Genomic DNA, 461,373 nt, shown 5'->3' with positions numbered 1-461,373 from the left:
CGCAATCGATTTTGGAGTTAATCAAAAAAATTAATGATCAATATAAAATTACAGTGGTATTAATTACCCATGAAATGCATGTTATAGAACAGGTTTGTCATAAAGTCGCGGTGATGGAAAAAGGTAAAATTATCGAACATGGCAATGTACTTGATGTGTTTGGTCATCCCAAACATAAAACCACACAAAATTTTGTTAGCTCAGTAATTAATGATCAAATCCCAGCGGGAGTGGTTGAAAATCTCTTAGAGATAGAGGGAGATAAAAATAATATAAAATTGTTTAAGCTTGAATTTCTGGGTCGTTCAGCCTCAGAACCTGTTATGAATTCGTTAATATTACAACAAAAAATTGTCGTCAATATTTTGTTTGCCCATATGTCAGAAATTGAAAAAACTGTATTGGGCAGCATGTTTGTTCAACTAAAAGGTAGTGATAGTAATATCGAACAATCGGTACATTTTCTTCGTGAACATGGGGTAAACGTTACAGAAATCCAACATTGGGAGAGCAACTAATGGAAATAGTAAATGATATTATAAATTATTTAAGCACAACTTTTGCAACCAACGTAACTAGTGCACAATTTGCTCAAGCATCTTATGAAACTTTGTATATGGTAGTTTTTGCTTTAACATTAGGATCATTAATTGGCGTTCCATTAGGTATTTGTTTAGTCACTACTCGACCGTCTGGATTGCTTGAAAATAAAAAGATTTATCAGATAATTAATCCAATTATCAATCTTGTTCGCTCATTACCTTTTATTATCTTACTAGTAGCAATTCTACCATTAACCAAATTAATAGTTGGTAGTTCAATAGGCACAACAGCAGCAATTGTGCCATTAACCTTCTATGTCGCACCATATATTTCTCGATTAGTCGAAAACTCATTGCTCGATGTAAATAGTGGTATTATTGAAGCAGCTGAATCAATGGGCGCAACGCCAATACAAATTATTTGGCATTTTATGCTACCAGAGGCATTTAGCTCTTTAATTTTAACCCTAACTACTGCGACAATTGGTTTAATTGGTGCAACTGCGATGGCTGGAGCCATCGGTGCTGGTGGTATTGGTGATCTAGCCGTTTCATACGGTTATCAACGATTCGATACAACGGTTACCTACATTTGTGTCGTGATTTTAGTTATTGCAATTCAGTTTGTACAAAGTACTGGTAATTATTTGGCTCGTAAAGCTCGACATGAGTAATAACAACAACCAATAATAAATTGATAATAGTGGGTACTCTAATAACAGTACCACTATGAAATTTAAATAAAGCTCCAATTACGTAAACTAACATTAAGTTTTTAAGATAAAGTATTAGCATAAAAAGATGAACAATAAAATTCCTTATGTTTTATACTTATTATTGCTAAAATTACCAATTCATTTAACGCATTTGTTTATTTACAATAATCAAGTAGAATACTCAAAATTCAATTATAGTAGTGTAGGAACTCATTGTGACTGACACATTACAGCAAAATTTGGTCGAAATTCACGATATGTCTTTTTATCGTGGTACTCGGCCTATTTACAAAAATATGAACCTAACGGTACCCAAAGGCAAAGTCACCGCTATCATGGGGCCATCAGGCATAGGTAAAACTACGCTATTAAGACTTATTGGTGGGCAATTAAAACCACAAGCTGGTCAAATTTTATTTGATGGTGAAGATGTTCCTAGTATGACACGCTCACGGCTATATGAAGTCCGTAAACGCATGAGCATGCTATTTCAATCAGGTGCATTATTCACTGACTTATCGGTATTTGATAATGTTGCTTATCCATTACGTGAGCATCTAAATTTACCTGAGCCAGTTTTACATAATTTAGTCTTGATGAAACTACAATCAGTAGGCCTTCGTGGCGCTGCCAATATGATGCCTTCCGAATTATCTGGAGGTATGGCTCGGCGTGCCGCGTTAGCCAGAGCTATCGCTCTCGATCCGGATCTCATTATGTTTGATGAACCATTCGCTGGACAGGATCCGATATCAATGGGAGTGATCGTTAAGCTTATTGCTGAACTCAATCAATCGCTTGGCTTAACCTGTATTGTAGTTAGCCATGATGTTAATGAAGTGTTAAGTATTGCTGACTATGCATACATTGTTGCTGAACAACATATTATTGCTGGTGGAACGTCTCAAGAATTGCGTAATAATGATGATCTACGCGTTAAACAATTCCTTGAAGGTTTAGCCGATGGTCCAGTACCATTTCATTATCCGGCTGTTGATTACAAATTAGACCTAAGTAGAGGTGCAAACTAATGTTGAACTTAATTGCAAAACTTGGGCAATCAATAATTAATATTATTGCTATGTTAGGCCGCTCAGGAGTTATGCTATTTGGTGCACTTATCGGTAAACCTCAATTTAGCAAACAATTTCCATTACTTGTTAAACAATTTTATTTTGTCGGTGTACAATCGCTTTCCATTATTATCGTATCAGGTCTATTTATAGGTATGGTACTGGCATTACAAGGTTATTTTATTTTAACTACCTTTGGTGCCGAAGCAAGTTTAGGGATGCTAGTTGCCCTTGCGCTATTACGAGAGCTTGGTCCTGTAGTTGCTGGATTACTTTTTGCCGGCCGAGCTGGTTCAGCCCTAACTGCCGAAATTGGATTGATGAAGGCCACTGAACAATTGTCAAGTATGGAGATGATGGCGATCGATCCATTAAGAAGAATTATTGCTCCACGGTTTTGGGCAGGATTTTTCTGTATGCCTTTTTTAACCGCAATTTTTGTCGCTGTTGGTATTTTAGGCGGTGTATTAGTCGGTGTTGATTGGAAAGGTATTGATGCTGGATTTTTTTGGTCTTCTATTCAAAGTAATGTCGATTGGTGGCACGATTTAGGCAATTGTTTTATAAAAAGCTTTGCTTTTGCAATCGCTAGTACATGGATTGCATTATTTAATGGTTATGATTGCGTACCAACATCAGAAGGAATCAGTCGGGCAACAACCAACACTGTTGTCTATTCATCATTAGTTATTTTGGGGTTAGATTTTATTTTAACCGCATTAATGTTTAGTAATTGAGGTCATTAAACATGAGTCGTAAAGTTGAAATTACAGTAGGATTATTTATGGTACTGGTGATCTGCTCAGTACTCTTTTTATGCTTTAGAGTTACTGATCCAACATCTTTTGCTAGTCATAATTCTTACCGTGTTTATGCAGTATTTGATAATATTGGTGGATTAAAGGTAAGATCACCAATTAAAATTGGTGGGGTAGTAATTGGTCGTGTCAGTAATATTAGTTTAAAATCAGATAATGGTGATGTTTATAAACCTTATGTTACTATGGATCTCGATTCCCAATACGATAAAATTCCGAGTTCTAGTTCACTTTCTATCAAAACTTCAGGCCTATTAGGTGAACAATTCATTGATATTAATTTTGGGTTAGATCAAAACATTGAACAGGAATTAGATGCTTTAGATGCAGAAGATGCCACTGCACCAACCAATAATAATGTCAACAAGAAGCCTGTTTATCTTATAGACGGTTATGTGATTAACAATACTAAACCAGCAATGGTTATTGAAGATTTAATTGGACAGTTTTTATATAGTGCTGGTGGATCGTCAGATAAAGACAAAAAACAAGATACTAACGAAAGTAAGGAGTAATTATGTTAACCAGATTGAAACAAAGTTTATTTTTAATACTTGCATTAATGATAAGTACAGCAGCGTTTGCAGAAAATGACCCATATAAAGATATGCAAGTTGCAGCAGACAAAATTTTTAGCACTATGAAAGCGCAATCAGCGACGCTTAAATCAAATCCAAATAAACTTAAAGATATTGTCAGAGCTGACTTACTACCTTATGTACAAGTTAAATATGCTGGTGCACTCATTTTAGGTAATGCGTATAAAACGGCAACTGACACACAACGTACGGCTTATTTCAAAGCTTTCGAAAACTATCTAGTTCAAGCCTTTGCCCAGGCACTTTCAATGTATAACGGTCAATCTTATCAAGTTGAAACCTCAAAAGATTTAACCGGTAAATCGTTAATTTCTATCCGCGTATTACTAAATCAACCAGATAAAAATCAACAACCGTTACGAATTGATTTCCAATGGCGAAAAAATACCGTAACTGGTGAATGGAAAGCTTATGATTTAATAGCTGAAGGCGTAAGTATGATTACAACCAAACAAAATGAATGGTCAACAATTTTACGCCAAGATGGAATTGATGCATTAACTAAACAGTTAAATGATCTATCTAATCGCAATATTGATCCAAACGCTAAACAAAAAGGTTAGTTCATCATGTCGCGAATCCAAGCAGAAAAACAACAAAATACACTTAATTTAATCGGTGAGCTTGATGCTCACTCATTAAATGATTTATGGTCAATACAAAATACACTTTTAAATGGTGTAACGGATATTAATGTAACTCAAGTTACCCGAGTTGACTCTTCTGGGCTCGCGACACTGGTCTATTTTTGTAACCAATATAATATCAAATTAACTGGGATCAGCCCCCAGTTACAAACATTAATTGAACTTTATGATTTGCAAACGGTTATTAATCAGTAACTGTTAATGCAAGTTCATAATAAAAAACCCCTTTCCTCAAAATTTTTTTAATAAACAAAAAATAGATAATAAGAGTTTAAATAATGGATAAGCAAGAAATTATAGCTAAATTAAAAAGTTCACTCGACCTCGATGATGTTCATGTAATGACAGATGATGGCAGCCACTTTCAAGTTATTGCAGTTAGTGAAATCTTTGCCGAATTAAGTCGAGTAAAAAAACAACAAGCTATATATGCACCTTTAGCCGAATTTATTAATGATAATCGGATCCATGCATTATCAATCAAAACATATACACCGACTGAATGGCAACGTGAGCGTAAATTAATGGGTTTATAATTAAACCCAATCAGCATTTTGACTTGAATTAAGGTTTTTAGCCACAACATAATGTTTTATTAAGAACCATAATCATTCGCATAAGGTATCGCAGTATGACTAACCCACTATTAAGCAATTCATCATTACCCCAATTTTCAAAAATTAAACCTGAGCATGTTCTGCCTGCTATTCAAGAGACATTAAACAACTGTCGTAAAACAATCGAATCAGTATTGGAACAAAATAGTGAATACACTTGGGATAACCTAATACAACCCATTGATGAAATGGATGAAAAATTTAGCCGAGCGTGGTCACCAGTTAGTCATCTTAATTCAGTAAAAAATAGTCCTGAATTACGTGAAGCTTATGAAGCTTGTTTACCACTACTCTCGGAATACAGCACTTGGGTTGGACAATATAAACCATTATATCAAGCTTACAAACAACTTAAAAATAGCAAGCATTATGAAAATTTAAGTAAGGCACAGAAAAAGGTGATCGACAATGCCTTACGTGATTTTGAATTATCTGGAATCGGCTTATCAGATGATAAACAAAAACGTTACGGTGAAATTGTTGCTAAACTTTCAGAATTATCATCGCAATATAGTAACAATGTATTAGATGCAACAATGGGATGGTCCAAACTAATTACTAATGTTGACGACTTGTCTGGATTACCTGAAAGTGCCTTAGCAGCAGCAAAAGAACAGGCAAAAGCTAAAAATCAAGAAGGTTGGTTACTGACTTTAGATATGCCAAGTTATTTACCGATTATGACTTACTGTGATAATCGAGACTTACGCTTTGAACTTTATCAAGCATATAATACTCGCGCATCCGATCAAGGGCCTAATGCAGGTAAATGGGATAATACCGATATTATTAAACAAATTTTATCACTTCGTGATGAACTCGCTAAATTACTCGGTTTTGAAACTTATGCTGACAAATCATTAGCGACCAAAATGGCTGAAACTACTGCTCAAGTTACTGTCTTTTTAACTGATTTAGCTAGCAAGGCCAAACCGCAAGGTGAAAAAGAGTTAGCCGATTTAAAAAGATATGCTTATGAGTTCTTTGGAGCTAGTGATATTAAACCTTGGGATATCGCTTATTACAGCGAAAAACAAAAACAACATCTATATACTATCAATGATGAAGAGCTTCGTCCCTATTTCCCTGAACAACGTGTCGTTAGTGGATTATTTGAAGTCGTGCGTCGTATTTTCGGTATTACCGCTAAACAACGCAATGACGTAGAAGTTTGGGCGCCAGAGGTAAAATTTTATGATCTTTATGCTGCCAATGGAGAATTAAAAGGTAGTTTTTATCTCGACTTATATGCTCGTGAGCATAAACGTGGTGGAGCTTGGATGGATGATTGTATTGGCCAAATGCGTTTTGCCGATGGTCACTTGCAAAAACCTGTAGCTTATTTAACCTGTAACTTTAATCGCCCAATTGGTGACAAACCAGCATTATTCACCCACAATGAAGTCACCACGTTGTTCCATGAATTTGGTCATGGATTACATCATATGTTGACTGAAATTGAGGTGTCATCGGTAGCAGGTATTAATGGAGTTCCATGGGATGCCGTTGAATTACCAAGTCAATTTTTAGAGAATTGGTGCTGGCAACCTGAGGCTTTAGAATTTATCTCCGGTCATTATCAAACTGGAGAACCTTTACCTAAAGAGATGTTAGATAAAATGCTAGATGCCAAAAACTTCCAAGCAGCATTATTTATTTTACGTCAATTAGAATTTGGTTTATTTGATTTTAAATTACATAGTAACAAAACACCGGATATTTTAGAGACATTAAAACAGGTCAGACAACAAGTTGCAGTGGTACCTACTGTTGATTGGGGACGCTTCCCACATGCGTTTAGCCATATTTTTGCCGGTGGTTATGCGGCAGGTTATTATAGTTATCTTTGGGCGGAAGTTTTATCAGCAGATGCATTTTCTCGTTTTGAAGAAGAAGGGATTTTTAATGAATCAACCGGTAATGCATTTCTTGATCATATTTTGTCTCAGGGTGGCAGTGATGAACCTATGACATTGTTTAAAAATTTCCGTGGTCGTGAGCCACAACTTGAGGCATTACTTCGTCACTATGGAATCCACTAATGTCAATACTGCTCAGCTGAAACAATTAGCTGAGCAGTGGTTATCTGATCATATCGAACTTCCATTTGTTTTAGTTAGTCAAGCTCATCAACTTGAGTTACAAAAAACCGATGAGCCAAAATTAGGTGCAGTCGCAGTTAATTTTGTGTCAGGCACAATGGCACATCGTCGTCAATTTGGTGGTGGTCGTGGTGAAGCAATCGCTAAAGCCGTTGGCGTAAAAGGTAATTACTTACCAACCGTTATAGATGCCACTGCAGGATTAGGACGAGATGCCTTCGTATTAGCTTCTATTGGCTGTCAGGTTACAATGTTTGAGCGTCATCCGGTAGTCGCAGCGTTACTCGCTGATGGACTTGATCGTGCTTATCAAGATCCGACTATTGGTCAACTATTACAAAAACAGTTATGTTTAATTTATAATTCAAGTTTACATGGACTCAGCTTATATCACGATCAACCTGATGTTGTGTATCTTGATCCGATGTTTCCACATCGACAAAAAAGTGCATTAGTCAAAAAAGAGATGCGTATTTTTCAACAATTAGTCGGTAGTGATCTTGATGCCGAAAGTTTGCTCGAACCGGCAAGGCGATTAGCCAAAAAACGAGTTGTTGTCAAACGGCCTGATTATGCACCATTTTTAGCCAATCAAAAACCAACGGCTGAAATTAAAACTAAAAATCATCGTTTTGATATTTATACACCATTAGATTGTATATAGGAACAGTATTTAAATATGCGACTGGATAAATTTCTTGCTCACCATTTAGGTGTGAGTCGAACAATAGTCAGTAAAGAACTTAAAGCCCAAAAAGTTACCGTTAATGGTGATATTGTCAAATCAGGGGCTTATCATATCTCACCAGATCAAATTGTAGAATATGATGGTTTCGAAATCGTACCTATTACCGAAAATCGCTACTTTATGCTCAATAAACCACAAGGTTATGTCTGCTCTACTGATGATCCAGATCATCCAACTATCCTCTATTTTATTGATGAACCTATGGCAGAAAAACTGCATTCAGCAGGCAGACTGGATCTTGATACCACTGGTTTGGTTTTATTAACCGATGATGGTAAGTGGTCACATCGTATAACATCACCTAAACATCATTGTGAAAAAGTTTATCAAGTGACGGTTGAACAACCACTTACCGCTAATCTTATTGATATCTTTAAACAAGGCATTCAGTTAAAAAGTGAAAAAACTCTGACCGAACCAGCTAAATTGATTATCATTGACGATTATCATGCAGAACTCACTATAAGCGAAGGGCGATATCACCAAGTAAAACGAATGTTCGCAGCGGTAAATAACCATGTCACCCAATTACATCGCAAACAGATCGGCAATATTGTTCTTGATATACCTGAAGGTGAATATCGGCCACTTACTCAGGACGAGATCAATTCGTTTAATTAGTATTTTTGATTAGATTGAATAAATAATGATTTTTTTGCTAAATTTTAGCTCCAAAGGAATGACGACGTGCAAACACAAGATCCGCAAATAGAAATCAAAGTTTCTAAACAAGCACTCATTTTTATTCTTGGTTTGATTTCAATGTTGATGCCATTATCCATTGATATGTATTTGCCAAGTATGCCAACTATTGCCGAAAAATTTAATGTTGCTGACTCCACTGTACAATTAACGATAAGTTGTTATTTATTAGGATTTTCACTAGGCCAACTTTTATTTGGCCCCCTAACCGATAGCTATGGACGACGAAAAGTTTTAACTTTTGGGCTAATTATCTTCATCATTGCTGCATTATGTTGTGGTCTAGCTGCTAATATAAATCAATTAATTACTGCCCGCTTTTTTCATGGCATAGCGGCATCGGCAACTACCATTGTCATTAATGCATTAATGAAAGATATTTATCGTGATCGTGATGAGTTTTCAAAAATGATGTCTTTTGTCATGCTCATCTCCAATATTGCCCCACTACTTGCACCAATTATTGGCGGTTTTATTCTATTTTGGTTTGACTGGCAAGCAAACTTTTATGTTCTTAGTTTAATGGCTATCATCTGCCTAGGCTTGGTAACAATCAATATCCCAGAAACCTTAGCCAAATCGAAACGTGATAAATTTAGCATCATTAGAATTTTAAGTAATTTCATTGCATTATTTAGACATAGGCAAGTATTTACTTATATGATGATTGGCGCATTTTCTGGAGCAGGACTATTCTCATTTCTCAGTCTGGGGCCATTTGTTTATATTAATTTACATGGTGTTGCTTCAATCAATTTTGGTTATTACTTTGCTATAAATATTTTAGTTATGATATTTATGAACACCCTAAATAGCCGTCTGGTACGACGAGTTGGCTCGATAAAAATGATACAATTAGGATTATTAATTCAGTTTGTAATGACAATTGGTATGGCAATTACCAGTATATTTTACTTAGGATTTTTCTTTTTAGTCATATTTATTGCTGGTTATATCGGTTGTATTTCAACCATAGGAGGGAATTGCATGGCGGTAATTCTTGATTGTTATTCTCATATCGCCGGAACCGCATCCTCACTTGCAGGCACGATTCGCTTTGCGGTTGCCGGCGCTATTGGTGTTTTACTTTCTACACTCGTTTCAACACAGACTACAACCTCAGTTACGAATAATTTAACTGAATGGTTGATGGTTGGTTCAATGGTGATCTGTAACTTCTTAGCCGTCGGTTTATTTTTGAGTGTTAGAAATATAACAAGGAAAAAAATATGATTTATCAACTAGGTAACTTGAAACCACAAATTAATCCAACTTGCTTTATTGCTAAATCTGCCGATATTATTGGTGATGTGGTTTTAGATGAAAATGTATCTATCTGGTTTAATGCAGTTTTACGTGGTGATATCGCCAAGATACATGTTGGTAAAAATAGTAATGTCCAAGATAACACTACTATTCATATTGAAACTGATGTCCCATGTATTATTGGTGAAAACGTGACAATTGGCCATAACGTCATTTTACATAGCTGCACGGTCGAAGATAATGTATTAATTGGTATGGGTAGCACAATTTTAAATAATGCTAAAATTGCCAAAAATTGCTTAGTAGGCGCTAACTCGCTGGTTACTCACAGCTTACCATATGAAGAAGGTTGCCTAATTATGGGATCTCCAGCTAAAATTATTCGTAAATTGACTGAGAAAGAAATTCTAGCCAACATTACAAATGCTCAACACTATGTATTAAATGCGCAAAGATTTAATCAAACCTTGATCGAATTGAATTCATATCAATAAATTACTTTTTATCTCTCATTCACGCTATAAGTGGGTTTAATTTATGATAAAATAGCTAAAATTTTAATTAAAATAGCTTTTAGGTACGTGTTTGAAAAAATTTAAAATTACTAGAAGACAGATTATTATTCAATTAATTCTATTAACATTAATAGGATTGTCTGTTTGTTTATTTTTATCACTTTTTACTTACAACCCCTCGGATCCGGGTTGGTCACGTACGGCTTGGCATAATTCTATTAGCAATTTTGGTGGTTATATTGGTGCATATGCTGCTGATATCGTATTTCAATTTTTTGGACTGATTGCTTATAGTTTACCTATTATTATTATTTTCTTTTGCTTACAGTTAATGGGCTATTTTTATCGTCATAGTAATGGACCAATTAACTATTTCAGTGTTTCATTTCGAATTATTGGTATATTAGCTTTTGTACTTAGTTGTTGTGGTTTTTTTACCTTAAATATTCGTGACCCAGAACAATTCCAAGCCGGTGGTTATCTAGGCTCAATAGTTATTGAAAGTTTGTTACCAGTTATGAGCAGCTTAGTAACCTCTTTAGCTTTACTAGCAACAACCTTAGCTTGTGTTACATTATTGACTGGCTTTTCTTGGCTTTATCTATTTGAAAAAATCGGGGCGTTAGTTATGTTAATACTATCGCCAATAAAATGGTTATTTACGCCAGATAAAGTGACACAATCAGTTGAGCAAAATCAAAATGATGAAGCATCTATAGAAGAAAAAGAACCACAGATTGATTTACATCTTGATATGGATGGTAGTAGCCAAGATAGTCTTGAACTAACCAACTTGGCTACGAATACTGCAGAAATAGCCGCTAAAATAGATACGGAAAAAGCCGAATCAACAATAGATCCAGATCCGATTTCATTACAAAATGATGAAAAATTCATAAAAACGGCAGCACAATTATTACAAACGATCGAAGCTAACACTACAACTACAGACGAAACTCATGATGTAACTGAAAAGGTAAACAAAAAAGACCTTGATCCTGACGCAATATTAGCGCGAATGGAAACCATTTTAAAAAATATGAATGAAGGTGGTACAGTTAATTCTACTAATTTGGCGGAATCTAATGAGCAAAAGGATAGTCAAGATATCATTCAACCATTCGAAGAAGATAAATACACGATTGCCGATGCGCCAAGTAAACCGTTATTTACTATGGAACATCATGAACCTGAAATAGATATAAATCATCCTACTTTTAATAACGAGAGTGTGATAGAACCAACTGTAATAAAACCAGTTGAGGATGAAATATCACTAAGCATTACCCCAGAATATAATCATTATCAAACCAATGATATTCCAGACAACTTTGAGATACCTGAGGATGTTGATATCTCACTTCTTAAACAAGAAAATCCTACTATAGACGATATTTATTTAAATGATGTTGCTATCGAAGAAACGACACAACCACTAATCTCTTTAACTCAAACGGCACCGATTATCGATGAAAATACCGAAGAAGATAATGAAGATGAGGGAGAAAGCTTAATTCATCCGTTATTACAACGTAATGATAAACCTTTACCCAAGCCAACTACCCCATTACCGTCGTTAAGTTTATTAACGCCACCACCAACGACACGAATTGAAGTTGATCATGTTGCCTTAAATGCAATGTCACAGCAAATTGAAAAAAGTTTATCGGATTATCGAGTAAAAGCACGCGTTGTTGATTATTTACCAGGCCCAGTGATTACGCGGTTTGAAATTGAACTAGCTCCGGGTATTAAAGCAGCCAGAATATCAACACTGGATCGAGATTTAGCTCGTTCCTTATCTATGCCATCAGTGAGGGTTGTAGAAGTAATACCTGGTAAACCTTATGTCGGTATTGAATTACCTAATCAAAATCGACAAACCGTTTATTTCAGAGAAGTATTAGATAGTCCACAATTCAAAAACGCTCAATCTCCACTTACTGTCGTTTTAGGAAAAGACATTGCTGGACAATCGGTGGTTGCTGATTTAGCAAAAATGCCTCACTTATTAGTCGCAGGGACAACAGGTTCAGGAAAATCGGTTGGTGTTAATGCCATGATATTAAGCATTTTATACAAATCACAACCGGAAGATGTTAGGTTCATCATGATTGATCCTAAAATGTTAGAGCTCTCTATCTATGAAGGAATACCACACCTATTAACTCAAGTCGTCACCGATATGAAAGATGCGGCAAATGCGCTTAACTGGTGTGTGAATGAAATGGAAAAACGCTATCGATTAATGTCAGCGTTAGGGGTGCGTAACATTGCTGGTTTTAATGAGAAAATCAAGCTCGCTGAAGAGATGGGGCGACCAATTCCTGATCCACTTTGGAAACCAACCGATAGTATGGATCTAGAAATGCCGACGCTTGAAAAACTTCCATATATTGTGGTTATGGTTGATGAATTTGCCGATTTAATTATGGCTGTTGGTAAAAAAGTTGAAGAGTTAATTGCTCGACTAGCACAAAAAGCCCGAGCTGCAGGTATTCATTTGGTACTAGCAACTCAAAGACCTTCTGTTGATGTTATTACCGGTTTAATTAAAGCTAACATACCAACCCGTATTGCATTTACAGTTTCAAGTAAAATTGACTCACGAACCATTTTAGATCAAATGGGTGCGGAATCTCTGCTTGGTATGGGGGATATGCTCTATTTAGCACCTAATAGCTCTATTCCTGTTCGTGTTCATGGCGCTTTTGTCCGTGATGAAGAAGTTCATGCCGTCGTACAAGATTGGAAAGCCCGTGGTAAACCTAAATATATTGAAAATGTAACAGTCTCAACTGATGATAGTGAAAGTGGTAGCTTTGATACTATTGATGAAGAACTCGATCCACTATTTGATCAAGTGGTTTCTTTCGTCATTGAAACACGTAGAGCATCAATATCCAGTGTCCAACGTAAATTTAGAATTGGTTATAACCGAGCCGCACGAATTGTGGAACAAATGGAAATGGAAGGCATTATAAGTGCACCTGCCCATAATGGTAATCGAGAAGTACTTGCTCAAGCATCTCATAATGATTATTAAGCTTAATTGTAAAGGCAGCCTATTCCATGAGTAATTATTTATCGCAAGTAATTAGCTTAGAATCGAAATTGATAAGTGAAAATTTTCTGAGCTCACCGACAATATTAGCGGTACAAGCATTAATTAGAGAGATCTGCTTATCACCCAAACCTGGATTGGTTGATATGAACAATAATGGCGCACATCACGATATGAGTTTTCAAACATTCATAACAAGTATTAATGCCATTTCAAATTGGTTTGAACGTTTTTATCATTATGGAAAACATAATGCCAACGTTGCAGCACCTGATTTTTTAGCAAATATTCGACCAATTGGCCTTGAATGTGAAACAGCAATGTTTAGTGCAACTAAACAGATTAATACGCATAAAGGTGGAATATTTGCCTTTGGTCTATTACTAAGTGCCATCGGTAAATTAGAGCAACTTAAATTAAAAACTACTACTCCGATGATCTGTAATGAGGTAGCCAATATTTGCCACGGTATGGTTAATAAAGAATTATCACAAAATAATTGCAGTCATTCAGTAGGAGAACGACTTTATAAACAACATAATCTTACTGGTGCAAGAGGCGAAGCTGAATCAGGATATACAACCGCACGTGAGATATCATTACCAATTTATCAAGACATGTTGAATAGTGGCTATGATGAAGAATCAGCCCTATTACAAGCAATGCTATACTTATTAGCTTACAATCAAGACACAAACCTAGTTTCTAGAGGAGGACTGGCCGGATTAGAATTCGTGCAAAATGAAGCAAGATATTTAATCCAGCAAGGTGGCGTTTTGCATCCAAATGGACTAGAAATGATTGCTAAGTTAGATGATGAACTGATAAAACGCCACCTAAGTCCTGGTGGCTCAGCGGATCTTATCGCAGTTACATGGTTTTTATCTCATTATGCAGCTCAAAATTAACTAATTTTGCTTATAAAAGTTCTAATAAAAATTGATGGTTAAGCGGTAACCAATAAATTATTGATAAAAGCACCGTGACGATTGTCACGCCAGCTAAAGTAAAATAAACGGCCGTTATTAAGCATCATTTCAGGTTCATTCACTAACCCAAAATTAATAATGTAGTCATTCATTGTGTAAATATCCTAAGATAATCTAAATTAAAGCACTTCATACTTCAGTCTATCTCACACTTTATTTAATTACTAACTACGACGAGAACATTTTAATAACAGAAAAAATAAAAAATTAAATAATTATAACTAGAGTACTCATTATTGGATCGATAAAAGTATTGTAGTTGATAGCTATATTTCTGATCGAATTAAGCTAGGAAACAAAAGGTGATAATTAAAAAACAACCAACATAATCTTAATAATGATTAAAAAAGTAAGCGCTAACCAATATATAAGTAATAATTATCAATAAATTTATTACTATAAAATAAAGTATTTAATAAAGAATAATAGATATATTGCGCATACACAGAAAAAGAAAAAAGTTATTAAAATTTCTCTTAGCTTATTTGATTTATGCACTTTTATATACCAACAATTATCCTATTTACCAACATTTCTCATTAAATTATTTGGCAATAGTTAAGACAAACTTGTCTAAACTTATAAACTATGCTAGCTTGCAACACTCAATAAAATTGACAAAAATTAAGTTTAATTGAAAAAAATTAATATTATCAATTAATTTTATTTTTAATTGATATTAAGGTGATAATTTTTAGTGTGTTTAGTTTTTTTCAACGTATAACCATTCTTTAAGTAATGGAGAAAATAATGGACTATCCCCAAATAGCCCAACAAATTTTACAATTGGTGGGCGGTAAAGAAAATATTATTAATTTTACCCACTGCTTTACTCGATTACGCTTCCAATTACACGATAACCAAACCGCTAATCGTGAAAAATTATTACAAACAGAAGGTGTAATTTCTGTTGTTGAAGGGAGTGGACAATATCAAGTGGTTTTAGGTAATAAAGTCACTAAAGTTTATGAGCAATTAGTCTCATTCGTCGGTGATGTAAAACGAAATAATCAAACAGAACCTAAACTATCTTTAGCTGTAAAAATACTTAATGCTTTTGCCGCTATTTTCACACCAATTATTCCGGCTATCGCAGCATCAGGAATGCTAAAAGGAATTCTAGCTATTGCCGTTATGATTGGTAACTATTACTATCAGACTGATATTAAAAGCTATAACACCTATACTATTTTGCATGCGGCATCAGATGCAGTTTTCTATTTTATGCCAATTATATTAGGTTACACTGCGGCTAGAGTCTTCAAAGCTCATGAATTTATTTCCATGATTATTGGTGCGACTTTATGTTATCCATCAATCGTCAATTTAATGACCAGTAACACCGAGGTAACGCTGTTTGCAATCGAACTCACCAAAGCTAGTTACACATCAAGTGTTATACCTATTATATTAGCGGTGTTCATTTTAAGTTATGTACAAAGATTTCTAGATTATATTATTCCAGAAGTGTTAAAAATCATCATGGTGCCTACATTTTCATTGCTCGTCATGATTCCAGCTACATTACTTATTTTCGGCCCAATTGGTATCTATATCGGCGAATTTATAAACTGGGTCTATTACTACATTATGGGAGTTAGTCCTATCTTATTAGGTGCATTTATTGGTGGTGTATGGTGTATTTTAGTTATCTTTGGTGCCCACCGCGCTATCGTACCAATCGGCATTAATGATGTCGCCCAAACAGGACATCAAAGTTTACTTGCTTTTGCTGGTGCAGCTAATTTTTCACAAGCCGGCGCTGCTTTAGGTGTATTTTTTAAAACTAAAAATAAGAATCTAAAAACAGTTGCTGCTTCAGCGACAATAACCGCCTTATTCGGTATTTCCGAACCGGCTATTTATGGAGCAAATCTTAGATTGAAAAGACCAATGGTTTGTGCAGTTATATGTGGTGCACTCGCTGGTGGTTTAATGGGCTGGGGAGGTTCTTATGGAACCGCTTTTGCCAATCAAGGCGTACTGACAATACCAGTTTATGCTGAAGCCGGAACCAAAGCTTTCTTATGTTACTTAATTGGTATAGGTTTCGCTTTTTTTGGCTCATGCATTATGACGATGCTTGTTGGCTTTAACGATATCGCAAATGAAGAAGAGTCAAAGACAATTCAAACCTCATCTAGCCAACCATTAACAAATGATACAACCATTCTATCGCCAGTTGCCGGCGAAGTTATTGCGCTAAATCAAGTTAAAGATGAAGTATTTGCTTCAGGATCGATGGGCAAAGGAGTAGCAATTTACCCTAAAGCTGGTGAAATCTTTGCCCCAGCAGATTGTACCATTACCGTACTCTACCCTACTTTACATGCAATTGGCCTAAAATTAGATAACGGTATTGAGCTACTGATCCATATTGGTATTGACACAGTTAACTTACAAGGTAAATATTTTCAGTCTTATGTAGAAACTGGTCAACATATTACTAAAGGAAGCAAAATTGTTTCCTTTAATATCGAAAAAATCGAACAACAATTTGATTTAACAACTTCGATTATTGTGGTTAATTCAGATCAATATAAACATATAGATTATTGTCAACTAACTCATGTTAGTAATAATGACAATTTATTATTTATTCAAGTTTAGAGGTTTAGTTATGAAAGCTTTTGCTAAGGATTTTTGGTGGGGAGCATCATCTTCTGCATTTCAAATTGAAGGTGGGTGGGATGCGGATGGGAAAGGAATGACCGTTGCCGATTACAATTCATTTCAACGCTCTGCAATACAAGCCGATAGTAAAGTAGCCAGTGATTTCTATCATCATGTTGAAAGTGACATTGCTTTATTTAAAGAGTTAGGACTAAAAACTTATCGTTTTTCTATATCATGGGCGCGTATTATCCCCGATGGTGATGGTGAAATAAATCAAGCAGGCATTAATTTCTACAACAAAGTCATCAATGAATTAATCAAGAACGATATCATTCCGTTTATTACTCTTTATCATTTTGATTTACCATTCGCCTTAGTTGATAAATATAATGGTTGGCAAGATCGTCGTTGTGTTGATGCATTTAGACGTTATGCGCAAATATGTTATCAAGCATTCGGCGATCGAGTAAAACATTGGCAGATTAATAACGAACAAAATCTGATGATCCGTGTTAACGAAAGAATGAACATGTATAAAGTTGCGGCTCATGAGGTTGAAAAAGTGAGAGCTCAAATGGATTATCATATGTTTGTTGCTCATGCAATGGCAACCAATGACTGTCATGAACTAATTTCAGGTAGTAAAGTTGGGCCAGCGATATCATCAACCATGACCTACCCTGCAAGTAACAAACCCATGGATGTTTGGGCAGCCAAAATGAATGACAATTTCAAAACCAACTATGCACTTGAAATGTACTGCTTTGGTGACTATCCTGGGTATTATAAAAATTACTTAAATCGTTGTGGTATCTATCCTATTACTCAACCAGAAGATGCGCAAATTTTAAAACAAGCTAAGCCAGATTTTATCGCCGTAAATTATTATCGGACGTTAGTGGCTAGTTACCTACCAGAAGATGATAGCCATCCGTTTGGTAGCAAAGAAAAAGATATCGATTTTGATCTTTATGGTTATTTCAAGATCGAGAAAAATCCAAATTTGGTCACCTCAACTTATGGTGCACAAATTGACCCTATGGGTCTAAGACTGGTATTAAATGAATATTATCGCCAATATCGTTTACCACTGATCATTACAGAAAATGGCTTAGGTACACCAGATATTTTAACTGCTGACAATAAAGTACATGATGATTATCGCATTGATTATATAAAATCGCATATCTTAGCTTGTCATGATGCGATTGAAGATGGTGTTGAGTTATTTGGATATTGTCCATGGTCAGTTATCGATTTACTAAGTTCACATCAAGGTTTCAAAAAACGTTATGGCTTTGTCTATGTCGATCGAGATGATCATGATTTAAAAACAATTAATCGAATTAAAAAAGATAGTTTTTATTGGTATCAGCAAGTCATCAAAGATAACGGTATTAAATAATAATGCAAAACTAAACATGATGGGCGCTAAAAGGCCCATCATAATTTATTTAAATACTGCTAATTGACTAGATAAGTTACCTTATGTGCCTCTGTCGGTAACGGTACTTGCCATTTAGAAAGCATTTGAGTAATTTTCTTGTTTGGCAAGCTAGTATCTCGACTTGAATTACGTTGATATAATGTTGTTTCTGACTGCTCAAGATAAACAATTTCAACTTCGGCATGGTAAGCATAAAGTAAATCCAATGCTTTTTCTCGCATATCTCGTGATAAGTGAGTAGCATTCCAAATAAATGACTGATTCTCTCTTAAGTATTGTTTTACCTTTGCTAATACAAATTGAATCACTAAACCTTCATTTTGACCATGCTTCAATTTAAGTTGATTACGAGCATCATCATATGATGCAACCGGTAAATTTGGATAGTATTTACTTATCCAGCTATTTTTACCTGATGCAGGCAACCCCGATAGTAAGATGACTTTAGGCCCTTTTTGAGGATATAACGCATAATCAGGTAACACATTGCTACCTCGAAAATATTGTATTCGCGTATAATCATCAATAAATTGCCGTGGTTGATATAAACACTGTTCTTCTAAAGCTAATTGTTTGAAGAGTTCAACTTCATCAACCATTCGAGCTTTATCAGCACTAATACGACCCAGTATATCTGCTTTAGCTTGCATACATAACATCCAAACAGGAAGTTGCCATGAAAGCCGATGAATTAACCATTGCGGTGATTTATAGTTATTATCATCACTTAAAGCATAAAATGGTATTTGATGCACTCGGATAATTCGACAAATTTTTTCCCGTAATTCAAAAGGAACGCCATTTCGCCATAATAATATTCGACTACTTATCTCGCCTTTTTGCGAATGTCGTGGTTGTGAAATTCGACCACTTATTTCATCAATAATTGTCGTTTCTGGTTTGGCAATATCATGTAATAAAGCAGTCATAAACAGTACAAACTTATCTTCATCAGAAGATGCTGCAAAATCATCTTGAGCAATTAAAGCCCTTAATACCATTTGAGTATGAATCCAAACATTTCCTTCACCATGATAAATCGGATCTTGTGGTGTAATAGTCAATTTATTCAACTCAGGAATACAGTCTAACCACTGGTCAAAGTTATCTTGGCTGATACTGTAGGCGATCTCTTGTTGTAACTGTGAATAACTCATAAATCACCTCCAAATACTAAGCCACTATTCCAATTTATTGTTAGTTGTGGCGAATAAAGCTCAACATTGTTAGCTAATTGATTAGGAATAAATGGTTGTTGTAAATGATGTTGCCCAGCATCTAATATAGCTTGCACAAAATCCTGCCTAACCCACTTCAAACGACCAGTTGTAGTATTTGCTGATTCGATTTTTAAATATAATCCTTCCATCAAATCAGAGTTATCACACTGTTGCCAAGCTTTGATTAAATCAAGCTTTTCTTGTGTGACAATTTTTTCAAAACAACTTCGCCAGTCAATTGTTTTAGCTAAAGAATTTTTCACGAGTGCTAATAAATCACTTAATTTTTCTGGTGCAATTCCCATAAACAATACAGGAACAGATAAAATAGGACCATCGGCCAATAATTCATGACGCTTTCGAGTCGATAAGAAACAATTATTATGCCTATCCCAAACATCAAATTCACAAAAATAATGTGGTAATGCATCATAAAAAATAGCGTGTTTTTTATGTAGCCACTCACCATACATAATATAGCGATCTTCTAAACGTTCAATTAACCAGCCTTCATGGACCGTTGCCCAATGTTTAAATAGATTAAATTGACGTTCGCGACTCCCTCCTATTAAGTAATGGCCACGTGATTGTAGTAATAGTTCACCACTTTCTGAAAAACTGATTGCACAGTTGGCCCCATCAAGTTTTTCTTCAACCACAATATATTGCCCTGCTAACTGATCGTAAGGTAGCTGTCCATGCTCACTATCGCCAAATTGTAAACGTGAACTTTGCAAATGTGGAGTTCGTGGGTATTTAATTAATTCTAAGTTTTGAATATAAGTTTCCATTGTCATTTTGTTTTCTCCAAAAAATTAGGGAAAACCGACAAGGCGAAGATCTATAGATTGAACTGCAACGTAGACGCTTTAGAAAAAGCTAAAAGACAATAAAATAGAAGATACCATGTCGGCATTAAGATAAAGTGTTAAATACAGGCATTTTGCCACCTCACAAAAAATATAAATATTAGATTAAAAAAACGGCGCCATTATCTTTTTCAGCAGATCTATTGTCAAGTGAAATTGGATTTTTTTATATATTTAATCAGTATTAAGATTCGACAAGATCATTATCATTGATAAATTTTGAGGTTTATATGGATGTCGAAATCGTATTATTTCCGATGACACAGTTAGCCGTTATTGAGCATTATGGCTCGCCTGAGTTAGAACATGAATCAGTGAATAAACTCATAAAATGGCGACAAGAAAATCAGCTTTTAGATAATAAATATAGAAACTACGGCATTCATTATACCAATCCAAAAACAACGCCACCGAAACAACATCATGTCGATTTAGGTATCGCTATTGATGAACCTATTACTACTAACATTTATGGAGTAATAAATAAAACGATTCCCCAACTCCGCTGTGCAAAAACCAGAGATATTGGTTCGAGATATCATAATCAAGCTATTATTTATTTACTCAAACAATGGTTACCAAATAGCGGAGAAAAACTGGGAGATTTCCCCCCAATTTTTCATTATGTCAATGTTGGTCCGACCATTAAACTAGAACAGATGATAACGGATGTTTATTTACCGCTGTTAGACCATTGATATTCATTATTTAGGTGAATAATCAGCAGCAAAATAACGCTGACTAATTTGTGCTAGTTCACCACTACTAATAATTTTTTTGATACCTTCATTGATATCTTTGGTTAATTGTTCCCCTCTACTACTTTTACTAATTAAAAGATAACTAAATGGTGAAGCAATACGATCTTCATCTTCCTTACTTAGTTCAATTATTTTTAAATTGAGATGATGTTCGCTAGTATATTGCGATAACATTACTTTATCAATTAACTGAAAATCATATTGACCGCTTTCAACATGTTGTAAAACAGGTAATAAATCAGCTTCACTATAAACAATCTTGACAGGATTATTAGGGTTTTGCTGATTATAGGTTTCTAAAGCTGTAGCATAGTTTAGTCCCGGTGATACTTCTGTCGATTTTCCATTAAGATCACTAAAACGATTTATATTATTATTATTTTTAGCTACTGCGATTACATATTGATTTTTAAAGATTGGATCGGAATAAAAATACTTCTCCTTACGTTTTTCATTCATTGCATAATTATTAGCACCAACTTGATACCTTTGAGAATCAAGTCCTGCAAGTACCGATGGAAATTCTGTAATTTCAAAATTAATTTCATATTGTGGTTGTTTGGCAAATATGGCTTTAACCACATCGATATCATAGCCAGTCAGCTCTCCTTTATCATTGACTGTCGTAAAAGGACTTGGTGCGCCTGATGTTGCAATAACGATTTTTTCTACTTTAGTACTTTGGGTGTTTTTATTTTGATTATCACATCCAATCAGTGATAAAACAGCCAAGATCAAAAAGCTATACCATTTTTTTAGATTCATAACGCCGATCCTCTGTAGTTAAAATTAGTTAATATTATTAAAATGCTAGTCAATTAGGCTATCTAAATGAATCCCATTTCTTTCATTTGCTGCCGATGATCTGTTTGATATATGGCCATACCAGTTTTCATTAAATCAAAACCTAAGTTCTTATAAAATTCAACCGTTTGAGGATGTGTATAAAGAATAATATTACAATCCTTTACTTGTTCAATAAGCTTATCGACAATTAGCCTACCATATTGCTGACCATGTAAGTGTTTAGCCAAAGCAATGTTATAAATCGCTGCCTGACAAATACCATCTGATAACGCTCTACCAACCCCCACCACATGATTATTCTCCAATAAAAAAACTACCGCATAGCTTCTTTTAAAGACTTGTTCTTGAGTTATCGCATCGAACGAACTTAAGCCATAAAATGCCAGTAAATCAGCAACTTCTTGCCAATTAATATCATCACAGTGTTGTTGAATAATAATCCCCATTAGTACCTCATTTACTGATTAAATCTCATAATCCATTTGCATTGCTGAATAATATCTAGATAAAAAATCTTTTGTTCTTTGATGAACAGGATTTAAAAAAACTTGTTTAGGCGATCCATCTTCAATAATTTGCCCTTTATCTAAGAACAAAACTCGGCTGGCTATATCATGCACAAAACTCATTTCATGAGAAACTAATATCATCGTAATACCCGATTTTGCCGCCATTTTTATCGTTGCCAATACTTCGCCGACTAACTCAGGATCTAATGCAGAGGTAGGTTCATCAAGTAATAAAACCTTAGGATTCATGGCTAACGCTCTCGCAATAGCAACCCTTTGTTGTTGACCACCTGATAGTTGTTTTGGATAGTGGTTTACTCTATCAGCAAGACCAACTTCAACTAGTTTGTCGTAAGCAATTTTTTCAGCTTTCTCTCGAGAGTATTTTTTTACAATCAGTAACCCTTCCATAACATTTTCTAAAGCATTCTTTTGTGGAAAAAGATTAAACTGTTGAAAAACCATCGCTGTTTGTTGACGAAATTTAACAATTTGATCTCGTTTAGATTTACTGACATCAAACGACATGTTATCAATAGTGATATTACCAGCTTGAGGTTTTTCCAATAAATTTAAACAACGTAAAAGGGTCGATTTTCCTGCTCCCGATGCGCCAATAATTGCAACGATTTCATGTGCTTTAATAGCAAAATTAATTTGATTTAAAATGCAATTACCATGAAAAGATAAAGTGAGATTATTAACATGAATCATAGCCATTTCCCTCTTCGGTAACTTGGAGTATTTTTATCTTCACTAATCGTTAATCGGTTCTCTAAATATTTGACTAATAATTCAATTAATATGGTTAATGCCCAATAAATTAGAGCCAGTGAAATATAAACTTCAAAATAACGATAGCTATGACCAGCTAAAGTTTTACCTCTACCAGTCATTTCAGTTACCGAACAAACAAATGCCAATGAAGTTCCTTTTAGTAATCCGATTAAAGTATTACCTAAGTTAGGCAGTGCAACTATAAATGCTTCAGGAATAACAATACGACGTAAAACTTGACTATATGTCATACCTAACGATTGTGCAGCTTCGATTTGCCCCTTATTTACAGATTGTAATGCGGCACGAATTGTTTCAGAGTTATAAGCTGCTTCATTAAAAGAAAAGGCTATCAATACAAACAATATTGCCGGAAGCCCATTAATATTAAAATCTGTATCAAAAAAGTAATTAACATAACGTAATAAAATTGGTAGGCCATAAAAACTTAAATAAAGTTGTACCAATAATGGGGTTCCTCTTATAAATGAAACAAATACCGCTGCTATTTGCGTTAATATCGGTATTTTATTCATTTTAATTATTGCAATAACTAGACCTAATATTACGCCAAGTAACATCGAAAAGATGGTGATAAAGAGTGTTACTGGCAAATAAGCCAATAACGTCGGTATTTGGGTGAAAATCAATCCAAAATCAATAATATTTGGCATCTGCATTATCCCAATATTAAAATTAATTAACTAAATTGTTTATCTCGATTATGTGGTGTTTGCCAATTACTAACATCAGGTCCTAACGGCAAAATATCATAAGGATTATGGGCGTTATTACTCAAAAAATAACCTTTTTTAATCGCCTCAAAATCAGTCGTATTGCCAAAAGCGGGAATTTGATAGAGATCTCGGGCATAACCCCACAAATTAGGATAATCGATAATTCGATTTCGATTAGTGTTGAATGCAGCGTAATAGGCAACATCAAACCTAGCCAAAGTGACATATAAACGGATATCTGAATCAGTGATGTTATCACCAAAAAGATAACGAGATTTGCTTAATCGTTGTTCTAATTTATCTAACTGGTTAAAAACGAGATGGTAAGCATGCTCATAAGCTGGTTGTGATCGAGCAAAGCCTGCTTTATAAACGCCATTGTTAACTTCATGAAATATCACATCATTCAATTTATCAATTTCAGTACGTAAATGTTCTGGATAGAGATCTGGTGCACCAGCTTTATGAAACGGCTTAAAAACAGTTTCCCAATAGTTAGTTAATCTAAAATAATCGTTGTTAACAACTTTGCCAGTTTTTACGTCTACTACGGTAGGAACTGTTGCTCGCCCATTATATTCTGGATCGGTTTTAGCATAAAGTTCCGGTAAATAACGAATCCCTAACACCGGATCAACGCCATTGGGATCAAGTGAAAACTCCCAACCATGTGGTGTTCTTATAGGAGAAACCTTACCTACACTAATAACATCCTCTAAACCCAATAACTTGATGGCTATCATTTGGCGATGGGCCCAAGGGCAAATTGCAGCCCAAATCAGTCGATAACGACCTGCTTCAACAGGTAACAAGCCAGGTTCATTACCAAAGGGAGTGTCAAATCGGTTAGTTTGACGGACAAAAGCACCATCTTTACTGATTTCATTATTTTCAGTCGTTACTACTTTTCCTATAGACATACGCTTACTCCTATTCTTTGATACTGCAATTTAAATCATCCAACAATTGGATTAATTCAATCTAGCATCAAATATTTAGGCAATAAAATAATCAATAAGCATATTTATATAATCATAAATTATATAACGTAGGATTAATAACCAACTTTGCGAAAAAAATTACTTTCCTAATCTTTTATAAAGCCTTTCAGGACGACCTATTTTGCCATGGTTAAGCTCAACCGTTAATAATTTAGTTTGCACACAATATTCTAAATATCGTCTAGCGGTGGTTTTACTAATATTGGCTTTTTCGACAATTTGATCTACTGTTTGCGGTTCATTTGTTTGCATAAATAGATCTTTAACTTTTTGTAAGGTAATTTCTTCAATACCTTTGGAGTGGCGATTAATATCAACAAAGTCTTTAGTTTGTAGATTAAAAAGTTCATCAATACGTCTTTGATTCACATGTTTTTGCAAACTTTGACGATATAAAAACAGTTCAAAACGTTCAAGTGAATGTTTTAAGCGCTGATAAGATACCGGTTTGATTAAATAATCAAAAGCGCCAAAACGTATCGCTTTACTACAGGTATCCATATCACTCGCAGCAGTAATAAAAATAACATAACAATCTAAATTATTATTAATAATATATTCAAATAATTCAATTCCTTTTCCATCAGGTAGGTAATTATCTAATAAAATTAATGTTGGTTTTAATTTTTCAACCATCACTTTCGCTTCTTCCAAAGTTGCAGCGATTCCAATAACTTCTACTTTGGTGTCTCGTTGAATAAATTCGGCATTTAATTCAGCTAAAATGGGCTCATCTTCAACAATAAGAACTTTAATTGTATCTTCTTTTATTTCATACATACTTTATTCACCTCTGTTAACTACTTTGGTATAAAAACAGAAAAAATCGTTCCATAAGGTTCATTATCTTCAAATGTGATATATCCGTTAGCTTTTTTCACATATGTAGAAACTAAATGTAAACCTATACCATGTTCGTTCGAATTTTGTGAGGTTACCCCCGGTTGGAAAATTGAATTGCGGATTTTATCGTCTATACCACAACCCTGATCACTGACTTCTAAAACAATTTCATCGGTTCTATCACTTAAAAATAGATGGATAGATTTATCACCTTGATTATTTTTTAAACACGCATTAAAGGCATTGTCCAATAAATTACCTAATATCGACATAAATTCGGCTTCAGTTATCTTGGAAGGCAATGCTTCTAAATAGCAGGCGGGATCAAAAAACAATTTTAAGCCAATTTCATGCGACTTAGAATATTTACCAATTAATAAACCACAAATAGCCGGAACCTGAAAATGGCTGGTAATGAAATCTAGATTTTGTTGATTATCAGCAGAATGTAGCGCAATAAATGATTCCGCTTCTTCATATCGTTTCATATAAATTAAACCTGATAACGTTGCCATCCAGTTAAGGTGTTCATGTCTTAAGGCGCGCAAATTATCCACATACTGCGTAACTTGAGTTAATTGCATACTTAATAAATTAATATCATCATAATTTCGGAAGGTGATCACCCATCCTTGAATTTCATCATCAACAATTACGCGAATACGATTAGCAATAACGATAATATTATTGAAATAGCAAATATGGTCATGAACATCTTTAGTCTGATTGGTACTACCATAAAGAAAATCCGTTGATTTAATAAAATTAGATAAATCATGATTAAGCAGACTATTATCATCGATATCAATATTTAACATACGCCTTGCTGATTGGTTGATATTGATAATCTTATAATCAAGATCAATGGCAATAATACCTTCAAATATTGATTCCATTATTGATTTCTGACTCTTTACCAATAGTGCAATTGCTTGAGGTTCTAAATTAAACATCTGTTTTTTGATAGCTCTAGCAAAGCATAAAGAAAATATAAACAGCGCAAAGAATAAAAATGAACAAAAAATAATGAATGGAATAAATTGTTTTATATGTGACGCATAAATATCATCTACCATATAACCAACCGAAACAATACCAATTACTTTTCCATTGCTAATAATCGGCGCTTTACCTCTTAGGGCTAAACCTAAAGATCCTTGACTTATTGTGGTGCTACTAATACCACTTAACACCTCCTGATTGTCATCACCAACCATGGGTAAATATATTGAATTATTAGCCGTATGAAATAACCGATAAGCTTTAGCATCACCTATAACAATATAACTCGCATCACTTTGTTCAAAAATATCTGAAACAAGTTTAGCGATTTGTTCAGTATCTTTATCTTCTACATATTTTATTAAGCTAGGAATCACAGCTAACTCTTTCGCCTGAATTTGAGCTTTTTCGCCTAAACTACGATATAAGGCATTTTCTGTCACATTCCATATGTAGCTTTGCAGCAATGCTAAAACCACCAATGAAAAGATTAAAAGAGATAAAAATAATTTTGTCGTAAATGACAGATGTATTCGTTTTCGCATTTTTATACTTAATAAATAATTGCTGTATCTGCTGAGGAGTGTAACACAGCATAAAAAAACTTAGAGCCTTTAAAACCATAAAAACCACACTTAATTTATGATTTATATCACAAAATTGATATTAATATTTTGTCACCATATGCGCCATTAAAACAAAGCAAATTTATTTTGGAGATAAAAAAAATATGGTGGATTTCAATTCAGTTGAAAAAACGCACAACAACAATGAAAAACATGAGATAAAACACGAAGATCAAACGAAAAAGTTTTGGCCATACGGATGGTGGAAACTTATGGATGATTATAAAATCGGTGTAATTCCTTTACCATTATTTATTATCGCGGGTATTCTTATCTTTGCTGAAGTATTAGTAACAGGTAAATTACCAAGTGAAATAGTTGTTATGGTAGTCACATGTGCTTTCTTTGGTTTTCTTTGTGGTGAAATAGGTAAACGTTTACCAATTGTTGGAAAAATGGGGGCAGCAGCAATTTGTGCAACCTTTATTCCATCAGCTCTAGTCTATTATGGCATTCTGCCTACTCCTGTGGTACAAGCAACAACCAAATTCTATAAAGATACTCACATTTTATATCTTTATATCTGCTGTATCATCGTTGGTAGTATTATGAACATGGATAAGAAAACGCTTATTCAAGGTTTCTTAAAAATCTTCGGACCAATGGTATGTGGTGAAATTGTTGGTATGCTAGTTGGTGTTGGTGTGGGTTATTTATTAGGCTTATCACCATTTGAAACATTCTTCTTCTTAGTATTACCGATCATGGCTGGTGGTGTTGGTGAAGGCGCAATTCCATTATCAATCGGATATGCATCTATTTTAGGTATGGAACAAGGTGAAGCACTAGGTCGAGTATTACCAATTGTTATGTTAGGTGGTTTAACCGGTATTATTTGTGGTGGTATCCTTAACCGTATTGGTAAAGCTTATCCTCATTTAACTGGTAATGGTCGCTTGTTACCAGCATCAGAAGATGAACAAATTATCAACAAAACGGCTAAAACAGAGTCGGTTATTGATGTGACAACTTTTGCATCTGGTGTATTATTAGCCGCTATCCTTTATATGGTCGGTATGATTGGCCACAAAGTAACCGGTATTCCAGCACCTGTAGGGATGCTATTTGCCGCAGTATTTGTTAAACTAGTATCAGGTGTTTCACCAAAAGTACTAAGTGGTTCGCAAGTAGTTTACAAGTTCTTCCAAACATCTGTAACCTATCCTATTTTATTCGCTGTGGGCGTGGCAATCACACCGTGGGATAAAATCGTTGCAGCTTTCACCGTTATCAACCTAATAGTTATTGTTTGTACAGTAGTGAGTTTAGTCACAACTGGTTTCTTTGTTGCTAAAAAACTAGGTATGTATCCAGTTGATGCGGCAGTTATCTCTTGCTGTCAAAGTGGTCAAGGTGGAACTGGTGACGTTGCAATCCTGACAGCAGCAGAACGTATGGAGTTGATGCCATTTGCCCAAATTGCTACTCGTATTGGTGGTGCAATTAACGTATCAGTATCCTTACTCATTCTAGGCAATTTTTTAGTATAGTTTTTTTCAAGAGCAACCTTAGTTATTACTAGGGTTGTTCTATTTTCTTATGTAGTTTCAATAAACAGCTTTTAAGGAGTATTCATGAAGCTTGTCAGTTACCTTGTTTCTGGTCGACCAAGTTTTGGTTTATATACTGATCATGGCATCGTAGATTTAGGCCAAAAACTAGGCGATAAATATCAAGATCTAAAATCCCTTCTTTCTGATAAAGATGGATTAGCTAACGCAAAAAACTTTTTAGACTCACCTAGTGATATCGATGAACAAGCAATAACTTATTTACCGGTAATTCCAAATCCAAACAAAATTTTGTGTGTAGGAATGAATTATGCGGAAAAACGAGCAGAATTTAATGAAACTAGTTCTGCCCCAACTTTATTTGTTCGTTTTCCTGATTCTCAAACAGGACATAAGACAAATATCATTAAACCAACTATCAGCGATGAACTGGATTATGAAGGCGAATTAGCCATTATTATTGGTAAAGAGGCCTTCCGCATAAAATCAGAAGAAGCCTTATCTTATATCGCAGGCTATAGCTGTTATATGGATGGTTCGATTCGTGACTGGCAATATACTTGGTACACAGCTGGTAAAAATTGGCCAAATACCGGGGCTTTTGGACCATGTTTAACAACTACAGATGAAATACCCGATCCTAAAGCGCTATCAATAGCAACTTATCTGAATGGAAAAGAGATGCAACATGATAGCATCAAGAATTTAGTACATACTGTACCTGATTTAATCTCGTATATTAGTACATTTACTAAATTATCACCGGGTGACGTTATTCTTACTGGATCACCAGGCGGTGTTGGAAAAAAACGAAATCCACCAATATTTATGCACGATGGTGATACCATTGAAGTTGAAATTACCAATATTGGTCGTCTAACTAACTTTATCGTTGAAGAAAAAAGGTAGTTATATGTACGATTTAGTTGATTACAGTGTTGTTGATATATCTAAATCTGAACAAGATTATCAAGCAATTAAGCAATTACTATTGCAATCTGACCTCGATTTAGATCCACAAGTAACAACTTTCATTGTTGCAAAACTGAATAATAATTGTATCGCTTGTGCCGGTCTTGATCACAATATTATTAAGTGTGTAGCCATTGATCCTGATTATCGCGGCAACCAACTAAATCTAACTTTAATCGACTATACGATGAAATATGCCAATGACAACGGCTATTTTCATCTATTTTTATATACTAAACCTGAAAATACCGCTTTTTTTAAAGCATGCGGTTTTTATCCTATTGTTGAAATTTCTGATTTAGTCGTATTGATGGAAAACACACCGGTTGGGATTAAACAATATTGTAAACAATTATCGCAATACCAAAAGTCTGGTAACAAAATTGGCAGTATTGTGATGAATGCCAATCCTTTTACTAAAGGTCATCAATATCTTATTGAATTTGCAGCCAATCAATGTGATTGGGTACATGTATTTGTGGTTAATGAAGATGTATCACTGTTTCCGTTTCAGGTACGTTTACAGTTAGTAAAAGATGGCACAAAAGATATTAAAAATGTTACGGTTCATGCCAGTTCGTCATACATTATTTCTAAAGCAACCTTCCCTACTTATTTTTTAAAAGATAAAAGCAAAATTGACTATGCTTATATGGGAATCGATCTGTTAATCTTCCGGAACTATATTGCTCCAGCATTAAATATCACTCACCGTTTTGTTGGTACTGAGCCACATAGTGAAGTAACTAATGCTTATAACAAAGCGATGAAATATTGGTTAGAAGATGACAAAGTTAGTTCGTCATCCAAGATTACTGTCATTGAGGTTGCTCGAAAACTCGAAGAATCAAACATTATATCAGCATCATTAGTGCGAAATTCACTGGCATTAAAAAATTATGAGCAGGTTAAGAAATTAGTTCCTTCAACAACTTGGAATTATATTTCAGCTAATTTGGATAAATTAAATATTTAATTCTTTTCAAAAGGTAAAAACATGAAAATACAAAAAGAAGCCATGGCAGGAACTCTCGAATCCAGCGATTTGTTAGTTAAAGTCATGCCAAATACTGGCATCGAAATTGTTATTAATAGTGATGTAAATAAACAATTTGGCGATCAAATTCGCGCTGTGGTTAATAACACATTAAATGAACTTAACTTAACTGATGGTTTAATCATTATTGACGATAAAGGTGCTTTAGATTGTGCAATAAAAGCACGGGTACAATGTGCTGTGTTACGCGGTGCAGAAGAAACTGAATTAGATTGGAGTAAATTACTATGAAAAAATTACGTCGCAGTATGCTGTTTCTTCCAGGTGCAAATGCAGCAATGTTATCTACATCTTTTGTCTATAAACCAGACTCAATTATGTTTGATCTTGAAGATGCTGTGTCTATCAAAGAAAAAGATTCAGCACGTCTACTCGTCGCGCAAACATTAAAATTACCTGTTTATAAAGAACATGGCATTGAAACTGTAGTTAGAATTAATGCATTAAATACACCATTTGGTCTTAAAGACTTAGAAGCCGTTGTGCGAGCTGGTGTTGATGTTGTTCGCTTACCAATGACCAATAGTGCTGAAGATATTCATGAACTTGAAGCGCATGTTGAACGAATTGAAAAAGAGTGTGGCCGAGAAGTGGGTAGCACTAAATTAATGGCTGCTATTGAATCAGCTCAAGCAGTAGTTAATGCAGTATCCATTGCCAAATCATCGCCACGTTTAATTGGTATCGCTCTTGCAGCATTTGATTATCTAGTAGATATGCAAACAGAACGCGGGGATGGTACTGAACTATTTTATGCACGCTGTGCTGTTTTACATGCTGCTCGTGTAGCCGGTATTGATGCTTTTGATGTTGTTTATTCAAATGTTAATGATGATGAAGGCTTTTTAAAAGAAGTCAGCCTAATTAAAAAATTAGGATACAACGGTAAATCATTGATTAATCCACGACAAATTGAGCTATTACATAATGCTTATGCACCTACTGCTAGTGAAGTAGAAAATGCTAAAAAAGTCGTTGAAGCCGCTGAAGAAGGTGAAAGAAAAGGGCTTGGAGTTGTTTCTTTAAATGGCAAAATGATTGATGCACCAATTATTGCTCGTGCGCAAAAAATCATTGAACTAGCTAAATACTCCGGTGTACGTAAAGAAATTTGATAGGATTGAAACATGACAACTTCTATAAACCAAAAAATTGCTGATTTATTAAAACAGCATCCTGATCTTAAAAATATCACACCATTTATTGATGCTAATGCAACCACACCTTATCTAAAAGATGAGTCTAAATATACCCGTAAATTGTGTGAGTCAATTGAGCAAGCAATAGAAAAGTGTGAACTTCGTGATGGAATGACTATCTCTTTTCACCACGCATTTCGTGAAGGCGATAAAGTTATCAACAAAGTTGTTGAAACCATTAGTAAATTAGGTATTAAGAACCTTACATTAGCTTCAAGCTCATTATTAAGCTGTAACGCAGCATTGATTCCTCACATTGAGTCTGGTGTAATTACTAAAATCTATACCTCAGGATTACGAGGAAAATTAGCTGATGCGATTTCACACGGCCTGATGGAAAATCCGGTACATATCCATTCTCACGGTGGTCGAGTCAAATTAATCCAAAGCGGAGAAATTAATATTGATATCGCATTCTTAGCTGTATCAACTGCTGACGAACAAGGTAATGCTAATGGCGTCTCAGGTAAATCACAATGTGGCGCCCTTGGTTATGCTATGGTTGATGCTCAATTTGCTAAGAAAGTGGTTTTACTTACTGAAGATATTGTTGGTTATCCTAACCATCCAGCAAGTATCCGCCAAGATCAAGTTGACTATATTGTTAAAGTTGACGAAGTTGGTGATCCAACTAAAATTAGCGTTGGTGCAGCACGTATTACCAGTAACCCTAGAGAATTAATGATTGCACGCTATGCCGCTGATGTTATCGAAAATTCAGGTTATTTTAAAGATGGATTCTCAATTCAGACTGGTTCTGGCGCATCATCAACTGCAGCGACACGCTTTCTAGAAAATCGGATGCGAGCGAAAAATATCACAGCATCATTTGCTCTAGGTGGTATCACAGCCAGTATCGTCGATCTTCATGAAAAAGGCTTAGTAAAACGTTTACTTGATACACAAAGTTTTGATGGAGCTGCAGGACAATCTTTAGGTAAGAATAAAGATCATATTGAAGTTTCAACCAACGTTTACGCTAATCCAGCCTCAAAAGGAGCAAGTGTTGATGAATTAGATATTGTCATTCTTAGCGCACTCGAAGTAGATTTAGATTTCAACGTTAATGTACTAACAGGATCTGATGGTGTTATGCGTGGTGCATCCGGTGGTCACTGTGATACAGCCGCTGGAGCAAATCTAACTATTATCGTTGCGCCACTAATTCGTAGCCGAATTCCAACGGTAATAAGAAAAGTAACGACAATTGTCACACCAGGAGAAAGTGTAGATGTGTTAGTCACTGACCATGGTATAGCGGTAAATCCTGCTCGTCCTGAAATCGCAGAACGATTAAAAGCGGCTAATTTACCCGTAATGACTATTGAAGAACTTTATCAACGTGCTATTGCATTAACAGGTGAACCAAAACCAATTGAATTTAACGATAAAATTGTTGGGATTGTTCACTTCCGTGATGGCTCAATTATTGATGTTGTTCGTCAAGTCAAAGACTAATTAACTTTGTAATAGTAATAGCATAACAAAATTCTTAGTTATGCTATTACTCAACATCATTATGAATAATCCAACATTAAGATTCGACGATGGTATTAACATAACGCTTGAGCAAATGTTAATAGCCAAAGAAAACCGTGTAAACAATCAGCAACAAGTTTTTGAGCAATACCCTTATCCGCTAATATCATTAAGTTTAGTAATACCTGGACCAATCAAGAAAAGTAGTGGCACTGTATTCTTATTTAATGAAGCTGTACAAGCTATCCATCAGATGTTAAACCAACATAATATTTCTATTATCCATGAAAAATTTTATGAAAGCATAACTGGTGATGAAGCATTATTATCAATTGATTATAACGTTGATATACTTAAACAACTGTGTATAAAAATTGAGGAGAGGCATTTTTTAGGACGATTATGGGATATTGATGTCATTGACCCTATTACACAAAAAAGTATTTCTCGGTCTAAATTCGAACATCATTCTCGACAATGTTTAGTTTGCCATGATAATGCTAAAATTTGTGGTCGTAGTAAAAGGCATTCCATTAAAGAAATCCTCAGTGCCATTGCCAATAAAGTCAATGATTATCGAAATAATTAAACGAGCTTAAATATATAGCTATCTATATTAATAGAGTCGAAAAATAAACTATTTTCCAACTCTATTGATAAATTGATGACGGTTAAATATTTGCTAACGCTTGCTCTAAATCACCAATCAGATCATCGATATCCTCGAGACCCACAGAAATACGTAATAATTGATCGGATATACCCGCTGTTTTACGTGCTTCAGCACTAATTCCTGAATGGGTCATTGTAGCTGGATGACATATTAAACTTTCTACGCCACCAAGTGATTGCGCTAAGGTAAAAATATTCAGCGCATCTAGGAATTTAGGCATATCATCGGCAGCACAAGCTAATTCAAAACTCAACAGTGAACCAAAGCCTTTTTGTTGTTTTTTGGCAATGTCATGACCTAAATTTGTTGGTAACGAAGGATGAAAAACTTTAGCAATTTTAGGATGATTAACTAAAAATTCAACGACTTTTTCTGCATTTTCTTGTTGTAATCTAACTCTTGCAGTGAGGGTTCTTAAACCACGTAATAATAAATAACTATCAAATGATGAAGTTGATGTTCCGATATTATTTGCCCACCACAATACATCTGTAGCTAATTGTTGATCTTTAAATACTACTATTCCGGCTAATAGATCTGAGTGGCCATTTAGAAATTTAGTACAAGAGTGACTAACAATATCAGCCCCTAATTCCAGTGGTTTTTGTAAAATTGGTGTCATAAAGGTATTATCAACCAGAACTAACGCACCAACCTCATGCGCCTGACGTGCAATATCAGCAATATCAACGACTCTTAATAATGGATTACTTGGCGATTCAATCAATACTAATTTAGGTTTTAAATTCAGCACTTCTTTTAAAGCGATAGGATCGGATTGGTCTACAAATTTGGTTTTAAAATAACCTTTTTGACTCAAGCTGTTAAATAATCGATAACTACCGCCATAACAATCATGAGGAGCAACAACGGTATCATTTGGGCCAAGTAAGGCTACACTGACTAGATGTATTGCTGACATACCGCAATTAGTTAAAATGGCATCGGCACCACCTTCTAATTTCGCTACCGTTTCCTCAACTAATCGTCTACTTGGATTAGATTTGCGACCATAATCAAATTTCCTTGGTGTTGCAAATGATTGATAGCGATAACACGTTGAAGGCGTAATAACAGGAACTACGCTACCAAATTGGTCATCTGTATTTAATCCACCACGAACAGCAATAGTATCTTGGCTAAGATTTTTAGATTTATGAGCCATAATAACCTTCCTACAAACCATTTTATTTATTTTTAGATTTTAGTTGTATAAGAATAACACAATAAAAAAAGACGTCAACATGTCTAGACGTCTAACTATCTTGGTGTATAGATTGCAGCTAAGCAAAAAAAACGCTAAAATTATCCACATTATTTGTGATGTAATTGATTTGGTGAATAAATGATGGAATGGAACGGCGATTATATTAGCCCTTATGCTGAGCATGGTAAAAAAAGCGAACAAGTAAAAAAAATTACAGTCTCAATTCCGTTAAAAGTATTAAAAATATTAACTGATGAGCGAACTAGACGACAAGTCAATAATTTACGTCATGCAACGAATAGTGAACTTTTATGTGAAGCTTTTCTACACGCTTATACTGGTCAACCATTGCCTTGTGATGAAGATTTACAGAAAGATCATGAAGATGGCATTCCGTTACAAGCGCAGAAAATGATGCGAGCTTTAGGTATAGATCCTGATTTAATTGATGAATGATTTAATCATAGATACAAAAAAGGCGCCTAAAGCGCCTTTTTTACAACGTAAAAATTAGTAAAACTATTTTTTACCACCAACCATTGCAAAACGTTGTTTAAATTTATCAACACGTCCGCCAGTTGCTACATCACGTTGTTTACCTGTATAGAACGGGTGACATTCACCACATACGTCAAGATGAATATCATGACCAACAGTTGAATGAGTTTCAATTTTGTTACCACAAGAACAAGTTGCTGTAATTGCAGTGTATTCTGGATGGATACCTTCTTTCATAATAAACCTCTAAAGTTTGTTCGTATCGCTATATAAATGGCTTAATCGCAAAATCTATACACCATACGAGTGTTAAATAACATGATAAGGGTGCGAATTATACGTCCTATATCAAAGATAATCAAGTAATAAAAGGCCAATCTAAACCGGCAATTGACCAATAGTGATTTGCAACTGAATCTTTTCACCATTGCGTAAGACAATTATGGGGACGATTGTTCCCGGTTTCAACTCAGCAATTTGATCCATGGTTTCAACAATCGATTTTACTGGCTTATTATCAACCATTATTAAAATATCATTAGCTTGTACACCAGCCTGCAAAGAAGGCCCTTCAGCATTAGTGACTAAAATACCTAACACTTTCGGCAGATCACTTGTATTTTGTGTTGGTGCAAATTCTAAACCATCAATGCCAATATAGCCTCGAATCACTTTGCCATCTTGAATTAATTTATTCATTATTTTAACAGCTAATGCAGTTGGAATGGCAAAACCAATACCTTCCGGCACATCATTACCTAGATTTTTGGCAAATGTCAGAGTGTTAATACCCATCAATTCACCTTTAGTGTTAACTAAAGCACCTCCAGAATTACCATGATTGATGGAAGCATCTGTTTGGATAAAATTTTGTCGACGATATGGACTGAGTCCATCACGACCAGTAGCACTAATGATACCTTGAGTAATAGTTTGCCCGATGTTATAAGGGTTGCCAATGGCTAAGACGACATCACCAATTTTCGGATCGCGGGAAGAATTAATCGGTATTCTTGGAAGATTAGATGCTTCGATTTTTAATACAGCAATATCAACTAATTTATCGGAACCAACAGGTAATGCAGCAAAAATCCGCCCATCTTGCAAAGCAACAATAATTTGTTCTGCTCCATCAACAACATGATAATTGGTAACGATATAACCAAGCTCACTCATAATAACACCAGAACCCAACGGTGTTATTGGACTATCTTGTGATTGTTTAGGTACAGAATTAATTGAGCGACTATAAATATTTACCACGGCTGGTGCGGCTATCTTTACTGCATTTGAATAACTCATAGGTTCATCATTAAAAATAGATCTTGAAAAATCAGATTGCGTTCCATTTCTTAAAGAAGGAAAAATAATGAGTAACACTATCGCTAAAACAGCACCAATTAATATTGGCCATAGAATTTTTTTAAGCATAATGGTCACTAGTAGGATGAGAATGATTAATAGGATTTTATCATATATAACGAAGGGTTAAAAAGGCGTTTTCGTCGATGCTAAGCACCGACGATATCTAGCTAAATAATTAACGTAAAATGAGATAAAGACGACTATCGCCTCTAACAATATTTAAAGCAATAGCAGAAGGATTGCTATCAATAATTGTACGTAAATCAGAAATACTATTCACTCTCGCTTTATTTACACCAGTGATTAAATCACCTTCTTGTAAACTTAATCGAGATGCAGGTGAATTTTTAGCAATACTTTCAATCAGCACACCTTTTTGGCCTTTTACCTCACCATTAGCTAAAGTTGCACCATCTAGAGCTGGATAAAGAGATTTTGCTTGAGTAGTTGATTCATCACTGTTTTTTAATTTCACCTCAACAGAAATTTCTTTTCCATCTCGAATAATACCTAACTTAACAGTACGACCAGCGCCCGTTGTGGCAATTTTAGCGCGTAACTCAGCAAAGCTCTCAACGGGTTTACCATCCATTGAGATGATTATATCTCCTGATTTTATACCAGCTTCTTGGGCTGCTGAATCAGCAATAACTTCACTAACAAAAGCACCTTTCTGTACTTCAAGATCAAAAGCTTTCGCGATATCGGAAGTTAATTCGTTACCTTTGATACCTAAAACCCCTCGTTTGACTTCACCATATTCAATAAGTTGAGAAGTTAAACTTTTAACCATATTGCTCGGTATCGCAAAACCAATACCTACATTACCACCACTTGGCGCAATAATAGCAGTGTTAATGCCAACGAGTTCACCATTCAAATTAACTAAAGCGCCACCAGAATTACCTTGGTTAATGGAAGCATCAGTTTGGATAAAGTTCTCAAATCCATTCATGTTTAGCCCACTACGAGCTAGTGCTGAAATAATACCTGATGTTACTGTTTGACCAATTCCAAATGGATTACCAATCGCAACAACATAATCACCTACTCTAGTTTTATCTGAATCAGCAATTTTAATTGCAGTTAATCTGCTAGCATCATCAACTTTTAACAATGCAATATCACTTTGTGGATCCCTACCGATTAATTTAGCTTGATATTCATGACCGTCATTTAACGAAACAGTAATTTTATCTGCATTATCAATAACATGATTATTAGTAACAATATACCCTTTTTCGGCATCAATAATTACACCAGAGCCTAATCCCGAAAATGATCTAGACTGACTATCAGGATAACCAAAAAAGCGTCTAAACTCTTCTGGCATATTACTTTGCATTTTTGCTGTGCCTTCAACTTTTATACTTACAACCGAAGGTAATACTGTTTCTAACATTGGTGCCAATGTAGGCTGTTGCGGTTGTGAATTATTATCTGTAGGAATAAATGGAAAAGCAGCATAAGCATTCGGTAATGTAGCTAAACTTAAACCTAAACTTAAGGCAATAATACTTAATAAATTTTTTGGTTTACATAAAGAATGACTCATTATAAAACTCTCTTATTTAACGGATTTAATATTTACAATATAAATCTGATTAATATTATCTTATCAAAAAGTATTTAAAATTAATCATGGTTTAATATCTTCACTTTTGAATAATCCAGATGGGTTATCTGAATAATCTTTGGGCTGTTTTTCAAGCGTTAATTCTTGTTTAACGCTGATGTCATTATTTGACTCTAAATCAATAATAGGCATATTCTCGTTATTTACAAATTGACCTGAACTTTCAGCAATGTGTTGATATAATCGACGAAATTCTTTAGCCATATTATCTAAAATCTCAGCACTATGTGAAAAATGCTTAACCATCATTTGTTTCTGTGAAGCTAACTCTTCTTGAGCTTGCTCTAATTCGCGTTGAGCTTTGATATATTTACGCCCTTTTGGCGAAATAAAATTCATGAAAATCATGCCTAAAATAAATCCAATTACTAGGCCAATGATGATATAAGTCATCATGTTATTATCCATATTTCACTCCTTATAGCTTTTAATTATATAACTTAAACATATTATTTGGTTTATTTTGCATGGTTCGCAAGTTTAATCAATTGTTTTTTCAATTTATCTGGTGCTTGTTCTGCAACTGCATTTAAATATATTGCTGTTTGCTTACTAATCACATTACTAATTTTAACATTCTTGGCTGACAAAATTACTGATTGCGAATAATTAGTTGCTATAGTCGGATTAATTTTATATTGGATAGAAGATAAAGATGGTAAAATTTTTTGGCGTATCCCAGATAATAAGTTACCTTGTTCGTACTTCAGTCTTGTCAACCAACTGGCCGAACTGACTTCAAGAATAAGCACACCTTGACGATAATTAGCAACCCGATATTGCTGATTTAATGGCGTTGGAAGTAATTCATCAATAACTTTGGTCAATTGACTTAAAGCGACAGCTCTTTCCTTTAATTTTGATAATAATGCCCCTTGTGACAACAAAGAGGTCAACACTTTTGGTTCATTATCACGCATAATTCAGGCTATCCTTACTTCTTGCTAAAATTAATAGCAACTAACTCAACCATAAACATTTTTATGCCAAATAATTTACCTTATCTAATTAAAAATGTCCTGTAAAAAAATAATATTTACAGTTTTTTTGTATTATCAGAAAACAATAGAAAGACTAAACCAAATAATTGAACTCGCTCGAATAATAAATAGGTAGAATCAAAAATTTTGATTCTACCTATTCTAGTTTACTGATTATTGATTAATTATCTAATTAATAATTAATTATAAACTTTATTTTCTCGAATAAATATCCAAAGCACAATTGCTCCAATTACATCAAAGAAAGCTAACGCAATAAAGAATGGACCAAAACCAATTATGCCAACAAATGCACCGATGAAAAGGTTAAATATTAACTGTCCTGTCCAAGCACAAGCGCCAGCCATTCCAACTGCTGTAGCAACTTGATTTTTCTTAAATAAATCACCACCTAAAGTTGATGCAACAGTAGATAATAATTGATGAGAGAAACCACCAAGACTAATTAAGAATACAGCTAAGTATGGATTTTCAACAATACTAACAAAACCGATTGTCATCATTAATACTGCACCGATCGTAAAGGTAATCAATCTCGAATTGATTAATGATATTCCACGGTCATTAAAGAACTTCGCTACAAAACCACTAGCTAAACAGCCGAGATCAGCCATCAAAAATGGTAACCAAACAAACATGGCAATTTCTTTTAAACTAAAATGCAATGTTTCAACAAAGAAGATTGGTACCCAAAAATTGATTGTTCCCCACGCTGGATCAGCAAGAAAACGAGCAATACCAATACCCCAAAAATTACGCTGAGTAAGGATTGTTTTAAGGGATGCTTTTTCCTGTTTGTTATCGCTGTCTAAATATTTCTCTTGTCCAGCCTCAATATACTCTCTTTCTTCTGCAGATAGTCTTTTTGAATCTTTAGGATCACGATAAAAAATAAACCATGCTAGAGCAGCAATTAATGCTAATGATCCTGAAACAACAAAAGCAAATTCCCAACCTTGGAATAAAATACACCAAGCAATCAATGGTGGAGCAAGCATCGCACCAAATGAGGTCCCCATATTAAACACACCTGACGCAATGCCTCGTTCTTTTGCTGGAAACCATATAGATGCGGTTTTTATTCCTGCAGGAATAGCCGATGCTTCACTAAAGCCCATTACTCCGCGCATGAAAGCTAAACCTTGCCATGTACCAGTTAAAGCATGGCCCATAGTTGCTAGTCCCCAAATTACTGCACAGATAGCAAATCCAAGTCTTAGACCAATTGTATCAATAAAAAAGCCCATAATAGGTTGACCAATAGTATAGGCCAACTGGAATGCACTCACTATCCAAGAATATTGCTCTTTAGTAATACCAGTGGTTTCTAAAATTGTCGGTGCAGCAACACCTAATGCAGTTCGATCTAGATAATTGATAATAGTAATAGCACAAACAAGTAAAATCATGCACCATCTAAACTTTGGTATTTTTCTCATTTTATTTCCTTCATCCTATTTAATGTTAATTTGAATTATTGCTATTTAGAAAAATAATGACTTGCATTGTTAAAACAAATATTTCTAATCATATTGCCAACTAAATCAAAATCAGCAGGAATTTCGCCATTTTCCATCCAATGTCCCACCATATTGCAAAGGATTCGCCTAAAATATTCATGTCTGGTAAAGGATAAGAAACTACGAGAATCAGTTAACATACCAACAAATTGACTTAATAATCCCATTTGAGAAAGTTGCATAATTTGGCGTTCCATGCCATCTTTCTGGTCATTGAACCACCAACCAGATCCAAATTGAATTTTTCCTGCAATGCCTGAACCTTGAAAGTTACCAGCCATAGTAGCTAACACTTCATTGTCACGAGGGTTTAGGCAATATAAAATAGTTTTCGGTAATTCATCAGTTAAGTCTAAAATACCTAATAATGAAGAGAGTGGTTCGGCAATTGGTCTATCGCCAATCGAATCAAATCCAGCATCAGGGCCTAGTAATTTAAACATTCTTTGATTATTATTACGTAGCGCACCTAAGTGTAATTGCATTACCCAATTGCGTTTATGATATTGCTTACCTAACCAAACCAATACCGCAGTACTAAATTGAGCAATTTCTAATTCAGAAAGGGATTGATTAGCAAGGCGTTTTGTTATTATTTGATCAAGCTGTTTTCCGGTAGGAATGTCGGCATAACGTAAAATTTCTATACCGTGATCTGATGCTTCACAGCCATGCTGTTCAAAATGATCTAGGCGTTTGGTTAATGCACAAAGTAGTTTGTCAAAATTATCAATTTCAATATCCGTAACTTTGCCTAATTCAGTAATGTACTCAACAAAACCAGCCAATTCTATTTTGAAGACTTTATCTGGCCTCCAGCTAGGCCTTACTTTAGTCTGAAATGAGGTATCTAATGCAATTTGTTTATGATATTCAAGTGAATCGATGGGATCATCAGTTGTACCAACGGCTTTAACATTCATTTGAGTTAAAATACCGCGAGTAGAAAACTCAGCTGTTGCTAATTTAGCATTAGCTTCAGCCCATATTTGATCAGCTGTTTTTTCATTAAGAATAATATTTTTTATACCAAATGGTCTCTTTAACTCTAAATGGGTCCAATGATAAATAGGATTTCCTAGTGTTAAAGGAACAACTTTTGCCCATGTAAGATATTTTTCATAATCAGATGCAGTACCAGTTATAAATTTTTCATCGACACCAGCTGTTCGCAATACTCGCCATTTATAATGGTCGCCAGCTAACCAAATTTCAGTTAAATTACCGAAATTTTTATTCTCAGCGATATCTTTTGGTGGTAAATGGCAATGATAATCATATATAGGTTGATCTTTAGCATAATCAAAATAAAGCTTTTGTGCTGCATCAGTTTGTAACAAAAAGTTATCATCTAAAAATTTTTTCATACTCTAAAGTCCAATTTAAAAAAATAAATCCTGAATAGTTTGTTTTGCACCTTTCTCCATTAAACAAAGATAATGTTGAGTTACTTTATCTTTAAATAATGAATTATTTGGTAGATCAGATCCAAAAACAGCGTCTAAAGTTAATAAAGCATTGACTCGCCCAATACCATCATCACTGGCGGTTACTAGTTTTTTTAACTCATCCACCATTGGGTCACGAAGATCGATTATTTGTTTATGATCATCAATACCACCAACATAACGAATCCAGCCAGCCACACCTAAAGCAAGTAAAGAAAAATCAGAATTATGTTTGATATGCCAACGAATTGAATCAAGTAAACGTTGTGGTAGTTTTTGCGTTCCATCCATGGCTATTTGCCATGTTCGATGTTTTAGTGATGGATTACTAAATCTTTCAATCAATTTTTCAGCATATTGCTGTAAATTAACCTGTGGTGGAACATTTAAAGTTGGAGCTTGTTGTTGTAGCATTAATGATAAAGTTGCCTGTTTATAAGCCTCATCATTCATACAATCATTAATATTCTCATAACCAGCTAAATAACCTAAATATGCTAAGAATGAATGGCTACCATTTAACATTCGAAGTTTCATTTCTTCATATGGGACAACATTATCAACAAATTCAGCGCCAACTTCATTCCAATTAGGTCGAGTAGTAACAAAATTATCTTCAATAACCCATTGAATAAATGGTTCACAAGCTATACCACAAGGATCAAACATACCGCCTAGTACATCTTGAATTTCTGTTAATGTTTCGGCTGTCGCAGCTGGTACAATACGATCAACCATGGTACAAGGGAAAGTGGTGTTGGTTTCAATCCATTGGGCTAACTCTGGATCACGTGCATTTGCTAAGTCTAGAATCGCTTTTTTTAATACCAAACCATTTTCAGGCATATTATCACATGATAAAGCAGTAAATGATTTTAAACCTCGTTGCATCCGTCTATATAAGGCCTCAACAATCACGCCAGGAGCTGACATAGGTTTAGTTGGCGAACTCAGATCAGATTTAATTAATTGATTATTTAAATCCAAGCCAGCACCACCTGGTAACATACAATAACCTTTTTCGGTTACCGTCAATGAAACAATCTCGATTACCGGATCAGCCATTTTTTCTAAAATAGCTTCAATACCATCTATTGGCGCTAATAATGATTCTTTCACACTGCCAATAATATAGGCTTGTTTAGACGTTGCACCTTTTTCTAAAACCGTATAGAGATGATCTTGTTTTCGAATATCATTAATAAGCTCTTCACCGCCAACAATATTCACCTCACAAATGGCCCAATCACTGTTACCTTTATTTAACAGACGATCAGTAAATAATGCCTGATGAGCTCGATGAAAAGCCCCAAAACCTATATGTACAATCCGCGCTACCATTTTTTCTCGATCATATAAAGGTTTGTGTTCGATTGATTGGGGAGTATTTGATAAATTTAACATGTAACACACCATTATTAACTAGTTGACAGTATTTATTGGTTAGACATATTTTCATTTGTTGATAAAATTTTCACCTTTATTTTTTTATTTTTGTGACGAGCATCACATTTTTTGGTTTATATTATGAGTTATTTTGCAAAAAAACACTATAATACCGAAAAATATTGGTAAACCAATATAAAAACTGAAACGACTTTCTGTTATTATAGGCTTAGAGGAGTTGTAATAATTAGCGTATAATTATCTACATTAAACTTTAAAGTATTCTAAGGACTATAGATTATGCCAAGGGTCAATCGACTTTATCAAGAAATTGGTAATGAGTTGAAATCATTATTAAAAAGTGGAACTTTTAAAATTGGTGATCGGCTCCCACCAGAAAGAGACATTGCTGAAACTTTTAATGTCAGTAGAACAGTAGTTCGTGAAGCGTTGATTATGCTAGAACTTGAAAATTTAGTTGCAGTAAAAAAAGGCTCCGGTGTTTATGTAATTGGTTTACCTGATGAAGTCTTATCTGAAAAAGATAGAAAAATTGAAGAAGAAGATTTAGGTCCATTTGAATTATTACAAGCTAGACAATTAATTGAAAGCAATATTGCCGCTTTTGCTGCTTCACAGATTGTCAAAGCAGATATTGTTGAATTAAGAGCAATATTGGAACAAGAACGGAAAATATTAGAACAAGAAGTTCTTGATGACTATAGTGCTGATGAAATGTTTCATATTGCTATAGCACGAGCTACCAAAAATTCTGTACTTGAACGTTTATTGACAGATCTATGGGCTAAACGATCTACAAGTAAAATGTGGGACCAGCTACAAAGTAGAATTACCGATCATAGTTACCGTAAAAAGTGGCTATATGATCATGAAAAAATTCTACAAGCTTTACAGTTAAAAGATGCTATGGCTGCACGCCATGCTATGTGGCAACACTTAGAAAATGTTAAACAAACATTAATGACTGTTTCTGACAGTGAAGATCCAAATTTTGATGGTTATTTATTTGACTCTATTCCGGTCACTATTGTTAACCAATAGCTGAAAATATGCATTGTTAATGGATCTTCATTTAAGAATGACTTATTAAATAAAGAATCATTGAGGAGATTTTAGATGGAACAAACAATGCGTTGGTTTGGACCTAGCGACCCAGTATCATTGGATGATATTAGACAATCCGGAGCAACCGGAATTGTTACAGCATTGCACCATATACCTAATGGTGAAGTATGGACTATTGATGAAATTCAAAAGCGAAAAAAAATAATCGAAGATAAGGGCCTCAATTGGTCAGTTGTCGAAAGTATTCCAGTTCATGAAGAGATAAAAACCCATTCAGGTAACGTTGAACAACATATTGCTAATTATCAACAATCTATTCGTAATTTAGCCGCTTGTGGTATTGATACTGTTTGTTACAATTTTATGCCGGTATTAGACTGGACTCGCACCGATCTTGGTTATCAATTACCAGATGGTTCAAGAGCTCTTCGCTTTGATCAAATTGCCTTTGCAGCATTTGATATCCATATTTTACAACGACCTAATGCCGAAAAAGATTATAGTCAAGAAGATATCCTTTCAGCAAAAACTTACTTTGAACAAATGACACAAGCCGATAAAGATAAACTGGTCGCAAACATTATTGCTGGTTTACCTGGCGCTGAAGAAGGTTATTCACTTGATCAGTTTCGAGCTCATCTTGCAACTTATGATGGTATTGATAAAGCTAAATTACGCGAAAACTATGCTTATTTCTTAAAAGCTATTGTACCTGTTGCAGAAGAAGTTGGCGTTGTATTAACTGTTCATCCAGATGATCCTCCTAGACCGATTTTAGGTCTACCTCGCATTGTTTCAACGATTGAAGATATGCAATGGATAAAAGAGACTGTTGATAGTATCCATAATGGTTTTTGCTTTTGTACTGGCTCTTATGGTGTTCGTAGTGATAATGATTTAGTTACTATGGCTGAAAAATTTGCCGATCGAGTTTATTTTATTCATCTACGTGCAACAGTACGTGAAGATAATCCATTATCTTTCCACGAAGGCGATCACCTAGCTGGAGACGTTGATATGTATGGCGTAATAAAAGTACTTATTGCGGAAGAAGAACGTCGCAAAAAGGCTGGCATAAACCGTTTAATACCCGTTCGTCCTGATCATGGTCACCAGATGCTTGATGATCTTAAAAAGAAAACTAATCCAGGTTATTCGGCAATAGGACGCTTAAGAGGTTTAGCTGAAATCCGGGGGGTTGAATACGCAATTAAACGTGCATTTTTCGAATAAAAAATAATTTTTCTGTATTGAAAGCCCTGATTATGGGCTTTTTTTATTTTCCATAATTTACATATAAAAATAGCGTGATATACACGCTATTTTCCTTATATAGTTAGGATGTTTTTACTATAAATAATTATTTTTCAGAATTATCATTGATATCTACTAATTGAAACATTTTTAATCAAATTAAAGAATTAAATTTGCAAGCCAATTTCTTAGTCTATACCTGTTTTCTATTGTTTAAAGTGAATTAATAAAATCCATATTACAATTGGTAAACCAAATATGCTAGTATTTTTAACCAATATATTAAAAATATTTAAAAAATCGCGATACATATCACACATATTTATATAATTGGTACAATAAATTTATAGAGCCAAAAGATAAACCTGTTTAAATTAATAGTTAAATAGCCTAAACAAGAATACCTAATAAAAGCAGTCAATATTTTTGCGTTTATAAGCAATATTACAAAAAATGCTATTAAAGGATTGTGGTTTTGACATAATTTATACTTAACCGCTATACTTAAAGGGATATTTTCTACATCTATATCGTTAAGCAGTTTTTTAATAAGCAGTTTAAACATAAGGGGTGTAATATGGGTATCTTAAATAATATTTTTTCAAAAATATTTCCAAGCGCACAAGCCGCTGTAGGTCATGCTAAAGATGCAGTGAAAGAGCAAGTTGATAAAATCACTGACACAGTAAAAGACAAAACTTCAGATAATACTTCAAGTAATAACACAAATAATAGTAATTCCGATCAAAATCAACAAAACACATCGGACAACAAAGCGCCGATATCTGAGATCGATGTCATGTCAATTTTGGATAATTTGGCTAAAAAATTTCCAGAAAAACTTAATTGGAAAACATCTATTGTTGATTTATTGAAATTATTAGGTATCGATAGTAGTTTAGATGCACGTAAAAAACTCGCCGCCGAACTTGATTATACCGGCAGTACTGACGATACCGCATCGATGAATACATGGTTAATAAAAGAAGTAATGAAGAAAATAGCTGAAAAAGGTGGTAATGTTTCTCATTTATTTTCTTAATCAGAATTGATACGTGATTTGTTATCCACCTGTTTATCAGGTGGATTTTTTTATAGTCAATTAATTAAAACACGCTATTGTTAACAACTTTAAGCTTTAAATGCATGCAAACGATTCATCGCACTTTCAATTCCATCAGTTAATAAAATATTAGTACAATAGACTGATTCATCAATAGCTTTATCAATTAATTCTTGCTCCGGTTTAGAGGGTTTATTTAAGACATAACCAACTACTTTATTTTTATCGCCTGGATGGCCAATGCCAATTCTTAATCGATAGAAATTCAGATTATTGCCAAGTTTACTGGCAATGTCTTTTAAGCCATTATGGCCACCATGACTACCGCCAAATTTTAATTTGGCAATCCCTGGATTAAGATCTAACTCATCATGAGCAATTAATATCTCATCAGGCTTAATTTGATAAAAAGAAGCCATTGCTTGCACTGCTTTACCACTTAAATTCATAAAGGTAGTTGGTACTAACAAACGAACATCATGCCCATTGATGTTAATTCGAGAACTATATCCAAAAAATTTAGGATCATTTTTTAATGGTTGATTATAACGTTCAGCAAGTAAATCAACATACCAAGCTCCCGCATTATGGCGAGTTGCGGCATATTCATTACCCGGATTGGCTAACCCTACAATTAGTTTGATTGTTGACATAATAGTTTAATCGTTAATTATCCTGTTATTACAAAAAAGCCCCTAATAGGGGCATTTATCTAATTCAGAAGAAAAGATTATTGATGGAACATTGCTGAAATCGATTCTTCGTTACTAATACGTCGAATTGCTTCAGCAAGCATACCTGATAATGTAAGTTGACGCACATTTTTCAATGCTTTAACTTCCGCTGTTAATGGAATTGTGTCACAAACTACAATTTCATCAATAGCAGAGTCTTTAATGTTACTTACAGCTTTTCCTGAGAAAATTGGGTGAGTTGCATAAGCAAAGACACGTTTTGCGCCACGAGCTTTTAATGCATCAGCCGCTTTACAAAGTGTTCCTGCCGTATCGATCATGTCATCAACTAAAATACAATCTCTATCAGCAACATCACCGATAATATTCATCACTTCTGCTTCGTTAGCTCGTTGACGACGTTTATCGATAATAGCCATATCAGTGTCATTTAAAAGTTTAGCAATAGCACGAGCACGAACCACACCACCAATATCTGGAGATACCACGATTGGGCGTTCAAAATCACGTTGCAACATATCTTCTAAAATAACAGGGCTACCAAACACATTATCAACGGGTACATCAAAGAAACCTTGAATCTGTTCAGCATGAAGATCAACGGTTAAAACCCTATCAACACCTACAGTCGATAAAAAGTCAGCAACAACTTTGGCTGTAATAGGCACACGGGCTGAACGTACGCGACGATCTTGTCTTGCATAACCAAAATAAGGAATAACAGCAGTAATACGACCAGCAGATGCTCGACGCATCGCATCAATCATCACTAATAATTCCATTAAATTGTCATTGGTAGGCGCACAAGTTGATTGGATAATAAAAACATCTTCACCACGGACATTTTCATTAATTTGGACATTTACTTCACCGTCACTAAAACGGCTAACAATAATATCACCAAGAGAAGTATAAAGACGATTAGCTATACGTTTTGCTAGTTCGGGTGTGGCGTTACCAGCAAAAAGCTTCATATCAGGCACGAGAAATCCTCAAGCATGTAATCATGATTACATAAAACGTAATCGGTTAAATCGGGATCACAATTATATAATCATTTACAGATTATGCTCAACCACATTATAAAAATTTATTAAAAATATTTTACATTCATCACATTAATATATAAAAAACTAAGTTAATAAGATGTTTTTTTGAAGTGAATAAAAAATCAGGTAAACTACTATATAGCTAAGATGCTCAATTATCCTAATAACCTATTTAACCTAACAGCAGATACGCAATGAGTGAACAATTAGACACAAATAACCAAGTAATAGAATCTAAACGAACAATACGAAGTTTTGTATTAAGACAAGGCCGTTTAACTAAAGGACAACAACAGGCTTTAACGCATTTATGGCCTATCTATGGTGTTGAGTACAATGCTATCTCACCAATTGTTTTTGAAGATAATAAACCAGTGGTGTTTGAAATCGGTTTTGGTATGGGCGCTTCATTAATTGAAATGGCAAAAAATGCCCCATCCAAGAACTTTTTAGGTATTGAAGTCCATAAACCGGGCGTTGGAGCTTGTTTAATGGCAATTGAGGAAAATCAATTATCTAATTTAAAAGTTATGTGCCATGATGCCGTTGAAGTGTTAGAAAACATGATACCTGATAACTCATTAGATAAGGTGCAAATTTTCTTCCCCGATCCATGGCATAAAGCAAGACACAATAAACGTCGAATCATTCAACCTAATTTTGTTGCTTTAATTCATAGAAAATTAAAGACTGATGGTATTTTACATTTAGCTACCGATTGGCAACACTATGCAGAGCATATGCTTGAAGTATTAAATCAAGCGGAGGGGTTTAAAAATTTATCTGCCACTAATGACTATATTCCAAGACCTGAAGATCGCCCTATTACCAAATTCGAAAAACGCGGTCAAAATCTGGGGCATGGTGTTTGGGATTTGCAATTTATAAAAAAACAGTGATATTAAGGAGCCGTTATGACAAATAAGACAATTGATTTAATTTGCCAGCGTCGTTCAATTCGATCTTATAAATCAACACCATTAACAAGTGAACAGATTAATGAAATTATTCAAGCAGCACAATCGGCTCCAAGTTCAAACTTTTTACAATGCGCAACCATCATTAGAATCACTGATAGTGAGAAAAGATCAGAATTAGCTCATTATTCAGGCGATCAGAGTTATATCGTTCAAGCGCCAGAGTTTTGGGTATTTTGTGCCGATTTTAACCGCCATTTTCAAATTGATGCTACTATTCCACTTGAAAAAGCCGAGCAACTTTTAGTGGGTTGTATTGATACCACACTTATGGCTCAAAACGCGGTTATTGCAGCACAGTCATTAGGTTTAGGTACGGTGTACATTGGCGGTTTACGCAATAATATTGCTAAAGTGACCGAGTTACTTGCGCTACCTAAATATGTTCTTCCTTTATTTGGACTTTGTATCGGTTATCCTGACCAAAATCCTGATATTAAACCACGATTACCAAAACAATTGGTTTTCTTTGAAAATCATTATCAACCAATTAATCATCAATTATTAGCACAATATGATAGCCAAATGCGTGACTATTATGGTCACAGAGAAATTAATCAAAAAACAAATGGTTGGAGTGATAAAATTGCAGAAACAATTAGCAAAGGGCAACGAGATTTCGTTTTAAATTATTTGCATAAACAAGGATGGATAACTAAATGAAAAAAGATCAATACCAATTAGATAAAGTTGTAATACTAAGTCGTCATGGAATACGCACTCCATTAGCAAACACCATAGAGTTTTTAGAAAAAGCTAGCCCATTAAAATGGCCAAGTTGGGATCATGCTTATGGTTATTTAACTACCAGAGGAGGGGTTTTAGAATCTTATTTTGGACATTATCTATCGCAATGGCTTGAACAACAAAACATTCGCCTTACACCGGAAAATCCTGATATATATGTTTATGCTAATAGTCTTCAAAGAACAGTTGCCACCGCGCAATTCTTAGTTACAGGGGCTTTTGCGGGTTATGATATCCCGGTTAACCACAAATATACCATTGAAAAAATGGACCCTATATTTGATCCAAGTGTACAAGATGATTCACCAGAATCTAAACAAGCATTATTAAAAGATATTGATGATGCAGATAAAGCTGAATCAATTTTCAAAAATTTAGCGCCAGCTTATGCGATGCTATCGGATATTTTGGACTATAAAAATTCACAATTATATGCTGAATATCAATGTGATTTTGCTGATATTCCTTATGATCTTCATTTTGTAAAAGATGAAGAGCCAGAATTATTAGGGCCTCTAGCAATTGGCATTTGTGCTGTTGATGCTTTCTTATTACAGTATTATTCAGCTTTTCCTAAAGAACAAATTGCATGGGGAAAAATAACCAGCCAAGAACAATGGCAACAACTTATACAAATTCGTAACCACTATATTAATTTAGTTTTTCATTCCAGATCTATAGCTAGAAAAAATAGTGCATTATTAATTAATATGATAGATGATCTGTTACACCAAAAGAATAACAAGATAAATTTACTCGTTGGCCATGATAGTACCATTGCTGCACTACTTGGTGCCTTGGATTTCGCCGAATACCAACTTCCTAATCAATGTGAAAATACACCAATTGGTGGTATGGTTATATTACAACGTTATCGTAATAAAGCATCGGGGGAATACTTGTTTAAAGCTGAATACGTTTATCAAAGTTTTGAACAACTTTACACCGCGCAACCACTTGATATCAATCATCCACCACAACATTACCAACTTCAGCTAAAAAATGCCGTAGCAAATAGTGACGGTTTTTATCAGTGGCAAGACTTTGAAACTCGCCTAAAAGAATTTAAAAAATAAATAAATTAGATTGTCTATAAATGTTTAAAGTTTAAACGATTAGACAATCTAAATATCTCCTCTATATTACTAATACATTTTAATTAATTTCATAAAGTAAATTTGGATATCATTCACTTTTATTTGATTATTTCATCTATTTTATCTATCAGCTTGTTATTAAAACTAAATATCACTCTTAATATTGCTATTAGTTTTTTCTTCAGTTAGTTTTATGTTAATTGATAGCAAATATGCTTATCACTTGCTAAAGCTATTAGCTTCATCAAAATAACATGCCTACTTTGTCAAGTTCGTCATAGAAGTCATTATAGTAAAAAATACCTATGGTGAAAAAATTATGATTATTTATTATTACGTTTCTGGACATCAAAATACATAATTACTCATTTATCTTTTCTCTTTACACTTATCAATAACTGTATATTTGATAAAATTTTTATTGCAAAACAAATGTCTATGATGTTTAATTCGACTAATTTTAGTATTTTGTTAATATTGGTCTAGAAGGAGCTTAATTAGTACTAAGCTAAATCAACTTTAGTTTTGCATTGAAATCATCCTTAATAATATGGTTAAGGTCATTAGGTGCTTTTTAAACTGAATATAATTAATAAATTCGATAATTAATCTAAATTCAATAAACGTAATTAGCATAAATTTAGGTATCAAGATGAAAATATTAGTCACTGGTGGTTGTGGATATATTGGCAGTCATACTTGCGTTCAATTAATTCTTTCTGGTTATACTCCGATTGTGGTTGATAATTTATTCAATAGTAAAGTTTCGGTTTTAGAAAGAATTAAAACTATCACTGGACAATCAGTTGAGTTCTATCATGGCGATGTTTGTGATGCTAAGTTACTGACAAAAATCTTTAATGAACATGACATCAAAGCTGTTATTCATTTTGCTGGCTTAAAAGCCGTGGGTGAATCAGTATATAAACCGCTTGAATACTATGAGAATAATGTCTATGGTTCTATTGTTTTAATGAAAGCGATGCGTAAGGCTGGTGTTAAACAATTAGTGTTTAGCTCCTCAGCTACCGTTTATGGTGAATTAGCTCCCGTTCCTTATGTCGAAACATTACCGCAAGGATTACCGACTAGCCCATATGGTAAAAGCAAGCTAATGGTCGAACAATGTATGATGGACTTAGCGGTTGCTGAACCTGATTGGTCTCTTACCTTATTACGTTACTTTAACCCTGTTGGCGCCCACCCTAGTGGTTTAATGGGAGAAGATCCACTCGGTATCCCTAATAATTTAATGCCATATATTACCCAAGTTGCGATTGGAAAACGAGACTCTTTATCTGTTTTTGGTAATGATTATCCAACAGCTGATGGAACCTGTGTTCGTGACTTTATTCATGTCGTCGATTTGGCTGATGGTCATATTGCAGCACTCAAAGCCGATCAAAATAAAGCTGGAGTACATATCTATAATTTAGGTTCAGGAATTGGTTTTAGTGTCCTACAAGTAATAAAAGCCTTTGAAAAAGCTTCAGGAAAACCACTTAATTGGCATTTTGCACCAAGACGTGCTGGTGATTTAGCTGCGTTTTGGGCAGATACAAAGAAAGCAGAACAACAATTGGGCTGGAAAACTAAATTAACCCTTGATGATATGGTCAAAGATTCATGGAATTGGCAATCTAGCAATCCTCAAGGCTATCCTGATTAATTAATGTTTGGCAAATAATAGGAAAATAACCAATAAGAGACATAAATGGATATTTTTAACCCAGTAGACCATCCACATCGTCGATATAACCCATTAACCGATCAATGGGTATTAGTTTCGCCGCATAGGGCAAAACGCCCTTGGCAAGGTCAACAAGAGACAATAAATGAGGAACAAAAACCTTATTATGATGCAGATTGTTTTTTATGTCCGGGAAATAAACGTGTAACCGGTGATATCAATCCTAATTATACGGGAACATTTGTCTTTACTAATGATTTTGCCGCGTTAATGCAAGATATACCTGACTCACCTATTAGTCATGACCCGTTATTCCAAATGCAAAGTGCTAAAGGTACAAGCCGAGTTATCTGTTTTTCTCCCGACCATAGTAAAACGTTACCCGAACTAAATTTATCTGCCATTGAAGAAGTGATAAAAACTTGGATCACCTTACAACAAGAATTAGGAAAAAATTATCCATGGGTACAAATTTTTGAAAATAAAGGGGCTGCTATGGGCTGTTCCAATCCGCATCCTCACGGGCAAGTTTGGGCAAATAGTTTTATACCGAATGAAATTGCACGAGAAGATTTTAATATGTGTAACTATTTTCAAAAGTATGGGCGAAATTTGCTAGTTGATTATGTACAAAAAGAGTTAATCAATCAACAGCGTATTGTTGTTGAAACTGAACATTGGTTAGCTGTAGTTCCATTTTGGGCTGTCTGGCCATTTGAGACACTATTGTTACCGAAAAAACATATTCCTAGATTGACTGATTTAAATCAATCAGAACAAAAAGATTTAGCTATAGCTTTAAAAAAATTAACTTGTCGCTACGATAATTTGTTTAATTGCTCTTTTCCTTATTCTATGGGGTGGCATAGTGCACCATTTATTAATGATAATACCGATTATTGGCAAGTACATGCTCATTTCTATCCCCCATTATTACGTTCAGCCAGTATTAAAAAATTTATGGTCGGTTATGAAATGCTGGCAGAAGCGCAACGAGATCTAACGCCAGAACAAGCAGCAGAAAGATTGCGCAATCTTAGTGATGTACACTATAAAAATAAATCTAACGAATAACGAATAACGAATAACGAATATTTTATAGTTAAAAATTGGACATAAAACAGCTAACATTTACGTTATCCTCAATATTTTTTATCACTACAAAAAATTTGAGGAAAGGGATTTTTTAGGCTAAAAAACAATATAAATAATAATTAAATTGCCTTAATCAGCTCGCAAAAATAAACTTATTAAAACTATTTATCTGAATTTAGAAAATCAACTACAGAAGAAACAAATAAACTTCGCCCTTTTTCAGCACGATCTAAATGCACAAAATGTGTGCCATCGGGTATTTCTACCAAATGTGCTTGCTTAGCTTCATTAACAATAGCTAAAGCATCCGCTTTACGGCTCCAAAAGTCGTTTTGCGAGAAAATAACTAATATCGGCATCAATAAATGTTTAGCTTGCCACTGCTTTTGGCCAATAGCTAATTCAAAACTATCTGCCATTGCCCCTGTTGGTGAGCGAAATTGAGGAGGTGTATGAGAAAAAGATTCAGGATCAGAATTCATCGCCTCTTGAGCATAAGCATTAGCAACTAAAGGATCCCGCCATAAATCTTTTTCAACCAAAGGGATACTTAAATCCCAAGCCTGAAACAAACTTTCTTTAGTATTTAATTGATAACCACCAATACTGTGACTGAATTGTTTTGGATTTAATTTATCTTCAAATACTGAGCCTTTACCTAATAATTTATGATCGTCAACAGCACCATATAATGAATTATAAATAATCAACTTATTAACACTGTCATTATGTTGCTCAGCATAGGCGGCAGCCCAATGCCCACCTGTAGCCCAACCCAAAATATTTATTTTTTGGGAATCTGTCCATTTTAATATTTGATTCACAGCGCACTTTAAATCATCAATTGCGGCGGGCGTACGGACTAATGGTTTAGATTCACTCGCAGGTCGAGACATCTCTTTAGGACGACTTGATTTACCATAGCCTCGCAAATCAATAATATAGACATCAAACCCAGCCTGAGCCAAATCTTCTGCTAACGATCCTCCTTGAACAGGTAAATCAAACGAACCAGTACCTGGGACTCGAGCACCATGAACTAATAACAATGGTTCTTGTTTATGTTTATTATTCTTTAATTTAACTTCTCTGATAAAAATATTTTCATCTAAATAGCAAGAACCGATCAAATGGTCTCTTTTTTCGATCATACTAGCACTACCTGTATAGGGTAAAATTAACAAAAGAATTATCATACTCCTTTTAATTAGTCTAATCACTTCAATATCCTTTATTTCAATCAATAACTTCTAAAGTTAACAATATTCAATTACTTTATTTTAGATTACCGCTAAATTTAAACAAGATTTTTGGCTAGTTTACTAACAATCTAGGTTAAAATTAGGTATGATATTCCCCTATTCACTAATGGATATTAAGATAAATGAAAAGCAAAGCGCTCACAGCAATTTTTCCGGGAACATTTGATCCAATCACCAATGGTCATATCGACCTAATTACCCGCGCATCGCAATTGTTTCCCCGTTTAATTGTAGCTATAGCGCAAAATCCAAATAAAAAAACGCTGTTTACTTTAGAAGAACGAGTAAACTTAGCCTCAACATCGGTTGAACACTTATTGAATGTGGAAGTGATTGGCTTTGACAATCTTATGGCTGATTTCGCCCAAAAACATGCGGCGACAGTGATAGTCAGAGGAGTGAGAACAACTCACGATTTTGAATACGAAAGACAATTAGCTGAAATGAACCGAGCATTAAACCCTGATTTAGATACTATCTTTTTAATGCCATCGATTGCGATGGGATTTATTTCATCAACCATTGTTAAAGATGTTGCTTTGCATGGTGGAGACATCTCTAATTTAGTACCTTTACATGTCAAAACAGAGTTACTAAAACGGTTAACATAACTTCAATTTATTAATATGGTTAATTTTTACACCCCGACAAAAAAAAAGCTTACTGCACAAAAATTGACAGTTACTATCACTAATTTAGATGCCTTTGGTCAAGGCGTGGCAAATCATAAAGGTAAAACAATTTTTGTAAAATCAGCTTTACCTGATGAAATAGTTGATATCCAATTAACTGATGATAAAAAAAATTATGCTAAAGCAAAAGTTATAAAATATCACAATTATAGCCAACAGCGAGTCACACCAAAATGTAAATACTATACAAAATGTGGAGGCTGTGAATTACAACATATTTCATCAAATTTACAGCAACAAGCTAAATATGAAGCCTTGATCAAACTTTTACAGAAAGAAGCTGGGGCGGAGTTGGACTATAAAGACAATTCACCTAATATCATTGCCGACCAACCATATCATTATCGTAGGAGAGCTAGATTATCAATTAATTTAGTTAAAGGTGAATTATTAATCGGCTTTAGGCAGGCAGAATCAAACCAAATTATAAATATAGAACACTGTCCGGTATTAGTTGAACAATTAGATAAATTATTAATGCCATTACAGTCTTGTTTAAGACAAATTAAACAAAAAAAATCGCTTGGACATATTGAATTAATTGCCGTCGATAGTGGCATTATTCTTGTGTTAAGACACACCATGCCACTAACAGAGCAAGATAGCATTTTATTAAAACAATTCGCTGAAGCTCACAATATTTCACTCTATTTTCATGGTCATGACCTGATTCATATCAGTGGCACCACTGAACATTATTATCTGATTAATCATCTAAAATTAACTTTCAGTCCACTCGATTTTATACAAGTTAATAGTCAAATTAATCAAAAGATGATTGATAAAGCCTTAGAATGGTTAGATATAACTTCAGATGATAAAATACTCGACCTATTTTGTGGTATGGGTAATTTCTCATTACCTATGGCAATAAAAAGTCAATCAGTCACAGGTATTGAAGGTGTAGATGCTCTGGTTGAAAAAGCCAAAATCAATGCTAAACTAAATAAAGCTAAAATTGGTGCTAAAACTCAGTTTTTCACCTGTAATTTAGAAGATAAACAGCAATTTTCAATATGGAATCAGTCAAAATTTGACAAAGTATTATTAGATCCAGCTAGAGCCGGTGCTTATAATGCTACAGCAGAAATTGTTAAGATATCACCGACAAAAATAGTTTATATTTCATGCAATCCTGCTACATTGGCTAGGGACTGCAAGCTATTTATTGAGGAAGGATACAACATTGTAAAAGTAGCTATTTTGGATATGTTTCCACAAACTAAGCACATTGAATCAATGTTGATGTTAACTAAATCAGGATAATAATTATGGTATCAATTAGAGGCGCCCATCAACAAAATGACGAACATTACACGCTCGCACAATTTGATGTTGAACGATGGGCAAAACAAGAACTGTTATTAACCAATATTGAATCTTATCAAAAATTTAAAGATATTTGGGATTTTTGTTTTGAGCATAGTGCTGGTGAACCAGAGCAAATCTATTGCTTCGAAAATGCCATTGAAATGGTTGAAATTTTATCAACCTTAAATATGGATATTAATAGTTTAGCAACCGCTCTTTTACTACCTTTCTTTGATACTAAAATTATCTGCCGTGAAGATCTACCGGAAAATTTTGATCGAGAAATAATTCATATTCTTTCTAGTGTTGTCAAAATGAAAGACATTAGGCAACTACGTGCTATCCGTAATGGTCATGCAACAAACGAACAAATTGATAGTATTCGTCGTATGTTACTTGCGATGGTTAATGATTTCCGTAGTGTAGTCATTAAACTAGCTGAGCGTATTACTTATTTACGAAATTTGATGCATGCGCCAAAAGAAGATCAAGTGCTAGCTGCTAAGGAGTGCTTTAATATTTATGCCCCCTTAGCTAATCGACTCGGTATTGGTCAATTAAAATGGGAGCTTGAAGATTTTTGTTTCCGTTATTTACATCCTGACCAATATCGTTTTATTGCCCATAAATTACATGAGAAACGTCTAGATCGCGAATCATATATCAATCAATTTGTTAAAAATTTACAGGATATGATGAATAAAGATCATATTCGTGCCGAAGTTTACGGTCGCCCTAAACATATCTATAGCATATGGCGAAAAATGGAACGTAAACATCTACAATTTGAAGATTTATATGATATTCGAGCGGTACGCATCATCTGTGATCGAATCGAAGACTGCTATAATGCCTTAGGTATCGTACATAGCCATTATAAACATATTGCAAAAGAATTTGATGACTATGTCGCCAATCCAAAACCCAATGGATATCAATCAATTCATACTGTGGTTTATGGCCCAAATAATAAAACTATTGAAATTCAAATACGTACCGAACAAATGCACAATGATGCTGAATTAGGTGTAGCAGCACATTGGAAATACAAAGAAGGCAGTACAGATAAAATGACTGCCTACGATCAGCGCATTTCTTGGCTACGTAAATTATTAACGTGGCAACAAGAGATGTCAGAAAGTGGTGAAATTCAGGAAACTGTCCGTAGTCAAATTTTTGATGATCGCGTTTATGTATTTACACCAAAAGGGGATGTTGTTGACTTGCCTGCCGGTTCAACCCCATTAGATTTTGCTTATCATATTCATAGTGATGTTGGTCACCGTTGTATCGGTGCTAAAGTTGCGGGGCGCATAGTACCGTTTACCTATATATTAAAAACGGGTGATCAAGTTGAAATTATTACCCAAAAACAACCTAATCCAAGTCGCGATTGGCTAAATCCAAATACTGGATTTGTAAATAGCAGCCGAGCACGAGCAAAAATACAAGCTTGGTTTAAAAAACAAGATCGAGATAAAAATATAGCTGCTGGTCAACAAATTTTAGACAATGAATTAGAACCGTTAAATATTAGTCTAAAAAGTGTCGAAAAGATTCTGATTAGTAAATATAACGCTCATTCGTTTGACGAAGTATTAGCTGGGATAGGTAGTGGGGATGTTAGAATTAACCAACTAGTTAATTTTATTAATGCCCAATTTAATAAACCAACTGCTGAAGAGGAAGATGAAGCTGTTCTTAAACAGATCACCCAAAAATCAACCTCTCAAGCCAAAAATACCAATAAAACATCATCGATAAAAGGTGGTGAAATTATTATTGAAGGAGTAGATAATTTACTCTATACCATTGCTAATTGTTGTCGCCCTATCCCCGGTGATCCAATTGTCGGTTTTGTTACCCAAGGACGTGGTATTTCAATCCATCGCTCAGACTGTGAACAGCTGCAAGAGCTAAAAAATCACGCACCAGAACGAATCACCAGTGCAGTGTGGAGTGGTAATCATAACGCAAGTTATACCATGGTCATTCGCATCATAGCTAGTGATAGAAGTGGATTATTGCGTGACATAACAACAATTTTAGCTAATGAGAAAGTAAACGTCTTAGGAGTTTCGAGTCGCATAGATATGAAACAACAAATTGCAACGATTGATATGGATATGCAAATTTTTGATCAGGACTCTCTTGAACGAGTTATGAATAAAATAAAACAACTTTCTGACGTGCTGGAAGCAAAACGCTTACAAGGATAATAATTCGGTTGCCACTAGTATGTGAGTGGCAACCTTATCTATTGATTAACTTCGCTGTAAAATCTCAAATTGGTAATCATAACAATTTTTATCATCCGCTTTATGATTTTCTAAATAAATTTGTTGCCATGATGTTTGCAAATAATCAGGAAAATAAGTATCGCCAGTCAATTTGGCATCAATATGAGTTAAATAAAGTCGATTAACTAAAGGTAATACCTGTTGATAAATATTACCACCGCCTATAATAAAGGCTTCTTCTACTTGTTGCTGATTAATAATTGATATTGCCTCATCAATCGATTTAACCCAACTAACATTAGGATTAATTGACGTATTACTTTCAGCCTGTCGACTGATGACAATATTGTGGCGATTAGGCAATGGTCTACCAATAGATTCAAACGTTTTACGCCCCATAATCACAGGTTTATTTAATGTATTTTTTTTAAACCACGCTAAATCTGCAGGCATGTGCCATGGCATTTGATTGTTCATACCAATTACACGATTATCCGCCATTGCAACAATTATACTTAATATCATTGTAGTTCCTTTATACATAACCTAAAGATTTGATGCGCTCACTTACATTACTCGGAAATTTAGTCTGCGACCACAGTCTTTGGCTTAAAGAAAGTAATGTCTCTTTTTGACCTGAAACTATCCAATTCGCTAATTCAGTCGCTACATCAGGATAAATAGTAGGTTTAGGTGACGGTAGACCTAACCAATATTTCAACTTCATACTATTTAAATGTTCCATAACGGTTGCCATATCCAAAGACTGCAAACATTGGGCATTGTAAACTTGTTCAAATTGACCCGCGACTGGTTTAGTTAAAATCTTTTTACCCAAAGATAACGCTTCTGAAATTAAAGCAAATCCGGTATTTGAAATAATACCAGAACAACTTAGTAGAGCTTGAGTAAAATTATCTCGACTTAGCGGTTGTAATAAAATATTACCGCGTGCAGAAGATTGTTTTATTTCAGGGTGAAAACAACTAAATTGATATTGCGGAAATTGGCTTAATAATTCGGTAATTTCAGTTAAATCTTCAAAAGGCAAATAAACGATAATTTTACCATCTTCAGTTGGTGGTGTAGCAAATGAATCAATCATTGGCGGAATCAGTTTATGACCAAAATGGAACCAATGTAAACCAATAGGTTGTGTAACTGGAGCATAGTATTTCATAATCACATTTGCTATCGTGCCATATTCTTTAGGCTTGAGATATTGGCAAACAGACTGATTACTGATACCTAAACATTCGCGATTCTGATGATGTGCAGCCCAAGCACTAACTGGTTCAAAATCACTAATAATACAGTCATATGCAGATAAATCTAAATCGCGAACATCTTTAATTAATCTAAAAGCCCGAATTCTTTGGATGGTTTTACGAAAATTGATTTTGCCATTAAGCGTAGCAAATGAAAGGCCACCAAACGTTCGGTAGTTGCCAAAAGCTTGCATGTCAAAATAATCTTTAGGATCACGACCACTTAAAATATAGTCAACATCCGCTCCAACCTTTTTTAAAGCTTTGGCTAATGTTCGACAACGACTGATATGGCCATTTCCTGTTCCTTGTACTCCAAAAAGAATTTTCATATCGTTATTATTCATAATGTTTTTTATGTGAATATGATACCAGAACCAATTATATTTGGCTTATATATTTTTATGATTATCTTGTACTAGGTAACCATTAATAGACCAATTAATTTTGATGTTACAGATTGAAAAATTAGTGATTATTAGCAATTGAAATTGAATAAAACTTCCATCTGTTAAAGTGGTATAAATTTAATGTTTTCTCTAGTAAAATAACTACAAGGTTTGTTAGATTAATTGCGTGATAAACAATGTCATTAGCCATAAACAAAAAGCGAGTGAATATTTTAATTATATCAACAATCTTTTTGTTTTTTTCTTCTATTTGGCATGTTCCACTCATTATTTCCAAACCTTGTACTGTTCATCATTCACCTAGCTTACAATCTTTAAGGGTGAACGCAAATCATCACTCTCCAGTAATTGATTTGTCGACTTCTAAATCAACAAAACCTTTTATTAGTGAATCAGTTAATCATTGTTTTGCTTGTGGCATGGCTATTGCTAATTATAGCGTTAATATTGATTATCCGATTTACCGTGAACAATATCTACCAACAAATTTTATTCCTGAATATAAAGAATTTATTCCTGAGTTAAAACCACCAAAAATTAGCTAATTTACGCTCTGTTAAATATTAGTAATAAATACTGGAAATCAATAACACATTAGCTTGCTAAACGACTAGACGAGTTTGGAAAGCAAACTGCTGGTTATTATTTAACTAAATAAATGATTATAGGAATACTATGAAACGCCGAAATTTTATAATGAATATTACTGCTGCCGTTGGTGGTTTAATTGCAACAAAAGCCATTGCCAAATTAGATCATTCATCAATGTCTGACATGGTTTGTGATGTTAAATCTGATAATTGTGATAAGGGGGACAACATGCACGATCATATGAATATGAATATGAATATGAACAACAAACAACCACAAAAACTATTATCTACTTCAGCATTACCAAAAGGTCATGATTTACCCAAATTCCAACTGTTAAAAAATAGTAGTCATCAATCAGGTATATTTGAAGCTACTATTGAAGCCAAACCAGTAAAAATTGCATTAACGCCTGATATCACTACCGAATTTTGGGCTTACAATAATTCAATACCTGGGCCGCTTATTGAAGTTTATGAAGGTGATAAAGTCAAATTGACAGTAAAAAATAGACTGTCACAATCAACAACGGTGCACTGGCATGGTTTACTTGTGCCATCAAATCAAGATGGCAATCCACAAGATGAAATACCGGCTGGCAGTGAACGTATTTACGAATTTACCATCCCTGAAGGGAGTGCTGGTACCTATTGGTATCATCCTCATGGTCACAACACCGTTGCCGAACAAATAGCGAGAGGATTAGCGGGGGTATTTATTGTTCGTAGCAAAAAAGACCCTTTAGAATCTTTACCAGAACTAAATTGGTTTTTCTCAGATCTAAAACTGACAGACAAAGGAGAAATTGCCGATAACTCAATGACTGATTGGATGAATGGTCGAGAAGGACAATTTGTATTAATTAATGGTGGTTATCGTCCAAAAATGAAAGTTAATACTGCAACACGTGTTCGAGTTTGGAATGCCTGTTCTGGACGTTATCTTAACCTTTCAATTCCAGGTTGTGATGTCTTTTTAGTGGGTAGTGATGGTGGATTGATGCCTGAACCAATTTCCCTTGAAAAGCCACTATTATTATCACCTGCCGAACGCGCAGAATTGGTAATTTTACCCAAACAAACCGGTACGGTTTACTTACAATCAATTGGTTATGATCGCGGTAAGATGGGAAATGTACCACCAGAACAAGATATAATACTTGCTGAATTAGAGCTACAACAAGCGAATTCAATTGTTTTACCTTCGCCATTACGAACTCTACCTAAAATTGGTGAAGCAAAAGCGCATAAAACACTTGAATATACAGAGGTCATGGACAAGAGCGAACCAAGAGGTGGCATGCTGTTTTTAATTAATGGCAAACGCCATGATATGAAACGAATTGATCTAGAAAGCAAAATCCACGATGTTGAAGAGTGGACAATATTTAATAATTCACATATGGATCATAATTTCCATATTCATGGTACTCAATTCACGATTGTATCGCATGAATTTGATGGTAAAAAATATCCACCAGAATATGTGGCATTAAAAGATACCATCAATTTACGTCCTCACGAAAAAATCACCATAAAAATTCAACAAAATATGCCAGGATTGCGCATGTACCATTGCCATATTGTTGAACATGAAACACTCGGTATGATGGGACAATTAATGGTTAAGGATTAGATAACTATATACCCACTATAAAAAATGGTGGGTATTTTTAATTACTATTATCATAAAAATTCGAATATTCAGACAGTTTATTAATCAATAATAATAGTTTTTCATTTTGGCAAAAAATGCTAAGATACTGCGGTTATGACTACGATTAATTACTGGCAACATATAAGTAAACGCCTTATTATTAAAACTGCATTATCGCACTTATTATTAGGTGTAATTGCTACTGGGTTCGGTTTTTACCAACAAAATGCGTTACCAGTTCAATCATTTACAAGTCAAGTTGGTATTATTGCGATTACTGAAATAGTTCAAGATCAGCAAATTCCAACTAAAAAAACCTCGCAAATCTTATCTTTGTCACCAAAGCAGCATTACGATAAGCAAATTATCGCGCGAAATTATGACGAAGTTAATCCAAATACTGTTATTCGATTATCTCCCTATAATGGAATAAGAGCCGGTCCAAACGCTACCGCCTAATAGATTTTACATAATCAAATTAATTAATTTATTTAATAAGGTTTAATCCTTATATCTCCCATTATAAAAAAACAATAAGAGAAAAGTTATGTTATTAAAATTATTAACTAAAGTATTCGGTAGCCGTAATGAACGCGTATTAAAATCTATGCGTAAGCGTGTTGAAACGATCAATGCACTTGAGCCAGCAATGGAAGCATTAAGCGATGAAGAACTTAAGGCAAAAACTAACGAATTTAAACAAAAAATTGCCGACGGTACAAAATTAGACGATATATTAGAAGAAGCTTTTGCCGTAGTCCGTGAAGCAAGTAAGCGTGTATTTGGTATGCGTCATTTTGATGTGCAATTAATTGGTGGTATGGTTCTAAATGAACGTTGCATAGCTGAAATGCGTACCGGTGAAGGTAAAACATTAACCGCAACGTTGCCTGCTTATTTAAATGCGTTAACCGGTAAAGGGGTACATGTTGTCACCGTTAATGATTATTTAGCGCAACGTGATGCTGAAAATAATCGTCCTTTATTTGAATTTTTAGGCTTAACAGTGGGCATTAACTTACCTAATATGCCACCGCATTTAAAACGTGATGCTTACAATGCTGATATCACTTATGGTACTAACAACGAATATGGGTTTGACTATTTGCGTGACAATATGGTCTTTAGTAAAGAGGCCAGAGTGCAACGCCCACTTCATTATGCTTTAGTGGATGAGGTCGATTCAATTTTAATTGATGAAGCAAGAACACCACTAATTATTTCTGGTCAAGCAGAAGACAGCTCAGATAGATATGTTAGTATCGATAAAATCATTCCACACTTAACCCGTCAGGAAAAAGAAGATTCGGATCAGTTCCAAGGCGATGGTGACTTTTCGATTGATGAAAAATCACGTCAAGTTAACTTAACCGAACGAGGTTTAATTAAGGTTGAAGAACTACTAATAAAACAAGGCATTATGAAAGGTGATGAATCCCTTTATGCACCTAGTAATATTGTACTAATGCACCATGTTAATGCTGCACTTCGTGCTCATCACTTATTCCATCGTGACGTTGATTATATTGTTAGAGACAATGAAATCGTTATTGTTGATGAACATACAGGCCGTACGATGGATGGTCGTCGTTGGTCTGACGGTTTACACCAAGCAGTGGAAGCTAAAGAACATGTTAAAATTCAAAATGAGAATCAAACATTAGCCTCTATTACTTTCCAAAACTATTTCCGTCTCTATGAAAAATTAGCCGGTATGACAGGTACTGCTGATACCGAAGCTTTCGAATTTAACCAAATTTATGGTTTGGATACCATTGTTATTCCAACCAACCGACCGATGGTAAGAAAAGATCAGCCTGATCTTGTCTATATGACTGAAAAAGAAAAAATTGATGCTATCGTGGCTGATGTACAAGCTTGTGTTAAACGAGGACAACCGGTATTAGTCGGTACTGCATCTATCGAAAAATCAGAGCTTGTCTCACATGCCTTTAAAAAAGCAGGTATCAAACATAATGTTCTTAACGCCAAATTCCATGCGCAAGAAGCCGAAATTATCGCTGATGCAGGTAGTAAAGGAGCCGTGACAATCGCAACTAATATGGCTGGTCGTGGTACAGATATTATGCTTGGTGGTAACTGGCAAAGTGAAGTTGCAAAATTAGAAAATCCAACTGAAGCAGATATCGAAAAAGCGAAACAAGCATGGCAAGCTAAACATGAAGAAGTGATTGCACTTGGTGGATTATATATTCTTGGTACTGAACGTCATGAATCACGTCGAATTGATAATCAATTACGTGGTCGTGCTGGTCGTCAGGGGGATCCTGGTGCTTCTCGCTTTTATCTATCATTAGAAGATCCATTAATGCGTATTTTCGCATCAGATCGTGTCGGTAATATGATGCGTAAATTTGGTATGAAAGAAGGTGAAGCAATTGAACACCCATGGATTACTAAAGCTATCGCTAATGCTCAGAAAAAAGTTGAAAGTCGCAATTTTGATATTCGTAAACAATTACTCGAATATGATGATGTCGCCAATGATCAACGTAAAGCTATTTATAGCCAACGTAATGATTTATTAGATAACGTAGATATCAAAGAGACAATTGATTCAATACGTGGGGATGTATTTACAACGGTTATTGATCAATATATTCCACCACAATCGATTGAAGAAATGTGGGATGTTGCTGGATTAGAAGCCGCCTTAAAAAATGATTTTGATTTAGATTTACCTATCGCTAAATGGCTTGATGAAGAGCAAAATCTTCATGAAGAAAATTTACGTGAACGTATCTTACAACTTGCTCAAGATAAATATCTTGAAAAAGAAAATGCAGCTGGTGCTGATGCCTTTAGACAATTCGAAAAAAGCGTTATGTTACAAACGCTTGATACATTATGGAAAGAGCATTTAGCCGCTATGGATTATTTACGTCAAGGAATTCATTTACGAGGATATGCACAAAAAGATCCTAAACAAGAATACAAACGTGAATCATTCAATATGTTTGCCAATATGTTAGAATCATTAAAATATGATGTAATTGGTATTTTAAGCCGCGTGCAAATTCGTTCACAAGAAGAAGTTGACGAAGCTGAACGCCAACGTCAAGCTGAAATCGAAAGATTGATGGCAAAACAACAAGCTAACCACGAGTCAATGACGACTATTGATGGTGAAAATGATGGGCAATCATCAAATTCACCACAACCGATTGTCCGCACGCAAGCAAAAGTAGGACGTAATGATCCTTGTCCATGTGGATCTGGCAAAAAATATAAACATTGTCATGGAGCTGTTAATTAAGCCAAAAATTTAGTATGATTAAACAATATTGATGTTTAAATCAACGAATTTTGTTACTTAAAAATCAAAAGGGAAAGCATAGGCTTTCCCTAACTTTAATCGTAAACAGACAGGATCATGAAAAAACATACTGAAATTGCTGTAGGTATAATTCGTTCACAAGATTGTCAAATTTTTATCACCCAACGCGGTGAAGATTCTCATCTTGCTGGTTTTTGGGAGTTCCCTGGCGGAAAAATCGAAACTGGTGAAACACCTTATCAAACATTAGAACGTGAAATAGCCGAAGAAGTCGACATTCACATTCATCAGGCTCAATTTTTAAAAACCTTTGAACACAGTTATGAAGATCGCGATATCACCATTCATGCCTACTTAGTAGAAGAATGGGATGGCGTACCTTTTGCGAAAGAAGGACAACCAAGCCGTTGGATTGATCAAGAAGATCTGAATGCAGATGAATTTCCAGATGCTAATAGGCTAATTATTGAAATGCTTAAAAATTTAGATAAGCAAATTTAATTTATCACTAATATTAGTTAAGAATTTGGCTTATCAGCTATTCTTAACTAAAGCTTTTCTAAAAATTTTGTTGTGATATTATCTACTATCCCTCACCCATTCTGTTTAAAATTTAACCTCTCGCTTTATTGCCTCTAGATTAAAATCGCCAATATGCGTATTATTAACACGATTTTCTCTTAATTTTGACAATTATTAGAGATTATCGTGTTTATTTTAAGAAGGTATAGAAACAATGAAAGAATATAAAGTAGTAATTTATCAAGAAGGCGCTTTGTCTTCAATGCTCTTAGGCGCAGCTAATTCAAATCCTGAAAAATTTGGTGCTTTTTTAAATGATAATGCACAACAAGGTTGGCGCGTTATAACAATGCAAAAAGATATGCGCCGTTTATTTTTATTCTGGCGACGAGAAGCTTACTTAGTTGTAATGGAACGAGATCGTAGCTAATTAAAATAGAATAAAATCTTTTCTATTTTAATAGTAGGAATCAATGTAAATTAACTATATTGGTTCCTATTAAAAAGGTGATTATCTCAATATTGTTTATTTTACTGATTTACGATGTAACCTCTGCTCAGCCAAGGCGAGAAAAACAATCCCAACAATAATAGACAATGCCCCTAGTAGGCGCGTAAGTGTAATTTGCTCATTAAATGCAACAACAGACACTAACATCACAGTAACAAGTTGCAAATGCGATGCAGCAAAAGCTGGGCCAACTGGCGCTTTTTTTAATAATACCATCCAAGTGATAAATGCTCCAGCATATCCAACCATAACTAAATATGCCCACCCATGACTAAAAATCCTTAACAACCAACTTATATTTGCTTCAAATGGCAAGGCCGAAATAGCCGTGAGTTTAAAAAAAGTTTGCCCAAAAGTATCAAAAAAGAGTAACAAGACAAAACCGATGATATAAAACTTTTTCATTAAGTTAATCCTACTAATATCACGCCGGTAGTTATAAAAAATATTCCTAGTAATCGAAAGGGGGTTAGATGTTCTTTAAATAAGATGCGCCCAGCAAGCATCACGGTTATCATATTAAAAGAGCCTAATAAGATCCCTTGTGATAATGGAACTTCACTTAAAAATGCTAACCAAAACACAAAACCAATGAAATAAGAACCGAATCCTAACCACAGCCATATGTTACCGAATAATTTCTGCCAATAACGGCCGTCTTTATCATTAGAGGTCACAGCGGCATATTTAAAAGCAATTTGCCCTACTGTGTCACAAATAATATTAACTAACCATAATAAAATAATTAAGGTTGACATGAATGACAAATTCCATGAATTTCAAGCACACTATGTTTTATTAAAAATTCACTTTGTGTTGCTAATAACTTCAGTTGACTTTCAATATTTTCAGAATGCTTTTCAATAATCTGATGACAATTATCACAAATAAATAAAATTGATATATGTTGCGGTTCATGAAAATGCGGACAAATAATATAACAGTTAGTTGACTCCACCTTATGAATAAAACCTTGCTCAAGTAAAAATTCCAGAGCACGATAAATTGTTGGTGGTTTAGCTTGTGGTTCACTGACTTTTAAAAGATCTAAAAGATCATATGCGCTCATTGCTCTATTGGCTTTAAGCATAATATTTAAAACGGTTTTACGCTGATTGGTCAGCTTAATACCACGTTTTTTGCATAAAGTTTCAACTTTTTCAATCAGCAAGTTATGCATTCAGTTCCCTTCAATCTATCTATTTATTTCTTTTTCAATGCCGCTTTCTTTCGTCGTATCTCTTTCGGATCATTGATTAAAGCTCGATATATTTCAATACGATCACCATCTTTTACTTGTTCATTAAGCTCACAACGTTTGCCATAAATACCAACAAAATGACCATCTAATTGAATATTGCATAATGATAAGATATTGGATTTTGCAATTGCTTGCAAGACATTCGTTTGTTCATCAACCGCACAATCAATAATAGTCGGCTGATTAGGTAGCGCATATACAACTTGAATATTTATCATCTTAATATATCTGCCTTGCTCTTTGCGAAAATGCTCTAACCATATTGGTCATCACTTCTTTAAAAATAGGAGAAAAAACAGCGCCCATTAATTTATTATTAAATTCAAAATCTAAACTAAAACTAATTTTACTGTTTTGGTTATCCAGTTGAGTAAATTGCCATCGTCCTTTTAGATGTTTAAATGGACCATCTAACAATGCCATATCAATTGAATTAGGTTCATTAATCTTATTTATGGTAGTAAATGATTTTTTAAAGCCTAATTTCTCAACTTCAATAAAAGCAGTTAAAATGTTATCTTGCTTGCTAATAATCCCAGTTGCGATACAATCAGGGACAAATTCGGGGTATCTCGCTATATCGTTAACCAATGCAAACATTTGCTCGGTTGAATAAGGCTCGATCACCTCATGAAAAACATGTGCCATAATAATAAAATTAAAAGTTAAAATTAGTGGCATATAGTATCATGTAACTCTATAATAACGCACATTATGACTAAGAAAAAATCACATAAGCCGGGTTCGGCGACTATTGCATTAAATAAACGTGCACGCCATGAGTACTTTATTGAAGAGGAAATTGAAGCAGGGTTATCACTTCAAGGTTGGGAAGTAAAATCTCTGCGAGCAGGTAAAGCGAATATTAGTGACAGTTATGTGTTACTAAAAAATGGTGAAGCATGGCTATTTGGTGCAACAATAACCCCATTAAACGTTGCGTCTACACATGTCGTATGCGAGCCTATGCGTACTCGAAAATTATTGCTTAATGAACGTGAATTGAACTCGTTATTTGGCCAAATTAACCGCCAAGGTTATACCGTTGTGGCATTATCATTGTATTGGAAAAATGCTTGGGCTAAAGTCAAAATTGGTGTCGCAAAAGGTAAAAAAGAGTACGACAAACGCACCGATATAAAAGAAAGACAGTGGCAAGTTGACAAAGCTCGCATAATGAAAAATGCTAACCGCTAATCTTACTTACAACAGTAGCAAATCTTAAACTAACGATGGCGTATAATTTTTGGCTGAATAAAAAATGCCTGATGTTTTAATTCTTTAAAACTTAATAAATCATCAATGACATTCACACAAGTCAGCGCCATCTTCTCAAAATCCTGCTCAATTGCATCTATCGGATAGTAACAATAATCAAGATAACTATTGTAATCATAAGAACATAAATAGATCTGCTTTGGATCAATTTTAGCTTCGACCAAATAACTCAGTACCTCTTGCAGTAAGTTACCTGATGGCGTAAAAATAGCTTTTGGTACCCTACCCAATTTTTGATGAACACTTTTCAACAATTGGTAACCTTTATTTGGACAATAATCATCACTCACCAGCCAATCACTATCAACTTTTAATCCAACACTTTCTAAACCTTGCTTAAATCCCTTAAGTCTAGCTTGAATTGACGTTAACTGAATATCACAGCCAATAAAATAAAATTCATCTAACTTTTCGGCATAAGGTTTGATTAAATCAGCGACAGATTGCAATGCTTCACTAGTAATAAAAGGTAATGTCGTATCTTTTAGATAACGGTCAAAAAGCAATACGGGCGTATTTTGATTAATATCGACATAAAATTGGTCACTATCTAATGACGTTACCACAATCATTGCGTCAACTTTACGTTCAACTAAATTTTGCGCAACTTTAAGCTCAACTTCTTTATTATAATGACTACAGGTAATTAATAGTTGAATATTCTTTTGCCGAAAGCAATCTTCTAAATGATGTAAAAACATTGAAAAAAATGAATTTGACATATCCGGAACAATAACACCAATAGTATTGGTACTGTTAGCTTTAACTAAATATTGATGAATATGCGATTGATCCCGGTATTTTTCCGCAATAGATAAAACTCTTTGTCGAGTTTGCGGAGAAATGCGATATTTTTTATCTCGTTTATTAAATATATGACTGACGGTCGTTGCCGACACGCCAGCCAAACGAGCAATATCATTAATTTTCAGTTTATTACTCGCCATATACTAATCACCTTAATATTAACGTGGGGTGCGTTGTTGTTTATTTGGGAATACTGGGTTGTTATTCACCGATGGACTTTGATACCAATAAGCAACACTGGCGATATCATCACAACGTTCATACAATCTTATATCATCATTACCTATTTGTTGAAACGCCAGTTTGATATTTTTGTGAAATGCAATTGGATCTGGAAGATGCCAACGGTATAAACCATGCATTGGTAAACCATCGTCACCAAAGCCATGTACAGGATTGGAATCACCTGTTTGGAAAAAGTCACGCGTCGCATCACGGTTTGTTTGATAAGGGTAACCCATAAACATCGTTTGGAAACATTTTGCTTTTGGACGTCCTTGGCTATCTCGATTATGAAATGCCCATGCACCACCAAAGTAGTCTTCTGAACCGGTTGAATGTTGGGTTGGATATTCACTGTCATTATCAAGATAGAATTTAAATTCACCTTCACCCCACCAATAACGCTCTAATGCTGTCAGTGCTAAGTAGGTACCGACATAATAACCGTAACCTTGAACATTATCTAATATAACATAATCTTGTGCATAATTAGTTACACGTTGACGACGCCATTGTGCATGGAAATAAAGTGGATTTTCAAACGGTTTTGGCATTAACGCATAGTTAATGGTAAAGAAGAAATGCTGTAAATCAGCTTCATGTTCATTATGAATTTCAATTCGCGCTTTTTTATTAAATGGCATTCTAAAGTAACTATTAAAACCACCGGTTGGATTAACCACGATTGGCATTGAATTTATATCACATCTAGCACCAAAACCATTACAGAAAAAGTCACCAATTGGACTTTCTACTGAAGGAACTGTTTCGTCATCCCAATAGATACGAATAACCACATCACGTAATACAAAACTACCTCGATGCGTTCTATCGGTTAAAGTAAACCACATATGACGAATCTCAGCAGGACCAGTAATTTCAGCAATAGTTACTCTTTCACCCGCTGCAATTGAAATACAGCCTTGTCCTTTTCGACCTGGCCCTAAAGCACTAGCTTTCATACACGATTTACCTTTTTCGCCAGTCATATTTTCTGGAGAAATTGTTCTGGTTTGTTCAAAGTTAAACTGTGTTACTGAATTAAATATATTCATTTTGTATCCTCAATATTTTTTATCAAATACTATTTATTAAATTACTAAAACCTGTTTTATGATTTAATGTTGTCTTCAAGCTTAGGACTATCTGACTTTTTATCACGGCTTAAGAAGAACACTGCAAAAATCATAAAGGCTAAAACCACCAAACCTAAGTTATTAAAGGTGGTTGCTGAACCATGAGTATCATAGAAATTACCAACGAAGGTAGAGAACAAAATCACGCCGACAGAACCAGCAACTTGATAACCTATTAAAAATACGGTAGCAGAGAGACGAGCGTTAAAATTATTATCAATATATTTAAACACTGACACTAAAATGGTTGAGATTTCTAAGCAGTGCATCAATTTTATTACTGAAATAATAGCAATACTTTCGACATGCCCAGTTAAGAAGATTCGCGTAGCGGAAATAAAAGCAGCAAAGATTAACGCATTTTTTGCCCCTACTTTGTTAACCACAAATGGCACACAAAACATAACCGCAGCTTCTAAAAAGACCTGAAATGAATTTAAAATACCGTATAAGCGATAACCATCATTCACATCTTCAAATTGCTGAGTAAAATAGACTGGGAATAACTGTTGATCGTAAATGTTGTACAAGCTATAAGTTCCGAGAACATAAACAACAAATATCCAAAACTTTTTCAATGCAAATACTGAAACAATTTCGTTAAAACTTAACTTTTCTTTCTTTTGAAATACTAGCGAAGATGATTTGCTTAAATCAGGTTTGAAATTAAGATTGAGTATCATAAAACAGATACCTACAACTGAGGCGGCCCAAAAATTAAGATGAGGATTAATACTAATTAAAATACCAGCGACAAACGTACCAGCTGCATAAGCAATACATCCCCATGTACGACATTGACCAAATTCAAAATCAAATGCTCGGCTTATTTTTTCACAGTATGAGTCGATTAACCCCATACCAGCAATCCAACCAAAGCCAAGAAAGAAACTACCAAAAATAACACCAGCATAAAAATTATGTCGCAATAGTGGTTCATAAACATAAATTAGCGCAGGTGCAGCACAAGTTATAATGATACTTTGAAACCAAATAAGGTGTTTCTTAAGCACAAGTTTGTCTTGATAAACACCATAAATGATCATGATGATCAATGAAATAAAATAGTTAAATGAATAGATGATACCGGTTTGCTTTGCAGTTAAACCAATCTCTTTACTAAGCCATATTGCATAAAAAGAAAAAACAAAACTACCAGCTGCGTAATACATAATGCTATAAAACGAAGCAAACCAATAAGTTGGTTTTTTATAAAATGCACTTGTCATAATTTATCCTATAAAGAGTTAAGCACTAATTTGAGTATGAATAGCTAAAAATTTAGCTTTAACGGCTTTATTGGATAAATGTGATCAACTTCAAAGTAATTTTATTTTTAGTAAACGGTTTAATTGGCAATAAGTAGAAATAACATTAATAAACAGTATGTTATTTAAATTACTGAGAGGTGAATAAAAATTACAATTTAATTAAAAGAGTCAAACATCTCGATTTAAGACTTAAAAAAATAGCTAAAAATGCAATTAGCCAATAAATAAAAAAATAACCGCTAATAATAAACTAGCGGTTATTTCAAATATCATGGTTAAGCATTTAAGCTAATTAATTTACCATCTTGCTTAACAAAAGATTGATTAACATGAACATCTTGACTATTTTTAATACATAGTGGCTCACTGACTACATTATCAATAATAACGTTATTAAACAAAACACTTTGAGCATTCTCAATAAAGAATCCTTTACCTGCTTCTGGTTTTACATCTTTAAACATATCGACTTCACCAGCTTGTGCATTTAATTGCATTGAAACCCGAATATTATCAAAAGAGATATTAGAAATTGGCGATTCAGGGATGCCATATAAAAAACCGGCGTAGGCACGAACATTTTTAGCAATAATGTTTGAGAAACTAATATTGTGACATGCCGGCGTTGATACATCGACAGGTAGAGCTTGTTTATTCCAGACAATTGGGTCATTCCCTTTAGGGCCACAATAATAGTAATAGTTCATCACAAACGCAGAGAGAACTTCGTCCATGACGATATTACTAAATGTGATGTCAGAAATAGTTCCACCTCGACCTCGTCGAGTTTTAAACCTTACTCCACGATCTGTTTTTTGGAATACACAATTGGTAATCGTAACATTACGAATACAACCACTCATTTCACTGCCAAGAACCACCGCACCATGACCATGAATCATATTACAATTAGTAATTAAAATATTTTCACATGGACTTTTTTCTGCTGTTTCTTCGGTACCAGCCTTTATCGCAATACAATCATCGCCAACATCAATATAACAATTAGAAATTCTCACATTACGACAAGATTCAGGATTAATTCCATCGGTATTAGGTGAATCAGCAGGGTTAAGAATCGAAATATTATCGACAACAACATTATTCGATTCCATTGGATGAACGGTCCAACTAGGTGATTGAGTCAGAAATACTTTCTCAATAGTCACTCGTTCACAAAAATCAAAACCAATTAAATAAGGTCGTGGATATTTGAGATTGCTTCGTTCATGACGGAATGTATGCCACCATTTTTGTCCATTACCATCGATCTTACCATTTCCGGTGATAACCACATTTTTGATATTGTGTCCGTAAATACAAGGCATATACACATCTTGCTTAACCCCTTCCCAACGAGAATTAACCACCGGATAATCTTTTTCATCATCAGAAAATAATAAAGTTGCCCCTTGTTCAACAACTAAGGTTAAGTTGCTACAAAGTCTGATTGCACCAGTAAAATAGATACCAACTGGAATAACTAATGTTCCACCGCCTAATTGGTCAATATGTTGAATTGCTTTTTCAAACGCTAAGGTATTTATTGATTTTCCATCACCAATAGCACCAAAATCTGTTATAGAGAGAATCGTCATAAGTTTGTCCTAGATATTTTGGCAAATATACCCCATTTAATGTGGCTTAAATATTTGCTTTGTTACTTTAAACTTTAGGATCAGCACAGCTGATCCTGATTAAGAATTTATTCCGTTTTAGTCGTTTTTTGTTTGAAACCAATATTATTATTACCAAAACATTTTTCATAATTGATGCCAGATAATTCCTCAACCACTTTGCGAGTTTCAGGACTAACATCTTCCATTTTGCCTCCTTGTCGGATACGGGCAACTTCATTAATAATGATAGAATGAGTAGCATGATCAAGTTTCATTCGCCATGCAAAGAATGCACCAATTAAAGCCATGCCAATAACACCATACAAAATAATGCCATTAATTGCATCAATCGCACTTTGTGGCTGAATATGAGATTTCGATTCAAACCCATATGCACTTAATATCATGCCAAGAACAAACACAATTGAAGCTCTAACTAATTTACCCGCCATGGTCATCGCTCCAGCATAAACCCCTTCTCGACGTCTATTGGTTACAACCTCATCTACATCCGCCAAAAATACATATACACTCCAAGGAATATAGTAAACACCGCCGGTTCCTAAACCAAACCAAATGGTAATACCCACTACAAGCCAAGTAATATGTGGTAGATTAAAGTAATAGATACCGACATAACCTATCATTGATGAGACAACAATTAATAGAGCGATAATAAAAGGTTTTTTAAAGCCTTTTTTGGCACAATACATCATAAAAAAGGCAGTGGAAACTAACTGGCAAATACTACTTAATGAATTCATTGAAGCAACAAATGAACGTGGTTCACCGAGACTAAAAACAATGAAATAGGTAAATACCGCTGTAAATAACCATTCAGCACCAAAACCAAATAGATACATGCCTAAATGCGTTCTAAATGTTTTAATACGGAAGGTGGATAGAATATCAATAAACAGCTTTTTGATAGCCTCAAAAAAGCTATGAACTGACTCATCTTTTACTTCATCTTTAGGTTTTTCCCAGCTATTACAATACAACAAAATTAACGCTAACATCATAATAGTTGCATAGGTGATTCCGGTTAATAAAAATGGGGTTGCCGATTCTTTACTATAAAAATAAAAAAATACACCGGGAATTGCCGCCCCCAAGAAGTTCGCTACTTTACCAAACATCGCTTTCGAACCAGTTAAATAAGTACGCTCCGAAAAGTTAGCGGTCATTTCAACCGGTAATGTATTAAATGGAATCATAATACTGGTATAAATAATCTCAAATAAAATATACGTTATGAGGTAATACCAAAATCCCATACCATCGATCCATAGCATAGGATAAATAACCATTAGAGGAATGCCTATCAAAATAAAGAATCGACGTCGTCCAAATCGTTGACCTATTTTAGTTTGATAAAAATTATCAGTAATAAAGCCCATCAATGGATTGAGAATGACATCAAGATAAGTGGCAATTGAAAAAATTAGTGCAGCTTGTACCACACTTAATCCACAAAAAGTGGTATAAAAATAGAGTAACCAAGCACCGCTAATCGCTAATGCTCCACTACCTATTAAATTACCACTACCATATGAGAATCTTACTAACCATGTAATTTTATTCTCTTTTTTTTCGTTCATAAAAGATACCTATATTATTTTAAAAAAAAGGGGCCCCGCATTAAGTCCCGAAGGACTTAATGTCATAGGTATTAACTATTGAATTTATGCCTAGAGAGTTACGCCGCTTTTTAAGATGGCTAAATTCCTGAAATTATTGATTTCGTTTCGAGTTTTTTCGCCACTAGCGATCAGAGCAATATGCTCAATAAACTCTAGCAACAAAGATTGCATGGACACGCCTTGTATAAGCTTACCGGCATTAAAATCAATCCAATTGGTTTTCTTGTCGGCCAATTGGGTATTAGTTGCAATTTTCACTGTTGGCACAATTCCACCATAAGGCGTACCTCTTCCCGTAGTGAAAAGAACCATATGACATCCAGCAGCCGATAAAGCCCCAGTAGCTACAGCGTCATTACCTGGTGCACTTAGTAAATTCAGGCCATGTTTAGTTAACATTTGACCATATTTAAGGACATCTATAACTTCACTGCCGCCCGCTTTTTGGGTACATCCCAGAGACTTTTCTTCTAAGGTTGTAATCCCACCAGCCTTGTTACCAGGCGAAGGATTTTCATAGATAGGTTGATTATTTGAAATAAAATACTGTTTAAAGTCATTTATCATATCGACGGTTTTATCGAAAGTAGATTCATCAACACAATGTGACATCAAGATATTTTCAGCACCAAACATTTCTGGCACTTCCGTTAGTACACTAGTACCACCATGAGCAACAATATAGTCAGAAAAAAGACCGAGCATTGGATTGGCTGTAATGCCAGAAAAACCATCTGAACCACCGCACTCCAAACCAAATTTCAATTCACTTAAGCGCCCTATTTGGCGTTTATCTTGTTTCATAATCGCATAAAGATCTCTTAAGTGAACCAATGCAGCTTCCACTTCATCGGTTTCTTGCTGAGCAATTAAAAATCTAACTCGAGATTGATCATACTCACCTAAATCTGCCTTAAACTCAGAAACTTGGTTATTTTCACAACCAAGCCCTATTACCAATACAGCGCCCGCATTAGGATGTTTAACTAAATTTTGTAATATAGTTTTAGTATTTTGATGATCTTGTCCTAATTGAGAGCAACCATAAGGATGTTCAAGTACTGTAATACCGTCGATATCTAATTGATTATTTAACTCATCACAAAATTGTTTAACAATTTGTTCGGCGATACCATTAATACAAGTGACAGTTGGAATAATCCAAAGTTCATTACGGATACCTACTTCACCATTGTTACGTCGATAGATCTGTACTTCTTTATCAGCTATCTCATGTAACAGATCGTTTTTAGATAAACGAGGTTGATATTGATAATCATTAATATCACTTAAATTGGTTTTCAAATTATGTGAATGAATATGCTCACCAGCCTTAATAAAGCGAGTAGCGTGACCAATTGGTAAGCCATATTTAATAATATTATCATTTTGCTCAATATCGTTAAGGGCAAATTTATGCCCTTGTTTAACTGGTTCTTTTAGGTCAATGACCAAACCATCTACGACAATATTTTCTTCATGTGCTTCTAAATCAGATAATGCTACCCCAACATTATCTTTATTATTAATTTTTATAAATTTAATCATTGAATCACTCATACTATTTGCTGCCAGCAATACATTTTTCAATTGCTTGACGCATACCATCGTCAATTATGATCGTTAAATACTGTGTTAATGTTTGTGCTAATTGTGGGATACTTAGTAGATCGTGCTGCCAATGGGCTATATCACCTAATACAACATGAACTAAATCTTCTAATGAACTTTTACCCTCAGCAATCGCTGTCCAACTACTATTAAAGCGTTGTAACCAAATTGCATCATCTTGTAATGGGTAACTTTGCTCATTACGCACTCCACGATAAAAAGCAATTAATGCCGCAAAAGAGAATACTAAATGTTTAGGTAATACCCCGTTCGCTTTTTGATAATTGATTAATTGAGGAAGAATACGGGTTTTAAACTTTGTCATACTATTTAAGGCAATCGACATTAGTTGATGTTCAATAAATGGATTTTTAAAACGGCTAATCACTGAGTCAGCAAAATCAACCAACTCTTGATGAGGTAGATCCAAAACAGGGATAATTTCATCGAAGATAGTCTCTTTTATATAAGATAAGATCTGTGCATCATTCATTGATTCACCAACAGTATCAATACCAGCTAAATAAGCAACTGGCACCAGAGCGGTATGTGCTCCATTTAAAATCGCTACTTTACGCTCTTTATATGGTTTAATATCATCAACAATTTTGATATTCATATCGCATTTATCAAGGCATAGCTTTTCTGCTAACCATTGTGGTCCTTGAATAACAAACAGATAAAAATATTCAGCTGAATCAATAAAGTTATCTTTATAATCTAATTCTGTTTCAAGTTCGGCAATTTGTGCTTTCGGGTAACCAGGAACAATTCTATCGACTAGAGTTGAACAAAATAAATTATCATTCTCCAGCCAATCAACAAATTTGTCAGACAAGTCCCATTGATTAGCATACTTAAGTACTAATTGTTTGAGTGCATCACCGTTATAATCAATTAATTCACAAGGAATAATAATTAAACCACTCTCTTTACTACCAGCAAAATGAACAAATCTTTCATATAAAAAAGCGGTTAATTTAGCTGGATAGCTAGTTGCAGGTTTATCGGTTAATTTGTCACTTTCAACATAACTAATTCCTGCTTCAGTCGTATTTGAAAAGATAAATTGAATATTTGGATCTTTTGCTAACTCAAGATACTCATCATATTGAGTATACACATTGATTTCATTATTCACTGAACGAATCAGTCTAAACTCTTTTACGGCTTCATTTTGTTCATTTAACCCACGAACTAATGTGGTATATAAACCATCTTGAATACTCAATGATGGTGGGAAATCGGTATTCAATGGACGCACCACAACCACACCGGCATCAAGATCGGTTTTCTCGTTAAGAATATCTAATTGCCAATCTAAAAATGCACGTAAAAAATTACCTTCGCCAAACTGAACAACACGCGTCGTATATTTTGCTCCCGGAAAATCATTTCTATTTAATGTTTTCATTACTTTAACTCTTATTTAATTACTCTAATTACAACGGCTTAATACTCTTAACTTAATTCAATACCAAAATAATTTTTAGCATTATCAAAACTAATATTTTTAACCATTTGTCCCAATAATTGGATATCACGAGGCGCTTCGCCATCTTCAACCCAACGTCCAATCATGCGACATAAAATACGTCTAAAATATTCATGGCGAGTATAAGATAAGAAGCTACGGCTATCAGTTAACATACCAACAAAACGACTTAATAAGCCAAGTTGGGCAAGCTGTGTCATTTGACGAATCATGCCGTCTTTTTGATCATTAAACCACCAACCTGAACCAAATTGCATTTTTCCTTGAATACCTGCACCTTGGAAGTTACCAATCATCGTGCCTAGAATTTCATTATCAGAAGGATTTAAACAGTATAAAATCGTTTTAGGTAGCGCATCTTGTTTAGCTTGTGCATCTAATAAACGAGATAGAGGCTGGGCAATCGGTGAATCATTAATAGAATCGAATCCAACATCAGGCCCCATTAAATTAAACATTCTGGAATTATTATTACGTAATGCGCCAATATGGTATTGTTGGACCCATTGACGTTTGTTGTATTCAACACCTAAAAAGATAAGTACCGCAGTTTTAAATTGAGCAACTTCTTTTGTGGTCAACACTTGACCAGATAATCGCTTACTGAAAATAGTATCTAATTCCTTTTCTGTTGCTTCTTCATAAACCACTGTATCTAATGCATGATCGGAAATCTTACAGCCATGAGCAGCAAAATGGTCCATACGTTTTGATAAAGCTTGACAAAGAGTCTGGAAATTAGAAATTTCAAGATCGGCAACCATAGCTAGTTTTTGCATATAATCAGCAAAAAATTCAGAATCAATATTGAATGCTTTATCTGGACGCCAGCTTGGTAAAACTTTAACGTCAAATGAACTGTCTTGAGCAATAGTTTTATGATGCGTTAAATCATCGATTGGATCATCTGTCGTTCCTACCATTTTAACTTTCATTTTTTTCATAATACTGCGAGCTGAAAATTCCGGAGTGGCTAACATCTCATTACAACTATTCCAAATTTTCTCGGCGGTTGATGGTGATAATAAAATATTATCAATTCCGAAAGGACGACGAAGTTCTAAATGAGTCCAATGATATAAAGGGTTACCAATCGTATGAGGTACAGTTTCAGCCCAAGCTTTGAATTTTTCAAAATCATTAACATCAGTACCAGTACAGAATTTTTCAGCAACACCATTGGTACGCATTGCCCGCCATTTATAATGATCCCCTTTTAGCCATATGTCATACAAATTTTTAAATTGATAATCGTTGGCAATTTGTTCTGGTGGTAAATGGCAGTGATAATCAAAAATTGGTTGTTCAGCAGCATAATCATGATAAAGTTGACGAGAAAATTCAGTATCAAGCAAAAAGTTTTCAGTTAAAAAACTCATTTTATTCTCCAAAAAGCAGTGATTAACTAGTAGGTTTAGATGTCAATATTTTGTCTTATATTAACATATAAGACAACTTAAAAAGTTGACATACATCACAGAATTAACTCATACCCATAATATATAAAGGGTTATTTTTTATTAAAAGTTAGCTGACAAGTATGTTTATTTGAAAAAATTGCAGCAATATTATTTAACTTAGAGCAATTAGATGTTATTTTAAAAGTCTGAGAAAACTTAAAGGATTTATGCCAACTTCACCATGACCCAAGAACAGAACGAATATCAACGACTTTATCAAGTCATCGCAACTGAACTTAAGAATCGAATTATTAATGGTATTTATCCAGTTGGCAGTAAACTACCTTCCGAAAGATTAATTTGTGAAGAGTTAAAAGTTAGCCGATCAGTAGTCAGAGAAGCCATTATCATGCTTGAAGTTGAAGGTTATGTTGATGCACGTAAAGGGTCTGGCATCCATGTAATTGCCAATAGTTTGCAAAATAATATTATTACCGCCTCACAAGGTTTAAATTTTTCGACTACAGGCCCTTTTGAGTTACTACAAGCTCGGCAACTTATTGAAAGTAATATCGCTGAATTTGCCGCCACTCAAATTACTAAAGATGATATTGTTAAACTTTTAGAAATTCAGCATAACGCCAAAAAAGAAGATCATTATCGAGATTCTGATTGGGATTTAAAATTCCATACTCAAATTGCAATGATTACCCGCAACACTGCTTTGATCACCATTGTTCAAGAAGCATGGCAACAACGGACATTAAATCCTTTATGGAAAAAACTTCATGAACATGTACAACAACAAGATATTGAAAGTTGGTGGGATGAACATGATAAAATTTTAGAAGCGCTAATTAATCGAGATCCCAAAGCAGCTAAATTAGCCATGTGGCAACATTTAGAAAATACAAAAAAAATGTTATTTGATGCAGCTAGCGAAGATTTCGAAACCAAACGCGATCACTACCTCTTTTCTGATAACCCAGTTATCAGTATTAATGAAATGGAGCATTGAGAGAGAGTAAATAGCCAATTTAACAGCAAAACTCAAAAATAGCTTAAAAGCAAATTAAAACACTTTGCATTAGTAGGCAAAGTGTATCAATTCGTGAATAGAAAAAAATTAGATATTGCTAAAATAATTAGCGTTGATCGTCAATTGTCACCCCAGCAGGTGGTGTAAACTTGAACTTATCCATCGCAACTTTGCCTAAAGTTTGACGAGATAAATCATAAAAGCTGCGCTGACCATCTTCTTCAATAATCGTAAAATTCGAAATCATGCCGGTTGGTAAAACCGAAATAACAAAATCTTGATTAGAGCCATCAGTCGGTTTTAAGGTAAAAGAATCTTGTTTACGTGTAACATTATAGGCATTCCAAATTGGATTATGGCTATCAGTAATTAGCAACATTAAACGATTATCTACCGCTTTTTTCAAACTCATTACACTCACTTGTTCAACGGCTGGAGTGTAGACCCACATATTAGTGCCATCAGAAATAATCGAAGTTTCATCAGGTTCAGTCATTGTCCAATTAAAATAATAGGGTCTTGTCACCCATAAATCACCTTTTCCTTGTTGAACTGGTTGCTTATCAGCTGTTTTGACATCTTGTGAAAATCGTGCATAAAATCCATCAATTTTAGCTAATCGTTCTTGTAACACCTCTTTATCGCCTGCCCATGCAGAAAGACTTGTAAGTAACCCAATTAACATTAAAAACTTCTTCATTACCAATCCTTATGTATTTTGTATAATAAAATATATTCAATAATCATTTATTTTAATAACTAATTTAGTTCAAAATATTACCGTTTTTCCGTTAGCTGTGGAAGATATTTTCTTTTCTTTTTCACTATTATTAATGAAGCGGTATATAATAACCATATTTTGTAATTACAGGTATATAGTACACCATGCCTAGTCTCTCTTTTGAATTTGGTTCAGATGAATTTAAACCTTTAGCTGCAAGGATGCGTCCACGCAATTTATCGGAATACATTGGTCAAAGCCAGCTACTGGGTAAAGATAAACCGCTACCCAAGGCTATTGAGGCGGGTCATCTGCACTCAATGATTCTGTGGGGACCGCCTGGTACAGGTAAAACCACCTTAGCAGAAATTATTGCCCATCATGCCAACGCTAAAGTTGAACGTATTTCAGCGGTTACTTCTGGTATAAAAGATATTCGAGAGGCAATAGAGAGGGCAAAAATAAACCAGCAATCTGGTGTTAGAACCATCTTATTTGTTGATGAAGTCCATCGTTTTAATAAAAGTCAACAAGATGCATTCCTACCTTATGTCGAAAATGGTACGGTAACCTTTATCGGCGCAACAACTGAAAACCCATCATTCGAATTAAATTCAGCACTTTTATCTCGTGCGAGAGTATATCTACTAAAATCACTGACCAATAATGATATTGAGCAAATTTTACAACAAGCTATGGATGATACTGATCGGGGTTATGGTAACTTAAATATCAAATTACCGGAACAAACTAAACAACAGATTGCCGAATTTGTTGGTGGTGATGCAAGGCGAGCACTAAATACACTTGAATTATTGGTCGATATGTCCGATGGCCAAGCCCTTACACCAGAATTACTAAAAGAAGTCATTGGCGAGCGTAGTGCAAGATTTGATAATCAAGGCGATCGTTTTTATGATCTGATATCCGCAGTACATAAATCAATTAGAGGCTCTGCACCTGATGCAGCGCTTTATTGGTATGCCAGAATCATTTCAGCTGGTGGTGATCCACTCTATGTTGCCCGTCGATTATTAGCAATAGCTTCAGAAGATGTTGGTAATGCCGATCCAAGAGCAATGCAAGTAGCACTAGCTGCTTGGGACTGTTTTACCCGAGTGGGGCCAGCTGAAGGCGAACGCGCTATCGCCCAAGCAATCGTTTATCTTGCTTGTGCACCCAAAAGTAATGCTGTTTATCTTGCATTTAACCAAGCAATGAAAGATGCCGCATCTCAGCCAGATTATGATGTACCAGAACATCTACGCAACGCACCAACCCAATTAATGAAGAATTTAGGTTATGGAGCTCAATATCGTTATGCCCATGATGAACCTAATGCCTTTGCTGCTGGTGAAAACTATTTTCCTCCAGAAATGGCGACAACTAAATACTATTATCCCAGCCAACGAGGAGCTGAAAAAAGTTACGCTGAAAAATTAGCGTGGTTAGAAGATCAAAATAAAGCGAGTAGCATTCAACGCTATAAATCGAAATAAAATTAACATATAATTTTAATATATTTTACCAAATAAAATTGCATTGATTATTCGTCAAAACCTAAATTAGCAATAATCAAAGCGTATTAATCCACATAAAGAACAAACAACAATTAAAGTAGAATTGATAGAAATAAAAAACAAAAAATATTATTTAACAAAGTGTTAATGCAAAAAAAATCAATATTAATTTTAGAAATTAACAATCATTTACAATAAATCATTCGCTATAAACTATCGTTTAACCTATAATCATTCGTGAAATCTTGCACGCAAAAAAAGCCTTTCTAAGAAATAATTAAAGAAAAATGAAATATAGGAAATATACCGTGAGTTACTTAACGAGCAGTAGATATTTAGCACTATGGTTTTATTTAGTATTGTTATTCCAATCAATCCAGTCCTCAGAAGCTAGCCTTTCGCAAACGACGGTTAAAACGATAGTAGGATCACCACCACATTTATCACTACCGTTAGAGATGAATATGGACGATTTAGACTTATTTGGTTTAAAAGTCTACAATCAAAATTATTATGGTGAGGAGGTCGATCATTTACCTCTCATGAGTAACTATCCTTTCAAAGATAAAGTTGCAATTGCTCCAATGAAATATCCAAATGAAAATGAGTTCCATGATGCTGATGGTGATGAATTAATTGGATTTGAAGCAAACGGCAATATTAAAATGGAATGGTTTTATACCAATTCAAAAAATAAATTAGTTTCGTTTGTTCCAAAAGATAATGACACATTTTGTTCTTTAGCCAAAAAAAATATAAATGCTCCGTTCAAAGTAAAATTGACAGCTGATTCTTTATTATTAGTAACTACTCATGGGCATCCTGACTACTTTGTCTATCCTAATGACGATGTAACAACACCACCGTCAAAAACTTATACCATTATGGATGATGTCGGAATTTGTTATGCTAAACCAGAAATAAAACCAAAAGAATCCAAAGCTAATGGAATATCACAATGGGATCGAGATAATGGCTTTTTACCACAATCGAGAAATGATCCTAGCAAAAACTTTCCTACAACCGGTTTTTATGGTGCGCGATTTCAGTTAAATTTGACTAATGCACAATTGGCTAAAGATTATGAGTGGTCAATTAAACAAGGTAGTGAGTTGGTACAAGTTAACAAAGACGATAAAACTCAAGAGGTCACAGTGTCATTTGATATGCCAGATGCTAAAGATCCAGCAAAAGCTTGGCAATATATAATGGGATCTGGTGATGGATATACGGTTATTGTAGAAGGAAAAAATCCCCAAAAAAATACCACTATTCAATATTCATTTACCCTCGTTAAATGGTTTACCGGTTGGGATGAAAATAAAATTGGTGAACCTGGTGCCTCTGTTACAACGGGGCCTAAAGTGGATGAAAGCTGTAGCGCCTTAGCTGGTGGAGGAAAATATCGCATAAGTTATACTAACGAAGTGGTTAATTCCAGCTTACAGGCGGCTAAAGCTAAATATACTCGAGAGATAGGCACGCTTTTCAGTGAATGGGGAGACCCTAGTCAAAAAGCATACCCAAACTCTTGGGCGGCCAATGATAAACAAGATCTTAGACACAAAAGAATTTGGTTATATGATCCGGACCAAAAAAAATACTGTGATTTACATACTTATCAAGCAGTTTATCACTGTGTCGCTGAAAGTGATTTAAAAAATGGCTTATGCACAGCAGTAGCTGAATATAACTAGCAATTTTTGATACGACTGCTTAATAACTATTAACCAACTATCCAATAATAGTTTTTTATGATTTTGGATAATTAGTACTAACAAATAACTTATTAGTTTGCAATCTATTGGTGAAAATAACCTCAATAAGATGAAGGTTATTTATTGTTCATGTAATTATTATCACTAAATTGTATAAATTATCAAATATTGAAAGACAAAATCTTAAATATTGTTATTTATCAAATATATGTTAAAAACATGAATATTTATTTATAAGTAAAATAATGATTAGTTGTCTTTGAGATCGACTAAAGAGATTGTTTGCTTTATAATCAGCGCCACAAAAACATAAAAAAAATAAAAATATCATTTTATCAAATACTTATAAATTACTAAATTAGAATGATAAAACATGAATAAAAAGGAATTTAACAGTGAATCAAATTATCGAGATGTCTGTAAAGATAATATCGTCAATGCTACTTTTATTACTAGTATCTTCCTCTAGCTATGGTTCGCTCGATTCAAAAACCGTTGAAGCTATTCATGGTAATAAGCCATTATTATCAGCAAAATTAGAAAGTAATATGAAAGACTTTGATCTTTTTGGCCTAAATACCGATGGTAAGAACTATTACGGTGATGAAGTCAAAAAAATGCCATATTCAACAAGTTATCCATTTAAAAATAACATCAAAGTCGCTCCTATAAAACTTCCTGATAATAGCCAATTTGTTGATGAGGATGGTGATCAACTATCTGCAATCGATACCAGTAGTGCAATTACCATGAAATGGTATTATACCAATGCTAAAAATCAACTTATTGAATTTGAACCAGAAGATAGCGATACATTTTGCTCATTATCAGAAAAAGGGTGGTATGCGCCTTATAAGATCAAACTAGAAGCAGATGGTGTACTATTATATACTCAATATGGACTACCTAATTCAAATCAATACCCTAATGAAAACATTATTGATAGCCCATCTAAAATGTATACCTTATTGGAAGATAATGGATTTTGTTATGCACGACCTTCGTTACAACCAAATGAAGCCCAAAGTGGCAAAAAAAACCAATGGAATAAAAATTATGGTTTCTTAATTCAATCAAATACAGAATCAAGCAATTTTCCAACTACTGCTTTTTATGGTGCGCAATTTGACCTAACGCTTGCTCAAAAAGGCATGGCCGACCAATATGATTGGCAACTGTTAAAAGGGAAAGAACTTGTCAGTGAACCAATAATCAGTGCGAGCAACGACTTTGTCACACTAAGATTTGGTACTGATAATGCAAAAAATACCTTGATAGCTTGGAATTACATCATGGGTAACAATACCGGTTATGAAGTCATTTTAGAAGGCACTCATAAAACTAATGGTTACAAAATCCGTTATGGATTCACTATAACACAATGGTATTCTGGATGGGATCTAGCTACCATAGGAACGGGTGTTAGTTCAATAGGAAAAGCATTACAAATTGCCGAAGCATGTGAGCAGTTACCAGGTAATTATCGTATTGCTAATGCAGATGAACTGAGTAACGCAGATTTCAATGCAGGAAAAGAAGCAATATTTACTCGTGAAATAGGTTCATTAATGAGTGAATGGGGTTATCCAACACAAGAATCATACCCAGACTCATGGGCTCCTGCATTAAAAGAAAATAATAAACGAAAAAGAATTTGGGTCTATGATCCGACAATGAACAAATTTTGTGACTTACATCCATATGATGGTAAATATCACTGCAAAAAAGAGAGCCAAGATAAAAATGGCTTATGTATAGCGGTCGATACTAATTAAATTTGTCATTTTATATTTAGAGCTCTATCTATTCATAGGTAGAGCTTATCATTGGCAATTTTTATTTTTCTTTGATAGCACCTATCATTATCGTTTTTACTATTAAAAACCAATTCAAAAAATATTATCCGTAATCATTGATTTTCGTTAATAAATTACCAATCACTGTTTATTAAGCATACTACATATAGTAATAAAATGATTAATAGGTACTATATATTGTATATTTTGACAATTATCAATTATCATACGCTCCATTAAAACATAAAAATGGATGATAAATGAATAATGAACAAATCAATGCTAGTAACTAAACGTGATGGAAAAAAAGAACCTATCGATCTTGATAAAATCCACAAAGTAATCACTTGGGCAGCGGAAGGATTAGATAATGTATCTGTTTCTCAAGTTGAATTACGTTCACATATTCAATTTTATGATGGTATTCGTACTTCGGACATTCATGAAACTATTATCCGTGCAGCAGCTGATCTTATCTCTCAAGATGCGCCTGATTATCAATATTTAGCAGCCCGTTTAGCTATCTTTCATTTACGTAAAAAAGCCTACAATCAATTTACACCTCCGTCACTTTATGAACATGTAAAAAAACTTGTTGCCAGCGAACGCTATGACAAACACCTTCTTGAAGATTATACTCAAGAAGAATTTGAACAAATGGATAAAATGATCGACCACTGGCGCGATATGAATTTTTCCTATGCAGCCGTCAAACAACTTGAAGGTAAATATTTGGTTCAAAATCGCGTAACCGGTGAAATTTATGAAAGTGCTCAATTCTTATATATCTTAGTTGCCGCGTGTTTATTTGCTAACTATCCAAAAGAGAGTCGTTTAGATTATATCAAACGTTTCTATGATGCCGTTTCGACATTTAAAATTTCATTGCCGACACCAATAATGGCTGGGGTTCGTACACCAACTCGCCAGTTTAGCTCGTGTGTATTAATTGAATGTGATGACAGCTTAGATTCTATCAATGCCACAGCTGGTGCGATTGTAAAATATGTTTCACAACGAGCTGGAATTGGCGTTAATGCGGGTCGTATACGAGCATTAGGTAGCTCAATTCGTGGTGGTGAAGCCTTCCATACTGGTTGTATCCCATTTTATAAATATTTCCAAACTGCAGTTAAATCATGTTCACAAGGTGGTGTTCGTGGTGGCGCAGCTACAGTATTTTATCCACTCTGGCATTTAGAAGTTGAAAGTTTATTAGTCCTACGTAATAACCGTGGCGTTGAAGAAAACCGAGTAAGACATTTAGATTATGGTGTACAAATCAATAAATTAATGTACCAACGTCTAATTAAAAATGAAAACATCTCTTTATTCAGTCCATCAGATGTGCCGGGTCTTTACGATGCTTTCTTTGCCGACCAAAACAAATTTGAAGCACTTTATCATCAATATGAACAAGATGTTAATATTCGTAAACGCGTAGTTAAAGCAGTTGAATTATTTTCATTATTAATGCAAGAACGAGCATCAACTGGCCGAATTTATATTCAAAATGTTGATCATTGTAATACTCATAGCCCATTTAATGCTCAACTGGCACCAGTACATCAATCCAATTTATGTATGGAAATTGCCCTACCAACTAAACCACTTAATAATGTTAATGATGATAAAGGTGAAATTGCACTTTGTACGTTATCTGCTTTTAATTTAGGTAAAATTGAATCTCTTGACGATTTTGAAGAGCTAGCTGATTTAACCGTTCGTGCACTAGACGCATTGCTTGATTATCAAGATTATCCGGTTCCGGCAGCTAAAACGTCATCAATAAACCGCCGCACATTAGGTATTGGTGTAATTAACTATGCCTATTATTTAGCTAAACATGGAGTTAAATATTCTGATGGTAGTGCCAATAACTTAACCCATCGCACATTTGAAGCAATGCAATATTATTTATTAAAAGCATCAAATAATTTAGCTAAAGAAAAAGGTGCCTGCCCACTATTTAGTGAAACAACCTATGCTCAAGGTATCTTACCTATCGATACTTATAAACAAGATATCGATACACTTACTAAAGAACCATTACATTATGATTGGGAATCTTTACGTCAATCAATCAAAACTTATGGTTTACGTAATTCTACTTTATCAGCATTGATGCCATCTGAAACTTCCTCGCAAATATCAAATGCCACTAATGGTATTGAGCCACCACGAGGATATGTCAGCATAAAGGCGTCAAAAGATGGTATTTTAAAACAAGTGGTACCTGAATATAAAAAATTAAAAGATTTATATGAGTTACTTTGGCAAATCCCAAATAATACAGGTTATTTGCATTTAGTCGGTATTATGCAGAAGTTTATTGATCAATCAATTTCAGCCAATACTAATTATGATCCAACTAAATTCCCTAATGATAAAGTACCAATGAAACAGCTATTAGCTGATTTATTAACAGCTTATAAATATGGTGTAAAAACCCTTTATTATCATAATACACGAGATGGTGCTGAAGATATTCAAGGTGATATTGAAGTCTCATCAAGTGATGATGGTTGTGAAGGCGGAGCATGCAAAATTTAATTGTTCTGCTTAGCCCTAAAAATAAAAGTAGCGGATAACAACTGAGTTATCCCTACTATTCCGACTTTTTACTTATCTGCACAGTAAAAAGCTTAACAAATTTCTGTTAGGAGTTCGATTATGAGCATGAATTACAGCACCTTCTCACACGTCCATAATGATCAACTTAAAGAGCCAATGTTTCTTGGTCAACCGGTAAATGTTGCTCGTTACGATCAACAAAAATATGAAATGTTCGAAAAGTTAATTGAAAAACAACTTTCTTTCTTTTGGCGTCCTGAAGAGGTCGACGTATCGCAAGATCGTATTGACTATGCAGCGCTCCCAGAACATGAAAAACATATATTTATTAGTAACTTAAAATATCAAACTCTGCTCGATTCCATTCAAGGTCGAAGTCCAAATGTGGCGTTATTACCTTTAATTTCTATTCCTGAACTTGAAACATGGATAGAAACTTGGTCATTTTCAGAAACGATTCATTCACGTTCATACACCCACATTATTCGTAATATCGTTAATGATCCATCGGTTGTATTTGACGATATTGTGACTAATAAAGAAATTCAAAAACGGGCTGGTGATATTGCAGGCTACTACGATGAATTAATTAGTTATGCTAGTTATTATAATTTGTTAGGTGAAGGTAAACACACTGTCAATAATCGAACTATCACTATTGATCTACGAGAGTTAAAAAGACGACTTTACTTATGCCTAATGAGCGTTAATGCGCTTGAAGCGATTCGTTTTTATGTGAGTTTTGCTTGCTCATTTGCCTTTGCAGAACGTGAATTAATGGAAGGTAATGCCAAAATAATCAAACTGATTGCTCGTGATGAAGCATTACATCTAACCGGTACACAGTTCATGATTAATACCCTAAGAAGCGGTGAAGATGATCCAGAAATGGCCGAAATCGCTAAAGAGTGTGAACAAGATTGTTACGACCTCTTCTTACAAGCTGCTAATCAAGAAAAAGAATGGGCTGAATATCTATTTGAAGGTGGTTCAATGATTGGTTTAAACAAAGATATTCTATGCCAATACGTTGAGTATATTACTAATATTCGTATGCAAGCGGTTGGTCTCAAATTACCATTTGAAGTAAAATCGAATCCAATTCCATGGATCAATAACTGGCTTGTTTCTGATAACGTACAGGTTGCGCCACAAGAAGCTGAAATGAGCTCATATTTAGTTGGACAAATCGATTCAGAAATTAGTGAAGATGATTTAAGCGATTTTACCTTATAATTATTAATCGCAAAAACCCCTTTCCTCAAATTTTTTATTAAAGGAACCTTATCGGTTCCTTTAATATTATTAATCCATTATGCACAACAATCATTGCTTCTACATTAAACTATCAAAGCATAATTTAACTATATTTAAAGCCTTTAATGACATCAATTCATCTGCCATAATTTTTAAGCCACTTTGATAGTAAACACGCGCGTCAAAGCATGTCGTCAATGTATCATTTGGTAGCCAAACTATTACAACACTTGTTACTCAAGATGATATTATTGCTTGAACTGAACATGAGATTTAATTGAAAAATAACTCATAAAACCTCCTAAAGCAAAGACCTACTAATGTAGGTCTTTTTTAATGATTTTATTAATTCTATTAATTAGGAAAAATTATTTTTGCTCAACAGGTTGGACCCACATTTGCTTATTTTTAAAATCAATTTTAACTCTGTTTTTACTTAAAAAGTCAGCGCCTAATAATCCGTCAGATTGAAATTCATTAGGAAATGAATCAATTATTATTGGCAGAACGCTATCATTCGCGACATTATTTACATCAAGTGATATAGATTTAAAATTATCTTCAGGATCGCTTATTTTAATTGATTCCGATGACAGGGATTGTTCTTTGATGAGTGATACTGTCGCCCCTGTATCTAAAACCATTTTATAATTCTTTATACCATCGGACAGATTAACAACCAAACCTTCACCATTTAAATCGAAGGGGATAGCAACCCAGTTTGGATTTAAGTCGGTTGAAGTATCATCGGATATTGTTAAATTACTTTCCGGATAATTGATAGTTAATACATAATTATCAAACAATTTAAGGCCAATAACAGCTTTAAATGCATTGCTATCCTCACTATTATCATTATCCATCGGATCACTCGAAATAAATAACCCCCAGTCTTTATATTCAACCACTTGCACATTATTAAAGATAAAAGAATTTAACACTAACTTATCGATGATAAATGCTCGCAGTTCTGTGACATTACCAGAAAGATCAGTATTTCTGATTTTTTCAGGTTTTTCGGTTTTATTAGGAATCTTATTAATTAAATCCATGGGTAGATGTAAAGCTATTTTCGAACCCGTATCCAATGTCATGGCAATTTTTTCACCTTGAAAATCCATCATGATTAAAGGTAAATTATATTTGTCATCAAAATTTAAATCCCAAGTGACTTCAGCACTTTGTGCAAAGTGACTGATAAACAACATAATTAAAAATAGTATTTTTTTATTCACTTAACTTACCTCATTGTATTCCCATTCCTAATGTCTCTTTTTGATTTGAAATTATTAAAAATATTTATTATTTATCCTTTGTTTTTTAGCCATTTTAATCGTTTCTAATTGATATACAACAATATAATGTCTATATCGTGATTTTTTTTCGTACTACTGATTATGGAATGTTCTTTATTGCCCGATCACCCAATACTCGGATGTTATTATTGCCAGAACGGAAAATGTTATTTAAACAACAGATAATCGACCTTTATCTACTAGCTAAACCACTCAGTAAGCTAATAGAATAAAAAATCAAGCTTAACTGATTTAATACTCTTATTTACCCGCAATAAATCATATTTGATGGTATAGACTTCTCAATTATTTTTACAAAATCTTAAATAATACATTTTATAAGCATGTGGCATAACTATTTTTATCAACTCGTTTTTATTGTTAATAATTCTAAATAAATTGTGTCATGGAACATTCACATTAAGTTATTTAACTTACTATTTTTCCTAAATAAACACTATTTGACGGTATAGACTCCTCAATTATTTTTACAAAAAATATTTACTCATCAATTTTAAAAGTCGCGAATGGATTGAATAAACGTTATTGCTTAATGTTATTGTATGAAAACTGTTGTCATTCCAGCTTGACACTGCTTTAAAATCGGTGGACGATATAACAATTCGATTTTGCTAATTTGATATGATGACTATGACTGATGCGCATTTGTTTTATTCTATCTCTCCGCTTGATTTTAGTGATGAGCAAATAACTGTCCCCTATCTAAAACAGCAACTAAATGCGTTTCAACAATGGTCAGTGACCCAATTTAAAAATAACGCCGATATTGATGACTTAGTTCATCTGCGCAGTCAGTTTATTGATCAGCTACTTCAACGATTATGGCATTATTATCGAATTCCCGAACAAGTTTCATCGCTGTTTAAACAAAATCGCATTGCACTGATTGCAGTTGGTGGTTATGGTCGAACCGAACTTCATCCATTATCCGATATTGATATTTTGATACTAAGTGATAACTCACTAACCAAACAACTGGAAAAACAAATTGGTGATTTAGTCCGTCTACTTTGGGATCTGCATTTTGATATTGGCCACAGCGTTAGAACGTTAAAAACCTGCTTGCAAGAAGCTAAAAATGATATCACTATCATGACAAACTTAATTGAATCAAGATTAATTGCCGGAAGTGAGTCATTACTTAATAAGCTCCGCAGTGAAATTTTTAGCGATAAAATCTGGCCTTCTCCAGCTTTTTATCAAGCCAAAATGCAAGAGCAACAAGAAAGACACCAACAATATCACAGCACTACCTATAATTTAGAGCCAGATCTAAAAAATAGTCCAGGTGGTTTACGTGATATGCAAATCATCCAATGGGTTGCAATCCGACATTTTGGCGGAGAGTTTTTAAAAAAAATTGCCCAGTTTGACTATTTAACGCCAGAAGAAGTGGCCGAATTTAAGACTTGCCGCAAATTTTTATGGCGCATGCGCTTTGCGCTTCACTGCGTGATCAACCGCTATGACAATCGTTTATTATTCGATCGTCAACTAAGTATCGCTAAAATGTTGGGCTATAGTGGTGAAGGCAATACACCGGTTGAAAATATGATGCATGATTATTATCGTGTTGCGCATAATATTACCGAACTCAACCAAATGCTTTTACAACTATTTGATGAGTCATTATTAAAACGTTACTCATCACAAAAGACCTATGATATTGATCAACATTTTCAAGTCAGAGGCAACCTAATTGATGTTAAACATAACAGCGTGTTTACTGATAACCCGCTGATGATCCTCAATCTGTTTTATACAATTTTGCTTAATCCGCAAATTACAGGATTATATTCTAATACGATTAGGCAACTTCGTTCTGCAAGACGAAGACTCAATTATTTACTTAGTGAAACGCCAGAAGCAAGAACATTGTTTATGAAAATCATCAAACATCCAGATGCAATTAAAAAAGCCATTTTGCCAATGCATCAATATGGTATTTTGGCGGTGTATATACCTGGTTGGCAGCAAATCTCAGGCATGATGCAATTTGATCTGTTTCATGCTTATACGGTCGACGAACATACTATCCGCTTATTGCTAGAACTCGATCGTTTAAAAACCGAAGTGGGTAAAGAAAAACATCCTAATAGTTCAACTGTATTTGCCAAACTATCTAAACCTGAATTACTGGTAATAACGGGATTATTCCATGATATTGGCAAAGGTCGACATGGTGATCACTCGGAAATAGGCGCTAAATTAGTCGAATCTTTTTGTCAATTACATGAACTCGATGCGAAAGATACCGATTTGATTGTTTGGTTAGTTCGTTATCATTTATTGATGTCGGTAACTGCGCAAAGTCGAGATCTCCAAGATCCCGATGTTATTCGCGAATTTATTCAATTAGTAAAAAGCAAACGCCGTTTACATTATTTACTCTGTTTAACGGTTGCCGATGTTTGTGCTACTAATGAAACCTTATGGAATAGTTGGAAGCAGAGCTTAATGCGTGAGCTCTACTTAACCGCTAAACGATCATTTGATTCGGGCATTCATCAAATACCAGAACAACGAAGTGTTGCTCGTCAACATAAACAACAAGCACTAACTGAATTGCTGGCACAAAATTACGACGAGCAAATGATAAAAAACCTTTGGCAAGATTATCGTGTCGATTACTTTTTGCGCTATAGCGCTGAACAGATCGTTTGGCACGCTCAACTATTATTAAATCATGATTTGAATCAAACATTAGTTTCGATTAATTCCAATCCATATCATGGTGGCAGCGAAATCATCATCTACTCATCTGATAGACCTTTTTTATTTGCCGCAGCATGTAATGCGTTAAGTATGTTAAATTTGAGTATTCATGATGCATTGATTATTACTAATAAAAATGGATTTGCATTAGATACCTTTATTGTGCTTGAACCTAATGGGCAAATTGTGCCAGAAAATCGACATCAAGATATTATCCAAGCGCTACATAAAGTACTACATCAATCAGTCTACAAAGGCGTGACAATAAAACCGGCTAAACAGCGACTACGTTCGTTTTCTGTACCAACACAAGTCAACTTTATTTCGTCATTTAACGAAAACCAAACTTATATGGAACTCATTGCGCTTGATAAACCGGGTTTACTTGCTTGTGTTGGTGAAGTGTTTGCAAAATTAGACTTATCGCTAAGCAGTGCTAAAATAGCCACAATTGGCGAACATATTGAAGATCTGTTTATTCTAACCGATAAACACAATAAAGCCCTTGATGATAACACCTGTCAAAAACTAACCGAATCGATAGTTGAAACTATTGATTCAATAAATTAATTAACCAAAAAGTTTAAAGTTAAAATTATGCAATTTTTCCTTATTTTGTTTCCTATTTTTTGTATTTTTATTGTTGGATTTATTGGTCAAAAGATTCTTAATTTTGATGTTGCTAATCTCTCAAAAATGTCGCTATATGTGTTATCACCCTTTTTGGCATTTAAAACATTTTATACACATACCTTAACCAGCGATTATTTAATCTATATTGCTTATCTCATTGGACTCTGTTTTTCCTTGGTTCTTATTGTCAGCATCTGGTCAATGATAATGAAGTATTCGGTCAAACAACGCTGTGCAATGATTTTGAGTTCGTGTTTTATGAACAATGGTAATTATGGTACACCAGTACTACTGGTTTTTTTTGGCACGATCGGTTTTGATCTAGGTGTCATAATGATGGTGTTACAACAATTTGTTATGAGCACTGTTGGCATCTATTATGCAGCCAAGGGCAGCACACATAGTGATATTGTCAGTCAAAAAGATGTCATTAACAAAGTAATTAGAATGCCGGTTGCCTATGGTGCCTTTGCTGGTATTCTTTTCCAACTGTGTCAAATACCATTATCAAAATCGATTATGACTTCAATTAGTATGATCGGTGATTCTTCCATTGTGATAATTATGATTATTTTGGGCATGCAATTGGCCAAAATCAAAATTAAACAACTTGATTATCCAAAACTTTCTTTTGCTTTAGTAACGAGGATGGTTATATCTCCGCTGGTCGCTTTTGCCATGGTCTATTTTATGCCTATTACCCCAATGGCAAAACAAATCCTTATTGTTCTAGCGGCAATGCCAAGTGCGGCCAATACCACATTAATGTCAGTTCAATTTGATACTAACCCAGCACTGGTATCAAGTGCTACTTTAGTCAGTACTTTATTGAGTTTAATTACATTACCAATCGTACTCTCTTTAGTTGGTGCACCAATTCCCTTTTAAATAGAAGCGATGCCTTAAAGAGTTTGAAAATCAGCTAGCTAAATCCTGATTAATCGTCAGGATTTAGTTTTGATAAAATTTAATCGTTATTCAGCCACTCTTGCTCAAATTGATTAACAAATTCAACTAAAATTTTATGCCGTTGTTCAGCAATCCGTTTAGCTGTGTCAGTATTCATTATATCTTTGAGTAAAAATAGTTTTTCATAGAAGTGATTAATTACTGTATTGGGCTGTTTGTAATTGTCTTCATTAAGTTTCGTTCGCGGTGGAATGTTTGGATCGTGCATAATATTATGTTTATTACCACCATAATAAAAAGTACGGCCAATACCTATTGCGCCAATAGCATCAAGACGGTCAGCATCTTGAACTATTTGTCCTTCCAACGATAACTCGTTTTTTTGCAAAAGATTTTTCCGATAAGACATATTTTCGATAATAGCAAAAATAGCGTTAATCTCGTTAGTGGTTATCTTTAATAATTGCAGATAATCACGCAATTCAATTATTGCTTTATCAACATCCTCAACCACTTTCTCATCAATGACATCATGCAAGTAAGCACTCATCAATACAATAAATGCATCTGCTTGTGGCTGATCATTAAGGATTTTTTCGGCTAATTTTACAACTCGTTCAATATGCGCCATATCATGACCCGAAAAATCATGCGAAAGCTTTTGTCGAACAAATAGTTTAATCGAATTAAGAATTAGTTGTTGTTGGGCAGTTATTCGGTTGGTCATTTTATTAGCTTAATTAAAAATAGTAATGATAGATTATATTTGATCGAGATATTATGTATATTACCGCAGTTAAAATCTAATCGCTATTGATGGTTTTAGTTAATACTTTATCAATCAGTCATTTATTCTTGCATAAAACCAGAAAAATCAATTTAAAATGAGTTAAAAATTATATTTAATATCATTATTGATGATTATTTAGACTGATTTGCCAAAAATTCCTTGCATTTAATGTTTTTTTTATATTTTTTTTAATTTCTTTCGATTGTTTTCACTAATTACGAAAGGTAGAATGCTCCAATCACAATTTATTATCAATGCAAATAACTGGAGTTGATTAAGTGAAAATATCAGCACGCAAAGTTTTGCCTTGGCAACTTATAGAATGTTTCACTCGATATCGTCAATTTATCGCTCTACTATTTGGACTCACTATTTTTTGTATCGCACTGGTTGTGTGTTGGCATTTATTACAATCAATTAACCTTAGCGATTTACAATCAGCTCTGCATAAACTGCCTTACCATGCAATTTTACTAGCATGTCTATCGGCGATAGCGAGTTATATTATGTTGATGGGTTATGAATGGTCAGCCGCACGATATGCAGGCGTTGATTTAAAACCATCGACAATAGCTACTGGTGCAATTTGTGCCTCCGCCATTGGTAATGCAGTCGGGTTATCCGCCCTATCCGGCGGTGCAATTCGTTGTCGGCTCTACTTTAAATATGGATTAACCACCATAGATGTTGCTCGCATGTCGATTTTTGTTAGCCTTTCGTTAGGCCTTACATTACCTTTAATTGCCACAATTGCTGCATTAATACATATACAAAATACCATGCTAGCGCTACATATCTCGGTAATCACTATTGAATTAATCGCTAGTGCAGTATTGATCATTTATGCTGGTGTATTGTTATTTTTACATGCGCACCGATTAGCAGAAAAACCCAATAAAGATACTTGGCTATATCAAATTTTCCATTGGCAGATCCGTTTACCTAACTGGCAATTAGCCAGTGGACAATTTTTAATTACCTTAATCGATGCCATTTTAGCCGGTGCTATTCTCTATTTTTTACTCCCGAATCAACCAAACTTTATTACCTTTATTATGATTTATATCTTGGCATTAGTTGCTGGGATACTTAGTCATGTTCCTGGTGGAGTTGGCATATTTGAAGCGGTTATATTAGCGGCATTTTCATCACAAATTGATACTGCATCATTAACGGTTGCTTTGGTCATTTACCGTCTAATTTATATCATATTACCATTGATTCCTGCCGGAATTTTACTGCTAATTAACGAAGGAAAACACTTGTTAACCGCGCCACAAGTTAAGGAAACCGATACCGGTATTGCGGCAACGATTATGGCCACCACGGTATTTTTTGCCGGAGCAGTCATGATGTTTTCAAGTGTTACACCTGGCTTTAATCATGATTTCGTCAGCACTTTTTTTCCGAAAAAAATTGTCAATTTTGCTCATTTAACCGCAAGTTTAATCGGAATTTTATGCCTACTAATGGCGGTAGGATTACGTCGCAGACTTTATTCGGCATGGGGAGTATCGGTTATTTTGTTGATATTAGGCAGTATCTGCTCGTTGCTAAGAGGTTTACACTGGATCGAAGCAGCGACATTATTAGTAATAGCCATACTATTAATCAATTTTAGACATGCTTTTTATCGTAAAAGCCGATTAAGTATTTTACCTTTCTCACTAAAATCCTTTGTAGTCAGTTTTGGTTTAATTGCCTTATTTGTTTGGCTAATCTTATTTATTTATCAAGATATTCCTTACAGCCATGATTTATGGTGGCAATTTGAGTTAGATAGCCGAGTTCCCCGAGCATTACGTGCAGCATTAGGTAGTTTTATCTTATTGAGTAGCGTAATGTTATTTTGGTCATTTAAACCAGCATTACCTATCTTAACGATTCCTACTGAAGAGGAATTAAGTGAAGCCTATCAAATCATGCTTAACTCAAAACAACCTGAAGGCGGATTAGCGATGAGTGGTGATAAGTCACTGCTCTTCAATCAATCACATACTGCTTTCATTATGTATGCAAGGCGAGGAAGAAGCATGGTTGCGCTATATGATCCTATTGGCAATGATAGCGCTGCTCGGGCTGATTTAATCTGGGCATTTAGAGATCTTTGTGATCAACACCATTTACGTCCGGTTTTCTACCAAGTTAAAGCAAACAATTTACCATTTTATATGGATATTGGTCTTCGAATTGTCAAACTTGGTGAAGAAGCCTTAGTTAATTTAAAAGAGTTTGATTTAACCTCTAAGGGATATAAAGATCTTCGATATACTTGGAACCGTGGGCTACGGGATGGGCTTAGTTTAAGATTTTATCCACCGGGTACTGCACCAATTGATGAATTGAAAGCCGTCTCCGATTCATGGTTAAAAAATAAACATACCAAAGAGAAAAAATTCTCATTAGGGGCTTTTTCTAAATCCTATTTAGATAATTTCACGGTTGCCGCAATTGAATATCAGGGGAAAATTATTGCTTTTGTGAATTTATTAGAAACCAAGCAAAACTATAGTGCTAGTATTGATCTAATGCGAGTTTTACAAGATATTCCAAAATCGACCATGGAGTTTTTAATGGTTGGTTTAATTTTACATTATAAAGAAAAAGGTTATCAGTATTTTAGTTTGGGAATGGTACCACTTGCCGGCATGCAAAGAAGACGTGGTGCACCAATGATCCAACGTTTAGGCGCATTAGTCTTTCGCCGAGGTGGCCGATTTTATAACTTCCAAGGCCTACGCCAGTTTAAAGAAAAATTTGCAACGCATTGGCAACCCCGTTATATGGCGGTTCCTGCCGGACTCGACCCCTTAGTTGCTTTAATTGATACTACCATGTTAATTTCAGGTGGCAAAACAACATTAACTAACCAGAAGAACTAATCAAATGAAAAAAATCATACTTTATGTTTTATTATTCATTATTTTAGTATTCATTACATTTTGTATTGCTAAAGGTTGGTACAGTTATAAAAACCAACGAACTGCTTCGGTTAATACTTTTACAATTAATCAAAACTTTACTATCTTATCTGCTAGCCCTAGACAGTCAGCAGAAGCTTCAGCAATAATTGTTGCGACACAAGATAATCACTTTACCGCTAATCAATTATTAACCTTATCTGAATCAATGGGTGCTAAATTGGTGCAATTTGAATTACAACCACAAGGAAGTTGTGCCGAACAACAAACACGCTTTGAACAAGCGAAGAAGATCTTAAATGAGGATAAATTTACTGTTGCCGGCATGCAAGAAGGTGCAGCTTTCGCTTATCGTTGGTTAAGCAAACAACAAGATGATGATGCTAAAGCTTTATCCATTGAGTTTACTTTAGATCATAAAGATTGCGACGCACCTTTACCTGCACAGGCCAGCCATGGAACATGGCAGGTTATTTGGAACAATCCACCTGATGAACAAGTGGCTATTTTCCCTCGCCAACAAAAACAGATTAAAGTAACCACCTCAATTGGTGAGTATCAAGCGTCACCAACCGAACTATTAAGTTTACATTTATCATCTATTTTATTTGGTGAACATGAACCATTACCTGTGATTGAATTGCCAGCTAAAGGTAATCCACAACATCCGAATAGTGTTACCTTTTATTATTCAGGTGATGGTGGTTGGCGAGATTTAGATAAAGTTTCAGCAGAATATATGGCTGCACATGGTTACTCGGTGGTTGGTGTCGATGCATTAAAACTTTTTTGGCAACATCGCTCGGTTGAACGTAGTGCTAAAGATCTTACTTATTTAATGCAGGAATACCGTGATAAATGGGGGGTGAATAAATTTGTACTAGCGGGTTATTCTTTTGGGGGTGACATCTTACCAGCACTATATAATCGCTTATCCAAAGCAGATCAACAAAGCGTTCAAGCATTGATTATGATTGCTTTTTCTAAAGATGCTAATTTTGAAATAGAAGTTAGTGGTTGGCTGGGGCAATCTGGTGATGAAATGAAAACAGCACCAGAGGTTGCGCAGATTCCGGAAAAGAAATTATTCTGTATCTATGGTGCAGAAGAGAAAGACGATAGCGGTTGCCTACAACCAGAGATGAAAGGCGAAGCATTTCAACTACCGGGTGGGCATCATTTTGATGAAAATTATCCGCACTTAGGGCAAATTATTATGCAAGCTATCGACAAACGTATGCAATAAATGTGGCACTTTAGGTATTATTTTTAAAATAAAAGCATTAATAAAAAATTATAAAAATATTAATGCTTTTTAAGTTTGATTTTACCTTCTGATAAGAATACGCCACCAAGTGTAAATAAGGTACCTATTGCCGCAATCCATGTAAAAGGTTCATCTAAAATTAATACTGCATTAATAATTGTCAAAATTGGCACTAAATAGATATAGATGCTAATTTTGACCGCCCCCACTAATTTTACAGCATAGTTCCAAGAAGCAAAGCAGATAGCTGAAGCTCCGACGCCTAAAAATAAGATATTCATTAAGTTTATTGGTTGCTCAAATCGAGAAAAATTCCATTCAAAACCAAATAAATACAGTGCGGGTAACATAAACATTAGACCGTAAAAAAAGAATCTTCGCGTCAATAAAATAATATTGTAACCATAGTTACTACTTTTTTTAGTTAAAATTGAATAACACGCCCAAAATAGGCAAGCAAACACCGCCAGTAAATCACCAAGCGGATTAACCGATAATACAAACTGACCATTGAAGCTAATTAAGGCTATACCTATCATGCCGAATAGACAGCCAATATAAAATACTTTCGCTGGTTTTTCAGCCTTAAGGAAGAAGATGGCCAATATAGCAGTAAAGACTGGAGCTAGTGTGGTGATCACACCAACATTTGATGCGGTAGTATAGGTTAAAGCAATATTTTCACAAAGAAAATAACAAGTGACACCACAAAATCCAGCGCCAAGGAACATCAACTCTTGTTTAATCCCCTGCCAGGCGAAAAAGCGAGGGGCTAATAACCAAAGCGTGATATAGCCTAAGGTAAATCGGAAAAAGAGAATTTCAATAGGTTTAAAATCTGTCAGTAAAACTTTGGTGGCAATATAAGTGATTCCCCAAATAAACACTGTCATGAGTGCTATTAGGTGGCCTTTTGTCCTTGATGAAAATAACATAAAAATTCTCTCTGCTCACTTATTAGTATTTAAGCACCATCCATTACCTTATTACTTAGTTACCAGACTAAATATACCAAATAAATTGAGAATAGATAAAAGGCTTGATAATAATAAAAATAACACTATTTATTAGAATAATGAAAATCGCTAGATATTAACTTGCTGTTAATAATTGTTCAATATATTTTCATATATCGATTATTTATGTAGATTATATAATTCTATAGCAGGACTAGTTAGCACTAATAAAAATTGTAGGCAAAAAAAATCCACTCAAAAATGAGTGGAGGGCAAAAAAATGAATTAACGTAATCTGAATATATAGACAGACTAAATCACAAAAAGTTCCAATTAATTTCAAAAAAATTTAATATTTTTCTAAAAAACATTCTATTATATTGATTTATATAAATAATTATTTTAAAAAATATTTAAAAAAATATAAATATTTCTCATTTTTCAGCACATAAAAACTAATTTGCTTAAAACTTAATTTCATTGCAAATTTAAATAAGCTAACGCTATACTGCGCTAAAAATAGTCTATATAGCTATATAGGAGTATTTATGAAAAAGAATGTTGTTTTATTTAGTAAAATTCCAGCTGATCAGCAAGAAAGACTAGCGCAAGCTTTCAATCTAACACTATTTCAAGGTGATCCCAAAACCGATATTAGTGAATTTATCCAAATATTAGCCAATGCTGACGGTATGATTGGATCTAATATTCCAACTCGAATTGATGATAGTTTTTTGCAACAAACGCCTAAATTAAAAGCGGCGGCGACAATTTCAGTCGGTTTTGATAATTATGATTTGCTTGCTTTGAAAAAACATGGCGTCCGATTAATGAATACTCCGAAAGTTCTCACTGAAAGTACCGCTGATCTCATTTTTACCCTACTCATGGCTACCGCTCGTCGAACCGTTGAATTATCTAATCTTATTCATAATGGAGGTTGGAATAAAAGCATCACACCTGAATACTTTGGTACAGATATTTATGGTAAAACCATTGGTATTTTAGGCATGGGCCGTATTGGTCAAGCCATAGCTAAACGAGCACATTGTGGTTTTGATATGAACATCATATATTATAATCGTTCAGCCAATACCCATGTTGAACAAGCCTATCATGCTAAACGTCTTGAACTAGATGATGTCCTTAAACAAGCTGACTTTGTTGTTATCATTTTACCGCTAACCGATCAAACAAAACGACTTATTACTAAACAAAAATTAGCGTTAATGAAATCATCAGCTATCCTTATCAATGGCGCTCGAGGTGCGATAATTGATGAACAAGCGCTCTATGAAGCATTAAAAAACAAAACAATTAAGGCTGCTGGCTTAGACGTTTTTGAAGTTGAACCATTAGCCAAAGATTCGCCATTATTAAAACTTGATAATGTTTTATTATCACCACATGTCGGTTCAGCAACCACTGAAACTCGGTATGCCATGGCCAAATGCGCTGTTGATAACATTATTTCTGCGTTAAAACCAGAACAACCAACTGAAAATTGGGTTAATCCAGAAGTCGGGTAACTTGTATTACTGCTTGAATTCACCTATAATGCCCCAATATTGTCTATAAACAACAATCACAATTGGGGCTGATTCTGGATTCGACGGGATTTGCGAAACCCAAGGTGCATGCCGAGGTGCGGTAGGCCTCGTAAATAAACCGCAAAAAAATAGTCGCAAACGACGAAAACTACGCACTAGCAGCTTAATAACCTGTATAGAGCCTTCTCTCCCTAGCCTCCGCTCGTAGGACGGGGATCAAGAGGAGTCAAACCTAAACGAGATCGTGTGGAAGCCTTGCTTGGGGCGGAAGCATTAAATTTAATCAAGCTAGTTTATCAGTGGCGTGTTTGTCCGCAGCGGGTAAGCGAAATTTAAAGACAAACTACGCATGTAGTACCAAGGATGTAGAGATTTCGGACGCGGGTTCAACTCCCGCCAGCTCCACCAACAAAAACCATATAAAATCAAATGATTAAAAATTAACGCGCTGTTTCTATATATAAATCGACTACACACGAACTATATTAACGCCCAGAAATGCACATAATTTATGCATGCCGTTATTTTCATTCGAACTAACCCACTGAATTTCATGCCAATAATTTACTATTTAATGACTTCCTTTTAAATCCTTTAAAACATATCAAACCAAAAGATAACATTAACCTGTATTTGGAAATATATATCCCAAAGTGCAAAATAAATTGCGCCTATAGTAATATTACTTACCATCTAATCTAAGTTTTAAGGCTGTTGCAAATTTTGCAGAAATTCCAATTTAGGTTTAATATCAGTTTGGTATTAATAATAAAAACATATCAATCTATTATTACTTAAATCTAAGTTATCTATAATATAAAAAAGGATATTTATGAGACGCAAAGATAAAGAAATAACTAATCTTGATGAAGTGATCAATATTTTAGAACATACTGATGTTATTCGTTTAGCGATGAATAATGGCGATTTTCCCTATATTGTTCCTGTCAATTTTTGTTATGAACTAACAACAAATAATCAACTTATTTTTTATATTCATGGCGCAAAAGTGGGTACTAAAGTTGAACTACTCAGACAAAATCCTTTACTTAGCTTTGAGCTAGATACAGGGCACCAGTTAATTACTAATGAAAAAGCCTGCAAATATTCCTTTGATTATGCCAGTGTTATTGGCAATGGATGTGCAACCTTTATTGAAGAACCCACCGCAAAAATAGCGACGTTACAAGTAATGATGAATAAATTTGCTCCTAATAAAACATTCTCTTTTACCGAAAGCGATGTTAGACCAATTAGCGTCATAAAAATTGAAGTAAAAGCTTATACAGCTAAAAAACATTAAATTATAAAAGTTAATCAATGCTGGTAAAAAAACTCTAAAATAAGTGAGTATCAAAAATACCCAATTTTAAGGGTCACTTTTCGTTTTAGGTATACGATTTAGTTTATTGAAATAAAAAAACCTTTATTGACAAGCATTTTCATGAAAAGGTTAAGATTCCGCCAGTATACAAATTCACTACTCAGTAACACTCTTTTAATACGCTAAAACACATAAAAAAACAGTACATTATCCATTAATATCTATTTTTTTATTCATTTTTATATATAACTATCAATAATGATTATACGATTTCTTATAACTATTAAAGTTAACATTGAATTGACAGCACTAGCTAATTAAATTATATATTACGTGTATATTAATCATTATTACAAAGAGTTATTAAACATTATGTCATTAAATCTCAGGAAGACAATATTTAATCTCCTTAAACAGCAACCGCAAAAACAGTTTACCGCTAGACAATTGGCTCAGTTGATATTTATACATAATCCGCAAGCCTGTGCTGAAAAAAAACAAGCTAGTGAGCGTTTAATGACTGATGATGATGTTATTGCCCAAATTGCAGCTGAAATTGGTGCCCAGCGACCACTTTTACAAAAAAAACATCCAGAAATAAAAACCACAGAGGGGCGTCCTAAAAAGTATTACTTTTCGCAAAAATCTGATGAAGCAGAAGTACTAGACGCCGAGTATTTATCTACAAAGAAACTGCCCACACAAGCCCAAACAGAGAAGAATGGTCATAGTGAACACTCTCTCTATCCATTATTAAGTAAATATCTTTATGATGAACTTAATGTGTACTCTAAACGTATTGATGAAAAAACATCATCAAATAGAATGGGTAAAAATGGCAATATATGGCTACATCCTGATATTGTTGGCTTAGAAGATCTCAGCTCCGATTGGGATAGCTTAGTCAAAGATTGCGTTAAACTCTATGCCGATCAACAAAGTAAACTATGGTCATTTGAAGTTAAAATATTACTTAATATGTCAAATGTTAGAGAATCATTTTTTCAAGCTGTATCTAATTCTTCATGGGCTAATTTTGGTTATTTGGTGGCTTCACAAATTACTGGTAGTGATACATTAAAAGAACTCAGAGTATTGTGCGCAGCACACGGTATTGGCGTTATTAAATTAGATGTAGATAATCCATCAGAAAGTCAAATTCTAATTCCTGCTCAAGAAAAAACTATTATTGATTGGGACTCTTGCAGTCGTCTTGCTAGAGAAAATAAAGATTTTAATAATTATATTAAGTTAGTTAAGCAGTTTTATCAAACTGGTGAAATAAAAGTTTTTGATTGGGATTATACTAATACTTAAATAAAAAAATCACTAAAAAGAGACACTAAAAAGTTATCCTCATTGTGATTAGCTATCGTTAATTGATATTTTTTTAATCAATATAACAATCGAAATTGGCTTTATAATAAATATTAATAAAGCCAATCAAAACTCATTTATTAATCAACAATAACTCTTCCATTTAATGGCTGTACTGGGCGGTTGTTGTTGTGATGCATGATTGAGTGGAATTTTTCAATTTGTTGTTCTGAGGCTGTCACAGGTTGTTCTAACACAATCCATCTTACACCTTCAGTACACGGTGGTGTTGTTAATGATCCACTAAAGCGATAATAATCGAGTGTTTTAGGAAATAATGTATTGATATCAACAGTTTTGTCTAAAATTGCTTTGTTATCCACTTCTTCAGGCATTTGCTGCCAAGCTTTTGCAATTTCAGAATTCGCTTCACCATTATTAAACATTAATGCAACGACAGTAAGCGCACCAGCTTTATTTTTGTAAACAAAGTGGGCTTCCATTGGATAACTTTTACCTTTAATAGTATTTTCACTTGGACTATGAAAATGGAATTGTTGTAACGTAAAGGTTTGCTCATCTAATATTAACTGATTATCCCCAGTAACATTAACCTGAATAGTGTGTCCGTTATTAATAATTTCCTGTTTACTAGGTTTAAATGAGAACTTTAAGTTTTCATGCTCTGTTTTTAATGCATGATCAATATTGATCGGTGACTGATTTTTACCATTCTCACAGGTAGAATACTCTGGTGATAATTTACCCCAGTTTTCTGGTTTTTCTTGACCTTCATATCCCCAATGAGATGAATGTCCTGAAGCGGCACAAGATAAGCTAGTTGCCATTAATACTGCAATTACTACGTTATGTTTCATGTTGATTTCACACTTTGGTATTAATTGGAGGGAGGCTGAATTATACCCTGCAAGAATAAGGCTTTCCAGCTAAAACACGCCTTATAAAAAATAATTATATATCGCTGTTCAAACATGGTTAAACGGCGAATTAATAATGTTTATGCAGATAAAAGTGATCTTGAAGTATCTATTGAATGGTAGATATAAAAAAACCTGCTATATAAGCAGGTTCTTAAAAACTGAAATTGGCTCCTCCAACAGGACTTGAACCTGTGACATACGGATTAACAGTCCGCCGTTCTACCGACTGAACTATGGAGGAACACTTAACGGACAAGATATTAACCATCTATGACGATTCTGTCAATCTCTAAAACACTAATTAGGTTTAACTGCTCAGCTTGTAAGCAAATCGAGGGAAAACTATGCTAAAATAGCGAGAAATTAGCATAACCAATAGAGTAAAATTGATGAAAAAAAATATTTGTGTGTTTTGTGGCGCAAGTGAAGGTAATCGTCCAGAATATCGTATGGCAGCAGAGCAATTAGGTATGACCATTGCCAAACATAATAGACGATTAATCTATGGTGGAGGCAATAAAGGACTAATGGGTGTTATTGCTAATGCCGTTCTCGCTCATGGTGGTGAAGTTATTGGCATTATTCCTGAGCGGTTAGTTAAAGCTGAAACTGCACACCATGGTATTACGCGTTTGGAAGTTGTTGAAAATATGCATCAACGCAAAGCAAGATTAACTGAGCTAGCTGATGGTTTTATTGCTATGCCTGGAGGCACAGGAACATTAGAAGAGCTGTTTGAGGTATGGACTGGCATGCAAATTGGTTATCATGAAAAACCAGTTGCCTTATTAAATAGCCAATTTTGGCAACCTATGCTCAATTTTTTAGAACACGCAGTACAAGAAGGCTTTATACGAGACAGTTTTTATCGGACATTGATCGTAGCAGATGTTGCTGATGAAATGTTAGAAAAGATGGATAATTTTATCCCAAAAGATTTACAGCGTTGGGTAAAAAAATAGATTAAGACAAGAATAAAAAAACGCCATCATCTGATGGCGTTTTTAGTTGCATAATGTATTATGCGCTAACTAATTCAGAAGTCTGTGCTTCAGGTTTTTTAATCAATGCGTAAGCAACACCAGCAATAACCGAACCAACAACAATTGATAGTAAATAACCACCAACTGGTTTAACTACGCCAGGGATTGCTAAAGCAAATAGACCGCCATGTGGTGTCATAAGCTCAGAACCAAATGCTAATGATAAACCACCCGTGATTGCCCCACCAATAATACAGCAAGGAATAACACGTAATGGATCACGAGCAGCGAAAGGAATTGCCCCTTCAGAAATGAAACATAAGCCTAATACTAATGAAGCTTTGCCACTTTCTTGTTCTGCTTTAGCAAATTTTTTGCGAGCGATTAAAGTTGCTAATCCCATTGCTAAAGGTGGAACCATACCACCAGCCATAACCGCTGCCATTGGTGCATATACTTGAGCCGAAATTAAGCCTGTACCAAATGCATAAGCAACTTTATTGATTGGTCCCCCCATATCAGTACACATCATACCACCTAAAAGTGCACCTAACAGAACAGCGTTTGCTGTTCCCATCGATTTCAACCATTCAGTTAAAGCTTCCATTAGCCATGCTATCGGCGTACCAACAATAAACTGCATAACTAAGCCAGTCGCTAATGTAGCAAGTAATGGCACAATAAGAATTGGTTTTAATGCTTCAAGTGTTTTTGGTAATGGTAAATATTTAGTGATTAACATTGCTAAGTAACCGGCAAAGTAACCAATAATAATACCACCTAAGAAACCTGCACCAGTTGAAACGGCAAGTAAACCACCAACAAGCCCTGGAGCTAAACCTGGTCTATCGGCAATTGAGTAAGAAATATAACCAGCAAGTAAAGGTACCATGAGTGAGAATGCAAGCCCACCTATTTGTGCTAAATGAGATTCACCTACCAGTTTTTGTACGCCATCAACCATTTCAAATGAACCAAAAGCAAACGATAAAGCAATGATTAATCCACCTGCAACCACCATTGGTAACATGTAAGATACACCAGTTAATAGATGCTTATAGACACCTTTCTTTTCGTTACTTGATTTTGTTGTTGAAGCAGAACTAGTTGGTTGATAGATTGTAGCTTCGTTAAAAGCTCTGTCTAATTCTTGTGCAGTTTTTTTAAGGGCTGGACCGGTTTTAGTTCGGTACATTTTTTTACCTGCAAACTTACTTAAATCAACATCAATATCACATGCTACAATCACTACATCAGCTGCAGCGATTTCTTCTGGTGTTAATTCATTACCAACACCAACCGAACCGCGGGTTTCAACTTTACACCACCAGCCACGTTTTTTTGCTTCTTCTTCAATCGCTTCAGCAGCCATAAATGTATGAGCAACACCAGTTGGACAAGCTGTTACCGCAACAATACGTTTTTGTCCGTTATTTGCTGCTGATACAGGTGCAGAACTAGCAGATTGTTCATAAATAGTTGCTTTAAGTTTTGCATTATTTAAGATTTTTTTAGGATCAGCAAAAATTTCATTGAGATCACTTACCACATAAACTTTTTTGCCAATCACAGATTTATCATTGATATTACCATCACCAACCGAAATAATCGTATCGGCTGATGTCGCATTATCAACAACTTTGAAATTTAATGAATTAGCAGCTAACGCTAATTCCGCTTTAGCTAAACGGCCATTAACTGGGCCTGAATTGCTACCTTCAACAATATATATATTCATGAATACTCCTATCCCGCAATTATTTCAATTCTTTCCGACATGTTGGTAACCGCTTGACGGTCTGATACCCCAACACCGGCTTGTTCAACTGATAAAGCGGCAACACTTGATGCAAATACTAAGGTGTCTTTAATTGATTGGTTAGTTAGTAAACCATACATTAAACCACCGACCATTGAATCACCAGCACCAACCGTGCTAACCACCTTACATTTAGGCGGCTTGGCTAACCATGCTTCATGTTTAGTAACCCATAAAGCACCTTTACTTCCTAGTGAAATTACTACGTTTTCTACGCCACCATCGATAAGCTCCATAGCAGCAGTTTTGATTTCTGATAATGTAGTTAGTTTTCTACCAACCCACATTTCGAGTTCTTTATCATTCGGTTTAATTAACCATGGATTAGCTTTAAGCCCAGCATCTAAAGCATCACGGCTACTGTCAAACACAACTTTAGGACAAATTGCTTTTACTTGTTTCATCCACTCAGTAAATTTTTCAAGAGATACGCCTGCAGGTAAACTGCCACTAATGGCAACCATATCAATCTCTTTCAACCATTCCAATGAAGTAGTCACAAATGTTTGCCAATCTTGCTCGCTAATAGTAAAACCAGAAAAATTAAGATCAGTAACTTCACTGTTTTCTTCGGTTAATTTAACATTAATACGAGTACGGCCTTCGACTGTTTGGAATTTATCAGTAACATTTAATGATTCAAACAGTAAATTAAAACCATCTCGATTTTCTTTACCTAAAAAACCACCAACGGTTAATTTAATACCTAAGTCAGATAAAACTTTAGCAACATTGATACCTTTACCTGCTGGCAGTAAAGCATTAGTTTGCACTAAATTAACATCACCTAACTCAACTTTAGGGCAAAAACCTAATAGATCATAAGCAGGATTTAAGGTAATAGTCGCAACACGATAAGTCATGATTAAACACCCTCACCTAAGCCACTTTCAATAGCTTTACCTATTGCATCTAATACTTGCTCTGCATCATCACCTACAGCAGTAAAGCGTAATCGACTGCCTTTTTTAGCACCTAATGCCACAATTTTCATTAAACTGGTAGCACTTACAGGTTCATTTTTACCATCGATATTGGCAACGGTGACTTTGCTATTAAATTCTTTTACTAATTTAACTAGCACCGATGAAGGGCGAGTATGCAATCCATTTTCATTAGGAATGACAAATTCTCTGCTTAGCTCACCATTAGATCCAACACTTTCTGACGAAGCACTTGATGTTGTAGATTGAGTTTCTGCTCGTTGAGATGAAACTGACTGCGAACCTGATAATAAAATATTGCTGAAATCATCGCTATTTGCAGCGATTAGTAAGTTTAATTTTTGATTGTAAGCTAAGGTAGCAATGTTATTTACAATAGCTGTAACATTATCATCAACCGCTGAAATAGTGATTAGAAGTTTAACTGGCTTACCGTCTTGATTTAGCTCACTTACTGTACGACTAATCGCAATTGCATTTTTTAAATTACCTTCACGGCTGTCATTTAACCATACGCCGTCACCCAAATAATTCGGTGTATTATCAAGGACGTTAGTAATAAAGCTAGCATTAACAGCATTTTGTTGTTTTAATCGTGATGCATTTAAAGCTTGTAAAGTAGCCAAACTGTCAGCTTGAATATTTAATAATAATGTAGATTCATTAATAACAAATTGACTATCTTCTAAACTCTCTTTACCAGTTAAAATAGCGAGAGCTTCATCGGCTGATTGAATATTCTTGATTCTTTCTTCAACACCATCAGCACCAAGTACGTGAGTTAATTGACGAAGTAATTCTAAGTGTTCATCAGAACTTGCCGCAATACCGATGGCAAGATAGGCTTTTTCACCATCATCTCCCCATTCTACACCTTCAGGGAAACAGAAAACTTGAACACCCGTTTTTTTAACTAAGTGACGAGTTTTAGGCGTACCATGAGGTATAGCAATACCAATACCTAAATAAGTTGCCGCCTGACCTTCACGCTCAAGCATACCATCAACATATCCTTCACCGACAAAGCCGGCACTAGTTAATGCAGCTGCAATTTTCTTAATTGCTTCCGTTTTATTGGTTGCTTGTTCATTTAAATGAATATCTTCTTTAACTAAATGAAACATAAAATAAATACCTCTGGGTTATAATGTTGGGTCAACTAAAAACAACTCAGCAATCCCACAATAGTTCGTTATTGAATCATATTGAATCGTTTCAGCAATAATGAATATAAACTGGCTAATTATCAAATAAATTATATCTATTAATTCCTAAAGTGTGATCTAGATCGTTTTTTTGAGGAAAATAATTGTCGATATGACGACTTAAATTGACTTTTTAGCAATACTTTTTCGACTCAGGCTACCTCGATAAATTAAGCGTCGAGGAATAACTGTAGTTCCTGGCTGATAGTTTTTATTATGTAAACTATCAAATAATAGTTTAATGGTTACTTCTGATATCGCTTTATGATCTTGTGATAACGCAATCATTTTGCAAGGTAAAAAATTAAGTAACTCATTATCACCAAAAGTGGCTATAGTTAGATTTTCTGGCAGATGATCAAACTTTTTCAAAATTGCATCAATTGTGCCTTGTAACAAAGAAAAAGAAGTAGAAAAAATACCATCTGGTAAATCATTATATTCTAACCATTGACTAAAGGTAGCCTCAGCGTCGCGACGACTATAATTATTTGCACATAAAAAATCAACTTTATTGCTACTATTTAATGCAATTTCCTTAAAGCCTTCCATACGTTGCTGGCTAACGGATAGATTGGGTAAGGCACCAATATAAACTACTGTGCCATTGACTAACTGATCAAATGCTTCAGCTAGCATTTTTGAATCTTCTTTATCCGCACCAACAACATTCCTAAACTCTGATACAGATAATGTTCTATCTAATGCGAACAGAGGGATATCACTATTTCGCCAACCATCATAAAATGCATAATCTGATTCAGCAACAAATGACGAAGAGATCACCAACGCATCCACTCGTCGCTGTTTTAAATGCCGAACACACTCTTTTTCAATTTTCGGATCATCTTCAGAACAAGAGAGGAGTAATTGATAACCTTCTTTTTTTACTAATTGCTCTAAATAACTAGCAATTCGGGTATAACTGATATTTTCGAAATCAGGAATAATGATACCAATAGTGCGAGTTTTACCCGCTCTTAATCCGGCAGCTACTGCGTTGGGTTGATAATTGTATTCATTTACCACCGCCATCACCTTTGCAATGGTTTTATCACTAACCCGATATTGTTTGGCTTTACCATTAACCACATAACTCGCTGTGGTTCTCGATACGCCAGCTAACAATGCAATCTGCTCTAATTTCATGACTAAATCTCAAAAAAAACTAATGATTATTTAACAAGAACATAAATTAAATGTAAACAAAAGTTATACTATTTATAAATAAGTTAAATAATTAAATGCTAGAAATAAAAAAAGGATTTAGCTATTTTCTAAATCCTTGTAGTTAAGGAAAATTAGATACTAATAATAAATAGCAATATTTTGATTATGAATATTTTCTATTTTGACTGGTGTATCAAAAATTTCCTCTAATATCGTTGAATCCATAATTTGTTTAGGGCTACCTTGATAAACCAGTTGGCCATCTTTCATCGCTAAAATATAATCGGAATAGACTGAAGCAAAGTTAATGTCATGAATAACAATCACAATGGTTTTCCCCAGTTCATCAGCTGCTCGTCTTAGCTGTTTCATCATAGCAACCGCATGTTTCATATCAAGGTTATTTAATGGTTCATCCAGTAATACATATTCAGTATCCTGGCAAAGTACCATTGCCACATAAGCACGCTGCCGTTGCCCGCCTGACAGTTCATCTAAAAATCTATCTTTATATTCAGTTAGATTTAAAAATTCTAGGGCACGATTAATATGGACTAAATCATCTTTATTTAATCGGCCTTTTGAATAAGGATAACGGCCAAATCCAACCAATTCAAACACAGTCAATCGACTGGTAAAACGGTTCTCTTGTCTTAACACAGATAAATAGGTCGCAAGTTTATCACTAGGCGTATTAACCACATCCATATTCTGAATTTTTACTTGTCCCTCATCGGCAAGTAATAGACGGCTAATAATTGATAATAAGGTTGATTTGCCTGCACCATTTGGACCAATGATCGCCGTAATACCACCTTGAGGTATGGTTGCTTTCACATTTTTTAATACAGGTATGGTTTGATACTTTTTACTAATATTATCAATTTCTATCACATCGGAACCTTTTTCAATAATAAGAAGATAAACAATGAACCACCAATAAACTCAATGACTATCGATAATGCGCCCACCATATTTAGGACCCGTTCTAAAAACATCTGTCCACCAACAAGAAAAATCACGCCTAATAAAAACGCTGTCGGTAATAAAAAACGATGCTGGCTAGAGCCACTAATACTATAAGCTAAATTAGCAATAAGTAGACCTAGGAATGTGAAAGGCCCAACTAACGCGGTTGATATTGAAACTAATACCGAAACGAGTAATAGAATGATAGTGACACTTTTCTGATAATCGACCCCAAGATTAATGGCATTATCCCGTCCTAAAGCTAATACATCAAATCGAAAGCGCATTCGCCATAAAAACAGGCCAATAATTGAGGCAATGACTAATGAAAATACGATTAAGACAGGTTCTGCTCGGGTAAATGTTGCAAAAATACGACTTTGCAAAACAGCGAATTCCGTTGGCGTCATTAATCGTTGTAATAAATTGGAGAAACTACGAAATAGTGTTCCTAAAATAATGCCAATTAATAAAACCAAATGAAGGTTTTGTTTAAGTTTGGTAAATAATCCTCGATACAGAAATAGAGAAAATAAAATTAATAATGATGATTCGAAGATAAATTTACCCACAATACCAATATAAGGAATACCTTGCGCATCAATAAAAAATATTACAACTGTTTGAATCAATACAAACAAAGATTCAAATCCCATTATCGAAGGGGTTAAAATTCGATTATTAGTAACAGTCTGAAAAAGCAAAGTCGACGTTGCAGCTGAAAAAGCGACTAAAATCATCGTTAAAACAATCCAAGCACGATGAGTCAATATATAACTAATATTGCCTTTTAAATTGAATGTCATGAAAAAAATGACACAAAATAGCGCAATACCTAGTAATATCAGTACAGTATTTCGACTTGAAATAAAGCGTTTTTGATTAACCAGCATGACGTTTTTTACTCAACAATACTAAAAATATGACAGCTCCGACTACACCAAGGATTACACTAACTGGAATTTCGAAGGGGTAGCGAATAACTCGTCCAATAATATCACAGAGTAAAACCAAACCACTGCCTAGTAGACAGATCCACGGAATAGTTTTACGAACATTATCGCCAAACAATAAACTCACAATATTAGGAACAATTAAGCCCAAAAATGGCAGTACACCTACCACCACAACGACAATTCCACCAATAAGTGCAATGACAATCAGGCCAGTTAACATTACTCTATTATAATTAAGTCCGACATTGACGGAAAAGTCCCGCCCTAATCCAGCGACAGTGAAACGATCGGCGCTCCAACAGGCAAGTAAGGTAATACCACCAACTAACCACAATAGTTCATAGCGACCTTGCAAAATGCCAGAAAAATCACCTGATTCCCAACCACCTAGTGATTGTAATAAATCAAAATACATGGCAAAAAAAGTACAAATTGCACTGATTACTGCACCAAGCATAATCCCAATAAGTGGTACCATTAAGGCAGATTTAAAGATGATTTTACGTGAGATAAACATAAACAACATCGTGCCAGCCATTGCAAATAAACTTGCCACTACCATTTTCGTCATTACAGTTGCGCCAGGAGCAAATACCATCATAACTAATAGTCCAAGACTAGCAGACTGGGTTGTCCCCACTAATGAAGGTTCAACAAACCGATTTTGCGTAAGTAACTGCATAATTAAGCCGGCAACACTCATAGCACTACCAGCTAATATTAATGCAACCGTTCTAGGAACACGGCTAACAAAAAAGATTTGTCGCATATTACTATCTGACCAAAGATCGGCCAACGTCACATGCCCAGCACCAATAAACAGACTTAATGCAGCCATTGCTATTAAAAGAGCAATGCCTGCAATAAAATAAACCGTTTTTGTCATAACTTATGATTAGTTGGCTGATGTTTTTTGTAAAACATCACTTATTTGGTCGATTAATTGACTATAAGTTTGAATACCGCCAGAGATATACATTGAAGTTGAATCTAAATAAACAATATGATTTTGTTGCCATGCATCAGTTTTTTGAATTAATTCGTTATTTAGAACTTGTTGTGCTGATTGAGCTTCTTTATTACCAATTGCATTGTCTCTATCTAATACAAATAACCATTGTGGATTAACACTTAACACAAATTCAGAAGTTACTGCATTACCATGACGGCCAGCTTCTTGGAAGGTTGTTGCAGGTTTGAAACCTAATACATCAAAGATAAAACCAAAACGGGATTTAGGGCCATAAGCAGACATTTTACCACCATTAACCATAATCACTAAGGCAGTTCCTGCTGTATCTGTTTTAGGTTTTAGTGTTTCAATTTTTTGGTTAAAATCAGCAATTAATTTTTTAGCTTCTGCTTGTTTACCAAAAATATCGCCTAACTGTTCAGTACGCTCGGTTAAGCTAGCTACAAAATTATTAGGATCAATATCAAGCGAAATAGTTGGTGCAATATCACTTAATTTTTTATAAACATCATTGGCACGGCCACCAGCGATAATCACATCAGGTTGTAATGAACTTAACACTTCATAATTTGGTTCAAATAGAGTACCAACATTGGTATAAGCTTTATCAGCATACTTTGATAAGAATTCAGGGAAATGTACATCTGATTGCGGAACACCAGTTACAGGAATATTTAATGCATCAATAATATCCAGTGTCGCTGTGTTATAAACTACCACTTTTTTCGGGTTTTCAGGAACATCTGTTTTACCTTGAGCATGTTCAACAGCTATAGTTTTATTAGCTACTGGTGCTTGTTGTTTTTTATCGTCACAGCCAGCTAATACAAATAAAGCGGCTAGTAATACTAAAAATTTAACTTTGATAGATGAATACATTGTAACTCCTAGTTATTAGCTTAGTCCAAAAGCGAATGGATGATAAATAGAATAATTATCATTTACATTCGATTGTAACTAAAAATAAATAAGTGTTCAATGAACTTTAAGCAAACAGTAAAATAATAATAAATAAATTGGTAAAAACATTAGATGATAACATTAACATTATGACTTATTGCCGAAAAAATCGGCATGCTATCATAATCAATTATCATCTGATAATTCTTTGAGTTTTCTCGTTAAAGTATTTCGTCCCCAGCCAAGCAGATTAGCCGCATCTTGCTTATGTCCGCGAGTAAAATTAAGCGCACACCTCAATAAAATTCTTTCGACATCAATCACTGTTTGCGTCAAAATTCCGGTTTGACCAGCTAATAAGGCTTGTTTAGCCCACTGTTCTAACAGTTTTTTCCAATCGGTTTCTGGTAATATCTGATTGGTTACATTGGTAGTAACCTCATAATTAGCTGAGGCATCAGAAGCAGATAATTGTAATAGTTCTGGTGGTAAATCTTGTACATAAACTTCATTATTGGACGACATTACTGTTACCCAACGACAAACATTTTCTAGTTGCCTTACATTACCCGGCCAATTGAACAGACATAAAAGATTGAGAGCATCAAGGCTTAGCACTTTACTTTCAACACCTAATTCTTTGGCTGTGGTCCGTAAAAAATGTTCAGCTAATTTAGGTATATCTTGCGCTCTATCACGTAATGGTGGTAATAAAATTCGAATCACATTTAGCCGATGAAACAAATCTTCTCTAAATTTACCTTCCTTTACTCTAGCTTGTAAATCTTGATGCGTAGCGGCAATTATACGTACATCAACTTTTACAGGTGAATAACCACCTATCCGATAAAATTGACCATCAGCAAGAACTCTTAATAATCGAGTTTGCACATCCAATGGCATATCACCAATTTCATCTAAAAATAGCGTTCCACCATTAGCTTGTTCGAATCGACCATGCCTTATTTGAGCAGCTCCAGTAAATGCCCCTTTTTCATGCCCAAATAGTTCCGATTCAATCAGATCTTTAGGAATAGCAGCCATATTTAGTGCAATAAATGGTGACTGTGAGCGTGGGCTATGAGTATGTAAAGCTTTAGCCACTAACTCCTTACCCGTTCCTGATTCACCATTAATAAGTACGCTGATAGATGATTTAGATAGTCGTCCAATAATACGAAACACTTCCTGCATGGCGGGAGCTTCACCAATAATACCCGTAGAAGCTTTGCTAGTAGAGGAATTATTAGGTTTATTACTTTGACTTTGTAAAATAGCCCGTTCAACCAATTGAATGACTTCATCGACATCAAAAGGTTTAGGAATATAATCATAAGCTCCCTTTTGATAAGCATTCACTGCAGCATCAAGGTCTGAATGAGCAGTCATAATAATCACCGGTAAATTAGGCATTTGCTCTTTGATATAATTAAGCAAAGATAACCCATCAATACCTGGCATTTTAATATCGGATAATAATACTGCTGGCTTCTGTGGATGATTAACTAAAGCATCAATCACTTCTTGACCGCTCGAAAAACTGATGCAGTTAAAATGAGCATTAGTAAGCGCTTTCTCTAAAACCCATCTAATCGAACTATCATCATCAACAATCCAAACATTCATCGTCATTAACCTCATTGTTTGATTGGTAAATAGATAGAAAACTCAGTATGACCTGGCCAACTATTAAATTCAATCTTTCCATTATGCTGGTCAATAATATTATGGGCAATCGACAAGCCAATGCCGGTACCTCCTTCATAACCACTAACCATTGGGTAAAATAATGTATCTTGAATATGCACGGGCACTCCAGGGCCATTATCTTCAATATCGATACGCGCACAAAGTCGGTAACGTTGACCATGCAAGGTAACTTGAAATGCTGTTCGAGTCCTGATCTTAATACAACCAGATTTCGTACCAATTGCCTGTAAAGCATTACGAACAATATTTAAAACCACTTGTTCAATCTGTTCTGAATCGTGAGTGAATTCAGGCAAACTAGGATCATAATCACGGATAATCTCAACATTTAGCTGTTTTTCTAAACATAAAAGCGCATAGATCCGTTCGATAGCTTGATGTATATTCTGTTGTTTCTGTTGTAACCGCTGTTGAGGACCTAATAATCTATCAACTAAATTTCTTAACCTATCAGCCTGCTCAATGATAATTTTTGTATAATCTTGCAACTCATTGTTAGGTAGCTCTCGTGACAATAATTGCGCCGCTCCTCTTAGTCCACCAAGCGGATTTTTAATTTCATGAGCAAGTCCGCGCACTAATTCGCGGGCAGCATTTTGTTGAGCTTGTTGTAGTTGTTCTTGACTCAACTTTTTATGACTATTTAATGGTGCCATTTCGATAAGTACATGACCATTAGCCAGCAATTGTGCGGTTAACGATAAAATATGTAATTCATTGTTTATGACTAAATTAACTTCGCTATCGGTAAATCCTTGATTCTGATCTAATGCATTTTGCATCAACTCAAGATCGAGGGAAAAATAACCTAATAAGTCAGGAAAATAACTATCTAATATTTTTTTCGAACTTTGAGCAAGTAACTGCTGTGCCGCGGTATTGGCATAAAGAATATTGAGTTTTTTATCGAGTAATAAAATATTGGTAATCATTGAGTCGAGAACAAGATTTGCATCAGATTCATTATCAAATGTCATCGTTGGCTCTCCGTTCTCATTACATACCACCGCCCTTCAGCGGTGGTTAAAGCTTTAAATAATACAATAATGACTTATAGACTGTAGTAGAGTTCAAATTCAACCGGATGTGGTGTCATACGAACACGATCAACATCTTGACGTTTTAAGTCAATATAAGCATCAATAGTGTCATTAGTAAATACATTACCACGAGTTAAGAATTCACGATCCGCATCTAACGCGTCAAGAGCTTCTTCAAGTGAACCAGCAACTTGTGGAATTAATTTAGACTCTTCTGGTGGTAAGTCATATAAGTTTTTATCCATCGCATCACCCGGATGAATCTTATTGATAATACCATCTAAACCAGCCATTAATTGCGCTGCAAATGATAAGTATGGGTTACCTGCTGGATCAGGGAAGCGAACTTCAATACGACGCGCTTTAGGGCTAGTAACCACTGGAATACGAATTGATGCAGAACGATTACGCGCAGAATATGCAAGCATAACTGGTGCTTCATAACCTGGTACTAAACGTTTATAAGAGTTAGTCGCTGGGTTAGCAAAAGCATTAATCGCTTTAGCATGTTTGATAATACCACCAATATAGAATAACGCCATTTCAGAAAGGCCAGCATATTTATCACCAGCAAAAAGGTTTACGCCATCTTTAGCAAGAGATTGGTGACAATGCATACCTGAACCGTTATCGCCAAACATAGGTTTTGGCATAAATGTTGCGGTTTTACCATAAGCATGAGCAACATTTTGTACAACATATTTATAAATTTGAACTTCATCAGCTTTTTTAGTTAATGTATTGAAACGACAAGCAATCTCATTTTGGCCTGCAGTTGCAACTTCATGGTGATGAGCTTCAACAACTAAACCTAGTTGTTCCATGATTAAACACATTTCAGAACGAATATCTTGTGACGAGTCAACCGGAGGAAGTGGGAAATAACCACCTTTAACGCCAGGACGATGCCCCTTATTACCTTCTTCGTATTTAGTACCAGAGTTCCAAGCGGCCTCGATATCATCAATATGAACAAAGCTACCAGACATTGGCGATCCAAAACGAACATCATCAAATAAGAAAAACTCAGGTTCTGGTCCAAAAATAACGGTATCTGCAATACCTGATGATTTTAAAAACTCTTCAGCACGTTTAGCAATTGAACGAGGATCACGGTCATAACCTTGTAAAGTCGCTGGTTCTAAAACGTCACAACGAATATTTAATGTTACGTCTTCAAAAAACGGATCAATTACTGCGCTTGATGCATCTGGCATTAAAACCATATCTGATTCGTTAATGCCTTTCCAACCAGCAATGGAAGAGCCATCAAACATTTTACCATCTTCAAAAAAATCAGCGTCGATTTGACTTACAGGAATTGTAACGTGTTGTTCTTTACCTTTAGTATCAGTAAAACGTAAATCAACAAACTTAACATCGTTTTCTTTTATTAGCGTTAAAACTTTTTGTGTAGACATGTAGCTTCTCCATTGAGGACATATAATAATTGTTCAGTTTAAAGGCATTTTGCCTATTTATTAGATTGTATGCAAATATGATGCCAGTTTTTCATTAACCATTTTAGACGGTTTTTAATGATTAAATAATAGCAGAAAAAGCATGAATGCACCATAATAATGCATAAAGCACCAAAACAATGCACCAAAATGTCACATAAAGCCATTTATGTCACTGTTTTGCTCCATGACAAAGTGGTTGATTGGCTACACTGCATAAATGTTTCAGTTCACCCATCCTCATAGTTTTAATCAAATATTAATGGGCTTGCTTAGCATATTTACCGTCAACTTTATAAACTACAGTTATCCGCCATGTTTGACCTTCATCTTGTATTTGACAATCATAATATTGAAAATAATCAGGTGCATTAGCATCAATTTCCAGAAAAAAATTTCGACAGGTTAAATTTGGGTCAAATAGTAATGGCTCATCGGTTATTTGCATGTTTTGATCTAAGTTTACGGTTTTATTTGTAGCACAATTATTTTGTTCGGCTAAAACAGACGAGATTATAGTAACTAAAAGCAAAACCACTAAGATAAATCATCTAAATAACATTAATTCTCACCTTAGAATTCTTTAGTTCTTATTAGCTTAAAATAAGATTTCTCCCTTTAGATTTGTATTTCAGTAGACAATATCGTTATAATCTTATCTTATTTTTAATAAAAATTAGGTAATCATAAAAGTATGGACTTTGTTACGCTCGAAATTATACCTTTTGTCAAAAATCATCTTTTACTTTCATTAGGTTGGGTTGTGTTATTTGTTGCAATCATTGTATTAACCGTAAAAAGTAAATTGTCAAAAGTAAAAATAATTAATAACGCGCAAGCAATTAATATGATCAATAAACAAAATGCAGTTATTGTTGATATTCGTTCAGCAGATAGCTTCAAAAAAGGGCATATCACTGAATCACACAACATCTTACCTGTTGATATAAAGAATGCTAGTGCTAAAACTATAGAAAAATTTAAAGAAAATATCATTATTGTGATTGATGAAAATGGCTTAACATCAGCAGGCATTGGTGAAGTATTAGTCAAACAAGGTTTTTTACATGTATTTACATTAAAAGATGGTATTGCTGGTTGGAACGGCGAAAACTTACCATTAGTTAGAAAATAATATAATTTTAAAATAAGGTTTTATCATGACAGAACAAAACAATACACAACAACCAGAAACACAATTTGCAATTCAACGTATTTACACTAAAGATGTTTCTTTTGAAACCAATAATGTCCCTGAAATTTTTACTAAGCAGTGGCAACCAGAAATGAATTTAGAGCTAAATTCAGCATCACAAGCATTAAGTGATGAAGTGCATGAAGTTTCTTTACGTGTTACCGTAACGGTAAAACAACAAGAAGAAGTTGTGTATATTTGTGAAGTTACCCAATCAGGAATTTTCTCTCTTATTGGTTTTGATGATGCACAAATTCAACATTGTGTTGGTGCTTATTGTCCAAACATTTTATTCCCTTATGCGCGTGAGGTTATTTCAAGCCTAGTGAATAAAGGGACATTCCCACAACTTAATTTAGAGCCAGTAAATTTTGAAGCATTGTTCATTAACTATTTACAACAACAAGAACAACAAGCGCAAAATAGTGTAACTGAAACCTTACAATAATCGTAATTGTTAAGTTAATTAATAAAGTCTATTGGATTATATATGAGTAAAGATGCTGCAGTGACTGTAATTGGCGCAGGTTCTTATGGAACCTCACTAGCAATATTACTAGCACGTAATGGCCATGAAACCTTATTGTGGGGACATAACCCAGATAAGATGGCTATTTTGCAGCATGATAGACAAAATAGACAGTTTTTGCCTGATATCCCTTTCCCAGAGCAACTGCAAATTGAAGCTAATTTAGCCACTGCTGTTGCTGCTGCACCTATTTTACTTATTGTTGTACCTAGCCATGCGTTTGGTAGTATTCTTAAACAAATAAAACCATTGTTAAGAAAGGATAGTAAAATTGTTTGGGCAACGAAAGGCCTTGAAGTTGATACTGGACGATTATTACAAGATGTTGCACGCGAAGTTTTAGGTGACAAAATTCCATTAGCGGTTATTTCTGGTCCTACATTTGCTAAAGAAGTGGCATCTGGTTTACCCACTGCAGTGACTGTTGCCTCAACTGATGAACAATTTTTAACAGAACTACAAAATTTATTCCACTGTAGTAAATCGTTTCGAGTCTACAGCAGTAAAGATTTTATCGGAGTTCAACTTGGCGGAGCAGTCAAAAATGTGATCGCCATTGGTGCTGGATTGTCGGATGGGCTTGGTTTTGGTGCTAATGCCAGAACAGCATTAATCACTCGTGGATTGGCTGAAATGATGCGATTAGGCGAAGCACTTGGTGCCGATCCCGCCACTTTTATGGGGATGGCAGGATTAGGTGATTTGGTACTAACCTGTACCGATAATCAATCTCGAAATCGCCGTTTTGGTATTTTACTGGGTCAAAACAAATCAATTCAAGAAGCACAAGAGATCATTGCTCAAGTGGTTGAAGGCTGTAGAAATACTAAAGAAGTTTGGTCATTAGCACAAAAATATCACGTCGATATGCCTATTACTGAACAAATCTATAAAGTACTTTACGAACATAAAGATCCAAAACAGGCTGCCATGTCATTATTAGGTCGTTCACAAAAAGAAGAGCTGAAAAGCTAAGTTTCGATCTTAGAACCGCCCTTACCTCGCATTATTTTATTGATAATGGCTAATCTATTGTTGATGTTAATAAGTAATACCATTAACGACAATTTTAAGCGCTAAAAACACTTTCCTATAATTTTTTATTTTATAGAACTAACTTATTGTTAATACTAATAATAAGCACTATTAATGCCAATTTTAGACATTAAAAAACCCCTTTCCTCAAATTTTTGGTTAAGGGGTGATTTGGGGTTAAAAAGAATTATTAGATAGTCGTTCCAATACCCTTTTGTTTAGCTTTCTGATAAATATCATAACCGACATAGACATCTAAAACTGCCGTTCCCACAGTTTTAAATAACGTGATTTGCTGATCGTTTTGACGACATTTTTGCGGATCGATAACTAAATCTCCCAATTCATAAAAATCTTGTTTTGTGACTAAATTTTGATTAATTGGGTCGATAATATCACCAGCTTCAGCAAATACACCATCTTTAGTATCAAGTACACGAAGATCTGCTTTTGCCACTATATTACTTGGGATTTCGTGCATCTCAGGTGTGTAAGCACCTACACCATTGATATGAGTTCCGGGTTTAACTAGCTCACCATTGAAAGTCACTTCTTTTGATGTAGTCACTGAAGTAATAATATCAGCATGGCGAATATCTTCATCCAAATTTTGTGAAAAATAGAGGTTAGCCGAAAAATGGCCAAATCGTTTTTTCATCTCTTCGGTAAATTGCTTGCCTTTTTTGGCATCAAGCCCATAAATAGCTACATCTGTTAACTGCCGTACCGTTAACATAGCTTCTAATTGTGCCGCTGCTTGCCCTCCAGTACCAATTAATACTGCTCGTTTAGCATCCTTTTTTGCTAATAAATCGGTAGCAGCACCTTGTACCGCACCGGTTCGCAATTGCGTAACAAACGTGCCATCTAATATCGCACAAACTTCGCCAGTTTGAGGATCGATCATAAACACTTGCGCCGGAACCGATGGTTTGCCCAATTTAGGATTATCAGGAAAAACCGAGACAATCTTTAAACCAACAACATCGTTTTCTTTAATATGAGCTGGCATAACTAGGCATTGTCCTTTTTGCATATCAAAGTTGATACGTAAAGGCACTTCACTATTACCCTTAGTATAAATTTTTAATGCTTGTTTATCTGCTGCTACAGCATCTTTCATGGTATAAAATTGTTGGATATCTTGAGCTGTTAAAATTAACATTTTCATTCCTTACTGTTATTTAACTTTTATTTTACTTTTTTACTCTTTATTGTCTATTAATTAATATTTCAAACTGAAAGAATTCGCATAACAAATTGTTTAATATCAATTAAATTCAATTGAAATTTAGCTTCTTGTATATTGCAATAATTTTCACTATTATGACAGAGTGCAATTTTGCACGGAAATTGAGAAATCAGATGTTATTTAAAATATTAAAATTTTTTTTAAAGATTTTATTCCATGTCAAGATTCAAGGTAATCTTGATAACCTAAAACAAGACAGACTTCTTATCACTCCTAATCATGTTTCCTTTCTAGATGGCGTTTTAATCGGCGTATTTTTACCAGTAAAACCAGTATTTGCTATCTACGCAGGATATATTAATCACTGGCTAGTTCGTTTAGCCAAACGCTATGTCGATTTTGTGCCAATGGATCCATTAAGTCCTATGGCAATAAAAAAATTGGTCCGTGAAATTGAAAAAGGCCGACCAATTGTTATTTTCCCGGAAGGTCGAATTACCATAACCGGATCATTAATGAAGATTTATGACGGTGCGGCATTTGTTGCAGCACGTTCTCAGGCGACCATTGTACCTGTTTGGATAGAAGGTGCCGAATTTACCTTAACCAGTCGCTTAAAAGGCTTATTTAAACGTCGTCTATTTCCAAAAATTACTATTCATGTATTGGAACCAAAATCAATCCCAATGCCTGACGCAGCAAAAGCAAGTGATCGAAGATATATTGCTGGTGAAAAATTACATCAAATTATGATGAATGCCAGAATGGCAAGTCGCCCTAAATTAACCCTTTTTGAGGCGCTACTTGAAGCTCAAGTTCGTTATGGCGTAAAATCACGAATGGTTCAAGACCCTACCACTCATGAAGCCTCCTATCGAAACTTACTTAAGCAGATCATCGGTGTAAGTTGTATTATTTCTAAAATTACCAAACCGAAAGAACGAGTTGGCCTATTACTACCCAATGCAACAATTACTGTTGCCACTATTTTTGGTTTATCAGTTAAAAATCGTATTCCCGCAATGCTCAACTACACGGCAGGTACGAAAGGATTAACCTGTGCAGTTACTGCTGCTGAAATAAAAACCATTATTACTTCACGTAAATTTATTAAAAAAGGGAAGCTTGATTACCTATTAGAAGAAATTAACGATGTAAATTGGTATTTCCTTGAAGATTTGCGTAGCAGTTTGAACTTTTTTGATAAACTATACGTTGCCGTTCATCAATACATTCCTCGATTAGTTAAACGACGACAATCAAGTCAAGACGAGGCTTTAGTTCTATTTACTTCAGGCTCAGAAGGTAATCCGAAAGGGGTCGTCCATAGCCATGGCAGTTTATTGGCTAATGTCGAACAAATTCGTACTGTTATCGATCCAACGCCTGCAGACCGTTTTATGTCAGCGTTACCCCTTTTCCACGCTTTTGGCATTACTGCAGGCTTATTTTTACCGTTGTTCTCTGGCAGTCGTACGTTTTTATATCCAAATCCATTACATTATCGTATGGTACCGGAAATCATTTATGACCAAAACTGTACGGTGTTATTCGGAACACCAACATTTTTAGCCAACTACGCCCGTTATGCACATCCATACGATTTTATGCGTTTACGCTACGTAGTTGCTGGTGCTGAAAAACTTTCTGATGCGGTGCGTGAACAATGGAAAGATAAATACGGTATTCGAATCTTAGAAGGTTATGGTGTAACCGAATGTGCACCCGTTGTTGCTCTTAATGTGCCGATGGCATTTAAAGCTGGTACTGTTGGTCGTTTATTACCGGGAATGGAATCAAGATTAATACCCGTTCCAGGCATTAGCAATGGCGGAGAGCTACAACTTAAAGGACCTAACGTAATGAAGGGTTACTTACGTGTTGAGAAACCGGGGATACTTGAAGAGCCAGTTGCTATTGATGAAAACGGTAATGTGGATAAAGGTTGGTATGATACCGGTGATATCGTTGCGATTGATAAAGATGAGTTTTTAACTATCAAAGGACGATTAAAACGCTTCGCAAAAATTGCTGGCGAAATGGTCTCACTTGAAAATGTTGAAGCTTTAGCTAAAAAGGTCGATGTTGATGCCATGCATGGTGCAACAGTAAAAGCCGATGCAGCCAAAGGAGAAGCTATTGTGCTATTTACTACCTCGACTAAATTAACTAGGGAACAGCTGAATCAGGCTGCGCAGGATTTAGGTATCCCTGCATTAGCGATCCCTCGAGATATTCGTGTTGTTAAAGAGTTACCATTATTGGGTACAGGTAAAATCGATTTTATTACCTTACGCAAAATGGCCGATGAGAATCAATAACAGCAAGGATTCGATATGTCTAAACAACCATTGTTATCAGTTGGCATGGCAGCGACCATGCTAGCTCAGTTTTTTTCAGCCTTTGCTGACAATGCAATTTTTTTTGCTATTCTTGCTTTTATTAAGCAGCTCCATTATCCAGAATGGAGCCAATCAGCATTGCAAATCGGTTTTGTAATTCCTTTTATCCTTCTTTCTCCTTTTGTTGGTCAATTTGCTGACAGTATGTCGAAAGGCAAAGCGATGATGATTGCAAATGGGGTTAAATTATTAGGTGCAGCGATTATCTGCTTAAATATCAATCCATTTTTAGGCTATTTTTTAGTCGGTGTTGGCGCAGCCGGTTACTCACCAGCAAAATATGGTATTTTAGGAGAACTCACTTCCGGCGATAATTTAGTTAAAGCGAATGGCTTAATAGAAGCGTCAACCATTGCAGCTATTTTGCTTGGTTCACTTGCCGGTGGCCATATTGCTGATTTAGATATTACTTTAGCGTTGCTTACTTGTGTTGTTATGTATGGACTAGCGGTAATAGCAAATATTTTTATTCCCAAATTACCTGCTGCTCGACAAGATATTGAGTGGAAGTTGATAAGTATGATAAAAGATTTCGCTAAAACCATCAAAATCATCTTCAATAATAAACAAGCCCTTTATACTTTACTTGGTACCAGTCTATTTTGGGGGGCAGGCATTACTCTGCGTTTCTTATTAATCAGCTGGGTACCAATTGTTTTAGGTATTACCGACAATTCAACTCCAACGAATCTAAATGCTGTTGTAGCAATAGGTATTGTTATTGGTGCGGCATTGGCTAGTGCTTTGGTTTCAATTTCGAATACATTACGTTGTATTCCAGCTGGGATATTAATGGGATTTGCCGTCATCGCATTCACGTTACAAAGTAATATGATTAGCTCTTATATATTATTAGTTGTGATTGGTGCATTAGGCGGTTATTTTTTAGTGCCATTAAATGCACTAATTCAAAAAATTGGTAAAGAGCTTGTCGGTGCCGGAAGTGTTATTTCAATACAGAACTTAAGCGAGTATAGCGCAATGATGATTATGTTAAGTGCTTATACCTTAGCTGTCGCTTGTGGATTATCAGTCATTACAATTGGCGTCGGTTTTGGTATGCTATTTGCTATTCTTATTGCTTTTGTATGGTTAGGGTTAAAATCACATGCCAAACATTAATTTATCTGCTATGGTCACCGAAAATCGCAACAATGCGAGCGAAAATATTGACTGCGCATCCACAATTGAAATTCTGCAAATTATCAATAATGAAGATAAACAAGTGGCACTCGCAGTCGAAAAACAACTTACCTACATCGCTAATGCCGTGGATGCAATCAGCAATGCATTCCTAAATCATGGCCGTTTAATCTACCTTGGAGCTGGGACCTCGGGGAGATTAGGTATTTTAGATGCTAGCGAATGCCCACCCACTTATGGAACACTGCCAGAACAAGTCATTGGCCTAATTGCTGGCGGTAAACCTGCCATATTTAAAGCTGTCGAAAATGCAGAAGATTCACCCCAATTAGCAATTAATGATCTAAAACGTATTAATTTTAGTGCTAAAGATATTTTAGTTGGTATCGCTGCTAGTGGGCGCACACCTTATGTTATTGGCGGCATGCAATATGCAAAATCACTTGGCGCTACAGTGGTAAGTTTATGTTGCAACCCTAATGCACCTATGATTAATTTGGCTAATATTGCTATTACTCCTATTGTCGGAGCCGAAGTCATTACCGGTTCATCAAGAATGAAAGCAGGCACTGCACAAAAGATGATCCTCAATATGTTAACAACAGCCAGTATGATAAAAATCGGCAAAGTTTATGGTAATTTAATGGTTGATGTTGAAGCCACTAATGCTAAGCTTGTTGAACGACAAATATCAATTGTTATGCAAGCCACCGATTGCAACCGAGATATAGCTATAACAACGTTAAATCAATGTAATCAACATTGTAAAACAGCTATTTTAATGATTCTTGCCGGACTAACCGCTCAGCAAGCCAAAACAAAACTCGAACAAAATAATGGTTTCATTCGTAAAACATTAGTACAAAATAATATCTAATTTATTCTCTTATTGAGCAGTAGTCTTAGAAAGCATGACATAATTTTTATATGTTAGTTAAATGAAGATTATTTAATCAGTTAACAATTATTGTTATTAATCTTTGATACAGATCAAGGTAATAACTTATGTTGTTAACTAAAATAAAATCACTTTGCTTTATTTTATTAACTTTATATTAGCAATAATATAAAAACCTAGGAGGTACGTTATGGTTGGAATTATCCTAGCAACTCATGGTGAGTTTGCTGAAGGTATTTTACAATCAGGGACGATGATATTTGGCGAGCAAGAAAACGTTAAAGCCGTTACCTTGCACCCAAGTGATAGTCCTGAAAGTTTAAAAGAACGGATGCTAGCAGCAATAGCTACTTTCGATAACCAAAATGAAGTACTGTTTTTAGTTGATTTATGGGGTGGAACGCCATTTAATCAAGCCAATACACTTTGTGGCGAACACCCTAATTGGGCTATCGTTGCTGGTTTGAATCTTCCTATGCTAATCGAAGCCTATTCATCACGTTTATCCATGGATAGTGCCAAACAAGTGGCTACAGCAATTATAGAGTCAGCTCAGGAAGGAATTCGAACAACTGTTGAAATTGCGGCTAAACCACAAGTAAACAACCAACAATCAAATACTATCCCAGAAGGTACCGTGTTAGGTGATGGTAAGTTGAAAATAGTATTAGCTCGTGTTGATTCGCGCTTATTACATGGTCAGGTGGCGACGTCTTGGACTAAAGCCACAAATCCTAATCGTATTATCGTGGTTTCCGATTCAGTAGCCAAAGATGAATTACGGAAAAAACTAATTGAAGAGGCGGCTCCTCCTGAAGTTAAAGCCAATGTCGTGCCAATTAAAAAGATTATTCAAGTTGCCCATGATCCGCGTTTTGGCAATACCAAAGCCTTATTACTGTTCGAAAACCCTGAAGATGTACTGCGTGCTTTAGACGGTGGTGTCGATATTGAAACATTAAATGTGGGTTCAATGGCACATTCAGTTGGCAAAGTAATGGTCAATAAAGTGTTATCAATGAGCGCTGAAGATGTTGATGCATTCGAAAAATTGAAAGCGAAAAATGTGAAATTTGACGTTCGCAAAGTGCCTAATGATTCAAACGATAATATGAATGAATTATTAAAAAAAGCGAAACAAGAATTAGCTGAACAAAAATAGTTTAATTAAGGGGTTATTATTATGACTTTATCAATTGTTGCTATCATTCTAGTGATAGTTATTGCTTTTTTAGCCGGGATGGAAGGTATTTTGGATCAATTCCAATTCCACCAACCATTGGTTGCTTGTTCCTTAATTGGTCTGGTAACAGGTAATCTAGAAGCTGGTGTCGTACTAGGTGGATCATTACAGATGATTGCATTAGGTTGGGCAAATATTGGTGCCGCTGTAGCACCTGATGCCGCTCTTGCTGCTGTCGCTTCATCAATTATCTTAGTGCTTGGTGGTCAAGGTGTTGCAGGTGTATCAACTGCGATTGCCGTTGCCATTCCGCTTGCTGTTGCCGGCCTATTTTTAACTATGATTGTGCGAACGATTGCCGTACCTTTAGTACACTTAATGGATGCCGCAGCTGAAGAAGGTAATATTCGCAAAATAGAATGGCTACAAATGTTAGGTGTTTGTTTACAAGGTCTACGTATTGCTATTCCAGCTGCTGCACTATTATTTATTCCTGCTGAAGCCGTCAAAGAAGCATTAAACGCAATGCCTGAATGGTTAACAACTGGTATGGCTATTGGTGGTGGAATGGTTGTTGCCGTTGGTTATGCCATGGTAATCAATATGATGGCAAACCGCGAAGTTTGGCCATTTTTCATTATCGGTTTTGTGGTTGCAGCAATATCACAATTAACGTTGATTGCACTCGGTGCCTTAGGTATCGCTTTAGCACTGATTTATATAAACCTTTCTGAACGTGGTAATTCATCAAGCGGTGGAAGTAAAGGCGATCCACTTGATGATATTTTGAATGATTACTAGGAACTTGGAGAAGAACATGACAGATCGAATTCAATTAAGCAAAAAAGACCGTTTAGCGGTAGCTTGGCGTTCAACTTTCCTCCAAGGTTTTTGGAATTATGAACGTATGCAAAATGGTGGTTGGGCCTATTCAATGATTCCCGCTATCAAAAAATTATATACTACAAAAGAAGACCGTTCAGCGGCTTTGAAACGCCATTTAGAATTTTTTAATACTCACCCTTATTTAGCATCACCAGTACTAGGTGTAACTCTAGCCTTAGAAGAAGAACGAGCTAATGGTGCACCAGTTGATGATGTTGCAATTCAAGGGGTAAAAGTGGGAATGATGGGACCTTTAGCCGGTGTAGGTGATCCTGTGTTCTGGTTTACTGTTCGTCCAATGCTAGGCGCACTTGGTGCATCACTCGCCCTAAGCGGTAACATTTTAGGACCAATTTTATTCTTCTTATTTTGGAATATTATTCGTGGGAGCTTTATGTGGTTTACCCAGGAATTCGGGTACCGTACTGGTTCAAAAATTACCGATAATTTAGGTGGTGGTTTGCTACAAAAAATCACCAAAGGTGCATCTATCTTGGGGATGTTTGTACTAGCAGCATTAGTGCAAAGATGGGTTTCAATAAAATTCCAACCAATTGTATCAACGGTTAAATTAGATAATGGTGCATTTATCGATTGGAATTCCCTTCCAGCTGGTGCCGAAGGTATTCACCAAGCATTGATTCAAATGCAAAGTGGATTGGCGCTTAACCAAGAAAAAGTCACCACCTTACAAAATAACTTAGATCAGTTAATACCTGGACTGGTGCCATTATTATTAACTTTCTTATGTATGTGGTTACTTCGTAAAAAAGTATCGCCAATTTTAATTATTCTTGGACTATTTTTAGTCGGTATTTTGGGTCACGTTGTCGGTCTTTTATAAAAATAATCGTTTTGACTAAAAAAATTGAGGAGAGTACTTTTTAAAGCAAAAATTGTCGCTTTCCTCAAACATTAATCACCCTTTTTTCAAAATAATCGAAAAAGGGTGTAATGAGTAACTCAAATTTGCATAAGGGATACAAACAACTAAATGGTTCAGTCATTAAATAGCAAAATAGATTTAACAGTAAAAGCGACAGCTTTTTCAGGACTTTCAGAATACGGTCATATTATGATTGGCGATAAAGCGTTCGAATTTTATCATCAGCGAGATCCTCGCAAATATATTCAAATACCTTGGGAAGAAGTCGATTATGTCATCGCATCGGTATTTTTTAAAGGAAGATGGATATCACGTTACTCTATACAAACCAAAAAAGATGGTACATTTGCATTTGCATCTAAAGATCCCAAACAAGTATTAAGAGCTATCCGAGTATATGTTGATAGTCAGAGAATGGTTAAATCATTAGGTTTTTTTGATGTGTTAATTCGCGCATTTAGGCGTAAAAAGCCTTAATTATTGGGCACACAGCTATTTAAAAGGCTAACTATCGCAATATTATAATTCAGCTAATTAGCCAACATAACTTAAGCTTATTATCTATAATATAAATTGGTTAAAAGATTAATTTATATTCATTCATAACAAAACTTGCCAATAACCAAATCCACCACGCTTTTTCACACTCAATCAATCATTGCACTTTTTGCTAGAAAGAGTATAATTCTGGGGCTTTGATTTTGTCCATGTTGGGCAAAAGAAAGATTATTTTTTAATTTAAGAGGATGTTATGGTAACTATTCGTTTAGCTCGTGGTGGCTCTAAAAAGCGCCCTTTTTATCAAGTAGTTGTCACTGATAGCCGTAACCCACGTGATGGTCGTTTTATTGAACGCGTTGGCTTTTTTAATCCAATTGCACAAGGTAAAGCAGAAGAATTACGTTTAGATCTTGATCGCGTAAATCATTGGGTTGGTTTAGGTGCAACTGTTTCTGATCGTGTTAATGCATTGATCAAACAAGCACAAAAAGCTGCTTAATTAAGTAATAGTAACTGTGATGATGAATACTGAGAATCTAATTGTTGTGGGTAAACTTGGTTCAAGCTACGGCATTCGTGGATGGCTCAGGATTTTTTCGTTTACAGAATTTCCAGATAGTATTTTTGATTACAAACCTTGGTATATCCAGCGTGCTGGTAAATGGCAAGAAGTAGTCGTTGAGAGCTTTAAACCTCATAATCAGGACATGATTGTTAAACTCAAAGGCGTTGATGATCGCGACCAAGCTAATGCGTTAACGAATGCTGAAGTATTTGTTGATGCTGAGAAATTGCCTGAACTAAATCAAGGTGATTTTTATTGGAAAGATTTGATTGGCTGTCGAGTAAAAACAGTTAATGGTTATGACTTAGGTCAGGTAACTGATTTAATGGAAACCGGTTCTAATGATGTATTGGTTGTTAAAGCAAATCTAAAAGATGCATTTGGAGCAACAGAACGTTTAATCCCTTTTGTTGAAGAACAATTTATTAAACAAGTTGATTTAACAACAAAAATGATTGTGGTCGATTGGGATCCTGCATTTTAATTGGTAAGGTAAGAATATGTGGATTGGCGTAATTAGCCTTTTTCCCGAAATGTTCCAAGCTATTACCTGTTATGGCGTAACTGGTCGAGCCGTTAAAAATGGGCTGTTAACAGTAGATTATTGGAACCCGCGCGATTTTGCGCATGATAAGCATAAGACTGTCGATGATAGGCCTTATGGTGGAGGTCCAGGCATGTTAATGATGGTACAACCACTTAGAGATGCGATTCATGCAGCCAAAGCTGTAGCAGGTGAAGATACTAAAGTAATCTATCTTTCTCCACAAGGGCGCAAATTAAACCAACAGGGAGTTTGCGAGTTGTCACAATATCAAAAATTGATTTTGATTTGTGGACGATACGAAGGTATAGATGAACGCGTTATCCAAACCGAAATTGATGAAGAATGGTCAATTGGGGATTACGTGTTAAGTGGCGGTGAATTACCGGCGATGACAATGATTGATGCATTAGCAAGGTTTATCCCTGGAGTGTTAAATCATGAATCATCAGCAGAAGAAGACTCTTTTGCTAACGGTTTACTTGATTGCCCACACTATACTCGTCCAGAGGTGTTAGATGGAATGGCGGTGCCCGATGTATTAATGTCTGGTCACCATGAAGCGATTCGTCGTTGGCGATTAAAACAATCACTAGGACGAACTTGGTTGAGAAGAGAAGATCTTCTTGAAAATCTAGCTCTGACTGATGAAGAGCAACGTTTACTCACTGAATTCCAACAGGAATATAATGATAAACCGAGCCAATAATATTTCAGTATAACTAGTAAGAGACAAAATTATGAAAAATGCAATTATTCAGCAATTAGAACAAGAACAAATGAAAAAAGACATCCCGTCTTTTCGCCCGGGTGATACGGTAGAAGTTAAAGTATGGGTTGTTGAAGGTAACAAAAAACGTCTTCAAGCATATGAAGGTGTAGTTGTAGCAATTCGTAATCGTGGTTTACATTCTGCATTTACAGTACGTAAAATTTCGAATGGCGAAGGTGTTGAACGAGTATTCCAAACTCACTCACCAATTGTTGATTCAATTACTGTGAAACGTCGTGGTCAAGTACGTCAAGCTAAACTTTACTACTTACGCGAACTTCGTGGTAAAGCAGCTCGTATCAAAGAGCGCCTTAACTAATTCCAATTGGTTCATATTTAATAAACTAATTAAAATATATCCAATTAAAATGGTCACCTTTATGGTGACCGTTTTTATGTGTATAGTAAATGTTCATTCCCGCCAACAATCGTTGACACAATTCAAGTAATATCTAAATGATATAAAAGGTAACATAATGGATAACTATCTTGTTGAGATTCTTGCCACCACAACCAAGTTATTCGCATTGATGACGCCACCAGCAGTGTTAAGTGCATTTTTAAGTGGCACCAAACAATATGATGAAGCACAACGTCGCAAAATAGCATTAAAAACATCTTGTGCAGTATTTATTATTGGTATTGTGCTATTCTTTTTTGGTAATGCCATGTTTAGTGTGTTCGGTTTTACACTTGATGCGTTTAGAATTGGCTCGGGAGCATTATTATTTATTACCGCTGTTGCTTTAATGAATGATTCACCGGAAAAAAATAAAATTCATAGTGACGATGATGATATTAGTGTCGTACCACTAGCAATACCATTATGTATGGGGCCGGCATCAATCGGTACAATTATTGTAATGGGCACAAGTTCAGTTGGTATTATGCAAAATTTGATTGGTGCAATTTCTCTACTAATTGCCTCTAGTGGTATTTATGCCATGCTATTATGCGCTAAAAGCATTGCTAAAGTATTAAAAAATACAGGTATTGCTATTCTATCAAAACTAACGGGGTTATTAATATCGGCTATTGCAGCGCAAGTGGTATTTACAGGTGTCTCCGCATTCTTAAAATAATTTGGCTAACAATAGGTTAGAAATAGAATTTGTGTATTGTCAGCAAATATTAATATTTGATTGTATGTAATCACCGATAATTAATCATTAGGTGATTACATATATAATGAATATGATTAATCTATTTGGTTATCCAACTTAACTTTTCGTTTTTTAAAAAAGTAGTACGTACTCAAGATAACAAAAATTAAGATTACCTCAGATAATAAAATAAAATGTCCTGATTCACCAAACCAGACCCCAACAATAATAACAATGTTAACGGTAATAGATATTATCGCTAACCAAGGAAATAGTGGGGATTTAAATTTAATCATATCTTTACTATATTTACCTTCATTTACTCCTTTCCGAAATTGATACTGACACCAAGCAATAATAATCCAAGCAAAACAACCAACTTGCCCAGTACTTGCTACTAAATAGAGGTATAATTTTTCAGCTGCGATATACTTAGAAAATAGCGAAACTAAAGCAATAATAGCAATAAACAATATTCCTTTGGTTGGCACGCCACGTTTATTCACTTCTGAGAAATATTTTGGTGCTAAATTATCCTGAGCCATCGACCATAACATTCTAGAACTAGCATAAACTGCCGAATTAGCAGCCGAAATCGCAGCACAAAATATAACGAACAGCATTGCATACGATGCAAAGGTTATCCCCGCTTTATTGAATACCCAAACAAATGGGCTAATTTCATCATGTGTTGTACCATAGGGATATACCAGTGCTAACACGGCTATTGCTAACACATAAAACAAAATTATCCGAAACGCCACACCGGTGATAATTTTAGGCAAAACAGTTTGGGGTGATTGCGCTTCACCTGCGGCACTACCAATTAATTCAACCCCCTGAAATGAATAAGTCACAATAGTCATACAAACAAAGATTGATAAAAATCCATTAGGAAACCAGCCCTGCTCTGTCTTAAAAGTTGGTAACACATGTGTTTGATTATATTGTTGATAAAGTAGATATATACCAACTGCTATAAACGTAATAATGGCTAATACCTTGATTGTTGAAAACCAATATTCACTTTCACCAAAAGCTCGAACAGAGGTTAAATGAACACAAGTGATAACGGTTAGAATAATTAGACTAAGAATGTAGATAGGAATAGAGGAAAAAACTTGATGAGCAATCATAGACGCCGCTGTTAAGTCAGCAGCCATAGATAGTACCCAACTTAACCAATATAACCAGCCAATAGTATAACTCCAAATAGGATGTGGAATAAACATTAATGCATAATGCTGGAAAGACCCTGCATGAGGGAATGCGCAAGAAAGTTCACCTAAGCAAAGCATGGTAGACAGCATAATACTGCCGGCAAGTAGATAAGCGATAATGGTCCCTAAAGGCCCAACAGTGCTAAGTGGCGCTGCAATACCAATAAATAATCCTGTACCAATTGAACCACCTAATGAAATCATCAATAAATGACGATTCTTTAAGTTTTTCTTTAAAGTACTGGGATAAGGACTTTCTTGAGGTTCTGATGTTGCCATGTAAACCGCCTAGTAATCAATAATAGCTGCTGGTTGCCCAGCAGCAGTTATATATTAATAAACAAATCGTTTTTCTACGCCGTTGGTTTGGCAAGCCATAAGCAGAGCTGTGTAATCAAGCTCAAAAACGATCATATCGCCAACTCGCAATGTTTCAGAAACATCTTCAATATCAACGATAGTATGATCACTCGTTTGACCTAATACCGTAATGTTATCATTAACCGGTACACAGTTTTCCGCCGGCACATCTTGACGACCAAAAGCAAGCAAAGCTCGTTTACGAGTACCGTGATCAACAAAAGTTTTGCTGTTCAAAAAGGCATCAACACCTAATTCACCAACAGGCACGGTAGGTTTACTATTAAGTTCGATAACTTGTGCATATAATTTATACATGTCACTACAAGCTTTCTCGACCGGTTTGTTTGAGTGATGAAACTCATCAAGATATTTCATATCGACATACTCAATACCAAACTCATGTAAACCACCAATACGGATGTGATTAAGTCCTTCTGGCCAGATCCCTTTATCAAGCAGATGGTAACTAGTACAGTTACCAGCAGATAGATATTTGATCTTGATATTACAAGCTTCTTCAACTTTGCGTGCTATGTGTAAAAAATCTACGCCATTTTTCACTGTCGGTAGCACAGTTCCATAGCAGTTAAAGTTAGTACCAAGCCCATAAAGCTCAACACCGGGTAAAGAAAGGATCAGTTTGACCGTTTCAATAATATCGTCTACATGTTCAAACCAAATCCCTTCGCGTAAATCCCCCATATCCACCATTAATAAAACTTGATGGACTTTTTGCTGTTTTACCGCTTCATCAGAAAGTGCTTGAATAACTTGTTTTTCACTGTTTAAACTGATATCAGCATACTTAACAACTTCACTGATTTCACTTAAACAAGGGCTGCGTAATAGACAAGTTTTACAATTTAATGCATCTTTAAGTTTCTTCAAATTGTAGGTTCTTGATTCAGCAATAACATCAATACCACCATCAAGCACTGCTTTGGCAGTTTCAACGCAACCATCAAAAACTTTATTTACAGCCATAACTTCAATGCCGTGTTTAGCTAATAGCTCTTTTTCAACACGAGCATTGTCTTTTAATTTACCTAAATCAATTTCTAATATAGGTTTGTACATAAATTACTCCTCTATATCTTATTGTTGTTGCAAGCGATTACGTTTTTGTGCGCGATGGTATATCCATTCAGCTAACACAATTGCAAGCACTGCACCACCAACAATTTTAGCGATATACTCAACATATCCACCCATATCAATTTGTGCTGGTGGAATAAAGACTAAGATCACCGCAAATAATGTAGATAAGAATCCTAAACCTGGTAAAACAATTGGTAATACTTTACCTGGGATCTTAAAGCTACGTGGTACATCAGGTTGAGTAATACGTAAACGATAATAGGCAATAAACATTACTAAGTAAGGAATAAAATAACAAATGGTTGTTAATGCGGTTAACATCCAATATGCAGCAGCAATACTTGGTGATACAAATGTTGAGAAGCAAAGTACCGTTACAATTATCGCTTGGATAACTAAAGCAAATGCTGGTGTTTGATATACTGGATGTAAACGACCAATACGTTCACCAAGTAAGTTATCTTCTTTTGATGCTTCTTGTAACATATAGATAGGACCAACTAACCATGAGTTAATTTGACCTAATGCACCAAAAAATAAACAAATTGCCATTACAGGTAATAACCAAGGCATATTTAATTCTTCAGCGGCAGCTTCCATCGCTTGCATTACACCGGCAACAATATCAGTATCAGCAGCAGGTAATAAAGTATTAATTGCCCAAGTACCGATCATATAGATACCTACAATAACAATTGCAGATACTGCCATTGCTTTAGGGAAGTCTCGTTGTGGATCACGAGTACGACCAGCAATCATTGGTGCAACTTCAAGTCCAGCAAAAGCGAACATCATACTTGATAAAAATACAATAGTATCCCAGCTACTTAAATCCGGAATCCAATCACTAACATGACTATAATCAGTTGCCATTGGATGACCAGTCATTAACCATACAATAGCTAATAACACGATAATACCAGCAGGAATAAATACCCCTAACCATGCACTAACACTGTTAATAATTTTAGTCCATTTCATCCCTTTGATATTCATTAATGTTAAGATCCAGAATACCACCATGGAACCAACACCAATAAATACCTGATTCTGTGCTAATTCAGGACTAAACATGTAACCAATTGCAGTAAAACCAAATTGCAACATGAGTGGGAAGAAAAGCACGCATGAGAATAGGAAACAAACGACTACTATCCAGCCAATTCGTTTACCAAACGCTTCTTTTACCCAGACAAATATCCCACCATCTTTAGGCCAACCAGTAGAAAGTTCACCACAAACCATAGCTAATGGGAAAAACAGACAAAATGCAGCAAGTAGCCAAAGCACCATTGCTGACGCTCCATAAGGAGCAACATTAGGAATTTGACGTAAACTTAGAATCGCAATGACATTCATAAACACAATGTCTTTAATGCCAAGTAAACTTGAATCTTTAGAATCACTCATAAAATAACCTCACATTATTATATCTGGAGCACTGAGTGCCCCAGATAGCTCATGATTAATACACGTCGTATCCAACCATATCCTCGTAAGTATCTTCACGGCGAATCAATCGGTCTTTGCCTTCTTTATCAATCATAACAACAGCCGTACGTGGGCGATTGTTATAAACCGTTTGGCTTTCGATGGTATAAGCACCAGCGTCAAGGAAAGCAATGATATCGCCAATCTCAGTGTCTTTAGGTAATAAGAATTCTTCACCTTTAACACCGACATGGAAATAGTCACCACCATCACATAATGGACCAGCTAATTTAATGTATTCATCATGTTGTTCAGTAATTTTTGATGCATCATATACATAGAAGAACCAATCAAAATGTTGACTATCAGATAACACGCTATAACCTGCGTCAACAAATTTCCATTCAACATGTTCTTCGATGTTACCATCTAAATCGTAGTTAGTTTTACGTTTTTCACAAGCAACTTCAGTTAAAAGTACACCTGCTGAACCGGTAACTTTACGGCCTGGTTCGATGCAGATTTCAACGTCTTTACGCCATTTATGAACTTCACTAATTACTGCATCAGCGAAATCTTGTGCTGTAATACCTGCATACATGTTGTCTTGTAATGGGTTACCATTTTCATCATCATATTTATAAGGAACAGGAATACCACCACCAACGTTGATTAAATCAAATTTAATGCCTAAAACTTCTTCTAAACGGCGTGATTCATCAACTAATACTTTAGTCGCTTTAGCAAATGGTTCTGCTTCTGGCACTTGGTCACCCACGTGCATATGTAAACCACGTAAATGTACATAAGGCATTTCAAGAATACGACGACAAGTTTCTTCAGCTTGTTCTAAATCAATACCTGATTTAGCATGATAAGCAGTAACTAATTCTGCATGAGTAGCAGATGGAACATTTGGCTCAACACGCACACAAACATTAGCCATTTTTTTCAAACGACGAGAAATTTCATCGATGATATCTAATTCATATAAGCTATCAACGTTGATGATATAAAGATCATTTTGAATAGCAAATTCTAAATCTACCGGTTTTTTAACTACACCATTGAAAACAATTTGGCTACCAGGGAAACCAATTTCTAAACATTTACGCACTTCAAACATTGAGTTCGCTTCTGCATAGATACCCGCATCTTTAATCGCTTTAAGTACCCCCATTACTGAACATGTTTTTGACGCATAGAAAATTTTTGTGTTTGGATGAGCTTTAAACGAATCTTTGATTTCCTGAATATTACGATCGATTTCTTTTTCAGAAAATACATAGAAAGGTGTTGGATATTTCTTTGCTAATTCTTCCAAATTCACACCATCAAAACAAAGTTTGCCGTTTTGCGCACTAAAACGACGATCTTTTGTTATTAGATCGGTACGTAATTTGTTATAATTTGACATAATTGTGTCGGACATATGACCTCCAGTTAATTAGTACATAAAAAAGGTAAGTAAAAAGATTACTCACTTACAATGCAATCAACGTGCCAACTTATAAAAACACAAATAATCAAGATCTTAACGAAATAATTACAAATAAAATACTAGTCATTTAGTAAGAAATATGGTTTTCTGACGAAAATTTGTCACTATTTTTATTAATACTTGAAAGATATTTAAATCAACGCTAGCTATACTTAGCAATAATCCAATTTTAAAAAGGTTTTTAGAATCATGATAATTGATCCTGAATTATTACAAGCATTGGAAATATTTAAACATTTTTTTGATTTAATACATCAGCCAATGGCTATTATTGATAAAGAAGGTAAATATATTTACTACAATCAGGAAAGCGCAGAACTTGATGGCTATACAATGGAGCAAGCCATCGGTAAACCAATGCTTAAAGTTTACCCTAATTTGAAAAAAGAAGATAGTACTATGCTACAAGCTTTACAAGGTAAAGAATATCAAGATACCTATCAAACTTACTATAATCATGTGGGTAAATTAGTTGATTATCAACACACAACTGTACCGCTTTATAATCATAATAAAGAAATTATCGGCGCAGTTGAAATAGGTCGAAATATATCCAATGTTCGGCAGTTGCAAGATCAGGTTTTTCGCCTTAATAGAAAGTTATATCACAATAAAGAACAACCGCTACCGGAAATTGTTTTTGCGTCGAAAAAAATGCAAGAGGTTATCGATCAAACTAATATTTTAGGTAGTAATGATGTTCCGGTATTAATTGTTGGTGAAACTGGTACAGGGAAAGAGCTATTTGCTCGCTTAATTCATCAAACCAGTCAACGCCGAGATAAAGCATTCATTTCACTAAACTGTAGCGCTTTACCAACCACATTGATTGAAAGTACTTTATTTGGGACGGTTAAAGGAGCCTTTACCGGTGCTGAAAATCGTCAAGGTTATCTCGAACTGGCCAATGGCGGAACCTTATTTCTTGATGAACTCAACGCTATGCCTCTTGAAATGCAAAGCAAACTATTACGCTTTTTGCAAGAAAAAACCTATTGGTCTTTAGGTGGAAATAAAGAGAAATATGCTGATGTACGAATTGTAGCGGCGATGAATGAGTCTCCAGCGGAATTGTTAAAAAGCGGTAAAATGCGCAGTGACTTATTTTATCGATTAAATGTTGGTTTAATCAAACTTCCAGCCTTACGGGAAAGACAAGAAGATATCCCTGTATTGGCACGATATTTTATCGATAAACATAAAACTGATGTCAATATAGTGATCACCGGTATCAGTGAACATGCGTTGCAGCAATTAATGTCAGCACCGTGGCCAGGCAATGTACGAATGCTGGAAAATGCGATTGTCCGTAGTATGGTATTACAAAATGAACCTGGTGAATTACAAAAAATTATTCTCGATGAAGAACTATTTGATATTCATAGTCCTTATCCACAAGATCAACTTGAAAATAAGATAGAAAAACCAAGTATTAACGAGTTAACGGGTAATCATAATCTAATCGAACAAGTTGAACATTATGAAAAGCAACTTATCATTGATGCATTAAATCAAGCCAATGGTAAAATTATTACTGCAGCAAAATTACTCAATATCTCACGAACGACATTACAATATAAAGTGAAAAAATATCATATCCAAATGGGTGTTATTGATAATTGATTATACTTGACTCAAGGCTTGGGCGCAGGCAAATGCACTGCTCCAAGCCCATTGGAAATTATAACCACCAAGCCAACCAGCTACATCAACAACCTCACCAATAAAATAAAGATTAGGCTGTTTTTGTGCTACCATGGTTTTTGAAGATAACGCATCGCAACTCACTCCGCCTAAAGTTACTTCTGCGGTACGATAACCTTCCGTTCCATTTGGTATTACATTCCATGTTGTTAATGTCTGATACAGCGCTTGTTGCTGAGTAGGTGTTAACTGTTTAACAGTTAAATCAACAATCAAATTTAGTTGTATTAATGCTTCAATTAACCGCTTAGGTAATATTTGTGCTAAACAATTTTTGAGACTTTGATTACGATTATTATCTAACAGAGGTTTAAAATCATCCTCAAAGTTAAAGTCAGGCAATAAATTGATCGTGATGGCTTCTCCTGCTTGCCAATAACTGGATATTTGTAAAATAGCTGGTCCAGATAATCCTCGATGGGTAAATAATAGATTCTCTTTAAAACTAATGCGTTCATTCGATACTTCAACTGATAACGCAATTCCTGCTAACGTCGATAATACAGCTAACAAAGGTTTATGTAAGGTAAACGGCACTAGCCCTGCTTTTACAGGCACCACTGGGATAGAAAATTTTTCAGCAATTTTATAACCAATAGCGGTCATACCAAGTGCAGGCATCGATTGTCCACCCGTTGCCACAATTAATTTATCAGTATAAACACAACCCTGTGAAGTAGATAACTTAAATCCTTGTTGCTCTTCATTAACATCTTCAAGTTGTGTTTTTAACATAAATTTAACTTGTCCTTTTTGGCACTCTTTGACCAATATATCGACAATATCTTGCGCTGAATTATCACAAAATAGCTGACCATGATCTTTTTCATGATAGGCAATACCATATTGATTAACCAATTGGATAAAATCCCATTGGCTAAACCGTTTTAGAGCAGATTTACAAAAGTGACGATTTTCAGAAATATAATGATTTGCTTCGACATTAAGATTGGTAAAATTACATTTACCACCACCAGACATTAAGATTTTACGACCTAATTTTTTACCGTTATCAATGACAGTAACATCATGACCTTGTTGTCCCAACAGACCAGCACAAAAAAGCCCTGCAGCGCCAGCACCTATAATTGTTATTTTAGTTTGCATATTTCATCTATAAGCAATAATCGATAATCTATTATAACAGCATAAATCTGGTGATTATAACTCCCTGATTTTGGAAAAATCAGCAAATATAGTCAATTTTTATAGCTAAAAAACCCCTTTCCTCAAACTTTTTTTAATCAGATATTAATTCTTATTATGAAAAAATTTTTAAATTAAAGAACTTTAATCTTAAAAAAAATTTAAAATCAATAAAAACAATTATTTAACACAAGATATAAGCTTCATTAATATATATGTGTTAAGTGATTAAAATATTGACTTATAAATAATATTTATTTGACCTAAAACTTATTTTTAATTACCTTCACACCTAATATGGGATTAATGCCTATACCTTCACAAAAAATAATAACGATGAATTTGAGGCAATGATATGTTATATAACCAGCATCATGAAAAAGATAACTGCGGATTTGGTTTAATTGCTCACATTGAAGGGCAACCAAGTCACAAAGTGGTGCGTACCGCAATTCACGGACTTGCTCGCATGCAACACCGTGGTGCCATATTATCGGATGGTAAAACCGGTGATGGCTGTGGTCTTTTAATGCAAAAACCAGATCGATTTTTCCGATTAGTCGCCGAGGACGCAGGTTGGCGCTTAGCCGCTAATTATGCCGTTGGCATGCTATTTTTAAGTCAAGATGAAACAGAAGCTCAAGCTAGCCGTAAAATTGTCGAAGAAGAGCTAGCAGAAGAAACCTTATATGTTTTAGGTTGGCGTGAAGTACCAATTGATAAAAGTGTGCTTGGTGAAATCGCACTCTCATCACTACCAAGAATTGAACAAGTATTTGTCAATGCACCTGCTGGCTGGACTAAGATTGATTTAGAACGTCGCTTATATATGGTTCGCCGTCGTATTGAAAAACGAGTGCAAGATGATACGTTTTATGTCTGTAGCTTTTCAAATCAGGTTAATATCTATAAAGGCTTATGTATGCCGAAAGATTTACCTCGATTCTATTTAGATTTAGCTGATATTCGTATGGAAACAGCAATCTGTTTATTCCATCAACGTTTCTCAACCAATACTGTACCGCGTTGGCCACTTGCACAACCATTTAGACATTTAGCCCATAATGGTGAGATCAATACTATTGAAGGTAATCGGCAATGGGCAAAAGCGCGATCTTACAAATTTAAAACACCATTGATTCCAGATCTACAAGATGCGGCACCGTTTGTTAATGTCACCGGTTCTGATTCAAGCTCACTAGATAATATGCTGGAACTATTTTTAGTTGGTGGTATGGATATTGTCCGTGCGATGCGTTTACTCGTGCCACCAGCATGGCAAAACAATCCAGATATGAATGAGGATTTACGAGCTTTCTTTGATTTTAACTCCATGCATATGGAACCATGGGACGGTCCTGCTGGTATCGTTATGTCAGATGGTCGTTATGCTGCGTGTAACTTAGACCGTAATGGTTTACGTCCCGCTCGTTATGTTATTACTACAGATAAACTCATCACTTGTGCTTCAGAAATCGGTATTTGGGACTATCAACCAGATGAAGTCGTCACCAAAGGGCGAGTGGGTCCGGGCGAATTACTGGTAATTGATACTGAAGAAGGTCGCATTTTACAATCTTCAGAAACCGATAATGATTTACAAAAACGTCATCCATATAAAGAATGGATGACTAAAAATGTAAAACGTTTGATCCCATTTGAAGATCTTCCTGATGATGATATCGGTTCTCGTGATTATGATGATACATTACTTGTAACTTACCAAAAACAATTTGGTTATAGTGCCGAAGAGCTCGACCAATGTATTCGAGTTCTAGGTGAAAACGGTCAAGAAGCAACTGGCTCAATGGGCGATGATACACCATTTGCCGTGTTATCAAGTCGTCCCCGATTAATTTATGACTACTTCCGACAAAAATTTGCTCAGGTAACCAATCCACCAATAGATCCATTACGCGAAGCACATGTCATGTCGCTGTCGACTAGTATCGGTCGTGAGATGAATGTATTTGCCGAAGCAGAAGGTCAGGCACATCGGGTTGCATTTAAATATCCAGTATTGGTTCATTCTGATTTTAAACAATTAACTACTTTAGAATCACGTTATTACAAATCAGAAACGCTTGATATCACATATGAAATTGACGGTAGTTTACGTGACGCAATTGAACAATTATGTGGTGATGCCGAAGCAAAAGTACGTGCAGGAACAGTATTACTAATTTTATCAGATAGAAATATTGCCCCTGACCGTTTACCGATCCCTGCGCCAATGGCGGTCGGTGCCGTACAACAACGTTTAGTTGAAAAGAACTTGCGCTGTGATGCCAATATCATTGTTGAAACAGCAAGTTGTCGAGATCCACATCAATTTGCCGTGTTACTTGGCTTTGGTGCAACAGCAATCTATCCATATTTAGCCTATGAAACCCTAGCTAAAATGGTAGATAATGGAACTGTGAATAAGTCTTATCGAGAAGCAATTCTTAATTATCGCAATGGTATTAATAAAGGCTTATACAAAATCATGTCCAAAATGGGCATTTCAACAGTTGCCTCTTACCGCTGTTCTAAACTATTTGAGGCCGTAGGTCTAAATGAAGAAGTGGTTGAACTTTGCTTCCAAGGAGTAACTAGCCGTATTAGTGGTGCCAATTTTGATGATTTCGCTCAAGATCAGTTCAATCTTTCTAAGAAAGCATGGCTACGGCGTAAACCATTAGAACAAGGTGGCTTGTTGAAATTTGTGCATGGCGGTGAATACCATGCTTATAATCCTGATGTAGTACAATCACTACAAAAAGCGGTAAATAATGGTAATTATGAAGATTATAAGCGCTATGTAGATATCGTAAATAATCGACCAGCTGCAACCTTGCGAGATCTGTTAAAACTCAATCCACCTGAAAACGCAGCTATCGCACTTGATCAGGTGGAACCAGAAGAGTCATTATTTAAACGATTTGACTCGGCAGCTATGTCAATTGGTGCATTAAGTCCAGAAGCGCATGAATCATTAGCCGAAGCCATGAACACCTTAGGTGGCTTTTCTAACTCAGGTGAAGGCGGAGAAGATCCAGCTCGTTATAACACAATCAAAGTATCACGTATTAAACAAGTTGCCTCTGGCCGATTTGGTGTAACACCAGGTTATTTAATGAGTGCTGATGTTATTCAAATTAAAGTCGCTCAAGGTGCAAAACCGGGCGAAGGTGGTCAATTACCTGGCGATAAAGTCACCCCTTATATTGCAAAATTACGTTTTTCTGTACCGGGTGTAACATTAATTTCACCGCCACCACATCATGATATCTATTCAATTGAAGACTTGGCGCAATTGATTTTTGACTTAAAACAGATTAATCCAACCGCAATGATTTCGGTTAAGTTGGTTTCTGAACCAGGAGTAGGTACTATCGCAACCGGTGTTGCCAAAGCCTATGCTGATTTAATCACTATTTCAGGTTACGATGGCGGTACTGGAGCCAGTCCGTTAACTTCGGTTAAATATGCAGGATCACCATGGGAACTAGGTTTAGTTGAGACCCAACAATCATTAGTTGCTAATGGTTTACGTCACAAAATACGCTTACAAGTTGACGGTGGCCTAAAAACTGGCGCAGATATTGTTAAAGCGGCAATTTTAGGTGCTGAAAGCTTTGGTTTTGGTACTGGACCAATGGTTGCATTGGGTTGTAAATACCTCCGTATTTGTCATCTTAATAACTGTGCAACCGGTGTTGCAACTCAAGATGAGAAGTTACGTAGTGATCATTATCATGGTCTACCAGAAAAAGCTATGAACTATTTCCGTTTTATTGCACGTAATACTCGTGAAGTTATGGCCGAACTAGGCGTTAGTCGAATCGTTGATTTAATCGGTCGTACAGATTTACTTCTTGAACTTGATGGCATTACTGCAAAACAACAGAAATTGGATTTATCAAGCTTGCTTGAAACGGCAACCCCAATAGAAGGTAAACCGGTTCACTGTATTGAAGACAATAAACCATTTGATAAAGGTGTGCTGAATAAAGAAATTATAACTCAAGCACAACAAGCAGTGGATAATCGTCAAAGTAAAAGTTTCTACTTTGACATTCAAAATACTGATCGTTCTGTTGGTACAACTTTATCTGGTTATATTGCTAAAAAATATGGCGATCAAGGCTTAGTCACATCCCCTATTTCCTTGAATTTCAACGGTACTGCCGGACAAAGCTTTGGTGTATGGAATGCAGGCGGTGTTGATTTAACGCTGACAGGTGATGCCAACGACTATGTTGGTAAAGGCATGGCTGGCGGTCGTATTGTCATCCGTCCACCACAAGGTTCGGCATTTTTAAGCCATGAAGCGACCATTGCAGGTAATACCTGTTTATATGGTGCCACTGGTGGTAAATTATTTGCTGCTGGCCGAGCAGGTGAACGTTTTGCAGTACGTAACTCAGGCGCTATAAGTGTGGTTGAAGGCATTGGTGATAATGGCTGTGAATATATGACTGGCGGTATTGTCTGTGTTTTAGGTAAAACAGGTGTTAACTTTGGTGCTGGTATGACCGGTGGTTTTGCTTATATTTTAGATACTGATGGCGATTTACATAAGCGAATCAATAAAGAGTTGGTCGAAATGTTAGATGTTGCTGACTATTCAATTCATGAAGAACACTTACGTGGTTTAATTATGGAGCACGCACAACTCACCCACTCAACTTGGGCTGAAGAGATATTAGCTAATTGGGAAGATTTTGCTAAACAATTTGTATTAGTTAAACCAAAATCTAGCGATGTTAAAGCATTATTAGGTCACCGTAGTCGCTCAACAGCTGAACTACGTGTTCAGGCACAGTAAGGAGAAAACACGATATGAGTCAAAATGTTTATCAGTTTATCGATTTACAACGTGTCGATCCGCCTAAAAAATCGCTAAACATTCGTAAAATCGAATTTGTAGAAATTTATGAAGGCTTTTCAGCTTCGCAATCTCAAGCACAGGCAGATCGTTGCCTTGCTTGTGGTAACCCTTATTGTGAATGGCGCTGTCCAGTCCACAATTACATTCCAAATTGGTTAAAATTGGTCAATGAAGGTAAAATTTTAGAAGCAGTTGAATTATCTCACCAAACTAATAGTTTACCTGAGGTATGTGGTCGAGTTTGTCCACAAGATCGTCTGTGTGAAGGATCTTGTACTTTAAATGCTGAATTTGGTGCAGTAACTATCGGTAATATTGAACGTTATATTACTGATGAAGCATTCAAAATGGGCTGGAAACCAAACTTATCTAATGTTGAAAAAACTGGCTTAAGAGTCGCAATAATCGGCGCTGGTCCAGCAGGTCTTGCTTGTGCTGATGTATTAGTCCGTAATGGTATAACACCAGTCGTTTTCGATCGCCATCCAGAAATTGGTGGTTTATTAACTTTCGGTATCCCTGCCTTCAAATTAGATAAAGAAGTCTTAATTAATCGTAGACGCATCTTTACCGAAATGGGGGTTGAATTCCGTTTAAATACTGAAGTCGGCAAAACCGTTCAATTAGCTGATCTTATCAATGAATTTGATGCTGTCTTTGTCGGTGCTGGTACTTATCAATCAATGCGTGCAGGGCTTGAAAATGAAGATGCTAATGGCGTTTATGATGCATTACCATTCTTAATTGCCAATACTAAGCATATTATGCAACATCAACAAACCGAAGATACTCCATATATAGACATGAAAAATAAACGTGTCGTTGTCTTAGGTGGTGGTGATACCGCGATGGATTGTGTTCGAACTTCTATCCGTCAAGGTGCAACTGAAGTAACTTGCGCCTATCGTCGTGACGAAGCTAACATGCCGGGCTCTAAACGTGAAGTAAAAAATGCCAAAGAAGAAGGCGTACAATTCCAGTTTAATGTGCAACCTCTTAGTATTGAGGTCAATAATAGCGGGCAAGTTACTGGGGTAAAAATGGTCAGAACCGAGCTTGGTGAACCAGATGCAAAAGGCCGTCGTTCGCCAGTGATTGTCGAAGGTTCAGAATTTGTGCTTCCGGCTGATGCGGTAGTTATGGCATTTGGTTTTAAACCACATGCTATGCCATGGTTAGCTGAGCATGGTGTTGATTTTGATGATAGAGGTAGAATAATCGCACCAGAAATCAAAGGATACCAAACTACCAATGCCAAAATCTTTGCTGGTGGTGATGCGGTACGCGGTTCTGATTTAGTCGTTACGGCAATTAGTGAAGGGCGTAAAGCTGCTGAAGGAATCTTGGATTACTTAGAAGTGTAATCACTAATCATTGTTTAAAAAATCAAACCCGCTTCAATACAAGCGGGTTTTTTAATGGCAAAGAAATTTATTTCAGTGATAGTTCAGTTTCGACAATAAAATAGATATCACTGTTAAGACAGCTCTGCATCCACTATCACTTGTTCATTGCCAGTTTCGTCAATTAATATAATTGATAACCAGTCAATGCCGTCACAAAGTAGTTGTTGCCAAGCTATTTTTCGCCCATCAAGCAATATTACATTACCTTGTTCATCAAACTCATAAAGTTCTTTTTCTGAATCATAGTCAATACTATAACCAATTGTTAATTTTATTTTTGACGATGGAACATTAAATTTTTCAAGTAATCTATTCGCTTTTTCTTCATCAGAATGACTATCACAAAACATTGCGTTATAACCATGTTCAGTTTCATCAAATAGTAATATTTCTTCTTTACTGTTAGTAGATTTTGCAACAATTTTAATATTTGCGAAAGACGGTTCTACCCCTGTAATATCACCATTTTCTAATTCACCATAATAATAGATGTCAAACCATTGCTCTTTAGTTGATGACTGAAGAGAAAAAGATGTTACCCCATTGGACTCATCTTCGATAATGTCCATAGCATATTGAGTTAGATGGGATGGTATTTTCATATTATTTCCAGCAATGCTTAATTATCTGTGTATACGATAAGGTTCATCCATGGCTACAAAAGATTGTTCTTGCAATGCATCTGCTATCCAATCTTTCACACCTTTAGTGTTACAAATAGTATCAATATAATCGCTGAGAACTGAACTTGTTGCTATATGATAATTTTTTAGTCTTAGACATAAAGGGGCATAAAATCCATCGGCTATACTAAAATTACCAAACAAATAGTCACCATCTGAATTTTTTGAAGTTAATAACGAAGATAATAACTCATCTAAAAACATGATTTCATTTTTTACATCTTGATGATCTCGTAAAATTATTTGTCCTATTTCCGGTAATTCTGCTTCAATATTCATTGGCAAATAATGTCGAATAGCTTGAAATCCAGAATGCATCTTTGCCACTAAACTTCGTGCAATTGCCCTCTTTTTGCTATCAGTCGGCCATAATGCTAAATCATTGTGCTTTTCAGCCAAATATTCACAAATAGCTAAAGAATCACTTATTACCAGATCATCATCAATCAGAATTGGTACCGTGCCATATTTTGAAACTGAGAGCATCGTTCTTTTAAACAAAGAATCATCAGCAAAACTATCAAATTTAATTAGCTTTTCATTAAAAGGAATATCAAAATATTTCAATACAACCCAAGGTCGCATAGACCATGTTGAGTAGTTTTTATTACCAATATAAAGTGTATAGTTCATACTTAGAACTCCTTTTAACAAAATTTATTAAAGTTGGAAAACTTATCTGTTTAGCAACTTTTTTTTAATTATATTTATTGCAAATATGATTTATAGATAAACTAAATTGGTACCTTTTTCTGGTTGGAAAACTGCTTTGCCAAATTCATCTAGAAAATAAGCGATATGATCAGTTTTATCGCCTAATAAACGCCCTTTTACTTTATTCCATGTTAATAATGCTATGGTCGAATCGGGTTCACAGCAAATTAACATTGGTTGTTCTAATTCTTGATTCCAATAAAACTGACCACCATATAATTTATGTGCAGTTAATAATAAATAACAGCCATATTCTTGTGAAATCATATTGAGTTGTTCTTCAGGAAGACCAAAGCTTTTATCTGCCATTTCACCAATAATCATTTCAACAACAGTAATACTCTTTTCCGAGTAATCTAATTGATTAATACTCCAAGTTGGGCTATGTAAAATAGCATTTTGAGACCAAGCTTCTATTTCTTGATATAATTCATTTTTTTGTTCAGTCATTTTTATTTACTTCGCTAGTTGATTTTTCTGTTTGCTTGACAATTTGCCATGCATCTTCCATTTCTTCAAGTGTTGCATCAACTAAATTGCGATTTTTTTGCTTTAGTAACAATTCAACTTGTTTAAATCGCCTAATAAACTTGTTATTAGCATTTTGTAAGCATAACTCTGATTTAACTTTTAGATGTCTTGCCAAATTGACGGTAGCAAACAACAGATCGCCCATTTCTTCTGCAACTTTTGATTGCTCAATAGTTGATTGTGCTAATTCTTGTTCAACTTCATTAAGTTCTTCTTTAACTTTAGCTATAACTGGTTGTAGTTCAGTCCAATCAAATCCAACTGACGCACAACGTTTTTGGATTTTTTCAGCCTTCATTAATGCTGGAATAGCGTTGGGAATATCATCTAACAGCGAATATTGCGCACGCTTATCACGTTCTTGTTGTTTAAGCTGTTCCCAATTTGGTTTACTCGTATTATTTGAAAAAATATGCGGATGACGGCTTATCAATTTATCAGCCACTGATTGACAAATATCATCAAAATTAAACAAACCCTGTTCGTTGGCTAAATCCGCATAAAACACAATCTGAAACAGTAGGTCACCCAGTTCACTTTTAAGTTCAACCATATCTTGTCTATCAATTGCATCTAAGACTTCATAGGTCTCTTCTAAAGTATAGGATTTTAACGAGTCAAAAGTTTGTTTGCTGTCCCATTCACAACCATCAATAGGGTTGCGCAACTTTTTAGTAATATCCTGCAATCGTTTTAATTCGCTTAACATTTTTCTCACAATTGATTAATGATTAAGAATATAACCAGCATAGCATAATTATTCAGTTACTAATCTTTAATATGGATATTTTGCTTAAATTTTAATGTTTAAAATAAAAGTAGCTTGCAGTGAATAAACCGATGAAAAGAAGCTAAATCTGAGCTTAATCGTAGATTTTATGGCAGATAAAGCATAATTAAGTATATAATAACAGGCTATCAATTTAACTTTAATATATAGGTAGTATGAATAATTTACGAGAACTTACACTACGCGGTACCATTCTTGGTGCTTTAATTACTATCGTCTTTACAGCCTCCAATGTCTATTTAGGTTTGAAAGTCGGATTAACTTTTTCATCAGCCATTCCTGCCGCCGTCATTTCCATGGCTATTTTACGATTATTTTCAGGATCGACAATTTTAGAAAATAATATGGTGCAAACTCAAGCTTCCGCTGCTGGAACTTTATCATCTGTTATTTTCGTTATGCCAGGTTTATTAATGATGGGATATTGGAGTAATTTTCCTTTCTGGTTAACCTTTGCGGTTTGCGCTGCTGGTGGCATGTTAGGGGTATTATTTTCTATTCCATTACGTCATGTTATGGTAGTAAAAAGTGATTTACCTTATCCAGAAGGTGTCGCTGCGGCTGAAATATTAAAAGCTGGTTCGAAAACTGACGATAAAGAAGCAAATGATGGATTAAAGGATATCGTATTTGGCGGTATTATCGCCTCTATAGTGAGCTTATTTACTAATGGATTTCGTTTATTGTCTGATAGCACTGCTTATTGGTTTACAGGTGGTAAATCGATATTTCAGATCCCAATGGGATTTTCATTAGCATTACTCAGCGCTGGCTACCTAATTGGTATTATTTCAGGAATTGCGGTATTAATCGGAACCATTATAGCTTGGGGATTTGGTATTCCAATCCTAAGTGCCCTAACAGATTATGATACCTCGCAACCTTTATCTAAAATCGCAATGGGAATGTGGGCCACAGATATTCGTTTTATCGGTGCAGGTACCATAGCAATTGCCGCAGTCTGGACATTACTGACTTTAATCAAACCGGTTATTGAGGGTTTAAAAACATCGTTAAAAACACTTCGCTCTGATATTTCTGTAAATGATATTGAGCGAACAGATAGAGACTTGTCACCAAAAACAATTTTTATCATTATGGCTGGCATGCTAATTATCTTAGTTGCAACCTTTCACTCTTTTATTTCTGATAGTGGTTTATCAACTGGTATTGCTTGGTTACTAGTAATTTGTGCTGTTTTATTTGCATTTATTATGGGATTTTTAGTTGCAGCTGCCTGTGGTTATATGGCTGGTTTAGTTGGTTCTTCAGCCAGTCCTATATCAGGTATTGCCATTGTTGCCGCTATAGCTATTTCACTAATATTACTTGGCTTAAGTGAAACACACGGTATGTTATCCTCTGTCGAAGGAACTGACTTTATCACTGCATTAGCCCTATTTACAACTAGTGTTGTGCTATCAATTGCATGTATTTCAAATGATAATTTACAAGATTTGAAAACAGGTTATTTAGTTCATGCCACGCCATGGCGACAACAAGTAGCCCTTTTAATTGGTTGTGTTGTCGGTGCTATTGTCATTGCCCCTATTCTTGAAATACTCTATAACGCTTATGGTTTTACTGGTGCGGTTCCTCGTACAAATATGGATCCTACCCAAGTATTAGCCGCGCCTCAAGCAACTTTGATGACAACCATTGCTAAAGGAATTTTTTCTCATAATCTAGATTGGACAATGATCTTGATAGGTTTAGCTGTAGGCGCAACAGTTATCATCATTGACCTAATTTTAGCCAAAAAGAAAACTAAATTCCGTCTACCTGCTTTAGCTATCGGATTAGGTATTTACTTACCACCAAGTATTACATTGGCTATATTTACTGGTTCATTATTATCATGGATAGTAAAACGTCAGGCATATGCAAAAGCACAAAAACTAAATTTAGATCCAGAAAGTGAGTTCAAAAAAGTAGATCGTAAAGCGTCTTTAATTGCATCAGGCTTAATCGTCGGTGAAAGTTTAGTTGGTGTTATACTTGCCATTGTGATTGTCATTAGCGTCACTAATGGTGGTGGAGATGCACCTCTGGCAATATTCCCTGACTTAGGCGATGTGTCTCAATATTTAGGATTATTTGTTTTCATTACGATCTGTTGTCTTATTATTCGCAGATCTTTGTCAGCACTTAAACGATAATATAATTATGATGCCCTTTATCAGAATACTGATAAAGGGTATTTATGACTATTTAAGGTTACGGACTAATTTAAGTGTTAAGGCAATATTCTTTTGCCTTTGTTGCTTCTAATACTTCCGCCAAAGTCGCAACTTTACTTAAAATACTGAACATGGCATTAATACCATAAGGATAAATGGTTTCAGCTTTATTGCCCAAACTGCCAACAATAACAATTACCGTCATAAATTACAAAACTTACAATAGTTTTGATTCAGCCTCACAATCTAACGTATTCAATCTCTCAGGCTTTCTTAACAATATCATCAAATTGACAGTTTATTAACAATAACTTTTCAAATTTAGGCAATAAGAATTCATTACCATGTTAAATTTCCTATTATGATTTTGCATACGCTTTATTTTTTGTTAGCATAACACATTTTATATTGAATCATAGGTGACTCCGTCATGATAGTGTTTGATTCTATCCAAATTCGTAGAGGCATTAATCTACTTTTAGATAATGCATCAGCAACAATAAATCCTAAACAGAAAGTTGGATTAGTCGGTAAAAATGGCTGTGGTAAGTCCACACTTTTTTCATTAATTAAAGGTGAAATTCAAACTGATGCCGGTAGTGTTTCTATTCCTGCTCAATGGCAATTAGCATGGGTAAATCAAGAAACACCAGCATTAGATACAGCCGCTATCGAATATGTTATTGATGGTGATCGTGAGTTTCGAAAATTAGAACAAGATTTAGAGATTGCTTACGAAAAAAATAATGGTGAGCAAATTGCGCTTATTCATGAAAAACTTGATAACATTGATGCGTGGACTATCCGCTCTCGAGCGGCAACGTTACTGCATGGTTTAGGTTTTTCCAATGAACAATTAACATTACCGGTTAAATCCTACTCTGGTGGTTGGCGTATGCGACTTAATCTAGCGCAAGCGTTAATGTGCCGTTCTGATTTACTTCTTCTTGATGAACCAACCAACCATCTTGATTTAGATGCTGTGATGTGGTTAGAAAAATGGTTAAGTAATTATCAAGGTACACTTATTTTAATTTCACATGACCGTGATTTCTTAGATCCATTGGTTAATAAAATTATTCACATTGAACAAAAAAAACTATTTGAGTATACCGGTAATTATTCATCATTTGAGACACAACGCTCAGCAAAACTGGCTCAGCAACAATCAATGTATGAAAGCCAGCAACTTAAAGTTGCACATTTACAAAGCTATATTGATCGTTTTAGGGCTAAAGCAACTAAAGCTAAACAAGCTCAAAGCCGAATAAAAATGTTAGAAAGAATGGAATTAATTGCACCAGCACATGTTGATAATCCATTTCACTTTAAATTTAGACAATCTGAATTCTTACCAAGTCCTTTATTAACGATGGAAAATATCGTTGCCGGCTATGGTGATAAAATTGTATTAGAACAGATTAAACTTAATTTAGTTCCAGGTTCTCGCATAGGTTTATTAGGTCGTAATGGTGCTGGTAAATCAACACTCATCAAGTTATTAGCAGGTGAATTACTGCCAATGCAAGGTCAGGTTAGCTTAGCTAAAGGGGTACAACTTGGCTATTTTGCTCAACACCAATTAGAATATTTACGGGCAGATGAATCAGCTTTATGGCATTTAAAACAACTTGCGGAGCCGAAAAATACCGAACAAGAATTACGTAATTATTTGGGAGGTTTTGATTTTCATGGTGATAAAGTTAGTGAACCAGTAAAAACATTCTCTGGTGGTGAAAAGGCTCGATTAGTTTTAGCGTTAATTGTTTGGCAAAAACCAAATTTACTGTTGCTCGATGAACCAACAAACCACTTAGATTTAGATATGCGACAAGCCTTGACTGAAGCATTAATCGATTTTGAGGGGGCGTTAGTTGTGGTCTCGCATGATAGGCATTTATTGCGTTCTACTACTGATGAGTTTTACTTAGTTCATGATCATAAAGTCGAACCTTTTAATGGTGATCTTGATGATTATCATAAATGGCTTACGGAAGAACAGAAAGCAGAAAACCAACCGGAAGAAACAAATAAACCAATAAAAAAGGAAAGTTTACCTAAAGTTTCAGCGCAAGAACGTAAAGAGCAGAAACGCAAAGATGCTGAGGCTCGTGCACAATTACAGCCACTTAAAAAGCAGTTACAAAAAGAAGAGAAAATTATTGCTCGATTAAATGATCAATTAAAAATTATTGAAGAGCAATTAGCGGATCCCGATCTTTACGGTTCAGATAAAAAAACAGAACTGACGCAATTGCTGCTCAATCAAAGTAATTTAAAAATAGAATTAGATAAAGCAGAGTCAAGTTGGTTTGATTTACAACAACAGTTAGAAGAATTTGAAGCTGAGTAATCATAACTCCAATAAAATTTATTTGTTTAAAACAAAAAACACAGAGCTTATGCTCTGTGTTTTTCTATAAATATCGTGCAGTAAAACAGTTAAGTTTTTAGCTTTTTTCTACTTGGCTAAAATCAAGTTCAACTGGAGTAGAACGACCAAAAATAGAAACCGACACTTTTAAGCGACTTTTTTCGTAATCTACTTCTTCAACTACACCATTAAAGTCAGCAAATGGACCTTCGTTAACACGAACAAGTTCACCTGGTTCAAATAATGTTTTAGGACGCGGTTTATCACCAACTTGCTGTAGACGATTCATAATTGCATCAACTTCACGTTGGCTAATTGGCGCTGGTCTATCTGATGTCCCACCAATGAATCCCATTGTTCTTGGTACACTTTTAACTAAATGCCAAGTTGCATCGTTCATCATCATTTCAACTAAAACATAACCTGGGAAAAATTTACGTTCGCTTTTACGGCGCTGTCCACCTTTCATTTCAACAACTTCTTCGGTTGGTACTAAAACTTCCCCAAAAGAATCTTCCATATTATGTAATTTAATATATTCACGTAATGATTGTGCAACACGTGCTTCATAGCCAGAATAAGCTTGGATCACATACCAGCGTTTTTGTTGTGTTTCACTCATATTAACGCCCTATTGAAGTTAAATAAAAGATGATTGAACGGAACAAAGAATCCATTCCCCAAAGCGCAGTACCAACAATAACGGTAATAACAGCGATTAATAAAGTTGTTTGTACAGCTTCTTTACGAGTAGGCCATACAACCTTTCTGAGTTCTTTTCGTGATTCTTGCAGAAAAGCTATAAACGATTTCCCTTTAGCGGTTGTAAATGCAATAAATAAGGTTAAAAGCGAAACCACAACAACTGCAATAATTCGAACGATCGCATTTGGTTGATATATATCATTAGGTAAAGAGAAATAAGAATTTCCCCAAACAATTAACGCAATTAATACTAGAACCAAAACCCATTTAAATTTGTCTAGAACAGTACTTGTATCTTGACTCTCGTTACTTACTAGCATATAAAACCTATGATTATGTTATTTATAATATTATCCATTTTCCAAAATGCTCTTTCTCTAAAAACATTTTGCTAAACAGACTAGGTAAGAAAGGGTATCAAAAGATACCCTTTCTATGATCGCGATTGCTGAAATTATTTAATAACCTTAGCAACAACACCAGCACCAACAGTACGACCACCTTCACGGATAGCGAAACGTAAGCCGTCTGCCATTGCGATTGGGTGAATTAATGATACTGTCATTTTGATGTTATCACCTGGCATTACCATTTCTACGCCTTCTGGTAATTCAATAGTACCTGTTACGTCTGTTGTACGGAAGTAGAACTGTGGACGGTAACCTTTGAAGAATGGCGTATGACGACCACCTTCATCTTTACTTAGAATATACACTTCTGATTCGAAATCTGTATGTGGAGTGATTGAACCTGGTTTTGCTAATACTTGACCACGTTCGATTTCTTCACGTTTTGTACCACGTAATAATACACCTACGTTCTCACCAGCACGACCTTCGTCTAGTAATTTACGGAACATTTCAACACCAGTACAAGTTGTTTTAGTAGTCGGTTTGATACCAACGATTTCAACTTCTTCACCAACTTTGATTACACCGCGCTCTACACGACCTGTTACTACTGTACCACGGCCTGAGATTGAGAATACGTCTTCGATTGGTAATAAGAATGGTTTATCAATGTCACGCTCTGGTTCTGGAATGTAGCTGTCTAATGCTTCTGCTAATTCTACAATTTTGTCTTCCCATGCTGCATCGCCTTCTAACGCTTTAAGCGCTGAACCACGAATTACTGGTGTATCGTCACCTGGGAAATCGTATTGAGATAGAAGTTCACGTACTTCCATTTCAACTAATTCTAATAATTCTTCATCATCAACCATATCACATTTGTTTAAGAATACGATGATGTAAGGAACACCTACTTGACGACCTAAAAGAATGTGCTCACGAGTTTGTGGCATTGGACCATCAGTTGCTGCTACTACTAAGATAGCGCCGTCCATTTGTGCCGCACCAGTGATCATGTTTTTAACATAGTCGGCATGGCCTGGGCAGTCTACGTGTGCGTAGTGACGAGTTGGTGTATCGTATTCAACGTGTGAAGTATTGATGGTGATACCACGTGCTTTTTCTTCTGGTGCGTTATCGATTTGATCGAATGCACGAGCTTGACCACCGTATTTTTTAGATAATACTGATGTGATCGCTGCAGTTAAAGTTGTTTTACCATGGTCAACGTGGCCGATTGTACCAACGTTAACGTGGGGTTTTGTACGTTCAAATTTTTCTTTAGACATTTATCGTCCCTCAATGTAATACAAATCGGTGGTGATTCACCACATTAACCAAGTATCATATTTAATTTTAACATAATACTAACTTAAAATTAGCTCTGAATGATACCAGATAAAGCCGTCAAGTGACAAGCTCTAAAGCAGTTAAATCTAATTTTTTTAGAAGGTTTAGGAAATTAACAAGAATGGTGCTGATAGGCAGATTTGAACTGCCGACCTCACCCTTACCAAGGGTGCGCTCTACCAACTGAGCTATATCAGCAATTGGAGCGGGCAGCGGGAATCGAACCCGCATCATCAGCTTGGAAGGCTGAGGTAATAGCCATTATACGATGCCCGCATGTTCAAACTCGGCTACCTAAATGCTTCAATTAGCAATTGCTAATGTTAGATAATGGTGGTGGGGGAAGGATTCGAACCTTCGAAGTGTGACACGGCAGATTTACAGTCTGCTCCCTTTGGCCGCTCGGGAACCCCACCCCGAATCATTATAAACTGTTTACTTAGGAAAATGGTGCCGGCTGCCGGAATCGAACTGGCGACCTACTGATTACAAGTCAGTTGCTCTACCTACTGAGCTAAGCCGGCCTAAGTGCTGCGCATTATGTACTAGAACATTTAAGCTTGCAAGCAAAAAAAACATTTTTTTTATTGTTTGATTAAAAAAAAATCAAAAAAACCAAAAAAGATTGATATGTAAACTATTTCAGGGTTTTTTTTAATCAAAAATAACATGTTAAATTATTTCCTTTTTTACGCCTTTTTCGTGGTTTTAGTAGCTGAACCCGCTTTAAAAGCGATATGAGTAGCAATATTTCTATGAATATCACCCTAATCTAGAGGCAATACCATAGCGAGTTTCGAGTAAAATTTGTTCATTTAATAAAATTAAAGAATAAAAAATTAAGACATAAACTATCTTGGATTTTTGCTAATCAAGAATAATTTTTCAAATTATCTCTTTTTAGGCGTTTTTTTCTTAATTATGATTGAAGACATCTTTAGCTATGATGTAAATAGATGCATTTTCGCTAATATCACTCTTATCTTGATACATATGACTATAGTAAATTTAAAGTAGAATTTATTTGTTTCGCAAAATTAAAAAATAAAAAAGCCCGAGATATAAATTATCTCAGGCTTTTGCTAATCAAGAATAATCTTTTAAATTATTTCTTTTTAGGTGCTTTTTTCTTAGTTGTAGTTGCAGCTACACCTTTAGCTGCAGTGTTAACAGCTACATCTTCACTAATGTCACCTTTATCTTGATACGCACGACCATAGTAAGTATCAAGTAGAATTTGTTTTAATTCTGCAATTAAAGGATAACGAGGGTTAGCACCAGTACATTGGTCATCAAATGCATCAACTGCAAGTTGATCGACTTGGGCTAAGAAAGTTTTCTCATCTACACCAAACTCTTTGATAGAGAAAGGAATATCTAGATCTTTTCTTAATTGATCTAACCAGCCAATTAATTTCTCAACTTTCTTCTCGTCTTTATCTGTTGCTACAGTTAAGCCAAGATGTTCAGCAATCTCTGCATAACGTCTTACAGCTTGAGGATAACCATATTGGCTAAATGTACCTTGTTTAGTCGGTTTATCCGTTGCATTAAAGCGAACAACATTACTAATTAGCATCGCATTAGCTACACCATGAGGAATGTGGAATGCCGCACCAATTTTATGAGCAATTGAGTGGCAAACACCTAAGAATGATTGAGCAAACGCAACACCAGCTAAAGTTGCAGCATTATGCACTTTTTCACGAGCGATAGGATTTTTTGCTCCTTCTTTGTAGCTTGTTGGCAAGTAAGCTTTTAATAAGCTTAATGCTTGTAATGCTTGACCATCAGAAAACTCGCTTGCCATAATTGACACATAAGCTTCTAAAGCATGAGTTACCGCATCATAACCACCAGCAGCACAAAGTGATTTTGGCATATTCATAACTAAGTTAGCATCGACAATTGCCATGTTTGGTGTAATTGCATAATCAGCTAATGGATATTTTTGACCAGTTGCATCATCAGTAACCACCGCAAAAGGAGTCACTTCAGAACCAGTACCAGATGTAGTTGTCACACAAATTAATTTTGCTTTTTTACCCATGTTAGGGAAATGACAAGTACGTTTACGAATATCCATGAAACGCAATGCTAATTCATCAAATTTAGTTTCTGGGTGTTCATAAAGAACCCACATAATTTTCGCCGCATCCATTGGTGAACCACCACCTAAAGCAATAACAGTATCCGGTTGGAATGCTGTCATTGAATCAGTACCTTTACGGACGACACTTAATGTTGGGTCAGCTTCAACATCAAAGAAGGTTTCACAAATCACGCCTTGTGCTTCAAGTTGATCAGTAATTTGTTTTGAGTAACCATTATTAAATAAGAATTTATCGGTTACTAAAAATACTCGTTTGGCACCTTGCTCAATCACTTCATTTAAAGCAACTGGAAGCGAGCCACGTTTAAAATAGATAGAACTTGGTAATTTGTGCCATAACATGTTTTCTGCTCTCTTAGCGATTGTTTTCTTGTTGATTAAGTGTTTCGGACCGACATTTTCTGAGACCGAGTTACCACCCCAAGAACCACATCCTAATGTTAAAGATGGCGCTAAATCAAAGTTATACAAATCACCGATACCACCATGAGCAGCTGGTTGGTTGATTAAAATACGACATGTTTTCATTTTACTGCCAAAATAAGCAACACGATCACGATTACTATCTTGATCAGTATAAAGTACTGAAGTATGTCCCATACCACCCATTTCAACAAGTTTTTCAGCTTTATCTACCGCTTCATTAAAATCTTTAGCTTTAAACATAGCTAATGTTGGTGAAAGTTTTTCGTGAGCAAATGGTTCAGATAAATCTACTTTACTTACTTCACCAACAAGTACTTTAGAACCTGCAGGAACTTTAATACCAGCCATTTCTGCAATCTTAGTTGCTGGTTGGCCTACGATATTAGCATTTAAAGCGCCTTTATCATTTAAGATGATACCTTGAACAGCTTTTGTTTCTTTAGCATTTAAAACATAAGCGCCATATTGAGTCAATAAATCACGTACTTCATCATAAACTGAATCAACGACAACAATAGCTTGCTCAGAAGCACAGATCATACCATTATCAAAAGTTTTAGACATAAGTACTGATGCAACAGCACGTTTTAAATCAGCAGTTTCATCGATAATTACAGGGGTATTACCTGCACCAACACCTAATGCTGGTTTACCAGAACTATAAGCGGCTTTAACCATACCTGGTCCACCAGTTGCTAAGATTGCAGCAACATCATCATGATGCATTAAAGCATTTGATAATTCGATAGATGGTTCATCAATCCAACCAATAATATCTTTTGGCGCACCAGCTTTAATTGCCGCATCTAATACAATACGGGCAGCTTCAATAGTTGATTTTTTAGCACGTGGATGTGGTGAAAAGACAATAGCATTACGAGTTTTTAAACTGATTAATGATTTAAAAATTGCGGTTGAAGTCGGGTTTGTAGTCGGCACGATTCCACAAATAATCCCTAATGGCTCCGCTATTGTAATGGTACCATAAGACTCATTTTCAGCAACAACACCACAAGTTTTGTCATTGCGATATTTATTAAGAATATACTCTGCAGCAAATAAGTTTTTAATAACTTTATCTTCTACAATCCCCATTCCTGATTCAGCAACAGCTTGCTGTGCAAGAGGGATTCGAGCTGCAGCTGCGGCTGTTGCTGCTGCCACGAAGATTTTATCAACTTGCTCTTGAGTATAAGTAGAATAAGTTTCCTGAGCTTTTTTAACTCGAGTCATTAACTCATTTAACTCATTCATATTGGTTACTGCCATAGATTTCTCCTTGAAAATTAAAAAATAAACTTGGATCGTTTGGCGTCTTCCTTGAACATATTTAAAGCATATTTATAATAGCAAAACGAAATTGTCGGATATCGTAAATCAGTTTTTTACTTTACACAATAAGATATTTATAAAAAATGAATGTTATTTAAAAGAGCAAATAATTTTGCTGGTTTTTGCTGATTAAAATTCAAAATTTTATTACTTTATTATCAGAGCATTTCAAGAAATGAACAATTTACGATAAGGTAAAAAATATATTTTTAACGTAAATAAATGATAAAAATTATACAATGCTCAACTTATTTAATACATAACTAACCGCTACAAAACCAAATGTTGCCGTAACAGTAGTGATTGCCCCAAAACCTGATTCACAATCCATTTTTTTTGCACCTTGCGCTTGGCTTTTCATTAAGCAAGTTTGGCCATTAGATGCCGGATAAGTCAATTGTTCAGTAGAAAACACACATGGAATAGCAAATTTACCTTTACTATCTTTATTAAGTTTATAATCATTTTTTAATCGCTCGCGCAATTTAGCCGCTAAAGGATCTTGAATTGTTTTCGCTAAGTCAGCGATTTTAATTTGCGTAGGATCTTTTTGTCCCCCGCTCCCCCGATTGTAATGACCTTTAATTTTTGTCGCTTACAATAAGCCAAAACAGCAGCTTTATCTTTGACGCTGTCAATTGCGTCAATAATATAGTCATAACGAGGATGTTGTTTAGAACCCAAATAATCATTAACGTTATCGGCATTAATAAAATCATCTATATCATTAACAACACATTCCGGATTAATCTGTAAAATTCGATCTGCCATAACCGAAGTTTTTGCTTTACCTATATTAGATTTTAAAGCGTGAATTTGACGATTAGTATTGGTAATACAGACATCATCCATATCTATCAAAGTAATTTGTCCAATGCCACTTCGAGCAAGCGCTTCAGCGACCCACGACCCCACACCACCAATACCGATGACACAGACATGAGCTTGAGAGAAACGTTGTAATGCCTGCTCACCATAAAGTCTAGCGATACCACTAAAGCGTTGAAAATAAAGTTCTGTTTTCATCATTATTTATTGATAGTGTTTATGTTTAAACACCATATACTCCTCAAACCTTTTTAGATGAGAATATCTCTTCTCTTTTATTGATAACTTATTCATTAATATTATTCCTATTATACCTTTTCAAGAGTGAAACATTAAATTTGTTTAGAATTATTGATATTGATTGGCATCCCTATAATTGACAATTAACCTGATAATATTTAGTTTAACCAATTGTTTTTAATATAAATAAAGAGCAAGAATTGATTAGTAAATAATATTGCATATATGAACAATTTAGAATAAGCACACTAAACAATGAATCTATGTCATCGATATGCTTTATAATGAGAAATAATTTGCGACTCTGCCATAAAGAAGTATTATCAACAGAGTCACAATAAATTAATTTTTAAAGGAGTGAATTGGAGCAGGAATACGCCCACCACGACTAATAAAATCGCATGAACTAAATTTATTTACTGGCATTACAGGAGCATGGCCAAGTAAACCACCAAATTCAATATTATCGCCTACTTTCAAACCTACAGCTGGGATAATTCTGACCGCCGTCGTTTTATGATTAATTACTCCAATTGCTGCTTCATCAGCAATAATTGCTGAAATAGTTTCAGCTGGCGTATCGCCAGGAATAGCAATCATATCAAGCCCTACAGAGCAAACACAGGTCATGGCTTCTAATTTTTCAAGATTTAGAGCCCCATTGTTTACTGCATCAATCATACCCGCATCTTCTGATACAGGAATAAATGCACCACTTAATCCACCTACATGGCCACAAGCCATTACGCCACCTTTTTTCACGGCATCATTAAGCATCGCTAGTGCAGCGGTAGTTCCATGTGTTCCAACAACTTCTAGTCCCATTTCTTCTAAAATATGTGCTACTGAGTCACCGATAGCTGGAGTTGGTGCCAAAGATAAATCAACAATCCCAAATTTAACGCCTAAACGTTCTGACGCTTCTTTACCTACCAGTTGACCCATACGAGTTATTTTAAAGGCAGTTTTTTTAATTGTTTCAGCAACAACATCAAAAGGCTGACCTTTAACTTTTTCCAATGCTCGCTTAACTACACCCGGCCCACTCACACCGACATTAATCACACAGTCAGCTTCACCAACACCATGAAAAGCACCAGCCATAAATGGATTATCTTCAACTGCATTAGCAAATACCACTAATTTTGCACAAGCCATACTACTATTGTCGGCGGTTAATGCGGCCGCTTCTTTAATAATTTGTCCCATTTGCTTTACTGCATCCATATTAATACCAGTTTGAGTAGAGCCGACATTAACTGAAGAACAAACTCGTTCGGTTTGTGCTAATGCTTGTGGAATTGATTTAATAAGAATTTCATCGCCTTTATGGTAACCTTTTTGCACTAATGCAGAAAATCCGCCTATAAAATTAACACCAACCGCTTTGGCTGCTTCATCGAGTGTTTTAGCAAAGGCAACATAGTCTTTATCGTTACTTGCGCCTGCAATCAATGATATAGGAGTAACTGAAATACGTTTATTAATAATAGGGATACCAAATTCAGAAGTAATTTGATCACCAACTTTAACTAAATCTTTCGCTAATCGCGTAATTTTATCGTAGATTTTTTGACGCGCTTTTGCACCATCACTATCAATACAATCAAGAAGAGATATACCCATGGTTATTGTGCGGATATCAAGTTTTTCTTCCTCTATCATTTTAATTGTTTCGAGGATCTGTTTTGTTTCCATTAGTTCTATCCTTTCGTAAAAATATGAAATTGAGCTTATAAACGATGCATTGCATCAAAAATTTCTTCTCGTTGTATATTCACTTTAACTTTTAACTGCTCACCAGTATGCACCAAAGTATTTTTGACCTCATCAAAAGTGACGTTAATGTTAGATAAATCTAATAACATAATCATGGTAAAATACTCATCCATAATAGTTTGGCTAACATCTAATATATTAATATTTAATTCATATAACTTTTGGCTTATCCCTGCAATAATTCCTGTTTGGTCCTTACCAATTACCGTTAAAATTGTTTTCATCACACTCTCCGCACAAATTTTATACACTTAAAAAATATTTATTGGGTTGTTTATAATAACACCTTCAAAAATTATCTAAATAGGAGTAGATTGTTTTTTTTACGCAAAATAAAAAGCAATAAGATAAAATGAAAGGGCATTATTATGATAAATTTTCAAAAATCCAATAAATTGGACCATGTTTGTTATGACATTCGTGGGCCAATTCTTGAGCATGCCAAAAGGCTGGAAGAAGAGGGTCAAACTATTCTTAAACTCAATATTGGAAATCCAGCCCCTTTCGGTTTTAACGCACCTGATGAATTATTAGTTGATGTCATTCGTAATCTACCTACATCACAAGGGTATTGTGACTCAAAAGGTCTTTATTCTGCTCGTAAAGCGATTATGCAGCACTATCAATCCAGAGGAATTACTAATTTAGATGTAGAAGATATCTATATTGGTAATGGTGTTTCAGAGTTAATCGTTCAATCCATGCAAGCATTACTTAATAGTGGTGATGAAATATTAGTACCAATGCCTGATTATCCACTTTGGACAGCTGCTGTTAGTTTATCTGGTGGCAATGCAGTTCACTATGTTTGTGATGAAGAAGCTAATTGGTCACCTGATTTACAAGATATCAAACAAAAAATTACCCCTAAAACCAAAGGGATTGTGATTATTAATCCAAATAATCCGACTGGAGCGGTTTATAGTAAAGAAGTTTTACTCGAAATAGCCGAAATCGCACGTCAAAATAATTTAATTATTTTTGCTGACGAAATTTACGATAAAATTTTATATGATGATGCTGTACATCATTCGATTGCGGCTTTAGCTCCAGATCTATTTGTTATTACCATGAGCGGTTTATCAAAAACTTATCGAGTTGCTGGTTTTAGACAAGGTTGGATGGCACTATGTGGACCAAAACATCATGTTAAAGGTTATATTGAAGGTCTAAATATGTTAGCTTCAATGCGTTTATGTGCCAATGTACCACTGCAACACGCAATTCAAGGCGCATTGGGTGGTTATCAAAGTATTAACGAATTTATTGTGCCTGGCGGTCGACTCTATGATCAATGTATGTTGGCATGGCGTTTATTAAATGATATTCCTGGCGTTTCTTGTACTAAACCACAAGGTGCTTTATATCTATTTCCAAAACTGGATCAGAAAAAATTTAATATTCATAACGATCAAAAATTAGTTTTAGACTTTTTGTTACAAGAAAAAGTACTGTTAGTACAAGGAAGTGGATTTAATTGGCATAAACCAGATCATGTTAGGATTGTTGCTTTACCTCATACAGGTGAACTACAAGATGCTATAGCTCGATTTGCACACTTTTTATCTAACTATAAACAAGTATAATTTAATTTCTATATATCCCTCTAATTATAATAGAGGGATATTCAAACATTAAAATAATCTATTTTAATATTTCAATAAATTATTTAAATTAATTTACTTAATCTCTACTTAAACTCATTAATTATGATTATCAATTAATAATTGATTAACAGTAACTAATAAAAAAGCGCCAAAAAGGCGCTTTTTTCTAATAAATTATTTAAATGAATTATCTTTTTAATTCAGCTAATTTATTACGAATATTTTCAGCACGTTTTGCTGAAGATGGATGGCTACTTAAAATTGATGCATCACCACCACCTAATTTATCAAATGCAGTTGCAAGACCTGCTGGATTGATTTTTTTCTTAACTAAATAATCAAAAGAGAAATTATCAGCGTCTTGTTCTTGTGATTGAGAGAATTGAGCATTGATAACAGCTTCAGCTAAAGCACCTAAAGAAGATTTAGATAATGAAGCAACTGTTTTGTTACCTGATGCTGCCGCTGCATCACGAGCAATTTCTGTTGCATAAGCAACTTGGATTGCTTTTTTACTATGACCTAAAGCAACGTGACCTAATTCATGACCTAAAACGCCTTGAATTTCATTATCAGTCATCATATCCATTAAACCACTGTAAACACGAACACAGCCATTAGCCATTGCCCAAGCGTTAACATCTTTAGTGATATACACTTTATAGTTAACTGGAGTTCCATTGATATTATTACCAAGAGCTTTAGCAATTTTATTTAAGCGTTTAGTATATGCACTTTTAGCTGGAGCAATTTTTGACTGAGCATCCATTTGAGCACAAGATTTTTGGCTTAATGCTTTCACATCATTATCACTGAGTGTTGCTGCTTGTAAACCTTTCATACCAAGACTAGTTAAATCACTAGCACTCATATTTTTACAGCCGGCTAAAGACATAGCTGCAACTAAAGGTAGTGCAACAAGCAATGTTTTTTGATGTTTTTTCATATCATTTTCCTTATATTAACAGACTTTTCTTTCTTCTAACATTCATGTTAGATGTGTGAAATTTTAACGCAACTTTAATAATAATCAACAAATAATTACTTGCTTCGTAATAATTAGCCATTTAGACTAGTGCCTCTTTTTTTGAGGAACATAATTATGCAACTGTCTGATTTCGATTTTACTCTTCCTAAAGAACTGATTGCAAAATACCCTTCAGAAACAAGAAGTTCTTGTCGATTATTAGCTCTTGATGGCCATTCAGGTAAAATTGAAGATAAAGTATTTACGGATATTATTGATTGTATTAATGCTGGTGATTTACTCATTTTCAATAATACTAAAGTAATTCCTGCACGGTTATATGGAAAAAAAGCATCAGGTGGAAAAATTGAGGTATTGATTGAACGATTGTTAGAGGGAAATCGAGCACTTGCACATATTAAAGCCTCAAAATCACCTAAAATAGGAGCAGAACTCATTTTAGGTGAAAATGATAATATCCAAGTTACCATGGTTGCACGTCATGATGCATTATTTGAGCTACAATTTCCTAACGATGTGCTTAGCATTTTAAATGAAATAGGCCATATTCCATTACCACCTTATATAGATCGCCCTGATGATGCTCAAGATCGTGAAGTATACCAAACCGTTTATAGCAAAGTTCCCGGCGCTGTCGCAGCCCCAACGGCTGGTCTTCATTTTGATAAACCTTTATTAGACAAACTTAAACAAAAAGGTGTTGAGATGGAATTTGTTACCTTACATGTTGGCGCTGGTACATTTCAGCCTGTAAGAGTTGAAAATATTGAAACTCATATTATGCATGCCGAATATGCAGAAGTCCCCGAATCAGTTGTAAAAGCAGTTTTAGACTGTAAAGCTCGCGGAAATAAAGTTATTGCCGTAGGAACAACATCAGTCAGAGCATTAGAAAGTGCAGCACAACTAACTGGAACTATTGCACCTTTTTTTGCCGATACCCGAATATTTATTTACCCGGGCTATCAATTTAAAGTCATTGATTCTCTGATCACTAACTTTCATTTACCTGAATCAACATTGATTATGCTGGTTTCAGCATTTGCTGGCTATGAGAACACTATGAATGCTTATCAGTATGCCGTAAAAGAAAAATATCAATTCTTTAGCTATGGTGATGCAATGCTAATTACTAATAACAAATGATTTATAGCTAAAGTAAAGCATTTATATTCAATAAATTAAAAATAGTTAGTGACGATTCAATCTATCAACAATATTGGATATTCGTTTTATTCTTGATGGATGCGAGGTTGGTTGATTTTCAGAATGAATTGGCATTTTTGTTAACATATTGAGCAAACCAATTGGATCTATATTTTCCCCTACTAATAAGTCAAAAGCATAACTATCCGCTTCAACCTCATATTGGTGTGAGGTTGCTTCTTTTACAATAATCACAAGCTCATGGGCTTTATCTGTAATTTCAATATAAGGAGCTTGTCGAAACAAATTTATTCCATGTTTTAGGACTATATGAGCCTGTTCATGCGCCAGTACTGCTTGTAACTCATTATCTTCAAGTAATTTCATTAAACCACTATTGACTCGAATACAACCATTCGCGGTTGACCAAGCATTCGGTTCAGTATCAATATAAACCTTATAGTTTAACTCAATATTATTTATTTTTTGCGGTAAACTTTGGGCTATTTTAGATAATCGACTATTAAGATGATGATAATTAGGAGGAATAATCGCTCTATTGTCATTTTCAATACAAGCTTGTTGACTAATTGCCAATATATCATGTTCCGATAAGGTTTTAATTCCTTCAGATGAGACTATCGTGGGTGTTATTCTAGTTTGGTTCTGACATCCAACCAACATTAGCATTACAACACATGCGATAAATAAAATAATAGATTTCAATGGTTCGAAAATCCTTACAAATATTGTCTATTTAAGCTTAGCACGATAAACTAAGCAACACTACTTAATGATACAAGTATGTATTATAGCAATAATTGGCGCCAAACTGTTTATTTGGTCGCAAGAGGTTAATATAAAAATGAAATTTGAGTTAGACAATACTGACGGCTTAGCTCGTCGTGGCCGTATGAAGTTTGATCGTCGAGGAGTGGAATATACCGTTGAGACTCCTGCTTTTATGCCGGTTGGTACCTATGGTACAGTAAAAGGTATGACACCCGAAGAAGTAAAAGCAACAGGAGCACAAATCTTATTAGGTAATACTTTCCATCTATGGTTAAGACCTGGACAGGAAATTATGCGCAAACACGGAGATCTTCATGATTTCATGCAGTGGTCAGGACCAATCTTAACCGATTCAGGTGGATTTCAAGTTTTTAGTCTTGGTGATATTCGTAAAATAAAAGAAGAAGGTGTTTATTTTCGTAATCCAATTAATGGGGATTCCATTTTCTTATCGCCTGAAATCTCAATGGAAATCCAATATGATCTTGGTTCGGATATTGTAATGATTTTTGATGAATGTGCTCCCTTTCCTGCTGAATGGGACTATGTCAAAAAATCAATGGAGATGTCTTTACGTTGGGCAAAACGTAGCCGACAACGTTTTGATGAACTAAATAACAAAAATGCATTATTTGGTATTGTACAAGGTGGTATACATCAAGAATTACGTGATATTTCAATTAAAGGATTAACCGAAATTGGTTTTGATGGTTACGCTGTTGGTGGACTTGCTGTTGGTGAACCAAAAGAAGATATGCACCGCATACTTGAAGGAACCTGCCCACAATTACCAGCCGATAAACCACGTTATTTAATGGGAGTAGGAAAACCAGAAGATTTAGTTGAAGGCGTGCGTCGCGGTATCGATATGTTCGACTGCGTTATGCCAACTCGAAACGCTCGTAATGGTCATTTATTTGTTACCAATGGGGTTATAAAAATTCGTAATGCCAAATATAAAGACGATACGACACCATTAGATCCGCATTGTGATTGTTATACCTGTAAAAACTACACTAAATCTTATCTTCATCATTTAGATAAATGCGGTGAAATATTGGGTGCTCGCTTAAATACTATTCACAATTTACGTTATTATCAACGTTTAATGGCTGAAATACGCGAAGCAGTAGCAAATAAACGATATGAAGCGTTTGTTACTGAATTCTATCAACGAATTGGTAAAACACCTGCACCATTAGGTAACCAAACCAAACAAAGTTGATAAATTTTATATATCAACTATTGACACATTATAGTTAGCGCAGTATTATGCGCTTCCTAACGGCGAGTAGCGCAGCTTGGTAGCGCAACTGGTTTGGGACCAGTGGGTCGGAGGTTCGAATCCTCTCTCGCCGACCAATTTAATAAAAAAGCCTACTCAAATGAGTGGGCTTTTTTATTATTACACCGATGCATTTGATTCGAACCGATAAAAGGTTCAAGCCAAGTAGCACGAGACTGCGTTGCTTTAGCAACTACCCGTAAGGCGAGTCAATCCTAGCTCTCGTCGTTCTTTTTATTCACGTCGCTATTAGATTAATTCAAACTTAGAGTATTTCTTTAAACAATTAACTTTCTGGTTAAATTACAAACTATCTCTTAAGCAAATTGTTGGTGTTAGAGTTGAGATTTCAAAATTTGAATGACCACTTTTATCTGTTAATTCATTCAATAATAAATTACCAATATACTCACCTTTTTTCTTTGAAGGTAGAGAAACTGTTGTGAGCGTTGGAATACTTACCTGACTAAATTCACTATTACCAAATCCACAAACAGCTAATTGATAAGGAACTCGAATATGCCGTCTTTGACATTCATAAAGCACACCACATGCCAGCTCATCAGTAGTACAAACTAACGCATCTAATTCAGGCCAATTCAATAAAATATCTGGCAGTAATTCACTACCAGTACTAAAATTAGCTGGTTTAGCAGGATTAATTATTCTATGGGTTGGCAAGTGATTGTTTAACATAGCTTTATGCCAACCATGTAACCGCTGTTGAAAAACATGGCATTGGTGGTTAGCACAAAGTAAACCAATATTGCGATAGCCTTTTTTTATTACCTGTTCCGTCAACATACTCATTGCCAAACTATCATCTACTTCTATATGTATATTAGCCAATTCATCATACTGCTTACCAATATTGAAAGTAGGAATTGTTTTATTGTTTAATATTTTTTCAATAAAATCATCATGTTCAATATAAAAAAGTAATATCGCTTCAAGATTATTACTATAGAGAGTATCTAATAGTTGTGATTCTCGTTTATAAAAATAATAAGATTCAAATATAACTGTGGTATAACCTTCTTTAAGTAAATATGCTTGCAGTGAATTAAGGGCTATGCGGGTTGAATCTTCATAAATTTTTGTAGTAATAACAGCAATAACTTTATTGGCAGAAGCGGATGCTAGCAAGCTAGCTGCAATATTAGGTTTATAGCCTAATGTCTCAACAGCTAATTGGATTTTTTGGCGCAGTTTATCCGATACCTTATCTGGCGTTCGCAATGCTCGTGAAACAGTCATCGTACCAACACCAGCATATTTAGCGACATCAAATAAAGTAGTTTGACCTGTACTTCTGCGTTTTTTGGTATCTTGCATATTCGATCTCAACTAGAGCTAACCAGTAGTTAAATGTATACTCCAAATCCTAAAAACATTAACAATTACAATATGTTAATTAATTAATTTAAATGTTTAATCAAAATAATGAGATTATTATAATATTATGCTATGACCATTTTTTTTCAAATATATATTAAAAATGCTATCTAAATCACAAAATAGAAAAATTATTCACGAAAAAATGATAGCGCTATCACATTTTTGTTCTTTTTAAATTATTATTGTTAGCCAATGTGTTAATTTTCTATTATCGTAATATTAACAAATAATAAATCAGTTTTTCGGAGGTAAAATGTTAAATCAATGGCTAACGGGTCAAACTGTAAAGATTGTTGATTCGGTGAAAGATTGGAAAGAAGCAATTAAGCTTTGTGCTGCTCCATTATTAGAGAACAAATCAATAACACCAAACTATATTGATGCTATCTTTCAATTGCATGAATCTATTGGTCCTTACTATGTATTAGCACCGGGAATTGCAATGCCTCATGCCAGACCCGAACAAGGGGTAAATAATTTAGGTTTATCAATGCTATTAGTTAAAAATGGCGTTAATTTTAATTCAGAAGAAAATGACCCTGTTTATTTAATTACTTTGCTGGCCGCTAGTGATAGCACTAGTCACATCGAAATGTTAACTCAGTTAGCATCATTATTCGCTGAATCAGATGATGTTAATTCAATTTTTAATGCTAAAAATAGCGATGAAATTTTAACAATAATTGATCGTTATTAAATTCAAATCAATTAATAGAAGGATAAATAATATGAAAATTATGGCAGTTTGTGGTTCTGGGCTTGGTAGTAGCTTCATGGTTGAAATGAATATCAAAAAAGTACTCAAAAAATTAAACATTGATGCAGAAGTAACACATGCAGATCTCGCCTCCGCCACACCAGAACAAGCGGATCTTTTTGTGATGACTAAAGATCTAGCTGCAAGCTCTGGCATTCCACAAGATAAATTAGTGGTTTTAAATAATATTATTGATATCAACGATTTAGAACAGAAACTCGTTGAGCACTTTAATAAAGCCTAATTATGAGGTATTGCTATGATTCAAGAAGTAATTAAATTCGTTGTTGATATTTTAAAAGTACCAGCAATACTCGTTGGTCTAATTGCCATGGTTGGGCTATTAGCGCAACGAAAATCATTTGCGGATACAGTTAAAGGAACGGTTAAAACAATTTTAGGATTTTTAGTATTAGGTGGTGGTGCAACAGTTTTAATCAGCGCAATTACTCCATTAGGATTAATGTTTGAAGAAGCGTTTAAACTTCAAGGTATCATCCCTAATAATGAAGCTATCGTTTCAATGGCTTTAAATGAATATGGTACGGCAACAGCATTAATTATGGCATTCGGCATGGTGGCCAATATTATGGTTGCTAGGTTCACATGTTTAAAATATATTTTTCTAACAGGCCATCATACTTTTTATATGGCATGTATGATCAGTATTATTTTGACCGTTGCTGGATTTGAAGGTTGGCAATTAGTATTTACTGGTTCATTAGTTCTCGGCTTGATCATGGCATTCTTCCCAGCTTTAGCCCAACCACAAATGCGAAAAATAACTGGCAATGATGATGTTGCATTCGGTCATTTCGGTACCTTAGGTTATGTATTAGCGGGTTGGCTTGGTTCAGCTTTTGGTAAAGGATCTCGTTCAACTGAAGAAATGAATTTACCGAAAAACTTAAGTTTTTTACGTGATAGTTCAATCTCTATTTCATTAACGATGATGATTATCTATTTAATTTTAGCGATATTTGCTGGCCCTGATTATATTCAAGAAAACTTAAGTAAGGGAGATAATTATTTAGTTTATGCCATTATTGAAGCCATCACATTTGCAGCAGGTGTATTCATTATCCTTCAAGGGGTTAGACTGATTTTAGCCGAAATTGTTCCTGCATTTACTGGCTTCTCAGAAAAATTAGTGCCAAATGCAAAACCAGCTTTAGACTGTCCGGTTGTTTTCCCTTATGCACCAAATGCAGTATTAATTGGCTTTTTATTTAGTTTTCTTGGTGGATTAGTTGGATTATTTGTATTAGGACAACTAAATGCTGTGCTTATTTTACCTGGTGTTGTCCCTCATTTCTTCTGTGGTGCAACTGCAGGGGTGTTTGGTAATGCTATGGGTGGCCGTCGAGGAGCAATGCTTGGTGCATTTGCCAATGGCTTATTAGTTACATTCTTACCAGTACTTTTATTACCAGTTTTAGGGTCACTTGGCTTTTCTAACACAACTTTCTCTGATGTAGACTTCTGTGGTGTAGGCATTATTCTGGGCAATATGGCAAATTGGTTCAATAAAGATATTATTATGGGAATCTTTGTCGCTATTTTTGCTTTGTTAGTTGTACATAATACATTAACAAAACCTAAAAAAAGTAACAATGAAAAATAGATTTTTATCTTTTCATTAAGTAATAATATGATGCCAGACTTGCTAGTCTGGCAATTTTATACCACTTCATCGTACTACAACTTATCCTATCAACTTTCGACAACATAGTTTATTTAATATACATGACAACATAATTTGTTTAAAATGTTTAAATAACTTCGTTCGGTATTTTAAAAAAGTTAATAATGACCAATAATCAAAAAGATATGATTGATGTTGATAAACATCTTTGTTTAGCACCAGCAAATAATCAATATGCATCAGATATTTATAACATTATCACTAACAATAGAGAGTACTTTAGTCAATTTATGGCATGGCCTAAATTTGTGAAAAACCAAACGGATACAGCGCTGTTTTTAGATTCTTGTTGGTTAAAACATCAACAGAATGAAAGCAAAACCTATGTCATTTTATTAAAAGGTCAAGCTATTGGATTACTATCTTTTAATCAGATTGATAAAAATAATAAAACAGCTTATATCGGTTATTGGCTAGATAGCTCAAAACAGGGCAATGGAATTATGACCGTCGCAATCAATGCATTAATAAAGCATTACGCTATGCAAAAAATAATTAGACGATTTGTCATTAAATGCGCAGTTAATAACGAGAAAAGTAATGCTATAGCCAAACGTTGTGGTTTTAGTTACGAAGGAACCCTAAAACAAGCTGAATATATTAATGGAACTTTTCACGACCAAAATATTTATGGTTTGATTGCTAATTAGGTTTAATTATTTGGTTATAAAAAAACCGACATCTGTCGGTTTTAATTAACAATTGTTGAATAAATATGCTTAACGATTATTTGATTACAAAATAACCGTAAGCGATTAAACCTAAAACAATAATAATTGAAGATATTGCAATCATATACTTAGTTTTAAATTGGTATTTCTTTACTTCACCAAGTGAAAGTTCAATATGTTTATTTTTATTATCAAAATAGTAATAAAGAGGCAAACCAATTAAAGTTAACACAATTGAAGCAATCCCATTTACTGTTTGGTGAATTAACATACCATATATAACATAGCCAGCGCCTAAAATAGCGATAAGAGGAATAACTGGGTAACCAATGACTTTATAAGGTCTTGGGATATCAGCAAATTTTTCCTGGCGATAATTACCCCAATAAATGTCAATAGATAAAAAACCCAAATAGAGAACATTGAGATTTCAGATAAACGATCAGCATCAAGCAGGGTTGAATAAAGGAATGAAAAAACAACCAATATAATAATTGCATTCACTGGTGAACGGCTATCGTCATCAATGGTACTTAAAAATTTTGCTCCAATGATGGTTCCTCGCTCTCCCATACTAAAAATAGTTCGAGATAAAGTCATGATATAACCATTAATACCACCAAGAATTGAAACCATTATACCAACAGCAACTAAATTACCGCCTAAATGTCCAAACATGCGTTGTGAAGCAACTGCTGAAGCGTCATGCCCAAGCGTAACCATTTCTTGTACCGGAAATATCTTAAATAACGCAATATTGATACAAGCATAAACAATCACTAAAAATATTATGCCGAGAATAATTGCTTTAGGTAATACTTTTGATGGATTACGAATTTCACCAGCAACAGATGCAACCTGCGCCCATCCATCATAAGCAAATAGTGTTGCCAATATTGCCACTGCAAATGGTGCGTAAGTTTCAATACCTTGTCCACTAGCACTAAATAATGCAACTTGACCATTACCTTTCCATAATCCAAATATGGCTAGCAACAAAATTGGAACAAGCTTACAAAAGGTAGCAATCGTTTGTAGATAGCCAGCCTGTTTTACACCAATTGAATTAATGCATGCAATAAGCCCCAAAACACCAGCGCTTACCGCCATACGATAGGCATCATTGATCCCAAATAATAAACAAAATACAGAACTAAAATAACCAACCAAAGCCCCAACTAATGATGGAGCAAAAAGTACAGTGATCATCCAACCATATAAATGAGAAACTTTAGCACCATAAATTTTTTCTAAATAAACCAGCATGCCCCCAGTTTTCGGGAACATAACCCCTAGCTCACATAACGTTAAACCACCACAAATTGAAAAAACTCCACCAATAATCCACGCTAACAAAGCAAAATTATAATCGCCAGCGACTTCCAATACAGCAGGTGGTTTCATAAATGCACCAGCGCCTAAAACCATTCCAACAACGAGTGATAATGCAGAAACTAAACCAAGATCTTTCCGCAAATTATTCTCTAAATTGTGTTCAGACATAAATAACCTCTTAAACTGATCAATAAAGCAAAATTTGCCTATAATAGGACTTTATTTATAAAAAACAAGCAAGATTAATTTTAATAGAAAAAAAGCTTTCCAGATCAGAAGTTACTGTCAATAAAAAAGTCAGCATAAAGCTGACTTTCAATAAGTTAATGATGCAATAATTACTATTTTTTCTTCATTTTCATATCAATAACCATACGACCACGAATTTTACCTGCTTTCATTTCGTCAATCATATCATTAATATCTTCAAGAGGACGTTTTTCTACAATTGGTACAACTTTACCTTCAGCACTAAAACGAAATGCTTCCGCTAAATCTTCACGAGTACCAACTAATGAGCCGAGCACTTGAATACCATCTAGAACTGTCTTAGGAATACTTAAATCCATTGTTTCAGAAGGTAGACCCAATGCAACAACTCGTCCTAATGGACGTACAGAACCAATAGCCTGATTAAATGCTGTTTTAGTAACTGAAGTGACCACCGCACCATGCACACCACCATCGGTATGTTCTTTTATGTAAGCACCAACATCAGCCACTTTTTTAGGATTAACCACTAAATCAGCGCCAAGTTTCTTACACAACTCTAGCTGACTATCACTGTTACTAATCGCTACAACTTTATTGTTGAAAACATTTTTACCATATTCGATAGCCAAAGTACCAAGCCCACCAATACCAAATACAGCCAACCATTGACCCGGTTTAGTATCGGCTACTTTTATGCCTTTATAAGTAGTCACCCCAGCACAAGTCACACTAGTTGCTTGGGCTGGATCAAGTCCATCGGGGACTTTTACCGCATAATCAGCTTTGACAATACATTGTTCAGCCATACCACCATCGACACTATAACCTGAGTTTAAAGCACTTCGGCAAAATGTTTCGTTACCCGAGATACAATATTCACAGGTACCACAACCTGCATGGAACCATGCAATACTAACACGATCTCCAATCTTCAAACTTTTTACATCAGGTGCAATTTTAGTCACAATACCCACACCTTCATGGCCAATTACTCGACCAGGTTTTTTACCGAAATCGCCAGCAGCGACATGAAGATCAGTATGACAAAGCCCACAATACTCAACCTCAACTAAAGCTTCTCCAGCCTCTAATGGGCGAACCGGAATGTCTTTAATTTCGACTTGACCATCGCATTCTTGTTTAATAACTGCAGCTTTCATTTATTTCTCCTAGAATAATTACAATTTTAAAAAATCATTGATTACATTTTAAACCATTTATTTAGAAAAAATATGCGCTATTTCACATTTATAACTAAAAATAAAAATTAATTTTTCATGTCTATATAAATAGGGACTAAATCTCAATAATCAAATCAGATACCAGCATTCAATAGTAAAAAAAATTAAATATATTAAACAGATAATCTAAATATATAACTAAAAGTAATATAAATATTCGATATCGGCATTTCTCATCTTTCCTGAAAATTTTTATAGTGGAATTCTAGAAATTTTTCATACTTTGAAATATTCAAAATATGGTAGCAACTATTGTAAGGAGCACACATGGATTTATTTAATATTAAAAAAACTTTTTTTATAGGTTTATTCTCAATTTTGTTACCATTTTATTCACTGGCTGATGAAAAAACACCACAATATGGTGGAACACTAGTTGTTCATTACTCAGGTGAACAAAGGATTCTCAATCCAGCTCTACGCGCTTCAACTGGTGTATATGAAGTATCAGGAAAAGTAGTTGAATCACTGGTAGATCTTGATCAAAATGGGCAAATTATTCCCGTCCTTGCTACATCATGGACATCATCGCCGGATGGAAAAACAATAACATTTAAATTACGTGAAGGCGTTAAATGGCACGACGGCAAATCATTTACATCACAGGATGTAAAATATAATGCGCTGGAATTTTGGAAGAAAAGATTAAATTTTTCAACTGCATTACAACTTAATTTAACTTCTGTCGATACCCCAGATAACTATACTGTAGTCTTCAATTATTCTCGTCCAATGCCGTTAGATTTACTATTAAGAGCACTCGTCGATCTTGGCTATGTGGTACCCAAACATTTATATGAAGGAACTGACGTCCTAAATAATCCTTATAATACGGCACCAATTGGGACAGGACCTTTTAAATTTGTTGAATATCAGCGAGGCCAACATATTATTGTTGAACGTAATACGGACTACTGGCGAAAAGGTTATCCTTATTTAGACAAGATAATTTGGCGTATTATTGATGATAATTCTTCAGCATCTGCTGCATTAGAAAGTGGACAAATTGATTTAAGTGCCTACTCAAAACTAAGTCTTGCCGATATTAATCGATTCAAGCAAAACGAAAAATTTGCAGTACTAACTAAGGGCTCACAAGCTAATATTTTTAATAACACTTTGGAATTTAACTTCCGTAATCCTATCATTGCTAACTTAAATGTTCGCAAAGCAATTGTCCAATCGCTTGATATCTCTTTTTTTACTGAAGATTTCTTATATGGTTTTGGAAAACCAGCAACAGGAATTATTCCTTCATCAAATACCTTTTATCCTATAAACAGTAAAATCGTTTACCCTTTTGATAGAGAGAAAGCCGAACAATTATTAGATGAAGCCGGCTATAAACGAAAATCTGATGGTAATCGTTTTACTTTAAAATTAGTACATATCAATAATGGTGAAGATGTCCCACTTTTTGCAACTTTCATTCAACAATCTTTAGCTGAAATTGGCATTAACGTGGTTATCGTCAATCTCGATACCGCAGGTGCTTTAAATGCTGTTTATAAACTCCACGATTTTGATATTGCAACGGGTTGGCATCAATATAGAGGTGATCCTGCAGTATCAACAACAGTTTGGCTGCGTTCAGGTAGCCCTGATGGTGCACCTTGGACCAATCAATATGGTTGGAAATCTGATACCGTCGACCAATTAATTGATAATGCTGCAACTGAAATAGATCCAACCAAACGTAAAGCGCTTTATACTCAGTTGGTCGATATCATAAATGCTGAACTGCCTCTGTGGTTTGCTACTGAACGAGAATTCATCTCGGTTGTGAATACTAAAGTACACAATCATCACAATACCGCACGTTGGCCATCAAGTAGCTGGTTTGATGTATGGATAGAACATTAAATTGAGGTGAAATGATGACGCATATACTTACTCTTGCACTTAGACGACTGATAACCACTATACCAGCATTGATTATCATTCTAATCACACTATTTTTGTTATTGCAATTAGCACCTGGTGATACAGTCGATGCATTGTTAGCCCAAATTGGTGGCGCCGAATCGAGTGTAATTGACGAAATGCGTCATTATTATGAACTAGATCAATCCACAAGCTCTCGATTGCTAAACTATTTATGGCGATTAGTTCATTTAGATTTAGGTCAATCTGCAATCTATAACAAGCCGGTAAGCCATATGATTTTAGAACGCTTACCTGCTACATTATTATTAATGATCAGCGCAATGTCATTAGCGTTTACCTGTGGCACAATTCTTGGCATTTTATCTGCCCAAAAAGTCAATCGTTGGCCTGATACTTTGATTTCTATATTAGGACTGATTTTTTATTCCACTCCATCCTTTTGGTTAGCATTAATGGGAATAGTTTTCTTTTCAATTTATTTAAATTGGTTACCTCCTAGTGGATTTGGCAGTATAGAGCAATCCTTAACTGGATTTTCAGCAATACTTGATATTGCATGGTATTTAATTCTACCAACAATAACTTTAGCTTTAGTTTATCTATCAATCTATTTGCGTATCATGCGTGCATCCCTACTTGAGGTATCTACTCTAGATTTTGTTAAAACGGCTAAAGCCAAAGGATTAAGCAGTCGCAAAATATTAGTCAATCACGTTTTACGTAATGCAATGTTACCAATGATAACCTTAATCGGCTTACAAGCTGGAACCATGTTAGGTGGTTCAGTTGTCATTGAGACAATTTTTGCCATCCCAGGATTAGGCCGCCTAGCCTATGATTCTGTTGTACAACGAGATCTAAATACGTTACTCGGCGTAGTATTTATTTCTGCAATATTAGTTATTTTTATTAATTTTATTGTCGATATGCTTTATGCCAAACTTGATCCACGAATTACAGGACATTAATAATGGCGATATTAAAAGATTATTTCCGCAGTCCAATCGCTAGAATTGGCACAATTTTACTGGTATTAATTATTATCATTGCCTTAACTGCTGATTGGATTTTCCCGGGTAACCCACTTCGTTTAGCTGGCCGTCCTTTACAATGGCCATTTTCCAATCCTAAATTTATCCTAGGAACCGATCAAGCTGGACGCAATATTGCCGCACAACTTTTTCATGGTGCTAAGGTATCGCTTATTATTGGGCTTATCTCTACATTGATAGCAATGGTTATCGGGGTGATCATTGGCGCCATCGCTGGGTTCTATGGCCGATGGGTTGATGACATACTTATGCGCCTGACAGAAGCATTCCAAATTTTACCAAATTTTTTACTTTTGTTAGTTGCAGTGGCGATATTTGGTTCAACCATAAATATTGTAGTGATTGCAATTGGCGTGGTTTCTTGGCCACCTGTTGCAAGACTAACTCGAGCCGAATTTTTATCATTACGCAATCGTGAATTTGTCCAAGCAGGCAAAACTATTGGTATGAGTTCAACTAGACTTATGTTTAAAGAAATCTTACCTAATGCATTACCACCGGTAATTATGTATGCCAGTGTTATTTTATCTACTTCGATATTAATGGAAAGTGCACTTGCCTTTTTAAATCTTTCTGATCCGAATATTTCCTCATGGGGAAATCTAGTTGGGAATGGGCGTCTGGTATTACGTCAACAATGGTATGTTTCAGCTATTCCGGGAATAGCAATATTATTAACTGTTTTATCGACGTCATTAGTAGGACAAGGAATAAATGATGCACTCAACCCGAGGTTAAAAAAGAGATGAATCAAAAAAAACTATCTATTAAAAATTTAACCATAACTTTACCTCAAGGTTCGGATCGAAAATATGCTGTTAATGATGTATCACTAGATCTTTATGCTAATGAAATACTCTGTATCGTCGGTGAAAGTGGATCGGGTAAATCTTTATTATCTAATGCAATCATGGGACTATTACCTGATGGGGTTACGGCTTCTCAAGGTAAAATCGATTTCGATGGCAATAATTTACTCACCTATAATGACGAACAAATGCGTAAAATCCGTGGTGCACATATCGGCATGGTATTTCAAGATCCCATGACAGCATTAAATCCATTAAAAACCATCGCTAACCAAATTAGTGAAATGTTTACCATACATACTAATTTAAGTAAAAAAGATATTAATCAGAAAGTTATATCCTTGTTAACAGATGTGCAAATGCCAAATCCTATATCGGTTGCTAATGCTTATCCTCACCAGCTTTCTGGAGGACAACGTCAACGAACTATGATTGCCATGGCCTTAGCATTAGAACCGGCTATTTTAATTGCCGATGAACCAACAACTGCTTTAGATGTTACAACTCAAGCTTGCATTTTAAAACTGATTAGCGAATTACAATCACGTAAAGGAACAGCGGTCTTATTTATTACTCATGATTTTGGTGTAGTCGCCGATATTGCAACTCGCGTTGCGGTTATGCAACAAGGACAGATTGTTGAGCAAGGCGTTGCGGAGGAACTATTAAATCATCCCAACCATCATTATACACAAGGATTAATTGCTGCAGTTCCACCACTTACGCCAGGAGATGTTCGTCTTATTAACAAGGAAATTATTCTAGAAGTAAATAATCTTTCAAAGGTTTATCACAAAAGTAGTTTTTTCAAAAAAAATCGGCGCACAACCTATGCTGTGAATGATGTGAGTTTTAAGTTACATAAAGGTAGTACGTTGGGAATTGTTGGCGAGAGTGGTTCAGGTAAATCAACATTAGCCAGATGTATCATTAAATTATTGGAAATAGATAGTGGTCAAATCCACTTTGAAAAAGAAGATATTAGTAACTTAAAAGGTAATAAACTTAAACACTATGCACGTCATATCCAGATGGTATTTCAAGATCCTTATGCATCATTAAATCCTCGTCGAAAAGTCGGTGACCAAGTTACTATTGGGCCAATACTGCACGGAATAACCAAACAAGACGCAATAAAGAAAGCAAAAGAGTTATTCAACATGGTTGGCTTAGAAAGTGAAGCGTTAAACCGTTACCCTCATGAGTTTTCAGGAGGACAACGACAACGAATAGGACTTGCTCGAGCACTCGCATTGGAACCTAAAATATTGATTGCCGATGAACCTGTGTCAGCACTTGATGTTTCAGTACAAGCACAAGTACTGGAACTATTAAGCGAATTACGTAAAAAACTTGGCTTAACAGTGCTATTTATTACCCATGATCTGCGAGTTGCTGCACAAATTTGTGATCATATTCTGGTAATGAAATCAGGCAAAATTGTTGAGCAAGGTATCGCATCACAAGTCTTTTTAAATCCATCGCAACCTTACACCAAAAATTTATTGGCTGCGGTACCAGGAAAAGGTTGGAATCCACCTCGACTAATTGATATGTCCCCTGCTATTCATATTTAAGGAGTGAATATAATGACAACACTTACCCCACAAATTGATCATGTTGTAATCACCGTATCAGATCAGCTTAATAAAGCAAATTTTCAATATCAAAAGCTGGGTTTTACCATCACCCCACGAGGACACCATTCGTTAGGCACCAGTAACAATTTAGCCATTTTTTCGACTACCTATCTTGAACTTTTAGGTTTTGAACCGCAAAATGCCAATAAAGTTGATAAAAGTTGGCGGTTTGCTAATGGACTAACTGGCTTGGTCTTTAAAACCTCAAATGCCGATGAGCTTTATCAACAACTCGTTAATAATGGTATAAAAGTTGAAGGTGAAGAACCGCGATCCTTTTATAGACCAGTCGAATTAAATGATGGCACATTAGCTGATGCTTGTTTCAAAACTGTCAGACTTGATCCTAATTATACACCAAATGGACAAATCTTTTTTTGTGACCAATTAACACCAGAATTAGTGTGGCGTAAAGAATGGCAAAACCATCCAAATGGGGTAATCAATATTAATCAAGTTATCATTGAAGCTAAAAATCCCCTTTCCTCAATTAAGTTACTTGAAAAAACATTTCCGTCGGTAAAAATTATCGATGTCGACGGAGGCGTTCGGCTAAAAGCGGATGACAAATATATCGATTACCTTACACCAAGCGCAACACAGCGTCTTTTTGGCTCATCCTTAAGCAAAGCGAACAATGACCAAGATCGTAAAGTTGCTTTATGTTTTACAACCAAATCATTATCACAAACTCAACAAGCCCTTGAGAGTGGGAAAATAAAATTTGATTTACAAAATAACACTATTGTCGTACCAGCTAGTGAAACATATGGTGTTGTTATGATTTTTAGCCAATTATAAACAGGAACCGATAAATATGAGTAAAATTTTATTTATAGGCAGTGGCCATATGTCGGAAGCGATTATTAGAGCATTAATAAAAAATAAAGCGTATGAGCCAAAAAATATCTTAGTGAACGATATTGTTAAATCTCGTTTAGACTATTTACAATTAACTTATGGAGTTACACCTACTAGCAAAATAGTCAATACAGATATTATTGTGTTAGGGGTGCGACCTCAAGATTCGTGGAGTGACATTGTTCAACAATTTGGTACTAATAACAGAAATACCATTATCATTTCAATTATTGCTGGAGTCACAATTGCGCAAATAAAAGCATCATTAAAAGTCGATATCCCTGTTATTAGAACGATTCCCAACACACTCACCGATACCGGTTTTGGTTATTCCGGTATTGCTACCGATGTTAATGAGCAGGCAGTTGCAAAACAGAAATCTGTTACTCAATTTTTCAATAGCTTTGGGAAACTAGAATATATTGATGAATCACTACTAGATATTTTTACTGGTTATGCGGTTGCAGGACCTAATTATATATATTATTTTTACGAATCTCTTGTTGATGCAGGTGTTTTAGTGGGCTTACCCCGAGACATGGCCAAACGAATTGCTCTTGAAAATTTGCACGGTGCAGCCTCAATGCTGCAATTGAGTCAAAAACATCCAAGACAATTGCTCGATATAAATAATTCACCTGCTGGGGTGGGTATACACAGTTTGTATGAACTTAATAACAGTGACTTCGCAGCAGGATTACAGCGCAGTGTTAAAGCTGGTGTAATACGAACAGTTGAGCTTGGCAAAAATCAGTGAAATAGTCTAAATATGATTTTTGAGGAACATAAAAAAACTGTTCCTCAAAATTTTTCTTTTCCTATCAGAAGTTAAGCAATATCTTTTGCCACATATTTTTGGCTATTGTTATTAACTAATAAGAACAGTCCGATTAATGCGCCTAATACAAATAATCCAACCACATAAATGGCCGGTGCCATTTTACTAACAAAATCACTAAAAAATGAGATCAGTAATGGGGTTAAACCACCAGCAATAGCGTAAGCCATATTAAATGAAAAAGATACACCACTATAGCGAACCTGAGTTGGGAATACCTTAACCATAAAATAAGCAAAAGAGCCAACAATTCCGACACTAAAACCGGCTAAGAAATAAGTGATAAAGAGAAGATTCGCGTTTTCTAATGATAAATAAAATATAGCAATCATGATAGCAGCAATACTACAACCAATAACCAGCACTTTGCCCATTGCAAATTTATCCATCATCATGCCATAAAACGTACAACTAATGATAAGTCCAATGATAGCTAATATATTACCTTGTAAAGCGTCAATTGCCGAAAAACCAAATTGCTTTTGTAATAAAATTGGAGTCATTAACATTATCACCATAATACCGGCAGATAACACCCAAGTTAGTAACATTGATAAAATAGTTTGTGGTAAATACTGAGTTAAAACGGTTATCACAGGTAATTTTTTAGATAATTCTTCATTCTTACGTTTTTGAATTTCTAGAAAAATAGGTGTCTCTTTTAACCAACGGCGAAGATACATGGCAATTAAACCAAAGATACCACCAATAATGAATGGAATTCGCCAGCCCCAATCATTCATTTGTTCTATTGATACACTTTTACTCATTATGGTTGATACTAATGACCCCAGCAAAATACCTAAACTTAAACCACTAGTTAAAATACCACAGGCTAGGCCAATTTTGTTTTTAGGTACATGTTCAGCAACAAATGTCCACGCCCCAGGCACTTCACCACCTACCGCGAGCCCCTGGCATAATCGCATCATTAAGAGTAATAATGGTGCAAAAATACCGATATTGGCATAAGTAGGCAAACAACCAATAAATAATGTTGGTAACGCCATTAATAGAATACTAAGTGTAAACATTCTTTTGCGACCAAACATATCACCAAAGTGAGCCATCACAATACCACCAAAAGGACGAATCAAATAACCAGCAGCAAATATGCCAAAAGTTTGAACTTGACTTAACCATGCAGGCATATCATCCGGAAAAAATAGATGGCTTATCGTAATTGAAAAAAAGACAAATATAATAAAATCATAAAATTCTAATGCACCACCTAATGCTGATAGGGCTAACGTTTTATAATCTTGATTATTTAATGTTCGCATATTTGTAACTATTGCTGAATCTGGCATAATCATCCCTGTAAATATTTTTTTACACACAGTCTATTAATCTGTACCAATATACCGTAACAAATTGCCATTTAAAAGAAAATATCAAAAAGTTCACACAAAATTAAAACTAGCACTAAATGATTAATAATTGGCCAAATAAAAACCTACAATGAAAAAATCTTATTAAATGGAGAGTTTTAAAATGGCAACAAAACGCATTTCTCGTGGAAAATTCAACCGTATGCAACAATTATCTAACCAGGATGGCGTAATTGCAGCATTAGCAATCGATCAACGTGGTTCAATGGTAAAAATGATGCAAAATGCTGTAGGTCAAGAACATTATAATATTGATATGGTGTATGAATTTAAAGAGCTTGTTTCTCAGGAATTAACCAAATATGTTAGTGCCATTTTACTGGATGAAGAACTCGGTTTTAAAGGCATGGCAGCAAAAAATAAAAATGCTGGTTTAATTATGTCTTATGAAAAAACTGGATACGATGCCAATACACCAGGACGTTTACCAGATATTTTACCGGAAGATTCACTTCAACGCCTAATTCAAAAAGGTGCTGATGCAGCGAAAGTACTGGTCTATTATAATCCTGACGATCCGCAAGATATTTTAGATAAAAAACACGCCTTTTTAGAACGTTTAGGCAATGAAGCGAGGGCGGCCGATATTCCGGTATTTGTTGAACCTATTGTTTATGATAACGTGGTAACTGATGATAAAAGCCCAGAATTCGCAAAAATAAAACCCCAAAAAGTTATCAAGACAATTGAAGAATTTACTAAAGATCACTATTACATTGATATACTTAAAGTTGAAGTGCCAGTATTATTCAAAAACGTTGCAGGATTTAACGATAGTAATCCAGTAGTTTATTCACAACAAGAAGCAGCCGATTATTTCAAACAAGCAAGTGATGTTGCCACTCGTCCTTTCATCTATTTAAGTGCAGGCGTACCAACCAAAACTTTCCATGAAGAACTCATTTTTGCCGGTGAACATGGTGCCAAATATAGCGGTATTCTGGGTGGTCGAGCCACTTGGTTTGAAGGGATTGAGGCATATGCAAAAAATGGTAAAGACGGTTTAAAACATTGGCTTGATACCATCGGACGTGAAAATGTTGAACAACTTAATAAGATTTTAAAACAATATGCAACCCCTTGGTACGATGTATATGGTGGAAAAGACAAGCTTGAAATTATTGATCTTAAATTAAGTAATTAATCGTTTTTGTAGAGATTTATATAAATAACTTTAATAACAGATAAGAGTACAAGTTTTATCCTATTTTTCTTGTACTCTTCTTATTAATGAACAATTTGCATATCAGCTAATCATCAGCCCCACATGCAATTGAATTCTACTTTTTATTAAACCGCCTGATCAAAAAACAGATTTACCTTACTTAGCTCAGACATTGACTCTAAATAGGCTTTAATTTTAGTAGGAAAAATAAGACCCTTAACACAGGTTAGATTACGTAATATCGGGAATAAACATATATCATCCCAAGATAATGTGCCATTACATGCATTCGACGTCACAATTAATGGTTCAAGCTGATTTAATAAATCAGATATCTTAGCAATTAATGTTTCAGTTTCTGCAAGACAATCAGCAAACGAACCCAATTTTTTACTCTTATTAGTAATAAAATTATCAATAGCAGCTTGAGTGGCAAATTCAGCCAAGCCTAATTTTACATATCGAGGACACTCTAACTTATAATCATATTGTTGAAATTGTTTAATTAATACTTCTATTTCTGGATTTTTAGCTCCAATTAAGACATGGCTTTCACCGTAATTACTATCAACATAAGCAACAATATCAAGACTTTCTGGCATATAGCTGCCATCTTCCTTTTGTAAGATCGGCACCATTTTTTCACCAATCATACTTGTTGGTGATTTAACGTCATCACTGAGAAAGACATGCTGTTCAACTGAAATATTTTTTAAACCAAAAATCATTCTTGCCCGTACACAAAAAGGACAATGTTCATAAATATACAATTTCATATTCTTCTCCTAAAACAATCAATGGCCCATAACAAAAGAGCCAGCCCTAAAAACAGCACAAAAACCGATCCTGCAGCATATAGCGCTTTAATATATCCAACCCTAACCACATTAATAAAAGGATATGGATATTGATTAGTAAGATAACCTCGTATAAAAATATAAATACCATAAACTAACATCGACAAAAACGAGCCAACAATGACATTAAATTGAATACGTCGAAATGGTCCCCAAACTAACCAACTTAATACGCCAATAATCGGCAGAATCACATGTAAACTTTCATTGGCAAATTGTAATAACGTATTAGGTGGTTTATGTATTCCCCTTAAAATTAAGTTATAAACTATCGCGGTTATAATCACCCCGACTAAACCATTCAAGCGTATCACCTTGAAACTATATCGATTACAGTTAGGATTGAAAGTTAAGCATAGGCAACTAAATGCCAACATTAGATTAGAAAGTACTGTAAAAAAACTGTAGTAAAATATTATTCGCCCAGTTGGAGTACTTGGTTGCCACGGTCTCAGCTTTGTATGCCAATAAATATAAGTTTCAAGACCAATAATAAAAAAAGCATATAACGCAATAAAAAGATTAATATTTCGTTTTAACATAACTTATTATAAAAAATAACAGATAATTCAGTATATAGTAGGCTATAGAAAAGATACAAAATATTATTTCAATATCAACTAAAGTTAATTTTTTCATTAATTAAACGTTTCGTTTTTTATGCATTCCAAACACAATAATAATGTGACAACTTCAAGTTATTGACAGTTAGTATATAATGTTAACAACTATTAAAAATGAGTTGGCTTTTAATGTCTGATAAAGATATATCATCACAAAATAAAATATTAATTGAACAATTTCTAGACTCAATTTGGTTAGAACGAAATCTTGCTGAAAACACGATTGAATCTTACAAACTTGATCTTCTTGCACTAAGCCAATCACTACAATTACAACAAGTTAATTTTCTCACAGCACAATCCATTAACTTACAAGAATTTTTACTACAACGAGTTAAAGATGGTTATAAAGCGAGTAGTTCGGCACGTTTATTGAGTGCGACTAAACGTTTCTTCCAATATCTATATCAAGAAAACTATCGTACCGATGATCCATCAGCTATATTGTCATCACCCAAATTACCCAAAAAGTTACCTAAAGACTTAACTGAATTACAGGTTGATGCCCTACTAGAATCACCAAGTATTGATGATCCAATTGAGCTGAGAGATAAAGCTATGTTAGAGGTGCTTTATGCTACAGGATTACGAGTTTCAGAATTAGTTAACTTAGAAATTAGTGACGTCAGCCTAAGGCAAGGAGTAGTACGAGTTGTAGGCAAAGGCAATAAAGAACGTTTAGTTCCTTTAGGTGAAGAAGCAATCTATTGGCTTGAATACTATTTCAAATATGCGCGCAATAATCTACTAAAAAATGGCCCAGTTGATGTGCTTTTTCCAAGTCGTTTAGGCAAGAAAATGACACGACAGACATTCTGGCATAGAATCAAATATTATGCCATACTAACCGGCATTAATATCGAAGCCCTTTCACCTCATGTACTTAGGCACGCCTTTGCAACGCATCTGCTTAATCATGGCGCCGATTTACGAGTAGTACAAATGTTACTAGGGCACAGTAGTTTATCAACTACACAAATTTATACACATGTTGCAACAGAAAGATTAAAACAATTGCACAGCAAACATCATCCTCGTGCATAACAGTTTAGATAACTAAGGATAACTGAATGAAAAAATTAGTCATAAGTTTAGGTTTAGCATTAATCTCAACTTCAGTATTAGCCAATAACGCCGATATAACCAAATCGATGGAAAAATTAGGTTTTTCTAATAAAGAAATTACTATCGAAAATAACCCAGTACAAGGTTTAAAAAGTGTTATAACTCCTGAGGGCATTTTCTATGTCACAGATGATGGTAAATTTTTAACTCAAGGACCAATCTATAGTCTTGAAGGCGGTGAACCAGTAAATATTGCTAACAGTAATAACTTAAAATTAATGAAATCAATTGAAAAAGATGCCATTGTTTATAAAGCACCAAAAGAAAAATATATTATTTCGGTTTTCACCGATTACACTTGTCACTATTGTAAATTACTTCATGAAAATATAAATCAATACTTAGATGCGGGTATCTCTGTGCACTATTTTGCCTTTCCTCGAGCCGGTGCTAATAGTGATGTAGGTAAAAATATGCAATCTATTTGGAGTGTTGCCGATCGTAAAGCTGCTTTTGATAATGCCTATAAGGGTAATTCAATTTCTCCAGCAAATAGCATGGTACCTTATGTAACACAACAATTTAACGTTGGTAAAAAATTAGGTATCAGTGGTACGCCTGCATTAGTACTACCTGATGGACAATTAGTTTCAGGCTATGTCCCTGCTGATAAATTAATCGAAATTTTAAAAAAGAAAGCAAAAAATTAATAAGTTATAATTTATAGCAATTAAAATTTAAATATAAAATAAGAAAAGTATGTTAGCGCACGTGCGCTAACATTTAAAATATGAAAAATAAATTAACACACCGCCAATTACCTGAAGCGTTACCTGAATTGTCACCGGATATCCCACTCTTATTGCAACGAGTCTATGCATTACGTGGAATAACATCTATGCAAGAGTTAGATTATACAACGCGTAACTTATGTAATTATGACAACTTAGATGGTACCCAAACCGCTGTCGAAATTGTTTATTCAGCTATGCAGAATAACAAGCGGATTATGATTGTCGGTGATTTTGATACTGATGGTGCAACCAGTACTGCACTAACGGTGAAAGCGTTAAAAAAGATGGGATGCCAACATGTCGATTATATCATTCCGAATCGATTTGATGATGGATATGGTTTAAGTATAAGTGTTATAAAAAGAGCACTGTTAAAAAAAGCCGATCTAATTATTACTGTTGATAATGGTGTTTCCGCTATTGAAGCGGTTGAATTTGCAAAACAATCAAACTTAACTGTAATCATTACTGACCATCACTTATGTCCTGAGCAATTACCCGCAGCTGATGCAATCATTAATCCTAACTTACCAAACTGCTCTTTTCCATCTAAGCACTTAGCTGGTGTCGGTGTTGCATTTTATTTTATGTCAGCTTTACGAGCAAAATTACGCCAAGAAAACTGGTTCAGAACACATAATTTAGAAGAATACAACATCGCTAGTTTGTTAGATTTAGTCGCGTTAGGTACTATTGCTGATGTGGTAAAACTTGATCACAATAACCGAATATTGGTTCATCAAGGTATTAATCGAATCCGATCTGGTTATTGCTGTGCAGGAATAAAAGCACTATTACATATTGCTCGAAAAGATCCGGTATCCTTTACCTCAACCGATCTAGCTTATTATATTGCCCCACGGCTTAATGCTGCAGGGCGAATGGATAACATGTCTCTTAGTGTTGAATTATTGTTATGTGACGACTACGATAGTGCTCTTAAACAAGCTAGTGATTTAGATATGCTAAATAATGATCGTAAGTTAATTGAACAAACGATGTATAAAGAAGCATTATCCTATATCCAAGGGTTAGAGCAACAACAATCCTCTTTCCCAAACTTATTAGTTGTCTATCATCCTGAATGGCACCAAGGTATCATTGGCATCTTATCAGCTCGTTTAAAAGATAAACATTATCGGCCAGTTATTTGCTTTGCATCTACTGAAGAAGGGATACTAAAAGGTTCAGGACGCTCAATAGCCGGTATTCACTTACGAGATTTACTTGATGAACTGGATCAAAACCATCCCGATCTTCTGGTGAGTTTTGGTGGACATGCCATGGCGGTCGGATTAAGCATTCGCGAAAACGATTTAGAACGATTTCGAAAACATTTTGAAACACTAATAGATAAACGTTTAAATGCAAATACGCTTGAACAAATAATAGAAACCGATGGTGAGGTAGACAGCCAAGATTTTAATTATGCGATGGCTAAACAATTAAAAGAATCGGGTCCATGGGGCGAAGGATTTACAGAACCGACATTCGATGGCGATTTTATTGTCCATCAACAACGTTTATTTGCTGAAAAACATCTTAGATTAGTATTAGAACCGAAAAACGGTGGCCCTATTATTGAAGGCATATGTTTCAATGTAAATTTAACGCAATGGCCAGATAATACAATAAAAAATGTAAAAATTGTCTATCAATTAGATGTTGATGACTTTCGAGGAAATCAGACGGCAAAATTGATGATTAGGCATATTTGGCCTATCGCATAAGCGATTAAAATCGACTATAATTATAATTTTCTACAAAAATCAAATCAGTTAACTAAAAATACTGGCAACAGATAAGTTTTATCATCAGTACAATATTTTATACAACATTAAGGACCAAAAAATGCATATTCATATTCTTGGGATTTGTGGCACATTCATGGGAGGCATTGCATTAATCGCTCGCTCATTGGGTCATAAAGTCACGGGTTCAGACAAAAATGTTTACCCACCAATGAGTACGCTGCTACAAAAAGAACATATTAATATTATTGAAGGAGATGACCCTTCACAATTAAACCCTACTCCTGATCTGGTGATTATTGGTAATGCGTTATCAAGAGGAAATCCTTGTGTTGAATATATTTTAGACAAAAATATTCCTTATGTTTCTGCACCTCAATGGTTACATGACAATGTTTTACGCGAACGCTGGGTGATTGCGGTTGCTGGAACACATGGTAAAACAACCACTGCCGGTATGGTTAACTGGATTTTAGAGAAACAAGGTTATAACCAAGGTTTTGTCATTGGTGGCGTACCTGGTAATTTTGAAGTATCAGCAAGACTAGGTGAAGGTAACTTTTTCGTTATTGAAGCCGATGAATATGATTGTTCATTTTTTGATAAACGTTCTAAATTTATGCATTATTGCCCAAAAACGTTAATTATGAATAATTTGGAATTTGATCATGCAGATATTTTTGATGACCTTAGTTCAATTCAAAAACAATTCCATCATTTAGTTCGTTTAGTGCCAAGTAAAGGGTTGATAATTTCACCGCAAGAAGATGTCAATTTAAAACAAGTTTTAGCAAAAGGTTGTTGGAGTGAACAATCATTCACTGAATCAGAAAATGGTTGGATGGCGAAAAAAATCGCTAATGATGCTAGCCAGTTTGCCGTTTACTTTAACAATGAACAGGTTGGTGAAGTTAACTATTCTCTTGTTGGTGAACACAATATGCATAATGCCTTAATGGCTATTGCCGCGGCACATAATGTAGGTATTAAACCAGCTGATGCTTGTTTAGCACTGGGATCGTTTTTGAATGCCAAAAGACGTTTAGAGTTATACGGCGAAGTTAATGATATCGAGATTTATGATGATTTTGCCCATCACCCAACTGCAATATTAGCGACTTTAGAAGCATTACGCAGCAAAATTGGTGCAAATCGACGAATATTGGCAGTATTAGAGCCTCGTTCGAATACCATGAAACTAGGCATATCCAAAGATGAACTGGCGCCATCATTAGGTCGTGCAGATGAAATATATATGTTTCAACCAGAACAACTACCTTGGTTAGTTGCTGATGTGGTCGATGCTTGTATTCAACCGGCTTATTGGTCTGGAGATATTGATTTATTAGTTGAGATGATTACTAAATCAGCTAAACCAACTGATGCAATCTTGATTATGAGTAATGGTGGTTTTAATGGCATTCATAATAAAATTTTAGAAAACTTAAAAAAACAACAATTAAAAGATCAATTAGATGAACAAACCTTAATCTAATAATTGATTAATCTACCGATATGATTTTGCCACGCAACGTGGCATATCATATACAGAGAGAGGTAATCTCATGCAATACTTAGTCACCTCATCTGAAATGAAGCATTATGATGCTTATACCGCAAATAAAATTGGCTTACCTTCACTAGTATTAATGGAACGAGCAGCATTAGCCGTTGTAAATCAACTTAATGAAAACAACTATAATTTAAACAAAATTGCGGTAGTGTGTGGATATGGCAATAATGGCGGTGATGGTATTGCTGTAGCTCGCTTACTCAAATTACAACATATTGATGTTGATGTGTATTTAATTGGTCAAGTAGAACATGCATCAAAGGAAACACTACAACAAATTAAAATAGCACAGCATTATAATATCAACTTTATCACTTCACTCCCAAAATGCTTTACCGAATATACTACTATCGTTGATGCTATTTTTGGTATAGGGCTTAATCGTATAGTGAGCGGCAATTTTGTTCATGCCATTGAGCGGATAAATCAGTGCTGTGCCGATGTTCTTGCTATTGATATTCCTTCGGGACTTTGCAGCAATACAGGAAAAATCCTTGGTGTTGCGGTCAAGGCTAAACAAACTGTCACTTTTGCCTACGCAAAAATTGGTTTATCGCTTTATCCAGGGGCTGAATTAGCAGGTGAAATCACTATTGCCGATATCGGCATCTATGCAGATACTCCAGCCAGTCATTATACTTATCAATCTAATGAGTTGAGTAAATTATTGCCGCAAAGATCAAACAATAGTCATAAAGGTAGTTATGGCAAAGTATTAGTTATCGCTGGTTCCGAAAATATGTCTGGAGCTGCGTACTTTTCAGCTAAAGCAGCATATAAAACTGGAGCTGGATTAGTACATATTTACACCCCCATGTGCAATCGTGATATTTTATTAACCCAAATTCCCGAAGTTCTATTAACCCCATTTATTACCAATAAAATTGATATAAAAAAACTTGATGAACTAATAAATCGGGCTTCAGTCATTGTTATTGGACCTGGCATGGGGGTATCCGATGATACTCATAAAATCTTATCGTATGTATTACAGCATGCAAGGATTCCAGTAATCATCGATGCTGATGGGCTTAATACGTTAGTACCTAATTTAAGATTATTGAAACAAGCACAGTCAACTATTATTGTTACCCCTCATTTGGGAGAAATGGCAAGGCTAGTTAAACAACCAATTGAAGCTATTAAAAATAATTTAGTCGACACGGCTAAAAAATTTGCGCAAGACTATAACGTAATCTGCGTATTAAAAGATGCAAAAACCATCGTCACAATACCTGGACAAACCACTTATATTAACCAATCTGGTAATTGTGGTATGGCTACCGGCGGTGCTGGTGATGTTTTAACAGGAATAATGGCTGGACTTATAGCTCAACATCTACCGCCATCCAAAGCTGCTCCAGTAAGTGTTTACTTACATGGTTTAGCTGGCGATGTTGCTTCTAAAAAACTAAATAAATACAGTTTATTAGCTAGTGATATAATTGATAGTCTAAACGAGGTACTATCCGTTTAGCTATAAAAATATGGACAATTTTAGTACTCTGCAAAAATATTTCATAAATGAAATCACAGCTATGATTTAATCATAATATTACTGATGATAAATCGTCACATCTCATACGATTCACTATTAACTACAATGAACCGTAATAGCTAGCCCGCCACGAGAAGTCTCTCGATATTTAGCATTCATGTCTTTGCCTGTTTCGTACATAGTTTCAATCACTTTATCAAGCGAAACAATCGCCGCGGTCGTACGTCTTAATGCCATCCGAGTGGCATTAATGGCTTTCACTGCTGCAATCGCATTACGTTCAATACAAGGAACTTGTACTTGACCATCAACGGGATCACAAGTCAAACCTAAGTTATGTTCCATACCAATTTCGGCAGCCATACACACCTGTTGAGGATTCCCCCCTAACAATTCAGCTAATCCTGCTGCCGCCATAGAACAAGCTACACCAACCTCACCTTGACAGCCAACTTCTGCACCAGAAATGGAGGCATTTTTTTGATAAAGTAATCCAATAGCTCCACAGGTTAAAAAGTAACGAATAAAAATATCAGGTGATACAGGATCAATAAATTTATCGTAATATGCCAGTACAGCAGGGATGATACCGCAAGCCCCATTAGTCGGTGCTGTCACGACCCTACCGCCAGCGGCATTCTCTTCACTAACAGCTAGTGCAAACATATTTACCCAATCGATAATAATCATTGGATCATTATTACTTTTACTTGTTAATAATTGACGATACAACGCATTTGCTCGACGAGAAACCTTAAGAGCACCAGGTAATAATCCTTCGGTATTCATGCCTCGCTTAATACAATCAAGCATTGTTTGTCCAACTAAAGAAAAATAATTTATGATTTCCTCATGAGTATGATGTTGTAACTCATTTTTTAAAACAATACTAGATACCGACAATGAGTTATCATCACAATGCTGCAATAATTGTGCGGCGGTTGCAAAAGGGTAAGGTACATCTATTGCATTCTGATCTTGTAAACCGAACAATTCCTCTTCAACAATTTTACCACCACCCACTGAATAATAAGTCTTTTGCACAATTAGTTTGTCATGATGATAAGCACTTAACGTCATTCCATTTTCGTGTAATGGTAGAAAAGTAGAATGAAATATAATGCTTTGACTGGAAAAATCGACTTGGTATTGACCATTATATATTGGTAGCCGACAGCATTGATTCATGGTTTGAATAATGTGGGGGATCTGATCAATATTAACAGTATCAGGTTTTTCACCTGATAATCCGAGAATAATTGCCACATCAGTATGGTGACCTTTACCTGTCAGTGACAAAGAGCCATAAATATCAGCAACAATTTTAGTCACTAACGGCATTTGCTCATTATTAATAAGTAGATCAATAAATGCCTTACCTGCTCTCATTGGACCAACGGTATGTGAACTAGAAGGACCTATACCAATTTTGAATATATCAAAAACCGAACCCATTTTATCCCTTTTTGTAATCAATGACTTGCTCGTAATTATAGTTAAAAATGACTTATATTTAGTGCTATATTATGGTGATAACAATTGTCGAATCAAGCCATTAATTAAGATTAAATTATTAGCATAAAAAATTTTTGAAGAACGGGGTTTTTGACAGCTAATTTTAGCTAAAAAATTCTCAAAATTTTTATATCGAATCATAGTAGCAAATAACACCTGAATCTGACCGTATAATTTCCATGAAGCCACCAGACAATATTTCAGAGGGGTCATGAAAAAAACTAGGTTTGTCTTTTAATATCAATTTACCATAAAGTTTATTTTCAAAATATAAATCGCCATCATCAGTAATTGTGAAATGATCATCTGGCTCAATAAAACTAGGGCATGGGCATACCTCTGGATATGACAATTGACAACCATCAGTTCGCCAAGAAAACTCTAATACCTCTTGATAACTTAAATCAAACAAATGATATTTAGCAAATTTAATCGGCCAATATAAAATAAGACCTATTAAAAAGAGAAAGAATAAACGCTCTATTAATTTATGTATGTTCAATTTCCATTTGTCCATATTGATTAGTAACTTATTCTCAATAAACGATAATTTATCATTAATAAACATCTATAACCATAATTATTAATAAAATTACTTTTGTGTTGCGCTTGGTACTGCTAAACTAGCTAACATTTTTATTATATTTATATATAAATTATTTTTCGGGATAAATGTATGCGAACCAGTAAATATCTTCTATCTACATTAAAAGAAACGCCAGCAGATGCTGAAGTAATTAGTCATCAATTAATGTTACGTGCCGGCATGATCCGTAAAGTTGCTGCCGGATTATATACATGGCTACCCACAGGTTATCGTGTACTAAAAAAAGTCGAAAATATTGTTCGTGAAGAGATGAATAAAGCAGGTGCAATTGAAGTATTAATGCCTGTGGTACAACCTGCCGATATATGGCAAGAAAGTGGGCGTTGGGAACAATATGGTCCCGAATTATTACGCATTAAAGATCGTGGTGATCGTGATTTCGTCTTAGGCCCAACTCATGAAGAAGTGATCACTGACTTACTTCGTAATGAAGTGAGCTCTTATAAGCAATTACCGCTTAATGTATATCAAATTCAAACCAAATTCCGCGATGAAGTACGCCCACGTTTTGGTGTTATGCGTTCGCGTGAATTTATTATGAAAGATGCATACTCATTTCACACATCGCAAGAATCATTACAAGAAACTTATGATGATATGTATAAAGCTTACAGTGCAGTATTTACTCGTGCAGGCTTAAATTTTAGAGCAGTACGAGCTGATACTGGCTCAATTGGTGGTAACTGGTCACATGAATTCCAAGTATTAGCGGATAGTGGCGAAGATGATATTGTTTTTTCAACTGAGTCTGATTATGCGGCAAATATCGAAATGGCACAAGCACAAGCACCAACTCAAACTCGCCAATTTCCAACCAAGGAGATGCAATTAGTTGATACTCCAGATGCCAAAACTATTGATGAACTAGTAGCACAATTCAATTTACCAATTGAAAAAACCGTTAAAACATTAATGGTTAAAGCCACTAAAGAGAGTGGTCACCAACTAGTAGCTTTATTAGTTCGAGGTGATCATACCTTAAACGAAATCAAAGCAGAAAAAATCGATATTGTGGCGTCTCCACTTGAATTTGCAACCGAAGATGAAATTCGCGCATTAGTCAATGCAGGACCGGGCTCTCTAGGACCAATAAACCTAAATATGCCAATGATTATTGACCGTGATGTTGCTGTAATGAGTGATTTTGGTGCTGGTGCCAATATTGACCATAAACATTATTTCAATATCAATTGGGAACGCGATGTTGCTTTACCTCGCATCGAAGATATCCGCAATGTAGTCGAAGGCGATGTTAGCCCTGACGGCAAAGGTACATTGCAAATTAAACGTGGTATTGAAGTTGGACATATTTTCCAACTTGGTACTAAATATTCAGAAGCAATGAAAGCAACAGTGCAAGGTGAAGATGGACAAAATCATGTGATGATCATGGGTTGTTATGGTATCGGCGTTAGCCGAATAGTTGCCGCTGCAATCGAACAATGCCATGACGAACGTGGAATTATTTGGCCAGAAGCCATAGCACCATTTAGCGTTGTTATTATTCCAATGAATATGCACAAATCAGAAAGAGTACAGGCGACTGCAGAAAAACTCTATGCCGATCTACAAGCTGCCGGTATTGAAGTACTATTTGACGACCGTAAAGAACGCCCTGGTGTAATGTTTGCTGATGCTGAATTAATTGGTATTCCACACACTATTGTTATTGGTGATCGTAACCTTGATAATGGTGATGTAGAATATAAACATCGTGCTGGTGGGGATAAAGAATTGGTAAAAGTAGATCAAATCCTTGAATTTATTAAAAGCCGTCAACAATAAACATAACAATAGACAATTGTAGTAATGATAAATAGAACACAACAAGTAATAGCTCACTTTGGTTTGCAAATCGCCAAAAGAGTGAACATTATATTGTTGTGTTGCTTGATTTTTTTTATTAGCAGTTGCCAGTCAAATATTAATTCCGACCTCATTCCAAATAACTTTTATCAAGTATCTAACGATGTATATCGTTCTGAACAACCCTCGTTAAAACAGATAAAACAGCTTGATAAACTCGGCATTAAAACCATAATTAATCTGCGATTATGGCATAGTGATCGAGATAAAGTTGTCAATACAGGCATCACTGAGGTTTGGATCAATATGCGAGCAGGAAATATTTCTGATAAAAAAATAATTCAAATCCTTAAAACAATCAAAAATTCACCTAAACCGATATTGATTCATTGTTGGCATGGCAGTGACCGCACAGGCGTAGTTGTTGCTATGTATCGCTTAATTTTTCAAAACTGGAGTAAACATCAAGTTATTGATGAATTAATGCAACCTGAGTTTGGACATCATTATAATATTTATCCCAATATCAAAAACTATATTGAAAATGTTGATGTAGAACAAATTCGCCACGCAGTATTTGAATAACATTCATTATTTAAGATTATTAAATCGAGTAAATAAAATAATATAGAAGTAATAGCTCAAATTGATAAAATATTCAAAGTGATATTGTCTTTTTTTTAAGCTAGAATACTTAATTATCAATCTTTTTTATGAGTTAAAAGTATGTTAAAAAAAGCAATCGCATTAATAGTATCTACGTCGTTATTATTGCAAAATGCATCGATCGTTTATGCAGATAACATTAAGCTACCCGATATGGGCACCGCAGCTGCAGCTACATTAAGCATCGGGCAAGAAAAAGAGATGGGCGATTATTATATGCGCTTGTTACGTGGTAGTGCTCCGATTATTAATGATCCGGTTTTAAATCAATACATCAATGATTTAGGAAAAAAATTAGTTTCCAAATCTGAATCAGTACAGACGCCTTTTCACTTTTATGTTATGAGAAGTAATGTACTTAATGCCTTTGCTTTTTTTGGTGGCAATGTCGTCGTTCATTCAAGATTAATATTAGATACCGATAATGAAAGTCAATTAGCATCGGTAATGGCTCATGAAATCGGGCACGTGACACAACGCCATTTGGCTCGAGCAATGGAGGCTCAAAATAGTAATAGTCCATACGTTTGGGGGGCAACACTTGGCTCGTTATTACTAACTTTAGCCAATCCAGAAGCGGGTATGGCGGCAATGACAACTACTATGGCTAGTTCAACACAAAGTATGATTAGTTTTACCCAATCAAATGAACAAGAAGCGGATAGAGTTGGGCTTAGAACATTAACTAAAGCTGGATTTGATCCTTATGCTTCTTCTGAGTTTCTACAAAAACTTGCCGATCAAAGTCGCTTTAGCAGTAAGCCACCTGAAATCTTAATGACTCACCCTTTACCTAATAGCCGTTTATCAGATATTCGTAATCGTTCATTACAATACTCAAAAAAGAATGTTACGCCATCTTTAAATTATTATTTAGCCAAAGCTAGAATAGCAATATTGATGAGTAACAAAACTAATGCAAGATTATTGATTGAAGGTTATCGTAAACTGAATAATGAACAAAGTAAAATAGCGGTAATTTATGCTAATGCTTTAGTTGATTACAATAATAATAATTACCCAAAAGCCAAACAACAATTACAACCATTATTAGATAATGATCCAAATAATATTTGGTATATTGATCTAATGACGGATATTGACTTAGCGCTTAATAATAGTAGTGCTGCGATTAGTCGTCTTCAATCAGCATTAAAAAAATCACCTAATAGTTCCGCATTGCAATTAAATTTAGCTAATGCCTATGTAAAAGCACGCAATTACCAACAAGCAGTAAGTTTATTACATCGTTATACTTTTGATCATAATGATGATACTAACGGTTGGGATTTGCTAATAACCGCTTATGGTGGATTAAAGTCAAGAGCTCAAGAGATGAGTGCACGGGCTGAGTCAATCGCTCTAGAAGGAAATTTTACTGACGCGATTCGATTATTAACTAATGCTAAAACTCAAGCAAAAGGTAATCAAACCTTAATTGCAAAAATTGATGCCAGAATTAGTCAATTAAAACAGTTACAAAAACGTTATGCTGTTTATAGTAGAAGGTAGACTCACATTTCAGGCTAATGTTACTAATAGCATTAGCCTGAAAATGTCAAAGAATAATAGTAATTAATCGTCTAAATGATCAACATTATTATAAAATTTAACTGAATATTCGCCATCTTGTTGATCGTTGTTCTGTTTATAATTAACCACGCTAATACTGGTATTTAACATTCGAGGGAAATAGTTTTCATCACGATGTTGACGCCAATCACCACCATTTAAAACACAAAGTAATATTCGTAACACCGTACCATGCGATACAACTAAAATATTACCCTTATCTTGTGGCGCATTTTTGACAATTTCATTTAAAGCATTTTTCATACGAGAAAGGACATCAAGATAATTTTCACCTTGATTAATAGATGCATCAAACTTTTCTGGTTCAGTTAAATAGGTATTAAATTCTGGGAATTCTTTTTTTAGTGAAGGTACATGTCTCCCCTCCCAAAGCCCAAAATCCATTTCTCGCAAACCTTCCAGTTCAAAAGTAGGAATTACATTATCATTTTCATTAATAATATAGTCCCGAGTTTCCATTGCTCGTTGTTGAGGGCTAGAATAGGCTTGTATAAATGGCGTATTTTTTAGATGCTTTCCGGTTATTTTGGCACCTAAAATGCCATTTTCAGTAAGAGGCGAATTTTGTGACCCCTGCATCTGATCTTTAATATTCCATTCTGTTTGACCATGTCTAATTAAGTATAAATTAAGATCTTTCATGCTTATTAATTACCTTCTCATTTTAATCATTCTGTTTGTTGATATTTGTCATCTCTAATCTTTGTCAAACAATTTTGCAATACATCATCCAACGGAGCATTTAATTGCATCTCTTGTAAAGTTTTCGGATGAATAAATTTTACATTAGCGGCATGTAAAAATAATCGATTAAGTTTACTATCAGTTAATAATGCATCAAATTGACTATCACCATAGCGATCATCAAATGCAATTGGATGATTAGCATATTGAGTATGCACACGAATTTGGTGCGTACGACCAGTTACTGGGCTTGCCTTAACTAAGGTTGCAAAACCGAAACGTTCTTCTACTTTAAATCTCGTTTCTGAAGGTTTACCTTCGGCATTGACCTTAACCACTCGTTCACCACTTTTAAGAACATTTTTTAGTAATGGTGCTTGTACAACTTTACATTCAGAAGGCCAATTACCTTTCACTAAAGCTAAATAATTTTTTTGCATCTGTTTCAAACGTAATTGTTCGTGCAGTGACTTTAACGCAGAACGTTTTTTCGCAATCAATAAAATACCTGATGTTTCGCGGTCAATTCGATGCACTAATTCTAAAAATTTTGCTTCTGGTCGTAAGGCTCTTAATCCTTCAATAACACCAAAACTTAGACCACTACCACCATGTACGGCAATTCCGGATGGTTTATTAATGGCCAGAATAACATCATCTTCATAAATGATCGCTTTCTCCAAATCAGCAACTTTATTTAGTTTTGTGGAAATCTCAGGCACCGTTTTTTCAGAAACGCGTATAGGAGGGATACGCACTTGGTCACCAATAGCTAACTTGTATTCTGGTTTTATTCTTTTTTTGTTAACACGGACTTCACCTTTTCTAAGTATGCGATAAATCATACTTTTAGGCACACCTTTAAGATATGTAATGAGAAAATTATCAATGCGTTGAGCCTCATTTTCTTCACTAATTGTGACAAATGAGACTTGTTGTTTTGTTTGTTGAACTTTTGAGTCCATAAGAAAAGATTAATCCACCGTTTATAAATAAAAGTCGTTTCACATTATTAAAAAATAAACTACACTACTACTGGCTAAAAATTAATATCGATTAATTTCAATAAAATGAATTTAACACGATTATAACGGAATCCGGAGGAATAAAACAGTATGTTATCTCTGCTCAATCAATACTCTCGCGGTAGAGTTGCTTGGTTTTTATTATTTCTTTCCACCTTTATTTTTGAAATAACCGCTCTCTATTTTCAACATGGCTTAGGTCTAGCCCCTTGTACATTATGTATTTATCAACGTTGTGCAATTTACGGCATTATGCTTGGTAGCTTAATTGGGCTGATTGCGCCTAGCAAACTAATTTTTCGTTTAGCGGGTATTTTGGTGTGGTTATTTAGTGCCATTAAAGGTTTTAACTTAGCAATGTTTCATGCCCATTTACAGTTTGAACCAAATTTAGGTGATACCTGTGCTATTAATGTGCAATTTCCTTCTTGGTTAGCATTAAATGAATGGTTGCCAAGCATGTTTAATGCTTATGGCTCATGTGCAGACAAAATTTGGTCTTTTTTAACTATTGAAATGTCGCAATGGATGATCATTATTTTTGCTTGTTACCTTTTGGTGAGTTTGGTGATACTCTTTTCTCAACTCTTTTCACCGAATAAAAAGTCAATCTGGAGTAAATAAACTTTTCGACTAGCACTTTTTGGTAAGTTTGTTAGAATGTGTGGCAATTTAATTTTACAAATTATCACACATTCATGCTTTTGGAATATCATCCCCCCATTGATCCGTGGCTAACTATTTTATATCAAGATGATCATATTGTTGTTGTTAATAAACAACCCGGTATATTATCTGTTTCAGGCAATAAGCCACAATTTATAGATAGTATTATCCATCGTTTACAACAAAAATATAGTTATGTTGAATCAGTCCATCGTCTCGATATGGCAACCAGTGGTATCATGGTTGCAGCTTTATCAAAATTGGCTGATAGAGAAATTAAAAAACAATTCCGCGAACGAATACCGAAAAAAAATTATATTGCCGTAGTTCATGGCCATCTTGAAAATGATATTGGCCAAGTCGAATTACCATTAATTTGTGATTGGCCTAATCGCCCACGGCAAATGGTTGACCACGAAAATGGCAAATATGCATTAACCCATTATCAAGTTATTGCTCGTAATGATGATAATACCACTAGAGTTGCACTATTTCCGTTCACAGGACGCTCCCATCAATTACGAGTTCATATGCAAGCAATCGGACATCCAATATTAGGGGATAAATTTTATGCTCATCCTGAAGCATTTTCGATGTCAAAACGATTATTGTTACATGCACAACTACTCACAATAAATCACCCTAAAACTGGGGAGAGTATGACATTTTGCTGTGAGCCTGATTTTTAAATTTTAAGCAATATTTCTATCAGTAATATTCAATTTACTAATAGCGATATAACACAAATTAGTTATGGAGTCATAAAATGCAAAAAATTGTTTTAGCTACCAACAATCAAGGAAAAGTCAACGAATTACAACAGCTTTTAGCCAATGCAGGCTTTGATGTTGTAGCCCAAAGTGCATTCAATGTTCCTGATGTAGAAGAAACCGGTTTAACATTTATTGAAAATGCTATCTTAAAAGCTAGACATACTGCAAAGCTGACACAATTACCGGCAATTGCTGATGATTCTGGCTTAGTTGTTGACGCGCTCAAGGGCCAACCAGGCATATATTCAGCTCGTTATGCTGGAGAACATGGCAATGATAAAAGTAATAATGAGAAATTATTACTTGCATTAAAAGATGTAGCAAAAGAAAAAAGAACCGCATACTTTTATTGTGCACTTGCTTTTATGCGACACGAAAATGATCCAACGCCTATTATTTGTTTAGGAAAATGGAACGGATTAATTTTGAATGAACCACATGGCAATGGTGGATTTGGTTATGATCCATTATTTTTTATTCCAGAACTTAATTGTAGTGCAGCAGAACTCACCAAAGAGCATAAAAGCCAAATTTCTCATCGTGGACAAGCACTTAAACAATTAATTGCCAAAATAAAAACTGAGTACTAGCCAGATAATCTGGCTTTTCAGATCGCTGTTTATTTTCAATAATTTAACATTTTGAACTAAACAGTATATACTAGAACACCAATTATTTTGGAGTTGATATTGTGATATTATTGATAGTTAGTGGCCGTTCAGGTTCGGGTAAATCAATTGCATTACGTGCACTAGAAGATATGGGATTTTATTGTGTTGATAATATTCCTATTGCATTATTGCCCCAACTGGCTGAATCATTAAAAGATAATAATACCCCTGTTGCGGTCAGTCTAGATATTCGAAATTTGCCTGATCATTTTGATTTTAATCATGATATTCTCCAACGTTTACCTTCTTCTGTCACACCTGAAATAATCTTTTTTGATTGTAGTCGTAATACACTGATTCGACGTTATAGCGAAACCAGACGAATACATCCACTTACCAATCAAAAATATTCATTAGAAGAAGCCATCGATCGAGAAGAAACCTATTTAGAGCCTTTAAAATCACATGCGAGTTTGATGATAAATACCGACAACCTTTCTGTTCATGAGTTATCAACTATTCTTAGAACCAGAGTTTTAGGTAAAAAAGAACGAGAATTAACCATGATCTTTGAATCATTTGGATTTAAACATGGTTTACCCGTCGATGCTGATTTTGTGTTTGACGTTAGATTTTTACCGAATCCCCATTGGGATATCAATTTACGTCCATTAACCGGCTTAGATGAACCAGTTAAAAACTATTTATTAAAACATGATGAGGTAGCGAATTTCATTTATCAAACCGCCAATTATCTACAACAATGGTTGCCAATGTTAGAAAAAAATAACCGTAGCTACCTGACTATTGCCATTGGTTGTACTGGTGGACAACACCGCTCTGTATTTATCGCTGAACAATTAGCCGAGTTTTTTAAAGCGCAAAATAAACAAGTTCAAATTCGTCATCGTACGCTTGAAAAGCAATAACTGTTGTTATTCGAGAGAATTAAGATTTGATATATCTGTAAATCGTTTTTTATATTTTTCAAATATATCTTTAATTGTCGGTTTGAGTTTAGATTTAGTTCGTGGTGTTGTGATCAACTGACTAACTTTTACTAGTTCAATATCGTCAGGTAAATTAGCTAATTTTGTACGTAAGACATTCACGGTTTGTGGATGAGGGTGACCAATAGCAATGGCATGTCCATTTTTTTGAGCCATTTTTATTGCCAAATCAAACTGCCGAGCAATAGCATATTCTTTTTGTTGATCATCTAAAAATACATCGCGTCCAATAACCGCTATATTGTATTCACTTGCAGCATTTTTAACTTGAGTCTTACCTATCGTTTTACTATCTAAAAAAAACATTGAATAGTGACTTAACGCCTTCATGACGTTATGCATACCATTTAAATTTGCAGTCATTAAACTGCCCATATGATTATTCACACCAATCGCATACGGTACACGCGAGACCGCATCATCAACGATTCTTTTTACTTCTAACTCACTCATATAGGGAAATAGAGTATCTTTCTCTAGAGGTTGTTTCCCCAAAGGAGCCATGGGTAAGTGAATAATAACATCATTACCATGTTCATGAGCAATGGTCGCAATCCGTCTAGCATTCGGTGAATGAGGAAGAACGGCAATTGTGATGTTGTCGGAGAATGAAATAATCTGTTCTTCATTGTGCTGGCGATAACCAAAATCATCTATAACTAATGCTAATTTTGCTGCTAATACATTATTAGCATTAAATAATAAAAATAATACTCCTACTTTTAATAGATGTTTTATCATTTTAACCAACCATTTGGATCTAATGCTTTACCATCTCGACGAATTTCAAAATAAAGGCCAGAGATATTTTGACCACCACTGGAGCCAACAATAGCAATTGGCTGTTGAGCTCGAACTTTTTCACCTACTTCAACTAACACTCGTTGGTTATAACCATATAAACTCATATCGCCTTTACCATGTTCAAGTGCAACAACAAATCCATATCCTTGTAACCAACTGGCTAAGATAACTCGTCCATCAGCAATGGCTTTAACTTGAGTGCCATCTCTAGCATCGATGACCATCCCTTTCCAACGGAGTTCACCTTGTAATGCTTCGCCAAATCGATGAATAATATTACCATTTACAGGCCAATTAAATTGGTGTTGCGGTTTACCAATACCACTGACTCGAGCCATTAATGCCCGCTCATTAGCATTAAGTGTGTAATTGGTATTCTTTTGTTGTTTTTCTTCTATATTTTTTGCTTGCCTAGCCTCTTCTTCGGCTATTTTTCTGCTTTCTCGTTCCGCCTGGGCAATTCTAGCCTGTAATTTTGCTTCATTATCTTTTAGCTCGTCTAATTTTTGTTGATTTTTCTGCATTGAGGATTCAAGTAGATTGATAGTTTTTTTACGATTTTGGTGATTTTTTTCTAGGGCTAACTGTTCTTGTTTCTGCTTAGTATTCAATGTTTTTTGCGTGCTCTGTGTCTTTTTCAAAGCCGTTTTCTTTTCACTAAGTTGTACTTGTGTTTCGCGAAGCATATTTATTTGCTGTTGTCGTGCTTCATTAATATAACGAAAATAAGTAATAAGACGCTCATTACGCTCACTTTGTTCGCTAGCAAAAATGAGTTTAAAGTTGGTGTTTTTTCCTAGCTTGAATGCACTTTCTAACTGTTTTGCTAACTCATTGCGTTGTTGTTGTTGTTTAATTTTTAAATCATCGATTTGCTTAATTAAAGAAATGATTTCACTATCTAGCTTTTTAAGTGTAAGACTATTTTTCTCAATTGATGTTAGTAATTTTGCTATTTCTGTTTCTTGCTCTTTAAGATCACTCATTAATTGAGTTCGCTCTTTTTTTTGCTCTGCTAAACGTTTCTCTTGTTCTTCGATTGAACGACGTAAAGATTGTAATTGTTGATTATCATCAGCATACACAAAATGTGTATTTATTAATCCAATAAAAAATATAATCAACAGTTTATGATAAATAGACATGGCCTTTTTATTTTTGATTTTTTACCAAGCAATATAGATGACTTCACTATACCGATAAATGGCTAAAGATGCAAAATGAAAACTATCTTGTGTAGCTTAATCAATATAAAGTAATTAGGCATTTCACAAGCACTAATAAAAAGTATAAAATGTAGCACTATTTAATTTGTAGAAAAAATTAATTCAACCATAAAGATAACATCATGCAAAAGTTTAATGTCAAAACCTTTCAAGGGTTAATACTTACGTTACAAGATTACTGGGCTAATCAAGGTTGTACAGTGATTCAGCCATTAGATATGGAAGTAGGTGCCGGTACTTCTCATCCAATGACGTGTTTACGAGCACTTGGTCCGGAACCAATTAATGCTGCTTATGTTCAACCATCTCGCCGCCCAACTGATGGTCGTTATGGTGAAAATCCGAATAGGTTACAGCATTATTATCAATTTCAAGTTATCTTAAAACCATCACCAGACAACATTCAAGAACTCTATCTAGGATCGTTAAAGGAACTTGGTCTTGATCCAACTATCAACGATATTCGTTTTGTAGAAGATAACTGGGAAAACCCAACATTAGGTGCATGGGGATTAGGTTGGGAAGTATGGCTAAATGGCATGGAAGTAACTCAATTTACTTACTTCCAACAAGTCGGTGGGCTTGAATGTAAACCAGTCACCGGTGAAATTACCTATGGATTAGAACGACTAGCAATGTATATCCAAGGTGTAGATAGTGTTTACGACTTAGTTTGGAGCGATGGAGCATTCGGTAAAACTACTTATGGTGATGTTTTTCATCAAAATGAAGTCGAACAATCAACCTATAATTTCGAATACGCTAATACTGATTTCTTATTTTATTGTTTTGAACAACATGAAAAAGAAGCAAAATTATTACTTGAATTAGAAAAACCGCTGCCATTACCAGCTTACGAACGTATTTTAAAAGCGGCGCACTGTTTTAATTTATTAGATGCTCGTAAAGCGATTTCGGTAACTGAACGCCAACGTTATATATTACGAATCAGGACATTAACCAAAATGGTGGCTGAAGCATATTACGCATCTCGTGAAGCACTAGGATTTCCAATGTGCCAAAATTCAAGTTCTAACCAAAATGCAGCAAAGTAGGAGTTGATATATTATGCAAAAAACATTTTTAGTGGAAATCGGTACTGAAGAATTACCACCAAAATCACTCCGTTCTTTAGCTGAAAGCTTTGCAGCTAATTTTATTGAACAACTTGGTAATGCTAATTTAGAACACGGTGAAGTACTTTGGTATGCATCACCACGACGTTTAGCGTTAAAAGTTTTGAATTTAAATGATACTCAACCAGATAGCCAAATCGTTAAAAGAGGCCCCGCAGTCAGTGCAGCATTTGATGCAAATGGTAACCCGACAAAAGCAGCCGAAGGTTGGGCTCGTGGTTGTGGAATTGATATATCACAAGCAGAACGAATTCAAACCGATAAAGGCGAATGGCTATCTTATACTCACAATCAAAAAGGTCAACCTGTTGTCAATTTACTTTGTGATATGGTTAAAAATGCCTTAAATAAATTGCCGATTCCTAAACCGATGCGCTGGGCAGCTCGTCAAGTTGAATTTATTCGACCTAGTCATACAGTCACGATGTTATATGGCGATGAACTAGTACCTGGTATCATTTTAGATATTGAATCAAACCGAATCATTCGTGGTCACCGCTTTATGGGCGAGCAACAATTTACTATTGATAATGCTGACCAATATCCAGAAATTCTTGAGCAACGTGGAAAAGTTGTCGCTGATTATGACAAGCGAAAATCAATCATCAAACAGCAAGCTGAAGAAGCAGCTGCTAAACTAAATGGTAAAGCAGATTTAACTGAAAGCTTACTTGAAGAAGTTTCATCATTAGTTGAATGGCCGGTGGTATTGACTGCTAAATTTGAAGAAAGATTTTTAGCGGTTCCAGCTGAATCATTGGTATACACTATGAAAGGTGATCAAAAATATTTCCCTGTTTATGACAAACAAGGAAAATTGTTACCAAATTTCATTTTTGTTGCCAATATTGAATCCAAAGACCCGCAAGTTGTTATTTCTGGGAATGAAAAAGTCGTTCGTCCACGTTTAGCAGATGCTGAATTCTTTTATAAAACAGACTTGAAACAAAGCCTAGAAGATTGTCTTCCTCGCCTTGAAACGGTTTTGTTCCAACAACAACTAGGTACAGTTAAAGATAAAGCACTCCGCATTGAAGCCTTATCCGGTTTTATTGCTGAAAAAACTGGAGCTAATGTTGAACAAGCCAAACGAGCAGGAAAATTAACTAAATGCGATTTAGTCACCAATACTGTATTTGAATTTCCTGAAACGCAAGGCATTATGGGACGATACTTAGCGATTAAAGATGGTGAAAGTATTGAAGTTGCCACAGCTATTGAAGAACAATACAAACCACGTTTTTCTGGTGATGAGTTACCAAGTACAGCAGTTGCCAGCGCAGTCTCAATTGCTGAAAAAATGGATACATTAGCGGGTATTTTTGGTATTGGCCAACATCCAAAAGGAGATAAAGATCCTTTTGCGCTTCGTCGTGCAGCTATTGGCGTATTACGCATTATTGTTGAAAAAGATTTACCTATTGATTTAGTCGAATTAGCTAATTTTGCCACATCATTATATGGCGATAAATTAACTAACCAAAATGTTGTTGAGGACATTGTCAACTTTATGCAAGGTCGATTCCGAGCTTGGTATCAAGAAAAAGGATTTGCTATCGATACGATTCAAGCTGTACTCGCCATCAATCCAACCAGACCAGCTGATTTTGATGCCCGTGTCAATGCAGTAACACATTTTAGAACGTTGCCAGAAGCTTCTTCATTAGCTGAAGCTAATAAGCGAGTATCAAATATTTTATCGAAGACCGCAGATACTATTCCTGAAAATATTAACGCTTCATTGCTCGAAGCTGGTGCTGAAGGCGAATTAGCGATGCAAATAGCGGTATTAACAGATAAGTTAGCTCCTTATTTTACTAAGGGACAATATCAAGAGGCTTTAGTTGAATTAGCATCACTTAAAGCACCTATAGATACCTTTTTTGAGAAAGTTATGGTAATGATTGATGATGATAAAATTAAACTAAACCGATTGGCTCTTTTAAAGAAATTACAAAATTTATTTTTAAAAGTTGCCGATATTTCATTATTACAATCATAATTATTAAATTGAATTTATACTCCGTGGTAATACTTGTATTACCACATAGAAGGAAACATGATGGATTCACAAAGAAACCTTTCATTTACAGCTATTTTTCAACAAACGATTAACTTTATCCGTAATCGATTTTCCCTAATAGCGATATCAAGTATTGTACTTGGGTTAATTAATACCCTAATTATAAATTGTGTAATTGATCTCGAACGCCTATTGGTAGATTTAGAATTATTTAATCAATTCGGTATGGTCACCAATTATGTTATGCAATCCCTCCTAGTTCTATATTTGGTGAATGTAGTTTTGGTTTCAATCATATTGAGCATTATCAGTAATTTATCAATGAGTAACAAACTTAATCCAAGTTTAATATTCTCGCGAATACTATCAATATGCCTGAATATACTTGGTTTTTCTGTTTTATATATGTTAATTTGTATTCCTATCGTTATTGTATTCTTACTGGTCCTTAGCATAATAGGATTGCTTCTACCCCAAATGGTATCATTACTATTAATATTGATGATAGGTTGCACCGCTTTAGTAATTTATAAGTCGATTTTTAATTATTTTCTCGTTTCAGCAGCACAACCTAACTCGATGCCTTTTTTTCAAAGATTTAGTGCCTGCCACAAGTTTTTCTTCCAAAATTGGAAAGCGCCTGTTTTAATGATTTTAATCAGCGTTATTTTTACTGGAATACTGAGTGGTATAAGTTCTTTATTAGGAAAAAATATTGTTATTGATGTTATATCTACCTCACTAGCTGTGTTTGCTGATTTCTTTATATTTAGCTTCTTTTATCGTTTATACAGCGTAAATAATAGTATTGAATCGACAAAATTAGATGATAATGACAAACTAATAATTTCTTAATTATCATTAATCCCTATTAATAAAATTTAATAGGGATTATTAATTTCTAATTCTCACCGAAAATCTTTATGTTACGGTTATTATTATGACGCCAGCCATTAGATTACTAAAAAATCAGAAAATAAAATTTAATATTCATCAATATCAGCACGATGCCGATCAGACTCGTTATGGTCAAGAAGCTGCCAATAAACTTGGATTAGAACTTAATATTGTTACCGGTCAAATATTTAAAACCTTAATCGTGAGCATCAATGGTGATAATAAGACATTGGCAGTTTGTGTTCTGCCTGTTGATTGTTCTTTAGATCTAAAACAAGTTGCTAAAATACTAGATTGTAAAAAAATTGAGTTGGCTGATCCACATTTAGCACAAAAAACGACTGGTTATGTAGTGGGTGGAATCAGCCCATTGGGTCAAAAAAAATTATTACCGACACTGATTGATATTAGTGCTAAACAGTACCAAACAATGTTAGTTTCAGGTGGCAAACGAGGATTAGAAATCGAAATATCCCCATATGATTTAGCCAATCTATTGAATGCCAAATTTAGCAAATTAACCACTTAAATAACAATTGATATTGATAAAGATTGATAATAATTATGAAAAATTAATAGACTGAAGAATAAAAAAGAAGAGAATTTGATATATTAACAACAAGGCCATAACTTATCCATGTATGGCCTTTGATGCTACCCTATCAATAATGATAGGAAAAAAGCAAACAATAATATTATTTGATTGCTTCTTTTAAGCTTTTACCAGAAACAAATGCTGGTACTTTGCTTGCTGCAATTTTAATTTCTTTACCAGTTTTTGGATTACGACCAGTACGAGCTTTACGAGCATTAACTTTAAATGTACCAAAACCAACTAGTTGAACCGGCTCACCAGCTTTTAGTGATTCAGTGATAGCAGCAAGAGTTGCTTCTAACGCTGTTTTAGCGGCAACTTTAGTAATATCAGCTTTACTAGCGATAGCATCTACAAGTTCTGTTTTATTCATGGATATATCCTTACATATTTATTTTATTGTTAAAGTTAACATTTTTAGCAAAATTTAATCACTTAATTTTGCTTCTGTAAACATCATTCAGATTACATTGCTGTTAAATGTAGTCTATATTTGTGTAATGTTAAAGAAAAATTTAATAAAAATTAAAAAAATCACTCCGTAAGCGATTTAATCGCTCAAAAAAACACCAATATTACTCGTTTTAGTAGATCTTATATCCTCCTTTAAGCCTTTAATTAGATCAATCATTTCATTGTTTTCATTACTTAATAATCGAAAAATATCCCATTGTAAGTCAAACTCTTCAATAACACTAGGTAATTGCGATTGTTCTTGCTCCGAAAGTTCAATATTGTCCCTTGTCATTTCAAATTCAGCTACCGTTGTTGCCGAGATACTACTCACTTTAGCCGAATGTTCGACTATTTCACCACTGATATAAGAATGTAAAATCTCACTCAGCGCCTGACAAGCATCAATAGCCGGATAAACCATATACGGACTATCTTCATTGAGGATTGGAATTATCAATTCCAGTTTTTCGAGTTGTAAATCGAAATTGATTTTAACATTTTCTACTAATAATGACTCCCAAATTAAATCAAGAATTTTTTTAAAACCAACAGCTGATTGTTCATCTTGTTGTAAATGGCAATAATAAACAAAGTTTGGATACATTCGTTCACATAAGCAAACCATGAATAAACGCTGTTGCCAAACAGCTAACTTTGCTATTCTTAATTGAACTGGATTTTTAATCATAAGTGGAACCTTTTGGACTGTTGATGTACTGCTTTTACTAAATATTGTACATGTTCAATGGGTGTATCTTGATGAATACCATGCCCCAAATTAAAAATATGGCCATTATAGTGACCAAAATCAGTTAGTACCGATTCAACTTGAGACTCTATGGTTTCTTCATTTGCGTACAATATTGAAGGATCTAAATTACCTTGTACAGCAATATTACCCTTTTGAGCAATTAGATTCAAATCTACAGTCCAATCAACACCTATTGCATCACTTCCTGATTTACAAATTGTATCCAACCATAATCCCCCCCCTTTGGTAAATAGCGTAACAGGGACATAAGAAGTAATATTGTTACTTTTCTTACCACGCTTTAATTGCGAAAGAATTAATTGCATATAATGCAAAGAAAATTCACGATAACTCTGATGGCTAAGTACTCCGCCCCAAGTATCAAATATCATAATCGCTTGCGCTCCGGCATCAATTTGTGCATTTAGATACAGTGCCACACTATTAGCCAATTTTTCCAATAATAGATGTAACGCTTTTGGTTCGCAATAAAGCATTTTCTTTATTTTTGTAAAAGCTTTACTACTGCCACCTTCAATCATATAAGTAGCTAATGTCCATGGACTACCTGAAAAGCCGATTAAGGGTACTTTACCGGCCAACTCTTGCTTAGTTAAACGAATGGCATCCATCACATATTTAAGTGATTGTTCTGGATCGGGTATTGGCAATTGTTCTATATCTACCAAACTAGAAATTGTTTTTTCGAATTTGGGGCCTTCACCAGCTTCAAAATACAATCCAAGTCCCATAGCATCGGGAATGGTTAAGATATCAGAAAAGATAATTGCGGCATCAAGTTCAAAGCGTCGCAACGGTTGTAAAGTCACTTCACATGCGAGTTCTGGCGTTTGACACATTGTCATAAAATCGCCGGCTTTTGCTCTAAGCTGTCGATATTCAGGCAAATAGCGACCAGCTTGACGCATCATCCAAACTGGCGTGTAATCTACCGGCAAACACTGTAATGCGCGTAAGTAACGATCGTTTTTCAATTGGCTCATCTTTTAGTTCTATAAATTTGCTAGTTGGTAATAAAATAGTTAAAGCGACATTTTAGTTAGCTAAAAAATAGTTTATGCGACAGTTATTTTCGTTCCGCAGGCTGAGATAATATACGCTGCGCATAACGAATTAACGTTTCGGAAATATTTTGCATTACACTACTTTCAGGAGCAAAGCGATGCCAATACAGCATCCGTCTTTGGAATAAACCTTCAGTTAAATTAACTAATTCCCCTGTTTTTAACTCTTGCTCTACTTGTAACATAGGAATCATACAACATGCAGAACCTTGTTTAGCTAACTGAACAAAAGCTTCTGACGAACTAGTGATATGGCAAATTACACTGCCTGGTGTCAAATTAAAATTTTCCTGTAAAAAGGCTTGATGCATATCGTCTAAGTGATCAAAAGCGACCGCTGGTGCTTTTAAAAGTGATGAACGGGTTACCCCATTCGGAAAATATTTTTTTGCAAATTCGGGCGAAGCAACAAAGATATAATCTAATGCGCCTAATAAATCTGATAAACATCCTGGTAAAGGATTTGGTTGAATACTAATTGCCGCAACAACAGTACCTAAACGTAAAAGTTCTAAGGTATGCTCTTCATCTTTAACTTGAATATCAAAACGTAAAATATTTTTATCAAGAACTGGTTTTAATGCTGGTAAAAACCATGTTGCTAACGAATCAGCATTAATAGCAATTGATAGTGACAATGGGGTAGTATTTTGTTCATTATCACCTAACCATTGCTGCTCTAATAATTCAACTTGATGCAATAATCCGAGAAGATGCTCGCCTTGTTTGGTCGCTTTTGGAGGAATAGTTCGTACTAATAGTTGCTGACCAAAAAAGCTTTCCAATTGCTTAATACGTTGCGAAACCGCTGGTTGTGTAATACACAGTTTATCGGCCGCTCGTTCAAATCCTCGTTCTTTTATCACTGCATCTAATGCTTGTAGTGCTCTATAATCTGGACGCTTCATAATCTCTTTACTAATGATTTGATCTTTGCTTGGTCATTCAAGCTATTTTTATTTTGCAAAAAATTTGAAATCGATCTAAAACTTTATAGATTTTCTTAAAATACTAATGATTTTTGCTTTCCAATTGGTTACTATGCCATATATTGAACAATTTTGCTTTTAAAATTTTAAAATTTTTTTGATCAAAATCATATTTACATACGGTGATATCATGACACAAGATGAACTAAAAAAGGCTGTAGGCTGGTCAGCGCTAAAATATGTTAAGCCTGATTCATTGGTTGGCGTAGGAACTGGGTCTACTGCGGCGCACTTTATTGATGCACTTGCGACAATAAAAGATCAGATAAAAGGAACTGTCTCTAGCTCAGAAGCATCAACTAAAAAATTAAAAAGCTATGGAATTCCCGTATTAGACTGTAATGAAGTAGATAGCTTAGATATTTATGTCGATGGTGCCGACGAAATTAATCATCATATGCAAATGATTAAAGGTGGTGGAGCAGCACTAACCCGTGAAAAAATCGTATCAGCTTTAGCTAAGCAGTTTATTTGTATCGTTGATGAATCTAAAGTTGTCGATGTCCTTGGCAAATTTCCTTTACCAGTAGAAGTCATTCCTATGGCTCGTTCTTATGTTGCTAGAGAATTGTTCAAACTTGGTGGAAAACCAATTTATCGCCAAGGTGTTATTACCGATAATGGTAATGTCATTTTAGATGTTCATGATCTTGTTATTGCCAAGCCAATAGAACTGGAAAATCGTATTAACAGCATTGCTGGAGTAGTTACTGTTGGATTATTTGCCAATAAAGGGGCTGATATTGCCTTAGTCGGTACTAGTTCTGGTGTAAAAGAATTAACAAAATAAAAGATTGCATTTTTAATGGATAATTTTGTGTTTACAATTAATTAAAATATTAAGCATAGAGAGGAATAAATGGCTGTTCAGGCATTAACGAAAGACGAAAACAAGTTTCTATTACTTGAAGGTATCCACCCTAGTGCAGTTGAAACACTTAAATCGGCGGGCTTTAACAACATTGAGTATCATAAGGGCGCACTATCGAAATCTGAGCTTGAAACAGCTTTAAAAGATGCCAGATTTATTGGTATTCGTTCCAGAACCCATTTAACTAAAGAGATTATCGATGCAGCGCCAAAATTAGCCGGTATTGGTTGTTTTTGTATTGGTACTAATCAAGTTGAACTTGACGCAGCGACGGTTAAAGGTATTCCGGTTTTTAATGCGCCATTTTCAAATACTCGCTCTGTAGCAGAGCTGGTATTAGCTGAAGCAATATTATTACTTCGCCGAGTACCTGAAGCTAACGCTAAAGCCCATCAGGGTAAATGGAATAAACTAGCCACAGGTTCGCACGAAGCTCGAGGTAAAAATTTAGGTATCATTGGTTATGGTCATATTGGTAGCCAATTGAGTGTATTAGCTGAATCATTAGGAATGAATGTCTTTTTTTATGATATTGAAACCAAATTATCACTAGGAAATGCCAAACAAATTCCAACAATGCGAGAATTACTTGCTATCAGTGATATTGTCAGTATGCATGTTCCAGAAAATCCAACCACAATTAAAATGATTAGCCAGCCTGAAATTGATATGATGAAAACAGGTGCAATATTGCTCAATGCATCACGTGGTAGCGTGATTGATATCGAAGCGCTAACACAAGCTTTAGAAACCAATAAACTAAGCGGTGCTGCAATTGACGTTTTCCCAACGGAACCTGCTACCAATAATGATCCTTTTGAATCACCTTTATGTAAATTTGATAATGTTATTATTACTCCTCATATTGGCGGTTCAACCAGTGAAGCACAAGAAAATATCGGTATTGAGGTTGCAACTAAATTAGCGAAATATTCCGATACTGGTGCAACCCTTTCAGCGGTTAACTTCCCTGAAGCTTCATTACCGATTCCAGCAAAAGGTTCAAGCCGTTTTATCAATATTCACCATAATCAACCTGGGTATTAACGGCTATCAATACATTATTTGCTGAACAAGGTCTAAATATTTCTGCCCAATATCTACAAACTGATGCTAAAATAGGTTATGTCGTTATTGATATTGATAGAGTTGAACAAAATAAAGCCGAAGAGTTATTAATTAAGCTGAAAAGTGTTACAGGTACAATTCGAGCAAGATTATTGTTTTAATTTTTATCATTAAAAATGATTTGGGTCGTTATTATTTAAGAGATTAAATAATAACGACTTTCCAAAAAACATATACTCGAAAATTCCATAACGCTATTCAGTAAAAAACTGGTAACAATTTAGAACAATTTTAATATAATAGTAAAAATGTAGCGTTTGTTACCAAATTTAACCAATAATTTCAGGCTAAAAAACCCCTTTCCTCAATTTTTTTGATTTATATATTTATAATTATTTTGCTTATCTCATGATTTTAGATTTTTAAAAATAGTAAATAGCATCAGTCAAGATTGTCATTCAGAGTTAAAGTAAGTCAACAAATATTAGTTTAACAAATAAATTTAATTATCTAATTTATAAAAATATTGATGCTATAAATGATTTAAAATGGCTTTAATTTGATCATAATTTGCAAAATTAATTATTATTTTGAAATTGATTTTTAACGATTTAGTAAATATTTTTTTGATTAATTTATCCATAGACTATTAATATAACAGCAATAGTTAATAATGACTGTTTTTTACTGATGAGTTGGCGTAATTTGATATTACAAAGTTATTTTACTTTTCAATTAACAGGAGAATCTAATATGGCTAAAAGTACGACTTCGGCAAAAAAGCTACAACAAGCAGCTATTTTGTTTCCAACTGATTTAGGTCAAAAGGCATCAAAAGATATTTCCGGTGCCATGAACTCTGTATTAGCAGATGTATTTGCTTTATATTTAAAAACCAAAAACTTTCATTGGCATGTAAGTGGTCCTCATTTTCGTGATTATCATTTAATGTTAGATGATCATGGAGAAGAGTTATTTGCAATGACTGATCCAATTGCTGAACGTGTCCGGAAATTAGGCGGTACAACTCTACGTTCAATTGGTCATATTTCAAAATTACAGAGTATCTCTGATAACGATGCTGATTTTGTTGAACCATCGGATATGATAGCTGAACTCTGCCAAGATAATATTAAACTTACTACTCGTATGCGTGTAGCCCATGATATTTGTGATAAATATAATGACTCGGCAACAGCAAGTTTAATTGAAGAATGGATAGATCAAACTGAAAAACGCGCATGGTTCTTATTTGAAACAGGCCGTAAATTGGACTCTTCTGGTCACTAAAATCTAGTGGCTAGGAGTGCTCATCCCGAATAAGAGACACATATTGTGTCTCTTTATCTTTTGAATAAGGGAGAATTACAAATGAGTAAAAAAATTGCTGTACTTGTTGGTAGTTTACGTAAAGATTCCTACAATTTAAAAGTCGCAAAAGTATTACAACAGATAGCGCCACAATCACTTTCTTTAAATATTATTGAGATTGGTGATTTACCGTTTTATAACGAAGATATTGATGTAGATTCACCACCCAAATCTTATGAACGTTTTCGTCAACAAATTGCCAATTGTGATGGTGTTATATTTGTGACACCAGAGTATAATCGAGGCTTGCCGGCAGTGATTAAAAATGCTTTAGATGTGGGTTCTCGCCCTTATGGTAAAAGTGTTTGGTCGCAAAAACCAGCTGCGGTAGTTTCTGTCTCTCAAGGTGCTATTGGTGGTTTTGGTGCAAACCATCAATTACGACAATCATTCGTTTTTCTTGATATGCCAACACTACAACAACCAGAAGCTTATATTGGTAATATTAACAGTGCTTTTGATGAAAATGATGATATTAGTGAAAAAACTAAAGCATTTCTTTCATTGATCATTAATAGTTATACTAATTGGGTTGAAAAACTAAGTTAATAATGATTTATTTTAATATCCACAGCCAATATAATGAGTTGTGGATATGATTAAAGTTATTTAAAACAGATTAAATGAAAAATTTCCAACCTTGCAATGAACAAGAATTATTAAACCGAGCCAGACTCGCTGCAGGTTATAGTTTCGGTGAGATCGCTAACTATTTAAATATTGCTATTCCAGCTAATCTTAATAAACAAAAAGGATGGGTAGGTAATTTAATTGAAACTTTTTTAGGTGCTAATGCTGGTAGTAAAGCCGAACGTGATTTTGCTAATTTAGGTATCGAATTAAAAACCATTCCAGTTAACAAACAAGGTAAACCACTCGAAACCACTTTTGTCAGTGTCCTCCCTTTAATGGCTAATCATGGTGTAATTTGGGAAACAAGCCATGTGAAATATAAACTAAGTAAAGTTCTGTGGATCCCTATTGAAGGAGAACGAAGTATACCATTAGCCCAGAGAAAAGTTGGACACCCCATATTATGGACACCAACTGAACAACAAGAGCAACAACTTAAACAAGATTGGCAAGAGTTGATGGATATGATTGTACTTGGTCAGATTGAAAAGATTACTGCCTGTTATGGTACTTATTTACAGATCCGTCCTAAAGCTGCTAATGGAAAAGCTTTAACTGAAGCTATTGGTGAAAACGGCCAAATTATATTAACGCGTCCACGAGGATTTTATTTAAAAAAATCATTTACGTTACAAATTTTGCAAAATGCGAATTGTTATATTTAAAGTGGGTCAACAATAGTATTCATCCCCCTTTAATCTTGCTTATCTTTTCTATTTTCAATAATGCTATTTCTTCCATAAACAATAAGCAATTTTTTATCTTCTGCATATAATCATATTGATATTGATATTGATATAGCTATCGTTTATCTCAAATTAATAATTAGGCCATCTTATATTTAGTCAAAATAAAAAAGTCCAACTTGAATAAATTGGACTTTTTAAACTTGATATAGTTAAACTAAATCAAACATTAAAATTTTCGAATTTCTTTGATAATTATAAAGTTGTTTCTTTTTAATAGGCAGGTCATCGACTTCAGCTGGATTAAAGCCTTTTTCACGAAACCAGTGAATACTACGAGTAGTCAACACAAAGATCTTTTCTAACCCCAAATTGTGAGCCGTTTCTGCAATTTTTTCTAATAATAGATCACCGCGTGACGAGTTTCGGTATTGAGGATGAATAGCTACACAAGCCATTTCGCCCATTTTTTCTTCCGGATATGGATAAAGAGCTGCACAGCCAATCGTCATATTATCACGCTCAATAATGGTAAATTTATCAATTTCAATTTCTAACTGTTCTCTTGAGCGTTTAACCAAAATACCTTGTTCTTCAAGTGGACGGATTAATTCTAAAATACCACCGATATCATTTATCGTTGCGGTACGGACTTGTTCTGAATGTTCCATTGACACTTGAGTTCCAATACCATCACGAGAAAATAGTTCTTGCAGAATAGAACCATCCACTAGATAACTGACTAAATGGCTACGACGCACACCATTGCGACATGCTTTTGATGCAGCACGTAAAAAACGCGCTTCACTAGATAAATGCTTACCACTTTGCTCTTTGTTATTAACGTAATTATCGGCATCAATCGGAAACAGATCGGTAATAACATGATTGTTTTCATCAAGCACACCTTGCTCAGCACAAAAGCTTACTAATTTCTCAGCTTTAAGGCGAATAGCAACTTCAGCGGCAACATCTTCGGACGATAAGTTAAAACTTTCACCAGTAACTGATACCCCTACAGGCCCTAATAATACAATTGATCCTCGGTTCAATTGTTCATCAATTGCCTCATTGTTAATTCTCCGAATTTTCCCAGTGTGACAATAATCCACTCCGTCATCAACACCTAATGGCTGTGCAATAACAAAATTACCGCTAACAACATTGATATGTGCACCTTGTAACGGCGTATTATTTAAGCTCATTGATAAACTTGCTGTTATATTGAGCTGTAATAATCCGGTCACCTGTTTAACAATGTCTAAAGTTGCTGCATCAGTAATTCGAGTATTTTTATGATATCTAGGTTGGATATTATGACTTTTGAGTGATTCATCTATTTGGTTACGAGCACCATTCACAATAACCAATTTAATGCCTAAACTATGCAATAAACCAATGTCACTAATAATACTTGCATAATTATGACTCTTTAGCACTGCACCTGTTAATAAAATAACGAAAGTTTTTCCTTGATGAGCATTAATATAAGGTACCGAATGCCTTAAACCATCAACCAATTCAGTTGTTCTTTCTTTCATCTTATCACCACCAAAATGAATATTTATTCATATTTTTTGTATTTTTATTTATTTTTTAGTTAATAGCAAGTCTTTTTTGATAAGTTCAACAAGCTAAAGTTCGATACTGACGTAGGAAAAAACTTTTGTTAAATTAGCTAGGAATTGACAAAACATTAATTTATTAACAATGCTTATAGACAAGAGCCGTCATTAAGACGGCTCAGTAATCATTTTAGTTATTCGAGTGATTCACATTTAAATTTTCTTCATATCAATAACTTTAATAAATCTGCAGTAAACAATCAGTCCTAGTAAGGTACTCATTACGGCCATTATTAAATCAGCTAAGATAGCATAACTAACATTAATTTCAGCCAATTCAGGGATAACTCTCGGGATAATAAAGAAAGATAGGCCACTTAAAGTATACATACAACCCACAGCAAGCCCTTTACGTGTTGGGAACATTTGTTGCATCACAACTAAGGTTAATTGTAAAACACCTCCGGCAGCAAAAAATCCCATCCCGATTGCGGTGATTAAACACATTAATGGCGATAGGTCAAAATAAAATAATAGTAAAACCAATGATGACATTGCAGGTAAGATAAAAATACAATAAATTGGTTTCAAGAATTTTTTCACTATAAAAGCAGTGATAAAGACAGAAACGATTGAAGCAGAACTATAAAAGCTAATAAGCTGTTTAGCTTCAATTGTTGGCATATTAACCGCTTTAATCGCAATCGCCGGTAGCCATTGCCAAATGATCACAAAGGTTGCGGTGGTTGTGAATCCCATAATTATCAATAAAAAGCCTTCAAAAGCAAAATTTGGTTTACGAATAAAGTAATCATCAGAACCTTGGTTACCTTTAATTCTGGTATCTTTAGGTGGAAATTTTTTTGGTAGCAAATTAATTGCATTAATAATTAGATAGGCAGTAAAACCTAAAAATGCCCATCCATACCAAATATCGTATTTATAAAATAATCCAACAATTAGTGGCAGAATAAAACTTCCCATTGAGATAAAAGCTTTAATCAAAACACTTGCCGAACCAGACGAGCGAGGAAAACATTCAGTTAATGCAGGCATAGACCCTGTATCTAAGAAAGAGTTACCTATACCGATGGCAATAGCTAAACAAAACGCAATATCTATATTATGACAAAATGGCATACTGACGAAAAAGACAATATAACAAGCCATACCTAAATAGATAAATAATTTTCGTCCAAATTTATCAGATAGCATTCCACCGACAAACATTAATAAAATTTTTCCAATACCAATTCCTGATGCAACATAGCCAAGACCGACATTTACATCGGTATTAAGCTGTTTTGAAATGCTTTCTGCGAACTGCATAATAACAATTAAAGCAATACTTTGTATTATGTAATTAGCATATATAGAGCCAGCAATCCCATAAGAATTGACTCTTTGATTATCCATATGTAAAACTCCAATATTAATTTAACTAGTTTAGCGACTTAAGAAACGTAATCGCAATTAATATACAAGTGTTCACTACTATCTGAAAGTAATATATATCAATTACTTACTGTTAATAGACTATTTTATTTGCTGTAATTCAAGAATCTTCACAATTATTAAATTTATGATATTTAGATTGTTTAAATTACAAATTGATGTACTAACATTATGCCGAGGCAAATAATTTATATTTAAATAAAAAAATGGTTATTTGATTAATTATTTTGCAGTTTTTCCAATATGTCAGTAAGAATTAAATTTTCGTCTTGGTCAACATTAACAACATGATGAGCGGCATCGTGATATAGAGGTAAGCGTTCAGCAAGCACTTTCTCCATCTCATCGGATATCGACATACCCGTCAATGATGGTCTCTGAGCTACATTTGGATCTTTCATCAAACGAGCCGCTAATGTCGCTGCAGGAGCTGAAAGAAAAATAACTGTGCCGTGTTGTTTCATAAACTGACGATTTTGCTCAGCCAGTACCATACCACCACCAGTTGCAATAACTCTATTGGGTTTAGCTGTCTCAATAAGCACTTGGCTTTCTCTAGCTCGAAACCCTTCCCAGCCTTCTTTTTCGACAATTTCCGCTACAGTTTTTTGCGTTGTTTCGAGTAAATGACAATCTGTATCAATAAAAGAAAATGATAACTTATTGGCTAACATTTTACCCATTGTTGTTTTGCCAGCGGCTCTTGCACCAACTAAAAAAATTGTTTTCTTCATTGTGGGTCCTTTTAAATATACAGATCTGGAAATAAGTTATCTATGCTAGAGATTCATTTAACTTTTTGCAATATTTTTTTACAGTCTAATTTAACACCATCGTAACAATATGATTTAAATAAATATAATAAAAAAATAACTGTAAATAATTTATTACACATTCAATTTTAATCATAGCCTATGTGTCAAATATAGTCATTAACACAATTTTTCTAACCCTCTAAAATAGAGTTCAGTGGCAATCGATTGATGTAATCGCCATTGCAAAACATCTAAGTCAGGGTTAACTTTTTTGAATTCTGGATAACTCATAAAATAACGAATGGTGTTACTACCTACACGGTCATTAATGCTGTTTATAATCAGTTTTATTTTCTCGTTGCGAAAAGATTTTAATTCTTTCATAGCTATTGCCACATTTTCAGGAATAGGCAATGAACCGTTTTCCCACTCACGCCATGTTTCGACATCAGTCTTACCAATGTATTCACTGGCTTCTGACACTTTTAACATTAAAAATCGGCGATACGCTTGTAATTCTAAATTAGTCATAACTACTCCTTTTTAATCAATTTTAAATTTATTAAACATGGTTACTTTATTGCTTCCATAAATATTTAAAATGATGATTAAATACCTAAAATCTTAAAATATCGCTCTCATAAAATGAGAGCGAGGCTATTTATAATTTTATTTTCCTGCTAAGGCATCAATTACAGCTTGTTTTGCTTTCTCAGAAAGATCTTTGCCGGTCCAAATTTTAAATTGGGCATTTGCTTGACCAATAAACATTTCTCGACCAGAAATCGATTCCCATCCGGCTTTTTCTGCTTCTTGTCTAAATTTGGTATTGTATGGTGTATATACTATATCGTATGCAATCCCTTTACCTTTAAACCAAGCTTGTTCGTAAGGTGTCTGATCTTCAAATTTGCCTTGCATACCTAATGGGGTAGAATTGATAATAATTTGCGCTTCAACTTTATCTCTATCTTCCCATGCAACCGTTTTAAGATTAAATTCTTTAGCCAATGCCTCTGGAAGATCAGTAACAATATCCGTTACTGTAATGTCGTGATAACCAAGGTCTTGTAAACCAACAACCGCAGCCCTAGCCGCACCACCAGCGCCAAGTAGTAAAACCTTCTTATACTCAGCAGGTAGTTTTTTTTGTGCTAATGGTTGCATAAAACCAATAATATCAGTGTTATCACCGCAAAGTTTGTCACCATCCCAATAAACTAAGTTAGCTGCTCCCGCTTTTTTAACGTGTTCGGTAACTTCATCTAAATAAGGAATAATAGTTTGCTTATGTGGAATAGTGACACATAAACCACGAATATTAAGTAATCTTACTGATTTAAATAAAGTAGCAATATCTTCGGGTGGCGTAGGAAATGGTACCAATACGGCAGGAATACCATAATCTTGGAATGATGTTGTATGAATAAGTGGGCTCATACTATGCCCTAATGGATAACCGATAATGCCATAGATACTGTATGGCGTGAACTGACTCATACTATCTCCTTGAAAGTAAGAAAATTAGGCCTAACAGATAATATCTGAATTCAATAGTATTAAAACATATTTATTATAAAATTAAATAGTTTTATATTGCACAACTCAACATAAGCTACGATATAATAGTTTTATTAATAATAACAACTCTCGGTATATTTATTTTTTTCAATTAGAAACTTATTTTTAAGCATAAATAAGATAATGCTTGAGAATTTGCCAGTAAAAGCGTATACTTCGCTACCTCATTATTATGGGTGTAGTGTGAGAGGTGAGACTGCTTCTCAAAAGAACTGCAGCGAACTAAAAGCCTGACGAGGTTAATTCCATTAACATATTACGCCCTAGGCTTAAGCATAGAAATTTTGGAGAATTATTGACATGTCACGAGTATGCCAAGTAACAGGAAAAGGTCCTTTAGTGGGAAATAATCGTTCTCATGCGATGAATGCTACTAAACGTCGTTTTCTACCAAACCTTCAAACTCACCGTTTCTGGATTGAGAGTGAAAAACGTTTTGTAAAATTGCGTGTATCAGCTAAAGGTATGCGTACTATCGATAAAAAGGGTATTGATGCAGTTTTAGCTGAACTTCGTGCCCGTGGTGAAAAGTACTAATAAGGAAACCATATCATGGCTAAAGGTGTACGTGAAAAAATTAGATTAGTTTCTTCTGCTGGTACCGGTCATTTTTATACCACTAGCAAAAACAAAAGAACCATGCCTGAAAAAATGGAGATCAAAAAATATGATCCTGTTGTTCGTCAGCATGTTGTTTATAAAGAAGCTAAAATTAAATAGTTTTATCTAGCAATAAAAAACCCAGCTTAAGCTGGGTTTTTTTATATTTTGAATAATCTCACCATTAAATTTATTAAATTAGATGTATAAAAAAGCTTCATTTACCTGAAGCTTTTTAGAGTAAATTTCTATTTTAAATATTCTTGCTCATAGGCTCTTGCCTTTTTATCATCAAAGACATGTTCCCAACGCGCAATAACAATTGCCGCTAATGCGTTACCCACAACATTAACAACTGTTCTACCCATATCTAAAATTCGTTCAACCCCCATAATATAACCGATACCTTCAAGTGGAATACCAACACTACCAAGTGTTGCTGATAATACTAAAATTGAAGCGCCTGGCACTCCAGCAATTCCTTTTGATGCAATCATTAATGTTATTACAATGATAATTTGATCTAAGATACTTAAATCCATACCAAATAGCTGTGCTAAGAAGATGACCGTGATACTTTGGTATAATGTTGAACCATCAAGATTAAATGAATATCCAGTAGGAATAACAAAGCTTGTGATCGCTTTTGGTGCTCCATAGGCCTCCATCTTTTCAATGATTTTTGGTAATGCTGTTTCTGAACTTGCTGTAGAAAAAGCAATAACTAATTCTTCCTTCAATATTTTTAATAAGGTAAAGATATTGAACTTACATAGTTTACAAACTGCACCTAATATCAATAATGTAAAAATGATCATTGCAGAATATACAGTTAAAATCAGTTTTAATAGCGGTAGTAAAGAAGCAAAGCCATATTTAGCAACGGTTACGGTAATTAATGCAAATACACCAATTGGAGCATAACGCATAATCATATTGGTCACTTTAAACATAGTATCTGAAACTACTTTCAAGAAGAACACAAATGGTTCGCGTTGTTTATCTGGTAAAGACATTAAACCTAAACCAAAAAATACACAGAAGAAAATAACCGGTAAAACTGCACCATCAGTCATTGCTTTAAATATATTTGCTGGAATCATATCTAAGATCATGACAATCAAACCGTGAGGTTTGCCACTTAACTCTTCGGCTGCTTTAGTATATTTACTAATATCAGTTGTAGCCAAAGTTGAAGAGTCAATACCTGCACCCGGTGCAAAAACATTACCCCATAAAAGGCCTAATAAAATAGCAATTGTTGTAATGATTTCGAAATAAAGAATGGTTTTAAATCCTAATGTTCCTAAACGTTTAGATCCACCAATTCCAGCAATACCTAATGTCAGTGTACTAAGAATAATTGGTAAAACAATCATCTTAATTAAACGAATAAAGATATCACCTGCTGGTTGAAAAATATTAACAATTGAAAATTGGTAATATGAATGTAACGCATGATTAGGATCCGCTAGTTCATATAGAAAAGCACCAACAGCTACACCTAAAATCAAGGCAATTAATATTTGCCATGCAAGATTAGTTAAGATTTTTTTTATTAAGAAAGACATGTAATTCTATTCCTTATCACTGTTTTAGAAAATAAAAAAGGATTAGTCTGTGTGGCTAATCCTTTTTTATAATTAAAATTATTGCTCGGATTCTTGGGTTGAATCATTATTATCCTCACTCTGTGGCGATAGTTCCGATTCAACATCATCCTCTGTTTCAGCAATTCGCTGTAATCCGACAACCTTCTCATTTTCAGCTGTTCGAATCAACGTAACCCCTTGCGTGTTTCGTCCAACAACACTAACTTCTGATACTCGAGTTCGTACTAAGGTTCCGGCATCAGTAATCAGCATGATTTGGTCGGTTTCTTCAACCTGTACTGCACCAACTACAGCACCATTTCGCTCACTCACTTTAATAGAGATTACGCCTTTCGTTGCTCGTGATTTTGTTGGATATAACTCTTGTTCAGTACGTTTACCATAACCATTTCGAGTTGCGGTTAAAATTGCCCCATTACCACGAGGGACAATAAGTGAGACAACTTTATCATCACCTTCTAATTTAATACCTCGAACACCTGTTGCTGTTCTACCCATACAACGGACTTTATTGGCCGGGAATCGTACAACTTTACCATTGGCTGAGAATAACATAATATCTTCAGTATTGGAAATTTGCGAGACCTCATCACCATCGTCAAGCTCATCAACAATAACATCATCATTGAGTTCTTCATCATCAACAGCATCTGCTGTTTCGTTACTAGTTAAATCAACACCAATTAACTCATCATCATCACGTAAGTTAATAGCAATAATGCCACCACTTCTCGGACGACTAAATTCAATTAATGAAGTTTTCTTAACCGTACCTTGAGCTGTCGCCATAAACACACAATGCTCATCATCAAATTCACGAACAGGTAGAATCGCTGTAATACGTTCATCTGCTTCCAATGGTAATAAATTAATAATTGGACGACCACGGGAGCCTCGACTGGCTTCAGGTAATTGATAAACTTTCATCCAATATAATCTGCCACGACTTGAGAAACAAAGAATCGTGTCATGAGTATTTGCAACCAGTAGTTTTTCGACAAAATCTTCTTCTTTAATTTTCGTTGCCGACTTGCCCTTACCGCCCCGACGCTGAGCTTCATAATCAGATAACGGTTGGTATTTTACATAACCTTGATGAGAAAGCGTAACTACAACATCTTCTTGAGCAATAAGATCTTCAATATTGATATCCGCACTACTTGCTGTAATTTCAGTTCGTCTTGCATCTTGGAATTGATCGCGAACAGCTTCAAGCTCTTCGCGAATAACTTCCATTAGTCTTTCTGGACTCGCTAGAATATGTAACAAACCAGCAATTTGAACTAATAGTTCTTTATATTCATCAAGAATTTTTTCGTGTTCCAGTCCTGTTAAACGATGTAATCGAAGATCTAAAATTGCTTGGGCTTGAGCTTCAGAAAGATAATAATGGCCATCACGAATACCAAATTCAGGTGCTAAATCTTCAGGACGAGCGGCATCATTACCCGCTTTTTCAAGCATTGCCGCAACATTACCTAGTTGCCAAGCTTGCGATAATAATTTAGCTTTCGCTTCAGAAGGAGTCGCCGCAGCACGAATTAATTCAATAACAGGATCGATATTAGCCAATGCTATCGCTAAACCTTCCAACACATGCGCTCGTTCACGAGCTTTGCGAAGTTCATAGATAGTTCGACGCGTTACGACTTCACGGCGGTGAAGAACAAACGCCTCGATCATTTCTCGTAAGTTTAATAGTTTCGGTTGACCTTTATGTAAGGCAACCATATTAATCCCGAAAGAAACCTGTAGTTGAGTTAATGAGAAAAGATTATTTAAAACGACTTCGCCAACTGCATCACGTTTGATTTCAATAACAATGCGCATACCATCTTTATCTGATTCATCACGCAATGCTGAAATACCTTCAACTTTTTTGTCTTTAACTAGTTCAGCTATTTTTTCGATCAGTTTTTTCTTATTAACTTGATAAGGGATCTCATTAACAATGATCGTTTCACGACCACTATGATCATCTACTTCAATCGTCGCCTTTGAACGAATATAAATAATACCACGGCCAGTTCGATAAGCATTTTCAATACCTTTACGGCCATTAATTAAAGCAGCAGTAGGAAAATCTGGACCATGAATATATTCCATTAATCCATCAACAGAAATATTTTCATCCTCAATAAATGCTAAGCAACCATTGATAACTTCTGCTAGATTATGAGGAGGGATGTTGGTTGCCATACCAACAGCAATACCTGACGAACCATTAATTAATAAATTAGGAATGCGAGTTGGCAACACGTCAGGAATCATTTCTGATCCATCGTAGTTTGGTGAAAAATCTACTGTTTCTTTATCTAAATCAGTTAATAATGCACCGGCAAACTTTTGCATGCGAATTTCGGTATAACGCATTGCCGCCGCAGAGTCACCATCGACAGAACCAAAGTTTCCTTGGCCATCAACAAGCATATAACGTAATGAAAATGGTTGTGCCATACGAACAATGGTATCATAAACGGCTGAATCACCATGTGGATGATATTTACCGATTACGTCCCCAACAACACGAGCAGATTTTCGGTAAGGTTTATTCCAATCGTATCCAGCTTCATGCATTGCGAATAAAACCCGTCTGTGAACAGGTTTAAGTCCGTCGCGGACATCAGGTAAAGCTCGCCCAACAATAACAGACATCGCATAATCAAGATAAGAGGATTTTAATTCGTCTTCAATATTGACGGGGGTTATTTCTTTGGCTAGTTCGGTCATAACACCAGGTTCTCTTATTAACTTAAATCTTAAAATAGTTCATAATTATAGCATAAAAATCGCTATTAATGCAGAACAAAACTGTTTTTATTTCAACTTATTCTGTATGAATAAACAATGTATTTTCAATTAATTGGCTTAAGCAGTTTAAAATCATTGCATGCATTTCATAAGCCATCACCTTTTTATAAGATGGAATTCTAATTTCAATATCATTTTGCCCAAGTAATCCGATCACTTCTCCACCATCAAATGCAGTTAAGGCAACAATTTTCATATCTTTAATTACGGCTTCTTGAACAGCACGAATAATCGAACGGCTATTCCCTTCACAAGTTGAAATAACTAAGATATCACCTTGTTGACCTAAAGCTTGAATTTGTCGAGCATAAATTTCTTCGTGATTAGATATCGCACTTAACAATACATTATCAGAAACTAATGCAATAGCCGGAATACTCGGTCTTTCAATATCAAGACTGGTAATTAACCGAGAGGTAAAACTTTGTATATTTGCAGCAGCTGAGCCATTACCACATCCCATAATTTTATTACCATTAAGTAATCCTCCAACGATAATATTAGCCGCTTTTTCAATTGAAGAGCCTAGAGATTCAGCCATAACAATTTGAGTTTGAATACTTTCAGTAAAATAATTTTTTATTAAATCTTGCACGTTTTTCACCTGATCATTAAAACGCATTAATTATCCATTTTTGACTTTTTCCCGTTATGGCAAAAACATCAAACCTAAACTCTGTATCTTCAATATTTAAGTTATTATTTAACATCCAAAGTTGAGCTGCCTGTTTAATTTTGTTTTGCTTAGTGAGCGAAATAGTCATTTCAGCCTCGCCAAAGTTAGCATTTTTGCGATATCTAACTTCAACAAAAACCAAACAACTCTTATCTCGCATGACTAAATCAATTTCACCAATTTGATATAGACTATTTTTATCAAGCAACACCAGCCCTTGATTGGCTAAGAATTGGCAAGCAATATGTTCATAATGCTTGCCGATATCTTTATTTTTCGTTCTGTTCTGAGGACGATTGGGATGTAACATAGGCATATTGTTGCCATGCAAGAGATCGAGTCACTTCACATTGATTACTGGTTGATAATTTACCAGTCATTCCAGCTAAAAAATTAGGCTGATAAGAGTCTAATTGATTAAAGCGATTAGCCAATCGCCAAGCATCAATTCCCATAGCGTATAATCGAGTTAAAGAATAGTCTTTTTGAATATTGCTAGGAATCATTGCCGTTGTTTTTTCTGATGAATTAATAATCAACGGAATGTCAGAATATTCAGTTTGATTCATATCATAATTAAAGTCATTCGAAGCATTTGCCACATGACTTTTAGAACTTGAATAAAGCGCTATGGATGAAGAGCCATTACCGATTGTCTTTCCTGCTCCCATATCTAGCATTGGTTTTATCAAGGTTAATTCATCATAAGATGCATAAACATAAATTGCATCAAATCCAGAAGAAGAACCATTTGAGGACATTGAAGCCGAGCCATCATCATTATTAAATGCAATCGGACTACCGGTTAAACTTATACCGCTACTATGATTAATATTGGCACGTAGCGTATTTAAATTACCAACATATTGCACATAAGCTTGTGAACCATTAGAAATTTGCGACCATTGTTTAGCAAAACTTTGAGCTACTCTTCTGCCCAACTCATTTTGTGGTATAACTAACAATGGCTTTTGTTTGTTTTGTGCAAAAATATGATCAGCAGCATCCTTTGCTTCATCTTCAGGAGATAACGCAAAAAAGCACATTTTGTTAGCGGAAACAGTTCCATCATCAACTTTATTTAATGCTAACACAGGAATAGATGGCGCTAACTGCTTTATTTGGCTCACTTCAGACTTCAATAATGGACCAACGATTAAATCAACATTTTGCTCTTGCGCTTGCTGTATTAAATTATCCATTGGTACTGATGTTGTATCTAAAACAATAACATTTTGTTGTGGCTCTTGTGGATAAAACTTAGCCGCATCAACATATCCTTGACGAATAGTGTTACCAAATATTCGAGAAGACCCACTCAGTGGTAATAATAAAGCTACTTTTTTGGAATTTACATTATCAACAGCAAGCGTTTGTTCACCAGTTATAATAGCAACAATATCTTGTGCAGGATGATTAGGATATTTTGCAGCCCAATCTAAAATAGCTTGTTTTAGTTGATTTTTGCGATTGGTATTTTTTGCTTCAAGGACTTCTGGACTATCACCATCTTGAACAGGCGCTTTCTTATTATTACGTTGATATGTGTAACTTAAATCAATCCACCCTTTCAATGTTAAGTCATTTTCAGGTACAGAAATTTTACTTAGTTGATTTGACGATAATTTACTAAAAAAATTTCAGGTATTATTTAAGGTTTGTTTTTTTAATTTTTCTGGTGCAAATTTTTGTAAAGATAAGTAATCATACGCTTGCTCATTAAGTTTTTTAGATTTTCTATCTAAGGCTAATTTGATTGAATAATAACGATATGCTTGTGAATCATTTAGTTTTTCGATAGTTAATTGACTAAGATTAAATGGTTGTCCTTTTCTAATTGCTATTTCACCTTGAGATAACAATTGGTCTTTTTGTTGTTCTGCATTAAGATTAGCCGGTAGTTGAGATAATAATTTATTTGCTTGAGAAAGTTTATTCTCATTTATTAATGCTCTTATCGCCAATAACTGCCAATCGATTTTAGCACTTCCAGAGCTAGTATCTACCTGCGACAAATAATAATTGGAATCTTTAGTTTCATCATATTTAGCACTCTTTGATGAGTTAAGATGACATCCAACTAAAAGTGAAAATAATGCTAAAATAACAATAGCATAAAAGGATTGTTTTAATTTCATACACATTCTCTTATAATTTCTCATCCCCAAATTCGCTGTACATGTACAGTGACTTCTTCACGATCATGAAAAAGTTGCTTAGCCTGAATTTGTACATTTATTTGGTTGTTATTTAGTTCTTCTATTAGTAATTGTAAATTTTGTTTTACTTCTTCATAACGTTTTTTCATTGGTAGTTTGAGATTAAAAATTGCCTCTCGACACCAACCATTAATTAGCCATTTAGCTATTAACTCTGTTACTTTGGCTGGTTTTTCAACCATATCACACACCAGCCAATAAATATTATGCTTTTTAGGCATAAATTTAAAGCCATCTTCACGATAATGTTTAACTTGTCCTGTTTCCATTAATTTTTCATTCATAGGACCATTATCTATAGCATATACCATCATACTTCTTTTGACTAATTGATAAGTCCAACCGCCAGGACAAGCCCCTAAGTCAACAGCATTTAAACCACCTTTAAGTCGTTCATCCCATTCTTCATAAGGAATAAAAATATGAAAAGCTTCTTCCAATTTTAATGTTGAACGACTTGGTGCATCAGCTGGAAATTTTAACCTTGGTATTCCCATATAAAAAGGAGAATTATTTTGACTCAAGGAATAGCCAACATAACAACTATTATTATTGATAAATAATAAATGAATAACTGGTCGTGATGGATTTTGTACCTTCAACAAAATACGTTTGTTGCGTAATGCCTGACGAAGTGGAACAGTAAATTTGCGACAAAATCCTGCTAATTGCTTACCTTCATTAGTATCTGCAACTTCAACACGTAAATCACCAGCTTTATCAACAGTAGCCGATAAAACATTAATTATTGGCGTAATACGATCTTCAGTTGATAAATCAGCTAATAAATCACCAGCAACAAACATTTGCCTTGCAAAAATCAACGTTCGAAATGGAATTTGTTTAATTAATAATTCAGCTTGTTCGTCTTGGTAACACTCAAATATTACATAACCACTATTTTCTTTAACCTTGGCAAAACCAAATATTTCTTTTTGTGCGGCTCTATCCGTTATTTCTGCTGCACATTCTTTTTCAAACCCTGGTCGACAATACAAAATTATTTTGTTCAGTTTTTGCATATTCTTTCTTTCAATTATTTGAAAATGTTATAAAGTCATTAAATTAATCTGATTGGACTTTATTTGTATATAAAGGTGCCTCACCTTTAGGACGAGTTTTAAAGCGTCGATGTAACCACATATATTGTTCTGGTGCTTTTAATATTTCTTGTTCAATCGCTTTGTTCATAAAAGTAGCTGCTAGCACATCATCATCTATAGGATAGCCTTTAAGCTCAGGTGTAACGTAAACAGTATAGTGCCCATTCTTTTCTCGTTTAGGCGTGAAAGGAATAATTGCAGGCTGACTTAATTTGACTAAAATTCGAGTTCCAACGGTTGTTGCTGCTTTTTCTACCGCAAAGAGTGGCGCAAAAACACTATTTTTAGGACCATAATCATGATCTGGCGCATACCAAAGCAATTCACCATTCTTTAAGGCTCTTATCATGCCTTTAGTATTATAGCGATCTAACATATATTTATTCGATTTTAAACGCCCTTTTAATTGTACATAATCCATAACAGGGTTGTCGTTTGGTCGATAAACACCTACACCAGGATGACTCATACCTAAAATACGTGCACCGAGTTCTAGCGTTAAAAAGTGAATACCAATTAACAAAACACCTTGTCCAGACTGTTGTATCTGAGTGATATGTGAATCACCTTCAATTGAAGAGTGTTTTTTAAGTCTTTTGTCAGACCAGAACCATGCCATACCAGTTTCAAATATAGCAAGTCCTGTAGAAATAAAATTATCTCTTAATATTTTATCTCGTTCTTGTTCAGATTTTTCAGGAAAGCATAATTTTAAGTTTTGCCTTGCGGTCTCTTTACGCTTACCAATTAATTTCATCGAAAGTAATCCTAAACCTTTTCCTAATTGATAAATAACCGGATATGGCAGTAAAACGATCAAATATAAAATAGAAATGCCAAACCAGGTTAACCAATAGCGAGGATGTAATAATCGTTTTGTAAAAATAGGATGAATTTCTTGATTTTGACTCATATTAAGATTAAATAACCATTTAAACAAAGTTAGTCATTATATACCAATATCTTCTGTTATGCGGCAGAAAAATAAAATAATCAAAGATAACTAAAGTGCTTATCATGAAGTTGTTTGAAAAGATTACATAAAAAACACATATTAAGGATTAAATTAATTAATCCCTAATAATCAATTTCTACTTATAATTTAGAAAAAATATACCCTAAAATAGCGTTCCTCAAAATTTGTTAAGCTTTAAATTGCTACTGGCGCTTTTATTGCTGGATAAGGATCGTAATCAACAATTTCAAAATCTTCAAATTCATAATCAAAAATTGTAGGTGGTCTGCGTTTAATAACAAGTTTAGGCAAAGTTTTTGGCTCACGGCTTAATTGTAAATGTGTTTGTTCCATATGATTGGAATACAAATGGGTATCGCCACCTGTCCAAACAAAATCACCGACTTCTAAATCGCATTGTTGAGCAATCATATGAACTAATAACGAATAACTAGCAATATTAAATGGTAATCCTAAGAATACGTCACATGAACGTTGATAAAGTTGACATGACAGCTTACCTTGAGCGACATAAAATTGAAACAGAGCATGACATGGTGCTAACGCCATTTGATCAAGCTCACCAACATTCCATGCTGAAACTATCATTCTTCTAGAGTCTGGATCATTTTTAATTTGTTCGATTAGTTGCGAAATTTGATCTATTTGTCGACCATCCGCAGCACCCCAAGCGCGCCATTGTTTGCCATAAACAGGACCAAGATCACCATTTTCATCGGCCCATTCATCCCAAATCGTTACTTTATTATCTTTTAAATAATTAATATTAGTATCACCTTTAAGAAACCAAAGTAACTCATAGATAATTGAACGTAAATGACATTTTTTTGTAGTCACTAATGGAAAACCATCTTGCAAATTAAATCGCATTTGATGACCAAAGATAGATAGAGTCCCTGTACCAGTTCTATCCGATTTAGCCGTTCCTTCGTTTAAAATTTTTTGCATTAGTGATAAATACTGTTTCATTTTTTAATAGCCTTATTGTTAAATCTATATGCATATAAAAGCATCAAGATACCACCAATGATCATAGGGAGACAGAGAATTTGTCCCATACTGATTATATTTAAAAATAATCCTAATTGTTCATCGGGTTGTCTAAAGAACTCAATTATAAACCTAAATATGCCATAACAAACTAAAAACAGTCCTGAGGCTGCACCAACTGGACGAGGTTTGCGAATAAATAAATTTAAAATAATAAATAATACTATACCTTCAAATACCATCTCATAAAGTTGTGAAGGGTGACGAGGCAAAACGCCGTTTAATTGGCTGTATAAAGAAAACCATTCTGGATTTGCTTGGACAAACATAAAATCAGCATGTGATGAAGTAGGAAATAACATACCGATTGAAGAGTTAGTTACTCGGCCCCACAATTCACCGTTAATAAAATTACCAAATCGGCCAAACATTAAACCGAGTGGTACTAATGGAGCCACAAAATCAGCTACTTGCATAAAGGTCTTTTGTGTTTTTTTAGCAAAGATAGCAATAACACAAATGGCACCAATCAAACCGCCATGGAAAGACATCCCCCCTTCCCAAACTCTGAATAGAATAGTAGGCTCTTCAAGAAATGCATCAAAATTATAAAATAATACATAACCTAAACGTCCGCCAATAAAGAGGCCCAAAAACCCCCAGAATAATAAGTTTTCAACTTGTTGTGATGTCCAATTGCTATTGGGTTTATTAGCACGACGTTTAGCTAAAAACAAGGCGCCAAGCACACCAAATAGGTACATGGCACCATACCAATGTAATGAAATAGGGCCGATTGAGAAAGCTATTGGATTAAAATTGGGAAATAGTAAAAATTGATTCATTTTTTAACACGCTGTTTATTTTTTCGTTTGTGAGCAAAGAAGTTAAACCGTTTTTTCTTAGAAAGATTTGTTACAGGTTCTTCTACTTCAAATTGTATAGTAAATGCAGGCAAAGAAAACTCCTTCATTGCTTTGCGATATACATCACGCTTAAAAGCAATAACCTGTCGTATAGGATACCAATAACTTACCCACTTCCAATCATCAAACTCAGGAGTTGAAGACATATTCAAATTAATCACTGAAGTATCAGAAATCAATTCTAATAAAAACCACTTTTGTTTCTGACCAATACATACCGGCTGATTATCCCAACGAATCATGCGTTTTGGTAATTTATACCTTAGCCAACCATTGGTCACCGATAATATTTTAACATCTTTAGGTAGTAATCCTACTTCTTCATTTAGTTCACGAAACATTGCCTGTTCTGGCGTTTCATTAAGTTTTATTCCGCCCTGAGGAAATTGCCAAGAGTTTTGTCCATAACGCCGAGCCCAAAGCACTTGACCATACCTGTTACAAATAACTATTCCTACATTTGGACGGTAGCCATCATTATCGATCACTGACTACCTCAAAAATTTATTTTTTATATTGTTAAATTGTTTCACACATACAACAATAAATAAATAGGAAAATGACACTAATAGAGTAAATATAATATTATACAGCGGATTTTGGTGATAATTTAATAATCGTTATAATATTAATTATCGCAAAGGTAACCTCTATAGCTAAACTACCTAAAGAGCCTATCCATAAGCTATATATTATCCATAAAATACTACTTAACAATATCAGTAATCGCATCTTTTGTTGTTCAAATCTAAATAATGCAATTGTTACTAATGTAGTACCAATAACTGAGAAATAATGTATACATTGTCGCCAATCAGGCGTTGTGAAAAAGTAAAATATCCACATCAATCCTATAAAAAACATCATGGCTAAAAAATTCTTGGTATAAGTTGATGTGATGTTTCTAAAAATATTTACTATATTAAGTATAGCCGCAGGATAGGATTCTGGTCCTAATAAATAAAAATGCACAGTCATAATAATATTAACAATGGTTAATTGCCATCGAAAAGCATTATCATTACGTTGTAAAAAAGCACTAACTCCAACAAGATAACCTAAAATACCAATTAATTGCGGAATTGTTGTGTATTTTTCAATAAAATCAGAGCTAAAAAACTGGTATAAAAAGTTTAGATTATCCACTGTTTACTCCTTAGACAAATGGCTCTGATAAATAACTAACAAAAAATACATTGATCCTAGAACGCAAAAAAGCCCAGCATCGCTGCTGGGCTCGTATATTTAAAAGTCTGGCGGCACCCTACTCTCACATGGGTAATACCCACACTACCATCGGCACTACGGCGTTTCACTTCTGAGTTCGGCATGGGGTCAGGTGGGACCACCGCGCTATTACCGCCAGACATATTCTGTCTTCTCTTATCTCTATTGCTGTGCATTATCTCATATCCACAACAATCACTCAATCCGGAACAAACTGTTCGATTATCTATTAATCTATCTCTACCTTCGCGTACCCAAAACAACTCCGAGTTGTAAGGTTAAGACTCTCGGTTCATTAGTATCAGTTAGCTCAATGTATCACTACACTTACACACCTGACCTATCTACGTCTTAGTCTCAAACGGACCTTACTGATTCTCATCAGGGAAAACTCATCTCAAGGCTAGTTTCGTACTTAGATGCTTTCAGCACTTATCTATTCCGCACGTAGCTACCGGGCAATGCAATTGGCATCACAACCCGAACACCAGCGGTGCGTTCACTTCGGTCCTCTCGTACTAGAAGCAAACCCTCTCAATTTTCCTACGCCCATGGCAGATAGGGACCGAACTGTCTCACGACGTTCTAAACCCAGCTCGCGTACCACTTTAAACGGCGAACAGCCGTACCCTTGGGACCTACTTCAGCCCCAGGATGTGATGAGCCGACATCGAGGTGCCAAACACCGCCGTCGATATGAACTCTTGGGCGGTATCAGCCTGTTATCCCCGGAGTACCTTTTATCCGTTGAGCGATGGCCCTTCCATTCAGAACCACCGGATCACTATGACCTACTTTCGTACCTGCTCGAGCCGTCACTCTCGCAGTCAAGCTAGCTTTTGCCATTGCACTAACCTCCTGATGTCCGACCAGGATTAGCTAACCTTCGTGCTCCTCCGTTACTCTTTGGGAGGAGACCGCCCCAGTCAAACTACCCACCAGACAGTGTCCCTTACCTCGATTCAGAAGTATAGGTTAGAACATCAAACATTAAAGGGTGGTATTTCAAGGTCGACTCCATGCATACTGGCGTACACACTTCTTAGTCTCCCACCTATCCTACACATTAAGGCTCAATGTTCACTGTCAAGCTATAGTAAAGGTTCACGGGGTCTTTCCGTCTTGCCACGGGTACACCGCATCTTCACGGCAATTTCAATTTCACTGAGTCTCGGGTGGAGACAGCCTGGCCATCATTACGCCATTCGTGCAGGTCGGAACTTACCCGACAAGGAATTTCGCTACCTTAGGACCGTTATAGTTACGGCCGCCGTTTACTGGGGCTTCGATCAAGAGCTTCTGCTTACGCATAACCCCATCAATTAACCTTCCAGCACCGGGCAGGCGTCACACCGTATACGTCCACTTTCGTGTTTGCACAGTGCTGTGTTTTTATTAAACAGTTGCAGCCAGCTGGTATCTTCGACTGATTTCACCTCCATCCGCATGGGACTTCAATTACCATCAGCGTGCCTTCTCCCGAAGTTACGGCACCATTTTGCCTAGTTCCTTCACCCGAGTTCTCTCAAGCGCCTTAGTATTCTCTACCTGACCACCTGTGTCGGTTTCGGGTACGATTGACTATAACCTGAAGCTTAGAGGATTTTCCTGGAAGCAGGGCATCAATTACTTCAGCACCTTAGTGCCTCGTCATCACGCCTCAGAGTATCAGTGACCGGATTTGCCTAATCACACCCCTACACGCTTAACCCACCATCCAATAGGTGGTAAACCTAGCCTTCTTCGTCCCCCCATCGCAGTTATAGCCAGTACGGGAATATTAACCCGTTTCCCATCAGATACGCCCTTCGGCCTCTCCTTAGGGGTCGACTCACCCTGCCCCGATTAACGTTGGACAGGAACCCTTGGTCTTCCGGCGAGCGGGCTTTTCACCCGCTTTATCGTTACTTATGTCAGCATTCGCACTTCTGATACCTCCAGCATACCTCACAATACACCTTCTACGGCTTACAGAACGCTCCCCTACCCAACGTATCTAAATACGCTGCCGCAGCTTCGGTGCATAGTTTTAGCCCCGTTACATCTTCCGCGCAGGCCGACTCGACTAGTGAGCTATTACGCTTTCTTTAAATGATGGCTGCTTCTAAGCCAACATCCTAGCTGTCTAAGCCTTCCCACTTCGTTTCCCACTTAACTATGACTTTGGGACCTTAGCTGGCGGTCTGGGTTGTTTCCCTCTTCACGACGAACGTTAGCACCCGCCGTGTGTCTCCCATGATTAAACTTGTCAGTATTCGGAGTTTGCATCGGGTTGGTAAGCCGGGATGGCCCCCTAGCCGAAACAGTGCTCTACCCCCAACAGTTACTCATGAGGCGCTACCTAAATAGCTTTCGGGGAGAACCAGCTATCTCCCGGTTTGATTGGCCTTTCACCCCCAGCCACAGGTCATCCGCTAATTTTTCAACATTAGTCGGTTCGGTCCTCCAGTTAGTGTTAACCAACCTTCAACCTGCCCATGGCTAGATCACCGGGTTTCGGGTCTATACCCTGCAACTTAACGCACAGTTAATACTCGGTTTCCCTTCGGCTCCCCTATTCGGTTAACCTTGCTACAGAATATAAGTCGCTGACCCATTATACAAAAGGTACGCAGTCACTATTACCTAATGGTAAAGCTCCCACTGATTGTACGTACACGGTTTCAGGGTCTATTTCACTCCCCTCCCGGGGTTCTTTTCGCCTTTCCCTCACGGTACTGGTTCACTATCGGTCAATCAGGAGTATTTAGCCTTGGAGGATGGTCCCCCCATCTTCAGACAGGATATCACGTGTCCCGCCCTACTCTATAAGCTTCCACACAATGCATCTTCGTGTACGGGACTTTCACCCTCTATCGTGCGACTTTCCAGACGCTTCCACTAACACATTATGCTACCCGCTTGGGCTCCTCCCCTTTCGCTCGCCGCTACTTAGGGAATCTCGGTTGATTTCTTTTCCTCGGGGTACTTAGATGTTTCAGTTCTCCCGGTTCGCCTCATCTGACTATGGATTCATCAGATGATAGTGTAGTCACCTACACTGGGTTTCCCCATTCGGACATCAACGGCTATAGCGCCTTTTATCGGCTCACCGTCGCTTTTCGCAGATTAACACGTCCTTCATCGCCTCTGATTGCCTAGGCATCCACCGTGTACGCTTAATTTCTTAACCTTACAACTCACAGTTGTCTTGGTTTCAATTACGCTTTTTTCTCTTTCTTATCTCAATCCAACATATTCTCATACATCAGCTTGCCATAAAAACGAGAACTCGTTTCTTTCAGCTTGTTCCTAATTGTTAAAGAGCTTTATCTTTCTATTCATTCGAATATCAAATAAATACAAACATAATTTTTTATAGATAAAAGAGATTTCTTTAATGGTGGAGCTAAGCGGGATCGAACCGCTGGCCTCCTGCGTGCAAGGCAGGCGCTCTCCCAGCTGAGCTATAGCCCCATTGTCTCACTTCATCAACCAATCAAGCTAACCATCAGCTTAAGCAGTCGAATTGGTGGGTCTGAGTGGACTTGAACCACCGACCTCACCCTTATCAGGGGTGCGCTCTAACCACCTGAGCTACAGACCCAATAAAGTGACTCTTTCTAAACAAACAATCTGTGTGAACACTTACGAGCGCTTCGTAAGGAGGTGATCCAACCGCAGGTTCCCCTACGGTTACCTTGTTACGACTTCACCCCAGTCATGGACCACACCGTGGTAAACGCCCCCCTTGCGGTTAAGCTATCTACTTCTGGTGCAACCCACTCCCATGGTGTGACGGGCGGTGTGTACAAGGCCCGGGAACGTATTCACCGTGACATTCTGATTCACGATTACTAGCGATTCCGACTTCATGGAGTCGAGTTGCAGACTCCAATCCGGACTTAGACGTACTTTATGAGGTCCGCTTGCTCTCGCGAGGTCGCCTCCCTTTGTATACGCCATTGTAGCACGTGTGTAGCCCTGGTCGTAAGGGCCATGATGACTTGACGTCGTCCCCACCTTCCTCCGCTTTATCAACGGCAGTCTCCTTTGAGTTCCCGACCTAATCGCTGGCAACAAAGGATAAGGGTTGCGCTCGTTGCGGGACTTAACCCAACATTTCACAACACGAGCTGACGACAGCCATGCAGCACCTGTCTCACAGTTCCCGAAGGCACTCTCGCATCTCTGCAAGATTCTGTGGATGTCAAGACCAGGTAAGGTTCTTCGCGTTGCATCGAATTAAACCACATGCTCCACCGCTTGTGCGGGCCCCCGTCAATTCATTTGAGTTTTAACCTTGCGGCCGTACTCCCCAGGCGGTCGATTTATCGCGTTAGCTTCGGAGCCCATCACTCAGGGCAACAAACTCCAAATCGACATCGTTTACAGCGTGGACTACCAGGGTATCTAATCCTGTTTGCTCCCCACGCTTTCGCATCTCAGCGTCAGTATCTGTCCAGAAGGCCGCCTTCGCCACCGGTATTCCTCCACATCTCTACGCATTTCACCGCTACACGTGGAATTCTACCTTCCTCTACAATACTCTAGTTAACCAGTTTTAAGTGCAATTCCTAGGTTGAGCCCAGGGCTTTCACACCTAACTTAATTATCCGCCTACATGCCCTTTACGCCCAGTCATTCCGATTAACGCTCGCACCCTCCGTATTACCGCGGCTGCTGGCACGGAGTTAGCCGGTGCTTCTTCTGTAATTAACGTCAATTGATGCACCTATTAGATACACCACCTTCCTCATTACCGAAAGTACTTTACAACCCGAAGGCCTTCTTCATACACGCGGCATGGCTGCATCAGGGTTTCCCCCATTGTGCAATATTCCCCACTGCTGCCTCCCGTAGGAGTCTGGACCGTGTCTCAGTTCCAGTGTGGCTGGTCATCCTCTCAGACCAGCTAGAGATCGTCGCCTTGGTAAGCCTTTACCCTACCAACTAGCTAATCCCATATGGGTTCATCAAATGGCGCATGGCCCGAAGGTCCCATGCTTTGGTCTCTCAACATTATGCGGTATTAGCAGTCGTTTCCAACTGTTGTCCCCCTCCATTCGGCAGATCCCCATACTTTACTCACCCGTCCGCCACTCGTCATCAAGTGCAAGCACTCATGTTACCGTTCGACTTGCATGTGTTAAGCCTGCCGCCAGCGTTCAATCTGAGCCATGATCAAACTCTTCAATTTAAAGTTTGATGCTCAATAACTGTCTCTGACATTATTCAAATGAATCTTCAGTGTCACTTATCAAGACTTAATTTTTTTCAGTCCGTAGACTTTTAATTTTTCGTCTCGCAAGTGCCCACACAGATTGTCTGTTTCTTCTTTTTAAAGAGCTGACAGCTTTTTAATTTACTTCACAATTTCTTGTTTCAGTTTGCTGTCTCAAGGGCTGCGTATACTACGCTACACCTTTTCATTCGTCAAGATCTTTTTTTAAAATTTTTGATCTTGCTCACTAACACTGGTTTTGTCTGCTTGTCGCTGACGCCGTGTCAGTGGATGCGCATTATAGGCACTTCATTTTTTTTGGCAAGTGAAAAATTGCAATTATTTATTTGTTCGAATAAGCTTTAATCAGCATGAACGCTAATACAATGATATTTATTAAGATTATATTCAGTGAATTTTTTAGTTAATTTTTCAACCTGCTGATTATGTAATGTACTTATCACAATATTATCTAGAGTGGATAGTTCGCTTAAACTATTTAGATCATACTGATCATTAAGCAATGTATTGACTCTTGAAGCAATTGCATATCCTGAATCGATGAAAGTTGTATTAGGAAAAAGTATTTTTAACTCATCTTTAATAAATGGATAATGAGTGCAGCCAAGCACAATAGTATCGGGGATAGTAGATAAATTAAGCCATGGCTGCAATAATGTTTCAAGTTGCTGCATATCAACAGCAATCCCTTGTAGCTTATTTTCAGCGATATGAGCTAATTCTGATAAACCAAGTAACTTTACACTACAATCTGGCGCAAATTCTTGGATCAAATTATTTGTATATGCCCGTTGTATTGTTGCCTTTGTTGCCAATAAACCTATGCATTTATTTTTAGTAACTTTGCTGGCAGGCTTAATTGCAGGTACAACACCAACAATTGGAAAGGTAAAGTTTGTTCGTAAACTGGGTAAACAAATAGTGCTAGCGGTATTACATGCAATGACTGCTAAATCAATAGAGTATGATTGTAAAATGGTAGCAATGATACGATTCACTCTAGTGATTAAATATTCAGATGATTTATCACCATAGGGAAAACCTTCATTATCAAAAGCATAAATATAATGTAGATTCGGTATTTTATTATAGATTTCATTATAAATAGATAATCCACCGATACCCGAATCAAAAACTAATACTGTGGGAGATTGTTTTACAATATTCATATATAGTTAATGAAGGTTAAAAAAATAAACGAGCCATATCCTAAATTGATTAAAATTTTATGCAAGTAATTTTGTTTGCGGTAATGCTGGCTTTTTTTAGAATAAATCATTAAAATGGACGTCTAGATGGTAAAACTGCTAAACATAAGCATCTTTCATAGTTATTTTATATTTAGAGAATTGCACTAAATAAGTTAAAGAAGGTAAAACATGTCAGAATTTCTATTTACTTCAGAATCTGTATCAGAAGGTCATCCAGATAAAATAGCCGATCAAATATCTGATGCAGTATTAGATGCTATTTTAGAACAAGATCCTAAAGCACGAGTTGCTTGCGAAACTTACGTAAAAACCGGTATGGCATTAGTCGGTGGAGAAATTACAACTTCGGCTTGGGTTGATATTGAAGAATTAACCAGAAAAACCATTAATGATATTGGTTATACTAGTTCAGAAATGGGCTTTGATGCCAATTCTTGTGCAGTTCTCAATGCAATTGGTAAGCAATCGCCGGATATTAACCAAGGTGTTGATCGTAAAAATCCACTGGAACAAGGTGCTGGTGACCAAGGTATTATGTTTGGCTATGCTACCAATGAAATGCCTAACTTAATGCCAGCAGCAATTAGTTATGCTCATGATCTTATGCGTCGTCAAGCTGAAGTAAGAAAAAATGGTTGTCTCCCATGGTTAAGACCTGATGCCAAAAGCCAAGTCACATTAATTTACCAAGATGGAAAAATTCAAGGCGTTGATACTATAGTTTTATCGACCCAACATTCAGAAGACATTGAACAAAAAGCGTTGCATGAAGCGGTAATGGAAGAGATCATTAAACCAACCCTACCAAGCGAGTGGTTAACTTCAAGAACAAAATATTTTATCAATCCTACTGGACGTTTTGTTATTGGTGGTCCTATGGGAGATTGTGGTTTAACTGGTCGAAAAATTATTGTTGATACTTATGGTGGTGCCGCACGACATGGTGGTGGAGCATTTTCAGGGAAAGATCCTTCAAAAGTGGATCGTTCAGCAGCTTACGCTGCAAGATATGTTGCCAAAAATATTGTAGCCGCAGGACTTGCTGATAAATGTGAATTACAAATTTCTTACGCTATCGGTGTTGCTCACCCAACTTCTATTTATGTTAATACTTTTGGCACTGAAAAAATTGCTCAAGATAAAATTATATCATTAATAAAAGAATTTTTTGATTTACGTCCTTATGGATTAATTCAAATGCTTGATCTTATCCAGCCAATTTATCAAAAAACAGCAAGCTATGGCCATTTTGGTCGAGATATCTTCCCATGGGAAAAAACCGATAAGGCAGCTATTCTTCGCGATGCAGCAGGATTATAAACGCGTACCAATTTATCTCCAAAATCAAGTATTGGCTTGTTTAAGAACACACTTAATTCAAGCCAATCAAATATTAACAACCAATTATAAAGAGCCTAAAATCAGTTACAAACCAAAAGGAACTATTGCTGGCTGCGCATTATTAACCCGTTGGGAAATACAACTTAATAGCACAATGCTCTATGAGAATAGGGAAGATTTTATTAATGAAGTTGTGCCTCATGAATTAGCTCATCTCATTACTTTTCAATATTTTGGTAAAGTAAAACCACATGGCAAAGAATGGCAATATGTCATGTCTGAAATAATGAAAAAAGAACCAAAAGTGACCCATAATTTCAAAATTAAACGCAACGAATATATATATTTTTGTGACTGCCAAGAGCATTATTTATCACCAATACGACATAAAAAAATTATAAATAATAAAACTAGTTATCAATGTCGTAAATGCGGTACTATACTAAAACTTAAAAACATTAGTTAATTTTAAAATAAATTATGCCTAATTTTGATACCCACTTTTACAAAAGTTCTATATTTATTGTACTCTTAAGCTTTTTTTTATATATCGTAGGTAACTTTTGTCTGCCATTATATGGCAAACTAACCGTAAGTTTAGTCGAACATCTCCAGTCATTATTTTTATTATTTATGTGCGGTTATAGCTATTTTTATGCGAAAAGTGTTAAAAATCATTCAAACCTGTATAAATTTTGGATTTGGACAATATTTTGGTGGTTTATGCTGTTTGGTAGAGGTATCAGCTGGGGACGAGATTTTTTCCCAGATGTTCCTCGTTTTTATTATAAAATTATTGCTGGTATTATCATGGCAATTCCATTACTAACTACATTTTTGCCAACTATTCGCCAAGAAATAATTCGTCGATATAAATATGAAACAATTCCGGTCTGGCATCTATTTTTCGCCTTTTTATTCTTAGGTATCGCCGATACTGCTGAACACCGTCGTTTAGGTTACCAATTTTTGGTGTTAGATCCACAGCGCAAAGATTTAATTGAGGAGTTAATGGAAATACCCTGCCTGTTAAGTCTAGCTTTAACTACTTTTTATATGCAAAAAAATGAAAAAAAGAGGTTAAATAAGTCATGTTAAGCTATCGTCATAGCTATCACGCAGGCAATCATGCCGATGTTTTAAAACATATTGTATTAACATTATGTATTAACTCATTAAAAGAAAAAGAAAAACCATTTTTATACTTAGATACTCATTCGGGAGCTGGTCGTTATTTACTACAAAGTGAACATTCTGAAAAAACAGGGGAATATTTATCTGGTATCAATTTAATTTGGCAACAATCCGAAACACCTGAATTACTTAATACTTATTTATCGGTTTTAAAACGTTATAACCCTTTCGATAATTTAAAATATTATTTAGGCTCCCCTTTAATAGCTAAACAATTACTAAGAGAACAAGACAAAATCAATCTTACAGAACTTCATCCTACAGATTATCCATTATTGCGACAAGAATTCAGTAAAGATAAACGGGCCCGAGTTTTAAGAGAAGATGGATTTTCACAATTAAAATCAAAACTACCTCCCGAATCTCGTCGAGGAATTGTTTTGATTGATCCTTCATATGAAATAAAAGATGATTATCAAAAAATCCCTAAAGCATTATTAGAAGCATATAAACGTTTCGCAACTGGCATTTATTTAATTTGGTATCCGGTTGTTTCTCGAACTCAAACGCAAAAGATGATAGATGAAATAGTTAACTTAGGTATTAAGAAAATTTCTCAATTTGAATTTGCAATCAAACCAGATAATAACCAGAAAGGTATGACGGCTTCAGGTATGATCGTTATTAATCCGCCATGGAAATTACAGCAACAAATGCAAACCATTATGCCGTGGTTGAAAAACACCCTTGATACAGAAAAAACAGGGAATTATCTTATTAAGGAATTAGTTCCAGAATGATTTCTAATGGTTATAGATCAAAAATGCGAGAATCTCTCGCATTTTTTATAAATAATATTTAAACAACAACTAAACATTTAAAATTAAGGAAAGAAATGACAAGCAAACAGATAAATCCATAAAATTACAGTTAGAAGCAGGGAAAGAAAAACTGCTGCCGAACCATAATCCTTTGCCCGCCCTGATAATTCATGACGCTCTGTACCAATTCGATCAACAACACATTCAATAGCACTATTGAGTAACTCAACAATCATCACAACGCCAATTGATCCCAATAATAAAATGCGCTCATAAATTGAAAAATCAATTAGCATTACCGTTACATAAGCAATAACTAACAAAATTAATTCTTGTCTAAATGCTGTTTCATATTTTATTGCTGACTTAAATCCTTTTAAAGAATATTTTGTCGCATTAATAATACGTTGCAATCCAGTCGATTTTTCCATCTTTATATTCCAAATTCTAAATTATCGCACATAACCATAGTTCATAAGACGTTGAAATCTTCTTTCAAGCAGTTCAGGTAATGTTAAACCTTGTAATTCATCCAGATCAGCTAATAATTGTTTTTTAAGTGAATTAGCAATAGTTGTATAATCACGATGAGCACCACCAAGAGGCTCAGGTACGACAGAATCGATCAGATTCAATTTTATCAATTTGTCAGCTGTCATATTCATTGCTTCTGCTGCTACTGGCGCTTTATCAGCACTTTTCCATAAAATTGATGCACATCCTTCCGGAGAAATAACGGAGTAAGTACTATACTGTAGCATATTGACTTTATCTGCGACACCAATTGCAAGTGCTCCTCCCGAGCCACCTTCACCAATGACAGTACAAATTGTTGGTACATTTAATCGTGACATCTCACGCAGGTTACGCGCAATTGCTTCTGCTTGTCCTCTTTCTTCTGCACCAATTCCAGGATAAGCTCCTGGCGTATCAATAAATGTAATAATTGGTAACTTAAACCGCTCAGCCAGTTGCATTAATCTCAATGCTTTACGATAACCTTCTGGAGCTGGCATACCAAAGTTACGATAGATTTTCTGTTTAGTTTCACGACCTTTTTGATGGCCAATCACCATAACAGGGCGATCATCTATACGCGCTATACCACCAACAATTGCCTTATCATCAGCATAGGCTCTATCTCCAGCTAACTCATCAAAATCAGTAAAAATTTCATTGATATAGTCTAATGTGTAAGGACGATTAGGGTGCCTAGCTAACTGAGCCACATCCCAAGGCGATAGATTAGAAAATATTTTTTTAGTCAATTCACGACTTTTCTGATTTAATTGCTTAATTTCTTTATCTAAATTAATATCTAATTCAACTTGTTGCGAATCAATATTCTTTAAGGAATTAATTTTTGCTTCTAATTCCGCTATCGGCTTTTCAAATTCCAAAAAATTGTTCATAACGCTTGTGATTGCCTCTTGTATTATTTGTATTTTATAAAAAATACGTCACTAAATTTAGTATACAGACTATTTATTAAAATAAAATTAAATCAATTTTACTATGTAATTGTCATTGAAGTCATCAATATTTATTATTAATACACTTAAACAGGTTAAATAGCACCTTTAATGTTTATTTAAATCTTTACATCTAAATAGCCCAGATTTTTTATTACTTATTCGATTAATATAACTTAATTAATCAAATTCAAAATTCACACGTTCATTACCTAGTAAGGTTTTTAGTTCTATTATTAATGCATCTTCAGGTACTATACGCCAAGTGGTACCAAATTGCAGGCGTACGATGGAGTCTTCTCTTTGATAATATAAATTAACAGGCACACTACCATGTCGATAAGGTTCTATAATTTGTTGAAGCCTTTGTAGGATTGTCCGATTAACCTCAATATCAGTTAATGTAATAGCTAACCCCTTAACATATTTAGCCCGAGCATCTTTTAAGTCAACAATGTCTCGCACAGATAATTTAAAGCCACCATTGAAATCATCATGACTTACTTGACCAGAAACAATTAAAATTTTATCTTTTACAAGTAAATGCCCAAATTTATCTAATGCTTCAGAGAAAAGCATGCCATCAATTCGTCCTGACCTATCATCTAAAGTGAATAATCCAATTTTATTACCTTTTTTGGTAATCCGAACTCGGGCATCAACAACTATACCGGCAAAAGTAGCCATTTTTCCCCATCCAGTAGGTGCTGCCTCACTAATACGAACACCTCCAGAATATCGATTGAGTTCTTTTAAATATTGGGTAACCGGATGTCCGGTTAAATAAAGTCCTAATGCTTCACGTTCACCATCAAGTAAAACTTGTGCTGGTAATTCAGGTACAGCGGCATATGCGTGCTCAACTTGTTCTGGCTCTTCAGCAAGGACGCCAAACATATCTTCTTGACCAATATTCTGCGCTTTAGCATATTGATCTGCCGCTTGCATGGCATCATTGATACTATGTAAAATAGCCGCTCTATGTGGTCCTAGTTTATCAAAAGCACCAGCCATAGTTAATTTTTCTAACACTCGACGATTAATTTTTTTCATATCCGTTCGAGCACAAAGCTCGAAGATATTTTTAAAATAACCACCGCTATTACGAGCTTCAACAATAGCTTCTATTGGGCCTTCCCCTACTCCCTTTATAGCACCAATACCGTAAACAATTTCACCTTTATCATTCACATGAAAATGGTAAAGACCACTATTAATATCAGGAGGATTAACTTGCAACCCCATTCGTAGACATTCGTCAACTAAACCAACAATTTTATCAGTATTGTCCATATCAGCAGTCATTACTGCAGCCATAAATTCAGCCGGATAATGTGTCTTTAACCATAAAGTCTGATAGGAAACAAGTGCATAAGCAGCAGAGTGAGATTTATTAAAGCCATAACCAGCAAATTTTTCAACCAGATCAAAAATATGCATTGAAAGTTCACCATCAACGCCTTGCTTTTCCGCACCTTCTTTAAAAACAGAACGCTGCTTAGCCATCTCTTCTGGTTTTTTCTTACCCATCGCTCGTCGTAACAAGTCTGCGCCACCTAGAGTATAACCAGATAGTGTTTGGGCAATTTGCATAACTTGTTCTTGATATAAAATTATGCCATAAGTTGGTTCTAATATTGGTTTAAGAGATTCATGTTGGTGATTGATATCTGGATAAGATACTTCTTCTCGTCCATGCTTACGGTCAATAAAATTATCCACCATCCCTGACTGTAACGGCCCCGGTCGAAATAAAGCAACTAAAGCGATCATATCTTCAAAACAGTCGGGCTTTAACCGCCTGATTAAATCTTTCATACCACGCGATTCCAATTGGAAGACCGCAGTTGTTTCAGCCTTTAATAATAATTGGAAAGATTCTTCATCATCTAATGGAATACGAGTAATATCAACTGTTGGCTTACCATCCCTTAACTGGCGCTCATTAATCATTTTAATCGCCCAGTCAATAATGGTTAAGGTGCGTAATCCTAAGAAGTCAAATTTAACCAGTCCTGCATATTCAACATCATTTTTATCAAATTGAGTTACAGGATGGAGCCCCTCGGGATCACAATAAATAGGAGAAAAATCAGTAATCTTAGTTGGTGATATTACGACACCTCCAGCATGTTTACCCGCATTTCGAGTAACACCTTCCAACTGTCTTGCGATATCAATAAGAGACTTAACTTCTTCATTATTATCATAAAGCTCTTGCAATTGTGGTTCAGCTTCAAATGCTTTAGCTAAGGTCATACCAGGATCAAGAGGAATTAATTTTGATATACGATCAACAAATCCATAAGGATGGCCAAGTACTCGCCCTACATCACGAATAACCGCTTTAGCAGCCATAGTACCAAAGGTAATAATCTGAGATACCGCATCCCGACCATACATATCAGCAACGTGATCAATAACCATATCACGCTTTTCCATACAAAAGTCGACATCAAAATCCGGCATAGAAACCCGTTCTGGATTCAAAAAACGTTCAAACAGTAAATCAAATGCTAATGGATCTAAATCAGTTATTTTTAAAGCATACGCAACCAGTGATCCTGCCCCTGAACCACGTCCAGGACCAACGGGAATATCGTTATCTTTCGACCATTGAATAAATTCCATTACGATCAAAAAGTAACCCGGAAACCCCATCTGATTTATTACGTTTAATTCTGTTTCTAATCGCTCATCATATTGTGAACGTTTTTGTTTTCGTTCTTCCGGATCAGGAAAAAGAAATTCTAATCTCTCCTCTAAACCTTCTCGAGATTTATGTACCAAAAAATCTTCCGTCGACATATCACCAGTAGGAAATTGCGGTAGGAAATATTCACCAAGCCTTATAGTAACATTACATCGCTTAGCTATTTCTACGCTGTTTTCTAATGCCTCTGGAATATCTGAAAATAAATCACACATCTCTTGTTCAGTACGCAAATACTGTTCAGCAGAATAATTTTTCGGTCTATTAGGATCGTCAAGTGTATTACCATCATGAATAGCAACTCGAATTTCATGAGCTTCAAAATCCGAAGATTTCAAAAATCGCACATCATTAGTCGCCACAACAGGTAAGGAATATTGTTCAGCTAGCTGAATGGCGCTATGAATAAATAATTCTTCATTAAGCCGATTAGTGCGAACTAATTCAAAATAAAAGTGTTGATTAAAATTTTCTCGATAAAAGTTAATTGCATCTTCAATAATTTCCTGATTATCGCGAATAATACCAATACCTATATCACTGTCACGACCAGCTAATATAATTAAACCATCGCGATGTGACCTTAACCATTCCTGATCAACAACCGGCATATCTCCAATATAGCCACGCTGGTAAGCTTTAGAGATTAATAATGTAAGATTTTGATAGCCTTCATTGTTTGCTGCTAACAATGTTAATCGATAAACATCATCACTTAATTGTGAATTTTTAACGGCTAAATCGGCACCAATAATCGGTTTGATGCCCTTACCCATTGCTGAACCATAAAACTTCACCAGTCCACACAGATTGGTAAAATCAGTAATGGCAAAAGCAGGCATTTGCAACTTGCTTACTTCATTAACTAAAGTACCTACTTTAGCTATGCCATCAATCATTGAAAAATCGCTATGTAAATGAAGATGAATAAACTTAGGTTCAGTCATATTTACCAAAAATAATTACCCAGAAAATTAGCCACAATTATAGCATAAACCATATGAATATTCTTATTGTCTTTATTTATCACTAAATATACCAACTAATCAATTACAAAAACGTCCGTTATAAAACAACGGACGTTAATCAAATTAGTGTAGATAAATGCGAAATGTTATTTGCGTCGTAAACCTTCAGCATTTGCAGCTTTTATTGCTGCAAATACTGTGTCGGGATTGATTTCAGCAGGAGAATTATAAATTGACTCACCTTGCGCACAAGCTAAAATTGCCACTTGCATTAAGTCATCATCACTAACATTAGCTAAGCCAATTTCTGCTAATGTGATTGGCAACCCAACGGACTGACAGAAATCATAAACGGTTTCAATCATTTGTGGATCACTATCAATTAACATTAACATAGCAAGTGTACCAAACGCCACTTTTTCACCATGCCAGTAATCATGTGTCGCTTCTAATGCAGTAAATCCATTATGAATGGCATGTGCAGCTGAAAGGCCACCACTTTCAAATCCTAATCCAGAAAGTAACGTATTAGCTTCGATCACATGTTCCAGTGCTGAGGTTACTACTTTTTGTTCACAGGCATTTTTAGCTTGTACACCATATTTTAACAATATTTCAAAACAAAATTTTGCTAGCGCAAATGCGGTCATTGGGCCAGGTCGCCCACTCATATTCCCTGCTTTTGATTGCCTACAATCTTCGGCTTCAAACCAAGTTGCTAAAGCATCGCCCATACCTGCAACTAAAAATCTTGCAGGAGCATTAGCGATAACTTTTGAATCAACTAAAACAACATCAGGATTTCTTGGTAACACAAAATAGCGTTTAAATTCACCTGTTGAAGTGTAAATTACTGATAAAGCACTGCAAGGTGCATCTGTTGAGGCAAGCGTTGGCACAACAACACAAGGATAATGAATAGTTGCGGCTACAGCTTTCGCTGTATCAATAACCTTCCCTCCACCTATACCAACAATCACATCAATGTTTTGAGATTTGGCTAACTCAATTATTCTTGTAATTTCTTCATCACTACATTCTCGGTTAAAAATATCAACGACACTTTCAATCTTATCTGATAGTGATTTTTCGATAGTTTTAGATAAATTTTTGTGGGCAGATGGACTTTCAAGCAATAACGCTTTTTTTCCAAGTCTCGCTAATTCTTCGCCTAAACTATTTTCAATTGCATTAAAGCCTTGAATGTATCGATTGGGGAAAAGTGCAGTAGTAATCATAATAACAGCTCCTAAAAATTAAAAAATCCTGCATAGATAAATCTTATTACCATTATTCAGCAAAATATTTTTTATCCATGTATTAAGTTAAAACATACGCTTTTATTAATATTAAGCTACTAAATATTTTTAAAAATGAGGTATATGCCACATTTTTTAATCTGTGAAGTGTATTATCAAAAAAAAGATAATAGAATAAGTGATTCCCATCACTTAATTGTGATGGGAAGAAAAAGATTAGATCTTCTTGAATAAAACTGAACCGTTAGTACCACCAAAACCAAATGAATTACAAAGCGCATATTCTAAGTTTTTCACTTGACGAGCTGTATGTGGAACATAATCCAGATCACAACCCTCATCAGGGTTATCAAGATTAATTGTTGGTGGAACAGCTTGATCACGTAATGCAAGCACCGTAAAGATAGATTCAACAGCACCAGCAGCACCTAATAAATGCCCAATCATTGATTTAGTTGAACTTACCATTACTTTATTAGCATTTTCTTGGAAAATACTTTTAACTGCTTGCGTTTCTGCTTTATCGCCAGCCGGAGTTGACGTACCATGCGCATTAATATATCCAACTTGTTCAGCCGTTATACCTGCATCACGAATAGCACATTTCATAGCTAATGCTGCGCCACTACCATTTTCTGGAGGTGAAGTCATATGATAAGCATCGCCACTCATACCAAAACCAACGATCTCAGCATAAATTTTAGCGCCACGTTTTTTAGCATGTTCATATTCTTCTAAGAACATGATACCTGCACCATCACCAAGCACAAAACCATCACGATCTTTATCCCATGGGCGACTAGCAGCTTTAGGATTATCATTGTTTGTTGATAATGCACGTGCAGCACCAAAACCACCAATACCCAATGGTGTACTAGCTTTTTCACCACCACCGGCTAACATTGCATCGGCATCACCATAAGCAATCATACGTGCAGCATGACCAATATTATGCACGCCCGATGAACAAGCGGTAGCAATAGTAATACTTGGCCCCTTTAATCCGTAGATAATTGATAAATGACCAGCAATCATATTGACTATTGTTGATGGCACAAAAAATGGGCTAATTTTACGAGGTCCACCATTGACTAATGCACTATGATTTTCTTCAATTAATCCTAGTCCACCAATACCTGAACCGATAGCACAACCGATGCGTTCTGCGTTTTCTTCAGTAACTTCAATGCCAGCATCTTGCATTGCTTGCATACCTGCAGCAATACCATATTGGATAAAATAATCCATTTTACGAGCATCTTTACGTGAAATATTATAATCTTCACCATTAAAGTCTTTAACCATCGCTGCGAAGCGGGTTGCAAAAGGGGCTGTATCAAAGTGTTCTATAAGTTCTACGCCACTTTGACCTGCTAATAAAGCTTGCCAAGTAGACTCAACTGTATTACCTAATGGAGATATCATGCCCATTCCAGTAACAACAACTCTGCGTTTAGACACATTGTCCTCCAGAAAAGGATTGAAATGAAATTTGAATCATTGAAAATTTTATTATGAGTTTTCAGAATTAAATTATGTCAAATTCACTCTATAAAAATAGAGACATAAATAAAAACTAGGCGATCATTTGACCGCCTATTGTGAAAACTCTGCTAACCTTATTGATTTGCAGTAATATAATCAATTGCTGATTGTACAGTTGTAATTTTTTCAGCTTCTTCATCAGGAATTTCTGTATCAAATTCTTCTTCTAAAGCCATAACTAATTCAACTGTGTCAAGAGAGTCAGCGCCAAGATCTTCAACGAAAGAAGATTCATTCTTAACTTCGTCCTCTTTCACACCAAGTTGCTCAACAATAATTTTCTTAACTCGCTCTTCAATAGTGCTCATACTCTTTTTTTTCCTATAAATATCGCCGAAAGTGGCGGTGAATGTAAGTTTATAAAATGTTGAAAAAGATGCCAATCATTTTTCAACCCAATTGCTTATTTTTTGTTCAAAACTTCAAATTATTGGTTCATTTTACACTATTCTGATCAATTACACCATATACATGCCGCCATTGACATGTAAAGTTTCACCTGTAATGTAAGATGCTTCATCAGAAGCCAAAAATGCCACCGCATTAGCAATCTCAGCCGGTTCACCTAAACGTCCTGCTGGTACTTGCGCTAATGTTAACGCTTTTTGCTCATCCGTTAGTGCTTCTGTCATATCAGTTGCAATAAATCCTGGTGCAACAACATTAACTGTAATACCACGAGATGCAACTTCACGTGCCAAAGATTTACTAAATCCGATTAATCCGGCTTTTGCTGCAGAATAATTAGCCTGACCAGCGTTACCCATAGTACCTACAACTGAGCCTATAGTAATAATTCGACCATAACGTTTTTTCATCATAGTACGCATTAATGCTTTTGATAAACGAAAAACTGATGTTAAGTTAGTATTTAAAATATCTTGCCATTCGTCTTCTTTCATTCGCATTAATAGATTATCACGGGTAATACCTGCGTTATTAACTAAAATATCAATATCGCCAAACTCCGTTTTAATTGCATTAATAACTGATTCAATAGATGCTTCGTCAGTTACATTTAGTGCCAAACCTTTTCCGTTAGAGCCTAAATATTCACTTATGGCCTGTGCGCCTTTTTCTGTCGTTGCAGTACCAATCACTGTTGCACCACATGCAACTAATTTTTCTGCAATGGCCTTTCCAATTCCACGGCTTGCACCAGTTACTAAAGCAATTTTTCCTGATAGGTTCATAACTACCCCTTTTGTATTCTATTTAGTATTTTCAATTGCAACATCTAATGACGCTTTATCATTAACAGCACAAGCTGATAATGAATCAACAATTCGTTTAGTTAAGCCCGTTAAAACTTTACCTGGACCCATCTCAACTAATAGTGTTACACCTTGTTTTGCCATTTCTTCAACCGTTTCAGTCCAACGAACTGGGCTATATAACTGGGCTATTAATGCCGCTTTAATATTATCTGCCGATGATTCAACTTTAACATTAACGTTATTAATCACAGCAAATTGAGGTGGATTAAACGTCATGTTATTTAAAGTTGTCGCTAGTTTATCAGCGGCTGGTTTCATCAATGCACAATGAGAAGGAACACTTACCGCCAATGGTAACGCACGTTTAGCGCCGGCCTCTTTACAAAGAGCACCAGCACGTTCAACAGCTTCTTTATTACCAGCAATAACAACTTGGCCTGGTGAATTAAAATTAACTGGCGCAACAATTTGACCTTGAGCCGCTTGCTCACATGCTTTTTTAATTGAATCGTTATCTAAACCAATAATAGCAAACATTGCACCAGTACCACTTGGCACTGCCTCTTGCATTAATTTACCACGTAACTCGACTAATTTAATAGCATCTTTAAAATCAATCACACCAGCACATACTAATGCTGAATACTCACCCAAACTGTGACCAGCCATAAATTCTGGTTGAGGGCCATTAATACTTTGCCAAACTCGGTAAATCGCAACCGATGCAGCAAGTAATGCCGGTTGTGTTTGCCAAGTTTTATTTAATTCTTCAGCTGGACCAGCTTGAACTAAAGTCCATAAATCATAACCTAATACTTGTGATGCTTCATCGAAAGTTGATTTCACAACTGGATAATTTTCAGCAAGATCTTTTAACATACCAACAGCTTGTGAGCCTTGTCCTGGAAATACCATTGCAAATTTGGTCATTTTGAAATCCTTGATTACCTAAATAATTTATAAAATTAAAATCTAACGAGTGCTGAGCCCCAAACAAAGCCGCCACCGAAAGCTTCTAATAAAATTAGTTGCCCACGTTTAATACGTCCATCTCGTACACCTGTATCTAATGCACAAGGTACTGATGCAGCAGACGTATTTCCTTGTTTATCAAGTGTAACAATCACCTTACTCATATCCATATCAAGACGTTTAGCTGTAGCTGAAATAATCCGTAAATTAGCTTGATGTGGCACTAACCAATCTAAATCAGATTTATTGAATGTATTTTCGGTTAAAAGTTCATCAACTAGATTAGAAAGTTCTTTGACTGCAATTTTGAATACATCGTTGCCTTGCATTGTCATATAGAGAGGATCATTAAGTGAACGGCGATCAACATATGGGTATTTTAATAATTCACCATAACGGCCGTCGGCATGTAAATGAGAGGCAATAATACCTGGCTCTTCAGAAGCACCAACCACAACTGCTCCAGCACCATCACCAAAAATGATAATTGTACCTCTATCTGTTGGATCAACACCACGAGTTAACATATCAGAACCAACAACTAAGGCATATTTTATTACACCACTTTTTACATATTTATCAGCAATATCTAATGCATAAATAAATCCAGAACAAGCTGCCGACACATCGAAGGCAACCACATCACCGAGATCTAATTTAGCTTGTAATTCTGTAGCCGAGCTAGGAAAAGCGTTAGCAGACGTTGCTGTTGCAACAATAATCAAACCAATCTCTTGTTTATCAATATCCGCCATTTCAATAGCTTTAATCGCCGCTTCATAGGCCATACTAGTAACAGTTTCATCGGGTGCAGCTATCCTTCTTTCTTTAATACCCGTACGAGTAGTTATCCATTCGTCACTAGTATCCACCATTTTTTCAAGATCGGCATTAGTTCTTATTTGTTTTGGAAGATAACTTCCTGTTCCTAATATTTTTGTATACATCGAATTATTCGCTCTTGGGTAGTGCAGAAGAAAGGCTATTGGCAATCTTCTCTGGTATATTTGTTTCGATAGCTAAAATAGCTTGCTCTATTGCTGCAAAAAATGATTTTTGATTGGCACTACCGTGACTTTTAATCACAATACTTTGAAGACCAAGTAAACACGCGCCATTATATCGCCCAGGGTTTAAATAACCAAAATTTTTTACTAATTTTCTTTGCAGCCATTTACTCAAAAACTTCATAACTAATGAGTTGTGCCCTAAAAGCATTTTGAACGAAGATAGAAAAATTTTAATTAACCCTTCTACCGTTTTCAAAGTCACATTACCAACAAAGCCGTCACAAACTAATACATCTGTTTTACCAGTTAATAGCTCATTACCTTCTAAATAACCAATATAATTAATTTGATGATTAGCTTTCAAAATAGACGCAGCAGCACGAATTTTATCCAATCCTTTGATGTCTTCTTCACCAATATTAAGCAAAGCAACACGAGGATTTTCAATATGAAGAACCGATTTTGCTAGTATTTCACCCATTATAGCAAATTGAACCAGCATATCGCTATCACATTCAGCATTTGCTCCCAAATCAAGTACCACAGTATTTTGATTATTTAACGCCGGAATGGTGGCAACTAATGCTGGTCTATCAATACCGGTTAGAGAATGTAATAATAACTTAGACAACCCCATCAGCGCACCCGTATTACCAGCACTAACACAAGCTTGAGCTTTATTATTTTTTACTAACTCTAATGCAATTCTCATTGACGAACCTTGACTATGCCTAATCGCATAAGAAGGTTTCATATCATTAGTAATGATAGATGTTGATTCTGTCACCATCAAGCGACCAGTTTCTTGGTACTGGGTAACTAGCTTGGTATTTTCTTTAGATAAAAAAAATCTAACTTCCTTTATGTCACCAACAAGAAAGATAGAAAGATTTGGATAATGATGTAATGCTTGAATTGCAGCAGGAACAACAATACGAGGACCAAAGTCCCCGCTCATAGCATCTAACGCAATGGTTAGATTATCCAAAATGTCACCTGAAGATTTCTAATTACTAATTAATTATTTAGAAATCACTTTTCGACCGCGATAATAACCATCAGCGGTTACGTGATGACGTAAATGAGTTTTACCTGATTCATCAACTGAGATATTAGCAACAGTTAATGCATCATGAGAACGACGCATACCACGTTTTGCACGAGTTTTACGATTCTGTTGAACAGCCATGGATTTACCCCTTATTCTTTAAACTAACTAAAATTGCAAATGGATTTGGTTTTTCATTCTCAGCAGGAATTTCACCAAACACCATATCTGCCTCTGACACTTCGCAGTGTTTACTATCATGCACCGGCGCAATTGGTAATGAGAGAATAATTTCGTCCTCAATTAACGCTAATATATCTACTTCACCAAACTCGTTAACTAAAACGGGTTCATAATGTTCCGGTAATGTCTCTGCTTGAGCATCGCTCTTAACAGGACTAAATTTATTCATCACATGAACTTCAGTGATAAAAGGTTTAAAACAACGCTGACAAATTTGTTCTAGCGTCATTTTTGCATCAATAGTGATAACGCAAAGTCTTTGCTCATCAAAATCAAAAGACAAATGACATTCGATATCACTTTTTGGACTTTCAATCCTTGTTGCACTTTTTGCTGGATAATATCCAACATAATCAAGTCTTTTTTGTGCTGCTTTGATTGGGTCAATTGTTAATGGTAATTTATTTTGCATAAGATATGCATGCCTACCTTAAAAATTATTAAGTGCAGCTAAAAACCACACAAAGCCATAAGGCGCGCATAATACCTTTAAATCACCATTTCGTCAATGGGCAAGCACATGATAATTTGTTTTAATTGTTGATTATTTCTTAAATATTTATAATTATAATTTTACTTATTTCTTAACAAAAAATTTTGAGGAACGGGGTTTTTTAGCGTTCACAATTGTTATTTATTTAATCACTAAATAACTTGTGTTACTCGCTTAGTTAAATCCCTTTTTTAATTGCAAATTAAATCGAGTTTATTACGATAAACGCCCAAAACTATCTTTTACAATAGCTTGAAAATCATCAAAATTACGACTATTTAACAACCGCTTAGTTGATCTCTCTTTAACAAAATTGACGACTAAGTTATAAATTCGCATCGCATCTTCGTATTCATCTTTGCTAATTGCTAATAAGAAAATAACATGCGCAATTTCATTTTTATTCCATTCAATACCTTGAGGAGCCAAAATAGTGGTAACTACTGTCTTTTTGGCCAACAACCCAACTGAATGAGGAATAGCAATATTTTCACCTATTAAAGTCGATACAATACTTTCTCGTTCTACTACCGATGGATAAAAGTCCTGTCCCACATATCCAAATTTTTCCAGCCGTTGACAAACTCTCTGGAATAGTTCGCTTTGTGTCATCGGTTTGTCAATAATTAGGAAAAATTTTTCATTAAAAAAACGCTCAATAATATATGGCATAGTGCGATCAACCATTGATAAACGCCCTAATTGTTCTAGTTGATAAGGCGTTGGAAATGGTGCTATTTTCACTATTTGCTTATCTTTTTCGTTTAAGCGAACCGTCGATACCACAAAATCTTCTTCAATATGCGTTAACTGTTCATATTCTCTATAAGAAATCGTTCGATTAATTAAAATATGAGGAAAATCGCGTTTAATTTTTGATTCAATCATACGCAAAGTAGCGTTACCCAATTCACTGACTAATAAAATTTGCACTAATCTTTTATATCCTGCACTATAATTGCGCTCTAATGCTACCCCTATATGAATTGCTAAATAGCTAATTTCGTCTTCAGTCATTTTCACATCAGTAAACTTAGGAATATTCGCTAATGCCGATAAAGTAATATCATAAGCAAAAGGATAATATTGTTTAATTTCATGTAATAACGGATTAGAAGTATGAATTTGATATTTTATACGAGATAGCAACGATGAAATATGAATTAACATATCTTGACGTAGCTTCATATCTTGTTTCAAATTATAGTGATAAGAATCATTGATATAAGATAAGATATGTTCAAATAACTCTAAACTTTTAGCTTGATTAGGTGATTCCATAATAGTGCGCGACATAATCTGCACACATAAATAGTTAAATTCAGCATCAGAAAGGGTACTACCTAAAAAATAGGAGAAGCCTTCAGAAACCTCACGTGCAGCGCCAATAACTGTCGAATCAATATTATCGACTTGATATTCGACTAATTCATACCCTTGCGTAATTCTGGTGATTGAAACGGCACAACAATAGAGCAAATACCCTTGCCCTTCCGAGGTTAATTTTAATTCAAAACGTTCAAACTGATTTTGTAGTACACTTTCCAGATAATCTAAATCAATATCAGATAATATCGTCTGAATTAACCGATTAACATTGATAGTGTCCCCTGTGATATGATGTTGCCATAAAATATCAGTTAAACATGCTCGAATAGCGGATTCCTCACCAACTAATCGCATACCTGAATAAGGACGATTATCCAGCGATAAATGGTATTTATCCAGATATTGCTTAACTTCAATAACATCATTTTGTAATGTATTACGGCTCAAAAACCATTCACCAGCAATATCATCCAATTTTACCGACTTTGATTGAGTTAAAAATGCAATTAATAAAGCGGAAACGCGCTCTTTATTAGTTCGAGGAACTCGTTCTATTTGCTGAACAATCGGAATGGTTGCATACAGATTAGGATCTGTTATGACAAGGTGATAACCAACGTTTTTAATATAATCAACTTGCGCACCATACTTATTTAATACATCGTTAAGCGCAACAATATCAGACCGAATTGTTCTGATTGATACTGTAAAACGATTTGCTAGCTCTTTTTGAGGTAGCAATTCGTTTTTTATGGTATCAAAAATATACGCTAATCGTTGATAAGGGAATAGCAATTTAGATGCCATTACTCATCCTGCTAATTTTTGCGTAATCGCTAATAGTTGTTTAACATCTTCAGTTCTTGTCGCCCCAGTTGTTTTATCAATAATTGAGGTATAAATATGTGGAATAACTTTTTTCACACCGGCATTTAAGGCAATTTTTAAAATTGCTTCATAATTGTCTAAATCTATACCACCAGTAGGTTCTAGATAGAAATCATGTTCAGCACAACATTTAGCCACATACTCATATTCATCTATATGTTTTAACCCACCCATAGGGAAATATTTAATTGAGCTTCCCCCCATATCTTTTAATAAAGCAATAGCGGTTTCAACCGGAACGATAGCAGCTGGTGATTTTGAGCTTAGTGGCCCTGTAGCTATATTAACTAATCCTACTTTCCCTGTTGGTGATACAAGACCATTAATTACCGTTTCTTTTTGTCCTAATAAAGCACGACTTGTTGCCACCCCTGTAAAAACTTGATTAACATGTTGAGGCTGTAGAACTGCAGATATTTCTGACACCATAGTAGATTGATTAGGATCACCCGCTCCCAGACCAACTGAAATAGCATTATCAATGGCTAACGCATATTTTTTCATATCTTCTATTGCTTGCTGATTATCTGGATAATTTTTAGATAACACTCCCACAACAACATAAGTTTGTGCAGCTTCATAAATAGCACTAGCATTATCAATTGAATTGGCTAATACGTTTAAACAAACGCGATCGTTAAAATAATTTGGTGTCAATTGCATTATTTAACTCCTTGGATAATTTTTATAATTTTGTTATAGACAATATCAAGCTGTTCCGCCGTTACACTACGAACATCTGCATCTACTTTACCGTCATTGGCTTTATATTCCCGAAAATAGACTGCAATCTCGCCTTGCTTCATCAGGTCTATCATTTCAACAGCACTTTTACCAATAACCTTTGCATCAAATGATATTTCTGCACGAGCAATATCTCGGCCAGCACCATCCCAGACAACTTTTGCCGATATACCATTAATAGAATTTAACTTTTCAATAAATGGTGTCATTTTGACAACCATTTCTTGCCCAGTTTCTTGTTTAGGATCGTTAATATATAACTCAATTGCCCTGGTTAAGCCTAAAATACCTTCTTTACCAACCTTCATTGGTCGGCCAATACCTTGAGACTGAAGTTTAAGCCATTCAATAGCTTGGTGGCGGCCAATAACTAAGCCACTAGTTGGCCCTTCAATTGCTTTTGCACCACTATAAATAACTAAATCAGCGCCTTGTTGATAATAGGTTTGTAAATCCTCTTCCGCTGCGGCATCAACAATTAATGGAATATTATATTTTTTGGCCACTGTTACGGCTTGCGCAACTGATAACATACTTTTTTGCACACAATGATGTGATTTAACATATAAAATAGCCGCGGTATCAGAATTAATTAATGATTCAATGTGCTCTGGTTTGCACTCATTTGCATAACCCGCTTCAACCACAATTCCACCACCTAGAGCGACCATAGTACTAATAGGAGCACCAAAATTTACGTTATGTCCTTTTGGCACAATAATTTCCCTTGCTACCCATTTATCAGAACTATGTAAATTAAATAATAAATCACGATCATCTTTAACGATTAAACCTGCGACAGCTTGCGCAATGCCAGCCGAGGCACATGATACGACCACAGCGTTTTCGACATTGAGTAATTTAGCAATGTATTGACCCGTTTTATCAACTAAATCTTTTATTTCAAAATATTCATTTAATCCGTGGGATACAGTATCAACCACTTCTGCTCTAGGTGTTGAAACACCTAAAATAGTCATTCGCCCCGAAGCATTAATCACTTTTTTCAAGTGGTATTTACTGTATATTTCTTTTTCAGTTTGAGATTCTGAGCTCATTTTTACTACCTTCTTGTGTTATTTCAATGTGTGTAACTTTTTTGGTTGTATTTGTTACGATAGCGGCTAAAGGAACAAACTGTTCATGGCATTCCCTCTGCCCACCTTCTGAATCAGTTAAAGAGACGGTTTGCTGTTTTATATCAAAAATAGTCAAATCGGCATCATAGCCAATAGCTATTTCCCCTTTATTATTTAAATGCAATATTTGTGCCGCATTTTTAGTGACACTATCAATAATTCTAGTTTTGCTATAACCTAGACAGATAAATTTATTCATCACATTTGCTAAGCTAAATACAGGACCTTGCAAGCGATTTTTAGAATATATATCAGAGCTAATAGTGTTTGGATAAACATCTAAACATTTAGCTCGCTCAGCTACTGCAAAACTGAAACTTTCACCACCATGACCAATATCTAAAATCACCCCACGTCCAATGGCGCGTTTAATTGAATCACGCAGATTATTCTGCTTATCAAATATTTGGTTTGGCTTACCATTAAAACAATGAGTAATAATATCGCCTTTAGTTAATAAATCTGCAATTTCATCAAGTTCAGGCGGATTATTTCCTACATGAATCATTAGTGGCAACCCCGTCTTTTTCTGCATCTCTTTCGCTTTGATTAACGGTAAAATACCATTTTCGCCAACAACGCTACGACTCATCCTAACTTTTATTCCAATAAAAAAATTAGGATATTTAACTAAAGTTTGGTCAAATAACGGCACATCTATATCTTGCATATCAGCAAGCTCACTTTGTCTTATTAAACCAATTTTTGAGATATTTAAAAAAGAATAAACATGAGTTTTAGCCTGCATCGCTAAATCATAAAATTCGTCCGCATCAAGTGCGCCAACACTGCCGGCATCAACCACTGCCGTCACACCAGTTTTAACACCAATGAGATCTGGTTCATCGTGGTAAATTGGTGAGTGAGCAAAGCAATGAGTATGGGAATCTATCCAGCCGGCACTTATATAGTGTTGATTTTGTAAATCCAATACTTGATTTGATGTTGCGATTATATTTTTGCCAATTTCCACAATTTTGCCTTGTTGAATGGCAATATCGGTTATTGAATTATCAATGAGTTTGGCATTTTTTATAATTAAATCATACATAATTTAATCCAATCCCCTCGACCATAATCATGATAGAGGGGACATAATATTATATAATTGGGAAGATACCGCCAAAAATCATGGCACCTAATATTGCACCACCTGTAATAGGCTTTTTCCATACATAAAATAATAGTGCACCAAGCAATGACCCTATACCAATAGGAATAGATGCAACCATAGCTGATAAAATAATCATTGGACCAAGAAATCGACCTGATGCATTTCCCGCTCCCATCATGACATCTGCGCCAAAGGTTGATCCACCACCACTGTTAACTGTAAATTTACGAATAAGGATGATAAGTAAGCCGATTACCATACCGAGCAATAAACCGGTTAATAACGCTACCAAAAAATTCTCAATTGGCAATGTATAGCCACCAGCTAATAGCAACGCTGGCACACCTAAACCAATACCTGTTTGTAGCGCACCACCAATATCAAGTATCCCAACTAGCGATCCCTCAATGACACGCGCAAATAAAAAGCTAGCACCAAAAGCGGCTACTGCACCATAATCGCCTGTCGTCATACCTGATTTAAGCATTGCAACAAATGCTATTTCGTTAAAAGCACCAATCCCATATACATAAAAAGTATGTGTTCCAGCGAAAATACCTGCAGAGAGTAATCCACAAAGAATAGGGAATGACCAATCGGCATACCAAAAACTTTTATTAATGGTTGTTTGAGTATTCATAATCTGTTGTTCCCTATATTATTTAAACCAATAAGACAAACCATCTCGGAATGAATTAATCATTTTCATATCAAATCCACGGAAATATCCGCTCATGATAAATAAAACAATTACCGCAGCTAACATGATTTTCATCACTCGATTCCAACCACTATCATCCACTCCTTTACCAATCAAAATACCTAACACTAAACCAGGTACTGCATTACCCATAATTAATTGCGCTAGCCCACCAAACAAAGTTCCCCAAAAACCACTTCTTCTACCGGCATCTAAAGCTGCCAACCAGAAAATAACCGGCATCACAGTCGCGACTAGTAAATTTGCGGCTGGAACTAAAACTTTAGTTGCGGTAATTTTTAAAGAATCAGGAATAACCGAGGTGGTTGTATTTAAAAATAACACAACAATCACACCGATAAATGCACAAGCAAAGGCCATTTTCTTAGGATCATGTAACGTTTGTGCTAAATTTCGGTTTTTTATCATCAATAGTGCAGCACCCCAGTTTGGAATGATGCGATGATCAACATCTTGGGTAAATGAACCAGCAGCAACAGATGAAGCCCAGGCATTAAAAAAGAATCCTAAGCCAAATGAAAAATGTGCAGCAGGATCACCCTCACAAGAATTAAGTTCACCTAAGGTACGAAAAGCCCCCATACCTTGATAAGTTGGAGCATGAAACATTCGAGCTGCACCAGCGCCTACTCCAAATCCACACAGTCCACCAATTACAATGGACTTCAATGCTATAATTAGAATTTCCATGACTTTCCTTTTACGTTATTTAGAGATAAATTTAATATCGTTCAGATCGATAAACGTAACATTTACTGAGACATCGAGTGTGATGTCATAAAATGTCTTTTTTCTAGGTAAAAAGATAAATAAAAAGCGTTCTGTAGTTATCTTTTCAATAGCAGAAACAACACTAATATTAAGCGGTTCAATTCGTAACATGACATTATTAGTATTTTTAAGTACCTGCTTTTGCACTTGATTTAGCGCTATAGCGAACGCACGCTGCTTCGAATCTCCTTGCCCAGTTACTCTTACTTGTATCTGCTCAGTTTTTTTCATATTTCTAACCTATTTAAGAACGAGGATATTTTTTCAAAAATGCTTGGGCTATACGTTGGCCAAGTTCTACTGTATCCATAAAACCAAATCCTAGTACTTTACAACCGTCATTAATGGCTGTTTCACCTTCTTCAATTGAACGCATACCGTGTCGTTGAGAATAGCCATATTTATTTTGTGCCGTTATGGCGCCTGCACCGCCACTGCCACAAAACGAAAGCCCTAGATCTGCATTCTCATTATTCATTACGTCACCCAATTTCATATCAGCTGCCATACCTGGAATAACAATTGCGCGACACCCTTCTATAGAATTAATTCCCTCTGCAATTTTTTGTCCTTTGCCCATTCTATCGCCGATGACAATGATTACTTCTGCCATAATTATGCTCCTATCAATTATTGTTTTTTAAATTTATTAATTCGTTTAATTTGCTATAGCTACTTCATAATGAACAGCCAGTAAATAAGCCTCTTCCATTGGTAGACTATTGAATAATTGTATGGTTTTACGTGCAAGCATTAAGGATTGCTCTGAGAGCTCATCAAATAAAGAAGGATCAACCTCAGGTAATTTTTCTAGCGTTTTCGCTCTTTCAACCATTGCTTTAACATGTGATAACAACATCGCTTTTTGCACGTCATTTTGGGATATTTGATGATCAGTCAACCAACGATTAATAATTTCTATCGTTTGCGCAGTCACAACTTCGGGATCTAAATCATCTTCGATCATACGGAATTGTATTTGTGCCATAGTCATTCTAATTCTCTTGTTTCTTTTTAAGATGACTTAGCCTAAAGGAAATAATTATCAATGTGGAGAGAGACTTTTTCCTATTGCAAAAGGAAATTTATTGTCAGGCAGGCTAAAAGCTATTGTAAACAAGGATTATTATGTAGGATGTAATTGAAGATTAACTAAATTGATTTTAAATTTAAACAAACTATTACTTAAAAGTATCATTAATAAATTTTTATGATATAAAAAACCCCCTCTCCTCAAAATTTTTCAAGCACAGATAGTTATTTTTGTTATCGAGGCTATAAACCTAAGTGGTATTTTTGTTAAAAAAGTAAATTGTCAATTTCTTTTGGTACTTTTTAAGAAAGTTTACCAGCTGCCAGAGGCACCGCCGCCACCACTACGGCCACCGCCTCCACCACCAAATCCGCCGAATGAACCTCCGCCAAAACCACCACCATTACCCCCACCGAAACCGCCTCCTCGACCACCACGTCCGCTACCGCCACTCATAGTTAAAATTCCACTTAAAATCGCACTGGCAACAAATGCTAAAAATATTAGAGGTAAGACAATATGTAATGAATAACCATTGAACAAAGTAAAACCGCCAACTGATATACCATTTAGTAAACCAGTACCTAAACTTCGGCTAGCACTACGTTTAGAGGAAGTAATCGAAAATAAGCTAGCAATAGTGAAACAAATAAAAAAGGATGCTAATCCATAACTAAATAAATTGGCACCAAAATCACCAGCAAGTACCGTTTTGAGATCTGGATCACTATTAGTCGCTGGTACCTGTTGAGGATCATTCAACTTATTAATTAAAACTGAAAGCGCATCATGTATACCTTGATAATAGTTATTTTGTCTAAATTGTGGCACTAATTGTTCACGAATGATATGACTAGCAATTAAGTCGGTAATGATGCCTTCAAAACCATAACCAACTTCGATTCGCATCAACTTATCATCTTTAACAATTAATAATAAAATACCATTATCTTGCTCTTTTTTACCTATTTTCCACTTAATAAACACCCTATCAGCATACTGTTCAACCGTTTCATTATCGAGTTTGGGGATCATTAATACCGCGATCTGTGCACCATCAGTTCGCGTTTTTTCAAAAGTAATCAAGCTTGATTCCAAATCATCTATTTGTGATGGTTCTAAAGTATCTGATGTATCAATAATACGGCGATCAAATGTTGGAATTTCAGTTAATGCATAACTTACAGCACTAAAAAACAGTAAACAAAAGAGCAGATAATATTTTTTCATTATGTTTATTGTCCAAAATTGACTGCTGGTGGATTAGAAATTTGTTGTTCATTTTCAACCGTAAACTGTTGTTTTGGTTGTACCCCTATAACATTTGCAATCCATTTGGTTGGTAATTGACGAATATAAGTATTAAATGATTGTACTGTTTCTATATATCGACCTCTAGCAACCGTTATCCGGTTTTCAGTACCTTCCAATTGGCTCATTAAATCTTGATAAAGTGTGTTTGCTTTAAGTTCTGGGTAATTTTCACTAACCGCAATTAAGCGACTTAATGCGGAACTTAATTCTGATTGGGCTTGTTGGAATTTTGAGAATAAAGCGGGATCGCTAAGTTGATCTGCATTAATTTGGATCGAACCCACTTTCGCTCTCGCATCTGTTACCTGAGTAAAAACATCTTTTTCATGAGTTGCATATCCTTTTACTGTATTGACAAGATTCGGAACTAAATCTGCTCGACGTTTATACTGATTAATCACTTCCGACCAAGATGCAGCAACTTTTTCGTCTTGAGTTTGAATACTGTTATAGTCTTTAAAAAAGAAAAATCCACCAACAATGATTAAAATAAGAATAAGCAATAGTAATTTCGATTTCATGGCAAGCCCCTGTAAATAGTTAAACTTTCAAATAACTTAAAAAAGCAATGATAATTAGAAAATACTAACCAGTAGCCTAAAAATTTGGTTACTAACAAACTTATAATGCTTAATTGAAGAATATATTTTTACAACTTTTTATAAAAATAATTATGAACTATAAAATATAAAGAAGAGACTTTTAGATAATGGACTTAACTTACATGGGCTGATCGCCTTCTTTAATAGATGTTATGCTCATGTAATTTTATTTGATTATATCTTTTTTTATGTAATTTGCGAAGAATTATCATCGGTAATTTTTTATTGGTATTGCTCACAATGCTTATTTTTAAATTTGATTTTTTAGTTTAAAAATTACTTAGATAATGACTTCAAAACATTCAAGTTGAGCCGGTTCAAAATAGATATCTGCGTTATTTGGACGGCTATCTGTATTACGGTGAGTATGTTTGAAATGAGCAGAATTAACCCAATTTTCAAAATCTTGTTTTGATTCCCATTCGGCATATGATGAAAACAATGTGTAATCTTCATAAGTTTTTCCTTTAAGAAAATAAAAACGATTAAAACCTTTCATCTCTTTTAAATGACTATCACGATTACGCCATATTTCAATAAAAGTGTCTTCACTACCTAACTTAATTTTAAAACGATTCATTACAATATACATCTAATACTCCTTTCATACCTCATACACTCGACAAAAAAAATAGCACGTGATAACACGTGCTACTTTAGTCGATTTATCTAAAATCTATTGATTTTCTTCTGCTGAATTCAATAATTCCGCTAAGTTAGCTGTAGCTTCCTCAGCTGAAACAGTTGTTGGTTGAATTGCATCATCAGATGGCATTGCGCGTTTACGCAAACGCTCTTTATGATATGCATAACCAGTACCAGCTGGAATTAAGCGACCAACAATAACGTTTTCTTTCAGACCACGAAGTTCATCATTTTTACCTGCAACTGCTGCCTCAGTTAATACGCGAGTCGTTTCTTGGAACGATGCCGCAGAAATAAATGACTCAGTAGTAAGTGATGCTTTAGTAATACCAAGCAAATCATGCAAGTAAACAATTGGTTCTTTACCTTGTGCTTCAAGCTCACGATTAATAATCTTCAAGCGTGAAACTTCAAGTTGTTCACCATCAAGTAAACGAGAACCACCAGGATGAATAACAGTTGCTTTACGTAACATTTGACGAACAATAACTTCAATATGTTTATCGTTAATTTTTACACCTTGTAAACGATAAACTTCTTGAACTTCATTCACAATATAACGAGTTACTGCATTAACACCACGTAGACGTAAAATATCATGTGCTGATTCAGGACCATCAGAAATCACATCACCACGGCCAACTTGTTCGCCTTCGAATACGTTAAGTTGACGCCATTTTGGAATCATCTCTTCATATGGTTCACTACCATCTAGTGGAGTGATAATTAAGCGACGTTTACCTTTAGTTTCTTTACCGAATGAGATAATACCATCAATTTCAGCAAGAATTGCCGGCTCTTTAGGTTTACGAGCTTCAAATAAATCAGCTACTCGAGGTAAACCACCGGTGATATCTTTAGTACCTACAGATGCTTGTGGAATCCGTGCAAGTGTATCACCAACATTAATTTCCGCACCATCTTCTAATTGTACTAATGCTTTACCTGGTAAGAAGTACTGCGCAAGCATTTCTGTACCTGCCACAAAGATATCATTACCTTTAGCATCAACAATTTTAATTGCTGGACGTAGATCTTTACCAACACCAGTACGTTCTGCTACATCTAAGATTACGATAGATGATAAACCTGTTAACTCATCAGTTTGACGAGTAATGGTTTGGCCATCGATCATATCAACAAAACGAACAAAACCTTTCGCTTCCGAAATAACTGGCATTGTATGCGGATCCCAGTTTGCTACCGTTTCACCAGCATCAACAGTTGCACCATTACCTTTAGTTAGAATCGAGCCATAAGGAACTTTATAAGTTTCTTTCATTCGACCTAATTCATCAATAATAGTTAATTCAGCATTACGTGAAGTAATAACTAGTTTCTGATCTGGGTTAGTTACAAATTTAGCATTAGTCAGTTTAATACTACCTTTGTTTTTAACTTGAACACTAGATTCTGCTGCTGCTCGAGATGCCGCACCACCGATATGGAACGTACGCATGGTTAACTGTGTACCTGGTTCACCGATTGATTGAGCAGCGATAACACCGATAGCTTCACCTTTGTTCACTAAGTGACCACGAGCTAAGTCACGTCCATAACATTTCGCACAAACACCAAAATCAGTATCACACGAAACTACTGAACGAACTTTAACGCTATCTACAGATTCTTGTTCAAGTAGATCACAATAACTTTCATCAAGTAATGTATTGCGAGGGATTAAAATATCCGCACTACCTGGTTTTAATACGTCTTCAGCTGTTACACGACCTAATACACGTTCACGTAATGGTTCTTTAACATCACCACCTTCAATCACAGGTGTCATTACCACACCTTCTAACGTGCCACAGTCATCTTCAATAACAACTAAATCTTGAGCCACATCAACTAAACGACGAGTTAAGTAACCTGAGTTCGCTGTTTTCAATGCGGTATCAGCAAGACCTTTACGCGCACCATGGGTCGAGATAAAGTATTGAAGTACGTTTAATCCTTCACGGAAGTTTGCCGTAATTGGTGTTTCGATGATTGAACCATCTGGTTTAGCCATCAAACCACGCATACCCGCTAACTGACGAATCTGAGCTGCAGAACCACGAGCACCAGAATCGGCCATCATGTAGATGCTATTAAATGAAGATTGAACTTCTTCTTCACCTTCACGGTTAATCACTTTTTCAGTTGATAAGTTATCCATCATCGCTTTAGCAACACGCTCATTAGCTGCTGCCCAAATATCGATAACTTTGTTATAACGTTCACCTGCAGTTACTAAACCAGATTGGAACTGTTCTTGAATTTCTGCAACTTCGATTTCAGCTTCATTGATAATTTGTAATTTCTTAGCAGGAATTTCCATATCATCAATACCAACCGATACACCTGAACGCGCTGCATAAGCAAAGCCGGTATACATAACTTGGTCAGCTAAAATAACAGTTTCTTTCATGCCCAATTGACGATAACAAATATTTAAAATTCGTGAAATTGCTTTTTTACCAAGCGGTTGATTGATAACAGAGAAACTCATACCTTTAGGCATAATTAACCATAAGATAGCACGACCAACAGTAGTATCAATTACAGAAGTTGTATCTTCCCACTCACCAATACTGTTACGATGACTTTCCGTTATACGTACTTTAACTTTAGCATGTAATTCAACTAGACCTAAACGATACAGTTTTTCTGCTTCTTTAGGGCCGGTTAATACCATGCCTTCACCTTTAGCATTGACTTTATCACGAGTCATATAGTAAAGACCTAATACCACGTCCTGAGATGGAACGATAATAGGTTCACCACTTGCTGGTGAAAGAATATTGTTGGTTGACATCATTAACGCACGCGCTTCTAATTGTGCTTCTAACGTTAATGGAACGTGAACCGCCATTTGGTCACCATCGAAGTCAGCATTGAATGCCGCACAAACTAATGGGTGCAATTGGATCGCTTTACCTTCAATTAGGATAGGCTCAAACGCCTGAATACCAAGTCTATGAAGTGTTGGTGCACGGTTTAATAATACCGGATGTTCACGAATAACTTCATCTAAGATATCCCAAACAATTGCATCTTCACGTTCAACCATCTTCTTAGCAGCTTTAATGGTTGTTGCATAACCACGACGCTCTAATTTACCGTAGATAAATGGTTTAAATAGCTCAAGAGCCATTTTCTTCGGTAAACCACATTGATGTAAACGTAAGTATGGACCTACAGTAATTACTGAACGGCCAGAATAGTCTACACGTTTACCTAATAGGTTTTGACGGAAACGACCTTGCTTACCTTTAATCATATCGGCAAGTGATTTTAATGGACGTTTGTTTGAACCAGTGATTGCACGACCACGACGACCATTATCTAATAATGCGTCTACAGATTCTTGTAGCATACGTTTTTCGTTACGAACAATAATATCTGGTGCAGCTAAATCTAATAAACGTTTTAAACGATTATTACGGTTGATAACACGACGATATAAATCGTTTAAGTCTGATGTTGCAAAACGACCGCCATCAAGTGGTACTAATGGTCGTAAATCTGGTGGCAACACAGGTAATACATTTAAGATCATCCATTCAGGTTTATTTTCTGATTGGATAAATGCTTCAATGATCTTAATTCTTTTGGTTAACTTTTTACGTTTTGTTTCAGAATTAGTGGTTGATAGTTCATCACGTAATGCTTCACATTCAGCTTGAACATCAATATTACGTAATAATTCTTGAATAGCTTCTGCACCCATGCGTGCATCAAACTCATCACCGAACTCTTCTAACGCATCTAAATACTGTTCTTCAGTTAAGATTTGTCCACGATCTAAATTTGTCATGCCTCCATCAAGAACCATAAATGATTCAAAATAAAGCACACGTTCAATATCACGAAGTGGCATATCAAGTAATAAACCAATACGAGATGGTAATGATTTTAAAAACCAAATATGTGCAGTTGGTGATGCAAGTTCAATGTGGCCCATACGTTCACGACGTACTTTAGCTTGTGTGACTTCTACACCACATTTTTCACAAATAACACCACGGTGTTTTAAACGTTTATATTTTCCACACAAACATTCATAATCTTTAACTGGCCCGAAAATACGCGCACAAAACAATCCATCACGTTCAGGTTTAAACGTACGATAGTTAATTGTTTCAGGTTTTTTAACTTCACCAAAAGACCATGAACGAATCATATCAGGAGAAGCAAGGCCTATCTTGATAGCATCAAAATCTTCAGTTTTTGTTTGTGCTTTTAGAAACTTTAGTAAGTCTTTCACAATTGACTCCTATGGAGTTAAACCAATTAGATAACTTATCATTACTGATAAGTTATCCCTATAAATAGAAATCATTTTAGTTAGCTAAGATTACTCTTCATCTAACTCGATATTAATACCTAACGAACGAATCTCTTTTAACAATACGTTAAATGATTCAGGGATCGCAGGTTCCATACGATGATCACCATCTACAATATTTTTATACATCTTAGTACGACCGTTCACATCATCTGATTTAACAGTTAACATTTCTTGTAAGGTATAAGCTGCACCATATGCTTCAAGTGCCCATACTTCCATCTCACCGAAACGTTGACCACCAAATTGAGCTTTACCACCCAGTGGTTGTTGCGTAACCAGACTATATGAACCTGTAGAACGGGCATGCATCTTATCATCAACTAAGTGATTCAATTTCAACATGTACATATAACCTACAGTTACTGGACGTTCAAATTGTTCACCGGTACGTCCATCATACAAGGTAATTTGACCTGAAGTTGGTAAATCACCAAGTTCAAGTAATGCTTTAATTTCTTGCTCTTTTGCACCATCAAATACCGGTGTTGCAAGTGGCATACCATTACGTAAATTTTGCGCCAATGTCATCACTTCTTGATCGGTAAATTCAGCAACATTTACTTTTTGTGCTGCACCTAAACCAAGGTCATAAGCTTTTTGGATAAAATCACGTAATTTAGCTAACTCTTGCTGTTCTTTTAGCATTGCGTCGATCTTTTGACCAATACCTTTCGCCGCCATACCCAAGTGAGTTTCTAAAATCTGACCGATATTCATACGAGAAGGAACACCTAGAGGATTCAATACGATATCTACTGGGCGACCTTTATCATCATATGGCATATCTTCAATTGGGTTGATTTTAGAGATAACCCCTTTGTTACCATGACGACCAGCCATCTTATCACCAGGCTGAATTTGACGTTTAACAGCTAAGTAAACTTTAACGATTTTGAGTACACCTGGTTGTAAATCATCACCTTGAGTGATCTTCATTCGTTTAGCTTCAAGTTTTTTGTTAAACTCAGCTTTAATTTCTTCGTGTTGTTCAGCTAGTTGCTCTAATTGAGCTTGCTTACTTTCATCGGCAATACCAATGGTTAACCATTTTTCACGTGGTAACGCATCTAATTTATCTGCTTTAATGCCACCAGAAATTAATACATCACGAATACGAGCAAATAATGCTGCTTCAAGGATTTTAAGTTCTTCTGTTAAGTCTTTGCGAACTTGTTTAAGTTGCATCTCTTCAATTTCAAGTGCACGTTTATCTTTCTGTACACCATCACGAGTAAAGACTTGAACATCAATAACTGTACCTGAAACACCATTTGGTACACGAAGTGAAGTATCTTTAACATCTGACGCTTTTTCACCAAAAATAGCGCGTAGTAATTTTTCTTCTGGTGTTAATTGTGTTTCACCTTTTGGTGTTACTTTACCAACCAGAATATCGCCACCTTTAACTTCAGCACCAATATAAACAATACCTGATTCATCTAGTTTAGAAAGAGCCGCTTCACCAACATTTGGAATATCTGCGGTAATTTCTTCTGCACCTAGTTTAGTATCACGAGATACACAAGATAATTCTTGAATATGAATCGAAGTGAAACGGTCATCTTGTACCACTTTTTCAGAAACTAAAATAGAATCCTCAAAGTTATAACCATTCCATGGCATGAATGCCACACGCATGTTTTGACCTAAAGCCAACTCACCTAAGTCAGTTGATGGGCCATCCGCAAGAACATCACCGCGCTCAACTTTTTCACCTAATTCCACACATGGAATTTGGTTAATACAGGTATTTTGGTTTGAACGGGTATATTTAGTTAAATTATAAATGTCAATCCCTGTTTCACCAGCATACATTTCATCATCGTTAACATTAATTACAATGCGTGATGCATCAACATATTGTACTGTACCACCACGACGAGCAACTGCAGTTACACCTGAGTCAACCGCTACTGCACGTTCCATACCTGTACCAACAAATGGTTTTTCTGCTTTTAACGTTGGTACCGCTTGACGTTGCATGTTTGCACCCATCAATGCACGGTTCGCATCGTCATGTTCTAAGAATGGAATTAATGAAGCACCAACCGATACGATTTGTTGTGTTGATACGTCCATATAATGGACTTGTTCAGGGCTATATAAACCAGACTCACCATTTAAACGACAAGTCACTAAATCTTCTTTAAAACGACCATCGTCATCAAGATTTGAGTTAGCCTGAGCAATAACAAATTCACTTTCGTCGATTGCTGATAAATAGTTAATTTCATCAGTTACCACACCATCAATTACTCGACGATATGGAGTCTCAAGGAATCCATACTCATTAGTACGAGAATAAACCGCTAATGAGTTAATCAAACCGATGTTTGGACCTTCCGGTGTTTCAATCGGACATACACGACCATAATGGGTAGGATGTACGTCACGTACTTCAAAGCCTGCTCGTTCACGGGTTAAACCACCTGGACCTAATGCAGAAATACGACGTTTATGCGTAATTTCAGATAATGGATTGTTTTGATCCATAAACTGAGATAACTGGCTTGAACCAAAGAATTCGCGGATAGCTGCTGAAATTGGTTTGGCATTAATCATATCTTGTGGCATTAGTGAATCTAAGTCACCTAATGATAAACGTTCTTTTACAGCACGCTCTACACGCACTAAACCAATACGGAATTGGTTTTCTGCCATTTCACCAACACTACGGATACGACGGTTACCTAAGTGATCGATATCATCGACTTCACCATGACCATTACGAATGCTGATCAATTTCTTCATTACATCAACGATATCAGTTTTAGTTAAGACACTTTCGCCTTCAATATCGTCACGTCCTAAAGAACGATTAAACTTCATACGACCTACTGCTGATAAGTCATAACGCTCATCAGAGAAGAATAAGTTATCAAATAAAGCTTCAGCTGCTTCTTTTGTTGGTGGCTCACCCGGACGCATCATTCGATAAATTTCAACTAATGCACCTAGTCGATCTCGAGTAGAGTCAACATTTAAGGTTTCAGAAATAAATGCACCATGATCTAAATCATTAGTGAATAATGTTTCGATTTTCTTATAGCCAGCATTAGTTAATTCAAGCAATAGCTCTAGTGAAATTGGTGTATTAGCAAAAGCAACAACTTCACCTGTTTCTTGATTTACATAATTTTTCGCTAATACTTTATTAACAATATATTCAACTGGAACATCGATCTTAGTTACTTTATCTTTTTCAAGCTCACGAATATGACGAGCTGTAATACGACGACCTTTTTCTGCGTAAACTTTGCCTTTTGATTCAATATCAAATAACGCTGTTTCACCACGTAAACGCTCTGGCACAAGATCCATTTTTAATTTTGATTTGCCCACTTCGAAAATAGTTTTTTCGAAGAACATATCTAAAATTTCTTCAGTTTCATAACCCAACGCACGCAAAATGATTGTTGCAGGAAGTTTACGACGACGGTCAATACGAGCAAAAAGATTATCTTTTGGATCAAATTCGAAATCAAGCCAAGAGCCACGATAAGGAATAATCCGAGCATTATATAAAACTTTACCAGAAGAGTGTGTTTTACCTTTATCACTATCAAAGAACACACCTGGACTACGGTGTAATTGTGAAACGATAACACGTTCTGTACCGTTAATCACAAACGTACCATTGTCAGTCATTAAAGGAATTTCGCCCATATAGACGTCTTGCTCTTTAATATCTTTAACTGTTCCTTCTGGCGCATCTTTATCATAAATAACTAAACGTAATTTAACGCGCAATGGTGCTGAGTAAGTGATCCCTCTAATTTGACATTCTTTTACATCAAATACAGGTTCGCCCATCTTAAAGCTCACGTATTGTAACTCAGCGCTACCACTATAACTTTTTATCGGAAATATTGAACGAAAAGCGGCTTCTAAACCATATTGACCTTCAGGGTCTTGCTCAATAAACTTCTGGAACGAATCAAGTTGAATAGAAAGAAGATACGGTATATCCAAGACTTGTGGACGCTTACCAAAATTCTTACGAATTCGTTTTTTCTCGGTATAAGAGTAAACCATTAGTTCCTCAACTTGCTTATCTGCTATTTTAGCATGATTAAATATTCATCAGGGTACTACGAAATAATAACGCCTGACACCTCATCGAAAATATCTATAAATATCAAATGATTAGGCTTAATAAATATATTATTTCTTTATTACTTTTTATTGATAATCTTCAAATAAAATTCTTTGACTTATTACAGCGCAAAAAGGCTGGAGGTATAAAACCCCCAGCCAGTTAGCTTGTTATCGATAAACTTACTTAAGTTCGACAACTGCACCAGATTCTTCAAGTGCCTTTTTAAGTTCATCTGCGTCAGCTTTACTAACACCTTCTTTAACAGTTGCTGGAGCTGATTCAACAAGGTCTTTAGCTTCTTTTAAGCCTAAACCAGTTGCACCACGAACTGCTTTGATAACAGCTACTTTGTTAGCGCCAACATCTTTTAAGATTACATCAAATTCAGATTTTTCTTCTGCTGCTTCAGCTGGACCAGCTGCTGCAACTGCTACAGCTGCTGCTGCAGAAACGCCAAATTTTTCTTCCATCATAGATACAAGTTCAACAACATCCATTACAGACATTTCAGCAACTGCATCTAAAATTTGTTCTTTAGTGATAGACATAATATAGTTTCCCAAATTTACATTTTTTTAATTAATAAAATTCACAATCATACTGCTATTAAGCAGCTTCTTTTTGATCGCGAACCGCTGCAAGAGTACGAACCAATTTGCCAGCTGCGGCTTCTTTCATGGTTGACATCAAGCGAGCTAATGCTTCTTCATAAGTAGGTAATGTTGCTAAGCGATCAATGTTCGCTGCAGTAATCAACTCACCTTCAAAGGCTGCGGCTTTAATCTCAAAATTATCATTTTCTTTTGCAAACGCTTTAAAAATACGCGCTGCAGCACCTGGGTGCTCATTTGAAAACGCAATTAGAGTTGGACCAACAAACGTATCTTTTAAGCACTCGTATTGAGTTCCCTCAACAACACGGCGTAATAAGGTGTTACGAACAACACGCATATAAACACCAGCTTCACGAGCAGATTTACGTAATGCAGTCATTTTTTCTACAGTTACGCCACGAGAATCAGCAACAACTGCAGATAGCGCACCTTTGGCTATTTCATTAACTTCAGCAACAATTTCTTGTTTATTTTGAAGATTTAGTGCCATTGGTATTGCTCCTGGATTAAACTAGGCAAAGCCTAGAATTACTTTAACTAACTACAAATGTAGTTAGCACAATCACGATGAGCAGAATTCCTGTATTATATCTTATCAGGTTCTGTCACCGTCTACGTAGGAAAATTAAGTAATCAAATATCAATTACACCTACGGTCTTGGACGGGGTCTGGTTAAGGCCAGACACCAACCGATTCTTTGTTTAATTGTTAATTAAACAGATGTATTTAAAGTTGCTTGATCGATAGCAACACCAGCGCCCATTGTAGTAGAAAGGCTAACTTTCTTCACAAATACACCTTTTGAAGATGCTGGTTTTGCACGTTTTAAAGCAACAAGTAATGCTTCTAAATTCTCTTTAAGTTTATCTGCATCAAAATCAGCTTTACCGATAGTAGTATGGATAATACCATTTTTATCATTACGGTAACGGATTTGACCTGCTTTAGCATTTTTAACAGCTTCAGCTACGTTAGGTGTTACAGTACCAACTTTAGGGTTTGGCATTAAGCCACGAGGTCCTAAAATTTGACCTAATTGACCAACAACACGCATTGCGTCTGGAGATGCGATAACAACGTCAAAGTTCATTTCGCCTTTTTTGATTTGATCTGCTAGATCATCCATACCAACTAATTCAGCACCAGCTTCTTTAGCCGCATCAGCGTTTGCACCTTGAGTAAATACAGCAACACGAACACTACGTCCTGTACCATGTGGAAGAACGATAGCGCCACGTACATTTTGATCTGATTTACGTGAGTCGATACCTAAATTAACAGCAACATCAACGCTTTCAGTAAATTTAGCTGTAGCAAGTTCTTTCAATAAAGAGACTGCTTCATTGATATCATATAGTTTAGTTGCGTTTACTTTTTCGCGGATAAGTTTAGCTTTTTTAGATAATTTAGCCATGAATTAACCCTCCACTTCCAAGCCCATTGAACGTGCAGTTCCTTCGATAGAACGCATCATCGTTTCAATGGTTGCACCATTCATATCAGCAGCTTTTAATTCAGCGATTTCGCGAATTTGAGCGCTAGTTACTTTACCGACTTTTTTCTTATTCGGTTCACCAGAACCAGACTTGATTTTAGCCGCTTTCTTTAATAATACTGCAGCAGGCGGAGTCTTAGTTATAAAAGTGAATGAACGGTCAGAATATACAGTGATAACTACTGGAATAGGTAAACCTTTTTCCATGCTTTCTGTTTTAGCATTAAATGCTTTACAGAATTCCATAATATTCACACCGTGTTGACCAAGTGCTGGACCAACTGGTGGACTAGGATTTGCTGCACCAGCTGCAACTTGCAACTTGATGTAGGCTTGTACTTTTTTTGCCATTTTAGTTTCCTTCTCTCGGGTGCAAACGCCTCTATCAATAATAGTTATTAATAAATAGACAGCTCCCCTAAGTTAAATGAGGGCGAAATTATCCTACAACTAATACAAAAATGCAACATTTATTTGTTGAAGGATAAAACAAAAGCAGAGTTCATTACTCTGCTTCTATATATACAATAAAAAATATTAGAAAGTTTTACAGTACGTCGATAGCGTTAAGTTCTTTAAATGCAAGTTCTAAACGAGCAACTAAAGATTCTTGACCTTTACGTAACCATACTCGTGGATCGTAATATTTTTTATTCGGTGCATCGATACCTTCAGGGTTACCTAATTGACCTTGAAGATAAGCTTCATTTGCTTTGTAGTAATCTAAAACACCCGCCCAGTTTGCCCATTGAGTATCAGTATCGATATTCATTTTAACAACACCATAGCTAACTGCTTCAGCAATTTCTTCTTGAGTTGAACCTGAACCACCATGGAAAACGAAGTTTAATGATTTAGCTGGTAAATTAAATTTCTCAGATACATATTTTTGAGAATTATCTAGAATTTTTGGCGTTAATTTCACGTTACCTGGTTTGTAAACACCGTGAACATTACCGAATGATGCAGCAATAGTAAAACGTGGGCTAATTTCGCTTAAACGTTCATAAGCATAAGCAACATCTTCTGGTTGTGTATATAACGCAGAACTATCCATATGGCTATTATCTACACCATCTTCTTCACCACCAGTACAACCTAGTTCTAACTCTAATGTCATTTTCATCGCAGACATACGAGCAAGGTATTGACAACAAATATCAATATTATCTTTTAATGTTTCTTCAGAAAGATCGATCATGTGAGAAGAGAATAAAGGTTTACCTGTTTTAGCAAAGTGAGCTTCACCAGCATCAAGTAATCCATCAACCCATGGAAGAAGTTTTTTAGCACAGTGGTCAGTATGAAGAATAACTGGCACACCGTATTTTTCAGCCATAAGATGAACATGTTTAGCACCTGAAACCGCACCTAAAACAGCAGCTTCTTGTCCATCTAATTTTAAGCCTTTACCAGCGATAAATTGAGCACCGCCATTAGAAAATTGAACAATTACTGCTGAACCAACTTTAGCTGCAGTTTCAATTACTGCGTTAATTGTATTTGTATCAACACAGTTAACAGCAGGTAAAGCAAAATTATTCTCACGCGCGATTTGAAAAACTTTTTGAACATCATCACCAGTAACAACACCAGGTTTAACGACATCAGAAATCTTTGTAGCCATTTTAATTCCTATAGATTTATTTATATAAAAAGTAAAGGATGAGTAATTGGCTCATCCTTATTATCGAAATAGAATATTAAGCTTTTGCTCTCTCTTCTAACATTGCAACAGCTGGTAGTTTTTTACCTTCAACAAACTCAAGGAATGCACCACCACCAGTAGAAATATAAGAAATTTTATCTTCAATACCAAATAAGTCAATTGCAGCTAATGTATCACCACCACCAGCGATTGAGAAACCTTGGCTATCGGCAATTGCTTTAGCAACAATTTCAGTACCACGACGGAAATTAGGGAACTCAAATACGCCAACAGGACCATTCCATAAAATAGTTTTTGCGTTTTTGATAATTTCAGCTAATACTTCTGCTGATTGATCACCTAAATCAAGAATTTGTTCATTTTCTTTAACATCTTTAACTGATTTTTCAGTTGCAGTCGCTGTTTCACTAAATTCAGTTGCTACACGAACATCGGTAGGAACAGGAATTTGACAGTTAGCCATTAATTTTTTTGCTTCAGGAATTAAATCAGCTTCGTAAAGAGATTTACCAACATTGTAGCCTTCTGCTGCGATGAATGTATTTGCGATACCACCACCAACAATAATTTGGTCAGCAATTTTTGATAAAGAATCAAGAACAGTTAGTTTAGTTGATACTTTAGAACCAGCAACAATCGCAACCATTGGACGAGCAGGATTATCAAGTGCTTTACCTAATGCATCAAGTTCAGCTGCCAATAATGGGCCAGCACAAGCAACAGGAGCAAACTTACCAGCACCATGAGTAGAAGCTTGAGCACGGTGAGCTGTACCAAACGCATCCATTACATAAATGTCGCAAAGTGCCGCATATTTTTTAGATAAAGTTTCATCATCTTTACCTTCACCTACGTTAAAACGTACGTTTTCAAGAACGACAAGTTCACCTTCGTTAACATCAACACCATCAAGGTAATCTTTAACTAAACGAACTGGGAAAGAAACATGTTCTTTTAAGTAATCAACCACAGGTTGTAAAGAGAACTCTGGGTTATATTCACCTTCAGTTGGTCGACCAATATGAGAAGTAACCATTACTTTAGCGCCTTTTTTAATGGCTTCTTCAATAGTAGGTAATGATGCTTTAATTCGAGCATCTGAAGTAACCTTACCATTTTTAACCGGCACATTAAGATCTGAGCGAATAAATAAACGTTTTCCTTTTAGATCAAGATCTTGCATTCTAATGATAGACATGAGACTTCCTCTTATAAATATAAAAACAATAAAATTTTTGTTATTCTAACATAAAATTTCTAATTAGGTTACAATCAATATCGGTTATATAGTAAACATTTACTCGAAATTAGTGATTTATACTTTTTATAGTAAATTTTTTTATGTAACAGCATTGACAATGGAAAGAAAATCAGGCATATTTCCCCGCCTTATTAATATGTATTTTTATTTAAACTTGGGAGTTGACTTTGGCTAATATCAAATCAGCTAAAAAGCGTGCGGTTCAATCCGAAAAACGTCGTAAACATAATGCTAGTAACCGTTCAATGATGCGTACTTATGTTAAAAAAGTTTACGCAGCTGTTGCAGCTGGTGATAAACAAACAGCTGAAGTAGCATTCAAAGACATGCAAGCAGTTGTTGACCGTCAAGCGGCTCGTGGTCTAATCCACAGAAACAAAGCTGCACGTCATAAAGCGAATTTAATTAAACAGATTAAAGCGCTAGCTTAATTTTCTAATCTGTTGACAATAGAGTTAAAGAAAATTGAAAAAAGTGGTGTAAGCCACTTTTTTTATTTATATACTGTCATTTAAATTTATATGAATAAAAGAAAAGAGAGCATATTGTGGTTCAACGTGATTATGTAAGAAAAAAGAGCCAATCAAAATCAAAAGCTAAAAAAAATAAGTCACGAATATTGCCATCGTTAATGATATTTCTTGCGGTTATCATTATTGTTCTGTTTTCTGCTATTTTATACTTACTTTCAACAAATCATCCTGAAAAACCTATTGAGCGTCCAAAAGTAAAAACTGAGTCACCAGTAGCAACTCTACCTGAACAACCACAAGAACGTTGGACTTATCTTAAAGAATTAGAAACACCAAATGCGAGTAGTGGTACTAATTCTACTACAAGTGAAAGACAACAAATATTAGATAGTTTTATCAATAATTCTTCTACAACGACTCCGACTACATCAACCAATATGGATGATAGTAAATGGTTACTACAGTGTGGTGCATTTAAAGAAAAAACAAATGCAGACACACTAAAAGCTTCTCTAGCTATGACCGGTATTAGTGGTAATATAACCACAAGTCAACAATTATATCGAGTTACTGTTGGCCCATATACAAATAAAACTGATGCACAAAAAGTATTAAACACATTAAAAACTAATGGGATCAATAATTGCATTATATCTAACTAAATGAAGGTATATTATGGGTATACTTAAGCATATGCAGTCATTTTTAGTAATGTTGTGGGCTCGAATAAATCATGATAGATTAACTACTTCAGCAGCAGAACTAGCTTACACAACCATACTTGCATTAGTCCCTCTGATAACGGTAATTTTTGCATTACTCTCAGCCTTTCCTATGTTTGACGAGGTGAGTCAATCATTAAAACAACTCATTTATAGTAATCTCGTTCCAACTGCTAGTGATACTATCCAAAATTATCTTGAGCAATTTATCGGCAATACAAAAAAAATGACCTTGGTCGGAATTATCGGCTTAATAGTGACATCACTATTACTTATTAACTCTATTAATAATGCACTTAATCGTATCTGGCGAACTAAGCGGAAACGTTCGTTCATGTATAACTTAACTATGTATTGGACTATTTTGACTTTAGGTCCTATTTTAGTTGGTTCAAGTGTTGCTGTAAGCTCTTATATATTCTCACTAAAATGGTTATCCGATGCAGCCAGTGGTGATGTACTACTAAGTACCTTACCATTTATTATATCTATTGTCGGATTTTGGTTACTTTACAGCATTATACCTACCGAATCGATACCATTTAAAGAAGCTGTAATTGGCGCATTAGTCGCTGCGATATTATTTGAAATTGGTAAACGTGCTTTTGCGCTGTACGTGACATCATTTCCTACTTATCAACTTATTTATGGTGTAGTATCCTCAATTCCTATTATGTTAGTTTGGATATATTGTTCTTGGTGTATTGTCTTATTTGGCGCTGAATTTGCAGCAACACTCACTGACTATAATAGACATAGCAAAATGCCCCTAAAACATTCTTCCCAATCGGAGTAATATAAAAATGATTGCCTTAATCCAACGAGTAAAACAAGCTTCAGTTTCTGTAAATAACCAAATTATTGGTGAAATAAATCAGGGATTATTGGTTTTACTTGGTGTTGAACAAGGCGATAATGAACAGAAAGCGCTCCGTTTAAGTGAAAAAGTGCTTGGCTACCGTATTTTCAGTGACAATGACGGCAAAATGAATCTCAATGTGCAACAAATTAATGGCAAACTATTAGTTGTTTCTCAGTTTACACTAGCGGCTGATACTCAAAAAGGTATGCGGCCAAGTTTTACAAAAGGGGCTTCGCCAGATATGGCCAATGAGCTTTACCAATTTTTTGTCAAACAGTGCCAACAGCATATTGAAACACAAACAGGGCAATTTGCAGCCGATATGCAAGTATCACTGATTAATGACGGCCCAGTAACATTTTGGCTACAAGTTTAATTATGCTGTCTTAAAGGAATGATATTCTAAATTTTTTAATTAAATATAACGTATTTATTTAATTTTATTTAGCCATTTTAATACCACTCCTTGGTCGGTAAGCCCCCAGTTATTTAATTTATTTTCATAGAACTTCTTCAATTCGTCCCATTGATAATAAGGGTAATCGTTGGTTTTTAAAGGTAAATGGACTTCTCGCTCATTTAACATTACTTTAACTAATATAGGCTGATCAGCTTGTTCACTTCTATAAAATATCCATTGAATATTTGCTGACATTGGAATAATTTTATCGGCTTGCCAAACGGAAGGATAATCAGTTACTGGATTAGCTACCGTATTGGTACCTTCAATTTCCATCAATGTTGCTAATGGTGATACAGTTTCGGCATGAGCAAATCGCAAATTGGCATCAATATCCTTATTAGCTATCGCACTATCAGCTGTTTTTAACATATCTAATAATAGTGGTGCAGCAATCTTAATTTGGATGCCATTACTATCAAAAGCAGGACCAATTTGTAAATAATTTTTTGCTGTGACGACAGTGTTAAACCATAATAGCTGATCTTGTGTGAAGTAACCGCTAAAATCAAGATGATTATCAGCTAATACTAGTGGTGAAAAGGATAATAATTCTTGATAAAGCTGATAAACAGAAAGCACAAAATTTTGCGTTTTAACTAAAGAATTTTCTGATAGCGAGATACCATTATTTAATTGATGAATAAAATCAGATGTGAAGATCAAACTTGCGATATTTTCACTCATCTCTACTGATTTAGTATCATTTTCTAAAGATTTTAGTGTATTTTTAATTATTCTATTTTTCTTATATTTAGCATAAGCAGGCGAATATTCAAAAAAACGTAACAATGTTTGCTGATCTTCTAGTTGTTGATTAACGTTTAGCTTGGAATATTTGGTTTTGAATGTATTAATAAAGATTTCAGCCGTTTCTTTAGCCCGTGGAGAGGTTGATGAAATAACCGCTATTTTTTGACCTTTAAACACTGTTGGATTATTCTTTAACATCCGTTGACTAATTAAACTTATATCTTTTCGCCCAAGATCACTAAGTTCACCATAATGATCTTTATTAAGTTCTTTAATAGTAGTAATTTGCGTTAATAATAATTTCCCTTTTTCAGTTAATTGATTATTTTTTTCCGCCAATACCAAAATTTTATAAGCAATATCTTCATATTTAGCTTTGCTGATATAGCGGGAACCATGACGACCAATATGATCAATATAAAACGCTTGATACCCACTAGGCGCAGGAGTAAGAGATTGTCTTGCATCATATTGATATGCAGTCTTTGAACCAGAAATCATCATTCCAGCAAAACTCAATGGCGTAAAAAGCGTAAGCATAATGGCTAATATCTGATTTGCTGGTTGAGTAATAGAAAAATTTTTTATAAAAGACATAATTACCCCTATCTATAATTAATAATATAAGAGCAAAATAACAGGCCATTACTTATAAGCTTATTTTATCTCATTAATAACATTATTTAACTGAAAATAATGCAATTATTTTAATAACACTCTTTCAATTTTTGAAAAAAGGATTATCTTATTATGTATTTTTTCCAACTCATTTAATTGATTTAAAACATAATGAAATTATATGGCCTTTCTGGTACTAAAATTAGTAGTGCATTTATTTCGGCATGCATTAACACCCCTTATAACACAACTCGTTTTCTTAAAGACTTGATTGCCGGAATAACTGTTGGCATTATTGCTATTCCGCTTGCTATGGCGTTAGCTATAGCAAGTGGTGTTGCACCTCAACATGGCTTATATACTGCGATTATCGCTGGTTTCGTGATAGCACTGACAGGTGGTTCTCGTTTTAGTGTTTCCGGCCCAACAGCAGCTTTTGTGGTAATTTTATATCCGGTTTCGATACAATTTGGTTTATCAGGTCTATTAATTGCTACCTTACTTTCAGGCATATTTTTAATATTAATGGGCATAATTAGGTTAGGTCGCTTAATAGAATATATTCCTCTACCTGTGGTATTAGGTTTTACCTCTGGTATTGCAATAACAATTGCAACAATGCAAATTAAAGACTTTTTTGGTTTAACACTGGAACATATGCCGGAAAACTACATCAATAAAGTTATTGAACTAGTGAAGACGTTGCCAACGATTAATATCGCCGATACATCAGTAGGATTAATAACACTTATTGTGCTAATTGTTTGGCCAAAATTTCGAATGAAAATTTCTGGCCATTTACCAGCATTAGTCGCAGGTGTATTAATAATGCTAATCTTCAATCAATTTGGCTATCAAATAGAAACAATTGGTTCACGATTCACGTATACATTGGCAGATAATACTACTGGTCATGGTATTCCGCCAGTTTTACCAGAATTTATCTTACCATGGGAACATGCTGGTTTTACTTGGGATTGGACAACATTCAGTGCATTAATTCCAATCTCAATCACTATGGCAATGTTATGTGCTATTGAATCACTACTTTGTGCCGTAGTTTTAGATGAAATGACACATACTAAACATCATTCGAATAGTGAATTGATTGGCCAAGGTCTAGGTAATATTATCGCCCCATTTTTTGGTGGAATTTCAGCAACAGCCGCTATTGCACGTTCAGCAGCAAATGTAAAAGCTGGAGCGACTTCACCCATTGCTGCGGTATTGCATGCGTTAATTGTTTTATTGGCACTCATCTGTTTTGCGCCACTATTATCCTTTATTCCATTATCAGCAATGGCAGCATTATTATTAATTGTTGCATGGAATATGAGTGCCGTACAGCGAGTTATTTATATCATTAAACGCGCACCTAAAGATGATATTATAATCATGCTTATTTGCATGTCACTGACTGTATTATTCGATATGGTTATTGCTATAACAATTGGTATTGTATTAGCTTCTATCTTATTTATGCGTCGTATTGCAAGAATGACTCGTTTAGTCGAATTAAATCAAGGAAATGAGAAAACATTAGTACTGCGTATTAGTGGTCCATTGTTCTTTGCCGCTGCTGAGCGTACCTTTTTAGAGTTATACCAAAAAATTAATGGTTATCAAAACATTGTTCTACAGTGGGATGCGGTACCTATTCTTGATGCTGGTGGCTTAAATGCGCTTATTCACTTCATTGATGAATTACCTGCGCAGGTGAATCTATCTATTTGTGAATTACAATTTCAACCATTAAAAACTTTAGCCCGCGCAAAAATTGTACCAATTCCAAACAAATTAATGTTTTATTCAACTTTAGATGAAGCACTGAAAGATAAAATTTAAATGCGAAATTCGTTTTATTATATTGCTTAAATACTATACTTAGTGAAAACATAGTATCTGATTTTCACTAAGTATTTTGCATCACCTATATACCTTGTCCTTTCCCAAAATAATATAAGTAAAAGTTAGCCTTGCAAGATAGTACTTGTTTAATTCTTTACATTAACAACAAAAATAGGAAATTAATATGACAACTAATAAAAACACTATTCAAGATGTTAAGCATAAAGCGAATTGGTTTATTGTAATTGGTGTAATTTTAATTGTTCTCGGTTGCTTGGCATTGGGTTATCAATTCATGGCTACCGTTTTTTCTGTTTATTTTATCGGGTCACTACTGTTAATCGCCGGCATCATTCAAGTTGTACACGCATTTAATATCAAAGGTTTTGGCCAAACTGCCTTATGGGCAATCATGGGGATTTTATATATCTTTATTGGAGGGATGGCTTTTTTCCAACCGATTACCGTCTCATCAGCACTAACTTTACTGATTTCATTATTATTGACTATTAGTGGATTTAGCCAAATTTTTGCAGCAATGAGTAATCGCAATATCCCTCGTTGGGGATGGGTAGTTTTTTCGGGAATTATTAACATCATTTTAGGGCTAATGCTAATAGCTGGTTGGCCATATGATAGTGTTTGGGTATTAGGAATGTTTTTAGGTATCGATCTAGTTTTCCAAGGTTTTGCCTATATTGCTATTGGTTTCGCATTAAAAAATCACTAAATAGCGATAGTTTATCTTATTGCTCACAACACAGCTTGTGAGCAAGCAAAATTCCGCAACATATCAAAAATAAAAATCTGATAATTAGCAATGGCTATTTATAACTTTTATTGGTTTTCGCTTTAACCTCACGCATTGATTGCAAAATTCGATGATAATTATCTAATCTTGATGGTGCGATAGCTCCTTCTGATACCGCTTTTTGTAATAGACACCCTGGTGTATCTAAGTGATTGCAATCTCTAAATTGGCAACCACCTAAATAATCATCAAACTCAACAAAACCACCAATAACTTGCTCTGGATCTAAATGCCATAAACCGAATTCTCGGATTCCCGGCGAATCAATAATATCGCCACCATTAGGTAAATGGTAAAGTCGAGTTGAAGTTGTGGTATGTTGGCCAAGACCCGATATCTCAGACACCTCACCAGTTAACGTCGCTTGATCATGAGGTAATAGCAAATTAATGATACTTGATTTACCCACACCTGATTGGCCAACCAATATCGATATTTTGTCATCCAGCACCTTTTGTAAAGGTTCAATACCCTGCTGTGATAAACATGAAACATATAAAACTTGATAACCAATTTTAGTGTAAATTTGTAACTGCTGATCAATTTCCTGTTTTTTGTACTTATCAAGCAAATCGATTTTATTCAAAACAATAATCGGTGTGATATTGGTTGCTTCACAAGCAACTAAATAGCGATCGATGATATTAAACGATAATTCCGGCAATACTGCAGAAATAATAACAATTTGATCGACATTTGCAGCAACAGGCTTAACGCCATCATAAAAATCAGGTCGCACTAATTCAGAATGGCGCGGATGAACAGCTTCAATAATACCATTAGTATTTGGTTCTAAACTTTCACGCCATAATACTTTATCACCCGTTACCAAAGATGGCAGCGTACGACGAATACTACAACGATAAATAATTCCAGTGTTATCTTCAACATCAGCAGATTTGCCAAAGCGACTAATCACCACCCCTTCTTGTGGCGCAGAGAAATTAGACAGATTTTCATCTAGCTTAGTTTCTAAACGCTGCTGATGCTTAGCGGCCATACGCCTTTGTTGATTTTTTGAAAGTTGTTTTTTTGCCACGATAACTAATTTTTTGCTCAAACGATTTAGTACTTATGCTACACTACTCGGCATTAAAAAGAAAATTAATACCGCAAATTATGACTACACAATCAAATATAAACAGTAATAATCTTATCTGGATTGACCTTGAAATGACAGGGCTCGATCCAAACAGAGATCGTATTATTGAAATTGCCACCATCGTAACTGACTCTAATTTAAATATCCTTGCTGAAGGTCCAGTTATTGCTGTTCATCAATCAGATGAACAACTTGCACTTATGGATGATTGGAATCAAAAAACTCATGGTAAATCAGGCTTAATCGAACGTGTTCGACAAAGTACCATTGCCGAACAGCAAGCAGAACAACAAACAATTGAATTTTTAAAACAATGGGTGCCTGAAAACTGTTCACCAATCTGTGGCAATACCATTGGTCAAGATCGCCGTTTTCTATTTAATTACATGCCAAATTTAGAAAAGTATTTTCATTACCGTTATCTAGATGTTAGTACGATTAAAGAATTAGCCAGACGTTGGAAACCGGAAATATTAAAAGGTATCAGTAAACAGAGTTCACATCAAGCGTTGGATGATATTCGTGATTCAATTGCCGAATTAGTTTATTACCGACAACACTTTTTTAATCTAACTAATGAATTATCATGAGTATTTTATACACGATTTTACTTTATTTAATTCAACCGTTTGTCTGGATAAGACTACTTTGGCGTAGCCGTAAAGCGCCAGATTATCGTAAACGCTGGTTAGAACGTTATGGATTTTGCAAAAATAAAGTCAAATCAGGGGGAATTTTAGCACATGCCGTATCGGTCGGCGAAACCCTTGCTGCAATCCCGCTGATTAAAGCGCTGCAAAATCAATATCCACAGTTACCCATTACAGTCACAACCATGACGCCTACGGGATCAAAGCAAGTTAAATCATTACTAAAAGACAGTGTTGGCCATGTCTATTTACCTTATGATTTACCTTGCGCAATACATCGTTTTTTAAAAACAGTCCAACCTAAATTAGTAATAATTATGGAAACAGAGCTTTGGCCAAACTTAATTAGCCAATGTCATAACAAAAAAATTCCATTGATCATTGCTAATGCCCGTTTATCTGAACGTTCAGCCAAAAGATACCATAAACTAGGGAAAGCAATTAGTAAATTATTTGCTAAAATCAGCACCGTTGCCGCCCAAAACAAACAAGACGGCGATAGATTTATCTCATTGGGCCTACCGGCAGATCATTTAGTGGTAACGGGTAGTATTAAGTTTGATATTGAACTCACGGCCAAGCAACAACAGAATCTTGCGCAGTTAAAACAGCAATGGCAATTACATCGACCAGTACTAATCGCTGCCAGCACACATTCAGGTGAAGATGAAATCATTTTATCAGCATTTCAACAGCTTCTTAAAAATCATGGCAACTTATTACTTATTTTGGTCCCTCGTCACCCTGAACGTTTTAAAACCGTTGAAAAACTAATTGCCGATAATGGCTTGAATTATATTACACGCAGTAGCAAACAAAACCCTACAGATCAGACACAAGTGATTTTGGGTGATACCATGGGAGAGCTGTTAGAACTTTATGGGATGGCGAATATTGCCTTTGTTGGCGGTAGTTTAATTGAACATGGTGGTCATAACCCGTTAGAACCAGCACTACACCATATTCCAATTATTAGCGGTAAACACTTTTTTAACTTTAAAGTCATTGGCGAACAATTGATCGATGCTAATGGTATGCTGGTATGTAATAGTGATATTGATTCGCTTTATTTAACCATAAATAGTTTATTGAATGACAAAAATCGCTGTCAGCAAATCGGCGAAAATGCCTATCAAGTATTAAAAAGTAATCAAGGTGCTTTACATCGTCTATTGACGGTTATTCATCACTATCTTGAGGAATGACTTGTGAATAAAAAACAGGGATTATTGATAGTTAATTTAGGAACGCCAAGTGCCGCAACACCAATGGCAATTCGCAACTACTTGACCGAGTTTTTACTCGATCGCCATGTTGTCGACCTACCTGCTTTTATTTGGTATCCAATTTTAAAATACCTTGTACTACCTAAACGCGTCCCCTACATCATCAACCATTATCAAAAAATATGGATTGAGGGTGAATCACCATTACTTCATTACAGTAAACGCTTAATTAATCAATTACAATTAGCATTACCTGATATGCAATGTGAATTAGCCATGACCTATGGTGAACCAAGCTTACTCTCGGCGTTAAATAGCTTAAAGTCATGTGAACAAATTACATTATTACCGTTATTTCCTCAGTATTCAACGACGACAACTCAAGCGGTATTAGATAAAGTTAAGCAACTTATTGCAGATAATAATATCAAGATTAATCTTAGCTATATTCATGATTATGCCGACCACCCAAGTTATATTGATGCTCTTTATTCACAAATCCTGCAAGCGTTTTCAATCCAAGGGCAGCCTGATGTATTACTCCTTTCTTATCATGGTATTCCTGAACGCTATATTGATAAACGCCATGACGACTATGTGCAAAGATGCCAGTTAACCACTAACTTATTGACAAACAAATGCCAAGAAAATGGTATCGACTTAACAATAAAAATGGCTTATCAATCAAAGTTTGGTAAAGGGAAATGGGTTGAACCCAACACTAGCGATATATTAGAAAAATTGGCTAAAACAGGCTCTAAATATGTCCAGGTTATCTGTCCAGGTTTTTCAGCGGATTGTATTGAGACCCTTTATGAAATTGATGAACAAAATCGAGAAATATTCCTAAATGCTGGCGGTAAACAATTTTATTACATCCCGGCCTTAAACGATACGTCTCTACAGGTTGAATTAATCAAAGATATACTTGAAAAACCGCCTTTCCTCAAAAAATTTTAACTGATTAAGATTTATTTTTAACAGGAATCAAATCTTATCAACACAACTTTAAATTGATTAATATTAAAGCTAAATAACCAACTAATCTAACTAGTGTGATTAACCTGTGTTACGATGATAGTTAAAAGTTATTTGCGCTCAAAGGAGAACACTCGATGAAAATAATCATCATTGGCGCTCAAGCTGCTGGTGCCAGTGCCGCAGCAAAAGCCAAAAGAAAGGATCCTAATGCAACCATTCGCATTTATGAAAAATCAGATATTGTTTCATTTGGTGCTTGTGGATTACCTTACTTTATTGGCAATCATTTTCAAGATGAAAATGAAATGATATCTAGAACACCAAATCAATTTGCAAAAGATGGGATTGAAATCAAGACGTTACATGAAGTTATTGCTATTGATGCAAAATTAAAAAAAATTACAGTCAAAGATCTTAATACCAATAACTGTTTTGATGATGATTATGACAAATTACTTATTGCGGTTGGAGCAGTACCAATAATTCCGCCTTTAGAAAATCGCCAACTGGAAAATATTTTCACTTTACGTGATATATATGATGGTCTGGCAATAAAAAGCGCCTTGGCTAATCCACAAAATACCAATGTTGTAGTTATTGGTGCTGGTTACATAGGACTTGAAGTAACCGAATCTTTAGTGGAATTAAACAAAAATGTAAAATTAATTCAATTAGATGATAGCGTATTGGTCGATGCCTTTGATCCGGAACTTACCGAGATTATTGAAGAAAACTTAAAACAACATTGTGATTTACATCTACAAGAACGAGTACAAGGTTTTGAAGGTGTACAGACAGTTACCCACGTTATTACCGATAAAGCTAAATATGCAGCAGATATTGTCATTATAGCTACAGGGGTAAAACCTAATAGTGAAGTATATAAAGATCTGGATATTGAAACACTTAATAATGGTGCAATTATTATTGATAATTATGGCCAAACAAATATTGCAGGTGTTTATGCTGCTGGTGATTGTGTCGCACTATATCATCGAGTTAGTCAATCAATGACTTATATACCACTAGCTACTGGTGCCAACAAATTAGGTAAAACAGTTGGTGACAATTTAGCTGGTGGAAATAACCAATTCCCAGGCACACTTGGTACATCAGCATTGAAAGTCTTTGATATTGAAGCCGGACGAACAGGTCTAACAGAATCACAAACAATCAAAGCAGGGATCCCTTACAAGACAGTAATCGTTAAAGATAAAAATCACAGTAACTATGTTGAAGGGCAAACTGGCGTAATCGCTAAACTCATTTATCACGCCGAAACTCGTATTTTATTAGGTGGCCAAATAGCGGGAGGGAACGGTGCTGCATTAAGAACGAATAGTTTAGCCACAGCCATTTGGGCCAATATGAAAATTGATGAATTAGCCATGATGGACTTTTTATATGCACCTCCTTTTTCAAGACCATGGGATATTTTAAATATAGCCGGTGGTATAGCTAAATAGTATTAAAACATATTAATTATTTACAATATGTTAAGTTATTAACATTAAAAATATGTGGTAGGGTTAATAATTTATTAATCCTACCACAATAGATCATTACATAATTAATTCAATTTTATCCAAAAGCTGGGGGTAAACCATGTCAGATGCCATTTTTCAGGGGATTTTTTTTGAAAAGTTCTTATCTATCACCCATTATCAAACCTTAATAGGCATTGGCTTATTGCTGTTTTGCTTTTTTGCGATAATGCGACCACTGCAAACCAAAAAAGTTAATTTTTCTATTCGTATGCTAGTTGGCTTAGTACTTGGTGCCGTACTGGGTTTAGGTATTCAAGCCTCTGCAGGTTTTCCAAATAGCTCAACAATTTGGATGCAAGAAATCGCAACATGGTATGGTTTATTCGGCCGAGCCTTTATAGCCTTTATTCGCATGCTAGTTATTCCTCTGATTTTCGTCTCAATTGTAAAAGTGATTATTGATTTTTCTGGTAAAGAAAATTTACCACAAATCGCATTCAGAGGTATTTTTTGGCTACTATTCACTACAGCCATTGCTTGTATTATTGGGATTATCTTGGCTAATGTATTATCATTAGGTGAACTAAGTTCAACCTCAGCCAAAACCGCTGTTGCAAAACAATATACCAATATCATTGATACATTCGTCAATCTTATCCCTAGTAACATCATTGCTTCCATGGTAAAAGAGAATATTGTTGGTTTAGTCATCTTTTCGGCATTAATGGGACTTGCAGCTAATCGCATGGAAAAAAAGAATCCACACCCTATTGCCCTGTTTAAAACCTTTATTGAAGCACTTTATAAAATTATCATGTCAATTGCCATGACGGTCATCAAATATATGCCTTATGCAGTAATTGCCTTACTTGCTCGCACCATTATTTCCAATGGTATTCCTGCAATAGTCGAAGTATCAAGCTTTGTATTAGCAATTTACCTTGCTACCATATTAATGCTTGCAGTACATATCGTGATTGTGATGGTACATGGTATTTCACCAATCACATTTATTAAAAAAGCACTTGGTACATGGTTACTGGCTTTTACCAGCCGCTCATCAGTCGGTACATTACCTATGACAATATCAACATTGACCGTCAGAATGGGGGTAAATACTGGTACTGCTAATCTAGTGGGATCATTGGGTAGTACAATGGGAATGAATGGTTGTGCTGGATTTTTCCCTGCACTGCTTGCCGTAATGGTTGCCCATATGGTAGGCATTAATACTGATATCCAATTTTATATTATGCTAGTAATTGTGGTCGTTATAGGTTCAATTGGTATCGCCGGTATCCCGGGTACTGCAACAGTTGCCGCAACCGTTGTACTATCAGGCATGGGAATGGCAGAATACTTCCCTTTAATCGGCATGGTGCTAGCCGTTGATCCAATCATTGATATGGCCAGAACCTTAGCCAATGTATCCGGTGCAATGACAGCAGCAATTGCAACCGATCATGAAGTTGGATTAATGAATATGGATATCTATAACGATCCTAATGTGACCTTGGATAATGAGCAGTCAGAAGTTTAATGATAAAAATTACACTTTCGATATATTCTAAACAAATAGCAAAAAGACGCCAATTGGCGTCTTTTTTATATCAGTTGATTAGGCCAAAAATTAAATCGTTTTTAACCACGCTTTAACATCATCGCCTAAACTTTTATGACGCATTGCATATTGTACAAAAGTTTGGACATAACCTAATTTATTACCACAATCATGGCTTCGGCCTTTAATGCAATACGCATCAACAGGATCTTCTGCAAGTAACATCGCAATTGCGTCAGTTAATTGAATTTCACCACCAGCACCTAATGGTGTTTTGGCTAATAAAGGCCAAATTTTTTCAGACAATACATAACGGCCTACCACAGATTGATTAGATGGTGCTTCTTCAATTGACGGTTTTTCAACTACACTATACATTTGTGTTACATTACCTGCAGATAACTCTTCACCACGGCAGTCAACAATACCATAAGATGAAACAAGTTCTTTTGGTACCGGCTCAACCATAATTTGGCTATGTTTAGTCTCATGATAATTATGAATCATCGCCGCTAAATTATCTTGAGTAAGATCACTTTCATACTCATCGATAATCACATCCGGTAACACAACAGCAAAAGGTTCATCACCAACTAAAGGATAAGCACAAAGTACCGCATGACCAAGCCCTTTGGCTAAACCTTGGCGAACACTTGTGATAGTAACATGTTTTGGTAGTATTCCTTGCACTTCTTGCAAGAGTTGACGTTTAACTCGCGCTTCTAACATAGCTTCAAGCTCGAAGCTAGTATCAAAATGGTTTTCAATCGAATTTTTAGAAGAATGTGTCACAAAAATAATCTCAGTTATTCCTGCTGCAATACACTCTTTAACAACATATTGTATAAGTGGTTTATCCACCACGGGTAACATCTCTTTAGGAATCGCTTTGGTTGCAGGCAACATTCTCGTGCCAAGGCCTGCGACTGGAATTACGGCTTTCTTAACTTTGCCCTTTAAAGATGGTTCAAAATTTGATGACATTTTAGTTCCTTAAAAATATATTAACTAATAATATTGTTATTACTTTCCACTCTACGACGCCCATTAACAAACGTGTTATAAACTCTTTCAGATTTTAACATATAAGAAATACAAATAACGCTCAAAATAATGTTTTTGGCTATATTAAACAAATCACGGCTTTCAATTTTAAATGTGGTAAATTGATGAGTAATAAACTGATCTAAAAGCATCAATCCAATAACTAACAGTTCAAAACAAATCATCAAAGATGGAAATTTATAATTTTTAGTGAAAAAAAGATAAAGTAAGTAGATATTAAAAAAAATAAGAATCAAATTCATACCAATTTCTAATGGATAAATCCAGTTAAGATTTTCACTATAAAAAATGGAATTTGAATTAGTAAAATTAGCCAATCTTATAAAGATAATGCTTATATAAATAATCAAAAATATATTACTGATACAACTCAAAATTAATCTTATTGCAACAACAATAAGCCAGCCACCTAATCCTCTAAGGGGTGAGTTATCAGTCATATAAATATCCTTATTTAATAATAGATAAATCCGCAGATTCGATTAATGAAGGATTATCTCTATCTTTAGCTAAAGAATCAATGGAAATATAGATAATCTGACAGTTTTCTAATACCGCTTCTTTTACTACAAATTTTGCCTTACGATCACGAGATTCCTTCTGTTTACGACTAATATACAAATCATCATAACCGTCATCATACATTGATGCTCGTTCAAATATATTAGGACTTCGCCAAAATGTCTCTTTCGGATAATCTCGTACAAAAATTTGACCAGTTAATTTGCCTTTTAAACCGACATAGTTAGTTGTTAAATGACGACTAGCTCGACTTTGAGAAAGGTAAATATGGGGATATGTTGAAACATTGCTTTCAAGTTGGTTTAACTTGAATTCAATACCTGAACGATTTTGATACTGGCAATTTTCCATTGTTAAAGGTGCAGTTCGAAAATTCAACGAACTACACCCTACAAGTAAAAATATAAAGAAAATATTAAAAATACGATACTTCATTTATTGTTTATTTATAAAATATTTATAAGTAACTCCAGCCACTATTTACATCTTTTCACTAACATTTTCAGCCGTATTCGTAATTGCTTTACCGCCAGATTGAACATCTTTACCGACACCTTTAAACGTGTTACAACCAACTACCATTGTTGTCATCGCAATACTTACTATTAAAATAAATACTTTACGTAACATGTGATTCTCCTCTAGTTAGTCACATTATGATTTTATTGTGGCAAATGCTTCTGCTACACGATGTATATTATGGTGATTTAATCCCGCCACACACATTCTTCCGCTGCCCACCAAATAAACGGCGAAATCATCTTTTAGCTGTGTGACTTGCTCTTTAGAAAAACCTGTATAGCTAAACATACCTCTTTGTTTAACCAAATAATCAAAATTTTGTGCCGGTGCTGCTGTTTTTAATAAATCGACTAAGGTTGAACGCATGGTTACAATACGGTTGCGCATGGTTTGAACTTCATTAAGCCATAAAGCTTTAAGTTCCGTATTATTTAATACATATGAGACCAATTGCGCTCCATACGCAGCTGGGCTGGAATAGTTACGACGAACTGTTGCTTGTAACTGACCAAATACACAATTTGCTGCTTGGCTATCATCACATAATACGGATAATCCACCTACCCGTTCTCCATACAGTGAAAAAGTTTTAGAAAAAGAATTACTGATCAAACCACATAATCCTTTCTCAGCGACTTTTTTGATTGCATAACTATCATTTTCGATACTTTCACCAAAACCTTGATAAGCAATATCCATAAATGGGATAAGATCACGATTTTGTAAAACTTCAATCACTTTATCCCACTGCGGCTGTGTTAAATCGACACCAGTAGGATTATGACAACAAGGATGTAATAGCACGATACTTTTAGCCGGTAAGCTATTTAATGTATCAAGCATAGCGTCAAATTTTACACCACAAGTTGTTGGGTCAAAATAAGGATATTTATTTACTTTAAAGCCTGCACCACTAAAAATAGCAATATGATTTTCCCAAGTTGGATCACTCACCCATACTTGAGAATTCGGAAAATAGTGATAAAGAAAATCAGCACCAACTTTCAGGGCACCTGACCCACCTAACGTTTGAATAGTTGCAATACGTTTAGCTTGAATAGCAGAATTATCTTCACCAAAAAGCAGTGATTGGATCGCTTGGCAATAACTAGGTAAACCACTCATTGGCAAATAAAGTTGTGCGCCTTGTTGATGTTGATAAATATAATCACGGGCCGTTTTAACACATGATAACTGCGGAACCTCACTGTTTTCATCATAATAATATCCAATACTTAAATTGGTCTTATCCTGACGGCTATCATTATTAAATTCTGCGACTAATGACAAAATTGGGTCACCAGCATACGACTCTACTTTTTCAAACATTTTTCCAACCTAATTAACCAATAAATAGCAATGTATAATTGTAGATTATTGCACCAACTCAATTAGCAATCAATCACTAAATAACAGTTTAAATATAAATAATTTTAGGCAAATAAAATCGAGTGTTTAACAGCCTGATCCAGATAGAAAAGCATCATAACTGATGACAAAAAATAGGAAAATTTAGCAAGAAAAGCCGCAAAAAAACTTCCCTCAACTTTTTTGCTTCATTAGCACTATTGGTGCTAATGATTTTGGCAAACTTATTTAACAGCAATAACTTCTATTTCAACTTTAGCATCTTTCGGAATTCGAGCTACTTGCACACAAGAACGAGCTGGAAAGCTTGCTTGATTTTCGGTAAAAAATTCTTCATAGACACTATTAACATCAGCAAAATCATTCATATCAGCTAAAAAAATAGTTGTTTTAACGATATTTTTAACTTGATAACCCGCCTCAGTAATAATTGCTTTAACATTAGCTAAACTTTGCTTAGCTTGTTCTTTCACGCAAGTTGGCATCTCACCAGTTGCTGGATTAATTGGGATTTGACCTGATGCAAATAACATATTACCCAAATCGACACCTTGTACATAAGGACCAATAGCTGCAGGGGCTTTATCGGTATTAACTACTTTCACCATAGATAACTTTCTCCTTTATTTATTATGACTCTCATTTCAACAGGAACACAATTTTGTGTCAAGCCATAACAAATTTATGATCATGGGACTTCTGCAAATTTTCTGATATGATAGGTGATAATTTTTTTAATTTGTTGAGAGTTAGTATGTTTGAGAATTTAACTGACCGTTTATCACAGACATTCCGCAATATTAGTGGTCGTGGACGTCTGTCTGAAGATAATATCAAAGATGCGCTGCGTGATGTCAGAATGGCATTACTTGAAGCTGATGTTGCCCTACCTGTAGTACGGGAATTTATTAACCAAGTTAAACAAAAAGCCGTCGGTTTAGACGTAAATAAAACACTAACCCCAGGCCAAGAGTTTATAAAAATCGTTCAAGCTGAACTGACTGCAGCAATGGGTGAAGTTAATAGTTCACTTAACTTAGCTACTCAGCCTCCAGCGGTAATGCTAATGGCTGGTTTACAAGGTGCAGGTAAAACAACTAGCGTTGCAAAACTAGCAAAATTTTTAAAAGAAAAACAAAAAAAGAAAGTATTAGTTGTTTCTGCCGATGTTTATCGACCCGCAGCGATAAAACAATTAGAAACACTTGCTAAAACAATTGATGTCGAGTGCTTCCCATCAGATATCAATCAAAAACCGGTTGATATTGTTAATAAAGCAATTTCACATGCGAAATTACAATTTTTTGATGTACTGATTGTCGATACCGCTGGTCGATTGCATGTTGATAGCGACATGATGGATGAAATCAAAGCACTACATGATGCAATCAATCCAATTGAAACACTATTTGTTGTCGATGCAATGACCGGACAAGATGCCGCCAATACAGCTAAAGCATTTAATGATGCCTTACCACTAACCGGTGTCATTTTAACTAAAGTTGATGGTGATGCTCGTGGTGGTGCAGCATTATCAATCCGCCATATCACTGGCAAACCAATTAAGTTTTTAGGGATGGGGGAAAAAACGGATGCATTAGAGCCTTTTTACCCTGACCGCATTGCTTCGCGCATTTTAGGCATGGGAGATGTTCTCTCCTTAATTGAAGAATTGCAGAGTAATGTTGATCGTGAAAAAGCGGAAAAAATCGCGAAAAAGTTAAAAAAAGGCGATAAATTTGACTTTAATGATTTCCAAGATCAGCTTAAACAGATGCGTAATATGGGTGGAATGGGGGCCATGCTGGCTAAATTACCAGGTGTAGGTCAACTACCAGATCATATTAAAGCGCAAATGGATGACAAAATCACCATCAAGATGGAAGCAATAATTGGCTCTATGACATTAAAAGAGCGAGCAAATCCTGAAATCATCAAAGGATCACGCAAACGCCGTATTGCAAATGGATCCGGAACACAAGTACAAGATGTTAACAAACTACTTAAACAGTTTGAAGATATGCAAAAAATGATGAAAAAAATGAAAGGTGGTGGCATGATGAAGATGATGCGTCAAATGAAAGGCTTAATGGGCGGAGGCATGGGTTTTCCGCCTCGATAAAAGTTAACTTTACTTCTCTTTCACTTAATTACTATCGCGCCCAAACACGCGATAGTAACTCAATACACTCAATCTTCTCGATTTAGCACTTTAATTTTACTTGGTCGATGCATAGTTAATACCGTACCAATCGAAGAAACAATAATAAACATAATAGCTAACCACTGGTAATGTGTTAACTGTTCATGTAAAACAATTAATCCCGAAAATGCCGCAAATACTGGCGACAAACTCATTAAGGTACTAAAAGTTTGGGCTGGTAAACGCGGTAATGCGACCATATCAAGACCATAAGGAATCGCTGATGCTAACAGTGAAACCATGAAAGCTAATGGTAAAATGTCCAAGGAAAACATTGTGCTACCACTTTGCCATACCCCAATAGGAAAGAGTAATACTGAAGCAACAATCGAGCCGAGTGCAACACTTGGTGCACCATATATTTCGCCTGCCTTACGACCAAAAAGAATATAACCAGCCCAACAGCCTCCAGCACCTAAAGCAAGTAAAAGACCTATCGGATCTAAATCACTGGCTGCTTGATGAATAGGCAACAACATAACTAATCCAATTATGGCAATAGCTAACCAAATAAAATCGGTTAATCGTCGACCGGAAAACATAGCGACCATAATTGGCCCCGTCAATTCAATTGCGACAGCAATACCTAAAGGAATACGAGAGATAGCATTATAAAAAGATAAATTCATGCATCCCATGGCAATACCATATAAAATAATATATTTAATTGCTGGTTTAGAAATCGTTTTACGCCAAGGTTTAAAGATTATGACCAATAAAATAGCGGAAAAAAATAAACGCCAAGCAGTCATTGCTTCTGGACCAAGTACTGGGAATAAATATTTAGCAAATGAAGCGCTTGATTGCACAGAAATCATCGATACGAAAATTAAAAAAACCGGCCAAGACCTTTTGAACATGATAATAACCTTATTTGAACAATGGGATTGTTATAAAAAGGGTACAACCTATTTACATAACATAATAAAATTCAATTTGAAATATTCACCATCAATGGTAAAAAACAATATTAATTAAACAAATTGTATAACTAATGTATTTAAAATTATCAAATAAACATCACTGTTAGTTTTCCCTTTTTACTGATAACAATGCCAGATCTTGTAGTGCTTTTTTATAAGGAGAATCTGGTAAAATTGAAATCACATTAAACGCTTTATTTGCCTCTTGCTGGGCTGTTTCTAAAGTAAATTCAAGCGATCCGCATGACTTCATCACCGCTAAAACATGATCTAATAAATGGCGGCCATTTCCTTGTTCAATTGCTTGCCGGATTAAAGCCGCATCCTGTGCATTAGCATGATGCATTGCATGTAGTAGTGGTAATGTCGGTTTACCCTCATTAAGATCATCACCTAAATTTTTACCCAATTTTTGATTACTATCGGCACTATAATCTAATAAGTCATCAATAATTTGAAAAGCAGTTCCTAAATATTTTCCATATTCTTGTAAGGCAAATTCTTGTTCTGGGGTCGCTTCAGCAAGGACTGCAGCGGAATGAGATGTCGCTTCAAATAGTCTTGCTGTTTTACGATATATGACTTGTAGATACTGTTCTTTAGTAATATCTGGATCATTACAATTAAGTAGTTGTTGGACTTCACCTTCTGCGATAACATTCGTGGCCTCAGACATAATTTGTAATACTTTAAATGATTCGGTACGAACCATCATTTGAAAAGAACGAGTATAAATATAATCACCGACCAAAACACTAGCAGCATTACCAAATAATGCATTAGCTGTTGATTTGCCTCGGCGTAAATCTGACTCATCAACAACATCATCATGCAATAAGGTTGCAGTATGAATAAATTCAATAAAAGCAGCCGTTATAATATGTTTATCACCCTGATAATTCAGTGCTTTAGCAATAAGTAGCGCAATGATTGGACGAATACGTTTACCGCCACTACTAATAATGTAATTGCCTAATTGATTGATTAATACAACATCAGAGCTAAGCTCTGCTTGTATTGCCTGATTAACCTTCACTAAATCTTCTTGAACTAGATCGAGTATCTGTTTTATCGATGGATTATTCATCAGTCTAACCGCTACAAATGAGAGATATTTACTTACTATTATCTGATAAATATTTTTATGCAACAAGTTATTGATAAATCATATTTAAAAAAATGCTACAAATGATAAGCATTTTCATTTAGAATACACGCCCTAAGGGATAAATTATTACTGCTATGAAGATCAATTTTGATATAGATATCAATACAGAAAAAGAGCCACAATCACCTATTGCTAACAAGCAACAGGATAATTATATATATGTATTTGTATCTGTTGCTGTGATATCACATCTACTTTTATTAGGATTATTATTTAGCTCAGCGTTGTTTGCAAATAACATCATGGTTGATGAAGGTGATGATTCAATTAAAGCCGTAATGGTTGATCTTACTCAATTAGCAGCCCCTGAACAATCATTAGTTGAAAATACACCTGATATTCAAGGCGCAGAAAACAGTGAAATCATAGATAATAAACCTATTGAAGAACAACCCGTTGAACCTGTTGTTGAGCCTGAAATCGTTAAAGAAGAAACACCTGATCCTACACCGGAAAAAGAACCCGAAAAACCTACTGTTGAACCTGATAAACCAACAATAGTAAAACCAGAACCAAAACCGAAACCAAAAAAGAAAAAACCACCAACACAAAAAGCCTCTCGGCAACAAGTTAGACAAGAAGCAATTAGTGATAATACTGCCAAAACGTCAGTAGCACCTAAAATTTCTGATAATCAGCAATATTCGGGTAATCCAACACCGATTAGCCGAAATCGCCCAGAATATCCAAGAAGAGCACTAGACATGCGCTTAGAAGGTCATGTTATTGTCATGTTTGATGTAAATAGTGAAGGACGTGTTGAAAATATTAGAATTATTGAAGCTCAACCCAATAATATTTTTAATCGCGCAGTGATCACGGCAATGAAAACATGGAAATACAAACCAATTGCTGGTAAAAATATCAAAATGAAGATTATCTTTAATCGCGATAGTTCAATTAGTTTAGGTAATAACTAAACTGACATTTATCAATCCATAACTATCATTCAATAGTATTTATTTGAAATAAAACTTAATGGCGCTAATCTTAAATTATTGATTAGCACCTTACTTGATCATAAGTCTATTGATTGATTTGCATTAATTGTTCAATTTGTTGAGGATCTTTAGGCACCATTGCGGTTAAAACTTCATTGCCTGAATCAGTAATTAAAATATTATCCTCTATACGGATGCCAATGCTTTTATAACGTTCAGGAACATCGGCTTCTTGATTAATATAGAGCCCTGGTTCAACCGTTAACACCATGCCTGGAGCAAGGATGCGATCACGATCGCTACCGACATCATGCACATCAATACCTAACCAATGTCCTAAACCATGCATATAAAATGTCATGTAAGCTTTATTTGCAATTAACGTCTCGATATCGCCCTGCATAATGCCAAGTTTAACTAAACCTTCAACCATAATTCGAATAATTTGTTGGTTTACTATTGATATTGAAGTACCTGGTTGTAATAATTTGATTGCCGCGTATTGTGCCGTTAACACAATGTCATATATTTCACGTTGTGACTGATTAAATTTACCGTTTATAGGAAATGTACGGGTGATATCCCCAGCATAATACTGATATTCACAACCAGCATCAATTAAGACTAAATCGCCATCTTTCAATTGGTCGCTATTATTTTCATAATGCAATATACAACCATTATTTCCCCCACCAACAATAGTGTTATAAGATGGCGAACGAGCACCATACCAAGCAAATTCATGTAAAATTTCCGCTTCTAACTGATATTCATACAAACTAGGCTGACACTTTTGCATTGCGCGAATATGTGCCTTAGCACTTATTTCACAAGCTTCGCGCAATATAGCCATTTCGAAATCCGATTTAAACATACGCATTTCATGAACAATAGATCGCCAATCAATCATTATATTTGGGACAACAAATTTGTTGCGAACACCTTGCCTTAAATTATGTAATGTTGTTTTAACTATTTCATCAGCATATTCGTATAACTGGTCAGCATGATAAATAACCTTTTTACCATTCAATAAATTTGGCAAAAGATTATTAATATCATCAAAAAGATAAGCTTCATCTACGCAAATTTTTTCTAATGCTGCCTGCTGACCTAATCGATATCCGGTCCATGTTTCCGCTAAAGGATCCTTTTTACGGTTAAATAATACGTAACGAGCTTGATTATCAGACTCCTTTATCACCGCCAATAGCGCTTCTGGCTCAGCAAAAAAAGTAAAATACCAAAAATCACTATCTTGCCGATAAGGATAGTGAGTATCATTGCTTCGCGTAACCTCTGGTGAAGCAAAAAACAAAGCGATGCTATTTGGCTCCATTTGTGCCAATAATTTATTTCGTCGCGCTAAAAGTTCTGTTTTGCTATGCATATCTACCATAACTTGCACCTTAAAAATCAATGATACTAATATTAATGAATAGTTGGGGTTATATCAGATTCGTTAAATTCATCAAAACAAAGCATCGCCGTAATCCGAACGTATTCTTTAATTTCTTCAAATGCAAAGCCTAACTCTTGCTGATCTTCATTTTCATCATAACCCAATTTAACGATTTGTCTCAGGTCGTATATTGCCTCACCAACATCACCTTTAACACGATTAATTTTAGGTTGAACCAAACCAATTCCTAATAAAAAATGATTAACCCAACCGACTAAATCATCAATCTGAGTAAATAGATCTTGATCGCCGAGTAACAATTGAAATTCAAAATCTTCATCAATAAGTTGTTGTTTAGTTGAATGATATAATTTTTCAATTTCTTTGTTTAAAGGTTCAGCAATGCTTTGCCCATCATTTAACATATCCTTAGTTAAAATTTTCCAGCTTTCATCATGATTACCTCCTGCTAAAATACCTGATAAAAAACCATGTAATTCAGCCGCTGTCATGCCGATTTTATTTTGGATAAGTTGGCGATTAAGCTCATTGTAATTATTGCTATTAGTCATTAAATCCACCTTAGTCTTAAATACCGTAAAAACACACCCCTGCACTTTCACGGATTAATAGTATATAATTTATGCCTAGCTATAAATAATAAACAGGTTATTGTGCTTTATAAAGGAAATATTTTGAACATTTTTAGATTGATCGTAGCATTGCCCTCGCTATTTTTATTCTTTGTTATGTCATTAACTGCATGTAGTTCATGGGTGCCCAATAAAGGCGTGATTGTTCTTAATGTACAGAATCAAACAAATACCTCTATAACTAGCCAAGATTTACCTAAAAATTATCATTTAGGCAACAGCGAACAAGAGCTTGAAAAATTTGAATCTTTTTGCCACGAAGAGATCCGAGCTTCACAACTTGATGGTAGTGAAGAAGTTGTGTTTGAAAATATCAAACGAGGAATTCACGGGCAGGTAGAATTTAAAAAATGTCGTGATAAAATCACTCGAATTTACCGATATTAACAATAATATCGGCGAACTTGGTTGATTTATCACCATCAAAATTAGACGAATTGTTAAAGAACAGTGAAATCTTACTAGCCTTTCACGCTGTTTTTATTTATATTGTCGTCTGAAAAAACATATTTTTGGGAGTAAAATAATTATGTACAAACAAGATGTAACCATTACTGCATCGAATGGCCTTCATACTCGCCCTGCTGCGCAATTTGTAAAAGAAGCAAAAAACTTTAATGCTGAAATTACTGTCACATCAAACGGAAAAAGTGCTAGCGCTAAAAGCTTATTCAAATTACAAACATTAGGCTTAACTCAAGGCACAACGATTACTATTTCAGCCGAAGGTGAAGATGAAAAAGAAGCAGTAACTCATTTAGTAAAATTAATTCCTGAATTGGAATAATACTCCCAATTATTATTGAACGGTTTTAATATTGAATAAGGATTAAATGTTATGGTATCAGGTATACTTGTTTCCCCAGGTATCGCTTTTGCAAAAGCGCTATTATTAAAAGAAGAACCTATTGTAATTAATAATAGGCAAATTCTTGATAACAAAATTGACGCTGAAATCGAGCGCTTTAAAGAAGCGCGTCAAAAATCAAGCGAACAGCTAAATGCTATTATGGAGAGAGCAAAGACCACATTAGGTGAAGATAAAGCTGCCATTTTTGAAGGTCACATAATGCTTCTTGAAGATGAAGATCTTGAACAAGAAGTTATCTCTCGTATCCAAAGTAAACACTCAAGTGCTGATGCTGCCGTTCAATCTGTATTTGAAACGCAAGCAAAAGAGTTAGAAAACTTAGATGACGAATATTTAAAAGAACGTGCTGCAGATATCCGTGATATTGGCAAACGTCTATTGAAAAACATTCTCGGTATTGAAATTGTTGATTTAAGTGCTATTAGCCAACCATGTATCCTAGTTGCAACTGATTTAACACCATCAGAAACTGCACAATTAAATTTAGATATGGTATTAGGCTTTATCACTGATGCAGGTGGCCGTACGTCACATACCTCAATCATGGCTCGTTCATTAGAAATTCCAGCAATTGTTGGTACATCTAATGCAACACAAGCAATCAAACAAGGTGATTTTGTTATTTTAGATGCGATTAACAATGCAATCTATATTAATCCTGATCACACAACTGAAGAAAAATTAAAACAAGTTCAAACAAAATATATTGCTGACAAAGAAGAATTAGCAAAATTAAAAGATTTACCTGCGGTAACTCTTGATGGTCACCAAGTGGAAATTTGTGCCAATATCGGTACGGTACGTGATATTGCCGGTGCGGATCGCAATGGCTATGAAGGTGTTGGCCTTTATCGTACTGAGTTCTTATTTATGGATCGTGATGCGTATCCTAATGAAGAAGAACAATTCAAAGCATATAAAGAAGTTGCCGAATCAACTAATGGCTTATCAATTATTGTTCGTACCATGGATATTGGTGGTGACAAAGATGTACCTTATATGCATTTACCAAAAGAAGAAAACCCATTCTTAGGTTGGCGTGCAATCCGTATCTGTTTAGATCGTAAAGAGATATTACATGCACAATTACGCGCAATTCTACGTGCTTCAGCCTTTGGTAAATTACGTATCATGTTCCCAATGATTATTTCAGTTGAAGAAATTCGTATCTTAAAATCTGAAATCAACATTCTTAAAGAACAATTAACCGCCGAAGGTAAAGCGTTTGATAAAGAAATTGAAATTGGTGTTATGATCGAAACACCTGCAGCAGCAGTTATTGCTCGTCACTTAGCTAAAGAAGTTGACTTCTTCAGTATTGGTACTAACGATTTAACCCAATATACACTTGCTGTTGACCGTGGTAATGAGCTTATCTCACATCTTTATAATCCGTTTTCACCATCAGTGTTAACATTAATTAAAAATGTCATTGATGCTTCTCATAAAGAAGGCAAATGGACAGGAATGTGTGGTGAACTTGCTGGTGATGAAAGAGCAACTATCCTATTATTAGGTATGGGACTTGATGAGTTTAGTATGAGTGCTGTATCAATTCCTAAAATCAAAAAATTAATTCGTAATACCAATTACGAAGAAGCGAAAAAATTTGCTGAAACTGCACTAGAAAAAGCAACCGCTAAAGAAATAACTGATTTAATTGAAAAATATACTGCTGAAAAGCAAATTTGTTAGGAGGCCATAATGGGTCTATTTGATAAAATAAAACAGTTTGTCTCTGACGATAACAAAAATAGCATTGAAATTATTGCACCTCTTAGTGGAGAGATCGTTAAAATCGAAGATGTTCCTGATGTTGTTTTTGCTGAAAAAATCGTTGGTGATGGCGTTGCAATTAAACCATCTGGCAACAAAATTGTCGCACCATTAAATGGTAAAATTGGCAAAATTTTTGAAACCAATCATGCTTTTGCGATTGAGTCAGATGAAGGTATTGAACTTTTTGTTCATTTTGGTATAGATACCGTTGAACTAAAAGGAGAAGGTTTTACTCGTGTTGCTGAAGAAGGACAACAAGTTAAAATTGGCGATACCATCATTGAAATTGATCTACCTTTACTTGAAAGTAAAGCCAAATCAGTTTTAACTCCTGTTGTAATTTCAAATATGGAAACAGTAGTTGAACTAACCAAACTAACTGGTTCTGTTGAAGCAGGTAAAACGCCAATTATGCGTGTTAAAAAATAATCATCTATAAAAAAACCTTCAGTTAAAACTGAAGGTTTTTTCTATCTACGGTAGAACCCGCTCTAACGCCATTTCTTGTATTGATTGATTAAGTTGTTAGTTGAATCATCATGAGAACTTACAGGTTTATCATCGGCTAATTCAGGTAAAATACGACCAGCTAGCTGTTTACCGAGTTCAACCCCCCATTGATCAAAACTAAAGATATTAAGAATAACACCTTGCGTGAAGATTTTGTGTTCATACATAGCAACTAATGCACCTAATGCATAAGGTGTGATTTTTTTGACTAAAATAGAGTTGGTTGGCTTATTACCAGCAAAAACTTTAAAAGGAATAATAGATTTAACTTCATCAAGGCTTTTACCAGCCGCAAGGAATTCTTGTTCTACCTGTTGTTCGGTTTTACCAAAAGCTAAAGCTTCAGTTTGTGCAAAGAAATTTGAAAGTAATTTAGGATGATGATCTCCAACCGGATTATGGCTAATTGCTGGTGCAATAAAATCACAAGGAATCAGTTTAGTACCTTGATGAATCAATTGATAGAAGGCATGTTGGCCATTAGTACCAGGCTCACCCCAAATAATAGGTCCAGTAGTATAAGTCGTTTTATTACCATTACGATCAACGCTTTTACCATTTGATTCCATATTACCTTGTTGGAAATAAGCAGCAAAACGATGCATATATTGATCATAAGGTAAAATTGCTTCAGTTTCTGCGCCACAGAAGTTATTGTACCAAAGACCAATTAACGCAAGTAATGTTGGAATATTTTTCTCAACCGGCGCTGTTTGGAAGTGTTTATCCATTGCATGGCCACCTGCTAAAAACTGTTTAAAGTTTTCAAAGCCAATGGAAAGAACGATTGATAAACCAATTGCCGACCAAGACGAATAGCGACCACCAACCCAATCCCAAAATTCAAACATATTAGCAGTATCAATACCAAACTTTTCCACTTCTTTAGTATTAGTTGATAATGCAACAAAATGCAGTGCTACTGCTTTATCATCTTTAGCTGCATCAAGTAACCATTGACGGGCAGTTTGAGCATTAGTCATCGTTTCTTGAGTTGTAAAAGTTTTCGACGCAACTAAAAAGAGTGTTGTTTCTGGATTAAGATCTTTTAATGCTTCTACAATATGAGTGCCATCAACATTAGATACAAAGTGCATCGTTAAATGGTTTTTATAAGGTCGAAGAGCTTCAGTAATCATGTGAGGGCCTAAATCTGAACCACCAATGCCGATATTAACAACATCGGTGATAGCCTTGCCGGTATAACCTTTCCATTCACCGCTAATCACTTTTTTACTAAAGGACTCCATCTTAGCAAGCACTGCATTGACATCATCCATGACATTTTTGCCATCAACATAAATTGGAGTATTAGATACATTACGAAGTGCAACGTGTAACACGGCTCGATCTTCTGTGCGATTAATTTTTTCACCACTATACATCGCTTTAATTGCGCCACCTAAATCACACTCATCCACAAGCTGATAAAGAATTTCTAATGTTTCTTGCGTTAAACGGTTTTTTGAAAAATCAACCAAAAACTCATCCTCAAACGGAATACTCAGTTTTTCGACGCGCTTGGGCTCGTCTTTTAATATTTCGGCTATAGTTTTATTATGATGTTTTTGATAACTAGCTTGAAGGGATTTCCAAGAAGATGTAGAGGTTGGATCTATTGATTTTAACATAACTCATTCCTTAAATAATATAGCATTGCTACTCATAATATAACTATGCCTAACATGATGCAAGATAAGGATTTATCGATTTAAATACACTAAACAGGGAAATAATAAAAGTTATTTTCTTTTCCTTATCAAGTAACTTGAATATAATGTTAAAGATAAGACACTTAATACACTAAACCGTTCAAAAAATGTTTTTCTAAACAATTAGTATCAATAAAATAAATATATTTCTTACATTATTATATTAGGATATTTCATGCCAAATATTCAGACACTTGTACCAGCATTAGATAAAATTGTCCGTATTTGTGATTATTTAGATAATCACCGAGGGGCTACTTTTAGTCAAATATTTCAGGATCTCAATTTACCTAAAAGCAGTACATCAACACTATTAAATGCCTTAGTTATGCATGGTATTTTGCGACAAGATCAAAATAAGTATTATCTTGGGTTAAAATTACATGAATGGGGAGATAAATCCTTAGAACAGTTTGATATCACTAAAATAGCCGAACCATTAATGATTAAACTGAGAGATAAAACCAACTTGACCTGCCATTTAGGTGTTCTTGACGGTCTTTATTCTGTTTACATTGCTAAAATTGAAAATGATCAGGCTATTGGTATTCGTACTTGGATTGGTAAAAAATTGCCTTTACATAGCTCTGGTATTGGTAAAGCATTAATAGCTTGGTTACCAGACGAAAAAATTGATCAACTTATTCCCGAAGACAAATTAATCAAATATACCGACACAACAATAACCAGCAAGAAACAGTTAAAAAAAGAGCTTGCAAAAATTAGGTCTCAAGGTTGGGCTTATGATAATCAGGAAGATGTTCAAGGTGTTCATTGTATCGCTGCACCAATCTTCAATAAAAATAACGAACCCATCGCCGCTATTAGTATTTCGGGTGTTCTTTTTCAACTACCTGTGGATAAAATTGATAAATATTCACAATTAGTACGTGATGCATGCCAAAAATTGACGGATAAGTTTTAAATAATATTGAATCACTATGATTCAATATTATTTTAACTCATTGGATAAATTAGCTGTTAAGCTATTTTCTTAAATAACTCAATCAATTTTTGTTTATCAAAAAATACTGGATTTGCTCCGGCACAAGCATCTTTCATCGAATTTTCAGCCAATAATTCAAAATCTGGATTATCAACACCAATTTCTTTTAAAGATTTAGGAATACCTACCTCTTGTGCCAAATCTTTAATTCGTTTTATCACATAATCAACACACTCTTGATCCGTTTTATTTTTAGTCTCTAATCCGATTGTTTCTGCGATAACTCTAAATTTTTCTGGCGCATGTTTAGCATTTTCTTCTTCAACTACCGATAATAACATTGCATTACATACCCCATGAGGTAAATCATAAAGACCACCTAGTTGATGAGCCATAGCATGAACATTACCCAGACCGGCATTACTAAATGCAATCCCATTTAAAAAACAGGCATAACTCATCTGTTCTCTTGCTTCGATATCGTTACCATTTTTAACCGCTCGAGCTAAATATTTAAAGGTTTGACCAATCGCATATAATGCGGTTGAATCAGTAACATCCATCGCGCCTTTAGCCACTACAGCTTCAATAGCATGAGTTAATGCATCCATACCTGTTGCCGCAGTTAAATTGGCTGGTTTTGAGATCATTAAATCAGGATCACTAACCGTTATTGACGCCAATGTATTCGGATCAACCATAATCATTTTTACATGTCTACTTTCATCGGTAATAACATAGTTGATCGTCACCTCAGCAGAGGTACCGGCTGTTGTTGCTATTGCCACAATTGGTAAGCATTTATGTTTACTTTTATGCATCCCTTCATAGTCAGTAATTTTACCGCCATTTGTCGCTAACACAGCAACTGCTTTACCACAGTCCTGAGGTGATCCACCACCAATAGAGACAATAAAATCACAGTTAGATTCTTGACATAATTTTAGTGCATTTTCAACATTAGCAACGGTTGGATTCGGTTTTACATCGTAAAAAATAACCGATTCAATGCCCTCTTTTGCTAAGATATCTACTACTCTATCTACAGTACCATTGCCCACTAAAAACTTATCACTAACAACAAATGCTTTCTGACAATTAAGTTTTTTAACTGGTACACCTAACTCAGATAAGCATCCTTTACCTAATAAATTAACCGGCGGAATGTAATAAATCATATTTACCTCTTAATTAATAATATTCAAAAATTCCCACAAAAAGAACTAAATTTCATTATACGGAAAAAATTAATTACCAAAAAAAATATTTTCGACAATGAGAGGATGATCACAAAATTAATTTTCTTTTGAATTAATACATTGCAATTCTAAATTTTTTTACCAATAATCTGTTCCCGTGTAAGAAATAATGTTCCGCATTATGAACAAGGAGAAAAAATGAATTTAGAAAAATTTAAAGGTATATTCCCTCCAGTCCCTACTATCGTTAATAAAAAAGGGGAACTAGATAAAAAAGGAATGGGCAAATTATTAGATCATCTAATCGATAACGAAGCTGATGGTGTTTTGATTCTAGGTAGTGGTGGTGAGTTCTGCCATATGCCGCCTAAGTTGCGATATGAAGTTGCTGAATTCGCAGTAAATTATATCAATAAACGTATTCCAGTTATGCTTGGCATATCAAGCCCAAGCACTGCTGAGACGATTCAATATGGCAAACATGCAGCCCAAATTGGTGCTGATGCAGTTTTAGTTGTTAATCCTTATTATGCTTTATTAAATAGTGATGCGATTTATAACCATTATAAAACTGTTGCTGAAAATATCGATATCCCTGTTCTACTTTACAATTTTCCGGCATTAACCGGTCAAGATATAGGTATTGATGTTATTACAAGACTGGCAAAGGATTTGCCAAATATTATTGGTTTGAAAGATACTATTGATAATATCAGCCATACCCGAGAAGTCATCAACAGAGTTCACGCCTTCCGTCCAGATTTTATCATTTTCAGTGGCTTTGATGAATATATGTTAGACACCCTTATTCTTGGCGGCCACGGTGGTATTCCTGCAACCTTTAATTTTGCACCCAAAATTACTAAAGGAATTTATAAAGCTTTCATTAAAAAAGATTATGAAAAAGCATTCAAATTACAACGTCAACTTGCAAAATTAATGCCTGTCTATGCCATTGAATCACCTTTCTTTGGCGTAATCAAACAAGCAATAAAACTTTCTGGCGTCGATATTTCGACGGAAGTTTTAGCTCCAGTAGAAAAGCTACCAAAACATAAAAAAGACTTATTACTTCAAGTTTTAAAGTCAGCTCAAATACCTATTAAAAATAAATAATTGGAGACATCCATATGAATAATATTGAAGATAAAACAATTCCCAAAGGTCGTTGGAAACATATAATTCCGGCCACTATTCTTGTCTATATAGTGGCATATATGGACAGAACCAATATAGCTATTGGTATTGCCGGAGGAATGAATAAAGATTTGGGCATGACCGCATCCTTTGCTGGGCTCGTCGCAGGGATATTTTTTATTGGTTATATCTTTTTACAAATACCTGGCGGTCAAATTGCTGAACGCTATAGCGCAAAAAAATTTATTGCATGGACAATTGTTGTTTGGGGGGGCTTTGCTGCCATCACAGGGTTTGTTCGAGATCCTATTCAACTACTTATTATACGCTTTATCCTCGGTGTCGCTGAAGGTGGCGTTTATCCAGCTATTTTAGCACTCATTGGTCATTGGTTCCCTAACCATGAAAGAGCGAGAGCAATTGCATTTTTCCAAATGAATTTAGCTGCTGCTTCTATTATTACAGGTCCTCTATCTGGCTGGTTAATTGAAGCTTGGGGATGGAGAGAAATGTTTATAATTGAAGGAATTATATCTTTAGCATTGCTCTTCGTTTGGATGCCTCTAGTTTCTGACTACCCTCATCAAGCTAAATGGCTCGATCAAAGAGAATTAAATTGGTTAAATCAACAGTTTGAAGAAGATAAAGCACTTATAAAATTAGATGATAAAGCGAGTGTAAAAACAGTATTAAGCAGTATCAACTTATGGAAACTTGTTGCTATCTATTTCTTCTTCCAAATTGGTTTCTATGGTTTTGCACTTTGGATGCCAATGTTAATTAAACAATTAACTGGAAGTGGTATGTCTATTGTCGGCCTTTTAACTGCAGCACCATACATTCTTTGCATTTTTGGGCAATATTATATTGCTAAATTATGTGACCAAACCATGAATCGTAGATTATATACCGCAATTCCAATGATTGGTTTCGCTATCTGTTTAACTTTATCAATATTATTAGAAAACAACACATGGCTTGCATATGGAATGATGGTTCTATGTGGCTTTTTCCTACAAGCATACGCAGGGCCATTTTGGACTTTACCACCATTATTATTCCCATCAAATGTTTTAGGTGGCGTCCGAGGAACAATCAATGCTCTAGGCAATTTAGGAGGATTTATTGGACCGTACCTTGTTGGTTTATTAACCGTTACAGTAAGTAAAAATGCAGGATTATATACCTTGGTTGGCGCATTAATCATTGCAATCATTTTATTGTTCACTTTACCAGCAATAACAGCAAAACCAACAAAATAATAAAATTTAAAAATGCATTGGAGGATATTATGCAACAAAAATGTAAATTTGCCAGGGATCTATGGTCACAATTAGATGCATTACGAATGGGAATGAATTATACCGTTGAAGATACGGAAAAACCTCAAGTCCTGATTGATGACTGTTTTGGCGAAAGTCACCCTGGTAGTTATCATCTTGATAGTTTAGGTTATGAAGTTGTTCTTGGCGTGCATGAACGAGGCGGTCGTTCAGTACGTAGTCATGTTACAGATATTTGTGATGGCTGGGGACAAGGTCATGATGGCATGAATTATATATTAGCCTCAAGGGAAGCGATTGCTAATATGGTTGAAATCCATGGCTCTGTCATACCATATGATGCAGCCGTACTTATTTCTAGCTGTGATAAATCAGTACCTGCTCACTTAATTGCAGCAGCACGACTTGATATACCATTAGTTCATGTGCCAGGTGGTTCAATGCGCCCGGCACCTAATATGACAACATCTGATTTAGGTGGTGCCACAGCACAATATAAAAAAGGTGAAATTGATATAAGACAGATTCAAACCTTACAAAGGTGTGGTTGCCCTACCGCTGGAGCATGTCAATTCATGGGTACCGCAAGTACAATGCAATGTATGTCAGAAGCACTTGGCCTAGCATTACCTGGAAGTGCATTAGCACCATCGACAATGTCCGAAATTCGTAGGATGGCCAGATCTGCTGGACATCATGCCATGTATCTAGCCAAAGAAGGAATAACATCACGAAAAATACTCACACCAGCAGCATTTGAAAATGCCATTAAAGTACACGCTGCTATCAGTGGTAGTACAAATGCGCTTATTCACCTACCAGCAATTGCACATGCATCAGGATTTGAATTAACCGCAGATGTATTTGATCGCATTAATAATACCGTACCATACCTTACCAATGTACAACCAAGTGGAAAATACGTAACAGAACTATTATGGTTTGCCGGCGGTATTCCAATGGTTCAATGGATGATTAAGGATTTACTCGATCTTGATGTAATGACAGTTACTGGGCAGTCTTTAGGTGATAATTTGGAAATGATGCAACAAACTGGTTTCTTTGACCGTAATTTAGGCTATTTGCATAATTACAAATTAGAACGAAATGATTTAATTCGAAATCCTAACAAAGAAAAAATGGGATCTATCGCTGTTTTAAAAGGTAATATAGCTCCAGATGGTGCAGTTATAAAATATACAGCTTGTAGTCCTGATATGCATAAACATACTGGACCAGCCAAAGTTTATAATTCTGAAGAAGCTGCTCAAGAGGCCATTATTAATAATAAAGTTAATCCTGGTGATGTTATTTTCATTCGTTATGAAGGACCAAAAGGTTCAGGTGCCCCAGAAATGTTAATGACTACTGATGCGATTGTCTTTGATAAACGACTTAATGGCAGTGTAGCATTAGTTACTGATGGCCGTTTTTCTGGGGCAACACATGGACCATGCATAGGACATGTATCACCAGAAGCTGCCGATGGTGGTCCAATCGCACTTGTTGAAGATAATGATATTGTCGAAATTGATGTGCATGCAAGAAAACTCAATATCATTGGCATAAATGGCGAGAGCAAATCAGCACAAGAAATTGCTGAAATATTTGCTAAACGGAAAGAAAAATGGACACCGCCAGATTATTCCAAACGAAAAGGTGTATTTAAACAATATACAGAAAGAGCTAAATCATTAATGGCTGGGGCATATATAGAATAATAAATTAAATCTAAAGTGCCATCTAACAACATTAGTGGCACTTTAAATCATTTATTAAAAATAAATATAATCTATCTGTTCATTCTTAATGATCATTCAATAATGCTCCAAATATCAATCCTAAATAACTTGTCTATAGAGTAATGTAAAGAGTATTATGCTATTAAGTAATATTAATAACTATATACCACCTACCTCAGAATTAAAAATTCAAAATAAAAAGCGAGAAGATTAAGTGATATTAGCGAATAATATTGATGATAATATTTTAAGGGATCTTATCATTTATTGGGCAAACCGAGCAAAAGAGTACAGCCAAACCAATCAAGATGAACTAGCAACTGAAAAAAGAATTATCTGGCAAAAGTTAATTATGCATCATGCACCACAAAAAGAAAAACTACGTGTATTAGATATAGGCGCTGGGCCCGGCTTTTTAGCTATCACGTTAGCTTTAGCCGGACATGAAGTAACTGCTGTAGATGCTACTGAAGAAATGATAAATCAAGCAAAAAAAAATGCAATACAATACCAAGTAAAGGTTAATTTTGTTTTATCCGATGTTCATTGCTTACCATTCGAAGACAATAGTTTTGATTTAATTATATTGCGTAATGTTACGTGGAATTTGAGTAATCCAACTTTAGCATATCAAGAATGGTTTAGAGTGTTAAGTACTAAAGGTAAATTACTTAATTTTGATGCCAACTGGTACCTATTTCTTTTTAATAAAGATCTTTATTCACAATATATGCAGGATAGACAAAATACCATGAATTATGGCATTGAAGATCATTATCGACAAACCAATACGCAAGAAATGGAACGAATCGCCAAATTACTACCATTGAGTAAAGAAATTAGACCTGAATGGGATAAGAAGATTTTACAATCAATTGGTTATAAAAATATTCATATTGAAAACGATATATCAAAGATAGTCTGGGATAAAATTGAACAAATTAACTATCATTCAACGCCAATGTTCTTAATAGCAGCAGAAAAACAATAAAAACATATTTCGCATAGAAATATAATTACTTAGGTTCGAGTTACTGAATTTGATTTGTAAAAATAATTGAGGATTCTATACCATGTTATTAAGTTTTAAGTATGAGTAAACTACTCATAAAAACGTGCAAAAATGAGTAAAGATATAATAACATTAACCTTTAACCAGTGTTTTTGCCAATAGTATGGTATGTATTAATCTTTATCAATCAATATTCTTATTGGTTAATTATTTTTTCAGATAATTATTATCTTTGCTTGATTGATAAAGTTTATTTGTAAAAATAATTGAGGAGTCTATACCACCTAACTAATATTTTCATGTTATCTTATTTATACTACTAAATCGTTTCTAATTTAAAACCACACTATTTCATCATTTCAATTTAAATCACAACATTCAAATTTAAGACATCTTATAAATTAGACTATTTTAAATTCCTTTATATTGGAACAACCCCAAAAATTCCAATATAAAGGAATAACCAATTGTAAATTATAAATTTTTTATGATCAAGTTCACAATAATGCGATTAAATAGTTGTACCAATATTTGATGAAAGTACAATCTACTTCATCCAATATACAGGATAAAAGTACAATATATAGGAATGTATGTCTAAAGTACCCGCTTTACAAAGAACAATCAAAATACTTAACTTTATCTCATCTAAAGGTAGATGCAGTGCCGCAGAAATAATCAATGGCCTACAAATACCTAAAAGTTCTGCTTATCTTTTACTAGAAGAACTAAAGTCATATCAATTTATTAAACAAGATCAGAATGGTGATTATTTTTTATGGATCAAATTAGTTGAGTTAGGTGAGCTTGCTTCAAATTGTTTTGATATTAGAGAAATAGCCAAAAAACATCTTGCCAGATTAACCAATAATACCGGGCTGTTAACTCATTTAGGAATTTTAGATAACAAAACCGCTTATTATATTTTGAAATGTGAATCACATAGCACAATCAGTGTTCGTTCTTATGTAGGAAAACAAGTATCGCTTTATCGTTCTGGCGTCGGCAAATGCTTATTAGCTTTCCAACCTAGCGAAAAAATATCTGAAATCGTTAACCAACTTTCTTTCGAACAAAAAACCGCAAATACAATTATGTCCATTAGTTCATTACATACTGAATTGGCCAAGATTCGTCAACAAGGTTGTAGTTTTGATAATGAAGAAGATTATATCAATATAAGATGCATAGCGGCACCTATATTTAACGCACAAAATAATATTGCTGCGGCAATATCGGCTGTAGGAACAACATTTCAAATAACCGACCATGTATTACCGGAAATTACGATTAAAATCAAGGAATGTGCAAAAGATATCTCAAAAGAATTGGGTTGTCTTATGTACGAATAATTTTTGTAACTTTTAAAGGAGAAATTAAATGAAGCTACCAAAAATAAAAGAAGTTAGAGCTTATTTTATGGGAGGAGCAACCGCCGAGAAAGGTAGTGGCGGGGCAGACTATCACGATCAGGGCGGCCACCACTGGATCGACGACCATATCGCCACGCCAATGAGCAAGTATAAAGACTATGAACAATCACGTCAATCTTTTGGTATCAACGTCCTTGGAACACTTATTGTCGAAGTTGAAGCTGATAATGGACAAATTGGATTTGCCGTATCAACAGGCGGAGAAATGGGATGTTTTATTGTTGAAAAACATCTAAATAGATTTATTGAAGGAAAATGTGTTTCTGATATCAAACTAATTCACGACCAAATGATGAATGCAACTATGTATTATTCTGGTTCAGGTGGTTTAGTAATGAACACGATATCATGTGTTGATTTAGCCCTTTGGGATCTATTTGGTAAAGTGACTGATCTACCTGTATATAAATTATTAGGTGGTGCAGTCCGTGATGAAATTCAATTTTATGCAACAGGTGCTCGCCCTGATTTGGCAAAAGAGATGGGCTTTATTGGTGGCAAGATGCCTACACATTGGGGACCACATGATGGAGATCAAGGCATCAAAAAAGATGCGGAAATGGTTGCCAACATGCGCGAAAAGTGTGGACCTGATTTTTGGCTAATGCTTGATTGCTGGATGAGTCAAGACGTAAATTATGCCACAAAACTTGCTTATGCTTGTGCGCCTTATAACTTAAAATGGATTGAAGAATGTTTACCTCCGCAACAATATGAAGGATACCGAGAGTTAAAACGCAATGCACCGCCAGGAATGATGGTCACATCTGGTGAACATCATGGAACAATTCAATCATTTAGAACATTATCTGAAACTGGAATTGATATCATGCAACCAGATGTTGGTTGGTGTGGAGGCTTAACCACATTACTTGAAATTGCTGCAATTGCGAAATCAAAAGGACAACTGGTCGTACCTCATGGTTCATCCGTTTATTCTCACCATGCAGTAATTACATTCACAAATACCCCATTTAGTGAGTTTTTAATGACGAGTCCTGATTGTTCAACACTCCGTCCGCAATTTGATCCAATATTGATTAATGAACCCGTTCCTGTAAATGGAAGAATTCATAAATCAGTACTTGATAAACCAGGATTTGGTGTTGAATTAAATCGTGAATGTAAATTAATTCGTCCTTATTCTCATTAATTATATGAGGAATAATAAGCTTATTTATTGATTTATTGCAGTTTTAAAAGGAACTTAAAACTGCGATTTTAGATTCAATAAAATTATTTTCTTCATATGAACATCATTTATATCTCTGTAATTTTTATGGAGAGGGGGATTTTTATGTCTAATATTCTCGAAAAAGCGGTAAGCAAAACCCGTTTAAGACTTGTTCCATTCATGTTAATACTATACGTATTAGCATTTTTAGACCGCGCAAATATTGGCTTTGCCAAATCAGCATATCAATTAGATACAGGGCTCAGTAATGAAGCATTTGCACTTGGAGCCGGTATTTTCTTCGTAGCGTATGCTTTTTTAGGCGCACCAGCCAATTTATTAATGCGTAAATTTGGTGCTCGTTACTGGATTGGCGGTACAACTTTAGTATGGGGATTATTATCCGCTGCAATGGCTTATGCTGATTCTGAATGGAAATTTTTAACTGTTCGTGTACTACTTGGTATGGCGGAAGCCGGTTTCTTCCCAGGTATGATCTATTTAACTTCGCAATGGTTCCCACAAAAGCATCGCGCAGGAATAATGGGGTTATTTTATATGGGAGCACCTTTAGCGCTAACATTTGGCTCACCGCTATCTGGTGCTTTATTAGAAATGCATGGCTTTTTAGATCACCCAGGTTGGTACTGGATGTTTATTATTGAAGGTATTCTTGCTGTTATAGCTGGTATTGTCACTTTTATTTACCTTGATGACAACATCAGTAATGCTAGATTTTTAAATGAAAATGAAAAACAAGCATTACATGAAAAATTATCATCAGAAGAGAGTGTAAAAACTACATCTAAAATAATCGATGCTATCAGTAATGTCACTGTTTGGCATCTAGCCATTATTTACATGATAATTCAAATTAGTGTTTACGGGCTAATTTTCTTTTTACCAACACAAGTAGCTCAATTAATGGGAACAACGGTTGGTTTTAAAGCATCACTCGTAGCGGCAATTCCTTGGATTGCAGCATTATTCGGTACTTATTTTATTCCTCGATATTCAGACAAAGTTGGAGAAAGAAGAAATATCGCCGCTATAACATTATTGGTAGCAGGTCTAGGTATTGGAATTTCTGCACTTGCAAGTCCTAGTATTGCAATTATTGCCCTTTGTTTTGCGGCGATTGGTTTTATTGCGGTACAACCTGTTTTTTGGACTATACCAACTAACCTTTTATCTGGAGCTGCCCTAGCAGCAGGCATAGGATTTATTAATATGTTTGGTGCATTTGGTGGTTTTTTAGCACCAATTATTCGTGTAAAAGCTGAAACGCTTTTTAATAACAATATAGCAGGCTTACTAACTTTAGCACTGATAACAATAATCGGCACTATAACTATATTCATGCTAAAACAAACTAACAAAAATAGTTAACAAACAGAGCTTATTGATTTTATCAATAAGCTCCTAATACATTAGGGATAACATAATGAAAAAACTATTGGAAAATAAATTTAAACAAGAAATTACCAAAGGAAATTTACAAATTGGCCTTTGGTTATCTTCAGCGACATCTTATATGGCTGAAATTGCTGCAACCTCAGAATATGATTGGTTACTACTTGATGGTGAACATGCACCAAATACAGCACAAACCTTACTCACCCAGCTACAAGCAATCGCTCCATATGCCAGTCATCCTGTCGTGCGCCCTTTAGAAGGCAGTCAAGCTAACATAAAACAGATTTTAGATATTGGTTCTCAGACATTATTAATACCAATGGTTGAAACAGGCGAACAAGCAAAGGCTGTAGTTTCAGCGACACGTTATCCACCCGAAGGAACCCGTGGCGTAGGTGCTAGTGTAGCAAGAGCTGCCCGCTGGGGAAAAATTGAAAAGTACATGCAACAAGTCAATGATTCACTCTGTCTGTTAGTACAAGTTGAAAGTAAAAAAGCACTCGAAAATCTTGATGAAATTGTTATGACCGAAGGAGTAGATGGCGTATTTATTGGCCCTGCAGATTTATCCGCATCCTTAGGTTATCCAGATAATGCTGGGCATCCAGACGTACAAAAAATAATTGAAAAAACAATTAGAAGAATTAGGCAATTAGGTAAAGCTGCTGGGTTTTTAGCTGTTGATATCGAAATGGCGCAAAAATGTATCTCATGGGGAGCAAATTTCGTTGCTGTAGGTGTGGATACAATGCTGTATATGCAGGCTATTGATGAAAGATTAAAACACTTTAAACAGTTAAAAAGCCCCAATAAATCATCTTCAGTTTCATATTAATAAAGAAAGAGGTTAAAAATGAGTCATAGAATGATTTTGAATCAAACCGCATATTTTGGGGTGAATTCGATTCATAATATTATCGATGAAGTAAAAAAACGCGGCTATCAAAAAGCTTTAGTTGTTACTGATAAAGAACTGATTAAATTTAAAGTTGCAACTAAGGTTACTGAGTTACTTGATTCGGCAGAATTAGATTATCAAATATTTGATGAAGTTATGCCTAATCCAACAATTAGTATTGTAAAACAAGGAATAGAGATATTTAAGCAATCAAATGCAGATTATTTAATAGCGATTGGTGGTGGTTCACCGCAAGATACCGCTAAAGCGATTGGAATTGTAATAAATAATCCTGAATTTTCTGATATTCGTAGTTTAGAAGGTTTAGCGGAAACCAAAAAACCGTCTATCCCAATCATTGCAATTCCAACCACATCGGGAACAGCAGCAGAAGTAACGATCAATTATGTTATTACCGATGAAGAAAATAAGAGAAAATTTGTCTGTGTAGATCCTCACGATATACCTGTTTTGACTTTAGTTGATCCTAATATGATGATTAGTATGCCAGCCAGTTTAAAAGCAGCAACGGGGATTGATGCACTGACTCATGCAATAGAAGGCTATATCACAAAAGGTGCATGGGAGATGAGTGATATGTTTCATTTGAAAGCAATTGAAATTATCTCTCGTTCACTACGCGATTCGGTGAATGGTGATCTCAATGGCGTTGAACAAATGGCTTTAGGTCAATATATTGCTGGAATGGGATTCTCAAATGTTGGTCTCGGCTTAGTTCATGGTATGGCACATCCATTAGGTGCTTTTTATAATGTTCCTCATGGTGTTGCTAATGCAATATTACTTCCTCATATCATGCAATATAATGCACCGTACACAGGTGAAAAATATCGTCATATAGCCAAAGCAATGGGGATAAAAAATACTGAAGATATGACAATTGAAGATGCTCGAAATGCAGCCGTGAATGCCGTTTTCCAATTAAATAATGATGTCAAAATTCCAACAAACTTACATATGGTTGGCGTGAAGAAGGAAGACATAACAGCATTAGCCGAAGCAGCGTATGCTGATGTATGTACACAAGGAAATCCAAGAGAAACAAATATATCAGATATTGAAAAACTATATCACTCAGTTTTTTAATTTTAGTAACTTAACATAATTAACAATATTTAATAATTATCAAATAGATGGAGTTATTCATTTAATAAATCCATCTATCATTAAAGTTAATCATCAATTGTCAAATTACGAGTCGTTAAATCAAATGGCGTTAATTGATAAACGTAATAGTTGAGCCAATTACTAAATAGTAAATAAGCATGACTTCGCCATGTTGCTTTCGGAGTTAAATTAGGATTATTTTCTGGGAAGTAATTAAAAGGTATTTTAGGGTTTATACCTGCTTTCAAGTCACGATAATACTCATTAGCCAAAGTAAATGAATCATATTCTGGATGCCCAGTAACAAACGCCATTCGTTTATCAGCGGTTGCCATTAAGTATGGGCCAGTTATATCTGACTCAGCTAAAATATTTAAATCGGTATAGTTTTTAATTTTATCAATTGGAAAATCAGCATTACGAGAATGTGGTGCTAAAAATGTATCATCAAAACCACGGGTTAAAATAGCATTTGGTTGCAAGATTTGGTGTTGATAAACACCGGATAACTTTTGTGAACGGGTGAATTTAGGTAAATCATATAAGACATTTAATGCCGCTTGCACCGCCCAACAAACAAACATGGTTGAGGTTACATGATCTTTCGCCCAAGTAATAATTTCAGCTAACTTAGGCCAATACACAACATCTGAAAAAGCGACTTTACCTAATGGCGCTCCAGTAATAATAAGTCCATCAAAATTCTGTTCACGAATATCATCAAAATCACAATAAAAGCTATTCAAATGTTCTATTGGCGTATTTTTAGATTCACGCTGATCTATTCTTAATAACTGAATATTCACCTGTAAAGATGAGTTAGAAAGTAACCGCAAAAATTGATTTTCAGTTTCTATTTTTTTCGGCATCAAATTTAAGAAAAGAAGCTTAAGTGGACGAATTTCTTGAGTATTAGCACGCGTTGAAGTCATCACAAATACATTTTCATTTCGAAGAACATCAACTGCCGGTAATGAATCAGGAATACATATAGGCATAACAAAAGCTCCTAACAATAATAAATTATCTTCTATAACACTGAAAAAACGGACGTCTAGAAATCTATATAGCTAAATATAGAGCGTTTTAAAAAATTTGTCGAGTATTTATTGGAAAATAAATAGAATATTTTAAACAAAATCAGAATAATAACTGCGTTATTTGGTTAATGCTGCTGCAAAATAAAACTAAAAAGCTCGAGTATCTGTCCGCCAAGTATCGGCTGTTAGTGCTTCACCAAAATAACTATTGATAAGCTTTTGAGTAATGTCACTTAATGGCGAAGCTAAAACTTCGGCAGTATTACCATATTCGACCACTTCACCATTATGCATAACGATAATTTGGTCACTAATATGTTTCATCATTCCGATATCTTGTGTGACATAAACATAAGATATCTGTTGCTCTTCTTGTAATGACAACATTAAATTAACAATTTGTGAACGCATTGAAATATCTAATGCAGCTAAAGCTTCATCAAGAATTATCACTTTAGGCTTTAAAATTAGTGCTCTAGCCAAAGCAACGCGTTGTTTTTGTCCTGCTGCCATCACTGACGGATAATAGGAAGCATGTTCCGGTAATAAACCAACTTGTTTTAAAACAGCATTGATTAATTTTTCCCGTTCATGACTGCTATAATTGGCATTGCGTTTAAGTGGAATTTCAAGCAATTGGCCAATACGAAGCCGTGGATCAAATGAACTTTCAACATGTTGGAATATCATGCGAATCAGTTGAGAACGATGGCCAAAATCGCCATATTCTACTTTGTTACCATCAATCCAAATATCGCCACTATCTGGTTTAATCATACCAACCAGCATTTTAGCTAATGTCGATTTTCCGGAACCATTTTGTCCAATTATGGCTAACGTTTTCCCTTCATTTAGCGAAAATGACAAAGGTTTGACAGCATCAATTTGTAAATGACCAAAGAGTCCTTTAGGGATTTTAAATCGCTTTGATAAATTTCGGACTTTTAATATTGGGTTCATTAACTATTCCTATATCTCAAACTACTCATCAGTATTTAATGGAAAATGACAGGCTACCGAATGATCTTTGATTGGGATAAGTTCTGGTGCTTGTATACATTTTTTTTGTGCATAAGGACAACGAGGCCCCAATCGACAACCAATGGGTAAATGTTCCAATGATGGAATAACGCCAGGTAAGGTATTTAAAGGGCTTTTATGCGGCATCGCTTTACCAAAATCAGGAATAGCATAAATCAATGCCTGAGTATAAGGGTGATAAGGTGATTTAATCAAATCTTCACTATCAGCAACCTCAACAGTTTGTCCGCAATATAGGACATTGATACGATCAGTCCAGCGAGTAACCATTTGCAAATCATGGCTAATCAGTAAAATAGTCGTACCCATATTTTGATTCATACTCGCAAGCAAACGAAATATTTGCGCTTCGGTTGTCGCTTCCATGGCATTGGTTGGTTCATCGGCAATAAGTAATTTAGGTTGATTAGCTAATGCTATAGCGATCATCACTTTTTGACATTCGCCTTCCGTTAATTCAAATGGGTATGATTTAAGTATTTCTTTATGATCTTTAATCCCAACACGATGTAGTAACTCAATCGCGCGATTCTTACGCCAAAACAGTCGTTGCCACCAATGACCTTTAAATGTTCTTCGCGGAATGGCCTCAATTAATTGTTGGCCAATTTTCATAGACGGATCTAAACAAGATTGTGGCTCTTGGAAAACCATGGATATATTATCACTAATCACTTTTCGCCGTTGTTTCGGTGTCAACTTCAATAAATCAACATCATTAAAATAAAAACGATCAGCAGAAATCTTCCAATTATGATTAGTGACACCAAGTATCGCTTTAGCAATTAGACTTTTACCTGAACCTGATTCACCAACTAGACCTCGAATTTCACCTTCTGATAGTTTTAAATTGACGCGATCAATCGCCCGTAACAGGCCATCAGGAGTAATAAATTCAATAGTTAAATTACGAATGTCTAATAGTGCCATGATTAATGCCCTACTCGCTGACCATATAACCCAAAATTGAATAAATAAACCAAAATAATCGTAACAGAGACGGCAATTCCTGGAGCTAAAAAGGCCAATAAATTAACATCCATTATGTCTTTCATTTTAAACATCATCATGCCTAAATCAGGTCGAGAAAAATCATTCGCAAAGCCTAAAAATGTAATGGTTGTGATAGCTAAAATAACCGAACCAAATAATGACACTATCTCGGTCAAATAAACCGGTAAGATATTAGGTACAATATAATGGTTTAAAATAGAAAATGAAGATAAACCATCAAGTCGATAAGCGGTGATGTAAGTTTTATTCCATTCTTTGATAACACGTTGATGGATATTATAAATAAATCTTGGCGCATAAGATAAACCAATGATCACTAAGATATTGGTAATATCATCTTCTAATAGCAAACTAATTACAATCACACCCAATAATGGTGGTACAACCATAAAGAATCTAAAGATAAATAAGATAAACGGTCGAATAAATGCGACAAAAAACATCAAATAATTAATCACACCACCAATGATAATGACATAAAAAACCGCTTTTAATGTCATTGAAATAGTTGACCGATAGCCGATCAATAAATAATCGAAAATATCTTGTCCTTGAGCCGTTGTTCCTAATATATGATTGATATCACCAGTTGGCCACCAAGCAGGAGGCAAAGAAGCGACATATACTGGATTTAAATGAGCATGAAAAAACCATTTAGTTGATAATGCAATAAAAGCTATACCCAAAATCCCATAAAAACTGACAATTAAGTACAAATTACTATGCAGTTTATGCAAGCATATTTTCATGTTCTTGGCTAACTGGTTCATCCTAGGCATAATGTTCCTTATGACGTAATGGATAAATAGCAATAGCAGATATCTCACCTAATAAAGTTAATAAGCTAATTACTGTTCCACAAGCAAGGATTGCTATCGAAATAATAAAATAATTATGATTACGATAAGCCAACATAACCCATTGGCCAAGACCAACACGGTTAAACAAGATTTCAATCACCATCGTTAAAAATAATAGAGTCGTTGTATTATATGTCAATTGTGGGATTGTCGATGGAATCGAATTTGGTAATAAATGTCGACGTAAAATCTTAAATGGTGAACGCTCGCGTATAATTGCCATTTTAATATAGTTTTGCCTTGAGGTATTTTTAACATTTTCACTGACTAATTGAATAGTCACAATACTTGGTTGAATCGCTAAAATGATTGTTGGCAAAAGTAAATAATGCAGTTGTTCCCAAAGTGCCGGTAATTTGTCTGCTCGCGATGAAAGAATAATATCTAATAAAGAACTCCCCGTTACTGATATTGATATATCGAAGTTCATTGACATTGGCAATGTTGATGAAAGATAAAACATCACTAATGTTGCTAACATAACAATCGGACAAGAATAAAAGATTAAACAACCTAATCGAATTGTGGTATTTAGCCAATTTATATTACTTAAACCAAGAAAAATCCCTAACGGAATACCAATAAATAACGCAACAAGTAACGCTAAAATACAAAGCTCAAATGTCGTTAATAACGTATCGAAAAAAGGAACGGTTTCACCAGACATTAACCTAAATTGACCTTGCAATAGTTGCTTAAAAAAAGCGCTATAGGCATCAATAAAAGTTAAATCACTAAAAATAGATTGAGGAACAAAATAAACCAGACAAAAGCTGATCTGGGCAAGTACGCAGATAATAAATAAAAACGTCACTATTTTTTTTAAAATATAGATAATCATTGTTTATCTTTATCGCTTTTATGAGTTAAGAATAACGGTGACATTTGTCACCGTTATTTATCTATACACTACTCAGGTATAACCGGTTTACTTGCAGCTGCATAAGCGTGATCTTGTGCACTTAAGCCACCCGCATTACCTTTACCTTCATAATGATAATCCAACTCTTCTCGAGTTTTTATCCCACTATTAGATTCTACATAATCTGGAGCAGGAGCCTTTGTCATCACTGATGAAGAATAACCAGCAGTCGTTTCTGTTGCAGGCATGGTGACAACTTCATCTGTCTGCGGTTTATTTTCTTGAACATCAAAATCAGCTTGAGAGCTCGTTGCTGCTGCTTTTGGTTGTTGTTGTGGTTTTCGGTCACTAACAACCGCTTTTTCAGCACTATTAGTATTCACCTCATCTTTAATTACGATTGGTAATAAAAGTGAAGGAATGACTGGTACGACGTTATTTGGTTGTTCACTATTCACTTGACTATAATCAACCGCTACCCGACCTAATGCTAGCTCTAAAGACGCAGCAGCAAATGACAATGGCACTGGCGACTGTTTTAGTTCAGTATTTTTACCACGACGTTTGGTACGCGGTGTATTCATACGCAAATGTCGAGATGTGCGTCGTTGACGTTTTGGTTGTGATTCGCCAACAGCTTTATTTTCACCTGTTTCTGGAACAATAATTGGTAACAATAAAGAAGGGATCACAATACGCTCTTTTTCGTTCTGAACTGGCGCATCACTATTTTTGACCCGAACACTCTTAGTTAAGTTTCGTGGTTGTCTGCGTGGCTTAGCTTCTTTTTGTTTTGGTTGTGCAGTCTCATTAACTACTTTATCTGCCTTGATATTATTCGCTGTATTGGTGTTGCCATTGTTATTTTGTTTGCTACGACGATTGTTACGTGTCGGCTCTTTAACTTCTTCAGTAGTTATATTATTTGCTGCAGCTGCCGCATTATTGTTACGATTATTACGTTGACGTCGATTATTTGAACGTTGATTGTCTCGTCGTCTATTTTGCTGAGGTTTAACTTCAGGTTTTGGAGCCTCTTTTTCAGTCACAAATAGTTGACGAATCTTTTTAAACAATCCACCGAATAAACCAGTTGATGTTTCAACTTTTTTCGGCTCAACTTTTGCTTTTGGCGCTTTGCTTGCTTCTACTTTAGGGCCAGATAATACTGCTTCTTCTACCACCAATTCAGTAACTTGATCTTCTTCCTCTTCTTCAAGCTCACGAATCAATTTAGGTAAATTATAGCTTAATACATCGGTCTCCTCACCACGACGTTTACGAATGACTTTATAAAGAGGTGTTTCCATCTCTTCATCACCAGCAATAACAATTTTAACATCTGGATGCATTCTTTCGATATTGGTAATGGCTCGACGTTTTTCATTAAGCAAATAACTTGCAATTGGCACTGGCACAATCACGTCAATCTGCACGGTATTATCTTTCATCGCTTCTTCTTGAATTAAGCGAAGAATTGACAGTGATAATGAGTTATTATCACGAACCGTACCTGTCCCTTGACAACGAGGACAAATATGGTGAGTAGCTTCACGCAACGAAGGGCTTAAACGTTGACGAGACATCTCAAGTAGACCAAAACGAGAAATACGTGTGGTTTGAATTCTTGCTCGGTCAGTTTTCATCGCTTCTTTCAAGCGATTTTCAACTTCACGCTGATTACGGATTGGCGTCATATCGATAAAATCGATAACAATTAAACCACCTAAATCACGTAAGCGTAATTGACGAGCAATTTCTTCCGCTGCTTCAAGGTTAGTATTAAATGCAGTCTCTTCAATATCGCTACCACGGATAGATTTCGCTGAGTTGATATCAATAGCAGTTAATGCTTCGGTTGCATCAATAACAATTGAGCCACCAGATGGCAATCGAACTTCACGTTGGAATGCTGATTCAATCTGCCCTTCAATTTGGAAATGGTTAAATAATGGTACATCACCCTCATAAAGTTTTAAGCGACTAACATACTCAACTCGGCCTAAATCAGCTAATCGCTTTTTAGCAATTTCAAGTACTTTTGGATTATCAATGAGAATATCACCAACATCATCACGCAAGTAATCACGGAATGCACGAGTAATTATATCGCTTTCTTTATGGATTAAACTTGGCGCTGGATGATTTTTAGATTCATTTTGAATCGCAGTCCAATAGTTGACTAAAGCATTCAAATCCTGTTGCAACTCTTCCTGGCTTTTACCAACCCCTGCTGTTCTCGCAATAACGCCCATACCTTTTGGTTTTTCTAGTGCATCAATAATACGCTTAAGGTCAGCACGCTCTTCACCTTCAATACGACGAGAAACGCCACCGGCTCTAGGGTCATTTGGCATTAAAACTAAATAGCTACCGGCTAAACTAATATAAGTCGTTAAAGCGGCACCTTTTTTACCACGAATTTCTTTTTCTATTTGAATAAGAACTTCTTGGCCTTCTTGTAAATGTTTAATACTACGACGACCAGAGATATTGGAAGGGAAATAGCTTTCAGCGATCTCTTTTAGAGGTAAAAAACCATCTCGTTCACCACCGTAAGAGACAAATGCAGCTTCTAAACTAGGATTGATTTTAGTGATTTTGCCTTTATAAATATTGGCTTTTTTTTGTTCGTGACCAAGGCTTTCGATATCTAAATCATACAAGCGTTGGCCATCAACAAGGGCAACACGCAGCTCTTCTTGCTGGGTTGCGTTGATTAGCATTCTTTTCATTATTCTACACTCTTCATTAATCTAAATTAACTGTAGGTAGAATTTTATTATTAACAATAAACGCTTATTTTTAACAATGATAAACAATAGTACTTACTTAAATATTTTTTATACCGTATTCATTATTTTATTTGTGTTATTTTTGTTATTATTTTATGTGAAATCAGTATAACTTATCCAACATCAATACACTTTTTAGAGGTAATATTACATTCAAAACACCTATGCACTTTTTGAACACCACTAAACATACAATTATTGATATTATTTCAATGATGAGTTTGCAAATTCTATTTTTTCTACAATTTAACAAACCACTAAATCTTTATATGATTGTTTAAAATAAACATATTAATTAATTATAATAATTCTACTTACGCTATTTTATTTTGACAAACTGTAATGTCTAACGCCATTGCTGCATTACATGGATAAAATATCCGTGTCTATTATTCACGTTTCAGCAACGGATAGCAAGTAAATTAAACTGACTGTTTTATAAACAATTTAATACTGGTTTTGTACTGCCCTAAAATTAAACTGAAAACACAATAAAAAAAGGCTTTATCGATTAATTTTTCATCATTTAATTGGGAATAACTTTGGCAAATTTTTTATATCAATTTATAACACATTTCATGAATTTAAAAACTTAACTTTAACAATTGTGTATATGCCAATTTAGTCCGTATAATATTAAACAACTATCGATTATAAAATGAACTATGAGATAATATTTAGTTATGGAATCGCCAGAAAAAGTAGCATTGCTTGATTTTACCCAGCGTTGGATCGCTCAATTTGAACATGCTCCACAAAGTGAAGAATTACATGGTTTACCCTCGCCTTGCATTATCAAAACTGAAAATCTAGTCGTTTATTGGCAACCTTTTTTACTTAATCCTCCAAGAGATTTAACCATAGCAGAACAAGTTATTAACATCAAAATCCACCCAAGTGCACATACATTTTACGGTACACAATATGCTGCAAATCTGACAGCAAAATTTGCTGACGTTAATTTAATTTTATTGCAAGCATGGAATGACGATGACTTTTCAAATTTAGAAAAAAATTTAATTGCTCACCTATCGCAACAAAAAAAATTAAAGCGAACGCCGACCATTTTTATCGCCTCAACCGATGAAGATACTGAAATCGTCGCATTAAATAATTTGACTGGTGAAGTAGTTAAAGAAGATTTAATAACTGGACAATTGACAACATTATCATCTGATTTAGCGTCATTTCTTGAAAAACTTATCGTTATAGCATAATAATTAGCTTTCGATAATCACTAAGCTGTGGTACAAATGAGGTTCAAGTGCATTGTGGTTTACAAATTGTAACTTGCCAAACAATATGTATATAATGCAATAAGTGTCACTAAAAGAAATAGGTAACTTATGTTTGAATATTTATTAGCAGCACCAGCAGATCCTATTTTAGGCTTAGCGGATCTCTACAACAAGGATGAACGTACCAACAAAATTAATTTAAGTGTTGGTGTTTATAAAGATGAAACCACCAAAACACCTATTTTAGAAAGTGTAAAAAAAGCTGAGCATCTATTGCTAGATGATGAAACCACAAAAAGCTATTTACCCATTGATGGTGTTAATTCATTTAATATTGCCACTCAAGTTTTACTGTTCGGTAGTGAAAATCAACGAGCGAGAACTGCGCAAGCCCCTGGCGGAACCGGTGCATTACGCATTATGGCAGATTTTTTATCTCGCCGTACGAAAATAAAACGAGTTTGGATAAGCAATCCATCGTGGCCTAATCATCGTAGCGTATTTCAAACTGCGGGATTAGAAGTTCGAGAATACCGTTATTATGATGCTCAAACTCGAAGCCTAGATTTTGATGGTTTAATGAGTGATTTGAATCAAGTTATTGCCGGTGAAGCAGTGCTATTTCATGGTTGTTGCCATAACCCTACCGGTATCGATCCGACTCCAGAACAATGGCAAACAATTTCAGAGTTAGCCTTAAAAAATGGTTGGTTACCACTATTTGACCTCGCTTATCAAGGGTTTGGTCAAGGTATAGAAGAAGACGTATATGGACTTAGACTGTTTGCGAATAATCAACCTGAACTACTGATTGCTAGCTCTTACTCAAAAAATTTCGGTCTATATAATGAGCGTGTTGGTGCATTCACTTTAATTGCAGCTGATAGCGAAATTGCCGATCGAGCATTTAGTCAGGTCAAAACTATTATCAGAGCCAACTACTCTAATCCTCCAGCCCATGGTGCTAAGATTGTCTCTTATATATTAAACAATGCTGAATTAAAAGAAGAGTGGATTGATGAATTAACGGGCATGCGTCAACGTATTCATCGTATGCGCCAACTATTTGTGAAAACGCTACAAGACAAAGGCGCTAACCAAGATTTTAGTTTTATTGCCAAACAAAATGGTATGTTTTCATTTAGTGGTTTAACTGAAGAACAAGTACTTAAATTGCGTAATGATTATAGTATTTATATTGTTAATTCGGGACGAATCAATGTTGCCGGAATGACTATCGATAATATGTCTAGACTTTGTGAATCAATTGTCGAAGTTTTATAGTATAAACTAAAATAACGTATATTCTTCATAATTGGATGTGTTTAAGGTTAAATTGAACCAAATTCACATCCAGTTTTAGTGAAAATATTATAAAAAAATAATAAATAGATAGTTATAAAACTCAAAAAAACTGCTCCTCAATTTTTTCAAAAATTTAATTGAAACATTATTCTATATTCTATTTCCTTTATTAGTTACTAACTTGTTTATATGCTAAAATATCACCATGTTTTAACATCACCTCAATTGAATCTAATTATGCCAATTTGTTATATTGCCTTAGGCAGTAATCTTAACGATCCATTAGAGCAAGCTAATCAAGCTATTGCGGCCTTAAAACAATTACCTGAAACAGTTGTTTCTGATATTTCGCCATTTTATCGTAGCAAACCATTGGGACCACAAGATCAAAATGATTATCTCAATGCAGTCATCAAATTAACCACGTCTCTGACACCAATAGCACTATTAGATCATTTACAAACCATTGAAAAGTCACAGGGTAGAGTCCGTAAAGAAAATCGCTGGGGGGCAAGAACATTAGATTTAGATATATTGTTATATGATGACTTAGTTATAGATACAGAAAGGCTTACCATACCACACTATCATATGAAAAAAAGAGAATTTGTGCTTTATCCTTTATTTGATATTTCACCTGACCTAATATTACCCGATAACGATAACCTATTTAATTTATTAACAAAATGTCCCATGAATGGATTAAAAAAATGGCATGAATAATTAATCTTATTAATAACATATAGTTGTAAATTTTTATGGTCTAAATGCAAAAAAAATAATAAAAAAAATTTGCCAAAGGCTAAATTATTGCTATAGTTTACCGCTCGCAAATAATCTGTACTTAAGGGGGATTGCTGTGAAAAAGGAACAAAAAGTAAATACATCTTCTCTTAGCCTGCTTGCTATTGCTGGGCTTGAGCCTTATAAAGAGGCGAAAGATGAGGAGTACATGAATCCTAAGCAATTAAAACATTTCAAACTTATCTTAGAAGCATGGCTGTCACAGTTACAAGGTGAAATGGGTAAAACAGTTTCTCACATGCAAGATGAGGCTGCAAATTTCCCAGATCCGGCTGACCGTGCTACTCAAGAAGAAGAATTTAGCTTAGAATTAAGAGCGCGTGACAGAGAACGTAAATTAATCAAAAAAATTGAAAAGACATTAAAGAAAATTGAAATCGATGATTTTGGTTTTTGTGAATCATGCGGTGTTGAAATTGGTATTCGTCGTTTAGAAGCAAGACCGACAGCTGATCTATGTATCGATTGCAAAACATTAGCTGAACTTCGTGAAAAACAAATGGGTATGTAATTTCCATTTAAACTATTATTTTACTTAATACGCCCATGCAATATATTGGTCGTTTTGCACCCTCACCATCTGGACCATTGCATTTTGGTTCGTTGGTGACGGCTCTCGGTAGTTACCTACAAGCCAAAGCCAATTTTGGTAAATGGCTTGTTCGCATTGAAGATATTGACCCTCCACGAGAAGTCAAAGGCGCCTCATCCTTAATATTAAAAACATTAGAAGCTTTCGAACTGCATTGGGACGACCAAGTTTTATATCAATCAAATTGTAGTGAGCGTTATCGAGCCGTATTACAAACGCTTATTACTCAGCAAAAAGCTTATTATTGTGATTGTACCAGACAAAGGATCCATAATCTTAGCAATGGGATATATGATGGCTTTTGTCGTGATCGACAGTTAGCATCAACTAACCAACAACAATGTGCTATTCGATTAAAGCAAAGTCAGCCAGTTTTTTCTTTCGATGATAAAATTCGTGGTCAACAAACTGTTGATCCAGCCAATGCTCAAGAGGATCTTATTATTCATCGCAAAGATGGGCTATTTGCTTATAATTTAGTTGTAGTATTAGATGATAATTATCAAGGAATAACTGAAATTGTTCGAGGAGCAGATCTACTACCCGTTACAGCTAAACAAATTTCGCTTTATCGATTATTTAATTTTACTATTCCTAATTACTGCCATTTACCATTGGCTTTAGATAATCTTGGTAATAAGCTGTCAAAACAAAACCATGCTAGCCCTATTGATAGTAAAAATACGAATTTATTAACTGCACAAGCATTACAGTTTTTAGGTCAGCAATTACCGGAAAGCTGGCAAGATGCCTCACAAAAACAGTTATTAGATTGGGCAATAACTCACTGGAAAATTAACCAAATACCGAAACAAAACCAAGTGTTAACCACCGATATAAGATAAATTAGGTGTGATGCCTAGATTATGCTCATGTAATAAATGTTTTTCTGGTTTTATTAATAGTGAAGCTAACACGCGTGCTTTAAGTTGTGCTTTCTGTTCTGGACTGTTTAGCAAATCCCGTAAATCAACAGCTGCATCACCAAAAAGGCAATAATGTAATTTACCAAGCGATGAAACCCGTAATCGGTTGCAACTTTTACAAAAATCCTGCGAATAAGGCATAATTAGACCAATTTTACCCTGATAATCACTATGAGCATAAACTTTCGCTGGGCCAGATAATGCCTCTTTTGCTTGTAATTGCCAACCTTGTTCAACAAGTTGAGACTCCATCGCTTGACCAGCTAAATGATAATGATTAAATAATTGACGGCTTTCGGTTGTTTCCATCAGTTCAATAAAACGTAATTCTACTGGCCGGTGTTTAATCCAAGCTAAATAATCACTCAGATGATCATTCATATTTTTCATTAGAACGGTATTAATTTTAACTTTCTCAATACCAACATCTAATGATTTTTCAACTCCTTGCATTAACTCTTGGAGTTTGTCTTGGCCTGTTATTCGTTTAAAAATATAAGGAGAAAAACTATCAATACTAATATTAATAGCATTAAGTCCAGCTTGTTGCCAATAATGGACATTTTTTAATAATCGTGAGCCATTGGTGGTAATTGCCAATTGTTTAATACTTGGATAAGCCGAAATAATTGACAAAATATCCATAAAATCTCGACGCAAAGTCGGTTCACCACCAGTTAAGCGAATTTTATGCACACCAAGTTCGGTAAATGTTGATATGACATTATCAATTTCATTTAACGATAAAAATTTATGATCTTTATTAGGTCGATACCCATTAGGTAAACAATACTGACATTGAAAGTTACATAGTTCAGTAATTGATAAACGCAAATATTGAAAGCGACGCTGATAATTATCCACTAATTGCATATATATAATAAACACCTTATCCAAATCGGGAAGCATAGCCATTTCTGTGCTATACCGCGGCTAAATTACCATATGAATAATATTATCACTTAGGCAAATCAGCTTCAGAGTTTAGTTTAGTCTAGCATAGCGTTTATTTTTTGACTATGAACAATTATTTAATATCAATCTAATAAAAAACAATTTATTTTTATCTAACATTCAACATAGTTATTACTATACTCAGTAGCGATAATGCTAAGCCAATCAGGTAATGTCCTTGTTTAGCTGGCTCTAGCCGTAAAAAAAATCTGTTTTCATTGATGACAAACTTATTTAATAACTAAAATTGCGATAATTTTTTACTACAATGATATTTAAATCATTGGTTAATGTAATATTGAAAAATTCAATTTAAAAAAATAGTTACATATTTTCATGTTAAATTAATTTAATTGATAAATTAGGTTATTATCAGCTTTACTTATTTTTTATTCTGTTTGAATATATAATGATTTTTTGTCGATAAAACCGTCAAATGGAGGTTGTAATGATTACCCATATTAGTCCATTAGGATCAATGGATTTACTTGCCCAAGCAGAAGTCGATATTCTGAAAAAGTCAGCAAATAGTGAACTATACCAATTATTTAGAAATTGTTCACTAGCCACACTAAATGCAGGTAGCAAAACTGATAATACTCAAGAATTATTGGATAGATTTAAATCTTTCGAAATTAACGTTATCAGCAAAGAACGAGGGGTCAAATTAGAGCTTATTGATGCTCCTGAAACCGCATTTGTCGACAAAAAAATTATTCGCTCCATTCAAGCCAATCTATTTGCGGTGTTGCGTGATATCCTGTTTTTAAATAGCCAAATTAGTGCAATTAAACATTTGGTGCCTAATGATAAACTAGAAAAAGAACACTCCTATTACATCACCAATCTTGTTTTCTCAATTTTACGTAATGCCAATGCTTTACATGTGGGTGAAGAACCTAATTTAATTGTCTGTTGGGGTGGGCATTCCATTAACGAAAGTGAATATTATTATGCTCGTCAGGTTGGTATGCAGTTAGGGCTACGCGAACTCAATATCTGCACTGGCTGTGGACCGGGTATTATGGAAGCACCAATGAAAGGGGCTGCAGTTGGTCACGCTCAACAAAGGATCAAAGATAGTCGCTTTATTGGTATGACCGAACCATCCATTATTGCCGCAGAGCCACCAAATGCACTGGTTAATGAACTTATTATTATGCCGGATATTGAAAAAAGACTTGAAGCCTTTGTGCGTATGGCGCACGGTATTGTTATCTTTCCTGGAGGCCCTGGTACCGCAGAAGAATTGCTTTATATTTTGGGGATAATGCTCAATCCTGCTAATAAAAATCAAACTTTACCAATTATTTTAACTGGTCCCAAAGAGTGTGAAGATTATTTTGCTGCAATTGACCAATTTATCCGCAACACCTTAGGAGATGAAGCAACTAAACTGTATGAAATTATCATTGATTCGCCAGAACAAGTCGCTCGCATCATGAAACATGGCGTTAAACAGGTTAAATCATCACGTTTAGCGACTGGAGATGCTTACGGATTTAACTGGTTACTTAAAATTGATGAATCATTACAGCATCCATTTGAACCAACTCATGAAAATATGGCATCACTTAATTTACATAAAAATCAACCTGTTGAAATGTTAGCAGCTGACTTACGTCGAGCTTTCTCAGGTATTGTAGCCGGTAATGTTAAAGAATTCGGTATGAAGCAAATCGCCGAACATGGACGCTATAAATTACAAGGTGATCCAGAGATCATGAAACAATTAGATAATTTACTGCTTAACTATGTAAAACAAGACCGTATGAAGCTACCTGGAGGCAGTGCTTACCAACCTTGTTATGAAATTTGTTATTAACGCTAAAATTAAATAACTTCTTTTCCGTCGATAGTTAAATTCTAAGATTAAATTGCAGAATTAAATCGGCGGAATATTTTCAGCAAGAATCCCCCTACAAATCACTTAAAATATCTAGTGCTTCAGATACTTTCTTAACCGCAAAGATCTGCATATTTTCTGGTTTCTTTTTCGGCATATTGGCAATAGGTACTATCGCTTTTTTAAAGCCATGTTTAGCCGCTTCTGAAATACGCTCTTGACCACTTGGTACCGGTCTGATTTCACCACCTAATCCTATTTCACCAAAAATTACCACATCTTGTGGTAAAGGACGATTACGGAAACTCGATACCAATGCGGCAATTAATGCTAGATCTGCGCTCGTTTCAGTCACTTTTACCCCACCGACAACATTAACAAAAATATCCTGATCGGCCATTTGTAAACCACCATGACGATGTAAAACAGCCAATAACAGTGCTAATCGGTTCTGATCAAGTCCGACAGTTACTCGTCTTGGATTACCATAAACAGAGTGATCAACTAACGCTCTGGATCTCAACTAATAATGGCCGAGTGCCTTCCCACAGCACCATTACTGAACTACCAGATAACATCTCTTCACCACGACTTAAAAAGATTGCTGATGGATTGCTAACCTCTTTCAAGCCTTGTTCGGTCATGGCAAACACACCAAGCTCATTTACGGCACCAAAACGATTTTTATGGCTACGCAAAGTACGGAATCGAGAATCCGCATCACCATCAAGTAAAATCGAGCAGTCAATACAGTGTTCAAGCACTTTAGGTCCTGCCAGCGAACCATCTTTAGTCACATGGCCAACCATGATAATGGCAATTCCTTTGGTTTTCGCAAAGCGAGTTAAATAAGCTGCTGTTTCTCGAACTTGTGCCACACTGCCTGGCGAAGATTGGATATCAGCAAGATGCATCACTTGAATTGAATCGATAACCATTAATTTTGGTTGAGATTGTTCGGCCAGTAAACAGATCTGCTCGATACTGGTTTCAGACAACATATTAATATTATCAGTAGGTAAACCTAAACGATGGGCACGCATTGCTACTTGTTGCAATGACTCTTCACCAGTAACATAGAGTGTATTCATTTGTGCAGACAATTTACTCATTGTTTGCAATAACAAAGTACTTTTACCGGCACCAGGATTACCACCAATTAAGATAGCACTACCTGGTACCACGCCACCGCCAAGTACGCGGTCAAATTCAGAAAATCCAGTTGAAAATCGAGGTAAGGCTTCTAAACTAATCTCAGATAGCTTTTGGATCTTAGTTTGCCCTGCACCACCAGCATAACCGGTTAATCGATCATTGCGTGATGAGGAACTGGCTAACCTCACTTCAGTAATAGTATTCCAAGCATGGCAAGCACTACATTGACCTTGCCAACGAGGATAGTCGGCGCCACAATCATTACATACATAAGCGCGCTTTACTGTTTTGGCCAAATTTTTCTCCTAACCTTCACTTAATAAACTGGTAGATAAAATGCACCATAAACCAGTTAAATCAGCATAATTGATACTAATTTTTGCTTTTTCAACCACTTTCGGCTTGCCGTGATAAGCAACCCCAAGTCCAGCAATTCGAATCATCATTAAATCATTGGCACCATCGCCAATCGCAACCGTTTGTTCAATCGGAATATCTAAAGAAGCAGCCAATTGTTGTAACATTCGAGCTTTATATTTAGCATCAACAATTTGCCCTATCACTTTACCAGTTAACTGGCCTTTTTTAATTTCTAACTCATTAGCATGAGCAGCAACCAGTTTCAACTTCTGTTTTAAATGGTCAGCAAAATAGGTAAATCCTCCAGAAACAATAGCAACGTGCCAATTTTTTTTATGTAGCTCTTTAACTAAACAAGTCAATCCCGGCGTTAGCGGTAGTGTTTTTTTTACTTGCTCTAAAATATCTTGTGGAGCACCAGTTAACGTCGCCACGCGTTTGCGTAAGCTGGAGGCAAAATCAAGTTCACCTCGCATAGCAAGTTCAGTAACTGCAGCAACTTGTTCACCCACACCTTGTAGCTTTGCCAACTCATCAATACATTCAATACCAATAGCTGTTGAATCCATATCCATAACCAATAGGCCAGGAGAATGTAAGGTTGGTAAATTATCGATTGGTGCAACATCAATCCCTAAGCTTAACGAAATCGATTTGGCTTTTTTCGGCATTACCCCTGCAATACGTACAATTTGATAGGTTTTAATTTTCCATGAAGAAACCACAACCATCGGCATTGCTAGCTGTCTTTGAAATTTTGACAGCAAGGTTTTATTTAACTTTTTACCATAAATAATCCAACCGGTTTTTCCGGCATTGTAATCTAATGGGACTACTTCACAACCATTTAAAGATAAAGGTAAACCTTGCCAATATTGTATATTTTCAGGGAGATCACTATAGGTTAATGTGTAAGCCATATTTCGAGAGTCTTAAAAGTGCAAAACAGATTCGGAATTTACCATATCTGCCAAAGATTGTCCAAGTAACGATGATAAGATGTTATTGATTAAATTTTATCGCTTAAAAAACCCCGTTCCTCAAAATTTTTTGAGTAAGAATTTAATTCATCATTAATCATTGCAAATCAACTAACAATTAAAAAGACAAAAATGACAACTAAACGCCTTCACCCCATAAACAGAGTTGTTCAAGCGCGGGACCAACTTTTTCACCAAGTGGAGTTAGTTTATATAACACTTTAAGTGGTGGTTTTTGGCCATAAACACGGCGAATAATAAGCCCATCTTGTTCCAATTTTTTAAGTTGAATGCTTAATGTCATATCGGTAACTTCTGGAATCAATATCTTTAACTCACTAAATCGTTTTTCCCCTGAAAGTAAATAATAAAGGATTACACCTTTCCATTTTCCACCAATTAAATCCATTGCTAAACTTATTGGGCAATAATAAGTTTTATTGTTATAGCGTTTTGACGGCCGTTCTTCACCACTTTGCATACATATTCCTAACTATACTATCAAGTTTGATAGATATTGCTTAAAAAATATTTGTCAATAAACTAAATAGAGTAACTCAATTTTTTATAGTATAAAAACAAAGGAAATTTTATGCCATTAATTATTTTAGCTCATCCTAATATTGAACAATCAACAGCCAATAAAACTATTGTTGAAACCTTACAAAATGAAGTTAAAGATCTTGAAGTTCGAAATATTCATCAGCTTTATCCAAACTATCAAATTAATGTGCAAGAAGAACAAACCGCATTGCTGAGACACGAGCTAATCATTTTACAATACCCGATGTATTGGTTTAATATGCCAGCGATCCTAAAATTATGGTTTGATGATGTATTTACCTATCAATTTGCCTATGGTTCAAAAGGCGATAAATTAAAAGATAAAAAATTACTAACCAGTTTAACTATCGGACAAGTTGAGAAAAATTATAGTGATTATGACGCTAATATAATCGATCATCTACATCAACCAGTAAAACTATCTGCACTTTATAGCCAAATGCAATACCTAACACCAGTTGTTTTATATGGGGTATCACCAGTAACCGCTGAGCCAAATGAAATAAAGGCCAAAGCAATACAACATAGTGAAAAATTAGTTACAATGATTGAAAAATATAAACAATAGAATAATGGTGATGATTTATATTTGCATAATAAATCATCAAACATTATTACTAATAACTATTCTTTCCTTAATACAGCATAGAAAAAACCATCACCAGCCAATTCAGTCGGTAAAAACTGCCTAAGTTCTCCCTGCTGTTTGGCGTTGGGGGTTTGTTGTAAAAAACGGGCGATTTGTAACTTATTCTCCTCTGGCAATACGGAGCAAGTGGCATAAACTAAGGTGCCACCTGTTTTTAAATAAGGCCAGATACGTGTCAAAATAGCATATTGTAGTTCGGTGAGTTGAGTGATATCGCTATCACGTCGTAACCATTTTATATCAGGATGACGACGAATAACCCCAGTAGCCGAACAAGGTGCATCAAGCAAGATGCGATCAAACTGACACCCATCACACCACTTCTCAGGAGTTAAACCGTCACCGACTTTGACTTGTGCATGTTGTTTTAGGCGTGTTAAATTTTCATCAATTCGTTTAACTCGGTTGGCATCAACATCTACAGCTAATACATTAGCTGTTGGCGCAAGTTCTAAAATATGGGTGGTTTTACCGCCAGGAGCGGCACACATATCTAAAATTTGCTCACCATTTTTAGGTGCTAATAGATAAGCCGCATATTGTGCTGATAAATCTTGTACTGTTACCGCTCCTTCAGCAAAAAACGGTAACTTAGTCACATTTACCGCAGTAGTTAAGCGAATAGCACAAGGGATATCAGCAAAAGACTCGGAAGCAATCTGTTGTTTTTCAAGTAATTGTTGGTATTCACTAACCGAATAATGGTTAAGATTAACTCGTAACCACATAGGTGGTTTCTGATTATTCGCATTAACAATTACTTGCCACTTTTCTGGATAAGCTGATTTTAAACGATTTAATAACCAACTAGGATGTAAGGTCTGACTAATTTGTTGTTTACTATCTTGCTGAAATTTTTGTTTTAATGATGCCTGTTGGCGTAAAAATTCACGTAAAACACCATTAATCACACCTTTTAATTGCGGTTTTTTTAAATCATTAACCGCACCAACTGTTTCGCCTACAGCGGCATGTTCAGGAATTCGGGTATAAAGAATTTGGTACAATCCAATTAGCAATAAGTAATGTAAAATTCTATTTTTCCCAGTTAAGACCTTGCTCATTAAGTTATGAATATAGAAATCCAGTTCTGGTAGCACTCGCATTACACCAAAACAGATCTCTTGCACTAGTGCTTTGTCTTTATCAGCAACTTGATTATTCAAAGATGCTAAAGCCGTACTAAGTGATTGTCCTTCTTCAAGTACCGCAAAAATAGCTTTTGCACAAAGCGCACGAATATTTTGGTATGACTTTTTATTCATAACTAATAATAGCCTTAATTCTTTTAATTGTTTAAAGAATCAATGATCCCACCCATCCAGCAATAAATAACGGAATATTGAAATGGGTAAAGGTTGGAATAACACTGTCTCTAATATGGTCATGCTGTCCATCACTATTTAAACCAGCAGATGTGGCTAAAATAGTATCTGAAGGTGGTGAACCGGCATCACCGATAGCTCCTGATGCACCAATTAAACAAACTGTTGCAATTGGTGAAAATCCTAATTGAACGCATAACGGAACATAAATTGCCGCAATAATAGGAACAGTAGAAAATGACGAGCCAATTCCCAGCGTAATGACCAAACCAACTAACATCATCATGAAAGAGGCCACGACTTTGTTTCCAGCAAATAACGCTGCACTATTAATGACTAAAGGTTCTATTTCATGCGTCTGTTTTAATACTTCGGCAAACCCTTGCGCAGATATCATCACAAAACCAATCATTGCCATCATTTTGATACCATCGGTGAAGATTCCATCTGCTTCGCCCCATTTGATTGAACCTGAAACAATAAAGCAAATAAAACCAATTAACGCACCTAATATCATCGATCCAGTACAAAGTTGCACGGTGAAAGAAAGAACAATCGCTAATAATGAGATAATAAGTGAACGAGCACTTACATTACTAAACTGTTCGGCATGACTCTCTTCACGGATAAGTTCATACTGTCTCGGTTTACGATAACTGACAAAAATAGCCCATAGTAAACCAACAAACATACCGAAAGCAGGAATAGCCATAGCATGCATGACATTAACATGACTAACATCCATTCCAGACGAAATAATATTTTTTAACAAAATTTGATTTAGAAAGATATTACCGAATCCGACCGGTAAAAACATATATGGCGTAATCAAACCAAATGTCATAATACACGCAATCATTCGTCTATCTAGTTGTAATCTCGACATCACATATAAAAGTGGTGGAATTAAAAGCGGAATAAAGGCGATATGAATTGGAATAATATTCTGTGAGGAAATACTAACTAACCCGATAATAATAACTAATAACCATTTAATTCGTGTTTTAGCATCATTAGTAGTTAATTGTTTAATGGCTTTATCAGCTAATAATTCTGGTAATCCTGATTTAGAAATAGCCACGGCAAACGCACCTAACATAGCATAAGATAAGGCAATATTAGCCCCGTTACTAATACCTGCATTAAAAGCGTCTATGGTTTCTTTTAGGGTTAGATGACTGCATAAACCACCTGCAAATGCACCAATAATTAAGCTAATTACCACATGAACTCGGCAAAGCGAAAGCACTAACATTAAAATAACAGCAACAACAACTGCATTTACTGAGGAAAACAGCTCAAGAATAGTATTCATAAATAGATTCTTCGTAGCGAGATAAAGGTGGTTATTCTAGGCGATAGCTATTTAAAGTGCAATTGTTAGTATACGCTTACTCGCATAAAGCCTTTTTTAATCACCAATTAACTGACCATGTTAAAATATGAATCAATAAAACAAATAATATTGTTATATCTTTAGGTTGTAGCACACTTGATCTCGTGTCATTATAAAAGCAATAGCAAAACTGAAATTACAATTAAATAATTATCCTATTGAATTAAATAAGCTAAGGTCTAAATTGCCAGCTTTTTGGCTAAACAAAGTTAATATATACAAACATCATGGTATATGATCAGTTTTGGACAAAATTTAGATTAGTTACGGAGAATTTCAAATGAGAAGTAATATTGATGGTCATTTTCTATTGATTGGTTTAATGGCTTATCCGATTCGTCATAGTTTATCACCGCAAATGCAAAATACCATTTACTCTAAATTAAATATTCCATTTATTTATTTAGCATTTGAAGTCGATCAACTAAAGCTACCCGATGCAATAAAAGGTTTACGAGCGCTTGGGTTACGAGGTAGTGCTATTTCAATGCCCAATAAACAACTTGTTTGCCAATACCTTGATAAATTAACACCTGCGGTAGAAATGAGTGGTGCCTGTAATACCATTTCAAATGATAATGGCGTATTGACTGGTTATAACACTGACGGCATAGGCTATATGCGTATGCTAGCAGAAGCTGGCATTAATATGCTAGATAAAAAAATAACCGTTCTCGGTGCCGGAGGTGCGGCAACCGCAATTGCCGTACAAGCAGCTCTTGATGGTGTAAAAGAAATTGCTATTTTTAATCAGAAAGATGAGTGCTATACAAAGATAGAATCGGTAATAAAAAAATTAAATGAACAGACAAAATGTAAAGTACATATTACCGATCTAGCTGATGAGAATGAGCTAAGAAAACAAATTGCTGATAGTGATGTACTTTGTAATGCCACTGGTGTAGGAATGAAACCATTAGAAGGGCAAAGTTTAATTACCGATCCAACAATCTTGCGATCAGATCTCGTTGTTACAGATTGTATTTATAGCCCACGCAAAACTAAGCTATTAGAAATGGCCGAACAACAAGGATGTAAAACACTCAATGGCATCGGTATGATGCTATGGCAAGGAGCGGCACAAATAAAAATTTGGACAGGCGAAGATGCACCAATTGATTATGTCAAAGAACAAATGGGATTTAATGATTAATTTTGTGGTGAACAGGAAATAAAATGAATATAGTAACAGTTAAACAGCTTGAGATAGGTAAAGGTACTCCAAAAATAATTGTGCCAATTATTGGAAAAACTGAAGATGAACTCATTGATGAGGTAAAGTTTTTACAAACTATTGATTTTGACGTTTTAGAATGGCGAGTTGACCACTTTACGCAAGTTGATAATATTGATGCAGTCAAATCCATAGCACAAAAAATAGCGACCTTATTGCCCAATAAACCAATTTTATTTACTTTCCGTACCGCAAATGAAGGTGGCGTAAAACCATGGCCATTAGATGCTTATATGCAACTAAATAAAGCAATGGCAAGCAGTGGCTTAGTTGATTTAATTGATGTTGAAGTCTTTATTGGCGATGACAATGTAAAAGAAATTATCGATATTGCGCATAAAAATAACGTATTCGTGGTTGCCTCAAACCATGACTTTGAAAAAACACCATCACAAAGTGATATTGTCTATCGATTAAGAAAAATGCAAGACTTAGGTGCAGATATTCCTAAAATTGCCGTGATGCCACAAAATACTAATGATGTATTAACATTACTTGCCGCAACCAGCGAAATGAATGAAAAATTTGCTACACAACCAATTATTACCATGTCAATGGCCGGTCTTGGTGCAATCAGCCGCATTGCAGGGACAACCTTTGGTTCAGCCATGACATTTGGTGCTGCCAAAAACGCCTCAGCTCCAGGTCAACTCGATGTTAAACAATTACGTTACATTTTAGATGTAATGTATCAAAGCAAAGCTTGATAATAAACTGATGCCATCACGATTTAAACTGGATTGTGATGGCTAGTTTTCGCTCATTAATACAACCATTGTGATAACTTAATTTCAATAAACTATATAGTGTTGCTATTAATATGTCTTTATAATGGGTAGGCATAGGCATCTATAAATTAAAACAATCTAGCTGAAAGATTATGCAAATTAACTAACAGTTAGACAATAACACATATATACTTGGATTAATGTTTATTGTTAAAAAGTAAAATAACAATATAAATTTGCAATTTATGCATCGACAAGTCAGTCGATAAACGAATGGCTAACAATGATTTAATTATATAATTAGCCACAAAATATGAGGTTTATTTTTATGTTTTCTTGGTGGACAAAAGTTTATTTTTCACTAATTCAGATCCCTGTTAAGCTTTTTGTTAAAAGTAAACCAATTCCTACCGATCCTATTACTGAATTGGATCTCGATATCCATCGACCAATTTTGTATGTGCTACCTTATAATTCGCAAATTGACTTAATGGTAGTGAGATCACTTTGTCTTAAATATGATTTGCCAGATCCTTTACTAGGCATTGATATTAATGGTAATACTATTCCTGCTTATATTTATATTGATAAAGGGCCGGGTATTTTTGCCTCTAAAAAACAAAAAAATAAATCAATTGAAATTTTAAGGGAATATATCTCAGCGCATCAACAAAATGATGAACTAGATGTGCAAATGTTGCCAGTTTCCGTTATGTTCGGGCGAAAACCAGATAAAGAAGGTAAAAAAATGCCTTCACTACAAGTTTTGGGCGCAACGTATAAACTTTATAAAATCTTAATTTCTGGCCGCGACTGTTATACTCGATTCTCTCGAACGGTATCATTTAAAAATATTAAGGTTGACGATAATCAAGATATCTCTGTTTTAGCCCACAAACTTGCTCGAGTCGCACGCATACACTTTGCTAAACAAAGGGCTGCCTCTGTTGGTCCGAAGTTACCTATTCGTCAGGAGATGCTTAACAAATTACTAACTAATCCTGCCCTTGCCGAAGCTATACAAGAAGAAGCTAAAAGCAAAAAAATAGATCAGGATAAAGCCAAAAAGAATGCCCTATCATTATTAAACGAAATTGCAGCTAATTTTTCTTACCGCATGCTTAGAGTGACTGATTTTGTTCTGACTTGGGCATGGAATAGACTTTATCAAGGTCTAAAAGTTACTAATGCTGACCCAGTTCGAGAATTAGCTGAAAATGGCCATGAAATTGTCTATGCGCCATGTCATCGCAGTCATATGGATTACTTATTACTATCTTATGTACTTTATCGACAAGGACTGGTGCCACCACATATTGCTGCAGGTATTAATTTAAACTTCTGGCCAGCAGGCCCTATTTTTAGGCGCTTAGGGGCATTTTTTATTCGCCGTTCATTTAAAGGTAATAAACTTTATACCGCTGTATTTCGGGAGTATTTAGCTGAGTTATTTATCCGAGGTTATGCGGTCGAGTATTTCATTGAGGGTGGTCGATCACGCACAGGTAGGTTACTTGATCCTAAAACAGGAATGTTAATGATGACAGTCCAGACTTTATTGCGTGGTGATCCTCGGCCAATCACAATCGTTCCTGTTTATATTGGTTATGAACATGTTTTAGAAGTTGCCACTTATGCCAATGAACTTCGTGGCGCAAAAAAAGAAAAAGAGAGCTTGTGGCGTACAATTAAAGCATTTTTAAAATTGAAAAAATTAGGATTTGGTTATGTTAACTTTGGTGATCCTATCCCTTTAAATCAATTTTTAAATCAACAAATTCCCGATTGGCGAGATGCGATTGATCCAACAGGAACACAACGCCCTAGCTGGTTAACACCCACAACTAACCTGCTGGCTACACAAATAATGGAACACATAAATTCATCTGCTGCAATTAATGCGATGAATTTATGTTGTTCAATATTGTTAGCTGCTGACCAATGTACATTAACCAAAGTAAAATTATTAGAAAATATTGATTATCTCTTAAAATTATTAAAAAACATTCCTTATTCCGACTTAATTACCATTCCTGATCAAACTGCTGAACAGATGTTCGAACATGCTAAAGAGATGGGCAAATTTGTCATTACCACGGATGAAGTTGGTGAAATGGTAGGTTTAACAGCCGATCAAGCAGTATTGATGACCTATTATCGTAATAACATTCAGCATTTACTGATCATTCCAGCAATTGTCGCGCGAATTTTGCTTAAAAATAACCGTATTTCGCTTGATGAAGTACTTATGCAAGTCAAACTGCTGTTCCCATTAATAAAATCAGAACTATTTTTATATCACAATGATGAACAACTAACTGAGTATGTGAATAAAATTATTGCAACTTATGCTGAATTGAATCTAATCAGTTACACGCCAGACAAATTAACCTTGAACTACTTAAAAATGTCAGGTTTACAGCTATTGGCATCATCCTCAAAAGATACATTACAACGCTATGTCATTGCATTTTCATTATTGCAAAAAGATCCAACCATCAGCCGAGCAAGTTTGGAAAAAGAAGGGCGATTAATAGCAGAACGTTTATCGATACTTCATGGTATTAATGCACCAGAATTTTTCGATAAAGGCGTCTTTTCAACATTGGTTGCTTCACTAAGAGAACAAGGTTATTTAGATGATAAAGGTGATGCTAATTTAGCGAAAATCGAAATCATGAATAAAATTCTTAAACCTCTTATTACCACTCGTGTAATGCAAACCATCGACGAAATTAATCCAAAATAATAAATTGGTTAAGGCTTACTTGATTATTATCAGTAAGCCAAATATACTGCATTTATAATCATTAATTTAAACAATTTTTTCACTTAATTAATTTCACTAACAATATATTTATATCTAAATAAAACCCTAAAACAATTAAATAGCAAACGCTATTTTTGACATATATCAAACTTTTGAATATTTATCCCTTTATTTCCATTCAATTAAATATTATCATTACAATTAATAAGGATGTTTATCCATTCCAACATAACAATCTAAATAATGTAATGTCAGCTTTTTAAGGAGTTCATATGCTATTTAACCGTAGACAGTTCTTTAAGATCTGTGCTGGTGGCATGGCAGGAACCACAGTAGCTACGCTGGGTCTTGCCCCGAGCATAGCTCTTGCACAAACTCGCCAATATAAATTATTAAAATCAAAAGAGACGCGAAACAATTGTACTTACTGCTCCGTTGGATGTGGAATGCTCCTCTATAGCCGAGGAGATGGAGCAAAAAATGCCGAATCATCTATTTTTCATATCGAAGGTGACCCTGACCATCCTGTTAGCCGTGGCTCTCTTTGTCCGAAAGGAGCTGGAGTACTTGATTATATTAAAAGCGAACAACGGGTTAAATATCCTGAATATCGTGCTCCTGGTTCTGATAAATGGCAACGGATTAGTTGGGATGAAGCAATTGATCGCATTGCACGACTCATGAAAGCTGACCGAGATAAAAACTTTCAAGAAAAAAATGCACAAGGTACGACAGTTAATCGCTGGACAACAACCGGCTGGTTGGTTACCTCAGCAGCAAGTAATGAAACTGGTTGGTTAGCGTTTAAAGTTGCTCGTTCATTAGGAATGTTAAGCCTCGAAACCCAAGCTAGGGTTTGTCATGGTCCTTCTGTTTCTAGCTTAGCTGCGACATTCGGTCGAGGCGCGATGACCAATAATTGGAATGATATCAAAAATGCTAATGTTGTTATCGTTATGGGGGGTAATGCAGCGGAAGCCCACCCTGTTGGATTTAAATGGGCTATTGAAGCTAAAATTACTAACGGTGCGGAACTGATTGCAATTGATCCACGTTTTCATCGAACTGCCTCCGTCGCCGATCATTATGTACCAATTCGTGCTGGTTCTGACATTGCTTTTTTACTTGGCATTATTAACTACCTTATCTCACATAACGAAGTAAACTTTGAATATCTAGTTACCCACTCTAATGCCAGTTTAATTGTCCGTGATGATTTTAACTTCGATACAAATAGTGGTTTATTTAGTGGTTATGATGCCGCTAACCGCCAATACGATCAAACCAGCTGGGCATATCAAAAAGATGAAAAGGGTTATGCATTAAGAGATAAAACACTAAGTCATCCACGTTGTGTATGGAATTTATTAAAACAACACGTTAGTCGTTATACACCAGAAGTGGTGAATCAAATAACCGGTAGTCCAATAGACGGTTTTTTACATGTTTGTCGATCTCTTGCTAGTACCAAAACCAACGATCGTGCAGCAACTTTCTTATATGCTTTAGGTTGGACTCAACATACTTATGGTTCGCAAATTATTCGTACCGCGGCAATGATACAATTGATTCTTGGTAATATTGGTGTCATGGGTGGCGGTATAAATGCGCTTCGCGGTCACTCCAATATTCAAGGATTAACAGATGTTGGTTTACTGTCTAATCGTTTGCCTGCTTATCTTGACTTACCAAAAGAATCGCAAACTTCACTTGAGCAATATCTAACAGAAAAAACCCCTAAACCACTCGGTCCAAATGAGGTCAATTTTTGGGGTAATTACCCGAAATTCTTTGTTAGCTTTATGAAAGCGATGTACGGCGAGAATGCCACTCAAGATAACAATTGGGGATTTGATTGGTTACCAAAATGGGATAAAACCTATGATGTTTTAAGATTCAGCAAAATGATGCGTGATGGTCAAGCTAATGGTTTTATTTGCCAAGGTTTCAACCCATTAGCAGCACTGCCTGATAAAAACAGTATTCGTGATGGACTATCTAAGCTTAAATTTTTAGTTAGCATTGATCCAATGCCAACCGAAACAGCTGAGTTTTGGAAAAATCATGGCGAATCAAATGATGTTGATCCAAGCAAAATTCAAACAGAGGTATTTAGGCTTCCTGCAAACTGCTTTGCTGAAGAAAACGGAACAATTGTTAACTCATCACGTTTATTACAATGGCACTGGGCAGCAGCAAGACCACCTTACGAATCACTTTATGATCCAGAGATTATTGCCCGCATTTACTTAAGAATTAAAGAGCTTTATGAAGAAGAAGGTGGTGCTTATCACGAACCAATTAACAATTTAAGCTGGGATTATCTAGATCCAGAAGGTCCATCGGCTGAAGAACTAGCTAAAGAGTGTAATGGTCGAGCATTAACTAACTTAACTGATGATAATGGCAATATTATTTTGAAGAAAGGCCAACTATTAAGTGGTTTTTCACAATTAAAAGCTGACGGCTCCACCTCATCAGGGATCTGGATATTCTGTGGTTCTTGGACTGAACAAGGTAACCTAATGGCACGCCGAGATCCTAGTGATCCATCCGGTAAAGGTATCCATGCGGGCTGGGCATGGGCATGGCCAATGAATCGACGAGTGCTGTATAACCGCGCCTCTGCCGACGAAAATGGTAAACCATGGGATCCAAATCGAGTATTAATCAAGTGGAACGGTACAAATTGGGATGGTAATGATATCGCTGACTTTACAGGTACATTATCACCAAGCTCTGGTGCTGGTGCATTTATCATGAATAATGATGGTTTAGGTGGATTATTCTGCTTAAATCGTTTGGTTGATGGCCCATTCCCTGAACATTATGAGCCATTTGAAACACCAATTTCCAATAATCCAATGCATCCTAAACAGGTGAATAATCCTGTTGCTAGAGCATTTAAAGAAGATCTTGCACGTTTGGGTAAAGCAGACGAGTTTCCTTATGTCGGCACAACTTATAGTATCACTGAACATTTCCATTTCTGGACTCAACATGCAAGACTAGCATCAATAACACAACCAGAACAATTTATTGAATTAAGTGAAAATCTTGCCAATAAGAAAGGCATAAAATTAGGCGATACGGTAAAAGTTACCTCTTATCGAGGTTATATCAAAGCGAAAGCAGTTGTGACAAAACGTTTACCAACTTTGACTGTTGATGGTAAAGAGATCGAAACCATAGGAATTCCAATTGTATGGGGATTCACTGGGCAAACGAAAAAAGGCTTTTTGGTTAATGAATTAACACCTCATTTAGGTGATGCTAATTCACAAACACCAGAATATAAATCTTTTTTAGTTAATATCGAAAAAGTTACTACAGCGGCATAAGAGGGAGGATAAATTATGTCATTACAAACTCAAGATATTATTCGCCGCTCAGCAACTAACGCTTTAACCCCTGCACCTCGGGTACGAGATTATCAGCAGGAAGTTGCCAAGTTAATTGATGTAACTACCTGTATCGGTTGTAAAGCTTGCCAAGTCGCTTGTAGCGAATGGAATGATCTGCGTGCCGAAATAGGTAATAGCGTCGGTGTTTATGACAACCCTGCCGACTTAGAACCTAAAGCATGGACCGTTATGCGCTATTCAGAAGTTGAAATTAATGGCAAATTTGAATGGCTTATTCGTAAAGATGGTTGTATGCACTGTTCAGATCCTGGCTGTCTAAAAGCGTGTCCGTCGGAAGGGGCGATTATTCAATACGCTAATGGTATTGTTGATTTTCAATCGGAACACTGTATTGGATGTGGATATTGTGTGGCCGGCTGTCCATTTAATATTCCTAGAATTAGTAAAGAAGATAATCACTCTTATAAATGTACCTTATGTGTTGATCGCGTCGCAGTTGGCCAAGAGCCAGCCTGTGTAAAAACTTGCCCAACGGGAGCGATTCATTTTGGCACCAAACAAGATATGATTCGTCATGCCGAGCATCGAATTACTGATTTGAAAAAACGTGGATTTGAACACGCTGGTCTCTATAATCCAGAAGGTGTGGGTGGCACACATGTTATGTATGTTTTACATCATGCCGATCAACCTGAACTTTATCATGGCTTACCAAAAGACCCACAAATTAGTGAAATTGTTAAATTCTGGAAAGGTGCTTGGAAGCCACTATCAGCCGCGGCTTTTGTCGCTACTTTTGGTGGATTGCTGTTCCATTATATGGGTGTCGGTGCTATTGAAGTCGATGAAGAAGATATAGAACATGAAAAAGAAGCAGATAAACAAGCAAGGAAACGTTTAGGATTGCCTATTTTTGGCCGAAAAAATACGCCTAATTCGTCGCAAACGGAGGCTCATCATGAATAAAAAAGGAATGATATTAAGAACACCACTTATTGTACGTTTCTGTCATTGGTGTATGGTCTGTTTGTTTATTCTAACGGCACTATCTGGTTTGTCCCTGTTTTTTCCATCCATTAAGCTATTTGGATTATTTCTTGGTACACCACAACTAGTTAGAGCGTTGCATCCAATCATTGGTTGTGTCGTATTCGTTTTATTAATGTTTATGTTTATAAAACTCGCACATCATAATATTCCAAATAAAAATGATCTGTTATGGATTAAAAACTTTAAACACGTCATTATGGGTAAAGAAGAAGGTATTCCGATCGGTAAATATAATGTTGGTCAGAAATTTCTATTCTGGTGCATTATGAGTCTGATCTTTGTATTATTTGTCACAGGCTTAATTATGTGGCGTCGCTACGTTTCCGATTACTTCCCAATTCAAATAGTCCGTATTGCCATATTTTTACATTCTTTTGCAGCTATATGTCTTATTTTATTAGCCATTGGCCATGCTTATATGGCACTTTGGGTAAAAGGTTCAATAAAAGGTATGATAACTGGCTATGTTTCTCGAGCTTGGGCGCTTAAAAATCATTCATCATGGTACGAAGAAGAAATGAAAAAAGTTTATCAGCAAGAACTTAATGCCGAAAGTGAAACTAAGGTTGAACAATCATCGCAAACTGAGCAAAAACCTGCTTTATAAAGTCTAATAGTAGATCTGCTGATATTAATCAGCAGATTAGCTAAATGGCTAAATCAATTCTGGATAAAACCTCAAAGTGGTAATCAATAATGAGTATAAAAATCATTTCGCAAGAACAACTCGAACAACAAAATATAAGCTCAGTAATTAGGCAGATCCCATTGCTATTTTATCCATCAACGAAAACACTTTATATTCACCGCGCGGCACGTTTAAAAACTTTAGCCGAAAATAACCCATTAAGCGATTATTTACTATTTTGTGCAAAAATAGCAGAGCAACAAGCCAAATTAATTAACCAACAAAACACTATTGAAGCACCAAATTTACTCAATAATGACTTAGCGCCATTAAGTTTAGAGAATTTACCATTAAATGATATTTGGCAAGATTATTTATCTGAACTATTAAATTCTTTTTCCGATACCAGCGAACAAATCGATGCCGTAATTCAACGATTAAAACAAAATAATCCTGAACAACTTCAAGAAAAAGCAATTAGTTTACTACAAGGTAAATTTGATCTAGTCGAAGGCAACGAATCTATATTTATTTGGTCTGCATTATCGGTTTATTACAGTCAACTGGCTAATCAAATTAAAGGAAAAGCAGTCGCTGAAAATACTGATCAAAGTTGGCTATGCCCTGTTTGTAATAGCCTACCGGTTGCTAGTGTGATTCAACTTGGCGGTAATAATGGTTTAAGATACCTTCATTGTAGTTTGTGTGAAAGCGAATGGTATGTACCACGGATAAAATGTACTAGTTGCGATAATATTCAAGATATCCAATATTTCTCATTAGATAACGAAATGGCAGCAATAAAAACTGAATGTTGTGATGCCTGTCATAGCTATCTGAAAATTTTAGATCAAGATAAAGATCCTCACATAGAAGTTATTGCCGATGATGTAGCATCATTAATCTTAGATATAAAAACAGAAGAAGAAGGATTCGCAAAAAGTGGGATAAACCCATTTGTTTTTGCACAAAAATAAAATTTTCAATTAGGAACATTTTATCTTTTTATAATAATTAATTATAAAAATATTACTTAACATTTTAAATTATTAAGACTAAAATAATATCACTGTACTAGTTTATGAGTTCTTGATAATGAAACGTTATTTATTATTGATAGTGATGTTAGTAATTACATCATTTTCCTGTTTAGCTGATACCATAAAAAATGTTGCGATAACAGCAATTGTTGAACATCCTTCATTAGATCAAATCCGTGATGGGGTAAAAGACGAGTTAATCGCAAGTGGTTTTAAATTGAATGAAAACTTACAGGTACAATATCGAAGTGCCCAAGGTAGTAGTGCTACAGCCGCACAAATTGCACGCCAATTTGTCGCAGCTAAACCTGATGTTATCGTCGCTATAGCGACACCAAGTGCCCAAGCAACGGTTGCCGCGACCAAACAAATCCCAGTCGTCTTTGCTGGAATTACCGATCCAATTGCAGCTAAATTAATCAAAAACTGGGAACCAACACATAACAATGTTACAGGCGTTTCAGATTATCAAGAAATAGGCCCTCAAATTGAGTTTATGAAGAAAATTGTACCTAATGTAAAAGCTGTAGGTTATATTTATAGTCCTAGTGAAATTAACTCAACTGTAGTGCTAAAAAACCTACAACAGCAACTTAGCCAACAAAATATATCATTAATAGCGGTACCGGCTCAACGTACCGCAGATATCTCAACTGCGGCCAATACACTTAAAGGAAAAGTTGATCTTATTTATACGACAACAGATAACAATGTTGTTTCGGCTTATGAATCACTAGTTAAATTTGCCAACGAAAATAAAATACCTCTGTTAGCATCATTCCCCGATGCAATTGAACGTGGTGCAGTTGCCGCTTATGGTATGAGTTATTACGATGTTGGCCGCCAATCAGGCAAACTTGTGGTAAGAGTTTTAAATGGTGAAGCACCAGGAAATATTACGCCAGAAATAGGTCAAGCATTACGTTTGGTGGTCAATATTGATGCCGCTAAGAAGCAAGGCATTGATTTATCAGCAGATGTTATCGAATCAGCCTATAAAGTTATCGGTCAAAAATAAATCCTTATCTTAAATAATCATCAAATCCCTTGCTCATTGAAATGAGCAAGGTTTTAAAAACCCCTCTCCTCAAAAATTATTACTATCGTTTATTGGTAAATAACGCATTTATTTCGACAAAAATAACACAAACTGTAACAAATAATTTACACATATACTTTCTTTTAACTATAGAAAATTGTCCGATTTTGCTTTATAGTAAGCAAATATTTAGATTGAATGTAAAATAAATATTACAGGAGTAGCAAATGCGAAATTCAATAATCAAACTTTTTATGTTACTCAGTTTATCCGCAGTAACATTTTTTTCATCTGCAGATAATAAAACCGAACAAAAATTTGTTGCTATCACCGCTATTGTCGAACATCCTGCCTTAGATAATGTCCGTAAAGGTGTTGAAGATGAGTTAAAAGATAATGGCTATATTGCTGGTGAAAACCTAAAATTGCAATTTGCTAGTGCCCAAGGTAGTAGCGCTAATGCTGCCCAAATCGCTAAACAATTTGTTGCCAATAAACCAGATGCTATCGTAGGGATTGCTACACCAAGTACCCAAGCGTTAGTTGCTACCACTAAATTAATCCCTATCGTTTTTACTGCTGTGACAGATCCAGTTGCAGCTAAATTGACGCCAAGTTGGGAAGCATCTAAAACAAATGTAACCGGGGTTTCCGATGCTTTATCATTAGAATCACAAATCGATATGATGTTAAAAATCAAACCAGATGCAAAAAATATCGGTTATGTTTACAGTCCTAGTGAAGTTAATTCAACAATTGTACTTAAAGAATTACAAGTTGCACTTGAAAAACGTAGCATGAAAATCATCGCTGCACCAGCACAACGAACCTCTGACATTTCAACTGCAGCAAGAAGTTTAAAAGGAAAAGTTGATCTGATTTATACAACAACCGATAATAACGTCGTTTCGGCCTACGAAGCTTTAGCTAAAGTTGCCAATGAAAACAAAATTCCACTAGTAGCATCTGATCCTGATTCAGCTGAACGAGGCGCGATTGCCGCTTTAGGAATGAGTTATTATGATCTTGGCCGTCAAGCTGGTAAAATTGTTATTCGAATTCTTAACGGTGAAAAGCAGGTGATATTGCACCACAAGTTGGCAATATCACACAGTTAACAATTAATAAGAAAGCTGCTGAACGTCAAGGTGTAACGCTATCGGAAGAAGTATTAAAATCAGCGGCAAAAGTCGTCGAAAAATAATTTAAACCGTTTTAATAACTAAACCGCCAAATTTGGCGGTTACTTTTTTAGTGGATTTTTTCATGTCATTTGAATTTTTATTAGGCTCAATTGGAATAGGACTTATTTACGCATTAGTTAGTTTGGGTGTGTTTATCTCATTTAGATTACTTGATTTCCCCGATCTAACTGCTGATGCTAGTTTTCCACTTGGTGGTGCAGTATGTGGATTATGCATGTACGTTGGTATTGATCCATGGATAGCAACATTTTTAGGTATGTTTGCTGGTTGTATTGCAGGTGCAATGACTGGACTACTCTATGTTAAACTTAATATATTGCAATTACTATCCAGTATTATTGTAATGATAGGTCTATATTCTATTAACTTAAGAATTTTAGGGATAGGCCCATATATTATGGACGAAACCCCAAGAATGGCAGGATCGCCTAATTTATCATTGCTAGATGCAAAAACTATTTTTTCACCATTTATGGCTGAAGATTACAGCAATCAATATCTAGTACAACCTATGATAATTTTAGCGTTTGTTATAGTTTTTTGGCTGCTACTTAATCTATTTCTAAATACTCAAGTTGGATTAGCACTAAGAGCAACCGGTACTAATCAACGAATGGCAAAATCTCAAGGCATTCCAACTGGTGCGATCACTATTTTAGGGATGGCAATATCAAACGGATTAATCGCTCTAGGTGGTTCATTATTCGTGCAAACACAAGGTGGTGCCGATATCACTATTGGAGTTGGTACCATTGTTATCGGTCTTGCTTCAATTATTATTGGTGAAAGTATATTCCCAACAAAACGCATCTGGGCAGTTATGATTGCAGTTATTTTTGGCGCAATCTTATATCGGTTATTTATCGCTTTCGCACTCAGTAATGAATTCTTACAAGAAATTGGTGTAGGTACTGAAGACCTAAATCTTATTACGGCAATATTGGTTGTATTGGCATTAGTATTACCAAAACAACTAAAAAAATATTCTAAAAAAAGAGGTAAGTAAGCATGATTAAAGTAGGACAATTACAATTGACGTTTAATAAAGGAACGCCAATTGAAAATCATGTATTACGTGGTTTGAATCTCAATATCAAAAAAGGGGAATTTGTTACTATTATTGGTAGTAATGGTGCAGGAAAAAGTTCATTACTTAATGTCATTAGTGGTGATCTGATTGTTGATTCTGGCCATATTATCATCAATAATAAAAGTGTTACACGCTGGCCAGCTTGGAAAAGAGCTGGAATGGTGGCACGAGTATTCCAAGATCCAATGGTCGGAACGTGTGAAAACCTAACCATAGAAGAAAATTTAGCTATCGCTTACAACCGTGGTAATAATTTTACTTTACGACCAGCTTTAAATCGTAGACTGCGTGCTCTATTTAAAGAGAAACTAGCAACGCTAAATTTAGGTTTAGAAAATAGACTATCAGATATGATGGGCTTGCTTTCTGGTGGACAAAGACAAGCAGTTAGCCTACTCATGTCAACATTACAACCATCCAAGATATTATTACTTGATGAACATACCGCAGCTCTCGATCCCAAAACAGCACAATTTGTTTTGGAGCTGACTAATGAAATTGTTCAGAAAAACCAATTAACCACTATGATGGTGACTCATTCAATGAAACAAGCATTAGAATATGGCACAAGAACAGTGATGCTACATCAAGGACAAGTAGTACTTGATGTGTCAGGAGAACAACGAGATAAGCTAACAGTCACAGATTTATTAGATATGTTTGAAAAAACCCGTGGTGAAAAAGTAACTGACGATGCCTTATTATTAGGTTAATAAATCAAGAAGCAATATTTAATAGCTGAATATTGCTTCTTATCCAACAAGATTCGTTTAAATAATTCATTATTTTTCTTGTAATTGTTGGCGAACATTCATTAAAGCAAATCCAAGCAAATTTTTTCCACACCACATTAGCGGATTATCAATATTAGGATCATCCTGAGACAATCCTATGCCCCATATTTTATCAACTGGACTTGCTTCTACTAATATTCTTTGTTTGGTTGATAATATAAAATCCGTCAACTTTGGATTCTGTGAAAACTTAGCATAATTACCATTTATGACAATATTAAAGCAGTGTTCATCCCAAATATCCGGTATGAATCCTTTTACTTGACGCCCTAATGCCTTTGCTAATCCAGGAGAATTAGCAGTAAGTATTTTTGATAATATTTGCTCATCACCGAATAATCTTGCTTTCTCAGCCATCATATAATGTTCTGCAGTTGGATAGTAAATATTATCAACTTCAAAACGACTTGGATACCATTGGCTAAAACAACTCTTTGTTATGATAGAAGGTTGCTTTTCTACATGTCCCCAAAAGTATATATATTTATACCGTTTACCACTTTTATATTGCTGGCGTAATTGCAATAAATCCATATAAATTCCTTATCATCACTGATGAATATGTTATATGTATTTCCATCAAATACCAATATTGTATTAGTAAAAAATATTTTTTTTTAATAGTAAAGAACTGTATACCATTCATATAACAAAAATAATGATGCCGATAAGAAGTATTTAAGATTATGTATGATATGTAAAAGAAATATAACGTTATATTTTTGTGATAAGCGTTGGGCGTTGTATAGAAATTATTTGACTATCTACAATAGTATTATCACATCAACTTATACTAAGAATTTTTTAGCCATGATGGTTTTTATAGGATTGATGTGGATATTTTACTTTTTCACAACGCCTGATTGGCGACAATTTATTAATCCTAGAATGCAAAAAAGCCCAGCATCGCTGCTGGGCTCGTATATTTAAAAGTCTGGCGGCACCCTACTCTCACATGGGTAATACCCACACTACCATCGGCACTACGGCGTTTCACTTCTGAGTTCGGCATGGGGTCAGGTGGGACCACCGCGCTATTACCGCCAGACATATTCTGTCTTCTCTTATCTCTATTGCTGTGCATTATCTCATATCCACAACAATCCATCAATCCGGAACAAACTGTTCGATTATCTATTAATCTATCTTCGCGTACCCAAAACAACTCCGAGTTGTAAGGTTAAGACTCTCGGTTCATTAGTATCAGTTAGCTCAATGTATCACTACACTTACACACCTGACCTATCTACGTCTTAGTCTCAAACGGACCTTACTGATTCTCATCAGGGAAAACTCATCTCGAGGCTAGTTTCGTACTTAGATGCTTTCAGCACTTATCTATTCCGCACGTAGCTACCGGGCAATGCAATTGGCATCACAACCCGAACACCAGCGGTGCGTTCACTTCGGTCCTCTCGTACTAGAAGCAAACCCTCTCAATTTTCCTACGCCCATGGCAGATAGGGACCGAACTGTCTCACGACGTTCTAAACCCAGCTCGCGTACCACTTTAAACGGCGAACAGCCGTACCCTTGGGACCTACTTCAGCCCCAGGATGTGATGAGCCGACATCGAGGTGCCAAACACCGCCGTCGATATGAACTCTTGGGCGGTATCAGCCTGTTATCCCCGGAGTACCTTTTATCCGTTGAGCGATGGCCCTTCCATTCAGAACCACCGGATCACTATGACCTACTTTCGTACCTGCTCGAGCCGTCACTCTCGCAGTCAAGCTAGCTTTTGCCATTGCACTAACCTCCTGATGTCCGACCAGGATTAGCTAACCTTCGTGCTCCTCCGTTACTCTTTGGGAGGAGACCGCCCCAGTCAAACTACCCACCAGACAGTGTCCCTTACCTCGATTCAGAAGTATAGGTTAGAACATCAAACATTAAAGGGTGGTATTTCAAGGTCGACTCCATGCATACTGGCGTACACACTTCTTAGTCTCCCACCTATCCTACACATTAAGGCTCAATGTTCACTGTCAAGCTATAGTAAAGGTTCACGGGGTCTTTCCGTCTTGCCACGGGTACACCGCATCTTCACGGCAATTTCAATTTCACTGAGTCTCGGGTGGAGACAGCCTGGCCATCATTACGCCATTCGTGCAGGTCGGAACTTACCCGACAAGGAATTTCGCTACCTTAGGACCGTTATAGTTACGGCCGCCGTTTACTGGGGCTTCGATCAAGAGCTTCTGCTTACGCATAACCCCATCAATTAACCTTCCAGCACCGGGCAGGCGTCACACCGTATACGTCCACTTTCGTGTTTGCACAGTGCTGTGTTTTTATTAAACAGTTGCAGCCAGCTGGTATCTTCGACTGATTTCACCTCCATCCGCATGGGACTTCAATTACCATCAGCGTGCCTTCTCCCGAAGTTACGGCACCATTTTGCCTAGTTCCTTCACCCGAGTTCTCTCAAGCGCCTTAGTATTCTCTACCTGACCACCTGTGTCGGTTTCGGGTACGATTAACTATAACCTGAAGCTTAGAGGATTTTCCTGGAAGCAGGGCATCAATTACTTCAGCACCTTAGTGCCTCGTCATCACGCCTCAGAGTATCAGTGACCGGATTTGCCTAATCACACCCCTACACGCTTAACCCACCATCCAATAGGTGGTAAACCTAGCCTTCTTCGTCCCCCCATCGCAGTTATAGCCAGTACGGGAATATTAACCCGTTTCCCATCAGATACGCCCTTCGGCCTCTCCTTAGGGGTCGACTCACCCTGCCCCGATTAACGTTGGACAGGAACCCTTGGTCTTCCGGCGAGCGGGCTTTTCACCCGCTTTATCGTTACTTATGTCAGCATTCGCACTTCTGATACCTCCAGCATACCTCACAATACACCTTCTACGGCTTACAGAACGCTCCCCTACCCAACGTATCTAAATACGCTGCCGCAGCTTCGGTGCATAGTTTTAGCCCCGTTACATCTTCCGCGCAGGCCGACTCGACTAGTGAGCTATTACGCTTTCTTTAAATGATGGCTGCTTCTAAGCCAACATCCTAGCTGTCTAAGCCTTCCCACTTCGTTTCCCACTTAACTATGACTTTGGGACCTTAGCTGGCGGTCTGGGTTGTTTCCCTCTTCACGACGAACGTTAGCACCCGCCGTGTGTCTCCCATGATTAAACTTGTCAGTATTCGGAGTTTGCATCGGGTTGGTAAGCCGGGATGGCCCCCTAGCCGAAACAGTGCTCTACCCCCAACAGTTACTCATGAGGCGCTACCTAAATAGCTTTCGGGGAGAACCAGCTATCTCCCGGTTTGATTGGCCTTTCACCCCCAGCCACAGGTCATCCGCTAATTTTTCAACATTAGTCGGTTCGGTCCTCCAGTTAGTGTTAACCAACCTTCAACCTGCCCATGGCTAGATCACCGGGTTTCGGGTCTATACCCTGCAACTTAACGCACAGTTAATACTCGGTTTCCCTTCGGCTCCCCTATTCGGTTAACCTCGCTACAGAATATAAGTCGCTGACCCATTATACAAAAGGTACGCAGTCACTATTACCTAATGGTAAAGCTCCCACTGATTGTACGTACACGGTTTCAGGGTCTATTTCACTCCCCTCCCGGGGTTCTTTTCGCCTTTCCCTCACGGTACTGGTTCACTATCGGTCAATCAGGAGTATTTAGCCTTGGAGGATGGTCCCCCCATCTTCAGACAGGATATCACGTGTCCCGCCCTACTCTATAAGCTTCCACATAACGCATCTTCGTGTACGGGACTTTCACCCTCTATCGTGCGACTTTCCAGACGCTTCCACTAACACATTATGCTACCCGCTTGGGCTACTCCCCTTTCGCTCGCCGCTACTTAGGGAATCTCGGTTGATTTCTTTTCCTCGGGGTACTTAGATGTTTCAGTTCTCCCGGTTCGCCTCATCTGACTATGTATTCATCAGATGATAGTGTAGTCACCTACACTGGGTTTCCCCATTCGGACATCAACGGCTATAGCGCCTTTTATCGGCTTACCGTTGCTTTTCGCAGATTAACACGTCCTTCATCGCCTCTGATTGCCTAGGCATCCACCGTGTACGCTTAATTTCTTAACCTTACAACTCACAGTTGTCTTGGTTTTAATTACGCTTTTTTCTCTTTCTTATCTCAATCTAACATATTTTCATATATCAGCTTGCCATAAAAACGAGAACTCGTTTCTTTCAGCTTGTTCCTAATTGTTAAAGAGCTTTATCTTTCTATTCATTCGAATATCAAATAAATACAAACATAATTTTTTTTAAAAATAGCTTCATCACATTTAATGGCGTCCCCTAGGGGATTCGAACCCCTGTTACCGCCGTGAAAGGGCGATGTCCTAGGCCTCTAGACGAAGGGGACTTAACTATTTTTCGACAAACAAACAATCTGTGTGAACACTTACGAGCGCTTCGTAAGGAGGTGATCCAACCGCAGGTTCCCCTACGGTTACCTTGTTACGACTTCACCCCAGTCATGGACCACACCGTGGTAAACGCCCCCCTTGCGGTTAAGCTATCTACTTCTGGTGCAACCCACTCCCATGGTGTGACGGGCGGTGTGTACAAGGCCCGGGAACGTATTCACCGTGACATTCTGATTCACGATTACTAGCGATTCCGACTTCATGGAGTCGAGTTGCAGACTCCAATCCGGACTTAGACGTACTTTATGAGGTCCGCTTGCTCTCGCGAGGTCGCCTCCCTTTGTATACGCCATTGTAGCACGTGTGTAGCCCTGGTCGTAAGGGCCATGATGACTTGACGTCGTCCCCACCTTCCTCCGCTTTATCAACGGCAGTCTCCTTTGAGTTCCCGACCTAATCGCTGGCAACAAAGGATAAGGGTTGCGCTCGTTGCGGGACTTAACCCAACATTTCACAACACGAGCTGACGACAGCCATGCAGCACCTGTCTCACAGTTCCCGAAGGCACTCTCGCATCTCTGCAAGATTCTGTGGATGTCAAGACCAGGTAAGGTTCTTCGCGTTGCATCGAATTAAACCACATGCTCCACCGCTTGTGCGGGCCCCCGTCAATTCATTTGAGTTTTAACCTTGCGGCCGTACTCCCCAGGCGGTCGATTTATCGCGTTAGCTTCGGAGCCCATCACTCTAGGCAACAAACTCCAAATCGACATCGTTTACAGCGTGGACTACCAGGGTATCTAATCCTGTTTGCTCCCCACGCTTTCGCATCTCAGCGTCAGTATCTGTCCAGAAGGCCGCCTTCGCCACCGGTATTCCTCCACATCTCTACGCATTTCACCGCTACACGTGGAATTCTACCTTCCTCTACAATACTCTAGTTAACCAGTTTTAAGTGCAATTCCTAGGTTGAGCCCAGGGCTTTCACACCTAACTTAATTATCCGCCTACATGCCCTTTACGCCCAGTCATTCCGATTAACGCTCGCACCCTCCGTATTACCGCGGCTGCTGGCACGGAGTTAGCCGGTGCTTCTTCTGTAATTAACGTCAATTGATGCACCTATTAGATACATCACCTTCCTCATTACCGAAAGTACTTTACAACCCGAAGGCCTTCTTCATACACGCGGCATGGCTGCATCAGGGTTTCCCCCATTGTGCAATATTCCCCACTGCTGCCTCCCGTAGGAGTCTGGACCGTGTCTCAGTTCCAGTGTGGCTGGTCATCCTCTCAGACCAGCTAGAGATCGTCGCCTTGGTAAGCCTTTACCCTACCAACTAGCTAATCCCATATGGGTTCATCAAATGGCGCATGGCCCGAAGGTCCCATGCTTTGGTCTCTCAACGTTATGCGGTATTAGCAGTCGTTTCCAACTGTTGTCCCCCTCCATTCGGCAGATCCCCATACTTTACTCACCCGTCCGCCACTCGTCATCAAGTGCAAGCACTCATGTTACCGTTCGACTTGCATGTGTTAAGCCTGCCGCCAGCGTTCAATCTGAGCCATGATCAAACTCTTCAATTTAAAGTTTGATGCTCAATAACTGTCTCTGACATTATTCAAATGAATCTTCAGTGTCACTTATCAAGACTTAATTTTTTTAGTCCGTAGACTTTTAATTTTTCGTCTCGCAAGTGCCCACACAGATTGTCTGTTTCTTCTTTTTAAAGAGCTGACAGCTTTTTAATTTACTTCACAATTTCTTGTTTCAGTTTGCTGTCTCAAGGGCTGCGTATACTACGCTACACCTTTTCATTCGTCAAGATCTTTTTTTAAAATTTTTGATCTTACTCACTAACACTGGTTTTGTCTGCTTGTCGCTGACGCCGTGTCAGTGGATGCGCATTATAGGCACTTCATTTTTTTTGGCAAGTGATTATTGCAAAATTATTTTTGTTTGTCTTTTTTTTACACAAGGTGAGCTAAAAACAAACTAAAATGATACATTTTGTAGCAATTTTACCTTTTTAATTTTTATTTTGTTAGTTAAATTCTTTAATAAAAGAAAAATCAGATGGCAAAATTTAAAATAACTATCGCCTAAATAACGATATCCATAACCATTTGCTTTTGAACATCCAGCTATATAGTCTTACTTTTTTATTGTTTTCGTTATTCTCTCATCATAAATAGAATAGCGAATATAGTAGTATTATTAATTAATGTGCTATTTTGCGAATTAACATTCACATCATTCACCATTATTAAAAATATACAGCGTTTAAATTAAACGCTGTGGTTCTATTATAATTCTGCTTTAATCTTTTTCGGTAAATCAGCTAAACTATCAATTAACCAATCTGCTTGTGCTAACGCCTCTTCGGTTATTTCATCGCCGGTTTTAACTAATACTGTTTTTTTAACCCCAGCTCGTTTCCCTGATAACAAGTCAGAAACCCTATCACCAACCATATAAGAATTTGCTATATCGATATTGAGTTCTTTAGCCGCAGATTGAATCATACCAGGACTTGGTTTGCGACAGTCGCATTCATCCACTAGTGGATCATGAGGACAATAATAGACACCATCTAAATCAACACCACGATCTTGTAGTGACCAATCCATCCATTCAGTTAAGGTATCAAACTGCTCTTGAGTAAATTTATTTCTAGCAATTCCTGATTGATTAGTGGTAATAACTAATAGAAAACCCATCTTTTTCAATTCTTGCATTGCGTCAATCACACCATCAATAAAGTGAAATTTATCAATAGTGTGTACATAATTATAATCTATATTAATTGTCCCATCTCGATCTAAAAATATAGCTGGTTTCATGTTTAATCATCTTCCTTTTATATGGATTTTTTTCTAACTTTATATAGGATATTATTGATTGACTTAGATGTCTAGACGTCTTAATATTTATCTATTCAGATTTTTGTTGTTATATATCATGATAAAATTAGAACATATCTCAAAAACATTTGAGCAAAATAAAACCACTATTCATGCCTTAAAGGACATTTCACTACATGTTCCAGAAGGTAAAATTTATGGTGTGATTGGCAAATCCGGCGCAGGTAAAAGTACATTAATACGTTGCGTTAACTTGTTAGAAAAACCAACAAGTGGAAAAATATTTTTTGATAACCAAGATATCACCCATTTATCTAATCGAAAGTTAATTGAAGTTCGTCGAAAAATTAGCATGATTTTTCAACATTTCAATTTACTTTCTTCTAGAACGGTATTTGATAATATTGCTTTTCCTCTTGAACTCAATAGAACACCTAAAGCAGTCATTAAACAAAAAGTAAATGAACTTATTGATCTTGTTGGTTTAAGTGAAAAAGCGAATGTTTATCCAGCTAATTTATCTGGTGGGCAAAAACAACGCGTCGCTATTGCTAGAGCGCTAGCCAGTGATCCAAAAGTATTATTATGTGATGAAGCAACGAGTGCTCTTGACCCAGAGACAACCCGTTCTATTTTAGAATTATTAAAAGATATCAACCAGAAACTAGGCTTAACCATTTTATTAATCACTCACGAGATGGATGTAGTTAAACAGATTTGTGACCAAGTAGCAGTAATTAGTAATGGTGAGTTAGTTGAACAATCTTCAGTTGGCGAGATGTTTTCACATGCAAAAACGGATATTGCAAGACAATTTATCCAATCAACATTGCATCTAACAATTCCAGATGACTATTTAGCAAGACTGACACCAGAACATAAAGAAGGACTTAATCCGCTGGTTCGCATGGAGTTCACAGGAGTTTCGGTTGATTTACCACTACTATCGCAAATAGCAAAAGAGTTTGAAGTTGATAGTAATATTATTAGCGCTCAGATGGACTATGCTGGCGGTGTTAAATTTGGTTTAATGTTGACAGAAATGAAAGGCAAACAAAAAAGTACTGCATCGGCAATTGCGTTTTTAGAAAAGAATAATACTAAAGTTGAGGTGTTAGGTTATGTTTGATTTTCTTCCATCATTTAAACCATTTGAATCATTAATATTATATTTATCTCATTTTGATTTTTGGTCAGATTTTATTGCTTTCGCCTCTTCTTTTGAAGGATTTAGTGAAGCGATGATAATAAAAATAGCGCAATCTACTGACGATACTATTTATATGGTTACCTTGTCAGCCTTCTTTGGTCTGCTTATTGGTTTACCTATAGGTATATTGCTTTATACCACACGTAAGGGACAGATATTAGATTGTACTATTTTAAATAATGTTATTTCATTTATTGCAAATTTCTTTCGTTCAATACCATTTATTATATTAATTGTATGGATTGTTCCTTTTACTGCTTTATTAATGGGTACATTTATTGGTAAACAAGCGGCAGTTGTACCATTAAGTATAGGAGTAGCACCATTAATAGCTCGGATGATTGAAAATGCATTATTAGAAGTACCGAAAGGTTTAATAGAAGCAGCGCGCTCTATGGGGGCGACACCATTACAGATTATCTATAAAGTTTTATTACCAGAAGCATTACCTGTCATTGTAAATAGTATGACCATTACACTCATCACATTAACAGGATATATTGCTATGGCAGGTGCTGTAGGTGCCGGAGGCCTAGGTCAACTTGCAATACAGTATGGATACATCAGCCATAAACCAGCAATAACAAATTTAGTAGTGTTTATATTAATAATTTTTGTATTTTTTATTCAATTTTTAGGTAATACTATAGTTAAACGTGTTACCCATCATTAATCATGGAGAGAGTTATGTCTATAAAAAAATTAGCACTAATAACCACACTGGTCAGTGCATTTTTCTTAACTGGTTGTGATAACAAACAAACAACTGCAACTGATAACAAACCTGCAGAACCAGCAAAAGTTAGTCCTTTAAAAGTTGGAGTAATTGCTGGAGCAGACCAAGAAGAAGCAGAAATAGCGCAACAACAAGCAAAAGAACGATTTAATCTTGATATCGAACTAGTTATTTTTAATGATTATGTCACGCCTAATAGAGCCTTAAACGATGGTTTAATTGATGTTAATGTGTTTCAACATAAACCATATTTAGACGAACAAATGAAAGAACAAGGCTATAAATTAGCTGTAGTTGGTAATACTTTTGTTTTCCCAATTTCTTCTTATTCAAAAAAACTAAAACCAATTGCAGCCGATGAGCAAGTTGGAGAAGGTGTCAAAGTAACTTCACCTCGTGGTGAAACATACTTCATTCCAGCTAATTCAACCATTGCTATACCTAATGACCCTACTAATTTAGGCCGTGCTTTACTTTTATTACAACATGAAGGAATGTTAACGGTTGATAAAGCTAAAGGTTTATTACCTACTGTATTAGATATCACCAGCAATCCATATAACTATAAAATTGTTGAACTTGAGGCACCAATGTTGCCACGTTCTTTAGACGACTCACAAGTTGATTTAGCAATAATTAATAACACGTTTGCAGCTCCGGCAAATTTAATCCCAAGCAAAAATGGTATTTTTGTTGAAGATAAAGAATCACCATATGTCAATGTTATTGTTTCTCGTGAAGAGAATAAGGACGATGAAAGAGTTAAAAACTTTGTTAAAGCTTATCAATCTGATGCTGTAGCTAAAAAAGCCGATGAAATTTTCAAAGGTGGCGCTATTCGTGGTTGGTAATAGTACATTCGCAAACTATGATTAACTTACTCCCATCGACTATTGTCGATGGGAGCACATTTATAACAATTACACAATAATTCAATAATGACATCTCAATTTGAGCCGATTGGCATCATTCACTCACCCTATACTGAAAAATTTGCTGTACCACGCCAACCTAATCTTGTAACAGCAGCTGAAGGTGAACTACATTTGCTAGATAGATTTAATGATCCTATGAGTATTAAGGGATTAGAACAGTTTTCACATATATGGTTATTATTTCATTTTCATCATATTGATGCTAATAAACAGAAATTAACTGTCCGTCCGCCTCGTTTAGGTGGTAATAAAAGTTTAGGTGTATTTGCAACAAGATCACCATTTAGACCCAATAATATTGGGCTCTCAGTCGTTGAATTACTAGATATTATTATTGAAAACAAGCAGGTGATATTAAAACTAGGCGGTTTGGATCTAGTAAATGGTACACCAATAATTGATATAAAACCCTACTTACCTTATTGTGATAGCCATCCAGAGGCAATAGCTGGTTATGCGCAACAGCTTCCAACACAAAAACTTAAGGTAACATTTTCATCTGAAACTGACATATTTTTACAAAGCCAACTACAGCATTATCCACAACTAAGCGAACTAATCGAACAAGTTATTTCTCAAGATCCAAGACCAGCTTATAAACAAAAAAGTCTTCATGAGCAAAGTTATGCGATTACCCTATATCATTTCAATATAATGTGGAAAGTATTAGGGGATGCAGCCATTGTAGAAAATATTCAGATAATTAGTTAGTCGTACAAATACACGAATAAAAATAATAAATTATCGATTTAATATATTCAGGAATTAATCGGAAAGTTTGTAAAGATAATTTTACAAAAAAGTTATGCGAAACCGATAATATTTATTTGGTGTGCTGAAATTATTCTGATAAATTAGCTGTGGGTTTAATTCCTTATATTTCACTTTGCCACTAAAATTTAATAATCTTAGTGGCTCTTTTATAAATCAATGATAATTATTACTTTTCTTGTTTCTTAACTCTGCTATATCAATAGCATCGAACAGATAATGTTTACCGCAGTAATCACAATGAATATCAATCTTACCACCATCTTCATTGAGAATATCATCAACTTCGTTAGCTGGTAATGTCATTAAGCTATCTTCGCAACGTTGTCGAGAACAACCACACTTAAACACAATATCGTGCGTCTCAAATAAACGAACTTCTTCTTGATTATAAAGACGATATAATATCTCATCAGTTGGCAATTGGAATAACTCATCACTAGTGATAGTTTCCGTCAATGCACAGAGATGTTCAAATGATTGTTCAATATCTTCGTTAGCAGGTAATACTTGTAATAAAATACCTGCCGCCATAGGTTTGTTATTATGAACCCCTGTTTTGACAAATAAACGGGTAGGAAGTTGTTCAGATTGCATAAAGTAATTTTCAATACAACCAATTAAAGTATCTTTTTCAAGGCCAACAATACCTTGATAACGCTCCCCTTTTTTAGGTGTTATGGTAATGACGATATAGCCGTTACCCACCATCTCTTTAAGTGTAGCATTATCCGCTATTTCACCATTAACTCGAGCAACTCCACGTAATTGCTGCTCATTGTTACCATTTACTACTGCTAATGTCAGCGGGCCATCACCTTGCAATTGTACCGCGATATCACCATCAAATTTTAAAGTAGCAGTTAATAAACTGGTTGCTACTAACAATTCACCTAATAAATTTTGTACCGCTATAGGATAAGTATGGTTTTCTAAAATTGCTTGGTAAGTATTTTCAAGCCGAGTAATCTCACCACGAACCGAATGATTATCAAATAAAAACCGATTTAAAGTATCCATATTAATTCTTGTCGCCTTGTTGTCTATCATATTTAAATTTAATTAATGTTCGCCGCTCTTTTTTATCTGGTCGTCGATCAGGATGCGGCATAGTTAATGCATTAAGTTTTCGAGCTTCAGCGATATTTTCTCGTTTGGTGATGCTTTCTAAGGTCTCTTGGTAAAGATATTCAGCTTCTCTAGCAGGCCTACGTTGATCACTAATAGCTAAAACACGAATTGTTTTTTGTTCATTGCCCTGTCTAAGGGTTAATATAGCACCAACTTCAACAATTTTACTTGGCTTTGCTCGTTGACCATTATAGTGGACTTTGCCACCATCAATCATATCACGAGCGATGGAACGAGTTTTATAAAACCGAGCCGCCCATAACCATTTATCTAATCTTACTAGATACATCGTTTCCTCATTTAAAACTTAATACATCTTAAAACAGATATAAGGATAATTTTATTAAAATCAATGCTGTGAATAAATAGAATACTCATTATCGTTAGTAAAAAATGTTCCCGATAGACTAAACGGTGAAATTTCACCATGTAAATCAACACGATAATTTGATGATTCTGGTGGCGTTTGGACTAGCTGCCATTGATTTAGCAATTCACTAGTAATACCTTTAGCAATAATATGCAATGATTCAAACTCAGTTTGCAAAGGATTTATCGTTGCAATTGCGTCAAGTTTACCGCTATTAATTAATGCGCTAAAACTTAATAACGCTCGATGCTGACTATCAAAACTGAGTGATAAATTAGGATATTTAACCGCAATTTTATTAATTGTTGCATCATTAGCTTTAAAAAATAACGAACCTGAATATATACCAATCCTTTTATCTTCCACTAGCCTAACATTGGTTCCAGAAACATTAAAGCTAGCGAGATTAAATGGATAATCTGACTTAGTGCTGATTAACGTACTTGGCATAACAGTTAATTGATCAATATCAACTTGATTAAATATACTCGGTAATAACCGTTGTTTGAAGTTATCAGGTAACTGATAATTAACACTGGCTAATAATAATGTTTTTAGATGTAATGCATTATTTCTCCAGCTACCAGTTAAACGGATATTACCGTCATTCCACTCCGCGATCGCTTTTAAAATGTCTACTTCATCGTCTTTACAAGATAGTTGTAGTAATAATGATGAAAGTTTTTCATCAAACCATACAACATTATCAGCACTAATAACAAAATTACTTTGTTTTAACTGCCATTGATTATCATCATAATCAATATTGGTTATGTCTATATTACCCTTTTCAATAGTTAAATTAGGCAATTGAATATTACTATCAAAGATTGAAAATTCTTGTAATTTGAATTTTGGCAGTTCAGACAAATATCTGTTTAAATCAGTCTCATTATTGACGTTAAAATGTATATTGTTTAATTTTAATTGTGCTATATCCAAACTATCATCTGCTAGCATTTTTAATTTACTAACAAAAAAACCATTACCAATATTACCACCTAAATTAGTAAGTGAAGTGATACCATCACGATAATATCCTTGCAGTAACACACTATTTACAGCCATTTGCTTAAATAATACTTGCTGGGCAGTTAAATCGAATTGATATGGTTTTTTACTTGACAAATCAAACGGCTTTATACCACCATTAATTTGTTGTAATAACAAAGGTTCTTGAGCATTATTCAATGAAAATTTTAAGGTTGTGTTGTAAAACCGTAACATATTGGCCGTAAATATCGATTGGCTGATTTGAGAACCATCTAGCGTGCCATCAATGACATTAATATAATTAAAATGATGGAATTGCCACAAATTTTGCTTATCGAACCCAACGATTAATTTGCCAATATTAGCAACTTCTTGCTGATCTTTTTTTACTAATAAATTATCAACGCTTAACTCATAAAAATTAGCAAAGGAATGATTTATTTTGCCAATTGTAATAGAATAGGCGCCCAGCTTTGATAATTGTTGGCTTACTATTTTGGCACCAAAATTGGTCTGTAACAAAAAATAGCCAACTACAATTAACAACCAGAAAATCGAAAAGAGGATGATTAAACTAAATCGTAATCGTCTCATAAATAAGCTAAATAGTTAGAATGAAGGGTTGAATTTGTATTACGATACCTGATTTTGGTTAAAATAGCACTTGATTTTGCTATAAATGATTTGTTGTTAAACCAGTTTTGAAGTTAATATATAACTAAAGCCAATTGTAACATTAGAATAACAAACCAAATTAATAATTTATCTCTCTTTTGATTAAGATGAACATTTGTTATTCTTTTTATTTACTATATAAATAGGAAAAAACCGAGATGAAACAGATCCCAATGACAGTAAAGGGAGCCGAATTATTACGTGCAGAACTTGAAGAACTTAAAAATGTAAAAAGACCTCAAATTACTGCCGCTATTGCTGAAGCTAGAGCACACGGTGATTTGAAAGAAAACGCTGAATATCATGCAGCGAGAGAACAACAAGGATTTTGTGAAGGTCGTATTCAAGAAATCGAAGGTAAATTGTCGCAAGCACAAATTATCGATATCACTAAAGTTAAAAATACTGGTCGCATTATATTTGGTGCCACAGTCACCGTTGTGAATATTGATACTGATGAAGAAACAACCTACAGAATTGTTGGCGACGATGAAGCAGATTATAAACAGAATCTAATTTCAGTTAATTCACCGATTGCTCGTGGACTTATTGGCAAGGAAGATGGTGATACAGTACAAATTAAAACACCAGGCGGTGATGTTGAATTCGATATTGTTAAAGTTGAATATATTTAATTAAACTGTTGCAAAAAAATAGGGCGATTAGCCCTATTTTTTATTTTGGTAGTGTAATTTTTTTATCTTCACTCGGTCTGTATATCGTAAAAATAGAACCCACCTGTTGAACTGCTAAAGCTTTGGTTTCGCGGATGATTGCTTCACAAATTAACTTTTTAGTTTCACGATCTTCAGCGGATACTTTAACTTTTATTAACTCATGGAAATTTAAGGCATTTTCAATTTCTGCTAGCACACCTTCGGTAAATCCATTAGCCCCAATCATCACTATCGGTTTTAAATGATGAGCTTCACTTTTTAAATACTGTTTTTGTTTATTCGATAAATTCATTAATTTTTTATCACATTAAGTTGTAATTTTGCTATTCTACCCTTATATATATTTGTAATCAATTGAAGTGACCTCATTACATTAAGGATTTATTCTCTGTGAGTAACAAAAAACGCTCAGCAAGCTCTACTCGTTGGCTTAATGAACATTTTAACGATCGTTTTGTGCAACAAGCACAAAAAAAAGGCCTGAGATCCAGAGCATGGTTTAAATTAGAAGAAATACAAAAAAGTGACAAATTATTCAAACCGGGAATTACTGTGGTGGATTTAGGCGCTGCACCGGGAGGATGGTCACAATATGTTGCATCACTCATTGGAAATAAAGGGCGAATTATTGCCTGTGATTTATTACCGATGGATCCCATCGTTGGCGTTGACTTTCTGCAAGGTGATTTTCGTGATGAAGCGGTATTAAATGCCCTACTTGAGCGAGTTGGTGAAGAAAAAGTACAAGTTGTTATGTCTGACATGGCACCAAATATGAGTGGACAACCTGCCGTTGATATACCAAGAGCTATGTATTTAGTTGAACTGGCATTAGATATGTGTAAAGACGTTCTTGCTCCAAATGGGAGTTTTATCGTTAAAGTATTCCAAGGCGAAGGTTTTGAAGAGTATCTAAAAACAGTAAGATCACTGTTTAAAACAGTCAAAATTCGTAAGCCTGAAGCTTCGCGAGCTAGGTCTCGAGAAGTATATATTGTAGCAATGGGGATGAAGTAGCCAGCCGTACAATTTTGTAGTACCATACTTGGTTAATTTTAGTCGTAACTATTAATTTTATGAGAGGTTTTTCTTTTGAACGACATGGTAAAGAATTTACTGATCTGGGGTGTTATCGCCGTCGTATTGATTGCTGTCTTCAGTCAATTCAGCTCAATATCCAATAGCGGCCCTCAAGTCGATTACACCAAATTTAATGCGGATGTAACGGGTGGCAAACTTAAAGAAGTGCATATAAATGGTCGCGAAATTGTTGCTACTACTAAAGGTAGCAATAGTTATGTTACCTATATACCTTATTTTGATGAAAAGTTAGTTGATAATTTGGTATTAAATGATGTTGCGGTCTATGGTAGCCCAGACGAAAAACCAAGCTTATTAGTTAACATTTTAATCTCTTGGTTCCCGATTATTTTACTACTTGGTTTCTGGTTCTTTATCATGCGCCAGATGCAAGGCGGTGGTAAAGGTGGGCCAATGTCGGTAGGCAAAAGTAAAGCTAAAATGTTAACACCTGACCAAGTTAAGACTAAATTTAGCGATGTTGCAGGTAGTGAAGAAGCGAAACAAGAAGTTACCGAAGTTGTCGATTTTTTAAGAGATCCTGGAAAATATCAAAAACTTGGTGGTCGTATTCCAAAAGGTATTTTAATGGTTGGACCGCCAGGTACCGGTAAAACATTACTAGCTAAAGCCATCGCTGGTGAAGCAAATGTTCCTTTCTTTAGTATTTCTGGTTCAGACTTTGTTGAAATGTTTGTTGGGGTGGGTGCTTCACGTGTCCGTGATCTATTTGAACAAGCACGTAAACATTCACCATGTATTATCTTTATTGATGAAATCGATGCTGTTGGTCGTAAACGTGGTGCCGGCTCAATGGGTGGCCATGACGAACGCGAACAAACTCTTAACCAAATGTTAGTTGAAATGGATGGTTTCGAAGCTAATAGTGGCATTATCATTATTGCGGCAACCAACCGTGTTGATATTCTAGATCCAGCCTTACTTCGTCCTGGCCGTTTTGACCGCCAAGTACAAATTGGCTTACCGGATATGAAAGGTCGTGAACAAATTCTAGCAGTTCATGTGCAAAAAGTGCCACTTGGTTCTGATGTTAATTTATCGGTGCTTGCTCGTGGTACCCCAGGTTATTCTGGTGCAGAATTGGCTAACCTAGTCAATGAGGCAGCACTATTTGCAGCTCGTCGTAACAAACGTTTAGTCACTATGGACGAATTTGAAGAAGCTAAAGATAAGATCAATATGGGTACAGAGCGACGTTCGTTAACCATGACACAAGAGCAACTTATCTCAACCGCTTATCATGAGGCTGGGCACGCCATTATCGGTTATTTAATGCCTGATCATGATCCAATCCATAAAGTAACTATCATCCCCCGTGGCCGAGCATTAGGGGTAACGTTCTTCTTGCCTGAAGGTGATCGGGTTAGTGAAAGCCGAGAAAAACTAGAAGGTGATATTGCCACACTATATGGTGGGCGTCTTGCCGAAGAACTGATTTATGGTGTTGATAAAGTTTCAACAGGAGCATCAAACGATATTAAAGTTGCCACTCAATATGCCAGAGCAATGGTTACCCAATGGGGCTTTTCTGATCGTTTAGGTCCGTTATTTTATGAAATGGATGATAATTCATCTTATGGACGACCAAAAGATATCTCTGATGAAACAGCGCGAATTATTGATGAAGAAGTTAAAAAAATTATCGATCGTAACTTTGAACGAGCACGTAAAATTTTAACTGAAAATATGGACGTACTTCATGCGATGAAAGATGCATTAATGAAATACGAAACCATTGGCGCAAAACAAGTTGCTGATTTGATTGCTCGTAGACCAATTACTGCTCCAGAAGATTGGACTGAAAGTGATGAACAAGCAGCAAAAGAGATACCAAATGAGGGAACAGACATACCACCTCAATCAGAAAATTAATTACGACTAAATCTAAAACGCGCTTCGGCGCGTTTTTTATCATCCAACAGCAATTAATTTTGTAAAATAATAAACCAGTACTAACAATCATACTTCAGCATTGCAACAGTGCAATTAGCATTAAAAATATTAATAAAATAAGGCCTAAAATCATGGAAATTCGTTTTCAAAATCACGTAATGGATCTCTCTTTTCCTCAAGTAATGGGAATTGTTAATATGACGCCAGATTCTTTTTCTGATGGCGGTAATTACAACAATCTTGATGATGCTATGCGGCGAGTTGATAATATGATTCAAGCTGGGGCAACCTTTATTGATGTTGGCGGAGAATCAACTCGACCTGGTGCTGCTGATGTTTCAACCAGTGAAGAACTTGATCGGGTTATACCGTTAGTGGAAAAAATTGCTCGCTATTTTGACGTTTGGATTTCAGTTGATACATCAAAACCAGAGGTCATCACAGAAGCGGCTAAAGCTGGTGCACATTTAATTAATGATATTCGGGCATTAACTTTACCTGGAGCATTACAAGCAGCACAAAAAACGGAATTACCAGTATGTATTATGCATATGCAAGGTGATCCCAAAACGATGCAAAATGCACCTCATTACCAACAAGATATCTATCAAGAAGTCGATTCATTTTTTACTGAACATATTCAACGATGTGTAACTGCTGACATTGCTCGGGAAAAAATCATCCTTGATCCAGGCTTCGGATTTGGCAAAACGTTAGCCCATAACTATCGTCTATTGGCTACACTGGAAAAATTCCATCACTTCAATTTGCCTATTTTGGTTGGCATGTCAAGAAAATCGATGGTCGGGCAAGTGCTAAATGTTCCCCCTAAAGAACGTGTATTAGGTAGTGTTTCTTGTGCAGTTATTGCAGCAATGAAAGGAGCGCAAATTATCCGTGTTCATGATGTCAAAGAAACCTTCGATGCCATGCGAATAGTGCAAGCCACATTAGCAGAACAATCATTTTAGTCTGTAGAATTTCTTCTTATTGTTATTTAAATAGCTAGCCGTTAAAGATTGTCTAAAACGGCTAACTATTTAGATTGGTTAAACTACTCCGAAATGAACGAGTAATACAAAAGTTATATTATTTTAGGGTTGCCATATATTCTTCTAAGTGTGATTTAATTACTGTCACATGAGGACCATAAATAACTTGAATACCTTGGCCATTAATAATTACACCTTTTGCTCCAGTTGATTTTAAAATATCTTTATCAACTAATTGATTATCATGTACAGAAATTCTCAATCTTGTGGCACAACAATCTACATAAGTAATGTTTTCTTTGCCACCTAATCCATCTAATATAATACTTGATAGCTCATTGTTATTTTTAGCTTTCTTCGCATTTTCAACATCTTTTTTGGTATATAATTTAGTTTCCTCGTTATCGTCTTCTCGACCTGGAGTTTTAAAATTAAATTTTTTGATCAAGTAACTAAATGTAAAGTAGTATATTGGGAACAATGGAAGACCAATCAGAATAACATTAACCCAATGTGTTTTACTATTTCCTTGTAAAACACCAAATAATACAAAATCAATTAAACTTCCAGAGAATGTTTGCCCTACACCAACATCGAAAATATGACAAAGCATAAAAGATAAACCAGCATACAAACAATGAATAAAGTAGAGTAAAGGACCAGCAAATAAGAAAGAAAACTCAATTGGTTCAGTAATCCCAGTCAAAATAGCCGTTAAAGTTGCAGAAACTAGTAGACCTAAGACCATTTTGCGATTTTGTGGTTTAGCTGTACGATAAATAGCCAATGCAGCACCAGGAATACCAAATAAATAAAATGGAAATTTACCCGCCATAAAGCGTGTGGCTTCAACTGAAAATTCAGTTGTATTTGGACTAGCAAGTTGAGCAAAGAAAATATTTTGTGCTCCAGCAATAAGATTGCCATCAATCATTGCCGTACCACCAACTCCAGTCTGCCAGAATGGCATATAAAATACATGATGCAAACCAAATGGAATTAAAGCTCGCTCAATAAATCCATAAATAAATGTACCTGCATAGCCCGATTCATTGACTAATTTGCCTAATAATAAAATTCCATATTGGATAGAAGGCCAAATATAAAACATTAAAATACCGACAAATAAATAAACGAATGCTGTAACAATAGGAACAAAGCGCGAACCACCAAAGAATGATAAAATAGCAGGTAACTCAATTCGATAATACCGATTATGTAAAGCTGCTACACCTAATCCAACAATAACACCACCAAAAACGCCCATTTGTAGAGTTTGAATGCCAACCGCATCACCTAAAGAACCATCTGGTAAGGCACCTTCTTTTAAGAGTCCTTTTAGCTCTAATAGCGCATGAATAGTTGAATGCATAATAAAAAAGCCTACCGCACCAGATATTGCTGCAACCTCTTTTTCTTGTTTTGCCATTCCCATTGCTACCCCAATAGCAAAAAGAATAGGCAGATTAGAAAATATTACACTACCCGCATTTTTCATGATGGTTAAAAAAGCATGTAACAAAGTTCCTTCGCCTAAAAAGCTTTGTAATCCATAGGACACAATTGTTGTTTCATTGGTAAATGACGCTCCTATACCTAACATTAATCCAGCCACAGGAAGAAGAGCAATAGGTAACATAAAAGAGCGACCAACCCGTTGCAATACACTAAAAAAAGTACTTTTCATTGTAGTTAACCCTATTTTTTATTAAAAGACACAGTGAACGTCTCAAATAGTTCACAAAAATAATTTTATATGTAAACAAATTTAATTTAAAGAGATCTAGTTCACATAATTTTAATAAAAAATTAATTTATATAGCTTTATTAACGGAAAAACAACAAAAAATAGAGTATAAATTATCTATAATGTTTAATTTTGTGAATTAAGACCTTCATCGCAATAAAGGCCTTAAAAGTTAGGAGAGATTACGGAGTTCATTTAGCGTCTGTTTATAGGATTTATCTTTATTAAACAACCCAGCAGTTCCCAGTATAAAATATTCAACATAAGGCGATAGCTGTTCGATGATATTTGGGCTTATCGCACCATCAATGGCAATAGAAGTATTGAGATTTCTATCTTTAATCATATCACTTAATCGCTTTATTCTATCGATAGAGTTAGCGATAAAAGGTTGTCCGGCAAAACCTGGATTTACTGACATTATCAAAACAACATCAATTAGATCTAAAACATCTTCTAACACACATAATGGTGTTCCTGGATTAATAGCAACGCCTACTTTCTTACCTGTTGATTTAATTTGATTTAGAGTTCGATGTATGTGGGTTAATGTTTCAACATGAACATAAATAATATCGCAGCCAAGTTGAGCAAATTTTTCTATATATGGTGATGGATTAGTTACCATTAAATGAACATCATAAGGAATTTTTGACAACTTACTCACCGCTTTAATATCTTCTATACCTAATGCGAAATTAGGTACAAAATTACCGTCCATCACATCAATGTGAAACATGTCTACACCAGATTCTTCTAATGACTTCAATTCAACTTCTAACTTGGAAAAGTCAACACACATAAGCGAAGGACAAAATTTACTCATGAAATTCTCCTTTTTGAATAGCATCGATTTGATCTATTCTATTTTGGTGACGGCCGCCTTCAAATTTCGCCATTAACCATTGTTCAACAATCATTTTTGCAAGTTCACTTCCCACTACACGGGAACCAAAAGCAAGAATATTAGTATTATTATGTTCACGTGATAATTTTGCAGAATAAGGATCACTACAAACAACCGCTCTTATTCCTGAACATTTATTTGCCGCAATTGAAATACCAATACCTGTGCCACATATTAATATTCCTAAATCGGCTTCTTTTGAATTGACAGCCCTTGCCACTTTATTGGCATAAATCGGATAATCGGTTCTTTCTGTTGATGGCGCACCAAGATCAATCACTGTAATATTCTTAGTCTCCAAATAATCAATGATATCTTTTCTTAAAATATATCCAACATGATCATAACCAATTGCAATTTTCATATATTTCCACCTCTCTGACTAAAAAAAACACAATTAACTTCACACTTAAAAATATTAACGTTAATTTATTTTTTTGTAAAGTTAACGGCAAAAATAAAAAAATCTTTTTTTACAATGTGCTTAAATTGAAATTGGGTTAAAATTACCCGAAAAATGTTATGGAGAGAAACCATGAAACAAACACATGATCCAGAAAATTCTAATGCTTTAGCAATTGGAGCAATGATTCGTATTTCACTTTCTAGTTTAAGTAATACTGAACAACGAATTATTGAATGGATGATGACTAAAGGAAATTTAAAGCCTAGAACAAGTATTAAAGAAGTGGCAGAAGAATTATCAGTTTCGGAACCATTATTAGTAAAAGTATCTAAAAAATTAGGTTACTCTGGTTTTAGAGAAATTCGAAAAGCATTACTTTCTTATTTTGATGCTTTACCTTTTGATAAAGAACAAGAACTATCTGAAAAAGATAATGTCGAAAATATTATTGAAAAAGTTTTTAATAACTCTGTACAAGCTTTAAAAGAAGCCCAATCTATTGTTGATGCTAAAATAATATCAAAAGCAGCAGAATGGATTTTTCATGCTAACCGTATCGTTATTCTTGGTGTCGGTGGTTCAGCTATTGTTGGTCAGGATTTTGAACATAAATTATTGAGAATTGGGATTCACAGCCATACTTATAGTGATCACCATTTGATGGTAATGGTGGCGAGTCAATTAAAAGAAAACGATGTAGTTATTGCTATATCTCAATCAGGCAATACAGCGGAAATATGTAATGCAATATTGGTTGCGAAAAAGAATAAAGCTAAGATTATTTGTATTACTAATAATCATCAATCTGAACTAGCTGAAATTTCCGACTTATCTATCTTTAGTCCAGCTAAAAATGGTCCATTATTAGGGCAAAATGCTGCAGCTCGAATTATTCAACTAACTTTATTAGATACATTATTTATCGCAATTGTGGTCTTAGATCACGAAAAATCAAAAGTTCATTTAGAACGTAGTATTGATGTAGTAAAACCATTACATAAAAATGCACAATATATTGAATAATATTATTTTTAATTAAATATAAAAGTTGAGTTATCAAAAACGCCTTTCCTCAAAATTTTTAATTGTGGTTAAAATATGTAAAAAATATTAAGGAATCTATACCATTAACTTACAAATAATATTTCTGTTTTATTACTAGCAATCGAATAACCTTAAAGGTAGGCAAATGCCTACTTTACCTATATTACAATAGTATTCCGCTTACTAATAAGGCTAGCGCATTAAATTTAATAATTTAAAAAGTTAAAAATAATCTTGTAAAAAATATTGAGGAGTCTATACCACCATTTTACTTTTTTACTAAGCAACGCTTTTACAATTTAAGATATATCGTTTAAAGTGATTAATGTTCGCGATGAAAGTTAAATAATGATGGTAAATGTGTTTTTAACTAACCAAGATCGCTATAAATATAAACAATCCTATATAATTATTATTCATAAACGCTTTAAAACAATTGCTTCTATCACGGTCTTTGATTAACCATTGTTGATAAATAAATAGCAATAAGGCGATGATTAAACCAATATAATAAAATTGCTGAAAATGATTGTTTATGCCGATCAATGTCAGGCAAACTAAGGTTATGATTTGCAGTAATCCAATAATAAACTTGTCATAGTCACCAAATAGGATAGCAGTGGACTTGATGCCTATTTTAAGATCATCATCGCGATCGACCATAGCATATTCGGTATCATAAGCTATTGTCCAACATACATTAGCTAGACACAGTAACCAACAAGTTATCGGAAATTGAGCTATTGTTGCCGCATAGGCCATTGGAATTCCCCAGCTAAAGGCAATGCCTAAAGTCACCTGAGGTAAATGTGTGTAACGTTTCATAAATGGATAAAGCATTGCCGTGATTAATGCAAAACCAGCCATTAACCAAGTTAATTTATCCAAAGTAAGCAATAAACCAAGCGCAATAAGCAGTAATACGAATAAAGTGTATAAGGCATTTTTTTCGCTCAATGCACCACGGGCGAGAGGACGATTCTTAGTACGTTCGACTTTACCATCAAAATGCCGATCAGCGTAATCATTAACCACACAGCCAGCTGAGCGCATAACAATCACACCAACAACAAACACAACAACAACATGAACAGATGGCGTAGATGTAGCAAGCCAAATCGCCCACAATGTTGGCCAAAGTAGCAGTAAGGAACCAATTGGCTTGTCTAATCGCATCAGTTGTAAATAAGCTAACATAGGTTGTCATTGTCCCGAATCATAATAGGTGGATTATACCTGTTCGTTAAAAAGCTGCAAACAACAGCTATCAATGCATATTTTGACTTAAATAAGTGAGCGCTTTATTTGCTATATAATCAGAGTTATACCATTTGTAAATATTGTTCAGCAATAATCGCTAATGCTTGATAAAATAGACTGACTTGATTTTGTTTTAAGCAATCCAAATACATTGGTGCCCAATTTAAAAGGTATTCGGTCATTAATTGCTGTGCAGCAGCAAATTGCTGCTTTTCTAGTAGTATTGCATATGCCATTAACATCAATCCAAACTGATCTTCTGGCTCATTCATACCCGTATCAAGCGTCAACCCTTGCTGCTGTAAAAATTCACGATAGCGTTCTTGTGATTCACCCATTAGTAGTTTTTCTTGATCTAAATAGACTGAACCCCAAGGTGGCGCCGACATAATGCCTTGCCCTTCAAATAATAGTGAGAATTGATATTCTATTTCTGCATGCTGTATCTGAGTACTCAAGATTTGGCATTGTTCAGTTACTAATTGTTGGTTTGGCCACTTTGCTAACTGATCTAGCTGTAATAATCCATCAATTAAACCAGTGACTTGTTTACTGGTAGGCGGATAATAAAAAAAAGCGCCTAATAATTTCGCCAACGTGATAGAAGTCAGGTTATCCAAATTATTCAATCCTATATTGATTAGCCAATTAATTATGCCATTACCATCAATTACCGCACAATTAAACGGTTATCATCCACAAATTATAAAAAGTGATACGTCCGCAAATTTCTGCGATAAATACGCCAATAAAAGCCAATAGATAAATCATTACCTGATGTTGCTTTCTTAAAATCGCAAATAAAACCAATGTGATAGAAATAATTAATAATGCGCACTGTGCTATTATCCAGCAATATTGATTAGAGGTTAAGTCTGGAGCAATTTCACTCATTAACTTTAAGTAAGGCATTTTTAATAGCAGAATCAGTAAACTACCAATAAAAAAAGCGCAATAACCTGCTCGATATAGTCCTAACCAAGTAACAGCAATTCCTCCCAATACCAACATCGCAGTATACATTTGTATCGCGGTATAACAACTATTCCACGTTTTTATTGTTGCTAACATATAGGTTAATACGATTGTCCAAACAAAAAATAGGCTTAAAATAACCAAGATCATCGCCAATAAATAGTTTAAATGTGGTATACGGTTAATTTTTTGGCATAGAGGTTTGATGATTTGTAATTTGGTACTATTTGGATACAAGACAAAATAATTAAGCAATACAAAAGCAAATGTCATAGCAAATAATAAGCCAAAGGTAAAAATTTCATTACTCATTGGTGAACGGCCGATACCAAAAATCACATTGAATGCGCGTAATGGTTGACCTAAATGAAATGAAGCAATCGCCATACCAATCGCCATGAAAATTAACGCTACTGCATTAATTTTTTGAGTGATAGCTAATTTGTTTTTTGAACGATAAACAAGATAAAACAAACTACTAAGTAAGATCATTCCTGCGGATAATTGCCCAAATATCGTAAAAAATACCAGTGGAAGTTCATGCATACTAGACCTCCTCAGGATTAAGCACTTTACCAAGCGAGTCACCCGATATTTTAGCTTGCGCATGTGGCTTTATCACAATACTTGGTTTGGTTAAATCTGAACTAGGTAATGGAGCAATATCGCACTCATCACCATAACGTTGACGCAAGGTATTAATGTCATCAAAATCTAAAGCGCGTTGAGGACAAGACTCAACACATACAGGTTTTAAACCTTGCGCTACACGTTCATAACAACCATCACATTTAGACATTACCTTTTTTTGATGATCATATTGTGGTGCACCGTAAGGGCAACGCATTTCACAATAGCGACAACCAATACACACATCTTGATTGACTACCACTAACCCATCTTCTTGGCGTTTATGCATAGCGCCTGTTGGGCAACCTTTTACACAGGTTGGCTCTTGACAATGATTACAAGAGATTGACAAATAATAGGTAAATGTATCATTTTGCCAACATCCATCTACTTGCTTCCATGTACCACCGCCATATTCATAAACACGGCGGAAATGGACACCAAGCGCATTATCTTTTTCATCTTTACAACTTACTTGGCAAGTTTTGCAACCAGTACATTTGGTAGAATTAATATAAAAACCATATTGCATTTGAACCATCTCCTTCCGATTAAGATGCCGACGGCATAGCTGCTATTGGTTTAACTTCAACCAAATTGGTATGCTGAGGATTAGATTTAGCAAGCACAGAGGGGCGTAAGGAGGTTAAACGATTAATGCAACCACCAATATCAATGCCAGCAGCATTAGTCTTGGCCCATAATCCTTGCGGAAGAGCGATAATTCCCGGTAGTATCCGTGGTGTCACTTTAGCTGGAATGTAAAGTCGACCGCGGTCATTATAAACTTCAACCAATTGACCATGCTTTATCTGTCTTTGTTCTGCGTCCACTGGATTAATCCAGAGACTACTAGCTACCGCTTCTCGCAGTTGCGGAAGATTACTATAACTTGAATGACAATGCCCTTTGATATGAAAACCGATTAATTGTAATGGATATTTCGCTTGTGTTTGCAGGTCTTCACTCCCCTCTATTGCCGGTAAATATGCCGGTATAGGATAAAGTTTATCATCGTCATCAAACTCCCATTCATTGGCAATTTTGGCTAATGCTTCTGAATAAATTTCGATTTTACCTGACGGCGTATTTAATGGATTTTTTATTGGATCATCGCGAAAAGCTTTTAATCCGATCTGTGCATCGCTATCAGCTAATTTACGATCAACAATCCCCATTCCATCTGTTTCGGCAAAAGTCGGTAAATTAGGATTGAGCTTACGCATTTTTTTATAACTATAAGCAATCCAATCATCTTGACTCCGACCTTCAGTAAATTTATCTTTAACTGCCATTTTTGCTGACAATTCTGTCAAAACCTCATAAGCAGGACGATTTTCCCAAAGTGGTTTTATTGCTCGTTGCAAACGAATAAAATAATGATAAGCACCTGATGCATATGAATTATTGATTAAATCATTACTCTCTACAGATGAAACATCCGGTAACAGTAGATCAGCATATTTTGCTGAAGCAGTCATATGGGTATCCCAAACTAAAATAAATTCACATTTCGATTCGTCTTGTAAAATTTGGTGAGTCCGATTGAGATCGGCGTGTTGATTACCAATAACATTGCTAGCATAGCTCCAGATAAATTTAATACCCACATCTAATTTATCTTTACCTTTTATATAAGAATTTTTCGCAGTCATGCTTAACGGTTCATCAATTGCCTTCGTCCATAAAAAGAAAGGAATACTGGTTTTAACAGGGTTAACCATATTCAAGCCAGGCACAGGATAAGTTACGCTACCACCCCAAGTACCAATGTTAGTACCACGCTTACCAAACTGACCGGTGATAACCGGTAGGATCATAATCGCCCTTGTAGTATGCTCACCATTTTGCCAGCGCTGTGGCCCCCAACCTTGTGAAATCCATGCTGCTTTAGCATTAACAATATCTAATGCCAACTGCCGAATTTGTTTGGCTGGAATACCGGTTTTTTTAGCTGCCCATTCTGGCGTTTTTGCGGTTCTGTCATGCCCTAGACCCAAAATATAAGATTTGTAATCGCTAAAAGGCGGAGCACTATCAGGTAATGTATCAGCATTCCAACCCACACAATATTGGTTAAGCATCGCCTCATCAACACGATCTTCTTCAAGCAACGCATAAATAATTGCAGCGACTAACGCAGCGTCAGTACCAGGAATAATCGGCAGCCACTCAGCATTATAACCAACGACACTTTCACTACGGCGTGGATCAATAATAATTACCCTTGCTTTACTTTGTGCTAATGCAGTATATAACTCAGCAACCTGCCCACCGCCCGACATTCTAGTTTCAGCAACATTATGTCCAAACATCACAACTAGATCAGAATGTTTGATTTGGTCTAGCAACGACTCTTTAGCATTACCATATATAAAAGGTTGAATAGCGGTGATCTGTCCACTTGAATAATCACCATGATAATTAAGGTGACCACCGATACAACTTAAAAATCGCTTACAGGCATTACGACCTGAGATATTTGCCCCTGTCGTACCCGTACCATATTGGTAATAAATAGCTTCATTGCCATAGCGATTAATAGTGTATTTGAGTTTCTCTGCTAATAGATCGATAGCTTCGTCCCACGAGATGCGTTTAAATTTGCCTTCACCCCGTTTACCGATTCGTAGCATTGGATATTTTAGCCGTTCCGGATCATAAGTACGCCAACGCACAGCTCGTCCTCGCAGACAAGGACGGATTTGATGTTGACCAAAGATCGCATCATTAATCCCTTCTTCAGCAGATATTTTAGTAATAATATCGTTTTTAACATGTACTTTTAACGGGCAACGACTACCACAGTTAACTAAACATGCACTATAAAAAATCTTTTCTTGATTCGTTGGATTAGGTACCGAGGTGTTGGCAAGATCTGTCTCTGGCGAGGCATAAGCAAAAGGTAATTGTAAATCATTAGTTAATGCGGCCACACTACCGATTGCTAATGATTTTTGTAAAAAATCGCGCCGAGTTATCTGATTATCTGACTTGCTCATCCTATTCGCTTATTTATATTTGGCATGTCATTATCATAATACTACAGTTAAAATTATAAAACAGAAAAAAGACTAAAATCGAAATTAACTTAAAATAAATTAATGAAATAAGAATTATTATCAATAAAAAAATAGCTTTGCTTTTTATTATAAATTTAATTTCATGCATCTTAAGGAAAGATTGGTATAATAAGCCCATTTAATCGAATAAACAGAAAAGTTATGTCACAATCCACTTATAATGCAGTTGATATTGAGGTCTTAAAAGGGCTCGATCCTGTTCGTCATCGTCCTGGAATGTATACTGACACAGCTCGCCCCAATCATTTAGGGCAAGAGGTGATTGATAATAGTGTCGATGAGGCTATTGCTGGCCATGCTCGCCAAGTGAAAGTAACCCTTTATGAAGACAATTCACTTGAGGTTATTGATGATGGTCGAGGTATGCCTGTTGATATCCATCCTGAAGAAGGCGTACCGGCTATTGAACTATTACTTTGTCGCTTACATGCTGGTGGTAAGTTCTCCAACAAAAACTATCAATTTTCTGGTGGTTTACATGGGGTGGGTATCTCTGTTGTCAATGCCTTATCCAAACGCGTAGAAGTCACCGTAAACCGTGATGGACAAGTTTACCAAATCGCCTTTGAAAATGGTGATAAAGTTGAAGATTTACATGTAATTGGCACCTGTGGCCGACGAAATACTGGTACAAAAGTACGTTTTTGGCCGGATGAAAAATATTTTGATTCACCTCGCTTCTCAGTACCTCGCCTAACTCATTTGCTTAAAGCGAAAGCTGTACTTTGCCCGGGACTGGAAATCATTTTTAAAGACAAAATTAACAGTACTGAGCAACGCTGGTGTTATCAAGACGGTTTAAAAGATTATCTGATAGAGTCAGTTAGTGGTTACACACTATTACCGGAACAACCATTTACTGGTAGCCATACAGGTGAAACAGAAGCGGTTGAATGGGCATTACTTTGGTTACCAGAAGGTGGTGAATTATTAACTGAAAGTTACGTTAACTTAATTCCTACTGTGCAAGGTGGCACCCATGTCAACGGTTTACGTCAAGGATTACTTGATGCCATGCGTGAATTTTGTGAGTTTCGTAATTTATTACCGCGTGGTTTAAAATTAACCGCCGATGATATTTGGGAACGCTGTGCCTATGTGTTATCAGTAAAAATGCAAGAACCGCAATTTGCCGGTCAGACCAAAGAACGTTTATCATCAAGACAAAGTGCAGCTTTTGTTTCAGCTATTGTTAAAGATGCATTTAGCCTGTGGTTGAATCAAAATGTACAAATTGCCGAATTACTTGCTGAGATGGTAATTTCCAGTGCTCAAAAACGCTTAAGAGCATCCAAAAAAGTCATCCGTAAAAAACTAACCAGTGGTCCAGCTTTACCGGGTAAATTGGCCGATTGTTCGTCACAAGATTTAAGTCGTACTGAACTATTTTTAGTCGAAGGTGATTCTGCAGGCGGGTCAGCTAAACAGGCTCGCGATCGTGAATATCAAGCAATTATGCCGTTGAAAGGTAAAATATTAAATACTTGGGAAGTCTCATCTGACGAAGTATTAGGATCGCAAGAAATTCATGATATTTCAGTAGCTATTGGTATTGATCCTGATAGTGATGATTTAAGTCAATTACGCTACGGTAAAATCTGTATTTTAGCCGATGCTGACTCAGATGGATTGCATATTGCCACGTTACTGTGCGCACTATTTGTTCGTCACTTTCGAGCCATGGTTGAACATGGACATATTTTTGTCGCCATGCCACCACTGTATCGTATCGATTTAGGCAAAGAAGTTCATTACGCCCTTGATGAAGAAGAAAAAGAAGGGATTTTAGATCAGCTTAAACGTAAAAAAGGTAAGCCAAATGTTCAACGTTTCAAAGGGTTGGGTGAAATGAATCCATTACAACTTCGCGAAACCACAATGGATCCTAACACCCGTAGATTAGTTCAGTTATCACTAGATAATGCCGAAGAAACAATGGCATTAATGGATATGTTACTGGCGAAAAAACGTGCCGAAGATCGCCGAGAATGGTTACAAGAAAAAGGAGACCAAGTTGAACTTGATGTCTAATATACAGAATAATTTAGAGGAACAATAATGAGTGAAATAACTCATGACGGAGTAGAAGTTCAGTCGCTACGAACATTTACCGAGAGCGCCTATTTAAACTACTCAATGTATGTCATTATGGATCGCGCATTGCCGTTTATTGGCGATGGCTTAAAACCAGTACAACGTCGCATTGTTTATGCAATGTCAGAATTAGGGCTAAATGCTCAAGCAAAATTTAAAAAATCAGCCCGTACTGTCGGTGACGTTTTAGGTAAATACCATCCTCATGGTGATAGTGCCTGTTATGAAGCAATGGTATTAATGGCGCAACCGTTTTCTTATCGATATCCATTAGTTGATGGGCAAGGAAACTGGGGGGCACCCGATGATCCGAAATCATTTGCTGCAATGCGTTATACCGAATCACGTCTATCAAAATATGCCGAATTATTGTTAGGTGAGTTAGGACAAGGCACTGTTGACTATACGCCAAATTTTGATGGTACATTACAAGAGCCAAAAATGTTGCCAGCTCGATTGCCGAATATCTTATTAAACGGTACTACCGGTATTGCGGTAGGTATGGCAACCGATATTCCACCACATAACATTCGTGAAGTGGCGAATGCAGCTATTATGTTAGCTGATAATCCAAAAGCAACACTTAGCGAAGTGATGGATCACATAAAAGGCCCTGACTTCCCAACAGAAGCTGAGATTATTACCTCTCCGGAAGATATCGCCAAAATTTATAAAACTGGCCGTGGCTCAATACGTATGCGAGCAGTTTGGAAAAAAGAAGATGGCGACATTGTTATTACTGATCTGCCACATCAAGTTTCTGGTGCTAAAATTTTAGAGCAAATTGCTAGCCAAATGCGCGCTAAAAAACTACCGTTAATTGAAGACTTACGTGACGAATCCGATCACGAAAATCCGACTCGTCTGGTTATTGTGCCACGTTCTAATCGTGTAGATCTAGAGCAAGTAATGAATCATCTATTTGCCACTACTGATCTAGAAAAAAGCTATCGTGTTAATATGAACATGATTGGACTAGATAATCGTCCATCTGTTAAAGGATTGGTTGAAATCCTAACTGAATGGTTAGAATATCGACGCATTACCGTAACCCGTCGCTTAAATTATCGCTTAGATAAAATACTAAAAAGACTACATATTTTAGATGGTTTATTAATTGCCTTCCTAAATATTGATGAAGTAATTGAAATCATTCGTCATGAAGATGACCCAAAAGCAGAATTAATTCAGAGATTTGCCTTAAGCGAAACACAAGCTGAAGCTATCTTAGAATTAAAACTCCGCCATTTAGCTAAACTAGAAGAAATTCGTATCAAAGGTGAACAAGCCGAACTGGCTAAAGAGCGAGATCAACTGCAAGCATTATTAGCTTCACCAAGAAAGTTAAGTAATTTAATCAAAAAAGAGCTACAAGCTGATGCTGAAAAATATGGTGATGAACGTCGTTCACCAATTGTCGAACGCAGTGAAGCCAAAGCAATTACTGAACAAGAGTTAATCCCTTCTGAACCAGTTACAATCGTATTATCAGAAATGGGTTGGGTCAGAGCTGCTAAAGGCCATGATATCGATCCTGTAGGATTAAGTTATAAAGCAGGTGATAGTTTTAAAACCGCAGCAAAAGGTAAAAGTAATCAACCAGTGGTATTTATCGATTCAACTGGTCGCAGTTACGCTATTGAGCCAAGTACATTACCATCAGCTAGAGGACAAGGCGAACCTCTTACTGGTAAACTGGCATTACCAGCTGGAGCAACCATTGAACATGTATTGATGTCAGGCAATGAACAACAAAAATTCTTACTTGCATCGAGTGCTGGATACGGTTTTATCTGTCAATTTAATGATTTAATTGCCCGCAACCGTAATGGTAAAGCAGTGATTAATTTATCTAAAGATGCAGATGTATTAGCACCAATAGAGATTTTATCAGAAGAAAGCTTGCTGTTATCAATTACTAAAGCAGGAAGAATGCTGATATTCCCAGTAAAAGATTTACCAGAATTATCTAAAGGTAAAGGCAATAAAATTATTTCACTCTCTGGTAGCGATGATAGCCTAGCTTATATGATGTTGATAACACCAGAAACATCTATAACTCTATATGTTGGTAAACGCAAACTTACACTTTATCCAGCTGATTTACAAAAATTTAGAGCGGAGCGTGCTCGTAAAGGCACATCATTACCACGTGGATTGCAAAAAATAGATCGAATTGAGGTAAACGAATAATATGTCTTTGATCTGGTCCATTATTACCGGTTTAATACTGAGTTCAGTATTAAAATCTGGGTGGGGATTTATACTCGGATTATTTATTGGCCCAATGCTATATCAAGCATTTGGTAATAAATTGACTGAGAAAAGGACACAATCTAATCCAAACTTATACTTAACGGTTGTTTTTGAAGTATTAGGGCATTTAAGTAAAGCTAAAGGGGTTGTTACTCGTGATGATATTAATCTGGCTCGGCAAGTTATGGATCGTCTTCAACTTGATGCGACAAGTCGTCAATTAGCGCAAGAATCATTCAATCGTGGTAAAGCGAGTGATTACCCACTTCGATCACGATTAAGTGAGTTATATCACCAATATCGTTATCGACGTAATGTCTTAAATATCTTTTGCGAACAATTAATTCAAGCTGCTTTAGTTGATGGTCATTTAGATGACAAAGAATCGGAGATTCTTTTCATTGTTGCCGATGAGTTTCGTATTCCACGGCCGCAAATGGCAATATATATTCAAATGATGATGGGAAGCTTTCATTTCCGTCAAGAATATCAGTACAATCAACAAAACAGTCAACATCAATATCAACAAAATCATAATTATAATGGTTCCCAAAGCAGTACTATGCAATCAGATTTAGCAAATGCTTATAAAATATTAGGAATAAATTCATCTGCTGAAATTTCTGAAATAAAAAGAGCCTATCGTAAATTAATGAATGAACATCATCCAGACAAATTGGTATCCAAAGGCTTACCAAAAGAGATGTTAGAAGCAGCCAAAAAGCGAGCACAAGAAATTCAAGCTGCTTACGATCTTATAAAATCATCACGTGGCTTTAAATAGAGATTACTATATATGATGCATTGGCGCTCGATTATAAGAATTATCGGTTTATTAATATCACTATTGTCAGTATTTATGTTAATACCTGCACTAGTGGCGTTAATATATCGTGACGGTGCTGGTGCTATTTTTGTTCGTTCATTTTTCGCAGCATTAATTTTAGGTGTGTTATTGTGGTTTCCTAATCGTCATCAACGCCATGAATTAAGTACTCGAGAAGGCTTTTTCATTGTTGTATTATTTTGGGTCGTTTTAGGCACTATTGGCGCATTCCCGTTCCTATTTGATAATCATATCAATCTTAATTTAACCACAGCTTTTTTTGAGTCTTTTTCTGGATTAACAACCACTGGCGCCACTACGATTGTCAATTTGGATCATTTACCCAAAGCGCTACTTTTCTATCGTCAAATGCTGCAATGGTTAGGCGGTATGGGGATCATCGTACTTGCGGTTGCAATTTTACCATTATTAGGAGTCGGGGGTATGCAGCTCTATCGTGCTGAAATTCCTGGTCCTCAAAAAGACAGTAAAATGCGACCACGTATTGCCGAAACAGCCAAAACACTTTGGTCGATTTACATTTTACTCACTACCTTATGTGCAATAAGTTTGTGGTGTGCTGGAATGGATATCTTTGATGCTATTTCACATAGCTTTTCAACGATATCAATGGGTGGTTTTTCTACCCACGATAACAATTTAGCTTATTTTAATAGTGCAACAATTAACTATATTGTTACCTTGTTCCTCATTTTGTCAGGATGTAATTTTGCTCTACATTTTGCTGCGTTAAATGGTATCTCAGTGAAAGTGTATTGGCGTGATCAAGAATTTAGAACCTTTATCTTTATTCTGCTTATCTTAATTATTATCTGCGCTTTAGTGATCTATATTTATCAGCCACAACGCCATCTTAGTGTCGACAAAATTGTTTTACAAGTCGTGTCTGTTTCAGCAACAGTAGGCTTTACCGTCGACGATATTAATACTTGGCCATCGTCATTACCCATCTTTTTATTATGTGCTTCGTTTATTGGTGGCTGTGCTGGTTCTACTGGTGGTGGACTAAAAGTTGTTCGGGTACTACTACTATTTATGCAAGGTTCACGAGAGTTAAAACGACTTATTCACCCTAATGCAATTTATACCTTAAAACTCAATAATCGTGTGGTACCAGAACGTATCATTGAAGCGGTATGGGGATTCTTTTCTGCCTATGCATTAGTATTTTTAGTGAGTTTGTTTATTATTATGGCAACAGGAATTGATGCAACTGACTCATTTTATATCGTTGCTTCATCGCTAAATAATTTAGGCGTTGGCCTTGGTAGTGTCAGTGATAATTTTGCTCATGTCAGTGATATGGTGAAATGGGTCATGGTCGTTGACATGTTATTTGGTCGACTAGAAATATTTACTTTATTAGTTTTATTCACGCCGACATTCTGGCGAAGTTAATTTTTACGCCTAATAAAGGCTTTTAATCAACAATTTTCCATAAAATAGTCAAAAATTTAAATATTTTATTGATTATTTTGCTAATTACAGACAGAATTACTAAGCAGCATGTGCTGTGATCATTAGAGGTAATCACCTGACATATGGAATGGATCATGGATCCTACAATCTGGATTGGTTTATCCACTCTAGTTGTACTTGAAATCGTCCTTGGCATTGATAACATTGTTTTTATTGCCATTCTTGCGGAGAAACTTCCGCCTCAACAACGAGATAAAGCACGCATTACAGGCCTTGCTTTTGCATTAATAACCCGAATATTGTTATTAATGTTTACTGGCTGGTTAGTTACTCTCACCACCCCACTATTTTCTATATCAGGTATTAGTTTCAATGCTCGGCAATTAATTATGTTGCTTGGCGGAATATTTTTGCTGTTTAAAGCGACAATGGAACTCAATGAGCGTTTAGAAGGTGCATCACACGAGGATGGAAAACCGAAAAAAACCTCACATTTTTGGACTGTTGTTGCACAAATCGTGGTACTTGATGCCGTATTCTCACTTGATTCAGTCATTACTGCAGTGGGAATGGTTGACCATATACCCGTTATGATTATCGCAGTTTGTATCGCCATTGCGATTATGATGGTGGCAAGTAAACCATTAGCCTATTTTGTTAACTCTCATCCAACGATTGTTATTTTATGTTTAAGCTTTTTATTGATGATTGGCTTTAGTTTGGTTGCCGAAGGTTTCGGTTTTGTCATTCCAAAAGGCTATTTATATGCAGCTATCGGCTTCTCGATTATGATTGAATTCTTTAATCAACTAGCCATATTTAACCGTCGAAAAGCATTAAACAAAAAACCTCTACGCGAACGCACCGCCGAAGCTATTTTACATTTACTTAAAGGCGATGCTGAAGAAGATCCTGATAGCCATACCATTGATGTGGTATCTGATAATAATAAAAAAACTTCAGTATTTAATCATCAAGAATTAAACATGGTTGAGCGAGTATTAGGTTTAGCTCAACGTTCAGTAAGCAGTATCATGACATCTCGATTAGATGTTGATATGGTCAATATCAATGATGATCGAGAAGTAATATTAAAAGAAATTTTTGACAATCCTCATTCACGTTTAGTAGTGACTGATAATGCTTCAATTGATGAACCATTAGGTATCATTCAAGTTAATGATCTGTTAAAAGATATTTTACAAAATAAACAACCCTTTGATATTAATTCATTAATCAAACAACCATTAATTTTTCCTGAAACAGTATCTTTACTTGTAGCGCTGGAACAATTCAAAAAAGCCAAAACGCACTTTGCTTTTGTGGTTGATGAATTTGGATCAATGCAAGGTGTGGTGTCAGTGACCGATGTTATTGAAACCATTGCCGGTGACTTTCCAACTGAAGAAGAAGAGATCGATGCTAAACATGACATCCAATGTTTAGATGATGATAGTTGGATTGCAAATGGCTATATCCCAGTAGAAGAATTAGTAAGATTTGTACCGATTCCGATTGATGATAAGCGAGAATATCATACCCTTGCGGGATTATTGATGGAAAAAGCCCAACATCTACTCAATGTTGGTGAAACCATACAGATTGGTGACTATCTATTTGAAGTCGCCGAGATTGAAAGTCATCGGATTTTAAAAGTAAAAATTACTAAAAATAAATTAGATGTTTTGGCTAACTAATCTATTGATAATCAGCATCTTATCCAGTGTACCATTAAATAGCTAAAAACTATGTTAGCACTAAGTTATAAGCATAATTGATCACTAATAAAATGCTATTTGTTATTTAGAATAACGCTTGACCAAAATAAATTACTGGCAATAATAGCGCAGTGTTTTTACGTTTTTTAAAGATATGAAGTAATCACTTTATATCTTTTTTATTTTTACCGTAAATTCACTTCGGTAAAAATAAAGATATAAAATTATATCAAAATGGATCACTATCAACCTAAATTGGGCTTTAATTTATGAATTCACTATTCGAAAAAATCTTTCAATTAAAAGAGAAAAAAACCACCCCTAGTACCGAATTTATCGCCGGTTGTACCACCTTTTTAACCATGGTTTATATCATCTTTGTTAATCCTTCAATCTTATCTGCAACAGGAATGGATAAATCAGCAGTGTTTGTCCTAACTTGTGTTGTCACCGCTTTTGCGACAATTATGATGGGATTATTTGCCAATCTACCGATTGCTTTAGCACCTGCCATGGGGCTAAATGTCTTTTTTGCTTATGGAATATGCGGTGCAATGGGCTATTCTTGGCAAGTTGGGATGGGAGCGATATTTTGGGGATCATTGGTCTTTTTTGCATTATCACTATTTAAAGTCCGCCATTGGTTAATTGAACATATTCCACAATGTTTACGCGCTGGTATTAGTGCTGGTATTGGCTTATTTATTGCTTTTATGGGATTCCAAAATATGGGTATTGTGGTCGCATCGCCAGCTACATTACTAACCTTAGGCAATATTTTGTCACTTAAAGTCTTATTAGGTTCGCTTGGATTTTTTATTATCGTTATCCTTGCTACCCGCAATTTTCATGCTGCCGTGTTAGTTTCTATTCTTGTCGTGACCCTACTAGCACTATGGCTTGATCCAAATATTAGTTATCAAGGAATTGCAGCCGTTCCACCGAGTGTTGGCAGCGTTGTTGGCCATGTTGACCTTGCTGGTTCACTGAATATTGGTATCCTCGGGGTAATCTTTTCAGTAATGATTGTCAGCTTGTTTGATTCATCGGGTACTATTTTAGCTTTAACCGATAAAGCAGGACTTTCTGACGAAAAAGGTCGTTTTCCTAAAATGCGTCAAGCTTTATTAATTGATAGTTTCAGCTCTTCACTAGGTGGGTTATTTGGTACTTCATCTGTATTAACTTACATTGAAAGTTCCGCTGGCATTTCAGTTGGTGGACGTACTGGCTTAACTGCTGTGGTGGTTGGCTTATTATTTTTAATGATGACTTTCTTATCACCTTTAGCACATTTAGTACCGCCTTATGCCACATCAGGTGCACTAATTTTTGTTGGTATCTTAATGGTATCAAGTTTAATGAAAGTTAACTGGTCTGATTTAACTGATGCAACACCAGCATTTATTACCGCATTAATGATGCCATTTGCTTTTGCTATTACTGAAGGAGTCGCACTTGGCTTTATCTCTTATGTAATATTGAAAACATTTACTGGAAAATTTAAAGAATTAAATCTTTGTGTGATAGTTTTTGCACTACTGTTTGCTTTAAAATTCATCTTTATCGATCATCATTAATTTCATCAAACTATTTCTACCATTAACATGGTAGAAATAGCTTCTTCCCCCCATAAAATTATTTCATCTGAAATATCAAACAGACTACAACAATCATTTTACCTTCTTTAAACCCTTTATAGAATTTGATCTGCGTCACAAAAAACAAAAAACATAAAATCGCTACAAAATTTAGTAATTGTTGTTGTTGTTAAAACTCATGCATATTGATTACCTGATTTAGCAACGTTTAGTTATCCAGAAAACTTAGTAACCAATATATAGATTTTAAGTTAATTAATGGTATTTAGAGGTACATTATGAGTCAATATTATGAAAAAATAGAAAGAGTTAAATACGAAGGAACACAAACTAATAATCCTTTTGCATTCAGACATTACAATCCAGAGCAGATAATTTTAGGAAAAACAATGGCTGAGCACTTACGCTTTTCTATCTGTTATTGGCACACTTTTTGTTGGGCTGGCACCGACATGTTTGGTGCAAATTCATTTAATTATCCGTGGCAAAAAGGGGCTGATCCACTAGCTAATGCCAAAGCAAAAGCAGATATTGCTTTTGAATTTTTTTATAAAATGAATGTTCCTTTTTATGCATTTCATGATGTCGATGTTGCACCAGAAGGTAATTCAATTCAAGAATACATCTCTAATTTATCCATGATGACAGATATCCTGTTACAAAAGCAACAAGAAACTGGCGTTAATTTATTATGGGGAACGGCTAACTGTTTCACAAATCCAAGATATGCAGCTGGCGCGGCAACTAATCCTGATCCGGAAGTTTTTGCCTGTGCTGCCACTCAAGTTGTCCATGCAATGAATGCTACACATAAGTTAGGTGGTCAAAATTATGTATTATGGGGTGGTCGAGAAGGTTATGAAACGCTGTTAAATACTAACTTACGCCAAGAACGAGAACAACTTGGTAAATTTATGCAATTAGTTGTCGAAAACAAACACAAGATTGGTTTCAATGGCGCATTATTGATTGAACCAAAACCACAAGAGCCAACCAAACATCAATATGATTATGATGTTGCAACCATTTATGGCTTTTTAAAACAATTCGGCTTAGAAAAAGAAATCAAGGTCAATATTGAAGCGAATCATGCAACACTTGCCGGCCATTCATTCCAACATGAGGTAGCTTCAGCTATTGCCTTAGATATATTTGGTTCACTTGATGCTAATCGAGGAGATCCACAATTGGGCTGGGATACAGATCAATTTCCGAATAGTGTCGAGGAAAACACACTAGTTATGTATGAAATATTAAAAAGTGGCGGATTTACCACTGGTGGACTTAACTTTGATGCCAAAATAAGACGACAAAGCATTGATAAATATGATGTATTTCATGGGCATATTGGTGCTATCGATACTATGGCATTATCATTAAAATGTGCAGCGAAAATGATTGAAGATAAACTATTAAATCAAAAAGTGGCTGAGCGTTATGCCGATTGGGACAAAAATTTAGGTAAAGATATTTTACAAGGGAATATGTCCCTACAAGAAATTGCACAATATAGTCTTGTAAATAATCTGCAACCTAAAGCACGTAGCGGTGCACAAGAACAATTAGAAAATATTGTTAATAAATCTATTTTTGGCTAAAAAAATCATTGTGTATTTATCTATCAGAACTATTATATTTATAGTTCTGATAGCTGCATAATGGAGGCAGATATGTATATTGGTATTGATTTAGGCACCTCTGGTGTCAAAGTAATTTTAATGGATGAAAAACAACGCATTATGGCGTCAAATACAAAGGTACTCACCGTATCCCGTCCCCACCCATTATGGTCAGAACAAGATCCCCAGCAGTGGTGGCATGCAACAGATTCAGCACTACAAGAACTTAGCCATCAACATGACTTAACACGAGTCAAAGCAATTGGCTTAAGTGGACAAATGCATGGAGCAGTACTATTAGATAGTTCATCTCAAGTATTAAGGCCTGCAATTTTATGGAATGACGGTCGTTGTGATATTGAATGTCATGAATTAGAACAGTTAGTGCCAAATTCTAGAAAAATTACTGGCAATTTGATGATGGCAGGTTTTACTGCACCCAAAATAAAATGGGTGCAAAAACACGAGCCAGAAATATTTGCCAAAATAGATAAAGTACTTTTACCAAAGGATTATTTACGCTTTAAAATTACAGGCGAATATGCATCAGATATGTCTGATTCTGCTGGCACCATGTGGTTAGATGTTGAAAAACGTGATTGGAACGATCAATTGTTAAATGCTTGTGGTTTAAATCGACGACATATGCCAACCTTATTTGAAGGCAATCAAATAACGGGTTATGTTACTGATGATATTGCTAAACGTTGGAAAATAAATTCAATTCCAGTTATTGCCGGTGGTGGCGATAATGCTGCCGGTGCTATCGGTGTTGGTCTTTATCAACCAGGACAAGCAATGCTTTCACTTGGTACTTCAGGGGTTTATTTCGCCGTTACTGATCGGTTTATCAGCCAACCTGAACAGGCAATTCATAGCTTTTGCCATGCATTACCTAATCGTTGGCATCTTATGTCGGTTATGTTAAGTTGTGCTTCATGTCTTGATTGGGGATGCCAATTGTTAGACATTAAAGATGTTGCTACATTATTTAGCTTAATAGAAGAACAACCATCTGACGATAAACCGCCAGTCTATTTTTTACCTTATCTATCAGGTGAAAGAACACCCCATAATAATCCTGAAGCTAAAGGCGTATTTTTTGGCTTAACCTATCAACATAATAAAGTCGATTTAGCTAAAGCAATCTTGTTAGGTGTGAGTTATGGCCTAGCAGATGGTATAGATGTAGTAGAACAAACAGGCATTTCACCCAATAAAATTATTGTTATTGGTGGCGGAGCTAGAAGTAAATATTGGCGCCAATTAATTAGTGATATCTCTGGTTATACTATAGTTTATTGTGAGGGTGGCGAAGTTGGTCCCGCTTTAGGCGCCGCTAAACTGGCACAAATCGCTTGTAACCCTGATAGTGATTTAGGGCAATGGTTAGCACCATTACCAACCATTCAAACTCACCAGCCAGATAGGGAAAAACATGAATATTACCAACAACAGCGTGCTATGTTTAGAAACATTTATCAACAATTAAAGCCGCTAATGTCTTGATATTAAAAAGCAGAAGATCTTTTGTAACACTCTTCTGCTTTTTAGCCAGTTAATAAATCTATTTTTTAACTTTATGTTAATTTGATTATAGTAAATTAAGATTGGTAAATTTATTTCTGAAATCCTTCGGTGTCATACCATATAACTTTTTAAATAAAAAGTAAAAATATTGCACTGATGGATAGCCACATTGCTCAGATATTACTTGAATCGATAATGAAGATTCAATTAATAGATATTTGGCTCGATTAAACTTCTCTTCATGAATGACCGTGTGAATGGTTTTACCTAATGATGTTTTAAAGCGAAGTTCTAAATTAGAACGAGATATTTGCAATTCCGAAGTCACTTGATCTACTTTAATACCTTTACAAGCATAATCACGGATATAATGAATAGCTTGTATAACATAAGGATCTTGTATTGAACGGTAATCGGTCGAACGACGTTCAATAACTTTTTTCGGTGAAATTAACCGTGGTGAGGTAGAGACCTTTCCTTGATTAAATATTTTTTGCAATAATTTAGCGGCTTCAAATCCCATCTCCTCGGTTCCTTGTTTTACAGTAGATAAGGAAACCATCGATAGATCATTGATTACTTCTTCATTATCTATACCAATTAAGCATAACTCTTCAGGTATTTTTATTTCAACTCTATCACAAGCTTGTAAAATATGATGAGCTCTAGCATCATTTACGGCAATAATGCCGGTATTAACTGGCAGAGATAATAACCATTTAGAGAGTTTATCTAAGCTATCTTGCCAATTATCAAGAGATGTAGTTGTTCCTTGATAAATAAAACCTTCATAACCCTTTTGATTTACAATTTGCTCAAAAAACTGTTCTCTTACTGCCGCCCAACGACAAGATCGATGTGATGGTAGGCCATAAAAGGCAAATTGATTAATGCCTTTAGAACATAAATGATTAAAAGCACTCTCAATAATCGCAAAATTATCCGCAGCAACATAAGGAACCTTTGGATAACTTGAATTATCATGATGAGAACTACCTACCCCAATTATTGGAATATCAACATTGGTTAGTAGATCTTGAATATCTGGATCATCAAAATTAGCAATAATACCATCGCAATCAAAATGGAAAGCTGTGTTTGTGTCATAACGCATGGTTTCGGAAATATAGATATTCCAGTGAATATTATTCGCTTTTAGAAAATCACCTATTCCTTTAAGGATTTGTCGATCATAAATATTGTTTGCATTAAATAGCAAAACAACTTTGTAACTTTCAACCTGTATATCTTTCATTGTCACATTTATATATTGGTATTAATTTATATCCCATCTATTAGGATAAACTAGTGCGATAAAAAGCACCAATAAAATAAAAAAAAATGTATTTTTATTTCGCATTTATTCACACATAAAAATTATTGATAAATAACATAAAGAACCTGTGCTAATACTTGACATTATAGCTATTGGGGTCTAGAATCTTGCGACCCAAAACTTATATAAATAGGCTTTGGGCTACAGTTATTAATTACGTATCTAAAAAGCAATTTTTAAATTTATTTTAATTAATCAGGAGCTTATTAATGGCAACAATTAATCAGCTGGTACGCAAACCAAGAGCACTAAAGGAAGCGAAAAGTAACGTTCCTGCACTTGAAGCATGCCCGCAAAAACGAGGTGTATGTACACGTGTTTACACCACTACACCTAAAAAACCAAACTCAGCATTACGTAAAGTATGCCGTGTACGTTTAACCAACGGTTTCGAAGTAACTTCTTACATCGGTGGTGAAGGTCATAACTTACAAGAACATAGCGTGATTTTAATTCGCGGTGGTCGTGTTAAAGATTTACCTGGTGTTCGTTATCACACTGTTCGTGGTGCATTAGACTGCGCAGGTGTTAAAGATCGCAAACAAAGCCGTTCTAAATACGGTGTGAAACGACCTAAAGCTTAATGGAACTCCGTTAAGTAAGGCCAAACTATATAAATTCCATATAACTCATTTGAGTTTTGGGTAAACCTGAAAATTTGTAACATATAAACGGAGTATTCCAATGCCACGTCGTCATGTTGTCGGTCAAAGAAAAATTTTACCTGATCCGAAATTCGGTTCAGATTTGCTGGCGAAATTTGTAAATATTTTAATGATAGATGGTAAAAAATCTGTCGCAGAATCAATCGTATATTCAGCTCTTGATAAATTAGCTGAGCGTAGTGGAAAAGACCACTTAGCAGCTTTCGAAGTTGCATTAGATAACGTAAGACCAACTGTAGAAGTTAAGTCTCGTCGCGTTGGTGGTTCTACATACCAAGTTCCTGTTGAAGTGCGTCCTGTTCGTCGTAATGCACTTGCAATGCGTTGGATTGTAGATGCTGCACGTAAACGTGGCGATAAATCAATGGCATTACGCCTAGCGAATGAACTTATGGATGCTTTTGAAAACAAAGGTACCGCTGTGAAAAAACGCGAAGATGTTCATCGTATGGCTGAAGCTAATAGAGCGTTTGCACACTATCGTTGGTAATTTAAGCGCTTATATAAGACGCTTGAAATTAGACTGATAATTAATAGTTATTATCAGTCCCCCAAAAGATATTTTATAAGCAAACGATTCTAAATAGAGGATTAATATGGCTCGTACAACCCCTATAGCACGCTACCGTAATATCGGTATCAGTGCACACATTGACGCAGGTAAAACTACGACAACTGAACGTATTTTGTTTTACACTGGCGTAAGTCACAAAATTGGTGAGGTTCATGATGGTGCAGCTACCATGGACTGGATGGAACAAGAACAAGAACGTGGTATCACTATCACTTCTGCGGCAACTACTGCATTCTGGTCTGGTATGGGTCAACAATTTGAACCACACCGAATCAATATCATCGACACCCCGGGACACGTTGACTTCACAATCGAAGTTGAACGTTCTATGCGTGTTTTAGATGGTGCGGTAATGGTTTACTGTGCAGTTGGCGGTGTTCAACCACAATCAGAAACAGTATGGCGTCAAGCAAACAAATATAAAGTTCCACGTATCGCTTTCGTAAACAAAATGGACCGTATGGGTGCTAACTTCTTACGTGTTGTTGATCAAATCAAAACTCGTTTAGCCGCTGTACCAGTTCCATTAGTATTACCTATCGGTGCTGAAGAAGGCTTTACTGGTGTAGTTGATTTACTTAAACGTAAAGCAATTAACTGGAATGATGCTGATCAAGGTGTAAGTTTCACTTATGAAGATGTTCCTGCAGATATGGTTGAGCAAGTCGAAGAATGGCGTGCAAACTTAATGGAAGCAGCAGCTGAAGCAAATGAAGAGTTAATGGAAAAATACCTTGGTGGTGAAGAGTTAACTGAAGAAGAAGTTAAATTAGCATTACGTGAACGTGTGCTTGCTAACGAAATCATCTTAGTAACTTGTGGTAGTGCCTTTAAAAACAAAGGTGTTCAATTCATGCTTGATGCAGTAATTGAATATTTACCAGCACCAACAGATGTTCCAGCAATCAAAGGTGAATTACCAAATGGTGAAGCAGCAGAGCGTCATTCAAGTGATGATGAACCATTCTCATCATTAGCATTTAAAATTGCAACTGACCCATTTGTTGGTAACTTAACATTCTTCCGTGTTTACTCTGGTGTAGTAAATTCTGGTGATACTGTTCTTAACTCTGTTAAAGATAAAAAAGAACGTTTTGGTCGTATCGTTCAGATGCACGCTAACAAACGTGAAGAAATTAAAGAAGTTCGCGCAGGTGACATTGCAGCAGCTATCGGTCTTAAAGAGGTAACAACTGGTGATACATTATGTGCTGAAAGTGCTCCAATTATTCTAGAAAGAATGGAGTTCCCAGAGCCGGTAATTTCTGTTGCTGTTGAACCAAAAACTAAAGCTGACCAAGAAAAAATGGGACTTGCTTTAGGTCGACTAGCACAAGAAGATCCTTCATTCCGTGTTCACACCGATGAAGAATCAGGTCAAACAATTATTTCTGGTATGGGTGAGCTTCACTTAGAAATCATCGTTGACCGTATGAAACGTGAATTTAAAGTGGAAGCAAATGTTGGTAAACCGCAAGTTGCTTACCGTGAAACCATTCGCAATGAAGTTGAACAAGAAGGTAAATTTGTTCGTCAGTCTGGTGGTCGTGGTCAATATGGTCATGTATGGTTAAGAATTAAACCATTAGAAGCTGGTGGCGAAGGCTACAAATTCAACAATGAAATTGTTGGTGGTGTGGTTCCTAAAGAATACATCCCTGCAGTTGATAAAGGCTGTCAAGAACAAATGAAAAATGGTGTTCTTGCTGGTTACCCAATTGTTGATGTTGAAGTTACCATCTTTGATGGTTCTTACCATGATGTCGACTCATCAGAAATGGCATTTAAAATTGCCGGTTCAATGGCGTTTAAAGATGGCTTCATGAAAGCTAAACCTGTGCTTTTAGAACCAATCATGAAAGTAGAAGTTGAAACCCCTGAAGATTATATGGGTGACGTTATCGGTGACTTAAACCGTCGTCGTGGTATGATCGAAGGAATGGAAGATACTGCAACTGGTAAAACAGTTAAAGCACAAGTTCCACTTTCAGAAATGTTTGGTTATGCAACTGACCTTCGTTCACAAACACAAGGTCGTGCTTCTTACTCAATGGAGTTCTTGAAGTACAATGAAGCGCCAACCAATATTGCAACTGCAATTATTGAAGCTCGTAAAGCGAAATAATTATTTATATAAATAAGTAACACTTCCCTATTGTTAGGGAAGTGATTTAATAAAGGAACATTAAGATGTCTAAAGAAAAATTTGAACGTACAAAACCCCACGTTAACGTTGGTACAATCGGCCACGTTGACCATGGTAAAACAACTTTAACTGCAGCGATCACATCAGTATTATCTAAAAAATACGGTGGTCAAGCTCGTGCATTCGATCAAATCGATAACGCACCAGAAGAAAAAGCACGTGGTATCACCATCAATACTTCACACGTTGAATACGATACACCAACTCGTCACTATGCACACGTAGACTGCCCAGGCCATGCTGACTATGTTAAAAACATGATCACTGGTGCGGCACAAATGGACGGCGCTATCTTAGTAGTAGCAGCAACTGATGGTCCAATGCCACAAACTCGTGAGCACATTCTTTTAGGTCGTCAAGTAGGTGTACCTTACATCATCGTATTCTTAAACAAATGTGATATGGTTGATGATGAAGAATTATTAGAATTAGTTGAAATGGAAGTACGTGAACTTTTATCTCAATACGATTTCCCAGGTGACGATACACCAGTAATTCGTGGTTCAGCGCTTAAAGCGTTAGAAGGCGATGCGGCATGGGAAGATAAAATTGTAGAATTAGCAGAAGCATTAGACAGCTACATTCCAGAACCAGAGCGTGACATTGATAAACCATTCTTATTACCAATCGAAGACGTATTCTCAATCTCAGGCCGTGGTACAGTAGTAACAGGTCGTGTAGAGCGCGGTGTAATCAAAGTTGGTGAAGAAGTTGAAATCGTTGGTATCAAACCGACTACTAAAACAACTTGTACTGGTGTTGAAATGTTCCGTAAATTACTAGACGAAGGTCGTGCTGGTGAGAACGTAGGTGTATTATTACGAGGTACAAAACGTGAAGAAATCGAACGTGGTCAAGTATTAGCAAAACCAGGTTCAATCACTCCACATACAGATTTCGAATCAGAAGTGTATATTCTAAGTAAAGATGAAGGTGGTCGTCATACTCCATTCTTCAAAGGTTACCGTCCACAGTTCTACTTCCGTACAACAGACGTAACAGGTACTATTGAATTACCAGAAGGCGTAGAAATGGTAATGCCAGGTGATAACATCAAAATGACAGTATCATTAATTCACCCAATCGCAATGGCAGACGGCTTACGTTTCGCTATTCGTGAAGGTGGTCGTACTGTTGGTGCTGGTGTTGTTGCTAAGGTTATTAAATAATTTAAGCTTAACTAAAGAGCATGTTAAATGCTCTTACCAGTTCAAAAAAGGTGCACTTTGTGCACCTTTTTTATTTGCTATCTAATCAATACTATTCGAATAACTGAAACAACTTAACTGATTTCCGCAAATTACCTATAGCAAAACTTATCATCTTTTGCTTTTTTAGTTAAAAATACAAACAGGTATGCCATTATTCGCATAGCGAGAAATGGAGTGTGACTAATCATATTTTCTAAAAATATAACAACTAACTAATTAGCGCTAATAGCCACTTGTCACCAGCCAATACAACGATTAATTGTACGAATAATATGAATGCTTAATATTGAGAAAAATAGTTAACGTTGAGTTAATTATCAACAACCTAATGGTTAATTAGTTTATTTAAACCACGAATATTGAACAACTATCATACTATTACATTAGAACCTGAAGAAAGAATAAATTAAAAACAATAAGATACATTATTTCTAACAATATGATTTAATCTAATAACAAACTTATTTTTTAGTTTTTTAAGATTTAAGGTAAAAATTGATGCTATCTGACAGTAATAATATTACTGTCAGATAGTGCTACTTAAAATGAACGTTGTGAAGGGAGTGTAAGTTGGTGAAGATAGGTTGTCTTTAAAATTGTTACCTGATTCAATTTAATTTCAATTATTTTTTGTTTACGCCAACTAGAAATTAGTCGGCTTAACGTTTCATAACGGATACCAAGCTTAGTTGCCAATTGACTGCGTGATATTGGTAACACAAAACTTATATCTTGTTTAGAAGATAACGATAAAATATAAGCCGCTAAACGCTGTTCTGCCGAACTGGATGTTAACCAATCGATGTTATTAATTTGTTCGTATAGTTTACTACTAAATTGCACTAACAAGCGTTGCATAACAATAGGATTATTCATACAAACTTGTAATACGCTATTTTTTTCAAGTAATAATAATGAGCAATTAGTTTTTGCTCGAATTGTCATCGGAAAGCGATTATGTGGCATAAAAACTGCCGCAATGGCAACTAATTCATAAGGCGAAAAAATCCCAAAAACTTTTTCTTCACCTAAATAAGTATTTCTAAAAACCTCAACTTTACCAGCAAGAACCAAAGAACAACCTGAAAAAGGCATACCTTCATAGCTAATTAGCTCACCGGAACTAAATTCCATATAACTAGCATTTTCAAGGATCGGTATTAATGCATCAGTGGTTAGCCCATCAAACATTTTTACATTATTTAACCAAATCAAAACCTCATCTTGCGTTGGTATATTTTTGACAAATGTCATAGGGATTGCCTAATGATAACTTTAAAATGATTTCAATATAATTGATAATAATTCTTATTTCAATAAATAAAACTTTATTGTTAATTACCAACAACCATATGAAATATAATGTTTTTTGTTAACAATAATAATTTAACTACTTATAACCTATATCATAAGCATTGGCCAAAATAACAATTATATTTTGTTTTGCACTTACTGAAAAACAGGAGAATCTTATGCCAAATAATACTATTCCCCCAGCAGAAGAACTAAATTTAGCTTCATTAATTAAACAAACAGAGCAAGGTATTGCTAGTCGAGTGTTAGCTAAAACATCTGGTGGTAACTTAACCTTATTTGCTTTTGATAAAGGACAAGGGCTCTCTGAACATAGCGCACCATTTGATGCGATCGTTATGGTCATAGAAGGGCAATTAAATTTAATTATTGATGGTAAACCAGTTAAAGCTGAATCAGGAACGATAGTAAAAATGCCAGCTAATATTCCTCATGCAGTTGAAGCACCAATACCAGCAAAAATGCTATTAATTATGTTGAGAGAAATCACATTAAAGGCTAATTAAACTAAGGATAGACAATGGAACAAATTAAAAAAGAAGCTGGCCATAAATTTCTTGCTCGTTTAGGGAAAACAAGGCTACGCCCAGGGGGAAAGAAAGCCACGGAATGGTTATTTAAACAAGCAGAATTTACACCACAAAGTCGGGTTTTAGAAATTGCATGTAATATGGCTACGACATCTATTGACATTGCCAAACGATTCAATTGCCATATTATTGGTATAGATATGGACAAATCGGCATTATCAAAAGCCAAACAAAATGTTATAAAAAATAATGTTAGTCAGTTAGTCGATATACAACAAGCCGACGCTTCCAAATTACCTTTCGCTGATAACAGCTTTGATGTTGTAATTAATGAAGCGATGTTAACCATGTATGCAGACAAGGCGAAAGCTCGCCTACTCAACGAGTATTTTCGAGTATTAAAACCAGGTGGAAGATTATTAACGCATGACATTATGTTAGTAGATCCAGAAAACTCTCAAAACGTAATGGCACAGATTCATAATGCGATCAATGTTAATGCACAGCCTATGAGTCATGATGAATGGATTAATCTTTTTTCAACTATAGGATTTATCAATATAAAATCAGAAAATGCCGCTATGACGTTAATGTCACCACGAGGTATGATTACCGATGAAGGATTTTTTGGTGCAATCAAAATTGTTGGTAATGCATTACATAAACAAAATCGACCACAATTTATCCAAATGTTTAAAACATTTAGAAAAAATAAAAAATCCCTTAATTACATTGCTATCTGTAGTGTCAAACCGAAATAATAAAAAAATTAGGTATAGCTGAATATCATGACTAAACAGTCTTTTTTTGCTATAGTGGGCGTCATTTTATTTAATTTGGATTAATGAAAAACTATGGAATCTATACCTAATTGCCCAGCTTGCCAATCTGAACACACTTACCACGATGGTACTTTTTATGTTTGTCCGGAATGTGCACACGAATGGGATCCAAATCAAGAAACTTCGACAACCGATGAATTTCAAGTTAAAGATAGCAATGGCAATTTGTTAGTTGATGGCGATGATATTATTTTGATTAAAGATTTAAAATTAAAAGGCTCATCAACCGTCCTCAAAAAAGGCGCTAAAGCTAAAGGCATTCGTTTAGTAGACGGTGATCACGAAATTGATTGTAAAATCGATGGCATGAAAGTAATGCTTAAAGCCTGTTTTGTTAAAAAGGCTTAATGATTTAAAGCAACATGCAACTTTTTTAATATAAGCTAATAAATTGACTTTGTTAGCTTATATCTTTATTTTTCCAGACCAAATCCGCAACCTTTAATACAAAACCAATATTTCATCACCTATAAAAATAAATACTTCTGGTAATCTTAATTTAAATGTGGTATAAAACGCGCGCTATATTTCAGATTATTTTTATTGAAAATAATAATGAAACATCAGCATAAAATTTAATAATTAATTAACGTTATAACACACACATATCATTACTCTTTGCCGGGGTGCCTTTTACTTAAAATAATAAGGTCGGATAAAGCGGATATGTGGAGGCATAACCCCAACGTAAAAATGAGGAAATCATGACTACAGTATCAATGCGCGATATGTTACAAGCAGGTGTACACTTTGGACACCAAACTCGTTATTGGAACCCAAAAATGAAACCATTTATTTTTGGTGCTCGTAACAAAGTTCACATCATCAATCTTGAAAAAACAGTACCAATGTTCAATGAAGCATTAGCTGAATTAAACAAAGTTGCTGCGCGTAAAGGTAAAATTTTATTTGTTGGTACAAAACGTGCTGCAAGTGAAGCAATTAAACAAGCAGCTGAAAGCTGTGGACAATACTACGTTAATCACCGTTGGTTAGGTGGTATGTTGACTAACTGGAAAACAGTACGTCAATCAATCAAACGTTTAAAAGATTTAGAAACACAAGCTAATGATGGTACATTTGATAAATTAACCAAAAAAGAAGCACTTATGCGTGCTCGTGAAATGGCTAAATTAGAAAATAGCTTGGGTGGAATTAAAAATATGGGTGGCTTACCCGATGTGATTTTTGTTATTGGTGCAGACCATGAACATATCGCAATCAAAGAAGCTAACAATTTAGGTATTCCAGTCATTGCTGTTGTTGATACTAACTCAGATCCAGATGGTATTGATTACATTGTTCCTGGTAATGATGACGCAATCCGTGCAATTCAATTATATGCAAATGCAGTTGCTGAAGCAGTACGTTCAGGTCGTGAACAAAACCAATCTCCAGTATCTGAAGAAAGCTTTGTTGAAGAAGCTCCAGCAGCAGAATAATAAACTCAAATATTTTCAGGGTCGATAATATCGTCGACCCATTCTAATGAAAATCATCATAATGGTTAAATAGAGGATTTTAAAATGGCTGAAGTTACCGCTTCTATGGTAAAAGAACTGCGCGAAAGAACTGGCGCAGGTATGATGGAATGTAAAAAAGCATTAGTTGAAGCAAATGGTGATATCGATCTTGCTATCGACAACATGCGTAAATCAGGTCAAGCCAAAGCAGCTAAAAAAGCTGGTCGTGTGGCAGCTGAAGGTGTAATTATTTCTAAAATTTCAGCAGATAAAAAAGTTGGTGTTATTTTAGAAATTAACTGTGAAACTGACTTTGTTGCTAAAGATGCTGGTTTCTTAGAATTCAGTGATAAAGTAGCAACAGCTGCTTTAAATGATCAAATCACTGATATCGCAGCTTTACAAGCTAAATTTGAAGAAGAACGTACTGCATTAGTTGCTAAAATTGGTGAAAACATCGGTATCCGTCGTGTTCAACAAATTACTGGCGATGTAGTTGGTAGTTATCAACACGGTGCACGTATTGGTGTTTTAGTTGCAGCTAACAGTGGTTGTGATGAAGAATTAGTTAAACACATTGCAATGCACATTGCAGCAAGCAAACCAGAATATGTTGACCCTAGCGATGTACCTGCAGATGTGGTTGAGCATGAGCGTAATATTCAAATTGATATTGCAATGCAATCTGGTAAACCTCGTGAAATCGCAGAAAAAATGGTTGAAGGCCGTATGCGTAAATTCACTGGTGAAGTATCACTTACTGGTCAACCATTTGTAATGGATCCAAGCAAAACAGTTGGTGATTTACTTGCTGAGAAAAAAGCGACTGTTGCATCATTTATCCGCTTTGAAGTGGGTGAAGGTATCGAAAAAGTCGAAGTTGATTTTGCGGCAGAAGTGGCTGCGATGTCGAAACAATCTTAATTGTTTTATTAAAACCGCCTTCATGGCGGTTTTGTTTATCCACAAAATATTTTAAAATGATTGCCAGCTAGTTATGCTAGCTTTTTAAGTAATTAAATAACGAAATAGTGAGACTTCATATGGTAACCCCTTTCTATAAACGTATCCTTCTTAAACTTAGTGGTGAAGCGCTGCAAGGTGATGAAGGTTTTGGTATTGATCCAACCGTTCTTGATCGTATGGCACAAGAAATTAAAGAACTTATCGATATGGGAGTTCAGGTTGCTGTTGTTATTGGGGGTGGTAATCTATTTCGTGGTGCAGGACTTGCTAAAGCAGGTATGAACCGTGTTGTTGGTGACCATATGGGTATGCTTGCCACAGTAATGAACGGTCTTGCTATGCGTGATGCGTTGCACCGAATTGAAGTTAATGCCCGTTTGATGTCGGCAATTCCATTAAACGGCGTTTGTGATGATTATCGCTGGACTGAAGCAATCAGCTTACTTAAACATGGTAAGGTCGTTATCCTTTCGGCTGGAACCGGTAACCCATTTTTCACAACTGACTCAGCAGCCTGTTTACGAGGTATTGAAATTGAAGCTGATGTGGTTTTAAAAGCAACCAAAGTTGATGGTGTTTATTCAGCCGATCCTGTAAAAGATCCTAATGCAACACTTTATAAAACACTTAATTACGAGAAAGTGTTAGATGATGAATTAAAAGTGATGGATTTAGCCGCATTTACATTAGCACGTGATCATAATCTACCAATTTGTGTGTTTAATATGAATAAACCCGGTGCATTACGTCGCGTCATTCTAGGCGAATCAGAAGGAACATTAATCAATAATCAGGCTACAGTTAGCTGCTAGTCTTATTTATTTAAAAAGGTTTTTTATTATGCTAAATGAGATTCAAAAAGAAGCGCAAGAGCGCATGGAAAAAAGTATTGATGCGTTTCAGAATCATATTTCTAAAATTAGAACTGGTCGTGCATCGCCAAGTTTATTAGATGGCATTATGGTTGAGTATTATGGTAGCCCAACACCACTTCGTCAATTAGCCAATATCGTTGCTGAAGATGCAAGAACCCTTGCAATTACAGTATTTGATAAATCATTAACACCATTAATTGAAAAAGCAATTTTAACTTCAGATTTAGGATTAAATCCGGCATCAGCGGGTACCGTTATTCGAGTTCCTCTGCCACCGCTTACTGAAGAGCGCCGTCGTGATTTAACTAAAATTGTTCGTGGTGAGGCAGAGCAAGGCCGTGTATCGATCCGTAATATCCGTCGTGATGCCAATGATCAAATCAAAGCATTATTGAAAGATAAAGAAATTTCTGAAGATGATGAACGTAAATCACAAGATTTAATTCAAAAAGCAACCGATGTTGCTATTAAAAAATTAGATGCAGTACTTGCTGAGAAAGAGAAAGAATTAATGGAATTCTAATCTATTTCAAAAATTCATAAATATCATTTTGACGCCCAGTTTTATTAAATTGGGCGTTTTTATTTATTTCTTTAACATATTAATACTAGTTGTTATATTTCAAATTCTCACAAATTAGCGATATAATGTTATTAAAGTAACATTATTTGGCTATATTTGTTATTTTTATAACATTACTATTTACAAATTAACAAAATTAACTAGCTTTAACATTAATAAAAATTTAAGGAAATCTTTATGGATTATGCAAAGTATATTGATCATACTTTATTAGCGATGAATGCGACTGAAGATCAAATTCGAAAACTCTGTGATGAAGCAAAAGAATATCATTTTTATTCTGTCTGCGTTAATTCTGGCTATGTACCTTTAGTGGCAGAGTTATTAAAAGGTAGTGATGTAAAAGTATGTTCAGTAGTCGGTTTTCCACTTGGCGCTATGCTTACGTCAGCTAAAGCTTATGAAACAGAAATGGCTGTTAAAGCTGGTGCAGAAGAAATTGATATGGTAATCAATGTCGGTTGGCTAAAAAGCAATAATTGGGATGCAGTTAAAAATGATATCGAAGCGGTATTCAAAGCCTGCGGTTCAGTACCATTAAAAGTTATCTTAGAAACTTGCTTATTAACCAAAGAAGAAATTGTTAAAGTTTGTACAATTTGTAAAGATATTGGCGTTGCTTTTGTCAAAACATCTACCGGCTTTAGTACTTCTGGCGCAACAGTTGAAGATGTAAAATTAATGCGTGAAACGGTCGGTAAAAATATGGGCGTGAAAGCGTCTGGTGGTATTCGTGATCGTATGACTGCCGAAAAAATGGTTCAAGCTGGTGCAAATCGTTTAGGCGCAAGTGCTGGTATTGCAATCGTTTCAGGTAAAAGTACATCATCTAGCAATTACTAATCAATCATAACAATAAGTTACATATATATTATGTAGCTTATTGTTATTTAGGAAATAACAATGGAAACTCAACCACAAAAAAGAATAAATGAACTCCTTGAAATCCTAAAAAACACTGACAAGATCCACCTAAAAGCAGCGGCTGAACAATTAACCGTGTCAGAAATGACTATCAGGCGTGATCTTAACAATTGCCCCTCCTCATTAATTGTCTTAGGTGGCTATATTGTCAATGAAGACCGTCATTCAATCGCAAAGTATTTCGTTTCAGATCAGCAGGATAAGCAAGTTGAAGAAAAAGCTTATATTGCAAAACTTGTTAGTCAATTTATCAATGAAAACGATACAATATTTTTTGATTGTGGTACCACCATGCCTTTTATCATTAACGCAATAGATAATGATATTGCATTTACTGCTATCTGTTATTCATTAAATAGTCTATTGGCACTACAACATAAACCTAAATGCAAGATCATTTTATGCGGAGGTCAATTCCAACCAAATAATGCTATCTTTACGAGTTTACCTCAATCCAATCAGTTAGATTCTATCTGTCCGAATAAAGCCTTTATTTCAGCAGCAGGTATTGATTTGCAACAAGGGGTAACTTGTTATCATTTTGAAGAATTAGATATGAAGCAACAAGCAATGAAAAAATCAGCGCAAAAAATCTTGATTGTCGATCATACTAAATTTAATCAAGTAAAGCCGGCATTTATTAGTGAATTGACTTTGTTCGATCAGATAATTACTGATAAACTGCCCGATGAGCAATTTGTCTCTTTTTTTAATGAAAACAACATAAGTTTAATTTACTAATATGAAAAATATCACAATTTTAGGCTCAACTGGTTCAATAGGTTGCAGCACTTTGGCCGTTATTCGACAAAATCCAGATTTATTTAAAGCATTTGCTTTAACTGGTGGGCAGAATGTTGGCAAAATGACTGAACAATGTTTAGAATTTAGGCCAAATTATGTCGCAATGGCTGATGAACAGGCGGCACAGCAACTTAGAAAAAATCTGCTTGAGCTAAAATTAAATATTGAAGTATTACATGGTCAACAAGCTATATGCGATTTAGCAGAGCTTACCGAAGTAGATATGGTAATGGCAGCTATAGTCGGGGCAGCAGGATTAAAACCAACACTTTCCGCCATAAAGAAAGGCAAACGAATTTTATTAGCAAATAAAGAATCTTTGGTAACTTGTGGTCATTTATTTATGCAGGCAGTCAAAAAGTATGGTGCACAGCTATTACCTGTTGATAGTGAACACAATGCAATCTTTCAGAGCCTACCAACAACAGTCCAACAAAATTTAGGATTTGCTAATTTAACCGATTATGGTATCACTAAAATTGTCCTAACGGGTTCTGGAGGACCATTTAGAGATTTACCACTCAATCAATTATCTAGTGTCACACCCGAACAAGCTATTGCTCATCCTAACTGGTCAATGGGTAAGAAAATCTCTGTCGATTCGGCTACCATGATGAATAAAGGACTAGAATATATTGAAGCCCGTTGGCTATTTAATGCTAGTGCTGACGAGATGGAAATTATAATTCATCCACAATCAATAATACATTCAATGGTTCGTTACCAAGATGGTAGCGTAATTGCCGAGCTCGGAATGCCTGATATGTGTACACCAATAGCCTATGCTATGTCATATCCAGATAGAATTTCCTCAACGGTCCCAGCATTAGATTTTACTAAAATTTCATCACTCACTTTTACTCAACCTGATTTTAATCGCTATCCTTGTTTAAAATTAGCGATTGATGCATTTAATCAAGGACAAGCCGCGACTACGGCACTTAATGCGGCTAATGAAATTGCTGTAGAGGCATTTCTTCAAAACAAAATCGGCTTTATGGATATTGCTAAACAGGTATCAACAGTTTTAGAAGCACTTGATTTTCCTGAACCAACCACGATTGAAGACGTATTTGCTATCGATCTATGGGCAAGACAAACCTGCGCAAAATTATAGCAATACGGCCAAAAAGTTAAGATTAATGTTCTTATATTTAAATCTTAAGAATTATCGCTAGATTGATTATTTTGCACTTGCTCACTAATTGACTGCACAATAGCTGCCTTATGTACCTCATCGCTATAATCTTGGATCTTTTCTGGACTAATTCCTAATTTAAAAAATAAAGCATTATCTTTATCGACTTGCGGATTAGATGTAGTTAATAACTTATCACCATAAAATATTGAATTAGCACCGGCTAAAAAAGCCAGTGCTTGCATTTGCTCATTCATTTGTTCTCTTCCTGCTGACAAGCGTATATAAGATTTAGGCATCATAATACGAGCGACAGCTAGCATTCTAATAAAATCAAATGGTTCAATATCTTTTTCATTTGCTAACGGAGTACCTTTAACCTTGACTAAATTATTAATGGGAACACTTTCTGGGTGTTCGTCTAAATTGGCAAGTTGTATCAATAAATTGGCTCGATCTCTTAAAGTTTCCCCCATACCCAAAATACCACCCGAGCAAATTTTAATACCAGCTTCTCTTACATAAGCCAATGTTTGTAAACGCTCACTGTATGTACGAGTAGTAATTATTTGCTGATAAAACTCAGGTGATGTATCTAAATTATGATTATAAAAATCTAAACCAGCATCGGCTAATGCGTAAGCCTGTAGCTGGGATAATTGCCCCAGAGTCATGCAGGTTTCCATTCCCAGAGCTTTAACACCTTTTACCATCTCCAAGAGATAAGGCATATCGCGATTTGTTGGATGCTTCCAAGCAGCGCCCATACAAAAACGTGTAGCCCCAACAGTTTTGGCTGTTTTAGCTTCTTCTACTACTCTTTGTACTTCAAGTAATTTTTCTTTTTCTAAGCCAGTATCATGATGGATAGACTGAGGACAATATTTACAATCTTCAGGACAAGCACCGGTCTTTATTGATAACAGGGTAGAAACCTGTACTGTATTTGCATCAAAATATTGTCGATGTATGGTTTGTGCTTTGAAAATAAGATCATTGAAAGGTAATTGAAAAGTATCCATTACTTCAGACAATACCCAGTCATGACGAATGCAATTTAATGACATAGAAAATCCTTTTAACAATCAACATAAATCTGCATGCATCATAATACATAACCCTACATTGTCAACTATTTCAATATAAAATAGTTGACATTAAAAGAGCTATTTTGCTATACAAAAGTTTATTGAACTGAAAACAGATATCTTGCACATAAAGTTATTCATTCGCGAGTAAATTGATACAAGGCTCGAGCAACAAACTAGCTAATATTTTCTCATTTTATTAGCCATTTGTTTAGCGTATAAAGCAGGATTATCGCTTATAAATGATTGCTAAAATGCGCTATCAGGTAGTGCAGTTAATGCGCTTTTAATGTTTTATGTACACGGCAAGGGATGCCCATAGCAATAACATTGCTAGGTATATCACGATCAACAATGCTTCCGGCAGCAATAACACTATTATCACCAATTGTTACACCCGGTAATACAATAACATTACCGCCAATCCAAACATTATTACCAACCGTAATCGGTTTAGCAAACTCCAATCCACTACTCCTTGTTTGGCTATCAAGTGGATGACCTGAAGTATAAAAACCACAATTAGGCGCGACAAGGACATTATCACCAAATGTTACTTTAGCTGCGTCTAATATAATACAGTTAAAATTAGCAAAAAAATCCTCGCCGATTTCAATATTATAGCCGTAATCACACTGAAAACCGGGCATTATGGTAAATTTCTGTTTCGTTTTTCCTAATAATGTCTTGAATAATCGTTGCCGTTTATCAATAGCACTTGGTGATAATTGATTTAACTGAAAACAGATATCTTGAGCATAAAGTCGTTCATTTTCAAGTTTATCGATACTAGGATCATAAAGTAGTCCTGTTAGCATTTTTTGTTTTTCTGTCATTATTTACACCATTTGTTTAGCAATTAGCGCTGGGTTATCACTAATAAAGGATTGTAAAAATGCACTATCCGGTAATGCTGTTAATGCGCCTCTTTTAGTAGTCGCCAATGCCCCACAAGCGCTGGCTATCGTCATCATACTTTCTAACATTAATTTATCTTCCGGCATTCCCGATGAAGCAATACTGCTAAGTAATCCAGCAACAAACGCATCGCCTGCACCTGTTGTATCAATACTATTAACATGGAAAGAGTCAAAACTAAACGTTTTACCTTGCCATAACACAATACTACCGTCTTTACCTTTAGTAATTAATTTAAGCGGTGCATTATAATGTTGTTGCAGTTTATTAAGTGCTACATGCCAATCTTGACTTTCCGTTAACCAAAATAGCTCTTCATCGGAAAGTTTAAGAATATCTGCATCGTGACAAAATTGGGTAATAATAGTGCGCATTTCATTTTTATCCTGCCACATTTGTTCGCGCAAATTAATATCAAAGCTAATTAAGCCATTTTTGGCAGTCAGTTTTTCAATGGCTGTTTTTAATGTTTGTCGACAGGTTGTGCCAACTAACGCCAAAGAACAAAAATGTAAAATGTCCTGATTAAAATCCGGCAATGCTTGTTCAGATAAAAATTGATCAGCTGAAGGCGAAACAAGAAAAGTGAAACTGCGTTCACCATTATCTCCTAAATCAACTACCACAGTACTCGTTCTATGCTCATCGTCCTTTTCAAGACTTTGACAATCAACATGATGTTCACAAAAAGTTTTTTCCATAAAGTGGCCAAATGGATCATTACCGACTCGACCAATAAAAGCCGATGGTAGCCCTAACTTAGCTATCGCAATGGCAACATTCGCTGGAGCACCGCCAGCACAGGCTCGATAGTTCATTTCACCAAATGGCAATAAGTCAATAACGGCATCACCAAGAGACCATACTTTTGTATTTTTCATTTTGTCACTCATTTTATTGTTAAAAAGGATTGAATGTATGTAACACGATTAATGTTATTGCACTATACTTTTCGATTAAATTAGTTAATTAATGACTAATTAATTGATATGCTGATAATCAATATTAATAATAAACTAAATCATTTATAAAAAAAATCATTGTTAACGTTAAAAATATGTGACTAGTATCACATAAATTAACGTTTATTTTATTATAAGTTAACGTTAACAACTATTTTGAGGTAGTATGTAATTATATTAACTTAACTCAATTTGAACGAAGGTAATGTTATGAATACTGCAATTGATAAAGCAAACCAAGCTGTAGAAAAACTAGAACAACAAATAAATAAACAGTATTACCCTCATTTTCATTTAGCACCACCAGCTGGCTGGATGAACGATCCCAATGGATTAGTTTATTATAAAGGGCAATATCATGCCTTTTATCAACATCATCCTTATGATGAAAATTGGGGGCCTATGCATTGGGGTCATGCGGTAAGTGATGATCTGATTACATGGCGAAGATTACCTATTGCTATTGCACCCGATCATGATTATGACCAAAGCGGTTGTTTCTCTGGTTCAGCCGTAGATAATAATGGTGAACTGTGTTTAATTTACACTGGTCATATCTGGCTAAATGGTCAAGGTAATGATGAACATATTCGTGAAACCCAATGTCTTGCTACTAGTAAAGATGGTATTCATTTTGAAAAACATGGTACTGTGCTGACACCAAAAGAAGGGATTATGCATTTTCGTGATCCTAAAGTTTGGCAACAACAAGGAAAATGGTGGATGGTGGTTGGGCAACGAGAAGCCAATGACATTGGGCAAGTATTGCTTTATCGTTCTACTGACTTAAAAGATTGGATATTTGATCAAGTACTTATCAGTGATATTGATCCTAATGTTTATATGCTTGAATGTCCTGACTTTTTCCCATTGGGTGATAAATGGATCTTGATGTTTTCACCGCAAGGCATGCACGCTAAAGGTTATCAATATCGTAATCGATTCCAATCGGGTTATATTGTTGGCGATTGGCAACCTGGTAAACAATTTACCGTCATTAAATCATTCCAAAAGATGGATTTTGGTCATGATTTTTATGCACCACAATCATTTCTTGCCGCTGATGGTCGCCGAATTGTATTTGCATGGATGGATATGTGGGAGTCAAAAATGCCAAGTAAACACGATAAATGGATGGGGGCATTTACTTTACCACGTGAATTAATCCTCGATCGCCAAAACAAAGTTCGTAACCGACCAGTGAAAGAACTTGAAGCGTTGCGAGAAAAACCGCAATCATTAACCAATATCACATTAAATAATGAATTAAAAAATACCAATATAGAGTCAATTAGTTGTGAACTTAATGTTGAAATTGATTTAGCCAATAGTAATGCCGAACGTTTTGGCTTACAACTCGCTGCTACCCCAGATGGTAAACAAGCTACATTATTGTATATTGACTTGCAATCTAATCGACTGGTTCTTGATCGAAGCCTTTCTGGACTCGATTTAAAAGGTTATCGCAGCGTGCCATTACCAAGAAACAAAAAAGTAACATTGCATATTTTTGTGGATGCATCATCAGTCGAGGTTTTCGTCAACAAAGATTTATATAGTCTTTCAAGTCGTATTTATCCAAAATTACCTGCTACACGCTTAATTAATTTATTTGCTGAAAATGGACAAGCAAGAATTAGCAAATTAGAAAGCTGGCAACTAAAATCTATTTATCAGTAATCGCTAATAAAAACCACCATAATATGGTGGTTTTTTTTCTCTAGACAGATTCTCGTGCTAAATAAGGCGATGGGATATGCGTGACATTTTTTTCGCTTAGGCCATTAATGATATGTAAGGCAGCAGCTTGTCCTATTTCGTAATGAGGTAATTGCACGGTAGTCAGTGCAGGATAAAAAAGCTCACCAGTGCCAACCATATTATCATACCCAAGAACGGCGATATCCTTCGGTATATGAAACCCTTTGCTAAGTAAAAATTGATATGCAACAAAAGCGATGCGGTCATTACCGCAGATCAATACATCAAAATCAGGTTTTTTAATACAATGTTTTGCTAAGATCTCTACCGTCATCATATACTCTAACGCAAGATTATCAGGGGATATAGATGTATGATAGCTTTTGATATCCGCTAAATCATTACCTGCATCTAGCCATGCTTGTTCAACCGCTTTACGTCTAATTTTACCGGCTAAGGTATTTTCTGATAAATAGATGCAGAGTGGTTTTTTATAGCCTTTGTTGATCACGTTTTGCATAGCTTGATACTGACCAGAATAATCATCAGGAATGTAACAAGCAAGTTGTTCTGAATCACTAATACAATTGGCTAAAACTAGATTCTTACCTAATAGTTTTTCAGGTAGTTGAACTTTTCTTAATCCCATTGTGGTATAAATAATACCATTAGGTCGATAAGATAAAAGCGTATTAATCGCATGATCAGCATCTTTATCATCAAATAAATTGACGATAAATGTATTCCAACCATGTTGCTGTGCCGTTTTTTCTATTGCCTGAAGTAATTCAACTGAAAATGGTGTCGTTGCCGTTTCTAAGGCCAACACGCCAATAGCATGTGGCCCTGAATTATCACCTCGAATTTTACGTGCTGATAAGTCAGGCACATAATTTAATTCTTCAATAGCTTTCTTCACTTTTTTATAAGTTTGTTTATTTAATTTTTCAGGATTATTGATCGCTCGAGACACTGTCATTAATGAAACAGATGCCAGTTTAGCCACATCCTTTAGTGAAGCCATAGTTGGATCCTTTTACTCAGCATAAAAACAATTAATATTTAGTTAGTGTGATGATACCACAAATAAAAATGATAAAAAGTGTGAGGAAAGTAACATTTATGAAATCTGATTCTATCTATTTTATTTCAATTATGGCCATAATGTTAACATTAACATGTTAACGTTAAACTAACCAATAGAAGAGAATGAAAAATGAATATAGATATGATAAAAAATAAAAATTATTGGTTCTCATCAGGCTATCTTATTACCTTTTATGCTGCATGGTCGCTTTGGTGGTCTTTTTATGCGATTTGGCTTAAAAGCAAAATTGGATTATCTGGAGAACAATTAGGGGTTGTGTATGCAGCTAATTCGGCTGCAGCCATGTTTTTTATGATCTTTTACGGTATCATTCAAGATAAATTACAGATAGGAAAAGCGGTTGTTACTTTTCAAAGTATCATGATGATACTGATTGGCCCTTTTTTGATTTATGTTTATGAACCACTATTAAGGCAGGATTTTATATTAGGTGTTTGTATCGGCGCACCGGTATTAAGTGCGGGCTTTATATCGGGCAGTGCTTTAATTGACTCGTTTATCGAGCGGATAAGTCGTTTATGTAACTTTGAATTTGGCCCAGCAAGATTTTGGGGCTCATTTGGCTATGCTGCTGCGACTTTTGTTGCCGGTATTTCATTTGGCATTGATCCACATATTAACTTTTGGCTCGCTTCTGGCGTCGCAGCTATCTATTTCATCATTAATTTATTTTTTAAACCTACACAAAAATTATCGGTAAGCAATAACACACAGCAAATAATAGTACCGAAGCCTAACATTCCAACAATCAGTGAAATATTTTCACTTTTTGCTCTTCGTAAATTTTGGCTATTTGTTGTGTTTATTATTGGTACTTTCAGTTTTTATACCATTTATGATCAGCAGCTATTCCCGAATTTTTACACTAGCTTTTTCGAAAAAGAGGAAACCGGTTATAAAATTTATGGTTATTTAAATTCATTCCAAGTTTTTCTTGAAGCAAGTTGTATGATTATTGCACCTTATTTTATTAATAAATTGGGAGCTAAAAAATCACTATTAGTGGCGGCATTAGTGATGATTTGTCGAATTGGTTTATCAGCAAGCTTAGATAATGTCTACTTAGTCTCTTTGGTCAAACTATTTCATGCAATTGAAATTCCACTGTTTATTTTAGCTATGTTCAAATATATTGTAGCTAATTTTGATGCTAGACTTTCAGCAACACTTTATTTGGTTGGTTTTAATATTTCGTCAAATTTAGGGGTTATTGTGTTGTCAAAACCTGTGGGTAAATTATTTGATAATCATGGATATTCATCCACTTTTTATATACTTGCTAGTATCGTGCTAATCATTTCATGCATCGCGATATTTACTTTAAGTGATAATAAACAAGCAAATAATCAATAACAATTCAATAATCGAATAAAAAAATGGGAACAATCGGTTCCCATTTCACAAATTATCAGCGGTTTGTCTATTAAAGCTTGCGTCTATCCATTGTTTGCGAAACAATACCAAATATCATAACTAATGTTTAAATCTATATAGGTATTTGGCGTGAATACAAGCAAAAAAATTGTTAAACCAGCTATGTTGTGGCAAACAATTCGACAAGAAGCATCGAAGCTGGTTGAAAGTGAACCAATGTTAGCGAGTTATTTCCATGCAACATTACTTAATCATGAAAATCTTGGTAGTGCCTTAAGTTACATTTTAGCCAATAAACTTGCTACTCAAGTTGTACCTGCAATTGAAATCCGCGAGATAGCCAGACAAGCTTATCAGGCTGATGATAATATTATCCATGCCGCCATTACCGATATTCTTGCTGTGTACGTTCGTGACCCAGCCACAAATTACTATTCAACGCCATTGCTCTATTATAAAGGTTTCCTCTCATTACAAGCTTATCGAATTGCACACTGGCTTTGGAAACAAGATCGTAAATCATTAGCAACCTTCTTACAGAGCCAAATTGCCATTGTTTTTGGTGTTGATATTCATCCGGCTGCCCAAATAGGTTGTGGTGTTATGTTTGACCATGCAACAGGTATTGTCATTGGTGAAACGGTAGTGATTGAAAATGATGTCTCTATCCTACAATCAGTTACTTTAGGAGGCACCGGTAAAGAAAATGGCGATCGTCATCCGAAAATTCGTGAAGGTGTTATGATTGGTGCCCATTCGACAATATTAGGGAATATTGAAATTGGCAAAGGCGCTAAAATTGGTGCCGGTTCAGTCGTTCTAGAGCCTGTACCGAAACATACTACTGTGGCAGGTGTGCCAGCTAAAATCGTTGGTTGTCCTGACTGTGATAAACCAGCATTAAATATGGATCAAGATATCTAACTACAAAAAGAAGTGTTGTATTCCGTTGCTAACCAACAACGGAATACCATAGTTGAAAATTATGATTGAGAGTTTACATTTACATCCATCGTTGGATATGGAATGTTGATACCATTTTCAGTTAAGCCATTTTTAATATTTTCAAGCAGTTCAGCCTTTACTGACCCATAATTGGCATTGAGAGTCCAAACTAAAACATTAAAATTCATCGATGAAGCATCCAATAAATCCAAACGGATAATTGAATCTTTACTTGTTAAGATATTATTCGTTTTATTCACTGCTTGATTTAAAACTTGATAAACCTTTTGAATATCTGAATCATAACCAACATTAACGACTAAATCTAAACGTCTTTCTGGCAAACGAGTATAGTTAATAATATTAGCACTAACCACTTGCCCATTTGGAATGACAACAACTTCATTAGTTGGTGTAACAATAGTCGTTGAAAAAATTTGAATAGAATCAATCACCCCTCTTTGGTTATTAATAACCACGGTCTCACCGACTTTGAAAGGACGAAAAATAATTAAAATCACGCCAGCAGCAAAATTTGATAAAGATCCTTGTAAAGCTAAACCGACAGCTAATCCGGCAGCACCTATCACGGCAACAATTGATGCTGTTTGGACACCTAATTGTCCCAGTACAGCAACTAAAGTCATTACAATAATGGCGTAATAGGATAAAGAACTGACAAATTTAACTACAGTTGGATCAACGTGACGATTGGTTAATATTCTTCTTAGCTGACGAGCAACAAATTTAGCAATTGTTCGGCCAATAATAAAAATAATAATAGCAAAACAAAAATGTGCTACATAACTTAATACTACCCCATCATATTTTTCTATAAAAAATAGAATCTGATTGGTTATATTTTCAAAATTCATGAAATTATCCTCTGTAATAATAACAGAAATAGTTAGAACAATAATTGTTAGTAAGTCGAGTTAAACTAACTGTTTTGCTAATAAAGCCCAACGGGTTTCAAAGTTTGTTGTAGGTAGATACTTAAAACCTGAACGAGAATAACGTGCCATCATTCCTTCGCAAAATGCAAGCAATTGACTAGCTAAAATACGTTCATCAGTAATAAAAGCAATACCTTCGCGAATTTTTCTTTCTCGTATGACTTGCTTTATCTGAGTTTCGATTCGTTCAAATAATTGACTAATTCGATCTTGTAATTGTTCTTGTTCAAACATTAAGGCATGCCCAGTCATGATACGAGTCAGGCCGGGATTTTTTTCAGAAAAGCCAAGTATTAAGGCTAAAATAAGTTGCAGTCGAGCAAAGGTATTTGGTTCATCTTGCATAATCACATTAATACGAGAAAGCAAAATATCTTCAATATAAACAATTAAGCTCTCAAACATTTTCGTCTTACTAGGAAAATGTCGATACAATGCTGCTTCAGAAACACCAACCGTTGCGGCTAACTTAGCTGTTGTTATTCGTTGCGTACCTTCATTAGATTCAAGCATAGCTGCCAATGCTTGCAGGATATCTTCTTTACGATTTTTATTTTTGCTACTCACGATTATTTCTTACCTGAATGCCCAAATCCACCTTCACCGCGTGTTGATTCAACAAATTCATCAACAATATTAAATTCTGCTTGTACCACAGGCACAATAATTAATTGCGCAATACGATCACCAGCTTCAATAACAAATGGAGTTTGGCTACGGTTCCAAACGGGTACAAATAGTTGGCCTTGATAATCAGAATCAATTAAACCAACTAAATTACCAAGAACAATACCATTTTTTGAACCAAGTCCTGAACGAGGTAACACTAATGCAGCTAAGCTAGGATCAGCAATATGCATAGATAAACCAGTTGGAGTTAAAATCGTTTCGCCTGGTTTGATTTCAGTAGTTTTATCAAACATTGCTCTTAAATCGATACCTGCTGAACCTTCGGTTGCATAAGTTGGCAGTGGAAACTCATTACCTAAACGTCTATCTAATACTTTAATATCAATTTTTCTTTTCATCATGACTCGCTTTATATCGTGTTATAACTGCTTGAAGTAACTGTTTTGCTAATTGTTGTTTACTGCTTAATGGTAACGTTTGTTCGCCATTTTGCCAATAAAGTGTTAATGCATTTTGATCAGAGTTAAAACCTATATTATGGTCCGATACATCATTAGCACAAATCAGATCTAAATTTTTTGTAGTTAATTTTTTAAGGGCATAGGTCTTTACATCATTCGTTTCAGCGGCAAAACCAACGACAAATGGACGGTGTTCTTTTAATCCAGCTATACTGGCAACAATATCCGGATTTTTAACTAATTTAATCACAAGTTCATTGCTATCATCAGTTTTTTTAATTTTATTTTTAGCAATAGTCTCTGCTCGATAATCGGCAACAGCCGCACAAGAGATAAAAATTGCAGATTTTTCTGCCAAAACCAATGCTTCATCATACATCTGTTTAGCACTTTTTACATTAATGCGATTAACATTGTTAGGTGTTGTTAAATTAACTGGACCACTAATTAAGTTTACTGTTGCCCCCATTTCGGCCGCCGCTTTTGCAATGGCAAAACCCATTTTACCAGAACTATAATTACTGATATAACGGACTGGATCAAGCTCTTCAATGGTAGGACCAGCTGTGACGGTAATGGTGGTTCCCGCGAGTTCAGAATTAGCTAAAAAATAGTTATTAATATTTTCAACGATAGTTGTCGGTTCAACCATGCGGCCAGGACCAATGTCACCACACGCTTGAAAACCCTCATCTGGACCTAAAACTAATGTATTGCGTGATTCTAATGTCGCTAAATTTTGCTGCGTTGCGGCAGCTTTATACATCTGTTGATTCATCGCTGGTGCGATGACAATTTTGGCTGGCGTTGCAAGGCAAATCGTCGATAGCAGGTCATCGGCAATACCATTTGCCATTTTAGCAATGATATTCGCTGTAGCCGGAGCAATTAATACTAAATCAGCCCATTTAGCTAATTCAATATGGCTCATTGAGAGTTCAGCAGTAGGATCGAATAACTCTTTTGAAACTGCATTACCAGACACCGCTTGTAAAGTCATTGGTGCGACAAAATGGCTAGCGGACTCAGTCAACACAACTCGTACTTGTGCACCAGCCTTTTTTAAATGGCGGACAAGATCTGGACATTTATAAGCAGCAATGCCACCCGTTATGCCTAATAAAATATTTTTACCAGATAAGCTCATAATTCTAGCTATCCTCAGTCCAAAATTAAAGTCGTTATATTACCATAATTAAATTAGATAATAAGTAACTCTTTCGCATTGGCTAATGTCGCATCTGTAATTTTATCGCCGCCCAATAACCTAGCTAACTCATTTAAGCGACCATTTTTATCTAATCTTTGCATATCAGTCGCTGTCTGTTTGCCATTTGTTTGTTTACTTACAAAGTAATGTTGATTAGCTTGACCCGCTACTTGTGGCAAATGTGTCACAGTAATAACTTGAGTTGATTCACCTAGTTGTCTTAATAACTGTCCCACCTTAGCGGCAGTAGGTCCGCTAATACCAACATCAATTTCATCAAAAATCAGTGCCGGTGTATCCATTTTTTGTGCTGTTAAAACTTGTATAGCCAAAGCAATACGAGATAATTCACCGCCAGATGCGACTTTTCCTAAAGGTTGTGCAATTTGTCCTGCATTGGTACTAACTAAAAAGGACACCTGATCTGCACCATCTTCATTCAAGCGGTTTTCATCGAATGTTATATCAATACTGAAATCACCATTTGGCATAGATAGTTCATGCATAGTAGCCGATACTTTTTTAGCTAGTGTTTTGCTAGCTGTTAAGCGTTTTTGGTGTAATTTAGTTGCTAATTCTACAGCAATTTGTTGATATTTTTTGATCTGCTCTTTTAATTGCTCACCTTGTTCATCTTGCTGATTAATCTGTTTAAATTCATTAAGTAAACTCTGATGTAATTCAGGTAACGCTTCCGGTGACACATGGTGCTTACGTGCCAAAGCAATCTGTTTTGATAAGCGTTGTTCAAGTTGCATCACTCTTGCCGGATCCAACTCTAAACTTTCACTATAATGACGTAATTCATAGCAAGCTTCTTTAATTTGGATAGTGGCTTCTTCTAGCATTGCCGAAACATTATTTAAGGATGGATCTAATGCAGCTAAATCATTAATAATATGTTTAACACTATTAAGCATATTACTTACATTGTACTCATCAGCTTCGTCGAGTAACATTATCGATTGTTGACTAAGGTTAATTAGCTGTTCACTATTGGCTAACTTCTTATATTCCTCATCAATTTGTTGATATTCCCCTTCAATCGGCGAAAATTCATTTAATTCTTTTAACTGATATTGCAATAATTGAACATGTGCATCACGTTCTTGTTTTGAGGATTGATATTGTTGATAAGCTTGGCTAGCCGTTTTCCATTGCTTATAGGCCTGTTGCATTTGCGATAATAAGTTCGGTTCATGCATATAGTGATTAAGTAATATTTGTTGATAATCACTTTTTAACAAACGCTGATGTTCATGTTGGCCATGAATTTGAATTAGCATTTGTCCTAAATCTTTTAATTGTGAAATTGGTACAGCTCGCCCATTAATAAATGCTTTAGAACGCCCATCTTGATTGATGACTCGTCGTAAAATACAGTCATTACCTTCATCAAGTTGATTTTCAGTTAACCATGCATATGCCGCTGGTGTGTCATCAAGGATAAAACTAGCTGAAATATCTACTCGTTCTGCACCATTACGAATGGCAGAGGCATCTGAACGATTACCTAAACATAGTCCTAAAGCATCAATCGCAATCGATTTACCGGCCCCAGTTTCCCCTGTAATTGCGGTCATCCCTGTTGTAAAATCAACTAACAACTGATCGACAATAGCAAAATTATTAATAGTAAGTTGAGTTATCATAATAATTAAATAAACACATGCAGCTGATTAAAATTAGTACGAGTATACCAACAAAAACACTGTAAATAAATACAGCTTTTTAAATAAAATTACGATTTAATTTTATTATTTTAACTAGAATTACGTTGCTATCTTGATTTTACCTTACTTGCAAAACTGATTCTTTCGCTTAATAATTAAGCAAATCGATAAAAGGGGGTCGTCAATTGATAAGAAAAAAATAAACCATTGATAACAACTGAATCAATGGTTTTGACCAATCATTAGTTTATATATAAGTTGATGTTATAGTTAGTTAATATAATGAACTAATCACTTCATAAATTAGTTGTAAATTTAATATCACTAACGAAATAGTTGCTATCCAGCCTAAAATAGTAGTTAACTTACGGTTAACAAACTCCTGCATAATTTTTTTATTTGAAGTGACCCAAATTAAAGGCACCATGGATATCGGTAAAGCGATGCTCAAAAATACTTGAGTATAAATTAATAAATTTTCGACAATATTTTCTCTATCTCCCCAAATATAAATACATAAAATAACCGGAGTCACCGCCAATCCACGACTAATTATTCGTCTTGCCCAAAGAGGAATCGATAAATTGATAAATCCCTCCATAACTATTTGCCCTGTCAATGTACCCGTAATTGTTGCATTTTGACCGGATGCCAGTAATGCCACAGCAAATAAAGTAGCCATAACTGAACTCGCTACTGGCCCCACCATATGTGGGTCTTTCAAAGCATCATATAGCTGTGTAAATCGACCAAGATCATCGGGATTATTGCCATAAAAAAGGGCAGCACCAAGAATCAATAATAGACAATTGATGATGAACGAAAAGGATAATTGTATATTGGAATCAATGGTGGCATATTTAATTGCATCTTTTAGACTAGTTCGATTCTTTCTGTCATATTTTCTGGTTTGAACGATAGAAGAGTGTAGATATAAATTATGTGGCATAACAGTTGCACCAACAATGCCCAGCGCAATAACCAATGCTGAATCATGGCCTTTGATTGAGGCAGTAAAAATATCTGTTCGAGGAATAAAACCATTTATAATGTCACTGAATTCTGGAGATGCCCTTAACACTTCATAAGTGAAGATAATAAATATTGTCGCAATTAAACAAAAAACGATAGCTTCTATTTTTCTAAAACCAAACCGCATTAGAATTAACAAAATAACCACATCAAATACCGTTAATAAAACCCCAATTAATAATGGAATATCAAATAATAGGTTTAAGGCAACAGCACTACCAATTACTTCGGCAATTTCTGTGGCAATAATAGCTAATTCAGTGGATATCCATAAACAAAAAGCCACTTTTCTACCAACCATCGATTTAGTTGCTTGAGCAAGATCCATGCCTGTAACGATGCCTATTTTTACACACATCGCTTGTAACAACATGGCTATCAGGCTAGAAATTAATATTACTGATAGTAGTAAATAACTATAAAGAGCCCCACCTTGAATTGAGGTTATCCAATTCCCAGGATCCATATAACCAACAGCAACTAAAGCCCCTGGTCCAGAAAAAGCCCACAGTTTGCGAAAAAAACCAGCATTAGGGTTGGGAATATGAACCGTATTATTAATCTCTTCAAGACTTACTGTAGATATTTTTAACATAATTAAAACCTCTAAATGGATATATCGGCATTATACATGATAATGAGAATCATTATCAATTAATAACAACTCATTTATGGTTATTTTTAAAAATTATGATGATAATGTGTATTATTTATATTTAAGCGTGTATATTATTTATTCAAGATTAGTTTATATAGGTATGGCTATGCCTATTATGACTGATTAAAGATACAGAAGTCCATCCCAAATCATTATCAAAAAACTAAATAATATCGTTTTAAGTAACCGATTATTTTATAAAACAATCAGCAGTGTTAAGTGGCAGTAAACTGATCTAAATTATTGTCTATTCTCGTTTGAAAATCTATTTAATATAGTAAGGAATAAGTCACATGTTTGGAAATAAAACAAATCGTCAAATTATCATCTGGACAACAATTATTGGTGGTTTTATAAGTTCATTAGTAAAGTGGGGATCTGAAGTTAATATGCCCCCTCGAGTTCCTGGTGAAATTTCGCCACCAGCGGCACATATTGATGCTTGGCTTGGTTGGTTAGGCATCAATTCTCACTCGCTTGATTATATTTATCAAGGAACCAATGTTTTGGGTGCAGTCACTCTTTATCACTGGTTATTCAGTTTCGCTTTTGCTTTTGTTTATGTATTTATTGCTTATTTTTGGAATAAAATCCGACTTTGGTATGGGGCGTTTTATGGTCTAATTATTACCGTTGTCATGCACGGATTTTTAATTCCTTTATTAGGTTTCCGCCATCCTGCTTACGCACCAGAAGGAACAATTGGTTGGTTGTGGAATTTAAATGGCTATGAATTATGGAGTGAAATTCTAGGCCATATTTATTGGGGTGTTTCTATCGAGATCTGTATGATTGCAGTTCTAGCGCACTTTTCCAGACCAATCCGAGGCGAATGGCAAAAATAAATATTGTTTGCTCCCCTTCTATCCCAATCAAGATAGGAGGGTTTTGAATCTTAACTATATAAATTAATTATTAATCATATTTGTAAAATATTTAGATTAATCTTCACAGTTAACAAAGAAAAAAACGATAATAAAAAAGTTCAAAATCGACTGAGCAGTCACAACACCAAGATGGTCATTACCTAATGATGGACAGATCAATGTAAGTTCAAGAAAGTAAATTAAATAAAGAATAATACACATAGTAACTATTATTGATCATGTTCTAAAATTTATTATTATCTTATATGCCGTTATTAAATAAATATATCTAATTTTAATTTAGATAAAAAAGCTAGATTATTTTGTTATAGTTAAAAACTATATCAATCCATAAAAAACTATAATTATTCAATAACATTTTTTTTTGTTATCTTTTTATCTACTAAAGAACTGCGATGAAATGAAAGGAAAATAAAATGAATACTGCTGTTATTGGATATCCACGTGTTGGTAAGCTTCGTGAATTAAAATTTGCTACCGAAGCTTATTTTAAAGGAAACAAAACTCAAGCTGAACTATTAAGTGAAGCAAAAGCGCTACGTGCAGAACATTTAAATCAACAAGCTGCTCAAAAAATAGCATTTATATCATCAAATGACTTCTCATTTTATGATGCAGTTCTCGACACAGCATGTTTACTAAATGTTGTACCAAAACGTTATCAAGATTTAGGTTTACCTGAACTCGATCGTTATTTTGCTATGGCTCGTGGTTATCAAGGCGATAAAGGTGATGTTCGCGCATTAGCTATGAAAAAATGGTTCAATACCAATTATCACTATCTTGTGCCTGAAATCGAAGATTCACTAGAAATAAAAATTGCCAGTAGCAAACCATTTGATGAATACCAAGAAGCAAAAGAACTCGGCATTCAAACTAAACCTGTTGTCATTGGTGCTTTAACCTTTTTCAAATTAGCTCAATACTTAGGTAGTAAGCAATTAGTTGATTTTAAAGCTGATATTATTAAAGCTTATCAAGAAATCATTCAAAAATTCACTGATCTTGGCGCTGATTGGATTCAAATTGACGAACCAATTTTAGTGACTGATCTTACTCAACAAGATATCGAGTTATTTAACGAAATTTATCAAGCTATTTTATCTGTTAAAGGTAAAACGAAAGTCGTATTACAAACTTATTTTGGTGATGTACGTGACTGTTATAAAGAACTTGTTGCATTACCTTTTGATGGTGTTGGTCTTGATTTTGTTGAAGGTAAACAAACTTTAGCCTTACTTGAAAATAATGGCTTCCCTGCTGAAAAAGTATTATTTGCAGGTGTCGTTAATGGTAAAAATATTTGGAAAAATGATTACAAAAAAACTTTAACTTTATTAGCTAAAATTAAACAAAAAGCTGCAAACGTTGTGGTGAATACTTCATGCTCATTATTGCATGTACCTTATACATTACAAAATGAGACTAAATTAACTATTCAACAACGTGCTTATTTTGCTTTCGCTCAGGAAAAACTACAAGAGCTTGCTGAATTAGGCCAATTACTTAATGAAGCAAATCCAGATAATAATGCCACTTATAAAGCGAACCAAACACTCTTTACCCGTGAGCGTGAAGGAGCTAACCAAGTAGTTCGTCAAAAAGTAGCAGCATTAAAAGAGTCTGATTTTACTCGTTTACCTGAGTTTTCAGTGCGTGAAGCTGAGCAGAAAAAAGCCTTTAATCTGCCATTATTACCGACTACAACAATTGGTTCATTCCCACAAACCCCAGATGTTCGTTTAAATCGAGCTAAATTTAAAAAGGGTGAAATTTGTTTAAATGAATATACCGAATTTAATAAACAAAAAATTGCTGAATGTATCAAACTGCAAGAAGAGATCGGTATTGATGTATTAGTTCACGGTGAATTTGAACGTAATGACATGGTGGAATACTTCGGTGAAAGCTTAAACGGATTCGTATTTACTGAAAAAGCGTGGGTACAATCTTATGGTACACGTTGCGTTAAGCCACCAATTGTTTGGGGTGATATTTCACGTTCAAAACCAATTACTGTTGAATATTCAAAATATGCACAAAGTTTAACTGATAAACCAGTTAAAGGCATGTTAACCGGCCCTGTGACTATCTTAAACTGGTCATTCCCTCGTGAAGATATCTCACAAAAAGAATCGGTATTCCAAATTGGTTTAGCGATCAGTGATGAAGTATTAGATCTTGAAGCGGCTGGTATCAAAGTCATTCAAATTGATGAAGCAGCATTAAAAGAAAAATTACCATTACGTAAAGCTGATTGGAATAGTGAATATCTAGATTGGGCAATTCCAGCGTTTAGATTGGTTCACAGCAAAGTACAAGCTGATACACAAATTCATACTCATATGTGTTATAGCGAATTTGCTGACATCATTAAAGATATCGATGCGATGGATGCTGATGTTATTTCATTTGAAGCATCACGCTCAAATCTACAATTAATTGATGTGCTTAAAGCTAATAACTTTAAAACAGAAGTGGGACCTGGTGTGTATGACATCCACTCACCACGCGTACCACCAGTAGCTGAAATCAAAGCAACTATTGAAAAATTATTAGCCAAAATTGATAACCAAAAATTGTGGATTAATCCAGACTGTGGTTTAAAAACTCGCGGTGAAAAAGAAGTAGTTGAAAGCTTAGAACACCTAGTTCAAGCAACCTTAGAAGTGAGAAAGACACTTAATTAACACTGTTTTTTATAAAGTTAATTAGCTTTGTCTGTCTTAATTACCGCCGCCTTTATAGGCGGCGGTAATGTCAGTAGAGTAAAAAAAGATAGCAAGAATGGATGGTACCAATGAAAACAAATTTATTATTTAACCAAAAAACAGTATTTTCCTTTGAGGTTTTTCCACCTAAAAAAACGTCACCATTAGAGACAATTTATAGCACATTACGCGAATTAGGTTATTTTAAACCTGACTTTATTAGTGTCACTTATGGTGCTGGTGGTAGCTTAAATGGCCAAACTACAATTGATATTGCACATTCGGTTAAACATACTTATGGTATTGAAAGTGTCGCCCATTTACCAGGGATCAACTTCGACAAAGCCGAAATGCTAAAAATTCTTCACGACCTCAAATGTGCCGGAATTGATAATGTATTAGCATTACGTGGTGATATCAGTCCCAATGTACCACCAAAAGATGATTTTCGTTTTGCTAGCGAATTAGTTACCTTTATTAAAGAAAATGGTGATTTTAATGTTATTGGCGCATGCTATCCAGAAGGGCATCTTGAAGCAACGACGCTTAAACAAGATTTAATTCATCTAAAAGAAAAAGTAAATGCCGGTACCGATCAGCTAATTTCACAACTATTTTTTGATAATGATTATTTTTATGCTTTTTTAGATAAAGCACATGACATGGATATTAATGTACCAATTGAAGCAGGTATTATGCCCGTTACCAATAAAAATCAGATTGAACGCATGGTTTCAATGTGTGGCGTAAATTTACCTAAAAAGTTCAAACAGATGATGGAAAAATATGAACATCACCCTGATGCATTTCGTGATGCTGGTATTGCTTATGCTATCGATCAGATTGTTGATTTAGTCTCACAAAATGTTGATGGCATCCATTTATACACAATGAACAATAGTTACATTGCTAGACGTATTAGCGAAGCAGTATCAACATTACTTGCTGTGCCAAAATCTGCATAATGATTAGTAATAAATAAAAGTGGGGAAAGATTTGGAGAAATTGGTTGCGGGGGCTGGATTTGAACCAACGACCTTCGGGTTATGAGCCCGACGAGCTACCAAGCTGCTCCACCCCGCGTCAAAGAGGTGGCTATATTATATCAATAAAATAATAAAGCAATACCTTACTAGTCTAACTGTCCTTTTTTTACACATTCCTTAACAAATAAAGACAATTTATATACCAAACGGTATACACTCCTCAATATTTTTTACAACTAAACTTATTCTAGTTGATTATCCATTATGCTAATATTTAACCAATTAGCAAAATCATTAATTGGAAAAAGGAAAAAATATGTCAACTCAATATCATGGATCTTGTTTATGCGGTAAAGTTAAATTATCTGTGCCGTTTGCTAATACGGATTTTAGTGCATGCCATTGCCAAACTTGTCGTAAATGGAGTGCTGGACCTTTAATGACTTTAGCGCACAGTGGTGATTTAACGATAGAAGGACAAGAGAACGTTACCCATTTTAATTCATCACAATGGGCGGAAAGAGCATTTTGTAAAGAGTGTGGCTCTCATCTTTATTATCATTTAAAAGGTACGCAAAATTATTATATTGCTGCTTGGATCTTTGACGATATTAAGGATTTAAAATTCACGGCTGAAGTCTTTATTGATAAAAAACCAACTTGCTATGCGTTTGCTAATCAGACTCACAAATTAACTGAAGCAGATATTTTAGCAATGGCTGAAGGAAAGGCTTAAAAAATAAATTATAATTTAATCTATTTATAAAAAAAGACGAGCTATAGCTCGTCTTTTTGTTTATTGATAAAGTGCCTGTAACGGTATCACACTATCAGCAGGATCGTAATCCAAAGCTGCTGTCGTAGCATAAGCTGCATTCATAGTCGTATCATAATGAACCTTATATTGGATAGCACTACGGCGTAGGATTTTAGATGCTTCAATAGCCGCACGACCTGAAGTTGTGTTAAGAATATAACTGTACTCGCCATTTTTAATATGATCATGAATATTTGGCCGACCTTCATTCTCTTTTTTAACGATTTGGCAGCTGATACCTGCTTGTTGTAACAGTTTGGCCGTACCCAAGGTTGCATCAATCGTAAAACCATGCGCAATTAAACATTTAGCTACTTCTAATAGTCTTGATTTATCTTGTTCACGAACTGAAAGTAATGCTTTACCCGATTTTTTCATGTTAGATAAACTACCAAGTTGTGCTTTAGCAAAAGCTTCGGCAAACGTTTTACCAATTCCCATGACTTCACCGGTTGAGCGCATTTCTGGACCTAAAATAGGATCGACACCGCTAAACTTATTAAATGGTAATACCACTTCTTTAACAGAGTAATAAGGAGGCAGCACTTCTTTAGTCACATTCTGTTGTGCCAGCGATTTTCCTGTCATCACCCGAGCTGCAATTTTGGCCAATGGTAACCCTGTAGCTTTCGAGACAAAAGGTACCGTTCGTGCAGCCCGAGGATTAATTTCAATCAGATAAACTTGATTATCTTTTACTGCAAACTGTCCATTCATTAAACCTTTTACGTTTAGCTCGAATGCTAACTGTTTAGCTTGTTTACGCAGTTCAGCTAGAATTTCAGGACTTAATGTATAGGTTGGTAGCGAACAAGCAGAATCACCAGAGTGAATACCCGCTTGTTCAATATGTTCCATAATGCCACCAATAATAATTTGTTCACCATCAGCAATGACATCAATATCCACCTCGATTGCATCATCTAAAAAGTGATCAAGTAGTACAGGCGCATTATTTGACTCACTCACCGCTGTTTTAAAATAACGGCGTAAATCTTGTTCATTGTAAACAATTTCCATTGCTCGTCCGCCTAATACGTAAGAAGGACGAACCACTAATGGATAACCAATTTGCTCAGCTTTAATCACTGCTTCATCGAGATCAGTGACAGTAGCATTTACGGGTTGTTTTAACTGCAACTTATCAACGATAGCTTGGAAACGTTTGCGATCTTCTGCTTTATCAATGGCATCAGGCGAAGTACCAATAATCGGTACGCCTGCTTGTTCAAGTGCTCGGGCAAGTTTAAGCGGCGTTTGACCTCCATACTGCACAATTACCCCATCAGGTTTTTCAACATGAGCAATTTCAAGTACATCCTCAAGAGTGACTGGCTCAAAATACAGACGATCCGAAGTATCGTAATCGGTTGAAACAGTTTCTGGATTACAATTTACCATAATGGTTTCAAAACCATCTTCACGTAAAGCCAATGCAGCATGCACACAGCAATAATCAAATTCAATGCCTTGACCAATTCGATTCGGCCCACCACCCAAAATCATAATCTTTTTACGATTAAATTGTGGTTGTGCTTCACACTCTTGCTCATATGTTGAGTAAAGATAGGCTGTATCGGTTGAAAATTCAGCAGCACAAGTATCTACTCGTTTATAAACTGAGTGAATATCATATTGCCAACGTCGATCTCGCACTATTTGTTCTTGGCAACCTAGGAGTTTGGCGATACGAAGATCGGAAAATCCTTTGCGCTTAAGCTGCCATAATGCCTCTTGATCAAGATCTTCAATCGTTTGCTGTTTTAAGCGATTTTCTATTTGGACTAACTCTTCAATTTGCACTAAGAACCAACGATCAATATGGGTTAATAAAAAGATTTCATCCAGCGTGAAACCAGCACGAAACGCATCAGCTAGATACCAAATACGCTCACTACCAGCTTCCTGTAATTCATAACGAATTTTAGTTAGATTCTTTTCATCACTATAATCATCGATTTTTTCGTCCAACCCACTGGCACCAACTTCTAGACCTCGAAGTGCTTTTTGCATCGATTCTTGGAATGTTCGGCCAATGGCCATCACTTCACCAACTGATTTCATTTGAGTAGTTAAGCGATCATTACAGCCAGCAAATTTTTCAAAATTAAACCGTGGGATCTTAGTAACGACATAATCAATAGTAGGTTCGAAAGAAGCAGGTGTTTTTCCACCAGTAATATCATTGCAGAGTTCATCAAGTGTATAACCAACCGCTAATTTAGCCGCGATCTTAGCAATAGGAAAACCCGTTGCTTTAGATGCTAATGCTGAAGAACGCGATACCCGAGGATTCATTTCAATCACAATTAATCGACCTGTTTTTGGATCAACCGAAAATTGAACATTTGAACCACCAGTTTCAACGCCTATCTCACGTAATACCGCAATTGAGGCATTACGCATAATTTGATACTCTTTATCTGTTAAGGTTTGTGCCGGTGCAACCGTGATTGAGTCGCCAGTATGGATCCCCATAGGATCGAAATTTTCAATCGAACAAACAATAATACAATTGTCATTTTTATCCCGCACGACCTCCATTTCATACTCTTTCCATCCAATCAATGATTCATCAATAAGTAATTCATTAGTCGGTGATAAATCAAGTCCTCGAGTACATATTTCCTCAAATTCTTCTTGATTGTAAGCTATACCGCCACCGGTTCCCCCCATTGTAAAAGAAGGACGAATAATACAAGGAAAGCCGACTTGTTCTAATACCGCATAAGCTTCTGTTAATGAGTGAGCAATACCAGAACGAGCTGTATCAAGACCAATTTTTTTCATCGCCTGATCAAAGCGTTTGCGATCTTCCGCTTTATCAATCGCATCGGCAGTAGCACCGATCATTTCAACATTAAACTCTTTTAATACTCCCTGTTTTTCAAGCTCTAATGCACAATTTAATGCCGTTTGCCCCCCCATTGTCGGTAAAATAGCATCAGGTCGCTCTTTCTCGATAATTTTGCGCACACATGTCCAGTGGATAGGCTCAATATAGGTAGCATCAGCCATTTCTGAATCGGTCATAATGGTTGCGGGATTCGAGTTAACTAAAATGACTCGATAGCCCTCTTCACGTAATGCTTTACATGCCTGAGCACCGGAATAATCAAATTCACAAGCTTGACCGATAACGATTGGCCCTGCGCCAATAATTAGAATACTTTTAATATCTGTTCGCTTAGCCATGTTATTGCTCCTGCTTATAAATTTTAATTAATTCAATAAAGTGATCGAAAAGTGGCGCAGCATCATGAGGCCCCGGACTTGCCTCTGGATGGCCCTGAAAACTAAATGCTGGTTTTTTATTGTGATGAATACCTTGTAATGAACCATCGAATAACGATTTATGTGTAGCTCGTAAATGATTAGGTAAGGTATTTTCATCGACAGCAAAGCCATGATTTTGCGCAGTAATCATTACCCTATTATTTTCCAGATCTTTAACTGGATGGTTACCACCATGGTGACCAAATTTCATTTTAATCGTTTTAGCACCACAGGCTAGCGCTAACAATTGGTGCCCCAAACAGATACCAAAAACAGGAATATCGGTAGTCAGAAACTGCTTAATCGCGTCAATGGCATAAGTACAAGGCGCCGGATCTCCTGGGCCATTTGATAAAAAGATACCATCCGGATTTAAGGCCAGTACTTCATCTGCTGGCGTTTTAGCGGAAACAACAGTTAACTTACATCCACGCGCAACTAACATCCGTAAAATATTTTGTTTAACACCAAAGTCATAAGCAACAACATGGTAAGGTAGTTCACTTTCTGCTTTTGGGATTGGATACTCTTGTTGAATTGTCCATATACTGCTGGTCCATGTATAACTTTTACTGCACGTCACATCTTGAGCCAGATCTAAACCACTTAAACCCTTATAATCTACTGCCTGCTGTTTGGCATTTTCTGCTTTATCAAGTAAGGTCTGTTTATCATTTGCGGTAATAATCACGCCATGTTGTGCCCCTTTTTCACGTAAAATACGTGTTAAACGACGTGTATCAATATCAGCAATCGCAATCACATTATGTTTTTTTAAATAACTTGAAAGATCCATTTCGCTGCGATAATTACTTACGATTAATGGTAAATCTCGAATAATCAATCCTTTTGCATAAACTTGCGTTGATTCGGCATCAGCACTATTGGTACCAACATTACCAATATGCGGATACGTTAATGTCACTATTTGTTCACAATATGAAGGATCAGTAAGAATTTCTTGATACCCTGTCATAGAAGTATTAAATACAACTTCACCAACAGTTTGGCCTTCAGCACCAATTGATTTACCAATAAATTGTGAACCATCTTGTAAAATAAGGAGGGCATAAGTTTGCATGATTAAACGACCTTTTGATTAAATAATCAATAATTATGAATAAAAATTCAATTAATTGTTTTCTAAAGAGACAATATTTGGCCATTTTATTACAATTTTTTAAACAAAAAAAGCGATATTATAAAAAAAAATTAAACAATAAAGTCTAATTTTTTAGACTATTCCATAATTTAACACCAATATCACATAAATATGAAATGTTTAACTTGAAATTGCATAATTATTCAAATAAAATCTTAATAATTTTTTACGGCTATTAGGAGCTCTGTATGCACGGTTTTTATCAACGTCATTTTTTACGTTTACTTGACTTTACTCCAGCAGAAATCAATCAATTGATTAATCTAGCTATTGAATTAAAAAAAGCCAAAAAACAAGGTACCGAAAAACAACATTTAGTCGGTAAAAATATTGCGCTTATTTTTGAAAAAGACTCAACTCGCACTCGCTGTGCATTTGAAGTTGGTGCATTTGATCAAGGTGCACAAGTTACCTATTTAGGGCCAAGTGGCAGCCAAATCGGACACAAAGAATCAATTGCGGACACGGCTCGAGTATTAGGCAGAATGTATGATGGCATTGAATACCGTGGCTATGGGCAAGAAATTGTTGAAACCTTAGCTAAATATTCTGGTGTCCCGGTTTGGAATGGTTTAACCACTGAAGCACATCCAACTCAAATTTTAGCTGATTTTATGACCATGCAAGAACATATTGGTGAGCGAGCATTAAGCAGTGTTAAATTTGCTTATTTAGGTGATGCCCGTAATAACATGGGTAACTCATTAATGGAAGGTGCTGCACTTATGGGCATGGAAATTCGTTTGGTGGCCCCTAAAGCTTGTCAGCCAGAAGCAGAATTGGTACAAAAATGCCAAGAAATAGCTAAAACGACTGGCGCAAAAATCATTTTAACGGAAGACGTTGCTGATGGTGTTAAAGATGTGGATTTTCTATATACCGATGTTTGGGTATCGATGGGCGAACCAAAAGAAGTTTGGGACGAAAGAGTCAAATTATTAACGCCATATCAAGTAAATCAGGATGTCATCAATTTAACTGGTAATCCAGAAGTCAAATTTATGCACTGTTTACCAGCATTTCATGATATGAATACCACTGTTGGTAAACAAATGGCAGCTCAGTATGGTTTAAAAAATGGTTTAGAAGTCACAGATGAAGTCTTTGAATCTAAACATAGCATCGTTTTTGATGAAGCTGAAAACCGCTTGCATACGATTAAAGCAGTAATGGTTGCAACGTTAGCTAAAGACTAATAATATATTTGATTATCATCATTGCTTGCTTAGCTTAACTTGGCTAAGAAACTTTTTGCCGACCTAATGTCGGCATAATTTTATCAAAAGATTTTTATCATAATGACTAAAAAACAGCGCAATAAAGATTTTAGAAAGTACCTTAAGCTAACTAATCCCATTCACTTTTTGGCTGTTGGCTTAGGTAGTGGTTTATCGCCAATCATGCCGGGTACTATGGGATCATTAATGGCGATCCCATTATGGCTGTTATTCTATGGTTTAACGCCAACGTTATATTGGGTGTTTATTTTAGTAACCTTTATTTTTGGTTGTTTTGTTTGCCAAAAAACTTCAGATGATACTCATACTCATGATTCAGGCCATATTGTCTGGGATGAATTTGTCGGTATGTGGATAACTTTATTTTTTATTCCACAGATTTCGATTTTATGGGTAACGATTGCTTTTGTTGCATTTAGAATCTTTGATATGGCCAAACCTTGGCCAATCCGTTGGTTTGATAAACACGTACCAGGGGGATTTGGCATTATGGTTGATGATGTGATCGCGGCAATCTTTTCATCATTATCGGTTTATCTTTTAACCTTTATCATTTAAAGATAAATCTATCTTTAAATGATAATTTCAATATGAAAATAAGGGTTACTTAGCATAGCAACCCTTAAAACATTTTTTGTGACCATCCTAACTTACTCGATAAATTATTAAAATAATCATAGTCTTTAGTATGGATTAAATTAAATTCATAATTGGAGCGACGGATTATCACATCTTGGGTTGGCCTAACCGGTAAAATAATTTGGCTATCACAAGCTATATTAAGATCCAAAGCGGTAGTTGGAAATTTAAGATGAATAGGATCATCACTCTTAATCACTAAAGGTCTAACTGCCAAAGAGTGTGGAAACATTGGCGTAATAATTAACGCATCTAAATGTGGCGCCAGTATTGGCCCGCCAGCAGAAAGTGAATAAGCGGTCGAACCAGTCGGCGTGGCAATAATTAAACCATCAGCACGTTGTGAGAAAGCATTACGCTCATTGATATACACATCATAATCAATCATATGCGCAACAGTATTGGGGGTAACCACAATTTCGTTTACCGCAAAACCAGAATTAATCAATTGACCATCACTATAGATAGATACTTCTAGTAAAAATCGTGAATCTTCGTCATATTCACCTTTAATAACCGGTGTTAATTGTTCAATGACATGGTCGTGAGAAATATCGGTTAAAAAACCCAAATTACCTCGATTCACCCCAATTACTTTGATTTTATAGTGTGATAAGTGACGCGCGGAACGTAACATATTGCCGTCGCCCCCCACCACAATGGCTAAATCTGCTTGTTCACCAATAGTATCGAGAGATGCATAGACATTGCTAGGTAATTTAATATATTGAGCTAATCGATCTTCTACTAAAACTTCAATACCTAAGTTAACTAGCCAGTCATAAAGTACCTGATGAGTTTCTATCGCCTCTAACTTACGTGGAATCCCAACCAAACCAATACATTTAAATGGTCTACCCATAAAATATCCTTGTTCATTTTTGACTTAAGTATCATTATTTTTTAGTTATCAATTAAAAAACACGATATCATCTTATCGTTAAACTTGTAATAATAAAATTTGTCCCCATAATAACTGTTATTCACTAAGTTTTCGACTAAATTTGGAGTACCGTATGACAGAACAAGAGAACAATATGTCAGAAAATGAAACAAACATTGAAACCCCAGCTGAGCAAAGTACTGAAGAGCAAACCCCATCACAACCAAGTGTTGAAGATCAGTTAAAGGCCAAAGATGCTCGCATTAGCGAACTTGAACAAGCACTGCAACTTGCTAAGAAAAACGAGAGTGAAGCAATGATTCGTGCTCGTGCTGAAATCGATAATGTACGCAAACGTGTTGAACAAGATGTTGATAAAGCACGTAAATTTGCTCTTGAAAAATTCTCAAATGAACTTTTACCGGTGATTGATAATCTTGAACGGGCATTAGAATCTACCGATAAATATAATCCTGAACATAAAGCAACGGTAGAAGGATTAGAGTTAACACTTAAATCATTTTTAGATACGGTCAAAAAATTTGGTATTGAAGTTATCAATACAGCTGATTCACAGCTAAATCCTGATCTGCATCAAGCAATTAGTATGGTTGAATCACCAGAACATCAATCAGGACAAATTGTTAATACTATTCAAAAAGGCTATACACTTAATGGCCGATTAATTCGACCAGCAATGGTAATTGTAGCTAAATAAAGTTAGGCTATATAGTAAAAAACCGCCAAAATAGCTGGCGGTTTTTTTTATCGATTTTTCTGCTCCTCACGAGTCAGTTTTCTCATCTTTTGTTCAATACGTTGTCGCTTTAATGGCGAGAGATAATCAACAAACAGTTTACCTTTTAAATGATCCATTTCATGCTGTATACAGATGGCTAACAATTCATCAGCATCGATTTCGTAAGGATTACCATTACGATCTAACGCTTTAATCTTGATTTTTTCCGATCTAGGCACAAATCCACGGCAGTCAGGTATCGATAAGCATCCTTCTTCAATGCCTGTTTCACCCTCTTGACTAATCACTTCTGGATTAATAATCACATAAAGTTGGCTTTTATCTTCTGACACGTCAATGACAATAATTTGCTCATGCACATCAACTTGCGTTGCGGCAAGCCCAATGCCATGTTCAGCGTACATGGTTTCAACCATATTATCGATAATTTCTTGTAGCTCAGGTGTAAAATTAGAGACAGGCTTAGCGACTGTGCGAAGTCGTTCGTCTGGGAAACGTAATACCGGTAAAATAGCCATAAATTCTTCGATCTACTCCTCAATTTGGTGTTTTCTCAATTTCGTATACATTGTAAACATTTATTATGCCCATGAATAGCCTTAGTTGGCTATTGGTAAAATATATCTAATCAATTCTAGATATGGTTCAAGCTAACGATGTATATAAAAGGACTGTAATGAGTAAATATGAATTTTTATTGCGAATTTCAATGCTTGGCCATAAAAGAATAAGATATTTTGAAAAAATAGGTCTATATTTTAGTGCTGGTCTACCTAATAAAATAAATAATGTACCACTATTATTGGAAAAGATAGGCGTTTGTAAAACTCTTCAAAGTCGTTTTTTTGCCATTTCCTATCTTCATTTTGAACCCATCCTTGATTGGTTAGCTACTGCTAACCCAGCTAAACATTTGATTGCTTATTGTGACTCAGATTATCCAACATTACTTAAACAAATCAGTTCACCACCGTTATTGCTATTTGTTATGGGTAATAAACAACTATTACACTCTCCACAAATTGCAATGGTGGGTAGTCGTGAATTTAGTGAATATGGCGCACAGTGGGGGCGCTATTTTGCTAGCGAATTAGCCATTAATGGTTTAACTGTTACTAGTGGGCTCGCTCTCGGTTTAGATGCCATTTGTCATCGTGGTGCACTAGAAGTATCCGGCAATACCATTGCTGTATTAGGTAGCGGTTTAGCGGAAATTACACCACGCGCCAATCTAAGATTGGCAAATGATATTTTAGCTCAAAATGGAGCGCTCATTTCAGAATTCAGCCCATTTGAAAAAGCAAGAGCAGTATACTTTCCTCGTCGAAATCGAATTATTAGTGGATTGAGCTTAGGGACATTTGTGCTTGAAGCTTCTGAGCAAAGTGGTTCACTTATTACCGCACGTTATGCTCTTGAGCAGAATCGTGATGTTTTTGCTTTACCTGGTGATATTGATAATCCAAATAGCCATGGTAGCCATTATTTAATCCAACAAGGCGCTTATCTGGTTACTAAACCAACCGATATTTTAGAACATTATAGTGGCTTTTTATCATCACTTAATCGACAGAATAATCATGAAAACAAAGAGGGTAATACCGTTTTATATCCAGAAATTTTTGCTGTTATTCATCATCAGCCTATTGCTGTTGATACAATCGCTACGCTAGTTGATTTACCCATTCCTGAGTTAACCATTAAATTATTAGATATGGAAATAGCTGGCTTAATTATCACCGTCACTGGAGGCTATATTCGTAACCGCACGATATAAAGTTATCGAAAAAATTGAGGAACGGGTTTTTTCAACATAAAAAACCGCTGTAAAAATACTGCGGTTTATTTTAAAAATAATAACGAAGAAGAACCAAGTTATTTATCGTCTACTTCAAGTGCAATTTCAGATAAGATAATGCCAGTATTATCAGCATAAACAAAATCACCCGAGAAGAAAGTTACACCGCCAAAATTGACACGAATATCAACTTCGCCAACACCTTGATCTTCTGCACCAACAGGAATTGCAGCTAGTGCTTGAATACCAATTTCAGCATCAGCAAGATAATCTACTTGGCGCACTGCACCATAAACAATAATGCCTTCCCATTGGTTTTGTAGGGCAATATCAATCAATTCGGCATCTATCAATGCTCGACGCACCGAACCACCGCCATCAATAACCAATACTTTCCCTGCACCATTGGATTGTAACACTTCGTACAAAATGCCGTTATCTTCAAAACATTTAACGGTGACAACTTGGCCAGAAAATGAAGCCACACCACCAAAGTTACTAAATATCGGTTCGACAACGTTCACATCTTCTGGGTAGTAATCGCAAAGAATTGATGTATCAAATTCCATGGTCGAGTCTCCTTATACAGTAATATCTATTCGATTCTAGTATAACGCTAACATGAAGTAAAACGATATAAATTTGGAATAAACGTGAGCTAGCTCAAAATAATACCTAAACAATAAAGTAAATTAGTCAATAAAGCAAGTTTGACCATTTGTACTAATAGTGGCACAGCGTCTTTATTCGTATTAAATTTAAACACCATGTACATATGTTTAAGATACAACGGCAGTGTTAATAAAAAGATACCACTGCAATAAGTGTGTAACTGTTGATAAGCAAATAAACCAAAGAAACATAATGATACAATTAACAAAACTAACTGATAACAACAACCATAAGTTTTACCAATCAGCACAATCAAAGTCCGTTTATGATGTCGTTTATCACTTTCATAATCACGCAAATTATTAATATTCAGCACTCCCACTGCCAACAAACCACTAGCTATTGCAGGAAAAACGATTGATGCCGATAAAGTTTTAGTCTGTAAATAATAACTGCCCATCACACCAACTAAGCCAAAGAAGATTAACACCGATAGATCACCTAAGCCAATATAGCCATAAGGTTTTTTACCAACGGTATAAGTAATTGCTGCGATGATTGAAGATAAACCTAATAAGATAAAAATTAATAATTGATAAGCGTTATTACAGGCTAACCAAAGTAGAGTCAATCCAGAGCAAACACACAATATAATGGTGATCCAGATAGCTATTTTTAACTGATTAAGAGTGATTAGACCTAGCTGTAAACCACGTTGATGGCCGATTAAATTGTGTTTATCGCCACCTTTAACCGCATCACCATAATCGTTGGCTAAATTTGATAAAATTTGTAACAACGCTGCAGTAATCATTGCTAACAACATAATAATTAGATCAAAAGAATGTTGCCAATAGGCAAGCGCATTGCCCAACAAAATAGCAGAAAACGATAAAGCTAATGTTTTCGGACGTAAACTAATAATCCATGGATAACATTTATTGGCCATATAACTGTTTTTTTGCGAAAAAATCAATCATTCATCATATCAGTAATTGATAGTATATTCATCCATTAGCACTAACTAATAGATGGTTTATTATCAATTTTTTTATTATTGGAATGCATAAATTTCTTTATTTTTCTGATGTATCCTCTGATTTTACCCTCTCGCAATGCTGCAATAAAAAAGCCTAACGAACCATAAATTGCACCAAGAAATAGAATCATAAAGATATTAAATAAATTATCTGACAAACCTAATCCCATCTGATTTACTCCAGCAATCATATTGGTTGCCCAAGTTGATGGTAACATCCGTGATACCGTTTGTACCCATAACGGCATGGCATCAAGTGGCCATATGGTACCGGATAGATAAAATACCGGTGTTGTCAAAAAAGCTAAAGTTAAGTAAATCATCTCGGTTCGATGTAAACATTCAGTCAGTAATTTACTTAAGCCTAATACGCCTAATAATAGCGGAAATGTCATCACCAAAATAGCTGGAATGCTAGCTAATTGCCGATAACCAAGCACCCATGGCCATAATCCAAATAGGACTAAAGACAAAAATAGCCATATCGGAATAAGACCACACAAGCTACCAAATATGACAATTTTTGGTGGTTTTCCTTGTGGCAGTGAATGCAAAGTTAGATTAGTTCGTGTTGTTGCTATTAAAAAGGTATGTTGCAATAACATGACTAACAAGCCAGGAAACGTTATCGCTGCAAAACTGATACCAGCATTATAAAGCGGCATAGTTTGCCCTTTAATTGGTGATAATATGATATTAATTTGTGGATCAGAAAAACCACTATTCCGCATCACACGGGTATTATATTCGGTCAATATTTGTTGATATATTCCTCTAATATCCACCTGTATCAGACCATTTGCTAAACGGCTGGAGGCATCACCATAAGCAGGGATTGTTACATCTTCACCATTCAATAGTCGCTTTTCAAAATCCCGCGGAATGGTGAACACCGCAAATAACTTACGGCTGTTAATATCATCATAGGCTTGCAATGAATTTTCATAAGTAAGCACATCAATTTTGGAACTGGTATTTAAAGAACGAATCAGACTTCGACTGGTGGTAGTATGATCTTGATCAACAATCGCAACCGGCAAATTGGTGATGGTACCATTCACATAGACTAAACTCATTAACGAGACAGATACTAATAGCAACAGCCACATTGGTCGCATTAGCATATAAAAAAACATTTTTACTGCTGAAGATAGAAATAGCTTAAGCATGCCAATATAGCCTCTTACTGTGAATGTAAACGTTTGACTAAACGTTTTCTTACTAATACTGTAATAATTATTGGATAGATCATTAAAATAGCGCAGGTTTTCAATACCGATATATAGCTAGAATGCCGTAAAAATAGATCGAATAATTTATTAAGCGCATAGGTTAAAGGTTCAAGGGACGAAATAAATCTCGCTATCCATGGCATTGACAATTCTGGCACAACTACCCCCGAATAAGTTAATGCCAATCCAACTAACACCCCAATATAGGTATAAGCATCTAATACATTTTTGGTAAACGAATAAAGTAAAATACCGATACTTTGTGCTGCAATTACATAAAAAAACACCACTAGCATCATGGCGAATGGAGAACCTGATACCCTAGCATCAGAAAATAACACTAACATTGCTATTTCAAACATTAACAACATAGTATACCAAATGGTATAAGGTGCTAATTTACCCAAAACAAACGGATAATTAGGCCGAGTTCGCTTAGGCAAGCGAGATAAAATATAAATAGTTGTTGTTACAACAAATAATTGTAATAAATGTACAACTGCAGAA

The 461,373-nt window shown here is 35.5% G+C and carries 401 protein-coding genes, 10 tRNA genes, 6 rRNA genes, 1 other RNA gene, 7 pseudogenes and 1 riboswitch (2 of these 426 running past the window's edge); of the genes and pseudogenes, 209 read left to right on the top strand and 216 right to left on the bottom strand.

The genetic code is table 11. The features are described 5' to 3' along the window. The 15 genes from RAM17_RS04080 to citG form a co-directional block, all read left to right on the top strand. On the top strand, positions 1 to 518 hold the 3' portion of the coding sequence (locus RAM17_RS04080) for a methionine ABC transporter ATP-binding protein (RefSeq protein ID WP_110448420.1). The gene continues 526 nt to the left of window position 1, outside the view; 518 of the gene's 1,044 nt are visible here — the last part of the coding sequence; its start codon lies off the left edge, out of view; the stop codon is at positions 516 to 518. A gap of 98 nt (positions 519 to 616) precedes the next feature. Further along, on the top strand, positions 617 to 1,216 hold the full coding sequence (locus tag RAM17_RS04075) for a methionine ABC transporter permease (protein WP_363317459.1): 600 nt from the start codon (positions 617 to 619) through the stop codon (positions 1,214 to 1,216). A 299-nt stretch (positions 1,217 to 1,515) separates the two neighbouring features. Further along, positions 1,516 to 2,289 (top strand): phospholipid ABC transporter ATP-binding protein MlaF, encoded by a 774-nt coding sequence (mlaF, locus tag RAM17_RS04070; protein ID WP_198222287.1) that lies wholly within the window; start codon positions 1,516 to 1,518, stop codon positions 2,287 to 2,289. Beyond that, on the top strand, positions 2,289 to 3,068 hold the full coding sequence (mlaE, locus tag RAM17_RS04065; RefSeq protein ID WP_086362848.1) for a lipid asymmetry maintenance ABC transporter permease subunit MlaE: 780 nt from the start codon (positions 2,289 to 2,291) through the stop codon (positions 3,066 to 3,068). The genes mlaF and mlaE overlap by 1 nt, the downstream gene beginning before the upstream one ends. An 11-nt stretch (positions 3,069 to 3,079) precedes the next feature. Beyond that, positions 3,080 to 3,664: an outer membrane lipid asymmetry maintenance protein MlaD gene (gene mlaD, locus RAM17_RS04060; RefSeq protein WP_110448421.1), complete on the top strand. Its 585-nt coding sequence runs from the start codon at positions 3,080 to 3,082 to the stop codon at positions 3,662 to 3,664. Positions 3,665 to 3,666: 2 nt separating this feature from the next. After that, a complete protein-coding gene (mlaC, locus tag RAM17_RS04055) occupies positions 3,667 to 4,311 on the top strand; it encodes a phospholipid-binding protein MlaC (protein WP_110448422.1) in 645 nt (214 codons plus the stop codon). Between the two features lie 6 nt (positions 4,312 to 4,317). Next, positions 4,318 to 4,590 carry an STAS domain-containing protein gene (locus tag RAM17_RS04050; protein ID WP_110448423.1) on the top strand — a complete coding sequence of 91 codons (273 nt, stop codon included), beginning with the start codon at positions 4,318 to 4,320 and terminating at the stop codon, positions 4,588 to 4,590. Positions 4,591 to 4,673: 83 nt separating this feature from the next. After that, positions 4,674 to 4,931, top strand: a complete 258-nt coding sequence (locus tag RAM17_RS04045) for a BolA family protein (RefSeq protein WP_065613967.1) — start codon at positions 4,674 to 4,676, stop codon at positions 4,929 to 4,931. Positions 4,932 to 5,026: 95 nt separating this feature from the next. Beyond that, positions 5,027 to 7,054 carry an oligopeptidase A gene (gene prlC / locus RAM17_RS04040; protein ID WP_110448424.1) on the top strand — a complete coding sequence of 676 codons (2,028 nt, stop codon included), beginning with the start codon at positions 5,027 to 5,029 and terminating at the stop codon, positions 7,052 to 7,054. Then, entirely contained in the window at positions 7,041 to 7,778 is a 738-nt protein-coding gene (locus RAM17_RS04035) for a class I SAM-dependent methyltransferase (protein WP_110448425.1), read from the top strand. Before prlC ends, RAM17_RS04035 begins: the two co-directional genes overlap by 14 nt. A gap of 15 nt (positions 7,779 to 7,793) precedes the next feature. Then, a complete protein-coding gene (rsuA, locus tag RAM17_RS04030; RefSeq protein WP_110448426.1) occupies positions 7,794 to 8,483 on the top strand; it encodes a 16S rRNA pseudouridine(516) synthase RsuA in 690 nt (229 codons plus the stop codon). A 141-nt stretch (positions 8,484 to 8,624) separates the two neighbouring features. Further along, positions 8,625 to 9,797, top strand: coding sequence for a Bcr/CflA family multidrug efflux MFS transporter (locus tag RAM17_RS04025; protein ID WP_110448532.1), 1,173 nt, complete (start codon positions 8,625 to 8,627; stop codon positions 9,795 to 9,797). Next, on the top strand, positions 9,794 to 10,324 hold the full coding sequence (locus RAM17_RS04020; RefSeq protein WP_110448427.1) for a gamma carbonic anhydrase family protein: 531 nt from the start codon (positions 9,794 to 9,796) through the stop codon (positions 10,322 to 10,324). The genes RAM17_RS04025 and RAM17_RS04020 overlap by 4 nt, the downstream gene beginning before the upstream one ends. A gap of 91 nt (positions 10,325 to 10,415) precedes the next feature. Next, entirely contained in the window at positions 10,416 to 13,391 is a 2,976-nt protein-coding gene (locus tag RAM17_RS12510; protein WP_110448428.1) for a DNA translocase FtsK 4TM domain-containing protein, read from the top strand. 26 nt (positions 13,392 to 13,417) lie between these two features. After that, positions 13,418 to 14,317, top strand: coding sequence for a triphosphoribosyl-dephospho-CoA synthase CitG (citG, locus tag RAM17_RS04005; RefSeq protein WP_110448429.1), 900 nt, complete (start codon positions 13,418 to 13,420; stop codon positions 14,315 to 14,317). Between the two features lie 38 nt (positions 14,318 to 14,355). Here the strand turns inward: citG and RAM17_RS04000 are convergent, their stop codons facing one another. Further along, on the bottom strand, positions 14,356 to 14,490 hold the full coding sequence (locus RAM17_RS04000; RefSeq protein ID WP_258334377.1) for a hypothetical protein: 135 nt from the start codon (positions 14,488 to 14,490) through the stop codon (positions 14,356 to 14,358). Positions 14,491 to 15,148: 658 nt separating this feature from the next. On the opposite strand from RAM17_RS04000, the gene RAM17_RS03995 reads away from it, so the two are divergent. Together RAM17_RS03995 and RAM17_RS03990 are read left to right on the top strand one after the other, a co-directional pair. Then, positions 15,149 to 17,008 (top strand): beta-glucoside-specific PTS transporter subunit IIABC, encoded by a 1,860-nt coding sequence (locus RAM17_RS03995; protein WP_110448430.1) that lies wholly within the window; start codon positions 15,149 to 15,151, stop codon positions 17,006 to 17,008. A 10-nt stretch (positions 17,009 to 17,018) separates the two neighbouring features. Next, positions 17,019 to 18,419, top strand: a complete 1,401-nt coding sequence (locus RAM17_RS03990) for a glycoside hydrolase family 1 protein (RefSeq protein WP_110448533.1) — start codon at positions 17,019 to 17,021, stop codon at positions 18,417 to 18,419. A gap of 59 nt (positions 18,420 to 18,478) precedes the next feature. Here the strand turns inward: RAM17_RS03990 and RAM17_RS03985 are convergent, their stop codons facing one another. Continuing rightward, positions 18,479 to 19,618 (bottom strand): AAA family ATPase, encoded by a 1,140-nt coding sequence (locus tag RAM17_RS03985; protein ID WP_110448431.1) that lies wholly within the window; start codon positions 19,616 to 19,618, stop codon positions 18,479 to 18,481. Continuing rightward, positions 19,615 to 20,478, bottom strand: coding sequence for an RNA ligase family protein (locus tag RAM17_RS03980; protein ID WP_173795297.1), 864 nt, complete (start codon positions 20,476 to 20,478; stop codon positions 19,615 to 19,617). Before RAM17_RS03980 ends, RAM17_RS03985 begins: the two co-directional genes overlap by 4 nt. Positions 20,479 to 20,780: 302 nt before the next feature. On the opposite strand from RAM17_RS03980, the gene RAM17_RS03975 reads away from it, so the two are divergent. Beyond that, positions 20,781 to 21,248: an AraC family transcriptional regulator gene (locus tag RAM17_RS03975; protein ID WP_110448432.1), complete on the top strand. Its 468-nt coding sequence runs from the start codon at positions 20,781 to 20,783 to the stop codon at positions 21,246 to 21,248. A gap of 6 nt (positions 21,249 to 21,254) precedes the next feature. On the opposite strand, the gene RAM17_RS03970 is transcribed toward RAM17_RS03975, so the two are convergent. The 7 genes from RAM17_RS03970 to RAM17_RS03940 form a co-directional block, all read right to left on the bottom strand. Continuing rightward, a complete protein-coding gene (locus tag RAM17_RS03970) occupies positions 21,255 to 22,076 on the bottom strand; it encodes a transporter substrate-binding domain-containing protein (protein ID WP_110448433.1) in 822 nt (273 codons plus the stop codon). 62 nt (positions 22,077 to 22,138) lie between these two features. Beyond that, the gene (locus RAM17_RS03965; RefSeq protein ID WP_065613954.1) at positions 22,139 to 22,564 is read right to left on the bottom strand and encodes a GNAT family N-acetyltransferase; all 426 of its coding nucleotides are present in this window, start codon (positions 22,562 to 22,564) and stop codon (positions 22,139 to 22,141) included. Positions 22,565 to 22,582: 18 nt separating this feature from the next. Beyond that, the gene (locus RAM17_RS03960) at positions 22,583 to 23,341 is read right to left on the bottom strand and encodes an amino acid ABC transporter ATP-binding protein (protein ID WP_110448434.1); all 759 of its coding nucleotides are present in this window, start codon (positions 23,339 to 23,341) and stop codon (positions 22,583 to 22,585) included. Further along, the gene (locus RAM17_RS03955) at positions 23,338 to 24,078 is read right to left on the bottom strand and encodes an amino acid ABC transporter permease (RefSeq protein WP_110448435.1); all 741 of its coding nucleotides are present in this window, start codon (positions 24,076 to 24,078) and stop codon (positions 23,338 to 23,340) included. Before RAM17_RS03955 ends, RAM17_RS03960 begins: the two co-directional genes overlap by 4 nt. Positions 24,079 to 24,104: 26 nt before the next feature. Next, positions 24,105 to 25,061, bottom strand: a complete 957-nt coding sequence (locus RAM17_RS03950; RefSeq protein WP_110448436.1) for a glutathione S-transferase family protein — start codon at positions 25,059 to 25,061, stop codon at positions 24,105 to 24,107. Positions 25,062 to 25,220: 159 nt separating this feature from the next. Then, the gene (locus RAM17_RS03945; protein WP_173795327.1) at positions 25,221 to 25,922 is read right to left on the bottom strand and encodes a response regulator; all 702 of its coding nucleotides are present in this window, start codon (positions 25,920 to 25,922) and stop codon (positions 25,221 to 25,223) included. A 20-nt stretch (positions 25,923 to 25,942) separates the two neighbouring features. Then, positions 25,943 to 27,532: an ATP-binding protein gene (locus tag RAM17_RS03940; protein WP_110448437.1), complete on the bottom strand. Its 1,590-nt coding sequence runs from the start codon at positions 27,530 to 27,532 to the stop codon at positions 25,943 to 25,945. 281 nt (positions 27,533 to 27,813) lie between these two features. Between RAM17_RS03940 and RAM17_RS03935 the strand changes: the two are divergent. The 7 genes and pseudogenes from RAM17_RS03935 to citX all read left to right on the top strand — a co-directional run. Next, positions 27,814 to 29,103, top strand: a pseudogene (locus tag RAM17_RS03935) (2-hydroxycarboxylate transporter family protein); the annotation flags it as partial. 84 nt (positions 29,104 to 29,187) lie between these two features. Beyond that, complete coding sequence (locus tag RAM17_RS03930) at positions 29,188 to 30,033, top strand: fumarylacetoacetate hydrolase family protein (protein WP_110448439.1); 846 nt, start codon at positions 29,188 to 29,190, stop codon at positions 30,031 to 30,033. Positions 30,034 to 30,037: 4 nt separating this feature from the next. Continuing rightward, the gene (gene citC, locus RAM17_RS03925; protein WP_110448440.1) at positions 30,038 to 31,072 is read left to right on the top strand and encodes a [citrate (pro-3S)-lyase] ligase; all 1,035 of its coding nucleotides are present in this window, start codon (positions 30,038 to 30,040) and stop codon (positions 31,070 to 31,072) included. A gap of 21 nt (positions 31,073 to 31,093) precedes the next feature. Next, complete coding sequence (gene citD / locus RAM17_RS03920) at positions 31,094 to 31,384, top strand: citrate lyase acyl carrier protein (protein WP_034902004.1); 291 nt, start codon at positions 31,094 to 31,096, stop codon at positions 31,382 to 31,384. Then, positions 31,381 to 32,268, top strand: a complete 888-nt coding sequence (gene citE / locus RAM17_RS03915; RefSeq protein WP_065577565.1) for a citrate (pro-3S)-lyase subunit beta — start codon at positions 31,381 to 31,383, stop codon at positions 32,266 to 32,268. Before citD ends, citE begins: the two co-directional genes overlap by 4 nt. Positions 32,269 to 32,280: 12 nt before the next feature. Continuing rightward, a complete protein-coding gene (gene citF / locus RAM17_RS03910; RefSeq protein WP_081298768.1) occupies positions 32,281 to 33,810 on the top strand; it encodes a citrate lyase subunit alpha in 1,530 nt (509 codons plus the stop codon). A gap of 40 nt (positions 33,811 to 33,850) precedes the next feature. Beyond that, positions 33,851 to 34,420, top strand: a complete 570-nt coding sequence (citX, locus tag RAM17_RS03905; protein WP_110448441.1) for a citrate lyase holo-[acyl-carrier protein] synthase — start codon at positions 33,851 to 33,853, stop codon at positions 34,418 to 34,420. Between the two features lie 82 nt (positions 34,421 to 34,502). Here citX and metB read toward each other — a convergent pair whose 3' ends face one another. Continuing rightward, positions 34,503 to 35,669, bottom strand: coding sequence for a cystathionine gamma-synthase (gene metB / locus RAM17_RS03900; RefSeq protein ID WP_110448442.1), 1,167 nt, complete (start codon positions 35,667 to 35,669; stop codon positions 34,503 to 34,505). A gap of 180 nt (positions 35,670 to 35,849) precedes the next feature. Between metB and metJ the strand changes: the two genes are divergently transcribed. Next, complete coding sequence (gene metJ, locus RAM17_RS03895; protein WP_110448443.1) at positions 35,850 to 36,167, top strand: met regulon transcriptional regulator MetJ; 318 nt, start codon at positions 35,850 to 35,852, stop codon at positions 36,165 to 36,167. 63 nt (positions 36,168 to 36,230) lie between these two features. Here metJ and rpmE read toward each other — a convergent pair whose 3' ends face one another. The 8 genes from rpmE to RAM17_RS03855 all read right to left on the bottom strand — a co-directional run bounded on the left by rpmE (position 36,231) and on the right by RAM17_RS03855 (position 44,583). Further along, positions 36,231 to 36,446, bottom strand: coding sequence for a 50S ribosomal protein L31 (rpmE, locus tag RAM17_RS03890; RefSeq protein WP_110448444.1), 216 nt, complete (start codon positions 36,444 to 36,446; stop codon positions 36,231 to 36,233). Positions 36,447 to 36,587: 141 nt separating this feature from the next. After that, the gene (gene degS, locus RAM17_RS03885) at positions 36,588 to 37,640 is read right to left on the bottom strand and encodes an outer membrane-stress sensor serine endopeptidase DegS (RefSeq protein WP_110448445.1); all 1,053 of its coding nucleotides are present in this window, start codon (positions 37,638 to 37,640) and stop codon (positions 36,588 to 36,590) included. Between the two features lie 109 nt (positions 37,641 to 37,749). Then, entirely contained in the window at positions 37,750 to 39,129 is a 1,380-nt protein-coding gene (locus RAM17_RS03880; protein ID WP_110448446.1) for a Do family serine endopeptidase, read from the bottom strand. An 84-nt stretch (positions 39,130 to 39,213) separates the two neighbouring features. Beyond that, on the bottom strand, positions 39,214 to 39,618 hold the full coding sequence (locus RAM17_RS03875; RefSeq protein WP_110448447.1) for a YhcB family protein: 405 nt from the start codon (positions 39,616 to 39,618) through the stop codon (positions 39,214 to 39,216). A 50-nt stretch (positions 39,619 to 39,668) separates the two neighbouring features. Beyond that, complete coding sequence (locus tag RAM17_RS03870; protein ID WP_110448448.1) at positions 39,669 to 40,130, bottom strand: DUF721 domain-containing protein; 462 nt, start codon at positions 40,128 to 40,130, stop codon at positions 39,669 to 39,671. 260 nt (positions 40,131 to 40,390) lie between these two features. Then, positions 40,391 to 41,650: an MFS transporter gene (locus RAM17_RS03865; protein ID WP_110448449.1), complete on the bottom strand. Its 1,260-nt coding sequence runs from the start codon at positions 41,648 to 41,650 to the stop codon at positions 40,391 to 40,393. A 41-nt stretch (positions 41,651 to 41,691) separates the two neighbouring features. After that, positions 41,692 to 43,098: a glucuronate isomerase gene (gene uxaC, locus RAM17_RS03860; protein WP_110448450.1), complete on the bottom strand. Its 1,407-nt coding sequence runs from the start codon at positions 43,096 to 43,098 to the stop codon at positions 41,692 to 41,694. Positions 43,099 to 43,113: 15 nt separating this feature from the next. Further along, positions 43,114 to 44,583 (bottom strand): mannitol dehydrogenase family protein, encoded by a 1,470-nt coding sequence (locus tag RAM17_RS03855; protein WP_110448451.1) that lies wholly within the window; start codon positions 44,581 to 44,583, stop codon positions 43,114 to 43,116. A gap of 282 nt (positions 44,584 to 44,865) precedes the next feature. Between RAM17_RS03855 and RAM17_RS03850 the strand changes: the two genes are divergently transcribed. The 3 genes from RAM17_RS03850 (at position 44,866) to RAM17_RS03840 (ending at position 47,947) form a co-directional block, all read left to right on the top strand. Next, positions 44,866 to 45,627, top strand: a complete 762-nt coding sequence (locus tag RAM17_RS03850; RefSeq protein ID WP_110448452.1) for a GntR family transcriptional regulator — start codon at positions 44,866 to 44,868, stop codon at positions 45,625 to 45,627. Between the two features lie 75 nt (positions 45,628 to 45,702). Next, the gene (gene uxuA / locus RAM17_RS03845; protein ID WP_110448453.1) at positions 45,703 to 46,884 is read left to right on the top strand and encodes a mannonate dehydratase; all 1,182 of its coding nucleotides are present in this window, start codon (positions 45,703 to 45,705) and stop codon (positions 46,882 to 46,884) included. Between the two features lie 598 nt (positions 46,885 to 47,482). Continuing rightward, positions 47,483 to 47,947 carry a DUF3597 domain-containing protein gene (locus tag RAM17_RS03840; RefSeq protein WP_110448454.1) on the top strand — a complete coding sequence of 155 codons (465 nt, stop codon included), beginning with the start codon at positions 47,483 to 47,485 and terminating at the stop codon, positions 47,945 to 47,947. An 89-nt stretch (positions 47,948 to 48,036) separates the two neighbouring features. On the opposite strand, the gene pth is transcribed toward RAM17_RS03840, so the two are convergent. Then, complete coding sequence (gene pth, locus RAM17_RS03835; RefSeq protein WP_086361658.1) at positions 48,037 to 48,621, bottom strand: aminoacyl-tRNA hydrolase; 585 nt, start codon at positions 48,619 to 48,621, stop codon at positions 48,037 to 48,039. Between the two features lie 77 nt (positions 48,622 to 48,698). Beyond that, positions 48,699 to 49,646, bottom strand: coding sequence for a ribose-phosphate pyrophosphokinase (locus tag RAM17_RS03830; protein WP_086319756.1), 948 nt, complete (start codon positions 49,644 to 49,646; stop codon positions 48,699 to 48,701). A 260-nt stretch (positions 49,647 to 49,906) separates the two neighbouring features. On the opposite strand from RAM17_RS03830, the gene trmB reads away from it, so the two are divergent. From trmB to galT, 5 genes are all read left to right on the top strand, one after another. After that, complete coding sequence (trmB, locus tag RAM17_RS03825) at positions 49,907 to 50,611, top strand: tRNA (guanosine(46)-N7)-methyltransferase TrmB (RefSeq protein WP_110448455.1); 705 nt, start codon at positions 49,907 to 49,909, stop codon at positions 50,609 to 50,611. 15 nt (positions 50,612 to 50,626) lie between these two features. Next, positions 50,627 to 51,352 (top strand): oxygen-insensitive NADPH nitroreductase, encoded by a 726-nt coding sequence (gene nfsA, locus RAM17_RS03820; RefSeq protein ID WP_110448456.1) that lies wholly within the window; start codon positions 50,627 to 50,629, stop codon positions 51,350 to 51,352. After that, on the top strand, positions 51,349 to 52,512 hold the full coding sequence (gene agp / locus RAM17_RS03815) for a bifunctional glucose-1-phosphatase/inositol phosphatase (RefSeq protein ID WP_110448457.1): 1,164 nt from the start codon (positions 51,349 to 51,351) through the stop codon (positions 52,510 to 52,512). The genes nfsA and agp overlap by 4 nt, the downstream gene beginning before the upstream one ends. A 673-nt stretch (positions 52,513 to 53,185) precedes the next feature. Then, positions 53,186 to 54,202: a UDP-glucose 4-epimerase GalE gene (gene galE, locus RAM17_RS03810; RefSeq protein ID WP_110448458.1), complete on the top strand. Its 1,017-nt coding sequence runs from the start codon at positions 53,186 to 53,188 to the stop codon at positions 54,200 to 54,202. 45 nt (positions 54,203 to 54,247) lie between these two features. Further along, entirely contained in the window at positions 54,248 to 55,297 is a 1,050-nt protein-coding gene (galT, locus tag RAM17_RS03805) for a galactose-1-phosphate uridylyltransferase (protein WP_110448459.1), read from the top strand. Between the two features lie 182 nt (positions 55,298 to 55,479). On the opposite strand, the gene RAM17_RS03800 is transcribed toward galT, so the two are convergent. Next, entirely contained in the window at positions 55,480 to 56,469 is a 990-nt protein-coding gene (locus tag RAM17_RS03800) for an alpha/beta fold hydrolase (protein WP_198201302.1), read from the bottom strand. A gap of 233 nt (positions 56,470 to 56,702) precedes the next feature. Between RAM17_RS03800 and coaD the strand changes: the two genes are divergently transcribed. Genes coaD through relA form a run of 3 tightly spaced genes read left to right on the top strand, consistent with a single transcriptional unit; the run spans position 56,703 to position 60,802 of the window. Continuing rightward, entirely contained in the window at positions 56,703 to 57,191 is a 489-nt protein-coding gene (gene coaD / locus RAM17_RS03795; RefSeq protein ID WP_110448461.1) for a pantetheine-phosphate adenylyltransferase, read from the top strand. 15 nt (positions 57,192 to 57,206) lie between these two features. Continuing rightward, on the top strand, positions 57,207 to 58,538 hold the full coding sequence (gene rlmD, locus RAM17_RS03790) for a 23S rRNA (uracil(1939)-C(5))-methyltransferase RlmD (RefSeq protein WP_110448462.1): 1,332 nt from the start codon (positions 57,207 to 57,209) through the stop codon (positions 58,536 to 58,538). A gap of 5 nt (positions 58,539 to 58,543) precedes the next feature. After that, entirely contained in the window at positions 58,544 to 60,802 is a 2,259-nt protein-coding gene (gene relA, locus RAM17_RS03785) for a GTP diphosphokinase (RefSeq protein ID WP_110448463.1), read from the top strand. A 45-nt stretch (positions 60,803 to 60,847) separates the two neighbouring features. Here relA and folA read toward each other — a convergent pair whose 3' ends face one another. Next, positions 60,848 to 61,348: a type 3 dihydrofolate reductase gene (folA, locus tag RAM17_RS03780; protein ID WP_110448464.1), complete on the bottom strand. Its 501-nt coding sequence runs from the start codon at positions 61,346 to 61,348 to the stop codon at positions 60,848 to 60,850. A gap of 10 nt (positions 61,349 to 61,358) precedes the next feature. Continuing rightward, positions 61,359 to 62,423, bottom strand: a complete 1,065-nt coding sequence (locus RAM17_RS03775; RefSeq protein WP_110448465.1) for an MJ1255/VC2487 family glycosyltransferase — start codon at positions 62,421 to 62,423, stop codon at positions 61,359 to 61,361. A gap of 254 nt (positions 62,424 to 62,677) precedes the next feature. Between RAM17_RS03775 and RAM17_RS03770 the strand changes: the two genes are divergently transcribed. From RAM17_RS03770 to RAM17_RS03745, 6 genes are all read left to right on the top strand, one after another. Then, positions 62,678 to 63,046, top strand: coding sequence for a hypothetical protein (locus RAM17_RS03770; protein WP_110448466.1), 369 nt, complete (start codon positions 62,678 to 62,680; stop codon positions 63,044 to 63,046). A 130-nt stretch (positions 63,047 to 63,176) separates the two neighbouring features. Continuing rightward, the gene (locus RAM17_RS03765; protein WP_110448467.1) at positions 63,177 to 64,727 is read left to right on the top strand and encodes a multicopper oxidase family protein; all 1,551 of its coding nucleotides are present in this window, start codon (positions 63,177 to 63,179) and stop codon (positions 64,725 to 64,727) included. 135 nt (positions 64,728 to 64,862) lie between these two features. Then, positions 64,863 to 65,207 carry a hypothetical protein gene (locus RAM17_RS03760; protein ID WP_110448468.1) on the top strand — a complete coding sequence of 115 codons (345 nt, stop codon included), beginning with the start codon at positions 64,863 to 64,865 and terminating at the stop codon, positions 65,205 to 65,207. Positions 65,208 to 65,295: 88 nt separating this feature from the next. Continuing rightward, a complete protein-coding gene (gene secA / locus RAM17_RS03755) occupies positions 65,296 to 68,025 on the top strand; it encodes a preprotein translocase subunit SecA (protein ID WP_110448469.1) in 2,730 nt (909 codons plus the stop codon). 117 nt (positions 68,026 to 68,142) lie between these two features. Then, positions 68,143 to 68,547 carry an 8-oxo-dGTP diphosphatase MutT gene (gene mutT / locus RAM17_RS03750; protein WP_065613906.1) on the top strand — a complete coding sequence of 135 codons (405 nt, stop codon included), beginning with the start codon at positions 68,143 to 68,145 and terminating at the stop codon, positions 68,545 to 68,547. Between the two features lie 235 nt (positions 68,548 to 68,782). Next, positions 68,783 to 68,998: a DUF4177 domain-containing protein gene (locus RAM17_RS03745; protein WP_110448470.1), complete on the top strand. Its 216-nt coding sequence runs from the start codon at positions 68,783 to 68,785 to the stop codon at positions 68,996 to 68,998. A 96-nt stretch (positions 68,999 to 69,094) separates the two neighbouring features. On the opposite strand, the gene RAM17_RS03740 is transcribed toward RAM17_RS03745, so the two are convergent. The 5 genes from RAM17_RS03740 to RAM17_RS03720 are packed head-to-tail and all read right to left on the bottom strand — an operon-like array spanning position 69,095 to position 71,021. Continuing rightward, on the bottom strand, positions 69,095 to 69,484 hold the full coding sequence (locus tag RAM17_RS03740) for a DMT family transporter (RefSeq protein ID WP_110448471.1): 390 nt from the start codon (positions 69,482 to 69,484) through the stop codon (positions 69,095 to 69,097). Beyond that, positions 69,484 to 69,837: an EamA family transporter gene (locus RAM17_RS03735; protein ID WP_110448472.1), complete on the bottom strand. Its 354-nt coding sequence runs from the start codon at positions 69,835 to 69,837 to the stop codon at positions 69,484 to 69,486. The genes RAM17_RS03740 and RAM17_RS03735 overlap by 1 nt, the downstream gene beginning before the upstream one ends. Further along, the gene (gene zur / locus RAM17_RS03730; RefSeq protein ID WP_110448473.1) at positions 69,825 to 70,259 is read right to left on the bottom strand and encodes a zinc uptake transcriptional repressor Zur; all 435 of its coding nucleotides are present in this window, start codon (positions 70,257 to 70,259) and stop codon (positions 69,825 to 69,827) included. Before zur ends, RAM17_RS03735 begins: the two co-directional genes overlap by 13 nt. Before the next feature lie 23 nt (positions 70,260 to 70,282). After that, positions 70,283 to 70,558, bottom strand: coding sequence for an RnfH family protein (locus tag RAM17_RS03725; protein WP_110448474.1), 276 nt, complete (start codon positions 70,556 to 70,558; stop codon positions 70,283 to 70,285). Position 70,559: 1 nt separating this feature from the next. Next, complete coding sequence (locus tag RAM17_RS03720) at positions 70,560 to 71,021, bottom strand: type II toxin-antitoxin system RatA family toxin (protein ID WP_198222187.1); 462 nt, start codon at positions 71,019 to 71,021, stop codon at positions 70,560 to 70,562. A gap of 33 nt (positions 71,022 to 71,054) precedes the next feature. On the opposite strand from RAM17_RS03720, the gene smpB reads away from it, so the two are divergent. Then, entirely contained in the window at positions 71,055 to 71,537 is a 483-nt protein-coding gene (gene smpB / locus RAM17_RS03715; RefSeq protein ID WP_065577589.1) for an SsrA-binding protein SmpB, read from the top strand. Positions 71,538 to 71,566: 29 nt separating this feature from the next. Here smpB and RAM17_RS03710 read toward each other — a convergent pair whose 3' ends face one another. From RAM17_RS03710 to uxaC (RAM17_RS03675), 8 genes are all read right to left on the bottom strand, one after another. Beyond that, complete coding sequence (locus tag RAM17_RS03710; protein ID WP_110448475.1) at positions 71,567 to 72,565, bottom strand: substrate-binding domain-containing protein; 999 nt, start codon at positions 72,563 to 72,565, stop codon at positions 71,567 to 71,569. A gap of 18 nt (positions 72,566 to 72,583) precedes the next feature. Then, positions 72,584 to 73,702 (bottom strand): glycoside hydrolase family 172 protein, encoded by a 1,119-nt coding sequence (locus RAM17_RS03705; protein ID WP_110448476.1) that lies wholly within the window; start codon positions 73,700 to 73,702, stop codon positions 72,584 to 72,586. A 56-nt stretch (positions 73,703 to 73,758) separates the two neighbouring features. After that, a complete protein-coding gene (locus tag RAM17_RS03700; protein ID WP_198201334.1) occupies positions 73,759 to 75,012 on the bottom strand; it encodes an oligosaccharide MFS transporter in 1,254 nt (417 codons plus the stop codon). 317 nt (positions 75,013 to 75,329) lie between these two features. Beyond that, positions 75,330 to 76,652 (bottom strand): glycoside hydrolase family 28 protein, encoded by a 1,323-nt coding sequence (locus tag RAM17_RS03695; RefSeq protein ID WP_110448477.1) that lies wholly within the window; start codon positions 76,650 to 76,652, stop codon positions 75,330 to 75,332. Between the two features lie 107 nt (positions 76,653 to 76,759). After that, positions 76,760 to 78,274, bottom strand: coding sequence for an MFS transporter (locus RAM17_RS03690; protein WP_110448478.1), 1,515 nt, complete (start codon positions 78,272 to 78,274; stop codon positions 76,760 to 76,762). Positions 78,275 to 78,364: 90 nt separating this feature from the next. Then, positions 78,365 to 79,864 (bottom strand): UxaA family hydrolase, encoded by a 1,500-nt coding sequence (locus RAM17_RS03685; RefSeq protein ID WP_110448535.1) that lies wholly within the window; start codon positions 79,862 to 79,864, stop codon positions 78,365 to 78,367. 13 nt (positions 79,865 to 79,877) lie between these two features. Next, on the bottom strand, positions 79,878 to 81,341 hold the full coding sequence (locus RAM17_RS03680; protein ID WP_110448479.1) for a tagaturonate reductase: 1,464 nt from the start codon (positions 81,339 to 81,341) through the stop codon (positions 79,878 to 79,880). Between the two features lie 47 nt (positions 81,342 to 81,388). After that, on the bottom strand, positions 81,389 to 82,801 hold the full coding sequence (gene uxaC, locus RAM17_RS03675) for a glucuronate isomerase (protein ID WP_110448480.1): 1,413 nt from the start codon (positions 82,799 to 82,801) through the stop codon (positions 81,389 to 81,391). Between the two features lie 262 nt (positions 82,802 to 83,063). On the opposite strand from uxaC (RAM17_RS03675), the gene exuR reads away from it, so the two are divergent. Beyond that, a complete protein-coding gene (gene exuR, locus RAM17_RS03670) occupies positions 83,064 to 83,840 on the top strand; it encodes a transcriptional regulator ExuR (RefSeq protein WP_110448481.1) in 777 nt (258 codons plus the stop codon). A gap of 127 nt (positions 83,841 to 83,967) precedes the next feature. Here the strand turns inward: exuR and lolA are convergent, their stop codons facing one another. Beyond that, entirely contained in the window at positions 83,968 to 84,561 is a 594-nt protein-coding gene (lolA, locus tag RAM17_RS03665) for an outer membrane lipoprotein chaperone LolA (RefSeq protein WP_110448482.1), read from the bottom strand. 185 nt (positions 84,562 to 84,746) lie between these two features. Between lolA and RAM17_RS03660 the strand changes: the two genes are divergently transcribed. The 5 genes from RAM17_RS03660 (at position 84,747) to nrdB (ending at position 93,426) form a co-directional block, all read left to right on the top strand. Continuing rightward, positions 84,747 to 86,081 (top strand): replication-associated recombination protein A, encoded by a 1,335-nt coding sequence (locus tag RAM17_RS03660; RefSeq protein ID WP_110448483.1) that lies wholly within the window; start codon positions 84,747 to 84,749, stop codon positions 86,079 to 86,081. A 329-nt stretch (positions 86,082 to 86,410) separates the two neighbouring features. Further along, on the top strand, positions 86,411 to 87,799 hold the full coding sequence (locus RAM17_RS03655; RefSeq protein ID WP_110448484.1) for a hypothetical protein: 1,389 nt from the start codon (positions 86,411 to 86,413) through the stop codon (positions 87,797 to 87,799). Between the two features lie 416 nt (positions 87,800 to 88,215). Then, complete coding sequence (locus tag RAM17_RS03650) at positions 88,216 to 89,595, top strand: hypothetical protein (protein WP_146208346.1); 1,380 nt, start codon at positions 88,216 to 88,218, stop codon at positions 89,593 to 89,595. A 288-nt stretch (positions 89,596 to 89,883) separates the two neighbouring features. Further along, complete coding sequence (nrdA, locus tag RAM17_RS03645; protein ID WP_110448486.1) at positions 89,884 to 92,169, top strand: class 1a ribonucleoside-diphosphate reductase subunit alpha; 2,286 nt, start codon at positions 89,884 to 89,886, stop codon at positions 92,167 to 92,169. Positions 92,170 to 92,295: 126 nt separating this feature from the next. Further along, complete coding sequence (nrdB, locus tag RAM17_RS03640) at positions 92,296 to 93,426, top strand: class Ia ribonucleoside-diphosphate reductase subunit beta (protein WP_110448536.1); 1,131 nt, start codon at positions 92,296 to 92,298, stop codon at positions 93,424 to 93,426. Positions 93,427 to 93,815: 389 nt separating this feature from the next. On the opposite strand, the gene RAM17_RS03635 is transcribed toward nrdB, so the two are convergent. After that, on the bottom strand, positions 93,816 to 94,682 hold the full coding sequence (locus RAM17_RS03635; RefSeq protein WP_110448487.1) for a hypothetical protein: 867 nt from the start codon (positions 94,680 to 94,682) through the stop codon (positions 93,816 to 93,818). 711 nt (positions 94,683 to 95,393) lie between these two features. Here RAM17_RS03635 and glnD point away from each other — a divergent pair. Together glnD and RAM17_RS03625 are read left to right on the top strand one after the other, a co-directional pair. Further along, positions 95,394 to 98,048, top strand: coding sequence for a bifunctional uridylyltransferase/uridylyl-removing protein GlnD (gene glnD / locus RAM17_RS03630; RefSeq protein WP_181414695.1), 2,655 nt, complete (start codon positions 95,394 to 95,396; stop codon positions 98,046 to 98,048). A gap of 27 nt (positions 98,049 to 98,075) precedes the next feature. Next, positions 98,076 to 98,999: an AEC family transporter gene (locus RAM17_RS03625; protein ID WP_086362308.1), complete on the top strand. Its 924-nt coding sequence runs from the start codon at positions 98,076 to 98,078 to the stop codon at positions 98,997 to 98,999. A gap of 79 nt (positions 99,000 to 99,078) precedes the next feature. Here RAM17_RS03625 and RAM17_RS03620 read toward each other — a convergent pair whose 3' ends face one another. Further along, entirely contained in the window at positions 99,079 to 99,747 is a 669-nt protein-coding gene (locus RAM17_RS03620) for an HD domain-containing protein (RefSeq protein ID WP_110448489.1), read from the bottom strand. 341 nt (positions 99,748 to 100,088) lie between these two features. Between RAM17_RS03620 and mprF the strand changes: the two genes are divergently transcribed. After that, on the top strand, positions 100,089 to 102,692 hold the full coding sequence (mprF, locus tag RAM17_RS03615; RefSeq protein WP_220000098.1) for a bifunctional lysylphosphatidylglycerol flippase/synthetase MprF: 2,604 nt from the start codon (positions 100,089 to 100,091) through the stop codon (positions 102,690 to 102,692). A gap of 4 nt (positions 102,693 to 102,696) precedes the next feature. After that, positions 102,697 to 103,977: a virulence factor family protein gene (locus RAM17_RS03610; RefSeq protein ID WP_110448490.1), complete on the top strand. Its 1,281-nt coding sequence runs from the start codon at positions 102,697 to 102,699 to the stop codon at positions 103,975 to 103,977. 59 nt (positions 103,978 to 104,036) lie between these two features. Here RAM17_RS03610 and RAM17_RS03605 read toward each other — a convergent pair whose 3' ends face one another. Continuing rightward, a complete protein-coding gene (locus RAM17_RS03605) occupies positions 104,037 to 104,891 on the bottom strand; it encodes a DMT family transporter (RefSeq protein ID WP_220000099.1) in 855 nt (284 codons plus the stop codon). 611 nt (positions 104,892 to 105,502) lie between these two features. Between RAM17_RS03605 and RAM17_RS03600 the strand changes: the two genes are divergently transcribed. The 4 genes from RAM17_RS03600 (at position 105,503) to RAM17_RS03585 (ending at position 109,145) form a co-directional block, all read left to right on the top strand. Next, on the top strand, positions 105,503 to 106,483 hold the full coding sequence (locus RAM17_RS03600) for a 2-hydroxyacid dehydrogenase (protein WP_110448492.1): 981 nt from the start codon (positions 105,503 to 105,505) through the stop codon (positions 106,481 to 106,483). Between the two features lie 64 nt (positions 106,484 to 106,547). Then, positions 106,548 to 106,912, top strand: a transfer-messenger RNA (tmRNA) gene (gene ssrA, locus RAM17_RS03595). Positions 106,913 to 107,336: 424 nt separating this feature from the next. Then, the gene (locus tag RAM17_RS03590) at positions 107,337 to 107,807 is read left to right on the top strand and encodes a pyridoxamine 5'-phosphate oxidase family protein (protein WP_110448493.1); all 471 of its coding nucleotides are present in this window, start codon (positions 107,337 to 107,339) and stop codon (positions 107,805 to 107,807) included. 393 nt (positions 107,808 to 108,200) lie between these two features. Next, on the top strand, positions 108,201 to 109,145 hold the full coding sequence (locus RAM17_RS03585) for a COG2958 family protein (protein WP_110448494.1): 945 nt from the start codon (positions 108,201 to 108,203) through the stop codon (positions 109,143 to 109,145). Between the two features lie 140 nt (positions 109,146 to 109,285). Here the strand turns inward: RAM17_RS03585 and RAM17_RS03580 are convergent, their stop codons facing one another. Beyond that, positions 109,286 to 110,023 (bottom strand): carbonic anhydrase, encoded by a 738-nt coding sequence (locus RAM17_RS03580; protein WP_110448495.1) that lies wholly within the window; start codon positions 110,021 to 110,023, stop codon positions 109,286 to 109,288. Between the two features lie 228 nt (positions 110,024 to 110,251). Continuing rightward, positions 110,252 to 110,327 (bottom strand) — tRNA-Asn (locus RAM17_RS03575). Positions 110,328 to 110,475: 148 nt separating this feature from the next. Here RAM17_RS03575 and RAM17_RS03570 point away from each other — a divergent pair. Beyond that, positions 110,476 to 111,048: an LOG family protein gene (locus RAM17_RS03570; protein ID WP_110448496.1), complete on the top strand. Its 573-nt coding sequence runs from the start codon at positions 110,476 to 110,478 to the stop codon at positions 111,046 to 111,048. A 58-nt stretch (positions 111,049 to 111,106) separates the two neighbouring features. Here RAM17_RS03570 and fruA read toward each other — a convergent pair whose 3' ends face one another. From fruA to RAM17_RS03510, 12 genes are all read right to left on the bottom strand, one after another. Continuing rightward, complete coding sequence (gene fruA, locus RAM17_RS03565) at positions 111,107 to 112,807, bottom strand: PTS fructose transporter subunit IIBC (protein ID WP_110448497.1); 1,701 nt, start codon at positions 112,805 to 112,807, stop codon at positions 111,107 to 111,109. Positions 112,808 to 112,815: 8 nt separating this feature from the next. Next, the gene (fruK, locus tag RAM17_RS03560) at positions 112,816 to 113,751 is read right to left on the bottom strand and encodes a 1-phosphofructokinase (RefSeq protein ID WP_110448498.1); all 936 of its coding nucleotides are present in this window, start codon (positions 113,749 to 113,751) and stop codon (positions 112,816 to 112,818) included. Positions 113,752 to 113,753: 2 nt separating this feature from the next. Continuing rightward, positions 113,754 to 114,956 carry a fused PTS fructose transporter subunit IIA/HPr protein gene (fruB, locus tag RAM17_RS03555; protein ID WP_110448499.1) on the bottom strand — a complete coding sequence of 401 codons (1,203 nt, stop codon included), beginning with the start codon at positions 114,954 to 114,956 and terminating at the stop codon, positions 113,754 to 113,756. A gap of 201 nt (positions 114,957 to 115,157) precedes the next feature. Then, on the bottom strand, positions 115,158 to 116,186 hold the full coding sequence (gene cra, locus RAM17_RS03550) for a catabolite repressor/activator (RefSeq protein WP_110448500.1): 1,029 nt from the start codon (positions 116,184 to 116,186) through the stop codon (positions 115,158 to 115,160). A gap of 159 nt (positions 116,187 to 116,345) precedes the next feature. Then, positions 116,346 to 117,101: an iron ABC transporter ATP-binding protein gene (locus tag RAM17_RS03545; RefSeq protein WP_110448501.1), complete on the bottom strand. Its 756-nt coding sequence runs from the start codon at positions 117,099 to 117,101 to the stop codon at positions 116,346 to 116,348. Further along, positions 117,098 to 118,069 carry an iron chelate uptake ABC transporter family permease subunit gene (locus tag RAM17_RS03540; protein ID WP_110448502.1) on the bottom strand — a complete coding sequence of 324 codons (972 nt, stop codon included), beginning with the start codon at positions 118,067 to 118,069 and terminating at the stop codon, positions 117,098 to 117,100. Before RAM17_RS03540 ends, RAM17_RS03545 begins: the two co-directional genes overlap by 4 nt. Next, entirely contained in the window at positions 118,059 to 119,018 is a 960-nt protein-coding gene (locus tag RAM17_RS03535; RefSeq protein WP_110448503.1) for an ABC transporter permease, read from the bottom strand. Before RAM17_RS03535 ends, RAM17_RS03540 begins: the two co-directional genes overlap by 11 nt. 9 nt (positions 119,019 to 119,027) lie before the next feature. Continuing rightward, complete coding sequence (locus tag RAM17_RS03530; protein WP_110448504.1) at positions 119,028 to 119,984, bottom strand: siderophore ABC transporter substrate-binding protein; 957 nt, start codon at positions 119,982 to 119,984, stop codon at positions 119,028 to 119,030. Between the two features lie 207 nt (positions 119,985 to 120,191). Further along, a complete protein-coding gene (gene glnG / locus RAM17_RS03525; RefSeq protein WP_110448505.1) occupies positions 120,192 to 121,637 on the bottom strand; it encodes a nitrogen regulation protein NR(I) in 1,446 nt (481 codons plus the stop codon). 5 nt (positions 121,638 to 121,642) lie between these two features. Continuing rightward, positions 121,643 to 122,692 carry a nitrogen regulation protein NR(II) gene (gene glnL / locus RAM17_RS03520; protein WP_110448506.1) on the bottom strand — a complete coding sequence of 350 codons (1,050 nt, stop codon included), beginning with the start codon at positions 122,690 to 122,692 and terminating at the stop codon, positions 121,643 to 121,645. A gap of 74 nt (positions 122,693 to 122,766) precedes the next feature. Beyond that, positions 122,767 to 124,176, bottom strand: a complete 1,410-nt coding sequence (gene glnA / locus RAM17_RS03515; protein ID WP_086353793.1) for a glutamate--ammonia ligase — start codon at positions 124,174 to 124,176, stop codon at positions 122,767 to 122,769. Between the two features lie 298 nt (positions 124,177 to 124,474). After that, positions 124,475 to 124,663, bottom strand: a complete 189-nt coding sequence (locus RAM17_RS03510) for a hypothetical protein (RefSeq protein WP_146208347.1) — start codon at positions 124,661 to 124,663, stop codon at positions 124,475 to 124,477. A gap of 246 nt (positions 124,664 to 124,909) precedes the next feature. Here RAM17_RS03510 and RAM17_RS03505 point away from each other — a divergent pair, with 246 nt between their 5' ends. The 3 genes from RAM17_RS03505 to gpsA are packed head-to-tail and all read left to right on the top strand — an operon-like array spanning position 124,910 to position 126,914. Further along, positions 124,910 to 125,350 (top strand): rhodanese-like domain-containing protein, encoded by a 441-nt coding sequence (locus tag RAM17_RS03505; RefSeq protein WP_110448508.1) that lies wholly within the window; start codon positions 124,910 to 124,912, stop codon positions 125,348 to 125,350. A 25-nt stretch (positions 125,351 to 125,375) separates the two neighbouring features. Continuing rightward, positions 125,376 to 125,858, top strand: coding sequence for a protein-export chaperone SecB (secB, locus tag RAM17_RS03500; RefSeq protein WP_110448509.1), 483 nt, complete (start codon positions 125,376 to 125,378; stop codon positions 125,856 to 125,858). A gap of 42 nt (positions 125,859 to 125,900) precedes the next feature. Continuing rightward, entirely contained in the window at positions 125,901 to 126,914 is a 1,014-nt protein-coding gene (gene gpsA, locus RAM17_RS03495; RefSeq protein ID WP_110448510.1) for an NAD(P)H-dependent glycerol-3-phosphate dehydrogenase, read from the top strand. Between the two features lie 250 nt (positions 126,915 to 127,164). On the opposite strand, the gene RAM17_RS03490 is transcribed toward gpsA, so the two are convergent. Beyond that, a complete protein-coding gene (locus tag RAM17_RS03490; RefSeq protein WP_110448511.1) occupies positions 127,165 to 128,139 on the bottom strand; it encodes an ornithine cyclodeaminase family protein in 975 nt (324 codons plus the stop codon). Positions 128,140 to 128,339: 200 nt separating this feature from the next. On the opposite strand from RAM17_RS03490, the gene aas reads away from it, so the two are divergent. The 13 genes and pseudogenes from aas to RAM17_RS03430 all read left to right on the top strand — a co-directional run bounded on the left by aas (position 128,340) and on the right by RAM17_RS03430 (position 139,027). Beyond that, positions 128,340 to 130,487, top strand: a complete 2,148-nt coding sequence (gene aas / locus RAM17_RS03485) for a bifunctional acyl-ACP--phospholipid O-acyltransferase/long-chain-fatty-acid--ACP ligase (RefSeq protein ID WP_110448512.1) — start codon at positions 128,340 to 128,342, stop codon at positions 130,485 to 130,487. Positions 130,488 to 130,502: 15 nt separating this feature from the next. Then, positions 130,503 to 131,690 carry a lysophospholipid transporter LplT gene (lplT, locus tag RAM17_RS03480; RefSeq protein ID WP_086359125.1) on the top strand — a complete coding sequence of 396 codons (1,188 nt, stop codon included), beginning with the start codon at positions 130,503 to 130,505 and terminating at the stop codon, positions 131,688 to 131,690. Then, a complete protein-coding gene (gene murQ, locus RAM17_RS03475) occupies positions 131,677 to 132,588 on the top strand; it encodes an N-acetylmuramic acid 6-phosphate etherase (protein WP_110448513.1) in 912 nt (303 codons plus the stop codon). Before lplT ends, murQ begins: the two co-directional genes overlap by 14 nt. Before the next feature lie 211 nt (positions 132,589 to 132,799). Next, a pseudogene (locus RAM17_RS12505) lies at positions 132,800 to 133,166 on the top strand (PTS sugar transporter subunit IIA); the annotation flags it as partial. Between the two features lie 65 nt (positions 133,167 to 133,231). Then, positions 133,232 to 133,771: pseudogene (locus tag RAM17_RS12500) on the top strand (PTS system mannose/fructose/N-acetylgalactosamine-transporter subunit IIB); the annotation flags it as partial. A gap of 21 nt (positions 133,772 to 133,792) precedes the next feature. Next, positions 133,793 to 134,593: a PTS mannose/fructose/sorbose transporter subunit IIC gene (locus tag RAM17_RS03465; RefSeq protein WP_110448515.1), complete on the top strand. Its 801-nt coding sequence runs from the start codon at positions 133,793 to 133,795 to the stop codon at positions 134,591 to 134,593. A 16-nt stretch (positions 134,594 to 134,609) separates the two neighbouring features. After that, positions 134,610 to 135,521: a PTS system mannose/fructose/sorbose family transporter subunit IID gene (locus tag RAM17_RS03460; protein ID WP_306240740.1), complete on the top strand. Its 912-nt coding sequence runs from the start codon at positions 134,610 to 134,612 to the stop codon at positions 135,519 to 135,521. A gap of 150 nt (positions 135,522 to 135,671) precedes the next feature. Further along, entirely contained in the window at positions 135,672 to 136,040 is a 369-nt protein-coding gene (locus RAM17_RS03455; RefSeq protein WP_110448517.1) for a DUF956 family protein, read from the top strand. A 274-nt stretch (positions 136,041 to 136,314) separates the two neighbouring features. After that, a complete protein-coding gene (gene rpsP / locus RAM17_RS03450) occupies positions 136,315 to 136,563 on the top strand; it encodes a 30S ribosomal protein S16 (protein ID WP_034900786.1) in 249 nt (82 codons plus the stop codon). A gap of 19 nt (positions 136,564 to 136,582) precedes the next feature. Continuing rightward, complete coding sequence (gene rimM / locus RAM17_RS03445; RefSeq protein ID WP_086320463.1) at positions 136,583 to 137,113, top strand: ribosome maturation factor RimM; 531 nt, start codon at positions 136,583 to 136,585, stop codon at positions 137,111 to 137,113. 16 nt (positions 137,114 to 137,129) lie between these two features. Next, positions 137,130 to 137,882, top strand: coding sequence for a tRNA (guanosine(37)-N1)-methyltransferase TrmD (gene trmD, locus RAM17_RS03440; protein ID WP_110448518.1), 753 nt, complete (start codon positions 137,130 to 137,132; stop codon positions 137,880 to 137,882). Positions 137,883 to 137,913: 31 nt separating this feature from the next. Further along, positions 137,914 to 138,264 (top strand): 50S ribosomal protein L19, encoded by a 351-nt coding sequence (gene rplS, locus RAM17_RS03435; RefSeq protein WP_025314641.1) that lies wholly within the window; start codon positions 137,914 to 137,916, stop codon positions 138,262 to 138,264. Positions 138,265 to 138,421: 157 nt separating this feature from the next. Continuing rightward, positions 138,422 to 139,027 carry a MarC family protein gene (locus RAM17_RS03430; RefSeq protein ID WP_065613828.1) on the top strand — a complete coding sequence of 202 codons (606 nt, stop codon included), beginning with the start codon at positions 138,422 to 138,424 and terminating at the stop codon, positions 139,025 to 139,027. 116 nt (positions 139,028 to 139,143) lie between these two features. Here the strand turns inward: RAM17_RS03430 and RAM17_RS03425 are convergent, their stop codons facing one another. Genes RAM17_RS03425 through lysA form a run of 4 tightly spaced genes read right to left on the bottom strand, consistent with a single transcriptional unit; the run spans position 139,144 to position 144,592 of the window. After that, a complete protein-coding gene (locus RAM17_RS03425) occupies positions 139,144 to 140,547 on the bottom strand; it encodes an amino acid permease (RefSeq protein WP_198222131.1) in 1,404 nt (467 codons plus the stop codon). 54 nt (positions 140,548 to 140,601) lie between these two features. Further along, the gene (locus tag RAM17_RS03420) at positions 140,602 to 141,708 is read right to left on the bottom strand and encodes an alanine/ornithine racemase family PLP-dependent enzyme (RefSeq protein ID WP_110448519.1); all 1,107 of its coding nucleotides are present in this window, start codon (positions 141,706 to 141,708) and stop codon (positions 140,602 to 140,604) included. A gap of 18 nt (positions 141,709 to 141,726) precedes the next feature. Continuing rightward, positions 141,727 to 143,139 (bottom strand): APC family permease, encoded by a 1,413-nt coding sequence (locus tag RAM17_RS03415; RefSeq protein WP_086362971.1) that lies wholly within the window; start codon positions 143,137 to 143,139, stop codon positions 141,727 to 141,729. A gap of 55 nt (positions 143,140 to 143,194) precedes the next feature. Further along, positions 143,195 to 144,592 (bottom strand): diaminopimelate decarboxylase, encoded by a 1,398-nt coding sequence (gene lysA / locus RAM17_RS03410; RefSeq protein ID WP_086362972.1) that lies wholly within the window; start codon positions 144,590 to 144,592, stop codon positions 143,195 to 143,197. Positions 144,593 to 144,847: 255 nt separating this feature from the next. Here lysA and RAM17_RS03405 point away from each other — a divergent pair, with 255 nt between their 5' ends. Next, a complete protein-coding gene (locus RAM17_RS03405; RefSeq protein ID WP_181414698.1) occupies positions 144,848 to 146,284 on the top strand; it encodes a sigma-54 interaction domain-containing protein in 1,437 nt (478 codons plus the stop codon). On the opposite strand, the gene RAM17_RS03400 is transcribed toward RAM17_RS03405, so the two are convergent. Next, the gene (locus RAM17_RS03400) at positions 146,285 to 147,472 is read right to left on the bottom strand and encodes an NAD(P)/FAD-dependent oxidoreductase (RefSeq protein WP_110448521.1); all 1,188 of its coding nucleotides are present in this window, start codon (positions 147,470 to 147,472) and stop codon (positions 146,285 to 146,287) included. A gap of 394 nt (positions 147,473 to 147,866) precedes the next feature. On the opposite strand from RAM17_RS03400, the gene gltB reads away from it, so the two are divergent. Continuing rightward, on the top strand, positions 147,867 to 152,324 hold the full coding sequence (gene gltB, locus RAM17_RS03395; protein WP_110448522.1) for a glutamate synthase large subunit: 4,458 nt from the start codon (positions 147,867 to 147,869) through the stop codon (positions 152,322 to 152,324). Between the two features lie 14 nt (positions 152,325 to 152,338). Further along, positions 152,339 to 153,751, top strand: a complete 1,413-nt coding sequence (locus RAM17_RS03390) for an FAD-dependent oxidoreductase (RefSeq protein WP_110448523.1) — start codon at positions 152,339 to 152,341, stop codon at positions 153,749 to 153,751. A 113-nt stretch (positions 153,752 to 153,864) separates the two neighbouring features. On the opposite strand, the gene RAM17_RS03385 is transcribed toward RAM17_RS03390, so the two are convergent. From RAM17_RS03385 to mazG, 4 genes are all read right to left on the bottom strand, one after another. Next, positions 153,865 to 154,395, bottom strand: a complete 531-nt coding sequence (locus RAM17_RS03385) for a hypothetical protein (protein WP_110448524.1) — start codon at positions 154,393 to 154,395, stop codon at positions 153,865 to 153,867. Positions 154,396 to 154,416: 21 nt separating this feature from the next. Next, positions 154,417 to 155,109: a glutathione S-transferase family protein gene (locus RAM17_RS03380; protein ID WP_110448525.1), complete on the bottom strand. Its 693-nt coding sequence runs from the start codon at positions 155,107 to 155,109 to the stop codon at positions 154,417 to 154,419. Between the two features lie 90 nt (positions 155,110 to 155,199). Further along, positions 155,200 to 155,640 (bottom strand): hypothetical protein, encoded by a 441-nt coding sequence (locus tag RAM17_RS03375; protein ID WP_110448526.1) that lies wholly within the window; start codon positions 155,638 to 155,640, stop codon positions 155,200 to 155,202. Next, a complete protein-coding gene (mazG, locus tag RAM17_RS03370) occupies positions 155,633 to 156,430 on the bottom strand; it encodes a nucleoside triphosphate pyrophosphohydrolase (RefSeq protein WP_110448527.1) in 798 nt (265 codons plus the stop codon). Before mazG ends, RAM17_RS03375 begins: the two co-directional genes overlap by 8 nt. Before the next feature lie 236 nt (positions 156,431 to 156,666). Between mazG and RAM17_RS03365 the strand changes: the two genes are divergently transcribed. Further along, a complete protein-coding gene (locus tag RAM17_RS03365; RefSeq protein WP_110448528.1) occupies positions 156,667 to 158,670 on the top strand; it encodes an OPT family oligopeptide transporter in 2,004 nt (667 codons plus the stop codon). 70 nt (positions 158,671 to 158,740) lie between these two features. Here the strand turns inward: RAM17_RS03365 and RAM17_RS03360 are convergent, their stop codons facing one another. Then, complete coding sequence (locus RAM17_RS03360; RefSeq protein ID WP_146208348.1) at positions 158,741 to 158,896, bottom strand: glycerate kinase; 156 nt, start codon at positions 158,894 to 158,896, stop codon at positions 158,741 to 158,743. A 225-nt stretch (positions 158,897 to 159,121) separates the two neighbouring features. On the opposite strand from RAM17_RS03360, the gene RAM17_RS03355 reads away from it, so the two are divergent. Then, complete coding sequence (locus RAM17_RS03355) at positions 159,122 to 161,044, top strand: ABC transporter ATP-binding protein (protein WP_110448529.1); 1,923 nt, start codon at positions 159,122 to 159,124, stop codon at positions 161,042 to 161,044. Positions 161,045 to 161,141: 97 nt separating this feature from the next. Here RAM17_RS03355 and nusG read toward each other — a convergent pair whose 3' ends face one another. The 11 genes and pseudogenes from nusG to RAM17_RS03295 all read right to left on the bottom strand — a co-directional run bounded on the left by nusG (position 161,142) and on the right by RAM17_RS03295 (position 170,412). Further along, the gene (gene nusG, locus RAM17_RS03350; protein ID WP_110448530.1) at positions 161,142 to 161,687 is read right to left on the bottom strand and encodes a transcription termination/antitermination protein NusG; all 546 of its coding nucleotides are present in this window, start codon (positions 161,685 to 161,687) and stop codon (positions 161,142 to 161,144) included. A 1-nt stretch (position 161,688) separates the two neighbouring features. Beyond that, positions 161,689 to 162,090 (bottom strand): preprotein translocase subunit SecE, encoded by a 402-nt coding sequence (gene secE / locus RAM17_RS03345; protein ID WP_110448531.1) that lies wholly within the window; start codon positions 162,088 to 162,090, stop codon positions 161,689 to 161,691. Positions 162,091 to 162,224: 134 nt separating this feature from the next. Beyond that, positions 162,225 to 163,409, bottom strand: a complete 1,185-nt coding sequence (tuf, locus tag RAM17_RS03340; protein WP_034900851.1) for an elongation factor Tu — start codon at positions 163,407 to 163,409, stop codon at positions 162,225 to 162,227. 183 nt (positions 163,410 to 163,592) lie between these two features. Next, positions 163,593 to 163,668: transfer RNA gene (locus tag RAM17_RS03335), tRNA-Thr, on the bottom strand. A 3-nt stretch (positions 163,669 to 163,671) separates the two neighbouring features. Continuing rightward, positions 163,672 to 163,746 (bottom strand) — tRNA-Gly (locus RAM17_RS03330). Between the two features lie 55 nt (positions 163,747 to 163,801). Continuing rightward, positions 163,802 to 163,886: transfer RNA gene (locus RAM17_RS03325), tRNA-Tyr, on the bottom strand. A gap of 32 nt (positions 163,887 to 163,918) precedes the next feature. Then, a tRNA-Thr gene (locus tag RAM17_RS03320) sits at positions 163,919 to 163,994 on the bottom strand. Between the two features lie 581 nt (positions 163,995 to 164,575). Beyond that, a complete protein-coding gene (gene adhE / locus RAM17_RS03315; protein WP_110448712.1) occupies positions 164,576 to 167,278 on the bottom strand; it encodes a bifunctional acetaldehyde-CoA/alcohol dehydrogenase in 2,703 nt (900 codons plus the stop codon). A gap of 295 nt (positions 167,279 to 167,573) precedes the next feature. Further along, positions 167,574 to 168,370: pseudogene (gene tcdA / locus RAM17_RS12495) on the bottom strand (tRNA cyclic N6-threonylcarbamoyladenosine(37) synthase TcdA). Positions 168,371 to 168,751: 381 nt separating this feature from the next. Next, positions 168,752 to 170,107: a PFL family protein gene (locus RAM17_RS03300; protein ID WP_110448710.1), complete on the bottom strand. Its 1,356-nt coding sequence runs from the start codon at positions 170,105 to 170,107 to the stop codon at positions 168,752 to 168,754. Between the two features lie 35 nt (positions 170,108 to 170,142). Continuing rightward, positions 170,143 to 170,412: an ACT domain-containing protein gene (locus RAM17_RS03295; protein ID WP_110448709.1), complete on the bottom strand. Its 270-nt coding sequence runs from the start codon at positions 170,410 to 170,412 to the stop codon at positions 170,143 to 170,145. Positions 170,413 to 170,556: 144 nt separating this feature from the next. On the opposite strand from RAM17_RS03295, the gene RAM17_RS03290 reads away from it, so the two are divergent. Beyond that, positions 170,557 to 171,774, top strand: a complete 1,218-nt coding sequence (locus RAM17_RS03290; protein ID WP_110448708.1) for a pyridoxal phosphate-dependent aminotransferase — start codon at positions 170,557 to 170,559, stop codon at positions 171,772 to 171,774. Between the two features lie 208 nt (positions 171,775 to 171,982). Here RAM17_RS03290 and RAM17_RS03285 read toward each other — a convergent pair whose 3' ends face one another. Further along, complete coding sequence (locus RAM17_RS03285) at positions 171,983 to 172,741, bottom strand: M48 family metallopeptidase (protein ID WP_110448707.1); 759 nt, start codon at positions 172,739 to 172,741, stop codon at positions 171,983 to 171,985. A 156-nt stretch (positions 172,742 to 172,897) separates the two neighbouring features. On the opposite strand from RAM17_RS03285, the gene queA reads away from it, so the two are divergent. Then, on the top strand, positions 172,898 to 173,929 hold the full coding sequence (gene queA / locus RAM17_RS03280; protein WP_110448706.1) for a tRNA preQ1(34) S-adenosylmethionine ribosyltransferase-isomerase QueA: 1,032 nt from the start codon (positions 172,898 to 172,900) through the stop codon (positions 173,927 to 173,929). A gap of 45 nt (positions 173,930 to 173,974) precedes the next feature. On the opposite strand, the gene RAM17_RS03275 is transcribed toward queA, so the two are convergent. Beyond that, entirely contained in the window at positions 173,975 to 174,655 is a 681-nt protein-coding gene (locus RAM17_RS03275) for a M48 family metalloprotease (protein ID WP_110448705.1), read from the bottom strand. 139 nt (positions 174,656 to 174,794) lie between these two features. Here RAM17_RS03275 and tgt point away from each other — a divergent pair, with 139 nt between their 5' ends. Both tgt and RAM17_RS03265 read left to right on the top strand, forming a co-directional pair. Next, entirely contained in the window at positions 174,795 to 175,946 is a 1,152-nt protein-coding gene (gene tgt / locus RAM17_RS03270) for a tRNA guanosine(34) transglycosylase Tgt (RefSeq protein ID WP_110448704.1), read from the top strand. A gap of 60 nt (positions 175,947 to 176,006) precedes the next feature. After that, positions 176,007 to 176,083 (top strand) — tRNA-Pro (locus RAM17_RS03265). Between the two features lie 226 nt (positions 176,084 to 176,309). Here RAM17_RS03265 and RAM17_RS03260 read toward each other — a convergent pair. Continuing rightward, the gene (locus tag RAM17_RS03260) at positions 176,310 to 177,341 is read right to left on the bottom strand and encodes a LacI family DNA-binding transcriptional regulator (protein ID WP_110448703.1); all 1,032 of its coding nucleotides are present in this window, start codon (positions 177,339 to 177,341) and stop codon (positions 176,310 to 176,312) included. Positions 177,342 to 177,657: 316 nt separating this feature from the next. Here RAM17_RS03260 and RAM17_RS03255 point away from each other — a divergent pair, with 316 nt between their 5' ends. The 4 genes from RAM17_RS03255 to rimL all read left to right on the top strand — a co-directional run bounded on the left by RAM17_RS03255 (position 177,658) and on the right by rimL (position 180,516). Continuing rightward, a complete protein-coding gene (locus RAM17_RS03255) occupies positions 177,658 to 178,101 on the top strand; it encodes a PTS sugar transporter subunit IIA (RefSeq protein WP_110448702.1) in 444 nt (147 codons plus the stop codon). A 31-nt stretch (positions 178,102 to 178,132) separates the two neighbouring features. After that, positions 178,133 to 178,405, top strand: coding sequence for a PTS sugar transporter subunit IIB (locus RAM17_RS03250; protein WP_034900870.1), 273 nt, complete (start codon positions 178,133 to 178,135; stop codon positions 178,403 to 178,405). A gap of 15 nt (positions 178,406 to 178,420) precedes the next feature. Then, positions 178,421 to 179,785, top strand: coding sequence for a PTS ascorbate transporter subunit IIC (locus RAM17_RS03245; RefSeq protein WP_110448701.1), 1,365 nt, complete (start codon positions 178,421 to 178,423; stop codon positions 179,783 to 179,785). A gap of 185 nt (positions 179,786 to 179,970) precedes the next feature. Next, positions 179,971 to 180,516: a 50S ribosomal protein L7/L12-serine acetyltransferase gene (gene rimL / locus RAM17_RS03240; protein WP_110448700.1), complete on the top strand. Its 546-nt coding sequence runs from the start codon at positions 179,971 to 179,973 to the stop codon at positions 180,514 to 180,516. Between the two features lie 76 nt (positions 180,517 to 180,592). On the opposite strand, the gene RAM17_RS03235 is transcribed toward rimL, so the two are convergent. From RAM17_RS03235 to adhP, 3 genes are all read right to left on the bottom strand, one after another. Next, complete coding sequence (locus tag RAM17_RS03235) at positions 180,593 to 180,808, bottom strand: hypothetical protein (protein WP_306240712.1); 216 nt, start codon at positions 180,806 to 180,808, stop codon at positions 180,593 to 180,595. A gap of 23 nt (positions 180,809 to 180,831) precedes the next feature. Beyond that, positions 180,832 to 182,040 carry an APC family permease gene (locus RAM17_RS03230; protein ID WP_306240710.1) on the bottom strand — a complete coding sequence of 403 codons (1,209 nt, stop codon included), beginning with the start codon at positions 182,038 to 182,040 and terminating at the stop codon, positions 180,832 to 180,834. 173 nt (positions 182,041 to 182,213) lie between these two features. Further along, a complete protein-coding gene (gene adhP, locus RAM17_RS03225; protein WP_110448698.1) occupies positions 182,214 to 183,245 on the bottom strand; it encodes an alcohol dehydrogenase AdhP in 1,032 nt (343 codons plus the stop codon). Positions 183,246 to 183,593: 348 nt separating this feature from the next. Here adhP and RAM17_RS03220 point away from each other — a divergent pair, with 348 nt between their 5' ends. The 6 genes from RAM17_RS03220 to RAM17_RS03195 are packed head-to-tail and all read left to right on the top strand — an operon-like array spanning position 183,594 to position 190,332. After that, on the top strand, positions 183,594 to 185,189 hold the full coding sequence (locus tag RAM17_RS03220) for an ABC transporter substrate-binding protein (protein ID WP_110448697.1): 1,596 nt from the start codon (positions 183,594 to 183,596) through the stop codon (positions 185,187 to 185,189). Positions 185,190 to 185,203: 14 nt separating this feature from the next. Beyond that, positions 185,204 to 186,181: an ABC transporter permease gene (locus RAM17_RS03215; RefSeq protein ID WP_110448696.1), complete on the top strand. Its 978-nt coding sequence runs from the start codon at positions 185,204 to 185,206 to the stop codon at positions 186,179 to 186,181. A gap of 2 nt (positions 186,182 to 186,183) precedes the next feature. Continuing rightward, entirely contained in the window at positions 186,184 to 187,014 is an 831-nt protein-coding gene (locus tag RAM17_RS03210; RefSeq protein WP_110448695.1) for an ABC transporter permease, read from the top strand. Continuing rightward, positions 187,011 to 188,651, top strand: a complete 1,641-nt coding sequence (locus RAM17_RS03205) for an ABC transporter ATP-binding protein (protein ID WP_110448694.1) — start codon at positions 187,011 to 187,013, stop codon at positions 188,649 to 188,651. The genes RAM17_RS03210 and RAM17_RS03205 overlap by 4 nt, the downstream gene beginning before the upstream one ends. Before the next feature lie 12 nt (positions 188,652 to 188,663). Beyond that, on the top strand, positions 188,664 to 189,515 hold the full coding sequence (locus RAM17_RS03200) for a VOC family protein (protein ID WP_110448693.1): 852 nt from the start codon (positions 188,664 to 188,666) through the stop codon (positions 189,513 to 189,515). Between the two features lie 16 nt (positions 189,516 to 189,531). After that, positions 189,532 to 190,332, top strand: coding sequence for a pyrroline-5-carboxylate reductase family protein (locus RAM17_RS03195; RefSeq protein ID WP_110448692.1), 801 nt, complete (start codon positions 189,532 to 189,534; stop codon positions 190,330 to 190,332). 71 nt (positions 190,333 to 190,403) lie between these two features. On the opposite strand, the gene RAM17_RS03190 is transcribed toward RAM17_RS03195, so the two are convergent. Next, positions 190,404 to 191,723, bottom strand: a complete 1,320-nt coding sequence (locus tag RAM17_RS03190) for an MFS transporter (RefSeq protein WP_198222093.1) — start codon at positions 191,721 to 191,723, stop codon at positions 190,404 to 190,406. A gap of 184 nt (positions 191,724 to 191,907) precedes the next feature. Between RAM17_RS03190 and RAM17_RS03185 the strand changes: the two genes are divergently transcribed. Further along, on the top strand, positions 191,908 to 192,948 hold the full coding sequence (locus tag RAM17_RS03185; RefSeq protein WP_110448690.1) for a tagatose 1,6-diphosphate aldolase: 1,041 nt from the start codon (positions 191,908 to 191,910) through the stop codon (positions 192,946 to 192,948). A gap of 146 nt (positions 192,949 to 193,094) precedes the next feature. On the opposite strand, the gene grxB is transcribed toward RAM17_RS03185, so the two are convergent. Together grxB and RAM17_RS03175 are read right to left on the bottom strand one after the other, a co-directional pair. Beyond that, positions 193,095 to 193,745, bottom strand: a complete 651-nt coding sequence (gene grxB / locus RAM17_RS03180) for a glutaredoxin 2 (RefSeq protein ID WP_110448689.1) — start codon at positions 193,743 to 193,745, stop codon at positions 193,095 to 193,097. Next, entirely contained in the window at positions 193,742 to 194,203 is a 462-nt protein-coding gene (locus RAM17_RS03175) for a Pr6Pr family membrane protein (protein ID WP_372339519.1), read from the bottom strand. Before RAM17_RS03175 ends, grxB begins: the two co-directional genes overlap by 4 nt. A 375-nt stretch (positions 194,204 to 194,578) precedes the next feature. On the opposite strand from RAM17_RS03175, the gene xerD reads away from it, so the two are divergent. The 5 genes from xerD (at position 194,579) to RAM17_RS03150 (ending at position 201,109) form a co-directional block, all read left to right on the top strand. Then, positions 194,579 to 195,493: a site-specific tyrosine recombinase XerD gene (xerD, locus tag RAM17_RS03170; protein WP_220000109.1), complete on the top strand. Its 915-nt coding sequence runs from the start codon at positions 194,579 to 194,581 to the stop codon at positions 195,491 to 195,493. A gap of 26 nt (positions 195,494 to 195,519) precedes the next feature. Continuing rightward, the gene (gene dsbC, locus RAM17_RS03165; protein ID WP_110448686.1) at positions 195,520 to 196,224 is read left to right on the top strand and encodes a bifunctional protein-disulfide isomerase/oxidoreductase DsbC; all 705 of its coding nucleotides are present in this window, start codon (positions 195,520 to 195,522) and stop codon (positions 196,222 to 196,224) included. Between the two features lie 80 nt (positions 196,225 to 196,304). Continuing rightward, a complete protein-coding gene (gene recJ / locus RAM17_RS03160) occupies positions 196,305 to 198,038 on the top strand; it encodes a single-stranded-DNA-specific exonuclease RecJ (protein WP_110448685.1) in 1,734 nt (577 codons plus the stop codon). A gap of 121 nt (positions 198,039 to 198,159) precedes the next feature. Continuing rightward, the gene (mpl, locus tag RAM17_RS03155) at positions 198,160 to 199,554 is read left to right on the top strand and encodes a UDP-N-acetylmuramate:L-alanyl-gamma-D-glutamyl-meso-diaminopimelate ligase (protein ID WP_110448684.1); all 1,395 of its coding nucleotides are present in this window, start codon (positions 198,160 to 198,162) and stop codon (positions 199,552 to 199,554) included. A 70-nt stretch (positions 199,555 to 199,624) separates the two neighbouring features. Further along, on the top strand, positions 199,625 to 201,109 hold the full coding sequence (locus RAM17_RS03150) for an NAD(P)H-hydrate dehydratase (RefSeq protein WP_110448683.1): 1,485 nt from the start codon (positions 199,625 to 199,627) through the stop codon (positions 201,107 to 201,109). 117 nt (positions 201,110 to 201,226) lie between these two features. Here the strand turns inward: RAM17_RS03150 and RAM17_RS03145 are convergent, their stop codons facing one another. Next, positions 201,227 to 202,585 carry an L-serine ammonia-lyase gene (locus RAM17_RS03145; protein ID WP_110448682.1) on the bottom strand — a complete coding sequence of 453 codons (1,359 nt, stop codon included), beginning with the start codon at positions 202,583 to 202,585 and terminating at the stop codon, positions 201,227 to 201,229. 187 nt (positions 202,586 to 202,772) lie between these two features. After that, positions 202,773 to 203,213, bottom strand: coding sequence for a hypothetical protein (locus RAM17_RS03140; protein ID WP_110448681.1), 441 nt, complete (start codon positions 203,211 to 203,213; stop codon positions 202,773 to 202,775). A 108-nt stretch (positions 203,214 to 203,321) separates the two neighbouring features. Here RAM17_RS03140 and proS point away from each other — a divergent pair, with 108 nt between their 5' ends. The 3 genes from proS (at position 203,322) to RAM17_RS03125 (ending at position 207,236) form a co-directional block, all read left to right on the top strand. Next, positions 203,322 to 205,037 (top strand): proline--tRNA ligase, encoded by a 1,716-nt coding sequence (gene proS, locus RAM17_RS03135; RefSeq protein ID WP_110448680.1) that lies wholly within the window; start codon positions 203,322 to 203,324, stop codon positions 205,035 to 205,037. Between the two features lie 24 nt (positions 205,038 to 205,061). Next, positions 205,062 to 205,643 (top strand): tyrosine-protein phosphatase, encoded by a 582-nt coding sequence (locus RAM17_RS03130; protein WP_110448679.1) that lies wholly within the window; start codon positions 205,062 to 205,064, stop codon positions 205,641 to 205,643. 141 nt (positions 205,644 to 205,784) lie between these two features. Then, entirely contained in the window at positions 205,785 to 207,236 is a 1,452-nt protein-coding gene (locus RAM17_RS03125) for a beta-barrel assembly-enhancing protease (protein ID WP_110448678.1), read from the top strand. A gap of 63 nt (positions 207,237 to 207,299) precedes the next feature. Here RAM17_RS03125 and RAM17_RS03120 read toward each other — a convergent pair whose 3' ends face one another. Both RAM17_RS03120 and rluC read right to left on the bottom strand, forming a co-directional pair. Next, positions 207,300 to 207,959: a histidine phosphatase family protein gene (locus RAM17_RS03120; RefSeq protein ID WP_110448677.1), complete on the bottom strand. Its 660-nt coding sequence runs from the start codon at positions 207,957 to 207,959 to the stop codon at positions 207,300 to 207,302. A 26-nt stretch (positions 207,960 to 207,985) separates the two neighbouring features. Further along, positions 207,986 to 208,966, bottom strand: a complete 981-nt coding sequence (gene rluC / locus RAM17_RS03115; RefSeq protein WP_110448676.1) for a 23S rRNA pseudouridine(955/2504/2580) synthase RluC — start codon at positions 208,964 to 208,966, stop codon at positions 207,986 to 207,988. Between the two features lie 150 nt (positions 208,967 to 209,116). Between rluC and dsbB the strand changes: the two genes are divergently transcribed. The 4 genes from dsbB (at position 209,117) to rapZ (ending at position 212,005) form a co-directional block, all read left to right on the top strand. Further along, positions 209,117 to 209,650: a disulfide bond formation protein DsbB gene (gene dsbB, locus RAM17_RS03110; RefSeq protein WP_110448675.1), complete on the top strand. Its 534-nt coding sequence runs from the start codon at positions 209,117 to 209,119 to the stop codon at positions 209,648 to 209,650. 74 nt (positions 209,651 to 209,724) lie between these two features. Beyond that, positions 209,725 to 210,381 (top strand): bifunctional tRNA pseudouridine(32) synthase/23S rRNA pseudouridine(746) synthase RluA, encoded by a 657-nt coding sequence (rluA, locus tag RAM17_RS03105; RefSeq protein ID WP_110448674.1) that lies wholly within the window; start codon positions 209,725 to 209,727, stop codon positions 210,379 to 210,381. A 77-nt stretch (positions 210,382 to 210,458) separates the two neighbouring features. Further along, positions 210,459 to 211,055 carry an XTP/dITP diphosphatase gene (locus RAM17_RS03100; protein ID WP_110448673.1) on the top strand — a complete coding sequence of 199 codons (597 nt, stop codon included), beginning with the start codon at positions 210,459 to 210,461 and terminating at the stop codon, positions 211,053 to 211,055. A 101-nt stretch (positions 211,056 to 211,156) separates the two neighbouring features. Beyond that, entirely contained in the window at positions 211,157 to 212,005 is an 849-nt protein-coding gene (gene rapZ / locus RAM17_RS03095) for an RNase adapter RapZ (protein WP_110448672.1), read from the top strand. A gap of 6 nt (positions 212,006 to 212,011) precedes the next feature. On the opposite strand, the gene RAM17_RS03090 is transcribed toward rapZ, so the two are convergent. Both RAM17_RS03090 and envC read right to left on the bottom strand, forming a co-directional pair. Further along, on the bottom strand, positions 212,012 to 212,827 hold the full coding sequence (locus tag RAM17_RS03090; protein ID WP_110448671.1) for a divergent polysaccharide deacetylase family protein: 816 nt from the start codon (positions 212,825 to 212,827) through the stop codon (positions 212,012 to 212,014). Then, a complete protein-coding gene (gene envC / locus RAM17_RS03085) occupies positions 212,824 to 214,035 on the bottom strand; it encodes a murein hydrolase activator EnvC (protein ID WP_110448670.1) in 1,212 nt (403 codons plus the stop codon). The genes RAM17_RS03090 and envC overlap by 4 nt, the downstream gene beginning before the upstream one ends. Before the next feature lie 203 nt (positions 214,036 to 214,238). Between envC and glyQ the strand changes: the two genes are divergently transcribed. The 4 genes from glyQ to ybaK all read left to right on the top strand — a co-directional run bounded on the left by glyQ (position 214,239) and on the right by ybaK (position 218,701). Then, positions 214,239 to 215,171 (top strand): glycine--tRNA ligase subunit alpha, encoded by a 933-nt coding sequence (gene glyQ, locus RAM17_RS03080; protein ID WP_110448669.1) that lies wholly within the window; start codon positions 214,239 to 214,241, stop codon positions 215,169 to 215,171. A gap of 10 nt (positions 215,172 to 215,181) precedes the next feature. Then, positions 215,182 to 217,254, top strand: coding sequence for a glycine--tRNA ligase subunit beta (gene glyS / locus RAM17_RS03075; protein ID WP_372339518.1), 2,073 nt, complete (start codon positions 215,182 to 215,184; stop codon positions 217,252 to 217,254). Positions 217,255 to 217,311: 57 nt separating this feature from the next. Then, a complete protein-coding gene (locus RAM17_RS03070; protein ID WP_146208349.1) occupies positions 217,312 to 218,130 on the top strand; it encodes a hypothetical protein in 819 nt (272 codons plus the stop codon). 85 nt (positions 218,131 to 218,215) lie between these two features. Continuing rightward, the gene (ybaK, locus tag RAM17_RS03065; protein WP_110448666.1) at positions 218,216 to 218,701 is read left to right on the top strand and encodes a Cys-tRNA(Pro) deacylase; all 486 of its coding nucleotides are present in this window, start codon (positions 218,216 to 218,218) and stop codon (positions 218,699 to 218,701) included. A gap of 166 nt (positions 218,702 to 218,867) precedes the next feature. Here ybaK and RAM17_RS03060 read toward each other — a convergent pair whose 3' ends face one another. The 4 genes from RAM17_RS03060 to RAM17_RS03045 all read right to left on the bottom strand — a co-directional run bounded on the left by RAM17_RS03060 (position 218,868) and on the right by RAM17_RS03045 (position 221,967). Next, complete coding sequence (locus RAM17_RS03060; protein ID WP_065558407.1) at positions 218,868 to 219,140, bottom strand: HU family DNA-binding protein; 273 nt, start codon at positions 219,138 to 219,140, stop codon at positions 218,868 to 218,870. A 177-nt stretch (positions 219,141 to 219,317) separates the two neighbouring features. Then, the gene (locus tag RAM17_RS03055) at positions 219,318 to 219,911 is read right to left on the bottom strand and encodes a YjaG family protein (RefSeq protein WP_110448665.1); all 594 of its coding nucleotides are present in this window, start codon (positions 219,909 to 219,911) and stop codon (positions 219,318 to 219,320) included. Continuing rightward, complete coding sequence (gene hemE / locus RAM17_RS03050; RefSeq protein WP_110448664.1) at positions 219,908 to 220,978, bottom strand: uroporphyrinogen decarboxylase; 1,071 nt, start codon at positions 220,976 to 220,978, stop codon at positions 219,908 to 219,910. The genes RAM17_RS03055 and hemE overlap by 4 nt, the downstream gene beginning before the upstream one ends. Before the next feature lie 83 nt (positions 220,979 to 221,061). Continuing rightward, positions 221,062 to 221,967: a LysR family transcriptional regulator ArgP gene (locus RAM17_RS03045; protein ID WP_065578265.1), complete on the bottom strand. Its 906-nt coding sequence runs from the start codon at positions 221,965 to 221,967 to the stop codon at positions 221,062 to 221,064. A 211-nt stretch (positions 221,968 to 222,178) separates the two neighbouring features. Here RAM17_RS03045 and rpiA point away from each other — a divergent pair, with 211 nt between their 5' ends. From rpiA to mutH, 5 genes and pseudogenes are all read left to right on the top strand, one after another. Continuing rightward, on the top strand, positions 222,179 to 222,838 hold the full coding sequence (gene rpiA / locus RAM17_RS03040) for a ribose-5-phosphate isomerase RpiA (RefSeq protein WP_110448663.1): 660 nt from the start codon (positions 222,179 to 222,181) through the stop codon (positions 222,836 to 222,838). A gap of 69 nt (positions 222,839 to 222,907) precedes the next feature. Further along, positions 222,908 to 224,148, top strand: a pseudogene (serA, locus tag RAM17_RS03035) (phosphoglycerate dehydrogenase). Positions 224,149 to 224,740: 592 nt separating this feature from the next. Further along, entirely contained in the window at positions 224,741 to 225,277 is a 537-nt protein-coding gene (locus tag RAM17_RS03030) for a Dps family protein (RefSeq protein ID WP_065578262.1), read from the top strand. A gap of 81 nt (positions 225,278 to 225,358) precedes the next feature. After that, positions 225,359 to 225,907: an NADPH-dependent FMN reductase gene (locus tag RAM17_RS03025; RefSeq protein WP_110448661.1), complete on the top strand. Its 549-nt coding sequence runs from the start codon at positions 225,359 to 225,361 to the stop codon at positions 225,905 to 225,907. 74 nt (positions 225,908 to 225,981) lie between these two features. After that, the gene (gene mutH / locus RAM17_RS03020) at positions 225,982 to 226,656 is read left to right on the top strand and encodes a DNA mismatch repair endonuclease MutH (RefSeq protein WP_110448660.1); all 675 of its coding nucleotides are present in this window, start codon (positions 225,982 to 225,984) and stop codon (positions 226,654 to 226,656) included. Between the two features lie 233 nt (positions 226,657 to 226,889). Here mutH and argA read toward each other — a convergent pair whose 3' ends face one another. From argA to aroE, 5 genes are all read right to left on the bottom strand, one after another. After that, entirely contained in the window at positions 226,890 to 228,218 is a 1,329-nt protein-coding gene (gene argA, locus RAM17_RS03015; RefSeq protein WP_110448659.1) for an amino-acid N-acetyltransferase, read from the bottom strand. A gap of 237 nt (positions 228,219 to 228,455) precedes the next feature. Continuing rightward, positions 228,456 to 229,658 (bottom strand): MFS transporter, encoded by a 1,203-nt coding sequence (locus RAM17_RS03010; protein ID WP_110448658.1) that lies wholly within the window; start codon positions 229,656 to 229,658, stop codon positions 228,456 to 228,458. Between the two features lie 257 nt (positions 229,659 to 229,915). Next, entirely contained in the window at positions 229,916 to 230,431 is a 516-nt protein-coding gene (gene aroL, locus RAM17_RS03005; protein ID WP_110448657.1) for a shikimate kinase AroL, read from the bottom strand. Positions 230,432 to 230,629: 198 nt separating this feature from the next. After that, positions 230,630 to 230,983, bottom strand: a complete 354-nt coding sequence (locus RAM17_RS03000; protein ID WP_110448656.1) for an Aca2/YdiL-like domain-containing protein — start codon at positions 230,981 to 230,983, stop codon at positions 230,630 to 230,632. Between the two features lie 138 nt (positions 230,984 to 231,121). Continuing rightward, positions 231,122 to 231,952, bottom strand: coding sequence for a shikimate dehydrogenase (aroE, locus tag RAM17_RS02995; RefSeq protein WP_110448655.1), 831 nt, complete (start codon positions 231,950 to 231,952; stop codon positions 231,122 to 231,124). A gap of 381 nt (positions 231,953 to 232,333) precedes the next feature. Here aroE and rpmB point away from each other — a divergent pair, with 381 nt between their 5' ends. Both rpmB and rpmG read left to right on the top strand, forming a co-directional pair. Then, positions 232,334 to 232,570, top strand: coding sequence for a 50S ribosomal protein L28 (rpmB, locus tag RAM17_RS02990; protein ID WP_034884345.1), 237 nt, complete (start codon positions 232,334 to 232,336; stop codon positions 232,568 to 232,570). A gap of 15 nt (positions 232,571 to 232,585) precedes the next feature. Further along, a complete protein-coding gene (gene rpmG, locus RAM17_RS02985; protein ID WP_034884348.1) occupies positions 232,586 to 232,753 on the top strand; it encodes a 50S ribosomal protein L33 in 168 nt (55 codons plus the stop codon). 128 nt (positions 232,754 to 232,881) lie between these two features. Here the strand turns inward: rpmG and gltP are convergent, their stop codons facing one another. From gltP to murI, 18 genes are all read right to left on the bottom strand, one after another. Then, entirely contained in the window at positions 232,882 to 234,192 is a 1,311-nt protein-coding gene (gltP, locus tag RAM17_RS02980; RefSeq protein ID WP_181414705.1) for a glutamate/aspartate:proton symporter GltP, read from the bottom strand. 90 nt (positions 234,193 to 234,282) lie between these two features. After that, positions 234,283 to 236,976, bottom strand: coding sequence for a DNA topoisomerase (ATP-hydrolyzing) subunit A (gene gyrA, locus RAM17_RS02975; protein WP_110448653.1), 2,694 nt, complete (start codon positions 236,974 to 236,976; stop codon positions 234,283 to 234,285). Positions 236,977 to 237,073: 97 nt separating this feature from the next. Further along, complete coding sequence (locus RAM17_RS02970; protein ID WP_086359253.1) at positions 237,074 to 237,652, bottom strand: SIS domain-containing protein; 579 nt, start codon at positions 237,650 to 237,652, stop codon at positions 237,074 to 237,076. A 16-nt stretch (positions 237,653 to 237,668) separates the two neighbouring features. Further along, positions 237,669 to 238,049, bottom strand: a complete 381-nt coding sequence (locus tag RAM17_RS02965; RefSeq protein ID WP_198247926.1) for a YraN family protein — start codon at positions 238,047 to 238,049, stop codon at positions 237,669 to 237,671. Beyond that, positions 238,003 to 239,307, bottom strand: a complete 1,305-nt coding sequence (locus RAM17_RS02960) for a penicillin-binding protein activator (protein ID WP_306240676.1) — start codon at positions 239,305 to 239,307, stop codon at positions 238,003 to 238,005. Before RAM17_RS02960 ends, RAM17_RS02965 begins: the two co-directional genes overlap by 47 nt. A 66-nt stretch (positions 239,308 to 239,373) precedes the next feature. Next, positions 239,374 to 239,871 (bottom strand): penicillin-binding protein activator, encoded by a 498-nt coding sequence (locus RAM17_RS02955; protein WP_306240673.1) that lies wholly within the window; start codon positions 239,869 to 239,871, stop codon positions 239,374 to 239,376. 20 nt (positions 239,872 to 239,891) lie between these two features. Beyond that, positions 239,892 to 240,965: a 23S rRNA (cytidine(2498)-2'-O)-methyltransferase RlmM gene (rlmM, locus tag RAM17_RS02950; protein ID WP_110448713.1), complete on the bottom strand. Its 1,074-nt coding sequence runs from the start codon at positions 240,963 to 240,965 to the stop codon at positions 239,892 to 239,894. 52 nt (positions 240,966 to 241,017) lie between these two features. After that, the gene (locus RAM17_RS02945; RefSeq protein ID WP_110448651.1) at positions 241,018 to 241,968 is read right to left on the bottom strand and encodes a Kdo(2)-lipid IV(A) acyltransferase; all 951 of its coding nucleotides are present in this window, start codon (positions 241,966 to 241,968) and stop codon (positions 241,018 to 241,020) included. 237 nt (positions 241,969 to 242,205) lie between these two features. Further along, positions 242,206 to 243,000: a thymidylate synthase gene (gene thyA, locus RAM17_RS02940; protein ID WP_110448650.1), complete on the bottom strand. Its 795-nt coding sequence runs from the start codon at positions 242,998 to 243,000 to the stop codon at positions 242,206 to 242,208. Then, entirely contained in the window at positions 242,997 to 243,866 is an 870-nt protein-coding gene (gene lgt, locus RAM17_RS02935; protein ID WP_110448649.1) for a prolipoprotein diacylglyceryl transferase, read from the bottom strand. Before lgt ends, thyA begins: the two co-directional genes overlap by 4 nt. Next, positions 243,863 to 244,435 carry an RNA pyrophosphohydrolase gene (rppH, locus tag RAM17_RS02930; protein ID WP_110448648.1) on the bottom strand — a complete coding sequence of 191 codons (573 nt, stop codon included), beginning with the start codon at positions 244,433 to 244,435 and terminating at the stop codon, positions 243,863 to 243,865. Before rppH ends, lgt begins: the two co-directional genes overlap by 4 nt. A 97-nt stretch (positions 244,436 to 244,532) precedes the next feature. Continuing rightward, positions 244,533 to 245,093 carry a YgjV family protein gene (locus RAM17_RS02925; RefSeq protein WP_110448647.1) on the bottom strand — a complete coding sequence of 187 codons (561 nt, stop codon included), beginning with the start codon at positions 245,091 to 245,093 and terminating at the stop codon, positions 244,533 to 244,535. A gap of 105 nt (positions 245,094 to 245,198) precedes the next feature. After that, positions 245,199 to 245,314 (bottom strand): 5S ribosomal RNA (gene rrf, locus RAM17_RS02920). A gap of 134 nt (positions 245,315 to 245,448) precedes the next feature. Continuing rightward, positions 245,449 to 248,346, bottom strand: a 23S ribosomal RNA gene (locus RAM17_RS02915). A gap of 208 nt (positions 248,347 to 248,554) precedes the next feature. Beyond that, a tRNA-Ala gene (locus RAM17_RS02910) sits at positions 248,555 to 248,630 on the bottom strand. Between the two features lie 53 nt (positions 248,631 to 248,683). Then, a tRNA-Ile gene (locus RAM17_RS02905) sits at positions 248,684 to 248,760 on the bottom strand. Positions 248,761 to 248,815: 55 nt separating this feature from the next. Next, positions 248,816 to 250,353 (bottom strand): 16S ribosomal RNA (locus RAM17_RS02900). Together the 16S, 23S and 5S rRNA genes with 2 tRNA genes alongside form the textbook arrangement of a ribosomal RNA operon. Positions 250,354 to 250,739: 386 nt before the next feature. Continuing rightward, positions 250,740 to 251,567, bottom strand: coding sequence for a glutamate racemase (gene murI / locus RAM17_RS02895; protein ID WP_110448539.1), 828 nt, complete (start codon positions 251,565 to 251,567; stop codon positions 250,740 to 250,742). Positions 251,568 to 251,777: 210 nt separating this feature from the next. Here murI and metK point away from each other — a divergent pair, with 210 nt between their 5' ends. The 4 genes from metK to RAM17_RS02875 all read left to right on the top strand — a co-directional run bounded on the left by metK (position 251,778) and on the right by RAM17_RS02875 (position 254,884). Further along, entirely contained in the window at positions 251,778 to 252,929 is a 1,152-nt protein-coding gene (gene metK, locus RAM17_RS02890) for a methionine adenosyltransferase (RefSeq protein WP_110448540.1), read from the top strand. After that, positions 252,913 to 253,416: a SprT family zinc-dependent metalloprotease gene (locus RAM17_RS02885; RefSeq protein ID WP_110448541.1), complete on the top strand. Its 504-nt coding sequence runs from the start codon at positions 252,913 to 252,915 to the stop codon at positions 253,414 to 253,416. Before metK ends, RAM17_RS02885 begins: the two co-directional genes overlap by 17 nt. Before the next feature lie 257 nt (positions 253,417 to 253,673). Continuing rightward, the gene (locus RAM17_RS02880; RefSeq protein WP_110448542.1) at positions 253,674 to 254,048 is read left to right on the top strand and encodes a hypothetical protein; all 375 of its coding nucleotides are present in this window, start codon (positions 253,674 to 253,676) and stop codon (positions 254,046 to 254,048) included. Then, positions 254,042 to 254,884, top strand: coding sequence for a 23S rRNA (adenine(2030)-N(6))-methyltransferase RlmJ (locus RAM17_RS02875; RefSeq protein ID WP_110448543.1), 843 nt, complete (start codon positions 254,042 to 254,044; stop codon positions 254,882 to 254,884). Before RAM17_RS02880 ends, RAM17_RS02875 begins: the two co-directional genes overlap by 7 nt. Before the next feature lie 83 nt (positions 254,885 to 254,967). Here RAM17_RS02875 and RAM17_RS02870 read toward each other — a convergent pair whose 3' ends face one another. The 32 genes from RAM17_RS02870 to pgk form a co-directional block, all read right to left on the bottom strand. Next, positions 254,968 to 255,336, bottom strand: coding sequence for a diacylglycerol kinase (locus tag RAM17_RS02870; protein ID WP_110448544.1), 369 nt, complete (start codon positions 255,334 to 255,336; stop codon positions 254,968 to 254,970). A gap of 21 nt (positions 255,337 to 255,357) precedes the next feature. Further along, a complete protein-coding gene (gene accA, locus RAM17_RS02865; RefSeq protein ID WP_110448545.1) occupies positions 255,358 to 256,317 on the bottom strand; it encodes an acetyl-CoA carboxylase carboxyl transferase subunit alpha in 960 nt (319 codons plus the stop codon). A 240-nt stretch (positions 256,318 to 256,557) separates the two neighbouring features. Then, complete coding sequence (gene dnaE / locus RAM17_RS02860; RefSeq protein WP_110448546.1) at positions 256,558 to 260,037, bottom strand: DNA polymerase III subunit alpha; 3,480 nt, start codon at positions 260,035 to 260,037, stop codon at positions 256,558 to 256,560. 167 nt (positions 260,038 to 260,204) lie between these two features. Then, complete coding sequence (locus RAM17_RS02855; RefSeq protein WP_110448547.1) at positions 260,205 to 261,296, bottom strand: glycerol dehydrogenase; 1,092 nt, start codon at positions 261,294 to 261,296, stop codon at positions 260,205 to 260,207. 237 nt (positions 261,297 to 261,533) lie between these two features. Next, on the bottom strand, positions 261,534 to 262,778 hold the full coding sequence (fabF, locus tag RAM17_RS02850) for a beta-ketoacyl-ACP synthase II (RefSeq protein ID WP_065614599.1): 1,245 nt from the start codon (positions 262,776 to 262,778) through the stop codon (positions 261,534 to 261,536). Positions 262,779 to 262,936: 158 nt separating this feature from the next. Then, entirely contained in the window at positions 262,937 to 263,170 is a 234-nt protein-coding gene (acpP, locus tag RAM17_RS02845) for an acyl carrier protein (RefSeq protein ID WP_025316503.1), read from the bottom strand. 150 nt (positions 263,171 to 263,320) lie between these two features. Next, positions 263,321 to 264,055 (bottom strand): 3-oxoacyl-ACP reductase FabG, encoded by a 735-nt coding sequence (gene fabG, locus RAM17_RS02840; RefSeq protein ID WP_110448548.1) that lies wholly within the window; start codon positions 264,053 to 264,055, stop codon positions 263,321 to 263,323. Positions 264,056 to 264,073: 18 nt separating this feature from the next. After that, positions 264,074 to 265,009, bottom strand: a complete 936-nt coding sequence (gene fabD, locus RAM17_RS02835; RefSeq protein ID WP_110448549.1) for an ACP S-malonyltransferase — start codon at positions 265,007 to 265,009, stop codon at positions 264,074 to 264,076. Positions 265,010 to 265,044: 35 nt separating this feature from the next. Further along, a complete protein-coding gene (locus RAM17_RS02830) occupies positions 265,045 to 265,998 on the bottom strand; it encodes a beta-ketoacyl-ACP synthase III (RefSeq protein WP_110448550.1) in 954 nt (317 codons plus the stop codon). Between the two features lie 4 nt (positions 265,999 to 266,002). Beyond that, positions 266,003 to 267,049, bottom strand: coding sequence for a phosphate acyltransferase PlsX (gene plsX, locus RAM17_RS02825; RefSeq protein ID WP_110448551.1), 1,047 nt, complete (start codon positions 267,047 to 267,049; stop codon positions 266,003 to 266,005). A 33-nt stretch (positions 267,050 to 267,082) separates the two neighbouring features. Then, on the bottom strand, positions 267,083 to 267,250 hold the full coding sequence (rpmF, locus tag RAM17_RS02820; RefSeq protein ID WP_025316508.1) for a 50S ribosomal protein L32: 168 nt from the start codon (positions 267,248 to 267,250) through the stop codon (positions 267,083 to 267,085). A gap of 4 nt (positions 267,251 to 267,254) precedes the next feature. Then, positions 267,255 to 267,764, bottom strand: a complete 510-nt coding sequence (gene yceD / locus RAM17_RS02815; protein ID WP_086320900.1) for a 23S rRNA accumulation protein YceD — start codon at positions 267,762 to 267,764, stop codon at positions 267,255 to 267,257. Between the two features lie 297 nt (positions 267,765 to 268,061). Further along, positions 268,062 to 269,981: a BglG family transcription antiterminator gene (locus RAM17_RS02810; protein ID WP_110448552.1), complete on the bottom strand. Its 1,920-nt coding sequence runs from the start codon at positions 269,979 to 269,981 to the stop codon at positions 268,062 to 268,064. 3 nt (positions 269,982 to 269,984) lie between these two features. Further along, positions 269,985 to 270,725, bottom strand: a complete 741-nt coding sequence (gene dagF / locus RAM17_RS02805; RefSeq protein WP_110448553.1) for a 2-dehydro-3-deoxy-phosphogluconate aldolase — start codon at positions 270,723 to 270,725, stop codon at positions 269,985 to 269,987. Further along, positions 270,725 to 271,864 carry a DgaE family pyridoxal phosphate-dependent ammonia lyase gene (locus RAM17_RS02800; RefSeq protein ID WP_110448554.1) on the bottom strand — a complete coding sequence of 380 codons (1,140 nt, stop codon included), beginning with the start codon at positions 271,862 to 271,864 and terminating at the stop codon, positions 270,725 to 270,727. Before RAM17_RS02800 ends, dagF begins: the two co-directional genes overlap by 1 nt. Beyond that, complete coding sequence (locus RAM17_RS02795) at positions 271,842 to 272,996, bottom strand: amidohydrolase/deacetylase family metallohydrolase (RefSeq protein ID WP_110448555.1); 1,155 nt, start codon at positions 272,994 to 272,996, stop codon at positions 271,842 to 271,844. The genes RAM17_RS02800 and RAM17_RS02795 overlap by 23 nt, the downstream gene beginning before the upstream one ends. Positions 272,997 to 273,045: 49 nt before the next feature. Further along, entirely contained in the window at positions 273,046 to 273,699 is a 654-nt protein-coding gene (locus tag RAM17_RS02790) for a DUF4310 family protein (RefSeq protein ID WP_086358844.1), read from the bottom strand. 18 nt (positions 273,700 to 273,717) lie between these two features. Beyond that, entirely contained in the window at positions 273,718 to 274,470 is a 753-nt protein-coding gene (locus RAM17_RS02785; protein WP_110448556.1) for a DUF4311 domain-containing protein, read from the bottom strand. Between the two features lie 15 nt (positions 274,471 to 274,485). After that, positions 274,486 to 274,782, bottom strand: coding sequence for a DUF4312 family protein (locus tag RAM17_RS02780; protein WP_110448557.1), 297 nt, complete (start codon positions 274,780 to 274,782; stop codon positions 274,486 to 274,488). 13 nt (positions 274,783 to 274,795) lie between these two features. After that, positions 274,796 to 275,164, bottom strand: coding sequence for an SFCGS family glycine-rich protein (locus RAM17_RS02775; protein WP_034884881.1), 369 nt, complete (start codon positions 275,162 to 275,164; stop codon positions 274,796 to 274,798). A 45-nt stretch (positions 275,165 to 275,209) separates the two neighbouring features. Then, positions 275,210 to 275,539 carry a PRD domain-containing protein gene (locus tag RAM17_RS02770; RefSeq protein WP_110448617.1) on the bottom strand — a complete coding sequence of 110 codons (330 nt, stop codon included), beginning with the start codon at positions 275,537 to 275,539 and terminating at the stop codon, positions 275,210 to 275,212. Positions 275,540 to 275,896: 357 nt separating this feature from the next. Further along, positions 275,897 to 276,814, bottom strand: a complete 918-nt coding sequence (locus RAM17_RS02765; protein ID WP_110448558.1) for a TPM domain-containing protein — start codon at positions 276,812 to 276,814, stop codon at positions 275,897 to 275,899. A gap of 5 nt (positions 276,815 to 276,819) precedes the next feature. Further along, positions 276,820 to 277,419 carry a LemA family protein gene (locus RAM17_RS02760; protein ID WP_086358839.1) on the bottom strand — a complete coding sequence of 200 codons (600 nt, stop codon included), beginning with the start codon at positions 277,417 to 277,419 and terminating at the stop codon, positions 276,820 to 276,822. Positions 277,420 to 277,780: 361 nt separating this feature from the next. After that, on the bottom strand, positions 277,781 to 278,092 hold the full coding sequence (locus tag RAM17_RS02755; RefSeq protein WP_065614605.1) for an antibiotic biosynthesis monooxygenase family protein: 312 nt from the start codon (positions 278,090 to 278,092) through the stop codon (positions 277,781 to 277,783). Between the two features lie 84 nt (positions 278,093 to 278,176). Then, the gene (gene rpoC / locus RAM17_RS02750; protein ID WP_086358838.1) at positions 278,177 to 282,397 is read right to left on the bottom strand and encodes a DNA-directed RNA polymerase subunit beta'; all 4,221 of its coding nucleotides are present in this window, start codon (positions 282,395 to 282,397) and stop codon (positions 278,177 to 278,179) included. Positions 282,398 to 282,487: 90 nt separating this feature from the next. Continuing rightward, a complete protein-coding gene (rpoB, locus tag RAM17_RS02745) occupies positions 282,488 to 286,516 on the bottom strand; it encodes a DNA-directed RNA polymerase subunit beta (RefSeq protein ID WP_110448559.1) in 4,029 nt (1,342 codons plus the stop codon). Positions 286,517 to 286,759: 243 nt separating this feature from the next. Then, positions 286,760 to 287,128 (bottom strand): 50S ribosomal protein L7/L12, encoded by a 369-nt coding sequence (gene rplL, locus RAM17_RS02740; protein WP_034901671.1) that lies wholly within the window; start codon positions 287,126 to 287,128, stop codon positions 286,760 to 286,762. Between the two features lie 58 nt (positions 287,129 to 287,186). Next, a complete protein-coding gene (gene rplJ, locus RAM17_RS02735) occupies positions 287,187 to 287,684 on the bottom strand; it encodes a 50S ribosomal protein L10 (protein ID WP_086362789.1) in 498 nt (165 codons plus the stop codon). Between the two features lie 223 nt (positions 287,685 to 287,907). Continuing rightward, positions 287,908 to 288,609 carry a 50S ribosomal protein L1 gene (rplA, locus tag RAM17_RS02730; RefSeq protein WP_110448560.1) on the bottom strand — a complete coding sequence of 234 codons (702 nt, stop codon included), beginning with the start codon at positions 288,607 to 288,609 and terminating at the stop codon, positions 287,908 to 287,910. A gap of 3 nt (positions 288,610 to 288,612) precedes the next feature. Then, a complete protein-coding gene (gene rplK, locus RAM17_RS02725; protein ID WP_110448561.1) occupies positions 288,613 to 289,041 on the bottom strand; it encodes a 50S ribosomal protein L11 in 429 nt (142 codons plus the stop codon). Positions 289,042 to 289,237: 196 nt separating this feature from the next. Further along, positions 289,238 to 290,317, bottom strand: a complete 1,080-nt coding sequence (gene fbaA / locus RAM17_RS02720; RefSeq protein ID WP_086362787.1) for a class II fructose-bisphosphate aldolase — start codon at positions 290,315 to 290,317, stop codon at positions 289,238 to 289,240. Between the two features lie 76 nt (positions 290,318 to 290,393). After that, on the bottom strand, positions 290,394 to 291,557 hold the full coding sequence (pgk, locus tag RAM17_RS02715) for a phosphoglycerate kinase (protein ID WP_110448562.1): 1,164 nt from the start codon (positions 291,555 to 291,557) through the stop codon (positions 290,394 to 290,396). A gap of 230 nt (positions 291,558 to 291,787) precedes the next feature. Here pgk and rpsT point away from each other — a divergent pair, with 230 nt between their 5' ends. The 4 genes from rpsT (at position 291,788) to dtd (ending at position 294,053) form a co-directional block, all read left to right on the top strand. Further along, positions 291,788 to 292,051, top strand: a complete 264-nt coding sequence (rpsT, locus tag RAM17_RS02710) for a 30S ribosomal protein S20 (RefSeq protein WP_034901681.1) — start codon at positions 291,788 to 291,790, stop codon at positions 292,049 to 292,051. A 116-nt stretch (positions 292,052 to 292,167) separates the two neighbouring features. Further along, a complete protein-coding gene (locus RAM17_RS02705) occupies positions 292,168 to 292,755 on the top strand; it encodes an SPOR domain-containing protein (protein WP_110448563.1) in 588 nt (195 codons plus the stop codon). Between the two features lie 13 nt (positions 292,756 to 292,768). Then, the gene (locus RAM17_RS02700; protein ID WP_110448564.1) at positions 292,769 to 293,611 is read left to right on the top strand and encodes a virulence factor BrkB family protein; all 843 of its coding nucleotides are present in this window, start codon (positions 292,769 to 292,771) and stop codon (positions 293,609 to 293,611) included. A 7-nt stretch (positions 293,612 to 293,618) separates the two neighbouring features. Then, on the top strand, positions 293,619 to 294,053 hold the full coding sequence (dtd, locus tag RAM17_RS02695) for a D-aminoacyl-tRNA deacylase (RefSeq protein WP_034901687.1): 435 nt from the start codon (positions 293,619 to 293,621) through the stop codon (positions 294,051 to 294,053). A gap of 54 nt (positions 294,054 to 294,107) precedes the next feature. On the opposite strand, the gene RAM17_RS02690 is transcribed toward dtd, so the two are convergent. Further along, a complete protein-coding gene (locus tag RAM17_RS02690; protein WP_110448565.1) occupies positions 294,108 to 295,487 on the bottom strand; it encodes a histidine-type phosphatase in 1,380 nt (459 codons plus the stop codon). A 192-nt stretch (positions 295,488 to 295,679) separates the two neighbouring features. Here RAM17_RS02690 and dauA point away from each other — a divergent pair, with 192 nt between their 5' ends. Together dauA and RAM17_RS02680 are read left to right on the top strand one after the other, a co-directional pair. Continuing rightward, positions 295,680 to 297,353, top strand: coding sequence for a C4-dicarboxylic acid transporter DauA (gene dauA, locus RAM17_RS02685; protein WP_110448566.1), 1,674 nt, complete (start codon positions 295,680 to 295,682; stop codon positions 297,351 to 297,353). Between the two features lie 187 nt (positions 297,354 to 297,540). Beyond that, entirely contained in the window at positions 297,541 to 298,086 is a 546-nt protein-coding gene (locus tag RAM17_RS02680) for an HdeD family acid-resistance protein (RefSeq protein ID WP_110448567.1), read from the top strand. Between the two features lie 94 nt (positions 298,087 to 298,180). Here RAM17_RS02680 and rsgA read toward each other — a convergent pair whose 3' ends face one another. Further along, a complete protein-coding gene (rsgA, locus tag RAM17_RS02675; RefSeq protein ID WP_110448618.1) occupies positions 298,181 to 299,206 on the bottom strand; it encodes a small ribosomal subunit biogenesis GTPase RsgA in 1,026 nt (341 codons plus the stop codon). 80 nt (positions 299,207 to 299,286) lie between these two features. On the opposite strand from rsgA, the gene orn reads away from it, so the two are divergent. The 5 genes from orn to RAM17_RS02650 all read left to right on the top strand — a co-directional run bounded on the left by orn (position 299,287) and on the right by RAM17_RS02650 (position 305,153). Next, positions 299,287 to 299,859, top strand: a complete 573-nt coding sequence (gene orn, locus RAM17_RS02670; RefSeq protein WP_065614655.1) for an oligoribonuclease — start codon at positions 299,287 to 299,289, stop codon at positions 299,857 to 299,859. Further along, positions 299,856 to 301,124: a lipid IV(A) 3-deoxy-D-manno-octulosonic acid transferase gene (gene waaA, locus RAM17_RS02665; protein ID WP_110448568.1), complete on the top strand. Its 1,269-nt coding sequence runs from the start codon at positions 299,856 to 299,858 to the stop codon at positions 301,122 to 301,124. The genes orn and waaA overlap by 4 nt, the downstream gene beginning before the upstream one ends. Before the next feature lie 3 nt (positions 301,125 to 301,127). Beyond that, the gene (gene hemH / locus RAM17_RS02660; RefSeq protein WP_110448569.1) at positions 301,128 to 302,105 is read left to right on the top strand and encodes a ferrochelatase; all 978 of its coding nucleotides are present in this window, start codon (positions 301,128 to 301,130) and stop codon (positions 302,103 to 302,105) included. Between the two features lie 155 nt (positions 302,106 to 302,260). Beyond that, positions 302,261 to 303,592, top strand: coding sequence for a CoA-disulfide reductase (locus tag RAM17_RS02655; protein WP_110448570.1), 1,332 nt, complete (start codon positions 302,261 to 302,263; stop codon positions 303,590 to 303,592). Between the two features lie 139 nt (positions 303,593 to 303,731). Beyond that, positions 303,732 to 305,153 (top strand): cation:dicarboxylate symporter family transporter, encoded by a 1,422-nt coding sequence (locus RAM17_RS02650; RefSeq protein ID WP_110448571.1) that lies wholly within the window; start codon positions 303,732 to 303,734, stop codon positions 305,151 to 305,153. Between the two features lie 90 nt (positions 305,154 to 305,243). On the opposite strand, the gene galU is transcribed toward RAM17_RS02650, so the two are convergent. From galU to RAM17_RS02620, 6 genes are all read right to left on the bottom strand, one after another. Further along, entirely contained in the window at positions 305,244 to 306,158 is a 915-nt protein-coding gene (gene galU / locus RAM17_RS02645) for a UTP--glucose-1-phosphate uridylyltransferase GalU (RefSeq protein ID WP_110448572.1), read from the bottom strand. Positions 306,159 to 306,178: 20 nt separating this feature from the next. Further along, the gene (locus RAM17_RS02640) at positions 306,179 to 306,679 is read right to left on the bottom strand and encodes a DUF2569 domain-containing protein (RefSeq protein WP_110448573.1); all 501 of its coding nucleotides are present in this window, start codon (positions 306,677 to 306,679) and stop codon (positions 306,179 to 306,181) included. 10 nt (positions 306,680 to 306,689) lie between these two features. Then, positions 306,690 to 307,139 (bottom strand): hypothetical protein, encoded by a 450-nt coding sequence (locus RAM17_RS02635; RefSeq protein ID WP_110448574.1) that lies wholly within the window; start codon positions 307,137 to 307,139, stop codon positions 306,690 to 306,692. Positions 307,140 to 307,241: 102 nt separating this feature from the next. After that, complete coding sequence (locus RAM17_RS02630) at positions 307,242 to 307,391, bottom strand: entericidin A/B family lipoprotein (protein WP_110448575.1); 150 nt, start codon at positions 307,389 to 307,391, stop codon at positions 307,242 to 307,244. Between the two features lie 24 nt (positions 307,392 to 307,415). Beyond that, on the bottom strand, positions 307,416 to 308,612 hold the full coding sequence (locus tag RAM17_RS02625) for an amino acid aminotransferase (protein ID WP_110448576.1): 1,197 nt from the start codon (positions 308,610 to 308,612) through the stop codon (positions 307,416 to 307,418). 263 nt (positions 308,613 to 308,875) lie between these two features. Further along, the gene (locus RAM17_RS02620) at positions 308,876 to 309,259 is read right to left on the bottom strand and encodes a RidA family protein (protein WP_110448577.1); all 384 of its coding nucleotides are present in this window, start codon (positions 309,257 to 309,259) and stop codon (positions 308,876 to 308,878) included. A 146-nt stretch (positions 309,260 to 309,405) separates the two neighbouring features. Here RAM17_RS02620 and ffh point away from each other — a divergent pair, with 146 nt between their 5' ends. Next, on the top strand, positions 309,406 to 310,773 hold the full coding sequence (gene ffh / locus RAM17_RS02615) for a signal recognition particle protein (protein WP_110448578.1): 1,368 nt from the start codon (positions 309,406 to 309,408) through the stop codon (positions 310,771 to 310,773). Positions 310,774 to 310,841: 68 nt separating this feature from the next. Here the strand turns inward: ffh and RAM17_RS02610 are convergent, their stop codons facing one another. Together RAM17_RS02610 and ispB are read right to left on the bottom strand one after the other, a co-directional pair. Beyond that, positions 310,842 to 311,714 carry an EamA family transporter gene (locus RAM17_RS02610; protein WP_110448579.1) on the bottom strand — a complete coding sequence of 291 codons (873 nt, stop codon included), beginning with the start codon at positions 311,712 to 311,714 and terminating at the stop codon, positions 310,842 to 310,844. A gap of 166 nt (positions 311,715 to 311,880) precedes the next feature. Then, positions 311,881 to 312,864, bottom strand: coding sequence for an octaprenyl diphosphate synthase (gene ispB, locus RAM17_RS02605; protein ID WP_110448580.1), 984 nt, complete (start codon positions 312,862 to 312,864; stop codon positions 311,881 to 311,883). 155 nt (positions 312,865 to 313,019) lie between these two features. Here ispB and RAM17_RS02600 point away from each other — a divergent pair, with 155 nt between their 5' ends. Further along, positions 313,020 to 313,865, top strand: coding sequence for a TonB family protein (locus RAM17_RS02600; RefSeq protein ID WP_110448581.1), 846 nt, complete (start codon positions 313,020 to 313,022; stop codon positions 313,863 to 313,865). 106 nt (positions 313,866 to 313,971) lie between these two features. On the opposite strand, the gene pepP is transcribed toward RAM17_RS02600, so the two are convergent. After that, positions 313,972 to 315,285, bottom strand: coding sequence for a Xaa-Pro aminopeptidase (pepP, locus tag RAM17_RS02595; RefSeq protein ID WP_110448582.1), 1,314 nt, complete (start codon positions 315,283 to 315,285; stop codon positions 313,972 to 313,974). Between the two features lie 32 nt (positions 315,286 to 315,317). After that, on the bottom strand, positions 315,318 to 315,860 hold the full coding sequence (locus RAM17_RS02590) for a UPF0149 family protein (RefSeq protein WP_086362765.1): 543 nt from the start codon (positions 315,858 to 315,860) through the stop codon (positions 315,318 to 315,320). 123 nt (positions 315,861 to 315,983) lie between these two features. Between RAM17_RS02590 and RAM17_RS02585 the strand changes: the two genes are divergently transcribed. From RAM17_RS02585 to crr, 4 genes are all read left to right on the top strand, one after another. Continuing rightward, positions 315,984 to 316,328: a hypothetical protein gene (locus tag RAM17_RS02585; protein ID WP_034901722.1), complete on the top strand. Its 345-nt coding sequence runs from the start codon at positions 315,984 to 315,986 to the stop codon at positions 316,326 to 316,328. Between the two features lie 142 nt (positions 316,329 to 316,470). Beyond that, a complete protein-coding gene (gene ptsH / locus RAM17_RS02580; protein ID WP_034901724.1) occupies positions 316,471 to 316,728 on the top strand; it encodes a phosphocarrier protein Hpr in 258 nt (85 codons plus the stop codon). Positions 316,729 to 316,779: 51 nt separating this feature from the next. Beyond that, complete coding sequence (gene ptsI, locus RAM17_RS02575) at positions 316,780 to 318,507, top strand: phosphoenolpyruvate-protein phosphotransferase PtsI (RefSeq protein WP_086356827.1); 1,728 nt, start codon at positions 316,780 to 316,782, stop codon at positions 318,505 to 318,507. Positions 318,508 to 318,516: 9 nt separating this feature from the next. Beyond that, complete coding sequence (crr, locus tag RAM17_RS02570) at positions 318,517 to 319,020, top strand: PTS glucose transporter subunit IIA (RefSeq protein ID WP_065614627.1); 504 nt, start codon at positions 318,517 to 318,519, stop codon at positions 319,018 to 319,020. 62 nt (positions 319,021 to 319,082) lie between these two features. Here the strand turns inward: crr and pgi are convergent, their stop codons facing one another. Next, positions 319,083 to 320,732 (bottom strand): glucose-6-phosphate isomerase, encoded by a 1,650-nt coding sequence (gene pgi, locus RAM17_RS02565; protein ID WP_306240639.1) that lies wholly within the window; start codon positions 320,730 to 320,732, stop codon positions 319,083 to 319,085. A 256-nt stretch (positions 320,733 to 320,988) separates the two neighbouring features. Here pgi and RAM17_RS02560 point away from each other — a divergent pair, with 256 nt between their 5' ends. Further along, positions 320,989 to 321,738, top strand: coding sequence for an IclR family transcriptional regulator (locus tag RAM17_RS02560; RefSeq protein ID WP_086362760.1), 750 nt, complete (start codon positions 320,989 to 320,991; stop codon positions 321,736 to 321,738). A 56-nt stretch (positions 321,739 to 321,794) separates the two neighbouring features. Here RAM17_RS02560 and RAM17_RS02555 read toward each other — a convergent pair whose 3' ends face one another. Continuing rightward, positions 321,795 to 322,937 carry an iron-containing alcohol dehydrogenase gene (locus RAM17_RS02555; RefSeq protein WP_110448584.1) on the bottom strand — a complete coding sequence of 381 codons (1,143 nt, stop codon included), beginning with the start codon at positions 322,935 to 322,937 and terminating at the stop codon, positions 321,795 to 321,797. Between the two features lie 219 nt (positions 322,938 to 323,156). Here RAM17_RS02555 and RAM17_RS02550 point away from each other — a divergent pair, with 219 nt between their 5' ends. The 9 genes from RAM17_RS02550 (at position 323,157) to fucO (ending at position 334,160) form a co-directional block, all read left to right on the top strand. Then, a complete protein-coding gene (locus RAM17_RS02550; protein WP_110448585.1) occupies positions 323,157 to 324,074 on the top strand; it encodes a dihydrodipicolinate synthase family protein in 918 nt (305 codons plus the stop codon). A 14-nt stretch (positions 324,075 to 324,088) separates the two neighbouring features. Beyond that, positions 324,089 to 325,357, top strand: a complete 1,269-nt coding sequence (locus RAM17_RS02545; RefSeq protein WP_110448586.1) for an MFS transporter — start codon at positions 324,089 to 324,091, stop codon at positions 325,355 to 325,357. A gap of 29 nt (positions 325,358 to 325,386) precedes the next feature. Next, positions 325,387 to 327,099 (top strand): dihydroxy-acid dehydratase, encoded by a 1,713-nt coding sequence (ilvD, locus tag RAM17_RS02540; protein WP_110448587.1) that lies wholly within the window; start codon positions 325,387 to 325,389, stop codon positions 327,097 to 327,099. A 235-nt stretch (positions 327,100 to 327,334) separates the two neighbouring features. Next, positions 327,335 to 328,111, top strand: coding sequence for a class I SAM-dependent methyltransferase (locus RAM17_RS02535; protein ID WP_110448588.1), 777 nt, complete (start codon positions 327,335 to 327,337; stop codon positions 328,109 to 328,111). Between the two features lie 614 nt (positions 328,112 to 328,725). Further along, positions 328,726 to 329,484: an IclR family transcriptional regulator gene (locus tag RAM17_RS02530; RefSeq protein ID WP_110448589.1), complete on the top strand. Its 759-nt coding sequence runs from the start codon at positions 328,726 to 328,728 to the stop codon at positions 329,482 to 329,484. Positions 329,485 to 329,512: 28 nt separating this feature from the next. Further along, a complete protein-coding gene (gene rhmD, locus RAM17_RS02525; protein WP_110448590.1) occupies positions 329,513 to 330,718 on the top strand; it encodes an L-rhamnonate dehydratase in 1,206 nt (401 codons plus the stop codon). Positions 330,719 to 330,862: 144 nt separating this feature from the next. Next, positions 330,863 to 332,128: an MFS transporter gene (locus tag RAM17_RS02520; protein WP_110448591.1), complete on the top strand. Its 1,266-nt coding sequence runs from the start codon at positions 330,863 to 330,865 to the stop codon at positions 332,126 to 332,128. Positions 332,129 to 332,183: 55 nt separating this feature from the next. Next, a complete protein-coding gene (gene yfaU / locus RAM17_RS02515) occupies positions 332,184 to 332,990 on the top strand; it encodes a 2-keto-3-deoxy-L-rhamnonate aldolase (RefSeq protein WP_110448592.1) in 807 nt (268 codons plus the stop codon). A gap of 18 nt (positions 332,991 to 333,008) precedes the next feature. Further along, positions 333,009 to 334,160 carry a lactaldehyde reductase gene (fucO, locus tag RAM17_RS02510; RefSeq protein WP_110448593.1) on the top strand — a complete coding sequence of 384 codons (1,152 nt, stop codon included), beginning with the start codon at positions 333,009 to 333,011 and terminating at the stop codon, positions 334,158 to 334,160. Positions 334,161 to 334,246: 86 nt separating this feature from the next. On the opposite strand, the gene metA is transcribed toward fucO, so the two are convergent. From metA to rne, 6 genes are all read right to left on the bottom strand, one after another. Beyond that, positions 334,247 to 335,179 (bottom strand): homoserine O-acetyltransferase MetA, encoded by a 933-nt coding sequence (metA, locus tag RAM17_RS02505; protein WP_110448594.1) that lies wholly within the window; start codon positions 335,177 to 335,179, stop codon positions 334,247 to 334,249. Between the two features lie 189 nt (positions 335,180 to 335,368). Beyond that, positions 335,369 to 336,181 carry a peptide ABC transporter ATP-binding protein gene (locus tag RAM17_RS02500; protein ID WP_110448595.1) on the bottom strand — a complete coding sequence of 271 codons (813 nt, stop codon included), beginning with the start codon at positions 336,179 to 336,181 and terminating at the stop codon, positions 335,369 to 335,371. A 21-nt stretch (positions 336,182 to 336,202) separates the two neighbouring features. Beyond that, complete coding sequence (gene sapD / locus RAM17_RS02495; protein WP_086362748.1) at positions 336,203 to 337,192, bottom strand: putrescine export ABC transporter ATP-binding protein SapD; 990 nt, start codon at positions 337,190 to 337,192, stop codon at positions 336,203 to 336,205. A gap of 2 nt (positions 337,193 to 337,194) precedes the next feature. Then, entirely contained in the window at positions 337,195 to 338,055 is an 861-nt protein-coding gene (locus tag RAM17_RS02490; protein WP_110448596.1) for an ABC transporter permease subunit, read from the bottom strand. Further along, positions 338,048 to 338,977, bottom strand: a complete 930-nt coding sequence (locus tag RAM17_RS02485) for an ABC transporter permease subunit (protein ID WP_110448597.1) — start codon at positions 338,975 to 338,977, stop codon at positions 338,048 to 338,050. Before RAM17_RS02485 ends, RAM17_RS02490 begins: the two co-directional genes overlap by 8 nt. Positions 338,978 to 339,045: 68 nt before the next feature. After that, on the bottom strand, positions 339,046 to 341,733 hold the full coding sequence (gene rne, locus RAM17_RS02480; protein WP_110448598.1) for a ribonuclease E: 2,688 nt from the start codon (positions 341,731 to 341,733) through the stop codon (positions 339,046 to 339,048). A 743-nt stretch (positions 341,734 to 342,476) separates the two neighbouring features. Between rne and syd the strand changes: the two genes are divergently transcribed. The 5 genes from syd to gluQRS all read left to right on the top strand — a co-directional run bounded on the left by syd (position 342,477) and on the right by gluQRS (position 346,577). Then, positions 342,477 to 343,010 carry a SecY-interacting protein gene (syd, locus tag RAM17_RS02475; protein ID WP_110448599.1) on the top strand — a complete coding sequence of 178 codons (534 nt, stop codon included), beginning with the start codon at positions 342,477 to 342,479 and terminating at the stop codon, positions 343,008 to 343,010. 129 nt (positions 343,011 to 343,139) lie between these two features. Further along, positions 343,140 to 344,315, top strand: coding sequence for an amino acid aminotransferase (locus RAM17_RS02470; protein WP_110448600.1), 1,176 nt, complete (start codon positions 343,140 to 343,142; stop codon positions 344,313 to 344,315). Between the two features lie 258 nt (positions 344,316 to 344,573). Then, a complete protein-coding gene (gene folK / locus RAM17_RS02465) occupies positions 344,574 to 345,059 on the top strand; it encodes a 2-amino-4-hydroxy-6-hydroxymethyldihydropteridine diphosphokinase (RefSeq protein WP_110448601.1) in 486 nt (161 codons plus the stop codon). A gap of 136 nt (positions 345,060 to 345,195) precedes the next feature. Next, on the top strand, positions 345,196 to 345,651 hold the full coding sequence (gene dksA, locus RAM17_RS02460) for an RNA polymerase-binding protein DksA (protein ID WP_110448602.1): 456 nt from the start codon (positions 345,196 to 345,198) through the stop codon (positions 345,649 to 345,651). Between the two features lie 35 nt (positions 345,652 to 345,686). Then, a complete protein-coding gene (gluQRS, locus tag RAM17_RS02455) occupies positions 345,687 to 346,577 on the top strand; it encodes a tRNA glutamyl-Q(34) synthetase GluQRS (protein WP_110448603.1) in 891 nt (296 codons plus the stop codon). Here the strand turns inward: gluQRS and moaA are convergent. Beyond that, positions 346,557 to 347,531, bottom strand: coding sequence for a GTP 3',8-cyclase MoaA (gene moaA / locus RAM17_RS02450; protein ID WP_110448604.1), 975 nt, complete (start codon positions 347,529 to 347,531; stop codon positions 346,557 to 346,559). The genes gluQRS and moaA overlap by 21 nt on opposite strands. Then, positions 347,528 to 347,653, bottom strand: a riboswitch (molybdenum cofactor riboswitch). (Overlaps the previous gene by 4 nt.) A gap of 407 nt (positions 347,654 to 348,060) precedes the next feature. Here moaA and ppnN point away from each other — a divergent pair. Continuing rightward, the gene (gene ppnN, locus RAM17_RS02445; protein WP_110448605.1) at positions 348,061 to 349,437 is read left to right on the top strand and encodes a nucleotide 5'-monophosphate nucleosidase PpnN; all 1,377 of its coding nucleotides are present in this window, start codon (positions 348,061 to 348,063) and stop codon (positions 349,435 to 349,437) included. A gap of 94 nt (positions 349,438 to 349,531) precedes the next feature. Here ppnN and radA read toward each other — a convergent pair. The 3 genes and pseudogenes from radA to RAM17_RS02430 all read right to left on the bottom strand — a co-directional run bounded on the left by radA (position 349,532) and on the right by RAM17_RS02430 (position 352,434). After that, positions 349,532 to 350,909: pseudogene (gene radA, locus RAM17_RS02440) on the bottom strand (DNA repair protein RadA). A 9-nt stretch (positions 350,910 to 350,918) separates the two neighbouring features. Next, on the bottom strand, positions 350,919 to 351,893 hold the full coding sequence (gene serB, locus RAM17_RS02435) for a phosphoserine phosphatase (RefSeq protein WP_086360351.1): 975 nt from the start codon (positions 351,891 to 351,893) through the stop codon (positions 350,919 to 350,921). 199 nt (positions 351,894 to 352,092) lie between these two features. Continuing rightward, a complete protein-coding gene (locus tag RAM17_RS02430; protein WP_086362729.1) occupies positions 352,093 to 352,434 on the bottom strand; it encodes a winged helix-turn-helix transcriptional regulator in 342 nt (113 codons plus the stop codon). A 111-nt stretch (positions 352,435 to 352,545) separates the two neighbouring features. Between RAM17_RS02430 and RAM17_RS02425 the strand changes: the two genes are divergently transcribed. Continuing rightward, on the top strand, positions 352,546 to 353,085 hold the full coding sequence (locus RAM17_RS02425; RefSeq protein ID WP_086360353.1) for an NAD(P)H-dependent oxidoreductase: 540 nt from the start codon (positions 352,546 to 352,548) through the stop codon (positions 353,083 to 353,085). A 56-nt stretch (positions 353,086 to 353,141) separates the two neighbouring features. Here RAM17_RS02425 and rsmB read toward each other — a convergent pair whose 3' ends face one another. Both rsmB and RAM17_RS02415 read right to left on the bottom strand, forming a co-directional pair. After that, a complete protein-coding gene (rsmB, locus tag RAM17_RS02420; protein ID WP_110448606.1) occupies positions 353,142 to 354,431 on the bottom strand; it encodes a 16S rRNA (cytosine(967)-C(5))-methyltransferase RsmB in 1,290 nt (429 codons plus the stop codon). A gap of 31 nt (positions 354,432 to 354,462) precedes the next feature. Continuing rightward, positions 354,463 to 355,806 carry a Na+/H+ antiporter family protein gene (locus RAM17_RS02415; RefSeq protein WP_110448607.1) on the bottom strand — a complete coding sequence of 448 codons (1,344 nt, stop codon included), beginning with the start codon at positions 355,804 to 355,806 and terminating at the stop codon, positions 354,463 to 354,465. Between the two features lie 361 nt (positions 355,807 to 356,167). Between RAM17_RS02415 and RAM17_RS02410 the strand changes: the two genes are divergently transcribed. The 11 genes and pseudogenes from RAM17_RS02410 to RAM17_RS02360 all read left to right on the top strand — a co-directional run bounded on the left by RAM17_RS02410 (position 356,168) and on the right by RAM17_RS02360 (position 370,749). Beyond that, positions 356,168 to 357,040: a shikimate dehydrogenase gene (locus RAM17_RS02410; RefSeq protein WP_110448608.1), complete on the top strand. Its 873-nt coding sequence runs from the start codon at positions 356,168 to 356,170 to the stop codon at positions 357,038 to 357,040. A 23-nt stretch (positions 357,041 to 357,063) separates the two neighbouring features. After that, complete coding sequence (gene aroD, locus RAM17_RS02405) at positions 357,064 to 357,828, top strand: type I 3-dehydroquinate dehydratase (protein WP_110448609.1); 765 nt, start codon at positions 357,064 to 357,066, stop codon at positions 357,826 to 357,828. A gap of 334 nt (positions 357,829 to 358,162) precedes the next feature. Beyond that, positions 358,163 to 360,598 (top strand): glycerol-3-phosphate 1-O-acyltransferase PlsB, encoded by a 2,436-nt coding sequence (plsB, locus tag RAM17_RS02400; RefSeq protein ID WP_306240623.1) that lies wholly within the window; start codon positions 358,163 to 358,165, stop codon positions 360,596 to 360,598. A 293-nt stretch (positions 360,599 to 360,891) separates the two neighbouring features. After that, positions 360,892 to 363,960 (top strand): formate dehydrogenase-N subunit alpha, encoded by a 3,069-nt coding sequence (gene fdnG / locus RAM17_RS02395; RefSeq protein WP_110448611.1) that lies wholly within the window; start codon positions 360,892 to 360,894, stop codon positions 363,958 to 363,960. A 15-nt stretch (positions 363,961 to 363,975) separates the two neighbouring features. Continuing rightward, complete coding sequence (gene fdxH, locus RAM17_RS02390; RefSeq protein ID WP_086358780.1) at positions 363,976 to 364,950, top strand: formate dehydrogenase subunit beta; 975 nt, start codon at positions 363,976 to 363,978, stop codon at positions 364,948 to 364,950. Beyond that, positions 364,943 to 365,641 (top strand): formate dehydrogenase subunit gamma, encoded by a 699-nt coding sequence (locus RAM17_RS02385; protein ID WP_110448612.1) that lies wholly within the window; start codon positions 364,943 to 364,945, stop codon positions 365,639 to 365,641. The genes fdxH and RAM17_RS02385 overlap by 8 nt, the downstream gene beginning before the upstream one ends. An 89-nt stretch (positions 365,642 to 365,730) precedes the next feature. Next, entirely contained in the window at positions 365,731 to 366,639 is a 909-nt protein-coding gene (fdhE, locus tag RAM17_RS02380) for a formate dehydrogenase accessory protein FdhE (RefSeq protein WP_110448613.1), read from the top strand. A gap of 118 nt (positions 366,640 to 366,757) precedes the next feature. Further along, positions 366,758 to 367,720: an ABC transporter substrate-binding protein gene (locus RAM17_RS02375; protein ID WP_065578409.1), complete on the top strand. Its 963-nt coding sequence runs from the start codon at positions 366,758 to 366,760 to the stop codon at positions 367,718 to 367,720. Between the two features lie 275 nt (positions 367,721 to 367,995). Next, positions 367,996 to 368,945 (top strand): annotated as a pseudogene (locus tag RAM17_RS02370) (ABC transporter substrate-binding protein). Positions 368,946 to 369,007: 62 nt separating this feature from the next. Next, the gene (locus tag RAM17_RS02365) at positions 369,008 to 369,952 is read left to right on the top strand and encodes an ABC transporter permease (RefSeq protein WP_110448614.1); all 945 of its coding nucleotides are present in this window, start codon (positions 369,008 to 369,010) and stop codon (positions 369,950 to 369,952) included. A 2-nt stretch (positions 369,953 to 369,954) separates the two neighbouring features. Beyond that, a complete protein-coding gene (locus RAM17_RS02360; protein ID WP_110448615.1) occupies positions 369,955 to 370,749 on the top strand; it encodes an ABC transporter ATP-binding protein in 795 nt (264 codons plus the stop codon). A gap of 69 nt (positions 370,750 to 370,818) precedes the next feature. Here RAM17_RS02360 and RAM17_RS02355 read toward each other — a convergent pair whose 3' ends face one another. From RAM17_RS02355 to gmhB, 6 genes are all read right to left on the bottom strand, one after another. Further along, the gene (locus RAM17_RS02355) at positions 370,819 to 371,364 is read right to left on the bottom strand and encodes an NADAR family protein (protein ID WP_110448616.1); all 546 of its coding nucleotides are present in this window, start codon (positions 371,362 to 371,364) and stop codon (positions 370,819 to 370,821) included. Positions 371,365 to 371,762: 398 nt separating this feature from the next. Beyond that, positions 371,763 to 371,878, bottom strand: a 5S ribosomal RNA gene (rrf, locus tag RAM17_RS02350). A gap of 128 nt (positions 371,879 to 372,006) precedes the next feature. After that, positions 372,007 to 374,904, bottom strand: a 23S ribosomal RNA gene (locus tag RAM17_RS02345). Between the two features lie 210 nt (positions 374,905 to 375,114). Beyond that, a tRNA-Glu gene (locus RAM17_RS02340) sits at positions 375,115 to 375,190 on the bottom strand. A 53-nt stretch (positions 375,191 to 375,243) separates the two neighbouring features. After that, positions 375,244 to 376,781 (bottom strand): 16S ribosomal RNA (locus tag RAM17_RS02335). A 720-nt stretch (positions 376,782 to 377,501) separates the two neighbouring features. Continuing rightward, positions 377,502 to 378,038: a D-glycero-beta-D-manno-heptose 1,7-bisphosphate 7-phosphatase gene (gene gmhB / locus RAM17_RS02330; protein ID WP_110448620.1), complete on the bottom strand. Its 537-nt coding sequence runs from the start codon at positions 378,036 to 378,038 to the stop codon at positions 377,502 to 377,504. A 118-nt stretch (positions 378,039 to 378,156) separates the two neighbouring features. Here gmhB and metN point away from each other — a divergent pair, with 118 nt between their 5' ends. From metN to tsaA, 4 genes are all read left to right on the top strand, one after another. Then, complete coding sequence (metN, locus tag RAM17_RS02325) at positions 378,157 to 379,188, top strand: methionine ABC transporter ATP-binding protein MetN (protein WP_110448621.1); 1,032 nt, start codon at positions 378,157 to 378,159, stop codon at positions 379,186 to 379,188. A 112-nt stretch (positions 379,189 to 379,300) separates the two neighbouring features. Continuing rightward, positions 379,301 to 379,942 (top strand): methionine ABC transporter permease, encoded by a 642-nt coding sequence (locus RAM17_RS02320; RefSeq protein ID WP_110448643.1) that lies wholly within the window; start codon positions 379,301 to 379,303, stop codon positions 379,940 to 379,942. A 14-nt stretch (positions 379,943 to 379,956) separates the two neighbouring features. Then, on the top strand, positions 379,957 to 380,856 hold the full coding sequence (locus tag RAM17_RS02315; protein WP_110448622.1) for a MetQ/NlpA family lipoprotein: 900 nt from the start codon (positions 379,957 to 379,959) through the stop codon (positions 380,854 to 380,856). Between the two features lie 84 nt (positions 380,857 to 380,940). Then, a complete protein-coding gene (gene tsaA / locus RAM17_RS02310) occupies positions 380,941 to 381,651 on the top strand; it encodes a tRNA (N6-threonylcarbamoyladenosine(37)-N6)-methyltransferase TrmO (RefSeq protein ID WP_372339517.1) in 711 nt (236 codons plus the stop codon). 216 nt (positions 381,652 to 381,867) lie between these two features. On the opposite strand, the gene hslO is transcribed toward tsaA, so the two are convergent. From hslO to RAM17_RS02295, 3 genes are read right to left on the bottom strand one after another with little or no spacing between them, the layout of a single operon-like run. Further along, positions 381,868 to 382,761, bottom strand: coding sequence for an Hsp33 family molecular chaperone HslO (gene hslO / locus RAM17_RS02305; protein ID WP_065650719.1), 894 nt, complete (start codon positions 382,759 to 382,761; stop codon positions 381,868 to 381,870). Continuing rightward, positions 382,733 to 383,131, bottom strand: a complete 399-nt coding sequence (gene hslR, locus RAM17_RS02300; protein WP_065578171.1) for a ribosome-associated heat shock protein Hsp15 — start codon at positions 383,129 to 383,131, stop codon at positions 382,733 to 382,735. The genes hslO and hslR overlap by 29 nt, the downstream gene beginning before the upstream one ends. A 60-nt stretch (positions 383,132 to 383,191) precedes the next feature. Then, positions 383,192 to 384,727 (bottom strand): hypothetical protein, encoded by a 1,536-nt coding sequence (locus RAM17_RS02295; RefSeq protein ID WP_110448624.1) that lies wholly within the window; start codon positions 384,725 to 384,727, stop codon positions 383,192 to 383,194. A gap of 311 nt (positions 384,728 to 385,038) precedes the next feature. Here RAM17_RS02295 and greA point away from each other — a divergent pair, with 311 nt between their 5' ends. Next, positions 385,039 to 385,515, top strand: coding sequence for a transcription elongation factor GreA (gene greA, locus RAM17_RS02290; RefSeq protein WP_065578173.1), 477 nt, complete (start codon positions 385,039 to 385,041; stop codon positions 385,513 to 385,515). A gap of 40 nt (positions 385,516 to 385,555) precedes the next feature. On the opposite strand, the gene yhbY is transcribed toward greA, so the two are convergent. Beyond that, positions 385,556 to 385,849 carry a ribosome assembly RNA-binding protein YhbY gene (gene yhbY, locus RAM17_RS02285; protein WP_065614154.1) on the bottom strand — a complete coding sequence of 98 codons (294 nt, stop codon included), beginning with the start codon at positions 385,847 to 385,849 and terminating at the stop codon, positions 385,556 to 385,558. A gap of 98 nt (positions 385,850 to 385,947) precedes the next feature. Here yhbY and rlmE point away from each other — a divergent pair, with 98 nt between their 5' ends. From rlmE to folP, 3 genes are all read left to right on the top strand, one after another. Then, positions 385,948 to 386,574 (top strand): 23S rRNA (uridine(2552)-2'-O)-methyltransferase RlmE, encoded by a 627-nt coding sequence (rlmE, locus tag RAM17_RS02280; RefSeq protein WP_065578175.1) that lies wholly within the window; start codon positions 385,948 to 385,950, stop codon positions 386,572 to 386,574. 75 nt (positions 386,575 to 386,649) lie between these two features. After that, a complete protein-coding gene (gene ftsH / locus RAM17_RS02275; RefSeq protein WP_110448625.1) occupies positions 386,650 to 388,530 on the top strand; it encodes an ATP-dependent zinc metalloprotease FtsH in 1,881 nt (626 codons plus the stop codon). Positions 388,531 to 388,682: 152 nt separating this feature from the next. Next, a complete protein-coding gene (folP, locus tag RAM17_RS02270) occupies positions 388,683 to 389,522 on the top strand; it encodes a dihydropteroate synthase (protein WP_110448626.1) in 840 nt (279 codons plus the stop codon). A gap of 118 nt (positions 389,523 to 389,640) precedes the next feature. Here folP and RAM17_RS02265 read toward each other — a convergent pair whose 3' ends face one another. The 3 genes from RAM17_RS02265 to rpiB all read right to left on the bottom strand — a co-directional run bounded on the left by RAM17_RS02265 (position 389,641) and on the right by rpiB (position 392,561). Continuing rightward, positions 389,641 to 391,230 carry a PTS transporter subunit EIIC gene (locus RAM17_RS02265; RefSeq protein ID WP_110448627.1) on the bottom strand — a complete coding sequence of 530 codons (1,590 nt, stop codon included), beginning with the start codon at positions 391,228 to 391,230 and terminating at the stop codon, positions 389,641 to 389,643. A 232-nt stretch (positions 391,231 to 391,462) separates the two neighbouring features. Continuing rightward, on the bottom strand, positions 391,463 to 392,116 hold the full coding sequence (gene rpe, locus RAM17_RS02260; protein ID WP_110448628.1) for a ribulose-phosphate 3-epimerase: 654 nt from the start codon (positions 392,114 to 392,116) through the stop codon (positions 391,463 to 391,465). Continuing rightward, positions 392,109 to 392,561, bottom strand: coding sequence for a ribose 5-phosphate isomerase B (rpiB, locus tag RAM17_RS02255; protein ID WP_110448629.1), 453 nt, complete (start codon positions 392,559 to 392,561; stop codon positions 392,109 to 392,111). The genes rpe and rpiB overlap by 8 nt, the downstream gene beginning before the upstream one ends. Positions 392,562 to 392,732: 171 nt before the next feature. Between rpiB and RAM17_RS02250 the strand changes: the two genes are divergently transcribed. Then, complete coding sequence (locus RAM17_RS02250; RefSeq protein ID WP_110448630.1) at positions 392,733 to 393,626, top strand: SIS domain-containing protein; 894 nt, start codon at positions 392,733 to 392,735, stop codon at positions 393,624 to 393,626. Positions 393,627 to 394,013: 387 nt separating this feature from the next. Here RAM17_RS02250 and ubiA read toward each other — a convergent pair whose 3' ends face one another. The 5 genes from ubiA to RAM17_RS02225 all read right to left on the bottom strand — a co-directional run bounded on the left by ubiA (position 394,014) and on the right by RAM17_RS02225 (position 399,514). After that, positions 394,014 to 394,844 (bottom strand): 4-hydroxybenzoate octaprenyltransferase, encoded by an 831-nt coding sequence (gene ubiA, locus RAM17_RS02245; RefSeq protein ID WP_110448631.1) that lies wholly within the window; start codon positions 394,842 to 394,844, stop codon positions 394,014 to 394,016. A gap of 125 nt (positions 394,845 to 394,969) precedes the next feature. After that, positions 394,970 to 395,527, bottom strand: coding sequence for a TorD/DmsD family molecular chaperone (locus RAM17_RS02240; RefSeq protein WP_198201604.1), 558 nt, complete (start codon positions 395,525 to 395,527; stop codon positions 394,970 to 394,972). A 61-nt stretch (positions 395,528 to 395,588) separates the two neighbouring features. Next, the gene (locus tag RAM17_RS02235; RefSeq protein ID WP_181414699.1) at positions 395,589 to 396,428 is read right to left on the bottom strand and encodes a dimethyl sulfoxide reductase anchor subunit family protein; all 840 of its coding nucleotides are present in this window, start codon (positions 396,426 to 396,428) and stop codon (positions 395,589 to 395,591) included. A 1-nt stretch (position 396,429) separates the two neighbouring features. Further along, the gene (locus RAM17_RS02230) at positions 396,430 to 397,044 is read right to left on the bottom strand and encodes a DMSO/selenate family reductase complex B subunit (RefSeq protein ID WP_110448633.1); all 615 of its coding nucleotides are present in this window, start codon (positions 397,042 to 397,044) and stop codon (positions 396,430 to 396,432) included. Positions 397,045 to 397,063: 19 nt separating this feature from the next. Further along, positions 397,064 to 399,514, bottom strand: a complete 2,451-nt coding sequence (locus RAM17_RS02225) for a DMSO/selenate family reductase complex A subunit (RefSeq protein ID WP_110448634.1) — start codon at positions 399,512 to 399,514, stop codon at positions 397,064 to 397,066. 222 nt (positions 399,515 to 399,736) lie between these two features. On the opposite strand from RAM17_RS02225, the gene parE reads away from it, so the two are divergent. From parE to xylB, 8 genes are all read left to right on the top strand, one after another. Further along, the gene (gene parE / locus RAM17_RS02220; protein ID WP_110448635.1) at positions 399,737 to 401,626 is read left to right on the top strand and encodes a DNA topoisomerase IV subunit B; all 1,890 of its coding nucleotides are present in this window, start codon (positions 399,737 to 399,739) and stop codon (positions 401,624 to 401,626) included. 27 nt (positions 401,627 to 401,653) lie between these two features. Continuing rightward, on the top strand, positions 401,654 to 403,882 hold the full coding sequence (gene parC, locus RAM17_RS02215; RefSeq protein WP_110448636.1) for a DNA topoisomerase IV subunit A: 2,229 nt from the start codon (positions 401,654 to 401,656) through the stop codon (positions 403,880 to 403,882). Position 403,883: 1 nt separating this feature from the next. After that, positions 403,884 to 404,729: a co-chaperone DjlA gene (gene djlA / locus RAM17_RS02210; protein ID WP_110448637.1), complete on the top strand. Its 846-nt coding sequence runs from the start codon at positions 403,884 to 403,886 to the stop codon at positions 404,727 to 404,729. 15 nt (positions 404,730 to 404,744) lie between these two features. After that, positions 404,745 to 406,190: a TrkH family potassium uptake protein gene (locus RAM17_RS02205; protein WP_110448645.1), complete on the top strand. Its 1,446-nt coding sequence runs from the start codon at positions 404,745 to 404,747 to the stop codon at positions 406,188 to 406,190. A gap of 143 nt (positions 406,191 to 406,333) precedes the next feature. Further along, positions 406,334 to 407,908, top strand: a complete 1,575-nt coding sequence (locus tag RAM17_RS02200; RefSeq protein ID WP_110448638.1) for a TerC family protein — start codon at positions 406,334 to 406,336, stop codon at positions 407,906 to 407,908. Positions 407,909 to 408,198: 290 nt separating this feature from the next. Continuing rightward, positions 408,199 to 409,509, top strand: coding sequence for an NCS2 family permease (locus RAM17_RS02195; RefSeq protein ID WP_110448639.1), 1,311 nt, complete (start codon positions 408,199 to 408,201; stop codon positions 409,507 to 409,509). Positions 409,510 to 409,808: 299 nt separating this feature from the next. Next, a complete protein-coding gene (xylA, locus tag RAM17_RS02190) occupies positions 409,809 to 411,128 on the top strand; it encodes a xylose isomerase (RefSeq protein ID WP_110448640.1) in 1,320 nt (439 codons plus the stop codon). A 72-nt stretch (positions 411,129 to 411,200) separates the two neighbouring features. Beyond that, complete coding sequence (xylB, locus tag RAM17_RS02185) at positions 411,201 to 412,658, top strand: xylulokinase (protein WP_110448641.1); 1,458 nt, start codon at positions 411,201 to 411,203, stop codon at positions 412,656 to 412,658. 85 nt (positions 412,659 to 412,743) lie between these two features. Here xylB and RAM17_RS02180 read toward each other — a convergent pair whose 3' ends face one another. Next, entirely contained in the window at positions 412,744 to 413,934 is a 1,191-nt protein-coding gene (locus RAM17_RS02180) for a XylR family transcriptional regulator (protein ID WP_258334383.1), read from the bottom strand. Between the two features lie 290 nt (positions 413,935 to 414,224). On the opposite strand from RAM17_RS02180, the gene rpsL reads away from it, so the two are divergent. The 4 genes from rpsL to tuf (RAM17_RS02160) all read left to right on the top strand — a co-directional run bounded on the left by rpsL (position 414,225) and on the right by tuf (RAM17_RS02160) (position 418,629). Next, the gene (rpsL, locus tag RAM17_RS02175; RefSeq protein ID WP_034883792.1) at positions 414,225 to 414,599 is read left to right on the top strand and encodes a 30S ribosomal protein S12; all 375 of its coding nucleotides are present in this window, start codon (positions 414,225 to 414,227) and stop codon (positions 414,597 to 414,599) included. Positions 414,600 to 414,699: 100 nt separating this feature from the next. Next, positions 414,700 to 415,170, top strand: a complete 471-nt coding sequence (rpsG, locus tag RAM17_RS02170) for a 30S ribosomal protein S7 (RefSeq protein ID WP_065578189.1) — start codon at positions 414,700 to 414,702, stop codon at positions 415,168 to 415,170. Positions 415,171 to 415,276: 106 nt separating this feature from the next. Further along, complete coding sequence (gene fusA / locus RAM17_RS02165) at positions 415,277 to 417,379, top strand: elongation factor G (RefSeq protein ID WP_110448642.1); 2,103 nt, start codon at positions 415,277 to 415,279, stop codon at positions 417,377 to 417,379. Positions 417,380 to 417,444: 65 nt separating this feature from the next. Further along, positions 417,445 to 418,629, top strand: coding sequence for an elongation factor Tu (tuf, locus tag RAM17_RS02160; RefSeq protein WP_034900851.1), 1,185 nt, complete (start codon positions 417,445 to 417,447; stop codon positions 418,627 to 418,629). 582 nt (positions 418,630 to 419,211) lie between these two features. Here the strand turns inward: tuf (RAM17_RS02160) and RAM17_RS02155 are convergent. After that, the gene (locus RAM17_RS02155) at positions 419,212 to 419,925 is read right to left on the bottom strand and encodes a Crp/Fnr family transcriptional regulator (protein WP_110448715.1); all 714 of its coding nucleotides are present in this window, start codon (positions 419,923 to 419,925) and stop codon (positions 419,212 to 419,214) included. A gap of 218 nt (positions 419,926 to 420,143) precedes the next feature. Between RAM17_RS02155 and RAM17_RS02150 the strand changes: the two genes are divergently transcribed. The 10 genes from RAM17_RS02150 to ispC all read left to right on the top strand — a co-directional run bounded on the left by RAM17_RS02150 (position 420,144) and on the right by ispC (position 428,089). Next, positions 420,144 to 420,491 (top strand): cupin domain-containing protein, encoded by a 348-nt coding sequence (locus tag RAM17_RS02150; RefSeq protein WP_110448716.1) that lies wholly within the window; start codon positions 420,144 to 420,146, stop codon positions 420,489 to 420,491. 14 nt (positions 420,492 to 420,505) lie between these two features. Next, positions 420,506 to 421,276, top strand: coding sequence for a class I SAM-dependent methyltransferase (locus RAM17_RS02145; protein WP_110448717.1), 771 nt, complete (start codon positions 420,506 to 420,508; stop codon positions 421,274 to 421,276). 93 nt (positions 421,277 to 421,369) lie between these two features. Next, on the top strand, positions 421,370 to 421,705 hold the full coding sequence (locus RAM17_RS02140; protein WP_110448718.1) for a zinc ribbon domain-containing protein YjdM: 336 nt from the start codon (positions 421,370 to 421,372) through the stop codon (positions 421,703 to 421,705). A gap of 356 nt (positions 421,706 to 422,061) precedes the next feature. Continuing rightward, positions 422,062 to 422,799 (top strand): 30S ribosomal protein S2, encoded by a 738-nt coding sequence (gene rpsB / locus RAM17_RS02135; protein WP_065579133.1) that lies wholly within the window; start codon positions 422,062 to 422,064, stop codon positions 422,797 to 422,799. A gap of 84 nt (positions 422,800 to 422,883) precedes the next feature. Then, positions 422,884 to 423,744, top strand: coding sequence for a translation elongation factor Ts (gene tsf / locus RAM17_RS02130; protein WP_110448719.1), 861 nt, complete (start codon positions 422,884 to 422,886; stop codon positions 423,742 to 423,744). A 119-nt stretch (positions 423,745 to 423,863) separates the two neighbouring features. Next, positions 423,864 to 424,598, top strand: coding sequence for a UMP kinase (pyrH, locus tag RAM17_RS02125; protein WP_065579131.1), 735 nt, complete (start codon positions 423,864 to 423,866; stop codon positions 424,596 to 424,598). Between the two features lie 28 nt (positions 424,599 to 424,626). Next, positions 424,627 to 425,184, top strand: a complete 558-nt coding sequence (gene frr, locus RAM17_RS02120; RefSeq protein ID WP_110448720.1) for a ribosome recycling factor — start codon at positions 424,627 to 424,629, stop codon at positions 425,182 to 425,184. 237 nt (positions 425,185 to 425,421) lie between these two features. Further along, positions 425,422 to 426,087, top strand: a complete 666-nt coding sequence (gene deoC, locus RAM17_RS02115) for a deoxyribose-phosphate aldolase (protein ID WP_110448721.1) — start codon at positions 425,422 to 425,424, stop codon at positions 426,085 to 426,087. A 60-nt stretch (positions 426,088 to 426,147) separates the two neighbouring features. Continuing rightward, the gene (deoR, locus tag RAM17_RS02110) at positions 426,148 to 426,909 is read left to right on the top strand and encodes a DNA-binding transcriptional repressor DeoR (protein WP_110448722.1); all 762 of its coding nucleotides are present in this window, start codon (positions 426,148 to 426,150) and stop codon (positions 426,907 to 426,909) included. A gap of 1 nt (position 426,910) precedes the next feature. Then, positions 426,911 to 428,089, top strand: a complete 1,179-nt coding sequence (gene ispC, locus RAM17_RS02105) for a 1-deoxy-D-xylulose-5-phosphate reductoisomerase (protein WP_110448723.1) — start codon at positions 426,911 to 426,913, stop codon at positions 428,087 to 428,089. Positions 428,090 to 428,133: 44 nt separating this feature from the next. On the opposite strand, the gene bioB is transcribed toward ispC, so the two are convergent. The 3 genes from bioB to RAM17_RS02090 form a co-directional block, all read right to left on the bottom strand. Beyond that, positions 428,134 to 429,177: a biotin synthase BioB gene (gene bioB / locus RAM17_RS02100; RefSeq protein WP_110448724.1), complete on the bottom strand. Its 1,044-nt coding sequence runs from the start codon at positions 429,175 to 429,177 to the stop codon at positions 428,134 to 428,136. A gap of 296 nt (positions 429,178 to 429,473) precedes the next feature. Then, the gene (locus RAM17_RS02095) at positions 429,474 to 430,037 is read right to left on the bottom strand and encodes a sugar O-acetyltransferase (protein ID WP_181414717.1); all 564 of its coding nucleotides are present in this window, start codon (positions 430,035 to 430,037) and stop codon (positions 429,474 to 429,476) included. After that, on the bottom strand, positions 430,038 to 430,997 hold the full coding sequence (locus RAM17_RS02090) for an aminoimidazole riboside kinase (protein WP_110448726.1): 960 nt from the start codon (positions 430,995 to 430,997) through the stop codon (positions 430,038 to 430,040). A gap of 291 nt (positions 430,998 to 431,288) precedes the next feature. On the opposite strand from RAM17_RS02090, the gene RAM17_RS02085 reads away from it, so the two are divergent. Next, positions 431,289 to 432,758 (top strand): glycoside hydrolase family 32 protein, encoded by a 1,470-nt coding sequence (locus tag RAM17_RS02085; RefSeq protein ID WP_306240586.1) that lies wholly within the window; start codon positions 431,289 to 431,291, stop codon positions 432,756 to 432,758. A 40-nt stretch (positions 432,759 to 432,798) separates the two neighbouring features. Here the strand turns inward: RAM17_RS02085 and RAM17_RS02080 are convergent, their stop codons facing one another. Beyond that, positions 432,799 to 433,803 carry a LacI family DNA-binding transcriptional regulator gene (locus RAM17_RS02080; RefSeq protein ID WP_110448728.1) on the bottom strand — a complete coding sequence of 335 codons (1,005 nt, stop codon included), beginning with the start codon at positions 433,801 to 433,803 and terminating at the stop codon, positions 432,799 to 432,801. Between the two features lie 204 nt (positions 433,804 to 434,007). Between RAM17_RS02080 and RAM17_RS02075 the strand changes: the two genes are divergently transcribed. Both RAM17_RS02075 and cysE read left to right on the top strand, forming a co-directional pair. Further along, positions 434,008 to 435,240, top strand: coding sequence for an oligosaccharide MFS transporter (locus RAM17_RS02075; protein ID WP_198223332.1), 1,233 nt, complete (start codon positions 434,008 to 434,010; stop codon positions 435,238 to 435,240). 183 nt (positions 435,241 to 435,423) lie between these two features. Continuing rightward, on the top strand, positions 435,424 to 436,185 hold the full coding sequence (gene cysE, locus RAM17_RS02070) for a serine O-acetyltransferase (RefSeq protein ID WP_110448844.1): 762 nt from the start codon (positions 435,424 to 435,426) through the stop codon (positions 436,183 to 436,185). 59 nt (positions 436,186 to 436,244) lie between these two features. Here the strand turns inward: cysE and RAM17_RS02065 are convergent, their stop codons facing one another. The 6 genes from RAM17_RS02065 to RAM17_RS02040 form a co-directional block, all read right to left on the bottom strand. Further along, the gene (locus RAM17_RS02065; protein ID WP_110448730.1) at positions 436,245 to 437,081 is read right to left on the bottom strand and encodes a mechanosensitive ion channel domain-containing protein; all 837 of its coding nucleotides are present in this window, start codon (positions 437,079 to 437,081) and stop codon (positions 436,245 to 436,247) included. 60 nt (positions 437,082 to 437,141) lie between these two features. Continuing rightward, positions 437,142 to 437,675: a nucleoid occlusion factor SlmA gene (gene slmA, locus RAM17_RS02060; RefSeq protein WP_372339463.1), complete on the bottom strand. Its 534-nt coding sequence runs from the start codon at positions 437,673 to 437,675 to the stop codon at positions 437,142 to 437,144. 56 nt (positions 437,676 to 437,731) lie between these two features. After that, a complete protein-coding gene (dut, locus tag RAM17_RS02055) occupies positions 437,732 to 438,190 on the bottom strand; it encodes a dUTP diphosphatase (RefSeq protein ID WP_110448732.1) in 459 nt (152 codons plus the stop codon). Next, the gene (gene coaBC / locus RAM17_RS02050; protein WP_110448733.1) at positions 438,174 to 439,403 is read right to left on the bottom strand and encodes a bifunctional phosphopantothenoylcysteine decarboxylase/phosphopantothenate--cysteine ligase CoaBC; all 1,230 of its coding nucleotides are present in this window, start codon (positions 439,401 to 439,403) and stop codon (positions 438,174 to 438,176) included. The genes dut and coaBC overlap by 17 nt, the downstream gene beginning before the upstream one ends. Positions 439,404 to 439,453: 50 nt before the next feature. Beyond that, positions 439,454 to 441,115 (bottom strand): DNA repair protein RecN, encoded by a 1,662-nt coding sequence (gene recN, locus RAM17_RS02045; RefSeq protein WP_110448734.1) that lies wholly within the window; start codon positions 441,113 to 441,115, stop codon positions 439,454 to 439,456. 295 nt (positions 441,116 to 441,410) lie between these two features. Beyond that, positions 441,411 to 442,763 carry an Nramp family divalent metal transporter gene (locus RAM17_RS02040; RefSeq protein ID WP_110448735.1) on the bottom strand — a complete coding sequence of 451 codons (1,353 nt, stop codon included), beginning with the start codon at positions 442,761 to 442,763 and terminating at the stop codon, positions 441,411 to 441,413. Between the two features lie 356 nt (positions 442,764 to 443,119). On the opposite strand from RAM17_RS02040, the gene RAM17_RS02035 reads away from it, so the two are divergent. From RAM17_RS02035 to metF, 3 genes are all read left to right on the top strand, one after another. Further along, positions 443,120 to 443,671 (top strand): YagU family protein, encoded by a 552-nt coding sequence (locus tag RAM17_RS02035; RefSeq protein ID WP_110448736.1) that lies wholly within the window; start codon positions 443,120 to 443,122, stop codon positions 443,669 to 443,671. A gap of 458 nt (positions 443,672 to 444,129) precedes the next feature. Next, entirely contained in the window at positions 444,130 to 446,403 is a 2,274-nt protein-coding gene (metE, locus tag RAM17_RS02030; protein WP_110448737.1) for a 5-methyltetrahydropteroyltriglutamate--homocysteine S-methyltransferase, read from the top strand. A gap of 110 nt (positions 446,404 to 446,513) precedes the next feature. After that, complete coding sequence (gene metF, locus RAM17_RS02025; RefSeq protein ID WP_065579112.1) at positions 446,514 to 447,389, top strand: methylenetetrahydrofolate reductase [NAD(P)H]; 876 nt, start codon at positions 446,514 to 446,516, stop codon at positions 447,387 to 447,389. 41 nt (positions 447,390 to 447,430) lie between these two features. Here the strand turns inward: metF and RAM17_RS02020 are convergent. Continuing rightward, a tRNA-Met gene (locus tag RAM17_RS02020) sits at positions 447,431 to 447,507 on the bottom strand. A gap of 219 nt (positions 447,508 to 447,726) precedes the next feature. Between RAM17_RS02020 and RAM17_RS02015 the strand changes: the two genes are divergently transcribed. Continuing rightward, complete coding sequence (locus tag RAM17_RS02015) at positions 447,727 to 448,146, top strand: GFA family protein (protein ID WP_025316813.1); 420 nt, start codon at positions 447,727 to 447,729, stop codon at positions 448,144 to 448,146. Between the two features lie 60 nt (positions 448,147 to 448,206). Here the strand turns inward: RAM17_RS02015 and carB are convergent, their stop codons facing one another. After that, entirely contained in the window at positions 448,207 to 451,422 is a 3,216-nt protein-coding gene (carB, locus tag RAM17_RS02010; protein WP_110448738.1) for a carbamoyl-phosphate synthase large subunit, read from the bottom strand. 1 nt (position 451,423) lies between these two features. Continuing rightward, on the bottom strand, positions 451,424 to 452,584 hold the full coding sequence (carA, locus tag RAM17_RS02005; protein ID WP_110448739.1) for a glutamine-hydrolyzing carbamoyl-phosphate synthase small subunit: 1,161 nt from the start codon (positions 452,582 to 452,584) through the stop codon (positions 451,424 to 451,426). 269 nt (positions 452,585 to 452,853) lie between these two features. Between carA and argF the strand changes: the two genes are divergently transcribed. Continuing rightward, on the top strand, positions 452,854 to 453,861 hold the full coding sequence (argF, locus tag RAM17_RS02000; protein WP_086358327.1) for an ornithine carbamoyltransferase: 1,008 nt from the start codon (positions 452,854 to 452,856) through the stop codon (positions 453,859 to 453,861). Between the two features lie 102 nt (positions 453,862 to 453,963). After that, the gene (locus tag RAM17_RS01995; protein WP_110448740.1) at positions 453,964 to 454,461 is read left to right on the top strand and encodes a phosphatidylglycerophosphatase A family protein; all 498 of its coding nucleotides are present in this window, start codon (positions 453,964 to 453,966) and stop codon (positions 454,459 to 454,461) included. A gap of 64 nt (positions 454,462 to 454,525) precedes the next feature. On the opposite strand, the gene nadK is transcribed toward RAM17_RS01995, so the two are convergent. Further along, positions 454,526 to 455,404 carry an NAD(+) kinase gene (nadK, locus tag RAM17_RS01990; protein ID WP_086358329.1) on the bottom strand — a complete coding sequence of 293 codons (879 nt, stop codon included), beginning with the start codon at positions 455,402 to 455,404 and terminating at the stop codon, positions 454,526 to 454,528. Between the two features lie 154 nt (positions 455,405 to 455,558). Between nadK and grpE the strand changes: the two genes are divergently transcribed. Beyond that, positions 455,559 to 456,143 carry a nucleotide exchange factor GrpE gene (gene grpE / locus RAM17_RS01985; RefSeq protein ID WP_110448741.1) on the top strand — a complete coding sequence of 195 codons (585 nt, stop codon included), beginning with the start codon at positions 455,559 to 455,561 and terminating at the stop codon, positions 456,141 to 456,143. 47 nt (positions 456,144 to 456,190) lie between these two features. Here the strand turns inward: grpE and def are convergent, their stop codons facing one another. Further along, positions 456,191 to 456,703: a peptide deformylase gene (def, locus tag RAM17_RS01980; protein ID WP_110448742.1), complete on the bottom strand. Its 513-nt coding sequence runs from the start codon at positions 456,701 to 456,703 to the stop codon at positions 456,191 to 456,193. A 158-nt stretch (positions 456,704 to 456,861) separates the two neighbouring features. On the opposite strand from def, the gene dprA reads away from it, so the two are divergent. Then, positions 456,862 to 457,962, top strand: a complete 1,101-nt coding sequence (gene dprA, locus RAM17_RS01975) for a DNA-processing protein DprA (protein ID WP_181414709.1) — start codon at positions 456,862 to 456,864, stop codon at positions 457,960 to 457,962. Positions 457,963 to 458,060: 98 nt separating this feature from the next. On the opposite strand, the gene rraA is transcribed toward dprA, so the two are convergent. The 4 genes from rraA to RAM17_RS01955 form a co-directional block, all read right to left on the bottom strand. Next, positions 458,061 to 458,552 carry a ribonuclease E activity regulator RraA gene (rraA, locus tag RAM17_RS01970; protein WP_086358333.1) on the bottom strand — a complete coding sequence of 164 codons (492 nt, stop codon included), beginning with the start codon at positions 458,550 to 458,552 and terminating at the stop codon, positions 458,061 to 458,063. Positions 458,553 to 458,641: 89 nt separating this feature from the next. After that, positions 458,642 to 459,544: a 1,4-dihydroxy-2-naphthoate polyprenyltransferase gene (locus tag RAM17_RS01965; protein WP_110448744.1), complete on the bottom strand. Its 903-nt coding sequence runs from the start codon at positions 459,542 to 459,544 to the stop codon at positions 458,642 to 458,644. A gap of 71 nt (positions 459,545 to 459,615) precedes the next feature. Next, positions 459,616 to 460,803, bottom strand: coding sequence for an ABC transporter permease (locus RAM17_RS01960; RefSeq protein ID WP_110448745.1), 1,188 nt, complete (start codon positions 460,801 to 460,803; stop codon positions 459,616 to 459,618). 14 nt (positions 460,804 to 460,817) lie between these two features. Further along, positions 460,818 to 461,373, bottom strand: partial view of an ABC transporter permease gene (locus tag RAM17_RS01955; protein WP_110448746.1) — the final stretch only. 584 nt of this gene lie beyond the right edge of the window; the window shows 556 of its 1,140 coding nt (coding positions 585-1,140); its start codon lies beyond the right edge, outside the window — the gene reads right to left on this strand; the stop codon is at positions 460,818 to 460,820.

The organism is Gilliamella apis, assembly GCF_030758615.1.
Taxonomy (GTDB): domain Bacteria; phylum Pseudomonadota; class Gammaproteobacteria; order Enterobacterales; family Orbaceae; genus Gilliamella; species Gilliamella apis_A.
Note: the sequence above shows the minus strand (reverse complement) of the source record. Positions and strands in the feature narration are given on the sequence as shown.

What these genes read in the sequence shown, in the direction of transcription:
- RAM17_RS03030 (WP_065578262.1), top strand. Translation starts at nt 224,741, where the DNA reads ATGGCTAAAAGTACGACTTCGGCAAAAAAGCTACAACAAGCAGCTATT.
- argA (WP_110448659.1), bottom strand. Translation starts at nt 228,218, where the DNA reads ATGAAAGAAAGAACAACTGAATTGGTTGATGGTTTAAGGCATTCGGTA.
- RAM17_RS02650 (WP_110448571.1), top strand. Translation starts at nt 303,732, where the DNA reads ATGTCAGATGCCATTTTTCAGGGGATTTTTTTTGAAAAGTTCTTATCT.
- RAM17_RS03145 (WP_110448682.1), bottom strand. Translation starts at nt 202,585, where the DNA reads ATGGGTTCGGTTTTTGATATATTCAAAATTGGTATAGGTCCTTCTAGT.
- RAM17_RS03465 (WP_110448515.1), top strand. Translation starts at nt 133,793, where the DNA reads ATGACTTTATCAATTGTTGCTATCATTCTAGTGATAGTTATTGCTTTT.
- rhmD (WP_110448590.1), top strand. Translation starts at nt 329,513, where the DNA reads ATGAAGCTACCAAAAATAAAAGAAGTTAGAGCTTATTTTATGGGAGGA.
- rsuA (WP_110448426.1), top strand. Translation starts at nt 7,794, where the DNA reads ATGCGACTGGATAAATTTCTTGCTCACCATTTAGGTGTGAGTCGAACA.
- RAM17_RS02880 (WP_110448542.1), top strand. Translation starts at nt 253,674, where the DNA reads ATGCTGTTTGGTAGAGGTATCAGCTGGGGACGAGATTTTTTCCCAGAT.
- RAM17_RS02320 (WP_110448643.1), top strand. Translation starts at nt 379,301, where the DNA reads ATGATAATAAAAATAGCGCAATCTACTGACGATACTATTTATATGGTT.
- mutH (WP_110448660.1), top strand. Translation starts at nt 225,982, where the DNA reads ATGAAAAATTTCCAACCTTGCAATGAACAAGAATTATTAAACCGAGCC.
- RAM17_RS03150 (WP_110448683.1), top strand. Translation starts at nt 199,625, where the DNA reads ATGCAATACTTAGTCACCTCATCTGAAATGAAGCATTATGATGCTTAT.
- dtd (WP_034901687.1), top strand. Translation starts at nt 293,619, where the DNA reads ATGATTGCCTTAATCCAACGAGTAAAACAAGCTTCAGTTTCTGTAAAT.
- fabG (WP_110448548.1), bottom strand. Translation starts at nt 264,055, where the DNA reads ATGAACCTATCAGGAAAAATTGCTTTAGTAACTGGTGCAAGCCGTGGA.
- waaA (WP_110448568.1), top strand. Translation starts at nt 299,856, where the DNA reads ATGAGTATTTTATACACGATTTTACTTTATTTAATTCAACCGTTTGTC.
- RAM17_RS03850 (WP_110448452.1), top strand. Translation starts at nt 44,866, where the DNA reads ATGCCAAGGGTCAATCGACTTTATCAAGAAATTGGTAATGAGTTGAAA.
- RAM17_RS03215 (WP_110448696.1), top strand. Translation starts at nt 185,204, where the DNA reads ATGACGCATATACTTACTCTTGCACTTAGACGACTGATAACCACTATA.
- RAM17_RS02680 (WP_110448567.1), top strand. Translation starts at nt 297,541, where the DNA reads ATGACAACTAATAAAAACACTATTCAAGATGTTAAGCATAAAGCGAAT.
- RAM17_RS03840 (WP_110448454.1), top strand. Translation starts at nt 47,483, where the DNA reads ATGGGTATCTTAAATAATATTTTTTCAAAAATATTTCCAAGCGCACAA.
- RAM17_RS02770 (WP_110448617.1), bottom strand. Translation starts at nt 275,539, where the DNA reads ATGGCACAAATACAATTCCGTATGATCGAAGATGATTTAGATCCCGAA.
- pepP (WP_110448582.1), bottom strand. Translation starts at nt 315,285, where the DNA reads ATGGTAGATATGCATAGCAAAACAGAACTTTTAGCGCGACGAAATAAA.
- RAM17_RS04050 (WP_110448423.1), top strand. Translation starts at nt 4,318, where the DNA reads ATGTCGCGAATCCAAGCAGAAAAACAACAAAATACACTTAATTTAATC.
- rpmB (WP_034884345.1), top strand. Translation starts at nt 232,334, where the DNA reads ATGTCACGAGTATGCCAAGTAACAGGAAAAGGTCCTTTAGTGGGAAAT.
- metN (WP_110448621.1), top strand. Translation starts at nt 378,157, where the DNA reads ATGATAAAATTAGAACATATCTCAAAAACATTTGAGCAAAATAAAACC.
- dauA (WP_110448566.1), top strand. Translation starts at nt 295,680, where the DNA reads ATGAAATTATATGGCCTTTCTGGTACTAAAATTAGTAGTGCATTTATT.
- RAM17_RS03585 (WP_110448494.1), top strand. Translation starts at nt 108,201, where the DNA reads ATGTCATTAAATCTCAGGAAGACAATATTTAATCTCCTTAAACAGCAA.
- RAM17_RS03870 (WP_110448448.1), bottom strand. Translation starts at nt 40,130, where the DNA reads ATGCGTGATAATGAACCAAAAGTGTTGACCTCTTTGTTGTCACAAGGG.
- xylB (WP_110448641.1), top strand. Translation starts at nt 411,201, where the DNA reads ATGTATATTGGTATTGATTTAGGCACCTCTGGTGTCAAAGTAATTTTA.
- RAM17_RS02205 (WP_110448645.1), top strand. Translation starts at nt 404,745, where the DNA reads ATGCATTGGCGCTCGATTATAAGAATTATCGGTTTATTAATATCACTA.
- rpsL (WP_034883792.1), top strand. Translation starts at nt 414,225, where the DNA reads ATGGCAACAATTAATCAGCTGGTACGCAAACCAAGAGCACTAAAGGAA.
- carA (WP_110448739.1), bottom strand. Translation starts at nt 452,584, where the DNA reads ATGCAAACTTATGCCCTCCTTATTTTACAAGATGGTTCACAATTTATT.
- RAM17_RS02195 (WP_110448639.1), top strand. Translation starts at nt 408,199, where the DNA reads ATGAATTCACTATTCGAAAAAATCTTTCAATTAAAAGAGAAAAAAACC.
- RAM17_RS03130 (WP_110448679.1), top strand. Translation starts at nt 205,062, where the DNA reads ATGATAAATAGAACACAACAAGTAATAGCTCACTTTGGTTTGCAAATC.
- RAM17_RS03425 (WP_198222131.1), bottom strand. Translation starts at nt 140,547, where the DNA reads ATGGCAACATCAGAACCTCAAGAAAGTCCTTATCCCAGTACTTTAAAG.
- RAM17_RS02200 (WP_110448638.1), top strand. Translation starts at nt 406,334, where the DNA reads ATGGAATGGATCATGGATCCTACAATCTGGATTGGTTTATCCACTCTA.
- RAM17_RS02955 (WP_306240673.1), bottom strand. Translation starts at nt 239,871, where the DNA reads ATGAAATTAAAACAATCCTTTTATGCTATTGTTATTTTAGCATTATTT.
- queA (WP_110448706.1), top strand. Translation starts at nt 172,898, where the DNA reads ATGCAACTGTCTGATTTCGATTTTACTCTTCCTAAAGAACTGATTGCA.
- RAM17_RS02235 (WP_181414699.1), bottom strand. Translation starts at nt 396,428, where the DNA reads ATGCATGAACTTCCACTGGTATTTTTTACGATATTTGGGCAATTATCC.
- RAM17_RS03620 (WP_110448489.1), bottom strand. Translation starts at nt 99,747, where the DNA reads ATGACCAACCGAATAACTGCCCAACAACAACTAATTCTTAATTCGATT.
- RAM17_RS02875 (WP_110448543.1), top strand. Translation starts at nt 254,042, where the DNA reads ATGTTAAGCTATCGTCATAGCTATCACGCAGGCAATCATGCCGATGTT.
- RAM17_RS03610 (WP_110448490.1), top strand. Translation starts at nt 102,697, where the DNA reads ATGAAAAAAATCATACTTTATGTTTTATTATTCATTATTTTAGTATTC.
- fdnG (WP_110448611.1), top strand. Translation starts at nt 360,892, where the DNA reads ATGCTATTTAACCGTAGACAGTTCTTTAAGATCTGTGCTGGTGGCATG.
- citF (WP_081298768.1), top strand. Translation starts at nt 32,281, where the DNA reads ATGACAACTTCTATAAACCAAAAAATTGCTGATTTATTAAAACAGCAT.
- RAM17_RS03965 (WP_065613954.1), bottom strand. Translation starts at nt 22,564, where the DNA reads ATGGGGATTATTATTCAACAACACTGTGATGATATTAATTGGCAAGAA.
- metA (WP_110448594.1), bottom strand. Translation starts at nt 335,179, where the DNA reads ATGCCTATATGTATTCCTGATTCATTACCGGCAGTTGATGTTCTTCGA.
- RAM17_RS03535 (WP_110448503.1), bottom strand. Translation starts at nt 119,018, where the DNA reads ATGACAAAAACGGTTTATTTTATTGCAGGCATTGCTCTTTTAATAGCA.
- nfsA (WP_110448456.1), top strand. Translation starts at nt 50,627, where the DNA reads ATGACAAATAAGACAATTGATTTAATTTGCCAGCGTCGTTCAATTCGA.
- fusA (WP_110448642.1), top strand. Translation starts at nt 415,277, where the DNA reads ATGGCTCGTACAACCCCTATAGCACGCTACCGTAATATCGGTATCAGT.
- RAM17_RS02790 (WP_086358844.1), bottom strand. Translation starts at nt 273,699, where the DNA reads ATGAATACTCAAACAACCATTAATAAAAGTTTTTGGTATGCCGATTGG.
- tuf (WP_034900851.1), top strand. Translation starts at nt 417,445, where the DNA reads ATGTCTAAAGAAAAATTTGAACGTACAAAACCCCACGTTAACGTTGGT.
- RAM17_RS02810 (WP_110448552.1), bottom strand. Translation starts at nt 269,981, where the DNA reads ATGGCATCTAAATTGCTATTCCCTTATCAACGATTAGCGTATATTTTT.
- RAM17_RS03710 (WP_110448475.1), bottom strand. Translation starts at nt 72,565, where the DNA reads ATGGCGAGTAATAAACTGAAAATTAATGATATTGCTCGTTTGGCTGGC.
- citD (WP_034902004.1), top strand. Translation starts at nt 31,094, where the DNA reads ATGAAAATACAAAAAGAAGCCATGGCAGGAACTCTCGAATCCAGCGAT.
- RAM17_RS03600 (WP_110448492.1), top strand. Translation starts at nt 105,503, where the DNA reads ATGAAAAAGAATGTTGTTTTATTTAGTAAAATTCCAGCTGATCAGCAA.
- RAM17_RS02035 (WP_110448736.1), top strand. Translation starts at nt 443,120, where the DNA reads ATGTTTGGAAATAAAACAAATCGTCAAATTATCATCTGGACAACAATT.
- RAM17_RS03975 (WP_110448432.1), top strand. Translation starts at nt 20,781, where the DNA reads ATGGATGTCGAAATCGTATTATTTCCGATGACACAGTTAGCCGTTATT.
- RAM17_RS02410 (WP_110448608.1), top strand. Translation starts at nt 356,168, where the DNA reads ATGAGAAGTAATATTGATGGTCATTTTCTATTGATTGGTTTAATGGCT.
- folA (WP_110448464.1), bottom strand. Translation starts at nt 61,348, where the DNA reads ATGATATTAAGTATAATTGTTGCAATGGCGGATAATCGTGTAATTGGT.
- RAM17_RS02355 (WP_110448616.1), bottom strand. Translation starts at nt 371,364, where the DNA reads ATGGATTTATTGCAATTACGCCAGCAATATAAAAGTGGTAAACGGTAT.
- hslR (WP_065578171.1), bottom strand. Translation starts at nt 383,131, where the DNA reads ATGTATCTAGTAAGATTAGATAAATGGTTATGGGCGGCTCGGTTTTAT.
- cysE (WP_110448844.1), top strand. Translation starts at nt 435,424, where the DNA reads ATGTTGTGGCAAACAATTCGACAAGAAGCATCGAAGCTGGTTGAAAGT.
- RAM17_RS03195 (WP_110448692.1), top strand. Translation starts at nt 189,532, where the DNA reads ATGAGTAAAATTTTATTTATAGGCAGTGGCCATATGTCGGAAGCGATT.
- serB (WP_086360351.1), bottom strand. Translation starts at nt 351,893, where the DNA reads ATGGCTTACACATTAACCTATAGTGATCTCCCTGAAAATATACAATAT.
- galE (WP_110448458.1), top strand. Translation starts at nt 53,186, where the DNA reads ATGAAAATATTAGTCACTGGTGGTTGTGGATATATTGGCAGTCATACT.
- glnA (WP_086353793.1), bottom strand. Translation starts at nt 124,176, where the DNA reads ATGTCTACACAAAAAGTTTTAACGCTAATAAAAGAAAACGATGTTAAG.
- citC (WP_110448440.1), top strand. Translation starts at nt 30,038, where the DNA reads ATGTACGATTTAGTTGATTACAGTGTTGTTGATATATCTAAATCTGAA.
- RAM17_RS03400 (WP_110448521.1), bottom strand. Translation starts at nt 147,472, where the DNA reads ATGCAAACTAAAATAACAATTATAGGTGCTGGCGCTGCAGGGCTTTTT.
- RAM17_RS03205 (WP_110448694.1), top strand. Translation starts at nt 187,011, where the DNA reads ATGAATCAAAAAAAACTATCTATTAAAAATTTAACCATAACTTTACCT.
- murQ (WP_110448513.1), top strand. Translation starts at nt 131,677, where the DNA reads ATGCCAAACATTAATTTATCTGCTATGGTCACCGAAAATCGCAACAAT.
- RAM17_RS03100 (WP_110448673.1), top strand. Translation starts at nt 210,459, where the DNA reads ATGCAAAAAATTGTTTTAGCTACCAACAATCAAGGAAAAGTCAACGAA.
- dut (WP_110448732.1), bottom strand. Translation starts at nt 438,190, where the DNA reads ATGAAAAGAAAAATTGATATTAAAGTATTAGATAGACGTTTAGGTAAT.
- tgt (WP_110448704.1), top strand. Translation starts at nt 174,795, where the DNA reads ATGAAATTTGAGTTAGACAATACTGACGGCTTAGCTCGTCGTGGCCGT.
- RAM17_RS03570 (WP_110448496.1), top strand. Translation starts at nt 110,476, where the DNA reads ATGAAAAAAAATATTTGTGTGTTTTGTGGCGCAAGTGAAGGTAATCGT.
- RAM17_RS02530 (WP_110448589.1), top strand. Translation starts at nt 328,726, where the DNA reads ATGTCTAAAGTACCCGCTTTACAAAGAACAATCAAAATACTTAACTTT.
- RAM17_RS03955 (WP_110448435.1), bottom strand. Translation starts at nt 24,078, where the DNA reads ATGCCAAATATTATTGATTTTGGATTGATTTTCACCCAAATACCGACG.
- galU (WP_110448572.1), bottom strand. Translation starts at nt 306,158, where the DNA reads ATGTCATCAAATTTTGAACCATCTTTAAAGGGCAAAGTTAAGAAAGCC.
- metK (WP_110448540.1), top strand. Translation starts at nt 251,778, where the DNA reads ATGTCAGAATTTCTATTTACTTCAGAATCTGTATCAGAAGGTCATCCA.
- RAM17_RS02560 (WP_086362760.1), top strand. Translation starts at nt 320,989, where the DNA reads ATGCCAAATATTCAGACACTTGTACCAGCATTAGATAAAATTGTCCGT.
- pgk (WP_110448562.1), bottom strand. Translation starts at nt 291,557, where the DNA reads ATGTCTATCATTAGAATGCAAGATCTTGATCTAAAAGGAAAACGTTTA.
- RAM17_RS03390 (WP_110448523.1), top strand. Translation starts at nt 152,339, where the DNA reads ATGAGTCAAAATGTTTATCAGTTTATCGATTTACAACGTGTCGATCCG.
- RAM17_RS02140 (WP_110448718.1), top strand. Translation starts at nt 421,370, where the DNA reads ATGGAATCTATACCTAATTGCCCAGCTTGCCAATCTGAACACACTTAC.
- rplS (WP_025314641.1), top strand. Translation starts at nt 137,914, where the DNA reads ATGAAAAATGCAATTATTCAGCAATTAGAACAAGAACAAATGAAAAAA.
- RAM17_RS02430 (WP_086362729.1), bottom strand. Translation starts at nt 352,434, where the DNA reads ATGCAAAGTGGTGAAGAACGGCCGTCAAAACGCTATAACAATAAAACT.
- RAM17_RS03045 (WP_065578265.1), bottom strand. Translation starts at nt 221,967, where the DNA reads ATGAAGCGTCCAGATTATAGAGCACTACAAGCATTAGATGCAGTGATA.
- slmA (WP_372339463.1), bottom strand. Translation starts at nt 437,675, where the DNA reads ATGCTTGAATCTAATGAAGGTACGCAACGAATAACAACAGCTAAGTTA.
- RAM17_RS03775 (WP_110448465.1), bottom strand. Translation starts at nt 62,423, where the DNA reads ATGAAAATTCTTTTTGGAGTACAAGGAACAGGAAATGGCCATATCAGT.
- frr (WP_110448720.1), top strand. Translation starts at nt 424,627, where the DNA reads ATGCTAAATGAGATTCAAAAAGAAGCGCAAGAGCGCATGGAAAAAAGT.
- degS (WP_110448445.1), bottom strand. Translation starts at nt 37,640, where the DNA reads ATGCTTAAAAAAATTCTATGGCCAATATTAATTGGTGCTGTTTTAGCG.
- RAM17_RS03510 (WP_146208347.1), bottom strand. Translation starts at nt 124,663, where the DNA reads ATGCAAATAACCGATGAGCCATTACTATTTGACCCAAATTTAACCTGT.
- metF (WP_065579112.1), top strand. Translation starts at nt 446,514, where the DNA reads ATGAAAACAAATTTATTATTTAACCAAAAAACAGTATTTTCCTTTGAG.
- folP (WP_110448626.1), top strand. Translation starts at nt 388,683, where the DNA reads ATGGAAATTCGTTTTCAAAATCACGTAATGGATCTCTCTTTTCCTCAA.
- RAM17_RS02555 (WP_110448584.1), bottom strand. Translation starts at nt 322,937, where the DNA reads ATGATTTATTACATTCCGCCGGTTAATTTATTAGGTAAAGGATGCTTA.
- RAM17_RS03940 (WP_110448437.1), bottom strand. Translation starts at nt 27,532, where the DNA reads ATGCGAAAACGAATACATCTGTCATTTACGACAAAATTATTTTTATCT.
- RAM17_RS02545 (WP_110448586.1), top strand. Translation starts at nt 324,089, where the DNA reads ATGAATAATATTGAAGATAAAACAATTCCCAAAGGTCGTTGGAAACAT.
- RAM17_RS03760 (WP_110448468.1), top strand. Translation starts at nt 64,863, where the DNA reads ATGACTACGATTAATTACTGGCAACATATAAGTAAACGCCTTATTATT.
- RAM17_RS03060 (WP_065558407.1), bottom strand. Translation starts at nt 219,140, where the DNA reads ATGAATAAAACAGAACTTGTAGATGCTATCGCTAGTAAAGCTGATATT.
- fruA (WP_110448497.1), bottom strand. Translation starts at nt 112,807, where the DNA reads ATGAATATATATATTGTTGAAGGTAGCAATTCAGGCCCAGTTAATGGC.
- RAM17_RS03880 (WP_110448446.1), bottom strand. Translation starts at nt 39,129, where the DNA reads ATGAGTCATTCTTTATGTAAACCAAAAAATTTATTAAGTATTATTGCC.
- agp (WP_110448457.1), top strand. Translation starts at nt 51,349, where the DNA reads ATGAAAAAAGATCAATACCAATTAGATAAAGTTGTAATACTAAGTCGT.
- RAM17_RS01960 (WP_110448745.1), bottom strand. Translation starts at nt 460,803, where the DNA reads ATGCTTAAGCTATTTCTATCTTCAGCAGTAAAAATGTTTTTTTATATG.
- RAM17_RS03990 (WP_110448533.1), top strand. Translation starts at nt 17,019, where the DNA reads ATGAAAGCTTTTGCTAAGGATTTTTGGTGGGGAGCATCATCTTCTGCA.
- ptsI (WP_086356827.1), top strand. Translation starts at nt 316,780, where the DNA reads ATGGTATCAGGTATACTTGTTTCCCCAGGTATCGCTTTTGCAAAAGCG.
- exuR (WP_110448481.1), top strand. Translation starts at nt 83,064, where the DNA reads ATGACCCAAGAACAGAACGAATATCAACGACTTTATCAAGTCATCGCA.
- dnaE (WP_110448546.1), bottom strand. Translation starts at nt 260,037, where the DNA reads ATGACTGAACCTAAGTTTATTCATCTTCATTTACATAGCGATTTTTCA.
- ybaK (WP_110448666.1), top strand. Translation starts at nt 218,216, where the DNA reads ATGACGCCAGCCATTAGATTACTAAAAAATCAGAAAATAAAATTTAAT.
- rimL (WP_110448700.1), top strand. Translation starts at nt 179,971, where the DNA reads ATGACCAATAATCAAAAAGATATGATTGATGTTGATAAACATCTTTGT.
- RAM17_RS02250 (WP_110448630.1), top strand. Translation starts at nt 392,733, where the DNA reads ATGAAACAAACACATGATCCAGAAAATTCTAATGCTTTAGCAATTGGA.
- RAM17_RS02690 (WP_110448565.1), bottom strand. Translation starts at nt 295,487, where the DNA reads ATGTCTTTTATAAAAAATTTTTCTATTACTCAACCAGCAAATCAGATA.
- yfaU (WP_110448592.1), top strand. Translation starts at nt 332,184, where the DNA reads ATGAAAAAACTATTGGAAAATAAATTTAAACAAGAAATTACCAAAGGA.
- gyrA (WP_110448653.1), bottom strand. Translation starts at nt 236,976, where the DNA reads ATGACCGAACTAGCCAAAGAAATAACCCCCGTCAATATTGAAGACGAA.
- RAM17_RS03950 (WP_110448436.1), bottom strand. Translation starts at nt 25,061, where the DNA reads ATGTCTATAGGAAAAGTAGTAACGACTGAAAATAATGAAATCAGTAAA.
- RAM17_RS03230 (WP_306240710.1), bottom strand. Translation starts at nt 182,040, where the DNA reads ATGTCTGAACACAATTTAGAGAATAATTTGCGGAAAGATCTTGGTTTA.
- ispC (WP_110448723.1), top strand. Translation starts at nt 426,911, where the DNA reads ATGAAAAATATCACAATTTTAGGCTCAACTGGTTCAATAGGTTGCAGC.
- adhE (WP_110448712.1), bottom strand. Translation starts at nt 167,278, where the DNA reads ATGGCAGTAACCAATATGAATGAGTTAAATGAGTTAATGACTCGAGTT.
- RAM17_RS03800 (WP_198201302.1), bottom strand. Translation starts at nt 56,469, where the DNA reads ATGATCGAAAAAAGAGACCATTTGATCGGTTCTTGCTATTTAGATGAA.
- RAM17_RS03090 (WP_110448671.1), bottom strand. Translation starts at nt 212,827, where the DNA reads ATGATAAAACATCTATTAAAAGTAGGAGTATTATTTTTATTATTTAAT.
- RAM17_RS03210 (WP_110448695.1), top strand. Translation starts at nt 186,184, where the DNA reads ATGGCGATATTAAAAGATTATTTCCGCAGTCCAATCGCTAGAATTGGC.
- rne (WP_110448598.1), bottom strand. Translation starts at nt 341,733, where the DNA reads ATGAAAAGAATGCTAATCAACGCAACCCAGCAAGAAGAGCTGCGTGTT.
- pth (WP_086361658.1), bottom strand. Translation starts at nt 48,621, where the DNA reads ATGTCAACAATCAAACTAATTGTAGGGTTAGCCAATCCGGGTAATGAA.
- djlA (WP_110448637.1), top strand. Translation starts at nt 403,884, where the DNA reads ATGTCTTTGATCTGGTCCATTATTACCGGTTTAATACTGAGTTCAGTA.
- metE (WP_110448737.1), top strand. Translation starts at nt 444,130, where the DNA reads ATGAATACTGCTGTTATTGGATATCCACGTGTTGGTAAGCTTCGTGAA.
- orn (WP_065614655.1), top strand. Translation starts at nt 299,287, where the DNA reads ATGACTACACAATCAAATATAAACAGTAATAATCTTATCTGGATTGAC.
- smpB (WP_065577589.1), top strand. Translation starts at nt 71,055, where the DNA reads ATGACTAAGAAAAAATCACATAAGCCGGGTTCGGCGACTATTGCATTA.
- crr (WP_065614627.1), top strand. Translation starts at nt 318,517, where the DNA reads ATGGGTCTATTTGATAAAATAAAACAGTTTGTCTCTGACGATAACAAA.
- syd (WP_110448599.1), top strand. Translation starts at nt 342,477, where the DNA reads ATGGAATCGCCAGAAAAAGTAGCATTGCTTGATTTTACCCAGCGTTGG.
- dagF (WP_110448553.1), bottom strand. Translation starts at nt 270,725, where the DNA reads ATGCAATTGACACCAAATTATTTTAACGATCGCGTTTGTTTAAACGTA.
- RAM17_RS03625 (WP_086362308.1), top strand. Translation starts at nt 98,076, where the DNA reads ATGCAATTTTTCCTTATTTTGTTTCCTATTTTTTGTATTTTTATTGTT.
- RAM17_RS02780 (WP_110448557.1), bottom strand. Translation starts at nt 274,782, where the DNA reads ATGAAAAAAACTGAGCAGATACAAGTAAGAGTAACTGGGCAAGGAGAT.
- RAM17_RS04000 (WP_258334377.1), bottom strand. Translation starts at nt 14,490, where the DNA reads ATGAATGACTACATTATTAATTTTGGGTTAGTGAATGAACCTGAAATG.
- RAM17_RS03985 (WP_110448431.1), bottom strand. Translation starts at nt 19,618, where the DNA reads ATGAGTTATTCACAGTTACAACAAGAGATCGCCTACAGTATCAGCCAA.
- glnG (WP_110448505.1), bottom strand. Translation starts at nt 121,637, where the DNA reads ATGACGATGAATGTTTGGATTGTTGATGATGATAGTTCGATTAGATGG.
- RAM17_RS03355 (WP_110448529.1), top strand. Translation starts at nt 159,122, where the DNA reads ATGATAGTGTTTGATTCTATCCAAATTCGTAGAGGCATTAATCTACTT.
- carB (WP_110448738.1), bottom strand. Translation starts at nt 451,422, where the DNA reads ATGGCTAAGCGAACAGATATTAAAAGTATTCTAATTATTGGCGCAGGG.
- citX (WP_110448441.1), top strand. Translation starts at nt 33,851, where the DNA reads ATGCTATTACTCAACATCATTATGAATAATCCAACATTAAGATTCGAC.
- rplJ (WP_086362789.1), bottom strand. Translation starts at nt 287,684, where the DNA reads ATGGCACTAAATCTTCAAAATAAACAAGAAATTGTTGCTGAAGTTAAT.
- RAM17_RS02640 (WP_110448573.1), bottom strand. Translation starts at nt 306,679, where the DNA reads ATGACTGATAACTCACCCCTTAGAGGATTAGGTGGCTGGCTTATTGTT.
- murI (WP_110448539.1), bottom strand. Translation starts at nt 251,567, where the DNA reads ATGAATATTGTAAAACAATCTCCCACAGTATTAGTTTTTGATTCGGGT.
- RAM17_RS02040 (WP_110448735.1), bottom strand. Translation starts at nt 442,763, where the DNA reads ATGTTAAAAATATCTACAGTAAGTCTTGAAGAGATTAATAATACGGTT.
- acpP (WP_025316503.1), bottom strand. Translation starts at nt 263,170, where the DNA reads ATGAGCACTATTGAAGAGCGAGTTAAGAAAATTATTGTTGAGCAACTT.
- RAM17_RS03705 (WP_110448476.1), bottom strand. Translation starts at nt 73,702, where the DNA reads ATGAATATATTTAATTCAGTAACACAGTTTAACTTTGAACAAACCAGA.
- RAM17_RS01965 (WP_110448744.1), bottom strand. Translation starts at nt 459,544, where the DNA reads ATGGCCAATAAATGTTATCCATGGATTATTAGTTTACGTCCGAAAACA.
- parC (WP_110448636.1), top strand. Translation starts at nt 401,654, where the DNA reads ATGAGTGAAATAACTCATGACGGAGTAGAAGTTCAGTCGCTACGAACA.
- recJ (WP_110448685.1), top strand. Translation starts at nt 196,305, where the DNA reads ATGAAAAATAAATTAACACACCGCCAATTACCTGAAGCGTTACCTGAA.
- RAM17_RS03685 (WP_110448535.1), bottom strand. Translation starts at nt 79,864, where the DNA reads ATGATTAAATTTATAAAAATTAATAATAAAGATAATGTTGGGGTAGCA.
- RAM17_RS03055 (WP_110448665.1), bottom strand. Translation starts at nt 219,911, where the DNA reads ATGATTAAAAATCCAGTTCAATTAAGAATAGCAAAGTTAGCTGTTTGG.
- fabD (WP_110448549.1), bottom strand. Translation starts at nt 265,009, where the DNA reads ATGACCAAATTTGCAATGGTATTTCCAGGACAAGGCTCACAAGCTGTT.
- RAM17_RS03255 (WP_110448702.1), top strand. Translation starts at nt 177,658, where the DNA reads ATGTTAAATCAATGGCTAACGGGTCAAACTGTAAAGATTGTTGATTCG.
- RAM17_RS02795 (WP_110448555.1), bottom strand. Translation starts at nt 272,996, where the DNA reads ATGTATGATTTAATTATAAAAAATGCCAAACTCATTGATAATTCAATA.
- RAM17_RS03430 (WP_065613828.1), top strand. Translation starts at nt 138,422, where the DNA reads ATGGATAACTATCTTGTTGAGATTCTTGCCACCACAACCAAGTTATTC.
- rpmG (WP_034884348.1), top strand. Translation starts at nt 232,586, where the DNA reads ATGGCTAAAGGTGTACGTGAAAAAATTAGATTAGTTTCTTCTGCTGGT.
- uxuA (WP_110448453.1), top strand. Translation starts at nt 45,703, where the DNA reads ATGGAACAAACAATGCGTTGGTTTGGACCTAGCGACCCAGTATCATTG.
- fucO (WP_110448593.1), top strand. Translation starts at nt 333,009, where the DNA reads ATGAGTCATAGAATGATTTTGAATCAAACCGCATATTTTGGGGTGAAT.
- rluC (WP_110448676.1), bottom strand. Translation starts at nt 208,966, where the DNA reads ATGGACTCAAAAGTTCAACAAACAAAACAACAAGTCTCATTTGTCACA.
- RAM17_RS03735 (WP_110448472.1), bottom strand. Translation starts at nt 69,837, where the DNA reads ATGTCAACCTTAATTATTTTATTATGGTTAGTTAATATTATTTGTGAC.
- rpoB (WP_110448559.1), bottom strand. Translation starts at nt 286,516, where the DNA reads ATGGTTTACTCTTATACCGAGAAAAAACGAATTCGTAAGAATTTTGGT.
- RAM17_RS02490 (WP_110448596.1), bottom strand. Translation starts at nt 338,055, where the DNA reads ATGCCTAGGATGAACCAGTTAGCCAAGAACATGAAAATATGCTTGCAT.
- mlaF (WP_198222287.1), top strand. Translation starts at nt 1,516, where the DNA reads ATGTCTTTTTATCGTGGTACTCGGCCTATTTACAAAAATATGAACCTA.
- secA (WP_110448469.1), top strand. Translation starts at nt 65,296, where the DNA reads ATGTTATTAAAATTATTAACTAAAGTATTCGGTAGCCGTAATGAACGC.
- aroL (WP_110448657.1), bottom strand. Translation starts at nt 230,431, where the DNA reads ATGAAGAAAACAATTTTTTTAGTTGGTGCAAGAGCCGCTGGCAAAACA.
- RAM17_RS02765 (WP_110448558.1), bottom strand. Translation starts at nt 276,814, where the DNA reads ATGAAAAAATATTATCTGCTCTTTTGTTTACTGTTTTTTAGTGCTGTA.
- trmB (WP_110448455.1), top strand. Translation starts at nt 49,907, where the DNA reads ATGAGTGAACAATTAGACACAAATAACCAAGTAATAGAATCTAAACGA.
- RAM17_RS03980 (WP_173795297.1), bottom strand. Translation starts at nt 20,478, where the DNA reads ATGACAATGGAAACTTATATTCAAAACTTAGAATTAATTAAATACCCA.
- RAM17_RS03125 (WP_110448678.1), top strand. Translation starts at nt 205,785, where the DNA reads ATGTTAAAAAAAGCAATCGCATTAATAGTATCTACGTCGTTATTATTG.
- gltB (WP_110448522.1), top strand. Translation starts at nt 147,867, where the DNA reads ATGTTATATAACCAGCATCATGAAAAAGATAACTGCGGATTTGGTTTA.
- trmD (WP_110448518.1), top strand. Translation starts at nt 137,130, where the DNA reads ATGTGGATTGGCGTAATTAGCCTTTTTCCCGAAATGTTCCAAGCTATT.
- RAM17_RS03220 (WP_110448697.1), top strand. Translation starts at nt 183,594, where the DNA reads ATGGATTTATTTAATATTAAAAAAACTTTTTTTATAGGTTTATTCTCA.
- RAM17_RS02315 (WP_110448622.1), top strand. Translation starts at nt 379,957, where the DNA reads ATGTCTATAAAAAAATTAGCACTAATAACCACACTGGTCAGTGCATTT.
- RAM17_RS02870 (WP_110448544.1), bottom strand. Translation starts at nt 255,336, where the DNA reads ATGGAAAAATCGACTGGATTGCAACGTATTATTAATGCGACAAAATAT.
- fbaA (WP_086362787.1), bottom strand. Translation starts at nt 290,317, where the DNA reads ATGGCTACAAAGATTTCTGATGTCGTTAAACCTGGTGTTGTTACTGGT.
- RAM17_RS03590 (WP_110448493.1), top strand. Translation starts at nt 107,337, where the DNA reads ATGAGACGCAAAGATAAAGAAATAACTAATCTTGATGAAGTGATCAAT.
- metB (WP_110448442.1), bottom strand. Translation starts at nt 35,669, where the DNA reads ATGGCTCATAAATCTAAAAATCTTAGCCAAGATACTATTGCTGTTCGT.
- lplT (WP_086359125.1), top strand. Translation starts at nt 130,503, where the DNA reads ATGTCTAAACAACCATTGTTATCAGTTGGCATGGCAGCGACCATGCTA.
- RAM17_RS02965 (WP_198247926.1), bottom strand. Translation starts at nt 238,049, where the DNA reads ATGCCTATGTTACATCCCAATCGTCCTCAGAACAGAACGAAAAATAAA.
- RAM17_RS04075 (WP_363317459.1), top strand. Translation starts at nt 617, where the DNA reads ATGGTAGTTTTTGCTTTAACATTAGGATCATTAATTGGCGTTCCATTA.
- RAM17_RS03190 (WP_198222093.1), bottom strand. Translation starts at nt 191,723, where the DNA reads ATGCCAGATTCAGCAATAGTTACAAATATGCGAACATTAAATAATCAA.
- rluA (WP_110448674.1), top strand. Translation starts at nt 209,725, where the DNA reads ATGCTTTTGGAATATCATCCCCCCATTGATCCGTGGCTAACTATTTTA.
- grpE (WP_110448741.1), top strand. Translation starts at nt 455,559, where the DNA reads ATGACAGAACAAGAGAACAATATGTCAGAAAATGAAACAAACATTGAA.
- RAM17_RS03455 (WP_110448517.1), top strand. Translation starts at nt 135,672, where the DNA reads ATGGTTCAGTCATTAAATAGCAAAATAGATTTAACAGTAAAAGCGACA.
- RAM17_RS03770 (WP_110448466.1), top strand. Translation starts at nt 62,678, where the DNA reads ATGTCATTAGCCATAAACAAAAAGCGAGTGAATATTTTAATTATATCA.
- rplL (WP_034901671.1), bottom strand. Translation starts at nt 287,128, where the DNA reads ATGTCTATCACTAAAGAACAAATTTTAGATGCAGTTGCTGAAATGTCT.
- gmhB (WP_110448620.1), bottom strand. Translation starts at nt 378,038, where the DNA reads ATGAAACCAGCTATATTTTTAGATCGAGATGGGACAATTAATATAGAT.
- RAM17_RS03200 (WP_110448693.1), top strand. Translation starts at nt 188,664, where the DNA reads ATGACAACACTTACCCCACAAATTGATCATGTTGTAATCACCGTATCA.
- RAM17_RS03690 (WP_110448478.1), bottom strand. Translation starts at nt 78,274, where the DNA reads ATGAACGAAAAAAAAGAGAATAAAATTACATGGTTAGTAAGATTCTCA.
- RAM17_RS03375 (WP_110448526.1), bottom strand. Translation starts at nt 155,640, where the DNA reads ATGACTGAACAAAAAAATGAATTATATCAAGAAATAGAAGCTTGGTCT.
- ffh (WP_110448578.1), top strand. Translation starts at nt 309,406, where the DNA reads ATGTTTGAGAATTTAACTGACCGTTTATCACAGACATTCCGCAATATT.
- mazG (WP_110448527.1), bottom strand. Translation starts at nt 156,430, where the DNA reads ATGTTAAGCGAATTAAAACGATTGCAGGATATTACTAAAAAGTTGCGC.
- glnL (WP_110448506.1), bottom strand. Translation starts at nt 122,692, where the DNA reads ATGACATTTGATAATGAATCTGATGCAAATCTTGTTCTCGACTCAATG.
- RAM17_RS02855 (WP_110448547.1), bottom strand. Translation starts at nt 261,296, where the DNA reads ATGATTACTACTGCACTTTTCCCCAATCGATACATTCAAGGCTTTAAT.
- rimM (WP_086320463.1), top strand. Translation starts at nt 136,583, where the DNA reads ATGATGAATACTGAGAATCTAATTGTTGTGGGTAAACTTGGTTCAAGC.
- RAM17_RS03680 (WP_110448479.1), bottom strand. Translation starts at nt 81,341, where the DNA reads ATGAAAACATTAAATAGAAATGATTTTCCGGGAGCAAAATATACGACG.
- RAM17_RS02755 (WP_065614605.1), bottom strand. Translation starts at nt 278,092, where the DNA reads ATGTATATTGTAATGAATCGTTTTAAAATTAAGTTAGGTAGTGAAGAC.
- fruK (WP_110448498.1), bottom strand. Translation starts at nt 113,751, where the DNA reads ATGACTTATCGTGTTGCGACTATTACCTTAAATCCTGCTTATGATCTA.
- rpsG (WP_065578189.1), top strand. Translation starts at nt 414,700, where the DNA reads ATGCCACGTCGTCATGTTGTCGGTCAAAGAAAAATTTTACCTGATCCG.
- envC (WP_110448670.1), bottom strand. Translation starts at nt 214,035, where the DNA reads ATGTCTATTTATCATAAACTGTTGATTATATTTTTTATTGGATTAATA.
- argF (WP_086358327.1), top strand. Translation starts at nt 452,854, where the DNA reads ATGCACGGTTTTTATCAACGTCATTTTTTACGTTTACTTGACTTTACT.
- ilvD (WP_110448587.1), top strand. Translation starts at nt 325,387, where the DNA reads ATGCAACAAAAATGTAAATTTGCCAGGGATCTATGGTCACAATTAGAT.
- dsbB (WP_110448675.1), top strand. Translation starts at nt 209,117, where the DNA reads ATGTTATCTCTGCTCAATCAATACTCTCGCGGTAGAGTTGCTTGGTTT.
- aas (WP_110448512.1), top strand. Translation starts at nt 128,340, where the DNA reads ATGTTATTTAAAATATTAAAATTTTTTTTAAAGATTTTATTCCATGTC.
- xylA (WP_110448640.1), top strand. Translation starts at nt 409,809, where the DNA reads ATGAGTCAATATTATGAAAAAATAGAAAGAGTTAAATACGAAGGAACA.
- rpmF (WP_025316508.1), bottom strand. Translation starts at nt 267,250, where the DNA reads ATGGCTGTTCAACAGAATCGTAAAACTCGTGCAAAACGTGGTATGCGT.
- RAM17_RS03235 (WP_306240712.1), bottom strand. Translation starts at nt 180,808, where the DNA reads ATGTTAATTCACCAAACAGTAAATGGGATTGCTTCAATTGTGTTAACT.
- RAM17_RS03765 (WP_110448467.1), top strand. Translation starts at nt 63,177, where the DNA reads ATGAAACGCCGAAATTTTATAATGAATATTACTGCTGCCGTTGGTGGT.
- RAM17_RS03930 (WP_110448439.1), top strand. Translation starts at nt 29,188, where the DNA reads ATGAAGCTTGTCAGTTACCTTGTTTCTGGTCGACCAAGTTTTGGTTTA.
- RAM17_RS02365 (WP_110448614.1), top strand. Translation starts at nt 369,008, where the DNA reads ATGTCATTTGAATTTTTATTAGGCTCAATTGGAATAGGACTTATTTAC.
- RAM17_RS03865 (WP_110448449.1), bottom strand. Translation starts at nt 41,650, where the DNA reads ATGAGAAAAATACCAAAGTTTAGATGGTGCATGATTTTACTTGTTTGT.
- RAM17_RS03250 (WP_034900870.1), top strand. Translation starts at nt 178,133, where the DNA reads ATGAAAATTATGGCAGTTTGTGGTTCTGGGCTTGGTAGTAGCTTCATG.
- rplA (WP_110448560.1), bottom strand. Translation starts at nt 288,609, where the DNA reads ATGGCTAAATTATCTAAAAAAGCTAAACTTATCCGCGAAAAAGTAAAC.
- ubiA (WP_110448631.1), bottom strand. Translation starts at nt 394,844, where the DNA reads ATGTTAGCTTATTTACAACTGATGCGATTAGACAAGCCAATTGGTTCC.
- RAM17_RS03300 (WP_110448710.1), bottom strand. Translation starts at nt 170,107, where the DNA reads ATGGAAACAAAACAGATCCTCGAAACAATTAAAATGATAGAGGAAGAA.
- RAM17_RS02885 (WP_110448541.1), top strand. Translation starts at nt 252,913, where the DNA reads ATGCAGCAGGATTATAAACGCGTACCAATTTATCTCCAAAATCAAGTA.
- RAM17_RS01995 (WP_110448740.1), top strand. Translation starts at nt 453,964, where the DNA reads ATGACTAAAAAACAGCGCAATAAAGATTTTAGAAAGTACCTTAAGCTA.
- RAM17_RS02145 (WP_110448717.1), top strand. Translation starts at nt 420,506, where the DNA reads ATGGAACAAATTAAAAAAGAAGCTGGCCATAAATTTCTTGCTCGTTTA.
- RAM17_RS02085 (WP_306240586.1), top strand. Translation starts at nt 431,289, where the DNA reads ATGAATACTGCAATTGATAAAGCAAACCAAGCTGTAGAAAAACTAGAA.
- RAM17_RS03725 (WP_110448474.1), bottom strand. Translation starts at nt 70,558, where the DNA reads ATGATAAATATTCAAGTTGTATATGCGCTACCTAATCAGCCGACTATT.
- hemE (WP_110448664.1), bottom strand. Translation starts at nt 220,978, where the DNA reads ATGAGCCAATTGAAAAACGATCGTTACTTACGCGCATTACAGTGTTTG.
- rpiA (WP_110448663.1), top strand. Translation starts at nt 222,179, where the DNA reads ATGACACAAGATGAACTAAAAAAGGCTGTAGGCTGGTCAGCGCTAAAA.
- parE (WP_110448635.1), top strand. Translation starts at nt 399,737, where the DNA reads ATGTCACAATCCACTTATAATGCAGTTGATATTGAGGTCTTAAAAGGG.
- RAM17_RS03945 (WP_173795327.1), bottom strand. Translation starts at nt 25,922, where the DNA reads ATGTATGAAATAAAAGAAGATACAATTAAAGTTCTTATTGTTGAAGAT.
- thyA (WP_110448650.1), bottom strand. Translation starts at nt 243,000, where the DNA reads ATGAAACAGTATTTATCACTAATGCAAAAAATTTTAAACGAAGGAACG.
- RAM17_RS03720 (WP_198222187.1), bottom strand. Translation starts at nt 71,021, where the DNA reads ATGCCACTAATTTTAACTTTTAATTTTATTATTATGGCACATGTTTTT.
- pgi (WP_306240639.1), bottom strand. Translation starts at nt 320,732, where the DNA reads ATGTTAAAATCAATAGATCCAACCTCTACATCTTCTTGGAAATCCCTT.
- RAM17_RS03295 (WP_110448709.1), bottom strand. Translation starts at nt 170,412, where the DNA reads ATGAAAACAATTTTAACGGTAATTGGTAAGGACCAAACAGGAATTATT.
- fdhE (WP_110448613.1), top strand. Translation starts at nt 365,731, where the DNA reads ATGAGTATAAAAATCATTTCGCAAGAACAACTCGAACAACAAAATATA.
- RAM17_RS02180 (WP_258334383.1), bottom strand. Translation starts at nt 413,934, where the DNA reads ATGAAAGATATACAGGTTGAAAGTTACAAAGTTGTTTTGCTATTTAAT.
- fdxH (WP_086358780.1), top strand. Translation starts at nt 363,976, where the DNA reads ATGTCATTACAAACTCAAGATATTATTCGCCGCTCAGCAACTAACGCT.
- ptsH (WP_034901724.1), top strand. Translation starts at nt 316,471, where the DNA reads ATGTACAAACAAGATGTAACCATTACTGCATCGAATGGCCTTCATACT.
- rsmB (WP_110448606.1), bottom strand. Translation starts at nt 354,431, where the DNA reads ATGAATAAAAAGTCATACCAAAATATTCGTGCGCTTTGTGCAAAAGCT.
- RAM17_RS02600 (WP_110448581.1), top strand. Translation starts at nt 313,020, where the DNA reads ATGAAGATCAATTTTGATATAGATATCAATACAGAAAAAGAGCCACAA.
- sapD (WP_086362748.1), bottom strand. Translation starts at nt 337,192, where the DNA reads ATGGCACTATTAGACATTCGTAATTTAACTATTGAATTTATTACTCCT.
- mutT (WP_065613906.1), top strand. Translation starts at nt 68,143, where the DNA reads ATGAAAAAACATACTGAAATTGCTGTAGGTATAATTCGTTCACAAGAT.
- cra (WP_110448500.1), bottom strand. Translation starts at nt 116,186, where the DNA reads ATGAAATTAGAGCAGATTGCATTGTTAGCTGGCGTATCGAGAACCACA.
- RAM17_RS02265 (WP_110448627.1), bottom strand. Translation starts at nt 391,230, where the DNA reads ATGAAAAGTACTTTTTTTAGTGTATTGCAACGGGTTGGTCGCTCTTTT.
- RAM17_RS02065 (WP_110448730.1), bottom strand. Translation starts at nt 437,081, where the DNA reads ATGAATTTTGAAAATATAACCAATCAGATTCTATTTTTTATAGAAAAA.
- RAM17_RS03175 (WP_372339519.1), bottom strand. Translation starts at nt 194,203, where the DNA reads ATGTTGGCATTTAGTTGCCTATGCTTAACTTTCAATCCTAACTGTAAT.
- rpsP (WP_034900786.1), top strand. Translation starts at nt 136,315, where the DNA reads ATGGTAACTATTCGTTTAGCTCGTGGTGGCTCTAAAAAGCGCCCTTTT.
- RAM17_RS02075 (WP_198223332.1), top strand. Translation starts at nt 434,008, where the DNA reads ATGATAAAAAATAAAAATTATTGGTTCTCATCAGGCTATCTTATTACC.
- RAM17_RS04025 (WP_110448532.1), top strand. Translation starts at nt 8,625, where the DNA reads ATGTTGATGCCATTATCCATTGATATGTATTTGCCAAGTATGCCAACT.
- uxaC (WP_110448450.1), bottom strand. Translation starts at nt 43,098, where the DNA reads ATGAAAAAATTTTTAGATGATAACTTTTTGTTACAAACTGATGCAGCA.
- RAM17_RS02590 (WP_086362765.1), bottom strand. Translation starts at nt 315,860, where the DNA reads ATGACTAATAGCAATAATTACAATGAGCTTAATCGCCAACTTATCCAA.
- lgt (WP_110448649.1), bottom strand. Translation starts at nt 243,866, where the DNA reads ATGAATCAATTTTTACTATTTCCCAATTTTAATCCAATAGCTTTCTCA.
- secB (WP_110448509.1), top strand. Translation starts at nt 125,376, where the DNA reads ATGACAGAACAAAACAATACACAACAACCAGAAACACAATTTGCAATT.
- RAM17_RS02155 (WP_110448715.1), bottom strand. Translation starts at nt 419,925, where the DNA reads ATGACATTTGTCAAAAATATACCAACGCAAGATGAGGTTTTGATTTGG.
- RAM17_RS02385 (WP_110448612.1), top strand. Translation starts at nt 364,943, where the DNA reads ATGAATAAAAAAGGAATGATATTAAGAACACCACTTATTGTACGTTTC.
- RAM17_RS03000 (WP_110448656.1), bottom strand. Translation starts at nt 230,983, where the DNA reads ATGACTAATTTAGAATTACAAGCGTATCGCCGATTTTTAATGTTAAAA.
- rlmD (WP_110448462.1), top strand. Translation starts at nt 57,207, where the DNA reads ATGGTTAATTTTTACACCCCGACAAAAAAAAAGCTTACTGCACAAAAA.
- gpsA (WP_110448510.1), top strand. Translation starts at nt 125,901, where the DNA reads ATGAGTAAAGATGCTGCAGTGACTGTAATTGGCGCAGGTTCTTATGGA.
- nusG (WP_110448530.1), bottom strand. Translation starts at nt 161,687, where the DNA reads ATGAGTGAAACACAACAAAAACGCTGGTATGTGATCCAAGCTTATTCT.
- RAM17_RS03875 (WP_110448447.1), bottom strand. Translation starts at nt 39,618, where the DNA reads ATGGATAATAACATGATGACTTATATCATCATTGGCCTAGTAATTGGA.
- RAM17_RS03290 (WP_110448708.1), top strand. Translation starts at nt 170,557, where the DNA reads ATGATAAATTTTCAAAAATCCAATAAATTGGACCATGTTTGTTATGAC.
- RAM17_RS02225 (WP_110448634.1), bottom strand. Translation starts at nt 399,514, where the DNA reads ATGAGCAAGTCAGATAATCAGATAACTCGGCGCGATTTTTTACAAAAA.
- RAM17_RS02550 (WP_110448585.1), top strand. Translation starts at nt 323,157, where the DNA reads ATGAATTTAGAAAAATTTAAAGGTATATTCCCTCCAGTCCCTACTATC.
- mlaE (WP_086362848.1), top strand. Translation starts at nt 2,289, where the DNA reads ATGTTGAACTTAATTGCAAAACTTGGGCAATCAATAATTAATATTATT.
- dsbC (WP_110448686.1), top strand. Translation starts at nt 195,520, where the DNA reads ATGAAAAAATTAGTCATAAGTTTAGGTTTAGCATTAATCTCAACTTCA.
- rpsB (WP_065579133.1), top strand. Translation starts at nt 422,062, where the DNA reads ATGACTACAGTATCAATGCGCGATATGTTACAAGCAGGTGTACACTTT.
- metJ (WP_110448443.1), top strand. Translation starts at nt 35,850, where the DNA reads ATGATGGAATGGAACGGCGATTATATTAGCCCTTATGCTGAGCATGGT.
- RAM17_RS03385 (WP_110448524.1), bottom strand. Translation starts at nt 154,395, where the DNA reads ATGAAAATACCATCCCATCTAACTCAATATGCTATGGACATTATCGAA.
- RAM17_RS03970 (WP_110448433.1), bottom strand. Translation starts at nt 22,076, where the DNA reads ATGAATCTAAAAAAATGGTATAGCTTTTTGATCTTGGCTGTTTTATCA.
- ispB (WP_110448580.1), bottom strand. Translation starts at nt 312,864, where the DNA reads ATGAATAATCCATCGATAAAACAGATACTCGATCTAGTTCAAGAAGAT.
- RAM17_RS03695 (WP_110448477.1), bottom strand. Translation starts at nt 76,652, where the DNA reads ATGACGATTCTCTCTATAACAGATTTTGGTGCTATTGGTGATGGAAAA.
- RAM17_RS02080 (WP_110448728.1), bottom strand. Translation starts at nt 433,803, where the DNA reads ATGGCTTCACTAAAGGATGTGGCTAAACTGGCATCTGTTTCATTAATG.
- rraA (WP_086358333.1), bottom strand. Translation starts at nt 458,552, where the DNA reads ATGGAATTTGATACATCAATTCTTTGCGATTACTACCCAGAAGATGTG.
- RAM17_RS02230 (WP_110448633.1), bottom strand. Translation starts at nt 397,044, where the DNA reads ATGCAATATGGTTTTTATATTAATTCTACCAAATGTACTGGTTGCAAA.
- tsf (WP_110448719.1), top strand. Translation starts at nt 422,884, where the DNA reads ATGGCTGAAGTTACCGCTTCTATGGTAAAAGAACTGCGCGAAAGAACT.
- relA (WP_110448463.1), top strand. Translation starts at nt 58,544, where the DNA reads ATGGTATCAATTAGAGGCGCCCATCAACAAAATGACGAACATTACACG.
- citE (WP_065577565.1), top strand. Translation starts at nt 31,381, where the DNA reads ATGAAAAAATTACGTCGCAGTATGCTGTTTCTTCCAGGTGCAAATGCA.
- nadK (WP_086358329.1), bottom strand. Translation starts at nt 455,404, where the DNA reads ATGGGTAGACCATTTAAATGTATTGGTTTGGTTGGGATTCCACGTAAG.
- proS (WP_110448680.1), top strand. Translation starts at nt 203,322, where the DNA reads ATGCGAACCAGTAAATATCTTCTATCTACATTAAAAGAAACGCCAGCA.
- RAM17_RS03995 (WP_110448430.1), top strand. Translation starts at nt 15,149, where the DNA reads ATGGACTATCCCCAAATAGCCCAACAAATTTTACAATTGGTGGGCGGT.
- RAM17_RS03010 (WP_110448658.1), bottom strand. Translation starts at nt 229,658, where the DNA reads ATGGATAATCAAAGAGTCAATTCTTATGGGATTGCTGGCTCTATATAT.
- RAM17_RS02090 (WP_110448726.1), bottom strand. Translation starts at nt 430,997, where the DNA reads ATGAAAAATACAAAAGTATGGTCTCTTGGTGATGCCGTTATTGACTTA.
- dprA (WP_181414709.1), top strand. Translation starts at nt 456,862, where the DNA reads ATGAGTAAATATGAATTTTTATTGCGAATTTCAATGCTTGGCCATAAA.
- RAM17_RS03285 (WP_110448707.1), bottom strand. Translation starts at nt 172,741, where the DNA reads ATGAAAAAACATCAAAAAACATTGCTTGTTGCACTACCTTTAGTTGCA.
- glnD (WP_181414695.1), top strand. Translation starts at nt 95,394, where the DNA reads ATGACTGATGCGCATTTGTTTTATTCTATCTCTCCGCTTGATTTTAGT.
- RAM17_RS03460 (WP_306240740.1), top strand. Translation starts at nt 134,610, where the DNA reads ATGACAGATCGAATTCAATTAAGCAAAAAAGACCGTTTAGCGGTAGCT.
- deoR (WP_110448722.1), top strand. Translation starts at nt 426,148, where the DNA reads ATGGAAACTCAACCACAAAAAAGAATAAATGAACTCCTTGAAATCCTA.
- RAM17_RS02800 (WP_110448554.1), bottom strand. Translation starts at nt 271,864, where the DNA reads ATGAGCTCAGAATCTCAAACTGAAAAAGAAATATACAGTAAATACCAC.
- RAM17_RS03420 (WP_110448519.1), bottom strand. Translation starts at nt 141,708, where the DNA reads ATGTACAAACCTATATTAGAAATTGATTTAGGTAAATTAAAAGACAAT.
- RAM17_RS03700 (WP_198201334.1), bottom strand. Translation starts at nt 75,012, where the DNA reads ATGACAAGTGCATTTTATAAAAAACCAACTTATTGGTTTGCTTCGTTT.
- RAM17_RS02485 (WP_110448597.1), bottom strand. Translation starts at nt 338,977, where the DNA reads ATGATTATCTATATTTTAAAAAAAATAGTGACGTTTTTATTTATTATC.
- nrdA (WP_110448486.1), top strand. Translation starts at nt 89,884, where the DNA reads ATGAACAAATCAATGCTAGTAACTAAACGTGATGGAAAAAAAGAACCT.
- ppnN (WP_110448605.1), top strand. Translation starts at nt 348,061, where the DNA reads ATGATTACCCATATTAGTCCATTAGGATCAATGGATTTACTTGCCCAA.
- RAM17_RS03605 (WP_220000099.1), bottom strand. Translation starts at nt 104,891, where the DNA reads ATGACAGTGTTTATTTGGGGAATCACTTATATTGCCACCAAAGTTTTA.
- mpl (WP_110448684.1), top strand. Translation starts at nt 198,160, where the DNA reads ATGCATATTCATATTCTTGGGATTTGTGGCACATTCATGGGAGGCATT.
- RAM17_RS03530 (WP_110448504.1), bottom strand. Translation starts at nt 119,984, where the DNA reads ATGTATTCATCTATCAAAGTTAAATTTTTAGTATTACTAGCCGCTTTA.
- bioB (WP_110448724.1), bottom strand. Translation starts at nt 429,177, where the DNA reads ATGTCATTAAATTGCATTCGTCATGACTGGGTATTGTCTGAAGTAATG.
- RAM17_RS02425 (WP_086360353.1), top strand. Translation starts at nt 352,546, where the DNA reads ATGCCATTAATTATTTTAGCTCATCCTAATATTGAACAATCAACAGCC.
- pyrH (WP_065579131.1), top strand. Translation starts at nt 423,864, where the DNA reads ATGGTAACCCCTTTCTATAAACGTATCCTTCTTAAACTTAGTGGTGAA.
- nrdB (WP_110448536.1), top strand. Translation starts at nt 92,296, where the DNA reads ATGAATTACAGCACCTTCTCACACGTCCATAATGATCAACTTAAAGAG.
- hslO (WP_065650719.1), bottom strand. Translation starts at nt 382,761, where the DNA reads ATGATAGACAACAAGGCGACAAGAATTAATATGGATACTTTAAATCGG.
- RAM17_RS03380 (WP_110448525.1), bottom strand. Translation starts at nt 155,109, where the DNA reads ATGAACTATACACTTTATATTGGTAATAAAAACTACTCAACATGGTCT.
- RAM17_RS02785 (WP_110448556.1), bottom strand. Translation starts at nt 274,470, where the DNA reads ATGGAAATTCTAATTATAGCATTGAAGTCCATTGTAATTGGTGGACTG.
- xerD (WP_220000109.1), top strand. Translation starts at nt 194,579, where the DNA reads ATGTCTGATAAAGATATATCATCACAAAATAAAATATTAATTGAACAA.
- RAM17_RS03185 (WP_110448690.1), top strand. Translation starts at nt 191,908, where the DNA reads ATGGCAACAAAACGCATTTCTCGTGGAAAATTCAACCGTATGCAACAA.
- rpmE (WP_110448444.1), bottom strand. Translation starts at nt 36,446, where the DNA reads ATGAAAGAAGGTATCCATCCAGAATACACTGCAATTACAGCAACTTGT.
- RAM17_RS03260 (WP_110448703.1), bottom strand. Translation starts at nt 177,341, where the DNA reads ATGCAAGATACCAAAAAACGCAGAAGTACAGGTCAAACTACTTTATTT.
- rpe (WP_110448628.1), bottom strand. Translation starts at nt 392,116, where the DNA reads ATGAGTAAATTTTGTCCTTCGCTTATGTGTGTTGACTTTTCCAAGTTA.
- RAM17_RS04020 (WP_110448427.1), top strand. Translation starts at nt 9,794, where the DNA reads ATGATTTATCAACTAGGTAACTTGAAACCACAAATTAATCCAACTTGC.
- RAM17_RS03415 (WP_086362971.1), bottom strand. Translation starts at nt 143,139, where the DNA reads ATGAGTGATTCTAAAGATTCAAGTTTACTTGGCATTAAAGACATTGTG.
- coaD (WP_110448461.1), top strand. Translation starts at nt 56,703, where the DNA reads ATGAAAAGCAAAGCGCTCACAGCAATTTTTCCGGGAACATTTGATCCA.
- plsB (WP_306240623.1), top strand. Translation starts at nt 358,163, where the DNA reads ATGAGGTTTATTTTTATGTTTTCTTGGTGGACAAAAGTTTATTTTTCA.
- RAM17_RS03505 (WP_110448508.1), top strand. Translation starts at nt 124,910, where the DNA reads ATGGACTTTGTTACGCTCGAAATTATACCTTTTGTCAAAAATCATCTT.
- RAM17_RS03120 (WP_110448677.1), bottom strand. Translation starts at nt 207,959, where the DNA reads ATGAAAGATCTTAATTTATACTTAATTAGACATGGTCAAACAGAATGG.
- glyQ (WP_110448669.1), top strand. Translation starts at nt 214,239, where the DNA reads ATGCAAAAGTTTAATGTCAAAACCTTTCAAGGGTTAATACTTACGTTA.
- RAM17_RS02015 (WP_025316813.1), top strand. Translation starts at nt 447,727, where the DNA reads ATGTCAACTCAATATCATGGATCTTGTTTATGCGGTAAAGTTAAATTA.
- zur (WP_110448473.1), bottom strand. Translation starts at nt 70,259, where the DNA reads ATGCATAACTTGCTGATTGAAAAAGTTGAAACTTTATGCAAAAAACGT.
- mlaC (WP_110448422.1), top strand. Translation starts at nt 3,667, where the DNA reads ATGTTAACCAGATTGAAACAAAGTTTATTTTTAATACTTGCATTAATG.
- uxaC (WP_110448480.1), bottom strand. Translation starts at nt 82,801, where the DNA reads ATGAGTTTTTTAACTGAAAACTTTTTGCTTGATACTGAATTTTCTCGT.
- fruB (WP_110448499.1), bottom strand. Translation starts at nt 114,956, where the DNA reads ATGTTTCATTTAGTTAAAGAAGATATTCATTTAAATGAACAAGCAACC.
- folK (WP_110448601.1), top strand. Translation starts at nt 344,574, where the DNA reads ATGCCAATTTGTTATATTGCCTTAGGCAGTAATCTTAACGATCCATTA.
- RAM17_RS03140 (WP_110448681.1), bottom strand. Translation starts at nt 203,213, where the DNA reads ATGTTTATTAATGATAAATTATCGTTTATTGAGAATAAGTTACTAATC.
- rplK (WP_110448561.1), bottom strand. Translation starts at nt 289,041, where the DNA reads ATGGCAAAAAAAGTACAAGCCTACATCAAGTTGCAAGTTGCAGCTGGT.
- RAM17_RS03960 (WP_110448434.1), bottom strand. Translation starts at nt 23,341, where the DNA reads ATGATTCATGTTAATAATCTCACTTTATCTTTTCATGGTAATTGCATT.
- rpiB (WP_110448629.1), bottom strand. Translation starts at nt 392,561, where the DNA reads ATGAAAATTGCAATTGGTTATGATCATGTTGGATATATTTTAAGAAAA.
- greA (WP_065578173.1), top strand. Translation starts at nt 385,039, where the DNA reads ATGAAACAGATCCCAATGACAGTAAAGGGAGCCGAATTATTACGTGCA.
- RAM17_RS04035 (WP_110448425.1), top strand. Translation starts at nt 7,041, where the DNA reads ATGGAATCCACTAATGTCAATACTGCTCAGCTGAAACAATTAGCTGAG.
- RAM17_RS03245 (WP_110448701.1), top strand. Translation starts at nt 178,421, where the DNA reads ATGATTCAAGAAGTAATTAAATTCGTTGTTGATATTTTAAAAGTACCA.
- RAM17_RS02775 (WP_034884881.1), bottom strand. Translation starts at nt 275,164, where the DNA reads ATGGCAGAAGTAATCATTGTCATCGGCGATAGAATGGGCAAAGGACAA.
- RAM17_RS02630 (WP_110448575.1), bottom strand. Translation starts at nt 307,391, where the DNA reads ATGTTACGTAAAGTATTTATTTTAATAGTAAGTATTGCGATGACAACA.
- RAM17_RS02375 (WP_065578409.1), top strand. Translation starts at nt 366,758, where the DNA reads ATGAAACGTTATTTATTATTGATAGTGATGTTAGTAATTACATCATTT.
- RAM17_RS02830 (WP_110448550.1), bottom strand. Translation starts at nt 265,998, where the DNA reads ATGTATACAAAAATATTAGGAACAGGAAGTTATCTTCCAAAACAAATA.
- RAM17_RS03360 (WP_146208348.1), bottom strand. Translation starts at nt 158,896, where the DNA reads ATGACGGTAATTGTTATTGTTGGCAGTTTGGGCAATAAAGCTGAAACC.
- deoC (WP_110448721.1), top strand. Translation starts at nt 425,422, where the DNA reads ATGGATTATGCAAAGTATATTGATCATACTTTATTAGCGATGAATGCG.
- RAM17_RS02625 (WP_110448576.1), bottom strand. Translation starts at nt 308,612, where the DNA reads ATGTTTGAAAAAGTAGAGTCGTATGCTGGTGACCCAATTTTGTCATTA.
- RAM17_RS02470 (WP_110448600.1), top strand. Translation starts at nt 343,140, where the DNA reads ATGTTTGAATATTTATTAGCAGCACCAGCAGATCCTATTTTAGGCTTA.
- RAM17_RS02655 (WP_110448570.1), top strand. Translation starts at nt 302,261, where the DNA reads ATGAAAATAATCATCATTGGCGCTCAAGCTGCTGGTGCCAGTGCCGCA.
- RAM17_RS03660 (WP_110448483.1), top strand. Translation starts at nt 84,747, where the DNA reads ATGCCTAGTCTCTCTTTTGAATTTGGTTCAGATGAATTTAAACCTTTA.
- mlaD (WP_110448421.1), top strand. Translation starts at nt 3,080, where the DNA reads ATGAGTCGTAAAGTTGAAATTACAGTAGGATTATTTATGGTACTGGTG.
- RAM17_RS03855 (WP_110448451.1), bottom strand. Translation starts at nt 44,583, where the DNA reads ATGTTAAATTTATCAAATACTCCCCAATCAATCGAACACAAACCTTTA.
- def (WP_110448742.1), bottom strand. Translation starts at nt 456,703, where the DNA reads ATGGCTATTTTACCGGTATTACGTTTCCCAGACGAACGACTTCGCACA.
- yceD (WP_086320900.1), bottom strand. Translation starts at nt 267,764, where the DNA reads ATGCAAAATAAATTACCATTAACAATTGACCCAATCAAAGCAGCACAA.
- aroD (WP_110448609.1), top strand. Translation starts at nt 357,064, where the DNA reads ATGAATATAGTAACAGTTAAACAGCTTGAGATAGGTAAAGGTACTCCA.
- RAM17_RS02945 (WP_110448651.1), bottom strand. Translation starts at nt 241,968, where the DNA reads ATGAGTCAAAATCAAGAAATTCATCCTATTTTTACAAAACGATTATTA.
- RAM17_RS03740 (WP_110448471.1), bottom strand. Translation starts at nt 69,484, where the DNA reads ATGAAAAAGTTTTATATCATCGGTTTTGTCTTGTTACTCTTTTTTGAT.
- RAM17_RS03540 (WP_110448502.1), bottom strand. Translation starts at nt 118,069, where the DNA reads ATGCTGGTTAATCAAAAACGCTTTATTTCAAGTCGAAATACTGTACTG.
- adhP (WP_110448698.1), bottom strand. Translation starts at nt 183,245, where the DNA reads ATGAAAGCTGCAGTTATTAAACAAGAATGCGATGGTCAAGTCGAAATT.
- gluQRS (WP_110448603.1), top strand. Translation starts at nt 345,687, where the DNA reads ATGCAATATATTGGTCGTTTTGCACCCTCACCATCTGGACCATTGCAT.
- lolA (WP_110448482.1), bottom strand. Translation starts at nt 84,561, where the DNA reads ATGAAGAAGTTTTTAATGTTAATTGGGTTACTTACAAGTCTTTCTGCA.
- grxB (WP_110448689.1), bottom strand. Translation starts at nt 193,745, where the DNA reads ATGAAATTGTATATTTATGAACATTGTCCTTTTTGTGTACGGGCAAGA.
- RAM17_RS03025 (WP_110448661.1), top strand. Translation starts at nt 225,359, where the DNA reads ATGAGTAAAAAAATTGCTGTACTTGTTGGTAGTTTACGTAAAGATTCC.
- galT (WP_110448459.1), top strand. Translation starts at nt 54,248, where the DNA reads ATGGATATTTTTAACCCAGTAGACCATCCACATCGTCGATATAACCCA.
- tuf (WP_034900851.1), bottom strand. Translation starts at nt 163,409, where the DNA reads ATGTCTAAAGAAAAATTTGAACGTACAAAACCCCACGTTAACGTTGGT.
- RAM17_RS02415 (WP_110448607.1), bottom strand. Translation starts at nt 355,806, where the DNA reads ATGAATACTATTCTTGAGCTGTTTTCCTCAGTAAATGCAGTTGTTGTT.
- citG (WP_110448429.1), top strand. Translation starts at nt 13,418, where the DNA reads ATGAGTAATTATTTATCGCAAGTAATTAGCTTAGAATCGAAATTGATA.
- RAM17_RS02500 (WP_110448595.1), bottom strand. Translation starts at nt 336,181, where the DNA reads ATGAACCCAATATTAAAAGTCCGAAATTTATCAAAGCGATTTAAAATC.
- secE (WP_110448531.1), bottom strand. Translation starts at nt 162,090, where the DNA reads ATGCTAGTAAGTAACGAGAGTCAAGATACAAGTACTGTTCTAGACAAA.
- RAM17_RS04045 (WP_065613967.1), top strand. Translation starts at nt 4,674, where the DNA reads ATGGATAAGCAAGAAATTATAGCTAAATTAAAAAGTTCACTCGACCTC.
- aroE (WP_110448655.1), bottom strand. Translation starts at nt 231,952, where the DNA reads ATGAGTCAGTTCACGCCATACAGTATCTATGGCATTATCGGTTATCCA.
- RAM17_RS02520 (WP_110448591.1), top strand. Translation starts at nt 330,863, where the DNA reads ATGTCTAATATTCTCGAAAAAGCGGTAAGCAAAACCCGTTTAAGACTT.
- yhbY (WP_065614154.1), bottom strand. Translation starts at nt 385,849, where the DNA reads ATGAATTTATCGAATAAACAAAAACAGTATTTAAAAAGTGAAGCTCAT.
- lysA (WP_086362972.1), bottom strand. Translation starts at nt 144,592, where the DNA reads ATGTCCGACACAATTATGTCAAATTATAACAAATTACGTACCGATCTA.
- RAM17_RS03490 (WP_110448511.1), bottom strand. Translation starts at nt 128,139, where the DNA reads ATGTTAATTTTAACAGCTCAAGATATCCAACAATTTTATACCATGAAA.
- RAM17_RS02150 (WP_110448716.1), top strand. Translation starts at nt 420,144, where the DNA reads ATGCCAAATAATACTATTCCCCCAGCAGAAGAACTAAATTTAGCTTCA.
- moaA (WP_110448604.1), bottom strand. Translation starts at nt 347,531, where the DNA reads ATGCAATTAGTGGATAATTATCAGCGTCGCTTTCAATATTTGCGTTTA.
- RAM17_RS02620 (WP_110448577.1), bottom strand. Translation starts at nt 309,259, where the DNA reads ATGGTGAAAGTAGTTAATACCGATAAAGCCCCTGCAGCTATTGGTCCT.
- accA (WP_110448545.1), bottom strand. Translation starts at nt 256,317, where the DNA reads ATGAACAATTTTTTGGAATTTGAAAAGCCGATAGCGGAATTAGAAGCA.
- RAM17_RS03365 (WP_110448528.1), top strand. Translation starts at nt 156,667, where the DNA reads ATGAATAATTTACGAGAACTTACACTACGCGGTACCATTCTTGGTGCT.
- RAM17_RS02760 (WP_086358839.1), bottom strand. Translation starts at nt 277,419, where the DNA reads ATGAAATCGAAATTACTATTGCTTATTCTTATTTTAATCATTGTTGGT.
- RAM17_RS03745 (WP_110448470.1), top strand. Translation starts at nt 68,783, where the DNA reads ATGAAAGAATATAAAGTAGTAATTTATCAAGAAGGCGCTTTGTCTTCA.
- RAM17_RS02360 (WP_110448615.1), top strand. Translation starts at nt 369,955, where the DNA reads ATGATTAAAGTAGGACAATTACAATTGACGTTTAATAAAGGAACGCCA.
- RAM17_RS03070 (WP_146208349.1), top strand. Translation starts at nt 217,312, where the DNA reads ATGATGGATTCACAAAGAAACCTTTCATTTACAGCTATTTTTCAACAA.
- RAM17_RS02610 (WP_110448579.1), bottom strand. Translation starts at nt 311,714, where the DNA reads ATGTTCAAAAGGTCTTGGCCGGTTTTTTTAATTTTCGTATCGATGATT.
- RAM17_RS03580 (WP_110448495.1), bottom strand. Translation starts at nt 110,023, where the DNA reads ATGAAACATAACGTAGTAATTGCAGTATTAATGGCAACTAGCTTATCT.
- RAM17_RS02700 (WP_110448564.1), top strand. Translation starts at nt 292,769, where the DNA reads ATGGGTATACTTAAGCATATGCAGTCATTTTTAGTAATGTTGTGGGCT.
- recN (WP_110448734.1), bottom strand. Translation starts at nt 441,115, where the DNA reads ATGATAACTCAACTTACTATTAATAATTTTGCTATTGTCGATCAGTTG.
- prlC (WP_110448424.1), top strand. Translation starts at nt 5,027, where the DNA reads ATGACTAACCCACTATTAAGCAATTCATCATTACCCCAATTTTCAAAA.